General features: G+C 73.2%; 375 protein-coding genes, 1 tRNA gene, 3 rRNA genes, 13 pseudogenes and 2 riboswitches (1 of these 394 running past the window's edge). Of the genes and pseudogenes, 180 read left to right on the forward strand and 212 right to left on the reverse strand.

The window, feature by feature from the left end; genetic code table 11:
• Positions 1-170: 170 nt before the first annotated feature.
• From OG823_RS03580 to OG823_RS03595, 4 genes are all read right to left on the reverse strand, one after another.
• Positions 171-572 carry a pyridoxamine 5'-phosphate oxidase family protein gene (locus tag OG823_RS03580; protein ID WP_371477419.1) on the reverse strand — a complete coding sequence of 134 codons (402 nt, stop codon included), beginning with the start codon at positions 570-572 and terminating at the stop codon, positions 171-173.
• A 234-nt stretch (positions 573-806) separates the two neighbouring features.
• Entirely contained in the window at positions 807-1,604 is a 798-nt protein-coding gene (locus OG823_RS03585; RefSeq protein ID WP_371477421.1) for an aminotransferase class IV, read from the reverse strand.
• Positions 1,605-1,693: 89 nt separating this feature from the next.
• Positions 1,694-2,326 (reverse strand): MBL fold metallo-hydrolase, encoded by a 633-nt coding sequence (locus tag OG823_RS03590; RefSeq protein WP_371477422.1) that lies wholly within the window; start codon positions 2,324-2,326, stop codon positions 1,694-1,696.
• A complete protein-coding gene (locus OG823_RS03595) occupies positions 2,323-3,408 on the reverse strand; it encodes an S-(hydroxymethyl)mycothiol dehydrogenase (RefSeq protein WP_371477424.1) in 1,086 nt (361 codons plus the stop codon). Before OG823_RS03595 ends, OG823_RS03590 begins: the two co-directional genes overlap by 4 nt.
• A gap of 348 nt (positions 3,409-3,756) precedes the next feature.
• Here OG823_RS03595 and OG823_RS03600 point away from each other — a divergent pair, with 348 nt between their 5' ends.
• On the forward strand, positions 3,757-4,011 hold the full coding sequence (locus OG823_RS03600) for a hypothetical protein (protein WP_371477426.1): 255 nt from the start codon (positions 3,757-3,759) through the stop codon (positions 4,009-4,011).
• Between the two features lie 467 nt (positions 4,012-4,478).
• Here OG823_RS03600 and OG823_RS03605 read toward each other — a convergent pair whose 3' ends face one another.
• Entirely contained in the window at positions 4,479-4,964 is a 486-nt protein-coding gene (locus OG823_RS03605; RefSeq protein ID WP_371477428.1) for a MarR family winged helix-turn-helix transcriptional regulator, read from the reverse strand.
• A 115-nt stretch (positions 4,965-5,079) separates the two neighbouring features.
• Here OG823_RS03605 and OG823_RS03610 point away from each other — a divergent pair, with 115 nt between their 5' ends.
• Positions 5,080-6,570, forward strand: a complete 1,491-nt coding sequence (locus tag OG823_RS03610) for an MFS transporter (RefSeq protein ID WP_371477430.1) — start codon at positions 5,080-5,082, stop codon at positions 6,568-6,570.
• Between the two features lie 137 nt (positions 6,571-6,707).
• Here OG823_RS03610 and OG823_RS03615 read toward each other — a convergent pair whose 3' ends face one another.
• The 4 genes from OG823_RS03615 to OG823_RS03630 all read right to left on the reverse strand — a co-directional run bounded on the left by OG823_RS03615 (position 6,708) and on the right by OG823_RS03630 (position 11,654).
• Positions 6,708-8,258 (reverse strand): hypothetical protein, encoded by a 1,551-nt coding sequence (locus OG823_RS03615; protein WP_371477432.1) that lies wholly within the window; start codon positions 8,256-8,258, stop codon positions 6,708-6,710.
• 65 nt (positions 8,259-8,323) lie between these two features.
• Positions 8,324-9,166: a hypothetical protein gene (locus tag OG823_RS03620; protein ID WP_371477434.1), complete on the reverse strand. Its 843-nt coding sequence runs from the start codon at positions 9,164-9,166 to the stop codon at positions 8,324-8,326.
• Positions 9,167-9,224: 58 nt separating this feature from the next.
• On the reverse strand, positions 9,225-10,562 hold the full coding sequence (locus OG823_RS03625; RefSeq protein WP_371477436.1) for a phosphotransferase: 1,338 nt from the start codon (positions 10,560-10,562) through the stop codon (positions 9,225-9,227).
• 204 nt (positions 10,563-10,766) lie between these two features.
• On the reverse strand, positions 10,767-11,654 hold the full coding sequence (locus tag OG823_RS03630) for a PhzF family phenazine biosynthesis protein (RefSeq protein WP_371477438.1): 888 nt from the start codon (positions 11,652-11,654) through the stop codon (positions 10,767-10,769).
• Positions 11,655-12,035: 381 nt separating this feature from the next.
• Here OG823_RS03630 and OG823_RS03635 point away from each other — a divergent pair, with 381 nt between their 5' ends.
• The 4 genes from OG823_RS03635 (at position 12,036) to OG823_RS03650 (ending at position 15,556) form a co-directional block, all read left to right on the forward strand.
• A complete protein-coding gene (locus OG823_RS03635) occupies positions 12,036-12,512 on the forward strand; it encodes a MarR family winged helix-turn-helix transcriptional regulator (protein WP_371484289.1) in 477 nt (158 codons plus the stop codon).
• Positions 12,513-12,841: 329 nt separating this feature from the next.
• A complete protein-coding gene (locus OG823_RS03640) occupies positions 12,842-13,651 on the forward strand; it encodes an MBL fold metallo-hydrolase (RefSeq protein ID WP_371477440.1) in 810 nt (269 codons plus the stop codon).
• Between the two features lie 77 nt (positions 13,652-13,728).
• Positions 13,729-14,103: a nuclear transport factor 2 family protein gene (locus tag OG823_RS03645; RefSeq protein ID WP_371484290.1), complete on the forward strand. Its 375-nt coding sequence runs from the start codon at positions 13,729-13,731 to the stop codon at positions 14,101-14,103.
• A 193-nt stretch (positions 14,104-14,296) separates the two neighbouring features.
• Positions 14,297-15,556 carry an NAD(P)/FAD-dependent oxidoreductase gene (locus OG823_RS03650; RefSeq protein WP_371484291.1) on the forward strand — a complete coding sequence of 420 codons (1,260 nt, stop codon included), beginning with the start codon at positions 14,297-14,299 and terminating at the stop codon, positions 15,554-15,556.
• 277 nt (positions 15,557-15,833) lie between these two features.
• Here OG823_RS03650 and OG823_RS03655 read toward each other — a convergent pair whose 3' ends face one another.
• Positions 15,834-16,553 (reverse strand): dienelactone hydrolase family protein, encoded by a 720-nt coding sequence (locus OG823_RS03655; protein WP_371477442.1) that lies wholly within the window; start codon positions 16,551-16,553, stop codon positions 15,834-15,836.
• Positions 16,554-16,943: 390 nt separating this feature from the next.
• Between OG823_RS03655 and OG823_RS03660 the strand changes: the two genes are divergently transcribed.
• Entirely contained in the window at positions 16,944-17,921 is a 978-nt protein-coding gene (locus tag OG823_RS03660; RefSeq protein ID WP_371477443.1) for an aldo/keto reductase, read from the forward strand.
• A gap of 111 nt (positions 17,922-18,032) precedes the next feature.
• Here the strand turns inward: OG823_RS03660 and OG823_RS03665 are convergent, their stop codons facing one another.
• Together OG823_RS03665 and OG823_RS03670 are read right to left on the reverse strand one after the other, a co-directional pair.
• Complete coding sequence (locus OG823_RS03665) at positions 18,033-18,551, reverse strand: nuclear transport factor 2 family protein (protein WP_371477444.1); 519 nt, start codon at positions 18,549-18,551, stop codon at positions 18,033-18,035.
• Between the two features lie 206 nt (positions 18,552-18,757).
• Positions 18,758-19,714: an alpha/beta fold hydrolase gene (locus tag OG823_RS03670; RefSeq protein WP_371477446.1), complete on the reverse strand. Its 957-nt coding sequence runs from the start codon at positions 19,712-19,714 to the stop codon at positions 18,758-18,760.
• A 276-nt stretch (positions 19,715-19,990) separates the two neighbouring features.
• On the opposite strand from OG823_RS03670, the gene OG823_RS03675 reads away from it, so the two are divergent.
• Positions 19,991-20,575, forward strand: coding sequence for a hydrolase (locus tag OG823_RS03675; protein ID WP_371477447.1), 585 nt, complete (start codon positions 19,991-19,993; stop codon positions 20,573-20,575).
• 173 nt (positions 20,576-20,748) lie between these two features.
• On the opposite strand, the gene OG823_RS03680 is transcribed toward OG823_RS03675, so the two are convergent.
• Together OG823_RS03680 and OG823_RS03685 are read right to left on the reverse strand one after the other, a co-directional pair.
• Positions 20,749-21,933, reverse strand: a complete 1,185-nt coding sequence (locus OG823_RS03680; RefSeq protein WP_371477448.1) for a copper resistance D family protein — start codon at positions 21,931-21,933, stop codon at positions 20,749-20,751.
• Positions 21,934-22,237: 304 nt separating this feature from the next.
• Positions 22,238-22,834, reverse strand: a complete 597-nt coding sequence (locus OG823_RS03685; protein ID WP_371477450.1) for a TIGR03086 family metal-binding protein — start codon at positions 22,832-22,834, stop codon at positions 22,238-22,240.
• Between the two features lie 237 nt (positions 22,835-23,071).
• Between OG823_RS03685 and OG823_RS03690 the strand changes: the two genes are divergently transcribed.
• Together OG823_RS03690 and OG823_RS03695 are read left to right on the forward strand one after the other, a co-directional pair.
• Positions 23,072-24,655 (forward strand): FMN-binding glutamate synthase family protein, encoded by a 1,584-nt coding sequence (locus tag OG823_RS03690; protein ID WP_371477452.1) that lies wholly within the window; start codon positions 23,072-23,074, stop codon positions 24,653-24,655.
• Positions 24,656-24,889: 234 nt separating this feature from the next.
• The gene (locus OG823_RS03695) at positions 24,890-26,617 is read left to right on the forward strand and encodes a thiamine pyrophosphate-dependent enzyme (RefSeq protein WP_371477454.1); all 1,728 of its coding nucleotides are present in this window, start codon (positions 24,890-24,892) and stop codon (positions 26,615-26,617) included.
• 32 nt (positions 26,618-26,649) lie between these two features.
• Here OG823_RS03695 and OG823_RS03700 read toward each other — a convergent pair whose 3' ends face one another.
• From OG823_RS03700 to OG823_RS03730, 7 genes are all read right to left on the reverse strand, one after another.
• Entirely contained in the window at positions 26,650-27,324 is a 675-nt protein-coding gene (locus OG823_RS03700; RefSeq protein WP_371477455.1) for a hypothetical protein, read from the reverse strand.
• Between the two features lie 209 nt (positions 27,325-27,533).
• Positions 27,534-29,768: an RICIN domain-containing protein gene (locus OG823_RS03705; protein WP_371477457.1), complete on the reverse strand. Its 2,235-nt coding sequence runs from the start codon at positions 29,766-29,768 to the stop codon at positions 27,534-27,536.
• 279 nt (positions 29,769-30,047) lie between these two features.
• Entirely contained in the window at positions 30,048-31,706 is a 1,659-nt protein-coding gene (locus OG823_RS03710) for a sigma-70 family RNA polymerase sigma factor (protein WP_371477458.1), read from the reverse strand.
• A 295-nt stretch (positions 31,707-32,001) separates the two neighbouring features.
• Entirely contained in the window at positions 32,002-32,751 is a 750-nt protein-coding gene (locus tag OG823_RS03715; RefSeq protein ID WP_371477460.1) for a transglycosylase family protein, read from the reverse strand.
• A gap of 816 nt (positions 32,752-33,567) precedes the next feature.
• Complete coding sequence (locus tag OG823_RS03720) at positions 33,568-34,230, reverse strand: response regulator (protein ID WP_371477462.1); 663 nt, start codon at positions 34,228-34,230, stop codon at positions 33,568-33,570.
• 64 nt (positions 34,231-34,294) lie between these two features.
• The gene (locus OG823_RS03725) at positions 34,295-36,157 is read right to left on the reverse strand and encodes a sensor histidine kinase (RefSeq protein WP_371477463.1); all 1,863 of its coding nucleotides are present in this window, start codon (positions 36,155-36,157) and stop codon (positions 34,295-34,297) included.
• A 293-nt stretch (positions 36,158-36,450) separates the two neighbouring features.
• Positions 36,451-38,961 (reverse strand): SpoIIE family protein phosphatase, encoded by a 2,511-nt coding sequence (locus OG823_RS03730; protein ID WP_371477465.1) that lies wholly within the window; start codon positions 38,959-38,961, stop codon positions 36,451-36,453.
• A 302-nt stretch (positions 38,962-39,263) separates the two neighbouring features.
• Between OG823_RS03730 and OG823_RS03735 the strand changes: the two genes are divergently transcribed.
• The gene (locus tag OG823_RS03735) at positions 39,264-39,599 is read left to right on the forward strand and encodes a DUF4326 domain-containing protein (RefSeq protein WP_371477466.1); all 336 of its coding nucleotides are present in this window, start codon (positions 39,264-39,266) and stop codon (positions 39,597-39,599) included.
• 54 nt (positions 39,600-39,653) lie between these two features.
• Positions 39,654-40,346, forward strand: coding sequence for a uridine kinase (locus tag OG823_RS03740; protein ID WP_371477468.1), 693 nt, complete (start codon positions 39,654-39,656; stop codon positions 40,344-40,346).
• Here OG823_RS03740 and OG823_RS03745 read toward each other — a convergent pair.
• Together OG823_RS03745 and OG823_RS03750 are read right to left on the reverse strand one after the other, a co-directional pair.
• Positions 40,294-41,157, reverse strand: a complete 864-nt coding sequence (locus OG823_RS03745) for a DNA-formamidopyrimidine glycosylase family protein (RefSeq protein ID WP_371477469.1) — start codon at positions 41,155-41,157, stop codon at positions 40,294-40,296. The genes OG823_RS03740 and OG823_RS03745 overlap by 53 nt on opposite strands.
• A 157-nt stretch (positions 41,158-41,314) precedes the next feature.
• Complete coding sequence (locus tag OG823_RS03750) at positions 41,315-41,773, reverse strand: universal stress protein (RefSeq protein ID WP_371477471.1); 459 nt, start codon at positions 41,771-41,773, stop codon at positions 41,315-41,317.
• A gap of 157 nt (positions 41,774-41,930) precedes the next feature.
• On the opposite strand from OG823_RS03750, the gene OG823_RS03755 reads away from it, so the two are divergent.
• Complete coding sequence (locus tag OG823_RS03755) at positions 41,931-43,007, forward strand: NAD-dependent epimerase/dehydratase family protein (RefSeq protein ID WP_371477472.1); 1,077 nt, start codon at positions 41,931-41,933, stop codon at positions 43,005-43,007.
• A 320-nt stretch (positions 43,008-43,327) separates the two neighbouring features.
• Here OG823_RS03755 and OG823_RS03760 read toward each other — a convergent pair whose 3' ends face one another.
• Together OG823_RS03760 and OG823_RS03765 are read right to left on the reverse strand one after the other, a co-directional pair.
• Entirely contained in the window at positions 43,328-44,485 is a 1,158-nt protein-coding gene (locus tag OG823_RS03760; RefSeq protein WP_371477475.1) for a sensor histidine kinase, read from the reverse strand.
• Positions 44,482-45,402, reverse strand: a complete 921-nt coding sequence (locus tag OG823_RS03765; RefSeq protein ID WP_371484292.1) for a response regulator transcription factor — start codon at positions 45,400-45,402, stop codon at positions 44,482-44,484. The genes OG823_RS03760 and OG823_RS03765 overlap by 4 nt, the downstream gene beginning before the upstream one ends.
• A 157-nt stretch (positions 45,403-45,559) precedes the next feature.
• On the opposite strand from OG823_RS03765, the pseudogene OG823_RS03770 reads away from it, so the two are divergent.
• The 3 genes and pseudogenes from OG823_RS03770 to OG823_RS03780 form a co-directional block, all read left to right on the forward strand.
• Positions 45,560-46,255 (forward strand): annotated as a pseudogene (locus OG823_RS03770) (glycosyltransferase family 2 protein); the annotation flags it as partial.
• The gene (locus tag OG823_RS03775; protein WP_371484294.1) at positions 46,229-46,930 is read left to right on the forward strand and encodes a DUF2064 domain-containing protein; all 702 of its coding nucleotides are present in this window, start codon (positions 46,229-46,231) and stop codon (positions 46,928-46,930) included. The pseudogene OG823_RS03770 and the gene OG823_RS03775, both read left to right, overlap by 27 nt.
• Positions 46,927-47,625, forward strand: a complete 699-nt coding sequence (locus OG823_RS03780) for a methyltransferase domain-containing protein (protein ID WP_371477476.1) — start codon at positions 46,927-46,929, stop codon at positions 47,623-47,625. The genes OG823_RS03775 and OG823_RS03780 overlap by 4 nt, the downstream gene beginning before the upstream one ends.
• 95 nt (positions 47,626-47,720) lie before the next feature.
• On the opposite strand, the gene OG823_RS03785 is transcribed toward OG823_RS03780, so the two are convergent.
• The 3 genes from OG823_RS03785 to OG823_RS03795 all read right to left on the reverse strand — a co-directional run bounded on the left by OG823_RS03785 (position 47,721) and on the right by OG823_RS03795 (position 51,310).
• Positions 47,721-48,713 (reverse strand): zinc metalloprotease, encoded by a 993-nt coding sequence (locus OG823_RS03785; RefSeq protein WP_371477477.1) that lies wholly within the window; start codon positions 48,711-48,713, stop codon positions 47,721-47,723.
• A 344-nt stretch (positions 48,714-49,057) separates the two neighbouring features.
• Entirely contained in the window at positions 49,058-49,768 is a 711-nt protein-coding gene (locus OG823_RS03790) for an AAA family ATPase (protein WP_371477478.1), read from the reverse strand.
• 93 nt (positions 49,769-49,861) lie between these two features.
• On the reverse strand, positions 49,862-51,310 hold the full coding sequence (locus OG823_RS03795) for a glycosyltransferase 87 family protein (protein WP_371477480.1): 1,449 nt from the start codon (positions 51,308-51,310) through the stop codon (positions 49,862-49,864).
• A gap of 206 nt (positions 51,311-51,516) precedes the next feature.
• Here OG823_RS03795 and OG823_RS03800 point away from each other — a divergent pair, with 206 nt between their 5' ends.
• The 6 genes from OG823_RS03800 (at position 51,517) to OG823_RS03825 (ending at position 57,950) form a co-directional block, all read left to right on the forward strand.
• The gene (locus OG823_RS03800) at positions 51,517-52,599 is read left to right on the forward strand and encodes a molybdopterin-dependent oxidoreductase (RefSeq protein ID WP_371484295.1); all 1,083 of its coding nucleotides are present in this window, start codon (positions 51,517-51,519) and stop codon (positions 52,597-52,599) included.
• Entirely contained in the window at positions 52,596-53,009 is a 414-nt protein-coding gene (locus OG823_RS03805; RefSeq protein ID WP_371477482.1) for a hypothetical protein, read from the forward strand. The genes OG823_RS03800 and OG823_RS03805 overlap by 4 nt, the downstream gene beginning before the upstream one ends.
• A gap of 323 nt (positions 53,010-53,332) precedes the next feature.
• Positions 53,333-53,725 (forward strand): cupin domain-containing protein, encoded by a 393-nt coding sequence (locus OG823_RS03810; protein ID WP_371477483.1) that lies wholly within the window; start codon positions 53,333-53,335, stop codon positions 53,723-53,725.
• Positions 53,726-53,775: 50 nt separating this feature from the next.
• A complete protein-coding gene (locus OG823_RS03815; RefSeq protein ID WP_371477484.1) occupies positions 53,776-56,520 on the forward strand; it encodes an FAD-binding protein in 2,745 nt (914 codons plus the stop codon).
• A gap of 100 nt (positions 56,521-56,620) precedes the next feature.
• The gene (locus tag OG823_RS03820) at positions 56,621-57,130 is read left to right on the forward strand and encodes a flavin reductase family protein (protein ID WP_371477485.1); all 510 of its coding nucleotides are present in this window, start codon (positions 56,621-56,623) and stop codon (positions 57,128-57,130) included.
• A 166-nt stretch (positions 57,131-57,296) separates the two neighbouring features.
• The gene (locus tag OG823_RS03825; protein WP_371477486.1) at positions 57,297-57,950 is read left to right on the forward strand and encodes an NAD(P)H-dependent oxidoreductase; all 654 of its coding nucleotides are present in this window, start codon (positions 57,297-57,299) and stop codon (positions 57,948-57,950) included.
• Positions 57,951-58,267: 317 nt separating this feature from the next.
• Here the strand turns inward: OG823_RS03825 and OG823_RS03830 are convergent, their stop codons facing one another.
• Together OG823_RS03830 and OG823_RS03835 are read right to left on the reverse strand one after the other, a co-directional pair.
• Complete coding sequence (locus tag OG823_RS03830) at positions 58,268-58,984, reverse strand: DNA-binding response regulator (RefSeq protein WP_371477489.1); 717 nt, start codon at positions 58,982-58,984, stop codon at positions 58,268-58,270.
• A 1,071-nt stretch (positions 58,985-60,055) separates the two neighbouring features.
• Positions 60,056-60,595 carry an ABATE domain-containing protein gene (locus OG823_RS03835; protein ID WP_371477491.1) on the reverse strand — a complete coding sequence of 180 codons (540 nt, stop codon included), beginning with the start codon at positions 60,593-60,595 and terminating at the stop codon, positions 60,056-60,058.
• 388 nt (positions 60,596-60,983) lie between these two features.
• Between OG823_RS03835 and OG823_RS03840 the strand changes: the two genes are divergently transcribed.
• A complete protein-coding gene (locus OG823_RS03840; protein ID WP_371477492.1) occupies positions 60,984-61,451 on the forward strand; it encodes a DUF5709 domain-containing protein in 468 nt (155 codons plus the stop codon).
• Positions 61,452-61,564: 113 nt separating this feature from the next.
• Here OG823_RS03840 and OG823_RS03845 read toward each other — a convergent pair whose 3' ends face one another.
• Positions 61,565-62,419, reverse strand: coding sequence for an S-methyl-5'-thioadenosine phosphorylase (locus OG823_RS03845; protein ID WP_371477494.1), 855 nt, complete (start codon positions 62,417-62,419; stop codon positions 61,565-61,567).
• 194 nt (positions 62,420-62,613) lie between these two features.
• Positions 62,614-63,540, reverse strand: a complete 927-nt coding sequence (locus tag OG823_RS03850) for an LLM class F420-dependent oxidoreductase (RefSeq protein WP_371477495.1) — start codon at positions 63,538-63,540, stop codon at positions 62,614-62,616.
• Positions 63,541-63,704: 164 nt separating this feature from the next.
• Between OG823_RS03850 and OG823_RS03855 the strand changes: the two genes are divergently transcribed.
• The 3 genes from OG823_RS03855 (at position 63,705) to OG823_RS03865 (ending at position 65,795) form a co-directional block, all read left to right on the forward strand.
• A complete protein-coding gene (locus tag OG823_RS03855) occupies positions 63,705-64,034 on the forward strand; it encodes a DUF6401 family natural product biosynthesis protein (RefSeq protein WP_371477496.1) in 330 nt (109 codons plus the stop codon).
• 131 nt (positions 64,035-64,165) lie between these two features.
• Positions 64,166-64,954 (forward strand): alpha/beta hydrolase, encoded by a 789-nt coding sequence (locus OG823_RS03860; protein ID WP_371477498.1) that lies wholly within the window; start codon positions 64,166-64,168, stop codon positions 64,952-64,954.
• A gap of 331 nt (positions 64,955-65,285) precedes the next feature.
• Entirely contained in the window at positions 65,286-65,795 is a 510-nt protein-coding gene (locus OG823_RS03865; protein ID WP_371477500.1) for a DUF1269 domain-containing protein, read from the forward strand.
• A 226-nt stretch (positions 65,796-66,021) separates the two neighbouring features.
• On the opposite strand, the gene katG is transcribed toward OG823_RS03865, so the two are convergent.
• Entirely contained in the window at positions 66,022-68,253 is a 2,232-nt protein-coding gene (gene katG / locus OG823_RS03870) for a catalase/peroxidase HPI (protein ID WP_371477503.1), read from the reverse strand.
• Between the two features lie 525 nt (positions 68,254-68,778).
• Here katG and OG823_RS03875 point away from each other — a divergent pair.
• The 7 genes and pseudogenes from OG823_RS03875 to OG823_RS03905 form a co-directional block, all read left to right on the forward strand.
• Positions 68,779-69,189 (forward strand): Fur family transcriptional regulator, encoded by a 411-nt coding sequence (locus OG823_RS03875; RefSeq protein WP_371477504.1) that lies wholly within the window; start codon positions 68,779-68,781, stop codon positions 69,187-69,189.
• A 773-nt stretch (positions 69,190-69,962) separates the two neighbouring features.
• Positions 69,963-71,531 carry a Re/Si-specific NAD(P)(+) transhydrogenase subunit alpha gene (locus OG823_RS03880; RefSeq protein WP_371477506.1) on the forward strand — a complete coding sequence of 523 codons (1,569 nt, stop codon included), beginning with the start codon at positions 69,963-69,965 and terminating at the stop codon, positions 71,529-71,531.
• 5 nt (positions 71,532-71,536) lie between these two features.
• Positions 71,537-73,000, forward strand: a complete 1,464-nt coding sequence (gene pntB / locus OG823_RS03885) for a Re/Si-specific NAD(P)(+) transhydrogenase subunit beta (RefSeq protein WP_371477509.1) — start codon at positions 71,537-71,539, stop codon at positions 72,998-73,000.
• 404 nt (positions 73,001-73,404) lie between these two features.
• Complete coding sequence (locus OG823_RS03890; RefSeq protein ID WP_371477511.1) at positions 73,405-74,088, forward strand: response regulator transcription factor; 684 nt, start codon at positions 73,405-73,407, stop codon at positions 74,086-74,088.
• Between the two features lie 11 nt (positions 74,089-74,099).
• Positions 74,100-75,188: a sensor histidine kinase gene (locus tag OG823_RS03895; RefSeq protein WP_371477512.1), complete on the forward strand. Its 1,089-nt coding sequence runs from the start codon at positions 74,100-74,102 to the stop codon at positions 75,186-75,188.
• Positions 75,189-75,489: 301 nt separating this feature from the next.
• The gene (locus OG823_RS03900) at positions 75,490-76,479 is read left to right on the forward strand and encodes an endonuclease/exonuclease/phosphatase family protein (RefSeq protein ID WP_371484297.1); all 990 of its coding nucleotides are present in this window, start codon (positions 75,490-75,492) and stop codon (positions 76,477-76,479) included.
• A 330-nt stretch (positions 76,480-76,809) separates the two neighbouring features.
• Positions 76,810-77,151 (forward strand): annotated as a pseudogene (locus OG823_RS03905) (transposase); the annotation flags it as partial.
• A 298-nt stretch (positions 77,152-77,449) separates the two neighbouring features.
• On the opposite strand, the gene OG823_RS03910 reads toward OG823_RS03905, so the two are convergent.
• Entirely contained in the window at positions 77,450-78,805 is a 1,356-nt protein-coding gene (locus OG823_RS03910) for a GH1 family beta-glucosidase (RefSeq protein WP_371477515.1), read from the reverse strand.
• 461 nt (positions 78,806-79,266) lie between these two features.
• Positions 79,267-79,944, reverse strand: coding sequence for a DUF4232 domain-containing protein (locus OG823_RS03915; protein ID WP_371477516.1), 678 nt, complete (start codon positions 79,942-79,944; stop codon positions 79,267-79,269).
• Between the two features lie 262 nt (positions 79,945-80,206).
• Between OG823_RS03915 and OG823_RS03920 the strand changes: the two genes are divergently transcribed.
• Positions 80,207-80,446: a hypothetical protein gene (locus OG823_RS03920; protein ID WP_371477518.1), complete on the forward strand. Its 240-nt coding sequence runs from the start codon at positions 80,207-80,209 to the stop codon at positions 80,444-80,446.
• Between the two features lie 371 nt (positions 80,447-80,817).
• Here OG823_RS03920 and OG823_RS03925 read toward each other — a convergent pair whose 3' ends face one another.
• Together OG823_RS03925 and OG823_RS03930 are read right to left on the reverse strand one after the other, a co-directional pair.
• The gene (locus tag OG823_RS03925) at positions 80,818-81,180 is read right to left on the reverse strand and encodes a MerR family transcriptional regulator (protein ID WP_371477520.1); all 363 of its coding nucleotides are present in this window, start codon (positions 81,178-81,180) and stop codon (positions 80,818-80,820) included.
• A 1,367-nt stretch (positions 81,181-82,547) separates the two neighbouring features.
• Positions 82,548-82,709: pseudogene (locus tag OG823_RS03930) on the reverse strand (non-reducing end alpha-L-arabinofuranosidase family hydrolase); the annotation flags it as partial.
• On the opposite strand from OG823_RS03930, the gene OG823_RS03935 reads away from it, so the two are divergent.
• Complete coding sequence (locus OG823_RS03935; protein WP_371477522.1) at positions 82,687-83,064, forward strand: transposase; 378 nt, start codon at positions 82,687-82,689, stop codon at positions 83,062-83,064. The pseudogene OG823_RS03930 and the gene OG823_RS03935 overlap by 23 nt on opposite strands.
• A 56-nt stretch (positions 83,065-83,120) precedes the next feature.
• Positions 83,121-83,747, forward strand: a pseudogene (locus tag OG823_RS03940) (glycoside hydrolase family 2 TIM barrel-domain containing protein); the annotation flags it as partial.
• 260 nt (positions 83,748-84,007) lie between these two features.
• Here OG823_RS03940 and OG823_RS03945 read toward each other — a convergent pair.
• A complete protein-coding gene (locus OG823_RS03945) occupies positions 84,008-84,364 on the reverse strand; it encodes a hypothetical protein (protein ID WP_371477524.1) in 357 nt (118 codons plus the stop codon).
• A 218-nt stretch (positions 84,365-84,582) separates the two neighbouring features.
• On the opposite strand from OG823_RS03945, the gene OG823_RS03950 reads away from it, so the two are divergent.
• Positions 84,583-85,416 carry a DeoR/GlpR family DNA-binding transcription regulator gene (locus OG823_RS03950; RefSeq protein WP_371477526.1) on the forward strand — a complete coding sequence of 278 codons (834 nt, stop codon included), beginning with the start codon at positions 84,583-84,585 and terminating at the stop codon, positions 85,414-85,416.
• Positions 85,417-85,531: 115 nt separating this feature from the next.
• Here the strand turns inward: OG823_RS03950 and OG823_RS03955 are convergent.
• Positions 85,532-85,771 (reverse strand): annotated as a pseudogene (locus OG823_RS03955) (acetolactate synthase large subunit); the annotation flags it as partial.
• 115 nt (positions 85,772-85,886) lie between these two features.
• Between OG823_RS03955 and OG823_RS03960 the strand changes: the two are divergent.
• Positions 85,887-87,101 carry an MFS transporter gene (locus OG823_RS03960; protein ID WP_371477528.1) on the forward strand — a complete coding sequence of 405 codons (1,215 nt, stop codon included), beginning with the start codon at positions 85,887-85,889 and terminating at the stop codon, positions 87,099-87,101.
• Between the two features lie 350 nt (positions 87,102-87,451).
• On the opposite strand, the gene OG823_RS03965 is transcribed toward OG823_RS03960, so the two are convergent.
• The 5 genes from OG823_RS03965 to OG823_RS03985 all read right to left on the reverse strand — a co-directional run bounded on the left by OG823_RS03965 (position 87,452) and on the right by OG823_RS03985 (position 91,452).
• A complete protein-coding gene (locus tag OG823_RS03965; protein ID WP_371477531.1) occupies positions 87,452-87,706 on the reverse strand; it encodes an amphi-Trp domain-containing protein in 255 nt (84 codons plus the stop codon).
• Positions 87,707-87,864: 158 nt separating this feature from the next.
• Positions 87,865-88,293 (reverse strand): hypothetical protein, encoded by a 429-nt coding sequence (locus OG823_RS03970; RefSeq protein WP_371477533.1) that lies wholly within the window; start codon positions 88,291-88,293, stop codon positions 87,865-87,867.
• Positions 88,294-88,727: 434 nt separating this feature from the next.
• Positions 88,728-89,249: a hypothetical protein gene (locus tag OG823_RS03975; RefSeq protein WP_371477535.1), complete on the reverse strand. Its 522-nt coding sequence runs from the start codon at positions 89,247-89,249 to the stop codon at positions 88,728-88,730.
• A 154-nt stretch (positions 89,250-89,403) separates the two neighbouring features.
• Positions 89,404-90,300, reverse strand: a complete 897-nt coding sequence (locus tag OG823_RS03980; RefSeq protein ID WP_371477537.1) for a hypothetical protein — start codon at positions 90,298-90,300, stop codon at positions 89,404-89,406.
• A gap of 243 nt (positions 90,301-90,543) precedes the next feature.
• Complete coding sequence (locus OG823_RS03985; RefSeq protein ID WP_371477540.1) at positions 90,544-91,452, reverse strand: hypothetical protein; 909 nt, start codon at positions 91,450-91,452, stop codon at positions 90,544-90,546.
• 248 nt (positions 91,453-91,700) lie between these two features.
• Between OG823_RS03985 and OG823_RS03990 the strand changes: the two genes are divergently transcribed.
• From OG823_RS03990 to OG823_RS04000, 3 genes are all read left to right on the forward strand, one after another.
• Positions 91,701-92,450 carry a TetR family transcriptional regulator gene (locus OG823_RS03990; RefSeq protein ID WP_371477541.1) on the forward strand — a complete coding sequence of 250 codons (750 nt, stop codon included), beginning with the start codon at positions 91,701-91,703 and terminating at the stop codon, positions 92,448-92,450.
• Between the two features lie 166 nt (positions 92,451-92,616).
• On the forward strand, positions 92,617-92,811 hold the full coding sequence (locus OG823_RS03995) for a DUF1918 domain-containing protein (protein WP_371477543.1): 195 nt from the start codon (positions 92,617-92,619) through the stop codon (positions 92,809-92,811).
• Between the two features lie 48 nt (positions 92,812-92,859).
• A complete protein-coding gene (locus OG823_RS04000; RefSeq protein WP_371477545.1) occupies positions 92,860-93,486 on the forward strand; it encodes a DedA family protein in 627 nt (208 codons plus the stop codon).
• Between the two features lie 36 nt (positions 93,487-93,522).
• On the opposite strand, the gene OG823_RS04005 is transcribed toward OG823_RS04000, so the two are convergent.
• From OG823_RS04005 to OG823_RS04020, 4 genes are all read right to left on the reverse strand, one after another.
• The gene (locus tag OG823_RS04005; protein ID WP_371477547.1) at positions 93,523-94,269 is read right to left on the reverse strand and encodes a PIG-L deacetylase family protein; all 747 of its coding nucleotides are present in this window, start codon (positions 94,267-94,269) and stop codon (positions 93,523-93,525) included.
• A gap of 70 nt (positions 94,270-94,339) precedes the next feature.
• Positions 94,340-94,996: an NADPH-dependent F420 reductase gene (locus tag OG823_RS04010; RefSeq protein WP_371477549.1), complete on the reverse strand. Its 657-nt coding sequence runs from the start codon at positions 94,994-94,996 to the stop codon at positions 94,340-94,342.
• A 152-nt stretch (positions 94,997-95,148) separates the two neighbouring features.
• Positions 95,149-96,990, reverse strand: a complete 1,842-nt coding sequence (gene glmS / locus OG823_RS04015; RefSeq protein ID WP_371477550.1) for a glutamine--fructose-6-phosphate transaminase (isomerizing) — start codon at positions 96,988-96,990, stop codon at positions 95,149-95,151.
• Positions 96,991-97,145: 155 nt separating this feature from the next.
• On the reverse strand, positions 97,146-97,421 hold the full coding sequence (locus tag OG823_RS04020) for a hypothetical protein (protein ID WP_371477551.1): 276 nt from the start codon (positions 97,419-97,421) through the stop codon (positions 97,146-97,148).
• Between the two features lie 477 nt (positions 97,422-97,898).
• Between OG823_RS04020 and OG823_RS04025 the strand changes: the two genes are divergently transcribed.
• From OG823_RS04025 to OG823_RS04055, 7 genes are all read left to right on the forward strand, one after another.
• Positions 97,899-99,002: a hypothetical protein gene (locus OG823_RS04025; RefSeq protein ID WP_371477552.1), complete on the forward strand. Its 1,104-nt coding sequence runs from the start codon at positions 97,899-97,901 to the stop codon at positions 99,000-99,002.
• A 233-nt stretch (positions 99,003-99,235) separates the two neighbouring features.
• A complete protein-coding gene (locus OG823_RS04030; RefSeq protein ID WP_371477553.1) occupies positions 99,236-100,681 on the forward strand; it encodes an aspartate aminotransferase family protein in 1,446 nt (481 codons plus the stop codon).
• Between the two features lie 177 nt (positions 100,682-100,858).
• On the forward strand, positions 100,859-102,247 hold the full coding sequence (locus tag OG823_RS04035; protein WP_371477554.1) for a GNAT family N-acetyltransferase: 1,389 nt from the start codon (positions 100,859-100,861) through the stop codon (positions 102,245-102,247).
• Positions 102,248-102,757: 510 nt separating this feature from the next.
• Positions 102,758-104,020, forward strand: a complete 1,263-nt coding sequence (locus OG823_RS04040) for a MurT ligase domain-containing protein (RefSeq protein WP_371477555.1) — start codon at positions 102,758-102,760, stop codon at positions 104,018-104,020.
• 53 nt (positions 104,021-104,073) lie between these two features.
• Complete coding sequence (locus OG823_RS04045; protein ID WP_371477556.1) at positions 104,074-104,802, forward strand: type 1 glutamine amidotransferase; 729 nt, start codon at positions 104,074-104,076, stop codon at positions 104,800-104,802.
• A 441-nt stretch (positions 104,803-105,243) separates the two neighbouring features.
• Positions 105,244-106,269, forward strand: a complete 1,026-nt coding sequence (locus OG823_RS04050) for a 6-phosphofructokinase (RefSeq protein WP_371477557.1) — start codon at positions 105,244-105,246, stop codon at positions 106,267-106,269.
• A gap of 139 nt (positions 106,270-106,408) precedes the next feature.
• A complete protein-coding gene (locus OG823_RS04055) occupies positions 106,409-107,410 on the forward strand; it encodes a 2-hydroxyacid dehydrogenase (RefSeq protein ID WP_371477559.1) in 1,002 nt (333 codons plus the stop codon).
• A gap of 119 nt (positions 107,411-107,529) precedes the next feature.
• On the opposite strand, the gene OG823_RS04060 is transcribed toward OG823_RS04055, so the two are convergent.
• The 3 genes from OG823_RS04060 to OG823_RS04070 all read right to left on the reverse strand — a co-directional run bounded on the left by OG823_RS04060 (position 107,530) and on the right by OG823_RS04070 (position 112,043).
• Positions 107,530-107,811, reverse strand: coding sequence for a hypothetical protein (locus OG823_RS04060; protein ID WP_371477561.1), 282 nt, complete (start codon positions 107,809-107,811; stop codon positions 107,530-107,532).
• Between the two features lie 89 nt (positions 107,812-107,900).
• Positions 107,901-111,002 (reverse strand): hypothetical protein, encoded by a 3,102-nt coding sequence (locus OG823_RS04065; protein ID WP_371477562.1) that lies wholly within the window; start codon positions 111,000-111,002, stop codon positions 107,901-107,903.
• Between the two features lie 321 nt (positions 111,003-111,323).
• Positions 111,324-112,043 carry a Crp/Fnr family transcriptional regulator gene (locus OG823_RS04070; protein WP_371477563.1) on the reverse strand — a complete coding sequence of 240 codons (720 nt, stop codon included), beginning with the start codon at positions 112,041-112,043 and terminating at the stop codon, positions 111,324-111,326.
• Between the two features lie 243 nt (positions 112,044-112,286).
• Between OG823_RS04070 and OG823_RS04075 the strand changes: the two genes are divergently transcribed.
• The 4 genes and pseudogenes from OG823_RS04075 to OG823_RS04090 form a co-directional block, all read left to right on the forward strand.
• The gene (locus tag OG823_RS04075) at positions 112,287-113,033 is read left to right on the forward strand and encodes a hypothetical protein (protein WP_371477565.1); all 747 of its coding nucleotides are present in this window, start codon (positions 112,287-112,289) and stop codon (positions 113,031-113,033) included.
• 14 nt (positions 113,034-113,047) lie between these two features.
• Positions 113,048-113,533 carry a hypothetical protein gene (locus tag OG823_RS04080; protein ID WP_371477566.1) on the forward strand — a complete coding sequence of 162 codons (486 nt, stop codon included), beginning with the start codon at positions 113,048-113,050 and terminating at the stop codon, positions 113,531-113,533.
• A gap of 123 nt (positions 113,534-113,656) precedes the next feature.
• Positions 113,657-113,971 (forward strand): annotated as a pseudogene (locus OG823_RS04085) (alpha-mannosidase); the annotation flags it as partial.
• A 344-nt stretch (positions 113,972-114,315) separates the two neighbouring features.
• A pseudogene (locus OG823_RS04090) lies at positions 114,316-114,510 on the forward strand (CoA-transferase); the annotation flags it as partial.
• Between the two features lie 148 nt (positions 114,511-114,658).
• Here OG823_RS04090 and OG823_RS04095 read toward each other — a convergent pair.
• The 3 genes from OG823_RS04095 to OG823_RS04105 all read right to left on the reverse strand — a co-directional run bounded on the left by OG823_RS04095 (position 114,659) and on the right by OG823_RS04105 (position 118,499).
• Positions 114,659-115,693: an ABC transporter permease gene (locus OG823_RS04095; RefSeq protein ID WP_371477568.1), complete on the reverse strand. Its 1,035-nt coding sequence runs from the start codon at positions 115,691-115,693 to the stop codon at positions 114,659-114,661.
• Complete coding sequence (locus OG823_RS04100; RefSeq protein ID WP_371477570.1) at positions 115,690-117,270, reverse strand: sugar ABC transporter ATP-binding protein; 1,581 nt, start codon at positions 117,268-117,270, stop codon at positions 115,690-115,692. The genes OG823_RS04095 and OG823_RS04100 overlap by 4 nt, the downstream gene beginning before the upstream one ends.
• A 185-nt stretch (positions 117,271-117,455) precedes the next feature.
• A complete protein-coding gene (locus tag OG823_RS04105; RefSeq protein WP_371477572.1) occupies positions 117,456-118,499 on the reverse strand; it encodes a substrate-binding domain-containing protein in 1,044 nt (347 codons plus the stop codon).
• 1,106 nt (positions 118,500-119,605) lie between these two features.
• Between OG823_RS04105 and OG823_RS04110 the strand changes: the two genes are divergently transcribed.
• Entirely contained in the window at positions 119,606-121,312 is a 1,707-nt protein-coding gene (locus tag OG823_RS04110) for a glycoside hydrolase family 97 catalytic domain-containing protein (RefSeq protein ID WP_371477574.1), read from the forward strand.
• Between the two features lie 203 nt (positions 121,313-121,515).
• Complete coding sequence (locus OG823_RS04115) at positions 121,516-123,030, forward strand: hypothetical protein (RefSeq protein ID WP_371477576.1); 1,515 nt, start codon at positions 121,516-121,518, stop codon at positions 123,028-123,030.
• Positions 123,031-123,201: 171 nt separating this feature from the next.
• On the opposite strand, the gene OG823_RS04120 is transcribed toward OG823_RS04115, so the two are convergent.
• The gene (locus OG823_RS04120) at positions 123,202-124,518 is read right to left on the reverse strand and encodes a glucarate dehydratase family protein (RefSeq protein ID WP_371477579.1); all 1,317 of its coding nucleotides are present in this window, start codon (positions 124,516-124,518) and stop codon (positions 123,202-123,204) included.
• 356 nt (positions 124,519-124,874) lie between these two features.
• Here OG823_RS04120 and OG823_RS04125 point away from each other — a divergent pair, with 356 nt between their 5' ends.
• Together OG823_RS04125 and OG823_RS04130 are read left to right on the forward strand one after the other, a co-directional pair.
• On the forward strand, positions 124,875-125,078 hold the full coding sequence (locus OG823_RS04125; protein ID WP_371477581.1) for a cold-shock protein: 204 nt from the start codon (positions 124,875-124,877) through the stop codon (positions 125,076-125,078).
• Between the two features lie 688 nt (positions 125,079-125,766).
• Complete coding sequence (locus tag OG823_RS04130; protein WP_371477584.1) at positions 125,767-127,044, forward strand: extracellular solute-binding protein; 1,278 nt, start codon at positions 125,767-125,769, stop codon at positions 127,042-127,044.
• Positions 127,045-127,351: 307 nt separating this feature from the next.
• Here the strand turns inward: OG823_RS04130 and OG823_RS04135 are convergent, their stop codons facing one another.
• The 3 genes from OG823_RS04135 to OG823_RS04145 form a co-directional block, all read right to left on the reverse strand.
• Complete coding sequence (locus OG823_RS04135) at positions 127,352-128,188, reverse strand: undecaprenyl-diphosphate phosphatase (RefSeq protein ID WP_371477586.1); 837 nt, start codon at positions 128,186-128,188, stop codon at positions 127,352-127,354.
• Between the two features lie 260 nt (positions 128,189-128,448).
• On the reverse strand, positions 128,449-130,017 hold the full coding sequence (locus tag OG823_RS04140) for a sensor histidine kinase (RefSeq protein ID WP_371477587.1): 1,569 nt from the start codon (positions 130,015-130,017) through the stop codon (positions 128,449-128,451).
• Complete coding sequence (locus tag OG823_RS04145; protein WP_371477589.1) at positions 130,010-130,687, reverse strand: response regulator transcription factor; 678 nt, start codon at positions 130,685-130,687, stop codon at positions 130,010-130,012. Before OG823_RS04145 ends, OG823_RS04140 begins: the two co-directional genes overlap by 8 nt.
• A gap of 244 nt (positions 130,688-130,931) precedes the next feature.
• On the opposite strand from OG823_RS04145, the gene OG823_RS04150 reads away from it, so the two are divergent.
• The 3 genes from OG823_RS04150 to OG823_RS04160 all read left to right on the forward strand — a co-directional run bounded on the left by OG823_RS04150 (position 130,932) and on the right by OG823_RS04160 (position 132,934).
• On the forward strand, positions 130,932-131,594 hold the full coding sequence (locus OG823_RS04150; RefSeq protein ID WP_371477591.1) for a hypothetical protein: 663 nt from the start codon (positions 130,932-130,934) through the stop codon (positions 131,592-131,594).
• Positions 131,595-131,668: 74 nt separating this feature from the next.
• Positions 131,669-132,463, forward strand: a complete 795-nt coding sequence (locus tag OG823_RS04155) for a hypothetical protein (RefSeq protein ID WP_371477593.1) — start codon at positions 131,669-131,671, stop codon at positions 132,461-132,463.
• Between the two features lie 93 nt (positions 132,464-132,556).
• A complete protein-coding gene (locus tag OG823_RS04160) occupies positions 132,557-132,934 on the forward strand; it encodes an MmcQ/YjbR family DNA-binding protein (RefSeq protein WP_371477595.1) in 378 nt (125 codons plus the stop codon).
• 442 nt (positions 132,935-133,376) lie between these two features.
• Here OG823_RS04160 and OG823_RS04165 read toward each other — a convergent pair whose 3' ends face one another.
• The 5 genes and pseudogenes from OG823_RS04165 to OG823_RS04185 form a co-directional block, all read right to left on the reverse strand.
• Entirely contained in the window at positions 133,377-136,475 is a 3,099-nt protein-coding gene (locus OG823_RS04165; protein WP_371477596.1) for a carbohydrate binding domain-containing protein, read from the reverse strand.
• A 478-nt stretch (positions 136,476-136,953) separates the two neighbouring features.
• Complete coding sequence (locus tag OG823_RS04170) at positions 136,954-137,910, reverse strand: winged helix-turn-helix domain-containing protein (protein WP_371477597.1); 957 nt, start codon at positions 137,908-137,910, stop codon at positions 136,954-136,956.
• Between the two features lie 125 nt (positions 137,911-138,035).
• Positions 138,036-138,278 carry a potassium-transporting ATPase subunit C gene (locus tag OG823_RS04175; protein WP_371477599.1) on the reverse strand — a complete coding sequence of 81 codons (243 nt, stop codon included), beginning with the start codon at positions 138,276-138,278 and terminating at the stop codon, positions 138,036-138,038.
• 179 nt (positions 138,279-138,457) lie between these two features.
• Positions 138,458-138,628 (reverse strand): annotated as a pseudogene (locus OG823_RS04180) (potassium-transporting ATPase subunit C); the annotation flags it as partial.
• 140 nt (positions 138,629-138,768) lie between these two features.
• Positions 138,769-139,749: an IS701 family transposase gene (locus tag OG823_RS04185; RefSeq protein ID WP_371477601.1), complete on the reverse strand. Its 981-nt coding sequence runs from the start codon at positions 139,747-139,749 to the stop codon at positions 138,769-138,771.
• On the opposite strand from OG823_RS04185, the pseudogene OG823_RS04190 reads away from it, so the two are divergent.
• Positions 139,710-141,381, forward strand: a pseudogene (locus OG823_RS04190) (ISAzo13 family transposase); the annotation flags it as partial. The gene OG823_RS04185 and the pseudogene OG823_RS04190 overlap by 40 nt on opposite strands.
• On the opposite strand, the pseudogene OG823_RS04195 reads toward OG823_RS04190, so the two are convergent.
• Together OG823_RS04195 and OG823_RS04200 are read right to left on the reverse strand one after the other, a co-directional pair.
• Positions 141,382-141,750 (reverse strand): annotated as a pseudogene (locus OG823_RS04195) (transposase); the annotation flags it as partial.
• Positions 141,751-142,015: 265 nt separating this feature from the next.
• Positions 142,016-142,579 carry a hypothetical protein gene (locus OG823_RS04200; protein ID WP_371477602.1) on the reverse strand — a complete coding sequence of 188 codons (564 nt, stop codon included), beginning with the start codon at positions 142,577-142,579 and terminating at the stop codon, positions 142,016-142,018.
• Between the two features lie 1,134 nt (positions 142,580-143,713).
• Between OG823_RS04200 and OG823_RS04205 the strand changes: the two genes are divergently transcribed.
• The 3 genes from OG823_RS04205 (at position 143,714) to OG823_RS04215 (ending at position 148,820) form a co-directional block, all read left to right on the forward strand.
• Positions 143,714-145,366 (forward strand): cellulose binding domain-containing protein, encoded by a 1,653-nt coding sequence (locus OG823_RS04205; RefSeq protein ID WP_371477604.1) that lies wholly within the window; start codon positions 143,714-143,716, stop codon positions 145,364-145,366.
• Positions 145,367-145,693: 327 nt separating this feature from the next.
• Complete coding sequence (locus tag OG823_RS04210; RefSeq protein WP_371477606.1) at positions 145,694-146,683, forward strand: cytochrome c oxidase assembly protein; 990 nt, start codon at positions 145,694-145,696, stop codon at positions 146,681-146,683.
• Between the two features lie 310 nt (positions 146,684-146,993).
• Positions 146,994-148,820: a flavin monoamine oxidase family protein gene (locus OG823_RS04215; protein ID WP_371477608.1), complete on the forward strand. Its 1,827-nt coding sequence runs from the start codon at positions 146,994-146,996 to the stop codon at positions 148,818-148,820.
• Between the two features lie 209 nt (positions 148,821-149,029).
• On the opposite strand, the gene OG823_RS04220 is transcribed toward OG823_RS04215, so the two are convergent.
• Entirely contained in the window at positions 149,030-149,818 is a 789-nt protein-coding gene (locus tag OG823_RS04220; protein WP_371477610.1) for a TetR/AcrR family transcriptional regulator, read from the reverse strand.
• Between the two features lie 84 nt (positions 149,819-149,902).
• Between OG823_RS04220 and OG823_RS04225 the strand changes: the two genes are divergently transcribed.
• Both OG823_RS04225 and OG823_RS04230 read left to right on the forward strand, forming a co-directional pair.
• Positions 149,903-151,486, forward strand: a complete 1,584-nt coding sequence (locus OG823_RS04225; RefSeq protein ID WP_371477611.1) for an MFS transporter — start codon at positions 149,903-149,905, stop codon at positions 151,484-151,486.
• 115 nt (positions 151,487-151,601) lie between these two features.
• Entirely contained in the window at positions 151,602-152,414 is an 813-nt protein-coding gene (locus tag OG823_RS04230) for an SRPBCC domain-containing protein (protein WP_371477613.1), read from the forward strand.
• A 162-nt stretch (positions 152,415-152,576) separates the two neighbouring features.
• On the opposite strand, the gene OG823_RS04235 is transcribed toward OG823_RS04230, so the two are convergent.
• The 6 genes from OG823_RS04235 to OG823_RS04260 all read right to left on the reverse strand — a co-directional run bounded on the left by OG823_RS04235 (position 152,577) and on the right by OG823_RS04260 (position 157,066).
• Complete coding sequence (locus OG823_RS04235; protein ID WP_371477615.1) at positions 152,577-153,317, reverse strand: urease accessory protein UreD; 741 nt, start codon at positions 153,315-153,317, stop codon at positions 152,577-152,579.
• A complete protein-coding gene (gene ureG, locus OG823_RS04240) occupies positions 153,314-153,988 on the reverse strand; it encodes an urease accessory protein UreG (RefSeq protein WP_371477617.1) in 675 nt (224 codons plus the stop codon). The genes OG823_RS04235 and ureG overlap by 4 nt, the downstream gene beginning before the upstream one ends.
• The gene (locus OG823_RS04245; protein ID WP_371477618.1) at positions 153,978-154,655 is read right to left on the reverse strand and encodes an urease accessory protein UreF; all 678 of its coding nucleotides are present in this window, start codon (positions 154,653-154,655) and stop codon (positions 153,978-153,980) included. Before OG823_RS04245 ends, ureG begins: the two co-directional genes overlap by 11 nt.
• Complete coding sequence (locus OG823_RS04250) at positions 154,655-156,379, reverse strand: urease subunit alpha (protein WP_371477619.1); 1,725 nt, start codon at positions 156,377-156,379, stop codon at positions 154,655-154,657. Before OG823_RS04250 ends, OG823_RS04245 begins: the two co-directional genes overlap by 1 nt.
• Complete coding sequence (locus OG823_RS04255) at positions 156,372-156,668, reverse strand: urease subunit beta (RefSeq protein ID WP_371484298.1); 297 nt, start codon at positions 156,666-156,668, stop codon at positions 156,372-156,374. The genes OG823_RS04250 and OG823_RS04255 overlap by 8 nt, the downstream gene beginning before the upstream one ends.
• A gap of 95 nt (positions 156,669-156,763) precedes the next feature.
• On the reverse strand, positions 156,764-157,066 hold the full coding sequence (locus OG823_RS04260; protein ID WP_371477621.1) for an urease subunit gamma: 303 nt from the start codon (positions 157,064-157,066) through the stop codon (positions 156,764-156,766).
• 472 nt (positions 157,067-157,538) lie between these two features.
• On the opposite strand from OG823_RS04260, the gene OG823_RS04265 reads away from it, so the two are divergent.
• Positions 157,539-159,194, forward strand: a complete 1,656-nt coding sequence (locus tag OG823_RS04265) for an APC family permease (RefSeq protein ID WP_371477622.1) — start codon at positions 157,539-157,541, stop codon at positions 159,192-159,194.
• A 94-nt stretch (positions 159,195-159,288) separates the two neighbouring features.
• Here OG823_RS04265 and OG823_RS04270 read toward each other — a convergent pair whose 3' ends face one another.
• Together OG823_RS04270 and OG823_RS04275 are read right to left on the reverse strand one after the other, a co-directional pair.
• Complete coding sequence (locus tag OG823_RS04270; RefSeq protein ID WP_371477624.1) at positions 159,289-159,552, reverse strand: hypothetical protein; 264 nt, start codon at positions 159,550-159,552, stop codon at positions 159,289-159,291.
• 195 nt (positions 159,553-159,747) lie between these two features.
• Positions 159,748-159,999, reverse strand: a complete 252-nt coding sequence (locus OG823_RS04275) for a WhiB family transcriptional regulator (RefSeq protein ID WP_371477626.1) — start codon at positions 159,997-159,999, stop codon at positions 159,748-159,750.
• A gap of 401 nt (positions 160,000-160,400) precedes the next feature.
• On the opposite strand from OG823_RS04275, the gene OG823_RS04280 reads away from it, so the two are divergent.
• From OG823_RS04280 to OG823_RS04295, 4 genes are all read left to right on the forward strand, one after another.
• Complete coding sequence (locus OG823_RS04280) at positions 160,401-160,709, forward strand: DUF4193 domain-containing protein (protein WP_371477627.1); 309 nt, start codon at positions 160,401-160,403, stop codon at positions 160,707-160,709.
• Positions 160,710-160,781: 72 nt separating this feature from the next.
• A complete protein-coding gene (locus OG823_RS04285; RefSeq protein ID WP_371477628.1) occupies positions 160,782-161,057 on the forward strand; it encodes a DUF6479 family protein in 276 nt (91 codons plus the stop codon).
• A 224-nt stretch (positions 161,058-161,281) separates the two neighbouring features.
• A complete protein-coding gene (locus OG823_RS04290) occupies positions 161,282-162,616 on the forward strand; it encodes an NAD(P)/FAD-dependent oxidoreductase (protein ID WP_371477630.1) in 1,335 nt (444 codons plus the stop codon).
• Positions 162,617-162,820: 204 nt separating this feature from the next.
• Positions 162,821-163,054 (forward strand): hypothetical protein, encoded by a 234-nt coding sequence (locus tag OG823_RS04295; protein ID WP_371477631.1) that lies wholly within the window; start codon positions 162,821-162,823, stop codon positions 163,052-163,054.
• Positions 163,055-163,178: 124 nt separating this feature from the next.
• Here OG823_RS04295 and OG823_RS04300 read toward each other — a convergent pair whose 3' ends face one another.
• The 4 genes from OG823_RS04300 to OG823_RS04315 form a co-directional block, all read right to left on the reverse strand.
• Positions 163,179-163,409 carry a hypothetical protein gene (locus tag OG823_RS04300; RefSeq protein WP_371477632.1) on the reverse strand — a complete coding sequence of 77 codons (231 nt, stop codon included), beginning with the start codon at positions 163,407-163,409 and terminating at the stop codon, positions 163,179-163,181.
• A 102-nt stretch (positions 163,410-163,511) separates the two neighbouring features.
• Positions 163,512-163,955: a hypothetical protein gene (locus tag OG823_RS04305; RefSeq protein WP_371477633.1), complete on the reverse strand. Its 444-nt coding sequence runs from the start codon at positions 163,953-163,955 to the stop codon at positions 163,512-163,514.
• A 92-nt stretch (positions 163,956-164,047) separates the two neighbouring features.
• A complete protein-coding gene (gene gndA, locus OG823_RS04310; protein WP_371484299.1) occupies positions 164,048-165,484 on the reverse strand; it encodes an NADP-dependent phosphogluconate dehydrogenase in 1,437 nt (478 codons plus the stop codon).
• A 183-nt stretch (positions 165,485-165,667) separates the two neighbouring features.
• The gene (locus OG823_RS04315) at positions 165,668-167,296 is read right to left on the reverse strand and encodes an FAD-dependent monooxygenase (protein ID WP_371477634.1); all 1,629 of its coding nucleotides are present in this window, start codon (positions 167,294-167,296) and stop codon (positions 165,668-165,670) included.
• Positions 167,297-167,767: 471 nt separating this feature from the next.
• Here OG823_RS04315 and OG823_RS04320 point away from each other — a divergent pair, with 471 nt between their 5' ends.
• The 9 genes from OG823_RS04320 (at position 167,768) to OG823_RS04360 (ending at position 174,697) form a co-directional block, all read left to right on the forward strand.
• Positions 167,768-168,940 carry a SchA/CurD-like domain-containing protein gene (locus OG823_RS04320; RefSeq protein ID WP_371477636.1) on the forward strand — a complete coding sequence of 391 codons (1,173 nt, stop codon included), beginning with the start codon at positions 167,768-167,770 and terminating at the stop codon, positions 168,938-168,940.
• Between the two features lie 66 nt (positions 168,941-169,006).
• Entirely contained in the window at positions 169,007-169,432 is a 426-nt protein-coding gene (locus OG823_RS04325) for a cupin domain-containing protein (RefSeq protein ID WP_371477638.1), read from the forward strand.
• Complete coding sequence (locus tag OG823_RS04330; RefSeq protein ID WP_371477639.1) at positions 169,429-170,685, forward strand: beta-ketoacyl synthase; 1,257 nt, start codon at positions 169,429-169,431, stop codon at positions 170,683-170,685. The genes OG823_RS04325 and OG823_RS04330 overlap by 4 nt, the downstream gene beginning before the upstream one ends.
• Before the next feature lie 4 nt (positions 170,686-170,689).
• Positions 170,690-171,937 carry a beta-ketoacyl synthase N-terminal-like domain-containing protein gene (locus tag OG823_RS04335; protein WP_371477641.1) on the forward strand — a complete coding sequence of 416 codons (1,248 nt, stop codon included), beginning with the start codon at positions 170,690-170,692 and terminating at the stop codon, positions 171,935-171,937.
• 79 nt (positions 171,938-172,016) lie between these two features.
• Positions 172,017-172,280 (forward strand): acyl carrier protein, encoded by a 264-nt coding sequence (locus OG823_RS04340; protein ID WP_371477643.1) that lies wholly within the window; start codon positions 172,017-172,019, stop codon positions 172,278-172,280.
• A gap of 1 nt (position 172,281) precedes the next feature.
• Positions 172,282-172,737, forward strand: a complete 456-nt coding sequence (locus OG823_RS04345) for an SRPBCC family protein (RefSeq protein WP_371477645.1) — start codon at positions 172,282-172,284, stop codon at positions 172,735-172,737.
• Positions 172,734-173,075, forward strand: a complete 342-nt coding sequence (locus tag OG823_RS04350; protein WP_371477646.1) for a TcmI family type II polyketide cyclase — start codon at positions 172,734-172,736, stop codon at positions 173,073-173,075. Before OG823_RS04345 ends, OG823_RS04350 begins: the two co-directional genes overlap by 4 nt.
• Before the next feature lie 414 nt (positions 173,076-173,489).
• Positions 173,490-173,852: a hypothetical protein gene (locus OG823_RS04355; RefSeq protein WP_371477647.1), complete on the forward strand. Its 363-nt coding sequence runs from the start codon at positions 173,490-173,492 to the stop codon at positions 173,850-173,852.
• Positions 173,853-174,007: 155 nt separating this feature from the next.
• The gene (locus tag OG823_RS04360; protein WP_371477649.1) at positions 174,008-174,697 is read left to right on the forward strand and encodes a class F sortase; all 690 of its coding nucleotides are present in this window, start codon (positions 174,008-174,010) and stop codon (positions 174,695-174,697) included.
• Between the two features lie 86 nt (positions 174,698-174,783).
• Here OG823_RS04360 and OG823_RS04365 read toward each other — a convergent pair whose 3' ends face one another.
• Positions 174,784-175,815 carry a methyltransferase gene (locus OG823_RS04365; RefSeq protein ID WP_371477652.1) on the reverse strand — a complete coding sequence of 344 codons (1,032 nt, stop codon included), beginning with the start codon at positions 175,813-175,815 and terminating at the stop codon, positions 174,784-174,786.
• 76 nt (positions 175,816-175,891) lie between these two features.
• Positions 175,892-176,953 carry a nitrous oxide reductase family maturation protein NosD gene (locus OG823_RS04370; RefSeq protein WP_371477653.1) on the reverse strand — a complete coding sequence of 354 codons (1,062 nt, stop codon included), beginning with the start codon at positions 176,951-176,953 and terminating at the stop codon, positions 175,892-175,894.
• Between the two features lie 557 nt (positions 176,954-177,510).
• Here OG823_RS04370 and OG823_RS04375 point away from each other — a divergent pair.
• The 3 genes from OG823_RS04375 to sph all read left to right on the forward strand — a co-directional run bounded on the left by OG823_RS04375 (position 177,511) and on the right by sph (position 181,896).
• Positions 177,511-178,494 carry a deoxyribonuclease IV gene (locus OG823_RS04375; protein WP_371477655.1) on the forward strand — a complete coding sequence of 328 codons (984 nt, stop codon included), beginning with the start codon at positions 177,511-177,513 and terminating at the stop codon, positions 178,492-178,494.
• 136 nt (positions 178,495-178,630) lie between these two features.
• The gene (locus OG823_RS04380; RefSeq protein ID WP_371477657.1) at positions 178,631-180,730 is read left to right on the forward strand and encodes an MMPL family transporter; all 2,100 of its coding nucleotides are present in this window, start codon (positions 178,631-178,633) and stop codon (positions 180,728-180,730) included.
• 161 nt (positions 180,731-180,891) lie between these two features.
• The gene (sph, locus tag OG823_RS04385; RefSeq protein WP_371477659.1) at positions 180,892-181,896 is read left to right on the forward strand and encodes a sphingomyelin phosphodiesterase; all 1,005 of its coding nucleotides are present in this window, start codon (positions 180,892-180,894) and stop codon (positions 181,894-181,896) included.
• Between the two features lie 54 nt (positions 181,897-181,950).
• Here the strand turns inward: sph and OG823_RS04390 are convergent, their stop codons facing one another.
• Positions 181,951-182,547: a dihydrofolate reductase family protein gene (locus OG823_RS04390; protein ID WP_371477661.1), complete on the reverse strand. Its 597-nt coding sequence runs from the start codon at positions 182,545-182,547 to the stop codon at positions 181,951-181,953.
• A gap of 646 nt (positions 182,548-183,193) precedes the next feature.
• Here OG823_RS04390 and OG823_RS04395 point away from each other — a divergent pair.
• From OG823_RS04395 to OG823_RS04420, 6 genes are all read left to right on the forward strand, one after another.
• Entirely contained in the window at positions 183,194-183,385 is a 192-nt protein-coding gene (locus OG823_RS04395; RefSeq protein ID WP_371477663.1) for a YegP family protein, read from the forward strand.
• Positions 183,386-183,617: 232 nt separating this feature from the next.
• Positions 183,618-184,859 carry a glycosyltransferase family 4 protein gene (locus OG823_RS04400; RefSeq protein WP_371477664.1) on the forward strand — a complete coding sequence of 414 codons (1,242 nt, stop codon included), beginning with the start codon at positions 183,618-183,620 and terminating at the stop codon, positions 184,857-184,859.
• On the forward strand, positions 184,856-186,013 hold the full coding sequence (locus OG823_RS04405) for a glycosyltransferase (protein WP_371477666.1): 1,158 nt from the start codon (positions 184,856-184,858) through the stop codon (positions 186,011-186,013). The genes OG823_RS04400 and OG823_RS04405 overlap by 4 nt, the downstream gene beginning before the upstream one ends.
• On the forward strand, positions 186,010-186,888 hold the full coding sequence (locus OG823_RS04410) for an SGNH/GDSL hydrolase family protein (RefSeq protein WP_371477668.1): 879 nt from the start codon (positions 186,010-186,012) through the stop codon (positions 186,886-186,888). Before OG823_RS04405 ends, OG823_RS04410 begins: the two co-directional genes overlap by 4 nt.
• Positions 186,889-186,978: 90 nt before the next feature.
• Positions 186,979-187,359: a DUF6188 family protein gene (locus tag OG823_RS04415; protein WP_371477670.1), complete on the forward strand. Its 381-nt coding sequence runs from the start codon at positions 186,979-186,981 to the stop codon at positions 187,357-187,359.
• 377 nt (positions 187,360-187,736) lie between these two features.
• Positions 187,737-188,516 carry a polysaccharide deacetylase family protein gene (locus OG823_RS04420; protein WP_371477672.1) on the forward strand — a complete coding sequence of 260 codons (780 nt, stop codon included), beginning with the start codon at positions 187,737-187,739 and terminating at the stop codon, positions 188,514-188,516.
• Here OG823_RS04420 and OG823_RS04425 read toward each other — a convergent pair.
• The 3 genes and pseudogenes from OG823_RS04425 to OG823_RS04435 all read right to left on the reverse strand — a co-directional run.
• Positions 188,470-188,703 carry a ricin-type beta-trefoil lectin domain protein gene (locus tag OG823_RS04425; RefSeq protein WP_371484300.1) on the reverse strand — a complete coding sequence of 78 codons (234 nt, stop codon included), beginning with the start codon at positions 188,701-188,703 and terminating at the stop codon, positions 188,470-188,472. The genes OG823_RS04420 and OG823_RS04425 overlap by 47 nt on opposite strands.
• Complete coding sequence (locus tag OG823_RS04430) at positions 188,631-188,987, reverse strand: endo-1,4-beta-xylanase (RefSeq protein WP_371477674.1); 357 nt, start codon at positions 188,985-188,987, stop codon at positions 188,631-188,633. The genes OG823_RS04425 and OG823_RS04430 overlap by 73 nt, the downstream gene beginning before the upstream one ends.
• A 77-nt stretch (positions 188,988-189,064) precedes the next feature.
• Positions 189,065-189,241 (reverse strand): annotated as a pseudogene (locus tag OG823_RS04435) (endo-1,4-beta-xylanase); the annotation flags it as partial.
• A 1,283-nt stretch (positions 189,242-190,524) separates the two neighbouring features.
• On the opposite strand from OG823_RS04435, the gene OG823_RS04440 reads away from it, so the two are divergent.
• From OG823_RS04440 to OG823_RS04450, 3 genes are all read left to right on the forward strand, one after another.
• Entirely contained in the window at positions 190,525-191,925 is a 1,401-nt protein-coding gene (locus OG823_RS04440; protein WP_371484302.1) for an arabinofuranosidase catalytic domain-containing protein, read from the forward strand.
• 259 nt (positions 191,926-192,184) lie between these two features.
• Positions 192,185-193,855 (forward strand): ricin-type beta-trefoil lectin domain protein, encoded by a 1,671-nt coding sequence (locus OG823_RS04445; RefSeq protein ID WP_371477676.1) that lies wholly within the window; start codon positions 192,185-192,187, stop codon positions 193,853-193,855.
• Positions 193,856-194,214: 359 nt separating this feature from the next.
• On the forward strand, positions 194,215-195,729 hold the full coding sequence (locus OG823_RS04450) for an arabinofuranosidase catalytic domain-containing protein (protein WP_371477678.1): 1,515 nt from the start codon (positions 194,215-194,217) through the stop codon (positions 195,727-195,729).
• Between the two features lie 373 nt (positions 195,730-196,102).
• Here the strand turns inward: OG823_RS04450 and OG823_RS04455 are convergent, their stop codons facing one another.
• Positions 196,103-197,776: an MFS transporter gene (locus tag OG823_RS04455; RefSeq protein WP_371477680.1), complete on the reverse strand. Its 1,674-nt coding sequence runs from the start codon at positions 197,774-197,776 to the stop codon at positions 196,103-196,105.
• A 257-nt stretch (positions 197,777-198,033) separates the two neighbouring features.
• Here OG823_RS04455 and OG823_RS04460 point away from each other — a divergent pair, with 257 nt between their 5' ends.
• Positions 198,034-198,516: a VOC family protein gene (locus tag OG823_RS04460; protein ID WP_371477682.1), complete on the forward strand. Its 483-nt coding sequence runs from the start codon at positions 198,034-198,036 to the stop codon at positions 198,514-198,516.
• A 65-nt stretch (positions 198,517-198,581) separates the two neighbouring features.
• Here the strand turns inward: OG823_RS04460 and OG823_RS04465 are convergent, their stop codons facing one another.
• From OG823_RS04465 to OG823_RS04485, 5 genes are all read right to left on the reverse strand, one after another.
• Positions 198,582-199,829 carry a sensor histidine kinase gene (locus OG823_RS04465; protein WP_371477683.1) on the reverse strand — a complete coding sequence of 416 codons (1,248 nt, stop codon included), beginning with the start codon at positions 199,827-199,829 and terminating at the stop codon, positions 198,582-198,584.
• Positions 199,826-200,503, reverse strand: a complete 678-nt coding sequence (locus OG823_RS04470; RefSeq protein ID WP_371484304.1) for a winged helix-turn-helix domain-containing protein — start codon at positions 200,501-200,503, stop codon at positions 199,826-199,828. The genes OG823_RS04465 and OG823_RS04470 overlap by 4 nt, the downstream gene beginning before the upstream one ends.
• Positions 200,504-200,583: 80 nt before the next feature.
• Positions 200,584-201,441, reverse strand: coding sequence for a hypothetical protein (locus OG823_RS04475; protein ID WP_371477685.1), 858 nt, complete (start codon positions 201,439-201,441; stop codon positions 200,584-200,586).
• Positions 201,442-201,862: 421 nt separating this feature from the next.
• The gene (locus tag OG823_RS04480) at positions 201,863-202,576 is read right to left on the reverse strand and encodes a class F sortase (protein ID WP_371477687.1); all 714 of its coding nucleotides are present in this window, start codon (positions 202,574-202,576) and stop codon (positions 201,863-201,865) included.
• Positions 202,557-203,003, reverse strand: coding sequence for a hypothetical protein (locus OG823_RS04485; protein ID WP_371477689.1), 447 nt, complete (start codon positions 203,001-203,003; stop codon positions 202,557-202,559). Before OG823_RS04485 ends, OG823_RS04480 begins: the two co-directional genes overlap by 20 nt.
• A 200-nt stretch (positions 203,004-203,203) precedes the next feature.
• On the opposite strand from OG823_RS04485, the gene OG823_RS04490 reads away from it, so the two are divergent.
• Positions 203,204-204,322, forward strand: coding sequence for an SPFH domain-containing protein (locus OG823_RS04490; protein WP_371477691.1), 1,119 nt, complete (start codon positions 203,204-203,206; stop codon positions 204,320-204,322).
• The gene (locus OG823_RS04495; RefSeq protein ID WP_371477693.1) at positions 204,319-205,455 is read left to right on the forward strand and encodes a hypothetical protein; all 1,137 of its coding nucleotides are present in this window, start codon (positions 204,319-204,321) and stop codon (positions 205,453-205,455) included. Before OG823_RS04490 ends, OG823_RS04495 begins: the two co-directional genes overlap by 4 nt.
• Positions 205,456-205,561: 106 nt before the next feature.
• Here the strand turns inward: OG823_RS04495 and OG823_RS04500 are convergent, their stop codons facing one another.
• The 7 genes from OG823_RS04500 to OG823_RS04530 all read right to left on the reverse strand — a co-directional run bounded on the left by OG823_RS04500 (position 205,562) and on the right by OG823_RS04530 (position 212,114).
• Positions 205,562-206,338 carry an ATP-binding protein gene (locus OG823_RS04500; RefSeq protein ID WP_371477694.1) on the reverse strand — a complete coding sequence of 259 codons (777 nt, stop codon included), beginning with the start codon at positions 206,336-206,338 and terminating at the stop codon, positions 205,562-205,564.
• Positions 206,339-206,786: 448 nt separating this feature from the next.
• On the reverse strand, positions 206,787-207,161 hold the full coding sequence (locus tag OG823_RS04505; protein ID WP_371477695.1) for a hypothetical protein: 375 nt from the start codon (positions 207,159-207,161) through the stop codon (positions 206,787-206,789).
• Between the two features lie 201 nt (positions 207,162-207,362).
• Positions 207,363-207,797 carry a roadblock/LC7 domain-containing protein gene (locus OG823_RS04510; protein WP_371477698.1) on the reverse strand — a complete coding sequence of 145 codons (435 nt, stop codon included), beginning with the start codon at positions 207,795-207,797 and terminating at the stop codon, positions 207,363-207,365.
• Positions 207,798-207,831: 34 nt separating this feature from the next.
• On the reverse strand, positions 207,832-208,791 hold the full coding sequence (locus tag OG823_RS04515; RefSeq protein WP_371477700.1) for a transcriptional regulator: 960 nt from the start codon (positions 208,789-208,791) through the stop codon (positions 207,832-207,834).
• A 115-nt stretch (positions 208,792-208,906) separates the two neighbouring features.
• Positions 208,907-209,290, reverse strand: a complete 384-nt coding sequence (locus OG823_RS04520) for a hypothetical protein (RefSeq protein ID WP_371477701.1) — start codon at positions 209,288-209,290, stop codon at positions 208,907-208,909.
• Between the two features lie 829 nt (positions 209,291-210,119).
• Positions 210,120-211,103 (reverse strand): AEC family transporter, encoded by a 984-nt coding sequence (locus tag OG823_RS04525; protein ID WP_371477703.1) that lies wholly within the window; start codon positions 211,101-211,103, stop codon positions 210,120-210,122.
• Between the two features lie 285 nt (positions 211,104-211,388).
• Positions 211,389-212,114 (reverse strand): TetR/AcrR family transcriptional regulator, encoded by a 726-nt coding sequence (locus tag OG823_RS04530; RefSeq protein ID WP_371477705.1) that lies wholly within the window; start codon positions 212,112-212,114, stop codon positions 211,389-211,391.
• A gap of 113 nt (positions 212,115-212,227) precedes the next feature.
• On the opposite strand from OG823_RS04530, the gene OG823_RS04535 reads away from it, so the two are divergent.
• Positions 212,228-213,304, forward strand: coding sequence for an NAD-dependent epimerase/dehydratase family protein (locus tag OG823_RS04535; protein WP_371477706.1), 1,077 nt, complete (start codon positions 212,228-212,230; stop codon positions 213,302-213,304).
• Between the two features lie 120 nt (positions 213,305-213,424).
• Complete coding sequence (locus OG823_RS04540; protein ID WP_371477708.1) at positions 213,425-214,171, forward strand: Clp protease N-terminal domain-containing protein; 747 nt, start codon at positions 213,425-213,427, stop codon at positions 214,169-214,171.
• Between the two features lie 166 nt (positions 214,172-214,337).
• Here OG823_RS04540 and OG823_RS04545 read toward each other — a convergent pair whose 3' ends face one another.
• On the reverse strand, positions 214,338-215,948 hold the full coding sequence (locus OG823_RS04545; RefSeq protein ID WP_371477711.1) for a glutamate synthase subunit beta: 1,611 nt from the start codon (positions 215,946-215,948) through the stop codon (positions 214,338-214,340).
• Positions 215,949-216,193: 245 nt separating this feature from the next.
• On the opposite strand from OG823_RS04545, the gene OG823_RS04550 reads away from it, so the two are divergent.
• Both OG823_RS04550 and OG823_RS04555 read left to right on the forward strand, forming a co-directional pair.
• The gene (locus OG823_RS04550; protein WP_371477713.1) at positions 216,194-216,637 is read left to right on the forward strand and encodes a hypothetical protein; all 444 of its coding nucleotides are present in this window, start codon (positions 216,194-216,196) and stop codon (positions 216,635-216,637) included.
• 180 nt (positions 216,638-216,817) lie between these two features.
• The gene (locus OG823_RS04555) at positions 216,818-217,180 is read left to right on the forward strand and encodes a hypothetical protein (protein ID WP_371477714.1); all 363 of its coding nucleotides are present in this window, start codon (positions 216,818-216,820) and stop codon (positions 217,178-217,180) included.
• A 102-nt stretch (positions 217,181-217,282) separates the two neighbouring features.
• Here OG823_RS04555 and OG823_RS04560 read toward each other — a convergent pair whose 3' ends face one another.
• Entirely contained in the window at positions 217,283-218,494 is a 1,212-nt protein-coding gene (locus tag OG823_RS04560) for a beta-1,3-glucanase family protein (RefSeq protein ID WP_371477715.1), read from the reverse strand.
• A gap of 407 nt (positions 218,495-218,901) precedes the next feature.
• On the opposite strand from OG823_RS04560, the gene OG823_RS04565 reads away from it, so the two are divergent.
• On the forward strand, positions 218,902-219,537 hold the full coding sequence (locus tag OG823_RS04565; protein WP_371477717.1) for an alpha-ketoglutarate-dependent dioxygenase AlkB: 636 nt from the start codon (positions 218,902-218,904) through the stop codon (positions 219,535-219,537).
• Between the two features lie 45 nt (positions 219,538-219,582).
• Here OG823_RS04565 and OG823_RS04570 read toward each other — a convergent pair.
• The 4 genes from OG823_RS04570 to OG823_RS04585 all read right to left on the reverse strand — a co-directional run bounded on the left by OG823_RS04570 (position 219,583) and on the right by OG823_RS04585 (position 224,104).
• A tRNA-Glu gene (locus tag OG823_RS04570) sits at positions 219,583-219,655 on the reverse strand.
• 222 nt (positions 219,656-219,877) lie between these two features.
• Positions 219,878-221,524 (reverse strand): amidohydrolase, encoded by a 1,647-nt coding sequence (locus OG823_RS04575; RefSeq protein WP_371477719.1) that lies wholly within the window; start codon positions 221,522-221,524, stop codon positions 219,878-219,880.
• Positions 221,521-222,972 (reverse strand): APC family permease, encoded by a 1,452-nt coding sequence (locus OG823_RS04580; protein ID WP_371477721.1) that lies wholly within the window; start codon positions 222,970-222,972, stop codon positions 221,521-221,523. The genes OG823_RS04575 and OG823_RS04580 overlap by 4 nt, the downstream gene beginning before the upstream one ends.
• 118 nt (positions 222,973-223,090) lie before the next feature.
• Positions 223,091-224,104 (reverse strand): Lrp/AsnC family transcriptional regulator, encoded by a 1,014-nt coding sequence (locus tag OG823_RS04585; protein ID WP_371477723.1) that lies wholly within the window; start codon positions 224,102-224,104, stop codon positions 223,091-223,093.
• A 64-nt stretch (positions 224,105-224,168) separates the two neighbouring features.
• Here OG823_RS04585 and OG823_RS04590 point away from each other — a divergent pair, with 64 nt between their 5' ends.
• Together OG823_RS04590 and OG823_RS04595 are read left to right on the forward strand one after the other, a co-directional pair.
• A complete protein-coding gene (locus OG823_RS04590; RefSeq protein WP_371477724.1) occupies positions 224,169-224,750 on the forward strand; it encodes a TetR/AcrR family transcriptional regulator in 582 nt (193 codons plus the stop codon).
• A gap of 425 nt (positions 224,751-225,175) precedes the next feature.
• Complete coding sequence (locus OG823_RS04595; protein ID WP_371477726.1) at positions 225,176-225,784, forward strand: GNAT family N-acetyltransferase; 609 nt, start codon at positions 225,176-225,178, stop codon at positions 225,782-225,784.
• Between the two features lie 172 nt (positions 225,785-225,956).
• On the opposite strand, the gene OG823_RS04600 is transcribed toward OG823_RS04595, so the two are convergent.
• The 5 genes from OG823_RS04600 to OG823_RS04620 form a co-directional block, all read right to left on the reverse strand.
• Positions 225,957-226,724, reverse strand: a complete 768-nt coding sequence (locus OG823_RS04600) for a 3-oxoacyl-ACP reductase (protein ID WP_371477728.1) — start codon at positions 226,722-226,724, stop codon at positions 225,957-225,959.
• Between the two features lie 4 nt (positions 226,725-226,728).
• Positions 226,729-228,105: an aldehyde dehydrogenase gene (locus tag OG823_RS04605; RefSeq protein WP_371477729.1), complete on the reverse strand. Its 1,377-nt coding sequence runs from the start codon at positions 228,103-228,105 to the stop codon at positions 226,729-226,731.
• 72 nt (positions 228,106-228,177) lie between these two features.
• Positions 228,178-228,885 (reverse strand): gamma-glutamyl-gamma-aminobutyrate hydrolase family protein, encoded by a 708-nt coding sequence (locus OG823_RS04610; protein WP_371477731.1) that lies wholly within the window; start codon positions 228,883-228,885, stop codon positions 228,178-228,180.
• Positions 228,882-230,240, reverse strand: a complete 1,359-nt coding sequence (locus OG823_RS04615; protein ID WP_371477732.1) for a glutamine synthetase family protein — start codon at positions 230,238-230,240, stop codon at positions 228,882-228,884. The genes OG823_RS04610 and OG823_RS04615 overlap by 4 nt, the downstream gene beginning before the upstream one ends.
• Entirely contained in the window at positions 230,237-231,757 is a 1,521-nt protein-coding gene (locus tag OG823_RS04620; protein WP_371484306.1) for an amino acid permease, read from the reverse strand. The genes OG823_RS04615 and OG823_RS04620 overlap by 4 nt, the downstream gene beginning before the upstream one ends.
• Positions 231,758-232,161: 404 nt before the next feature.
• Here OG823_RS04620 and OG823_RS04625 point away from each other — a divergent pair, with 404 nt between their 5' ends.
• Positions 232,162-232,908 (forward strand): FadR/GntR family transcriptional regulator, encoded by a 747-nt coding sequence (locus tag OG823_RS04625; protein WP_371477733.1) that lies wholly within the window; start codon positions 232,162-232,164, stop codon positions 232,906-232,908.
• A 210-nt stretch (positions 232,909-233,118) separates the two neighbouring features.
• Positions 233,119-234,699, forward strand: coding sequence for an RNA polymerase sigma factor (locus OG823_RS04630; protein WP_371477735.1), 1,581 nt, complete (start codon positions 233,119-233,121; stop codon positions 234,697-234,699).
• A 443-nt stretch (positions 234,700-235,142) separates the two neighbouring features.
• Here OG823_RS04630 and OG823_RS04635 read toward each other — a convergent pair whose 3' ends face one another.
• Together OG823_RS04635 and OG823_RS04640 are read right to left on the reverse strand one after the other, a co-directional pair.
• The gene (locus OG823_RS04635) at positions 235,143-235,373 is read right to left on the reverse strand and encodes a tautomerase family protein (protein ID WP_371477736.1); all 231 of its coding nucleotides are present in this window, start codon (positions 235,371-235,373) and stop codon (positions 235,143-235,145) included.
• Between the two features lie 43 nt (positions 235,374-235,416).
• A complete protein-coding gene (locus OG823_RS04640; protein ID WP_371477737.1) occupies positions 235,417-236,199 on the reverse strand; it encodes an SDR family oxidoreductase in 783 nt (260 codons plus the stop codon).
• Positions 236,200-236,357: 158 nt separating this feature from the next.
• Here OG823_RS04640 and OG823_RS04645 point away from each other — a divergent pair, with 158 nt between their 5' ends.
• Entirely contained in the window at positions 236,358-237,263 is a 906-nt protein-coding gene (locus OG823_RS04645) for a helix-turn-helix domain-containing protein (RefSeq protein WP_371477739.1), read from the forward strand.
• A 75-nt stretch (positions 237,264-237,338) separates the two neighbouring features.
• Here OG823_RS04645 and OG823_RS04650 read toward each other — a convergent pair whose 3' ends face one another.
• Both OG823_RS04650 and OG823_RS04655 read right to left on the reverse strand, forming a co-directional pair.
• Positions 237,339-237,923, reverse strand: a complete 585-nt coding sequence (locus OG823_RS04650) for a TerD family protein (protein WP_371477740.1) — start codon at positions 237,921-237,923, stop codon at positions 237,339-237,341.
• Positions 237,924-238,144: 221 nt separating this feature from the next.
• Positions 238,145-238,720, reverse strand: coding sequence for a TerD family protein (locus OG823_RS04655; protein WP_371477742.1), 576 nt, complete (start codon positions 238,718-238,720; stop codon positions 238,145-238,147).
• A 216-nt stretch (positions 238,721-238,936) separates the two neighbouring features.
• Between OG823_RS04655 and OG823_RS04660 the strand changes: the two genes are divergently transcribed.
• Positions 238,937-239,341, forward strand: coding sequence for a BlaI/MecI/CopY family transcriptional regulator (locus tag OG823_RS04660; RefSeq protein WP_371477743.1), 405 nt, complete (start codon positions 238,937-238,939; stop codon positions 239,339-239,341).
• A gap of 5 nt (positions 239,342-239,346) precedes the next feature.
• Positions 239,347-240,306: a M56 family metallopeptidase gene (locus tag OG823_RS04665; protein WP_371477746.1), complete on the forward strand. Its 960-nt coding sequence runs from the start codon at positions 239,347-239,349 to the stop codon at positions 240,304-240,306.
• Positions 240,307-240,484: 178 nt separating this feature from the next.
• Here OG823_RS04665 and OG823_RS04670 read toward each other — a convergent pair whose 3' ends face one another.
• On the reverse strand, positions 240,485-242,542 hold the full coding sequence (locus OG823_RS04670; protein WP_371477748.1) for a glycosyl hydrolase family 28-related protein: 2,058 nt from the start codon (positions 242,540-242,542) through the stop codon (positions 240,485-240,487).
• Positions 242,543-242,917: 375 nt separating this feature from the next.
• Between OG823_RS04670 and OG823_RS04675 the strand changes: the two genes are divergently transcribed.
• Positions 242,918-243,748, forward strand: a complete 831-nt coding sequence (locus tag OG823_RS04675; protein ID WP_371477750.1) for a DUF4389 domain-containing protein — start codon at positions 242,918-242,920, stop codon at positions 243,746-243,748.
• A gap of 273 nt (positions 243,749-244,021) precedes the next feature.
• Here OG823_RS04675 and OG823_RS04680 read toward each other — a convergent pair whose 3' ends face one another.
• Positions 244,022-245,104 carry a glutamate--cysteine ligase gene (locus OG823_RS04680; RefSeq protein WP_371477752.1) on the reverse strand — a complete coding sequence of 361 codons (1,083 nt, stop codon included), beginning with the start codon at positions 245,102-245,104 and terminating at the stop codon, positions 244,022-244,024.
• 408 nt (positions 245,105-245,512) lie between these two features.
• Positions 245,513-247,642, reverse strand: coding sequence for a transketolase (gene tkt, locus OG823_RS04685; RefSeq protein WP_371477754.1), 2,130 nt, complete (start codon positions 247,640-247,642; stop codon positions 245,513-245,515).
• 337 nt (positions 247,643-247,979) lie between these two features.
• Between tkt and OG823_RS04690 the strand changes: the two genes are divergently transcribed.
• Positions 247,980-249,536: an MFS transporter gene (locus tag OG823_RS04690; RefSeq protein WP_371477755.1), complete on the forward strand. Its 1,557-nt coding sequence runs from the start codon at positions 247,980-247,982 to the stop codon at positions 249,534-249,536.
• A gap of 24 nt (positions 249,537-249,560) precedes the next feature.
• On the opposite strand, the gene OG823_RS04695 is transcribed toward OG823_RS04690, so the two are convergent.
• Complete coding sequence (locus tag OG823_RS04695; RefSeq protein WP_371477756.1) at positions 249,561-251,108, reverse strand: MFS transporter; 1,548 nt, start codon at positions 251,106-251,108, stop codon at positions 249,561-249,563.
• A gap of 322 nt (positions 251,109-251,430) precedes the next feature.
• On the opposite strand from OG823_RS04695, the gene OG823_RS04700 reads away from it, so the two are divergent.
• The 3 genes from OG823_RS04700 (at position 251,431) to OG823_RS04710 (ending at position 253,988) form a co-directional block, all read left to right on the forward strand.
• Positions 251,431-251,691: a GlsB/YeaQ/YmgE family stress response membrane protein gene (locus OG823_RS04700; RefSeq protein WP_371477757.1), complete on the forward strand. Its 261-nt coding sequence runs from the start codon at positions 251,431-251,433 to the stop codon at positions 251,689-251,691.
• Positions 251,692-251,804: 113 nt separating this feature from the next.
• A complete protein-coding gene (locus tag OG823_RS04705; RefSeq protein ID WP_371477758.1) occupies positions 251,805-252,275 on the forward strand; it encodes an SsgA family sporulation/cell division regulator in 471 nt (156 codons plus the stop codon).
• Between the two features lie 9 nt (positions 252,276-252,284).
• Complete coding sequence (locus OG823_RS04710) at positions 252,285-253,988, forward strand: MFS transporter (protein ID WP_371477760.1); 1,704 nt, start codon at positions 252,285-252,287, stop codon at positions 253,986-253,988.
• Here OG823_RS04710 and OG823_RS04715 read toward each other — a convergent pair.
• The 4 genes from OG823_RS04715 to OG823_RS04730 form a co-directional block, all read right to left on the reverse strand.
• The gene (locus OG823_RS04715; protein ID WP_371477762.1) at positions 253,913-255,595 is read right to left on the reverse strand and encodes a hypothetical protein; all 1,683 of its coding nucleotides are present in this window, start codon (positions 255,593-255,595) and stop codon (positions 253,913-253,915) included. The two genes, OG823_RS04710 and OG823_RS04715, sit on opposite strands and share 76 nt — an antisense overlap.
• A gap of 93 nt (positions 255,596-255,688) precedes the next feature.
• Complete coding sequence (locus OG823_RS04720; protein WP_371477763.1) at positions 255,689-256,537, reverse strand: carbohydrate ABC transporter permease; 849 nt, start codon at positions 256,535-256,537, stop codon at positions 255,689-255,691.
• On the reverse strand, positions 256,534-257,514 hold the full coding sequence (locus tag OG823_RS04725; RefSeq protein ID WP_371477764.1) for a carbohydrate ABC transporter permease: 981 nt from the start codon (positions 257,512-257,514) through the stop codon (positions 256,534-256,536). The genes OG823_RS04720 and OG823_RS04725 overlap by 4 nt, the downstream gene beginning before the upstream one ends.
• A gap of 15 nt (positions 257,515-257,529) precedes the next feature.
• The gene (locus OG823_RS04730; RefSeq protein ID WP_371477765.1) at positions 257,530-258,840 is read right to left on the reverse strand and encodes an extracellular solute-binding protein; all 1,311 of its coding nucleotides are present in this window, start codon (positions 258,838-258,840) and stop codon (positions 257,530-257,532) included.
• A gap of 351 nt (positions 258,841-259,191) precedes the next feature.
• On the opposite strand from OG823_RS04730, the gene OG823_RS04735 reads away from it, so the two are divergent.
• Positions 259,192-260,073: an IclR family transcriptional regulator gene (locus OG823_RS04735; protein ID WP_371477767.1), complete on the forward strand. Its 882-nt coding sequence runs from the start codon at positions 259,192-259,194 to the stop codon at positions 260,071-260,073.
• 180 nt (positions 260,074-260,253) lie between these two features.
• Here OG823_RS04735 and OG823_RS04740 read toward each other — a convergent pair whose 3' ends face one another.
• From OG823_RS04740 to OG823_RS04765, 6 genes are all read right to left on the reverse strand, one after another.
• Positions 260,254-261,591 (reverse strand): cytochrome P450, encoded by a 1,338-nt coding sequence (locus OG823_RS04740; RefSeq protein ID WP_371477769.1) that lies wholly within the window; start codon positions 261,589-261,591, stop codon positions 260,254-260,256.
• Positions 261,588-262,190, reverse strand: coding sequence for an ATP/GTP-binding protein (locus OG823_RS04745; RefSeq protein WP_371477770.1), 603 nt, complete (start codon positions 262,188-262,190; stop codon positions 261,588-261,590). Before OG823_RS04745 ends, OG823_RS04740 begins: the two co-directional genes overlap by 4 nt.
• A complete protein-coding gene (locus OG823_RS04750) occupies positions 262,168-262,524 on the reverse strand; it encodes a DUF742 domain-containing protein (RefSeq protein ID WP_371477772.1) in 357 nt (118 codons plus the stop codon). The genes OG823_RS04745 and OG823_RS04750 overlap by 23 nt, the downstream gene beginning before the upstream one ends.
• Positions 262,521-262,946 (reverse strand): roadblock/LC7 domain-containing protein, encoded by a 426-nt coding sequence (locus OG823_RS04755; protein ID WP_371477773.1) that lies wholly within the window; start codon positions 262,944-262,946, stop codon positions 262,521-262,523. Before OG823_RS04755 ends, OG823_RS04750 begins: the two co-directional genes overlap by 4 nt.
• Positions 262,943-264,748 carry an ATP-binding protein gene (locus OG823_RS04760; RefSeq protein WP_371477775.1) on the reverse strand — a complete coding sequence of 602 codons (1,806 nt, stop codon included), beginning with the start codon at positions 264,746-264,748 and terminating at the stop codon, positions 262,943-262,945. Before OG823_RS04760 ends, OG823_RS04755 begins: the two co-directional genes overlap by 4 nt.
• Before the next feature lie 172 nt (positions 264,749-264,920).
• The gene (locus tag OG823_RS04765; protein WP_371477776.1) at positions 264,921-265,946 is read right to left on the reverse strand and encodes an MBL fold metallo-hydrolase; all 1,026 of its coding nucleotides are present in this window, start codon (positions 265,944-265,946) and stop codon (positions 264,921-264,923) included.
• A 230-nt stretch (positions 265,947-266,176) separates the two neighbouring features.
• Here OG823_RS04765 and ligA point away from each other — a divergent pair, with 230 nt between their 5' ends.
• Positions 266,177-268,309, forward strand: a complete 2,133-nt coding sequence (gene ligA / locus OG823_RS04770) for an NAD-dependent DNA ligase LigA (protein WP_371477777.1) — start codon at positions 266,177-266,179, stop codon at positions 268,307-268,309.
• 314 nt (positions 268,310-268,623) lie between these two features.
• On the opposite strand, the gene OG823_RS04775 is transcribed toward ligA, so the two are convergent.
• Entirely contained in the window at positions 268,624-270,123 is a 1,500-nt protein-coding gene (locus tag OG823_RS04775) for a PLP-dependent aminotransferase family protein (protein ID WP_371477779.1), read from the reverse strand.
• Positions 270,124-270,151: 28 nt separating this feature from the next.
• Between OG823_RS04775 and OG823_RS04780 the strand changes: the two genes are divergently transcribed.
• Positions 270,152-271,081: a methyltransferase domain-containing protein gene (locus tag OG823_RS04780; RefSeq protein ID WP_371477780.1), complete on the forward strand. Its 930-nt coding sequence runs from the start codon at positions 270,152-270,154 to the stop codon at positions 271,079-271,081.
• A 91-nt stretch (positions 271,082-271,172) separates the two neighbouring features.
• Here the strand turns inward: OG823_RS04780 and OG823_RS04785 are convergent, their stop codons facing one another.
• Positions 271,173-272,774, reverse strand: a complete 1,602-nt coding sequence (locus OG823_RS04785) for an NAD(P)/FAD-dependent oxidoreductase (RefSeq protein WP_371477782.1) — start codon at positions 272,772-272,774, stop codon at positions 271,173-271,175.
• Positions 272,775-273,061: 287 nt separating this feature from the next.
• Between OG823_RS04785 and OG823_RS04790 the strand changes: the two genes are divergently transcribed.
• Positions 273,062-274,624, forward strand: a complete 1,563-nt coding sequence (locus tag OG823_RS04790) for a carboxyl transferase domain-containing protein (RefSeq protein ID WP_371477784.1) — start codon at positions 273,062-273,064, stop codon at positions 274,622-274,624.
• Positions 274,625-274,735: 111 nt separating this feature from the next.
• Here the strand turns inward: OG823_RS04790 and OG823_RS04795 are convergent, their stop codons facing one another.
• Complete coding sequence (locus OG823_RS04795; RefSeq protein ID WP_371477786.1) at positions 274,736-275,719, reverse strand: aldo/keto reductase; 984 nt, start codon at positions 275,717-275,719, stop codon at positions 274,736-274,738.
• Positions 275,720-276,122: 403 nt separating this feature from the next.
• Between OG823_RS04795 and chvE the strand changes: the two genes are divergently transcribed.
• From chvE to OG823_RS04825, 6 genes are all read left to right on the forward strand, one after another.
• Positions 276,123-277,220, forward strand: coding sequence for a multiple monosaccharide ABC transporter substrate-binding protein (chvE, locus tag OG823_RS04800; protein ID WP_371477788.1), 1,098 nt, complete (start codon positions 276,123-276,125; stop codon positions 277,218-277,220).
• Between the two features lie 104 nt (positions 277,221-277,324).
• Positions 277,325-278,872 (forward strand): multiple monosaccharide ABC transporter ATP-binding protein, encoded by a 1,548-nt coding sequence (gene mmsA / locus OG823_RS04805; RefSeq protein ID WP_371477790.1) that lies wholly within the window; start codon positions 277,325-277,327, stop codon positions 278,870-278,872.
• A gap of 3 nt (positions 278,873-278,875) precedes the next feature.
• Positions 278,876-280,111, forward strand: a complete 1,236-nt coding sequence (mmsB, locus tag OG823_RS04810; protein WP_371477792.1) for a multiple monosaccharide ABC transporter permease — start codon at positions 278,876-278,878, stop codon at positions 280,109-280,111.
• Between the two features lie 128 nt (positions 280,112-280,239).
• On the forward strand, positions 280,240-282,378 hold the full coding sequence (locus tag OG823_RS04815) for a ricin-type beta-trefoil lectin domain protein (protein ID WP_371477794.1): 2,139 nt from the start codon (positions 280,240-280,242) through the stop codon (positions 282,376-282,378).
• 438 nt (positions 282,379-282,816) lie between these two features.
• Positions 282,817-283,494 carry a class I SAM-dependent methyltransferase gene (locus OG823_RS04820; RefSeq protein ID WP_371477796.1) on the forward strand — a complete coding sequence of 226 codons (678 nt, stop codon included), beginning with the start codon at positions 282,817-282,819 and terminating at the stop codon, positions 283,492-283,494.
• Positions 283,495-283,597: 103 nt separating this feature from the next.
• A complete protein-coding gene (locus OG823_RS04825) occupies positions 283,598-284,524 on the forward strand; it encodes a DUF2797 domain-containing protein (protein WP_371477798.1) in 927 nt (308 codons plus the stop codon).
• Positions 284,525-284,626: 102 nt separating this feature from the next.
• On the opposite strand, the gene araA is transcribed toward OG823_RS04825, so the two are convergent.
• From araA to OG823_RS04850, 5 genes are all read right to left on the reverse strand, one after another.
• Positions 284,627-286,132 carry an L-arabinose isomerase gene (gene araA, locus OG823_RS04830; RefSeq protein WP_371477800.1) on the reverse strand — a complete coding sequence of 502 codons (1,506 nt, stop codon included), beginning with the start codon at positions 286,130-286,132 and terminating at the stop codon, positions 284,627-284,629.
• A 13-nt stretch (positions 286,133-286,145) separates the two neighbouring features.
• The gene (locus OG823_RS04835; RefSeq protein WP_371477801.1) at positions 286,146-286,826 is read right to left on the reverse strand and encodes an L-ribulose-5-phosphate 4-epimerase; all 681 of its coding nucleotides are present in this window, start codon (positions 286,824-286,826) and stop codon (positions 286,146-286,148) included.
• A gap of 5 nt (positions 286,827-286,831) precedes the next feature.
• Positions 286,832-288,538 carry a ribulokinase gene (locus OG823_RS04840; RefSeq protein ID WP_371477802.1) on the reverse strand — a complete coding sequence of 569 codons (1,707 nt, stop codon included), beginning with the start codon at positions 288,536-288,538 and terminating at the stop codon, positions 286,832-286,834.
• A 554-nt stretch (positions 288,539-289,092) separates the two neighbouring features.
• Positions 289,093-290,079: a LacI family DNA-binding transcriptional regulator gene (locus OG823_RS04845; protein WP_371484307.1), complete on the reverse strand. Its 987-nt coding sequence runs from the start codon at positions 290,077-290,079 to the stop codon at positions 289,093-289,095.
• Between the two features lie 176 nt (positions 290,080-290,255).
• The gene (locus OG823_RS04850) at positions 290,256-290,798 is read right to left on the reverse strand and encodes an HD domain-containing protein (protein ID WP_371477803.1); all 543 of its coding nucleotides are present in this window, start codon (positions 290,796-290,798) and stop codon (positions 290,256-290,258) included.
• 241 nt (positions 290,799-291,039) lie between these two features.
• Between OG823_RS04850 and OG823_RS04855 the strand changes: the two genes are divergently transcribed.
• Both OG823_RS04855 and OG823_RS04860 read left to right on the forward strand, forming a co-directional pair.
• A complete protein-coding gene (locus OG823_RS04855) occupies positions 291,040-291,678 on the forward strand; it encodes a cyclopropane-fatty-acyl-phospholipid synthase family protein (protein ID WP_371477804.1) in 639 nt (212 codons plus the stop codon).
• A gap of 55 nt (positions 291,679-291,733) precedes the next feature.
• Positions 291,734-292,364: pseudogene (locus OG823_RS04860) on the forward strand (MFS transporter); the annotation flags it as partial.
• Positions 292,365-292,495: 131 nt separating this feature from the next.
• On the opposite strand, the gene OG823_RS04865 reads toward OG823_RS04860, so the two are convergent.
• Positions 292,496-292,759: a dsRBD fold-containing protein gene (locus OG823_RS04865; protein ID WP_371477805.1), complete on the reverse strand. Its 264-nt coding sequence runs from the start codon at positions 292,757-292,759 to the stop codon at positions 292,496-292,498.
• A gap of 324 nt (positions 292,760-293,083) precedes the next feature.
• On the opposite strand from OG823_RS04865, the gene OG823_RS04870 reads away from it, so the two are divergent.
• Positions 293,084-293,944, forward strand: a complete 861-nt coding sequence (locus OG823_RS04870; protein WP_371477808.1) for a DMT family transporter — start codon at positions 293,084-293,086, stop codon at positions 293,942-293,944.
• A gap of 311 nt (positions 293,945-294,255) precedes the next feature.
• On the forward strand, positions 294,256-294,960 hold the full coding sequence (locus tag OG823_RS04875; RefSeq protein WP_371477810.1) for a DUF6629 family protein: 705 nt from the start codon (positions 294,256-294,258) through the stop codon (positions 294,958-294,960).
• A gap of 348 nt (positions 294,961-295,308) precedes the next feature.
• Here the strand turns inward: OG823_RS04875 and OG823_RS04880 are convergent, their stop codons facing one another.
• Together OG823_RS04880 and OG823_RS04885 are read right to left on the reverse strand one after the other, a co-directional pair.
• Entirely contained in the window at positions 295,309-295,515 is a 207-nt protein-coding gene (locus OG823_RS04880) for a hypothetical protein (RefSeq protein ID WP_371477812.1), read from the reverse strand.
• 162 nt (positions 295,516-295,677) lie between these two features.
• Complete coding sequence (locus tag OG823_RS04885) at positions 295,678-296,127, reverse strand: hypothetical protein (RefSeq protein ID WP_371477813.1); 450 nt, start codon at positions 296,125-296,127, stop codon at positions 295,678-295,680.
• Between the two features lie 453 nt (positions 296,128-296,580).
• Between OG823_RS04885 and OG823_RS04890 the strand changes: the two genes are divergently transcribed.
• Both OG823_RS04890 and polX read left to right on the forward strand, forming a co-directional pair.
• A complete protein-coding gene (locus tag OG823_RS04890) occupies positions 296,581-297,396 on the forward strand; it encodes an SAM-dependent methyltransferase (protein WP_371484308.1) in 816 nt (271 codons plus the stop codon).
• Positions 297,397-297,593: 197 nt separating this feature from the next.
• On the forward strand, positions 297,594-299,348 hold the full coding sequence (gene polX / locus OG823_RS04895; RefSeq protein WP_371477814.1) for a DNA polymerase/3'-5' exonuclease PolX: 1,755 nt from the start codon (positions 297,594-297,596) through the stop codon (positions 299,346-299,348).
• A gap of 473 nt (positions 299,349-299,821) precedes the next feature.
• On the opposite strand, the gene OG823_RS04900 is transcribed toward polX, so the two are convergent.
• On the reverse strand, positions 299,822-300,031 hold the full coding sequence (locus OG823_RS04900; RefSeq protein WP_371477815.1) for a hypothetical protein: 210 nt from the start codon (positions 300,029-300,031) through the stop codon (positions 299,822-299,824).
• A gap of 273 nt (positions 300,032-300,304) precedes the next feature.
• On the opposite strand from OG823_RS04900, the gene OG823_RS04905 reads away from it, so the two are divergent.
• Together OG823_RS04905 and OG823_RS04910 are read left to right on the forward strand one after the other, a co-directional pair.
• Positions 300,305-301,072, forward strand: coding sequence for a (2Fe-2S)-binding protein (locus tag OG823_RS04905; RefSeq protein WP_371477816.1), 768 nt, complete (start codon positions 300,305-300,307; stop codon positions 301,070-301,072).
• Between the two features lie 224 nt (positions 301,073-301,296).
• Entirely contained in the window at positions 301,297-302,442 is a 1,146-nt protein-coding gene (locus tag OG823_RS04910) for an acyl-CoA dehydrogenase family protein (protein ID WP_371477818.1), read from the forward strand.
• A 69-nt stretch (positions 302,443-302,511) separates the two neighbouring features.
• Here OG823_RS04910 and OG823_RS04915 read toward each other — a convergent pair whose 3' ends face one another.
• The gene (locus tag OG823_RS04915) at positions 302,512-304,425 is read right to left on the reverse strand and encodes an amino acid adenylation domain-containing protein (protein ID WP_371477820.1); all 1,914 of its coding nucleotides are present in this window, start codon (positions 304,423-304,425) and stop codon (positions 302,512-302,514) included.
• Positions 304,426-304,564: 139 nt separating this feature from the next.
• Between OG823_RS04915 and OG823_RS04920 the strand changes: the two genes are divergently transcribed.
• The 3 genes and pseudogenes from OG823_RS04920 to OG823_RS04930 all read left to right on the forward strand — a co-directional run.
• Complete coding sequence (locus OG823_RS04920; protein WP_371477822.1) at positions 304,565-306,355, forward strand: condensation domain-containing protein; 1,791 nt, start codon at positions 304,565-304,567, stop codon at positions 306,353-306,355.
• A gap of 204 nt (positions 306,356-306,559) precedes the next feature.
• On the forward strand, positions 306,560-307,594 hold the full coding sequence (locus OG823_RS04925; RefSeq protein WP_371477824.1) for a Gfo/Idh/MocA family protein: 1,035 nt from the start codon (positions 306,560-306,562) through the stop codon (positions 307,592-307,594).
• 282 nt (positions 307,595-307,876) lie between these two features.
• Positions 307,877-308,329, forward strand: a pseudogene (locus OG823_RS04930) (CoA transferase); the annotation flags it as partial.
• A 230-nt stretch (positions 308,330-308,559) separates the two neighbouring features.
• Here OG823_RS04930 and OG823_RS04935 read toward each other — a convergent pair.
• The 4 genes from OG823_RS04935 to OG823_RS04950 all read right to left on the reverse strand — a co-directional run bounded on the left by OG823_RS04935 (position 308,560) and on the right by OG823_RS04950 (position 314,094).
• Positions 308,560-310,155 (reverse strand): alpha-amylase family glycosyl hydrolase, encoded by a 1,596-nt coding sequence (locus OG823_RS04935; RefSeq protein WP_371477825.1) that lies wholly within the window; start codon positions 310,153-310,155, stop codon positions 308,560-308,562.
• A 321-nt stretch (positions 310,156-310,476) separates the two neighbouring features.
• Positions 310,477-311,133 carry a bifunctional 4-hydroxy-2-oxoglutarate aldolase/2-dehydro-3-deoxy-phosphogluconate aldolase gene (locus OG823_RS04940; RefSeq protein ID WP_371477827.1) on the reverse strand — a complete coding sequence of 219 codons (657 nt, stop codon included), beginning with the start codon at positions 311,131-311,133 and terminating at the stop codon, positions 310,477-310,479.
• A complete protein-coding gene (locus OG823_RS04945; RefSeq protein WP_371477829.1) occupies positions 311,130-312,740 on the reverse strand; it encodes an amidohydrolase family protein in 1,611 nt (536 codons plus the stop codon). The genes OG823_RS04940 and OG823_RS04945 overlap by 4 nt, the downstream gene beginning before the upstream one ends.
• 34 nt (positions 312,741-312,774) lie before the next feature.
• Positions 312,775-314,094, reverse strand: a complete 1,320-nt coding sequence (locus OG823_RS04950; RefSeq protein ID WP_371477831.1) for an alanine racemase — start codon at positions 314,092-314,094, stop codon at positions 312,775-312,777.
• A 198-nt stretch (positions 314,095-314,292) separates the two neighbouring features.
• Between OG823_RS04950 and OG823_RS04955 the strand changes: the two genes are divergently transcribed.
• The 3 genes from OG823_RS04955 (at position 314,293) to OG823_RS04965 (ending at position 316,691) form a co-directional block, all read left to right on the forward strand.
• A complete protein-coding gene (locus OG823_RS04955; RefSeq protein WP_371477832.1) occupies positions 314,293-315,408 on the forward strand; it encodes a sugar kinase in 1,116 nt (371 codons plus the stop codon).
• A complete protein-coding gene (locus OG823_RS04960; RefSeq protein WP_371477833.1) occupies positions 315,405-316,151 on the forward strand; it encodes an IclR family transcriptional regulator in 747 nt (248 codons plus the stop codon). The genes OG823_RS04955 and OG823_RS04960 overlap by 4 nt, the downstream gene beginning before the upstream one ends.
• 132 nt (positions 316,152-316,283) lie before the next feature.
• Positions 316,284-316,691, forward strand: coding sequence for a RidA family protein (locus OG823_RS04965; RefSeq protein WP_371477835.1), 408 nt, complete (start codon positions 316,284-316,286; stop codon positions 316,689-316,691).
• A 129-nt stretch (positions 316,692-316,820) separates the two neighbouring features.
• Here the strand turns inward: OG823_RS04965 and OG823_RS04970 are convergent, their stop codons facing one another.
• Positions 316,821-318,533 (reverse strand): toxin glutamine deamidase domain-containing protein, encoded by a 1,713-nt coding sequence (locus tag OG823_RS04970; protein ID WP_371477836.1) that lies wholly within the window; start codon positions 318,531-318,533, stop codon positions 316,821-316,823.
• Positions 318,534-318,911: 378 nt separating this feature from the next.
• Between OG823_RS04970 and OG823_RS04975 the strand changes: the two genes are divergently transcribed.
• Entirely contained in the window at positions 318,912-319,952 is a 1,041-nt protein-coding gene (locus OG823_RS04975) for an IS30 family transposase (RefSeq protein WP_371484309.1), read from the forward strand.
• Here the strand turns inward: OG823_RS04975 and OG823_RS04980 are convergent.
• The 3 genes from OG823_RS04980 to OG823_RS04990 all read right to left on the reverse strand — a co-directional run bounded on the left by OG823_RS04980 (position 319,938) and on the right by OG823_RS04990 (position 323,905).
• Entirely contained in the window at positions 319,938-322,673 is a 2,736-nt protein-coding gene (locus OG823_RS04980) for a hypothetical protein (protein WP_371477837.1), read from the reverse strand. The two genes, OG823_RS04975 and OG823_RS04980, sit on opposite strands and share 15 nt — an antisense overlap.
• A gap of 4 nt (positions 322,674-322,677) precedes the next feature.
• The gene (locus OG823_RS04985) at positions 322,678-323,520 is read right to left on the reverse strand and encodes a hypothetical protein (RefSeq protein WP_371477839.1); all 843 of its coding nucleotides are present in this window, start codon (positions 323,518-323,520) and stop codon (positions 322,678-322,680) included.
• Between the two features lie 184 nt (positions 323,521-323,704).
• Positions 323,705-323,905, reverse strand: coding sequence for a hypothetical protein (locus tag OG823_RS04990; RefSeq protein ID WP_371477840.1), 201 nt, complete (start codon positions 323,903-323,905; stop codon positions 323,705-323,707).
• Between the two features lie 305 nt (positions 323,906-324,210).
• On the opposite strand from OG823_RS04990, the gene OG823_RS04995 reads away from it, so the two are divergent.
• A complete protein-coding gene (locus tag OG823_RS04995; protein WP_371477842.1) occupies positions 324,211-326,247 on the forward strand; it encodes a DHA2 family efflux MFS transporter permease subunit in 2,037 nt (678 codons plus the stop codon).
• Positions 326,248-326,440: 193 nt separating this feature from the next.
• Here OG823_RS04995 and OG823_RS05000 read toward each other — a convergent pair whose 3' ends face one another.
• Positions 326,441-327,493, reverse strand: a complete 1,053-nt coding sequence (locus OG823_RS05000) for a peptidoglycan DD-metalloendopeptidase family protein (RefSeq protein WP_371477843.1) — start codon at positions 327,491-327,493, stop codon at positions 326,441-326,443.
• Positions 327,494-327,496: 3 nt separating this feature from the next.
• A riboswitch (cyclic di-AMP (ydaO/yuaA leader) is annotated at positions 327,497-327,675 on the reverse strand.
• Positions 327,676-327,978: 303 nt separating this feature from the next.
• Between OG823_RS05000 and OG823_RS05005 the strand changes: the two genes are divergently transcribed.
• Positions 327,979-329,523: an MFS transporter gene (locus OG823_RS05005; protein WP_371477845.1), complete on the forward strand. Its 1,545-nt coding sequence runs from the start codon at positions 327,979-327,981 to the stop codon at positions 329,521-329,523.
• Positions 329,524-329,541: 18 nt separating this feature from the next.
• On the opposite strand, the gene purB is transcribed toward OG823_RS05005, so the two are convergent.
• The 4 genes from purB to OG823_RS05025 all read right to left on the reverse strand — a co-directional run bounded on the left by purB (position 329,542) and on the right by OG823_RS05025 (position 332,877).
• Entirely contained in the window at positions 329,542-330,981 is a 1,440-nt protein-coding gene (gene purB / locus OG823_RS05010) for an adenylosuccinate lyase (protein WP_371477846.1), read from the reverse strand.
• A gap of 163 nt (positions 330,982-331,144) precedes the next feature.
• Entirely contained in the window at positions 331,145-331,648 is a 504-nt protein-coding gene (locus OG823_RS05015; RefSeq protein WP_371477848.1) for a MarR family winged helix-turn-helix transcriptional regulator, read from the reverse strand.
• 81 nt (positions 331,649-331,729) lie between these two features.
• Complete coding sequence (locus tag OG823_RS05020) at positions 331,730-332,125, reverse strand: DUF3037 domain-containing protein (RefSeq protein ID WP_371477849.1); 396 nt, start codon at positions 332,123-332,125, stop codon at positions 331,730-331,732.
• Entirely contained in the window at positions 332,122-332,877 is a 756-nt protein-coding gene (locus OG823_RS05025) for a HipA family kinase (protein ID WP_371477850.1), read from the reverse strand. Before OG823_RS05025 ends, OG823_RS05020 begins: the two co-directional genes overlap by 4 nt.
• 127 nt (positions 332,878-333,004) lie before the next feature.
• Between OG823_RS05025 and OG823_RS05030 the strand changes: the two genes are divergently transcribed.
• Entirely contained in the window at positions 333,005-334,363 is a 1,359-nt protein-coding gene (locus tag OG823_RS05030) for an NAD(P)/FAD-dependent oxidoreductase (RefSeq protein ID WP_371477851.1), read from the forward strand.
• Between the two features lie 55 nt (positions 334,364-334,418).
• On the opposite strand, the gene OG823_RS05035 is transcribed toward OG823_RS05030, so the two are convergent.
• Positions 334,419-335,606, reverse strand: a complete 1,188-nt coding sequence (locus OG823_RS05035; RefSeq protein WP_371477852.1) for a GDSL-type esterase/lipase family protein — start codon at positions 335,604-335,606, stop codon at positions 334,419-334,421.
• Positions 335,607-335,797: 191 nt separating this feature from the next.
• Positions 335,798-337,150 carry an aminotransferase class I/II-fold pyridoxal phosphate-dependent enzyme gene (locus tag OG823_RS05040; protein ID WP_371477854.1) on the reverse strand — a complete coding sequence of 451 codons (1,353 nt, stop codon included), beginning with the start codon at positions 337,148-337,150 and terminating at the stop codon, positions 335,798-335,800.
• Positions 337,151-337,184: 34 nt separating this feature from the next.
• Between OG823_RS05040 and OG823_RS05045 the strand changes: the two genes are divergently transcribed.
• From OG823_RS05045 to OG823_RS05060, 4 genes are all read left to right on the forward strand, one after another.
• A complete protein-coding gene (locus OG823_RS05045) occupies positions 337,185-337,841 on the forward strand; it encodes a pyridoxamine 5'-phosphate oxidase family protein (protein ID WP_371477856.1) in 657 nt (218 codons plus the stop codon).
• Positions 337,842-338,025: 184 nt separating this feature from the next.
• Positions 338,026-339,444, forward strand: a complete 1,419-nt coding sequence (locus tag OG823_RS05050; protein WP_371477859.1) for a sugar porter family MFS transporter — start codon at positions 338,026-338,028, stop codon at positions 339,442-339,444.
• A 51-nt stretch (positions 339,445-339,495) separates the two neighbouring features.
• Positions 339,496-340,209 carry a dienelactone hydrolase family protein gene (locus OG823_RS05055; protein ID WP_371477861.1) on the forward strand — a complete coding sequence of 238 codons (714 nt, stop codon included), beginning with the start codon at positions 339,496-339,498 and terminating at the stop codon, positions 340,207-340,209.
• Between the two features lie 65 nt (positions 340,210-340,274).
• Positions 340,275-341,588 (forward strand): MFS transporter, encoded by a 1,314-nt coding sequence (locus OG823_RS05060; protein WP_371477862.1) that lies wholly within the window; start codon positions 340,275-340,277, stop codon positions 341,586-341,588.
• 113 nt (positions 341,589-341,701) lie between these two features.
• On the opposite strand, the gene OG823_RS05065 is transcribed toward OG823_RS05060, so the two are convergent.
• Together OG823_RS05065 and OG823_RS05070 are read right to left on the reverse strand one after the other, a co-directional pair.
• The gene (locus tag OG823_RS05065) at positions 341,702-342,544 is read right to left on the reverse strand and encodes a CPBP family intramembrane glutamic endopeptidase (protein ID WP_371477864.1); all 843 of its coding nucleotides are present in this window, start codon (positions 342,542-342,544) and stop codon (positions 341,702-341,704) included.
• Positions 342,545-342,583: 39 nt separating this feature from the next.
• A complete protein-coding gene (locus OG823_RS05070) occupies positions 342,584-344,089 on the reverse strand; it encodes a glutamate--cysteine ligase (protein ID WP_371477866.1) in 1,506 nt (501 codons plus the stop codon).
• Between the two features lie 368 nt (positions 344,090-344,457).
• Between OG823_RS05070 and OG823_RS05075 the strand changes: the two genes are divergently transcribed.
• Both OG823_RS05075 and OG823_RS05080 read left to right on the forward strand, forming a co-directional pair.
• The gene (locus tag OG823_RS05075) at positions 344,458-345,048 is read left to right on the forward strand and encodes a hypothetical protein (protein ID WP_371477868.1); all 591 of its coding nucleotides are present in this window, start codon (positions 344,458-344,460) and stop codon (positions 345,046-345,048) included.
• A gap of 351 nt (positions 345,049-345,399) precedes the next feature.
• A complete protein-coding gene (locus OG823_RS05080) occupies positions 345,400-345,591 on the forward strand; it encodes a DUF5999 family protein (RefSeq protein WP_371477869.1) in 192 nt (63 codons plus the stop codon).
• 150 nt (positions 345,592-345,741) lie between these two features.
• On the opposite strand, the gene gcvP is transcribed toward OG823_RS05080, so the two are convergent.
• Entirely contained in the window at positions 345,742-348,642 is a 2,901-nt protein-coding gene (gene gcvP / locus OG823_RS05085) for an aminomethyl-transferring glycine dehydrogenase (RefSeq protein ID WP_371477870.1), read from the reverse strand.
• A gap of 238 nt (positions 348,643-348,880) precedes the next feature.
• Positions 348,881-348,985, reverse strand: a riboswitch (glycine riboswitch).
• Between the two features lie 224 nt (positions 348,986-349,209).
• Between gcvP and OG823_RS05090 the strand changes: the two genes are divergently transcribed.
• Both OG823_RS05090 and OG823_RS05095 read left to right on the forward strand, forming a co-directional pair.
• The gene (locus tag OG823_RS05090) at positions 349,210-350,439 is read left to right on the forward strand and encodes a PRC and DUF2382 domain-containing protein (protein ID WP_371477871.1); all 1,230 of its coding nucleotides are present in this window, start codon (positions 349,210-349,212) and stop codon (positions 350,437-350,439) included.
• 176 nt (positions 350,440-350,615) lie between these two features.
• Entirely contained in the window at positions 350,616-352,097 is a 1,482-nt protein-coding gene (locus OG823_RS05095; RefSeq protein ID WP_371477872.1) for an MFS transporter, read from the forward strand.
• A 263-nt stretch (positions 352,098-352,360) separates the two neighbouring features.
• Here OG823_RS05095 and OG823_RS05100 read toward each other — a convergent pair whose 3' ends face one another.
• From OG823_RS05100 to OG823_RS05165, 14 genes are all read right to left on the reverse strand, one after another.
• A complete protein-coding gene (locus tag OG823_RS05100) occupies positions 352,361-353,764 on the reverse strand; it encodes a DNA polymerase IV (RefSeq protein WP_371477874.1) in 1,404 nt (467 codons plus the stop codon).
• Positions 353,765-353,830: 66 nt separating this feature from the next.
• Complete coding sequence (locus tag OG823_RS05105; protein WP_371484310.1) at positions 353,831-354,529, reverse strand: vancomycin high temperature exclusion protein; 699 nt, start codon at positions 354,527-354,529, stop codon at positions 353,831-353,833.
• A gap of 151 nt (positions 354,530-354,680) precedes the next feature.
• Positions 354,681-355,382: a MerR family transcriptional regulator gene (locus OG823_RS05110; RefSeq protein WP_371477876.1), complete on the reverse strand. Its 702-nt coding sequence runs from the start codon at positions 355,380-355,382 to the stop codon at positions 354,681-354,683.
• A gap of 335 nt (positions 355,383-355,717) precedes the next feature.
• Positions 355,718-356,191: a bifunctional nuclease family protein gene (locus OG823_RS05115; RefSeq protein WP_371477877.1), complete on the reverse strand. Its 474-nt coding sequence runs from the start codon at positions 356,189-356,191 to the stop codon at positions 355,718-355,720.
• Between the two features lie 140 nt (positions 356,192-356,331).
• Complete coding sequence (locus tag OG823_RS05120) at positions 356,332-357,024, reverse strand: MerR family transcriptional regulator (protein ID WP_371484311.1); 693 nt, start codon at positions 357,022-357,024, stop codon at positions 356,332-356,334.
• Positions 357,025-357,203: 179 nt separating this feature from the next.
• Positions 357,204-357,752 carry an FHA domain-containing protein gene (locus OG823_RS05125; RefSeq protein ID WP_371477879.1) on the reverse strand — a complete coding sequence of 183 codons (549 nt, stop codon included), beginning with the start codon at positions 357,750-357,752 and terminating at the stop codon, positions 357,204-357,206.
• A gap of 538 nt (positions 357,753-358,290) precedes the next feature.
• Positions 358,291-359,418 (reverse strand): DUF881 domain-containing protein, encoded by a 1,128-nt coding sequence (locus OG823_RS05130; protein ID WP_371477881.1) that lies wholly within the window; start codon positions 359,416-359,418, stop codon positions 358,291-358,293.
• A 61-nt stretch (positions 359,419-359,479) separates the two neighbouring features.
• Positions 359,480-359,812, reverse strand: a complete 333-nt coding sequence (locus tag OG823_RS05135; RefSeq protein ID WP_371477882.1) for a small basic family protein — start codon at positions 359,810-359,812, stop codon at positions 359,480-359,482.
• Positions 359,809-360,900 (reverse strand): DUF881 domain-containing protein, encoded by a 1,092-nt coding sequence (locus OG823_RS05140; RefSeq protein WP_371477883.1) that lies wholly within the window; start codon positions 360,898-360,900, stop codon positions 359,809-359,811. The genes OG823_RS05135 and OG823_RS05140 overlap by 4 nt, the downstream gene beginning before the upstream one ends.
• A 156-nt stretch (positions 360,901-361,056) precedes the next feature.
• Positions 361,057-363,552 (reverse strand): sugar phosphate nucleotidyltransferase, encoded by a 2,496-nt coding sequence (locus OG823_RS05145; RefSeq protein WP_371477884.1) that lies wholly within the window; start codon positions 363,550-363,552, stop codon positions 361,057-361,059.
• 122 nt (positions 363,553-363,674) lie between these two features.
• Positions 363,675-364,286, reverse strand: coding sequence for a CDP-alcohol phosphatidyltransferase family protein (locus OG823_RS05150; protein ID WP_371477886.1), 612 nt, complete (start codon positions 364,284-364,286; stop codon positions 363,675-363,677).
• Positions 364,287-364,412: 126 nt separating this feature from the next.
• Positions 364,413-364,529 (reverse strand): 5S ribosomal RNA (rrf, locus tag OG823_RS05155).
• Between the two features lie 90 nt (positions 364,530-364,619).
• Positions 364,620-367,757 (reverse strand): 23S ribosomal RNA (locus OG823_RS05160).
• 285 nt (positions 367,758-368,042) lie between these two features.
• Positions 368,043-369,565 (reverse strand): 16S ribosomal RNA (locus tag OG823_RS05165).
• Together the 16S, 23S and 5S rRNA genes form the textbook arrangement of a ribosomal RNA operon.
• Before the next feature lie 694 nt (positions 369,566-370,259).
• On the opposite strand from OG823_RS05165, the gene OG823_RS05170 reads away from it, so the two are divergent.
• Entirely contained in the window at positions 370,260-370,709 is a 450-nt protein-coding gene (locus OG823_RS05170) for a PTS glucose transporter subunit IIA (RefSeq protein WP_371477888.1), read from the forward strand.
• Between the two features lie 134 nt (positions 370,710-370,843).
• Positions 370,844-372,514, forward strand: coding sequence for a phosphoenolpyruvate--protein phosphotransferase (gene ptsP, locus OG823_RS05175; protein WP_371477890.1), 1,671 nt, complete (start codon positions 370,844-370,846; stop codon positions 372,512-372,514).
• Positions 372,515-372,584: 70 nt separating this feature from the next.
• Here the strand turns inward: ptsP and OG823_RS05180 are convergent, their stop codons facing one another.
• From OG823_RS05180 to OG823_RS05200, 5 genes are all read right to left on the reverse strand, one after another.
• A complete protein-coding gene (locus OG823_RS05180) occupies positions 372,585-374,603 on the reverse strand; it encodes an acetoacetate--CoA ligase (protein WP_371477892.1) in 2,019 nt (672 codons plus the stop codon).
• Between the two features lie 203 nt (positions 374,604-374,806).
• On the reverse strand, positions 374,807-376,774 hold the full coding sequence (locus OG823_RS05185) for an adenylosuccinate synthetase (protein ID WP_371477893.1): 1,968 nt from the start codon (positions 376,772-376,774) through the stop codon (positions 374,807-374,809).
• Positions 376,775-376,781: 7 nt separating this feature from the next.
• Entirely contained in the window at positions 376,782-377,774 is a 993-nt protein-coding gene (locus OG823_RS05190; RefSeq protein ID WP_371477895.1) for a hypothetical protein, read from the reverse strand.
• 116 nt (positions 377,775-377,890) lie between these two features.
• Positions 377,891-379,132: a molecular chaperone DnaJ gene (locus OG823_RS05195; protein WP_371477896.1), complete on the reverse strand. Its 1,242-nt coding sequence runs from the start codon at positions 379,130-379,132 to the stop codon at positions 377,891-377,893.
• A complete protein-coding gene (locus OG823_RS05200; RefSeq protein ID WP_371477898.1) occupies positions 379,129-380,196 on the reverse strand; it encodes an NUDIX domain-containing protein in 1,068 nt (355 codons plus the stop codon). The genes OG823_RS05195 and OG823_RS05200 overlap by 4 nt, the downstream gene beginning before the upstream one ends.
• Before the next feature lie 319 nt (positions 380,197-380,515).
• Here OG823_RS05200 and mmuM point away from each other — a divergent pair, with 319 nt between their 5' ends.
• From mmuM to OG823_RS05235, 7 genes are all read left to right on the forward strand, one after another.
• Complete coding sequence (gene mmuM / locus OG823_RS05205; protein ID WP_371484312.1) at positions 380,516-381,433, forward strand: homocysteine S-methyltransferase; 918 nt, start codon at positions 380,516-380,518, stop codon at positions 381,431-381,433.
• A 184-nt stretch (positions 381,434-381,617) separates the two neighbouring features.
• On the forward strand, positions 381,618-382,382 hold the full coding sequence (locus OG823_RS05210) for an IclR family transcriptional regulator (RefSeq protein ID WP_371477899.1): 765 nt from the start codon (positions 381,618-381,620) through the stop codon (positions 382,380-382,382).
• Between the two features lie 579 nt (positions 382,383-382,961).
• Complete coding sequence (locus OG823_RS05215; RefSeq protein ID WP_371477900.1) at positions 382,962-383,681, forward strand: MIP/aquaporin family protein; 720 nt, start codon at positions 382,962-382,964, stop codon at positions 383,679-383,681.
• A 183-nt stretch (positions 383,682-383,864) separates the two neighbouring features.
• Positions 383,865-385,400 (forward strand): glycerol kinase GlpK, encoded by a 1,536-nt coding sequence (gene glpK, locus OG823_RS05220; RefSeq protein WP_371477902.1) that lies wholly within the window; start codon positions 383,865-383,867, stop codon positions 385,398-385,400.
• A gap of 152 nt (positions 385,401-385,552) precedes the next feature.
• The gene (locus tag OG823_RS05225) at positions 385,553-387,148 is read left to right on the forward strand and encodes an FAD-dependent oxidoreductase (protein WP_371477904.1); all 1,596 of its coding nucleotides are present in this window, start codon (positions 385,553-385,555) and stop codon (positions 387,146-387,148) included.
• Positions 387,149-387,465: 317 nt separating this feature from the next.
• On the forward strand, positions 387,466-388,476 hold the full coding sequence (locus OG823_RS05230) for a TauD/TfdA family dioxygenase (RefSeq protein WP_371477906.1): 1,011 nt from the start codon (positions 387,466-387,468) through the stop codon (positions 388,474-388,476).
• A 76-nt stretch (positions 388,477-388,552) separates the two neighbouring features.
• Entirely contained in the window at positions 388,553-389,332 is a 780-nt protein-coding gene (locus OG823_RS05235; protein ID WP_371477908.1) for a sulfite exporter TauE/SafE family protein, read from the forward strand.
• Between the two features lie 66 nt (positions 389,333-389,398).
• Here OG823_RS05235 and OG823_RS05240 read toward each other — a convergent pair whose 3' ends face one another.
• The gene (locus OG823_RS05240) at positions 389,399-390,793 is read right to left on the reverse strand and encodes a gluconate:H+ symporter (RefSeq protein ID WP_371477909.1); all 1,395 of its coding nucleotides are present in this window, start codon (positions 390,791-390,793) and stop codon (positions 389,399-389,401) included.
• On the reverse strand, positions 390,790-391,329 hold the full coding sequence (locus tag OG823_RS05245; protein ID WP_371477910.1) for a gluconokinase: 540 nt from the start codon (positions 391,327-391,329) through the stop codon (positions 390,790-390,792). Before OG823_RS05245 ends, OG823_RS05240 begins: the two co-directional genes overlap by 4 nt.
• A gap of 335 nt (positions 391,330-391,664) precedes the next feature.
• Here OG823_RS05245 and OG823_RS05250 point away from each other — a divergent pair, with 335 nt between their 5' ends.
• Both OG823_RS05250 and OG823_RS05255 read left to right on the forward strand, forming a co-directional pair.
• On the forward strand, positions 391,665-392,360 hold the full coding sequence (locus OG823_RS05250; protein WP_371477911.1) for a FadR/GntR family transcriptional regulator: 696 nt from the start codon (positions 391,665-391,667) through the stop codon (positions 392,358-392,360).
• Positions 392,361-392,567: 207 nt separating this feature from the next.
• A complete protein-coding gene (locus OG823_RS05255; protein WP_371477912.1) occupies positions 392,568-392,906 on the forward strand; it encodes a hypothetical protein in 339 nt (112 codons plus the stop codon).
• Here OG823_RS05255 and OG823_RS05260 read toward each other — a convergent pair.
• Positions 392,882-393,973 (reverse strand): NADH:flavin oxidoreductase/NADH oxidase, encoded by a 1,092-nt coding sequence (locus tag OG823_RS05260; RefSeq protein WP_371477913.1) that lies wholly within the window; start codon positions 393,971-393,973, stop codon positions 392,882-392,884. The genes OG823_RS05255 and OG823_RS05260 overlap by 25 nt on opposite strands.
• 127 nt (positions 393,974-394,100) lie before the next feature.
• Here OG823_RS05260 and OG823_RS05265 point away from each other — a divergent pair, with 127 nt between their 5' ends.
• Positions 394,101-394,505 carry an ArsR/SmtB family transcription factor gene (locus OG823_RS05265; RefSeq protein ID WP_371484314.1) on the forward strand — a complete coding sequence of 135 codons (405 nt, stop codon included), beginning with the start codon at positions 394,101-394,103 and terminating at the stop codon, positions 394,503-394,505.
• Between the two features lie 48 nt (positions 394,506-394,553).
• Here the strand turns inward: OG823_RS05265 and OG823_RS05270 are convergent, their stop codons facing one another.
• The 3 genes from OG823_RS05270 to OG823_RS05280 form a co-directional block, all read right to left on the reverse strand.
• Positions 394,554-399,128 (reverse strand): hypothetical protein, encoded by a 4,575-nt coding sequence (locus OG823_RS05270; RefSeq protein ID WP_371477914.1) that lies wholly within the window; start codon positions 399,126-399,128, stop codon positions 394,554-394,556.
• Between the two features lie 75 nt (positions 399,129-399,203).
• Entirely contained in the window at positions 399,204-400,082 is an 879-nt protein-coding gene (locus OG823_RS05275; protein ID WP_371477916.1) for a hypothetical protein, read from the reverse strand.
• A gap of 67 nt (positions 400,083-400,149) precedes the next feature.
• Positions 400,150-401,697: a hypothetical protein gene (locus tag OG823_RS05280; protein ID WP_371477919.1), complete on the reverse strand. Its 1,548-nt coding sequence runs from the start codon at positions 401,695-401,697 to the stop codon at positions 400,150-400,152.
• Between the two features lie 406 nt (positions 401,698-402,103).
• Between OG823_RS05280 and OG823_RS05285 the strand changes: the two genes are divergently transcribed.
• The 4 genes from OG823_RS05285 (at position 402,104) to OG823_RS05300 (ending at position 405,111) form a co-directional block, all read left to right on the forward strand.
• Complete coding sequence (locus OG823_RS05285; RefSeq protein ID WP_371477921.1) at positions 402,104-402,649, forward strand: hypothetical protein; 546 nt, start codon at positions 402,104-402,106, stop codon at positions 402,647-402,649.
• 169 nt (positions 402,650-402,818) lie between these two features.
• A complete protein-coding gene (locus OG823_RS05290; RefSeq protein WP_371477922.1) occupies positions 402,819-403,595 on the forward strand; it encodes a LamB/YcsF family protein in 777 nt (258 codons plus the stop codon).
• Between the two features lie 41 nt (positions 403,596-403,636).
• Complete coding sequence (gene pxpB / locus OG823_RS05295) at positions 403,637-404,254, forward strand: 5-oxoprolinase subunit PxpB (RefSeq protein WP_371477924.1); 618 nt, start codon at positions 403,637-403,639, stop codon at positions 404,252-404,254.
• The gene (locus OG823_RS05300; RefSeq protein ID WP_371477925.1) at positions 404,251-405,111 is read left to right on the forward strand and encodes a biotin-dependent carboxyltransferase family protein; all 861 of its coding nucleotides are present in this window, start codon (positions 404,251-404,253) and stop codon (positions 405,109-405,111) included. Before pxpB ends, OG823_RS05300 begins: the two co-directional genes overlap by 4 nt.
• 170 nt (positions 405,112-405,281) lie before the next feature.
• On the opposite strand, the gene OG823_RS05305 is transcribed toward OG823_RS05300, so the two are convergent.
• Entirely contained in the window at positions 405,282-405,722 is a 441-nt protein-coding gene (locus tag OG823_RS05305; protein ID WP_371477927.1) for a hypothetical protein, read from the reverse strand.
• Between the two features lie 104 nt (positions 405,723-405,826).
• Positions 405,827-406,609, reverse strand: a complete 783-nt coding sequence (locus OG823_RS05310; RefSeq protein ID WP_371477928.1) for an MBL fold metallo-hydrolase — start codon at positions 406,607-406,609, stop codon at positions 405,827-405,829.
• 87 nt (positions 406,610-406,696) lie between these two features.
• Between OG823_RS05310 and OG823_RS05315 the strand changes: the two genes are divergently transcribed.
• On the forward strand, positions 406,697-407,320 hold the full coding sequence (locus tag OG823_RS05315) for a CGNR zinc finger domain-containing protein (protein WP_371477929.1): 624 nt from the start codon (positions 406,697-406,699) through the stop codon (positions 407,318-407,320).
• A gap of 113 nt (positions 407,321-407,433) precedes the next feature.
• Here the strand turns inward: OG823_RS05315 and OG823_RS05320 are convergent, their stop codons facing one another.
• The 3 genes from OG823_RS05320 to OG823_RS05330 all read right to left on the reverse strand — a co-directional run bounded on the left by OG823_RS05320 (position 407,434) and on the right by OG823_RS05330 (position 411,188).
• The gene (locus OG823_RS05320; protein WP_371477930.1) at positions 407,434-408,606 is read right to left on the reverse strand and encodes a putative PEP-binding protein; all 1,173 of its coding nucleotides are present in this window, start codon (positions 408,604-408,606) and stop codon (positions 407,434-407,436) included.
• Positions 408,607-408,657: 51 nt separating this feature from the next.
• Positions 408,658-410,541 (reverse strand): FAD/NAD(P)-binding protein, encoded by a 1,884-nt coding sequence (locus OG823_RS05325; RefSeq protein ID WP_371477931.1) that lies wholly within the window; start codon positions 410,539-410,541, stop codon positions 408,658-408,660.
• A 272-nt stretch (positions 410,542-410,813) separates the two neighbouring features.
• Positions 410,814-411,188, reverse strand: a complete 375-nt coding sequence (locus OG823_RS05330; RefSeq protein ID WP_371477932.1) for a hypothetical protein — start codon at positions 411,186-411,188, stop codon at positions 410,814-410,816.
• 261 nt (positions 411,189-411,449) lie between these two features.
• Here OG823_RS05330 and OG823_RS05335 point away from each other — a divergent pair, with 261 nt between their 5' ends.
• Entirely contained in the window at positions 411,450-412,163 is a 714-nt protein-coding gene (locus OG823_RS05335; protein ID WP_371477935.1) for a class I SAM-dependent methyltransferase, read from the forward strand.
• A gap of 115 nt (positions 412,164-412,278) precedes the next feature.
• Here the strand turns inward: OG823_RS05335 and OG823_RS05340 are convergent, their stop codons facing one another.
• Positions 412,279-413,757 carry a HEAT repeat domain-containing protein gene (locus OG823_RS05340; protein WP_371477937.1) on the reverse strand — a complete coding sequence of 493 codons (1,479 nt, stop codon included), beginning with the start codon at positions 413,755-413,757 and terminating at the stop codon, positions 412,279-412,281.
• Positions 413,758-414,169: 412 nt separating this feature from the next.
• Here OG823_RS05340 and OG823_RS05345 point away from each other — a divergent pair, with 412 nt between their 5' ends.
• Positions 414,170-414,535, forward strand: coding sequence for a PAS domain-containing protein (locus tag OG823_RS05345; RefSeq protein WP_371477938.1), 366 nt, complete (start codon positions 414,170-414,172; stop codon positions 414,533-414,535).
• A 46-nt stretch (positions 414,536-414,581) separates the two neighbouring features.
• On the opposite strand, the gene OG823_RS05350 is transcribed toward OG823_RS05345, so the two are convergent.
• The gene (locus OG823_RS05350; protein ID WP_371477939.1) at positions 414,582-416,063 is read right to left on the reverse strand and encodes a hypothetical protein; all 1,482 of its coding nucleotides are present in this window, start codon (positions 416,061-416,063) and stop codon (positions 414,582-414,584) included.
• Between the two features lie 476 nt (positions 416,064-416,539).
• Between OG823_RS05350 and OG823_RS05355 the strand changes: the two genes are divergently transcribed.
• On the forward strand, positions 416,540-417,748 hold the full coding sequence (locus OG823_RS05355) for a phosphotransferase (protein WP_371477940.1): 1,209 nt from the start codon (positions 416,540-416,542) through the stop codon (positions 417,746-417,748).
• 110 nt (positions 417,749-417,858) lie between these two features.
• On the opposite strand, the gene OG823_RS05360 is transcribed toward OG823_RS05355, so the two are convergent.
• From OG823_RS05360 to OG823_RS05370, 3 genes are all read right to left on the reverse strand, one after another.
• Positions 417,859-419,091: an acyl-CoA dehydrogenase family protein gene (locus OG823_RS05360; protein WP_371477942.1), complete on the reverse strand. Its 1,233-nt coding sequence runs from the start codon at positions 419,089-419,091 to the stop codon at positions 417,859-417,861.
• Positions 419,092-419,446: 355 nt separating this feature from the next.
• Positions 419,447-419,941, reverse strand: a complete 495-nt coding sequence (locus OG823_RS05365) for a hypothetical protein (protein WP_371477944.1) — start codon at positions 419,939-419,941, stop codon at positions 419,447-419,449.
• 896 nt (positions 419,942-420,837) lie between these two features.
• Complete coding sequence (locus OG823_RS05370; RefSeq protein ID WP_371484316.1) at positions 420,838-421,077, reverse strand: DUF397 domain-containing protein; 240 nt, start codon at positions 421,075-421,077, stop codon at positions 420,838-420,840.
• 460 nt (positions 421,078-421,537) lie between these two features.
• Between OG823_RS05370 and OG823_RS05375 the strand changes: the two genes are divergently transcribed.
• Positions 421,538-422,080, forward strand: coding sequence for a PTS-dependent dihydroxyacetone kinase phosphotransferase subunit DhaM (locus OG823_RS05375; RefSeq protein ID WP_371477945.1), 543 nt, complete (start codon positions 421,538-421,540; stop codon positions 422,078-422,080).
• A gap of 362 nt (positions 422,081-422,442) precedes the next feature.
• Here OG823_RS05375 and OG823_RS05380 read toward each other — a convergent pair whose 3' ends face one another.
• Positions 422,443-422,940 (reverse strand): NUDIX domain-containing protein, encoded by a 498-nt coding sequence (locus tag OG823_RS05380; RefSeq protein WP_371477947.1) that lies wholly within the window; start codon positions 422,938-422,940, stop codon positions 422,443-422,445.
• A gap of 270 nt (positions 422,941-423,210) precedes the next feature.
• Positions 423,211-423,483 (reverse strand): hypothetical protein, encoded by a 273-nt coding sequence (locus tag OG823_RS05385; protein ID WP_371477948.1) that lies wholly within the window; start codon positions 423,481-423,483, stop codon positions 423,211-423,213.
• Positions 423,484-423,992: 509 nt separating this feature from the next.
• Between OG823_RS05385 and OG823_RS05390 the strand changes: the two genes are divergently transcribed.
• The gene (locus OG823_RS05390) at positions 423,993-425,162 is read left to right on the forward strand and encodes a polysaccharide deacetylase family protein (RefSeq protein ID WP_371477949.1); all 1,170 of its coding nucleotides are present in this window, start codon (positions 423,993-423,995) and stop codon (positions 425,160-425,162) included.
• 103 nt (positions 425,163-425,265) lie between these two features.
• Here OG823_RS05390 and OG823_RS05395 read toward each other — a convergent pair whose 3' ends face one another.
• Positions 425,266-426,072 (reverse strand): glutamate racemase, encoded by an 807-nt coding sequence (locus OG823_RS05395; protein ID WP_371477951.1) that lies wholly within the window; start codon positions 426,070-426,072, stop codon positions 425,266-425,268.
• A 39-nt stretch (positions 426,073-426,111) separates the two neighbouring features.
• Here OG823_RS05395 and OG823_RS05400 point away from each other — a divergent pair, with 39 nt between their 5' ends.
• Both OG823_RS05400 and OG823_RS05405 read left to right on the forward strand, forming a co-directional pair.
• Positions 426,112-427,284 carry a glycosyltransferase gene (locus OG823_RS05400; protein ID WP_371477953.1) on the forward strand — a complete coding sequence of 391 codons (1,173 nt, stop codon included), beginning with the start codon at positions 426,112-426,114 and terminating at the stop codon, positions 427,282-427,284.
• A 148-nt stretch (positions 427,285-427,432) separates the two neighbouring features.
• Positions 427,433-428,182 carry a cyclopropane-fatty-acyl-phospholipid synthase family protein gene (locus tag OG823_RS05405; RefSeq protein WP_371477954.1) on the forward strand — a complete coding sequence of 250 codons (750 nt, stop codon included), beginning with the start codon at positions 427,433-427,435 and terminating at the stop codon, positions 428,180-428,182.
• A 132-nt stretch (positions 428,183-428,314) separates the two neighbouring features.
• Here OG823_RS05405 and OG823_RS05410 read toward each other — a convergent pair whose 3' ends face one another.
• Positions 428,315-428,920 carry a flavodoxin family protein gene (locus OG823_RS05410; protein ID WP_371477956.1) on the reverse strand — a complete coding sequence of 202 codons (606 nt, stop codon included), beginning with the start codon at positions 428,918-428,920 and terminating at the stop codon, positions 428,315-428,317.
• A gap of 10 nt (positions 428,921-428,930) precedes the next feature.
• Positions 428,931-429,809 carry an alpha/beta fold hydrolase gene (locus OG823_RS05415; protein ID WP_371477957.1) on the reverse strand — a complete coding sequence of 293 codons (879 nt, stop codon included), beginning with the start codon at positions 429,807-429,809 and terminating at the stop codon, positions 428,931-428,933.
• A gap of 97 nt (positions 429,810-429,906) precedes the next feature.
• On the opposite strand from OG823_RS05415, the gene OG823_RS05420 reads away from it, so the two are divergent.
• Positions 429,907-430,686 (forward strand): TetR/AcrR family transcriptional regulator C-terminal ligand-binding domain-containing protein, encoded by a 780-nt coding sequence (locus tag OG823_RS05420; protein ID WP_371477958.1) that lies wholly within the window; start codon positions 429,907-429,909, stop codon positions 430,684-430,686.
• Between the two features lie 55 nt (positions 430,687-430,741).
• Here OG823_RS05420 and OG823_RS05425 read toward each other — a convergent pair whose 3' ends face one another.
• Both OG823_RS05425 and OG823_RS05430 read right to left on the reverse strand, forming a co-directional pair.
• The gene (locus OG823_RS05425; protein WP_371477960.1) at positions 430,742-431,395 is read right to left on the reverse strand and encodes a thiol:disulfide interchange protein DsbA/DsbL; all 654 of its coding nucleotides are present in this window, start codon (positions 431,393-431,395) and stop codon (positions 430,742-430,744) included.
• Positions 431,396-431,884: 489 nt separating this feature from the next.
• Positions 431,885-432,808: a slipin family protein gene (locus tag OG823_RS05430; protein WP_371477961.1), complete on the reverse strand. Its 924-nt coding sequence runs from the start codon at positions 432,806-432,808 to the stop codon at positions 431,885-431,887.
• A 472-nt stretch (positions 432,809-433,280) separates the two neighbouring features.
• Here OG823_RS05430 and mscL point away from each other — a divergent pair, with 472 nt between their 5' ends.
• The 5 genes from mscL to OG823_RS05455 all read left to right on the forward strand — a co-directional run bounded on the left by mscL (position 433,281) and on the right by OG823_RS05455 (position 439,445).
• On the forward strand, positions 433,281-433,724 hold the full coding sequence (gene mscL / locus OG823_RS05435; RefSeq protein WP_371477962.1) for a large conductance mechanosensitive channel protein MscL: 444 nt from the start codon (positions 433,281-433,283) through the stop codon (positions 433,722-433,724).
• Between the two features lie 320 nt (positions 433,725-434,044).
• Positions 434,045-434,833, forward strand: a complete 789-nt coding sequence (locus OG823_RS05440) for a DUF6643 family protein (RefSeq protein WP_371477963.1) — start codon at positions 434,045-434,047, stop codon at positions 434,831-434,833.
• Positions 434,834-435,056: 223 nt separating this feature from the next.
• Complete coding sequence (locus OG823_RS05445; protein ID WP_371477965.1) at positions 435,057-435,941, forward strand: MOSC domain-containing protein; 885 nt, start codon at positions 435,057-435,059, stop codon at positions 435,939-435,941.
• 195 nt (positions 435,942-436,136) lie between these two features.
• Positions 436,137-438,527 carry a right-handed parallel beta-helix repeat-containing protein gene (locus OG823_RS05450; RefSeq protein ID WP_371477967.1) on the forward strand — a complete coding sequence of 797 codons (2,391 nt, stop codon included), beginning with the start codon at positions 436,137-436,139 and terminating at the stop codon, positions 438,525-438,527.
• A gap of 111 nt (positions 438,528-438,638) precedes the next feature.
• Complete coding sequence (locus OG823_RS05455) at positions 438,639-439,445, forward strand: DeoR/GlpR family DNA-binding transcription regulator (RefSeq protein WP_371477969.1); 807 nt, start codon at positions 438,639-438,641, stop codon at positions 439,443-439,445.
• 115 nt (positions 439,446-439,560) lie between these two features.
• Here the strand turns inward: OG823_RS05455 and OG823_RS05460 are convergent, their stop codons facing one another.
• Positions 439,561-442,422: a hypothetical protein gene (locus OG823_RS05460; RefSeq protein WP_371477971.1), complete on the reverse strand. Its 2,862-nt coding sequence runs from the start codon at positions 442,420-442,422 to the stop codon at positions 439,561-439,563.
• 251 nt (positions 442,423-442,673) lie between these two features.
• Positions 442,674-443,777, reverse strand: coding sequence for a PLP-dependent cysteine synthase family protein (locus tag OG823_RS05465; RefSeq protein ID WP_371477972.1), 1,104 nt, complete (start codon positions 443,775-443,777; stop codon positions 442,674-442,676).
• 266 nt (positions 443,778-444,043) lie between these two features.
• Between OG823_RS05465 and OG823_RS05470 the strand changes: the two genes are divergently transcribed.
• Positions 444,044-444,250 carry a hypothetical protein gene (locus OG823_RS05470; RefSeq protein ID WP_371477974.1) on the forward strand — a complete coding sequence of 69 codons (207 nt, stop codon included), beginning with the start codon at positions 444,044-444,046 and terminating at the stop codon, positions 444,248-444,250.
• Positions 444,251-444,306: 56 nt separating this feature from the next.
• On the opposite strand, the gene OG823_RS05475 is transcribed toward OG823_RS05470, so the two are convergent.
• From OG823_RS05475 to OG823_RS05515, 9 genes are all read right to left on the reverse strand, one after another.
• A complete protein-coding gene (locus OG823_RS05475) occupies positions 444,307-445,965 on the reverse strand; it encodes a glycoside hydrolase family 13 protein (RefSeq protein WP_371477975.1) in 1,659 nt (552 codons plus the stop codon).
• 161 nt (positions 445,966-446,126) lie between these two features.
• Positions 446,127-449,108 carry a carbohydrate-binding protein gene (locus OG823_RS05480; protein ID WP_371477977.1) on the reverse strand — a complete coding sequence of 994 codons (2,982 nt, stop codon included), beginning with the start codon at positions 449,106-449,108 and terminating at the stop codon, positions 446,127-446,129.
• A gap of 192 nt (positions 449,109-449,300) precedes the next feature.
• Positions 449,301-450,188, reverse strand: coding sequence for a carbohydrate ABC transporter permease (locus OG823_RS05485; protein WP_371477979.1), 888 nt, complete (start codon positions 450,186-450,188; stop codon positions 449,301-449,303).
• Between the two features lie 11 nt (positions 450,189-450,199).
• Positions 450,200-451,246: an ABC transporter permease subunit gene (locus tag OG823_RS05490; protein ID WP_371477981.1), complete on the reverse strand. Its 1,047-nt coding sequence runs from the start codon at positions 451,244-451,246 to the stop codon at positions 450,200-450,202.
• Positions 451,247-451,347: 101 nt separating this feature from the next.
• A complete protein-coding gene (locus tag OG823_RS05495) occupies positions 451,348-452,709 on the reverse strand; it encodes an ABC transporter substrate-binding protein (RefSeq protein WP_371477983.1) in 1,362 nt (453 codons plus the stop codon).
• 300 nt (positions 452,710-453,009) lie between these two features.
• Positions 453,010-454,029, reverse strand: a complete 1,020-nt coding sequence (locus OG823_RS05500) for a LacI family DNA-binding transcriptional regulator (RefSeq protein ID WP_371477984.1) — start codon at positions 454,027-454,029, stop codon at positions 453,010-453,012.
• A 319-nt stretch (positions 454,030-454,348) separates the two neighbouring features.
• On the reverse strand, positions 454,349-455,812 hold the full coding sequence (locus OG823_RS05505) for an MFS transporter (protein WP_371477986.1): 1,464 nt from the start codon (positions 455,810-455,812) through the stop codon (positions 454,349-454,351).
• The gene (locus OG823_RS05510) at positions 455,809-456,258 is read right to left on the reverse strand and encodes a MarR family winged helix-turn-helix transcriptional regulator (RefSeq protein WP_371477989.1); all 450 of its coding nucleotides are present in this window, start codon (positions 456,256-456,258) and stop codon (positions 455,809-455,811) included. Before OG823_RS05510 ends, OG823_RS05505 begins: the two co-directional genes overlap by 4 nt.
• Positions 456,259-456,423: 165 nt before the next feature.
• Entirely contained in the window at positions 456,424-457,677 is a 1,254-nt protein-coding gene (locus tag OG823_RS05515) for an ROK family protein (RefSeq protein ID WP_371477991.1), read from the reverse strand.
• 17 nt (positions 457,678-457,694) lie between these two features.
• Here OG823_RS05515 and OG823_RS05520 point away from each other — a divergent pair, with 17 nt between their 5' ends.
• Together OG823_RS05520 and OG823_RS05525 are read left to right on the forward strand one after the other, a co-directional pair.
• Entirely contained in the window at positions 457,695-458,918 is a 1,224-nt protein-coding gene (locus OG823_RS05520; protein WP_371477993.1) for an MFS transporter, read from the forward strand.
• A 145-nt stretch (positions 458,919-459,063) separates the two neighbouring features.
• On the forward strand, positions 459,064-459,717 hold the full coding sequence (locus OG823_RS05525; protein WP_371477994.1) for a HutD family protein: 654 nt from the start codon (positions 459,064-459,066) through the stop codon (positions 459,715-459,717).
• 63 nt (positions 459,718-459,780) lie between these two features.
• Here the strand turns inward: OG823_RS05525 and OG823_RS05530 are convergent, their stop codons facing one another.
• Entirely contained in the window at positions 459,781-460,542 is a 762-nt protein-coding gene (locus OG823_RS05530; RefSeq protein WP_371477996.1) for a DapH/DapD/GlmU-related protein, read from the reverse strand.
• A gap of 122 nt (positions 460,543-460,664) precedes the next feature.
• Positions 460,665-461,373 carry the 3' portion of an enoyl-CoA hydratase family protein gene (locus OG823_RS05535; protein WP_371477997.1) on the reverse strand. Its footprint extends 56 nt past the window's final position, so only the last 709 of its 765 coding nucleotides appear in the window; its start codon lies off the right edge, out of view; the stop codon is at positions 460,665-460,667.

The following is a 461,373-nucleotide window of genomic DNA, read 5'->3' on the forward strand; positions in this document are numbered from 1 at the left end:
GGAAGGTACGACCGCGACGATAGGCCGCCCCGATCAACGCCCGCTAAACACCGAACGCACGGAACGCACGGAACGCCCGCTGAACACCGAACGCACGGAACGGACTCAGCGCCCACTGAACACCGAACGCACCGGGGCGCGCGGAGCCGTCCGGGCCGGGCCGGGCCCGGTCAGGCCCGGCCCAGCACCCGGTCCACCGTGACCTCGATGACCACCCGGCCGGGATTGACGCGCGGCTCGCGGTACCGCTCGGTGTAGCGCCGCTCGGCCTCGGCGACCGCCGCCGGGTCGTCCCTGACCACCGCGACACCCTCCAGCGTGCACCAACGCGCCCGGTCCACCTGGCAGAGCGCCACCCGCATCCCCGTCGGACCGGCCGCCGCCACGTTGCGGGCCTTGCGGCTGGTCCCGCTGGTGATCACCCGGGCGAGCCCGGCCTCCGGGTCGAAGGTGACGCCGACCGGCACCACGTGCGGGGTTCCGTCCGGGCGGGCGGTGGTCAGGGTGGAGATCAGCCGTTCCTGCCAGAAGCTGAGGACGGCGTCGTCGAGGTCGCGCGGGTCGTGGGCCATGCTGGGGATCGTACGTCCCGGCGCCGGGCGGCGCCGGGTCGGCAGCCCCCTCCGGCCCGCCGACGCAGGACCCGGGCCCGACGCCCGCCGACGCAGGCCCCGCCCGATGCCCGCGGACCGCCGACCGCCGACCGGCGCGCGGCCCGCCCGCCCGCACGGCCGTCCGAACAGCCGCCGTGGCCCCTGCCCTGCCGCCGAGCCCCCGAGCGGCCCCGGCCCGGCTACGCCCGGAGGTCAGATCGCGTCCCGGGGAGCCTCGTCGTACAACCGCCGTGCGGTGGCCAGCAGCTGGGCGTCCAGCGGCAGATCCAGCCGGTCGATCCGGCCGACCGCGGCGAAGCCCCGGGTGTTGGTGACGAAGGCGCCGTCGAACGCGGCCAGGTCGGCGAGGAACACCGGGCGCCGCTTCGACTCCACACCGGAGGCGGCGAGTTCGCGTCGGAGGACCTGCATGGCGATACCGTTCAGCGCCGGGGCGTCCGGCCAGACCACGGTGTCGCCCTCGATGAACCCGATGTTGGTGAAAGCGCCCTCCGCCACCACCCCGCCGGGGCCCACCAGCAACGCCTCGTGGTAGCCCTCGGCCGCGGCGAGCGCCGCGTAGTAGGGCTGCCCGAGGCCGCCGAGGCCCTTGAGGTGGGCGACGGGCCGCTGAAGGTCCACCGCACGGAGGTGCAGCACCTCGGCGGGTGCGGGGCCGGGCGGGCGTACCGCGACCAGCGTCCGGACCGCGGCGGCACCCTCGGGACGGAAGACGTTCACCCGTACCGAGGCGTCCCGGATGCCGTCGGGGCCCTCCCCCAGTGCGTGCCGGATCAGGTCGAGCACCCGGTCACCGTCCAGAGCCTGGCCGTAGAGCTCCCGGGTGGCCGAGTCCAGCCGCGCCAGGTGGAAGGCCAGCCCGCGCGTCCTGCGATCCCGCACCTGCATGGCCGTGAAGTGCCCGTACCCCCCGAGCGCCAGGTACGCCAGATCGTCCACGGTCGCGGCCAGGCCGTCGACCTCCAGCCTCACCTGCGATGCAACAGTCATGTCGATGAGCCTACTTGGCCCTTCGACGGGGGACGGCCCGACCCTTCGTATCCCGCCGGCGCGAGCCGGGCCGTCCAGGGACGCCGGGCTCAGTGCCCGCGGGCGATCCACTCCGCCAGGCTCGGCGCCTCGGCGCCGACCGTGGTGCTGTCGCCGTGCCCGGTGCGCACGACCGTCTCCGGCGGCAGGGCGAGCAGTCGCTCACGGATCGAGTCGATGATGGTCGGGAAGTGCGAGAAGGACCGCCCGGTCGCCCCCGGACCCCCCTGGAAGAGGGTGTCCCCGGTGAAGACCGTGCCCAACCCGGGCGCGTGCAGGCAGACCGCGCCCGGCGCGTGGCCCGGCGTGTGCAGCACCGCCAGGGTGGTCCCGGCCACCTCGATCACCTGACCGTCGGCCAGTTCGCCGTCCGGCAGCCGGTCGGGATGGGTGAGCTTCCACAGCGGCAGGTCGTCGGGGTGCAGCAGGATCGGCGCGCCCGTCAGCTCGGCGAGGGCCGGGGCCGCGTCGATGTGGTCGTTGTGGGCGTGGGTGCTGATGATCGCGACCAGCCGCCGGTCACCGACCACCGCCGCGATGGCCTCGGCGTCGTGGGCCGCGTCGATCACGGCCGCCTCGGTGTCGTCCCCGACGATCCAGACGTTGTTGTCGACCTCCCAACTGCCGCCGTCCAGCTCGAAGGTGCCGGAGGTGACCAGGTGCTCGATCCGGGCGGCACTCACAGGACCACCACCGAACGGAGCACGTCACCCTGGTGCATGCGCTCGAACGCCTGCTCCACCGCGTCCAGTTCGATGGTCTCGGTGACGAACGCGCCGAGGTCCAGGCGCCCCTGGAGGTGGAGGTCGATCAGGACGGGGAAGTCCCGCGAGGGCAGGCAGTCCCCGTACCACGAGGACTTCAGCGCGCCACCACGCCCGAACACGTCCAGCAGCGGCAGCTCCAGCTGCATCTCCGGCGTGGGTACGCCCACCAGGACGACGGTACCGGCGAGGTCGCGGGCGTAGAACGCCTGTTTGTACGTCTCCGGGCGACCGACCGCCTCGACCACCACGTCGGCGCCGTTGCCGCCGGTCAGCTCGCGGATCGCCTCCACCGGGTCGGTGGTGCGGGAGTTGACGGTGTGGGTGGCACCCAGCCGACGGGCCGTCTCCAGCTTGCGGTCGTCGATGTCCACCGCGATGATCCTCGCTGCGCCGGCCAGCCGCGAGCCCATCACCGCCGCGCCGCCGACGCCGCCGACGCCGATCACCGCGACCGAGTCGCCCCGGCCCACCTCGCCGGTGTTGATCGCCGCGCCGAGGCCGGCCATCACGCCGCAGCCCAGCAGACCGGCCACGGCCGGGGACGCCGCCGGGTCCACCTTGGTGCACTGCCCGGCCGCCACCAGGGTCTTCTCCGCGAACGCGCCGATCCCCAGGGCCGGTGACAGCTCGGTGCCGTCCAGCAGGGTCATCCTCTGCTTGGCGTTGTGGGTGTCGAAGCAGTACTGCGGGCGCCCGCGCCGACAGGACCGGCACTGCCCGCAGACCGCCCGCCAGTTGAGGATGACGAAGTCACCGGGCGCGACCTCGGTCACACCCTCGCCGACCGCCTCCACCACACCGGCCGCCTCATGGCCCAGCAGGAACGGGAACTCGTCGTTGATGCCGCCCTCCCGGTAGTGCAGGTCGGTGTGGCACACCCCGCACGCCTGCACCTCGACCACCACCTCGCCCGGGCCCGGGTCGGGCACGACGATCGTCGTCACCTCGACCGGCGCACCCTTGCTGCGTGCGATGACTGCCTTCACCTGCTGGGACATCGGTTTCCCACCTCCGTCGTCCGGCGCGGCACCGCGCCGGGACCACCACGATCACCTTGCCCCCGCAGCGTATCCCCGGACGCCCCGGTGCCCGGGTGAGCCCGGCCGGTGATCCGCCTCGCCGCACACCGTCCCGCGATGTGTCCCGCTGCCGTCCGGCTGCCGGCCCGACAGCGCTCGGACGGCGCTCCTATGCCCTCCGGGCCCCGCCGTAGCCCCGAGACCGCATACGAACCGGCCGCTGGCCGCGCGGCGTTGGCCGAATCTACCGCCGTCCCCGGGGCGCGGCCCACCTGGCGTCGTACCGAGCGACGCCCCCAGACCGCGCAGCGGTCGATTGCCAGGAGGATGGATGTCCGTCGAGCCCATCCCGACCGTTTCAACACCGCCGCTCGTCCCACGCACTGCCTGCGCCACGCCGAGCCCGGGCCGCCGCGCCTGGCCGCGCCGCCCACCGGCACCGCCGTCTGGCCGATCAGCCGACACGCCGGCTTCCGCCAGGTGCTGACCGACCCCCGCCTGAACCGCGCCCACCTGTACGCGCCGGACGCGCCGCCGAGCTCCCTGACGCCCAACATCCTGGACGATCCCGAGGTCTGCTGAACCTGGACGGCGTTGAGCACCAGCGTCCGCGCCGCACCGTCCAACGCGCCTTCACTCCCCGCGCGATCGCCCGTTGGCGGCCCCGGGTCGCCTCGGCGGTCGACGGGCTGCTGGACGAACTGATCGACCGGGGATCCCCGGCGGACATCGTCGCCGGGTACACCTGGCCGCTGCCGGTGACGGTGATCAGCCGGCTGATGGGCCTGGAGGGGCTCGACCTCAAGCGGCTCGTCCACTGGAGCGACCACGCGGTCTCGGCCACCGCCTGTCCGGCGGAGGCGATCATGGCGGCCATGGAGGACTTCGGCCGGTTCGCCGCCGAACTCATCGCCGAGCGCCGCGCGGCTCCCGGGGCCGACCTGGTCAGCAGCCTGCTCGCGGCGGCGGACGAGACCGGGGGAATCAGCGAATTCCAGTTGGTCTCCATGGTGGTCGGGCCGGTGGTACCGCTGCGGACCGGGCGCCCGTCAGGTGTCCTCGCGCTGCGCGAGGTGGTTGTCCATGGCGGCGTTCAGGTCGGTCACGAGGGACTCGAACCGCTCCAGCAGCTCCGGCGGGTAGGGGGCCATGGCGACGTCCAGCCGGTGGGCCAGCGGTCCGAAGAACTCGTCCGCGCGTTCCTGGATGTGGGCGCCGCCGCGCAGAGTGATGACGCGCCGGTCGGAGTGTTCCCGGCTGCGGACGATGTGCCCGCCGGCTTCGAGACGGTTCAGGAGCGCGGTCGTGGCACCCGAGGAGAGTGAGATGCGCTCGCTGAGCCGCGCAGGCGAGAGCGGGGTGCCCCGTTCCTCCGCAGCGGCGATCTCCAGGAGTGCGGTCGCGTCGGTGGAGTGCAGACCCAACCAGGCGGCGAAGCGCCGGCTGAGCTCGGTGTAGTGGCCGCCGTAGACCCTCAGCCCCTCCATCAGCCGCTCACGCCGAGCCGCGCCGTCCTCGGCCATCGACTCCTCCATGGGCCCGCCACCTTCCGCTCCTGCCCGGAGTGAGCCGCGTCGGCGACTCACGTTGACAATCTATCGACCTCAATTTACCTTCATCGTGGAATTACTTCGCGATGGAGGTATCTGCATGCACGGCCCGTCCCCCACCGACGACGAGCCCGGGGAGCCCTACCGGTGGCGTTGGCTGATCCTGGTGGTGATGCTCGTCGCGGAGGTCATGGACCTCCTGGACGCCTCGATCGTCAACGTCGCCGGCCCCGCTCTGGAGACGTCCCTCGGCGCCGGCTCCGTCGGCCTGCAATGGGTGATCGGCGGCTACGCCCTCACGCTGGGAGCCGGGCTCGTACTGGGCGGCCGCCTCGGTGACCGCTACGGACGCCGCCGGATGTTCCTGCTCGGCCTGGCCGCCTTCACCGGCTGCTCCCTGCTGTGCGCGCTGGCGCCGAACATCGGGGCGCTGATCGCCTTCCGACTGCTCCAGGGCGCCACCGGGGCGATGCTCCTGCCACAGGGCCTGGGTCTGCTGCGCGAGAACTTCTCCGGCCCGGAGCTCACGAAGGTCTTCGGGATCTTCGGCCCCGTCCTCGGCCTCGGCGGGATCGTCGGCCCGGTCCTGGGCGGCGGCCTCATCGAGGGCGACTTCTTCGGCCTGGGCTGGCGATCGGTGTTCCTGGTCAACCTGCCCATCGGCATCGCCGCTCTGGTGCTCGCCACGAAGGTCGTCCCCAGGAGGGGCGGCAACCGTACCGTGAGCGTCGACGCGCTCGGCGCCGCACTGGTCGCGGCGGCCTGCGCCCTGCTGGTGCTACCACTGAACCAGGGCCGGCAGGACGGCTGGCCGCTGTGGACCTGGTTGTCGATGGGCGCCTCCCTTCTGGGGTTCGCCCTGTTCGCCGTGCGGCAGCGCCGCACGGCCGAAGCCGGACGTGAGCCGCTGGTGATGCCGGCCCTGCTCCGTAAGCCCGCGTTCACGGTCGGGCTCGGCGGTATCGCCCTGTTCTTCGGCGGACTCGTCGGCATCCAGCTCGTCCTGACGCTCTACCTCCAGGTCGGCCGGGACTTCACCGCCGGTGAGGCCGGCCTCGGCAATCTGCCGCTCGCCGTCGGAACCGCGATCGGCGGCGCCGTCAGCGGTGCCGTCCTCGCGGACCGGATCGGGCGCCGGGTTCTCCAGATCGGCCCGCTGGTCCAGCTCGTCGGCGCGGCTCTGCTCTGGTTCGAGCTCGACGGGCTCCACACGGCCTCGTTCTCGATCTTGGACATCGCCCCCGGCGTGATGGTCTGCGGGATCGGGGCGGGAATGGTCATCGCCGCCCTGTTCGGCTTCATCCTCGCGGCCGTCGACGACGACGAGATCGGCTCGGCCTCCGGTGTGCTGTCCGCGGTGCAGTCCATCGGCGGATCCATCGGTGTCGCCGCCTTCGGCTCGGTGTTCTTCGCACAGGTCGGGACCGGCGGGTTCACCACCGGCTTCCACCACGCCCTCGTCGTCCAGGCGTGCCTGTTGAGCGCGTTCCTCGCGATCACCTTCCTGCTCCCCCGGATGGGCAGGGCCGAGGAGCAGCACGGCACCGGCAGTGACGCGGCCGCGACCGCTCCGCACACGGCCGACGTGTGAGGCCACGGCCGCGCAGCCGTCCGGGGAGCGGCCGTCGGGGCGCTCCCCGGACGACGCCGGTGATCCGGTCCAGGTGCCGGTGCCGGTGCCGGTGCTCAGGCGCCCGTGCTCAGGCGCAGGGCATCAGGCGCAGGGCATCAGGCGCTCGACGTCGCGATCGACTTGATCTCGTCATAGCCGAACCCGAACTGGCTGTACGTCCGGATCTCCTGCTCGGTCAGCCCACCGCCCTGTGCGAGCTCCTTGATCTGGGCGTCGGTCAGGGGCTCGGCGTTGCCGAACCTGCCCGCGGGGCCGCCGTCCGACGAACTGTCCTGCTCGCCGCCGGCGCCGGCGGCCCGGAAGGCGGCAGTGACGTCGTCGAGGTCGGATCCGGTGATCGCGGTGGCTCCGGCCGGCGCCTGGATCGCCGGGACGTCCTTGCCGAAGGCGATCTTGACGGGGAAGGAGACCCCCGGGGCGAGCTTGTCATCGAGCTGAGCCACGTCGAACGTGACGGACGACAGGGCACCGTGGTCGAGGTACACGTCCAGGGTCAGCCGACGGTCGGGCAGGTCGTTCGGCACGGCCGTCGGCAGCTTGCCGAGGTTCGGTATCTGCTCGGTGAGCGGCTCCACGGCCTTGAGCGCGTCCTGCGCCAGCCTGCGCGCGGGGGCGCTGACGGCGATGTGCTGCGTGCCGTCCTTCGTCCCCCGGTCCTCGAAGGTGAAGTCGTGGGTCAGGATGTCCTTGAGCGAGAGCGCCAGTCCATCGGCCGTCCCGGCGCTCAGCGAGGGGGCGGCGGACGGCAGGGTGCCCGAGGGGCCGCCGGGCCGGCCCGCCCCGGCGGACTCGGCGAAGCCCTCCAGCGTCCCGGGGTCGAGGGAGACCCACTTGCCCGCGAGCGCCCCCTTCAGGACCGCGGGGAAACCGGTCGTCATCTCGTCGACCACCGACGGGTCCTCGCCGACCGTCGCGGCCAGCCCGGCCGCGTCGGCCCGCAGGTACACCGTGCCACCCACGTGGCGCATCTCGGCCAGCGCCTTGCCGCCCTTGCCGGTGACGGCGTAGTCGAACGACAGTGACGTGTCCGCCTTGAGCGCGTCGTTGCTGAGGGCCCCGTCGAGGCTCGTGAAGGACTGCAGGTCCTTGAGCGGCTTGTCGGCGCTGAACGACAGCGAGACACCGACCGACGACAGCGCCGCCGCGCTCCTCGCGTCGATCTCGTCGCCGGTGGCGGAGCCGAAGGCGATGATCTGCGCGGGACTGGCGTCGACGGACAGCTTCGCGCTGAACGACGTGCCGTCGCCGAGCCTGCCGAACGCGTCGGAGACCTTCTCGGCGGCGGAGAGCTGTCGGGCCGTACCGCAGGCGGTGAGCCCGGCGGCGAGAACGGCCGTGCCGGCGGCGGCGACCAGGGTGGTCCGGACGGCCCTGCGGGTGACGGTGTTGATGGAGTGCTCCTGTGGTGCAAGTGGCTTAGGTACGACGGCGATCGGTGGAACGGCGGAGCCGGGAGAGCCCTGACGCGATCTCGGCGCGAGCTCGGTGCTCCGAGGTGCTCCGAGTCGCTCCGAGGTTCTCCCAGGTTCTCCCAGGTGCTCCGAGGCGCGAGCGCCCTTCCGGAGCGTCCGCGACGCCCACAGAGAAACACAGGATCCACTCAGGAAGCATCCGAATTCCTGGTGCTTTCCTCGGAGTGCGCACAAACTACCGGATCGCCGAACGGCCTCCGGAGGCCGGGGCCCGCCCCGTCCGGGTACCTGAGTACCGCTCAGCCCTCCCGCAACAGCGCCTCCACCGAGTGCCGCATCGCCCTGGTGAAGTTCTCCCGGGTGGCGTCGTCCAGCAGGTCGAGCGAAAGGTAGGGATTGAGGTCCTCCAGCTCCACCAGGAGCAGTTCTCCGTCCTCGGTGCGGCAGGCGTCCACCCGCTGGATGCCGTGCGCCAGGGTGTTCCACTCGACGAAGCGGCGGGCGAAGGCGAGATCCGCCTCGGTGGCACCGTAGCGGACGAGCTCCCATCGGCGCTCCGGATCCGGGGCGTACAGCGCGTACTGGAAGTCCTGATCCACGTAGTAGAAGGACACTTCGTGGCGGAACGGTATGAGCGGCTGGACGAGGCATCCGCCGGTGTCCTGCTCGGCGAGCGCGGCGGCGGCCACGATCCGCAGACCGACCGAGTCGGCGCCCAGTCGGGGTTTGACGACGTAGCGGTCCACCGCGGGGAGTGAGGCACGGGCGGCCACCGGGCCGAGGTCGCCGTCCGCGGTGGGGATCACCGCGTGGCCGGCCGCGTCGAGATCCAGGAGGTACTGCTTGCCCGCCATGTCGCCACGGCCCGTCAGCGGGTTGTAGACCCGGACCCCGGCGTCGAGGGCGGCGCGACGGAAGGCGTCGTACTCCCGCTGGTAGTGCAGGACGGGCCCGCTGTTGCGCACCACGACCGCGTCGAATCGGCCCATCAGCGCCCGGGCTTCCAACGGGTGGCAGAGCGCGAGGTCGAAGTGCTCCCGCAACCGGGCGGTGAGCCGGGTGTCCTCGTCCCCGTAGCGACGTCCGTTGGCCGGGTAGGTGAGGTCGGTGACGTACAGCAGGGACGGCCGGGCGGAGGTCATGGGACAGGTCTCTCGGTCGTGGTCGGGGGGGGTGGCGTGGTCGGCGGGGGCTCCGGGGTCAGGCGCAGGCCAGGGCGGCACGGATCTCGGTGGCGGGATCGCCCTCATGGTACGGACGCTCGGAGGTCTCGATGTTCTCCAGGAACTCCTGGTAGCGGAGCGCGTACGCGAGGTGCGCGAGCGGCTCGGCCAGCGTGAGAGCACGAGCCGGGTCGGAGCCCGGGGCGTGGACCGCCCAGGCCCGGGCCCAGGTGTCGGCGATCCGCGCCCAGCACTCCTCGGAGACGAAGGCGCGTGGGCGCAGCCCGTCCAGTACGGGGTGGCCGAGGCAGCTGTCGGCGAAGTCCAGGAGGGTGGTGCGCCGCCCGTCCGAACGCCAGTTGCCCGGGTGGAAGTCACCGTGGACGAAGGTCTCGGGCAGGCCGCAGGCGGCCAACTCCGCGACCAGTACGGGCAGGCGGTCGGCCAGCGCGCGGGCCGCGGTGACCTCGTCCGCCGTCAGCCCGTCGGCGCCGGCACCGTTCAGCAGCCGGTGGACCCGGCCGGGCAGTGCGGCGGGCGCGCGGTCGGGCAGCCCCGCCGCCGCGAGCGCGTCACTGCCGGCCAGCGCGGCCTGCGCGGCCACCAGGCGGGACACCACGTCCTCGACCGTCCGGGCGGAGGGCCCCCAGCAGTCCTCCCCCGGCACGTCGCCGAGCAGAACCCGGCGGCGCGCCGGATCAGCGGCGACGACCTCCGGGACGAGATCCGGATCGACGGCGCCGAGCAGACCGATGACGCCGGCCTCACAGGCGTTGAAGGCGGGGCTCGTGGTCTTCAGCCAGAGCGGACCCTGCGCGGCGGGTATCAGGAACAGGCCGGAGAGATTCCAGCTCCGAATCTGCCGCACGGGCCCCTCCGGAGGGCGGCCGGCCGCGCGGGCGGCGGCGTCCGCCCAGTCGAGCGCGGCACGCAGGCCGTCCGAGGTGGCCCAGTCGGCCCGCCGCGCCGCTGGTCCCGACAGGGCGGCGGGCCCGGACCGAGCGGCGGGCCTGGTCAGGTCTTCCGGTGCGGACAGGGCCTCCGGTGCGGACAGGGCCTCCGGGTCGAGCGGGGCTTCCGGTTGGGGCCGCGCGGTGGGCCAGGCGTGGGCCGCTCCTGTCGGGAGGCGCCGGGCCGGCCGTTCCAGCGCCTCGGCGTGGAAGGTGGTGTGCCCCCCGCGCCCGCCGGCGCCGCCGGTGACGGCGGCCAGTCGCAGCACCGCCACCGGCACGCCGGAGGCGTCCCGGAGCCGGTCCGCGACCGGCCCCACCGCCGACCACCAGGGTTCCTCGACCGCGAACGGGCCGAGACTGCCGAGATACTCTCCCCGGTGGGTCAGGTGCGCGGTGACCGTACGTCCGTTCGTCTGATCCATGGCGGCAGCGTGCCCCAGCCGGACGGCGGGCACCACCGGATTTCCGGCGAACGCGCCCCGCCCGGCGCGCGCCGCACTCCGAGCGCCCTGCGCAGGCGGCGCACGCGGCCGCCCAACCGGCGAACGCCCCGAGGACCGCCCCCGGCCGCGGGCCGCCCGTGCCGAGCGGGGCCGCCGTGTCGCCCGTCAGGCCGCCGGAGGGCGTCAGGCCGGGATCGGGACGGCCGTGCCGGAGACGCGGACCCGCTCCTCCCCCGCACGCAGCTCCACCCGCAGCACGCCCGGCCGCCCCATGTCCGCGCCCTGGTGCAGGGTCAGCACGGCTGCCGACGGAACGGCGCCCAGATCACGGAGGTAGGCACCGAAGGCGGCGGCCGCCGCGCCGGTGGCCGGGTCCTCCACGACGCCGCCGACCGGGAACGGGTCGCGGACGTGGAAGGTCCGGTCGTCCTCGCGCCAGGCCAGTTGCAGGGTGGTCAGATCGCGGGCGGTCATGTAGGCCGCCAACCCGTCGAAGTCGTAGTGGAGGTCGGCCAGCCGGGACCGGTCGGCGACGACCAGCACCAGGTGGCGGACTCCGGCGTAGGCGAACCGGGGCGGCAGCGCCGGATCCAGCTCGGCGGCGGCCCAGCCGAGGAGGGCCAGCGCCTCGTCCACGTCCCCCCGCTCGGCCGGTTCGGTGTGCGGTGCCACGCTGGTCAGCGTGGCGCGCAGGACACCCGCCGGGTCCTCGTCGACCGCCACCGGCACCTCGCCGGCGAGGGTGCCGAAGACGTACTGCCCGGGACCGACTCGTTCGGCGAGCGCCACAGCTGCGGCCACGGTGGCGTGCCCGCAGAACGGCACCTCCCGCAGCGGGCTGAAGTACCGCACGTCGTAGGCCCTGGACGTGGCGGTCGGGCTGAGGAAGGCGGTCTCCGAGTAGCCGACCTCGGCCGCGACGGCGAGCATCCGGCCGGCCGAGAGCGCGGCCGCGTCCAGGACCACGCCGGCCGGGTTGCCTCCAGCCGGATCGGCGGCGAAGGCCGCGTATCGCAGGACCTCGGGAACCTCGGATGCCTCGGGTGTCGCTTCGGTCGTCTCGTTCGTCATGACCGGTCGAACGCGACGGACGAACGCCGGATTCCCGGTCGGGGAAGGCGGCGCGCCGAAGAGCGGCCGGTCCACCCGCGCACCCGACGACCGGGCAACCGCGCCGCGTGTACGCGATACGCGATGCTGGGCTCCCGGCGGTTCGGCGCCGGGAGCGGAGTGTCCAGGAGAGACGGGCGGTGTCCGGTGGCGGACGACGGCGTGGCGGACGACGGCGTGGCGGATGACGAAGTGACGGACGGCGGCGCGACCCCGGCCCGCGGAGCAGTGGACGGCAGAGCAGTGGACGGCGGAGCAACCGACGGCACAGCGGACGACAGCGGAGCGGGCAGCAGCAGGAGTACCGGGAGTACGGGGAGCGGCGCGACCGACGGCGACGGGATCTCGACCGCGGCTCAGGCGGCGGGGGACGGGCGGGTGCTGGCTTTCGGGCACCTGCTGGGGGCTGCCGCACGGCTGGAGCACATCCTGGGCCGGGCTGTGGAGGAGGCCTGCGGGATCAGCCACTCGGTCTTCGAGGTGCTGCTGGTGCTCGGTCGGGCGGGCAGGCCCGGGCTGCCCATGCGGGAGATCGGGCGGGAGCGAGTTCTGACCACGGGCGGGGTGACCAGGCTGGTGGACCGCATGGAGGCGGCCGGACTGGTCCGCCGTACCCAGCATCCGGAGGACCGCCGGGTGCAGCTGGTGACGCTGACCGAGCTGGGTGAGCAGACCTGCGTCCGGGCCGCCCGGGTGCACGCGGAGAACGTCCAGCACTACTTCCTGGACCGGCTGCCGCAGGCCGACCGCGACCGGTTCGTCCGGGATCTGCGGTTGCTGAGCCGAAGCGCGGGGGAATCACTGCCACGCCTGCGCTGACCGAACGGCACTCCTCCCGAGCTGCCCTTTCGGCGCAGCCGAGGGTGCGGGCGGGGGCCGGGCGGCGGAGTCTGGGCGGAAGACTGCACGACGGGCGCAATGCCTGATCGATCAGTTGCTGTTCGATCAGTTTCTTCACCCCTCCACGCGCGGCCCGGCACCCGAGGCGTAGCCGGCGCCCCGGCCCGAGCCCGGCGGATCCTGGACCGGACCACCCTCCGGGGCGCCGGTACCACCCCCGTCGAAACCACCACCGCGCATGCCACCGCAACCGCCCCCGCCGGCACCACGCCCCGAGCGCCGCCGCCGTCCGAGGAAGGACCCGTCCCATGAGCGCCCTCGACTTCCAGGTCATCGACAGCCCCGACAGCTCGCTCAACAAGACCGCCGTCCTGGTCACCGGCGAGAGGGAGGCCATGCTGATCGACGCCGGTTTCACCCGCTCCGACGGCCGCCGCCTGGTCGAGGCCGTCCACGCCACCGGCAAGAGGCTCACCACCGTCTTCGTCAGCCACGGCGACCCGGATTTCTACTTCGGCGCCGAGGAGATCCAGGACGCCTTTCCCGACGCCCGCTTCCTCGCCCCGCACCTGGTGGTCGAGCACATCACGGAGACCTACCCGGGCAAGCTGCAGACCTGGGCGCACCTGGGCGAGGAGCTCTCCACCCGGCTGGTGCTGCCCGAGATCCTCGTCGGGGACGAGCTGGACTTCGAGGGACACCGATTCGAACTGCGTGGCGCGGACTTCCATCTGCCGGACCGGCACTACCTCTGGCAGCACCAGCACCGCGCGCTGCTCGGCGGCGTCCTGCTCTTCGAGGGCCTGCACGTGTGGACCGCCGACACCCCCGCCCCCGAGCAGCGCGCCGCCTGGATCGACCTGCTCGACGGTATGGAGGCGCTCGATCCGCGGTTCGTGGTGGCCGGCCACCGCACTGCCGGCGCGCCCACGGACACCACAGCGATCCGGCACACCCGCGACTACCTGCGGGCGTTCGAGACCGAGGTCGGCAAAGCCCCCGACGCCGCCGCCGCGCAGGCGGCCCTGGAGGGGCTGTACCCCGACGCGGGCATGGTCCTCGCCGTCGAACTCGGCACGAAGGTCGCCAAGGGCGAGATGTCGTGGGACCGACCGTGACCACCACCCCGCCCACCGACCCACACAGCGCCGCCTCGCCCGTCGCCGCGCCGCCACCCTCCCACGCCCCGGCCGACGTGGTCCGGCGCCAGTACCTGGCCTCGGCCCACGGCGACCTCGCCGCCCTGCGGGCGACCCTCGCCGACGACGTCGAGTGGACCGAGATGGCCGGCTTCCCGCTCGCCGGGACGTACCGCACTCCCACCGGCGTCACCGCAGCGGTCATGGAGCGGCTGGCCGCCGACTGGGACGACTGGACCGCCCACGACGACACCTACGTGGTGGACGGCGAGAACGTCGTCGTGCTCGCCCGTTACACCGCGCGCAACCGGGCCACCGGCAAACCGCTCGCCGTCCGCGTCGCCCACCACTTCGTCGTCCGCGGCGGCCGGATCGTCCGGTTCGAGCAGTTCGCCGACACCGCGCTGGTACGCGAGGCGATGACCGGGTAGGCGCCGCACGAGCCCCGGCAGGCCCCGCCCGAGGAGCAGGCCCCCTCACCGGACAGCCCGAGGGGCAGGCCCCCTCACCGGACAGGGGGCCCTCACCCGAAAGGGGGAGCCTGCCGCGCCGCGCGCCCCGGAACCTCGACTCACCCGGGCCGCGCGGGCAGGCTGTCGCAGGCGTGGGAGAGCAGACGAGGAGCTGACCGTGAGCACAGGCAGGGACCGGGCGTTCGTGATCGTGGGGGCGAGCCTGGCCGGGGCGAAGGCCGCCGAGGCGCTGCGGGAGGCGGGCCACGACGGCCCGGTCGTCCTGGTCGGCGAGGAGCGGGAGCGCCCCTACGAGCGGCCGCCGCTCAGCAAGGGCTATCTGCTGGGCACCAGCGAGCGGGAGAAGATCTTCGTCCACCCTCCGCAGTGGTACGCCGAGCACGACGTCACGCTGCGGCTCGGCACCGCCGTCACCGCGGTCGACCCGGCGGCGCACACCGTGAGCCTCGCCGACGGCGAGCGGCTCGGCTACGCCAAGCTGCTCCTCACCACCGGCTCGTCGCCGCGTCGGCTGCCCGTTCCCGGCGCCGAACTCGCCGGAGTGCACTACCTGCGCCGGGTCGAGGACTGCGAACGGCTGAAGGCGGTGCTCCGCCCGGCTGCCAGGATCGTGGTGATCGGCGCCGGATGGATCGGCCTGGAGACGGCCGCCGCGGCCCGCGCGGCCGGTGCCGAGGTGACCGTCCTGGAGTCCGCCGAGCTGCCGCTGCTGCGGGTGCTGGGCCGCGAGGTCGCCGAGGTCTTCGCCGGGCTGCACCGCGACCACGGCGTCGACCTGCGCTTCGGCGTCCAGGTCGAGGCCCTCACCGGGGGTGCGGACGGCGTGGCGGGTGTCCGGCTGGCCGACGGCAGCACGGTCGCGGCCGATGCGGTCGTCGTCGGGATCGGCATCACCCCCAACACCGCCCTGGCCGAGGCGGCGGGCCTCACCGTCGACAACGGCGTACGGACGGACGAACGGCTGCGCACCTCCGACCCGGACGTCCACGCCGCCGGCGACGTCGCCAACGCCTTCCACCCGCTGCTCGACAAGCACATCCGGGTCGAGCACTGGGCGAACGCGTTCAATCAGCCCCAGACCGCCGCCCGGGCGATGCTCGGCCAGGACGTGGTGTACGACCGGATCCCCTACTTCTTCTCCGACCAGTACGACCTCGGCATGGAGTACACCGGCCATGTCGAACCCGACGGCTACGACCGGGTGGTGTTCCGAGGCGACGTCGCCGGCCGCGAGTTCATCGCCTTCTGGCTCTCCGGCGGCCGGGTGCTGGCCGGGATGAACGTCAACGTCTGGGACGTCACCGACCCGATCCGCGAACTGGTCCGCTCCGGCCGACCGGTCGACCCGGCCGCCCTCGCCGACCCGGCCACCGACCTCGCCGACCTCGCCGACCTGCCCGACAAGCGCTGAAGCGGCGCCTCGTCGAGTCACCTCGGCCTGCCGGAGGACCGAAGATCGGCGCGGCCCGGCCCGGGGCCCGGCGGTCGAGCAGGTCACCTGCCCGGGTGATCCTCGCGGGACCGGCCGGGCGCCGCCCCGGTCGCGGTGGTACCACCGCGACCGGGGCGGCCGGCCATCGGTGGGCCGTCGCCATCGAGGAGGCTCGGGGCCTCTGTTCGACGGCGACGGCCCGGCCGACCCGCCTACCGCCTACCGCCTACCGCCTACCGCCGGCGACGGTCCGGCCTCACTTCAGGTGCCGGTCGTAGAACCGGCCCCCGTCCTCCACCTCGAACCACGGGGTGCCGACGTGCCCCCCGAGATTGGCGTGCAGGGTCTTCTCCTTGCTGCCGAAGGCGTCGAACAGGTCCAGGGCCCGCTGCCGGGGGTTCCCTTCGTCGTCCCACTGCAGCAGGAACAGCAGCGGGACGGTGATCTGCCGGGCCTCCTCGCGCTGGGCGCGGGGCACGTAACCCCCGGCGAAGAGACCGGCGGCCGCGATGCGCGGCTCGACCGCCGCCAGCCGGATGCCGACCGCGGTCCACCCCGAGTACCCGACCGGTCCGCCGATCTCGGGCAGTGACAGGAGGGCGTCCAGGGTGGTCCGCCAGTCCGGGACCGCCCTTTCGACCAGCGGGCCGATGAAGGACTCGAAGATCTCGTCGACCGGCTCGCCGGCCTGCATCGCCCGGCGGAGGTCGGCGCGGGCCTGCTCGTCGGCGGCGGACCGGGGCCGGTCACCGCACCCGGGGGCGTCGATGGCGGCCACCGCGTAGCCGTTCGCCGCGTAGTGCCGGGCCCGGGCCACGAGTCGGGGTTCCCGCTTGGGCAGGCCGTTGTTGTGGGCCATCAGAATCAGCGGAGCCGGTGCGGATCCGGGCGTCCAGAGGGTGCCGGGGATCTCGCCGAGGGTGAATTCGCGTTCGACGACGCCGTCGTCGAGATGCTGTTCGGAAGTGAACTGCATGGTCGTGCCTTTCGGGAGTGCTCGTGAACGGCGCTCCCGGACGACCTATCGCCCGACCGTGACCCCGGAGGAGAGCACCCATGTCGATACTGCGTTCACGGGTACCACCTCCTCGTTCTCTCGCACGGCCTCCGGAAGGCTAACAGTGGTCGCGGTGGTTGACCAGCGGGTTCCGGCGCAGGCACCGCGGCTCGGTTCCGGCGCAGGCACCGCGGCTCGCCGCCCTGCCCGTGCACGTCGAGCGCGTCGCCCCGCTCCGCGGTCCTCCTGCTCCCGGCGCGCCCGCCCGCCGCTCGTGCGTCGAGGCGCCAGGCTGGGGCAGGCGAAGTGATCGGGTCGCGGCCCACCGGGCCGTACCACTGGAGCAGTTCAGCGGAAGGAGTGTGCGTGATGAGGTACATCAAGCTGCGTGACCTGGAGGTTTCCCGGATCGGGCTGGGCGCGATGGGCATGTCCAGCGCCTACACCGGTGCAGGCACCGACGACGCGGAGTCGATCCGTACCGTGCACCGGGCCTTGGACCTGGGGGTCACGCTGATCGACACCGCCGAGATCTACGGCCCCTACACCAACGAGGAACTCCTGGGCCGTGCCCTGAAGGGACGCCGCGACCGGGTCGTGCTGGCGACGAAGTTCGGCATGGTCTCCCACGCCGGCGACGGTCCGGGGAACCTGGACAGCAGCCCCGCCAACATCCGCGCCGCCGTCGAGGGCTCCCTCAAGCGGCTGGGAACCGACCACATCGACCTGTACTACCAGCACCGCGTCGACCCGGACACCCCCATCGAGGAGACCGTCGGCGCGCTGGCCGAGCTGGTCGCCCAGGGCAAGGTACGGGCGATCGGCCTGTCCGAGGCCGGCCCCGACACGATCCGCCGCGCGCACGCCGTCCATCCCGTCACGGCCCTCCAGTCCGAGTACTCCCTGTGGACCCGTGGCCTGGAACAGCAGGTGATCGCGGTGCTGCGGGAGCTGAACATCGGCCTGGTGCCCTTCTCCCCTCTCGGGCGTGGCCTGCTGACCGGGCAGATCCGCTCCACCGACGATCTCGCGGACGACGACTTCCGGCGCACCAACCCGCGCTTCACCGGCGAGAACTTCCGGCGCAACCTCGCGCTGGCCGACCAGGTCCAGGCCCTGGCCGCCGAGGTCGGCGCCACCCCGGCCCAGGTCGCCCTGGCCTGGGTCCTGGCCCAGGGCGACTTCATCGCCCCCATTCCCGGAACCAAGCGCGTCGAACGCGTGGAGGAGAACACCGCCGCCGACGCACTCCAGCTGACCGACGAGCAGATCGCCCGGCTCAGCAGCATGCCCCAGGCCGCCGGCGACACCCACAACGAAGCCCAGATGCAGATGATGGAACGCTGAGGCGGGTCGTCAGGGGCCGCCCGGAAACGGGAACCCTTCTCCGCACCGCGGAACCCCGTTCCGCGGTGCGGAGGGTGGCCCCGGGCCCGGTGATCGCGAAACGCGGACGGGTCACCGCCGGCCGCCCGGCTCCCCGCGCGGACGCAGGGCTTCGGCGACAGCCGCGGTGTCCCAGTAGAACGGGCGAAACTCGGTGATGAGCCCGTCTTTGACGGTGATCAGTTGCATCACCGAGGTGTCCAGGACCCGACCGCTGGCGCGGGCCCGCAGACGACCCCGGTTCAGCACCACGACAGAGTCCCCGTCGACCACGAACCGCTGTTCCAGGAACTCCAACGACTGCCACGCCACGCTCATGGCGGCCATGAACTCCTCGATGCCGCTCGGCCCGCGCCACGTGCCCCCGTAGGGCAACCCCGGAGCCTGGTACATCACCACCTCGGGATCGAGGCACTCGGCGAGCCCGTCGAAGCGGGCCCTGCCAGGACCTCCGGCCGCGATGTAGGCCGCTTCGGCCGAGTAGAACTTCTGCAGCACCGCCAAGGCGTCGCCCGGCGCCCGGCCATCTGCGCGCGGCTCGGCCGCCGATGCCGCGATCGGCCTTGGGTTCCTCGTGTGTTCTCCGGTCACCACCCCAGGGTGGCGACCCGGCGGCGAGGACGCTCGCAGCATTCGGACGTCGCGTTCCGAGCCCGACCGTGCCGGGCGGCACGGGAGTTCCGGCTGACGGACCTGGCTGCAAGCCCGGCTCCCGCCGTCCGTCTCGCTCCGTCTCGGTCCGTCTCGACAGACCTCCTCCGTCGGTGCGACGTCATGTCCGGTCGGCGGAGCCGGCGTCAGAGGCTGTGCAGGAAAGCGATCAGCGCCTCCGACACCTCCTTGGGTCGCTCCTGCTGGATCCAGTGGCCGGCGCCCTCCAGCCACTGGATCCCGCGCAGCCGGGGCACGTGGTCGGTCAGGGTCGCCAGTGCCTCCCTGGCCCGGGCGTTGGAGACGACGAGATCCTTGTCGCCGACGACGTACAGGGCGGGCCGGAGGATCCTCGCGCCGTCCCAGGCCGCCGTCAGCTCCCAGTTGCGGTCGAGGTTCCGGTACCAGTGCAACGGGCGGCGGAACCCGCCCGTTTCGAACTCCCCGGCGAGGAAGGCGATGTCGGCTTCCGTCACCCAGTCGGGCAGCTCGGCCGGCTCCCGGAAGACGTCCAGGAACCCTCCGCCGTCGGGCACCAGCGGCAGGCCGTCGGGGCCGGTGAGCGGCGCTCCGGCGAGCAGCCGGCGGAAGGTGGCGGCCGGGTCCCGGGCGAGCTCCGCCTCCGGCGGGCCCTGCTGCTGGAAGTGCAGCATGTAGTACGACTCACCGAAGAGCCTGCGCATCGCCTCGGTCGGTCGCAGCCTGCCCCGGGGGGACGGCGGGACGGAGAGCCCGACCACGGCGCGCACCACGTCGGGGCGCACGAGCGCGGTGTTCCAGGCGACCGGCGCGCCCCAGTCGTGCCCCACCAGCACGGCCTGCTCCGCGCCGAGCGCGCGGATCAGGCCGACCGCGTCGCCGACCAGGTGCAGGATGCTGTAGCGATCCACCTCGTCCGGGCCACCGGTGCGCCCGTAGCCGCGCTGATCCGGGGCGACCGCGTGGAAGCCGGCCTCGGCGAGCGCCGTGAGCTGGTGGCGCCAGGAGTACCAACTCTCCGGAAAGCCGTGCAGCAGCAGCACCAGCGGTCCTTCGCCGGCCTCGGCGACGTGCATCCGCAGGCCACCGGCCGTCTCCACGACACGGTGAGAGATCTCCGTCACTGGCCCTCCCTCGGGTTCGGCGCCCGCATCGGGCGGGTGCGGCGCCGGGGGCGCCGGTCACCAGTGTCGGTGGCACAGCACCCCACCGGTCAAGAGGGCGCGGCGGGGCACGGGCGATATCCGCAGTCCAGACTTGTCAGTCTGGACTGCGCAAACTAGCGTGGACGCGAACCGCCCGGTCGTCGCCGCGACGGGGTCGCGCCGCACCCGACCGATCCCACGGCTCGACACCCCGCGCACCTCTCACCCCGTACCCGCCCCCCGAAAGGCGAGCTCATGGCCCTGACCACGATCGACGAGCGCACAGCCCTGGTCCTGATCGACCTCCAGGCCGGTATCACCGCCGCTCCCACCACCCCGCTCTCCGGCCCCGAGGTGGTCGCCCGCGCCGTCGAACTCGCCGCCGCCTTCCGCGACCACGATGCCCCGGTCGTCCTCGTCCGGGTCACCGCCGCCGCGGACGGCGCGGACGCCGTGCCGGGCCGCAACGAGCAGCCCCGCCCGACCGGGGGCCGGCCGCAGGGCTGGGACGTCATCGTGGACGAGCTGGCCGGCCACCCGTCGGACATCCAGGTGACCAAGCGGAACTGGGGCGCCTTCCACGGCACCGACCTCGACCTCCAGCTCCGCCGCCGTGGCGTCACCCAGATCGTGCTGGCCGGCATCGCCACCAGCATCGGCGTCGAATCCACCGCCCGGGCCGCCCACGAGCACGGCTACCACGTCACCCTGGCGACCGACGCGATGTCCGACCTGAACGCGGACGCCCACCGCAACAGCATCGAGCGGATCTTCCCCCGCCTCGGCGAGAGCGGCAGCACCGCCGAGATCATCGAACTGCTGGAGAAGACCCGCGCCTGAGCGCGGGTCGGCCGGGGACGCCCCGCGCCCGCCGACCGTTCGCGGCCGGACGCCCCCGGTCGGGGCCGTCCGGCCGCGGCATGCTCCGGCGTGGTCCGTGCTCCGGCGTGGTCCGTGCTCCGGCGTGGCCCGTGCTCCGGCGTGGTCCGTGCACCGGCCGGTTCGGGCACGTGTCAGAGCGCGGCAGCGGCAGCAGCCGGAACCGGGACCGGGCGCCGCGCGAGAGCGTCGGAGACCCTGGCCGTGATGTAGAGCGAAGCCGCGAGGATGACCACCAGGGCGGCGCCGGCGGCGAAGATGCTGCCGCTCGAAACGGCGGGCGCACTGCCGGCCTGCGAGCGGGCGGAGCCGCTGAGGAACGGCACGACGGCCAGCACGGCCACCCCCAGGGCGACCTCGCCCCAGACGACCTGGGGGAAGTGCCACAGCGTCAGGTGCAGCAGCGAGGCGGTGGAATCGTCGCGACGGGCCCTCGCGATACGCGGCATCAGCCAGAACTGGTTGAAGCCACCGGCCACGACCATGCCCAGGACCAGCCCGATCTTGACGAGCAGGGCGAATCCGTAACCCGTCGTCCACAACTGGCCGATCGAGCCGACGTGCCGCCAGCTCATCCAGAGCCCCGAAGTGAGCACGGCTCCGACGCAGATCAGGGCGACCAGGCTGAACCGGCGCCAGAGATCGGCCCACAGGACGCCCGCGTTCTCGCTCATCCGCCCGCGGGCGGTGGCGAGGACGGCGAGCAGCGCCAGACCGCCGATCCACACCGTGCCACTGACGATGTGCACCTGGTCCAGCAGCGGATCGAGGACGTGGTCGCCGTCCTTCGGCGCGGTGGCCGGTATCGCCGCGACGAGCGTCACCGCGAGCGCCAGGGGCAGCGCGGTGAGCGCGACGGTGTTCAGGTGCCGTCGCACCCGGGGGGCGAAGAGTGCGACCAGCGCGGCGGACGCGAGAACGAGGACGACGTTCTGCACCAGGTAGATCGTGCCCTGGGCGACCCAGGCCCCCTTCGCGGCCGGTGCGCGCAGGAAGTCCCAGATCCGTCCCGGCGCGAGCGCCTCGCCGAACGGCATGCCCTTGCCGGCCCGGGCCAGCCGGGCGGCGAGCTGGAAGTAGCCGGCCACGAGCAGGACCAGGCCGGCCCAGGCCAGGTAACCGGCCGTTCTCCTTCGCAGGACCTCGGTGTCACCGGCCTCGGTCCCCTGGGCGCGCAGGGCGGGGCGAATGACCGCCGCATACGTGACGGTGGCACCAACGGCTCCGGAAAGGCCAAAGAAATAGCCCGATTTGGTCAGGATTCGATAGAGCTGAGGCGTGGTGTAACCCGCCGAGGCGGCCAGGTGAACGAAAGTCATAGTAGGGAAGGCTAACCTAATAAATCAATGCTTCGCGACGCCCTCGGCGTTGATCGTTGAACCGTTGTGAGCGGAGACCCTGGCCCCTCTCCTCCTGAAACACCCTCCGCTCCTGAAACACCCTCCGCTCCTGAAACACCCTCTGCTCCGCCGCCGACCAGCTCCGCGAGCGGCGAGCGCCAGGCCACGAGCGCCCGGCCGGGCGAGGCGTGGCTCGGCCCGGGGCACAGCGTCGACCGCTCGACACTCCGGGCCGGGACGGTACGGCGGCCGACAGGCGCGGCCGGCGCGCCGCGGGACCGGCTCAGGTGTCGGCGGCCCGGTGGCGGCCGAAGAATGCGGCGAGGCGGTCGTACGTCGGGGCGTCCGGTGCGATCGGAAGCTCGGGGCCGAAGGCGTGACCCTCGCTCTCCTCCCCCCGGAACTGCGGGCGCAGCGCGCCCTGGGCCCAGGCGAGCGCGGCGCGTCCGACCTGCTCGTCCAGATCGGTGGAGCGGCCTGTGGCGGTGGCCAGGTCCCAGGCGTGCACGGCGAACTCGGCGGCCTGCTGGTCCACCGGGAACCGGGCCGGGAGCTCGCCCATGCCGGGTACGTCCAGGACGCCCGTGAGGTCACCGGCCCGGCGCCAGGCGGCGAGCAGGTCCTCGGCGCCCGCGTCGAAGGCCCGCTGCCAGTGGTCGGTGACGCGCTCGGCGGCGGTGTTCCGATCCGGAATGCCGCCGGCCGCACGGAGCGTGAACTGCTTGATGTCGTCGAGCAGATGACTGATCAGGTCGGTCACGTCCCAGGAGCGGCACGGGGTGGGCAGACCGGCCTGATCGGGCCTGACCTCGCCGATGACGGCACTGGCCTGGCGAAGAGCGCGGGCGAGCTGCCCGACCGGGTCGGTGCTGTCGGACACGGGTGCCTCCTGTGACGGGTCGGGTGAGGGCCGAGCCCGATCCTGGCAGTCCGTGGTCCTCGATCGACGGCGACTGGCCGTGGAGGCGCCCGAAGGTGGCGGACGAGGTCGGGCCGCCGAGGGCACGCCACCGGTCGGAGGGATCCGCCGCCGCCCCTCCGGAGGCCGGAGGGCGCGCGCACCCCCTCCTTGGTGCCGGGTCCGCTTGACGGCCGCGATCGGGGACAGACGGTGGCCGTGCTGAGAATCGTGTGGGTTGCCCTCCTGGCGTGCGCCGCCGCCGTCGCCGTCACAACCGCTGTGCTCCGGTCGCCGTGGTGGTGGGCCGCGGCCGGGCCGCTGCTGGCCGTACTCCTGCTGGCGGGCCGGGATCTGCTCCAACGCCGGCACTCCGTCCTGCGCAACTACCCCGTCCTGGGTCATCTGCGGTTCCTGCTGGAGGGCGTGCGACCCGAACTCCAGCAGTACTTCGTAGAGCGCAACTTCGACGGACGCCCCTTCGACCGTGACACCCGCTCCATCGTCTACGAGCGTGCCAAGGGCACCGAGGCCGAGGAGCCGTTCGGCACCGAACTCGACCTCTACGCGACCGGCGGCGAGTTCCTGGTGCCGTCGATGGCCCCGTGCCCCGTCCCCGAGACTCCGCCGCGGGTGCGGATCGGCGGGCCGCACTGCACCCAGCCGTACGACATGGCGCTGCTCAACGTCTCCGCGATGAGCTTCGGCTCGCTCTCCGCCAACGCCGTACTCGCCCTCAACACCGGCGCCGCGCTCGGCGGGTTCGCCCACGACACCGGCGAGGGCGGCCTGTCCGAGTACCACCTGCGCCCCGGCGGTGACCTGGTGTGGGAGATCGGCACCGGCTACTTCGGCTGCCGCACCGAGGACGGCGGCTTCGACGAGGGCCGGTTCGCCGAGAAGGCGGCCAACCCGCAGGTCAAGTGCGTGTCGCTGAAGCTCAGCCAGGGGGCCAAGCCCGGGGTCGGGGGTGTCCTGCCCGGGGCCAAGGTCAACGCCGAGATCGCGCGGGTCCGCGGCGTCCCGCAGGGCGAGACCGTCACCTCCCCGCCCTACCACCGGGTCTTCTCCACCCCGCGCGAGCTGGTCCGGTTCGTCGGGCGGATGCGCGAGTTGTCCGGCGGCAAGCCCACCGGCTTCAAGCTGTGCGTCGGTTCGCGCCGGCAGTTCCTCGCCGTCTGCAAGGCCATGCTGGAGGAGGATCTCACTCCGGACTTCATCATCGTCGACGGCGCCGAGGGCGGCACCGGCGCGGCGCCGCTGGAGTTCGCCGACCACGTCGGCCTGCCGCTGACCGACGGCCTGATGATCGTCCAGGACGCCCTGGTAGGCACCGGTCTGCGCGATCGGATCAAGATCGGCGCCAGCGGCAAGGTCGCCACCGGCAGCGACCTCGTCAAACGGCTCGCGCTGGGCGCCGACTACACCAACGCGGCCCGGGCCATGATGTTCGCCGTCGGCTGCATCCAGGCCCAGCGCTGCCACACCAACACCTGCCCGGTGGGTGTGGCCACCCAGGACCGGCACCGCGCCCGCGCCCTGGACGTGGGCGACAAGTCGCAGCGCGTCCGGCGCTTCCAGGAGGCGACGGTCAAGAGCGCCCTGCAGATCATGGCCGCCATGGGCGTGCAGGATCCGGCCCAGCTGCGTCCGCACATGCTGCGGCTGCGGGTGGACACCCACACCATCAGCTCCTACGCCGACATCCGCCCCTGGCTGGCCCCCCGGGAGCTCGTCGAGGGCGCGCCGCCGTCGTGGGCCGAGGACTGGCAGGCCGCCGACCCCGACACCTTCACCGTCTGACCGTCCGGGCCGACGGCCGCGCTCCACCGGGCCCGGTCACCGTCTCGGCCCGACCGGTTCCCGACCGGAAGCACCGCCCGGCAGCCCCGCTCACCGAGTCCCCGCTCGACAGCCCCGCTCACCGCGTTCCGTCTCGACAGCCCCGCTCACCGAGTCCCCGCTCGACAGCCCCGCTCACCGCGTTCCGTCTCGACAGCCCCGCTCACCGTCTGCTCCCTCGGAGGACCGCTTCTCATGGCTCGTACCGTTGCCCGTGTGCTCATCGACGCCCTGCAGGAACTGGGCGTGCACCACGTGTTCGGCGTCGTCGGCGACGCGCTGAACCCGCTGACCGACGCCATCCGCAGCACCGAGGGCGTGGAGTGGGTAGGCTGCCGCCACGAGGAGGCCGCCGCGTTCGCCGCGGGCGCCCAGTCCCAGCTGTCCGGCACCCTGGGCGTCTGCATGGGCACCGTCGGGCCCGGCGCCGTGCACCTGCTCAACGGTCTCTACGACGCCGCGAAGAGCCGGACGCCGGTGCTGGCCATCACCGGACAGGTGCCGCTCGCCGAGATCGGCAGCGACTACTTCCAGGAGGTCGACAACGACCTGCTCTTTCGCGACGTCGCCGTCTACCGCGCCACCGTCACCTCCCCCGACCAGATGCCACGGATGCTGGAGGCCGCCGTCCGCGCCGCGATCAGCGAGAGCGGCGTCGCCGTCCTCACCGTGCCCGGCGACCTCGGCGACCGGGAGGTCGGCGACGACCGCCCCGCCCGGTTCCCGCACACCCGCCCGGTCACCCGGCCCGACGAACCCGGTGTCCGCGAGGCCGCCGAGATCATCAACGCCGCCTCGAAGGTCACCCTGCTGGTCGGACGCGGCGCGCGCGAGGCTCGCCGGGAGGTCCTGGCCCTGGCGGAGCGGATCGCCGCACCGATGGTCCTCACCCTGAAGGCCAAGGAGGGCTTCGAGGGCGACAACCCCTACCAGGTCGGACAGACCGGCCTGATCGGCAATCCCGCCGCCGCCCATGCCCTCGACGGCTGCGACGTACTGGTCATGCTCGGTACCGACTTCCCGTACCGCGACTGGTATCCCACCGACTGCAAAGTCGTCCAGATCGACGTCCAGGAACGCAACCTCGGACGCCGGATCCCGCTGGACGCCGGCCTGGCGGGCGATGTCGGAGCAACGCTGCGCGCTCTGCTGCCCCATCTGGGGGCCACCACCGACCGCTCCCATCTGGACGCCGCACGCGAGGACTTCACCCGCTGGCAGACCGGCCAGCAACGACTCGCCGACCCGGCCCACGACCGGCACCTCACCGGCCGGCTGCGCAGCGCCCTCGACAACCGGGAGCACGACATCCGCCCCGAAGCCCTCGCCGCCACCGTGGACGCTCTCGCGAGCGAGGACGCGATCTTCACCTCCGACACCGGTATGGCGACCGTCTGGCTCTCCCGCTTCGTCACCATGCACGGCCGTCGGCGCCTGTTGGGCTCATACAACCTCGGCTCCATGGCCAACGCGATGCCCCAGGCCCTCGGCGCCCAGCTGTGGGCACCCGACCGGCAGGTGGTGGCCTTCTGCGGCGACGGGGGCCTGAGCATGCTGCTCGGCGACCTCATGACGATCAGGACCCATCAACTGCCGGTCAAGCTCGTGGTCTTCGACAACCGCCGCCTGGGCATGGTCAAACTCGAGCAGGAACAGGCGGGCCTCGCCGAGTTCGGCACCGAGCTCGACAACCCCGACTTCGCGGCCGTCGCCACCGCCCTGGGCCTCACCGGTATCCGCGTCACCGACCCCGCCTCCCTGCACGACAGCGTCCGTCGCGCCTTCGACACCCCCGGCCCCGTCCTGCTGGACGTCCTGACCAACCCCCAGGAACTGGCCGTGCCCGGCAAACCCACCGCACAGCAGGGCTGGGGCTTCGCCATCGCCAAACTCAAGGAGACCCTCCGGAGCAACGAGAACTGACCGGCACCCGGCCCGCCGCCCCCGCGAGCGGTTCAGCGGGCGGCGCGGCGGCGGGCCCGGCGAACCAGCAGGGCGACGCCGATGACGACGGCGAGGGCGACGGCGACGGCGATCGCCCCGAGAACGGCGAACCCGGTCACGAGCCGACCGGAACCGGAGTCGCTGCCGGGCTCCTTCGGCGACCCGGACAGCGGAGCGGGCCCGGCAGTCACCGGCGGGCTCGCGGCCACCGGCGGGCTCGCGGCTTCGGCGGCCACCGGCGGGGCGGACGCCGGTGCTGCCACCGGCGGGGCGGACGGGGACGCCAGGCCGTCGACCGTCAACTCGGCCGTGCCGCGCCCCAGAGCGGGGAAACCGGACTCGACGGTCACCGACCAGGTCCCGCTGGGCAGCGTCTCACGTGTGGTGAAGGTGGCCGGGGCGCCCTGGACCGCGAGCAGGCGCCAGGGGCCGAGCGCCCGCCCGTCGGCCGAGACCGCGCTGAGGGTGGCGGCGACCTCCTCGTCCACCGCGTCACCGTCGTTCTCCCAGGTCGCGACCGCCTGGGGGTGGCCCTGCACCAAGCCCGTGATCCGGAAGTGGATCGTGTCGCCGTGCGCGTCGGCCGGCTCGGCCGGGCCGAGGGCCAGAGCGAGGCCGAGCAAGGGGACGAGGACGAGGCCGGCGATCCGGCGGACCGTGGTCAGGGCGCTGCGGGGGCTGTGCATCGGTGGAGTGACTCCTCGGCGGATGGCGACGGATGGCGGCAGATCGGGGTGACGCGCGGCGGAGGGGGGTGATGCAGGACGGAACGGGGTGATGCAGGACGGAGCGGGGCCCCAGGGGACACCTCGGGGCGGCCCGAGGCCGACCGGAGTCGACCGGACGGACGCCCGGCCGCGCGAGGAGATCCCCGCGCGGCCGGGCACCGGCGGGGTCAGGAGGCCGGCTGGACGGTCCAGTTCTGGTAGCCCTGGCTGTCGGGCCGCTGGAGCTCCAGCAGTCGGCCGCCGTAGTACCAGCGGCTGCTGACGCCGAGGACGAGCGGACCACCGTCGGCCGTCAGCGTGTAGCCGCTGTCGGCGGCGGTCAGCTTCCATCGCTGGTCCGCCGAGGCGGGATCGCACGACTGCTGCATCACGTACTGGCCGGGCAGCGCCCGGCCGCCGATCTGGAGGCACTTGCCGGACAACGCGGACCTCACCCGGAGGAAACCGTTGCCCGCGTCGTCGAAGAGCCACCGCTGGTTGGCGTACCCGGTGCGCTGGTAACCGATCAGTACGGCGCCGTCGCCGAGCGAGCTGCCCCACATGTCGGCCGACTGGCCGGTCAGGCTGTTGAGCAGCAGGTATGCCTTTCCGGGGACGGTGGCACCGGTGGTACCGCCGGCCGCCAGGGTGCGGAACGAGGCGGCGCGGCCGGGCTTCGAGATGCTCCCGCCCTGGTCGTGCACGGCCACCGCGAAGGCGTACGTCGTGTCGGGGCGGAGCTGGACGACACGGACCACGGTCGAGCGGACCGTGGCCAGGGCCCGGCCGTTCAACCGGATCTCGTACAAGGCGGCCGAGGTAACGGCCGGCCAGCTCAGTACGGCGGAGTTCTGCGTGATCTGACTGACGGTCACCGCGGGTCCGGTGCCCGGCGTCGGTCCGGCGGTCGCCGTCGGGGTCGGGGTCGCCGTCGCGGTCGGGGAGGGCTTGGCGGTGGGCGTCGGGCTGGGCTTGGGCGACGCACTGGGGCTGGGACCGGCGCTCGTGCTGGGACCGGGGCTCGCGGTGGGACCGGGGTTGGGATCGGGGTTGTTGCCGTTACCCGCGATCAGGAACTGGTTGTTGGCGATGTTCCAGTGCGAGGTGAGGTAGGTGCCGGGCTTGGGCGCGGTGTTGAAGTAGTCGTCGTGGTTGCAGTCGAGGCGCTCGTCCTGCGAGCGCTCCGGGCAGACGGTCTGCATGGCCGGGTAGTACGGCGCGTCCGAGTAGCACATGATGTCCCACTCGTCGACGCAGTGGCCGGCCCGGCTGGTGTGCGGGGCACTGTTGTTCACCGCGCCCAGGTTGTGGCCGAGTTCGTGCGCGGCGGTCGATCCGCTCCAGCAGCCGGAGTCCGTCCGGCCGTACGAGGGGCCGAAGTTGCTGCGATTGTCCTGGCCGGGGCGCTCGTCGCCGTTGAACGTGCCGATGCCGCAGTAGACCTGGGCGTCAGCGAAGATCATGTACTTCCGGTCCTGCCGCTTGTAGCCCTGCGCGGCGAGGGCGTCGTTGGCGGCACCGAACTCGCCCAGTGCCGCGGCCGACACCTCGACGTCGAGCACCGACACCGTGCAGTCGGGGGCGGTGACGTAGCGGACATGACGCACGCCCCCGGTCTCACCGGCGCTCGCGTTGTAGATCGCGTCGGTGTCGGCGGCCCACTTCTTGAAGGACGGCAGGTACTGAGCGAATCGGTCCTGGCCCGCTGCGTGCAGGTAAAGCACCTGCACCCGGTTGCCGCTCGTGCCGTCGCCGTCGCAGACCACCGTGCTGCCGGCCGGAGCCGCCGCCGGAGCGGCCGCCGTGCTGCCGGCCACCGCACCCGGCACGCCGGTCGCCGCCGGAGCCGCGGCTGCGGCTGGTGTGGTCCCCGTGGCGCCGAGCAGCGCGCCGGTCTGTGCGTCGAGCACCGGCGGCTCACCGGCCAGAAGGTCCGAGGTCGCGGGTGCCGGGACGTTTCCGTCACCCTGCAGGGCGGGGGCCGGATCGGTCGCCGGGACCGCCGGCGGCGTGGTCCGGTGGACGTCCACGCCGGCCGGCGGTGCGTCCGGTCCGTGCGTACAGAGGGAGGCCTGGGAGACCCGGTAGACGCCGACGCACGGGTCCTCGGCGGGCGCCGGTGTCAGGCCCGTGTAGACCATGCCCCGCGCCGGTTCGTCCTTGGGTATGCCCGTCAGCGGTGTCGGGGCCTCGTTGTGCTGCGGCTTCGACGCGGGCGACGGAGCCGGGGAGTCGCCGTCGGCGTCCACCGGCGCGACCGCGCCGGCCTGCAGCGGCTGTCCTGCCGCGACCGTCGTCGGACGGTCGTCCATCGTGGTGTTGACACCCACCACGCCGGCCACCACGGCGGCGGCCACCGCGACGGCGGTGACCAGCAGCGTGCGGGGGCTGCGGCGTTTGGGGAGGGCGCGCCTTCGTGCCATGTCGATCGTCCTGTCTGTTCGCTCGGGTAGCGGATCGGGGTCGGGAGTGCTGCTGCTCGGTGTCAGTGGCGTTGGGTTTTGGGCGTTGGGCGGTGGGCGTTGGGCGGTGGGCGGTACCGGCGGTGGGCCGGGCCGGCGGGCGGGTGCGGGACCGTCTCCGGGACCGCCCCGGGGCATGGCTGAGGAGGAGTCGGCCGACGGAGGTCGGCGATGGACAGCCCGCGAGGGCCGGGAGGGGTGAGGGGGCGAAGGAGGGTGGGGTGGACCAGGCGGTCCCGGTCAGCGGGCGGTACCGAAGTCCTGCGTCCACCAGGGCCCACCGGGGCCGAAGTGGACACCGACGCCGATGTCCTTGAACGCGCAGTTGAGGATGTTCGCCCGGTGGTCCGGAGCATTCATCAGTTCGGCCACCACCACGGCCGCGTCATCCCGGCCGTAGCCGATGTTCTCGGCATAGGTGGTCCACCGGTAGCCGGTGGCGGTGATCCGGGCCGGGGCGGTGATGCCGTCCGGGTCGGTGTGGCCGAAGTAGCCGCGCACCGCCATGTCGTCGGCGTGCGTCTGGGCGGCGGTACGAAGCCGCGGGTCGGTCCGCAGCGGAGCGCACCCCTGCTTCGTCCGCTCGCTGTTGAGCAGATCGACGACCTCTCGCTCGAACGGGGAGAGCAGGACGGCGGGGACGGCGGGACCGGTCCGGGCGGCGGACGCCCCGGGCGAGACCGACGGGCGCGGTGAGGGTGAACCCGACGCGGGCGACTGCCTCTGGGGCCGTGGGGGCGGCGACAGCGTCGGTGTCGCCGACGGCCCGTCCGGGGCGGTGACCGAGGGCGTGGCCAGGACGCTCGGGGGCATCGACGGCGGCACGCCGGTGATCCGCACCGGAACCGGCGCCACCGCCGGGACGGAGACGGCCCGGGCCTCGTCCGGTCGCGGCGCGTCGGGCATCGCGCAGGTGAGGACGGCAACGGCCGCGACCGCGGCGATGCTTCCGACCATCGCGGTCGTGCGCGGGATCCGCCGAAGCGGTCGCCCCGGGTGCGGCCCCACTGCCCCGCCGCCCCCCGGAACCGCGGGCGGGACAGCGGGCGGAGCGGCGGACGGAGCAGCGGGTGGGACAGAAGGTGGGACAGAAGGTGGAGCAGCGGGCGGGACGGTGGCGGCGCCCGAGACGGCCAGGTGATCCGGCACCGGGACGAAGGCCAGTCCGGCCAGCAGCCCCTCGGCGGGCACCAGACCGTCGCGGTGGCCGCCGCAGTCCACGCAGTCGCGGGCGTGACGGGCTATCCGCTTGCGCCAGAGCGGGCCCGGCGTGCCGTCCCAGCCCGCCGTCAGTGTCTCCAACTCCGCACAGGCCGACGCCGCCGACAGTGCGCGCACCACCACCCGGGCGAGCTCCAGCTGCGTCTTCATCCGCTGCACCCGGACGGTCACGTGCTGCTGCGGTTGCTCCAGGGCCAGGGCCACGTCCGCCCGGGTGAGCTCGCCGGCGGCCTCCAGCCACCAGAGTGCGAGCAGGTCACGGTCACCCTCGTCCAGCCAACGGGTCGCCACGGTCACCTCGCGGCGCTGACCCGAGAGACCGAGCCGGACGATGGTCAGGCCGACGAAGTCGGCGCCCGGGTCGGCCACCTCCCGAGCCTCCTGCAGCCCGTCACAGAGCGCTGCCGAGCGGTGCGCCCGCTGGTGACGACGTACCTCGTTCATCGCTATCGCCACCAGCCAGGAGCGGTAGCGGGTCGCGTCCCGCAGCCCGGCCAGTCCGTCGACGACCCGCAGCATGGTCTCCTGCACGACGTCGTCGACGTCGGAGTTCCCGCTCAGCGCGCGACCGACGATGTTGTAGACCAGGGGCAGGCACTCCGCGATCAGGGCACCCTGTGCCCGCTCGTCCCCGGCCTGCGCTGCCGCGACCATGTCGGTCCCGTTTGCACTGTTCACCTGCGTCCGCTCTCCCCGTGGGCCTGCCCGAAAAATGCTCCGACACCTAGGAGACCTGCGGCCCGCACCGCGATAACAGAAATCCGGGACGAGTTTTTCGGGGGGAGTCGTCGCCCCGGAACCGTCGGTCGGCGCAACGCGAAAAGCCGCCCCCTCCGAGGAGGGGGCGGCTTCTTGTGTACGTCGTGCCTGTGACACATCGCAGCTGACGCCAGGGACCTGATGCCGCGCCGAACGTGACGCCGCGACGGATCGCCGCGGCCGGATCAGGTCGGGCGGAACCAGGTGCGGCGGATCAGACGGAGAGCGTCTGGCCCGGGTAGATCAGGTCGGCGTTGCCGCCGATGACCTGGGCGTTCTTCGCCTCAAGCTTCGACACCGAGGTGCCGAACTTCGCGGCGATCTCGCCCAGGGTGTCACCGCTCTTGACGGTGTAGCTGCTGCCCTTGGCGCCGGCGTGCTGACCGGCGGACTTCCAGGACTTCACGGCGTCCGTGGAGGTCGACTGCTTCGAGTCGGCCTTGGGGGAGCTGTTGGTGGCGGCCGTGTCGTTCGAGGACGAGGTGGCCGGCTTGGCGGGCTTCGCGGCCGGGGCGGCGGCGGGAGTGCTGCTGGTCGCGGCCGAGGAACCGGTGTCCACCGAGGCGGGGGCGCCACCGGCGGTCAGGCCGGCCTTGACGGAGCAGACGGGCCAGGCGCCGGGGCCCTGCGAGGCGAGGACCTTCTCAGCGATGGCGATCTGCTGCGCCTTGGTGGCCTGGTTGGCCTGCGGGGCGAACGCGGTGCCGCCGTAGGCGGCCCAGGTGCTGGAGGTGAACTGCAGGCCGCCGTAGAAGCCGTTGCCGGAGTCGATGCTCCAGTTGCCCGTGCTCTCGCACTGCGCGACCTTGTCCCAGGTCGAGACCGAGGCGGCGGAGGCCGAGTTGGCCGTGACGAGGCCGGCCACCGGCAGGGTCACGACGGCCCCGCCGATCAGGGCCATCCGCACGCGGTTGCGCTTGGTGGCGGTCTTGGTGGCAGCGGCGGTCTCGTTACGGAAGGTCATGGAGGTCCTCTCGTCAGCCCCGGGCAGGCATGCGGAAGCAGAGCCCCGAAGGGCCTGTTCGTCACTCGCCTCACTCGATGAGCGGCTGGACGCGCAGGATCGCGTCACGCCGCACCGGCTCCCCTCCGCACACCGTGGACCACGTCGAAGCGGTCTCTCCGGTGGGCACGTCCGGGGCCGGCGAACCGGCGGGACGTGCGGTGGGGGTGAACCCGGGTGGTGCTCGATGCACCGACGAGAACGAAGCTACGGGCCCCGGAGGTTTGCTTCAAGCAATCAGGCGTTCGCCCAGGTCAGCCGATGGTTACCCGGAGTATTGATCAAGGAATTATGCCCTAATTCGGGTATTTCGGGGTGAATTGCATGATCAAAAGGCGGTTTCGGGTGCTCGCGCTCACACTCCCGCCCCTATGAGCCCGCTCACACGGCCGACAGGGCGCCGCCGTCCGCTCACTCCGGGTGAGAATCCGCCGCAGCCGGCACGTCCGTCGGAGCACCCCGCGTGGTGCCCGCCACACGGGGGCCCCACCGGCGCTGTCGGGGCGTCACCCCGGCCGGCGGCCGTGGATCAGGCGGACGCGGAAGCCCGGCGGTGTGGAGGAGAGGCACAGGCCGGGCGGTGCAGGGAGGGAGGGTGGCCCGACAGCGCAGAGCCCGCGGCACAGGGGCCGGCAGCGCAGGACCCGCAACGTAGGACCGGCAACGTAGCGGCCAGGCGGCACGGAGGTCACCGGACCGGGGTGCAGGCACCGGACGCCGGGCGCAGGCACCGGACGCCGGGGCCGGCGCAGGCGCGGCCAGGTTCGCCTGCCGGCGTCAGGCCCCCAGACCCGCGTCGCGCGCGAGCAGCGCGGCCTGGACACGGTTGTCGCACCCCAGTTTGGCCAGGATCCGGCTGACGTACGTCTTCACCGTCGCCTCGCTCATGTGGATGCGCGCCCCGGCGTCCGCGTTGGAGAGCCCTTCGCCGAGCAGGGCCAGCACCTCCAGCTCCCGGGCGGTCAGCAGCGCCACCCGTCGGCGGGCCGCCTCGCTCCGCGCCACGGCGGGGCCGGTCCGGCCGGCGGCCAGGCTGTCCACGATGTAGCGGGCCGCCACCGGTGAGAGGAAGGCGTTGCCGCCGGCCGCCGCACGGACCGCCTGGATGAGCTCGGCGGGCGCGGTGTCCTTGAGCAGGAACCCGGCGCCACCGGCGGCCACCGCGCGCAGCACGTTGTCCCGTTCGCCGAAGGTGGTGAGGACCAGCGCGCGGGCGCCCGGCGCCACCCGGGGCAGCTCGCCGAGGGCGGTGAGACCGTCCATGACGGGCATCTGGATGTCCAGCAGCACGACATCGGCGCGATGCGTCCTCGCCAGTTCCAGCGCCTCGCGCCCGTCGGCCGCCTCGGCCACCACGTCGATGTCGTCGGCGGAGGAGAGGATCATCCTGATCCCGGCCCGGATGAGCGGTTCGTCGTCGGCGACCAGGACTCGGATCACTGCTGGTCCTCCTGCTGGGACTCAGGGGCGGTCGACCGGGCGCTCCGGGCGCCGGCCGGCGTCGTCATACCTTTGCACGGTAGTGCTGCTTGTCGATCAGCCTGCCGTCCTTGAAGCAGAACCGGGCGACGTACTCACTGCTGAAGCCGCCGTCCTCGCCCGGCTGGTCGGAGACGAACCACAGGCAGGTCGCGCCCTCGGGCGGTGTCGGTCCGCTACCCCGGTAGCCGTCGGTCAGGAAGCGGCTGCCGACCGGCAGCCCGGCCCGGACGTCCGCCTCGGGAGTACCGACCACCATGGAGTCGTACGTCCGCTTGTCGACGGTGGCGTCGTCCAGCTCCCGGACGAAGCCGACCACGCCCCAGACGGCCAGCCCGATCATGACCACCAGCACGCCGGTGGCACCCACGGCGCAGCCGAGAGCCGGGTGGCGCCGGCGCCACCTCCGACTGCCCTCCGCCGTCTCGTGCACCCAGCCGGACTCCCCCTCCCCGGCGAGCGCCGCCGGGGCGTCGTAGGCATAGGGCAGGACGGCGGCGAGCCGCCAGCCCCCGCCGACGGCGGGACCGGCGTGCACCATGCCGCCGACCAGCCGGGCCCGCTCGCGCAGCCCCGTCAGCCCCTGGCCGCCGCTCACGGCCGGCGCGGCGGCGGGGGCGGTCACCGGGTCGTTGGCGATCTCGACCACCAGGGCGTCCGGCTCGTAGCGCAGCGCCACGCTGATCGGGGCACCCGGAGCGTGTTTGTGGGCGTTGGTCAGCGCCTCCTGGACGATCCGGTACGCGGCGTGCTCCGCCGCCGCGGGGAGCGGCCGGCTCTCGCCACTGCGGCTCACCGCCACCGTGGCGCCCGCCAGCCGGGAGCTCCTGGCCAGCCGCTCGATCCCGTCCAGTCCGCCGGCGCGGACCGGACCGGGGTCGGCGGCCCCCGGCAGGGCGGGCACGGGACCGGCCGGCGCCGGCTCCTCGTGCAGGACACCGACCACCTCGCGCAGCTCCCGCATCGCCGTGACGGCGGCCTGCCGCAGCACACCGACGGCCTCCCGCTGCGGGCCGGTGAGGGTGCGGTCCACCTCCAGGGCCCCCGAGTGCACGGAGATCAGCGCGAGCTGGTGGCCGAGACTGTCGTGCATGTCCTGGGCGATCCGGTGCCGCTCGCGTAGCCGGGCCTGGCGCGCGACCATGGCCCGCTCCCGGATCAGCTGCTCGTTGCGTTCCCGGAGGGTGGTGAGCAGGGTACGGCGCTGGGCGAGGTAGCGGCCGGCCAGGGCGGGCAGCACGGCGCAGAGCAGGAACCCGGCGAGCGTGATGCCCATGATCCCCTTGACGGGCACCGAGTCGTCGCCGTGCCAGAGCGCGGTCGCCGTCATCAGCACGAAGGAGGCGGCCATCACGCCGGTCATCGGCAGCACCCGGACGACCCGGTAACCGGCCGACCAGGCGGCGAAGACCACCAGCGGGGTGACGCTGTCGATCGCCCCGGCCCCGGCCGCCGTCACCAGCAGGACCGGCACCGGCAGACCGCGCCGCATGGCGAACAGCGCCAGGACCGCAGCCGAGCAGAGCGCCGCCCGCACCGCGCCCTGGTGGCCGACCAGCGCGAACAGTGCCGCGCAGGCGGCGATCAGCACACCCCCGGCGCTCTCGCGCAGCACCAGCCGGACCGGCCACGGGCCGGGGAAGACCCGGCGCGCGATCGCCCCGGCCCGCCGCACCCCCCGGCCGTCGGACGGCCCCGGCGCCGGGGGACCACCCGGCTCCGCACCACCCGGCTCCGGACCACCCACCTCCGCACCGGCCGGCTCCACACCGGCCACGGGCGAGTCCGTCACCGACGCACGGCCTGCCGCCGCACGGCCCACCCGCGCGTCGGCCGCCACCGCGCCCGCCGCTCCCCCACCGTTCACTGCCCCCGTTGTCGTTGCCACCCGGGCAGGCTAGCGGCCGTGCACACCCGCGCGCCGTACCCCTTCGTCTCCGACCGCACCGACGAAAGTCGCGAATGCGTCCCGGAACACTCGGACGAACTCGCGAGCCCGAGCGACCGGGAGGCCCCGGGCATACCAGGCGTACCGGGCGTACCGGGCGTGCGTCGGGCCGGCCCGACAGCGGGGCGGCCCGCCGTCACCGCATCCCGCGTCCCCGCATCCCAAATCCCCGCCACCCGACGAGGTCACTGTCACCCGAGGTCTCCGCCACCCGAGGTCACTGCCACCCAGGGTCACTGCGGCCGGTACGCGGTCAGCAGGAGCGCGACGTCGTCGGCGCGGTGCGTGGAGCTCCGGGCGTCCCCCAGCAGCCGGTCGGTCAGGCCCTCCAGGGTCGACGCGTCGGCGTGCGCCAGCGCGGCGCGCAACCGGTCGATGCCCAGGTCGATGCTGATGCCGGCCTCCTCGACCAGGCCGTCGGTGTAGAGGGCGAGGATGGATCCGGGAGCGAGTCGGAGCTCCGTGACGGGGAACTCCGCCCCGTGGTCGATGCCGAGCAGCGGACCGCCGCGCAGGTGCAGGACCTCGGTGCGGCCGTCGGGGTGCCGCAGCAGCGGCGGCAGGTGCCCGGCCCGGGCGGCACAGGCCCGGCCGGTGGCCGGTTCCAGGTAGATCAGGCAGCAGCTGGCCAGCAGCCCGGGATCCAGGTCGACCAGCAGCCGGTTGGTGCGCGCGAGGACGTCCCCGGGCGGCTCCCCGCCGCTGGCGAAGGCGCGGACGGCGCTGCGGAGCTGGCCCATGGTGGCGGCGGCGCCGACGTTGTGGCCCTCGACGTCCCCGATGACCAGGCAGACCCCGCAGCTGGTGGCGATCGCGTCGTACCAGTCGCCGCCGATCTCCATGCCCTCGGTGCCCGGCAGGTACCGGGCGGCGATCCCGACGCTGTCGATCTTGGGCAGCCGGTGCGGCAACAGGGCCTGCTGGAGACCGCGCGCCAGGGCGAACTCCGCGTCGTAGAGGCGGGCGCGCTCCAGTGCCTGGGCGATGAAACCGCCGAGTGCGGTGAGCACGCCGCGTTCCTCGACGGTGAAGGGCCTGGCCTCGTCGAAGCCCAGGATGCAGCTGCCGACCGGGTGGCCGGAGGCGATCAGCGGCAGGAAGGCCCAGGAGCCCATCTCGTCGATGGGGATGCCGGGGTAGGCGGCGGACAGCTGGTGGACGGACTCGAAGAAGATCGGGGTTCCGGTGCTGAGCGCCTCGACGCCGGGCAGTCTGGTGCCCATCGGGGTGCCCTCGAACGGGTCGAGGAAGCCCGCGGGGTAGCCGCGCTGGGAGGCCAGGTGGAGGCGCTTGTCACGGACGGTGTAGATGGCCAGCTGCTGGCCGCCGAAGGCCGGCAGGATCTGGTCGGCGACCGCCCGGCAGACCTCCTCCACGCTGACCGCCGCGCTGAGCGCACTGGCCAGTTGGAGCAGGTGGTACGTGGCCCCCGGCGCGGCCCGGGTGACGGGTGGCGACGCGGTGGGCACGTCCGGCAGGCCGGGGGGCGGCTCCGCTGCGACCACCCGGCCGGTCACGCCGTGGGCGTCCGGGTAGAGCGAGAAGGCGAGCCAGTGGTCGGGCGGGCGGTGGGCCAGGAAGGCGGTGGGCTGCTGCGACATCATCGCGGCCCGGTAGCGGTCCTCGTACACCGGATCGCCCAGCCAGGGCAGGACGTCCCACGGGTAGCGGCCGATCAGCTCCTCGCGACGGACGTTCAGCAGCAGTTCGCAGCTCCGGTTGACGTAGCTGGTCAGCCCGTCCGGGTCGAGCGAGAAGACACCGTCGCGCAGCCGCTCGACGGCGGCCGCGGCGGCCGTACCGGTCCGGGTGTCGACGACGGTGCCCACCAGGTGGGTGCGCCCGGACGGACCGGTGGCGGGCACCCTGCCCCAGAGCTCCAGCGGGTGCAGCCGGCCCTGCCGGTCGAGCACCCTGAAGCGGGTGGCCAGCACCCGCCCGTGGTCGAGCGCGGCCCGCGCGGCGGCCCGGAACTCGGGCAGGTCGGAGGGGGCGATCCGGTCGATGAGCGCGGCGGCCCGGCCGTCGAAGTCCGCCGGCGCGACGCCGAAGAGTTCGCACAGCTCGTCGTCCGCGGACATCGCGCCGGTGGCCAGGTTCCAGTCGAAGAGCCCGACCCGGGCGACCGCGACGGCCGGAGTGGGCAGCTCGACCACCGCCGTCTCGCCGGCCGCCTCGACCCGGTCGCCGCCGGCCGTCAGCCCGGCGAGCGCCGTGCCCAGCCGGTGCGCGATGCTTCGCAGCTGGCGCCCGGCCCGGTCGGGCACGCCGTGGTGCGAGGCGGGCCAGAGTGCGCCGAGCACTCCGAAGATCTGGCCGTCGGCGCTGATCGGCACGCAGGCGGAGGAGAAGTCGTACGGCATGCCCACCGCCAGCTGCGGGAACCGCCGCATGGTCTCCTCGGTGTCGGCCAGGGTCACCGTGCGGCCGGTGCGGTAGCAGACGGCGGCCGGCAGCGGCCCGGCGACGGCGACCCGCCGCACGCTGCTGAGCAGCGACAGCGGCACGCCGGCGACGGTGGTGAGCACCAGGGATCGGCGATCGCGCGAATGCAGGTGAACCATGCCCCCGTAGGCACGGGTGGTGCTGAGTGCCTTGCGCACCGCGGCCGCGAACAGGACGTCGGTCTCGTGTGCGGTGGCCCCGGCAGTGCGTGTCCCAGGACGGTGCGCGGTGACGCGCGCCGCCCCGGTACCGCCGCTCACGCGGGGGCCGTACTGGTCCGCCGGTACAGCTGGGCGCATCTTTTCTTGCTACGCCGGGGGTGGGGACCTGTCAAGGCAGGGCGCCCGGTTTGCGCCCTGGCCGGCCCGCGCCAGCATGGACGTACCGCCTCATGCCCTCTCCCGAGAACGGCGGCCCCGATGACCCTCACCCGCCGCAGCTCCCCGGTGCCTCCCTGTCGGACGGACGGCGCCCCGGTGGGCCGCTCCCCGGCGCACGGCCCCCGCTCCCCGGCGCTCGGCCCTCCGGTGGCGCCGCCGCCCCCGGTCGCGAGGCGGGCCGCGAGCCCCGCCGCGAGCCCGGCCGGCGCGTCGGGAGCCCGGTGACCGGCCCGATCCCGGCCGGCCACGGGGCGACCCGCGTCGTCAACCTGAAGGGCCACCGGGAGGACCCGGCCTACGCGGACGTGGTGTACGTCGGCCGGGCGATGCACCGCGGCGGCTGGCGTCTCGCGGGTTCGCCGTTCGCCTGCCCGTTCCGCCCCGGCCCGGACGGGACGCGCGAGGAGGTGGTCGCGCAGTACCGCGCCTGGCTGCTGGACCACCCGGAACTGCTCGCCCGGCTGCCCGGCTTGAAGGGGAAACGACTCGGCTGCTGGTGCGTGCCGCTGCCCTGCCACGCGCAGGTGCTCGCGGAACTGGCGGACGCCGCGCGGTAGCGGCGTGCGTGGGCCGACCGACGCCCCGGTGCGGCCGCAGGGCAGGATGGCGCCGTGCAGGTACGCCCGATCTCCCCCGAGCGGCTGGCCGAGTTCCTCGCCGACCGCATCACCGAGCGCATCACCGATCTGTCCGCCGGGCAGCCCTCCGGGCGGTCGCCCGATCCGTCCGTCGGGTGGCCGACCGGCGGCGGCCGCCTGCGGGTCGCCGTCGACGGGGCTCCCGCCGCGCGGCCCGGGATACTGGCGGACGCGCTGGTGGAGCCGCTCCGACTGCGCGGCCACCCGACACTGCGGGTGTCCGCCGCCGACTTCCTGCGCCCCGCCTCGATCCGGTGGGAGTACGGCCGACAGGACGCGGACGCCTACCACGACCTGTGGTTGGACGACGGCGCGCTGGCCCGCGAGGTGCTCGACCCGCTGGAGCCGGGCGGCACCGGGCAGGTCCTGCCCAGCTTCTGGGACGCCGCCGCCGATCGCGCCACCCGTGCCCCGTACACGGACCTGCCGCCCGGCGGCGTGCTGCTGCTGGACGGCGGACTGCTGCTCGGCCGCTGGCTGCCGTTCGACCTGACCGTCCATCTGGCGATGACGCCGGCCGCCCTCGCCCGGCGCACCCCGCCCGACGAGCACTGGATGCTGGCGGCCTTCGCCCGCTACGCGAGCGAGACCGGGCCGGCCGAGGCCGCCGACGTCACCGTCCGGGTGGACGACCCGCGCCGCCCCGCCCTGGTCGAGCGCCCTTGAGCGGACCGGCCGCGCCGGACGGAGCCGGGCCGCGCTGGCAGTAGGGGCACCAGTAGGCGATCCGGTCCTGCGGCGGGGTTCCCTGACGGGCGGTCAGCACCAGGGTGCCGCAGCGCGGGCAGGGACGCCCGGCCCGGCCGTAGACCCAGTGCTGCTGTCCGCGCCGGGTGTTGCCGGTCGTGATGTGGCCCGGCCGCAGCTTGTTGGCCTCCAGCAACTGCCGGGCACGGGCGGCCAGCCGGTCGGGGGCGGGGAGCTCACCGACGGCCGTCCAGGGGGTGACCCCGGCGAGGAAGCAGAGTTCGTTGGCGTAGACGTTGCCGACGCCGGCGAGGTTGCGCTGGTCGAGCAGCGCCTCGGCCAGTGGTCGGCCCGGGTCCGCGGTGAGCCTGCGGACGGCCTCGGCCTCGTCCCAGTCGGGGCCGAGCAGGTCGGGACCGAGGTGACCGACGACCCGCTGTTCGTCGGCGGTCCGCAACAGCTCGACGACCGGCAGACGGTAGCCCACGGCGGTGGCCGTCCCGTTGCCCAGCACGGCCCTGATCTGCCAGTCCGGGCCGCCGCTCCAGCGCTCACCGGGCAGGTGGATCGCCCAACGGCCGTCCATCCGCAGGTGGGTGTGGAGGGTGAGGCCGTCCTCCAGGCGGGTGAGCAGGTGCTTGCCGCGCGGGGTGACGTCCAGCACCCGGCGGCCGGTCAGGTCGGCGGTGGCGTGGGCGGGCACCCGAAGGTCCGCGACGGTCAGCACCCGGCCGGCCAGCGCCTCGTGCAGGCCGGCCGCGGCACGGTAGACGGAATCACCTTCTGGCATGCCACCATCCTGACCCCTCGGACGCGGCTTCGACCGCTCGGGTCCGCTCGGATCGGGTCCGCTCGGATCAGGTCAGCTCGGATCAGGTCCGCTCGGATCAGGTCGGATCGGCTCCGCTGGGGGCGGCGGCGCCCGGGCGGGCGGGCGCGTGCCGGGGTCAGCCCCCGGCCGGCCCGTGGTCGTCGCGGATCACCACGACCGGGCAGGGCGCGTGCTCGGTGAGGTGGCGGCTGACCGAGCCGAGCACGGCGCCGGAGAACCCGCCGAGGCCCCGGCTGCCGACCACCAGCAACGCGGCGCCCTCGGCCGCGTCGAGCAGCACGCGGGCCGGATTCCCGGGGATCACCGCCTGGGAGACCTTCACCGGCGGCTCGGCCCCGGCCACCTCGGCCACCGTCTCGGCGAGCGTCCGGGTGGCCAGCTCCTGCGGGTCGAACCCGTCGCTGACCGGTACGGCGCCGACCCAGCCGTAGAACGCCGGGTACTCCCACGCGGTGACCGCCTGCACCGTGCCGCCGGTCAGCCGGGCCTGCGCGATCGCCCAGCGCAGGGCGTTCTCCGAGGCCGGTGAGCCGTCCATGCCGACCACGATCCGCTGGTTCCCGCCGCTGCTCATGTGTCCTCCTGGATCGGTCGCACATACCCTGCCTTTATAGATCAACAGGACATGGGCTCCGAAAACGCCACGCCCCCGCGCCGCGCCGCCTTACGAACCCCTGACGGACCGCCGTCGCTCCGGCCGACGGCGCCCGGGGCGCTCTAGCGTCGTCCGTATGAACGTCCTCCTCACCGGCGGTGCCGGTTTCATCGGATCCGCCGTGGCCGCCCGACTGCTCGCCGACGGCCACCGGGTACGGGTGCTCGACGCGCTGTTGCCCGCCGTCCACCCCGGGGGCACCTGGTCGACCCGAAGGCCCGAGGGCGTGGAGTTCCGGCACGCGGACGTCCGTGACCGGGCCGCCGTCGAGCAGGCCCTGGAGGGCGTGGACGCGGTCTGTCACCAGGCCGCGATGGTCGGGCTCGGCCTGGACCTCGACGACGCGCCCGACTACGTGGGCTGCAACGACCTCGGCACCGCCGTCCTGCTCGCGGCGATGCACCGCACCGGCGTGCGGGACCTCGTGCTCGCCGGTTCGATGGTCGTGTACGGCGAGGGCCGCTACCGCTGCGCCGAACACGGCGAGGTCTCCCCCGGCCCGCGCCTGGGCGCGGAGCTGGACGCCGGCCGGTTCGAGCCGCCCTGCCCCCTCTGCGGCGCCGCACTGGCTCCCGGCCTGGTCGGCGAGGACGCCCCGGCGGACCCGCGCAACGTCTACGCGGCCAGCAAGCTCGCCCAGGAGCACCTCTCGGCGGCCTGGGCCCGCGCCTGCGGCGGACGGGTCCTGGCGCTGCGGTACCACAACGTCTACGGGCCGGGGATGCCACGCGACACGCCGTACGCGGGGGTCGCCGCGCTGTTCCGCTCGGCCCTCGCACGGGGCGAGGCCCCCCGGGTCTTCGAGGACGGCGGCCAGCGGCGGGACTTCGTGCACGTCGACGACGTGGCCGCGGCCAACGCCGCCGCCCTGGCCGGCGTGACCGGCCGGCCCGACGGCAGCTCCCGGGCCTACAACGTCGGCAGCGGCGAGGTACGGACCGTCGGCGCGATGGCCGACGCGCTGGCCGACGCCTACGGCGGACCGGCGCCGGTGGTGACGGGCGAGTACCGGCTCGGGGACGTCCGGCACGTCACCGCGGATTCGTCCCGGCTGCGCGCGGAGCTCGGCTGGCGACCGCGGGTGTCCTTCGCCGACGGAATGGCCGCCTTCGCGACGGCGCCGCTCCGGGGCGAGGAGAAGGCTCGGGGCTGAGGACCGACCGGCGGGCCCGGGAACGCGAGCACCGACCGGCGGGCGCGGGAGCGCGAGGACCGACCGGCGGGCCCGGGACGGTGAGGAAGGGCCGTCGGCTCCGCGCCGAAGCCGAGCATGTCCATCCCGATGCCGACCAGGAACGGCCCTGGCGCACGGAGCCCGCCAGGGCCGTCCGCTCCCGCAGGGCGGGGTCCGCCGCCGCCCGACGCGCACCGAGGGCCTCCAGCACCGTCTCGGAGCCCGTCAGAACGGCTGCCCGTAGTGCCCGCACCAGCCCGAATGCCATGGCTGGAGGCGATGGGACGGGGAGCCGGGGGCTAACGCAGCACGGCCGCCGCCGGCAGCACGATCTCGAAGCAGCAGCCTCCGTTCACGTTGCGCACGCTCGCCCGGCCGGCGTGCGCCTCCACGATGCCCCGGACGATCGCGAGGCCGAGACCGGCGCCGCTGTCGCCGTGCCGGGCGTCACCACCGGCCTCCACCGGCGTTCGGGGCGTACGCGCGCTGACGCCGCGCCAGCCGGTCTCGAACACGCGCGGCAGATCCGGCTCGGGGATGCCGCCGCAGCCGTCGGTGACGGAGAGCACCACCTCGTCCGCCTCCTGGCGGGCCGCGACGGCCACCACACCGTCCGCGGGAGTGCAGCGGATCGCGTTGACCAGCAGGTTCCCCAGCACTCGGGTGATCTCCCGACCGTCCACCTCGACCGGCGCCGGGTCCACCCCGTCCCCGAGCAGCCGGACGCCGCGCTGGCGGGCCAGCGGGTGGGCACCCGCCATGGCGTCGCCCACCAGGTCGTAGACCGAGACCCGGGACAGCGAGAGGGTGAGCGCGCCGGCCTGGATCCGCGACAGCTCGAAGAGGTCGTCCACCATGCCGGTCAGCCGGTCCACCTCGGTCCGGATCTGTGCGTGGTAGCGGTGCGGCTCGTCGGCCACGCCGTCCTCCAGCGCCTCGGCCATGGCGCGCAGCCCGGCCAGCGGGGTCCGCAGGTCGTGCGAGATCCAGGCGATCAGCTCGCGCCGGGACGACTCCAGGGTCTGCTCCCGGCGGCGGGACTCCGCCAGCCGCGCGCTGGTGGCGGCGAGCTCGGCGCTGAGTGCGGCGAGCTCCGTACCGAGCGGACCGTCCGGCGGCGCGAAGCCGCCGTCACTGCCGACCGTCCGGGCCGCGAGGGCCAGCGCCCGGCTGCCGGCGACCACCTGGCGGCCCAGCAGCGCGGCGGTGGCCAGGGAGACGACCGCCGCCATGCAGAGCACCGTTATCACCACGCCGAGGTCGTGGTGGGAGAGGAACATCGCCTGGGCGACCGCGAGCGTCCCGGCGGTCATCGCGAGGACGGTGACCACCGCGACGCAGAACAGCGACAGCGCGACCGAACGCCGGCGCAGCAGCCGCACGACGGGCCAGCCGAGCAGACCGGCGCCGCCCGCGCCGAGGGCGGCGAAGGCGGCGATGAGGAGCAGGTCCTTCACAGGAGGGGGCCTTTCGCGGCGGAGCTGTCGGTGGCGGGATCGTGCACGGTGGAGCTGCTCCTCGTGGCGGAACCGCCGGTCGCGGAGCGGCCCGTCCCGGCGGCGGGAGGCACGGCTGCGGGGAGCACGGCCGGGGAGAGCGCGGCGGCGGAGCCGTGGGCAGCGGCGGCTCGCGCCTCCGCCGCGTCCGCCCCGGGCGCGCTCGTCTCCGGCCCGCCGGTACCGGGCCCGCCGGTGCTGGGGTCGAAGCGGTAGCCGACGCCCCAGACGGTGGTGATCAGGGCCGGCGCGGCCGGGTCGTCCTCGACCTTCTCGCGCAGTCGGCGGACGTGCACGGTGACGGTCGACAGGTCACCGAACTCCCAGCCCCATACGCGCTGCATCAGCTCCTCCCTGCCGAACGCCGTCCCGGGGTGCCGGATCAGGAACATCAGCAGGTCGAACTCTCTGAGGGTGAGCGCGAGCTCGCGCCCGCCTCGGAAGGCCCGGCGGGCCGAGGGGTCGAGGCTGAGATCCCCGGCGCCGAGCGGTCCGGGCGCGGCGGAGCCCGGTGTGTTGGCCGAGCGCCGCAGCACGGACTGCACCCGCAGCACCAGCTCGCGGGGGCTGAACGGCTTGGTGACGTAGTCGTCGGCGCCGAGTTCCAGCCCGAGGATCCGGTCGGACTCCTCCCCCTTGGCGGTGAGCATCACCACCGGGAGCCGCTCGCCGCCCTCGCTCGCCCGGAGCCTGCGGCAGACCTCCAGACCGTCGAGCCCGGGCAGCATCAGATCGAGCACGACCAGATCGGGGCGGACGGCCGCGGCGACCGCGAGGGCCTGGTGACCGTCGGCGGCCCGCTCGACGCGGTAGCCGGCCCGCAGCAGGTAGCCCGCCACGACCTCGGCGACGGTGGGGTCGTCGTCGACGACGAGGATCCGGCCGGCTGTGCCCGGGGGAGCCGTGGCCGCGCCGGATCCGGGGGATGGGGGAACTGTCACACCTCCGAGGATAGGAAGCCGGACGGGTGACCGGAGCGCACGCAGCTGCTCCGTAGGACTTCCGTAAGGTGGCGATGCCCTCTTTGTGCCGATTCTGCTGGGTAGCGTGAGCCGGGTGACCCTCCTTCCCCCTCCCCCGCCCGTCGACGTGGTGCTGCCCTGCCTGGACGAGGCCGAGGCGCTGCCCTGGGTGCTCGGGCGGATCCCGCAGGGCTGGCGCGCGATCGTCGTCGACAACGGCTCGACGGACGGCTCGGCCGAGCTGGCCGGCTCGCTGGGCGCGACCGTGGTCGCCGAACCGCGACGCGGTTTCGGCGCCGCCTGCCACGCCGGACTGCTCGCCGCCACCGCCCCGACGGTCTGCTTCCTGGACTGCGACGGCTCGCTGGACCCTGCCCAGCTGCACCGGGTGGTCGACCCGCTCGACGCGGGCGTCGCCGATCTGGTGCTGGGCCGGCGGCGCCCGGTGACCCGAGGGGCCTGGCCGCCGCACGCCCGGCTGGCCAACCGGATGCTGGCGCGCAGACTCCGGGCGCTCACCGGTGCTCCGCTGCACGACCTCGGGCCGATGCGGGCGGCCCGGCGCGAGCGGCTGCTGGCGCTCGGCCTCGGCGACCGCCGGTCGGGCTACCCGTTGGAGATGGTGCTCGCCGGGCACGCCGCCGGGATGCGGATCGCCGAGCGCGAGGTCGACTACCGCCCGCGCTCGGGACGCTCCAAGGTGACCGGCACGCTGCGCGGCACCCGGCAGGCCGTCCAGGACATGCGGGCCGTGCTGGCGGCGCCGCCGCCGACCCTGCTGGTGATCGCCAAGTCGCCGGTGGCGGGACGGGTGAAGACCCGCCTCACACCGCCCTGTACGCCCGAGCAGGCCGCCTCGCTCGCCGAGGCCGCGCTCCGCGACACCCTGCGCACCCTCGACGCCGTACCGGCCGGGCGGCGGCTCCTGGTACTGGACGGCGAGCCCGGCCCGTGGCTGCCGGGCGGCTGGCAGGTCCTGCCGCAGGTGTCGGGCGGCCTGGACGTCCGGCTGGCGGCCGCGTTCGCGGCGGCCCCGGCGCACACACCCGCGATCCTGGTCGGGATGGACACCCCGCAGCTGAGCGCGCGGGATCTGGCAGCCCCGCTCTCGCCCGCGGCCCGGGCCGGCGCCGACGCCTGGTTCGGCCCTGCTTCGGACGGCGGATTCTGGGCGCTCGGCCTGGCCCGGCCCACGCCGGAGCTGGCGCGTGAGCTCCTGGTCGGCGTCCCGATGTCGACCGCCGGGACGGGCGCGGCCCTGCTGGAGCGGATGGCGCGGGCGGGTCTGCGGGTCCGACGGCTGCCGGAGCTCACCGACGTGGACACCGCGGCGGACGCGGCCGAGGTGGCCGAGCTGGCCCCCGACAGCGCGTTCGCGACCCGCTGGCGAGCCGTCGGGATCACCGGCGGGGCCGTCCGGAGCGGCACCGGGGCCGTCGGATGACGGCGCCGGCCACCCTGCGGGCGGCGGCGGGCCGCCCCTGGATCGACGATCCGTTCAGCGAGGCGATCCGTACCGGCCGCGGCCCGCTCTGGCTCCGCACCGAGGACGGCGCCCGGCACCGGCTGGACGTCGACCGCTGGTGCGCCCCGCCGGACGCGGCCGACCTCGGCCTGCTGGAGCGGTGCGTCCGGCTCGGCAGGCCGGCGCTGGACATCGGCTGCGGTCCGGGCCGGCTGGTCGCGGCGCTGCTCGCGCTCGGCGTCCCCGCACTCGGCGTCGACCTCACCGCCGCCGCCGTCGCGCGGACCCGCCGGCTCGGCGGCCCCGCGCTCTGCCGCTCGGTCTTCGACCGCCTCCCCGCCGAGGGCCGCTGGGGCTCGGCCCTGCTGGCGGACGGCAACCTCGGCATCGGCGGCGACCCGAGCGCGCTGCTGCGCCGGATCGCCCTGCTGCTCTCCCCCGGGGGCACCCTGCTCGTCGAGGTCGAGCCGCAGGAGACGGACGAACGCCTCACCGTCCGGATCGAGGACGGCGCCGGACGCCGGGGCCCGGCCTTCCGCTGGGCCCGCCTCGGAGCCGAGGCCACCGTGCGCCGGGCCGCCGCGGTCGGCCTCGCCGAGACCGACCGCTGGGCCGCCCACGGCCGCCACTTCCTGGCCCTCACCCGGCCGGGGCGGGCCGCCGCGGCGCCGTAGGCCCGACCCGGCCGCCCCCACCCCAACCCAACCGGCCCGGCCCGGCCCGGCACCGGTGGCGTCGGCCGAGCGGCGGACGCCACCGGCGGCCGGGGTCAGGTGCGGTACGCCGCCCAGGAGTTGGTCATCCGGGTGACCTGGCCGGGAGTGAACTGGGTCATGCAGGAGTCGTACGTGTAGTCCATGAAGTTCCTGATCGGGTCGAGCCCGGCGGCCGCGCAGGTGTCCCGGCCGACCGGGCACTGGTAGGCCGCGCTCTTCTCGGCCGGGGTGTCGGCGACGTAGTCGCCGTTGCCGCCGCAGCCGCCCTGGAAGGTGTGGTACAGCCCGAGCCAGTGGCCGATCTCGTGCGTCGCGGTGTCGCCCTCGTCGTAGTGCGCGGCCGAGCCTCCCGGCAGCGAGGCATCGAGGATCACCACGCCGTCGTCGGTGGGGTTCGAGGTGTAGGAGCTCGGGAACGTCGCCCAGCCGAGCAGGCTCTGGCCCAGGCTGGCGGTGTAGAGGTTGAGGGTGCCGGCGCCGCCCTTGCGCAGGGCGGTCTTCATCGCCTTCTCCGCCGAGGAGCCCGGCGCGATGCCGTTGTACCAGGCGGCGTTGTCCGTGTAGTCCGTCCCCGCCAGCTGGAACGTGAACGGCGTCGCGGTGTTGCCCGCGCCCTGTCCGCCGTAGGCGGCGTTCAGGACGGCGAGCTGGCCGTCGATGTCCGCGGCGGTGAGCTTTCCGGTCGCGCCGGAGTGCACGACGTGGACGTAGACGGGCACGGCGGTGCCGGCGAGCGCGGGGGCGAGCAGCAGGTTGCCCCTCGGCGAGTCGCGCAGATCGCGGACCTTGGCCGTCAGGTCGGCGTCCATGGCGCCGGCCTGGGTGTCGGTGACGGCGTTGGGTTCGTGGGCGGTGCTGCCGGCGGCGCGCCGGGCGGCCGCGTCCCGGCCGTCGGTGTCGGCACCGGCGCACCGGCCGACGGCGGTGGACGCGGTAGCGGCGCCGATGCCGGTGGGAGCGGCGAACTGGGTGAGGGCGAGGGCCGCGACGAGCGCGGCGGAGCCGAGGAGTCCGCGGGGCGCGGGAGCGTGGACGGAACGACGCATCTGCTCTCCTGGGGAGAAGTCGGGGACGGCGCTTCGGAGGCCGTACGCCCGGAGCCGCGACGGCCGGCACGCGGCGGCCCGCACCGGAGGCGGTCCCGAGGATCCGTCAGCCGCCTCCGGGCGGTTCGCCCGGACAGAGCTGGTGGGTCGGGAGGATCCGCCGCCGACGTCCTGGCCGCCGTGTCCGAAATTGACGGGCCATCCATTTCCCGCCGGTCCGCCGGGCACACGCCGCCCGCCCCCGGTACGCCCACCCGGACGCCTGGGCCCCGCCCGGACGTCCGGAGACCGAACACCCGCACGCCCGCGGGCCTGCACCTCCGCACGCGCCCGCGCGCCCGGGGTCAGGCCGCCGCGAAGACGATCTCGCGGAGCCCGCGCGCCGCCGCCCGGTCCAGCACCACCACCGAGGCACACCCCGCCGGCGGCGCCCCGGTGCCGGCCAGCCGGAGCCGCAGCCGGCGGGCCGCCCGGCAGTGCCGTGCGAAGGCGTACGCCGAGACGCTCTGGCCCCGCGCCAGCTGACCCGCCCGCGCCTCGGCGCTGGTCGCGTCCAGCAGCACCAGGTGCAGCCGTCGGCCCTGCCGGGCCGCCGAGCGGGCCAGCCAGAACCGCACCCAGGGCAGCGCACCGCAGTCGTGCACGGCCAGCGGCCCGCCCGCGAGCAGCGCCCGCCGCAGCCGGTGGTAGTGGGCTAGCCGCACGAGCGGCCGGTACACCGCGTAGGGGAGCCAGGCCGGCAGTCGCTGCGCGTACTCCTCGCGGACCTGCTGCGAGTCGATCACGTCCACCCGCACGCAGCTCCGCAGCAGCGTGCTCTTCCCACTGCCCGGCAGGCCCGAGACCACCACCAGGTCGCGTGGCGGGTAGTGCAGCGCCACGGGCCCCCGGCCGTGCCGCAGGTCGTGCAGCGCGCGCGGGCGCAGCGGCGCCGGCCCCGGCGCGCTCCTGGGCGGCGGCACCCGCGCCGGCGGCCCGGGCGCCTTCGGCTGCATCGGCTGCATCGGCTGTCCGTGCTGCGCCAGCAGCTCGGCCTCGGTCGACTCGGACACCATCACTCCTTCCGGAGCCCGGTTCCTGACTCCCCCCGGGCCTGCTCCAGCTTCTCCCAGAGACAGCGTTCTCAAAGAGAGAGTAAAGAGTAGTGGTCAGGCCCGGTGCAGCTGAACCCGTTCAGCCGACCCGGAGGGCAGTTCTCCGGCCGGTGCCCGGTCACGGCGCAGGGCCGCCCCCGTCAGCACGACGGCCAGTGCGGCGCCGTAGGCGGGCTGCTGGGCCGCTCCGCCGGCCAGGTAGACCAGTTGCCCGGCGGCCGGCACCGCCAGCCACTCCCACCGGCCGTCGAGCGCGACCAGGCCGACGACCAGCAACGCGTACCAGGGGTAGCCCGGCGTGACGGCCAGCAGGGCGCCCCCCGTGACCAGCAGGGCGCCCCGCCAGGGCCGCGCCGGATCACCCCGGCGCAGCACGTGCAGCACGACCGCGCCGAGCAGGAGGGCCGCGCCGTAGGGGGCGAGTGCGTCCGGGAGCACCAGCCGGAGCAGGGCGAAGCGGTCGATGTGCTGCTGGTCGTAGCCCTCCTCCCGCAGGTAGCCGGGGAGGTAGCCGAGCACGCCGGTGCCGGAGAGCGCCACGTACGGAAGGTAGGCCAGCGCGAAGGCGGTGAGCGCGGTGAGTGGTGGGACGAGGTCGGCGCGGCGCGGCCGGCGGGCGAGCAGACCGGACATCGCGCCGGGCAGCGCGAGCGCGGGCAGCAGCTTGGTGGCCGCGGCCGCCCCGAGCAGGACCCCGGACACCGCGCCGCGGCGGGCCGTCAGGGCGAGGCCGGACACCATCAACAGGGCTCCGAGGACGTCGACGTGGGCGTCGTTCACCGCCCAGAGCACGACACCCGGACACCAGCCCCAGAGCGCGGCCCGCCAGGCGACGGACGGGCCGGGGCGGCGGCGCAGGACCGCGAGCAGCACCCCGGTGGTCGACACCGCCAGCAGCGCTCCGCCCGCCTGCGCCGCCCGGACGCCCAGGGCGCCGCCCACCGTGTACAGACCGGCGAACCAGGCTTCGGCGACCGGCGGGTAGACGGTGTGTGCCTCGGGCCGGTTGAGCCGGCTGCAGAACCCGGGGGCCGCGCGCCGCTCGTCCCAGGCCGCGCAGGGGCCGCCGACCGGGAACAGATCGGGTGCGCGGGCACGCAGGGCGGCCAGCGCGGGATCGTCGGGGGCGTAGGCGTACGGGGAGACGCCGGCCAGCTGCACCCGACCGTCCCAGAGGTAGCGGTAGGCGTCGTCACTGGTCCGGGGTGGGGCGAGCAGACCGGTGAGGGCGAGCAGGACGCTGCCCGCGAGCACCACCCCGCTCGCCCGGCCCGCCGGTACCCGGCGCAGCGTCAGGACGGCGAGGGCGAAGAGCGCCGCGTCGGCGGCGTACCACCCGTAGAGCGGGTCCCGGTCGCCGAGCGTGCCGCCCCGCGTCACGGTCAGGGCGAGCGCGAGCGCCAGGGCGGCCAACACCGCGCAGCAGGCGGGGACGGCGGCGCGGCGGGCGGAGGCGGTGGGCCGGCCGAGGGCCTCGGCGCCGGTGGTCGGGTTCTCTGGCACCAGGTCAGCGTGCCACCGGACGGCGCCCGGTGGCCGGGGCGGTGGGGCGCCGTAGGACTTCCGTAAGCACGTCGAAGGCCGTCCGGGCGGCTTGCGGGCGCTCTGATGGAGGGGTGGACAAGACCCCCGTTCCCCGCCGCCGGTCGTACGACCTCCCGCTGCCGCCACCGCCGGACGCCCTCCGGCGAGGTCCGCTGCGCGAAGGCGTGTTCGACTCCGCCCTGCACGAGCCGCGCACCGCCGTGGTGCTCGGCCGCCTGCTCGGCGTCGCCCTGCTCGTCTGCTTCCTGACCGGCCTGCTCAGCCACCTGCTCCAGGACCCGACCGGGTGGGTGGCCGGCCATCTGCCCAGCCGCCCGGTCAACGGCTACCGCGTCAGCCAGGGCCTGCACGTGATCAGTGGCATCGCCGCGGTCCCGCTGCTCAGCGCCAAGCTCTGGACCGTCTACCCGAAGCTGTTCGAATGGCCGCCGGTCCGTGGCGGGTCGCACGCGGTGGAACGGCTCGGCATCGCGGTGCTGGTGGCCTCGATGCTGCTGGAACTGTTCACGGGACTGCTCAACACCCTGCAGTGGTACCCGTGGCCCTTCCCCTTCCGGCAGACGCACTTCTGGCTGGCCTGGCTGGCCGTCGGCGGGCTGCTGCTGCACGTCGCGGCCAAGGGACCGCTGATCGCGCGGCACTGGCGGCGGGTCGGGCCGGCGCCGGCGCAGCGGCGGGCCTTCCTCGGCGCGGTGACCGCCTCGGTGGCCGCCGTCACGCTGGTCACCGCCGGACAGAGCGTGCCGTGGCTCCGCAGGACGGATCTGCTGGCTCCGCGCCGCCCGGATCTCGGCCCGCAGGGCCTGCCGGTCAACCGGACCGCCGCCCAGGCCGGGACCGGCGCGACGCCGGCCGGCTGGCGGCTGCGGGTGGACGGCCCCCGGCCGTACGAACTGACCATGGACGACATCCTCGCCATGCCCCAGTACGAGGCCGAGTTGCCGATCGCCTGTGTGGAGGGCTGGAGCGCCTCGGCGCGGTGGTCGGGTGTGCGGGTGGCGGACCTGCTGGCGCGGGCCGGGGCGCCGCCCTCGGCCCGACTGCGGGTCACCTCGCTGGAGGCACAGGGCCCCTACCGGGTGATGGACATGCCCGCCGCCTACGCCCGGGATCCGCTGACGCTGCTCGCCCTGCGGGTGAACGGACAGGTGCTGAGCGCCGACCACGGCTACCCGGCCCGGATCATCGCGCCCGGGCGGCCCGGTGTGCTGCAGACCAAGTGGGTCGCCCTGATGGAGGTCCTGTGACGGCGCGGGTGCTCAGACTGCTCACGGCGCTCGGCGGCATCGCCCTGATGGCGTACGGGTCGTACGGGTTGCTGCACGACCACTACGTGACCGACCCGGCGGACGTCCTGTGGTGGGCGCTCGGCGGGCTGGTGCTGCACGACGGGCTCTGGTTGCCGCTGGTCTGCCTGGTCGGCGCCCGTGTCGCCGGGGGGCCGGTCCTGCGGGCCTGGCTGATCGTTGCCGCCACGCTCACCGCGGTCGGCCTGCCCGCCGTGTTGCGGGCGGGACCGGACCGCGGCAACCCGACCCTGCTGCCACTGCCCTACCTGCGCAACCTCCTCCTGTTGCTCGCGGCCACCGCCCTCGTCGCCCTGGTCCTGGCCGGTGCGCGACTGATCCGGCGGCGCCGGGGCCCCGGGCGCGAATGAGCGGGCGGCGACCGGGGGGCCAGTGAGCGGGCGGCGGCCGAGGTGCCGACCGCGGCCCGACCGTCGGCGAGGTCGGCTCGTGGAGCACGGGAGCCGCCCCGGCGCGCTTGTCCGGCCGAACCCCGCAGTTCAGGGCCGGGACGACTTCGGGGCGGACTTTGGATGCAGTCCCGATCGCGATCTCCTCCTTATGTTGAGGCGAAACGCAGCCATGAGCGGATGCGGGAGCAGAAGTGCACTGGTCAAATATCCATGGCCGCCCGAGAGAATCCGGCGCGGTCAACAGCACTCTTTTGTCCACGGCATAGCGAAAGGTATCGATCATGTCCGACGACAATGACATGACGGCGTTTCCGAGGCTTTTCGGGGGAATCCCCGGATCATCTTTCGGGCCGCAGGCCTACGACTTCCGGCCGCTGATGCGCGACGGGCGGGTGGGAGCGGAGATCCATTCGCTGTACTCGACGGAGCAGACCGGTGAGGGCGGGCCGGCGGCGGCCATCGTCCGCTATCTGCCGAGCGGCGCCGCCGAGCCGCACCGGCACCCCGGGTACGAGCTCATCTGGATCCTGGAGGGCGAACTGGAGACCGACGACGGCGTCTATCCGGCCAACAGCCTGCTGGTGATGCCTCCCGGCAGCGTGCACACACCGCGCAGTCCCAAGGGCGCGGTCGGGTTCGTGGTGTGGGAGCAGCCGGTACGACCGGCGCAGTGACCGTCCCTCGCGGCCCCTCCTCCCGTCCCTTTTCGAAAGGACCGCACCATATGTCCCGTGTCCTGCCTCCCGGAGTCGACGGAAAACACTTCGACAAGGCCGTCGCGGCCCTTCGCCGCGAACTCGGCGCACAGTGGGTGATCACCGAGGAATCGGCCGGACTGGCCGAGTACCGCGACACCTTCGCCATTCTCGACGCGGAGCACTGCGCTCCGTCCGCCGCCGTCCGACCGGGTTCGGTGGAGGACGTCCAGAAGGTCATGAGGATCGCCGGGGAGTACGGTGTCCCGCTCTCCCCCATATCACGCGGAAAGAATCTCGGATTCGGCGGCGCCTCACCGCGGCTCTCCGGCGCGGTCGTGCTCGACCTGAGCCGGATGAACCGGATCATCGAGGTCGACGAGACCTTCGGGTACGCGCTGGTCGAGCCGGGCGTGAGCTTCATCGAGCTGGCCGAGCACCTTCGGGAGAACGACTCGGACTTCTGGCTCGACGTCCCCGACCTCGCCTGGGGCAGCGTCCTGGGCAACACCCTGGAGCGGGGCGTCGGCTACACCCCCTACGGCGACCACCTGGCCATCCAGTGCGGCATGGAGATCGTGCTGCCCGACGGTGACGTGGTGCGCACGGGCACGGGCGCGCTGCCGGGCAGCAGGACGGCCCAGCTGGCCAAGTACGGCTACGGCCCGCAGTACGACCCGATGTTCACCCAGTCCAACTTCGGCGTCGTCACCAAGATGGGCGTCTGGCTCTTCCCCAAGCCGGCCGGGCACCGGGGCTACATGATCACGCTGCCCCGCGAGGAGGATCTCGGCCCGTTCGTCGAGATCCTGCGTCCGCTGCGCCTGAACCAGACCGTCCCGCACGGTCCGACCCTGCGCAGCCTGCTGCTGGACGCCTCCGCCCATGGGCCCCGCAGCGCGTACTACACCGGCGAGGGCCCCATCCCGGAGCACGTGTGCCGGCAGATCCAGGACGAGTTGAAGATCGGCCGCTGGAACTTCTACGGGATGCTGTACGGGACCCCGGCCGCGATGGACGCCCAGTGGGAGGTCATCCGGGAGGCGTTCTCCGCGATACCGGGAGCGCGGTTCTACTTCGAGGGCGAGCACGACAACCCGGTGCTGGCCATCCGCTCGAAGATCATGTCCGCCCGGCCCAGCCTGGAGGCGACCTCGACCTTCCAGTGGATCGACAACGCCGGGCACGTCAACTTCGCGCTGTCCTCGCCCGCCACCGGCGCCGACGCGCTCAAGCAGTACCGTATGGCCCGGGACCGCGCCCACGAGGCCGGCAAGGACTACATGGGCACCTTCATCGTCGGCCTGCGGGACATGCAGCACGTCAACCCGATGATGTTCGACACCCTCGACCGGCAGGACCGCACCCGCACCCACGAGTTGTGCGTTCGCCTGCTCCGGGACGCGGCCGCGGAGGGCTACGGCGCCTACCGCACCCACCCCTCCCTGATGGACCAGGTGGCCGCCACCTACAGCCACAACGGCAACTCCCTGCTGCGACTGAGCGAGAAGATCAAGGACGCGCTCGACCCCGCGGGCATCCTCGCCCCCGGCAAGCAGGGCATCTGGCCCGCGCGCTTCCGCGGCTCGGACCAGCCGGCGCTGATCGACCGGGTGCCGCTCACGGACGAGGCCGTGGAGTGGCTCGGCCGGGTCGAGGGCATCGCGCCGGTCATCGAGAAGTTCCGGGACGACGCCGAACGGGACCGGCACCTCTCCTGGCAGGTCTTCGAGGCACTGCGCGGCGCCGGGATCCACCGGATGCTGATCTCCCGGAAGTTCGGCGGCTCGCACGTCGATCTGCGGACGGGCTCGGCCGTACTGCAGGCACTCGCGAAGCTCGATCCGTCCGTCGCCTGGGTGATGGCCGTGCAGGCCGCCGTCGGGCGGCTCTCGGACTACCTCGCCAAACCGATCGCCCGGAAGATCTTCAAGGACCAGTCCTCGCTGGTCGTGGGTTCGGTGAACCCCAGCGGTCGGGCCGAGGTCGCGGCCGGCGGCTACCGGCTGAGCGGCACCTGGGCCTTCGCCAGCGGATCGGCCGACGCCGACTGGCTGGTCTGCGCCGCGATCGTGACCGAGGGCGGCAAGCCGCGGGGGGCCTCCGGGCCGGAGATCCGGATGCTCTGCGTGCCGAAGTCCGAGGTCCGGATGCTGGACACCTGGTACACGCTGGGTCTGCGCGGCACCGGTAGCGAGCACTACGAGATCGAGGACCTCTTCGTCTCCGAGGAGTTCACGGTGGACGGGGCGATCCTGCACCGCCCGCCGGCCGACCGCCCCTCGCTCGGATACGCCATCAGTTACTACGACTTCGGCCTGTTCGGATCGGCGTCGACCACGCTGGGCATCGCCCGGGGAGCACTGGAGTCGTTCAAGGCCCTGGCCCTCGCGAAGACGCCCGCCGGGGCGACGAGCACCCTGGCCGGGAACCACACCGTGCAGGAGAAGCTCGCCCGGGCGGAGATGCTGGTGCGCTCCGCACGGGTGCTGCTCTCCGACGCGGCCTGGCACGCCACGGAGCACGGCACGGACGGCGGCGAGTCGCTGAGCGCGACGCTACGACTCACCGCGGCCACCGTGGCCGAGAACAGTGCCGCGGCCGTCGACATCCTCTTCAACCTCGCGGGCACCAGTTCGGTGTACTCGAACCACCTCCTGGAGCGGTACTTCCGCGACGTGCACTCGGCGGCCAAGCACATCACGGTCTCGCCGTCGAACATCGAGATGGCCGGCCAGTACCTCCTCGGCGGGCCGCTGCAGCTGCGCCGCTAGCGGCCGGAGCGACGGCACGTCCTTCTCTCCGGGCCGCGCCCCGGGCCGGCGTTCCCGGTGGCGCCCCGGAGTCAACCCGCCAGTAGAGAACGGAGATCTGATGACTGTCGCGCTCGAGGACTTCATGCGGGCCATGTCCAGGGTGCCCGGTCCGGTGGTCGTGGCGACCACGGTCGACGACGCCGGGAGGAGCTGGGGGTTCACGGCCAGTTCGTTCAGCTCGCTCTCGCTCTCACCGCCGCTCGTCCTGGTCTGCCTGGACAGCTCCGCCAGCACGCACGAGGCGTTCGTGGGCGCCGCCGGCTTCATGGTCAACGTCCTGGCCGACGACCAGGCGGACGTGGCACGCCGGTTCGCCGGACCGGGGGCGGACCGCTTCCGCGCCGGCGACACCACCGCGCTGGAACTGGGCCTGCCCGGCGTCCCGACCGCCACCGCCCGCCTGGCCTGCTCGATGTACCGGGTGCTCGGCGCCGGTGACCACAGCATCCTGATCGGCCAGGTCGAGGCCGCGTACGTGGGCGGTCACACGCCACTGATGTACGTCGACCGGTCGTTCGCCCGCCCGGCGGCCCTGGACGCGTCGGTCCGTCTCGCGCCCGCGTACTGACACCGGCCACCACGAGCGGCGGTCGCACTCCACTGCACCACCGCGCCACCCCACCACCTCGCCCCACCATCACGCCCGACCATCACGCCCGACCACCTCGCCGGTCGGCTCCTCGCCCACGCGACAGCCACCGGGACGCCGGTCATCCTCAGAAGGAGACAGACACGTGAGCACCCGAAGCACCCTCGTCGTCGTCGCCCACCCGAACCTGGCCGGGTCGCGGGCCAACGCCGCCATGGTGGCGGCGATCGGCGACCTGGACAACGTCACCGTGCACGACCTGTACGCGGCCTACCCGGACTTCCGGATCGACGTCGCCCGGGAGCAGGAGCTGCTGCGGACGCACGACACCGTGGTCCTGCAGTTCCCGCTCTACTGGTACAGCACCACCCCGCTGCTCAAGGCCTGGTTCGACCAGGTGCTGACGATCAACTTCGCCTTCACCTTCGACGGCACCGCCTCCGAGCTCAGGGGCAAGCAGGCTTGGGCCGCCGTCACGGTCGGCGGCGACCCCGGCTTCTACACACGCGAGGGCTTCAACACGGTCGCCGTCGAGGAGTACCTGCGCCCGCTCCAGCAGACCCTCGGGATCTGCCAGTTCGAGGATCTGGGGCATCTCAAGGTGCACGGCCTGATGACCGGCGCGCTCAGCGACGAGGACCTCGCCCTGCACGCCAAGCAGTACCGTGCGCTGCTGGCCTCCGGCGGCTCCCCGGCGACGACGCTGGCGGCCGTCAACCCGTGCGGCGACGACCACGCCGCCGCCCGCGTGCTGGCGCGACTGGCCGGCACGCACGAGGACCAGCCCGTGGACGCCTGACCGTGGACACCTGACCGTGGATACCTGACCGGGCAGGCCCGACCGCGGCCGCCCGACCGCGGCCGCCCGACCGCGGCCGCCCGACCGCGCGCGGCCACCGTCGCCGGGCCTCCCGGCCGACGCACACCGTCGAATCCGCCCTTCCGCTCCGTCGCACGGCCCTGGACGCCACCGGCCTCCAGGGCCGTGCGGCGTTCGCCCCACAGGCCGCTCCGCTCGCCCGGTCGCCCGCCACGGCCCGGACCACGGCCTGGCCGACGACCGGGCCGTGGCCGGCGGACAGCACCGGACCACGGCCCACAGGAGGAACTCGCGGGTCAGCCCACCGGGATGCCGGCGTCCAGGGCGGTGCGTACCAGCAGAACGGCCTGCAGCCGGTTCCGGGCGCCCAGCTTGGCCAGCGTGCGTGACACATGGCTCTTCACCGTGGTCGGCGAGATCAGCAACCGGGCGGCCACCTCGGAGTTGGACCAGCCCTCGGCCAGCAGTCTGAGCACCTGGCGTTCGCGATCGGTCAGAAGGTCGAGCAGGCGCCGTACCGCCGCCTCACCGGACTTCCCCTGCCCGGCCGTGGCGGCCAGGCCGGGCTGCTGCTTCGTCATGTGCCGGTGGATCTGCGGCGAGATCACCGTGAGGCCCGCGTGCACCGCCTGGACCGCCCCCACCAGGTTCGACATCATCGGCTCCTTGACCAGGCAGCCCGCGGCCCCGGCCGCGAAGGCGGAGTCCAGGCGCTGACGGGTCCAGATGGAACTGATGAGCAGCACCCGCTTGCCGCAGCGGGCCACCAGGTCGTCGACCGACGGCGGAATGTCCTCGTCGGGACCGATGGACATGATGACGATGTCCGCGCGGGCGGACATGGCCGTCAGACCCTTCACTTCCGCGGTGTCGGAGGAGACCACCTCCATCTGCTCGTCGCGCTCCAGGATGCCGGTCAGGACATGGCGCGAGATCGGGTCCTGCTCGATCAGCAGAATCCTCGCCCCGGTCGTCGTGTCGCTCTCAAGGTCAACCAACTCGGTACCAGACATGCATGGCGGCCTCTCAGTCGCTGCCGTCAGCAGCAGTCCTCCTGACGGCGCTCAAGCATTCCTTGATCGGGTTTGGTCCTGGTCGCCCCGGAAGGCCGGATCACGTGTCACGACGTCGGAACACCTGACCACACCAAGCCCCGTTGGAAACAACATCAGTTGCTCGCATAACAAATGACGAACCGTCACAAAAAGAACACGATCTTCGCGCCCGTTCAGAAGGATGCCCGGCCCGGCACTCGACGGTGCGTCGCGCCGATGCCGAGGCGGGCACAACCGGGCCCGCCGTGCTCGCCCGCCCCGGACCCCACGATCCGGACCCCACGATCCGGCGCCACGATCCGGCGCCCCGAGGATGGGAAGGGGAGTTCGCCGCCCGGGCGCCGATACGGTCGTGCATCGCGGGCCCGGGCGGCGCCGGCCCGGGCCCGCCACGGCCGCCGACCCGGCGGGTGGCGCTCACCGTGGACGGCGTCCGCACACGGCCATCGGGCTCACCGAACCCGGGGCAGCAAGGACGTACCCACACGCCGACAGCTGCCCCTCGGGAGTCCACCGGCCGGCCGGCGCCCACCGCCGGTCAGGAGTCACCGCCGGTCAGGCACCGCCGGTCAGGACTCACCCGGGCCGCCGCGGCCGGAGGCTCGGATCGAGGGCCCGGACCGGGCCCTTCGACGCCTATGCGGTGCCCCTCCCCGGGACCCGTCGGCACCTCCACCGCACGCGCCCCGCACCGCGGCCCCGGACCCGGGCACGGCACCTCGACTCCCAGGGTCGGATCCCGGGCGCCGTCGAACTGGGGCCGTCACCTGGCGGCAGCGTGGCGGACGCGGTCATGGGCACCCCTTCGAGCCGAGCGCCCGGCCGAGCGGATCGGCGTCCGACGCGCAGATGTAACCTGCTATTACAGTTACTGAGGTTACTGGCGATACACCGTCGACCGCCAGTAAATATTGTTCAAAGCGTTACCCGCGCCAGGGCGGCCGCCCGGCGCGGGACGGCCCGGCCACAGGGCGCGGGCGGAAGACCGGACCGGGGGCCGGGGAGACCGGTCGGGGCCGTCGGCCGACGTCAGCCGGCGCGGCGCGCGCGGAACTCCGCCACCTTGGCCCGGTTACCGCACCGGCGCATGTCGCACCAACGCCGTGAGCCCGTCTTGGAGCCGTCCAGATAGAGCCGGGTGCAACCGTCCGCGGCGCACTCCTTGATCCGGGCGGCGGACGGTCCGGCCAGCAGCTCGACGCCGCGTCGGGCCAGTGAGGCGAGCACCGCGGCCGCGTCACCGGCCCGGGTCGCCGTCCCGTCGGGGTTGAGCCGGCGGCGCACCGGCAGACCGGCGGCCAGATCGTTGACGATCCCGCAGTCGTCCGGATCCAGCTCACGCCGCCCGGCCGTGGCCAGCGCGAGCCGGTACAGCGCCTCGCGCAGTTCCAGGGCGGCCGTGAACTCCCAGGGACGGACCTGGATCCGATGGTCCAGCAGACCGGACTCCTCGACCCAGCGGGCGAAGTCCTGCGGCTCGGCGAGCAGATCCTGGACGAGCGTGCGCCGCTTCTGCACCGTTCCGGTGAGGTCCAATGCGCTGTCACCGCTGACGAATGCGAATTGCATGCCCGACAGTGTAACTGCACAAGCAGGTTTCCGGCCTCGTTGCGGCCTCGATCCGCGCCGGTCGCCGTGCGACGCCCACGGGCGGGGCCGCGCCGCCGGCCGCGCCCGACGGCGCGGCCTCCTTCGAGCGCCGGGCGACGCCGCCAGCGGTCCGCACCCGTGAGGCCCCGCAGCCGTCGCCCGGGCCCGCTCGGAGCCGCGCGCGCCGAGGCGCCCACGATCGTGGTGCCTACCGCGGCCATGGCGGGGAACACTCCGGTGGGGGCGGCGCCGGTTCCCTGCGATGATCGGGATCCGGGCAAACAGCCCGCCGCATCCGCGCGGACGCGCCGGTGACCACCCGAACGCACGAGCGACCCCGGGAAGTCGCACGAAGGGAGCACACGCCATGGCTGCCACGGAGAACGCCAGGGGCGACGACGTCTACCAGCCCGACGGCGAGGGCATCGTCGACGACAGCGGGCTGCTCGATCCCGGGGACACGCTCTCCGGACGGGAGGCCGACCCGTACGACGAGGGCTGGTCACCACCGGAACGGCCGTTGGCCGTGGAGCGCGACGGCACCACGAACGCCGAGCAGCAGACGGGCGAGAGCCTGGAGAAGCGCCTGACCGAGGAGATTCCCGATCCGGCACTCGCCCTTCCGGACGACCGCGAGGACGGGATCGGTGACGTGTCGGACACCGACGGTGAGCCCCGGGACAACGAGGTCGGCGCGACCCGTTCGGGCCGGCTGACGGCCGCGGACGGACCGGGCCCCAGCACGTTCGCGGTGGACGTCGGCATCGACGGCGCCGCCGCCTCCGCCGAGGAGGCCGCCGTCCACCTCATCCCGGTCGACGACGAGGTCCTCTAGCCCCGCCGTACGCCGCCTCCCGCCTCCCGTGCGCCGTCCGTCGTCCGTCGTCCGCTCGCTTCGGGCTTACCCGGACGGCTCCGACACCGGCTCCGGCGCCGGTGCGCGCACGGCTACGGCGAGGGAACGCCCGGCAGGCCGGTGCTGAGCCCGTCCAGGGCGTGCGAGCACACGCAGTCGCGCGCCTGCGGCAGACTCTCCAGGGCCTTGAACAGCACGGTGCGCAGCCGGTCGACGTTGCGGGCGAAGACCTCCAGCACCTCGGTGTGGGTGACGCCCTCTCCCGTCTCGACCCCCGCGTCGAGATCGGTGACCAGGGCCAGCGAGGTGTAGCACAGGCCCAGCTCACGGGCGAGTACGGCCTCCGGGTGGCCGGTCATGCCGACCACCGACCAGCCGTTGGCGGTGAACCAGCGGGATTCCGCGCGGGTGGAGAATCGCGGCCCCTCGATCACCGCGAGGGTGCCCCCGTCGACGGGCTCCCAGGCGGCGTCCCGAGCGGCGTCCAGCGCGGCACGGCGCCCGTCGGGGCAGTAGGGGTCGGCCAGCGAGACGTGGACGACCTCGGGGACGGTGCCGTCCGGCAGCGGCAGGCCGTCGTAGTACGTCTGCACGCGTCCGGAGGTGCGGTCGGCGAACTGGTCGGGGACGAGCAGGGTGCCGGGCCCGTACTCCGGCCGCAGGCCGCCGACCGCGCACGGCGCGAGGACCTGGCGGACGCCGAGCGAGTGCAGCGCCCAGAGGTTGGCGCGGTAGTTGATGCGGTGCGGCGGCAGCCGGTGCCCGCGCCCGTGACGGGGCAGGAAGGCCACCCGTCGGCCGGCCAGCTCGCCGGTGAACAGGGAGTCGCTCGGCGGGCCGTAGGGGGTCTCCACGACGGTCTCGGTGACGTCGTCGAGCAGCGCGTAGAGGCCGGATCCGCCGATCACGCCGAGTTCGGCCCGCGCGGAGCCCGTACTTCCTGACATGGCGTCAGCCTTTCGGTCACATCCGGATCTTCGGAGGCGGGTGGCGCCTCCGTGACCACCCTAGGCGGCGACCGGGGGCCGCCGGGCACGTCCCGCCTTACGAATCGCGGACGTCCCGGGGCGCCACCCGGCCGCGCCCGGCCCAACCCGGCCGCGCCGCCCCGGGGCACCGGCCGGGCGGGCGGGCGCGCGGCTCAGCCGAGCTGTGGCGCGACCCGTTCGGCGATCAGCCCGAGGTGGTCCAGGTCGTCCAGGTCGAGGATCTGGAGGTAGATCCGCTCCGTGCCGGCCGCCGCGTAGCGGCCGATGGTCTCGACCGCCTCGTCCGGAGTCCCGGCCACGCCGTGTGCCCTGAGATCCTCCACGCTCCGGCCGATCGCGGCCGCCCGGCGGGCCACCTCGGCGTCGTCCCGGCCGACGCAGACGACCAGCGCGTTGGAGTACACGAGCTCGTCGGCACGCCGGCCGTGCCGCTCGACGGCCGCCCGGACCCGGCCGAACTGCGCCCGGGTCTCGTCGACGGAGACGAAGGGCAGGTTGAACTCGTCCGCGTACCGGGCGGCCAGCGCGGGCGTCCGGGTCGGGCCGGTGCCGCCGATCAGGACGGGGATCCGCTCCTGGACGGGCTTGGGCAGGGCCGGGGAGTCGGTGAGCCGGTAGTAGGCGCCCTCGAAGTCGAATGTCTCACCGAGCCCGGTCCGCCAGAGCCCGGTGATGATCGCGAGCTGCTCCTCCAGCCGCCCGAAGCGCTCCTTGGGGAACGGGATGCCGTACGCCGCGTGCTCCTCGCCGAACCAGCCGGCGCCGATCCCGAGCTCGACCCGGCCGTTGCTCATCGCGTCCACCTGCGCGACCTGGATCGCCAGCACGCCGGGCAGCCGGAAGGTCGCGGCGGTCATCAGGGTGCCGAGGCGGATGCGGGCGGTCTCGCGGGCGAGGCCCGCCAGCGTCAGCCAGGCGTCGGTGGGGCCGGGCAGGCCGTCGCCGTCGCCCATCCTCAGATAGTGGTCCGAGCGGAAGAACGCGCTGAAGACGCCGAGCTCCTCGGCCGTCCTCGCGACCCGCAGCAGCGTCTCGTAGTCGGCGCCCTGCTGGGGTTCGGTGAAGATACGAAGATCCATGGGCCTCATTCTGCGCCGCGCCGGCGCGGCCCGAGGGGCGGCCCCGCGCACCCCGGCCGATCCCCACACGATCTCTCCATCCGCCGGCCGCGGGTGGCGGAGATCTCACCACCGAATTTCTTATCCCGGGCTTATTCGGTCGTTCGCTCACCTACCGTTGGCGGGTGATCGCCTCTCCCGACGAAGCAGCCGACTGCCCGCTGACCGGCATTGTCGCCGCCTACACGCCGCGCCTGGCCGAGTTCGCCTTCGAGCCGGGCTTCGTCGCGGCCGTCGACCAGCACGCGGCGGAGATCCGCGAGCGGCTGTACGCCCACGGGCCCGAGCTGCTGCCCCGGCCGCTGGACCGGGAGGAACTGACCGCGTACGCGCTCGGCTTCCTCGACGCGCTGGCCGACGTCGGATGGCCCGAACCGGCCGCCCACGACTACGCCGCGCACCGGCTGACGGCGATCTGCTGGCTGGTGCACCGGCACAACCTGCTCGACGTCTGAGGCCCGCCCGCCTCGCGGGTGACACCCCGCCCGTCCGGCCCGCCACCCGTTCGGGGGAGAACGCCATGGCGGCGGCGCCCGGCGCGTACAGTGTGCCGTCCACGGAGCGATCGACGGCGGGAACGGCCAGAGTGAGCAGGCAGGCGGGCAGGAACGGGGCGGCCGGGCACCAGGCACTGGTGTGGCGGTTCATGCCGGAGCGACCTTCGGCGGCGGTCCTGCTGCTGCACGGCGGACGCGAGCACGGCCTGACGAGGCCGGGCCGGTGGAACCTCCCGGGGCTGCGGATGTACGGCTTCCTCCGGGCGATCCGGCAGGAGACCGCGGGGGCGGACGTGGCGGTCGGCGCGGTGCGCTACCGCCACCGCGGCTGGAACGCCGACCGGGCGGACGCCGCCCGCGACACCGCCGCCGCTCTCAACGACCTCGCCGAGGAGCTCGGCCACATCCCGACCGTGCTGGTCGGCCACTCGATGGGCGGGCGCGCGGCCCTGCGTTCGGCGGCGCATCCCAACGTGACCGGTGTGGTCGCGCTCGCCCCGTGGTGCCCGGAGGGCGAGCCGTGCACCCAGCTGTCCGGCCGGGACGTGGTGATGCTGCACGGCGACCGCGACCAGGTCACCGCGCCGGCCGCCACCCGCCTGTTCGCGGCCCGCGCGCGGGCGGCGGGCGCGCGCGTCTGCGGCTACACGGTTGCGGGCAGCGGCCACACCCTGCTCCGGCGCTCCGCCGACTGGCACCGGGCCACCGCCCGGTTCTGCGCCGGACTGCTGGGTCTGCGCGAGCTGCCCGCCGACACGGCGGCCGCGCTGGCGCTGAGCGGCGAGGCGCCCGGCGGGCTGGGCCTGCCGCTGCCCTCGTACCCCCGGATCCGCCCGGGTGCCGACCGCTGTGCGCCGCCGATCCGCACGGGTGCCTGAACCCGGTGCCTGAACCACCCGGAGCCTGACGACCGGGCCCGCCGGGGCGTTTCACGGCCCCTGGTCGGCCCCGGTCACGGCCCCCGGTCGACTCCGGGCCTCGTCCCGCCCGAACGGCGTCACGACGGTGGTCGGCGCGGAGCCTGCCCGGCGGTGGGACGCGATACCGCTCGGGTGCGCGGTCCGGCTGCGGCAAGCATCCTGGCACTGCAAGAGCGGACCGCATGCCCCGGGCGGCCGGGCAGCGCCGGCTGCCCGCGTTCCCGGTGGCGCGGCCCCCGTCCCCGGCGCCGTGCTCCTCCGGACGCGGCGCGTACAGACAGGACCCACCGTGGCGAAGCCCGAAGCGGTATTCATCTACATCGGCATCTACCCGACCGAGGCCGGGGCCAAAGCGGACTACGAGATCGTCAAGGAGCTCCACGCACTCGGAGCGGTCGGCTCCTACGACTCCGCCCTCGTCACCAAGGACAGTGCCGGCAAGGTGCACGTGAACAAGGACGAGACCGCCACCAGGCACGGCGCCTGGGGCGGCGCCGCCACCGGCGCGCTCGTCGGACTGCTGTTCCCGCCCGCGGTCATCGGCACCGCCGTCGTCGGCGCCGCCGTGGGCGGGATCGGCGGCCACCTGTGGCGCGGTATGTCCCGGGCCGACGTGAAGGAGTTCGGGGAGCTGATCGACGAGGGCCAGGCCGCCCTGATCGTGGTCGGCGAGAGCAACCTGGCCCAGGCCATCGAGAAGGCCGGGCTGAAGGCCGAGAAGCACATCGCCAAGGAGCTCGACGTCAGCCCCGAGGACATCGACCTGGCCGTCCGGCAGGCCGCCGGCGCCGTGGGCTAGCCGGCCCCTCCCCCGGGCCCGTCCCCGCACCGCGCACACCGCGGCGACGAGCACCGTTCACCCGAACGACCGAAGCGGGTCTGTCATCTTGTCGACAGACCCGCTTGTCGCACTCCCGCGTCGCGTGGGGCACGGCCCGCCGTACTCCGATGGGCAGCGCGCACGGGGTAGGCACCCGGCGCGTACGTCCGGGCCGGCCGGTTCGGCCGGCCCGGACGTCACACGGTCAGACCAGGTCGAACCGGTCGAGGTTCATGACCTTGGTCCACGCCGCGACGAAGTCCTTCACGAACTTCTCCTTGGCGTCGTCGCTCGCGTAGACCTCCGCGACGGCGCGCAGCTCGGAGTTCGAGCCGAACACGAGGTCGGCGCGGCTGCCGGTCCACCTGACCTCACCCGTCGCGGCGTCACGGCCCTCGAACGTGTTCTCGTCGCCGGACGCCGCCGTCCACACCGTGCCCAGGTCGAGCAGGTTGACGAAGAAGTCGTTGGTCAGCGACCCGGGGGTCCCGGTGAGCACGCCGAGCGACGACTGCTGGTGGTTCGCGCCCAGAACGCGGAGCCCGCCGACGAGGACCGTCAGCTCGGGGGCGCTCAGGTTCAGCAGGTTCGCGCGGTCGATCAGCAGGTACTCGGCCGGCAGCCGGTTGCCCTTGCCGAGGTAGTTGCGGAACCCGTCGGCGGTCGGCTCCAGCGCCGCGAACGACTCCACGTCGGTCTGCTCCTGCGACGCGTCGACGCGACCCGCCGTGAAGGGGACCTCGATGTCGGAGCCGGCGTCCTTGGCGGCCTTCTCGACCGCCGCGGCCCCGGCGATCACGATCAGGTCCGCGAGCGAGACCCGGGTGCCGTCGGTGCGGGCCGCGTTGAAGGACTCCTGGATGCCCTCCAGGGTGCGCAGCACCGCGGCCAGCTGGTCGGGGTCGTTGGCGTCCCACCCGACCTGCGGCTCGAGGCGCACGCGCGCGCCGTTGGCGCCGCCGCGCTTGTCGCTGCCACGGAAGGACGAGGCCGACGCCCAGGCGGTGGAGACGAGCTGGGACACCGAAAGGCCCGAGGCGAGCACCTGCTCCTTGAGCGCGGCCACGTCGTCGGCTCCGACGAGCGCGTGCGTCACCGCGGGAAGCGGGTCCTGCCACAGCAGCGTCTCGGACGGGACCTCCGGGCCGAGGTAGCGGACGACCGGGCCCATGTCGCGGTGGGTCAGCTTGAACCAGGCCCGGGCGAAGGCGTCCGCGAACTCGGCGGGGTTCTCCAGGAAGCGCCGCGAGATGCGCTCGTAGGCCGGGTCGATGCGGAGCGAGAGGTCGGTCGTGAGCATCGTCGGGGCGTGGCTCTTCGACGCGTCGTGGGCGTCGGGCACGGTGCCGGCGCCGGCACCGTCCTTCGGGCGCCACTGGTGGGCGCCGGCCGGGCTCTTGAAGAGCTCCCACTCGTGCCCGAAGAGGATCTCGAAGAAGCTGTTGTCCCAGGTGGTCGGGGTGTTCGTCCAGATCCCCTCAAGGCCACTGGTGATCGTGTCGCCGCCCTTGCCGGTGCCGAAGGAGTTCTTCCAGCCCAGGCCCTGCTGCTCGATCGCCCCGGCCTCGGGGTCGGCGCCGACGCTCTCCGCCGGGCCCGCACCGTGGGTCTTGCCGAAGGTGTGGCCGCCCGCGATCAGGGCGACGGTCTCCTCGTCGTTCATCGCCATCCGGCGGAACGTCTCACGGATGTCGCGGGCCGCGGCCAGCGGGTCCGGAGTGCCGTTCGGGCCTTCGGGGTTGACGTAGATGAGGCCCATCTGGACGGCGCCGAGCGGGCTCTCCAGCTCCCGGTCGCCGGTGTAGCGCTCGTCGCCGAGCCAGATGCTCTCGGGGCCCCAGTACACGTCCTCGTCGGGCTCCCAGACGTCCGCGCGGCCGCCGCCGAAGCCGAACGTCTCGAAGCCCATCGACTCCAGGGCGACGTTTCCGGCGAGGATCATGAGGTCGGCCCACGAGAGGTTCCGGCCGTACTGCTTCTTCACCGGCCAGAGCAGACGGCGGGCCTTGTCGAGGTTCCCGTTGTCCGGCCAGCTGTTCAGGGGGGCGAAGCGCTGCTGTCCCGCACCGGCGCCGCCGCGGCCGTCGCTGATCCGGTAGGTGCCGGCGCTGTGCCACGCCATTCGGACCATGAACGGGCCGTAGTGGCCGAAGTCGGCCGGCCACCAGTCCTGCGAGGTCGTCAGCACCTGCGCGATGTCCCGCTTCACGGCGGCGAGGTCGAGGCTCCCGAACGCCTCCGCGTAGTCGAAGCCGTCACCGAGCGGGTTGGCGACGGCGGGGTTCTTGGCAAGGATCTTCAGATTGAGCCGCTCCGGCCACCACTGGCGGTTTCCGCCGCCCTGGGTCGGGTGCGGAGCGCGCCCGTGCGCGACCGGGCAGCCGCCTGCTGTCTCCGTCTTGGCGTCTACGACGATCGCGTCATGGTTCTCGGACATGGGAATTCCTCCGGAGCTGGCAGATGACGGTGCTGGGCAGGGGGATGACCGTGCTGAGGACTGTGGACAAGGGAAGAGCCCGGGGCCGCGCCCCGGTGGCCGTGCCCGCCGCGCCGCCCGGGCCGGGCCTGATCGCCGGCCGGTGCGGTACGGGGAACGGGCCGATGGGGGCGAACCCGCGGGGAACGCGGCCGGCACGGGCACGACGGGGAACACGGCCCGGGCGGCCGCGCGGCCCGGAGCCGGAAGCCCGGAAGCCGGAGCGGTCACCGTCCCGGACGGTGTCGCGCGCCCCGGTGCGGGCACACGTCGCCTGAAGGCCGGGACCGCGCGGCTTGTCAGCGGCGGCCATCACACCCTGCCTCCTGCCGTACCGGGGTCGTCCCACCCTCTTGGCTGTCACCAGAACCGATCCTACGATGGACAGGTTCTAAGTCAAGAAGGACATCAGACTCTCGTCCGATCCACACCGAAAGCCCACTGATAAAATCCAGCCATCCCATGAGCCCGAATAGGCGGACCAATATGAGCGACCTGCTGGAGCGACTGCGCGGACGCGGCTGGCGGATGACTTCCCAGCGGCGCGTCGTCGCGGAGGTCCTCGACGGTGACCACGTGCACTTCACCGCCGACGAGGTACACACGCGCGCGGCACAACGGCTGCCCGAGATCTCCCGGGCGACCGTCTACAACACCCTGGGTGAGCTGGTCGCGCTCGGCGAGGTCATAGAGGTCACCACCGACGGCCGCGCGAAGCGCTACGACCCCAACGCGCACCACCCGCACCAGCATCTGGTGTGCTCCGGCTGTGGCACCGTCCGCGACGTCGACCCGACCGGTGACCCGCTGGCCGACCTCCCCGTGGACGGCCGGTTCGGCTTCACGGTCTTCCGGGCCGAGGTCACCTACCGAGGGCTCTGTCCGTCCTGCGTCTGACCGATCGCCGACCGATCGCCCACCGATCGCCGACCGAGGCGCCCGGGGGCAGCGACCCGGGGCCCCTCGGACCCCTGCCCCCACGCCCCGACCGCACCTCCCTACCGCACCCCCCGACCGCGGTGCGCGGCTGCGGGCGCCCCGCTCGCGAAGCCGCGTCCGGGTGCGCCGGACCCGATCAGCCGCCGCACCGCGCCTCGCCACACTCCACGGCACTCCACGGCTCGGCATGACGCGGCATGACGCGGCGCGGCACGGCCGGACGACCCTGCGAAGGAAGCCGTGTGAGCGGTGATCAGGCCGGGGCACCAGGCGTACCCGCCTTTCGGGTCGCGCCGCTGTGTCCGGAAGTCGACGTGGACCGGGGCCGAGGCGCCGGCGGTGAACCGCACACCGCCGCAACGTCCTCCCACCGCCGCAGGTCCTCTCAGCGCCGCGGGTCCTCTCAGCGCCGCACGTCCTCTCACCGTCCCCCGGGCGCACACACGTCCCGAGCCGCAGGCGACACACCGCGGGCCGTGGCGCGAAACCTTCGGCCGACGCATCGGCCGACGCATCCGCCCACGCGGCCGTCACCTCGGTCGTTGCCTCGGCCCGGCCGCTCGACACCGGCGTACGCCCGCCACGCTCGCCCACTCAGTGAGGCTAATCACCATCTCGCCGTATCGGCCCGGGAGGCCGAGGAGGTGTAGGTTCCTGCGACCAGCGGATCGAGCAACCCCGCTGCCGCAGATGCCCGGTCAGCAGCGCCTCCGACGAGAGAGACACCAGACATGTCTGCACAGGTCCCGACCCACCACCCACCCCAGCGCATCGGCGTGGTCGCCGAGTCGACCTCCGGGGAGACCCGCGTCGCGGCGACACCCGCGACGGTGCGGCAGTTGCTCGACCTCGGCTACGAGGTCGTCGTCGAGTCGGAGGCCGGCGCGGCCTCCGGATTCAGCGACGGGGCCTACGCCGAGGCCGGCGCGAGCATCGGCGAAGCCTGGGCGGCCGAGGTGGTCCTCAAGGTCAACGCACCGTCGAGCGACGAGATCGCCCGGCTGCGCGCGGACGCCACCGTCGTCGGTCTGCTCGCCCCGGCGCAGCACCCTCAGCTGGTCGCGGAGTTGTCCGCGCGCGGCGTTACGGCGCTCGCCCTGGACGCCGTCCCGCGCATCTCGCGGGCCCAGTCGATGGACGTGCTCAGCTCGATGGCGAACATCGCCGGGTACCGGGCCGTGATCGAAGCGGCCCACGTGTTCGGGCGCTTCTTCACCGGCCAGGTGACCGCCGCGGGCAAGGTACCGCCGGCGAAGGTCCTCGTGGCGGGTGCCGGCGTGGCCGGGCTCGCCGCCGTCGGCGCCGCGTCCAGCCTGGGCGCGATCGTCCGCGCCACCGATCCGCGGCCGGAGGTCGCGGACCAGGTCCGCTCGGTGGGCGGCGAGTACCTGGCCGTGGACGTCCTTCAGGAGGCGAGCACCGACGGCTATGCCAAGGCGACCTCCGCGGACTACGACCGCGCCGCCGCCGCGCTCTACCACGAGCAGGCCAAGGACGTGGACATCATCGTCACCACGGCGCTGATCCCCGGCCGACCGGCCCCACGGCTGGTCACGGCCGAGGACGTGGCGGCCATGAAGCCGGGCAGTGTCATCGTCGACATGGCCGCCGCCCAGGGCGGCAACGTCGAGGGCACCGTGCCCGGCCGGGCGGTGGTCACCGACAACGGCGTCACCATCATCGGGTACACCGACCTGGCCGGCCGGCTGGCCACCCAGGCGTCCCAGCTGTTCGGCACCAACCTGGTGAACCTGCTGAAACTGCTGACTCCCGGCAAGGACGGCCGGCTGGTCATCGACTTCGACGACGTCGTCCAGCGGGCCGTGACGGTGGTCAGGGCCGGGGAGGTCACCTGGCCGCCGCCGGCGGTGGCCGTGTCGGCGGCCCCCGTCGCGACGCCCGCGGCCGCTGCCGCGCCGGTGGGGGCGAAGGAGTCCCGCCTCACCCCCGCGGCGCGGTTCGGCCTGATCGGCCTGGGGATGCTGGCGGTCTTCCTGGTGATCGCGTTCGCACCGACCCGACTCGCCGAGAACTTCACGGTGTTCGCCCTCGCGGTGGTCATCGGCTACTACGTCATCGGCAAGGTCCACCACGCTTTGCACACCCCGCTGATGTCGGTGACCAACGCGATCTCCGGGATCGTGGTGATCGGCGCCCTCCTGCAGATCGGGCACGAGAACTGGGTCGTGACCACGCTGTCCTTCGTGGCGGTACTGCTGACGAGCGTGAACATCTTCGGAGGCTTCGCCGTGACCCGCCGCATGCTGAGCATGTTCTCGACCGCCCCCGAAAGGCGCTGAGCCCGATGACTTCCACAACGGCGTCCCACGCCGCGGACCTGGTCGCCGCCCTGCTGTTCATTCTCAGTCTGGCCGGACTCTCCCAGCACCGGACCTCACGCGCCGGCGTCGTCTACGGCATCGCCGGCATGGCCCTCGCACTGGTCGCCACCGTCGTACTGGCGGCGCAGAGCATCACCGCCGGCGCGGTCGCCCTGATCGTCCTCGCGATGGTGCTCGGCGGTGCGGCGGGCCTCTGGCAGGCGCGGCGGGTCGAGATGACGCAGATGCCCGAACTCATCGCCGTCCTGCACAGTTTCGTGGGTCTCGCCGCCGTCCTGGTCGGCTGGAACGGCTATCTGGAGGTCGAGGCCCACGGCGCGGCCCAGACGCTGGTCTCCGGCGAGTTGCTGGGCATCCACCACGCCGAGGTCGTCATCGGCATCTTCATCGGCGGGGTCACCTTCACCGGCTCCATCGTGGCCTTCCTCAAGCTGTCCGCACGGATCGCCTCGCGCCCGCTGACGCTGCCCGGCAAGAACGCCCTGAACCTGGGGGCGCTGGCCGCGTTCGCGGGGCTCACCGCCTGGTTCACCGCCGGCCCGGGCCTGGGGCTGGTGGTGGCGGTGACCGTCCTGGCCCTGGCCCTCGGCTGGCACCTGGTCGCCTCGATCGGCGGCGGCGACATGCCCGTCGTCGTCTCCATGCTCAACAGTTACTCGGGCTGGGCCGCGGCCGCCGCCGGGTTCCTACTCGACAACAACCTGCTCATCGTCACCGGGGCCCTGGTCGGCTCCTCCGGCGCGTACCTGTCGTACATCATGTGCCGGGCGATGAACCGCTCCTTCATCTCGGTCATCGCCGGCGGTTTCGGCATCGAGGCCCCGTCGGGCGGGGACGAGGAACAGGGGGAGCACCGCGAGATCCGCGCCGAGGAGACCGCCGGGTTGCTCGCACAGGCCCGGTCCGTGGTCATCACCCCCGGTTACGGGATGGCCGTGGCCCAGGCCCAGCACCCGGTGGCGGAGCTGACACGCCGGCTGCGCGAGCGCGGCATCGAGGTCCGCTTCGGTGTGCATCCGGTGGCCGGGCGCCTGCCGGGGCACATGAACGTCCTGCTTGCCGAGGCGAAGGTGCCGTACGACATCGTCCTGGAGATGGACGAGATCAACGACGACTTCGCCGGGACTTCCGTCGTCCTCGTCATCGGCGCCAACGACACCGTCAACCCGGCCGCCACCGACGACCCGTCCAGCCCCATCGCCGGGATGCCGGTCCTTCGGGTGTGGGAGGCGGAGCAGGTGATCGTCTTCAAGCGCTCGATGGCGTCCGGCTATGCGGGAGTGCAGAACCCGCTGTTCTTCCGCGAGAACAGCAGCATGCTCTTCGGAGACGCCAAGCAGAGCGTGGACGCGATCCTCCGGGCCCTCACCGGCGAGGCCCAGGACGCCCCCGCCCGGACCGTCCGCCAGCCCACGGCGGCCGGCTAGGCCCGCCCTCCCCGAGCGGACCGCCCGAGCGCCACACCGGGCGGTCCGCTCGCACCGGCCCGGACCCGCGGCCGCGCGGGACGGCGGCAGTCCCGATCAGTGTCCGGGCACGAGCCCTCGGCAGACTCCCGGTGAACCGGTCGGTGACGGCGTCGTGGTCCCAGTGCCGGCCGGTATGGTGACCGCCGGCGCCCGGGTACCGCCCGCGCCCGGGTACCGCTGATGACGGCCGGGTGACGGCGGCGGAGCCCGGCCCCCGGGTGGGAACGGCGACGTCCTGTGGGTCCTCCGCCTCCGCCGGTGCGGTGCGGGTCACCGAGGAGGTGCCCTTCCCCCGGTGAAGCTGAGCGTGCCGAGCCCTTTTGGATACGCCGACGATAGGTGCGAGCTCGTAGCCTCGGAGCATGCGTGTACTGATCGTCGAGGACGAGCCCTATCTGGCTGAGGCCATCCGCGACGGCCTGCGGCTGGAAGCGATCGCGGCCGACATCGCGGGTGACGGCGACACCGCTCTGGAGCTGCTCGGCGTCAATGCCTACGACATCGCCGTCCTCGACCGGGACGTGCCCGGGCCCAGCGGCGACGAGATCGCCACGAGCATCGTCGCCTCCGGCAGCGGCATGCCGATCCTCATGCTCACCGCTGCCGACCGTCTCGACGACAAGGCCAGCGGGTTCGGGCTCGGCGCCGACGACTACCTCACCAAGCCGTTCGACCTCCAGGAACTCGTGCTCAGACTCAGGGCGCTCGACCGCAGGCGGGCGCACAGCAGGCCCCCGGTGCGAGAGATCGCGGGTCTGCGGCTGGACCCGTTCCGCCGAGAGGTCCACCGTGACGGCCTCCCCATCGCGTTGACCAGGAAGCAGTTCGCCGCGCTCGAAGTCCTCGTCGCTGCCGACGGCGGTATCGTCAGCGCCGAAGAACTCCTGGAGCGCGCCTGGGACGTGAACGCCGACCCGTTCACCAATGCCGTGCGCATCACGGTCTCGGCGCTGCGCAAGCGGCTCGGCCAACCCTGGATCATCGCCACCGTGCCGGGCGCCGGGTACCGCATCGACACTCGACCGGACACCGGAGGCCGGACGTGAGGGAGGAGAGCGTGGACAGGCCGCCCGGGTTGAGCGTTCGCGCCAAGCTCACCCTCAGCTACGCCGGATTCCTGGTGCTCGCCGGTGTCCTGCTGCTCGCGGCGGGGTGGGTGTCCGTGCTGCGTTTCATGCCCGAGGTGGGAAGCAGCCCCGCGGGGGCGCTGGACCGCTCCGACTTCCTGCGCATCTTCGCGTCGGCCGCAGGCGGGGTGCTGGTCTTCCTGTCGGCATTCGGTCTCCTGGGCGGATGGATTCTCGCCGGACGCATGCTCGCCCCGCTGACCCGCATCACGGACGCCACACGCGTGGCCGCGAACGGATCACTTGCCCATCGAATCCGGTTGCCGGGCCACCAGGACGAGTTCCGGGAACTCGCCGACGCCTTCGACGCCATGCTCGAACAGTTCGAATCACACGTCGTCGAGCAGCAGAGATTTGCAGCCAACGCCTCGCACGAACTGCGCACCCCGCTGGCCATCTCGAAGGCACTTCTCGACGTGGCCCGAAGCGATCCGACACGAGACCCCGGCGAAGTCATCGACCGCCTGCACACGGTCAACGCCCGGGCGATCGACCTCACCGAGGCGCTGCTCCTGCTCAGCCGCGTCGGCCAGAGGTCCTTCACCCCGGTCCCCGTCGACCTGTCCCTGCTCGTGGAAGAGGCCACCGAGACACTGCTCCCGCTCGCCGAGAAACGCGGTGCCACCATCGAGACCTCCGGTGACATCGCCCCGGCCTTCGGGTCGCAAGCGCTCCTGCTGCAGCTGACGACGAACCTCGTGCACAACGCCATCGTGCACAACCTGCCCGACCGGGGCACCGTGTGGGCGAACACCCGCGTCCGTCCCGAGGCCGTGGTGCTCACCGTCGAGAACAGTGGCGAGAAGCTCTCCCCACACCTGGTCTCGACACTCACCGAACCGTTTCAGCGCGGCACCGAACGCATTCGCACCGACCACGCAGGCGTCGGCCTCGGCCTGGCGATCGTCAAGAGCATCACCCACTTACACGACGGATCCCTCACCATCACCCCGCGCCCCGCGGGCGGACTGCGCATCGTCGTTCAGCTGCCCGCCCCGCCGAGGGACACAGCCGAGTAGTCCGGTTCGGCGACGCGGTCAGGCACGACCGCACGATCCGGGCGACCGCACGACCGGGCGATCCGAGCGATCCGGGACACCCGCGAAACCGCGTAGCCGGACGGCCCCCACAACCCTTCCAAGATTTCACAGTTCGGGAATTCGATCAGTGACTGAATCAGCACAACCACGCGCGAATGCGCGGCAGCAGGCCGAACTCGACGAGCGCGGCCAGGCCATCGACACGGCGGAGACCGGACCGGGCGGCGTCGGCCACCGGGACACCGGCTCGGGTGCCCGGCGTGCGGGCCTGGGCCGGGCGATCCGCAGCGGCGCCCGGCCGGAACCCTGGAAGCGCGGCCCGGTGCTCGCGACGCTGGCGCTGCTGCTCGGCCTGCTCATGCTGCTGCACGCCAGGATTCCGAACACCGGGGGCCTCGGCAGTCTGATGGAGACCTTCCTGCCGTGGTTCGGCCTCCTCGTCCCGGTGCTCCTCGCCGGTGCACTGTGGCGCCGCTCCGCCTCCGCGGTGGCCGCGCTGCTGCTGCCAGTCACGGTGTGGCTGAGCCTCTTCGGCGAAGTGCTCGCCGACAAGTCCCACCCGGGCGGCGACCTCACGGTGGTCAGCCACAACGTCGGCGCCGGCAACTCCGACCCGGCCGGCACCGCCCGCGACCTGGCCGCCTCCGGTGCGGACGTGCTGGCGCTGGAGGAGATCACTCCGCAGGCCCAGGTAACCTACGAGCAGGAGCTGGCGAAGACATACCCGTACCACGTGGTGAGGGGCACGGTCGGACTGTGGAGCAGGCTGCCGCTGTCGGACACCCGGACGGTCGACGTCGCGATGCCGGGCATGGTCGGGCCGCTGGCGGCGAACCTGTCGGCCGAGGAGAAGGCGGCCACGCCCCGGGCACTGCGCACCACGGTGGCCACCGACCGGGGGCCACTGGCCGTGTACGTGGCCCACCTGGGCTCCGTACGGCTGATGCCCAGGGGAGGCTTCTGGACCGACCAGCGGGACGACGGCGCGCACGCGCTCGGCAAGGCCCTCGCCGCCGAGCAGAACGAGCGGGTGGTGCTGCTCGGCGACCTGAACGGCACGATGGACGACCGCGCGTTCGCCGACGTCACCTCGCAGCTGAAGTCGGCCCAGGAGGCGGCCGGGAACGGCTTCGGCTTCAGCTGGCCGGCGACCTTCCCGGTGGCGCGGATCGACCAGGTCCTGGTCCGCGGCGTGGAGCCGAACAGCTCCTGGGTGCTGCCGGCCACCGGCAGCGACCACCTGCCGGTGGCCGCCCGCATCAGCTGGTGAACACCGCGCAAGGGCCCCGGTTCCGGCCGGGGATGCGGGAAATCGGCATCACCGGGGCGACCGTGTGAAGAACCGACGTGCCGTCGAACAGTCACTCGGAGACGGTGGTCAAGCACGCGCCGGCGAGCCGTAGGCCTCAGACACCTGGGCCCCTGCGGCCTCGATACGGATCGATGGCGTCCCGCTGTGTGGTGTAGCCGACCACTGATGAGGTGTGCGCGGGCTCGCTCCCGGGGCGCACTCCCATGAGGGCCTCACGCTCCCTGAGCATGGGTCAGCCACCGTGCAACTCTCCCCAGTGAACGGCCAGTTCAACGAGGGAGACGCACGGTGGCTCTGTCCCAGTCTGACCTACTACGCCTGCTGGAGTCCCTACGTTCGTCGGACGGGCTCGAACTCGTCAGAGGGGTGGCCGAGCGGATGCTCCAGGAGCTGATCGAGGCCGAGGCCACGGCCCGGATCGGCGCCCAGTGGAACGAGCACACCGAGACGCGCACCGCATTTCGCAACGGTCACCGCGACAAGACGCTGACCACCGCGGCCGGCGACCTGGACCTGGCCATCCCCAAGCTGCGGGCGGGCAGCTTCTTCCCCGCCCTGCTCGAGCGCCGCCGCCGCATCGACCAGGCACTCTACGCGGTCATCATGGAGACCTACGTCCACGGCGTCTCCCCTCCCTGTCAGCCTTGCGCGAGACATCCCGCATTGTCGGGTTGGCCCGAGCGGGCCCGAATAGGAGTTGGTCACGTCCGCTGGAGTGGCGTCTCGACCCCTCGCAGGTCGCGACATCGGTAGCGTCAACACTCGTTTCGTGCATAGTCACCGTGCTACTACGGCCTCCAGCAGCGGGACAGCCAGGCATGACTGCGGGATGGCCAGTTGGTGCGGCCGTAATCTCCGACTACTGTCTTGCCACTGCCCACGTCAGGCGATGCAGATCCGCATCGCCTGCCCAGGACCGACGCCAGGCCTACCTCGTGTGCCGGGCATGGTGGGCCGCGATCAGGTCGCGGTACCAGGCGTACGACGCCTTCGGGGTGCGGCGCTGGGTGGTGAAGTCAACGTGCACAAGGCCGAATCTTTGAGTCAACCCCTCAGCCCACTCGTAGTTGTCGAGCAGGGACCAGGTGAAGTAGCCCCTTACGTCGACGCCTTCGGCGACGGCTTCGGCAAGGGCGTCGAGGTGGCCGGCGAGGTAGCTGATCCGGTCGGGGTCGGGGACGCTGCCGTTGGCGGCGGGTTCGTCGGCGACCGAGCAGCCGTTCTCGGTGATGGTGACGGGCGGGAGGGAGGCGCCGTAGCGGTCGCGGAGGCCGACGAGGAGTTCGCGCAGGCCGTCGGGGACGACGGGCCAACCGAAAGCGGTGCGGGGGACGCCCTCGATCGGGACTTCGGTGAAGGGCAGGCCGGGGTCGATAGGGGCGGCGATACGGGTGGGGTTGTAGTAGTTGACGCCGAGGCCGTCGAGGCCGGGGCCCGCGATGAGATCCAGGTCGCCGGGCCGCACCGCGCCGCCGAAGTCCTGCGCCACCCCGAAGGCGGACAGGTCGGGGTAGCGGCCGAGGAGCAGCGGGTCGGTGAACAGGCGGTTGTGCAGGGCGTCGTAGGCGGTGGCGGCGGCCACGTCGGCGGAGTCGTCGGTGGCCGGGCGGACGGGGGTGAGGTTGTTGGCGATCATCACGTCCAGGCCGCGCTCGCGCAGCACCGCCGCTGCCAGCCCGTGGCCCAGGAGCTGGTGGTGGGCGGCGGGCAGGGCGTCGAGCATCAGGGTGCGACCGGGGGCGTGGATGCCGAGCGCGTACCCGTAGACCATGTGCACGAAGGGCTCGTTGAGGGTGATCCAGGCGGGGACGCGGTCACCGAGGCGGTCGGCGACCAGGGCCGCGTACTCGGCGAAGCGGTACGCCGTGTCGCGGTTCAGCCAGCCGCCGCCGTCCTCCAGAGCCTGCGGGAGGTCCCAGTGGAAGAGCGTGGGCAGCGGGGTGATCCCGGCTGCCAGCAGGGCGTCCACCAGTCGGTCGTAGAAGTCGAGCCCGGCAGCGTTCACGGCGCCCGCGCCGGTGGGCACGACGCGTGGCCAGGCGACGGAGAAGCGGTAGCCGTCCAGGCCCAGGCCCTGCATCAGGGCGACGTCCTCGGCATAGCGGTGATAGTGGTCGCAGGCCACCGCTCCGGTGTGGCCGTCACGGACGGTGCCGGGCCGTGCGGCGAAGACGTCCCAGATGGACGGCCCGCGACCGCCCTCGTCCACCGCTCCCTCGATCTGGTAGGCCGCGGTGGACACGCCCCAGCGGAATCCCGACGGCAGTTCAAGTCGATCCTGCATGACAACCTCCCACAGAAACGCGAGGAGGGCTCATGTTACTGACGCGACACAGAAGCACCAGAGGAAATCGGCCATGACGGTCGTGGCGCGACAGCCGGAAGCCACCGAACTGCCGCAGGTGCGGCAGCATCACTTCCGGCACACCCAAGCCCGCCACTGTCAGCTGGGATCCCTCGACGCCCGGCCAAGGGGTTCGAATAGTGTCGAAAGCCGAGGCCCCAGGGCCTCGGCTTTCTTGGTCATCCAACTATGCTGCACGGAAAGGATGCTGTGCATCTTCATGGATAAGTTCTCGACAGTCGAGCACGACCGCACCTGACGTACCGTCAGTCTCGGTGTGTCGTCTTGAGCGTGTCCTACCCGACGGGCTCCGACGCGCCTAGCGCACCCTCCCGCGCTCTGCCGACACACCCGGCGGCGGAGGGGCATCGACGTCCGCGGAGCCGGCGACGGGCGTGCTGCTACTTGTTGTGCGTGGGGTAGACCTTGACGTCGGTGTAGAAGCCCTTGATGTCGCCCGCGCCGGCGGGCCACTTCACGTTCACGTGGCTGGTCTGGTTCGGGGGCGTCACCTGGATCTCGGTCGGGCGGGTGAGGCTGTTGCCGCTGCTGTCGATCTCGTACGAGAGATTGAAGATTGCGGCTTCGCCGGGCTTCAGGTCGGTGATGCGGGGTTCGGCCGTGCCCCGCTCGATGGGGTTCGTGGTGGTGTCCTGGTCGGTGATGCCGATACCGGCGAAGCCCGTTGCCGAGCAGGTGGTGGTGCCCCGGTTGGTCATGGTGATGTCGATGGTGCCGGTGCTCGCGTCGGGCGAGGCGTTCTTGGCTTCGACGGTCAGGCTCTGGGTCTTGCAGGGCTCGACGTTCTGACCGCCCTGGGGTGCGCTGCCCCCACTGCTGCCGGACGCCGTGCTACCTGAACTCGGCTTCGGGGCCGAAGAGCTGCCCTTGCCCGCAGTGCCGCCGCTCGGGGACGGGCTGGCCTTCACCGGGTCGGAGGACTGGGAGGAGGCGGGCGGGACGCTTCCCTTGCCGGCGGTGTCCTTGGCCGAGTCGTCACCGGCGCAGGCAGTGAGCGAGAGGGCGGCAGCGACGCCGAGGGCCGCGAACGCGCTGGTGCGGCGGGTGTGGTTCTTCATGGTGCTTCCCCGTAACTGGTTTGGTGCGTATGGCACTTGCGGTCGAAATTTTCGTTCCTGTGCTCGAAAAGATTTTTATCACGGAGAGTGTGACGACTGGCTGCGGATGAGGTCCGGATCCTGTCACGAGGCTGTGGTGACCCATGCCCTGACCTTGAGATTTATCCGTGCCGCTCATCGCGCGTTGTCCCACGGTGGCCCCAAGGCGGCCCACAGGGCCCCGAACACGGCGAGCGAGAGCCACTTGACGGCCACTCAGGAGTTGCCGACTGAAGTGCTCGGGGATCTACCGGCAGCGCCGTTGGCCATCGCGGCCCGCGCGCACCTGCCGCGGGCCGCCGCCGTCGCCGGCAGCACGCCCTGGCCCTACCCGGAGCTCGAATTCCTGCCTTACGCCGCCACCGACGTCATCCACGCGGCGGCCGACACCGGCGACCGCACCACATTCCGGGCCCTCGGCGCGCCGCGCCCGCTCCTCGGGCGGGCAGGTGGGCGCGGATGACGGTGTGGAGGCCACCGGAGTCGCGGATTCGCACGCCGGGCAGGTCCGGCACCAGCCCGCCCGCTGCTGCTGCTGCTGCAAGCGCGGTGTCACGTCGGCCGCCGCCGCGTCCAGCACACTGCCCGTGTTCCGATCCGGATCACCTGCCGCTTCCAGCACCGGGGCACCCGTCCCCGGCCACAGCCGCACGGTGAACAGCGGCGGCCCGGCCTGCGGGCAGCGGTCATCGGTACGTCCCCTCCCCACGGTTCCGTAACCGCCGGTGCGCCCGCGTTTCGGGCGCACCGGCGGCCGGCGTGCGGGGCGGATTTTTCACCGTAGTGCCCGGCCACCCGCTGTGGCCGCCGTGCGGAAGGTGGGTTCGCCAGGCGTCAGGTGTCGGCGGCGGGCCCGGTTTCGTCGGCGGCGCTGCGCAGTTGTGCGTTGAGGCGCAGGGCTTCTTCGAGTTGGTCTTCGAGGATGATGATGCGGCAGGCGGCGTCGATGGCGGTGCCGCCGTCGACGAGGTCGCGGGCGCGCATCGCGATCCGTAGTTGGTAGCGGGAGAAGCGGCGGTGGCCGCCCTCCGAGCGCAGAGGGGTGATGAGACCCTGTTCGCCGAGGGAGCGCAGGAAACCGGCGGTGGTGCCGGTCATCTCCGCTGCGCGGCCCATCGTGTAGGCGGGATAGTCGTCATCGTCGAAGGAATCGGAGCTGGAACCGGGGTTCTGTGGCCGGATGGTGGTCGTGGTCACTGCACCTCTTCTTATCTGGGGTCGGGGACGCGTGGAGGGGCCCCGGTGCCGTGGCGGCTCCGGGGCCCCGAAGGGATACATCACCATCTACCGGCCTGAGCCGGGTTCCTTATGTCCGCACCACCCCGGGGGAAGGGGCATGCGGGGATCGCGAATGCGTGACCGGAAACCACCGTCCTTCGTAACTGGGGGGTCTGCGGTGTCCGCCCGGACAAAAAACCTCACGGGCCGGGCGATCCTGATGGCGCTCCGTCCCCTCCGTTCATCCTCTGTGGCTACTTGCCTGGTACTGCGAACTGCTCGGTACTGCTCAACACGGGTACTGCTGGGTACTGCTCAACACGGGTACTGCTCGGTACTGCTGAACCACACCTACCTACCTGGTACTGCTGCGACCCTCTCGAGCCGTCCGGTCCGGCAGCCAGCCCCGTCGCCCGTCCTGCTCACCTGCTCGGCTCAGAACCCCACTGCCAGACTCCCCGGCACGCGCGCCCGCAGCCGTGGCGCCTTCACCGGGATACCTCGTACCGCGACTGCTGGTACTACACACGCACATACCGCGGTACCGCTGTCGGTGGCCCCTGATCACTGCGGGCCACCCCGGTCCGGCTGCCAGTGCGTCGCCGTCCTGCACCTGCGCTGGCTTCGCAACTCTGCCGCCGCACCGCCTGTCACTGCTCACGCCCACCTGCCCGGCGTGTCCCGCGTACTGCTCACCCGCGAACCACTAACTACTGCGGTACCGCTGAGTGGCGGCCCCTCATCACTGCGAGCCACCTGGCCCGGCCACCGATCCCGTCACCGCACTGCACCAACCTTGGCTTCAGAACCCTGCAACCGTGCCGACCTGCGAACTTCTCGTAATTCTCCCGCCAGTTCGTGTCTGGCGGTACCTCTCGACTGCTTGCTACGAGAGAAACACTAACCACGACACCGCCCCATGTCTACTCCAGCCAACACAGATTTTTCCGTGTCCGACGGGAAGGCAGTCTCCGCCCCGCAGCCGGGCAGACCACGCCCGCAACGGGAGAGCACGCCAGCACCTCGCACCTGTAACGCGGGCGATGAACGGCACCGAGGTTCCCCCGATCACCCGCCCTGTCGGCTGCCCGCATGCCGGGCACGGCACCGGATGGTCCCGAGTCCGCGCCGACACCCGGATGACCTCACCCCCGTCCCTCACCTCCTCTACGACCAGCGCCGACAGCACCACACCCACAAGCTCATCGACCTTGCGCACAGCATGCCGACGGTGGTCGTTGCCGCTGGTCACCGCCGAGGGGCAGAGCCGCCGGCTGTACAGACCCGCGGATCGCGCTACGGGCGAGGCAGGACCGGAGGGAGGGCGCGTCCCCGGTCATCCATCAGCCGGACACGTTCAACGCGTAGACCAGATGCTTGCCGTTGTGGACCACGTCGGTGAAGTCCTTCACCGCGGCCCAACCGTTGGCCGGCTGCGCCAGCGCGCCGGTGGACGACCACCGGCAGGTCGACGGGAGGGTGCAGGTGCCGCCGGTCGGCGGGGGCCCGGGATCGGGCCGGGCCGCCCGCGCACCCGACCCGACCCGACCCGACCACGTTCTCGGGGACAAGGGCCACAACTCCCGCGCCTTCCGCTCCTACCCGCGCCGACGCGGCATCCCCCACACCATCCCCGAACAGGTGGACCAAGCCGGCGTCCGCCGGCGAAGGGGCCCGCGCGGTGGGCGCCCACCCGGATTCGACAAGCAGAAGTACACCCGTCGCCACACCGTCGAACGCTGCTTCCACCGACTCAAGCAGTGCCGCGGCATCGCCACGGATCGACCGGGTCGCGGTGCGAGCCGAGGCCGACGGGACGTTCGCCGCCGACGTCCAACCTCTACCAGGCGGAGGTGGTGCTGACCAACTCCTCGGGCGCCCAGGTCCACGGGCTCACCGAGCGGTTCGGCTTCCGGACGGTGGAGGTACGGGCGGGGGACGGCGTCTATGTCAACGGTGTCAGGGTGCTCCTCAAGGGCGTGACCCGCCGCACCTTCCACCCGACCCTGGGCCGTGCCTCCAGCCCCCGCCTGGCGCGCGAGGACATCGCGCTGATGAAGTCGATGAACGTCAACGCGGTCCGGATGTCGCACTACCCGCCGGACGCCTACTTTCTCGATCTCTGCGACGAGCTGGGGCTGTACGTCCTGGACGAACTCGGCGGCTGGCAGCACAGCTACAGCACCGCGGCCGGTACCCCGCTGGTCCAGCCGATGGTCACCCGGGACGTCAACCACCCGTCGATCCTGTTCTGGGACAACGGCAACGAAGGCGGCTGGAACACCGCCCTCGACAGCCTCTTCGGCTCCTGGGACCCGCAGAGGCGAGCGGTGCTGCACCCCTGGGCGAGTTTCGGCGGAATCGACACCAACCACTATCCGACCTACTCCCAGGTCCAGTCCAAACTGGCGGGCTCGACGGTCTACATGCCCACCGAATTCCTGCACGGCCTCTACGACGGCGGCGCCGGCGCCGGACTCGACGACTACTGGCAGCTGATGGCGAACGCACCGCACTCCGCCGGCGGATTCATCTGGTCGCTCATCGACGAGAGCATCCGCCGTGTCGACGGCGGCGGCGCGATCGACACGAACGGCAACCGGGGTCCCGACGGCATCGTCGGCCCGTTCCGGGAGAAGGAGGGGAGCTACTACACGATCAAGGACATCTGGTCGCCGATCCAGCTTACCAGCCGGGCCTACTACGAGAACACCTTCCCCGCGGGCTTCGACGGAACGGTCCGCCTGACCAACCGCTACGCCTTCACCAACACCTCGTCGAGCAGGTTCAGTTGGCAGCTGATCACTTATGCGACGCCGGGCGGGACCGGCCACACGGTGACCGCGCAGGGCACCTGCGCCAGTCCGAGCATCGCCCCGGGCGCCACCGGGGTGCTCACCCTCGGGTTGCCGGGGAACTGGGCCGACTCCGACGCGGTGCGGCTGACGGCCGCCGACGCGTCCGGCGCGAAGCTCGTCACCTGGGTCTGGACCGTCAAGAAGGCCGCCGACCACGTGCGCCGGATCGTCGTCCCCGTCCCCGGCGCCCCGTCGGTGACCGCGACCCAGACCAGCGACACGATCACGGGGCACAGCACCCGACGGTCCGGGCCCCCGGGGTTCGTGAAGCGGGTGGCGGCGGCTCGGATGTCCGGCTCGGACACGTCGGCCGTCCAGCAGGGAACGCCGGCGTTCGCGGCCGACCCCGGCGCGGCGACGAGGTGTCCGCGCAGAGCCTTCAACCGTCGGAGTCCGACCGGGAGGCGGTCCGATCGGCCTGCCGGTTCCCCCAAGGTGATGTTGACACCTATCCTGTACCCGGCCGGCTCCGGGGCTTCCGGTGTGATGTCACGGCGTCCGATGTGTGCGACAGGGGTTGGTCATGGCGGATGCGGCGTTGCTGGCCTCCCAGCGGCGTTCCCTCATCGTCGACCTGGTACGCCGCTCAGGTGCCGTCCGGGTCTCCGACCTCGTCGAACACTTCGGGGTCTCCGACATGACCGTCCGACGCGACCTCGACGCGCTCGCCAGAACAGGGATCGTCCAGAAGGTCCACGGAGGCGCCGTGGCCGGCCCCGGCGGCGCCGTCGACGAACCCGGGTTCGAAGCCAAGTCCGGCCGCGAATCCGCCGCGAAGGACGCCGTCGCCGACGCGGCAGCCGCCCTCGTCGAAGCCGGCGCCGTCATCGCCCTCTCCGCCGGCACCACCACCTACGCCGTGGCCACCCGACTGCTGAACACCCCCCACCTCACCGTGGTCACCAACTCACTCCCGATCGGCGATCTCCTGCGCGCCTGCGCCCACGAACGGGGCCCCAGCACACCGACACTGCTGCTGACCGGAGGCTCCCCCACCCGCTCCGCCGCACTGGTCGGCCCGATAGCCGAACAGACGATCCGCAGCCTCCACGTCGACCTCCTCATCCTCGGCGCCCACGGCATCTCGGACAGCGCCGGTCTGACCGCCCCGAACCTCGCCGAGGCACAGACCAACCGCGCCCTCATCTCCTGCGCCCGACGGGTCGCAGTGGTCGCCGACCACACCAAATGGGGAGTCATCGGGCTCAGCACCTTCGCCCGGCTCGACGAGATCGACCTCCTCATCACCGACGACAAACTCGACACCCAGAGCCAGACCCTGCTCAGGGACGCCGTCGGCGAACTGATCGTGGCCGGCACAGCCGAGCCCGACGACCGGTCAGCCACTCCCGGGTAAGGTAACCCCTTCGCTGACGGCGAGGGACCGATGGTGAAGTTGCGCCGACTGAACAGCGCGGTGATCCGGGTGAGCGCGCTGGGCTTGTCGACGAGGACCGACAACGTGTGCTCGCTCATGAGTTGTCGCTCTCCCACTTCGGAGTCATGTCTCGGGCGATCATGATGTCGTCATTGCTGGTGCCGGAGGGCACCACGGGCCGGACCATGGCGTCCTCGTGGACCACGAAGTCGACGACCACCGGCACGTCGTTGATCTCCATTGCCCTGGCGATCGTGGTGTCCACGTCCTCGGGCCGTGTGCACCGCGGACTGACGCAGCCGTTGGCCTCCGCCGGCTCGGCCCAGCGCGTCCCCGACTTCGTGAACCCCTCGCTCCACCGGGCTGCACCATTCTGGGCCCGTCCGGAGTTCTACGGTGTCCAGGCATGTGCCGGGTAGACGTCAAGTCACTATTTTACCGAGAGAACGATGAAAACTGAGAGCGCACCTAGCCGAACAGCGCAACTGACCATGTCGCGCGGACTGACCTTCTTGATCGCTCTGGCCTGCGGCGCGGTCGCAGCCAACATCTACTACGCGCAGCCCGTGGTGGGTCTGATCGGCCCCGATGTGGGCCTGAGTACGAGTGCCTACAGTCTTGTCGTGACCCTGACCCAGATCGGCTATGGCGTCGGCCTTGTCCTACTGGTTCCGTTGGGCGACATGTTCGAGAACCGTCGTCTCATCACGGTCACGTTGGTGGCATGCGTGGCGGCGCTTCTGGGCGGGGCGGCCGCATCGACCGCCGGCTTGTTTCTCGCCGCTTCGCTGGTGATCGGCCTGAGTTCGGTCGTGGTGCAGATGTTGGTGCCCTTTGCGGCTCATCTTGCCCCGGACGAAAGCCGTGGACGGGTCGTCGGCAACGTCATGAGTGGCCTGCTGATGGGAATCCTGCTTGCGCGGCCTGTATCCAGCATGACGACAGACCTGCTCGGCTGGCGTGCGGTCTTCGCCATCTCCGCCGGACTGATGCTGGTGCTTGCCGTGACCCTGCGCCTGATCCTTCCGGAGCGACGGCCGAGCACGTCCGTCCGCTACCTGGCGCTGTTGCGGTCGATGGGTCAACTGCTGGTCGGCACGCCGATCCTGCGACGTCGGGCGTTCTACCATGCCCTGTTGTTCGGGGCGTTCAGTCTGTTCTGGACTGCTGTGCCACTGATCCTGGCGAGCCCGGCGTGCGGCCTGAGTCAGGTCGGCATCGCCGTGTTCTCCCTGGCGGCGGTGCTAGGAGCTTGTGTCGCGCCGCTCGCGGGCCGCGTCGCCGACCGTGGTCTGACGAAACCTGCGACGGCCTTCGCGATCCTGACCGTCGTGGCCTGTTTTCTCCTGGTGTTCGCAAGTGGCGGACACGTCGTCGCGGTCCTGTTCGTCGCGGCGCTGCTGATCGACGTCGGAGTGTCGTGCAACCTGGTGCTGGGGCAGCGTTCGATCTTCGCGCTGGGGGCGGAAGTACGCAGCCGACTGAACGGCCTCTACATGGCGATCTTCTTCTGTGGAGGCGCGGTCGGGTCGGCCGTGGCCAGCGTGGTGTACGCGACCTACGGGTGGGTGGGTATCGCATGGTGCGGTATTGCCTTCCCGCTGCTGGCGCTTCTCTACCATCTGACGGATATGGTGCCGCGGCGTCCCGCGACGGCCGGGTGATCGTTGAGGCTTCCACGTACGCCCTCGTGCTCCGAACGCACAACGTGGAGGGTGCGAAAGGCCGGCCGCGGCATCCCGCCTTTCCCCTACTGCTGCAACCGCGTCCGGGGGTGGTGGCCCAAGCTTGGCGTTCAACCTCGCACGTCACCCGACCTGCTGAGACTCCGGACTTCGCGGGACCTGGGACGACGTCCCGAGCCCGGCCGGGCCGAGCCGCCGGAGCGGGCGACGGATCGCAGCAGCGAGGTGTCCGGCCCCCGAGCCCGCGGGCCGGAGCGGGACGTCCGCGGTGCGACCTGCCCGAGGTGACCGGGCCTCCGGCTCTCTCCCGGTGCCGGCTCCTCGGCGGACTACGAGGGCTTCTCGTGCGGCTCGGCCTTCCTGGTCGACCACTTGAGCTCGATCTCGAGCTCGATCTCCTCCTCGCCCACCTCCACCTCGATCTCGCTGCGGAGCTCGTCGGGCATGTGCATGCTCAGTACTCCCGGTCCGAGATCGAGCTCGACCTGACCGCCGCGCTTCAGCCCGGCCGCGAGTGCGGAGAGCAGTTCAGCCGCCTCGACGCGCGAGAGTGAGCCCTTCTGCTCGAACTTCAGATCCTTCATGAGAAGCCTCCGATTTCCGCTGCGAACAACCCGTCCAGTCGAGTCTGCGCCGGTCGTCGCCGGGCGGCATCCCCTGGTCGGATCCCGCTCCCGCGAGGAGCTCCCCGACGAGCTGCCACGAACGGGTCCCGCGGGGCGGGCCCGGGAGGCCAGGCGGCTCAGGTCTCGTCGGGGCGGACCACGCACAGGCCCCAGATGACGAAGGCACAGACGGCCATCACGGTGACGGACCACGCCGGGTAGTACGGGATGGACAGGAAATTGGCGATGATGAGAAGCACCGCCACCGCCACGCCGATCACTCGGGCCCAGAGGGCCCGCTTGAACAGTCCGGCGGCCACCGCGATCGCGATGACGCCCAGGACCAGGTGGATCCATCCCCAGCTCGTCAGGTCGAACTTGAAGACGTAGTTCGGCGTACTGACGAAGACGTCGTCCTCGGCGATGCCCATGATGCCGCGGAGGACGGCGAGCGATCCGGCGAGCAGCAGCATCACGGCGGCGAAGCCGGCCAGACCGCCGGCCACGAAGGAACCACTGGCGGCGGATTTCCGGGTGGAAGGCGTGGGACGTGAGGTTGGGGACATTGGCGGACCTCGATTCGTGCGTTGCGGACTCGTCGAATCCTCGCGAACGCCAGGGGCGTGGACACCGGCAACGCGGACTTCGACCACCCGACACCAGCCTGTGCGTGTCCGGTGGGACGGCGGCGGCTCCGCCCGACTGTTCATCTCCGCCGGCCCGGGCGGTCGCCGAGGGCTGGAGCGCCAGTACTACGGTTCCCCGGATCCTCCTCCGCGACACCCGGACGACCGGGCCCACCGGACGCCACTTCCACCGGGCCGGGTCGTCGACGGGGCCGACCGCCGCGGGCTGCTGTCACGCTGCCAGCACCTGGGCCGGCGCATCACCGGGTTCAGGCGGCCGCCCGACCGGTGGTGAGGGCAGGGACGCGCCGCTCGGAGGCCGGACCGGGGCCGGCGGCGCGGGAGCGGCCCGGGGCCTCGCCGGCGCGGCGCGCTCAGTGGCCCACTAGGGCCTTGGCCCCCACGATCACCAGTCCCAGTACCAGGTTGACCAGGGCCTCCACGCCCGCCTGCCGGCGCGAGGCACGGGCGTGCAGGGCGCCGATGTAGGCCCAGGACACCTGCTGCGCCACGGCGACCGCGAGAGCGAACCACGCGGTGCCGGTCAGGCTCAGCCCGAGCAGCGGGCTGACCGCCACCGCGGCGGCCGGCAGTACGGCGGCCTCGACGATGGACCACTCGCCGCGCCCGACCCGGCGGACCTCCGGCCAGGTGAGCGACTGGCCGACCGTCCGCTCACCGGCGACGCGCGCGTAGACGTGGGTGGCCCAGAACACCAGCCCGGTGACGAGCAGCAGCACGACGGTCTCAAGGCGGGGGAACTCGCCGACGGTGCTCGCCGCGGCGAGCACCGAGGCGGCGAGCAGTGAGCCGTAGACGGCGCCCGCGTAGTCCGTCCGCGACGGCGCGCGCCCGTCCGGACGGCGTTCGCGCAGCCACGGGATGACATGGTTCACCGCCTCACCATACGAGCGCGCGACCCGGACCGCAGGCGCGCCACGCGTACGGACACGCGGGTGGCGCCCCGACCGGTGCGGTCGGCGCGGGGCTCGCCCGGGGCGCCGTGACCCCCGGCTCCGTCCCGGCCCGGGCGTCAGTCCCGCCCGGGCGTCAGTCCGGCCCGCGACGGCGCGCGCGCAGCACCAGCACGTACAGCGCCGACACGGCCGTGAGCAGCACGACGACGGCGAGCACGTGGCTGGAGGCGATCCTCAGATCGGCGACCAACGCCGTCACCAGGACTCCGACGATGAGCAGGATCGAGACGGCCGTCCGCAGGGCGACCATCGCGGCCCCCGGTCGAAGGACCCAGCGCCGGGCCGCCCGCGGGCCGACGGCGGGGCCCTCCACGGACGGGGCGTAGTAGGCCGTGGCTCGCGCGGCCAGCTTGGTCGTGGCACGCCGGTACATCTCGGCGCTCGCCGGGATCCAGATCAGCGGTACGACGCACCCGAGGGCCACCACGGCGGCGACACCGCTCCAGACGGCCAGCTGTCGTCCACGGCCCGCCGACTGTTCCCCGGCGGTCAGCAGCCCGATCAGGTACGCCAGGCGCTTCACCAGGACCCACCATCCCGTCCGGCCGGCCGGCTCCCCGTCCGCCGGCGCCTCGTCCGCCGACGCCTGGTCCGCCGACTCCTCGTCCGCCGGACCGGCCGCGTCGAGCAGCTCACGGGCCGCCTCCGGCGAGGAGCAGACGCCCTGCAGCACCAGCAGGTCCGCCGCCAGCTCGCCGGGCTCGCGATGCACCCCGGACAGGGCGGCGAGCTCCAGCACCATCCGGATCTGGGCGGACAGCGCCGCGACGAAGGCCGCCGGCCACAACAGCATGAACGGTCCGCCCAGGAAGGCCCCCTCCAACACCGAGGCGCGGACGCCCCGCGCGGTCGCCCGCTCCCGGTGCTGCGCGGGGCCGAGTCCTGGGTGCTCGGCCAGGATCGCCGCGGCCGACGCCTCGGCCCGCGGCCCCAGCAGTCGCACGGCCTGGACGGCCATCGCCTCGGGCATGTGGCGAGGCTCCGCCCTGGCCACCCGCAGCAGGGTGCGCGCCGGTCCGGAACCACGGGTCGCCGCTCGCCGATGGGCTCTCACTTTTCGCAGGCTAGCCCAAGGTCGCCTCGCGGAGCGGCATCGCCCCGGCCCGGTGGGCGGCCATCGGTGCCGCCCCACGGGCGCCCGCCCACGCCGGCGGCCGCAGCAGCCGCGACCGGCAGCGACGGCCGCTCGGTAGGGCGCCGCCCGGGCCCGCGCTCACGGGGGAACCGGGTCGTCGTCGTCACGGCGGGAGGAGATCTGCACGCGGGCCGAGCGCCACCGTGAGCGCATCTGCGTCACCACGTTGTGCCACTGCCGCCGGACCTCGTCGTCGGGAGGCCGGTCCCCGCGGCGGATGCGGCCGAGCTCGTCGTCCACCTCCCGGCCGAGCGCCGCCGACCCGACCATGACGAGCATGACGCCGAAGAACGCCGAGATCATCGCGAAGACCGCGCCGACCGGGCCGTAGCGGGTGGCATAGGAGCTGAACAGACGCGGCAGGTAGACCGTCGCGCCCACCGAGTAGGCCGTGGTGAGGACGGCCGAGAGCGCTCCGAACGCCAACAGGCTGCGCCGGTCGATCCGCTTCGCCGAGAGCACCCGGCCGCTCCAGACCAGGAAGACAGCCGTCAGCGGCGCCGCGCACAGCGAGGCGCCCAGCTCGAAGCGGCCACGGCCCAGGAGGATCCGGATCCAGCCGGTGAGCAGCAGGTACGTCGCCAGGCCGAGGACCCACCTGAGTCCGTTCGGCGTGTTGCGCACGCTGAGCGGCCTGAGCTCCCAGGTCTGCTCGAACAGCCGCTGCGCGGCACGCGTGAAACTCAGCACCGAGATCGTCAGGAAGACCGTCCCGACGACGTCCAGGCCGGTGCTCGTCGTGGCGCCCGGCGAGAACAGCTGCCTGACCGCCTCGGCGCCGCCCCCGCTGAGGCCGTAACGGTCGATGAGCCGGTCCGCGACACCCTTGGTGCCGGTCTGGGAGAGGAGCCCGGCACCGAGGACCGCGAGCGGAACCAGCGCGGTCAGCGCGCTGGAGGCCAACGCCATCGAGCGGTCGAACCCGACGACCCGCTGGAAGCGGTTGACGACGCGCAACGCGAAGGCCGGACGCAGCCAGAACGTCAACGTCCTGACGACGCGCTCGCGATCGATGCGTGCCGTCCCACCCTCCCGGGCTCTCGAAGCTGCGTGGCCGAGCCGACCCTAACCCGGCGGCGCCGCGGCGGACGGCTCCGACGCGTCGGCGACACCCGCCGCCTCGCCGGCCCACGCGACTCCCCCACCTGCACCCCCGCGCACTCCCCGCGCACCGGCCGCGCACCGCTCGTGGCGGTGATTCGCCGGGCGAACGCCGGATGCGGCACAGTGGCCCCATGAGGGCGGACACGGACCGGCAGGAGCCCGCCGGGCGCAGCGGCACCCGGCGCCGGCCGGTGCAGCAGCGCAGCCAGGAGCGGTACGAGCGGATCGTCGACGCCTGCGCGGCGCTGCTCGACGAGGCCGGCGCCACCGCCCTCACCACCAAGGCGGTCGCCCAGCGCGCCCGGGTCCCGATCGGCACGCTCTACCAGTTCTTCTCCGGCAAGGAGAGCCTGCTGGCCGCGCTCGCCGCCCGGAACCTGGAGCGCTACCTCGACCGGCTGGCCCGGCGGCTGGCGGAGCGGCCCGCGGGCGGGACGGCTCCGACGGTGGCCGGGTTCGTGGAGCTGGCCGTGGAGGAGTTCGTCGCCATGAAGCGGGCCCTGCCGGGCTTCGGGCAGGTCGACTTCGGCCTGGTCGTGCCCACCCCGGCCGGCGTCCGCGACGACCTGCACCTGCTCGACACCGCGCTGGACAACAACACGGCGGTGGCGCTGCGCCTTCAGGAGCTCGGTGGCGGCCTCTTCGCGGCGGGGCCCGCCTGCGGGCCGGACGGCGGCCCGGACCTCGGCGGCCGGCCGGACGGCGGCCCGGACCCAGGCGGCCGGCCGGGCGTCGCCCTCACCCTGCGGGTCGCCCTGGAGGCCGCCGACGCGGTGCTGAAACTGGCCTTCCGCACCGACCCGGACGGGGATCCGGTGCTGATCGCCGAGTGCAAACGCCTGCTCGTCCGTTATCTGGCCGCGCCGCCGGGGAGCGACTGAACCGTGCCGGGCGCGCGGCCCGGGGCCCCGCGCGGCGCGCCCGGCGCGGCGCAAGCGTTGCGGGCAGGTCCTCGGCGCAGCACAGTGGAAGCAGGACGACTGCCCCGAGAACGGCAGCCGGCCTGTCGCGAGCACCACGACAGCCGTCACGACGAAGGAGCAGATCGTGCATGCAGCGGTAGGTGACCAGCTCCACATCCACAGCAGGGCGGTGGGCATGACGGACCGCACCGGTGAGATCACCGAGGTGCGCGGCCCCAACGGCGAACCGCCGTACCTGGTCCACTTCGAGGACGGCCACGAGGGGCTCGTCTACCCGGGCCCGGACACCGTCGTCGAGCACAGCAGGAAGATCAGCTGACGCGCGCCGCCCGTCCCGTACCGGCCCGGTACGGGACGGGCCGATAGCGTGTCCGACTCCCTGCCCGGCCCGCTGGCCGCCCTCGCCCCGGTGCTCGACCACTACGGGTACCTGGCGGTGGGCGTTCTCGTGCTGCTCGACAACTGCGGAATCCCGGTCCCCGGCCAGACCATCATGGTGCTCGCCGCCGTGTACGCCGGCGCCGGGCACCTGAGCCTGGCCGGCGTCGTCGCCGTGGCGCTCACGGCGGCGATCGCCGGCAACACCCTGGGGTACGTCATCGGGCGTACCGGCGGCAAGGCGTTCGTGCACCGCTGGGGCCGCTACGTGCTGCTCACCCCCGCCCGGGTGGAGCGCGCCGAGGTCTTCTTCCGGCGCCACGGCGGCAAGGTGGTCACCGTCGCCCGCTTCGTGGACGGCCTGCGTCAGGCCAACGGCATCATCGCGGGCACCACCGGAATGGACGCTCGCCGGTTCAGCGTCTTCAACACGCTCGGGGCGGCGCTGTGGGTCGGCGTCTGGTGCGCCGCCGGCTACCTGGCGGGCGCCAACATCGGCGCGGTGTACGAGCGGGCCCTGCGCTACCAGCTGTGGTTGCTGCTCGGGCTCGGTGTGCTCCTCGTCGCGCTCGGCGTGCACCAGGTGCTGCGCCGGCGGCGCCGCGCGCGGGGCTGACGGCCCGCCACCTCGGCGGGGGCCGCCGGTACCGGGTCAGCCGAACGTCAGCTGCAGCACCTCGAACGGCGAGGCGTACCGGGCGCCCAGCCGGGTGCCGGCCTCGCGGGCGAGGCCCTCCAGGAAGTCCGGCGCGTTCGCCATGTCGCCGCCGAGGCCCTCCAGGTACGCCTTGTGGGCGCGCAGCGAGGCCACGCCGACGTCGAAGAAGTCGGTGGTGTCGGCGGCGTGCGCGGCCTGGGGGGAGCCGGCCGCCCACAGTTCGCGCACCCCGCCCCACGGCTCGTGGCCCTCGTCGAGGAGGTCGGGGAACACCCAGCGGTTGCCGGCGTCGCGGATCGCGTCCAGGACCGATCGCCCGACCGCGATGTGGTCGGCCTGGTTGGGCACGACGCCGCCGTAGGTGTCGCGGAAGTTGGCGGTGAGGACGATCTCCGGGCGGTGCCGGCGGATCGCCCGGGAGATGTCGCGGCGCAGTGTCAGGCCGTACTCCAGTACGCCGTCCGGGTGGCCGAGGAACTCCACCACCGGGACGCCGACCAGCGCGGCGGAGGCGACCTGCTCCGCCTCGCGGATCGGCCGGCAGTGCTCCGGTGCCAGCGTGTCGATGCCGGCCTCGCCGCTGGTGACCATCACGTAGACGACCTGTTTGCCCTGGGATGTCCATCGGGCCACCGCGGCGGCCGCGCCGTACTCCATGTCGTCGGGGTGGGCGACGACGGCCAAGGCGCTCTGCCAGTCCTCCCGCAGGGGCCGGTAGGGCTCGGGCTGCTGCTCGTTCATCGGCACACGGCTTCCTGTGTCGGCGTGCCCCGCCGGAGCACGCTCCCCTGGTCAGGCTACGCCCGTGGGCTCAGCCGGCCGACCGGAAGGAGTAGTTGAAGTCGACACTGTCGAAGTGCCCCATCATTCGCAGCCAGAACGGCATCAGCATCTCCAGGCCGCGGGCGCCCTTGATGTCGCCGAGGTCGATGATCGAGCCGGTCGGCCAGCCGAAGCGTGCCAGCAGCAGGGCGACCTCGGCCTTGGCCCCGGGGTCGTCGCCCGCCAGGAAGAGGTTGTGCTCCCCCGGCACCCGGCCCGGGTCGACCATCACCGGGGCGCTCATGGTGTTCAGTGCCTTGACCACCCTGGCCTGCGGGAACTCCCGCTGGATCTGCTCGCCGACGCTGTCCGTGGCCACCGGGTCGAGGCCGACCTCGCCCTCCGGTGAGAAGACCAGCGGGTTGGACACGTCGACGAGGATCTTGCCGGCCAGGCTCTCCCCGCCGACGGCGCGCAGGGCCTGGAGCGAGACGGTGCCGGCCGTGGCGTTGACGATCCACTCGCCGAAGGCGGCGGCCTCGGCGAAGGTGCCGCCGTGGCCGTGCGGGCCGGCCTGCTCGGCCCAGGTGGTGGCGGCGGAGTTCTCCTTGCTGCGCGAGCCGAGCGTCACCTCGTGCCCGAGGCTGAGCAGCTTGTCCGCCAGGGTGCGGCCGACCGTACCCGTACCGATGATCCCGAACCGCACGCGCGTCTCCCGTCCATGGCCTTCGTCAGCAGACCGACGATAGGTCACATGTCCTGGCGCGACGGCCGTTTCACGGCGGCGCGCCCGCGAGTCCGGCCGGGCCGGTGCCGGGCTCCGCGGCGGCGCGGAGCCCGGCACCGGCGGTCCGGGGGCTACTCCACCGTGACGCTCTTGGCCAGGTTGCGGGGCTTGTCGACGTCCCGGCCGAGGGCGACCGCCGCGTGGTACGCGAACAGCTGGAGCGGGATGTTGAGCAGCAGCGGGTCGAGCTCCGGCTCGCTCTTGGGGACGAGGATGCAGTGGTCCGCGAGCTTGGTCTCGGGGGTGCGGTGGGCGACCGCCAGGACGCGGCCGGCCCGGGCCTTGATCTCGCCGAGGGTGGTGAGGTTCTTGTCGAGCAGCTCGTCGTCCGGCACCAGGGCGACGGTCGGCAGGTCGGGGTTGATCAGGGCCAGCGGGCCGTGCTTGAGCTCACTCGCGGGGTACGCCTCGGCGTGGACGTAGCTGATCTCCTTGAGCTTCTGCGCGCCCTCGCGGGCGACCGGGAAGCCGCGGACGCGCCCGATGAACATCATGCCCTCGCAGTGGGCGTACTCGCGGGCCAGCCCGGCGATGTGCTCGTCGTGCTCCAGGATCTCCCGGATCTGCCCCGGCAGGGCCTTGAGGGCGGCCACGATGCGCCGCCCGTCGGCGGGCGAGAGGTCGTGGATTCGGCCGAAGTGCAGGGCGAGCAGGGCGAAGGCGACGACCGTGGAGGTGAACGCCTTGGTGGAGGCGACCGAGATCTCGGGCCCGGCGTGCAGGTAGATCCCGCCGTCGCACTCACGGGCGATGGCGCTGCCGACGGTGTTCACGACGCCCAGGACCCGGCCGCCCTTGCGCTTGATCTCCTGGACGGCGGCGAGCGTGTCGTAGGTCTCGCCGGACTGGCTGACCGCGACGTAGAGCGTGTCGGCCTCGATCACCGGGTTGCGGTAGCGGAACTCGGAGGCGGGCTCGCTGTGGGCGGGGATCCGGGCCAGCTCCTCGATCAGCTGGGCGCCCATCTCACCGGCGTAGTAGGCCGAGCCGCAGCCGAGGATCTTCACCCGGCGGATCTCGCGCAGCTCGCGGGCGTCCAGGTTGAGCCCGCCGAGGTGGGCGGTGGCGAAGCGCTCGTCGAGTCGTCCGCTGAGGGTGCGCTCCACCGAGCCCGGCTGCTCGTGGATCTCCTTGAGCAGGAAGTGCTCGAACCCGGCGGTGTCGTAGGAGTCGATCTCCCAGTCCACGGTGGACGGCTGGCGGTGCGTGGTGCGGGCGTCCTCGGTGAAGGTGCGGAAGCCGTCGGCGCGGACCGTGGCGAGCTCGCCGTCCTCCAGGTGGACGACCTGGCGGGTGTAGCGGACCAGGGCGGAGACGTCCGAGGCGACGAACATCTCCTTCTCGCCGATGCCGAGCACGATCGGGCTGCCGTTGCGGGCGACCACGATCCGGTCGGGCCGGGTGGCGTCCAGGACGGCGATGCCGTAGGTACCGACGACCTTGCCGAGTGCGGCGCGGACGGCGTCCTCCAGCTCGGTGCCCTCGGTGAGGTGGGCGGCGATCAGGTGGGCGAGCACCTCGGTGTCGGTCTCCGAGAGGAAGACGGCCCCGTCGACGGTCAGCTTGGCGCGCAGTTCGTCGGCGTTCTCGATGATCCCGTTGTGGACGACCGCGATGCGCTCGGCGTTGTCCAGGTGCGGGTGCGCGTTGGCGTCGCTGGGCGCGCCGTGGGTGGCCCAGCGGGTGTGCCCGATGCCGGCGGCGCCCTTGCCCGTCCCCTTGGAGAAGGCGGCCGGTACGACGGCCGCGAGGTCGGCGACCCGGCCCTTGACCTTGCGCACCTTCAGGCCGCCGCTGCGGCCGCTCACCGCGATGCCGGCCGAGTCGTAGCCGCGGTACTCCAGCCGCTGCAGACCCTCCAGCAGGAAGGGGGTCGCGTCCTTGGGGCCGATGTAGGCAACGATTCCGCACATGGGTCGCTGGCTCCTTCTCTCAGGTACAGACGGGTACGGGCGGTGGCGGGGTTCGGGCGGCCGCGGGCCGGGCCGCGTCGGTCGGGCCGACGGGGGCCGGTCCGGCGCGATCCCGAGGTCCGCCGCGGAACGGGGCGGCGCCGGCGGGCGCCGGCTCAGCCGTAGACGATCCGGCGCAGCTGACGGGCGGAGAGCCCGGGTGCCGCCACCCGGCGGGCGGACAGCTCCTGCGCCAGCCGGGCGAAGATCTTCTCGTTGGTGAGGCCGCGTGCCTGCAACTCGCCGTGGCGTCGGCGGACGTACTCCTCGGTGCCCTCCGAGAAGTACGCCAGCACCTCCGCGACGACCCGCGCGGCCTCCCGCGGCCCGAGCGGGCTGATGCGGGTGAGGTGGGCGAGCAGGTCCTCATGAGGGTGCGGTGAGCTGGACACGAGAGGGGAGCCTAGGCGGGAGAACCGCCGGCAATCAAAGATTCTGCCCGAAATCGGGCAGATATTCAGACTTTCGGCTCCATCCCTCGCGTCGAACGGCCACCGGGCCGCCGGGCCGCCGGGCCGCCGAGGCATCGGGCCACCCCGGCCACCCCGGCCACCCCGGCCACCCCGGCCACCCCGGCCACCGCGGCCACCGCGGCCACCGCCACGAGATCGCCGGGGCGGCCCCGGCGCCCCGGCGCGACACCACCGACCCACCCCGTTCGGAGCACTCCGCCCGGTGCGGACCCCGCGGGTCCTCGGCGACCCGGCAGGCCTTGCGCCCCACGGGCCACGAGCGTTTGGTCCGCCCGCCTGGATGTGCGATAACGTCGCCGACATCTCCCGAACGGCGGTCAGAAACCAGGTTCAACGGTCCGGTTCCGTCAGGATGGGGGCGAACCGTCCGTCTCGATCCGCCGGGGGATCCTCGTCATGCAACCGCGAGTCTTCGCGATCCTCACCGCCTTTCTGCTCGGCGTCCTGGGCCTCGGGTCGGTGGCGGTCACCGACTGGACGCCCGCCGCAGCGCCCGCACTGGCAGCCTCGCCCTCGGCCGGCAGCGCGGCGCCCCCGTCCGCGGCCGTCTCGGCGACGCCGACCGGCGACCCGGCCGTCTGGACGCGCAGCACACTGCGGAACAAGCTGATGACCGAGATGGACCGGACCGATCCCGGTGTCGCGCTCGCCGACCTGGACCGGATCACCAAGGCTCAGCCCTACACCGTCCGGTTCTGCCACCCGATCGCGCACGAACTCGGGCACGCGGCGGTCAAGCGCTACAACGAGGACTTCCAGAAGGTCATCTCCTTCCCGCACGAGACCTGCGCGGCCGGATACCTGCACGGCGCGGTCGAGGAGATGCTGGCCGCCTCCAAGCAGCCCGAGGTCGACCTGCTCAAGCTGTGCGCGCCCGCCAACAAGGGCGCGTGCATCCACGGCGTCGGCCACGGCACCATGTTCGTCGCCAAGCAGGACGTCCCGGCCGCCCGCGCCCTGTGCAACGAGTTCACCACCAACACGAACAGGATCCGGTGCTCCGAGGGCCTGTTCATGCAGCTCTTCGGCCCGGACGAGGAGGACGAGAAGGCCAAGGCGAACCTGCCGGCCGACAAGCTCGCCGCCGAGCCGCTGTACCCGTGCCCGGAGCAGCCCGCGCTGTTCCAGTCGGCCTGCTTCTTCTACGCGCCGACCTACTACCTCAGCTCGCACGACTACGCCAACCACCCCGAGGCCTTCGCCGGCGCCCTCAAGTGGTGTCTGAACGCCAGGGCGAGCGGCGGCGAGACGGACTGCAGCCGAGGAGTGGGCTCACGCACCATGAAGTACAACCTCGACCGGGAGGACTGGGCCGCCCAGCAGTGCGCCACCGCCGCCGACGCCTCCCAGCGCAAGGCCTGCGCGGAGGGGCTGGTCAGCTACTACACCGTCAACTACACCGACGGCGGCGCGGCCGGCCGGCTCTGCGCCAAGATCACCGACAAGGAGATGCAGGGCTACTGCCGCTCCGCCGCCGGGATCTCCGGCACGCTGGACTGACGCCGCCGGCCGACGCGACGCCGACCCGCGGCCGGCCGGCCCCGAGGCTCCACGGCAAAGGCGCCACCCGGCCGGGGAACCCGCTGGTCGGAGGCACGTTCCGGCGGGTCCCCGGGCACCCGACCACCGGGCGCCCGGGGACCTGCCGCCGTTCGCCGCACCGTAGGATCGGTGGCATCCAGGTGCGCCGAGGACGCCGCGCCGTCCGGCCCCCACCTGCTGGAGTCAGCACCATGAGCCCCGCCCCCGACGACTTCCGCGCCGCCGCCCACACGGCCGCCGACCTGGTCAGCGACTACCTCGACGGACTGCCGGACCGCCCGGTCTGGCAGCCGATGGAGCCGGCCGATCGCAAGGCCCTGCTGCAGGCACCGCTGCCCGAGGGCGGCGCGCCGCTGACCGACCTGCTCGACTTCATCGGCGCCGGCGTGATGCCGGCCCCGATGGGCAACGGCAACCCGCGGTTCTTCGGCTGGGTCAACTCCGCCCCCGCGCCGGCCGGCGTGCTCGCCACGCTGGCGGCCTCCGCGATGAACCCGAGCTCGGCCGGCGGCGACCACGCGGACGTCCACCTCGAGCGCACCGTCGTGCGCTGGATCGCCGAGCTGGTCGGCTTCCCGCACCCGGCCGGCGGCGGGCTGCTGACCTCCGGCACCTCGATGGCGACCATCCTCTGCCTGGCCGCCGCGCGGGGCCGCGCCGCTCGCCTGGCCGGCTGGGACATCCGCGAGGACGGGCTCGCCGGCATGCCGCCACTGGTCGCGTACGCCACCGGGGAGACGCACTCCTGTGTCCGCAAGGCCGCCGAGCTGCTGGGCCTGGGCAGCAAGCACCTGCGGACGGTCGCGACCGGCCCCGACGGCCTGCTGGACGTCGCCGAGCTGCGCGCCGCCGTTGCCCGCGACCGCGCCGAGGGCCTGCTGCCCTTCCTGGTGGTCGCCTCCGCCGGCACCGTCGGCACCGGCGCGGTGGACGCCTTCGACCCGATCGCCGACATCTGCGCCGAGGAGCAGCTGTGGCTGCACGTGGACGGTGCGTACGGTGCCTTCGGCGTGCTCGACCCCGAGATCGCGCACCGCTACGCCGGGCTGGGGCGGGCCGACTCCCTCGCGCTGGACCCGCACAAGTGGCTGGGCGTGCCGGTGGACTGCGGCTGCGCCCTGGTGCGCGACACCGACGAGCTGCGCGGCACGTTCAGCCTCGTCCCGTCCTACCTGCGCGACGAGGCGGCGGGCGAGCTCGGCTGGTTCTCCGAGTACGGCATGGAGCAGACCCGTCCGTTCCGCTCGCTGAAGGTCTGGGCGACCATCGCGCACCGGGGCCGGCAGGGCATCTCGGACGACATCGCCCGCTGCACCGCGCTGGCCCGCCGGCTCGGCGAGATGGTCGAGGCGGATCCGGAGCTGGAGCTGCTCGCGCCGGTGCAGACCTCGATCGTGGCCTTCCGGCACCGGGTCGGCGGCCTGGCACCGGAGGCGGTGAACGCGGTCAACCGCGAGCTGCCGGTGGCGGTCCAGCTGCGCGGCCGGGTGTTCGTCACGGGCGCGCTGCTCGACGGCCGGGAGATGCTCCGGGCCTGTCTGCTCAACGCGGCCACGACGGAGGCCGATCTCGAACTCCTGCTGGCCGAGGTCCGCGCTGTGGGAGACGCGCTGACGGAGCGTTCGGCGGCGCGCTGACCTGCCCGGTCGCCCGTCACCGGCCCGCCCGGATTACCGCTGCGCGAAACGGGGCGGAATCCGGGCGGAATCCGGGCGTCGATGATCGAGTGCGCGTGCGAATGGTCCGGCGAGACATTTACCCACAGGTCACGGAGGATTCGTGACCACGAAACACCCGCACGACAGCATGCAGTCATGGACGATCTGACGAACGGCCGATCCCTCGCCCCGACGACCTCCCGCGCACAGCGCCGCGGCGCCCGGACCCATCGCTGGCGTCGGGACACCGTGGAACTCGCCGCGGTCTTCCTCTCCGTCACCGCCGCCGACCTGGTGGCCAAGATCGTCGTGCACGGCCCCGAGGGCCCGGTGGTGCTGGCCACCTCCGCGGTGATGCTGCTCGCCACGGCGCTGTTCCACACCTGGTGGGCACACCGCCACCTGCACGGGCCCCCGTCGCCCGACACCGCCGCGCCACCCGGTGAGGGCGCGGCGGAGCTGACCGGCCCGCTGCACGACTTCGAGCAGACCACGCTGTGGCGGGTGCGCACCACGGTCGAGGACTCCCCCGGCAGCCTGGCGCGGGTGTGCACGGCGTTCGCCGAGCAGCAGGTCAACATCATCTCGATGCAGTCCCACCCGCTGCCCACCGGCACGGTCGACGAGTTCCTGGTCCGCGCCCCGCTGGGCCTCACCCGGGCCGAGCTGACCCGTACGGTCGCCTCGGCCGGCGGACACGACATCTGGACGGACCCGGCCGACGCCCACGACCTGGTGGACGTCCCGACGCACGTGCTCGCCCTGGCGACGCGTACCGCGCTGGACGCCGCCGAGCTGCCCGTCGCGCTGCGCCAGCTGTTCGGCCGGTGCACCATCCGCCAGTTCCCGGGGGCCGGGAGGCGCGCGACGGCCGGGCTGGAGGGCCATGTGATGCGGCTGCCCGCACCCTCGGGGGACCTCATCGAGCTGACCCGCCCGCACCTGCCCTTCACCCCGACCGAGTTCGCCCGGGCCCAGGCGCTGGTCGAGCTGGACACCCTGCTGGGGCCGCGGGTGCCGCAGGTCAAGGCACGCCTGACGATGCCCGCCGGCGCAGACCTGACCGTCCGCCGGGCGGACGCGAGCGACAAGGAGGCCGCGCTGGCCATGCACGGCCGCTGCTCCCCGGACACCCTGCGCAAGCGCTACCACGGCCCGGTCACGGACGCCGCCCGCTACCTGGACCACCTGCTCGACGAACGGCACGGCCAGGCCCTTGCGGTCGAGGCCGCGGACGGCCGGCTCGTCGCGCTCGGCCACCTGATGTGGGACGACGACAGCGCCGAGGTCGCCGTGCTGGTCGAGGACGCCTGGCAGCGCCGGGGCCTCGGGCTGGATCTGCTTCGGCGGATGTCCGCGCTGGCCCTGGAGGCCGGGATCGACAGCGTGTACGCGATCACCCAGGCGTCCAACACCGGACTGATCGCCACCATGCGCAAGCTCTCCGCGCCGCTCGACTACCAGGTCGAGGACGGCACCCTGGTGATCACCGCCCACCTGGCCGAGGCCACCGCCGAGCTGCCCGCCCCCTGGGCCGGCCGCTGACACCGGGCCGCTGCCCCGGGCCGACCGTCCGCGAGGAACCCGGCCGCTGACAGACCGACGCTGCCCCGCGCCCCCAGGGCCCGGGGCAGCGTCACGTCGACGTCCCGGTGACCGCACCGGGCCGGCAGAGCCCGCCGGGGCCGGGCAGTGACGCAGATCACCGGCCCCGCCGGGCTCCGGTGGTGCGGCCGCCGCCCCGGAGCCGGCCGGGGAACCGACACCCCGGTGGGCACCGTCCTACCGGGCGGAGCCCGTTCGAACGCCCGGCCCGCACCACCGGCCGGCGCGGAGCGCTCCGCGCGCGCCGCACCGGCCGGGAGCCCGCCCCGCGGCGCGCGGCAGGGCCGCCTGACCACACATCAGGCCGTCGTACCGGTAATCCCGGCAGGCAGCACCGGGTGCGGGGCACCGTACCGGCGCCCGGAGTCGGTAGGCTGGCCCCGTCCCCGCCGCCCGACGGTCCGTATCCCGGCCGACGAGCGGTGCCGCAGCAAGGAGGAACCACTGAGCATGGCAGGCACCGAAACGGAGGCCACAGGCGCGCGCGACGGCTCGCTGCCCGCCCGCGCCAAGATCGCCGTCACCGCCGGCCGGGTGGCCGCCGCCGTCTCCCGCAAGGCCGGCCGCGGCAGCGGTTCGGTGATCGGGGGCAAGATCGCTCTCAGGCTCGACCCCGATCTGCTCGCCACCCTCGCCGACCACCTCGACGTCATCCTGGTCAGCGCGACCAACGGCAAGACCACCACCACCCGCCTGATCGCGGAGGCGCTGCGGGCCGCGGGCCCGGTGGTCTCCAACGCCCTGGGCGCCAACATGCCCGCCGGCATCACCTCCGCGCTGGCGGGCGGCTCCGACGCGCGCTTCGGCGTGATCGAGGTCGACGAGAAGTACCTCGCCGGGGTCGCCCGCGACACCCGGCCGAAGGCGATCGCCCTGCTCAACCTGTCCCGCGACCAGCTCGACCGGGCCGCCGAGACCCGGATGATGGCCGAGAAGTGGCGCGAGGGCCTCAAGGACTCCGAGGCCGTGATCATCGCCAACGCGGACGACCCGTTGGTGACCTGGGCCGCGTCCTCCTGCAAGAAGGTGGTCTGGGTGGCCGCCGGACAGGCGTGGAAGGAGGACGCCTGGTCCTGCCCCGCCTGCGGCGGCGTGATGCAGCGCCCCGGCGACGACTGGTTCTGCCAGGACTGCGGCTTCCGCCGGCCCAACCCGCACTGGGCCCTGCAGGGCACCCACGTGGTCGACCCGCAGCGCGGCGCCTGGCCGATCCAGCTCCAGCTGCCCGGGCGCGCCAACCTGGCCAACGCCACCAGCTCGGCCGCCGTCGCGGCCGTGTTCGGTGTCCCGCCGCAGGTCGCGCTGGAGCGGATGCAGGCGGTGACGGCCGTGGCCGGCCGCTACGACGTCGTCCAGTACCAGGGCCGCGACATAAGGCTGCTGCTGGCGAAGAACCCGGCCGGCTGGCTGGAGACCTTCTCGCTGATCGACGGGCCGCCCGCGCCGGTGATCCTCTCGGTGAACGCGATGGACGCCGACGGCACCGACACCTCCTGGCTCTGGGACGTGGACTACGAGCGCCTGGCCGGGCACCCGGTCTTCGTGATGGGTCAGCGCAAGCTGGACCTCGCGGTGCGCCTGGAGGTCGCCGGGCTCCAGTTCCACGTGGTGGAGTCGCTGGAGCACGCGGTTCGGATGGCACCTCCCGGGCGGATCGAGGCGATCGCCAACTACACCGCTTTCCAGCAGCTCCGGAAGGTCGTGGCTGGCTGATGTCGACCCCAGGAAGCGGCCCGGGCACCGGGCCGAACGGAAGGCCTTCGAGGATGAGTGAAAGCAGTCTGCGGGTGGTCTGGGTCTACCCCGACCTGCTCAGCACCTACGGCGACCGCGGCAACGCGCTGGTCGTCGAGCGCCGCGCGCGCCAGCGCAACATCGCGGTGACCCGGATCGACGTCCGCTCCGACCAGGCGGTGCCCACCAGCGGCGACATCTACCTGATCGGCGGTGGCGAGGACCGCCCGCAGCGACTGGCCGCCGAGCGGCTGCGCCAGGACAGCGGGCTGACCCGCGCCTCCGAGAACGGTGCGATCATCTTCTCGGTCTGCGCCGGCTACCAGATCCTCGGCCACGAGTTCATCAACGACCTCGGCGAGCGCGAGCCGGGCCTCGGCCTGCTCGACGTGTGGAGCACCCGCGGCGAGGGCGCCCGCAACGTCGGCGACGTGCTGGCCGACGTGGACCCGCGCCTGGGTCTGCCGCAGCTCACCGGATTCGAGAACCACCAGGGCATCACCCACCTCGGTCAGGGCGTCTCGCCGCTGGCCACGGTGAGTGTCGGCGGCGGCAACGGCACCGGCGACGGTACCGAGGGCGCCTGGCGGGACACCGTCTTCGGCACCTACCTGCACGGTCCGGTGATGGCGCGCAATCCCGCCGTCGCGGACATGCTGATCAAGCTGGCGCTCGACGTGGGCGCCCTGCCCCCGGTCGACACCACCTGGTACGACGCGCTGCGCGCCGAGCGGATCGCCGCCAGCCGCCAGCCCGCGTGACCCCGCGTCCGTCCCGCCGTACGCCGCCACCGGGCGCCCACGGCGGGGCGGACCGCCCCCGGGCGGCGGAGCCGGCAGGACGTGACGGCCGGCACACCGCGCGACCGGTGTGACCGCATGGCGGGCACCCGGTCCACAGATCATCGAATACATACGACAATAGGCATGCTGGCCGCACCACCCTCCTCGGCAGCCGGCTGCATCATCACGGGAGCGCCGACGACGCCGCTGCCGTGTCGGTTCCTGTCCGGCCGGACACAGGGGCCCGCTATATGCTCGACCTCATGGTCGGTTGCGAGCAGAAATGTTCGATCCGACCAGCGCTTCACCTCACGGTCATCTCCCCGCCACCCCGGCGCGGGAGCGAACCGCTACGGTGACGGCGTGGTCCCAGCCTGGTAGTCCGGCCGTTCCTCGGTTCTGCTCGGGAGTTGCAAAGCAATGCGTATTGGTGTGCTGACCAGCGGTGGTGACTGCCCCGGCCTGAACGCTGTGATCCGCTCCGTGGTCCACCGGGGGGTGGTCGACCACGGCGACGAGATCATCGGTTTCCAGGACGGCTGGCGTGGCCTTCTGGAGGGTGTCCACCGCCCCCTGACCCTCGACTCGGTGAGCGGGATCCTCGCCCAGGGCGGGACGATCCTCGGCTCCTCGCGGGTCCAGCCCAGCCACCTGCGCGACGGCGTCGAGCGGGCCAAGAAGCACTGCGCCGACCTCGGGATCGACGCGGTCATCCCGATCGGCGGCGAGGGCACCCTCAAGGCCGCCAAGCTGATGAGCGACGGCGGACTGCCGGTGGTCGGCGTACCGAAGACCATCGACAACGACATCGCCTGCACCGACGTCACCTTCGGCTTCGACACGGCCGTCTCGGTCGCCACCGACGCCCTGGACCGGCTGAAGACCACCGCCGAGTCGCACCAGCGCGTGATGGTCGTCGAGCTGATGGGCCGGCACACCGGCTGGATCGCCCTGCACGCGGGCATGGCCGCCGGTGCCCACGCGATCGTGGTGCCCGAGCGCCCCTTCCACATCGACCGGCTCACCGCCGTCGTCCGCGAGCGCTTCGACCGCAACAAGAAGTTCGCGATCGTGGTCTGCGCCGAAGGTGCCAAGCCCGAGCCCGGCACCATGCACTGGGAGGAGGGCGTCAAGGACATCTACGGCCACGAGCGCTTCACCGGTGTCGCCAACCAGCTCTCCCGCGAACTGGAGCACCGCCTGGGCAAGGAGGCCAAGCCGGTCATCCTCGGCCACACCCAGCGCGGCGGCACCCCGACCGCCTACGACCGGGTGCTCGCCACCCGCTTCGGCTGGCACGCCGTGGAGGCCGTCCACAAGGGCGCCTTCGGCCACATCACCGCCCTGCAGGGCACCGACATCAACCTGGTGCCGCTGGCCGAGGCCGTCGCCGAGCTGAAGACCGTCCCCGCCGAGCGCTACCTCGAGGCCGAGACGGTCATCTGACCCGGCCCAACGCGCTCCGCGCGAGCCCTCGCCCCCCCCCGGGGCGGGGGCGCTCGCGCGTGCCTTCCCCGGCCGGGCGAGGCGCCCGGGATAGCGTGACCGGAACAGCAGCCCCCGCCGACCGGAAGGCACCCCCGCCATGGAGATCCTCGCCTACGGAGTGCAGGCCGACGAGCGGCCGCTGCTGGCCGACGCCTTCACCGGCCGCTACCCGCTGCGCAGCCTCGCGGTCTTCCTCAACCACGACACCGCGCCGCTGGCCGCCGGCTACCCGGTGGTGAGCAGCAGCGTCAACGACGAGCTCGACGCCGAGACCCTCGCGGTACTCGCCGCCGGCGGCACCAAGCTGATCGCCCAGCGCTCCACCGGCTTCAACAACATCGACCTCCGGGCCGCCGGGGACCTCGGCCTCACCGTCTCCCGGGTCTCGTACTACTCGCCGTACGCGGTCGCCGAGCACGGCTGGACCCTCGCGCTGGCCGTGAACCGCCGGCTCGCCCGGGCCACCAACCGCTCCCGCGAGTTCGACTTCCGCCTCGACGGGCTGATGGGCCGCGACATCCACGGCATGACCGTCGGCGTCATCGGCACCGGCAAGATCGGCGAGTGCTTCGCCCGGATCGCCCACGGCTTCGGCACCCGCCTGCTCGGCTGGGACATCACCCCGAACCCCGCCTGCCTGGATCTGGGCATGGAGTACGTCGAACGCGAGGAGCTGCTCGCCCGCAGCGACCTGATCAGCCTGCACGTCCCGCTGCTGCCCGCCACCCATCACCTGATCGACGCCGCCGCGCTCGCGCTGATGAAGGACGACGCCATCCTGGTCAACTCCAGCCGCGGCGGCCTGGTCGACACCGCCGCCCTGGTCGAGACCCTGCGCGCGGGGCGGCTGGCGGGCGTCGGCCTGGACGTGTACGAGGAGGAGACCGGCGTCTTCTTCTACGACCGCTCCGTCGAGGGCATCGACGACGACGTGCTGGCCCGGCTGGTCACCTTCCCCCAGGTGCTGGTCACCTCCCACCAGGCCTACTTCACCCGCACCGCCGTCGGCCAGATCATCGACGCCACCCTGCGCAACGTCGAGGACTTCGACGCCGGGCGCAGCAACGAGAACACCCTCGTCCCCGCAGCGGACGCCTGAAGAACCGGGAGGGCCCCGGTCCGTCCCGCACCGTCACGACAGGCGGGCGCAGCAGCCGGTCCGAAGGCGAGAGCGCGGGTACGGACCGGTGCTCGCCGGCCACCGGGTCCGCACCCGCCTCAGCGGTCCTCGCCGTCCTCCTCGTGGTGGACGTGCAGATCGCCCTTCATGACGGCGTAGAGCGTGCCGTGGCCGCCGGCGGTGTTGTTCTGGGTGCTCGTCCCGGACGGTGGGCCCTGAGCGTCGCCGGAGGGCGTGGCGGCAGCGTCCGGTGACGGCCCGTCAGCGTTGTCGCGCGGGGCGGAGGTCGCCTCGACGCGGTTGTCGCGCCCCACGACGACGGGACCGTGTGCGTCGCCGCCGATGCGGACACTGTGGCGGTCGCCGGATCCGGTTGCCATGAACGCTCCTCGCTGGGGGTGGGGGCCGGGAGTCGCCGGCCTTCGGGCATCGGGATCGGCGGTTGCGCCGCCGATCACTGCGCCGCCGATCACTGCGCCGCCGACCGTTCCTGCCGGACGCTCGCGAGCAGTTGCTCGACCTCGGCGTTCGTGAGGACCAGGGCCTCGATCGTGATGTCGGTGGCATGGTCCCAGTACGTACTGGTCCCGCTGATGGCGTTCGCCTGGTCCTGGTACCGCGCACTGACCTGCTGGTACACGGCGGCGGCGGCCGGGTCGTCGCAGGTCAGGGTGCCGCTGACGGTGTTGTCGGAGACCTGCAGCGGCTGCGGCCCGCTGGAGCAGGTGCCTGCGGGGTGGCCGTCGATGTCCAAGGAGCCGACGGTCATCAGCACGTTGACGTGCGCGAGTCGCTGGACGGGGGTGTCCTCGGGGTCGACCTTCGCGCTGACCTCCTCCGTGACGTGGCACCCGGTGGCATCGCAGTTCACACCGCTGTCGGCGCCCCGGTCGAAGTTCAGGCTGCCGTAACGCGCCGTCGCCAGGTCCTCGGCGGACTGCTCCAGGGCGTCGTACACCTGCCCGACCTCTGCCGGCGCCACCATCTCCAGGTCCATGGACGAGACGTCCGACAGCGGGGTCCCGGCCTCGACGGCACGGGGGAGCTCGGCACCGGGGGTCAGGTGCGAGCGCATCGCGCTCGGCGGCTCCCACCGCAGGACTCGGTACGGCGCGTCCCGGGAGACGTAGAGGTACCCGGCGGTGGTGTCCGCGCGAAGGGCGGGCACGCCGTTGACGTCGGTGGTCTGCGGGTCCTGCGCCGACGGCAGCCGAGGCTGGTCGGCCAGGGCCTGCGAGAACCGCGCGGCCAGGTCGGACGGGCTCTCGTACAACGACATCTCCCCCTCCAGACGGCTCGCGCCACCACTGTCACGGTCACCGATGCCGTTGAAGGTCCACAGGTGCAGGTCGGTGTCCGAGGTGTGCCACCGCGAATAGTCCTTGCCTCCGATGCTCAGCATGTCCTGGGCGTCCTCGTCCGAATCCAGGGTGGAGTCGGAGAGATGGCTGGTGCCGAACTTCTCGCCGTGCGCGGTCACCGTGACGTCGTTGAGGTACTCCTCCACGTTCCAGTCGCCCCGGTAGCGGACGCCCGGCGCCTGGGCCAGTGCCTCCATCGCCGTGTCGAACGGCGCCCGCAGCACCTTGCCCCCGCCCGTCGCGGCGGGCGTCCGGACCGTGTCGTCCCCGGCTGAGAGGGTCCAGGTGACCGCGCCCGCTCCGGCAACCAGCACGGCCAGTGTGACGAGCAACGCCTTGCCGCCCGTCAGGCCGACGGTCGCAGCCGCCCCGGTGCCCGCGCTGACCGCGCCGGACGTACCGGCTGCGGCGTGGCCGGCCGCCTGGTGACCCGCGTGTGCCGCCGCCTGGTGCCCCGCCGGTGCCGTCCCGTGCCCGGCGGCGTGCGGCGCAACCGTCGGCGTGGCGGCCTGGGACGGGGCGGGCGAGAGGTTCGCCATGTGGGAGGCCACGGAGTGCGACTGCGCACCATGTGCAGCGGTCGCATGCGTGGGAGCGGCGTGAGCCGGGGCGGCCGGCGCCGTGACGCCGTGAGCGGTCGGCGCCGCGGCGCCGTGAGCGGTGGCACCATGGGCGGGGCCGGCCCCCGGCAGGCCCTGGGCGGGGGCCGGGGCCGGTAGGGGGCCGGCCAACGAAGGTGCGACGTGTTGGGCGTTGAGTGCGGCGGTGGCCCCGTGAAGGTCACCCAGCGCCTTCCACAACAGGGCCGCCTCGCCCAGCAGTACGGCCGCCATGACCCGACGGCCCGTCAACAGACTGCGAATGCCCTCCTCGTGGACGAAGAAGGTCTCGGCGCGCGTGTCGCCGGCCCGTTGGGCGGCGCTCCAGCCTCGACCCAGCAGCCTGCCCCAGGCCCCGGGGCGGAGCGAGCGGGCCATCGCCGGGGAGGAGGCCCGGATCAGGCGCACTGCGAGCTCGGGTCGCCCGGCCGCCTCTGCCGACGCGGCCACCCGCTCGAACACCTGGCTGTGTCGGGCGATTTCGGCGAGGGTGGTGTCCGGCCGGGTGACCCAGTCGGTGAGCCGTTCGCAGATGCGCTCGACCGGGAAGGGCCCGGACGCCCGGCCCAGGATCGCCGCCACGGCGTCCGGCGGGCACCGGTAGCCGAACTGCTCGGCCCGCAGCAGGCCGAGCCCCGCCAACCGCTCGCACGCCCCTGCGGCGTCGGGCAGTTCGACGATCGCACCGATGCGGTCCGGTGCCAGCTCCGCGCCGTCCAGGGTGGCCAGCAGCCGTAGAACCTCGGCCGAGGATGCGTCGAGTTCCGCGAGCATCAGGGGAAGCAGTTCCGCGACCTCGCCCGGAAGCGGCAGCGTGCCGCCCTCGGCCGAACGGAGCCGGGCGAGAACGGCCGCCTGCAGCAGCAACAGCGGACGGCCCTGTGTGGCCTGCCACAAGGCCGTCGCCTCGGCGAGCTCGCCCCCGACGAGCGGGCGGCGCAGCTCGCGGACGAACAGTTCCAGCCCGGCCGGCCGGTCCAGCCCCGCCAGCTCCACCAGCGTGCCGTCCGCGCCCAGCAGCGATCTGCGGTGGGAGGCGAGGACGAACGTCGCGCACGGGGCCAGATCCGCCAGGGCCAGCACCTGGTCACGCGTCAGGTCCGCGTTGTCGAGGTACACGGTGACCCGCACCTCGGCCATGAGACGCCGCAGCTCGGGCTCCGACGGAGCGTACCCCACGGCGTCGTAGCAGGCTTCGAAGACCTCCTGTGCGAGGTCCACCACCTCACGGTCGGACGCGTTGAGGTACACCCGCCCGTTCGGTGCGGGAGCCCGGTGGGCCGCGTGGCGCAGCAGGGTGCTGGTGCCGCTCCCGGACGGGCCGTGGAGCTGCACCAGTCCGCCGTCGCGCACTCCCCGTTCCAGGTCCGCCAGTTCGGCCGCGCGCCCGAGCGGCTCCTGCTGCCGGCGCGGGAGCAGCGCCACCTGCTCCCGCAGCACGGGGGTGGGACGCTGACCCGACACTAGGAGGGTCACCGAGGAGCCGTGCTGGGCGTCCACCACCAGGTTGTGGTCACCGACCACGACCGGCCCGAGGGCGTCGCCCTCGATGCCGAGGCGGTAGGCGTTGCCGCCACCCGGCCCGGTCCGGCCTGCGGTCCCCCTGCTCACGGCGTCCGCAGCGGTCCTCGCGTCGGACTCGCCCGGTTCTTCCATCGCCACAGTCTCTCCCGGCCGTGAAGCACGACCGTTCTCGGGGCGGACCGCCTCGCGGGCGGTTGCCGGCGCGGGAGGTGCCCGTCCGCCGGTCGTCCACGCGGACCGGCGGAATCCGGAACTGCACCCGGTGGTCCACTGGTTGGCCAGGCTAGTACCACCGTTTTGCCGAGACCCCGTCAAATGACGGTATCCGCCAACGCTGTTCACCACTGCTTCGCACCCGTGCACGACGCCCCGGCCGAGAGGCGGGCCCGGGGGCGTGCCGTCCGCGGGTCAGGGGTAGGCGATGGTCTCGAGCAGCTCCAGGTTCTCCACCCGGATCGTGCGGTAGCCGGTGGTGACGGCTCCGGCCTCGCGCAGGCGGCGCAGTGCCTTGTGCACCGTGGGCTCGGCCGCGCCGGAGAGCGTCGCGAGCTCCGGCTGCGTGATCGGCCAGCGGATCACGGCGCCCGCACCGACAGGGTCCCCGTAGGTCAGGGCGATCTGGTGGATCACCCGGGCCAGCCGGGTCGCGGCGTCGCAGCCGGTGAAGTCGATCCGGCGGTCGTTCGCGACCCGCAGCTTGGTCACGATGGACTCGTTGACGGCCTGCGCGATGCGTGGTTCGCGCCGCATGCAGTCGAGGAACGCCGGTCGGCTCACCACTCTGGCGGCGACCGGGCCGCAGCTGGTGACCGTCGCCGAACGGGGCCTGCCGTCCACGGCGGCGAACTCGCCGACCAGGTCGCCGCCCATGCGCACGGCCAGCAGCGCATCCCGGTGGTCGTGGGTGCGCCCGGTCACCTTGACCACCCCGGCCAGCAGCACCAGCAGGAAGTCCGTCGTGTCCGACTCCCTCACCAGGACCCGGCCGGCCGGGTACCGCACCTCGGTGCCGAGCGCCAGCAGCCGCTCCCGTTCGACCGGGGGCAGCCGGCAGAGCAGGCTCGACAACGGCCAGGTGCAGCCGGACGGGACGCCCTCGCCCCGGCCGGGACGGTCGCTGGATGCCATCGCTCTCCCCCTGCCCCGCTCCACTGCGGGCGCGGCACTCCCCGTGGGTCACACCCGTGCGACCAGTATGCGGCCGGCGGGCCGCGCGGTGTCGTCGTCCGGCCGGAGATCCCGTATTCCCATGGGGTCCGTGGCCCGCCCGTACGGCACAGTGGGAACCGGGCCCGGGGCCGGCGTGGTCCGGACACCCGGGTGGACGCCGCCACCGCCCGGCGGCGTACGACGATCCGTCAGGAGATTTACGTGGAGTGGGAGTCGGCTTATCACGCGGTTGTCGCCGTGGACATCGAGCGCTCCGCCGGGCGCGGCGACCCGGCGCTGCTGGCGATCCGATCGGCGCTCCGGAGGGTGCTGCGCGAGTCCTTCGAACGGTGCCGGATCGACTGGGAGGCCTGCCGGGTGGACGATCTGGGCGACGGCCTGCGGGTCACGGCACCGCCCGGGGTACGAAAGGCGGCCCTGGTCCACCCCCTCTTCGACGAGGTCGCCGTCAGGCTGCGGGCCCACAACAGACTGACCGGTCCACTGACCACGGTCCGGGTCAGGATGGCCCTGCACGCCGGTGACGTCCGGCTGGGGCCGTCCGGGGAGGTGGTCGGGCGGCCGCTGGAGGTACTCGCCCGGCTGCTCGACGCACCGGCGGTTCGCACGGCCTTGGCCGAAGCCCCACCGAGCACGGTCGCGGTGCTGGTTCTCTCGGAGCACTTCCACGAGGAGACGGTGCAGCACGGCCGTCCCGGAGTCGAGCCCGAGACGTTCCGCAGGGTGATCGTCAGCAACAAGGAGTTCACCGCCCCGGCCTGGATCCGGCTGGCCGGGTGCGCGGCGGCGGAGCCCACGGAGCCGGCCGACCCGATCGCCGCCGACTCCGCCGCCGAGGACGGGCCCACCCCGGGGCCGTGGCGGATGACGAACAGGGCGACCGGACACGGCGTCGTCTATGCCGTCCAGAACGGCGACCAGCACATCACCACCACTCGTCGAGCGTGAAGGAGTCGCACGTCATGGACCAAGAACTGGTTGCGCTCGCGGAGGCCGGCGCCGCGGTGGTGGTCAGCGCGATGGCCACCGACCTGTGGCGCTCCGTCAAGGAGCGAACGCTGGCGGTCTTCCGCCACCTGGGCCACGACCGGGGGCTCACCGTCGCGGATCAGCTCGAACGCAACGCCGAGCTGGTCCGCGACGCGGATCGCTCCGAAGAGGCCCGGCGGGCCCTCTTCGCCTTCTGGGCACTGGAGTTGGCCGCCCTTCTGCGCCAGGATCCCACCGCGGGCCCGGGCCTCGCCCGTCTGGTGGCCGAGTTCGACGGCGAGAGCCGGCGACTCGTCTTCTCGCAGAACAACACGGCCCATGGCCGTGGCACCGTCTACGCCGTCCAGCACGGCGACCAGCGGGTGGTCCGCAGCCCCGAGGACTGCCCTGAACCGGCCTCACGGCCCGCCGGCGAGCGGCCCGTGCGGCCGGTCGACGGCGGGCGAGAGCGCACCTGACCCGGGGCGGCGCAGCTGTTCGAGGCGGGTACCCAGTTCCACTGTTCGCCGTCGGTGTGCCAGCGGAGCGCGGTGCGGCGCCAGGCGTCCCGGACGCCGTAGCGGTGCAACCGCATTCCGGCCGCCATGTCCCAGGCGCAGCAGCTGGCCTGGCTCAAGCAGCAGCGTCCGGAGATCTACGCCCGGGTCAGGGAGAAGGCGGCGACCGGACAGTTCCTGCCGACCGGGAGCCTGTGGGTGGAGCCGGACACCAACATCACCGGTGGGGAGTCGCTGGCGCGTCAGTTCGTCCACGGCAAGCGCTTCTACCTGGAGGAGTTCGGCGTCGAGACGCAGGACATGTGGCTGCCGGACACCTTCGGCTACAACGCCGCGCTCCCCCAGTTGATGAAGCTCGCCGGGGTGCGCTGGTTCCTGACCCAGAAGATCTCCTGGAACACACGTGCTGCCCGTACCCCCGCCGCCCGTCCTCGGCGACGGCGTACTGCGCCGCACGGCCGACGGCGACCGGGCCCCGGACGTCGGGCACCTCACCCCGCAGTACAAGGTCACCCACCAGGGGCGGACGGCGCTGCTCGACAGCCTCACCGGCGGCGGCTTCACCGTTCTGGCCCACGGCCGGCAGAGCGTCGATGCACTCGACGACGCCGACCGCGCCTTCCGCCGGAGCATCCGCGCCACCGTCGTGGCCCTGTACGCCGACGACGCCCCCTCGGACGGATACCTCGACGCCGACGGCGGCTACCTCCCTCACACCCCCCCGAAGATCCTCCGAGGACCGCATGGACAAGACAGTCCCGACCGCGGCCCAGGCCGTGGCCGACATCGGCGACGGCGCCTCACTGGCCGTCGGCGGATTCGGCCTGTGCGGTGTACCCACCGCCCTCATCGACGCCCTCCACGCCCAAGGAACGGATGCGCTGCGAGTGGTGTCCAACAACTGCGGCACCGACGACCACGGCCTGGGCATCCTTCTTCCTCGCCGCCACCGCCGCACCGGTCGAGGTTCCCGCACCGGTGGGCGTGTCGACCTGAAGCCTGGTCCGCACGCCCGACCATCGACCGGGCCGGAGGGCATGACGCTGACCGGCGTCGCGGGACGGGCCGGCGCTCAGCGTGGTGGTGTCAGGTGGGGAGTCCGATGGCGCGTTCGCCGGTGCGGCGCTGCTGGATGACGACGGCGATGACGAGGAGGGCGCCTTGGGCGACGTTCTGCCAGAAGGAGTTGATGCCTTGGACGGTGAGGCCGTTCTCGAGTGCGCCGAGGAGGGCGACGGCGAGGAGGGTTCCGCCGATGCCGCCCTTGCCGCCGCGCAGGGCGCAGCCACCGAGGGCGGCGGCGGTGATGGCTTTGAGTTCGAGGCCTTCGCTGCCGGAGGTGGGTTGGCCGGAGCCGGTGCGGGCGGTGAGGAGGATGCCGGCGATGGCGGCGATGGTGCCGATGAGGGCGTAGACGGCGATGAGGTATTTGTTGATGTTGATGCCGGCGAGGCGGGCGGCGGTGTCGTTGCCGCCGATGGCGTAGATGTTGCGGCCGATGTCGGTGTATTTGAGGAGGAGGTGGACGGCGAGGGAGGTGAGGATGAGGATCCAGACCATGACGGGCAGGCCGGCGATCTTGCCGCGGCCGAGGAAGACGAAGACGTCGTTGTTGAGGACGTAGCCCTGGGCGCGGCCGTTGGAGATGAGCTGGGCGAGGCCCTTGTAGGCGGCGAGGCCGGCGAGGGTGGCGATGGTGGGGTTGACGCGTCCGTAGACGATGATCACGCCGTTGAGGATGCCGATGAGGATGCCGACGCCGATGGCGGCGGCCATGCCGGCGTAGGGGTTGGAGCCGGCGGAGGTGAAGGCCATGGCGGAGACGACGGAGGCGACGCCTGCTTGGGAGCCGACGGAGATGTCGAGGCCGCCGCAGATGATGACGACGGTTTGGACGACGGCGAGGAGGCCGGTGATGGTGGCGGCTTCGGCGATGACCTGCATGTTGTCGAGGGTGAGGTAGTTGTCGTTCAGGACGCCGAAGAGGGTGAGAACGACGACGAGGGCGCCGATCAGGCTGAGGTTCTGGCCGCCGATGGAGGTCAGGATCGTCAGTGGGTTGGGGGTCTTGCGCTGTTCGGGACCGCTGTCGGTGGTTGGGCGGGTGGTCGTGGTGCTCATGCGGATGCTCCAGGGGCGGGGGCGATGTCGTCGGCCATGGCCAGGTTGAGGATGGCTTCTTCGGTGGCCTCGGCGCGGTCGAGTTCGCCGGTGATTCGGCCGTTCTGCATGACGAGGATGCGGTCGGCGAGTCCGAGGATTTCGGGGAGTTCGGAGGAGATGACGAGCACGGCGACGCCTTCTTCGGCGAGGTCGGCGATGATGCGGTAGATCTCGGCTTTGGCGCCGACGTCGATGCCGCGGGTGGGCTCGTCCAGGATGAGGACCTTGGGTTTGCGGGCGAGCCAGCGGGCGAGGACGACCTTCTGCTGGTTGCCGCCGGAGAGTTTGCGGACCTCGTGTTCGATGGAGGGGGTGCGTACTCGCAGTCGGTCGGTGTATTCCTGGGCGAGTTCGCGCTCGGCGGCGCGGCGCACGAAGCGAAAGCGGCGCAGGCGCTCCAGCACGACGAGTGAGGTGTTGTCGCGGATCGAGCGGTGCAGGAACAGGGCCTGGGCCTTGCGCTCCTCGGGGGCCAGGCCCAGGCCGGCACGGATGACCGCTCCGGGTTTGCCGGGGGGCAGGCGCTGTCCGTCGAGGGTGACGGTGCCGGAGTGGATCGGCAGGTCGCCGGCCAGGGCGAGGGCGAGTTCGGAGCGTCCGGCGCCGATGAGTCCGGCCAGGCCGACCACCTCGCCGGCGCGGATCTGCAGGCTGACGTCGTGGACGGCGTCGGTGGTGACCCCCTGGACGTCGAGGACCAGGCGGTCGGTGGCCACGTGGGTACGGGAGAACATGGTGGACAGGTCGCGGCCCACCATGAGGCGTACCAGTTCGCCCTCGGTGGTGGCGTGGGCGTCCTGGACGCCGGCGAGGGCGCCGTCGCGCAGCACGGCGATGCGGTCGGCGAGTTGGAAGATCTCCTGCATGCGGTGCGAGACGTAGACGACGGCGACGCCCTCGTCACGCAGGCGGCGGATCAGCGTGAACAGTGCCTCGACCTCGTGCTCGGAGAGGGAGGAGGTGGGTTCGTCGAAGGCGATGACCTTCGCGTCGCCGGTCAGCGCCCGCAGGATCTCCACCAGTTGCCGCTGCGCGGGTGTGAGTCGGGAGCCGAGCAGTGCGGGGTCGAGGACCTTGTCGAAGCCGTAGCGTCGCAGGTCCGCGGTGATACGCCGGCGCAGTTCGGCGCGGTCCAGGCGTCGTGCGGCCGTGCGGGGCAGGGAGCCGGCGTAGACGTTCTCGGCGACGGAGACGTGCGGGATGATCTCGGGTTCCTGCGGGATGATCCGGATGCCGGCGCGGCGCGCCTCGGTCGGCGAGGAGAACTGGACGGCCCTGCCGTCCAGGACCACGTGGCCTTCGGTGGGCTGGTGGTCACCGGTGAGGATCTTCAGCAGGGTCGACTTGCCCGCGCCGTTCTCGCCCATGAGGGCGGTGATCTGACCGGCGGGAAAGTCCAGGGTGACGGCACTGAGAGCCTGCACCGGGCCGAACCGCTTGGAGACACCCCGCACACCGGCACTGCCGACACCCGGTGCGGCAGGCGGTGCGGCGGGCGGACGGGGGTCCGGATTCGTGTCGTGCGCGCTACTCATGGTGGTCACCTTCTGGATGCGCGGGAGAACGGGAGGAGCCCGGCCCGAAGGGGCCGGTGAGTCAGCGGCGGGGCACCGCCCCGACCCCGCCGAGCGGCGGGTCGCCGCCCCGACCCCGCCCGGGGGGCGGGCTGTCGGGGCGGCGACTGTCGGGCCCCCGCGGGGGCCGCGGTCCTGACCGACGGTCAGCTGCAGGAGACGCCGGCGGACTTCCAGGTGCTCGCGTCGACCATGGTGGTGGGCGCGAACGCCTCCTTCGGGAAGTCCTTGCTGTTCTTGAGCTTGTCGTACATGGTCTGCACCGCGAGGGCGCCGACGTCCTTGCCGTTGATGAACAGGGCCGCCTTCATGCCCGAGGGCTTGTCACCGCTCCAGTCCTTGCAGGCCAGGTAGGCGCCCAGGCCCACACCGATCACGCTGTCCGCGCCGATGCCCGCGTTCTGCAGGGCCGTGACGCCACCCTGCACGTTCTCGTCGTTGCAGCCCCACAGCACCCAGTGCTTCACCCCGGCGTTCGCGGTGATCGTCGCGGCGACCTTGTCCTGCGCGCCGGTAGGAGTGTTGTCCGTCGCCACATCGATGTTCTGCACGCCGGGGACAGCCGCGTCGAACGCGGCCTTGGCCGCCTTCACCCGGTCACCGCAGACCGTCACGTCCTGCTTCCACGCGGAGAGCGTCCGGGTGTCCGCCGCACTCCAACCGGCCTTCTGGAACTCGGCCGCCGCACGCTTACCCACCTCGGTACCCATCTGCTGGCCCGAGAAGCCGATACGGGCGACAAGATCGTCCTTACCGCAGCTCGACGGATCCGGGCCGGTCGTGCAGATCTGGTCGTCCGAGGTCAACAGCGCCACCTTGCCGTCCTTCGCGGTCTGCACGACCTGCGGACCCACCGCCGGGTCCGGCACCACGATGATGATGCCGTTGGCCTTCTGCGCGACCGCCGACTGCACCTCACTGACCGTCTTGTTCGCGTCGTTGCCGAGGTTCACGACCTTCAGGTCCACCCCCAACTCGGCGGCCTTCGCCTTCGCACCCGCCGCCTCACCGACGAAGTACTCCTGGTCACCCTGCTTCTGCAGATAAGTGATCGAGATCTTGCCGCTCACCGGCGCCGAAGGGGCGGCATCCGACTTCGCCGACTCCTGCCCCGTCGAACAGGCAGTGGTCAGACCGAGAACGAGCAGCAAACCGGTAGCAGCGACGGTGCTGCGGGTGGTGCGGAACATGGACAGCTCCTTGAGCACGCGCCGGTATCGGCGCTGGGGTGTGCGGGGAAAGCGGCGGCCGCGGGAACGCATGGCTGACGGCAGCGGGAGGGCCGGGCTCTCCGGAGCTGTCCGCAGGCTGCGGCTTCCCATCCCACCAATAACCAACAGGTTCGAACGGTAGGCAACACATGACACCTCTGCCGCGCAACGACGTCAAGAGAATGAGAGGACCGATATCGCCTCGTGACCATCTGCGCCTCGCGTTCCGGCGCCCGGGTATTTGTTCAGCCGAAAAGCTAACTGGGAGGGGCCTGTTGACCCGTCAACCGGCCGCCGGGCACCGACCGGGGCCGACACCGTCTCCGACCTCCCGGACAGGCAGGCGGGCACCTGTCACTCCACTCACACTCCGACATCGGATCGGCCTGCGGTCGACGGGGGCCGGCGAGGGCCGCAGTCACGTCCGCCGCGGTGGCGCGCCCCCTGCGGATCGCCCGGCCGATGGACCTCCGGACGTCCTTTCCGCCGGCGCCCCTCGGCAGCGCCCCGGCGACCGGGCCCGCGCCGACGGCCGGCCGGCGGGGCCGCCACCCATCGGGCGATGACGGCCCGCGCTGGCACCGACGCCGCCCCGCCCCACCCATCAGCCTTTACCGTCAAGGGTCTTGACATGCGTACCGGCCGACGGTCTGATGTAGCTGCTTTCGTCCGGCCCTGCTTCGCTCCAGGCTTCTCCCCACGACGGAGCAGCTCACGTTCCACCGTTCGGACGCGCGCCCACCTCGCCGGTCCGCCCCCAGCGCCCCGGCGCTCTCGCATGTCCGCCGACATGAGCCACACGTTCCTCGGCGGCGGCCCGTGCGGCTACGGACGTGGTCCCGCCCCGTTCAACGGCCCTTCCCGTCAGTGGACTCGGCATGCCCACGGGCGCGGGCCGGTGCAGCCGTCCCGCCCGGCCCCGTCGGGTTCTGCACCTCCTCCCGCGACGGAGCAGTTCACGTTCCACCACTCGGACACGTGAGCACCGCACCGTCCGGGCTCCCACCGCCCCAGCTTCGCCGTCCCGTACCTGCCGACGCGCCCGCCGGCAGCAGCCGCAGCACCTCCCCCGAAAGGAACTTCTGATGCTGAAAGGGAAGTTACGCCGAGCGCTGCTCACGCGCTGCGCGCTCGCAGCGACCCTCGCGGCGAGCTTCTTCTCCGCCGCCCCCGCCGCCCACGCCGCCTCCGCCGCGGCGGCCACCACCTGGACGGTCACCGGGCCCTCGGCCGGTTCGCCGACATCCGCGCAGCTCACGCTGACCGACGGCGCGCTGACCTTCGGCGTGTCGAACCAGGGCCGTGCCATCCTGTCGCCCTCCTCGATCGGCATCGAGACCGACGCGGCCGACCTCACGAAGAACCTGACCTTCACCCGGCGCCAGGACCGCACGGTCACCGAGGCGTACACGATGACGACCGGCAAGCAGCTGAGCCGTCGAACCACGTACACTGAGACAACGTTGTCCTTCACCGGCACCGGCGGGGCCGGGCTGGACGTCGTGGTGCGCGCCTCCGACAGCGGCGCCGCCTACCGCTACGTGCTGCCCGGCTCGGGTTCGGTGACGGTGCGCCGCGAGGCGTCCTCGTGGACCGTTCCGACGTCGGCCACCGCCTGGCTGGTCCCACCGGACCGCGAGGACCAGGGGACGTGGTTCCAGACGACGGTCGGCGGAGCTCCGTCGAACAACTACGGCATACCGGCGCTGTTCCAGGTCGGCGGGACCTACGCGCTGGTGGCCGAGACCGACCTGGACGGCCGGTACGCGGGCAGCCGGCTGACCCACTCCGCCGGCTCCGGCACGTACACGACCTCGATCACCAACGCGCCGGTCACGGCGAGCCTGCCGCTGGCCACGCCCTGGCGCACCGCGGCCGTCGGCGATCTGGCGAGCGTCACCACTTCGACCATCGTCGACGACCTCGCACCGGCGTCCCGGGTGGCCGACACGTCCTGGATCGCGCCCGGCACCGTCGCCTGGTCGTGGCTGACCGAACACTCCAGCCCCGGTGATCCGGCCCGCCAGCGCGAGTACATCGACTTCGCCCAGCACAGCGGCTGGGACTACGTCCTGGTCGACGAGGGCTGGCAGTCGAGCTGGGTGCCGGATCTGGTGACCTACGCCGCGCAGCGCGGGGTGCGGGTGATCCTCTGGTTCAACTCGGCCGACCTCCAGACCGCCCAGCAGCGCGACCAGTGGCTCCCCCTGGTCAAGAGCTGGGGCGTGGCCGGCCTCAAGATCGACTTCAGCTACGAGTACACCCAGCCGACCCTGAAGTGGTACGACGCCGTCCTCGCCCAGAGCGCGCAGCAGAAGCTGATGGTCAACTTCCACGGCACCGCCACCCCCCGCGGCATGCAGCGCACCTGGCCGCAGGTGATGACCGGTGAGGCGGTGTTCGGCGCCGAGCAGCAGCAGAACCGGGCCGCCTTCGACACCTACCTGCCGTTCACCCGCAACGCCGTGTCGAGCACCGACTTCACACCCGTCGTGTTCAGCATGGCCAACCGCGACACCACCGACGCCCACGAACTCGGCACCGCAGTGGCCTTCGAGTCGGGATGGCAGCACTTCGCGGACAACCCGGAGAGCTACCGGTCCCGGCCCGAGGCCCTGCGCATCCTCGACCGGCTTCCCACCGCGTGGGACGAGACCCGGCTGCTCGGCGGCAGCCGCAACGTCGCATCCGGGACCTGCCTGGACGCCACCGGCAACGGCACGGCCAACGGCACTCTCGCAGTGCTGTGGACCTGCAACGGCGGCGCCAACCAGAAGTGGGCACGCGGCTGACCGAGGCGGCCCGCGCCGCGGCCGGCGTGTCCGGCACCCCGGCGCGCTCCGCAGCGACCGGCCCCGGCAGCCGGCGGACCTGACGCGGCCGCACCGCGTCGTCGGCGCCCGGCCAGGCCCTGACGGTCCGGCACGGTAGCGTACGGCAGGCTTCGCGCTGCGGGGGAAGGCGGCGCGCTGATTCGGGCTCACCGGGGGGTGCCGTGGTTTCGCAGAACAAGATGGCCCGGTGGGGCCGGTGGGATCCGGCGCAGCGGGCGAGGGACCGGGAGAGCGGCCCGGCCCCGCGGGACGACGTTGCCGGGGCGATCCTGCCGAACGGCTTCGAGCCCTGCCTGGTGACCCTCCTGCGCGTGCTGGCGCCGCGCAACGCCGAGACCGACGCCCAGGCCGTCCAGCCGTGGCTCCTGGCGGCGCTCGCCCGCACGGGCCGCCTTCCCCGCGCGGCCGAGTTGGCCTTCTCGATCAGTGACGAACTCCGCCGGGGCGACGCGCTCGTGGCGTTGGTGAAGGCCGCGGCCGACGCGGGAGACCTGCACGGGGCCCGGGCACTGGCCGAATCGATTCCGCTGCGGCAGTGCCGGGATCGCGCGCTGGTCGCCCTCGTATCGGCGTGGGCCCGCTCCGGCGAGCTCGGCCGCGCCGTCGCCCTGGCGAAGAGCATCCGCTACCCCCACAACTGGGACATCACCTGGGCCCTGTTGGCGAGAGCCGCGGCGGACCTCGGGCGCACCCGCGAGGCGCTCGCCTTCGCCGATCGCGCCGAGGAGCTGCTGCGCGACGCCCACGGCGGGTCGCACACCTCACGGGTGCTCGTCCTCCTCCTGGAGGTGGCCACCGTCACCGGCGCCCGCGGGCGGGCGGCTGAGCTGACCGACCGCCTGGAAAACTTCGCCCGCTGCCACGGACCCGGCGGCCAGGGGTTCGACCTGGACACCCCGCGGCCCCTGACGGTGGTCCTGGTCCCCGAGATCCTCGCCGGAGACCTGGACCGCCTCGACGCCCTTCTGCGGCGCCCGCACCTGTCGCCCCTCGACTCCTCGGCCGTGGCCGAGCTGCTGGAGGCGGTCGCCCCGACCGCCGACCCGGACGTGGTCCTCGCCCTGGCGGAGCGGATGGAGAAGCTGCTCGGCGCCTACGGCGTCTCCTCCCCCGACGCCGTCATCGTGGGGACGGCGGCGGCACTCCTGCTGGCCCGGCACGGGCAGGTCGAGCGGGCCACGGCCTTCGCCGACGCGATGCACGCCCCCGATCTGCGCGCGGGGCGCCAGGCGCAGATCGTCGAGGAACTGGCCCGCGGCGGCGACACCGCCCGGGCCGGGGAGCTCGCCCACGCGATCGCCGACCGGTGGGCCCGGACGAGGGCACTGATCGCCGTGGCCCGGGAACTGGCCCGGCACGGGGAGCCCGCGCGGGCCGAGGCGCTCGCCCACACGATCGCCGACCGGTGGGGACGGGGCGAGGCACTCGGCGCCGTGGCCCGGGAGCCGGCCCGGCAGGGGGAGCCGGCGCGGGCCGAGGCGATCACCCGCGCGATCCCCTACCGCGCGACCCGCGCCCGCGCCCTGGCCGGGCTCGCGGAGCTGTCGGAGCCGTCCGCCGCCCGCCGGTTCGCGGCACGGGCCATGGCGCTCGGCGAGTGGCACCGGATCGTGTTCCAGCTGGAACGGCTCTCGCCCGGGGCGTCGGCCGTGGTCGCCGACGCGCTGATGCACTGATGCGCTGATGCTCCGATGTGCTCCGATGTGCTCCGATCCGGACGGCGGGCGGTCGGTGACGAGCAGCGGCGGCGGGCGGCGGGCGCACGTGAGCTCGATGTCGGAGCCGTCCCGCGCCCCGGAGCAGGAGCAGGAGCAGGCAGGGACGGTGCCGGGGCCGGGGCCCGCGCGCTACCAGCGTGGGACGGGGGGCGTGGTCCAGTGCGGGTCGGCCTCGCGCATCGCGGCGGCGTCGTCGCGGTCGCGCATGGTCCCGTCGTCGTCCAGCCAGCGCCGGTGCAGGTCGGCCAGCGCGGCGCGGTCCAGCTCCACGCCCAGGCCCGGGCGGTCGCAGACGGTGAGCCGGCCGTCGGTGAAGACGTGCCGCTCGGTGATGACTTCGTCGCTCTGCCAGGGGTAGTGCGAGTCGCAGGCGTAGTCCAGGTTGGGCACCGTGGCGGCGACGTGCGTCATCGCGGCCAGACTGATGCCCAGGTGGGTGTTGGAGTGCATGGACAGGCCGACGCCGAAGGTGCGGCAGATCGCGGCGAGCTCACGGGTGTTGCGCAGTCCGCCCCAGTAGTGGTGGTCGGAGAGCACGACCTGGACGGCCTTGCCTGCGAAGGCCTCCTCGATCTCCGGGAACGTCGTGACGCACATGTTGGTGGCCAGCGGCATGTCGGTGCCGGCCGCGACCTGGGCCATCCGCGCGGTGGTGCTGGTCGGGTCCTCCAGGTACTGCAGGACGCCCGCGAGTTCACGGGCGACGTACAGCGAGGTCTCCACCGACCAGGCACCGTTGGGGTCGAGCCGCAACGGCCGCCCGGGGAACGCCTCGGCGAGGGCGCGCACCGCCGCGATCTCCTCGTCCGGCGGGAAGACGCCGCCCTTGAGCTTGAAGGACCCGAACCCGTACGTGTCGGCGAACCGGCGGGCCTGCGCGACCACGCCCGCGGGGTCGAGGGCGGCTCCCCAGTCGTCGGACTCGCCCCGGCCCCGCGGGTGCTCGGCGAGCCGGTAGAAGAGGTAGGCGCTGTAGTCGACGGTGTCGCGGACCTTGCCGCCGAGCAGCCCGTGCACCGGCAGTCCGAGGGTCTTGCCGAGGGCGTCCAGGCACGCCACCTCGAAGCCGGAGATGACCGACAGCCGCAGCTTGTCGGCGGTCTGGACGCCGCGCAGTCCGCCGACGTCGACCGAGTCGGAGACTTCGGAGGGATCGGTGCACACCTGCTCGGCCAGGGTGAACAGGCCGTTCACATCGCTGACCGAGTGGCCGGGGAGCGCGGCGGCCAGCGGCGCGGCGAGTTGCAGGTAGCGGGTGTCGCCGTACGTCTCGCCGATCCCGGACGTGCCGTCGGCGGTGATGACCTCGATGATCAGCCGTGGCGTGTACGGCTGGTGGACACCCTGGGTGTTGAGCAGCGGTGGGTCGGCGATCAGGACGGGGGTCAGCCGGACCTCGGCGATGGCCAGGGTGGGCGGCTCACCCACCGAACCGCTTGTCCGCATATGTGAATACTGTTCACGCATAAGTCCAGATCCTAGGTCCGACCGACCGTACCCGTCAACGAATCCGCACCCCGAGAGCACCCTGGAACCGCACCACGTCGCCGCACCGGCGGACGGCCCGTCGGCGCGGCTCGTGCGCCATTCGATGAACCGCCGGCGCCGCGGACCGCCACGCCGCATTCCGGCGAGCGCGCGGGCACACCCGTGACTCGTGTAACGTTTTGATCACGCAGTCGTGGTTCCGAAGTGCTCGCCCGCGGTCATGGCGCCGTGGGCGTTTTTGCTGTGCGGCATCCTTTGGACCAGGCGATCATCCCCCGGGCTCCGCGCGACGCCCGTCCCCCAAGGAGAACAGCATGGCTCTGGGCACCGTGAAGTGGTTCAACGCCGAGAAGGGCTTCGGCTTCATCGAGCAGGACGGTGGCGGTCCGGACGTGTTCGCCCACTACTCGAACATCGCCAGCCAGGGGTTCCGTGAGCTCCAGGAGGGCCAGCGAGTCCAGTTCGACGTCACGCAGGGACAGAAGGGCCCCCAGGCCGAGAACATCGTTCCCGAGTGAGTCGCCGCCGAGGGCCCGGAGCACACCAGTGCTCCGGGCCCTCGGCGTTCCCCGCCCAGCCGCGCCGGTCGACGCGCCCGGCCGCCGACGGCGCCGGCTTCGACTCGCAACCCCTTGCTTCGCCGCCCACCGCTCGTCCCGCCCGGCCGAGCGCCGGCGACGGGCCCCGAAGCCCGGCCGGGCGGTACGCCCCGCCGGGCGGTACGCCCCGCCGGTCGCGGGCGGTCGCCCCGGCTTCTCGCGGTCGCGTGGCACCCCCGGTCCGGGACACCCGCCCCTCCGTGGCGCCCGCCCGTCCATGACAGCTGCCGACCGGCGCCCACCTGCGGAGACCTGGCGCACCGCCAGCCGGGTTGGCCGCCGGGCAGGTTGACGGCGTCGGGGCGCGATGGCGGCCGATGCCGCCCGGAGCCACCGGCAAGCCCATGACCATGCCAAACGCCGTCGAAACGGCCGAGAGCAAGCGGGCGGCGCGGGCCCGGATTCCGGGCGGCAACGTAACGGCTACACGGATGTAACGATCCTCCTCATCTTGCGGAAACGTTCTGCAAGTTCTTTCAATCGCGCTCACGCCACTGTTACGTTCCTCCCCGAGTCGGCCGCGGCAACCGCACGATCGGCTCCCGGCCGCCGTTCGGCGTCCTCCACCATCTCCGGGGCTCTTCCCCACCTTCTTCTAGGAGTTCTCATGCGGCGTGGCATCGCGGCCTCTGCCCTCGTTGCGGCCCTCGCGGTCTCGATGGCAGCCTGTGGCAGCAGTGGCTCCGGTTCGGACAGCAAGGCCTCCGGCCCGGTCACCATCACCTACTGGGACACCTCGAACGCCACCAACGAGGCGCCGAACTACCAGGAGCTCGCCAAGAAGTTCGAGGCCGCCAACCCGAACATCAAGGTCAACTTCGTCAGCGTCCCGTTCGACCAGGCCCAGAACAAGCTGCAGACCGCGATGGGCGCCTCCGGCGCCCCCGACGTCTTCCGCTCCGAGGTCGGCTGGACCGCCGCCTTCGCCAAGGCCGGCTACCTCGAGCCCCTCGACGGCACCCCCGCCGCCACCGACGCCGCCGCCTTCCAGCCCAGCCTCGTCCAGCAGGCCAAGTACCAGGGCAAGCTCTACGGCATCCCCCTGGTCACCGACACCCTCGGCCTGCTCTACAACAAGGACCTCTTCACCAAGGCCGGCATCACCACCGCCCCCACCACCTGGGACGAACTCAAGACCGACGCCGCCACCCTCAAGGACAAGGCCGGCGTCGACGGCTTCTGGATGCGCGCCGGCGACGGCTACTACGCCATGCCCCTCCTCTTCGGCGAAGGCACCGACACCGTCGACGCCACCGGCAAGAAGATCACCATCACCACCCCCGAAGCCGCCAAGGCCGTCGAAACCTACAAGACCCTCTTCACCGCCCCCGGAACCGTCAAGGCCGACCTCACCTCCGACGGCTACGCCCACATGATGGACGCCTTCAACAGCGGCAAGGTCGCCGCCATCATCCAGGGCCCCTGGGAGGTCACCAACATCTACAAGGGCACCGCCTTCACCGACAAGAACAACCTCGGCATCGCCCCCGTCCCCGCCGGCACCGCCGGCAAGGCCGGCGCCCCCACCGGCGGCCACAACGTCTCCGTCTACGCCGGCTCCGACACCGCCCACAAGGCCGCCGCCGAGAAGTTCGCCGCCTACATGACCTCCGCCGACAGCGAGTCCTTCATCGCCCAGAAGAACTCCACCCTCCCCACCCGCGCCGACGCCTTCACCCCCGACGTCAAGGCCAACCCCGGCATCGCCGGCTTCCAGGCCGTCCTCGCCACCGCCAAGCCCCGCCCCGAACTCCCCGAGTACAGCTCCCTCTTCGCCTCCCTCGGCACCAACCTCGGCAAGATCGTCCAGGGCACCAGCACCCAGGACGGCCTCACCACCATCGCCACCGACTACGCCAAGCTCCTCCCCGACTTCACCAAGTAGTCACCTGGTACGTCGAAGCACCGGCACGCCGAACACCCGGTCGTGGGCCCCACGGGCACCACGGCCGGGTGTTCGGCGTTGTCACCGCCCGGCCGCCGGACGGGGGCGTGGCCGGCACGGGAGCCGCGGCCCGTTCCCCGGGGAGCCTCCCCGGGGAACGGGGCCCTGGCACGATCACCCGCGCGGACGCGCGCCCGGCACACCGGCGCGAGGCGCCGGGGCGAGCCGGGAACGCCGAGCGCCCGCCCTCCCCGCGCGCTCGGAGGCGGCGGGAGGGCGGGCGCGGGGCGGGCGTCCCGACCGGGCGTCAGGCGTCCAGGACCCCGGCGCCGAGCAGGCCGAAGAGCACCAGGCCGATCACGATGCGGTACACCACGAAGGCGTTGAACGAGTGCTTGGCGACGTACTTCAGCAGCCAGGCGATCGAGGCGTAGGCGACCACGAACGAGACGACGGTGCCCACGGCCAGCGGCACGAAGCCGACACCGCCGCCGAGCGCGTCCTTGAGCTCGTAGATGCCCGCTCCGGTCAGCGCCGGGATGGACAGGAAGAACGACAGCCGGGTCGCGGCGACCCGGTCCAGGTCCCGGATGAGGGCGGTGGACATGGTCGCGCCCGAGCGGGAGAAGCCGGGGAAGAGCAGCGCCAGGATCTGCGAGGAACCGACGATCATCGAGTCCTTGAAGGTGATCTCGGCCTCGCCGCGCCGGTGCCGGCCCATCTGGTCGGCCGCCCACATCACCATGCTGCCGACGATCAGCGAGCCGGCCACCACCCACAGCGAGGCGAGCGTCCCCTCGATGAGCGGCTTGGCGGCGAGACCGACGACCACGATCGGGATCGTCGCGAAGATCACCCACCAGGCGAACTTGTAGTCGTGGCTCGCGCGCTCCTCCCGGTGGGCCAGGCCGCGGCCCCACGCGGTCGCGAAACGGACGATGTCCTTGAAGAAGTAGACGAGAACAGCAGCGATCGCGCCGACCTGGATGACGGCGGTGAAGCCGACGACGGAGGCGTCGTCGACGGGTATGCCCATCAGTCCTTCGGTGATCTTCAGGTGCCCGGTCGAGGAGACGGGGAGGAACTCCGTCACTCCTTCGACGATGCCGAGGATGACGGCCTGGCCGACACCGATTGCGCTCATCTGGCTTGTCCTTGTGGTGGTCTGGGCGGTCGGACGTACGTGCCCGAGCGCACGGCGGGACCGGTTCGGCCCCGCGCACGTCTACAGGCGTGTAGATGGTAGGGGACGCGTGTGAACGGAGGGTGCGGTGGGTCGGACGGTGCCGCCGGCGCCGCCCGGGGCGCCGCGCGACGGTCCCCGGGAGGCCGCCGGGGGCTCCCCCGGCGGCCGGACAGCGCGCTCACCCACCACCGGGGCCACTCTGCACCAGGGCGACCGGGTCACTCACCACCGGGGTCGCCGACGGACCGACCGGTGCCGGCCGGGAGACGAGGGAGGGTGAGACGGAGTCTGGCACCGTGCGCGGATTCGGCCACGACGAGGGTGCCGCCGTGGTGGTGGGCGATGTCACGGGCGATCGGCAGACCCAGGCCGGCGCCGCCGTGGTCCCGGCTACGGGCGTCGTCCAGGCGCGTGAAGCGCTCGAACACCCGGTCCCGGTCGGCGGCCGCGATGCCGGGACCGTCGTCGTGCACCTCCAGGACGACGGTGCCTCCGGCGGCGCCGCTCCCGGCCCCGGCCTCCGGGTCGCCGCCGGTGCCGGTGTCCGTGCAGTCGCCGCTGCCGGGGCCGGTGCGCAGCACGACGCGTACGGTCCGCTCGGTGTGGCGCTGCGCGTTGTCCAGCAGATTGGTCAGCAGTCGGGTGAGCCAGAGGGCGTTGCCCCGCACCCGCACGCCGTCCGCCAGGTCGAGGACGACCGGGCGGCGGTCGGCCGGGCGGTTGCGTGCGGCGGCGGTGACCAACCCGGTCAGGTCGACGGGTCGGCCGGGGTGTCCGGGCTGCGGGGCGAGCGGCGCGGCCGCGTCCAGCCGGGCCAGCAGGAGCAGGTCGGTGGCGAGGTTCTGCAACCGCTCGGTGTCCTCCAGCGCACCGGCCAGGAGTTCGGCGCGGACCGCCGGGTCGGGGTGGGCGATCGCCACCTCCAGCTGGGTACGCAACACGGTGAGCGGGCTGCGCAGCTCGTGGGAGGCGTCGGCGATGAACTGGCGCTGGCGCTGCCCGGCGTCGTCCAGACGGTCGAGCATGGCGTTCATGGTGGCCGCCAGCCGGGCGATCTCGTCGTCGGTACGGGGCAGCGGCACCCGGCGGTGCAGGGCGCGCTCCCCGATCTCGGCGACCTCGGCGCGGATCGCCTCCACCGGGCGCAGGGCGCGTCCGGTGACGCGCCAGGTGACCAGGCCGACGACGAGCAGCAGCAGCGGGCAGGCGACGGCGAGGCCCGCCGTGGTGGTGTCCTCCGCCGCGTCCGCGGCCCGCAGGGAGGTGCCGGCCCGGACGGCCACCACTCCGGTCGGCGTCCCGACGATGACGGTGGCGACCCGCTGGCGGTGCGCATCGCCCAGCGGGTCGAGGTCCCAGCTGGTGTGGGCGGTGCCGGGACCGGCGGGACGCGGGTCGGTGATCGCGGGATGGCCGGCCAGGTTCTGGCTCGCCGCCAGCACGTTGCCCCGGGCGTCGACGACCTGGATGAAGTCGGTGCCGTGGGCCGTCGGCACGAGCGGGGTGAGGCGCTGCTGGACGGCGAGCTGGGCCACCGCCTCGGCCTGCTGGCGGATGCCGTCCTCGGCCGTGCGCAGCAGGTTGACGTGCAGCAGGGCCACCAGCGCGAACGAGGCCGGCGCCAGGGCCGCCGCGACCACCGCGCAGGCGGCCGTGGTGGCCCGGGCGCGGACGGAGACCGGTGCCAGCCGGCGCAGCGGCCCGGGGGACGCCGGTCGGGCGCTGGACACCGTGGGTCGGCGCAGGCGGCGGGCGGACCGGCGGGCCGCCCCGTCCCGGTCAGCCACCGTCGGCCGCCAGTCGGTAGCCCACTCCGCGCATGGTCTGCACGGCGGCCCGTCCGAACGGGGTGTCGATCTTCCGGCGCAGCGCGCTGACGTGGACCTCCACGACGTTCGGGTCGCCGTCGTGGTCGAGGTCCCAGACCTGGTCCAGGATCTCGCGCTTGGAGACCACGGCGCCGGCCCGGAGCGCCAGGTGCTCAAGGACGGCGAACTCGCGTGCGGTGAGCCGGGTCGGGGTGCCTGCCCGGGTGCAGGTCCGGGCGTCCGAGTCGATCACCAGGTCGCCGAGCGCGAGCACCCGGGGGCGCCGGCTGCCGACCCGGCGGGCCAGGGCGCGGAGCCTGGCGACCAGGACGACGTAGGAGAACGGCTTGGAGAGGAAGTCGTCGGCGCCGGTGTCGAGCGCCTCCGCCTCGTCCCACTCGCCGTCCTTGGCGGTGAGCATGAGGATCCCGGCCGGGTGTCCGGCGGCGCGCAGTCTGGCGCAGACCCGGTAGCCGTCGAGGCCCGGGAGCATGATGTCGAGCACGATGAGGTCGTACGGGCGCTGGTCCGCCAGCCGCAGGCCCTCCAGGCCGTCGTGTGCGACGTCGACGCTGAAGCCCTCGGTCTCCAGCCCGCGTTGCAGGGCGGCGGCCAGCCGCCGCTCGTCCTCGATCACCAGTACCCGCATGACCACCAGGGTGTCAGGCCGGCGGGCCGGTCTTCGACCGGGGTACGGGGAGGTGGTGGCGAGCGGGTGCGCCACCGCCGGGCAGCGGTGCAGCGGGCGCGCCACCGGCGGGGACCGGACGAGACGGGAGCGGCGCAGCGGTGGTCCGCGGCGGCTGCCCACGGCTTCAGCAGGGCTTCAGGAACGGTGCGCGATCCTCGGAGCCTGACGGCCGGCGCGGTCCGGCCGCGAGAGGAGCTGCCCGATGTCCGAGTCCGAGACCGGTTCTGCCACCGGATCCGAAGCCGGTGCCGAGACCGACGCTGCCGCCTACTCCGACGGACGGACGGCCAAGGCGGTCGGCGCGTCCCGACGGGCTTTCGCCGGCCGGTGGGTTCGCGGCCGCCGGGCCCGGTGGGCCGTGGCCGGAGCCGCCGTGGTCGTGATCGGCGGATCCGCGCTGGGCGTGGCCGCCGCGCACGAGCACGAGGAGCACGGCGACACCCGGGCGTTCGCGCGCGGCGCGGGCGAGAAGGACGGGGCCGGCGAGAAGGACGGGGCGGGCCGGGGCGCCGCGCAGCAGGGCCGGGGCGGGCACCCGGGCGGGCGCAACCGCGGCGGCCAGGAGGACGGCACGCGGCGTGCGCCGGCGGCCGGCCCGACGCAGCAGCGGGCCGACGGATCCGCCGCGGGTCTCGCACCGGCTCCGCTCCCCTCGCTCCCGGCCGACCAGGCGCTGGCCAAGGCCGTCGCGGCCGTGCCGGACGGTCGGGCGGAGTCCCTGCGGGGCGTCGCGCAGCAGGGCGGTGGCACCGCCTGGCTCGCCGTGGTGATCGGCCAGGACGGCGTGCGGCACGGTGTCACGGTCGACGGGACGAGCGGCCAGATAACCGGCAACACGGTGCTCGACGGCCGTCCGTCCCGCTGATCGGCCCGGATCGACCGGGCTCGACACGGATCGACAGCAGAGCAGACAGCCACACGGCAGAAAGGGGTGCCGCCATGTCGGGCACCACGACGCTGGGGTCGCGCGCGACCGCCAAGGGCGCACGGACGGCCTGGAGCAAGGTCCCGGAAGTGACCGCGCTCTTCTGGCTCACGAAGGTGCTGACCACCGGAATGGGCGAGACGACCTCGGACTACCTGGCCCGCCGGATGGGCCCGATCCCCGCGGTCGCGCTCGCCGGACTCGTGCTCGCGGGCACGCTGCTGCTCCAGCTCCGCGTCCGGCGCTACCACGCCGGCGCCTACTGGGCGGCCGTGGTGATGGTGAGCGTCTTCGGCACGATGGCGGCGGACGTCGTCCACGTCGCCCTGGGCGTCCCGTACGCGGTGTCGACGGCCGCCTTCGCGGTGGCCCTCGCGGCGGTGTTCGCACTCTGGTACGCGGTGGAGGGGACGCTGTCCATCCACAGCGTCACCGGGCTGCGCCGGGAGTGCTTCTACTGGTCCACCGTGATGATCACCTTCGCACTGGGCACCGCGGTGGGCGATCTCACCGCGGCGGGACTGAGCCTCGGCTACCTCACCTCCGGCTTCGGGTTCGCGCTCCTCATCGCGGTGCCGGCGCTGGCACACCGGTGGCGCGTGCTGGGGCCGGTGGCGGCGTTCTGGTGGGCGTACGTGCTGACCAGGCCGCTCGGTGCGTCGTTCGCCGACTGGGTGGGTGTCAGCCGTCAGCGTGGCGGCCTGGATCTGGGCACCGGTCCGGTCAGCCTGGTGCTGGCGGTGGTGATCCTCGCCCTCGTGGTGTTCCTGACCGTCGCCGACCGGCGGCCGGGCCGGTCGGACTCCTGACCGGCTCCGGGGGTGGGCCGTCCGCGCATCGGGCGGCCCACCCCCGGAGCCGCCGTTCTTGATCCCCCGTACCGGCCCCCGCATAATGGCCGGATGACCCCCGAGCAGCTCAAAGCCGCCTGTCTGGCGCTGAACGGCGCGGGCGAGGAGTACCCCTTCGGCCGCCACCCCGCGGTCTGCACCTTCAAGGTCGGCGGCAAGATCTTCGCCCTCAGCGCCCTCACCGAGCAGCCTCTGACGGTCAGTCTGAAGTGCGATCCCGACCTGGCCGTGCGGCTGCGTGCCACGCACAGCGCGATCGTCGGCGGCTACCACCTCAACAAGCGGCACTGGAACACCGTCACCCTGGACGGCTCGCTGCCCGACCACCTGGTACTCGACATGGTCGAGGACTCCTACGACCTGATCGTGGCGGCGCTCCCCCGCTCCCAGCGCCTGGCGCTGGACTGGCCGGGCAACCGCGCTCCCTAGTACTCCAGCAGGACTTCGACGTTTTGCCTGGTCAGAGGCTGCGTGGGTGATTGTAGGGGGCTGGTGGGTGATCAGGGGCGGTCTTCGTGGGAGCGCCCCTCGATGGTGTGCAGCCGGCGTTGGTAGTGGCAGCGGCGGGGCAGTCTCTCGTCGTGATCAACGAGCCTGCAGCCGAGAGCTGGGACCGCGAACTCGAAGAACTCTTCCTCCGTGTCGGCGATCGATTCGGCCGTGTGGAGCCGCGCCGTCGGTTGCGCTTCATCAAGAAGGGCACCACCTCCGCGGGCGTGCAACGCCAGTACTCCGGCAACGGAAACGCGGAAGTGCCCCCGGCCGGAACGACAGGGGCTTGGGCAAGCCATGCCGTTCCGGGCCGGGAGGCACTTCTGCTTGTGTACTCAATGGCTGGGCCCAGCGCGAGGGTTGGGCCCAGCCGAGGAGGCTAGTGTCCTACGCGGGCGAAGGGCACGCGGAAGATGTCGTAGTCGTCCTTCTCGTGGGAGGTGGAGCTGTCCGGGCCGTAGGGCTCGGTCGCGGTGTCCAGCACGGTCGGGTCCTGGGGCAGGGAGCCGATGGCCGACTGGCCGAAGGTGGAGATGAGCATGACGCCCAGGCCCCGGCTCTCCAGGGTGGCCCGGTCGATGCCGAGCGACTGCAGCGGGATCTTTATCTCGTAGGTGGTGTCCTGGGCCGGGTTGTGGCCCGCCGCGAGCAGGTTCTGGTAGCGGCTGGCGTCGGCCAGGTCGGCGGGCACGTATCCGGCGTTGCCGGTGGCCTTGATGCCGGTCACCTCACTGGAGGACAGGCCGTCGGCGTACTTGTAGGTGATGCCCGCGGCCGCGAACTGCTGTACGTTGGCGGCCGCGTAGTCGAAGGTGCCGGCCGAGTTCAGGCTGAAGAGGGCGGGCTGGCCCACACCGGGCTTGCTGGAGAAGTTGGCGATGTGGTCGACCTCATTGCGGGCGAAGGAGGTGCGCAGGCCCCAGGGACCGCTCACGCTGCCCCCGATCAGGCCGTCGCTGCCCTTGGCCGGGTCGACGTCCAGGGCGATGGACTGGGGGATGTCACCCTGGTAGGGCTTGCCGTTGTCACTGATGGGGTACCCCTGGGCGGGGTCGGTCACGTCCGTGACGTTGGTGAACTGCCACATCAGGTACAGGTTGGCGTCGTCCCAGGCCGAGGAGAGGGAGTACAGGTCGTAGACCGGCCCCTCGTGGCTGCCGCGGAAGATGCGGGGGTCGTCGTTGGCGACTCCCTGGGCCACGATCATGTCCTTGGTCCACTCGGTGGCCTTGCCGTCCACCGTTATGGTGGCCGCCCGCCCGAGCTGTCCGCTTGGGTTGGTGGCGTAGTACGGCCCACCGGCAGCGGGGCCCGGGTCCGGCGTGGTGGTCGCGGTCGCGGTTGCGGTCGGCGTCACGGTGGGAGTGGCGGTCGCGGTCGGGGTGGGTGCCGGGCAGGGGTCGCCGCTGCCGACGACGCCGTCCTTGACGGTGATGTTGCCGGTGCCCAGGGCGTAGTTACGGTTGCTGTTGTTGTCCCAGGTGCCGGAACCGTTGTTGAAGGTCGCGGCCAGGCCAGTCGCGGTACCCAGGTCGACGGTCTTCTTCACCCAGCCGGTGCAGGCCGCGGTCATCGCGACACCGGGCACGGTGGTCCAGGCACCGCCGGTCGGGGCGTAGTGCAGGTTGTAGGCGGCCCAGTTCTTGTTGGTGCTGTAGAACACGGTCGTGGGGGGAGCGGGGAGGCAGGGGTCGCCGCTGCCGACGACGCCGTCCTTGACGGTGATGTTGCCGGTGCCCAGGGCGTAGTTACGGTTGCTGTTGTTGTCCCAGGTGCCGGAACCGTTGTTGAAGGTCGCGGCCAGGCCAGTCGCGGTACCCAGGTCGACGGTCTTCTTCACCCAGCCGGTGCAGGCCGCGGTCATCGCGACACCGGGCACGGTGGTCCAGGCACCGCCGGTCGGGGCGTAGTGCAGGTTGTAGGCGGCCCAGTTCTTGTTGGTGCTGTAGAACACGGTCGTGCCGCTGGGCGCCGTGGCGGTCGCGGACGCACTGGCGGACGCGCTGGCGGACGCACTGCTGCTCGGGCTGGGCGTGACGCCGCCGACGCCGGTGCGCAGGGCGACGGAGTCGCCGGCGTTGACGGTGACGGTGGCCTTGCCGGTGCTGTCGACGCTCACGGTGTTACCGGTGCAGGCACCGGTGGAGGTGAGGTCGCCGTGGATGACGTCGCAGTAGGTGCCGGCGGCGAGGCCGGTGGTGAAGCTCTGGGTGACGGCGGAGGCGCTGTTGTTGATCGCCACCCAGGCCTTGTCGCCGCGGCTGAAGGCGATGGTGTTGTTGCCGTTGTCCCACCAGTTGGCCACGGCCTGGCCCTTGGCGGCGTTGTGCCAGCCGACCATGTTGGCGATGCCCTGGTTGCGGTCGGTGCAGGTCCAGGTGTTGTTGGTGCAGTTGACGTCGGTGACGAAGCCGTTGGCGTCGGCCGGCGGCGAGTCGTCCTTGTCGTTGTAGCGGAAGCCGGAGTAGACCTGCGGGGTGCCGTAGTTCCAGGCGAGTTCGAAGATGTGGGCGAGGTTGTACTTGGCGCCGCTGTTGTAGGTGAGCGTGGTCTGGTCGCGCTCCAGGTCGTGGTTGGTCACCATGACCGCGGACTTGTCGCTCGGCTCCAGGCCCCAGCTCTGGCCGAAGGTCTTGAGGTTGGCGATGTTGCCGTTGAACTGCTGCGAGAGCTTGGAGGCGTAGGTGAACTCCAGGACGCTGCCGTTGCCCTCGAACGCGGCGGCGGCGAGCTGGCCGCTGCTGCCGGGGAAGATCTCCTGGTAGACGTACGGCCGTCCGCCCCAGGTGGTGTCGTGCACCCGGGAGAGGATGTTGGCCATGTCGGCCTGGGCGATGTGCTTGGCGGTGTCGACGCGGAAGCCGTCCACACCGGAGTCGACCAGGCTGTTGAGGTAGCCGGCGACCTTGCCGCGGACGGAGTCCGACTCGGTGTTCACGTCGGACAGGGAGACCAGTTGGCACTCCTGGACCTGGGTGACGTTGTTCCAGTCGGTGATACTCAGGTCGGCGTTGGGGCAGGGCGGCGAGCCGTGGAAGTCGGAGCGGGTGTAGGGGATGTTGTTGTACGTGTAGTTCGACGTGTTGAAGCTGGCTCCGCCGTAGGAGCTGGTGCTGGTCTGGTTGACGCCGGCGGTGTGGTTGATCACCGCGTCGGCGTAGACCTTCACGCCGGCGTTGTGGCAGGTCGTCACCATGGACTTGAACTGCGCCTCGGTGCCCATCCGGCTGTTGAGGCCGTACGAGACGGGCTGGTAGACCTCCCACCAGGGGTGGGCGGCGCCGTTCAGCTTGATCGAGTCGGCCGGCGGGGCGACCTGGACGGCGCCGTAGCCCTTGGGCCCGAGCACGGTGGTGCACTCGGCGGCGACGGAGTTCCAGTTCCACTCGAAGAGGTTGGCGATCACGTCACCGCCGTTCGGGGTGCCGGCGGCCTGTGCACTGCTCTGGAAGGCGATCGGCAGGATGGCGCCGGCCACCAGTGTGCCGGCGGCGAGCAGACCGACCGGCCCGCGCCGGGAACGCGCTCTTAAGGCGGGACGGGTGGCGGGGACAGGTCTGGGCTGGCGGTTCAAGTAGGACACCGACGGACTCCCTTGGGTGGAGGGGCTACTGCTTGGCGGTGGGGGCCGCTACCGGCTCGCCTCGGCGTGACGGCTGCGGCGCTCGACAGAGCTGAGGGCCCGGTGCAGTGGCCACCGGACCCCGTGAGACGTGCGGCGCACACCGTCTCGCTGCATGTTGTTGCTGAAATTTTCAGCAAGGCGTTGCGAACTTAAGGCCGCCCTGCCCGGACGTCAAGACCTCGCGCGCCGAAGGACATTGGCCGCGCCTGCCTACTCCGGGTGCCACCGCCGGCCCCGACACGTCCTTTGCCGCCCCGGATCCCCGTCCTCACGGCCCCCTCGCAGCGGCCCGGTCAGGGCTGGAACCGGTAGCCGATCCCGGGCTCGGTGATCAGGTACCGGGGCCGGGCCGGGTCGGGTTCAACTTGCGGCGAAGACCGGCGAAGTAGACCCACAGGTAGTTGCTGCGCTCCTCCTGGCCGGGGCCCCGGACCTCGTGCAGGATCTGCCGGCCGGGCACCAGCCGGCCGGGGCTGGCGACCAGCAGCGCGAGAATCCGCCACTCGGTCGGGGTGAGCCGCACGCGCCCGCCGGGGCCTGTCACGGTGGCCGCCGTGACATCGACCTCGTGGCCGCCGATCACGCCTCGGGTCGGCGCGACCTCGCCCGGCGGGCGCCGCAGCAGCGCCCGCAGGCGGGCCATCAGTTCCTCCAGGACGAAGGGCTTGGTGAGGTAGTCGTCGGCGCCCGCGTCGAGCGCGAGTTGCCGCTGCTCGGCGAGGTTGCCCGGGGAGGCGCCGGCCAGGCCGTCGCGGCGGGTGATGTGGACGGCGAGGAGTTCCCCACCCGCGCTGCGGTCGGCGATGTGGGCGGCCCGGCGGACCACCTCGTCGGGGACGGTCTCGCGCTGCGGGATGCCGGTGATCTTCTGGACGACGTCGTTCAGGGAGTCGAGGTGCTGGATGTTGAGGGTGGTGACGACGTCGATACCGGCGTCCTGCCAGCGCTTCGCGTTGCGCCCGCCGGGGATGTTGGTGTGCGCCAGCTCGTCGACCAGCGCCACCGACGGCCTCCTGGCCAGCAGGGCGTCGAGGTCCATCTCCGTGAACTCCGTGCCCCGGTAGGTGCGGGTGAGCCGGGGTACGACGCCGAGGCCCTGGAGCATGTCCTCGGTGTGGCGGCGGCCGTGGCACTCGATGTACCCGACCACCACGTCCGCCCCGCGGTCCTGTCTGCGGCGGGCCTCGTCGAGCATCCGGTACGTCTTGCCGACCCCGGGGGCAGCACCGAGGTAGACCCTCAGCCGACCCCGGCGGATGGAGGTGCCAGGGGTGAGGTGGCGGGGCATGCGCGCTGCTCTTTCCTACGAGGGCGGCCCGGGACGATCTGGACTGCCGGCGCGGCCGGCCCGGGCGCGGGGAGACACTCCCCCGCACCCGGGCCGGTTTTCCTGGTCAGTGAACGGACGGACCATCAGCTCAGCTCGCCGACCGCCCTGTTGAGGAGGACGACGTTGACGCCCTCCTCGCCGAGGAGGCCGAGCGAGCGGCCCTCGGTGTACTTGACCACCAGCTGGTTGAGCTTGTCCGCGGGCAGGTTCCGGGCCTTGGTGACCCGGGCGCCCTGCTCCTCGGCGAAGGCCACCGAGATGTGCGGGTCGAGACTCGATCCGGAGGCGGTGAGCGCGTCCGGGGGGGACGGCAGCCGGGTCGACACCGTCGAAGGCGGCGACGGCGGCGCGGCGGTCCTGGACGGCCTTCAGCAGGTCCTCGTTGTTGGGGCCGAGGTTGGAGGCGCCGGAGCTCTTCGGGTCGTACGCGTAGGCGGCGGGACGGCGGCTGGAACCACTTCGGGTCCGGCCGGGCGGCCTCGTCCGGGTCGGCGGGGTTCTGCTTCGGCAGGTCGTAGGTCTGGCCGAGCAGGCTGGAGCCGATCTCCTTCCCCTGCGAACTGACGATCGATCCGTTGGCCTTGCCGCTGAAGGCGACCTGGCTGATGCCGGTGATCAGCAGCGCGTAGGCACGCGCCGAGTACTCCAGCAGGACTTCGATGTTTTGCCTGTTCAGAGGCTGCGTGGGTGATTCTAGGGGGCTGGTGGGTGATCAGGGGCGGTCTTCGTGGGAGCGCCCCTCGATGGTGTGCAGCCGGCGTTGGTAGTGGCAGCGGCGGGCGACGGCCTGGCGCTGTCTGCGCCAGGTGGACCAGCTCAACGCGTGTGCGCGGGGTGAGCGTTGGGGTGGGTGCGAGCAGTGGGGACGGCCAGCTGCCAGGAGTCGCCGGATCTCTGCCACGGTGAGGTCGACCATGGCGTGGGAACCGTTTCTGCAGCCCCCTTTGATGTCGCGGCTGCGGCCATCGCGGCAAGGAAGGCGTGGGCGAGCATGGCCAGTGTGATGTGCCGCATCCAGCCGGTGTAGCGGCGGACCTCGTACTGGTCGAGACCGCATTCGTTCTTCGCGGCCTGGAAACACTCCTCGATCGCCCAGCGGGAGCCTGCGATCCGCACCAACTGCTCCACGGTCGTGCCGAGCGGCGCATAGGCGAGGTAGTAGGCGATCTCGGCGGGCCTGCTGACGCTGCGGCGGGCCATCGCCCACCGCTGGCGGACAGGTAGCTCGCCCTGGTAGTCGAACTCGGCCACTGCCGGGAGCCGCACGGCCGCCCAGTCGTAGACGCGTGGCCCCATAGCGCCGTCGCCGCACGAGATCCGCTCCCAGGCCTCTGCCGGGGCCTGCGAGAATAGCCGGTCGATGCGTGGACAGCCCACGCTGAAATGGGACTTGGGCACCGCCAGGACGTAGCCGGCGCCGGACTGTTCCAGCATCCGCCGAAAGCGCCCGTCCTGTCCGTAGGCCGAGTCCGCGGTGACCCAGGCGATCGGCAGCGGGGAGGCGAGCGCACGCAGAACGAGCGACTTGGCGAGTTCGCCCTTGGTACGGAAGTCCCGCTCGTCGGGGATCTTCGCCGCGCTGCATTGCTCCCGGTCCTCGGTCCAGGACTTCGGCAGGTACAGTTCCCGGTCCACCAGGGCGCGGCCGCGGGTGGAGGCGTAGGCGGCGAAGACGCCGATCTGGCAGTTCTCGGTGCGGCCGGGGGCCTGTGCGTCAATAAGTGCACGGTGGACGGGAGTTGGTGAGAGTCTGCAATATGACCCTGTGCCAGTCAGGCCGCATCGCCGCCCGTGCACTGCGGGCCAAGTTTGACCAGATCCTGCCGCACTTCGACGAGCGCCGCCGTCGGCTGTACCTGGCCAGTGAGGCCACCGCCATCGGCCACGGCGGGATCGCCCGCGTCGCCGAGGCCTCCGGCACCAGCACCGCCACCATCTCGCGAGGTATCGCCGAGTTGGCCGGCTGCTCAGCGCCGACCCTACGAATCCGGGCTCCAGGTGCCGGCCGCAAGCGGCTGACAGACACCGACCCCGGTCTGCTGCGCGCGCTGGAGTCGCTGCTAGAACCGCACACCCGAGGCGATCCCGTCTCCCCGCTGCGCTGGACCACGCTGTCCTTGCGGTCCCTGGCCTCGGCCCTCACCGCACAGGGCCACCCCGTCAGCGCGTCAACCCTCGGGCGCCTGCTGCACACCCTGGGCTACAGCCTGCAGGGAACCGCGAAGACGACGGAGGGCATCAGCCATCCGGACCGCGATGCCCAGTTCGCCCACCTCAATGCCACCGCCACCGCTTTCCTCAACGACACCCAACCGGTGATCAGCGTCGACACCAAGGCCAAGGAATGGCTCGGCAACCGCGACCGGCCCGGTCGCACCTGGCGGCCAGGCAAAGACGCGATCAAGGTGGACTGCCACACGTTCACCACCAACGACCAGCCGATGGCGATCCCCTACGGGATCTACGACATCGCCAACAACTCCGGATGGGTCAACGTCGGCACCGACCACGACACCGCCCAGTTCGCGGTGGAGTCCATCCGCCGCTGGTGGCAGCACCGCGGACAGGCGGACCACCCGCATGCCACCCGGCTCCTGATCACCGCCGACTCCGGCGGCTCCAACGACCCCCGCCGCTGGACCTGGAAGTACAACCTGGCCGCCTTCGCGCGGGAGAGCGGCCTGGAGATCTCCGTCTGCCACCTACCGCCCGGAACTTCGAAGTGGAACAAGATCGAGCATCGGATGTTCTGTCACATCACCGCGAACTGGCGGGGGCGACCTCTGACCAGCTACCCGCTCGTCATCGAGACCATCGCCGCCACAACCACCAAGACCGGCCTGACCATCGGGGCCGAACTGGACACAGGCAGCTACGACCTGGGCATCAGCGTCACGCCCGCCGAGTTCCACGCCCTGCCAATCACACCGAACGCCTTCCACGGGGACTGGAACTACACGCTGGCTCCCGTTCCACCGCGAACGCCAGACGCGCCGGCAAGCACTCGCCGGATCGACCCCGGCCTGACCACGATGCTCACCGATCCGGCCCTGACCGGCATGTCACGGACCGCCTTCGAACATCTGGTCGCAGTCTCGGAACCTTATTGGGACGCCATGGCCGAGGCGGCATTCCAGCGGCGCTTCCACCGCCCACGCAGCTACCTCCACCCACAGATCAGCAGCGTGGACCACCGCCACCGGCTCCTGGCAGCAATCCTGCGCCGCCGCAGAGCGGTGACCATTACATTCCTGGCCCAATTGCTGGGCGTCAACCGCACCAACCTGTCCATCCAGTACCAGGACGGAAAGCGACTCCTGGACCCTCGTCACACCCATACCCGGGCCGCCCGCCCGCACATTGGAACAGCTACACACCCGAGCCACTCCCACCGAAGGCCCGTAGCTGACAGTTATTCAATTACAGGCCCCCGGCGGTGCCGGAGTACTGGCGTTGCACGCCCGCGGAGGTGGTGCCCTTCTTGATGAAGCCGGTGTCGTCGAGAATCAGGACACCGACCTCCTCACCGAGGCGCTCCGCAACGTAGTGCTGGAGCTCGTCGCGGATCTCCTCCGCGTCCCAGCGGGCGCCGGCGAGCAGGTGCTGCAGGCCGTCAGGGGTGGCGTGACCTGCATATTCGGCCAGTTGCCCGCCGTTTTTGCGGCCGACCGGGCCGAGCAGGCCGCGCACGTAGTCGCGCATCCGACGGCGCGGCTCCACACGGCTGAATCGATCGCCGACACGGAGGAAGAGTCCTTCGAGTTCGCGGTCCCAGCTCTCGGCTGCAGGATCGTTGATCACGACGAGAGACTGCCCCGCCGCTGCCACTACCAACGCCGGCTGCACACCATCGAGGGGCGCTCCCACGAAGACCGCCCCTGATCACCCACCAGCCCCCTACAATCACCCACGCAGCCTCTGACCAGGCAAAACATCGAAGTCCTGCTGGAGTACCAGAGTCGATCTCGACGTGTGCGGCGGGGCCGAGGGCGTCGAGCCCGCCCTACGCGGCCGGCCCTGCCGACGGGTGGTCGGTCCGCCGGTCGGGCCGCCGCAGGGGTGATCAGGCCTGCCAGTGCGGTTTGCCGCTGACCATCCGGCAGGAGAGCATCCGGCCGTCGGCGTCGTGGGTGCTCCGGCCGAGGTCGGCGTCCCGACAGAACTGGCCGGCCTTGTAGCAGTTACCCGCGTTGGAGACGATCTCGCAGTGGCCCGCCGGGGCCGCCGCGGGCGCGCTGCTGGGCGCTGCGGCCGGCTTGGTGCTGGTCTTGGGCGCAGGGGGTTTGGTGGGCGCCGGGGCCTTGGTCGCGGGGGCGTTGGCGGCCGGAGCCACCGGAGCCGGGGGCGGGGGTGTCGGGCTCGCGCTGCTCGCGGCCGGCGAGGGCTCCGCGGTGACCGGGGCGGCGGGGGCCGACGTCGAGGCGACGGGGGCGGCCGGGAGCGGCGCGGCGGCGCTGGAGGCGACCGGCTTGGCCGGGCCGGCGGGGCTCTGATCCGTCGGATCGCAACCGGTCAGCGAGAACCCCACCGCCAGCACCAGGCCGGCGACGGCGGCCAGCCGGCGATGGGCGGTGCGTATGCGGGCGGCGCCGGAGGAGGGCAGGGACGAGGACGCGGGTGAGGGCATGGCGGAGGGCATGGACGTGGAACGCTCCATCGTGTCTCGGGTGGGCAGGGCGCCGAGTCAACCAGAGCGGCGGGCCCGGCATTCACTCTTCCGCCACGAATTCGTCACCCGTTGGGAAATCGAGACCTACGCGCTCTCGGCTCCCGGCAGACCACGCGGGCGATGCGGGCAGCGGAGCCGGTGACGATCACGACTCGGCACCGGCCGCGAGGAGTTCACGCAGCCGCTCCAGCCCGGGGAGGACCGGGTCCGCCGACCGGGCGCCCGCCTGGGGCTCCGCCCACCGCCGTGCCGCTCGGTGGGACGACGACGCGACCGACCGGCCCGGCCGAGCCGGTCACCCCTGCGGCTCCTCGACCATGAGCGTCAGGTCCCCATCACCGGACGGCCTTCGGGCCGCAAACCGCGCCCCGAACCGGTTCAGTTCAGGCGCCGGTGAAACCTCCGAAGACCACTGAACGGTGCCCGGCAGGTACTCCACGTCGACTCCTCCGCCGGCTCGAAGGCGTTACCGATCACCGGCCGTGGTGTTGACAGGCCCGTCGTGACACCTCTACGGTCGGAGCGATTAACCGGTCAATCCCGTGTGGGGCACGGGACGCCGAGAGACCTTCGGGCGCACGACGGGGCAGCCTGCCGCCACCGGCGGCGACCCACCCCGGCCGCCCACCTGTCAGGCCGTCAGCACCCCGGCGGATCGGGAGCCTGCTTCCGGCCGCCAACGGCCCACTGCCGACGGCGTTACGGCCCACTGTCACCCGAAGCGGCCCGAACGCCCCGGCACCGGCGCGCCATCCGGTACACGCCCCGCGACACCCGACCGAACCGTCCCACCGCGCTCGGAAGCACCGCGCCCATCAGCGCGGGACGGGCGGGCCTGCCCCACCGCGCCCGCCCGTCCCGTCCCACCGCGCCGCCCGTCCCGTCCCACCGCACTCCCGTCGCACCCCGCAGGGACGGCACCACCACAGGGACGGCGCCACCGCACCGCATCGCGCCACCGCACGGCATCGCACCACCGCACCGCATCGCGCCACCGCACGGCATCGCACCGCCCCGGAGAGCGCCGCGCATCGAACGGGCGGCGGCCCGCCGGGCGAACACCCCACCCACCCCGGTACGAAAGGGATCCGCGTGCACACCCGACTCAGGCCCACCGGACGAGCATTCTGGCCCGTCGCCGTACTTCTCACCGTCGCGCTGGCCCTGGCCGGCCTGGCCACCGGCCGGCCGACGGCCGCCGCTGCCGACAGCAGCACCGGCTTCGCCTCCCGGTGCGGCATCCACTTCTGCCTGAACGGCAAGGAGTACTACTTCGCCGGCGCGAACACCTACGACCTGTTCACCTACGGCAACGGGTCGAACGACACCGAGACCCAGTACATGGACAAGGCCCGGATCGACGCCCAGTTCGCGAACCTGGCGGCCGACAAGGTCGACGTGGTGCGACTGTGGATGTTCAGCCACGAGGACTGGCACGGCTTCGAGAAGACCAAGGGGGTCTACAACGAGCAGGAGTTCGCCGAGTTCGACTACATCATCGAGTCGGCCAGGACACACGGCCTCAAGCTCGTGCCGGTGTTCGAGAACTACTGGGAGGCCTACGGCGGCATCGACACCCGCCTCCAGTGGGAGGGCCTGAGCGGCGGACAGCCCGGCCGGGCCGCCTTCTTCGACCGGACCCGCTGCCCCGGCTGCTTCACCTCGTACAAGAACTACGTGAGCTACGCCCTGAACCGCACCAACCACTACAGCGGGGTCAAGTACAAGGACGACCCGACCATCTTCTCCTGGGAGCTGATGAACGAGCCGCGTTACGAGGGCCAGAGCGCGGCGGAGAACGTGGACGGCACCACGCTGCGGGCCTGGGTCGACGAGATGGGCGCCTTCGTCAAGGGCATCGACACCCACCACATGCTCGGCGCGGGCCTGGAGGGCCACGGCACCAAGTACGGGTTCGGCGGCGACGAGGGCAACCCCTTCGTGCACATCCAGGAGTCCTCGTACGTCGACTACACCACCGCGCACCCGTACCCGAACGAATCCTGGGCGAACCTGAGCCTGGACCAGACCAAGGCGCTGATCCGGGCCTGGATCAGCGACTCCCACACCGTCCTCGGCAAGCCGTTCTTCATGGGTGAGTTCAACGTCAACGACGTGGACCGCAGCGCCTGGTGGACCGCGATCTACGCCGACTTCGAGGCGGCGGGCGGGGACGGCAGCGCCTTCTGGTGGTACCAGGACCACGCCGTCGACGGGAAGTTCGGCGTCTCCGCCGGGGCCCCCGAGCTCGCCGTCTTCCGCGCGCACAGCGACCGGATGCGGGCCAGGAGCGGCCTGACCACGCCCACCGCCTCGCCGAGCCCGACCGCGACCGTGTCCCCGACCGCCTCACCAACCCCGACCGCCTCACCAACCGCGACCGCCTCACCCACCGCGACCACGTCCCCGAGCCCGACGGCTGCGGGCGACTGCGCCGTCGCCTACGTGTTGTCCGACTGGGGAAGCAGCTTCAACGCGGACGTCACCATCCGGAACACCGGCGCCGCCGCCGTCACGGGCTGGCAGCTCGTCTTCGCCTTCCCCGCGAACCAGACCGTCAACTCGGTGTGGAACGCGAAGGCGACCCAGAGCGGCAGGCAGGTGACCGTCACCAACGAGACCTGGACCGCCACCGTGCCGGCGGGCGGATCGGTCACCTTCGGCCTGAACGCCAACTCCACCGCGGGCACCAACGGCGTGCCCGCCCGGTTCACCCTGAACGGCAGGGCCTGCACGGTCGGCTGACCGGGCTCCCGCCCCTGCGCTCCCGACACCCTGCTCCCGACTCCCTGCTCGGGGCAACCGACTCCTGACCGGGCCCGGCCGGCGGACGCGCGCCTCGCGTCCGCCGGCCGGGTCCCGTACGTACGGCCCCTCGGGCACCGGGACCGTCCGGCCGTCGTGACCTCCGGGCGCCGACCGAACGAGTGCCCGCTCCCGGTCCGGGGGCGGGTGCGAGGGCGGTGTGAGCCCCGCCTAGGCTGTCACCGAAGCAAAAAGGACGAACCGGACCCGCTCGGGGATGGCGTTGACGGAAAGCGGGACCCGCCGATGGGCGACGGAATGGCAGGGATGCACGACCACGGGGGCGCGGGGCCACTGGGCCCGTTCTCCCTCTCCTCTGCGCTGACCTGGTCCCCCGACTGGGTCTTCCTGACCGCGGCGCTGGTGGCGGCGGTCCTGTACGGCGCGGGTGTGGTGCGACTGCTCCGGCGTGGGGACAGCTGGCCGGTCGGGCGCTCGGTGGGCTGGCTGGCCGGTGTCGGCGGCGTGGTCCTGGTGACCTGCACGGGGCTCAACGACTACGGCATGGTGCTGTTCAGCGCCCACATGATCCAGCACATGATGCTCTCCATGCTGGTACCGATCCTGCTGCTGCTCGGTGCGCCGATCACGCTGGCCCTGCGCGCCCTGCGCCCGGCCGGCCGGGGTCGCCCCCGTGGGGCGCGCGAGCTGCTGGTCGCGCTGCTGCACAGCCGGTACGTGAAGGTGATCTCGCACCCCGCGTTCACCATTCCCCTGTTCATCGCCAGCCTGTACGGGCTCTACTTCACCCCGCTGTTCGACCACCTCATGCAGTACCGGCTCGGACACATCGCGATGATGGTCCACTTCCTGGCCGCCGGCCTGCTGTTCTTCTGGCCGATCATGGGCGTGGACCCGGGCCCGCACCGCCCGGGCCACGTGATGCGGATCATCGAGCTGTTCATGGGCATGCCCTTCCACGCCTTCTTCGGCGTGGCGGTGATGATGGCGAGCCACTCGCTGGTCACCACTTTCACCGTCGCCGGTGCTCCCCCCGGGACGGATCTGCTGGCCGACCAGAAGCTGGCCGGTGGGATCACCTGGGCGTTCGGCGAGATCCCGACCGCGATCGTGCTGATCGCGCTGGTCTTCCAGTGGATGAAGTCCGAGGAGCGCCAGGCCCGGCGCCGGGACCGCGCTGAGGAGCGCAGCGGCGACGCCGAGCTGAACGCGTACAACGACTACCTGGCCTCCCTGGACAAGCGCGGCCGGCGCCCGGCCGCCGCCGCACCCGCACCGGCGCCCGGCACCGACTGACCCGCACCGGACGCGCCCGACCCACCGAACGACGTCGGCGCCGGACGACACCGGTAGGCCGACCCGGCCAGACCGGACCCGACCGGCCCGACCCGACCGGACCCGACGACGTCACCGCCCGGCAGCACCGAGAGCCCCCGCCCGACCGCGGGGGCTCTCCCGCGTCCCGTCCCGGAGACCGCCGGAGGCCCGGTCGGTGGCGGCTGCACTCACCCGGCCGGGTGAACCGGACGGGCTGCGCGTACCCCCGACCGGGGCGCGGCAGTTTGCGCTGGGTCAGACGTGTGCGAATTCTGTTTCAGGAGCATCGATGTCCAACCCGTTGACCCATTCGTCCGGTTCACCCCAGGCGGCCCCCTCGGCTCTGGGCCGCCGCAGTTTCCTCGGTTCCGCCGCGGCGGCGGCCGCCGTCGCCGGCACCGTCGGCCTCACCGGCAGCCGGGCCGCCGGGGCGCCGCACCCGGCGCCCTCGGGCTCCGGAATCGACCCGGAGGTCAGCCGTGACCTCGCCCGCAAGATGCTGCTGGTCGGTGACGACGGCGAGGATCTCAAGCTCGCGTACCTGCGGATCCTGATCGACGGCCGGCTCCCCGCGCGCGCGCCGCGCAAGAAGGTCCTGGTGGTCGGGGCCGGCGTCGCCGGGTTGGCCGCGGCAGGCCTGTTGAAGCAGGCCGGCCACGAGGTCGTGATCATCGAGGCCAATGCCGGCCGGGTCGGCGGCCGGGTGAAGACCTTCCGCGGTTTCCAGGACAAGGCCCTGTACGCGGAGGCCGGCGCGATGCGGCTGCCGGACTTCCACCCGCTGGTGCGTGCCCTGGCGGACAAGCTCGGGCTCAGGCGCCGACTGTTCTACAACGCCGACGTCGCCCCCGGCGCCGAGCCCACCGGCACGGTACCGCCGGTCGTCTACCGGGCCTTCACCGGTGAGACCTGGTCGAACGGGGTGGACGACGGGAGCTTCCGCTCACCGCAGCTCGACGGCAAGCGGCTGATCCGCGTCAACGGTATGACCACCACCAGGAACGCCTACGGGAAGTCGCCGGACAAGGTGCACAAGGGCTTCGGTGTGCGGTCCGGCGCCACCATGGCGGATTCGCTGACCGAGGCCTTCAAGCCGGTCACCGTGCCGGCCGAGGGCAGCATCAACGACCAGGTCGACGCCTGGGCCGAGATCTTCCGCAGGTACGACGACCACTCCACCCACCGCTACCTGGTGGAGGAGGCGGGCTGGGACCTCGCGAAGATCCAGGCGGCGGGCACCCTGGAGAACCTGACCTCCCGGCTGCACTACTCGCTCATCCCCACCCTCATCGACCACGCGGCCATCAGCCCCACGAACCGCTACTGGGAGTTGGAGGGCGGCTCGGACCGGCTCACCGAGGCGATGGCCGCCCCGCTGCGCAACGACATCCGGATGGGCCGTCGGATGACCCGGCTGGTCCAGACCGACACCGGCGTGCGGATCGACACCACGGCGGAGAGCGGCGACGAGGAGTCCTGCGACGGCGCACCGGTGGCGCCCACCGAGTCGTTCGAGGGTGACTACGCCATCGTCACCGTCCCGTTCAGCGCCCTGCGGTTCTGTTCCGTCGAGCCGCTGATGTCCTACCCCAAGCGCCGGGCCGTCAACGAGCTGCACTACGACTCGGCGACCAAGGTGCTGCTGGAGTTCAAGACCCGCTTCTGGGAGCAGGGGCCGAACGGCTTCACCGGCGGCGGCTGCACCTCCGACAGCGCGAGCCGCTTCACGTACTTCCCCTCGCACTCCCCGGACGGCTCGCCCGGCGGTGTCGTGCTGGCCTCGTACAGCTGGTCCGACGACGCGATGCGCTGGGACTCGCTGACCCCCGGTGAGCGGTACGCCTTCGCGCTCGACGACATGGAGCGGATGTTCGGGCCGGTCGTCCGGAGCGAGTTCACCGGCGTCGGCGCCACGCAGTCCTGGGCGCGGGCCCGCTACGCGCTGGGCGAGGCGGTCATCTTCACGCCCGGCCAGCTGCACGAACTGCACGCCGCCTCCCGCACGGTGGAGGGCCGGGTGCACTTCGCCGGGGAGCACACCAGCCTGAAGCCGGCGTGGATCGAGGGCGCGCTGGAGTCGGCCGTCCGGGCCTTCCTGGAGGTCCACCCGCGCTGACCCGGCAGACCGGCGGCGGCCGGGGCGCGGGGCCGGGCGGCCTCGGCGCCCCGGCCGCCGCCGTGTCCACCCCCTCGGACCCGGGGGTACGGGGGTACGGGGGTACGGAGCCAGGCGTACGGGGCCCAGTGGTACAGGCCACAGGCGTGCGGCCGGCCGGGTGCGGCTCCGGGGTCGGGCGCGGGCCGCTTGCGCGCCCCGCCTGCGGGCTACACCTCCGGGATGATGCGTCCTAGCCGGCGGACGAGCTGCGCCACGGTGTCGGTGGGGGGCCAGGGGAAGTCGGGCTGACCGGCGCGCAGGGTGACCTGGCCGTGCAGCGCCGTCCAGAGCGCGATCGCGTCGCCGAACGGGTCGTCGCTGGCGGAGCGCCCGGCCCGGACGCAGTCCTCCAGGCTGTCGACCAGCGTCCGGAACGCCAGCATCCCCTCGCCCGGCGGGCAGTCGGCGGGCTCGGCCTTCACCCGGGGGGAGCCGAACAGCAGGCGGTAGCGGGCCGCTTCGCGGGTGCCGAAGGCCACGTAGGCGGCGCAGCCGGCGAGCAGGGCGTCCACCGGGTCGTCGAACTCGGACGACGCGCCGAGCACCGCCGCGCGCAGCTGGGTGAGCGACTCGATGATCACCGCGTCCACGATGGCGTCACGGTCCGGGAAGTGGGCGTAGATCGACGGGGCGGCGATGCCCACCTCGCGGGCCACCGCGCGCAGGGTGAGGGCCTGGTCGGAGCCGGTGCGCTCGATGATCCGGACCGCCGCGGTGAGGATCTCCTCGCGCAGCCGGAGCCCCTCGCCGCGCCGGTTGCGGTGCCGCCCACGGGCGGGCGCGGTCGCGTCGGGCTCCTGCTCTCGCCCACGCACGGGCGCTGCCACGTCGGGCTCCTGCTCTCGCCCACGGGCCCGGAGCTCGGTGGCGGGCAGGGTGGCCGCCGACTCCGCCTGCCGGCCGTCCCGTCGCTCCGGCAGCGGGGGGAGATCGGTGACTGCGGACTCCTTTGCCATGGACTCGACTTTACACCTGTTAGCTCAAGGGGTAACTTTCCCCGCGAAAGCTTACGCACGTAAGTTCACAGGGGTGAGGACACCATGGACACAGCGCACACCACCGACCCGGACCAGGGTCACCCGCGACGATGGGCCGCCCTGGCGGCGCTCTGCACCTCCCTGGTGGTCGTCACCATCGACAACACCGTGCTCAACACCGCGCTGCCGGCCCTGGCCACCGCCCTGCACGCCTCCACCGCCGATCTGCAGTGGATCAACAACGCGTACACCCTGGTGTTCGCCGCGATGCTCATCACCGCCGGGAGTCTCGGCAGCCGGATCGGCCAGCGCCGCGCGCTGGTCGGCGGACTGACCGTCTTCGCGGCCGGTTCGGCGATCGCCGCCACCGCCGGATCGGCGGGCGAACTGACCGCGCTGCGCGCCGTGATGGGGCTGGGAGCGGCCTTCGTCATGCCGGCCACCCTGTCCGTGATCGTCACCCTGTTCACCGCCCGGGAGCGGCCGAAGGCGATCGCCGTCTGGTCGGCGACGGCGGGCATCGGCATCGTGATCGGCCCGGTCACCGGCGGCCTGCTGCTCGACCACTTCTCCTGGAGCAGCGTCTTCTGGATCAACGTCCCGTTGGTCGCGGCGGCACTGGCAGCCGTGCTGGTCCTGGTCCCCGCGCTGCCGGGCCGCCGCGTCGGACGGATCGACACACTCGGCCTGCTGCTCTCGGCGAGCGGGCTGGCCGCACTGGTCGACGTGATCGTCCGCGGCCCCGAGCACGGCTGGCTGTCGGGCCGCTCGGTGGCCGAGGGCGCCGCCGCCGTCCTGCTGCTGGCCGCGTTCGCGCGCTGGGAACTGCGCACCGCGCACCCGATGGTCGACGTCAGGATGTTCGCCGTCCGCACGTTCACCGTGGCCGGGATCATCCTCGCAATGACCTTCTTCGCCCTGTCCGGCCTGCTCTTCGTCCTGACCCAGTACCTCCAACTGGTGCACGGCTACAGCCCGCTGAAGGCGGGGCTCGGCGCGGTGCCGTTCGCCCTGGCGATGGCGGCGACCGCTGGGACCAGCGCCCTGGTCACCGCGCGGATCGGCACCCGCAACGCGATCGCGGGCGGGCTCGCCACCATGTCGCTGGGCCTGGCCGGCCTGTCACTGGCGGGCGTCGGGACGCCGTACGCCGTGCTCTCCCTCGCGATGGCCGTGATCGGTGCGGGAATGGGTCTGATCATGGCGCCGGCCAGTACCGCGACCGTCGGCGCGCTGCCCCGGGAGAAGGCGCCGATGGCCAGCTCGATCAACAGCGTGGTCCGCGAACTCGGCGGTGTGCTGGGCATCGCGGTGGTCGGTACGGTCGTCTCCGCCTCCTACCGCCACCACCTCGGGGCCGCGCTGCCCGACGCCCCGGCGCGGGCCGGGAACGACCTCACCTCGGCGCACATCGTGGCCGGCCATCTGCCGCCGCAGGCCGCCGGACGGCTGGTCGGTGCGGCCGACCAGGCCTTCACCACGGCCATGAACAGCGGCACCTGGGTCTGCGCCGCGATCACCCTGGTCGGCGCCGTCACCGCGCTGATCTGCCTCGACCGCTCGGGAGCCGGCGCCCCGCCCGGCGCACCGCAGGCCGAGGCGGCGCACAGCCCGGAGGCCGGCCTCCCGGTCACCACCGGCCGATGACCGAGCGGCCCGGGCCGGGCGGCAGCCGGGCCCGGCCGCAGCGGGGACAATGGGCCGGGGCGGCGGGTGGCCGCCGGTGAGACCCGCCGGCCCGGCGGGGAGCAAGGAGTTGGGTATGCCCAAGGAATTCGAGGTCCACCGCGAGGTGGTGCTGCCGGCCGGCCCGCAGGACGTGTTCGCGGCCGTCAGCGCCGCGACCGGCGCCTGGATGTTCCCCAAGGAGGAGGTGCCCGCCGTCGGCGGCACCGGCCCCGGGGACGCGGGGGTCGTCGCCTGGGAGCCGCCGGGGCGCTTCGCCGTCCGGGTGGAGGGCGAGGACGGGTGGTTCAACTCGCTGGAGTACCTGATCGAACCCCGGGAGCCCGGCACCACGCTGCTGCGCTACACGCACCGGGGGGTGTTCGCCGAGGACTGGGAGAACCGGTTCGACGCCTGCGACCGGCACACCGACTTCTACCTGCACACCCTCGGCCAGTACCTGGGCCACTTCAACGGCCGCCCGGTGGTGTACGCCGCAGCCGAGGGCCCGGCCGCCTCGGCCGGCCCCGACGGCTTCGACCTCCTGCTGGACGAGCTGCACCTGGACAAGGAGGTCCGGGTCGGCGACCGGCTGAGCGTGGAGCTGGACGAGGTCGGGGTGCTGGAGGCCGAGGTGGACTACCGCACCCCGCAGTTCCTCGGCCTTCGCGCAGCGGACGGCCTGTACCGCTTCTTCGGGCGCAACGCCTTCGGCGGACCGGTCGGGGTGACGGTGCACCTGTTCGGCGACGGCGTCGACCCGGAGCGCACCGGCCGTGCCTGGCAGGCGTGGCTCGACGGTCTGTACGGCGGCTCGGACGACTCCGGCTCGAACGACTCCGGCTCGAACGACTCCGGCTCGAACGACTCCGGCTCGGACGGCTCCGGCTCGGACGGCTCCGGCTCGTAGCGACCGTCCGACGGTTCGGGTCGGATCGGCGCGTGGCCGGCCCCCGGGGTCGTCCCGGTCCTCTCGGTGAGCCGAAGGGGGGTGCCCTCGCCACCGCCGGGAGAAGGGCGCGGGCGCCGTCGACCGGAACGGCGGCCCGCCTCCGACCGCGAGGAGCGGCGCTCAGGGCCGGAGAGACAACGCCCGCCGGAGCGCCAGGGCGTCCGGGGCGACGGCCGTCAGCAGGACGGCCGCCTCACCGGGCAGTACGAGCAGGGCGGCGCCGTCCGTCGGGGCGGGGCCGGGGCCGGGGGTGTGCCCGACGGTGAGCAGCTGGCCGCTCGCGCGGTGGCCCGCGAGCACGGCGGGGCCGTCCCAGCCGGGGGCTCCGGCGCCGAGGTCGGTCTGCTGGTCGAGCAGGAGCCGGCCGGCCCGGCGCACGGTGAGCCGGGAGGTGAGCCGGCCGGGTGCGCTCCCCCGGGCCCAGTCGTGGTGGCGGCCGAGGACCTGCTCCTCGCGGTATCGCAGGCGGGCGCCGGCGGCGAGGGTGATCCGGGTGTGCAGGAGGAGGTGGCTCCCGGTGGCCGCGACGACCGGTTCGGGGAGCCAGTCCAGCCAGGCCCCCTCACCCACCGTCAGGTCGACGTCGTAGCGGGCCGGCCCCGGGCCCGGGAGGCTGATGGTCGCGGCGGCGCTGGTGACCTTCAGGCGTGCGCCCGGCCGGACCTCGGTGTGGACGGCGAGCCGGTCGCCGCCGAGCGGCGCCGCCATCGAGCCGACCAGGACGACGTGGGCGGCTGCGCCCTCACCCCGGGTGCGGCGCGGCGCCAGCGGGCCGCCGGTCACCAGGACGGGCAGGGCGGTGCCGCCGCGCCCGTCCGGTTCGGCGGTGATCCGGGCGGGCGCGGCGAGAAGGGTGCTCACCCCGTCGTCCGCCGCTCGGCGAGGCGCTCCCGGACCCACCGGGCGATCGGGGCGACGCCGTCCGGCGCGGTGAGCGCGCAGAACACGGTCGGCAGCTCGCCCCGCTGGGCGCGAGCGTCCCGTGCCATCACGTCGAGGTCGGCGCCGACCAGCGGGGCGAGGTCGGTCTTGTTGACGACGAGCAGGTCGGAGGTGGAGATGCCGGGTCCGCCCTTGCGGGGGATCTTGTCGCCGCCGGAGACGTCGATGACGAAGATCTGGTGGTCCACCAGGCCCCGGCTGAAGGTGGCGGTCAGGTTGTCGCCACCGGATTCGACCAGGATCAGATCCAGCGGACCGAGCGCGGCCTCCAGCTCCTCGACGGCCTCCAGGTTGGCCGAGATGTCGTCCCGGATCGCGGTGTGCGGGCAGCAGCCGGTCTCCACCGCGGTGATCCGCTCGGGCGGCAGGACGGCGTTGCGCAGCAGGAACTCGGCGTCCTCGGTGGTGTAGATGTCGTTGGTGACGACGGCCAGCGAGAACTCCTCGCGCAGGACGCGGCACAGCGCGGCGACGGTGGCGGTCTTGCCGGAGCCGACGGGGCCGCCGAGGCCGATCCGCAGGGCGCGGCGGCTCTCGCCGTGGGTGTGGCGGACGGGGGCGTCGTGGTGGTCGACGTGGTCACGATGCAAAGAGGCGGACCTTCCAGGAGCTGTGCTGCTCGGCGTACAGGTCGAGCAGGGGTGCGGAGGCTGCGGGCAGGCGGTCCACGTCGTTGTGGGCGGTGGCGTCCAGGGCCGCGTCGACGGCGGCGGCGGTGACGGCGTCGAGCTGCGGGGCTAGGCGGGCGAGCACGGCGGCGACCTGGTAGGGGTCGAGGCCGAGCAGTCGTACGCAGGCGGTGGCCGGGCCGTTGACGCTCTCGTGGGCGGCGACGGCGGCGGCCTGGGCGGGGGTGAGGCCGGCGGCCCGGGCGGCGGTGCCGAGGACGACGGGCTGGTGGGCGCCGCCGGGGTGGGCGGCCCGCAGGTGGTCGAGGTCGGGATGCGGCCAGGCTGCGAGGGCCGCCCGCAGGAGCTGGCGGCCCAGACGCCGGCTGGTGGCGCGCAGCGCGGCCGAGGGGGTGCGGGCGTCCGCGGCCTCCTCCAGCGCGCCGCACGGACATCCGGCCGCCGCCGCGGCCGCGAGCGCGGCGGCGGTCAGCCCGGTGCTGTGCAGGCGGCCGGTGAGAAAGGCCGCCATGCTCGCCGCGTCGTGCACCCGGCCGGCCTTGACGGCGGCCTCGGCGCCGCCGGAGTGGGCGTGGCCGCCGGCCGGGAAGCGGCCGTCCGAGAGCAGCAGCAGTGCCGCGACCGTCATCAGAACAGGAAGTACCGCTGGGCCAGCGGCAGTTCGGAGACGGGTGCGGGGGTGACGACGTCACCGTCGATGGTGACGGTGAAGGTGTCGGGGTCGACCGTGACGTGCGGCCGGGCGGAGTTGTTGACCATGTGGTCCTTGGTGACGCCCCGGGTGTTCCGGATCGGCGTGAACTCCTTTCCGAGTCCGAGCCGTTCGGGCAGCCCGTCGTCGATCGCCGCCTGGGCGGTGAAGTTGACGGAGTTCGCGGCCGGCGCCCGGCCCCTGGCTCCGAACATCGGCCGGGGCAGCACCGGTTGGGGGGTGGGGATGGAGGCGTTGGCGTCACCCATCTGGGCCCAGGCGATCTGCCCGCCCTTGATGACCAGATCGGGCTTGACGCCGAAGAACGCCGGGGTCCAGAGCACCAGGTCGGCGAGCTTTCCGGGTTCGACCGAGCCGACCAGGTGGTCGAGGCCCTGGGCGACCGCCGGGTTGACGGTGTACTTGGCCACGTAGCGCCTGGCCCGGTGGTTGTCGGCCCGCCCGTCGCCGGCGAGCGCTCCCCGGCGGGCCTTCATCACGTGGGCGGTCTGCCAGGTGCGCATCACCACCTCACCGATCCGCCCCATCGCCTGCGAGTCGGAGCTGATCACGGAGATCGCGCCGAGGTCGTGCAGCACGTCCTCGGCCGCGATGGTGGAGGGCCGGATCCGGGATTCGGCGAAGGCGAGGTCCTCGGGGACCTGCGGGCTGAGGTGGTGGCAGACCATCAGCATGTCGAGGTGCTCGTCGATGGTGTTGACGGTGTGCGGCCGGGTCGGATTGGTCGAGCTGGGAAGGACGTTGAGCTCGGAGACGATGGTGATGATGTCGGGCGCGTGCCCGCCCCCCGCACCCTCGGTGTGGTAGGCGTGGATGCCGCGGCCGGCGATCGCGGCGAGGGTGTCGGCGACGAACCCGGCCTCGTTCAGCGTGTCGGTGTGGACGGCGAGCTGGGCGCCGCTCTCCTCGCAGACCCGTAGGCAGGCGTCGATCGCGGCCGGGGTGGCTCCCCAGTCCTCATGGATCTTGAAACCGAGGGCCCCGGCGCGCAGTTGGTCGTGCATGGAGACGGTGTTGACGGTGTTGCCCTTGCCGAGCAGGCCGATGTTGAGCGGCAGGTCGTCCATCGCGGCGAACATCCGGGCCAGGTGCCAGCTGCCCGGGGTGATGGTGGTGGCCTTGGTGCCCTCGGCCGGTCCGGTGCCGCCGCCGACCAGCGTGGTGATGCCCGAGGAGAGTGCCTCGTCGGCGAGTTGGGGACAGATGAAGTGGACGTGCGCGTCGATCGCGCCGGCGGTCAGGATCCGGCCGTTGCCCGAGATCACCTCGGTCTCCGGGCCGATCACCAGCGCGGGGTGCACGCCGTCCATCGTCTCGGGGTTGCCGGCCTTGCCGAGTGCGGTGATCCGCCCGTCCCGGATGCCGATGTCGGCCTTGACGACGCCCCAGTGGTCGAGCACCACGGCGCCGGTGATGACGGTGTCGGGGGCGCCCTCGGCGCGGCTGGTGCGGGCCTGGCCCATCGACTCGCGGATGACCTTGCCGCCGCCGAAGACGGCCTCGTCGCCGCCGCCGCAGCGGTCCTCCTCGACCTCGATCAGCAGGTTGGTGTCACCGAGCCGGATCCGGTCGCCGGCGGTGGGGCCGTAGAGCGCGGCGTAGCGCTCCCGGCCGATGTGCAGGGCATGACGGTCAGCCATCGAGCGGCCCTCCGGTCTCGCCGCGCAGCCCGGCGATCTCGCGCCGGCCGCCGACGGGGATCAGCTCGACCTCTACCGGGATGCCCGGCTCGAAGCGGACCGCGGTGCCGGCCGGGATGTTCAGCCGCAGGCCGTACGCGGCCGGGCGGTCGAACTCCAGGCCGGGGTTGGCCTCCGCGAAGTGGTAGTGCGAGCCGACCTGGACGGGCCGGTCCGCGGCGTTCACCGCGACCAGGCGGGTGACGGGGCGTCCGGCGTTGAGGCCGATGTCCCCTTCCCCGTGGAGCACCTCACCGGGCGCCCACGAGCCGGGCGCCTGGGAGCCGGACGCGACGGCCCCGGGCGCGACGGCCCCGGCGCCTTCGCCCGCGCCGCCTGCGGCCGTCACAGGATCGGCCCGTGGACGGTGACCAGCTTGGTGCCGTCCGGGAAGGTCGCCTCGACCTGGACGTCGGGGATCATCTCGGGGATCCCGTCCATCACGTCCGCGCGGCTGAGCACCTGGCGGCCGGACTGCATCAGCTCCGCCACCGTACGGCCGTCCCGGGCGCCCTCCAGGACGTGCGAGGTGATCAGGGCGACCGCCTCCGGGTGGTTGAGCCGCAGTCCGCGGGCGCGCCGCGAGCGGGCCACGTCGGCCGCGACGTGGATGAGCAGGCGCTCCTGCTCATGGGGGGTGAGCCTCATCTGCGCACACCTCGGGGGTTCACAGGGTGCGGACACAGCACTGTGCCGCGGATGCCCTCGGGCGCACGGGGGTCGTACCGGGGAGCAGGTGGGGACGCGCGGGCAGCACCGCCCGGCACGACCGCCCTCCGGCCCGCACGCGGGAGGTTCGATCTCGTGCCCGACACCGTAGCGGACGAACGGTCCCCGTGGTCAGGGGGCACACCGCCGGAATCGGTATCACTATGCGCCGGCCGCTATTTATATTAATTGACCCACCGAACAGAATGCCCACCGACGACCGAAAGCTCAATTCCCGCTCAAATAGTGAAACTACTCGCGAGTCACGTAATACATCCATGTACAGACGGCCCCCTACCTGCGGAGATATCCGGAGAAGTAGGTAAACATTCAGCAATGAGATCTGTGCATAGTCCTATGAATATACCTAGGGTGTGGCCACTCCCGGTCCCATTCAACGGAAAGAGCACGCATGGCCTCCCTCGACCAACTGTCCCCGCCGGGTACCGGCGCTCCGTCCCCCGCCCGGCGCACCCTGCGCCGCGAGGTCGGCCTGATCGGCCTGCTGTGGGCCTCGGTCGGCTCGATCATCGGCTCCGGCTGGCTGTACGGCGCGCAGAAGGCGGTGGTGGTGGCCGGCCCGGCCGCTCTGATCTCCTGGGGCATCGGGGCGGTCGCGGTCGTGCTGCTCGCGCTGGTCCACGCGGAGCTCGGCGGCCTCTTCCCGGTGGCCGGCGGCACCGCCCGCTACCCGCACTACACCTTCGGCGGCCTCGCGGGGATGTCCTTCGGCTGGTTCTCCTGGCTCCAGGCGGCGACCGTGGCGCCGATCGAGGTCGAGGCCATGATCGGCTACGCGGGCCACTTCGGCTGGGCGGCCGGCCTGCAGAACGCCGACGGCACGCTGACCGTCTCCGGGTTCGTGGTCGCCACGGCCCTGATGGCGGTCTTCGTCGCGGTCAACTTCCTCGGCGTGCGCCTGCTCGCGCGCACCAACAACATCACCACCTGGTGGAAGATCGCCGTCCCGCTGTTCGCGATCTTCGTCCTGGCCGCGACCAACTTCCACGGCAGCAACTTCACCTCGCACGGCTTCGCCCCGTTCGGCGTCAAGGGCGTGCTCGGCGCGATCAGCACCAGCGGCATCATCTTCGCGCTGCTCGGCTTCGAGCAGGCCATCCAGCTCTCGGGCGAGAGCAGGAACCCCCGGCGCGACCTGCCCCGCGCGGTGCTCGGCTCGGTGGCCATCGGCACCGTGATCTACGTCCTGCTCCAGGTCGTCTTCATCGGCGCACTGCCGACGGCCTCCTTCGCGAACGGCTGGGCCCACCTCGCGTACGAGGGCATGAGCGGCCCGTTCGCCGGCCTGGCCACCGTCGTCGGCCTCGGCTGGCTCGCCTGGGTGCTGTACGTGGACGCGATCATCTCCCCCGGCGGCACCGGGCTGATCTACACCACCTCCACCTCCCGGATCTCCTACGGCCTGAGCAGGAACGGCTACGCACCCGGCCTGTTCGAGCGGGTCGACAAGCGCGGCGTGCCGTGGTTCGGCCTGGTGATCTCCTTCGTCACCGGCGTGATCTGCTTCCTGCCGTTCCCGAGCTGGCAGGCCCTGGTCAGCTTCATCACCTCGGCGAGCGTGCTGATGTACGCGGGCGCCCCGCTGGCCTTCGGCGTGCTGCGCAACCGCCTGCCCCACCTCGAGCGGCCCTACCGCCTGCCGCTCGGCGGCGTGGTCTCCCCCGCCTCCTTCGTGATCGCCAGCCTGATCATCTACTGGACCGGCTGGGACACCCTGCTGCGCCTGGGCGAGGCGATCCTGGCCGGCTACGTCCTGCTCGGCTCCTACGCCGCGTACGCGATCCGCAAGGGCCTGCCGAACGCTCCCCGGCTGCAGTGGAAGGCCGCGCAGTGGCTGCCGGTCTACCTGGTGGGCCTCGGCCTGATCTCCTGGCAGGGCCAGTTCGGGGACAGCGCCACCAAGGCGATCCCGATGTGGGCGGACATGGCCCTCGTCGCGGTCTTCGCGCTGGCGGTCTACTACTGGGCGATCAAGGTCGCGCTGTCGGCCGAGGAGATCGAGCACAACATCGAGGACGTCGAGGTGGTGGACGCGGGCGGTCACTGACACCCGCCGTCGCGAGCGCCGGGCCCGCCGGATCCCGCCGGCGGGCCCTGCCGTCCGGCCGGGGCGGCCGCCTCCCGCGCTGGAGGCGGCGCCGCTACTCGGCGGACACCGAGAGGATCTCGTCCTCCGGCAGCTCGACGTAGGTGTCCCCGTCCACCTCGACCGGGGAGCCGGAGTACCGGCTGTAGACGATCCGCTCGCCGACCTTGACGTCCACCGGGTGCGGCTTGCCGCTCTCCAGCGGCCGGCCCGGTCCCACCGCCATCACCTCGCCCCGGCGCGTCTGCGCGTCCCCGGGCGCCGGCTCGTCGAGCGGCTTCACGATCAGACGATCGTGCTTCGGCTGGAAGTCAGGCATGAGGGTTCCTCTCGAAGAGCGGGCCACGGGCCCGTCGCAGGGCCCGTGTCTCGATTCTCCCGGGCCCGGCCGCTCGCGCACGGCGGGACGGGGACGGCTCGACCTCATGGGCTACCGGTGACCGCCCGGCCGGTCGACGACCGGCTTCCGGCCCCGCCGGGCGGGAGCGCCGGTCCGGTCCGGAGGCGACGCGCCTCAGAGCGCGGCGGCACGCCGCCGGGCCGCCCGGCGCTTCTCGGCGCGGCGTTCGTCCTCGGTGGTGCCGCCCCACACACCGGTGTCCTGACCGGTCCTCAGTGCCCAGGCCAGGCACTGCTCCCTGACCGGGCAGCGGCGGCAGAGCGACTTGGCCTCCTCGGCCTGGCGCAGCGCCGGGCCGGTGGTGCCCAGGGGGAAGAACAGCTCGGGGTCCGCGTCGCGGCACTGCGCGCGGTGACGCCAGTCCATCAGGGTGATCCTTTCCGGAGACGATGTCTGCGAGCCCGGGGCGGGCGCCCCGACGGCGGAACCGGGGGGACGACCGACGCGTGCCGGGCCCTGTCCCACCGCCTTGCCGCCCTCGGCCGGGCCATGCCTCGTTCCGGCCGGAATCACCGGGGAGGGGGCCGCAGCGGCGAACGGCACCCGCAGCCGGGCCCGGGGCCGATACAGTCACCGGCACCGACGCCGGCGCCCGAACCCCGACCGGCACGGTGACCGGCACGGGACAACGGCACGACCACCGGCACGGACGACCAGGAAGATCGTCCCCCCGCGTGAGTCGCGGGCCCGTTGCGCGGGGCGCGCACGGCAGGCTGGTGTCCCGGACCCATCGCACATCGCTCCACTCCACGAAAGGCGTCACCGCTTTGGCAACCGACTACGACTCCCCCCGCAAGAACAGCGACGACGGGGACGACGACAGCATCGAGGAACTGAAGAGCCGCCGCAGCGACAGCAAGGGCGGCAACGTGGACGTCGACGAGTTCGAGGCGGCCGAGGGCCTGGAGCTCCCGGGCGCCGACCTGTCGGGCGAGGAACTCACCGTTCCGGTGATGCCGAAGCAGGAGAACGAGTTCACCTGTGCGAGCTGCTTCATGGTCTACCACCGCAGCCGGCTCGCGGGGGAGGACAAGCAGGGCCGGCCGATCTGCCGCGACTGCGCCGGCACGGGCTGACCGACCGGTCCGGTCCGGCCGGACGGCGGACCCCGGGGTTTTCGTCCCCACGGCGAGGGCAGGCGGCAGATCATGCAATCACTTCGTGTGAACGTCCTGACCGAGGTCGCGGCGCCGGGCGGCGTGGTGAACGAAGCCGCCGCCGTCGGGCCGCACCTCCTGCTGATCGCCGTGGGCGTCGTCCTGGGCCTGGGGCTGCTCGCCGCCTTCGTCCTGGGGCAGCGCCGCAAGGACCGCGAGCCGCCACCGGTGCTCCCGGCCGGCCCGGACCGCCCGTCCGGCCCGGCCGGCGAGCGGTCCCACGGCGCGCACCGCCGCGGGGATCGGCCCCGCCGGCCCCGCGGCTGAACACCGCCCTCCGACCACCGGGGCCGGAGCGCCACCGGGAGCCACCCACCCGGAACGACACCAACCGCCGCCGAGGAAGCACCCGCGGCCGAAGCACCCGCCGCCGAACCACACGCGGCCGAACCACCCGCCGCCGAACCACCCGACGCGGCGGACAGCGCACCGGCCGTGCCGGACGCCCGGCTCCCCGATCGGCCCACGGGAGCCGCCCACCTCACGAAGGGATGCCAGTGACCCGTCCCAGAATCGTCGTCGTCGGCGGCGGATTCGCCGGAGTCGAGTGCCTGCACCGGCTGGAACGGGCACTCTCGCCCGCCGAGGCCGAGCTGACCCTCGTCACCCCCACCGACTACCAGCTCTACCTGCCCCTGCTTCCGCACGTCGCCGCCGGAGTGCTCACCCCGCAGTCGGTGGCGGTGTCCCTGCGCCGCAGACTGCGGCGCACCAGGATCGTGCCCGGTGGCGCGACCGGCGTGGACTCCGCGGCCCGCACCGTCGAGGTGCGGACCACGGCGGGCACCACGGCGCACCTGCCGTACGACCATCTGGTCCTGGCGGCCGGGAGCACCACCCGGACGTTCGACATCCCGGGGCTGGCCGAGCACGCGCTCGGCATGAAGACCCTGGCCCAGGCCGCCTACCTGCGCGACCACGTCATCGCGCAGCTGGACCTCGCCGCCTTCGCCACCGACCCGGCCGAGCGGGCCGCCCGGATGCGCTTCGTGGTGGTCGGCGGGGGCTACGCGGGCGTCGAGACCGCCGCCTGCCTGCAACGCCTCACCTCGGCGGCCACCGCCCGGTTCCCCCGCCTGGATCCCGCGCTGCTCGAATGGCACCTGGTCGACGTCGCCCCCAAGCTCCTGCCGGAGCTCGGCGACCGGCTCGGCGCCAAGGCCATGGAGACGCTGCGCCGACGGGGCGTACGGTTCTCGCTGAACACCTCGGTGAGCGCCGTCACCCCGGAGGCCGTCACCCTGACGGACGGACGGGTCCTGCCGACCCGGACGCTGGTGTGGACGGCCGGCGTGGCCGCCAGCCCGCTGGTCGGCACGCTCGACACCCCGACCGTCCGAGGCCGTCTGGCCACCACCGCCGAGCTGACCGTGCCCGGTGCACCGGGCGTCTTCGCGGTCGGCGACGCGGCCGCCGTGCCGGATCTCGCGGTCGGCGGCGACGCGATCACCCCGCCGACGGCCCAGCACTCCCAGCGCCAGGGCAAGGCGGTGGCGCGGAACCTGGTCGCGACCCTGCGCGGCACCCCGCTCCAGCCCTACCGCCACCGGGATCTGGGGCTCGTGGTGGACCTCGGAGGCGCCGACGCCGTCTCCAAGCCGCTCGGGGTGGAGCTCTCGGGGGTGCCCGCCCAGCTGGTCGCCCGGGGCTACCACGTGATGGCGCTGCCCACCTTCACGGCCCGGGCCCGGGTGCTGACGAACTGGGCGCTCAACGCCACCACCGGAGACGACTTCGTCCGCACCGGGTTCCAGGAGGGCCGTCCGGCGACGCTCCAGGACTTCGAGCGCATCGGCGCGCGCCCGGCGAAGGACGACGCGGACTGACCCGCCCCGGAGCGCGGACGCGGCCCCGGGCACACCCGCCCGGGGCCGCGCTTGCGCCGCCCGACTCGGGGCATACGGACCTGGCAGCCCCGGGCCTCCGGGGACGGGACCGGAGAGGACGAGGCGCCGATGGAGTCGACGGATCACCGCCTGGCGGGTGGAACCGCGTGGACCCGCCCGCAGTGGAACGGCATACCGACGAGCGTGGCACCGACCAGCGTGGCACCGACCTGCGGGACACCGACGAGCGTGGCACCGACCTGCGGGACACCGGAGGACGGGGCGCGACCGGCCGGGGAGGGGGCGCTGCGGGCCCTCGGCACCGCCACCGCCCGCCATCGCGTGCGGCACACCTCCGCCCGCCTGCGCCGGGCCACCCTGATGGCCGTCGGCCGACTGTCCGGTGTGAACCCCGGCCCCGCACCCGTGCGGGGCTGACGGCCGCTCGCCCCGACGCCGACCGGTCGAGGGCCTGCACCCACGGACGTCCGTGGGTGCAGGCCCTCGACCGGTCGGCGCGGCCTCCCGTCGGCGGGGGCTACCGGCTCCCCTCGACGGGCGGCTACCGGCCCTCGTCCTCCTCGGGGCCCTCCACCACCCGGGCCTGTTCGGCCACGTCCGCCTCGGCGGCCTCGCGGGCCGTCGCACCGGCCGGGTGGTCGTCGCCGTGCGGCAGCAGATCCCGGTGCTGCTCGACCGCGTCGGCCTGCGGTACGTCGGGAGCGATCGTGGACAGGCCGCCCTGCTCCCACCCCGTCCCGGGGTCGGTCGGGTCACTCGGGTCGGTGGTCATGGGTGGGACTCCTTCCGGACGTCGCAAAGAGCGGTGGGGCGGCCGGTACCGGCCGCCGTTCGGGCCTGCCGCCGGCCGGCGCCCGCCGGGGTCGGCGGGCGGTCAGCCGCGCCGCCGGCGCAGCACCAGCACCGCGGCCAGCGCGCCGGCCGCCAGACCGGCCACCATCAGATAGGGCGGCCGGGTCCGCGAGGGATCGGCGTCCGGGCCGCCGTACTCCCGCGTGGCGTCGTGCGCGCGCCCCGGGGCGAAGGCCATCGGTCGAGCTGCCGCGTGCCGGAGCCCGGCCACGACGGCCGCGCCGGCCCGGGCCGCCACTGCGCCGAGCCGCTCCACCGGGCCGGCCTCCTGCGGCTCCGGTTCGGCCGGCTCGGCCGGCTCCTGCGACAGGCCGAGCACGCCCCGGGCGGTCTCGGTGTCACCGAGCAGCAGCTCGGGGTCGTCCGGTACGGGCGTGCCGACGGCGACGTGCGAGTCCGCGTCGCGCAGCGGGTCGGTCCGCGGGTCGGTGTCGAGCTGCCGGTTCTGCTGGGATTCCATGGACATCGACCTTCCGTCGATCGGAGGTGGGGTACCCCTCGCCTTGCCGCCGAACGCGCCGGCAAACCCGTCCCCCGACGATCGCCGCGGGCAGCGGGTCAGCGCTGCTCCTCCCGGCGGTCCTCGCCCCAGAGGGTGTGGAAGGTCCCGTCCCGGTCGACCCGCCGGTAGGTGTGCGCCCCGAAGTAGTCGCGCTGCCCCTGGACGAGGGCGGCCGGCAGCCGCTCGGCGCGCAGGCTGTCGTAGTACGCCAGCGCGGTGGCGAAGCCCGGCGCCGGCACACCGAGTTCGGCAGCCGTCGAGACCACCCGGCGCCAGGCGGACTGCGCACCGCCGAGGGCCTCCCGGAAGTGGTCGTCGGTCAGCAGGGTCGGCAGTCGGCCGTCGGCGTCGTACGCGGCCGTGATCCGGTCCAGGAACGCGGCCCGGATGATGCAGCCGCCGCGCCAGATGGCGGCCGTCGCGCCCAGGTCGACGTCCCACCCGTACTCGGCGCTGCCGGCCTGGATCTGGTGGAAGCCCTGGGCGTAGGCGACCATCTTGGAGGCGTAGAGCGCCTGCTCGACGTCGTCGGCGAACCGGTCGGCCGCGGCGCTGTCCAGCCAGGTCTCGGTCGGGCCGGGCAGGTCCCGGGTCGCGCCGCGCAGCTCGGAGCTGCCGGAGAGCGAGCGGGCGAAGACGGCTTCGGCGATGCCGCTCACCGGCACACCGAGTTCGAGTGCCGTCTGCACCGTCCAGCGGCCGGTGCCCTTCTGCTCGGCCTGGTCCAGGACGACGTCGACGAACGGCCTGCCGGTCGCCGCGTCGGTGTGTGCGAGCACCTCGGCGGTGATCTTGATCAGGTAGGACTCCAGCCGGCCGCCGTTCCAGCCGCGGAAGACACCGGCGATCTCGTCGGGGCGCAGGCCGGCGCCGTGCCGCAGCAGGTCGTAGGCCTCGGCGATCAGCTGCATGTCGGCGTACTCGATGCCGTTGTGCACCATCTTGACGAAGTGGCCCGCCCCGTCGGGCCCGATGTGGGTGCAGCAGGGCGCGCCGTCCACCTTGGCGGAGATCTCCTCCAGCAGCGGCCCGAGCACGCGGTAGGACTCCGCGGTGCCGCCCGGCATGATGCTGGGGCCTTCGAGGGCGCCCTGCTCACCGCCGGAGATGCCGCTGCCGACGAAGTGCAGCCCGTGGGAACGCAGGGCCTTCTCGCGCCGGCGGGTGTCGAGGAAGTGGGCGTTGCCGCCGTCCACCACCACGTCGCCCTCGGCCAGCAGCGGCACCAGTTCGTCGATGACCGCGTCGGTCGGGTCACCCGCCTTGACCATGATCACGATTCGGCGGGGACGCTCCAGCGAGGCCACGAACTGCTCGGTCGTGCGGGCGGGCAGGAAGTCTCCCTCGTGGCCGAACTCCTCTACCAGGGCCGTGGTCCGGGCCTCGGTGCGGTTGTGGAGCGCGACGCGATAGCCGTGCCGGGCGAAATTCCGGGCCAGGTTGCGGCCCATGACGGCCAGTCCGGTGACGCCGACCTGTGCCTGGGACTGCACTGCCATGACGGGTACTCCAAGTCGTCCGGGAGAGGGCATGCCGGGTTCGACTCTGCCCCGTGAGGGGCCGCTCCGCACCCGCAGAGCCGTCCCGGGAGGCCGGGGCGGCCCTGCGGTGCGAGGCCCGGACAGCGGCCCGAGCAGCGGCCCGGCGGGGTCCGCCCCGCCGGGCCGGGCGGGCGATCAGCCCAGGCCGAGCACCGTCCGCAGGGCGTCGCCGAGCACCCGCTCCGGGTCGGTGACGGCCTGCGGCGAACGCCAGGCCACGAATCCGTCCGGGCGCACCAGGACGGCGCCCTCGGCACCGACCCCGTACGACTCGGCCCAGTCGGAGCCGGGCTCGGGCGCCAGGTCGTCGTCCGCGCCGTTGCCGATCCGGTACGCGTCCAGCGGGACGGCGAGCCGGTCGGCCGCCCGACGCGCGGCGGGGTGCCAGGCCGCGCCCTGCGGTCCGGTCAGCAGCACCATCGCCTGCTCGTAGAGGTCCAGCGTGGAGAGCCGGACGCCCGCGCGCAGCAGCCACACGTGCGGCGCCCGACTGCCCGGTTCGCCGCTGAGCCGGAAGTTCTCCGGCACCACCGGCTGCTCCGGATCGCCCCCCGCGACGGCGCCCTGCGGGTAGCGGTAGCCGAGCGCGACCGCCAGCACCCCGGCCTGGCGCCCGGTGCCGGGCACCGCGTCGTAGCCGGGGTGGCGGTGCTCGGCCGAGCGGGCGGAGGCACGCTCGCCGGTGACCCGGGCGACCGGGCGGCGCTCGGTGGTGTAGGTCTCCAGCAGCGAGGGGCCGGCCCAGCCACCGAGGACGGCGGCGAGCTTCCAGGCCAGGTTGTGCGCGTCCTGGATGCCGGTGTTGGAGCCGAACGCCCCGGTCGGGGACATCTCGTGGGCCGAGTCCCCGGCGAGGAAGACCCGCCCCTCGGAGTACCGGTCGGCGACCCGTTCGGCCGCGTGCCAGGGGGCCTTTCCGGTGATCTCCACCTCCAGCTCGGGGACACCGGTCGCGGTCCGGATGTGCTCGATGCAGCGCTCGTCGGTGAAGGACTCCATCGGCTCGCCCTGCTCGGGGTGCCACGGCGCGTGGAAGACCCAGTGCTCGCGGTTGTCGACCGGCAGCAGCGCACCGGGCCCCTGAGGATTGGTCAGGTAGCAGGCGATGAAGAGCCGGTCGCCGACCACGTCCGGCAGCCGCTTGGCGCGGAAGGTGATGCTGACGTTGTGGAACAGCTCGCCCTTGCCGGCCTGGCCGATGCCGAGCCGCTCGCGGACGGGGCTGCGCGGGCCGTCCGCCGCGATCAGGTACTGGGCCCGCACGGTCCGCTCCTCGCCGGTCTCCCGGCTGCGCAGCAGGGCGCTCACCCCGTCCGCGTCCTGCTCGAAGGAGATCAGCTCCGTCCCGAAGCGGATCTCCCCACCGAGGTCGCGGGCCTGGCGCAGCAGGACCGGCTCCAGGTCGTTCTGGCTGCACAGGCACCAGGACGACGGGCTGAAGCGGGCCAGCGCCCCGCCCGGGTCGATCTCCCGGAAGAGCCACTCCTGCTCGGCCCCGGTCAGGGTGTCGGCCTGGAGGATGCCGTGGTTGTCCGCCAGCACCGAGGCGGCCTCGCGGACGCCCGGTTCGGCGCCGGCGACCCGCAGCAGTTCCATCGTCCGGACGTTGTTGCCGCGTCCACGCGGGTGATGCGAGGTGCCCGTGTGCTTCTCGACCAGCAGGTGTCTGACACCCAGTCGGCCCAGGAAGAGGGAGGCCGACAGCCCTACCAGCGACCCGCCCACGATCAGGACCGGGACCCGGTCGTCCGCCTTCGGATTCATCAATTGCTCCAGCCTGTACGGGATGTACGGCTCGGCGGCGCTCTCGCGGCCGGCCGTCGGCGGGGCCCCGGACGCGGGTGCCCCGTCCTTCCATCCCCCGTCTGCGGGGGGTTGTCCGCCCTCTTCGCTCGGATGGCTCGCATATCTCGCGCCACCGGCGGCGGCGTCGCACGATCGAGCTCGGGCCTGGACCCCGGATCCCGGACGGCGCGTCACGGATCCCGGCGGCAGCGGCCCGCACCTGCCGGACCACCGGACGGGCGCCCCGTCCTTCCGCCCTCCGGAGCACCGTCCGTCCCGGGCCGCCCGCCCCGCCCGGCCCGGGACACCGCACCGACCGCCCGACCGCCGCCCGACCAGCCGCCGCCCGACCGCCCGAACCACCGCCCCCGCCGCACTCCCGCCCGGCCCCCGGACCCGGCCGACCAGCTCGACCGCCGCCGCAGCCGCGGCCCCAGCAGAAAGTGGATCATGACGACTCTCTCCGAACCCCAGGTGCACCAGCAGCTCGCCGAGCTCGACGACTCCCGGCTCCGCGTGGTGCTGATGCTGGAGATCCAGGACGGCGCCCAGCAGCGCTTCCTGGACGTGTACGAGGAGCTGCGGCACCGGGTGGCCTCGGTGCCCGGCCACGTCAGCGACCAGCTGTGCCAGTCCATCGACGACCCGCGCCAGTGGCTGATCACCAGCGAGTGGAACGACCCGCACTCCTTCCTGGAGTGGGTGGACAGCCCCGCGCACCGCGAGATGGTCAAGCCCATGCACGGGTGCGTGAGCGACCGGTTCCGCTCGCTGCGCTACAACATCCTGCGCGAGACCTCGGCGAAGGGCGGTGCCACCGGCACCCGCCGGCCGGAGGAGGTCGTGGCCGGATCGCCGCGCGCGGCCGGCGCCCCCGGCGGCATGCCGCAGGTGCAGCCGGGCCCGGACGGCGTGATCCGGCACGCGCTGACCTTCACGGTCAAGCCGGGCAGCGAGCAGAAGGTCGCGAAGATCCTCTCCGCCTACACCTCCCCGCAGGCCAGGGTCGACGAGACCACCAGCCTGCGCCGCACCTCGCTGTTCATGCACGGCAACCGGGTGGTGCGGGCGGTCGAGGTGGTCGGCGACCTGGGTGCGGCGCTGCGCCACGTGGCGATGCAGCCGGAGATCCGCGCGGTCGAGGAGGCCATCAACCCGTACCTGGAGGAGGACCGCGAGCTGGGCAACCCGGAGGCCGCGCGCGCGTTCTTCGCCCGCGCCGCGCTGCCGGCCGTGCACCACACCCCGGTGGTCGGACGGGTCCGCGGCGACGTCGAGCGCCAGGCGCTGGTGTACCCGGTGCGCAAGGGCAACGGCGCGGCGGTGGCCAAGCTGCTGGCCGAGCAGGACGGCCTCGCCGCGGCCGACCCGGCCAACCCGGTGCTGGGCAGCACGGTCTTCCAGCGCGAGGACACCGTCGTACGCGTGGTGGACCTGCAGGCCGAGGCGGGCGCGCAGCCCGCGGCGGCCCTGGGCGTGGGCGGCGAGCGGGAGGCCACCGTGCTCGGCAGCCTGCTGGACCTCGGCCCGGAGGGTGACCTGCGGACCGCCGCCGGCGTCGCCCGCTTCCTGGCCGAGTGCGACATGCGCCTGGTGACCGACCGCAGCTCGCAGGACGTCTGACCACCCCGTTCCGCAGGACCCCGCGCCGCGGGGGTGTGACCGCAGAACCATTCGGAGGAGAGAGCCATGACCACGCATTACCCACGCATCGTGCACGTCGACGAGGCCGCACCCAACCGCCGGCGGGGCGGCGACATCCGCGCGATGCTCACCCCGACCGTCTCGGGCTCCACGAGCGGGTTCATGGGCCTGGCGATCATCCAGCCCGGAGACCGGATCGCCGAGCACTACCACCCCTACTCCGAGGAGTTCGTATACGTCGTGTCCGGCGACCTGGAGGTCGACCTGGACGGCGTCACGCACGCGATCAAGCCCGACCAGGGCCTGATGATCCCAATCAACATGCGGCACCGGTTCCGCAACGTCGGCAGCACCGAGGCGCGAATGGTGTTCCACTGCGGCCCGCTGGCCCCCCGCCCGGAGCTCGGGCACGTGGACACCGAGGAGACCCTGGAGGCCGGGCCGCCGGAACCCGCCAAGGTGGCCTCATGACCCGGCGGGTCGCGATCACCGGCATCGGCGTGGTCGCCCCGGGCGGCGTCGGCGTGCCGGCCTTCTGGGATCTCCTCACCTCCGGCCGGACGGCCACCCGGGGCATCACCCTCTTCAACCCCGAGGGGTTCCGCTCCCGGATCGCGGCCGAGTGCGACTTCGACCCGGCCGTACACGGCCTGGACCTCGCGACCGTCCAGCGCTCCGACCGCTACGTGCAGTTCGCGCTGGTGGCGGCCGCCGAGGCGGTGGCCGACTCGGGCCTGGACCTGCAGGCCGAGGACCCCTGGCGGGTCGGGGTCTCGCTCGGCACGGCCGTCGGCGGCACCACCCGGCTGGAGCACGACTACGCCCTGGTGAGCGCCGGCGGCGCCCGCTGGGACGTCGACCACGCCCGGGCCGAGCCGCACCTGCACCGGGCGTTCGCGCCGAGCACGCTCGCCTCCGCGGTGGCCGAGCGGACCGGGGCGCGCGGACCGGTGCAGACCGTCTCGACCGGGTGCACCTCGGGCCTGGACGCGATCGGCTACGCCTTCCACGCCGTGGAGGACGGCCGCGCCGACATCTGCATCGCCGGGGCATCCGACTCCCCGATCTCGCCGATCACCGTCGCGTGCTTCGACGCCATCAAGGCGACCTCGGAGCACAACGACGACCCGGCGCACGCCTCCCGCCCCTTCGACGCCGACCGGGACGGCTTCGTCCTCGGTGAGGGCGGCGCCGTCCTGGTGCTGGAGGAGCTGGAGCACGCCCGTCGGCGCGGCGCGCGGATCTACGGCGAACTCGGCGGCTTCGCCACGTTCGGCAACGCGTACCACATGACCGGGCTCACCCAGGAGGGCCTGGAGATGTCGCACGCGATCGACGAGGCGCTCGCCCACGCCCGGGTCGCACGCACCGACGTCGACTACGTCAACGCGCACGGCTCGGGCACCAAGCAGAACGACCGGCACGAGACCGCCGCGGTGAAGCGCTCACTGGGCGACCACGCCTACGGGACGCCGATGAGTTCGATCAAGTCGATGGTCGGTCATTCGCTCGGGGCGATCGGGGCGATCGAGGTCGTCGCCTGCACCCTCGCGCTGGCCCACGGCGTGGTGCCGCCGACCGCCAACTACGAGACCCCGGACCCGGAGTGCGACCTCGACTACGTGCCGCGGACCGCGCGGGAGCTGCCGCTGCGCAACATCCTGTCGGTCGGCAGCGGGTTCGGCGGCTTCCAGTCCGCCGTAGTGCTGAGCAGAACGGGGTGAGAACATGACGGCACGTCAGCAGGAGCGCCGGGCGGTGGTGACCGGCCTCGGCGTGGTCGCCCCCAGCGGCGTCGGGGCCGACGCCTTCTGGAAGGCCACCCGGCAGGGGGTCAGCGTCATCGGCCGGATCGACCGGGAGGGCTGCGACGGGTTCCCGCTGCGGGTCGCCGGCGAGGTCCGCGACTTCGACGCGGGCGGTGCGATCGACGGCCGCTTCCTGGTCCAGACGGACCGCTTCACGCACTACGCGATGGCCGCGGCCGACCTCGCGGTGGCCGACGCCGGGTTCACCCCCGACGAGAACGCGCCGTTCGGCGTGGGCGTGGTCACCGCGGCCGGCTCCGGCGGCGGCGAGTTCGGCCAGCGCGAGCTCCAGCACCTGTGGGGCGAGGGGCCGCGGTTCGTCGGCCCCTACCAGTCCATCGCGTGGTTCTACGCGGCCAGCACCGGCCAGATCTCCATCCGCGGCGGCTTCAAGGGGCCCTGCGGCGTGGTCGCCAGCGACGAGGCCGGCGGCCTGGACGCGCTGGCCCACGCCGCCAGGGCCGTACGGCGCGGCACGGACGCGGTGGTGGTCGGCGCCGCCGAGGCACCGCTGGCGCCGTACTCGATGGTCTGCCAGCTCGGCTATCCCGAGCTCAGCCTCAGCGACGACCCCGCGCGCGCCTACCTGCCGTTCTCGGCCGGGGCGAGCGGGTTCGTCCCCGCCGAGGGCGGGGCGATGCTGATGGTCGAGGGCGAGGACACCGCCCGGCGGCGCGGCGCCCGGGTCCGGGCCGTACTGGCCGGACACGGCGCCACCTTCACCGGCGCCTCCCGCTGGGAGGACTCCAGGGAGGGACTGGTCCGGGCCATCCGGATCGCCCTCGACCAGGCCCGGTGCTCGGCCGAGGAGATCGACGTGGTCTTCGCCGACGCCATGGGCGTGCCGGCGGCCGACCGCGCCGAGGCGCTCGCACTGGCCGACGCCCTGGGCCCGTACGCCGAACGCGTCCCGGTGACCGCCCCCAAGGCGGGCATCGGGCGGGCCTACTGCGGCGCGCCGCTGCTGGACGTGGCGGCGGCCGTACTCGCCATGGAGGACGGCGTGCTGCCGCCCACCCCCAACGTCACCGAGGTCTGCCACGACCTCGCCCTGGTGACCGGACACGCCCGGCCGGCCGAGCTGCACACCGCACTCGTGCTGAGCCGGGGGCTGATGGGCTCCAACGCCGCCCTGGTGGTCCGCCGCGGCGACGGCGGCGGGCGCTGAGGCACCCGCCCGGAGCAACCGTCCGCACAGCGGCCGGCGCCGGCGCCGGCCTTCACCGACAGTGAGCAGGAGAACCACCATGAGCAATGCCCTGACCCACGCCGAACTCGCCTCCCTGATCAAGACACGGGCCGGCATCACCGTCGACCCGCAGGAGATGGCGGACCGGCCCACCGTGACCTTCGAGGAGTTCGGCATCGACTCGCTCGGCCTGCTCGGCATCGTCGGCGAACTGGAGAACCGGCACGCCACCCGGATCACCGCCGGCGCCGAGATGTCCCGTACGCCCGCCGAGTTCCTCGACGTCGTCAACGCATCCCTCGCCACGAAGGCCGGTGCCTGAGATGTCCGGACACACCGACAACGAGATCGTCATCGCCGCGCCCCTCGACCTGGTCTGGGAGATCACCAACGACCTGGAGAACTGGCCGCAGCTGTTCAGCGAGTACGCCTCGGTCGAGGTGCTGCAGCGGGAGGGGCAGAGCACGACCTTCCGCCTCACCATGCACCCCGACGAGAACGGCCAGATCTGGAGCTGGGTCTCCGAGCGCACCACCGACCGGCCCTCGCTCACGGTGAAGGCCCGGCGGGTCGAGCCCGGCCCGTTCGAGTTCATGGACATCCGCTGGGAGTACGCCGAGGACCCGGGCGGCACCCGGATGCGCTGGATCCAGGACTTCGCCATGAAGCCCACCGCGCCGGTCGACGACAACGGCATGACCAACCACATCAACCGCAATTCCCGCGTCCAGATGGAGCTCATCCGCGAGAAGGTCGAGAAGCGGGCGGCGAACGCATGACCGGGACGTACCGCACCCTGATCGTCGCGCGGATGAAGCCGGACACCGGCCCCGGCATCGCCGAGGTCTTCGCCGAGTCCGACGCCGGCGAACTGCCCGGGCTGGTCGGGGTGACCGGCCGCAGCCTGTTCCAGTTCGGGGACGTCTACCTGCACCTGGTCGAGGCCGACCGGCCGCCCGGCCCGGCGGTCGCCAAGGTCACCGGACACCCGGCGTTCCGCGAGGTCAGCGATCGGCTGCTGCCCTACGTCGCGGCGTACGACCCGCTGACCTGGCGCGGACCGCAGGACGCCATGGCGCGCGAGTTCTACCGCTGGGAGCGCGGCTCCGCCTCCTGAGCGGGCCCCGCGCGCACGACACCCGCTCCGCCGGACACGCCGAGGGCGCCGGCCGGTCTCCCCCGAGACCCGGCCGGCGCCCTCGGCACGTGCATCCCCGGGGCGAGCCGCGGGCGACACCCGCCGGCCCGGGCCCGGGCGGCGGCGGCAGGACGGGCCGGGCGGCGCCGAATGACCCGTCCGGCGGCAGGGTCCGGGCCGGGGAACCGAGTTGACACATGGTCGGACCGAATGGCGCGGCAGCCGGGTGAAGAACTCCCACAGTCCACCCGAAGGGCCCAGGACTTTACCGACGCGTGACATCCCCCGGTGGCGACGCCGTCGAATCTGACGGACCGTGAGACGGACGCCCCGTGCGATCCCCTCGCCGACGACCTGTCGGCAGTCGCACACCGCGCCGGAAGGACCACCCCCATGCGTTCTGCACGCACCCTGCTGACCGGAGCGGCCATCGCCGCCACCCTCACCCTCGGCGCCCCCGCCGTCGCCGCCTTCGCCGCCGACTCTCCCGACTCGGGCAAGACCCTGACCTGGGAGGAGAAGCAGGAGAAGGCCGCCAGCCCCGACGGCCAGAAGACCTGGGAGGAGAAGCAGGCCACCGGCAAGCCCGACTCCACCGAGGCGGAGAAGGCGCCCAAGGGCGGCGTGCACACCGGCGGCGGCGGTATGGCCGTCGCCGGCGACGGTGTGGCCTCCGGTGCCGCCCTGCTGCTCGGCGGGATCGGCGTCGGCGTGTACGCGCTGCGCCGCCGCAAGTCCGCGGGTGCCGCGATCTGACCCGTGGCACCGGCCCGTAGGGCCGATCCGCGACTCCCCGCCGTGGCCGCTCACCAGCGGCCACGGCGGGGGTGCACCGGGGGGACGGAGCAGACCAGGGGGCGGGAGCGGCCGCCGTACCGGCCGTACGGCCATGACCATGCGAGGCGTGTTCGATGGGTGACCAGAGCGGCGGCCAGGGCGGCATGCCGGCACTGCTGCGGGTGGCGATGGCGGCGGCCGCCGTGGGCTGCCTGCTGATCTACAACTCGGTGGACGCGGCGCCGGCCCAGACCGCCGCCCCCGCCGCGGTCGGGGCCTCCTCCCCCGCCGCCGCCGCGCCGGCCCCGGCGGCGGCGCCGGCCGCCCCGACCCCGGCCGCCAGGGCCGCGCCCGTACTGGCGCGCTCGGCGCCGACCCGGCTGAGGATCCCCCAGATCGGCGTGAACGCGCCCTTCACCGAGCTGAAGCTCGACGCGCAGGGCGCGCTCAACGCCCCGGCGCCGGACGACAAGAACCTGGTCGGCTGGTACGGCGGCGGGCCCACCCCGGGCGAGCGCGGCAGCGCCGTGGTCGCCGGCCACGTCGACACCACGAAGGGCCCGGCGGTGTTCCTGCTGCTGCGGCTGCTGCTGCCCGGCAACCCGGTCGAGGTGACCCGCGCGGACGGCACGGTCGCGGTCTTCACCGTCGACTCCGTCCAGACCTTCCCGAAGGACGCGTTCCCCGACGCCAAGGTCTACGGCCCCACCGACGACGCCCAGTTGCGCCTGATCACCTGCGGCGGCACGTACGACCGCAAGCGCAAGGACTACCTCGACAACGTGGTCGTCTTCGCGCACCTGCAGTCCTCCCGCAAAGCCTGACCCACCCCGTACGCGCTGAGGGCCGGCACCTGGCGGGTGCCGGCCCTCAGCGCGTACGGTCGACGGATCGGACCGGAGCCGACGGATCAGGCCGGGACGGTGCTCTCGAACGCGTGCAGGTACGGGTTGACCGGGCGGACCTCGCCGACCTTCAGCCCGGCGGCGGACATCAGGGAGAGCATGCTCGTCTTGGAGTGCTTGGCACCGCCGACGTTCAGCAGCAGCAGCAGGTCCATCGCGGTGGTGAAGCGCATCGAGGGGCTGTCGTCCACCAGGTTCTCGACCACTACCACGCGGGCGCCCGGTGCGGCCGCCGCCACGACGTTGGCCAGCGTGCGCCGGGTGCTGTCGTCGTCCCACTCCAGGATGTTCTTGATGATGTAGAGGTCCGCGCGGACCGGGATCGCGTTGCGGCAGTCCCCGGGCACCAGGCGGGCCCGGTCGGCCAGTGCGCCGCCCTCGCGCAGCCGCGGGTCGGCGCCCGCGACCACCTTGGGCAGGTCGAGCAGGGTGCCGTGCAGGTCGGGGTGCTTCTCCAGCAGGCTGGCCAGGACGTGGCCCTGCCCGCCGCCGATGTCGACGACCGAACTGACACCGGTCAGGTCCAGGTACTCGGCGAGATCGGCCGCGGACTGCCGGCTGGAGGTGGTCATCGCCTTGTCGAACACCTTGGCCGAGTCACCGGCGTCGCTGTGCAGGTAGTCGAAGAACTCCTTGCCGAACACGTCGGGGAAGACGTTCTTGCCCGAGCGCACCGCCTCGTCCAGCCGCGGCCACGCCTCCCAGGTCCACGGCTCGGTGCACCACAGGGAGATGTAGCGCAGGCTGTTCGGGGCGTCCTCGCGCAGCAGCCGGGACATCTCGGTGTGCGTGAAGCGGTCGCCGTCGGTCTCGGCGAAGATGCCGTAGCAGGACAGCGCGCGCAGCAGGCGGCGCAGCGGCTTGGGCTCGGTGTCCAGGGCCGACGCGAGGTCGTCCACGGTGGCCGGCTCCTCGCCCAGCGCGTCGGCGACGCCCAGGCGGGCGGCGGCCCGTACGGCGGCGGCGCAGGCGGCGCCGAAGACGAGTTCGCGCAGGCGCATCGCGGCCTGCGGGTCGGTGATCGGTGCGGTGGTCATGGGGCCGTCTTTCTGAGGGTCAGGATTCGGGTCGTACCGGGAGTGGTGCCGGGTCGGTACCGCGTGCGGCCGGGCGTCAGCAGCGGCCGGCCGGTTCGGAGACCGCGCAGTGGTTGCGGGTGAACACGTTGGTGGTGCCGGTGTCACGGTCGGCGAGATCCGCGGGACCGTTGCCGGACACCAGGTTGCCGCTGACGGTGATCCGGGCGTTCGGGACGCCGACCAGGCTGCGGTAGAGGACGATGCCGCCGGACATCGAGGAGGATCCGACGTTGTCCTGCACCTGATTGCCCGTCACCAGACTGTCCTCGGCGCCGGTGAAGAGGATGCCGGTGCCCTGGATGGCGTCCAGCCGGGGGTTGGGCGGGCAGTACTTGTTGTTCCCGACCACCCGGTTCCCGCTGACGGTCAGCGCACCGGCGCGCGGGACGCCCTCGTCGCCGACGACGAACACCCCGCCGCAGTTGCCGCTGATGCTGTTGTGCTCGACGGTGAGGTCGCGGGCCCGCCGAACGGTGACGCCGATCCGGTTGTCGTCCAGGCGGTTGTCCGCGATCACCGCGCCCTCGGTGTCGATGGCGCCGCCCTCGGTGTCGACCGCGTTGGCGAGGAAGATGCCGGACTGGCCGTTGCCGACCGCCTCGTTGCCCCTGAAGACGCCCCGGACGGACTTCTCCTGGCTGATGCCCTGCTGGCCGTTGTCCAGGGCGCGGACGGCGCGGACGGTCAGCCCGTCGGTCTCGGAGGCGGTGACGCCGTTCTTGCGGAAGCCGGAGACGGTGAGCGCCTCCAGGTGCACTCCGGTGAGGCGGTGACCCTCGGCGCCGGTGACGCAGAGACCGTGGCCGGCCGTGGCACAGGCTCCGGTGTCGGCCGCCGCGGGCGTGATCACGCTCTCCGGGCCGGCCCCACGGATCGTCAGGTCCGAGGTGGTGACCAGCACGCTCCCCTGGTAGCTGCCCGGCAGCAGCTGGACGGTGTCGCCGGGCGCGGCGGCGTCCACGGCCTGCTGGATGGACTCACCGGGCCGGACCAGGTGCAGGGCGGAGGCGTGCGCCGGGGGCGCGGCGCCCAGCGTGATCAGGGCCGTGGCGGTGGCGGTGGCCGCCGCGAGGTGGGGAACCCGTCGCGTGAGCATGAATCGGAACCTGCTTTCCTTGCGTTTCCAAGCGCTTCCCAGCGCTTCCTGGCGTTTCCTGGCGCGATCGCGGAACGCGGTGCGGTGGGCGGCGGCCGGGCAGCGGCCTGGAGGTCCGCGGGTGCTCCGCCGAGGCGCGCGGGCGGGCATGCGTGTCCGCCGGTTCGACGCTATGGGCGCCGCCGCACACCCGCCACCGGGTGGGGCTGCGGGACTGACGGGGCATCGGCCGGTTGCCGTAACGAGGCGTCAGACCGGACCGGCCGCCCGGACGGCGCCGCCGAGCGGGACGGGACGGCGGGTGCGGGACGGCGCCGCCGAGCGGGACGGGACGGCGGGTGCGGGACGGCGCCGTCGAACGCGACGGGACGGCGGGTGCGGGACGGCGCCGTCGAACGCGACGGGACGGCGGGTGCGGGACGGCGCCGTCGAACGCGACGGGACGGCGGGTGCGGCGGTGACGCGCGCCGGGCCCCTCGCCGCGGGGTGCCCTGCGGGCGGGCGGGAGCCCGGGGGCCGGTGCCGGTCGCCCGGCGCCGCCGTGGCAGGCTCGGGGCATGAACGCCGCACCGCTGACGCCCGCCGCCCGCAACCCGGTCGGGGCCCACGTACCGGTCGCCGCGAAGGGACTGGCGGGAACGGGGCTGGCGTACGCGCGGCGGGTCGGCGCGGAGACGGTGCAGGTGTTCGTGGCGAACCCGCGCGGCTGGGCCACTCCCCCGGGCAACCCGCGGCAGGACGAGGCCTTCCGGACGGCCTGCGCCGAGGAGGGCGTCCTGGCGTACGTGCACGCGCCCTACCTGATCAACTTCGGCTCGGAGACGACCGCGACCCGGGAGCGCTCCGCCGAGTCGCTGCGGCACTCGCTGCTGCGCGGGCACGCGATCGGCGCGCGCGGGGTGGTCCTGCACACCGGCTCGGCCGTCGGTACGGCGCCCGACGGCGGCTCCCGGCGGCCCGAGGCGATGGCCCAGGTGCGGGCGGACCTGCGACCGTTGCTGGACGAGCTGGACGGGCTCGGCGAGGACGCGCCGATGCTGCTGCTGGAGCCGACCGCGGGCCAGGGCCGCTCGCTCTGCTCGCGGATGGAGGACCTCGCGGAGTACCTGGAGGCACTGGACGGGCACCCGGGCGTCGGGGTCTGCCTGGACACCTGCCACGCCTTCGCGGCCGGGCACGACCTGGCGGCGCCGGGCGGGATGCCGGCCGTCCTGGACGCGCTGGTGGCCGCCGCCGGGCCCGGGCGGCTGCGGCTGATCCACGCCAACGACTCCGAGGACGAGGTGGGTGCCCGTAAGGACCGGCACGCCAACATCGGTGACGGGCGGATCGGCGCGGCCCCGTTCCGGGCACTGTTCGAACACCCGGCGACCCTCGGCGTGCCCCTGGTGGTCGAGACCCCGGACCGCAGGCACGGGGGCGACGGCACCGGGCACGCGGCTGACATCGCACGGCTCAAGGAACTCCGGGCCGCGGCGGCGACGGCGTCCGTCACCGGGACAGCGGCGCTGCCGGCCCGGTCCGGCGCCGGCATCGGCTGAACGGCCGCGGGCCGAACGGGCTGCCGAACGGTGCGGGCCGAGCCGCTCGGGCGTCCGAGCTGCCGGGGCCGGGCGACGGTGGCACGGTGGTACGGGGGATGCCCAGCACGCCGAGCACCCGCGAGGGGACCACCCGATGAGTCCGAGCCGCAGACTGGCCGCGCTTCCCTGTGGACGCCGCAGCAAGTGGGTCGTCCTGGCACTCTGGCTGATCCTCGTGGTGGCGGCCGGTCCGCTGGCCGGGAAGCTGATGAGCGCCGAGGACAACGAGGCGTCCAGCTGGCTGCCCGGCAACGCCGAGTCGACCCGGGTCCTCGTCGAGCAGCGGAGCTTCCAGCCGGTCGACACCGCCCAGGCCGTGGTGGTCTACCAACGGGCGAGCGGTATCACGGAAGCCGACCGGGCCGAGGCCGTCCAGGACGCCCGGACGTTCGCGAGCGCCCTGCACGTGCTCGGCGCGGTCGTCGGCCCGCAGGAGTCCGCGGACGGGCGGGCCCTGCAGACGGTCGTGCCGGTCGACATCGGCACCAACGGCTGGAACGACCTCAAGCCCGCCGTGGAGGACATGCGCGCCACCGCTGCCGCGAACAGCAACGGGATGGTCACCCATGTGACCGGCCCGGCAGGCATCGGCGCGGACCAGGCGGCGGCCTTCGAGGGCATCGACGGCACCCTGCTGTTCGGCACCGTCGGCGTGGTGATCATCCTGTTGCTGCTGACCTACCGCAGCCCGGTGCTCTGGGTGCTGCCGCTGCTGGCGGCGGGCGTCTCGCTGGCCCTGTCCCAGGCGCTGATCTACCTGCTGGCGGAGCACGCCGGCCTCACCGTGAACGCGCAGAGCGCCGGCATCCTGATCGTCCTGGTGCTCGGCGCGGGGACGGACTACGCCCTGCTGATCACCGCGCGTTACCGGGAGGAGCTGCGCCGTCACGAGGACCGGCACGAGGCGATGGCGTTCGCCCTGCACCGGGCCGGGCCCGCGATCCTGGCCAGCTCGGCCACCGTGGTCGCCTCGATGCTCTGCCTGCTGGTCGCGCAGATGAACTCCACCCGCGGCCTCGGGCCGGTCTGCGCGATCGGCGTGCTGGTCGCCCTGGTCGCGATGCTCACCCTGCTGCCCGCCCTGCTGGTCACCTTCGGCCGCTGGGTCTTCTGGCCGGTGCGCCCCGCCCACGGGACCCCGGAGCCGACGAGGACCGGTACCTGGGCACACGTCGGCCAGTGGATCTCGACCCGGCCGCGCAAGGTCTGGATCGGCACCGCGCTGGCGCTGGGAGCATGCTGCCTCGGCCTGGTCTCGCTCAACGCCAACGGCCTGAGCACGGCCGGGACGTTCACCGGCACGCCGGACTCGGTGGTCGGCCAGCAGGTGCTGGACCAGCACTTCCCCGGCGGTACGGGCGCGCCGCTCACCGTGATCAGCACGGCCGGACCGGCCGGTTCCGTCCAGGCCGCGGCGGCGGCGACCCCCGGCGTCGCCGACACGACGCCGCCGGCCGCCCACGGCGGGCTGGCCTCCTTCCAGGCCACCCTGGCCGACCCGCCGGACAGCCAGGCCGCCAAGGACACCGTCGACCGGGTCAGGGCCGCCGTGCACGCGGTGCCCGGGGCGGACGCCAAGGTGGGCGGCAGCACGGCGGTCGTGCTGGACGCCGGACGGGCCGCCGCCGCCGACAACCGGGCGATCATCCCGCTGGTGCTCGGCGTGGTGCTGGTGATCCTCGCACTGCTGCTGCGCGCGGTCACGGCCCCGCTGGTGCTGATCGCCACCGTGGTTCTGAGCTACGCGGCCGCGCTGGGCATCAGTGCGTTCTTCTTCGAGCACGCCTTCCACTTCGAGGGCCAGGACAACGCGTTCCCCCTGTTCGTGTTCGTCTTCCTGGTCGCGCTCGGCATCGACTACAACATCTTCCTGATGACCCGGGTCCGGGAGGAGGCGGGCCGCCGCGGCACCGAGGCGGGGGCCGTCGCCGGGCTGGCCGCGACCGGCGGCGTGATCACCTCCGCGGGGCTGATCCTGGCCAGCACCTTCGCGGTGCTGGGCACCCTGCCGGTGGTGGGCTTCGCCGAGATCGGCTTCGCGGTGGCGCTCGGCGTCCTGCTGGACACCCTGATCGTGCGGTCGGTGCTGGTCACGGCGCTGACCGTGGACCTCGGCCGGCACATCTGGTGGCCGAGCCCGCTCTCCCGTCCACGCGAGGAACTGACGGACCGCCGACCGGCCGACGTGACCTGAGACCAGGTGAGCGCGAGCGGCGGAACGGCAGGTTGGTCAGACAAGTTTCGGACGAGTTCACGTGCTGATCGTCCGTTGTCTTGCCCGGCGCGACCCGCGGGGCGTTGACTGCCCGGAACCCGTCGATTGACGGGGTCAGGACATCTCCCCGCGGAGCCTTGATGCCGATCGCCACCCTCCGTCGTACCCGCCGCAGTGGGCGCGCCGCGCGACTCGCCGCCGCCTGCGCGGCCGCAGCCACCCTGATCGCCCCGCTCGCCACCGCACCCGCCGCCCGGGCGGCGTCGGCGGCCGTGCCGGCGCTCGACGTGCTGACCTACAACACCTTCCTGATGAGCACCAACCTGTACCCCAGCTGGGGTCAGTCCTACCGCGCGAAGGCCATCGCCTCGGCCGACTTCTTCCAGGGCCACGACGTGGTGGTGCTGGAGGAGGCCTTCGACAACACCGCCTCCGACCAGCTCACCGCCCAGGCCTCGGCGGCGTACCCGTACCACACGCCGGTCGTCGGCCGCTCCACCGCCGGCTGGGACGCCACGGGCGGCAGCTACAGCTCCACCACCCCGGAGGACGGCGGGGTCACCCTGCTCAGCAAGTGGCCGATCCTGCACCGGGAGCAGTACGTCTACAGGGACGCGTGCGGCTCCGACTGGTGGTCGAACAAGGGCTTCCTCTACGCGGTGCTGAACGTGAACGGCGTCCGGACGCACGTGATCGGCACCCATCTGCAGTCCACCGACAGCGGGTGCTCGGCCGGTCAGCCGGCCTCGGTGCGGGCCGCGCAGCTGAACGCGATGCGCTCGTTCATCGACGGGAGGAACATCCCGGCCGGCGAACCGGTGCTGATCGCGGGAGATCTCAACATCGACTCCCACGGCGCCGAGTACCCGTCGCTGCTCGCGAACGCCGGCGTCGCGGCCGCCGACAGCCGGACGGGCTGGGCGAACTCCTTCGACACGGTCGACAACTCCGTCGCCGCCTACCGCTACCCGGGCGAGCCCAAGGAGGACCTCGACTACGTGCTCTACCGGGCCGACCACGCCCGGCCCGCGAGCTGGCACAACGAGGTCCTGCACGTGCACAGCGCGCCCTGGACGGTCAGCAGCTGGGGCAGCAGCTACACGTACACCGACCTGTCCGACCACTACCCGCTCAGCGCCGGGTAGCCCCGGGCGCCGGGCGGCCGATCCCCCCTCGGCCGCCCGGCGCCGCACCGCGGGCTACGCCCCGGCGACCGGCCGGTAGGTGCACACGTTCACGCCCGCGCCGCTGGTGACCGTGGAGACGAGTTCGAGGGTGCGCAGCGTCGCGTCGTCGGGGAAGATCGACTTCCCGCCGCCGAGGAGCACCGGCATGACGATCAGCCGCAGCTCGTCGACCAGGGCCTCGGTCAGCAGGGCGCGCACGAGGGTGGGGCTCCCCATCACCAGCAGGTCGCCGCCCTCGGCCGCCCGCAGCTCGCGGATCCGGGCGACCGCCTCGTCGCCGGGGAGCACAGTGGTGTTCGCCCAGGTCAGCGCGGAGGCGTCGAGCGTCCGGGAGAGCACGTACTTCGGGATGGCGTTCATCCGGTCGGCGAACGGGTCACCGGCGCGCTCGGGCCAGGCGGCGGCCATCGACTGCCAGGTACGGCGCCCGAAGAGCAGTGCCTCTGCCGTGCCCAGCGCGTCGTCGAAGGCTGCGCCCACCACCTCCGGATCGAAGAACGGATGCGACCAGCCGCCGTGCGCGAAGCCGCCGTCGGTGTCCTCCTCCGGCCCGCCGGGCGCCTGCACGACGCCGTCCAGGCTCATGAACTCACTGATCACGATGCGCATGGGACTCTTCCTCTTCCGTTTTCCCGGTGTGACGGACGTGGAGGCTGCCGGGCAGCTCCAGAGATCATCGCGCTCGACCGATCCCGCGGGGGTGAGGCGGGATCCCGGCGCGGCGTCGCGGCCGGGCCCGGCGCCGCCCGACGGGTGGTCGGGGCACGGGCGAAGCGGATGCCGTCCGCTTCGACCGTGCCCCGACCGTAGATCACCGCACTGACAACTCCGGGCGCACCGCTGCCCGCACGCCGCCGGCCGGCTCCCCGGCGTCCGGCCGGGAGCGCCCCGTGCCACCGGGCCGACTCGGCGCGAGCGGCGTCCGGCCGGAACGCGGCCGGAACGCGGCCGGAACGCGATCTCGTCGAAACCGGCCTTCTCGGCGGCGGGTTCGGCCTCGGCCCGCCCGTCGTCGGCCGGGTGGCCCGGGCACCCACGAGACCTCGGCCGGGTGGCCCGGGCACGGTGGTCGTGGCCGCTCCCCGGCGTCGTTCGACGCCGGCTTCGCTGCTGGGCCGGGAGGTTGGCCGCGGGGGCGTCGGGGCCGTCCCCTGACCGGCCCGCACCCGGACGACCCGCCCGGCATGCGGCCGCCCGGGGCCCGGCCTACGGTGCGCTGGTAGGGGGTGCGACCACATCCGAGAGGTGAATCTCCATGGCAGGGAAGTTCGAGCTCTACACCGACGAGACCGGGATGCACCGGTTCCGCCTCAAGGCGAGCAACGGCTCCGTCATCGTGACGGGCAACGCGCACGAGACGCGCGACGACTGCATCAAGAGCATCGAGTCGATCAGGAAGCTCGCGCCGTACGCGGAACTCAAGGAGGGGGCGGCCAGCCCGGCCTGAAGGCCGGGCGCCGAGCCGCCGATCCTCCCCGGGCCGGCCACCCTCCGAGGTGGCCGGCCCGGCCGCGGTTCCCGGTGGCGTCCCCGGCGCCCGCAACGCCCCCGGGCCGGGGCGCCGCCGCGGGGCGGCCCGGTGGCCGGCCGTACCCGGCGGGCCCAATCGCCCACGTCCGTTCGTCTGTTCGACATATCCCTTTGGCCGGCCGCACGCCGGACGGGGACAGAACGATGGCATGCGTGTCGCCATCGTCACCGAATCCTTCCCGCCCGAGGTCAACGGCGTTGCCCACAGCGTGCTGCGGACGGCCGAGCACCTCGTCCGGCGCGGCCACCGACCACTCGTCATCACTCCGGCTCCGGCCCGTGGCGCGCACTGCCCGCCACACCCCTTCGGCCCGGACGGCAGTCCGCTGCCGGTCGTCCGGATCCCCTCCGTCCCCCTGCCCGGCTACCCGCAGGTCCGGCTCGCGCTGCCCAGCCGACGGCTGGCGGGCGCGATCTCCGGCCATCGGCCCGACCTGGTCCACCTCGCCAGCCCGTTCGTCCTCGGCGCCCGCGGGATGGAGGTCGCGACGGCGCTCGGGCTGCCCTCGCTCGCCGTCTACCAGACCGATCTGGCCGGCTACGCACAGGCGTACCGGGTGGGGCGCGGACTCGGTGAGGCGGCGGCCTGGCACCGGATCAGGACGGTGCACGGCGCGGCCACCCGCACCCTGGCGCCGTCCACCCCCGCCGCCCAGGACCTCACCGCACACGGGGTGCCCCGGGTGCAGCTCTGGCCGCGCGGGGTCGACTCGGTCCGCTTCCACCCCCGGCACCGCGACGAGGCCCTGCACCGCGCGCTGGCGCCCGGCGGCGAGGTGCTGGTCGGGTACGTCGGCCGGCTGGCCCCCGAGAAGCGGGTCGATCTGCTCGCCGGGGCGTCCGCGCTGCCCGGCGTCCGGGTGGTGATCATCGGTGACGGCCCGTCCGGTCCCGCGCTGCGGGCGGCGATGCCCGGCGCCGTGTTCCTGGGCCGGCGCACCGGGGAGGAGCTGGCCCGCTGCTACGCCAGCCTCGACCTGTTCGTGCACACCGGCCCGCTGGAGACGTTCTGCCAGACCATCCAGGAGGCGATGGCCAGCGGGCTGCCGGTGGTCGGCCCGGCCGCGGGCGGACCGCTCGACCTGGTGGGCCACCACCGCACCGGCCTGCTCGTCCCGCCCAGGGACGGCCGGGCCGTGACGGCGGCGGTCGCCGCCCTGGCCGCCGAACCGCAGACCCGGGCCGCGTACGGGAGGGCCGGGCGGACCGAGGTGACGGCCCGCACCTGGGAGGCGGTCGGCGACCTGCTGCTGCGGCACTACACCGAGGTGATCGCCGAGCACCGGGGCCCGGGCGCGCCGGTGGACACCACGCCGCTCGCCGGCGCCGTCCCGTTCCGTCCCCGGCCCGCCGCGGAGCCTGAGCCCCTACCGTTGGAGCAGCCGGCATGACCACTCCCCTGCGGATCGTCCGGCTGGCGAACTTCGTCACGCCGGTCTCGGGCGGCCTGCGCACCGCCCTGCGGCATCTCGGGGCCGGCTACCTCGCGGCGGGCCACCGGCCGGTGCTGATCGTCCCCGGGCCGCGGCGGCGCGAGGAGTCGACGGACCAGGGCCTGGTGATCACGCTGCCCGGGCCGGTGCTGCCCGGCAGCGGCGGCTACCGGGTGCTCACCGACCGGAAGGCCGTCGCCCGGACCCTGGCGTCGCTGGAGCCCGACCGGCTGGAGGTCTCCGACCGCACCACGCTGCGCTGGACCGGCGCCTGGGCCCGGCGCAACGGTGTGCGCGCCGCGATGGTCTCGCACGAGAGCGCGACCGGCCTGCTGGGTGCCTGGGGCCTTCCCGGCGCGGCCGCCCGCGTACTCGGCGACAGGATCAACTCCCGTACGGCGCAGGCGTACGACACGGTGGTCTGCACGACGGAGTGGGCCGCGGCCGAGTTCCGCCGGATCGGCGCGGAGCACGTGGTGCGGGCGCCGCTCGGGGTTGACCTGGAGGCGCTGCACCCCGACCGTTTCGCCGCCTCCCGGCAGCGGGTCAGGACGCGCTACGCCGGGCGCGGGCAGGTGCTGCTGGTGCTCTGCTCCCGGCTCTCGGCGGAGAAGCGGCCGGCCCGTGCCCTGGACGCGCTGGCCGAGCTGCGACGGCGCGGCACCCCGGCTGTCCTGGCCGTGGCGGGTACCGGACCGCTGCTGCCGGGTCTGTCGGAGCGGGCACGCCGGGAGCGGCTGCCGGTGCGGTTCCTCGGGCACGTGGGCGGCCGGGACGCGCTGGCCGAGCTGCTGGCCTGCGCGGACGTGGTCCTGGCCCCCGGCCCGGTGGAGACCTTCGGGCTGGCCGCCCTGGAGGCGCTGGCCTGCGGGACGCCGGTGGTGGCCAGCCGGCACTCCGCGCTGCCGTCGATCATCGGCCCGGCGGGCCTCGCGGCCGAGGACAGCGGGGCGGCCTTCGCGGACGGCGTCCGGGACCTGCTGGAGCGGCCGGAGTACGACCGCCGGGCGGCGGCCCGGGCGCGGGCCGAGGAGTTCGGCTGGCCGGCCGCCGTCGCCGGGTTCCTGGCCGCGCACGGCACGGACCGGGTGGTGGCGGAGGCGCGGCGGTGAGCGGCCCGGCGGCCGCCCGGACGGCGGCGCGTGCCCTGCCCGGGCCCGCGCCGCTGCGGTTCGCCGCGCTCGGCGACTCCCTGACCGAGGGGGTCGGGGATCCCTCCCCCGGCGGCTGGCGCGGCTGGGCCGCCGTGCTCGCGGGAGCGCTCGCGGCGGAGCAGGGCGGCGTCGAGTTCCACAATCTGGCGCGCAGCGGGGCGCTCAGCCACGACCTGACGCGGGAGCAGCTGCCGGCCGCCCGGGCGCTGCGGCCGGGGCTGGCCGCCGTCGTGGTCGGCGGCAACGACACCCTGCGGACCGGCTTCGACATCCACCGCACCGCCGGCGAGCTGGACACCGCGCTGCGTGCCCTCGCCGGGGACGGCGCCGCCCTGCTCACCGCCTGCCTGCCCGACCCGGGGCGGCTGCTGCGGCTGCCGCAGCAGCTGGCGCGCCCGCTGGGGCGCCGGATGGCGGCCGTCAACACCGTGGTGCACGCGCTGTCCGCGCGCTACGGCGCCGTCCATCTGCACCTCGCGGAGCTGCCGTGGACGGCGGAGCGCACCCTGCTCAGCGTGGACCGGCTGCATCCCAGCGCGCTGGGCCACCACCTGATCGCGCGCGGCTTCCACGGGCTGCTCGCCGAGGCCGGCCACCGCCTCGGCCCGGAACCGGTGTCGGACCCCGGCGCTCCCGCCCCCGGGCCGGCCGCCGACCTGTGGTGGATGGCCACCCGGGGCACCAGCTGGTCGGCCGATCGCAGCACCGACCTGCTGCCGGGGCTGATCGCGCTGGCCGCCGCCGAGGCGCGCGGGCGGCTGCGCGGCGCCACCGCCCGACTGGACGAGCAGATGGCCCGGGCGGCCGCCGCCGCCCTGGCGGGCCTGCCGTAGCGGCCGCACCGGGCCGGGCCGGCGGTGACTATTCGGCCACCCGCGTCCGATGAGCGGCTCCGGTGCGGTGCGCTGGTCCACACTGGGGCCATGCGGAAGTCGATCACGGACGTCCTGGCCGGTCACCGGGTGGAGTCGGTCAAGGGCGGTATACAGCTGGACATCGCGCTGGACGGCCGGGTGACCGTCCGGGTGGAGAACGAGTTCCGGTTCTCCGGGCCCTCCGAGGTCGAGCACTACTACCCCGACCTCGGCTTCGAGCCCTCGGAGCTGCTCCTGGGCCTGGTCGGCCACACCGTCGACTCGGCGGCCGTCACCATGGCCGGCGGCCTGGAGCTGACCTTCGAGGGCGGCCGCACACTGTCCGTGCCGCCCGACGCGCGACGCGGGCCGTGGAGCGTCCTGACTCCGCACGGCGCGGTCTGCACCGCCCTGGAGGGCGGCGAGGTGGTCTGGGCGCTTCCCCGCTGAGGCCCGGGGCGCGCCGACGCCCGGTACACACCGACCCCCCGGAACACACCGGGCCCGGGGCACCCGGCCGTCCGGGACGCCGAGCGGTCCGAGACGCCGCGCAGTCCGGGGTGCGCTGACCGCCGGTCGGGTGAGGCGGGGTTGGCGGGCCGGTCGGCCGGGGGATCAGTGCTTTCATGCGGCGCTCTTCATACCATCCGATCAATCGGGGTTCGCGGAACCCTTCCAGGGCCGCCCTCGTGCTCTGCCTGTCCGCCGCGATGACCGGTTGCACCGGCCGGATCCCGTCGCCCGCCCCGGTGCCCGGACCGACCCCCCGACCGTCCGGGAGCACCGGCGCGACGGACCGGCCCGCCCTTCTGCCCACCGCGCCTTCCGTGCTGCCCGGCGCCGCCCGCCGGCAGGAGAGCAACAGCGCCGACGCGGCCGCGCTCAGGGCGGCCGCCGTCCGGCAGGCCCGGGAGAGCGTCCGGGCCTGGGGGCTCGACGAGTCACCGCTCAGGGCGCCCCGGCCGCCGGCCGGCCCGTCCGAGCTGCCGGCAGCCCAGGGCGTCGTGCTGCGGCCCGGCCTGCCCCCGGTGGTCAGCCGGATCCCGACCACCGACCGGGTCGTCTTCCTGACCGTGGACGACGGCGCCGAGAAGGACCCGGAGTTCGCCCGGATGACGCGCGAACTCGGCGTCCCCTTCACCGCCTTCGTCTCCGACTACCTGGCCCGCAGCGACTACGGCTACTTCCGGGGCCTCGCCGAACAGGGCGATCCGGTCCAGAACCACACGCTCAACCACCGGGACATGCGGAAACTGACGTACGAGCAGCAGCGGCAGGAGATCTGCGGCCAGCAGGACGAACTGGAGCGCGAGATCGGCGTCCGCCCGCGCCTGTTCCGGCCGCCGTACGGCGAGTACACCACGGACACCCTGCGGGCCGCCGCGTCCTGCGGGATCGAGAGCGCCGTGCTCTGGAACGAGGAGGCGTTCGCGGACCACATGGAGTGGCGGTACGCCGACCAGCGCCTCCACCCGGGGGACATCATCCTCACCCACTTCCGGGGGGCCGCCCTCTGGAAGGGCACCATGCCCGACATGCTCCGCGAGGTCCTCAACACCGTCACCGGCCAGGGCTTCGCGCTGGCCCTGCTCGACGACTACCTCTAGCTCGGCCCTGCTGGTCGCTCTGGCCGTTGCAGGGCCAGGTCACCACCTTGGCGCCGTTGGCGGTCTGGCTGTTGTAGGCGTCCAGGCACATCTGGACCCCGCCGGTGGTCACCGTCAGCTGGTTGGACGACGTGTGCGTCCAGGTCTGGTTCGCGCCGTTGCCGCGGTCCCAGATCTGCAGCTGCAGTCGTGGACGTGGAGCCGGGCGCTCGGGTCGGCTGCGTGGGCGGTGCGCAGGGCCTCGGCGAAGTAGTTCGTGCCCATCGCCTGGTAGGACACGTCGTTGACGAGAGATCCGTCGCCGTTGAAGGGCTCGTTGACCACGTCCCAGGCGTAGATCTGACCCTTGTAGTGGGTGACCTCGGCGGTGATGCGGGAGTCCACGGCCGCCTGCACCTGGTTGAGCGGCAGACCGGATACCCAGGCGGGCAGTTGGCTCTGCCAGACCGGGTTGTGGCCCCGCACGCGCATGTCGTGGGCCTAGGCGTACGCGCGATCTGGTCGCCGGGGCCGAAGTTGAACCGGCTGTTGCCCGGTTCGGTGGTGTCCCACTTCATCTCGTTGCCCGGCGTGAGCGCGTCGAACCGGGCGCCGGCGATGTCGCTCTCATTGGTGTTGGACAGGTCCGACGTCGTCAGGGCGGTGCCGTGGTAGCGGCCGTGCGCCACGGCGAGAGTGCGAAGCGGGGTGGTCGCGTGGGCGGTTCCGGCGGCACCCAGGGCCACGGCTGCCGCGGCGAGGACGGCGGCGGGCTCCTCCAGGAGCGCCGTAACCAGGGAGACGGGAGTTCGGGGGCATTGTGACCTCCGGCAAAGAAAGCGGGAATGCCTGGGAAGGCACGCACCGACCGTGGCAGGGGTGATCCCGTGTGCGGGTGCGCGGAGCGGACGATCATGTCCGGCGAGAAAGTCACACTCGCACGGAAACCTGCCCCGGAATCGGGGGGAGGACGAGGGCCGCGATGTGCCAGGTAAACAGACGGGCCCACCGGCGTCAAGAACTTCGGCGATCGTGGCGCCGCAACGCAGGGGCCGCCCTCATGCGGACCGCGCACCTTTGCAAGAAGGCTTGACACTGGGTGCCGGAGTGCTGGAAGCTCCCAATAGTCAGAGCCGAGGAGATCCGCTTGCGATGATCGTCTTACAACAGATTGTTAGCGCTCACATTCCCCCGGATTCACCGCACGGCCAGGAAACCTGCCTGAAGATCAGAGCGTCACCACTGGCCGCCGGCCGAGCCGCTCAGGCACCGGCGGACCCGTGTGACACCCCGAGGCACGGCATGACCCGATGAGGCTGTGCGCTGTTCCCGCCCCCGACCGGCAGGGGCGAACGTCCACCCGACCTTCGCTCCGGGCCCCGTGGACGACGGATCGGGCAACCGGCGCCGAGGGGCCGGCCGCCGACTGCCGCAGGTGACGACAGCCTGATGCGCGGAGTGCGGACAGCGGAATTCTCCACCACCAGGTGCCGCCGTGCGGTGGCGGGAATTGGACAGGAGGCCTGCCCATCGGAAATCAGCTAAAGAGAACAGGGATCACAGGCGGTCCGCAGGAACAGGACCGGCGTCCGGAGTCGCGCTCGCCGGCTCCCCCCGGCGCCCGCGAGGACCAGAACGTCGCATCCTGCTATTCGCCGTTCCCGTAGGCGCTACAAGCCGCGCCGAGAAACACCGGGGCGTATTCCTGAATTCTCGCACGGGGAACCGTACGAGAAGTCGGGCCCAGCGGCCTCCGCCGCCCTCCGGGGCACCTCGCGATCCCCGAGGGAATTCCCGAAAAAATCCCCGTCCACGACGGCGGGGCCATTCATCAGCGCACATTTGTCATGTACACAAGGAGATTAAGGTGGGAATCACATCCAGGCCGGGCCTGCCCGGGTTGCTCGCGGCAGCACGCCGGCGCAGTCCGGCGGAGCCGGCGCTCAGGGGCCCCTCCGAGGGCTCGTCGCACCGCGGGACCAGCCTCTTCGCCCGTGCCGCCGCAGCGGCCGTCCTCGTCGTCGGCTCCCTGGCGGGCGCCGCGCTCGCGACCGGTTCCGCGCAGGCCGCCGGACCTGGGCCGTGTGACATCTACGCCGGGGGCGGGACGCCGTGCGTGGCCGCCCACAGCACCACCCGGGCCCTGTACTCCGCCTACAACGGATCGCTGTACCAGGTCCGGCGCGCATCGGACAACGCGACTCAGAACATCGGGCTGCTCAGCGCGGGTGGCTACGCCAACGCGGCCGCCCAGGACTCCTTCTGTGCCGGGACGAGCTGCGTCATCACCGTCATCTACGACCAGTCGGGCCGAGGCAACAACCTCACCCAGGCGCCCGCCGGCGGTGCCGCCGGCGGTCCCGACAACCTGGCCGACGCCACCGCCGCACCCACAACCGTCGGCGGCCACAAGGCCTACGGCGTCTTCGTGGCCCCGGGCACTGGTTACCGCAACAATCACACCAGCGGGATCGCCACCGGCGACAGCGCCGAGGGCATGTACGCCATCTTCGACGGCACCCACTACAACGGCGGCTGCTGCTTCGACTACGGCAACGCAGAGACCAACAACAACGACGACGGCAACGGCACCATGGAGGCCATCTACTTCGGCAACATCAAGGTCTGGGGATACGGCGCGGGCAACGGCCCCTGGATCATGGCCGACCTGGAGAACGGACTCTTCTCCGGCGTCAACCAGCACCTCAACTCCGGTGACCCGTCGGTCAACTACCGCTATGTCACAGCCATGGTCAAGGGTGGGGCCAACCAGTGGGCCATCCACGGCGGCAACGCCCAGGGCGGCTCCCTGTCCACCTACTACAGCGGAGTGCGCCCCAACGTCGCCGGCTACAACCCCATGCAGAAGCAGGGCGCCATCATCCTCGGCATCGGTGGTGACAACAGCAAGGGAGCCCAAGGCACCTTCTACGAGGGTGTCATGACCTCCGGCTACCCTTCCGACACGACCGAGAACTCCGTCCAGGCCAACATCACCTCGGTCGGCTACGGGGGTTCGTCCTCGGGTTCGGGTTCGACGGGTGCGCTGCACGCGCTGGGTGCGGGCAAGTGCCTGGACGTGCCGAACTCCTCCACGACCGCCGGCACCCAGCTGCAGATCTGGGACTGCAGCAACGGCGCGAACCAGACCTGGACGCACACGTCGTCCAACCAGCTGACGGTGACCACCGGCGGGGTCCAGATGTGCCTGGACGCCTACAACAGCCAGACCACCAACGGCGCCAAGGTGGTGACCTGGCCCTGCAACGGCCAGACCAACCAGCAGTGGCAGCTCAACGCCAACGGCACCGTGACCGGCGTCCAGTCCGGGCTCTGCCTCGACGTCACCGCCAAGTCCACCGCCAACGGCGCCCTGGCCGAACTGTGGACCTGCAACGGCCAGACCAACCAGCAATGGGCCCTCAACTAGCGTCATCTGCGGGGCGGGTTCCGTGCGCGGCTCCAGGCCGGCGCGGAACCCGCCCCGCATCTCCCTGATGTGCGCGGGTTACGAGTCGGCGATGCGAGCCGTGCGGCCTCGTCAGTTCCCGCAGCTGCGTGCCGGCAGGCGCCGGCCCGGCTCGGCCCGGCTGTACCGGCCGCCTGTACGACGGCACCAGGCAGCGAGAGCCGACCGTACTGCCCCGAGAACGGCAACCACCCCACCACTCCCGCCAGGAGGCGACCACATGTTCCACCCGAACCGGCGCGCCGGACGTCCATCGCCGCGAACAAGCCTGTGGAGGACGTTTGCCCGCGTGCTCTCGGCACTCCTTCTGTCCGTGGCGGCTCCGCTGATCTCCCTGGGCGCGGCCACGCCGGCCGCCGCACTGGGCAACGGCGCAGCCACCACTCCGCAGATGGGCTTCAACGACTGGAACGCCTACGGCTGCAATGTCTCCGAGTCGCTGATCAAGACCACGGCGCTGGCCATGCACAACAACGGCATGCAGAGCGCCGGATACGCGTATGTCAACATCGACGATTGCTGGATGACCCACGCACGGGGTTCCGACGGGCGTCTGGTCCCGGATCCGGGCAAATTCCCGGACGGGATCAAGGGCACCGCCGACTACGTCCACTCGCTGGGCCTGAAGCTGGGGATCTACGAGGACGCCGGACTGCAGACCTGCGGCGGCTACCCCGGCAGCCTCGGGCACGAGACCACGGACGCCCAGTCCTTCGCCTCCTGGGGCGTGGACTACCTGAAGTACGACAACTGCTACGCGGGGCCGGGGTGTGCGCTGAACTCCTGCCCCAACGGCAGCAAGACGCCCGCGCAGACCCGCTACACCACGATGCGTGACGCCCTGGCCGCGACCGGCCGGCCCATCCTGTTCAGCCTGTGCAACTGGGGCGAGGAGAGCGTGTGGACCTGGGGCGCCGGCATCGGCAACAGCTGGCGCACCACAGGTGACATCAACGCCAGCTATTCCAGCATGTTGTCGATCTTCCACAGCAACGTGAAGCTGGCCGCCTACGCCGGGCCCGGCCACTGGAACGACCCGGACATGCTCGAGGTCGGCAACGGCTCCCTCAGCGACACGGAGAGCCGCTCGGAGTTCAGCCTGTGGTCGGAGATGGCAGCTCCACTCATCGCCGGTACCAACATCGCCTCGGCCAGCGCGGCCACCCTGTCCACGCTCACCAACACCCGCGTGATCGCCGTGGACCAGGACGCCCTCGGCAAGCAGGGCACCCTGGTGTCCTCCACCGGCGGTCTCGACGTGCTGGCCAAGCCGCTGGCGAACGGCGACGTCTCGGTGGCGCTGTTCAACGAGACCGGATCGACCGCGACCATCAGCACCTCCGCCGCCGCGATCGGGAAGACCGGAGCGCCCAGCTACAACCTCACCGACCTCTGGTCCGGCGCGAGTTCGACCACCGCGGGTGCCATCAGCGCCTCGGTCCCGGCGCACGGCACCACCATGTTCCGCGTCGCGGGCGGTACCGGCGGCGGAACGGGCGCGGGCGGCGCGGTGCGCGCGGTGGGTGCGGGCAAGTGCCTGGACGTGCCGGGCTCGACCACAACCGCGGGCACACAGGTGGACATCTGGGACTGCGACGCCCAGGCGAACCAGCAGTGGACGCACACCTCGTCGAACCAGCTGACCGTGTACTCCGGCGGCACGCAGATGTGCCTGGACGCCTACAACAACCAGACCGCGCCGGGTACCAAGGTCGAGATCTGGACCTGCAACAACCAGGCGAACCAGCAGTGGAAGGTGAACACCGACGGCACCATCACCAGCGTCCTCTCCGGACTCTGCCTCGACGTCACCGCCAAGTCCACGGCCGACGGCGCCCTGATCGACCTGTGGACCTGCAACGGCCAGACCAATCAGCAGTGGGCCCTCTGAGGTTCCGTGGCGGCCGGGTGCGGACTGTGTTCGGCCCGACGGGTGAGATCGCCGGACTCCCCCGTCGTGCCGAGCGGTTCATCGCGGCTTGGCAATCGACGGCACGTCAGTTCTGCGTCCGAGCACAGGCGTGCCGTACCGGTCCCGAAAGTCTCCAAACCCTTGACACCGTACGGTGGGTGATGAACCGTTGCCGCCAGGAAACCACCCCCGACCCACAAACGTCCACCGCGTCGGCGGCACAGAATTGTTAGCGCTAACATTCTCCTCCGGAGTGCCGCTCGGCGGCATCCCGGGCGGTGGAGGACGTTGCGCTGTCCACCGCTCCACGTGGGCCCGATGAGATGCAGGGAGCTCATATGCGCGACAGTCAAGGTCCAGAACAGCTGGTGATCGCACCTTCGCTTCATGGCCGGCTGAGAACGCTGACCCGCTTTTTCGCCACGGTCCTGCTGGTTGTCGGCACTCTGACCGGGTCGGGAGCCATCGCCGGAACCGCACAGGCCGCCACCACCCGCTCCTGCGACATCTACGCGGCAGGCGGGACCCCCTGTGTGGCCGCGCACTCCACGACTCGTTCGCTCTACGCGGCGTACACCGGAGCGCTCTACCAGGTCCGACGGGCCTCGGACAGCAGGGTGCAGAACATCGGCGTCGTCAGTGCCGGGGGCGTCGCCGACGCGGCCACCCAGGACGCCTTCTGCGCGGGCACCTCGTGTGTGGTCACAGTGATCTTCGACCAGTCCGGGCACGGCAACGACCTCGCGTACCAGGGCCCCGGGGGCGCGGGAGGCAGTGACACCCCGGCCAGCGCGACCAGCGAGGCGCTCACGCTGGGCGGCGCCAAGGCGTACTCGCTGTACATCAACCCCGGGAACAGCTACTGGCACAACGGGTCCACCTCCGGGATGCCGCTCGGCAGCGCCCCCCAAGGCGCGTACATGGTGACCAGCGGTGTGCACGTCAACAGCGGTTGCTGCTTCGACTACGGGAACAGTGAGACGGACCGCAAGGCCGACGGCGCCGGCGCCATGAACGCCATCTACTTCGGGACCAGCTGCTGGTTCGGCGGCTGCTCGGGAACCGGTCCATGGGTGCAGGCCGACCTCGAATACGGCCTGTACTCAGGCGGCAGTTCGTCGTGGAACCCGAACCAGAGGGCCTTCTCCAGCCGCTACGTCACCGCGATGCTGAAGAACAACGGAACCTCCCAGTTCGCGCTCAAGGGCGGTGACGCCCGGTCCGGCGGGCTCACGACCCTCTGGAACGGCGCGCTCCCGGCCGGCTACAGCCCGATGAAGCAGCAGGGCGCCATCATCCTGGGCAGCGGCGGCGACTGCTGCGCCGGCAACACCAACCAGAGCCTCGGGACCTTCTACGAAGGCGCCGTCGTCAGCGGCTACCCGTCCGACGCCACCGACAACGCCGTCCAAGCCGACATCGCCGCGGCCGGCTACAGCACGGGCACGGGCGGCACCAGTTCCGGCCCGCTGCACGCCGTCGGCGCCGGAAAGTGCCTGGACATTCCCAACTCCAGTACCACCAGCGGCACCCAGGCCCAGATCTACTCCTGCTCCGGAGGTGCGAACCAGGTGTGGACCGCCACCGCCTCGGGCCAGCTGACCGTGTACTCGGGCAGCAGTCAGATGTGCCTGGACGCCAACGGCACGGGCACCGTCAACGGCACCAAGGTAATCATCTGGACCTGCAACGGACAGCCCAACCAGCAGTGGACCCGAAATGTCAACGGCACCATCACCGGAGTCCAGTCAGGGCTCTGCCTGGACGTCAGTGGAGCGTCGACGGCGAACGGCGCGCTGGTCCAGTTGTATGCCTGCAACGGACAGAGCCAGCAGCAGTGGAAACTCGGATGAGCCCTGACGAAAGGCTCCCCTCCTGAGATCCACTGCGGGTGGATCGGCGCGCCGTTCGATCGCGCCGGTCCGTTCCGGTCGGGGCCGGTTCCGACCGTACGGTCGGAACCGGCCCGGCGGGGGCGTCCTCAGCTCGCGGTGCGCCGGGGGATGCCGTTCCTGTCGTTCCGGATGCCCTGGGCGCCGAAAAGTGCTGTCGGCCCGCCCGGGTGCTGTCGGCCCGCTCGACTTCGCCTCGCCCCGGCCTCGCGCGGCCGACAGGTCGGCGGCGTCCCCGACCCGGCCACACAGCTCAAAGAGCAGGTTGGGCCGCGTCCGACAATGCGCGTCGGATCGGCGCGACCCCTCAAGGCCCCCGGCTCCCGACGCCGCCTCAGCCGTTCGGGCAGCGCTCGCCCCTCGGCAGGGCGTACCGGCCGAGCACCCGGTAGGTGCCGGGCCCCGGTGCCCGCAGCAGCGTCCAGCCGTCCTCCTCGGCCAGGCAGCCCCGCGCGCCGCCCGCCGGGCCGTCGACGGCGAGCCACGGCGACCACGGGATCCGCAGTCGCACCGCGCCGGCGCCGGCCGTCTCGACGGTCAGCGCGGCCGGACCGGCCCGGAGCACGGTGGCGGGCGGGTCCGCCAGGGGCAGGGCGTCGACGACCCGGAAGAGCCGCCATCGGTCGTCCCGCCAGACCGGCGCGAGCCAGGAGGGCCCGGACGCGACGATCCGGGCCTCGTCCACCGCGGCGTCGTCCGGTGTCGCGGCGGGCAGTACGACGTAGCCGACGCCCCAGGTCCGCAGCCAGGCGTGGTAGTCCTCGGGGGCGAGCGCGGCGGTGTAGAAGAGGGGATTGCGGGCCACGTCCGCCTGGCGGTTCCAGCCACGGGCGAGGTTGACGTAGGGCGCGAAGCCGGAGGCCTCCAGGTGGGAGCGGAGCGGGACGATCTCCACCCGGCCCCGGTCGGCGCCGAGCCGCCGGAGCTCGTCGATCAGCGGCCCGGTGTCACGGACGCTCGCCGACACCGGGAGGCTGGTGACCAGATCCCCGGCGGGTTTGGCGACCTGCCAGGTGGCCACGGTGAGGAAGACGGCGCCGGCGGCCAGCGCCCGACGGCGCCCGACCGCGACCGGACGCCGGGCGACGACGAGCAGGACGGTACCGGCGAAGAGCAGCGGCAGCCGCTCGACGTTGCTGCCCACCGGGGAGGGCACCGCCCAGGTCAGCGCCGCCCCGGCCGCGTACACCACCGCGCCGCCGCGCACCGCGCGCCAGGTGCGCGGCACCAGCACCGCCACCGCGACGGCCGACGCGACCACCGGTGCGGCGAGGTACCAGTCGAAGGGCTGCACGCCCCGGAAGGGGAACAGCAGGGCGGTGCCGGCCAGCACCAGGCCGGGCCCGACGGTCAGGACGCAGGCGTCCCGGCGGCGGCCGGTCAGCGCCAGCGCGGCCCCGACGACTCCCAGGAACAGCCCGGCCAGCGGACTGCCTATGGTCGCGAGGGTGGCGAGCGCCGCCGGCGCGAGCACGCCGAGCGCGCGCGGGACCGGCCGCCCGGGCGCGGCCCCGCCCGGTGCGGGCGGCAGCAGGGCGAGCGCCGCCAGGCCGAACGCGACCCCCACGGCGAAGGTCACCCGTCCCGAGACGACGTTGCACCAGAGCGCGAACGCCGTCCAGAGCGCGGGCGGCAGCGGCCGCGGGACGGCGGCGCGGACCAGCAGCCGGGCGGCGGCGGCCGCCGCGAGGGTTCCGGCGAGGACACCCGTGGTCCGGACCCCGAGCCAGCCCATCAGGTACGGCGCGACGAGGCTGTAGGACGCGGTGTGCATGCCGCCGTACCAGGACAGGTTGTACGCCGACGCCGGATGGCGGCTGGCGAACTCCGTCCAGGCGTACTGGGCCGCCAGATCGCCCGCGTCCCGGGCCAGGAAGAGCGCCCACCCCCCGTGCAGCAGGAGCGCCAGCAGGGCGGCGGCGACAACCGGGCGGCGCAGCACCGCGAGCGCCGGGCCGACGGGGAGAGGTACCTCGGCGGGCAGGCCGACCGGCTCCGTGGTGGTCATCTGTCCTCTCTCGGCCACTGCGCGCGGGCGGGGACTCCAGGGATAGCAGACCGGCCGCACGTTGCCGGGTGGGCGCACCGCGACCCCGATCACGGGTGGATTCATATGCTTGTCGACTGTCGGTCGGGCCGGTGCGGCTCGGTTCCGAGGAGCCCCGCGCGGCCGGGCGGCGGCGGCCGCCGCCGGGGAGCTGCGGACACCCACCGGGCGTGCCAGGCTGGTCAGCGGGGAGAACCACGGCTTCCGGAGGTACCACCATGAGCGTCGAACCCGTTCCCGAGGGCTATCCGCGGGTCTCGCCCTACCTGTACGTGCACGACGCCGCAGCCGCCGTCGACTTCTACCGGGACGTGCTGGGCGCGGTGGAGCGGGTGCGGATGCCAGGGCCCGGCGGCCGGATCGGGCACGCCGAGCTGACGATCGGCGAGTCGGTGCTGATGCTCGCGGACGAGTTCCCCGACATGGACGCGCTCGGCCCCCGGACGGTCGGCGGCTCGCCCGTGACGATCTTCGTGTACGTCGAGGACGTGGACGACGTGCACGCACGGGCCCTCGCCGCCGGCGCCAGGGAGCTGAGCCCGGTGAAGGACCAGTTCTACGGCGACCGTTCGGGTGGCTTCGAGGACCCGTTCGGTCACCGGTGGAACGTCGCCACCCACGTGGAGGACGTCGGCCCCGAGGAGATGAAGCGCCGGATGGACGAGGCGATGGCCGCCGGGTCGGACACCGCCGCCGGCTGACCGGCGCGCGCGGGGGCGGCCGGCCGCGGGAAGGGGGCGCGGGCGGCGCGCCGTCGGACGGGGGATCACGGCGCGGGCTGCGGCCCGGTCCCCTCGATCTCCGGCGCTCCGCCCACGGGCAGGCGCAGTTCGGCGACCGCGCCGCCGTCCGGATCGTTGCGAAGCCGCAGGTCGATGCCGATCGCCTCGGCGTGGCCCTGGGCGATGGTCAGGCCCAGGCCGTGCCCGTGCCCCCGCTCGCGGGCACCGGTCCGGAACCGCTGCGGCCCGTACCGCAGGACGTCGTCCGGGTAGCCGGGGCCGTGGTCGCGGATGGTCAGCGTGGTGCCGGCCACCCGCACCGTCACCGGCCCGGCGCCGTGCCGCCGGGCGTTGGCCAGCAGGTTGGAGACGATCCGGTCCAGCCGGCGCGGATCGGTGGTGACCGGTGCGTCCGAGTCGATCCGCAGCCGCACCGAGGGGTCGGCCGCCCGGATCATCGCGGTGGCCAGCGGCCCGAGCCGGACCACGGACAGCTCCGCGCTCTCGGCCTTCGCGTCCAGCCGCGAGACCTCCAGCAGATCCTCCGTCAGGCCGCAGAGGAAGTGCACCCGGTCGCGCACCAGCTCGGTGGGGCGCCCGGGCGGCAGCAGCTCCGCCGCGGTGAGCAGCCCGGTCAGGGGGGTGCGCAGTTCGTGCGCGACGTCGGCGGTGAAACGCTGCTCGCCGGCCAGCCTGCCGCGCAGCACTCCCGACATCGAGTCGACGGCCGCGGCCAGCTCGGCCACCTCGTCGCGCGGTCCGCCGAGCGGGCCGATCCGCGCGTCCAGGTCGCCCTGGGCGATGCTGCGGGCGGTGCGGGCCGCGGTGCGCAGCCGGCTGCTGATCCGATCCGCGGCGAAGACCCCGGCGAGCACGGTCACGACGACCGCGAGGGCGGCCGAGAGCAGGATCGTCCGGTCGAGATCCGCGATGGAGCGCTCGTCCTCCCGGTAGTCGATCCGGACCGAGAAGACCCGGCCGCCACTGCCGGCCGCCGCCCACATCGCGGTGCCGTCCGGCCCCGGACCCAGCGTCGAACCCTCGTGCTCCTGGCCGGCGAGCCGCCGCAGCTCGGCGGGCAGCGCCGGGTCGTCCACCGCGCCGGTGGCTCCGAGCACCTGGCCGGTGCGGTCGTAGCCCGCGAGCAGCGCGTCGAGTGCGGCCACCGCGGAGCGGCGGGCCTGCTCGGTGTGCTGACGCACGGACGCCTGGTGGACGAGGACGCCGAGGGTGAGGGCCACCAGGAAGGAGACGACGGCCACGGTGACGGCGATCTGCCGACGGAGGTTCACCGGACGCGCCGCAGCTTGTAGCCGAAGCCGCGGATGGTCTCGATCCGCTCCGCGCCGATCTTGGCGCGCAGCCGCTGGACGTGGACGTCCACCACCCGGGTGTCGGCGCCCCAGGAGTAGTCCCAGACCCGTTCCAGCAGGGTCTGCCGCTCCAGCACCACGCCGGGGGCCGCGGTGAACTCCAGCAGCAGGCGCAGTTCGGTCGGGGTGAGCGGGATCTGCCGGCCGGCCACCCGCACCTCCATCGCGTCGGTGTCCACCTCCAGACCGTCGATCTGCCGCAGGGCGCGCGGCGGTTCGGGCGGCCGGGGCGTTTGCGGGGCGGCCGGGCCGGCCGGTGGCGGCGCCGTCAACGGGTGGGTGCCGATCCCGGTGCGCCGCAGCACCGTACGGATCCGGGCGACCAGCACGGCCGTCTCGAACGGCTTGACGATGTAGTCGTCGGCGCCGGCCTCCAGCCCGGAGATGACGTCGATCGGCTCGGTGCGGGCGGACATCATCAGGATCGGCAGCAGGCTCTCCTCGCGGATCCGGCGGCAGAGTCCGACGCCGTCGAGCAGCGGGAGCATCACGTCGAGCAGCAGGAGGTCCGGGGGGTGGGCGCGGAACCGCTCCAGGCCCTCCAGGCCGTCGGCGGCCGTGTCGACCGGAAAGCCGTAGCGCTCCAGGGCCATCCGGGTGGCCTCGCGGATCACCTCGTCGTCCTCGACCAGCAGGATGCGGGGGGTGCCGGGAGCGGCACCGGCCGGGCCGCTCACGGCCGCCTCGCGGCGCTGGGCTGCGGTGCGGCGGGGACGGCGGTCGCCACCGGCGCGGTGCCCGGCCGGGCGCCGCCCGCCACCGGGCTTGCTCCCGTACCGGCCCCCGCGCCTGCTCCCGAGACGGCGGGCGTGGCGACGCCCGAGCTCGGCCGGGCCGGCTCGGCCGTCGGCCCGCTCGGCGGGCACCCCGGTACGTCGGCGGCAGGGCCGGTGGCACGGATCTGGCGGGTGTCGAAGGCCAGCCGGACCGTGTCCCAGCGGTAGGTGCTGTTCGTCTCGGTGACCTCGCTGGTCGGCTCGTGCACGAGCAGGTCGGCGCCGACCGTGTCGGCGCTGAAGCCCGGCAGTGTCTGGAGGGCGAGGATCGGCACCGGCCGCCGCGCGTCCAGGGTGTAGACGTGCAGGAAGGCGCTGCGGTCGGCCGTGAGGACGGCGGTCAGGAGCTCGTCGCGCCCGTCACCGGTCAGATCGCGGTACTGCGGCGGCCGCACCGAGCATCCGGGGCAGCCCGCCAGCGCCTCCCGCTCCTCCGTCCGGACGGCCGGGTCCTTCTCCAGCAACGCCAGGACGTCGACCGCCCTGATGTCGTCACCCGGGCTGCTGACGCCCGGCACCGGGACCGGCGGCGGCTGCACGGTGGCGCTCGGGGTCGGCACCGGCGAGACGTCGGCGGCCGGCCAGAGCACCTGGGGGCTGGGCCAACTGGTCACCTGGCGGGTACGCCCGGCGTCCTGGAGCTGTCCGGCGGAGGTGCAGCCGGACAGCTCCAGGACGGCCAGGACGGCCAGGACGGCCAGGACTGCCGGCAGCAGGCCCCGGACCGGTGCGGTGCGGCTGAGCCAGGTCCTCACGTGGGTGCACGCCTTTCGGTACGGGTACGGGTGATGCGGGTACGGGTGATGCGGGTACGGGTGATGCGGGTACGGGTGATGCGGGTACGGGTGATGCGGGTACGGGTGATGCGGGTACGGGTGATGCGGGTACGAGTCGGGTCGGGTCGGTCGGGTCGTCACACGTCATCACGCGCGCCGCCGCGGACCGGTTGCACGTCAGGTGACGCGCGGCGACCGCGCACCGCAGCGACCCTGCACCGCAGCGGTCGCCCTCCGACCTCCCCGGACGCCGCCCCGACCGGGCCGACCGCCCCGATCGCGCGGCCCGGAGGTCCGACCCCGGCCCGCGAGCGCGTCGGGCGACGAGCGACGAGCGACGAGCGACGAGCGACGAGCGACGAGCGACGAGCGACGGTCGCCGGGTCAGCCGGCCGGCGGGTCAGCCGGTCGACGGGGTGGCCGGGTCCAGATCCGCGAGGACGATGATGTTGTCGGTGTAGTGGCCGTCGGACGCCACCCGACCGCCACAGGTGATCAGCCGCAGCTGGGGGCTGTCGGTGTTGCCGTAGACCACCTGGGTGGGGAAACCGCTCTTCGGGGCCTGTCGGAGCTCCCGCACCAGGAAGACGACGGTGCTGCCGTCCTGCCGGTGGATCTCGATCCGGTCTCCCGGGCGCAGCTGTGGGAGTCGGTGGAAGACCGCCGGGCCCTTGCGGGTGTCGAGGTGACCGAGGATCACGGCCGGTCCGGTCTGGCCGGGCGCGGGACCGTTGCGGTACCAGTCGACCTGCCCGGGGTGGTCGGCCGGCGGGACCTCGACGGAGCCGTCGCGGTTGAGGGCGCCCGGCGCGACCGGCGCGTCCACCGCGATCCGGGGAATCACCAGGCGCACGGGGGGCGACACCGGAGCGTCGGGCGCCGGGGCGGCGGCCGGGCGCGGGGCGTCGGGGGCCGGGGTGGCGGCGCCCGGGTCAGCGGGGGCAGCGGCCACGGCGGGCGCGCGACCGGCGAACTCGATCCGGACCGGCTCGTGCTCCGGGGCGGGCACGAGGATCAGCGCCGCGAGGGCGAGCGAGAGGCTGCCGGCCGCCGCGACCGGCGCCCACGAGGGGCGCCGGCCACGACGGTTCCGGTCAGCGCTGTGCGCCGGCACGGCGCCGAACGACGGCGAAGCCGATACCGGCCACGCCCGCGAGGGCCAGGCCGGAGCCGGCCACCAGGGTGGTGGTGGACCGTCCGGTCTCCGCCTCCCCGGTCTGCGCGCCGCCCCGGGGGACCGCGCTGACCTGCGGCGCGTTCGCACCGGTGCCCGCGCTGACGGCGCCTGCCGTCGGGGCGGCCCCGACCTGCGGCGCCGAGGCCACGGTCGGCACCGCGCTCGGGGCCCGGCTCGGGCTGGCGGTGGAGGCCGGGGCCGCGGAGGGGGCCGCCGGGGCCGCGCCGTCGGCGAACGCGACGGTGCCCGAGCCGGCCAGCGCGGCGGCGACGCCGGCGGAGACCAGCGCGAACCGGACCGCCCGGCGTACACCGGCGGGACGCGACGTACGGGTGGCCGCGCGGAAGGCCAGGGGACCTGACATGGGAGAACCTCCATGATCGCCGCTTCCGGCCCGGTTGGCCGGAAGCTGACACCGCAGACGTTAGGAAGCGCTCCGCACGGACGGCCGCCGGATGTGTAACAGCCCTCCGGCGGATGTGTAACACGCCACCCCCTCTGTTTTCGTCTTCTTGACGATAAGCAGGGGCACCGTTATCGTCATAGGGACGAAAAGGGGTTCCGATGGCCGACATCACCAAGCGCTTCGGCATGCGCCACCTGCGTGCCGCTCCGACCGCGCACATCCGCCACCTGCGCAAGGGCGTCCTCGCCCACGACGGCACCGGCCTGGCCTTCTGGTTCCGGCCACTGACCGCCGCGCTCTCCGAGATACCGGTGGACGACCGGGAGCTGGGGATGCTCTTCCACGCCCGCACCGCCGACTTCCAGGACCTCACCGTCCAGGCCACCGTCACCTACCGGATCACCGACCCCGCCGTGGCCGCGACACGGATCGACTTCGGCATCGACACCCGCACCGGCTCCTGGCGCGCCGCTCCCCTGGAGCAACTCGGGAACCTCCTCACCGAGACCGCCCAGCAGTACGCGCTCGACCTCATCGCCCGCATCCCGCTCGCCGACGCCCTGGTACGCGGGGTCACCGCGGTGCGGGAGCGGGTCACCACGGGTCTCACCGCCGAACCCCGGCTCACCGAAACGGGCCTGGCGGTGATCGCCGTACGGGTCATCGCGTTGCGGCCCGAGGCGGAGCTGGAGCGCGCGCTGCGCACACCCGCCCGCGAGCAGGTCCAGCAGGACGCCGACCGGGCGACCTACGAGCGGCGCGCCGTCGCCGTCGAGCGGGAGCGCGCGATCGCCGAGAACGAGCTGGACAGCCAGATCGAGCTCGCCCGCCGCGAGGAGCAACTCGTGGAGCGGCAGGGGGCGAACGCCAGGCGCGGCGCAGAGCAGGCGGCCGCCGCGGACGCCGTCCGGGCGGAGGCGGAGGCCGTGCGCCGCACCCGGCTGGCGAGCGCCGAGGCGCAGGCGGCCCGGGTCCTGGCCGCCGCGCAGGCGGAGTCGGAACGCGTCCTGGGCGAGGCGAAGGCCGCTGCCGAACAGGCCTGGCTGACGGCCCACCAGCAGGTCGACCCCCAGGTCCTGCACGCGCTCGCCCTGATGCGGCTGGCCGAACACCTGCCGAACATCGGCAGCGTCACACTCACCCCCGACCTGCTCACCGATCTGCTCGGCCGGCTCGGCGGCCCCGCCACGGCGCCGGACGCGGCGGCGGCAACGGCGGCACCGGGCGCAACAGCCGGTGCGGCGACGAGCGGACCGACCGGAGCCGGGGCCCGATGACACTCGCACCCCGGGTGGTCCTCGTGCACCGACGCACCGAGTACGAGGAGCTGCTCGCCCGGCACGGCTCCCGCGGGCACGCCGCCTTCTTCCTCTCCTCGCGCGGCGGCTCGCTCGACGAGGCCGAACTGCGCCACCACCGTGCCCTGGCCACGCTGGCGGAGGTCGCCGCGGCCGTACCGCTGGACTGGCGCCGCGGCCGCGTCGAACGCGGCGACCTGGACCGCTTCCTGTTCGCACCCGACGACGTCGTGGTGGTGGTCGGCGCGGACGGCCTGGTGGCCAACGCCGCGAAGTACCTCTCCGGCCAGCCCGTGATCGGCATCGACACCGATCCGGGCCGCAATCCCGGCGTCCTGGTGCGCCACCGGGCGACGGACGCGGCCCGGCTGGTGCGAGCCGCCGCCGCACCGGGCGCGGACCGGCACGTGGAGGAGCGCACCATGGTCGAGGCGGTGGCCGACGACACCCAGCGCCTGCTGGCCCTGAACGAGATCTACCTCGGCCAGAGCGGCCACCAGACGGCACGCTACCGGCTCGCGGTGCCGGCGGGCACGACGGCACCGGGCCCGTCGGCTCCCCGACCGCCGGGCTCGGCGGAGGGCCCGGGCCGGGGCCACGGGGAACGGCCCGGAGACGGTGAACGGTCGTGCCACGGTGAACGATCGGGGGACGGTGAACACCGGGGAGGCACGGACGCCGGCCGGACTCCTGCGGTCGGGCCGGACCGCGCAGGCGGGCGGAGCCCGGGAGAGGGGCGAGGGGCGCCACGCGCCGGGGACCTGCGGCTCGCGGTGGAGGCACAGGCCTCCTCGGGTGTACTGATCGGCACCGGCACCGGGGCGACCGGCTGGTGCCGCTCGGCCTGGCTGGAACGACGCAGCCCGCTCCCGCTGCCCGGCCCCTGCGCACCCGCGCTCAGTTGGTTCGTCCGGGAGGCCTGGCCCTCCCCGGCCACCGGCACCGGTCTCGTCCAGGGCCTGCTGGGCACCGACGAGCGGCTCACTCTCACCGTGGAGTCCGACCGGCTGGTCGCCTTCGGGGACGGTGTGGAGTCCGACGCCCTCCACCTGACCTGGGGTCAGAGCGTCCGGGTGGGCGTCGCCACGGAACGGCTGCGGCTGCTCTGCTGACCGCGCGCCCTGATGGCGGCACGGCGCCGCCACGCGACCGCGTACGGCCGCCCCCGTGATCGGACGGACGGCGCAGGGGGTACGGACCACGGGTCATGACGGGCGATCAGAAGGACCGGACGGCCTCGTCCTCGGTCTCGAAGACCTCGGACAACGACCCGAGCCGGGCGACGCCCAGGAGATCCGGCACCTCGGCCGGAAGGTTGGCCAGGACCAGCCTCGCCCCCCGGTTCCTCGCGGCCGTGGACGAGCCGACCAACTCCCCCACACCGGCGGAGTCGACGGCGGTGGTCTTGGCCAGGTTGAGGACGATCCCGGTGGTGCCGAGGTCGAGCTCCTCCCTGACGGCCTCCCGCAGCGCCAGGTCTCCCACCCCGATCGTCAGCCTGCCGTTCAGGTCGAGGATCGTCACCTCAGCGCTCCGGCGGGTCGAGACGATCATCGTCGGCGCGCCCTCCGCCGCTCCCCCGTGGGCCCCGTCGACGAGAAGGTTCTTGCGCAGCGTGACGCGGGTGCCGCCGTCGACCGGAAAGGCGAAGTCGACGCCGTCCATCAGGTGGTGCATCAGGAACACACCCCGGCCCCCGGGGAGCAGCAGTCGCTCGGGCGACCGCGGATCCGGGCAGGCTCGCGGGTCGAAACCCGGGCCGTCGTCGACGACGGTCAGGACGAACTGCCCGGCCACCACGTCCGTCTCCAGCAGCACCCAACCACGCCCGCCCTGCCGCCGACCGTGCCGGACGGCGTTGGACACCGCCTCCAGCACCGCGGTGATGACCTGGTGCCGGCTGTCGGGCCCGAGCGGGAGCGAGTCGAGAGCGCCGTTCACGGCGTCCTCCACAGCGCCGAGATCCGGCAGGTCGCGACTGATCGTCAGGCGCATGCGTGGGCTCGGTCGGCGCTGCGGGACGGCCGGTCGGCACCGGCCGGGCACCGGGGCGCGGGCCTGCCCCTGGCGGACCGGCTCGGTCCACCGACGGCGACGGTCATGGGCACTTCCTCTCCAGGGCAGGGGTCCGCACCCCTGGATCCGGCAGACGCGACACATCGTGCCCGACCCATGGCCGGAAGTGGGTGACTTCGACGCCTGGTCCATCAGATCGGGCGAAGGTGGCGACCGAGAGGTTTGTCCACGATCCGCCCCCCGGCCACGACTGCCGCGGCCCCGGGGAGGTCCGCACCTGCGCGGGGCGGGCCCTGGCGGGCCCGCCCCTGTGGTGCACGGTCTCGGGCGTCCCCCGCGACGGCGCGACACCGCGAGCCCTGGACCGGGCGCACGGCACCCGGCGCACTCGGCGCGCGGTGCCCGGTCGGGAGGGGTGCTCGGCCGCTCAGACCTCCAGATCGGCCTCGATCCGGGTGAGCTGGTGCCTGGCCATGGCCATGTTGGCCCGGCCCCGGTCGAGCGCGAGGTAGAGGAAGAGGCCCTTGCCGGTCCGGCCGGTGAGCGGCCGGATCAGGTGGTACTGGTTGGTGAGGGTGATCAGGATGTCCTCGATGCCGTCCTTGAGGCCCAGCATGTCCATCGTGCGCATCTTGGCCCGTACGACATCGGTGTTTCCCGCCGCCGCGACGTTGAGGTCGAGGCCACCGGCCCCGTCGATGGTGCCCAGGGCCATGCCGCTGTTGTAGTCCACGAGAGCGGCCCCGATGGCTCCCTCGATCGTGGTCATCGCCTGCCTGAGTGCGGTGTCGACGTCAGTCATGTCGGTCTCCTGTTTTCCGGGGTGTCGGGTCGTGCCGTGACGCGGTCGTACGTCGTGCGGTCACGGGCTGTACGGTCCACGTCGGGCGGTGGTCGGGCGGGTACTGCGGTCGTCGGGTCGTGCGGTCGTCGGTACTGCGGAACTGCCGTCAGCGGCGAGGCGGTCGGTCGTGCGGCGTCGGCCGGGCGGGCCCGGTCGGCGTCACACCACTTCCTTGGGAGCGAGCGAGTCCTCCAGGAACACGCCGACGCGTTCGGCGGAGCGCCGCGCCTCCAGGTGCAGGCGTCCGACGTTCACGTCCGGGTGCGCCAGCACGGTGAGCACGCAGGCCGAACCGGCCGCGTAGGTGGCGACGTAGCCGTGCTCGCCACGGACCAGCGACTCGCGGAAGTCGCCCTGCCCGGTCGTGTCGGCGAGGCGCTGGGCCAGCCCGAGCGCGGCAGCCGTGAGCGCCGCCAGACCGGCCGGTTCGGTGCCGTGGGTGTCGTGGGCGATCAGCAGTCCGTCCACGCTGGCCACCAGGCCTCCCGCCAGGTGCGGCACGCGGTGCCGCAGGGCGCGGAGTTCGGCCAGCAGCTCGGTCTCCAGGGCGATCAGCTGTCTCCTTCCGGCGCGCTGCTTGAGGGCCCGCCTCATGGACACGGGCGTGGGACGGCGGGCGGAGCGGGGGTCACAGTCGGGCCTCCAGGGCGATTCGGACCCGGTTCAGCAGGGCGATGTCCGGGTCGGGGACGGACAGCGGGTGGGCCGCTGCGTGCGAGGGTCGGCGCAGGGGGCGGGGCTCGCCCCGCCGGCGGGCGGCGGCGCCGCCGGGGAGGGCGGCCAGCGCCGCGCCCGGGCTGCGGCGCTCCAGACCGGCGAGCGTGAACTCGACGGTGTCGGCGTCCACGTCCGCCGCCGGGGCGGTCCGCCCGCCGACCGGCCGGTCCACCGTGGCCGGGGCCGCGCCGCCCGGCGGGGTGGCGACCAGACCCGCCGCGGCGAGCCGGCGGACGTCGGCGGTGGTCGCGAAGGCCGGTCGGCCGAGCAGCCGGGCGAGGTCCAGCGGAGTGCGCAGGCCGTCCACGTGCGCCAGCAGTTCACGCTGCCTGGCAGTGGTGGCCCGGCCACCGGTCCGCCCGCCCCGGGCCCCCACCACGGGTGCGGTGTCGAGCTGCGGGCAGGGCCAGATCCGCTCCAGCAGGCTCCGGCGGCGCAGCGTCTCGCGGCGCAGCCGGTGGACGCTGACCGGGCGGACCGGGCCCAGCCAGTGCCGGGCTCCGGATTCGAACCAGCTCGTCGTCGAACGGGCCGGCAGGACGAAGTAGGCCGCGTCGTAGAGCGCCGCCAGGTGGCAGAGCTCCAACTCGCCGCGGGTCAGCCGGCCCTGGTCGACCAGCGCGCGGCCGACCCGGCAGTCCGGCCCGAACGTGCGAACGGTCTCCTGCCAGACCTCGGCCGGGATCCGGCCGCAGGCCGCCAACGCACCGGCCATGCCCGGGGTGTGGGCGCTCTCGACGTTGACCACCCAGCCGTCCGCGAAGTGGACCGTACCGCTCTCGCAGTGCAGCGCGCCGGTGGCGCCCCGTTCGGCCAACTGCTCGATCGTCTCCCCCGACAGCCGGCGGAAGCGCACGAGTGGGCTCGTCATCCCGGCCCCCGGCGGTTGCCGGCGGAGCGGCTCGCCCCGTCGGTGGCGTCGACCGGTGCCGGTGGCCGAAACGCGCCGCGTCCGGACGGCCCGGTGTGGATCGGTGCGGTGCCGGTCATCCCAGGACCAGCTCCTCGGCGAGGGCCTGCAACCGGTAGCGCGCGCCGGCCAGGTTGCCCTCGGTCCGGTCCAACCAGAGGTGCAGGGCGAGCCTGCTGTCGAAGACCGTGCCGACGAAGCAGAACAGGTGGTAGCTGCGGCCGCCGGTGACGATGATGTCCTGGAGCGGAAGCCCGGAGTCCTCCTGGTCGGAAAGTGTCGGACTGTCAGCCGCCGCCCTGAGAAGATCAGTTGCCTCGGCCGCCACCGCCTCGTGATCACCTGTCGGACTGTCCCCGGCGCTGCCGAGCGCGAGGCCGCTGCTCCAGTCGATGAGGCTCGCGCCACGAGCACCACCGATCGCCATCGCCCGCGACAGGCATTCGTCGATACCCGGCACACGGGCTCCTTCTGAGGGTTTTCGGCAGCAGGGCACACAGGAGCAGGCGCGACCTGGGCCACCGTTCGAGTCGCTGTTCCGACACGGAAGGCTACTCAGGGTTTCCGTATGACGAACATTCCATTGGCATATTCGATTTCACGACGATAGTTTCCAGCCACCTACCGGCCGGCGGCGCGCACTCCGCTCCCCCGGAACAGGCAGGCAGCGGGCCTGCTCACACCGGTGGACCGGGCAGCCCAGCAGGTGGAGACGTTGGCCGATTCCCACGGCAGGGCCGAGGTTTCGACGACCGTCAGCCACCGCTTGCCTCGATTCCGTACCAACGACCATCGAACAGCTCACCGCCCAGCTCACCCGACCGGCCCGGCGCCGCACCGGCGCTGATCGCCCTTCGGGCCTCGCCTCCGCCCGCCCGGGCCCTGATCGGGTCCTGCACACCAGGCTGTGCGTGCTGCACGACCGGGAGCACCGTTTCGACCTCGTCCTTCTGACGGCGGTCTGGATGCACCTGGGCGAGCGGCAGCGACCGGCCGCGATGGCCGGCGTGGCGCGGCCGCCGGCGGCGGCCGCGTGGTGCTGTCGCTGCGGCACGGCCCCGTACCGGCGGGGCGGCGGATGTTCGCCGTCTCGGCGCGGGAGACCCTCCGGCTCGGCCGGAGGCAGGGCCTGGAGGTCGTACACCTCGGCGAGCGCCCGGATCCGCACGGACGGCCCGGCGTGAGCCGGAGCACCGTGGGTCTGCGGGCTGCGCTGCTCCGCGCCCGACGCCCGGCGGCTGTGATCCGACCGGCCGCTCCGTCCTGACGCGACGGAGCGCATCGCTCCGTCAGTGCTGCGCCGCCCCCAGGCTCCAGGCGGCGGCCGAGATGGTCGCCATCGACAGCAGGGTGGAGTACAGCACCGAGTCGCGGGCCAGTACCGTGCTCAACTCGTACTGGCGTGCGTAGATGAAGACGTTCTGCGCGGTGGGCAGCGCGGAGCACACCACCACCGCGAGAAGCTGGTGCGCGGGCAGGTGCAGCAGGAGGCTGCCCGCGGTGAAGGCGGCCAGCGGCTGCACCAGCGTCTTGATCACGACGCTCGCCCCCACCTCGGCGGGCAGGCCGACGCCGGCGCCGGCCCGCCTGCCGTGCAGGGACATCCCGAGGACGATCAACGCCGTCGGCACGCCCGCGCCGCCGAGCAGTTCGCAGGGGTGCGCGAGCACCGTCGGCAGGTGCCGTCCGGAGAGCGAGACCAGACAGCCGAGCCCCGAGGCGAGGATGATCGGGTTGCGCAGCGGGAGCAGCAGCACCCGCGCGGTCCGGGCGCCGCCACGCGCCGTACCGGCCGAGGTCGCGTCCGCGCTCAGGCCCCGTCCCGTCAGGGCCTCCAGGACGGAGAGGATCACCGGGGTGACCACCAGTACCTGGAAGAGCAGCACCGGCGCGATGAACGTGGCGTCGCCAAGCACCTGGACGGCCACCGGTATGCCCAGGTTGGCGGAGTTGACGTAGCCGGCGGCCATACCGCCGATGGCCTGCTCCGCCGGACGCCGCCCGAACGCCCAGCGGCTGACCGCGACACCCAGCAGGCAGGCCAGCACGGTACCGACCGCGAAGGCGAGCATGGACGCGTTGGCGAACGAACCCAGAGGCGTCCGGGCCGTCATCGTGAAGAGGGCCGCCGGCATGGCCACCTGGAAGACGAACCGGCCGAGTACGTCCTCCGCGTGCTCACCCAGGGCTCCCGTCCGACCGACCAGGTAGCCGACGGCGGTGAGCGCCCAGATCGGCCCGAAGGCGGACAGCAACGGGGAGAGTGAGGCCACCGCCCTCAGCCGTTCACGTGGAGCGCGGAGCACGCGGAAGGCGTGGGCCGCGTGGGCTGCTTGAGGCGCCTGGGCTGCTTGAGGCGCGTGGGTCGCTCGACGCGCTGCCGACCCCGATCGGTATCCGCCCCTGCCGCTCGCACCGCCCGGACGCGTCGTTCACCGGCTCAGCGTCGCAGACGCCCGCTGTCCGGTCCATCGCTTTCGGGCCGCCGGTCACCGCCCGGACGGCCGTCGGTCGGTGCCGGAGCGGCGTCACCGGCGTCACCGGAGCGGCGCACCGCGTCACCGGTGCCGGTCCAGCCCGAACGTGTCGGCCAGCGTGGCGATCTCCACCTGGAGCAGGACCTGCGGATCATGCCCCATACCGGTGAAGTGGCCTTCGACCTCCAGACCGACCACGCCGTGCAGCCGCGTCCACGCCAGCACCGCCCCGGCCAGCGCGACCCCCGCAGCCCCCTCCGACCGACCTGCCGGGAGGAGGTCCGCCACCCACGCCCCGACCTGGGCGTCCTGTCGGGCCCAGGCTTCGAACTGCTCGACCGCCGGACGGACCGCGTCGCTCGGCCTCGCGCCGCCGAACACGGCCAGGAACGGCCCGAGTGCGGCGCGGGCCTTCAGCAGGGTCTCGGGCGGCGCGACGTAACCGGGCAACGGGGAGCCGAGCAGCAGCAGATACCGGTGGGGCTGCCCGAGCGCCCAGGCTCGGTACCCGTCCGCGAGCGCCAGCAACCGCTCGCGGGGGGTGCGGCCGGCGACCGCGCCGGCGGCCACGCCGATCTCGACCGCGAAGTCGTCGTAGCCGTCGCTGATCAGGGCTCCGAGCAGGTCGTCCCGGCCGGCGAAATAGCGGTACAGCGCGGGGCCGGAGAGGCCGAGTTCCTTGGCGATCCGGGTGAGTGCCACCGCGGAGACCCCGCCCTCGGCGAGCTGACGCAGCGCCACGGCCTTGATCTCCGCTCGGGTCTGCTCCCGGTAGCGGGCCCGGGGGCCCTCGGCCGCTGCTGCCATGACTGTCCTTCTTCGGGTCGCCGTCCATGCCTGTTGCAACCGACCCTAGCAAGAGTTACGCTCCATAACAGTTGCGATTGACCGTAACAATTCGCCGTTCGAAGGAGCCCGCCATGTCGTTCCCCGCGCCCACCGCCGCCCCCGCCGGCCCCGAGCGGCACGTCGTGCTCGGCTCGGGCCCGGCCGGAACCACCCTCGCAGCCGAACTCGCCGGCCGGGGGCACCACGTCCGCCTGGTGAACCGCACCGGCGAGGGCCCCGCGATCCCCGTCCCCAGCCACTCGACCCCCAGCCACTCGACCCCCACCACCGCCGCCACCCCCACCACCACCGCCGCCACCACCACCGCCGCGGACGCCGCGCGCGGCACCGTCGAGCGCTACGCCGCCGATGCGACCGACCAGGAGGAGCTGCTCCGAGCGATCACCGGCGCCACGGTCGTCCATCACTGCGTCAACGTGGCGTACCACCTCCAGACCGAGGTGCTGCCGCGTGTCCAGGAGGCCCTGCTCGGCGCGGTCGGCGAGACCGGCGCGCGGCTGGTCGTCCTGGACACGCTGTACCCGTACGGCGAGACCGGCGGCGCCGTGATGACCGAGGACTCGCCGTGGCTGGCGACCAGCCGCAAGGGGCGGATGCGCGCCCGGCTGGACGAGGCGTACCTCGCCGCTCACCGGGCCGGCCGGGCCCGGGTGGTGCTCGGACGGGCCGCCGACTTCGTCGGCCCCGGGGTGATCGGCTCCAGCCTCGGCGGGGCGGTCTTCCCGGGCGCGATCACCGGCGGCGACGTGCTGGCGCTGGGCGACATCGACCTGCCACACAGTCACACGTACATCGGCGACGTCGCCGTGGGACTGGCCACGCTGGCCGCGCACCCGGAGGCCGACGGCCGCGTCTGGCACCTGCCGACCGCCCCCGCCCTGACCACCCGCCGGATCCACGCCATGATCGGGGAGCGGGTCGGACGGACCCTGCACGCCGTCGTCCTGGACCGCCCGGAGCCGTTCGGCCCGTTCGACGAAACCTTCATGGCCGAGTACGCCGAGATGTTCTACCAGCACACCGAGCCCCAGATCGTCGACTCGTCCGCGTTCGAGCGCGACTTCGGCGTCAGGCCGACCTCGATGGCGGCCGCTCTCGACGCCACGCTGGCCTGGTACCGGGCCGGCCTCGTCGCACCGCGGCCCTGAGCGACCGCAGACCACCGCGCACACAGACCCGCAGACCGCCCACCGCCCACCGCCGACCAACCCCGGGAAATCGTCAACCAACGGTTGACTTCAGTGGAATGGTCAACCTATCGTTGACGCATGGTGAATCCCGTCCGTGTGACGAATCCCGTCCGACTCGACGATCTGATCGAGGCCATCAAGCAAGTCCACTCCGACGCGCTGGACCAGCTCTCCGACGCGGTGATCGCGGCCGACCACCTCGGCGAGGTGGCCGACCACCTGATCGGCCACTTCGTCGACCAGGCACGGCGGTCCGGTGCCTCCTGGACCGACATCGGCCGCAGCATGGGGGTCACCAAGCAGGCCGCCCAGAAGCGCTTCGTCCCGAAGGCCGCCGGCGAACCGTCCGACCTCGACCCGAGCCAGGGCTTCAGCCGCTTCACCACGCAGGCGCGCAACGTCGTGATCGGGGCGCAGAACGAGGCCCGCGCGGCCGGCAACAACGAGATCGGGCCGGAGCACCTGACCCTCGGCCTTCTGAGCGAGCCGCAGGCGCTGGCGGCGCTGGCCGTCGTCGCCCAGGGCACCACCCTGGATAACCTCCGCCGGGTCGTCACCGCCGCACTGCCTCCGGCCGCCGAGGAGATGCCCGCCCTGGTGCCGTTCGACGTCCGGGCCAGGAAGGCCCTGGAGCTCACCTTCCGGGAGGCGCTGCGCCTGGGGCACGCGTCCGTCGACACCGAGCACATCCTGCTCGCCCTGCTGGAGCTGGAGGGCGGCTCCGGACCGCTGTCCGGCCTCGGCATCGACAAGGCGGCCACCGAGACCTTCGTCGTCGAAGCCGTGGCGGCGGCCTCGGCAGCCGAAGGCGAGCAGCAGGACTGACCGGCCCGGACTCGCAGCCGGGTCCGGACGCGGACCCGAGCCCGAGCCCGAGCCGGTGGATCCGGCCGGGCGCGTCGGTCGGCTCGGCCGAACCCCCCGGGCCGACCGGTGCAGCCCCGGGCGGTTCGACCCCGGGCGGTTCAGCCGTTCGTCCCCGGCCGTTCGGTCACAGGACCAGCGGACGGTGCGTGGCACGGATCGGGGCGGGCAGAGCGGTCACACCGGTGAGATAGCGGTCCACCGCGGCGGCCGCCGAGCGGCCCTCGGCGATCGCCCAGACGATCAGCGACTGCCCCCGACCGGCGTCGCCCGCCACGAAGACGCCGTCCTGCTCGCTGGCGAAGTCCGCGTCCCGGGCGAGCGCTCCCTGCTCCGTCAGCGCCAGCCGGAGCTGCCCGACAAGCGGACCGGTCCGCTCGGGGCCGGCGAACCCGAGGGCGAGAAGCACGAGTTGGGCGGGAACGACACCCACGCCCTCCGGCCCGGACCCGGCGCCGGGCAGGTGGAAGGTGACCCGCCGCACCCGGCCCCGGCCGTCCCCCTCGAAGCCGACCGTCCGGGCCGAGTACGTCCGGATGTCCGGCCCGGAGCAGCCGCCGGACGGCCCGCCGCCCGGCACCCGGGGTGCCGTCGAGTCCGCGGCCCCGACGGGTCCGGCTCTCCCGGAGGCCCCCGCGCGGCCACCGGTCCTCCCCCCGGCACCCGGCTGCGGGGCGCCGCTCCCCCAGCGGCCGTACAGCTGCCCGGCCTCCTCGTGCGAGGCGGTGAGCCGGTGCACCTTGGGGTGGATCGGCCAGGGCTGGTCGGGCGCACGTCCGTCCGGGGGCTGCGGGTGGATGTCGAGTTGGGTGATCCGACGGGCGTGCTGGCGCACCGCCGTGCCCAGGCAGTCGGCGGCGGTGTCGCCGCCGCCGATGATGACCACGTCCCTGCCCGCCGCGTCGACGGTGGGAGCGGCGAGATCACCGGCGCAGACCCGGTTGGCGATCGGGAGGTACTCCATCGCCTGGTGGATGCCGTCCAACTCCCGCCCTGGCACCGGAAGTTCCCGCCAGGCGGTGGCGCCGATCGCGAGCAGCAGCGCGTCGTGCCGCTCGCGGAGTTCGGCGGCGTCCACGGTGGTCCCCACACTGACACCCGTCACGAACCGGGTGCCCTCCGCGCGCATCTGCGCGATCCGGCGGTCGAGGTGGCGCTTGGCCATCCGGAAGTCCGGGATCCCGTAGCGGAGCAGGCCGCCCACCCGGTCGGCCCGCTCGTAGACCGTCACCGCGTGCCCGGCCCGGGTGAGCTGCTGGGCGCCGGCCAGACCGGCCGGTCCGGATCCCACCACCGCGACACTGCGACCCGAAGGACGGGGCACGGGCTGCGGCCGGACCTCCCCGCGCGACCAGGCGTGGTCCGCGATGGCCACCTCGACGTCCTTGATGGTGACGGCGTCGGCGTTGATCGCCAGCACGCAGGCGCTCTCGCAGGGGGCCGGGCAGAGCCGGCCGGTGAACTCGGGGAAGTTGTTGGTGGCGTGCAGCCGCTCGGCCGCCGCCGCCCAGTCCTCGTGGAAGACGAGATCGTTCCAGTCCGGGATCAGGTTGCCCAGCGGACAGGCCGAGTGGCAGAAGGGGAGGCCACAGTCCATGCAGCGCCCGGCCTGCCGGGAGACCAGCGGAAGCAGTTCCTGCCCGTCGTACGGCTCGCGCCAGTCCTGGGCCCGTTCGACCGCCGGGCGCCGCTCGCGGGCCTGTCGCCCGGTGGTGAGAAAGCCCTTCGGGTCGGGCATCGCGGACCTCCCTCGCAGGGGCCGTGCCGGACATCGCCACCGTATGCCCGGTATGCCCGATTTATTGAGCGGCGGAACCAGCCGGACCCCCCGGGTCGAAAAGGGTCGTCCGCCACCACGTACGGTGTTCGAGTCGTCACGCAGATGTGACGTGGCACACGTCCGCCGACCCTACTGTCATGTACATGATGTGCAATACTCGCCAGAGCAAGCCCAGTGCCTTCATTTACAAGGGAGTTGATGAAATGCGCGCTCGGATCGCAGTTCTGATGGCCGCCACGGCAGGTCTGGCCCTGACAGTGGCCGCCCCCGCGTCGGCCGCCCCGACGCCGCTCGCCCCCACGCTCACCCCGACGCCGGTCACCGCCCCGGCAACGCCCGGCGCCGGCTGTACGGCCGTGGCGAACCACCCCTGCAGCTGGCACGAGCGAGGGGCGGACGGCCTGATCGCCGGCGCCGAGGTCAGCGCCGACCCCGGCCAACTGACCCTGCTCCGCGTGGAGGTCAGGACCCAGCGGGCCTGGGGCAGCCCCTGGGAGACGGTGGCCTCGGCGAGCCGCGTGCAGTACGGCTCGGTGAGCGTCGCCGTTCCGCGCCTGGACCTGCTCGGGCCCGTCGTCATCTGCGCGACGGGTGGCCCCGCCCTCCGGCCCGAACTGCGGTCGACGACGTGCACGACGCCGCGCTGAGTCGCCCCGCATCGAGCCGCCCGGTCACCCGCATTGAGCCGCCCGCCACCCGCATCGGGCGCGGCCGGGCGGCTCGGTGCGGGGCCGGGCGGGTCGGCGCGGGGCCGGGCGGGTCGGCGCAAGCGGGTGAACCTCACGCCCGGGGCGTACCCCCGGGACGGAGCCGCGCGTTGAGGGGACGTGAGCATCAGCCCCGGAGAGCACCGGGCCCCGGCCGGACGGCGTGCGGCGTGGTCGCCCATGCTCCCCGTCACCGAACCCCCGCCCGTCCGCGAGGGCGCCGGGCGTCGCCCGGGCGTCGCCGCGGCCCCCGGTCCGCCGGCCGCGCAGGACACCCTCCATGTGATCGCCAACGCCGACCGCTGGGTGCAGCTGACCCACGCGCTCGACGAGGCCCGGGTCCCGCTCGCCGTCGGCGACGTGGACGCGATGCGCCGGATGGCCAAGCTGGAGCAGCCCGTCCTCGACGCCCTGACCCGCTGGATCAGCACCGCGAACCGCGGGCCGGGCGACGCTTCCGGGCCCCCGGTGGCAGCGCCCTGACGACTGTCGGCCGACGCCATGCCGGCCGACAGCCGTGGGCCCACCCGGGTACCGCCCGGGCTCAACCGAGCGGCGGGCGGGTGAAAACCCCGTGTTCTGTGATCAGTTGAACGGGTCGAGGGTCACGTAGGCCTGCTGCGGGCTGCCGTCGTTCACCAGCGACTCGTGGTGGCCCACGTCGTCGAAGGCGAAGGCGTACGCCATGCCGTCGGCCATCTGCGCGTGGACGTTGCGGGCGAACTGGTTGGTCACCGCGTCCTGGTAGAAGTTGGCGCCGCCGGCATCGGGCTGGTTCGGGTTGGTGAGGAGCGTGGTCCGGTTGTACCCGGCGCAGAGCGTACGGGAGATCGGACCGCGCACCAGGTCGTTCGGCGCGTCCAGCAGCTTGTAGCAGCCGAAGATGCTGTCCGAGTCCGGCTTCTGGAAGGAGGTGACCACCGCGCCGGCGCTGTTGGTGAAGTTCATGACGTTGCCGGAGACCCGGCCGAAGTACTTGGTGCCCGGCTGGTCCGTGAACGGCGTCACGGTCAGCGTGGAGGTCGTGTACTTGCTCCACACCCGGTTGACGTAGTCGGCCATGGCCGTCGCCGGCAGCGCGCCGGACTCGATCCCGTGGCCCGGCGCGAGCGCGCGCAGCACGGTGCCGTCGGAACGAGTCTGGATCAGGTTGCCCCAACCCCCCGGCTGCGCCCGCAGGGCGTTGTAGAAGCCCTGGTAGCCACCGGACTTGAGGTGCCCCGTGCTCTTGACCGTACCGTTCGAGCTCTTGACCCCGACGCCGTACGGGGCCGAGAACATGTCGACCTGCGTGCTGTTCAGCCAGATTCCGGCGTCGTTCAGCGTGTACTCGGACCAGTTGAACAGGATGTTGTGGTTCGGGTCGGTGGGGTTCTGCACGGCCGGCTGCACCAGGCCGCCGGTGGCCAGCTTGAAGACGAGCTTCTGGCCGTAGGAGAAGTAGAGCCGGCCGGAGAACTTCGGCATCTGGATCGTCTTGCTCTGGCCGTTGGCGGGCCCGGCGATCGCCACGTCGGGCGCCGGCGCCGGCGGGTTCGCGCCCGCCGGCCAGGGATGGAACACGCCTCCCGCGTCCGCCCAGCCCTGCTGGCCGGTGGAGAGCAGGGTCCCGAGGTTGTAGATGTACACCGGCTCGCTGCGCCCGGAGCTGTTGGTGAACGTGAGCGGGATGGTCGTGGGCACCGCGGCGGCGGCCGGGGCAGGGATGCCCGCCGTCAGGCCCGCGGCCACGGCCAGGGCCGCCGCGAGTCCGACCGGCAGGGCCCTGCGGGCGGCCGGGACTGTCCTCGTCCTCATCGGGTCACTCCTTCGAAATCGGCTCCGCTCCGCGACGACGGCGCCACCCTGGGGGCGGAGGACACCGCGCAAGGCCGGGGATGGGCGGCCTCCACGTCGTGAGAGCGCTCTCAGAATGGCTGGTCAGCCGTGGGCACGTCAATGACCCGAGCGGGACGGAATCGATCCGCAGGAGAGTCACCCATGCCGCCAATCAGACTGGCCCGCAAGGGTCATGGAGATGATGCGGAATCGGTTCGCGAGGTCGGGGCCGGATGGGCCGGCGCTCGACGACCCGCCCACCCTCGCCCTCCGCCGGTGAGAGCGTTCTCAGACTGTTGGTCATTCGGCGGCGGCCACCTCGGTCGGAGCCCGTCCGGACACTCCGTGAATCGTATGTGTGTTCTATTAAGGCGTAGGCTCGACTCATGACCATCCAGCTCCAGGGCTCCCTGTTCGACGAGGCCGACCAGATCGGCCTGCGCCCGCTCACACCCGTCCACCGCACGGTGCTCGGCAGCGGGGCGTGGGTGGACGTCCTGCCGGGGTGGCTGGCCGGCGCCGACGAACTGTTCGAACGACTGGCGGCGGACGTGCCCTGGCAGGCCGAGCGGCGGCAGATGTACGAGCGGGAGGTGTCCGTCCCGCGGTTGCTGGCCCACTACCGGGAGCACCAGACGTTGCCGCACGCCGTCCTGACCCGGGCCAGGGAGGCATTGAGCGCGCACTACGCGGCCGAACTCGGGGAGCCGTTCGCCACCGCCGGCCTCTGCTACTACCGCGACGGGCGCGACAGCGTCGCCTGGCACGGCGACCGGATCGGACGCGGGGACCGGGAGGACACGATGGTGGCGATCGTCTCGGTCGGCGAACCACGCGCCCTGCTGCTGCGACCGCGCGACGGCCACGGCCACGGCGCCGGTGTGCGCTACCGGCTGGGGCACGGGGATCTGATCGTCATGGGCGGATCCTGCCAGCGCACCTGGGAGCACGCCGTACCGAAGACCCTCCGGCCCGTGGGGCCGCGGATCAGCGTCCAGTTCCGGCCGCGCGGGGTGAACTGACCGGGAGGACCGAGGCGAACGCGGCCGGGCCGGCCCGGAAAAGATTGGAGCGCCGGGCCCGATTCGAACGGACTCTTCCTACTGAAAGTAGGACGTGCTCCACCAGCACCACCGACGCGTGGTCGAAGATCGTTCCTTCGACGAACCGAATACTAGCAGTTCAGCGGACCGGTCCGATCAGCATCCCGCCGGGCCGAGCAGCGGGGCCGTCGGGCCGTCGCCCGCCGGCCCCGCACTCCCCCGCGACCGCGACCGCGCCGCACGGGGCCCGGTCCTCGGCCGCGGCGACCGGCGCCGGGCGCCGGGCGCCGGGCGCCGGGCGCCCGACCACTCGGCCGGCTCAGTCGGCCCGGTGCACCACCTCGCCGGCCACCACGCCCAGCTCCACCCGCGCGTCCAGGATCGCCTTCGGTTCGGCGGCGAACAGGTCGTCCGAGAGCAGCACCAGGTCGGCGAGCTTGCCGGGGGCCAGCGAGCCGAGCTCGGTCTCCAGGAAGTTGGCGTACGCGCTGCCCAGCGTGTAGCCGCGCACGGCTGTGGCGAGGTCCAGCGTCTCCTGCGGCATCCAGGCGGGCCCGCCGGCCAGGCCCTGCCGGGTGACGGCGGTGTAGAGGCCGACCAGCGGGTCCATCTCGGCGACGTTCCAGTCGCTGGAGAGCGCGAGTGTGGCACCGGCCTCGTGCAGGCTGCGCATCGGCCAGGCCTTGCTCCACCGCTGCTCACCGACCGCCTCGGCCCAGTCCCGGCCGGGACCGGCGATGTCCGGCGAGCAGTGCCGGGGCTGCATGCAGGCCACCACGCCGAGCTCCGCGAAGCGCGGGACGTCCGCCCGGTCGAGGCACTCCACGTGCACCACCTGGTGCCGGGCGTCGCGCGGTCCGTTGACGGCGCGGGCGTGCTCGACGGCGTCCAGGACGGTCCGGATGCCCCGGTCGCCGGTGGCGTGCACGAAGGCCTGGAACCCGGCCGCGTCCAGGGTGGCCAGTACCTCGGCGAACTCCTGCGGCGGGTAGAAGGTCTCGCCCCGGTGGCTGTGGCAGCCGGCGTACGGCTCCAGCAGGGCGGCGGTACGCGGCTCCACGACGTCGTCGATGTAGAGCTTCAACGGGCCGACCCGCAGCCGGTCGGAGGTGTACCGGCGGCCCGCCTCGGCGAACTCGGCGAGATCCGCCGGGGTCGTTCCGCGCGGGTGGAACAGCGCCGCGACCAGCCGCGAGCGGAGCCTGCCCTCGGCGGCCGCGCGCTCGAACAGGGCCAGGTCGTCCAGCGAGTTCTGCGGTTCGACGACGGTGGTGATGCCGAACCGGGCCGCCATGTCGAGGCTGCTGACCAGCCGCCCGTACTGGCGGTCCACCGCGGCCCACGGCACGCCCGCGGCGCGCAGCGCCCGGTGGCCGTCGCGGGAGAGGCCCTTGACGGCGAAGTCGGTGAGGAAGCCGGTGGGTTCGCCCGTCGCGGGGTCCTTGCGGACGGTCCCGTACGGCAGCCCGGTGGTGTCCCTGGTGATGCCGAGCCGGTGCAGGGCCGCGGTGTTCAGCCAGGCGGTGTGGACGTCGTAGCTGAGCACGAACGCGGGCCGCCCACCGGTGTACGGGTCGAGGTCCGCGGCGGTGGGCATCCGGCCGCCGGGGATCGCGGAGTAGTCGAACGCCTCGCCCTCGATCCACTCCTCGTCCGGGTGGCTGCGCAGCCGGGCGGCGATCCGGGCACCGATCTCGGCGAGGCCGGTGGCGCCGGCGAGTTGGACGCAGTCGGCGTCGGACCCGAGCCGGACGTGGTTGTGACTGTCCACGAAGCCGGGCAGCACCAGGCGGCCCCGCGCGTCCACCACCTCGGTGTCGGGACCGGTGAGTTCGCGCCAGCCCGCGCCGTCGCCGACCCAGGTGATCCGGCCGTCGCGGACGGCGATCGCCTCGGCGCGGGGCCGGGAGTCGTCCACGGTGTGGACGTGGGCGTTGTGCAGGACGAGGTCGGCGGGGCGGTTCACATCTTCTCCGTGAGGGCGGTGCGGGCCGCGTCGGCGGCGGAGGCCGACGGGGCGGCGGGAACGACGGCGGGGTGCTCCCCGGCGAGGTCGGCGGGCAGGCTGAGCATCCAGTGGGTGGCACCGCGCGGGCGCAGGTAGCCGAACCAGTAGGCGACGCCGACGAGCAGCACGGCGCCGGTGATCAGCAGGTCACGGGCGCTCTGCTGGGTGAGCGAGTAGCCGAGGACGCCGATGGTGACCAGCGGGACGACGGGCCACAGCGGCATCCGCCACGCGGGGGTGGCGCGGTGCCGGGCCCGGCGGGCGGTCAGGGCGGCGCAGCCGAGCAGCAGGTAGATGACGGCGACGACGACACCGGTGAAGCCGAGCAGCGCCTCGATCGGCACGGCCAGCGCGAGCACGATGCCGGGAACCCCGATGGCCAGGGTGGCGACCCAGGGCGAACCCCAGCGCGGGTGCAGACTGCCGAGCGCCCGGTTGACCGGGTCGGGCCAGGTGCGGTCGCGGGCGGAGGCGTAGAGCACCCGGCCGTTCTGCAGCACCATCACGATGACGGCGTTGAGGATCGCGGCGGCGATGCAGAGGCTGACGAAGGTGCCCACGGTGCTGCCCGCCCAGGAGTCGACCACCGCGACCAGGTCGCCGGTGGCGAGTGCGTCCGGCGAGGCGACGCCCAGACAGATGGCGGTGACCGGGACGCTGATCAGGACGACCCCGGCCAGCAGCGACCACAGGACGGTCCGGGCGACGCTGCGGCGCGGGTCGCGCAGGTCCTCGGAGAGGTACACGGCGGTGCCGAACCCGTTGTAGGTGAAGAGGGCGACCGCGAGTCCGGAGACGAGCAGCCCGGCGGTGAACGGACTGGTGCCGCCCTGGCCGTCCGGCACCACGGCGTGCAGCAGGGTGGAGACGGGCTGGCGTACGTGCAGGAAGCCGAGCACGCTGACCACGGCGGCGGCGAGCACCTCGATGCCGAGGAAGACGCCGGTGATCAGGGCGTTGGACTTGATGTCCAGCACACCGACCGCGACGGCCAGGGCCATCACCGCCGCTCCGGCCACCGCGGGGTCGAGGGAGACCACCGAGGAGAGGTAGCCGGCCGTACCGAGGGCGATGATCGGCGGGATCACCAGCAGCGACACCACGGAGATCACGAAGACCAGCCAGCCGGCGAGGCGCCCGAGCAACTGCCCGACGATCGAGTACTCACCGCCGGCGCTGGGGACGAGCGTTCCCAGCTCGGCGTAGCAGAAGCCGACGCCGAGCGAGAGCAGGGCCGCGATCAGCAGGGTCAGCACGGCGCCGCTCCCCTGGCTCTGCAGCAGCGGCGGAACGACGATGAACAGGGAGGAGGCGGGTGTGACGCAGGAGAGCGTCAGCAGGACGCCGCCGAACACGCCCAGCGAGCGGGGCAGCGCGGCGAGGTCCGGCTTCGGGGTTTCGGTCATCGGGCACCCGGACTCGGTAGAAGGTGGGGGTGCCGGTCATTCAACGCGCGGCGAAAAGATCGCGTCAACCCTTCTTGGTTAACGTTTCACGCTCAGATGACTTCTTTTTCTCCTATTCCTAAGTTGAGAGCACTCCAGACAAAGGATTCACCGGTCGGAGCGGTAGATCGTAGGTGTAGGACTCCTTGACGATCTCCAGGTGGTACCAGGACTCCACCCGGACGACGCCCTCCGCGCCGCGCAGCGCGTCCAGCGTCGCGAGCAGCGCCGGGCGGTCGCTCGCGTCCACCCCGCACACCACGTCGAAGCGGCCGTGGCCGGCCGCCACGTAGTTGACCCCGGGCAGTCGCGCGGCGGCTCCCGCGGCGGCCGGCGCGCTGCCGCGTACGGTCAGGCCGACGCCCACCGCCTCCCGCACCCCGACCGCCCGTGAGTCGACCAGGCCGGTCACGTGGACGGCTCCCGACTCCAGCAGCCTCAGCACCCGTGCCCGGGTGGCAGGCTGGGACAGCGCGACGCGCTCCGAGAGCGCGGCGAACGAGGCGCGGCCGTCGGCCTGCAGCAGGCCGAGCAGCGCGCGGTCGACGTCGTCCACCAGTGGGCGGCGTTCGGCGCCGCCCGCTCCCGGCCCGCCGCCCGCTCCCGGCCCGCTCTCGGCCTCCCGCACCGGCGAGTAGGCGTCCTTGACCAGCCGGGTGCACCGGAACACCTCGATCCCCCGCACCCCGGGCGCCGACCGCAGCGCCGCGAACTCACGCTCCAGCGCCGACTCGTCGGCGACCCGGAGTTCGACCACCACGGCGCGGGCGCCGGCGGTGCAGGACACGAAGCTGGTCGCCGGGCGGGCGGCCGCCGCGTCGGCGGCCGCCCGCCCGGGGCCCTCGACGTCCAGCGAGACGTGCGCCACCGCGCCGATCCCGACGACCCACGGCTGGACGATCCCGACCACCCGCACCGTCCCGGTCTCCAGCAGCCGGTGCACCCGGGCCCGGGCCGCCTCCCGCGAGACGCCCAGCAGCTCGGCGAGCCGCTGGTGGCTGATCCGGCCGTCCCGCTGCAGTTCGCGGACCAGCGCGGCGTCGAACGCGTCCAGCATCATGGGCACTCCCCTCGTCCCGGCGATCGTACCCATCGCCCCTCCCCGCCCGGCGCCACCTTTCCTGACCGAACGTTCCAGTGGAAGTCAGGGTCGACTCGTGGCCAGGACCAAGGAATTCGACCCGGACGTCGCCCTTCGCGCGGCCCTGGGGCTGTTCTGGGAGCGCGGCTACGAAGCGACGTCGACGAGCGACGTCGTCGCGCGCCTGGGCATCGGACGCGCCAGCGTCTACGCCACCTTCGGCAGCAAGCACGAGCTGTATCTCCGCGCGCTCGACCGGTACGCGGAGCAGACCGATCCGCGCCTGCTGGAGGAGCTCTCGCAGCCGGGCGCCGTCCTGCCGGCGGTCCGGGCGCTGGTCCGCCGGTTCGCCGAGAAGGCCGGTTCGGAGCGGCGGACCCTCGGCTGTTTCGTCACCAACACCGCCGCCGAGCTGGCCGCCCACGACCGTGAGGCGGCCCGCCGGGTCGAGGCCGGCTGGGACCACCTGGAGACGCTGCTGCACTCGGCCCTGGTGCGGGCCGCGGCCCGGGGGGAGCTGGCCGCGGAGCGGGACCCCCGGGGGATCGCCCGACTCCTCGTCGTGCTGATGCAGGGGATGCGCGTGGTCGGCAAGGCCGCCACCGACCCGGGCCGGGTGCGGGACGCCGCCGAACAGGCACTGACGCTGCTGGACTGACCCGGCCGAGCCGAGCCGGCCCTCGTCCGGGTGCCCCTGCGCCCGGCGGCCCGCACCCCCGCCTCGCCTTGGACCTCGCCCTCGCCCGGTGACACTGTGCTCCGACTCGATACCGGACCGATCGATCCACTGTCGACTCGATCGGTCCGACCGTTGGGCCCGATCGTCCGCCCCGTCACCCGCTCGCCCGCTCAGCGCGGCCGACCCAGGGGCACCGACCTGGTGGTCGACGGCGGGACCTCCACCTGACCGCTCCCCGGGCCGCCTGCCTCCGGCCCGAGCGAGCCGACGCGGACCGGCGGCGGGCAGGGCCGGGCAGGGCGGGACCAGCCGGGCGTAGCGGGTGGTCGGAACAGCGGTGCAGCCGGGGAACAGGCAGGTCACAGGCCCGGGACGGGGTGGAGCCGCCGGGCTAGGGTGGGGAGATGAACACCGGATACCGACCTGTTCCCGCGCGGGTGGCCGAGCCCGCGGACATCGACGCCGTCGTCGCCGCACTGACGACCGCCTTCTTCGAGGACCCGCTGTGGGGCCCGGCCTTCCCCGACCCGGACCGCCGCGCGGTACAGGCGGCGGCCATGTGGCGGCTGTACGTGACGTCGGCCCAGCGCTACCCCTGGACACTGGTGACACCGGGGGTGGAGGCCGTCGCCGTCTGGATCCCGCCGGGCGGCACCGAGCTGACCCCCACCGAGGAGAGCGGGTTCGCGGACTTCCTCGCCGACTGCGCGGGCCCCGAGGCGGCCGCGGGCATCATCGGCATCTGCGAGCTGCTGGAGGCGGCCCGCCCGAGCGAGCCGCACTTCTACCTCACCCTGCTGGGGACCCACGACGACCATCGCGGCAAGGGGCTCGGGATGGGCGTGCTCGCCGAGAGCCTGACCCGCGTCGACGCCCTCGGCGCTCCGGCCTACCTGGAGTCGTCCAACCCCGCGAACGACGCACGGTACGAGAAGGCGGGCTTCGTGGCCCGCGACCGGATCACCACGGCGACCGGCCATGTCGTGACGACCATGTGGCGCCCGGCCCGCTGACCACCGCTCCGCCGCCTCTCGGTCCGCCGCCCCGCTCCGGCTCCGGCGCGCGCCGGTACCGGCACCGACCCGGTGAGTTCCTCCGCGCCGGACCACCCCGGCGGCTCCCGGCGGCGGTTCGCGGCGCGCCCGGATCGGGGCGCGCCGCGAACCGGCGGCCGGGGAGCGGCCGCTACTGCGGGGTCACGTACGCGCCGGAGATGCCGCCGTCCACCAGGAAGGTGCTGGCGGTCATGAACGACGAGTCGTCGCTGGCCAGGAAGGCGACCGCGGCCGCGATCTCGTCCGGCTCGGCGAAGCGGCCGAGCGGGATGTGCACGAGCCGACGCGCGGCCCGCTCCGGGTCCTTGGCGAACAGCTCCTGGAGCAGCGGGGTGTTGACCGGCCCGGGGCAGAGCGCGTTGACCCGGATGCCCTCGCGGGCGAACTGGACGCCCAGCTCGCGGGACATCGCCAGCACGCCGCCCTTGGAGGCGCTGTAGGAGATCTGCGAGGTGGCGGCGCCCATCACCGCGACGAAGGAGGCGGTGTTGATGATCGAGCCCTTGCCCCGCTCGCGCATGTGCGGGATCGCGTACTTGCAGCAGAGGTAGACGCTGGTCAGGTTGACGTCCTGGACCCTCTTCCAGGCCTCCAACCCGGTGGTGAGGATGGAGTCGTCCTCGGGCGGCGAGATACCGGCGTTGTTGAACGCGATGTCCAGGCGTCCGTACTCGGCCACCGTGGTCTCGTACATCGCGCGCACCGCGTCCTCGTCGGCGACGTCGGCCCGGATGAACAGGCCGCCGACCGAGGCCGCGGCCGCCTTGCCCGACTCCTCGTCGAGATCCACGCAGACCACCTTCGCCCCCTCGGCGGCGAAGCGGCGGGCGGTGGCGAGGCCGATTCCACTGCCCGCGCCGGTGATGACGGCCACCCGGCCGTCGAGTCGCTCGGTCATGGCGTTACTCCTCCGTGGAGATGAAGACGTTCTTGGTTTCGGTGAAGGCGTGCAGCGCGTCGGGCCCCAGCTCCCGGCCGAGGCCGGACTGCTTGAACCCGCCGAACGGGGTCGAGTACCGCACCGAGGAGTGCGAGTTGACGGAGAGGTTGCCCGCCTCCACGCCCCGGGCGACCCGCAGGGCCCGTCCCACGTCCCGGGTCCAGATGGAGCCGGAGAGGCCGTAGTCGGTGCTGTTGGCGATCCGCACGGCGTCCTGCTCGTCGCGGAACGGGACGACGGTGACCACCGGCCCGAAGATCTCCTCGGTGAACGCCCGCGCGTCGTGGTCGACGGGCGACAGGACGGTGGGCGGGAACCAGAAGCCGGGGCCGTCGGGCGCGCTGCCGGTGAAGGCGACCGGGCTGCCGTCGCCGAGGTAGGAGGCGACCCGTTCGCGGTGGGCCGCCGAGATCAGCGGGCCCATCTCGGTCTTCTCGTCGGTCGGGTCACCGACCCGCACGCCCCGGACGGCCGGCTCCAGCAATGCCATGAACTCGTCGAACACACCTGCCTGGACGAGGATCCGGGAGCGCGCGCAGCAGTCCTGTCCGGCGTTGTCGAACACGGCGTACGGTGCGGTGGCGGCGGCCTTCGCCAGATCGGCGTCGGCGAAGACGATGTTGGCGCTCTTGCCGCCGAGCTCCAGGGTGACGGGCTTGACCTGCTCGGCGCAGCCGGCCGCGATGCCCTTGCCGACCCGCGTGGAGCCGGTGAACACGACCTTGCGGACGTCGGGATGGGTGACGAAGCGCTGCCCCACGACCGGGCCCCGCCCCGGCAGCACCTGGAGCACTCCTTCGGGAATGCCCGCGTGCAGGGCGAGTTCGGCCAGGCGCAGGGCGGTGAGCGGGGTGAGTTCCGCGGGTTTGAGCACCACGGTGTTCCCCGCGGCGAGTGCCGGCGCCAGGCCCCAGGCCGCGATCGGCATCGGGAAGTTCCAGGGCACGATGACGCCGACCACCCCGAGCGGCTCCTGGAAGGTGACGTCCAGGCCGCCGGCCACCGGGATCTGCCGGCCGAAGAGGCGTTCGGGCGCGGCGGCGTAGTACTCGATCACGTCGCGCGCGTTGCCCGCCTCCCAGCGCGCGTTGCCCACCGTGTGACCGGCGTTGGCGACCTCCAGCGCGGCCAGTTGCTCGCGCTCGGAGTCGACGGCGGCGGCGAAGGCCCGCAGCAGGCGGGCCCGGTCGGCCGGGGCGACCGCGCGCCAGCTCTCGAAGGCGGTCCTGGCGCGGGCCACGGCGGCGTCGGTCTCGGCGAGACCGGCCATCGCCACCGTCCGGATCACCTCCTCGGTGGCGGGGTTGACCACCTCGAAGAGGTCCTGGTCCGAACTCACGGTGCTGTCTCCTTCAGGTGGTGGATGTCGACGTGCCACGAAGGTGGCGGGCGTGGCGGCTGCCACGGGGCTTCAGGTGCCGGGCGTGGCGGCTGCCACGAAGGCGTTGAACAGACGGGGGTCGGAGGGGTCGGCCTCCGGGTGCCACTGGACGCCCAGGACGAAGCGGCGGCCGGGTAGTTCGAGGGCCTCGATGGTCCCGTCGGCGCTCCAGGCCGTCGCCAGCAGTCCGTCGCCGAGCCGGTCGACGGCCTGGTGGTGGTAGCAGGCCACCTTGGCGGCGTGGCCGAGGACGGTGGCGAGCGTGGCGGCGGGCCTGACGGCCACGGCCTGCGTGGCGAACGTGGCGGGCGCGATCCGGTGGCTCTCGTCCCCCGTCCGGTCCGGCAGGTGCTGGATCAGCGTGCCGCCCAGGGCGACGTTGAGCAGCTGCATGCCCCGGCAGATGCCGAGCACCGGGACGTCCAGCTCGAGCACCCCGCGCAACAGGTCGAACTCCCAGGCGTCGCGCACCCGGTGGGGCTCACCGGCCTGGGGGTGCGGCGCCTCGCCGTACCGTCCGGGGTCGATGTCGGGACCGCCCGCGAGCAGCAGACCGTCGAGCCGGGCCAGCAGCCGCCCGGTGTCACCGGTCTGCGGGGGCAGGAGGACGGGGACGCCGCCTGCGCGCGTGACGGCGTCGACGTAGCTCTGCGGGATGAGGGCGGCGGGCTGGCGCCAGACCCCCCAGGCGGCGTCCTCCAGATAGCCGGTGATCCCCACCAGCGGCGCGGCGGTCACAGTCGCTCGAATCCGCGCCGACGCTCCCAGTCGGTCACCGCCGCGTCGTAGGAGGCGAGTTCGACCCGGCCCGCGTGGGTGTAGTGCCGCACGACGTCCTTGCCGAAGGCGAGCGCGGCGGCCTCGCTCCGCTCGAACGCCCCGACGGCGTCGCGTAGCGTGGCGGGCACCCGGGGCGCGTCCGAGGCGTAGGCGTTTCCGGTGAACTCCGCCTCCAACGAGAGCTGTTGCTCGACCCCGTGCAGGCCGGCCGCGATCAGGGCAGCGACCGCGAGGTAGGGGTTGACGTCCCCGCCGGGCACCCGGTTCTCGAACCGCAGCGAGGCCCCGTGGCCGACCACCCGCAGCGCGCAGGTGCGGTTGTCCCTCCCCCACGCGATCGCGGTGGGGGCGAAGCTCCCCGGCACGTACCGCTTGTAGGAGTTGACGGTGGGGGCGAGCAACAGCGCGAAGTCGGCCAGGCAGGCGAGCTGTCCGGCCAGGAAGTGCTCCATCACCGGCGAGAAGCCGTGCGGGCCGTCGCCGGGCATCACCGGGGCGCCCCGGTCGTCGCGCAGGCTCAGGTGGATGTGGCAGGAGTTGCCCTCGCGCTCGTTGTACTTGGCCATGAAGGTGAGGCTGCACCCCTCCTGCGCGGCGATCTCCTTGGCGCCGGTCTTGTAGACCGCGTGGTCGTCGCAGGTGCGCAGCGCCTCGGCGTACTTGAAGGCGATCTCGTGCTGGCCGAGGTTGCACTCGCCCTTCGCCGACTCCACGGTGAGCCCGGCGCCGGCCATCTCGTTGCGCACGCGGCGCAGCAGCGGCTCGACCCGGGAGGTGCCGAGGATCGAGTAGTCGACGTTGTACTGGTTGACGGGCGTGAGCCGGTGGTAGTCGCGCTCCCAGGCCTGCTCGTAGCTGTCCTTGAAGACGATGAACTCCAGCTCCGTGCCCGCGTAGGCGTGCCAGCCGTAGCCGGCCAGGCGCTCCAGCTGGCGGCGCAGGATCTGCCGGGGCGAGACGCTGACCGCCCGGCCGTCGTGGTGCGCGACGTCGCACTGCACCATGGCGGTGGCGGGATGCCAGGGGACGGTGCGCAGGGTGGCGAGGTCGGGGGTGAGGACGAGGTCGCCGTAGCCGCTCTCCCAGGAGGAGATCTCGTAGCCGTCCACGGTGTTCATGTCGATGTCGACGGCGAGCAGGTAGCCGCAGCCCTCGGCGGAGTTGGGGACGACGTCGGAGAGGAAGTACTCGGCGGCGACCCGTTTGCCCTGCAGACGGCCCTGCATGTCCGTCATGGCGAGTACGACGGTGTCGATCGCGCCGGTGGCGACGCGGGTGCGCAGGTCCTCCAGGGTGAGGCGCGGACTGCTCATGGGATCTCCGGTTCGGCTTCGAGGGCGGGGAGTTCCTCGGCCGGGTGCTGGATCCCCGGTCCGGTGAACCAGTGCCTGGCGGAGACCAGCCACCAGCTCCCGGCGAAGCCGAGGACGACCAGGACCGCGACCGGCGTGTAGTTGAAACTGACGGCGGTGACCGGGCTGACGGTGGGCAGCATGAACAGCACGGTGATCAGTGCCGTCCACCCGACGGCCACCACGCCGATCGGCCGGCTCCAGCGGCCCAGGTGCCAGGGCCCGCGTTCGAAGGCCTCGCCCTGCCTGAGTCTGAGGAACACCGGGATGACGTAGGCGAGGTAGAGACCGATCACCGAGACCGAGGTCACCGCGGCGTACGCGGTGGTGTTCCACAGGGCCGGCAGGCCGAGTACGAAGGCCCCGCCGGTGGCGAGTCGCACGGCGCTGGTGGGCGTCCGGGTGCGGGGGTCGATCCGGTGCCACAGACGCGAGCCGGGCAGTGCGCCGTCCCGGGAGAAGGCGTAGATCATCCGGGAGTTGGCGGTGACGGAGGCCATGCCGCAGAAGAACTGGGCGCCGATCACGATGAGCAGCAGCAGTTCGGCGCCGCGGTCACCGACGGCGTCGATGAAGATCTGGGCGGGCGGCACGCCGGTCGAGCCGCCGAGCGCGCCGTCGTAGTCCTGGATGGCGAAGGTGAGGCCGAGCAGCAGGATCCAGCCTGCCACCAGCGAGACCAGCACCGAGTTGACGATGCCGCGCGGGCCGGAGCGGGCGGCGTCCCTGGTCTCCTCGGTCATGTGGGCGGAGGCGTCGTAGCCGGTGAGGGTGTACTGGGCGAGCAGCAGGCCGATCATGGCCACGTAGAAGGAGCTGTGGAACCCGGTCCTGTTGACGAAGCCGGTGAGGACGAAGGAGGCCGAGGCGTGGTGCGCGGGCACCAGGACGAGCACGCCGACGATGATCGTGACCCCGGCCAGGTGCCACCAGACGCTGACGTTGTTGAACAGCGCGACCAGTCGCACGCCCCGGGTGTTGAGCAGGCCGTGGACGAGCAGGATCACTCCGAACAGCGTGACGGTGTGGACGGGGGTGGCCGCGAAGCCGAACCGCATCTCCAGCAACGCGTTGGTGAAGATGGCGGCGCCGTAGTCGACACCGGCGGTGACCGCGATCTGGCCCAGCGTGTTGAACCAACCGGTGAACCAGCTCCACGCCGGGCCACGGGAGGGGGCCAGTTTGGCCGCCCAGTAGTAGAGGCCGCCGGCGGTGGGGTAGCTGGAGCAGATCTCGGCCATCGACAGGGCCACGCACAGGGTCATCAGCCCGACCACCGGCCAGCCCCAGGTGATGATCGCGGGCCCCCCGGTGTTCAGGCCGAAGCCGTAGAGGGTCAGGCAGCCGGAGAGAATGGAGACGATCGAGAAGGACACCGCGAAGTTGGAGAAACCGGACATCGAGCGGGCCAGTTCCTGGGTGTAGCCGAGTTCCCGCAGCCGCTGCTCGTCCGAGGACGGGGCGGTCCCGCCGGGCATGTCGGCGGGATCCGCCACGGCGCCGCCCGCCGACATGCCGGGCGCGTCCGCCGGAAACACCCGGGTGGCAGCCTGCTCGGGAGGTGAGTGGTGGTCGACCGGTGAGTGTTCGGGAGACATGCGCACCCCTTGGGGGTCGATGCGGGATCCGGAACGTGCGCCAGCAGCATGGAAACCAATGGACCGAAACCGGACCATTGGCGTAGTGCGCATGCTTTACCCTGGCGCACCACCGCGTCAAGGGGACCGGCCGAGGGCCGTCCGGCCACCGCCCGGCCACGCCACGACCGCCGCCCGACCGCACAGCCGCCCGCACACCCGACCGCACAGCCGAGCGCCGGGACGCCCGCCGGACGCCCCGGGCCCGCCCGCTGCGCCGACCCGTACCTCGGTACGATTCCGGAGTGGACCTGGCGGGCGGGCGCGACGCGCGGACGGACTGGCGGGGCGGCGCGATCTTCCGCCCCGTCCGGACGGGCAATGCGTTCGAGGAGACGGTCGAACGGATCCTGGAGGCGATCAAGCTCGGCGTCCTGGGCCACGGCGACCGGCTGCCGCCCGAACGCGAGCTGGCGGTCCGGCTCGGCATCAGCCGCGAGACGCTGCGGGAGGCGATCCGCTCACTGCGGCAGGCCGGCTTCGTCGACTCCCGCCGGGGCCGCTACGGCGGGACCTTCATCACGTACCGGCTGCCGCCGCCCGACCTCGGCGATCTCCGCCGGGCCGTCCAGGATCTGGGCGCCGAGCTGGAGGACGCGCTCACCTACCGGATGGTGCTGGAGACCGGCGCGTCCGAGCAGGCCGCCCGGCGCGTGCTCACCGAGGAGCAGCGCGCGTATCTGCGTGAGCGCCTGGACGTTCTGGAGGACGCCCCCGCCGAGGAGTACCGCCAGCTGGACTCGCGCTTCCACCTGGCGATCGCCGAGCTGACCGGCTCGCCCTCACTGGCCGCCCGCATCACCGAGAGCCGGATGCGCCTCAACGACCTCCTGAACGCCATACCCATGCTGCCGCGCAACATCGATCACGCCTGTGAACAGCACCGGACCATGGTGCGGACCATCCTGGCCGGCGACGCCGAGGGCGCCCGGCGTTCCACCGAGGAACATCTCGAGGCCACCGCGGCCCTGCTGCGCGGATTCCTCGGCTGACGGGCCCCGCGGACCGCTCCGACGACGGCGGCGGTGGCGGTCGCGCCCACTGCGGCATTGGAGTGATCCGAGTCACTCCGACGATGCGTAACGTCTTCGGCCTTGGGAACGATTAGTCGAACGGTGCTTGCCGCGTGGAGGATCCCTGATCCGTCACACTCCCCGTGCGCGGCGGAGCCGTATCATGCCCACTGCACCGAGAGGCCACTCGTGTCGCCCAGCCCGTCCCGCACGCTTCCGCATCGGATCGCCGAATCCGCGTCCTTGATGGCACTCATCGAGCGCGGCCGGATCACAGGACACATCACCGGTGATGAGGTGCGCCAGGCATTCGAGGCCGACAACATTCCGACCACCCAGTGGAAGGTCGTCCTCCGCAGCCTGAACCAGGTGCTCGACGAGGAGGGGATGACCCTGGCGGTCCGGCCCGCTCAGGAGCCGAAACCGGCTGCTGGGGACTCGAACCGGCGATCTGTCAAGAAAACCGTAGCCACGCGCGCTACCCCTGTCAAGAAGATCACAGCGGCCCCGGCGGAGGGCGCGGAGGAGGCCGCCGAGGCGCCCTCCGACGCGGCCGCACCGGTCAAGAAGGCCGCCGTGGCGAAGAAGGCCGCACCCGCGAAGAAGGCCGCCGCGGTGAAGAAGGCGGCGCCCGCGAAGAAGACCACGACGGCTGCCGCGGCCAAGAAGACCGCCGCGAAGAGCACCGCGAAGACCGACTCCGAGGACACCGGCGCCGAGCCGGCCGGCGAGGACGACATCTTCGACGAGAGCGCGGCGGCCGAGCCCGGCCAGGAGCCGGGTACCCCCGGTATCGGGAGCTTCACCCTCTCGGACGACGACGAGGACGACGCCCCCAAGCAGCAGGTCACCACGCCCGGCGCCAGCGCCGACGCGGTGAAGGACTACCTCAAGCAGATCGGCAAGGTCTCGCTGCTCAACGCCGAGCAGGAGGTCTCGCTCGCCAAGCGGATCGAGGCCGGCCTCTTCGCGATGGAGAAGCTCGCCTCCGGTGAGGAGCTCACCCCGGTGTTCCGGCGCGAGCTGGAGCTCATCGCCGAGGACGGCCGCCGCGCCAAGGACCACCTGCTGGAGGCCAACCTCCGCCTGGTGGTCTCGGTCGCCAAGCGCTACACCGGTCGCGGCATGCTCTTCCTGGACCTCATCCAGGAGGGCAACCTCGGTCTGGTCCGCGCGGTCGAGAAGTTCGACTACACCAAGGGTTTCAAGTTCTCCACCTACGCCACCTGGTGGATCCGCCAGGCGATCACCCGGGCGATGGCCGACCAGTCGCGCACCATCCGTATCCCGGTGCACATGGTCGAGGTCATCAACAAGCTGGCCCGGCTGCAGCGCCAGATGCTCCAGTCGCTGGGCCGCGAGCCCACTCCGGAGGAGCTGGGCAAGGAGCTCGACCTCACCCCGGAGCGGGTGGTCGAGGTGCAGCGCTACGGGCGTGAGCCGATCTCGCTGCACACCCCGCTCGGCGACGAGGGCGACAGCGAGTTCGGTGACCTCATCGAGGACACCGAGGCCGTCAAGCCCGCGGACGCGGTCAGCTTCACCCTGCTCCAGGAGCAGCTGCGGGCCGTCCTGGAGACGCTGGCCGAGCGCGAGGCCGGCGTGGTCTCGATGCGCTTCGGCCTGACCGACGGCCAGCCGAAGACGCTGGACGAGATCGGCAAGGTCTACGGGGTCACCCGTGAGCGGATCCGCCAGATCGAGTCCAAGACGATGTCCAAGCTGCGCCACCCCTCGCGCTCGCAGGTCCTGCGCGACTACCTGGACTGAGTCCGGCCCGGGAGAACGCGCCCCCTGTCCGCGGATGCCGCGGGCGGGGGGCCTTCTCGTGCCCCCGTCGCCGTCCCTCCGGGCCGGGTGACCGGGACGGCCCGGGGCGGCGCACGGGTAAAAGCCACGGGCCCGGCCGATCCGCCGTGGGGCGGACCGGACCGGGCCCGGAAAAGATTGGAGCGCCGGGCCCGATTTGAACGGACTCTCCCTACTGAAAGTAGGGCGTGCTCCACCAGCACCTCCGACGCATGTCCAAGAGATCGCTCTCTCGACGAACAGAACATTACCAGGTCGCGGGGGGGTGCTCCCGACACCGGCGGTCGACGGCGGCCCGCTCGGCTTCCGGGTGTGCTCCGCGCCCGGGCCGGGAGTCGCCGGGCGCGGAGGGCGGCGGCCCTCGGCGTCCGGGCGCCGTCCCGGCCGAACGGCGGCCGGTGGGGTCAGGCGTCGCCGCTGTCGCCCGGTGCCGCCTCACCGAGCACGGCGAGGGTCAGCACGTTGCCGCCGATCCCCCAGCCGCCGTCGGCGACCTCCTCGACCAGAACCATGGTGGTGGCGCGGGCGCGCTCGCCGTAGATCTCGACGTACAGCTCGGTGGTGCGGGTGACGATCTCCTCCTTCTGCTTCGGGGTGAGGGTCTTCTCGGGGACCTTGAAGTTCGCGAAAGGCATGGCTGGTCCTTCTTCGTCGATCGATGGGTGGGCTGCGGGCGGTTCAGACGATTCCGCCGTTGGCCCGGACGACCTGTCCGTTGATCCAGTGGCCGGCCGGGGAGGCCAGGAACGCGACGACCTCGGCGATGTCGGCCGGGGTGCCGAGTCGCTCCAGCGGGGGCTGGGCGGCCAGGCGGGCGACGGTCTCCTCGTCCTTGCCGTCCAGGAACAGGTCGGTGGCCGTGGGGCCGGGCGCGACGGCGTTGGCGGTGACGTCCCGGCCCCGCAGCTCCCGGGCCAGGATCAGCGTCAGCGCCTCGACCGCGCCCTTGCCTGCGCAGTACGCGCCGTAGTTCGGGAGGGCCAGCCCCACCGCGGACGTGGAGAACGTCACGATCGCACCGCCGGGGCGCACCCGGCGGGCGGCCTGCTGGACGACGACGAACGTGCCGCGGATGTTGGTGCGGTGCAGGTCGTCCAGGACGGCCAGGTCCAGCTCGGCGATCGGCGCCGTGTGCATCCGCCCGGCCGCGTGCACGACGACGTCGACGCCGCCGAACTCTGCTTCGGCCACGTCGAACAGGGCCGCGACCGCGTGTTCGTCGGCGACGTCGGCGCGCACCGCGACCGCCCGGGCGCCGCCGGCGACGGCCTCCTCCACGGCGGCCTCGGCCTCGGCCTGGTTGCCGGCGTAGCCGACCACGAGGGCGTACCCGTCGGCGGCCAGCCGGGCGACCGTCCGGCGGCCGATGCCGCGCGAGCCGCCGGTGACGATCGCGACCCGGGGGGCGGCGGCGGGCCGGGCGGCGGCGGCGGTTTCGTCGAGGGACGTGGGGACGGGCATGGCTGACTCCTGTGCTGGATGCGGATCAGGCCGCGGTCTCGCCGTCGTCCTGCTGTGTCCTCCACGATCGGCCGATCCCCCGGCCGTAGCCAGGGCTGCGTCCACCCGGGGGATGCCGACCCCTGGCTCCGGTTCGGCGCGCGAGCGACCATGGAGGGGTGAACCTCCCAGAACTCGGCGCCTTCCTCAGAACTCGCCGCGACCGCATCCGCCCCACCGAGGTCGGTCTGCCCCACGGCCCGCGCCGGCGCGTCCCCGGGCTGCGCCGTGAGGAAGTCGCCCAGCTGGCCGGGCTGTCGGCCGACTACTACACCGAGTTGGAACGCGGCAGCGCAGAACACGGCGTGCAACCCTCGGCCCAGACCCTGGCCGCCCTCGCCCGAGCCCTGCGACTGAACGGCGACGAGCGCGACCACCTGTTCCACCTGGCCGAACGGCCGATCCCGCCGTCGGCACACGGACCGTCGGCACACGTGCAGCCCGCGCTTCTCGGACTGTTGGACCGGTTGTCCACCACCCCCGCGCGGGTCATCACCGACCTGCACGAGACCCTGGTGGAGAACAACCTCGCTCTGAGCCTGCTCGGCAGGTCCCCGGCGCACCGCGGCCCGACGGCGAGCTTCGTGTACCGCTGGTTCACCGACCCGCAGGCGCGCGAGATCTACCCGCCCGAGGACCACCCGCGCCACTCCCGGGTGTTCGTGGCCGACCTCCAGGCAGCGGCTGCCCGGCGCGGCCGGGACGCGGAGGTCGCGAAGATGGTCGCCATGCTGCGCCGCCGCAGCCAGGAGTTCGCGGCTCTCTGGGACACCCATGACGTCGCGGTGCGCCGCATGGACCACAAGAAGATCGTCCACCCCACGCTCGGCGTCGTCGAACTCGACTGTCACAACCTGCTCAGCGAGGACGGACGCCAGCGCCTGCTGTGGTTCACCGCGCCGCCCGGCAGCCCGGGAGCCGAGCAGCTGGAACTGCTGTCCGTCCTGGGCACCCAGGACCTGAGCGTCCCCGGGGGCACGGCGCCGGACGGGTCGCCTGCGGCCCAATCCCGATCACAGCGCTGACCCGCGCCGCCGAGGACGCCGAGGGGCCGCCCGGACACGGCGGTGACGGCCCCCCAGAACTGGTGCCCGGCCGGGTCAGAGGTGCCTGGCGATCTCGGGCAGCAGTTCCTTGAAGGTCCGGCCCGCGGCCGGCTCGCCGATCGCGGTCAGCTGCCAACCGGTGCCGGAGCGGTGCACCTTGGCCATGATCTGGGCCGTGTACGGGCCGCCGCCGGTGAGCGTGTAGCGGGCCAGCTCGGCGCCGGTGGTCTCGTCCACGAGCCGGCAGAAGGCGTTCTGCACCTCCTGGAAGGTCTGTCCGGTGAACGAGTTCACGGTGAAGACGATCTGCTCCACCTGGGTGGGCACGCGCTGCAGATCCACCACGATGGACTCGTCGTCGGCGCCCTCGCCGGCGCCGCCGGTGAGGTTGTCGCCGCTGTGCCGCACCGAGCCGTCCGAGCTGGTGAGCTTCTGGAAGTAGACCACCTCGACCGGCTTGGTACCGGCGAAGAGCACGGCGGACGCGTCCAGGTCGATCTCCCTGGCCGGGATCAACTTGGCCAGGAAGCCCTTGCGGGGGGACGCCTTCCAGCCCAGGCCCATCCGCACCAGGCTCAGCGCTCCGCCCCCGGCCTTCTCCAGGCTGATCTTCTGTCCCTTGCCGAGGTTGACCGTCATGCGTCCCGCTCTCCTGCCTGTCGGCCGGCGGTTGCCCGCCGGCGCCTGCCTCTCAGCCCGCGCGCCGCACCCGGACCGGCCGGTGGGACCGGCTCCGCGTGCGGCGACGGGTCACGACGGTGCGGCGGCGCGGCGGGCCGGCGGCTCCTGACGAGCCGCCCACCACCGCCTGCCGGACGCCCGCCGCCGCCCGTCCGGCGGACGACGGCGTCCACCGGCGATCAGACGTTGACCCCGTAGTCGGAGGCGATGCCCCGCAGGCCGGAGGCGTAACCCTGGCCGATGGCACGGAACTTCCAGTCGGTGCCGTAGCGGTACAGCTCGCCGAAGACCATCGCGGTCTCGGAGGAGGCGTCCTCGGTCAGGTCGTAGCGGGCGACCTCGGCCCCGTTGGCCTGGTTGACGATCCGGATGAAGGCGTTGCGCACCTGGCCGAAGTTCTGCAGCCGGGCGTCGGCGTCGTAGATGGAGACCGGGAAGACCACCTTGGCGACGCCCGCCGGGACGGCGGCCAGGTCGACCTTGATCTGCTCGTCGTCACCGTCCCCGCCGCCGGTGAGGTTGTCGCCGCTGTGCTCGACCGAACCCTCGGGGCTGCGAAGGTTGTTGAAGAACACGAAGTGCTGGTCGGAGACGACCCGGCCGGCCTCGTTGCACAGCAGCGCGCTGGCGTCGAGGTCGAAGTCGGCACCCGTGGTGGAGCGGACGTCCCAGCCCAGGCCGACGATGACCGCGGTGAGGCCCGGCGCCTCCTTCGTCAGCGAGACGTTGCCACCCTTGGCCAGCGAGACTCCCATGTGCCCTCCTGGGGACTCCCCGCGCCGGGCCCGGAACGCCCGGCTCTCTATCGGTACGGGGATCATAAATCTACAACACTGTAGAGCGATCGAGAATCTGTCCGCCCGTCATCGGTGCCCCTCCCCCGCGACGCCCGGGCCCCGCCGAACCGCTCGGTAGGATGGCCGGTGCTCTCCCGGCAGCGCGGGCGGGCGCAACCGGAGAAAGAGGCCGCCATGGGCACCGAACGGGAGACCCCCGCCGCGTACTCGCGCGTCCGCAGGCGCGGCCAGGGCGAGTTGGAGGCCCAGGTGCTGGCAGCCCTGCAGGCCGCTCCCGGCCCGGCCACCGCGGTCTGGGTCCAGCAGCACCTGGGCGACGGCCTGGCGTACACCACGGTGATGACGATCCTGTCCCGGCTGCACGCCAAGAAGGCCGTCTCCCGGACCCGCGCGGGCCGCTCCTACGTCTGGCGGGCCGCCTCCGACACCGCCGGTCTCGCCGCCCTGCGGATGCGCCGGATGCTGGACGGCGAGCGGGACCGCGACGCCGTGCTGGCCAGCTTCGTGAGCACCCTGCTGCCCGACGACGAGGAACTGCTGAGAGCCCTGCTGGACAGCGCCGCCGACGACGGGAGCTGACCGGGGTGGGCGTCTTCGTGTTCCTCCCGCTCGTCCTGCCGCTGACGGCCCTGCCGATCGCCCGGCTGGCCGAACTGCACCTGCACCCGCGCAGCGCCGCCCGCCTGCTGACCGGCATCGGCGCCGTCATGGCCGTCTGCAGCACGCTCTGCCTGGGACTGCTCGGCGTGATCGGCACCGCGCAGATCCCCGGCAACCCGCTGCCGGACAGCTGGTCGAATCCCGCCGTGCGCGACGTGGTGCCGTTCCACGAGATCGTCGGCTTCACCGCGATCGCCCTGCTCGGGGTGATCGCCGTGGCCTGCGCCGTCACCGTCGGACGCCATCTGCGGGTCAGGTCCCGCGCCCGGCAAGCCCTCGCCGCCGTGCCGCCCGGGCGCGACATCGCCGTCCTCCCGGACGAGGCTCCGTACGCCTATGCGCTGCCGGGGCGGTCCGGGCGGTGCGGACGGATCGTGGTCTCCACCGCGATGCTGGCCGGGCTGGCCGACGACGAGTGCCGCGCCCTGGTCGCCCACGAGCGGGCCCACCTGGCGCACCGGCACCACCGGATCCTGTTCGCCACCCAGCTCGCCGGCCGCGTCAACCCGTTCCTGCGGCCGTTGCGGCGGGCGGCGGCCTACAGCACCGAGCGGTGGGCCGACGAGGAGGCCGCGCAGGCGGTCGGCGATCGCCGGCTGACCGCCCGGGCGGTGGCGAACGCCGCTCTGCTCTCGCACCGGAGCGGCCGGCCCGGCCCGGCGGCCCCGGCCGGACTGGCCGCGTTCGCCGCGCCCGGCCCGGTCCCGCGCCGGGTCGCCGCCCTGCTCGGCCCCGTCCCGGCGGCCGGCGTCTGGCCGCCCGCGCACAGCCCGGCCGGACTGGCCGCCATGGTCGCGGCGGCGGGGACGGCCGCCTCGGCGCTGTCCGCGCTGAACGCGGCGGTCGCCCTGCTGCTCGTCCTGAAGGCGGCCACACCGCTCTGAACCGGTCGGCCGTGCCCCCGCGACCGGGGCACCGGCCGACCGGTGCTCACCGCGGCCCGGTGACGCGTTCCAGGTGACTGCCACCGGCGGGGCGTCTCGGGGAGCCCGCCACCGCACAGCCGTCACCAAGCACGCGTCACCGGGCGAACGTCACCGGGCGAACGTCACCGGGCGAACGTCACCAGGCGGACGGCGCCGGCGGTGCGACGAGCGGCGGGTGGTCGTCGCAGGTGATGGTGTTCGGCAGCTCCCACGGGGCGAGCCAGGCACCGGTGGTGCCGCCGCCGTCGTTGCCGCCGAGGTCCTTCAGCGAGAACTCCGAACCGGCGCCGGTGAAGTGGAACGTCCCGCAGTTGTTCACGCCGACCGCGCCCACGTTGCGCGCGTCCACGTTCTCGAAGGTCGCCGAGCCGGCCGCGCGGGCGCTCAGCACCGAGGTACCGGCGCCATCCACCTTGATGTCCTTGAAGTGCAGGTTGTCGACCGAGTAGAGGTCCTTCACCGGCCAGTCGGCGACCAGCATGATCGCGTTGTACGTGTTGTCCAGGAAGTTGTCGCCGGTGACCTGGATGTCAGCGTCGATGTTCTTCTCCAGCGCGTAGAACCAGATGGCCCCGAGGCCGATGTTCCAGTTCAGCTCCTTGGTCCCGGAGCGGACGGTGGTGTTGTCCGTGATCCAGAGGTGGCCGGTGAACGCCTCGGCGCCGAAGCGGGAGCCGACCTGGATCGCGCTGCCCTCCCGGATCGGGTCGGCGATCAGGTTGTTCGAGACGGTGTTGTCGGTACCGCCGTAGATCGCGATGCCGTTGGCGAGCACCGGCGTCTGGACGGTGTTGTGGTCGAAGGTGTTGCGGGCGTCCTCGGTCTTCTCGGACCACATCGCGAGGCCGTCGTCACCGGTGTTGCGGACGAAGTTGTTCGACACCAGCGAGTCGGTGACGCCGGTGTGGAAGTTGATGCCGTCGGCGATCTGGTCGGCGATGACGTTGCCGGTGATCCGCAGGTTGCTCATCGGCCCGTCGAACCACATGCCCACCTTGGTGTGGTGGATGTAGAGGCCCTCGATGGTCGAGTCGCTCAGCGAGCCGCCGATGCCGTTCACCTGGTCGGTGTCGACCCGCTCCCGGACGTCGCCCTCGATCGCGAAGCCGGACAGGTGCACGTTGCGGCTGCCGCCCGCCGACGCGTCCTTGCCGTAGAAGCCGACGCCGGTGTGCACCGAGCCGTCCGGGGCCGGGGTGGCGAGATCGACCTGGTGGCCCTTGATGACCGTGTACCAGCTGCCCGCCCCCTCGATCGTCACGTCGTCGACGAGGATGTGACGGTTCACCTGGTAGGTGCCCGGCGGGATGTAGACCTTGAGGTGGCTCTTCTTGGCGAAGGCGATCGCCCGGTCGATCGCGTCCGCGGAGTCGTGCCTGCCGGACGGGTCCGCGCCGAACGCCAGCACGTTCGCCGCGAGCAGGTCGACGTGCGGCAGGCCGACGAGCTGCGAGTCGAGCAGGTCGACCGTGACGGTGGCGCTGCCGGCCGGCACGGCGAGCCGGACCTTGTCGCCCGCGCGGTAGGTCCGCCCGAGGAGCAGACGCTGCTCGTCGAAGGCGTGGTTCGGCCGGAACGGCGTGTCGACGACCGGGGCGGGCGTGGTGGCGGCCGGCACGCAGCCGCACTCGGTGATCCACCAGTCCGTGTGCATCACGCCGGCCTGCGGGTCGTTCGAGAAGGGGTACTGGTTGTACAGCCAGGCGTACTTGGACGTCAGGTTCATGGTGGTGCGGCCCTTGCCGTTCACCGTGACGTCGAGCGGTGCGGTGGTGCCGCCGCCGGACGGCGCGTCCGGGACGCTGTAGCGCACGTTGATCGCGTTGGCGGCGGCCGGGAGGGTGAACTCGACGTACTGACCGGGCTTCAGGGTGACCGCCTGGCGGCCGGACGCCTCCGCGGCGACGGTGTAGGCGGTGCGGTCCGGGCCGAGCACGGTGCCGTCGGTGGCGGCGTTCTCCGCCTCCTGCTCGGCGAAGTCGACCGCGGCGCCCCGGCCCGCGACGAGCGAGGGATCGAGGGCGGCACGCGTCACGACCGGGGCCCGGCCGGTGCTCGGGGCCGCGGCCAGGGCCGTGCCCGCGAGCGGGAGGCCGAGACCGAGGGTGGCCGCGGTGACGGTCGCCACCGCGGCCGCGGTTCTCCGCCGTGCCCTGCTGGAGCCCGCTTCGGCTCCGGTGATGCTCCGTGACATCGCAATGCTCGTTTCTGTCGGGAGGGCGGGCGCCTGAACACGCTGCGGCGCCGCGAACGCCATGAGGGTCAGCCGACAGTAGGGCTCCCGCATCCCACTCCACAAGATCTCTGCCAAATATTTTCGCTCGCCTGCCAGCTTGCTACGCTTCAGATTACGTTTCTTGCGTAATCACTTCGGGCGGATTGCAGAGAGGGCCCCGGGACGAGGCTCCGCGCCGAGGGCGGACAAGGCGCCGAGGTCGCCCACTCAGGCCACCCGGCGGGCGGGCACGGCGGGTGGCTGCGATCTTCGGAGCACGCGGCTGCGCCGCTTCCGCCCTGGTTCTGACACCTGGAGGCCCGGATGTGGGACGCCCGCACAGCCGCTTCACCGATGTCCGCCGAGTTCCTGCCGACGCTGGACATCCTCGAGCCGGATCAGCAGAACCGCCTGACCGTCCTGTTGCGACTGCTGCTGCTGATCCCGCAGTTCGTCGTGGTCTGGGTGCTGTCGGTGGTGGCCTTCTTCGTGGCCGTGATCGGCTGGTTCGGTGCGCTGGTCCTCGGACGGCTGCCGGACTTCGCCGCGACGTACCTGGCGGGCTACCTCGGATACGACACCCGGGTGAGCGCGTACGCGATGCTGACGCTCGACCGCTATCCGCCCTTCGGCTTCGACACCCCGCAGTACCCGGCCCGGATCGGACTGAAGCCGGGCCCGCTGAACCGGGCGGCGGTGTTCTTCCGGCTGATCCTGGCCGTCCCCGCGATGATCATCCAGGGTGTGCTGGTCACCGGGTGGTGGTCCGTCTCGTTCATCAGCTGGCTGGTGGTGCTGGTGCTGGGCCGGATGCCCCGGCCGCTGTTCGAGGCGACGGCGGCGATCGTGCGCTACCGGATGCGCTTCCAGGCGTACCTGCTGATGCTCTCCTCCGCCTACCCGAAGGGGCTCTTCGGCGACGACGAGAGCGTCCTGCTCGGCACCGCGGTTCCGGGCGCCGCCACGACGGGTGCCCCGGGCACGGTCGGTGGCGCGGGCGCCGCGTCGGCGACCAGGCCGCTGGTGCTCAGCGGCGCGGGGCGCGGGCTTCTGGTGGCCTTCATCCTGCTCGGGCTGCTCGCCTCGACCACCTCCTCGTTGACGTCGGCGTTCACCTCGGACGACGACGACACGGCCCGGGCCACCGGGCCGCTCGCACCTGGACCGGGACCCGCCCGGCGCTGACGCCCGGCGGCCAGGTCCGGCACGTGGCCGTCGGCGGGAGGCGCCGGGTGGGCGGGCAGCCCCGGGCGGGGGGGGAATGGCCCGGGGCTGCTCCGACGACGGCCTGTCGGGGGGGGAGTGCCAGACCGTCGATGAGACGTCTGACCCGTTCTCGGCCGGCCAAACCGGCCGCGAACGGATTTGTTCTCGCGGCGCCGGGCCGGGGGCGGCGACGGCCCGGTCGCTCACCGCCGGCCGCTCACCCCGCGGGTGGGTCGGACCGGTCGGCAGCGGTCAGGCCAGCAGCAGGCCGAGCAGCCCGGCCCGGCCACCCTCCTGCCACGCCCGGCGCTGACGCTGCGCGCCCGTCCCCGCCGCCCGGTGGTCCTTGAGCAGCACCTCGACCCGGGCGCCGTCGCCGGTGTCCGCGAGGCCGGGCGCCGCGTACGCCAGGAACTCCTCGACCACGGCGTCGGCCGGCCGGGCCCGGCCGTCCACCGGTGACACCAGATCGCCGCCCAGCCCGTTGTGCGCGGCCTGCCAGGTGGCCGCCCGCAGCATCTCCTCCTGGACGCGGGGCAGCGGTGCGCCCCGACGCTCCTCCGCCAGTGCGGACGCCACCGCGGCCCGGGTCAGAGCAGCGAACAACTCTGCTTCTTCGACGGTGAGTTGGACGTCGGCGGCGCGGACTTCGATGGTCGGGTAGCGCTCGGAGAGCCGGGCGTGCCAGTAGAGGCCGGCCCGGTCGCGGATCAGGCCGGCCTCCTCCAGGGCCGTCACCCGCCGCTCGTAGTCGGCCGCGTCGGCGAAGACCGGTGGCTGACCGCTGGCCGGCCAGCGGTCGAAGTGGATCGTCCGCCAGCCGGCGAAGCCGGTCTCCCGCCCGCCCCAGAAGGGGGAGTTGACGGTCATCGCGACCAGCACCGGCAGCCAGGGGCGGATCCGGTTCAGGGCGGCGACGCCCTGCTCGCGGTCCGGCACGCCGACATGCACGTGCATACCGTTCAGCATCAGGTCGTCGACCAGCTGCGGCGCCTCGGCCCGCGCCGAGCGGTAACGCGCCCGGTCGGTGACCGGGACGGGGGTGAGACCGGTGAACGGCGCGGCGCCGACCGCCGCGATCCTGCAGCCCACCGACCGGGCGGCCTCGTCGACGGCGCCGCGCAGGCGCTCCAGGTGGGCGGCGCCCTCGGCCAGGTGCTCGCAGACCGGCGTGGCCACCTCGACCTGGACCTGCAGCAGCTCGTGCTGGGCCTCCTCCGGCCGCAGGGCCGACAGCAGATCCGCGGCGGCCAGCACCTCCGCCGCCCGTGGCACCGGCACCCCGCTCACCGGATCGATCAGCAGGTACTCTTCCTCGACTCCGAAGGTCAGCATGGTGCGCGGCTACCCCCGGCGGCCGGGTCCAACCCCGGCCGCCGGGGGTGCAGGAGCTAGGTGACCGGCGCCGGAGCGGGCCCGGGCCCCGGCAGCGGTCCCGGTCCGGGGCCGGGCACGGGCGGCGGCACCGGGTCCGGCCAGGGGTCGGGCCCGGGCGGACCGGGCGGCGTCGGCGGCACCGGGTCGGGGCCTCCCGGCGCGGGGGCGGGCCCCGGCAGCGGTCCGGGCCCCGGGCCGGGCCCCGGACCGGGCGCGGGCGTCGGGTTGGGCGGGACGGGATCGGGCGGGCGCGTCATGCGGTCTCCCTCTCGACGGTCATTCGGTCTCCCTCTCGGTGGCCGGTCTCCCTCTCGGTGGCCGGTCTGCTTCTCGGTGGCCGGTCTGCTTCTCGGTGGCCGGGGCCGGTCAGCGGGTGGCGGCGAGGCTCTCCTTCGCGGCCAGCGCCACCGCCTCGGCCGTGATGCCGAACTCCTGGTACAGCCGCTCCTGGTCGGCGGAGGCGCCGTAGTGCTCCAGAGCGACGATCCGGCCGGCGTCGCCCACCAGCTCGCGCCAGCCCAGCCCGACCGCCGCCTCCACGCTGACCCGGGCCCGGACCTGCGGCGGCAGCACCTCCTCGCGGTACGCCCGGGGCTGCGCGGCGAACCACTCCAGACAGGGCAGCGACACCACCCGCGCCGCGACGCCCTCGGCGGCCAGTTGTTCGGCCGCCTCCAGCGCGATCGACACCTCGGAGCCGGTGGCCAGCAGCAGTACCTCGGGCGCCGCTCCCCCGGCGGGCTCGGCCAGCACGTAACCGCCCCGGGCCGCACCCTCGGCCGGCGCGCAGGCCCGTTCGCCGCGCTCCAGGACGGGCACCTTCTGACGGGTCAGCACCAGGCCGGCCGGGCGGTCGGTGTGCTCCAGGACGGTGCGCCAGCAGACCACCGTCTCGTTGGCGTCGGCGGGTCGCACCACGTCCAGTCCGGGGATGGCCCGCAGAGCCGCGAGGTGCTCGACGGGCTGATGGGTCGGACCGTCCTCGCCCAGACCGATCGAGTCGTGGGTCCAGACGTACACGGCGGGCAGCTTCATCAGGGCCGCGAGCCGCACGGCCGGGCGCATGTAGTCGCTGAACGTGAGGAAGGTGCCGCCGTACGGGCGGGTGAGGCTCTGCAGCGCGATGCCGTTGAGGGTCGCGCCCATCGCGTGCTCGCGGATCCCGAAGTGCAGGGTCCGGCCGTACGGCCCGCCCTTCCACATCGAGGTCTGCCGGTCCTCGGGCAGGAAGGAGGGCTCGCCGTCCATGGTCGTGTTGTTGCTGCCGGCCAGGTCGGCGGAGCCGCCCCACAGTTCGGGCAGGACGGGCGCGAGTGCGCTGAGCACCTTGCCCGACGCCTCACGGGTGGCCATGCCCTTGGGATCGGCCGGGAACCGCGGCAGCGCGTCCTGCCACCCCTCGGGCAGCCTTTGCTCGCGGAGCCGGTCGAGCAGGGCTGCGCCGTCCGGGTGGTCCGCGCGCCAACGCTCGTAGCGCGGCTGCCAGCTCTCGTGCAGTTCGCGGCCCCGCTCGCGGGCCCGGCGGGTGTGCGCGAGCACCTGCGGCTCCACCGTGAAGTGGGCGGCGGGATCGAAGCCCAGCAGCCGCTTGGTCTCGGCGATCTCCTCCTCGCCCAGCGCGGCGCCGTGCGCCTTGCCGGTGTCGCTCAGGTTGGGGGCGGGCCAGCCGATCACCGTCCGCAGGACGATCAGGGACGGACGGTCGGTCTCCTCACGGGCGGCGTCCAGCGCGCCCAGCACCGCGTCGACGTCCTCGACGTAGCGGCCGGTGCCCGTCCAGTCGACGCTCTGCACGTGCCAGCCGTACGCACGGTAGCGGGCCGCCACGTCCTCGCTGAAGGAGACGTCGGTGTCGTCCTCGATCGAGATGTGGTTCTGGTCGTAGACGAGCACCAGGTTGCCGAGCCGCTGGTGCCCGGCGAGCGAACTCGCCTCCGAGCTGACGCCCTCCATGATGTCGCCGTCCGAGGCCAGCACGTAGACGTGGTGGTCGAACGGGCTCTGCCCGACCGGAGCCTGCGGATCCAGCAGTCCGCGCTCGCGACGGGCCGCCATGGCCATCCCCACCGCGGCGGCGAGCCCCTGGCCGAGCGGACCGGTGGTGATCTCCACACCCCGGGTGTGCCGGTACTCGGGGTGGCCGGGAGTGGCCGAACCCCAGGTGCGCAGCGCCTGCAGATCGGCGAGCTCCAGGCCGTAGCCGGTCAGGTACAGCTGGGTGTACAGCGTCAGGCTGGTGTGACCGCAGGAGAGCACGAAGCGGTCGCGGCCGAGCCACTGGTCGTCGGCGGGGTCGTGCCGAAGGACGTTCTGGAACAGCAGGTGGGCCAGCGGCGCCAGGCTCATGGCGGTGCCCGGGTGGCCGTTGCCGGTCTTCTGGACGGCGTCGGCCGCCAGCAGCCGGGCGGTGTCGACCGCGCGGACGTCGGTCTCGGTCCACCCGGCGAGTTCGGCCAGCGGCGGGGCCAGCGAGATGTGACGGACGGGGGCTGTCATGGAACGGCTCCTCCTCGACGGTGCGGGTGACCACCCGAACGGGTGAACACCTAGGCGGGCGCGGGCCGGTGCTTCCTCGAAGCGCCCGCCTCCCGGTGTGCGGCCGGCGGGCTGGACCGGCGGGTGTCGCACGGCGGTCCGTGCGACCGCCGGCCCCGAGGGCCCTGTCGCCGGGCGCCTACCCGGATCGGTCCGGCCCATGTGAGCCTGCCCCCCATGCCCTCGCGGCGCATGCCGGGGCGGACCGCCCAGGTGTCGGTGGGGTGATCCGGGGCAAGCGGGACCGGCGGGGCGACCGGGCCCGGATGGGGCGGCCCGGGCCCGGGAGGAGGCGGTCATGCAGAACTCGGCACACGCGGGCGCGGCGGCGCCCGACAGGCCCGTCGGGCCGGGCGGCGCGGCGGACGGCACGAAGGACGGCACGGCGGACGGAGCGGCGGTACGCACCCGGGTTCCCGCCCGGCTGGACCGGCTGCCGTGGTCGCGCTGGCACTGGCGGGTGGTGATCGGACTCGGCACCGTCTGGATCCTGGACGGGCTGGAGGTGACGATCGTCGGCAACATCGCCGGCCGGCTCTCGGCCCGGGGCAGCGGCCTGGACATCAGCACCGCGCAGGTGACCACCTGGGCCGCCGCGCTCTACGTGGCCGGCGCCTGCTGCGGCGCGCTGGTCTTCGGCCGGCTCACCGACCGGTTCGGCCGCAAGAAGCTGTTCATGGTGACCCTCGCGGTCTACCTGGCGGCCACCGCCGTGACCGCGTTCTCCTGGACGGCGTGGTTCTTCTTCCTCTGCCGCTTCCTCACCGGCTTCGGGATCGGCGGCGAGTACGCGGCGATCAACTCCGCCGTCGACGAGCTCATCCCGGCGCGGGTCCGCGGGCGGGTCGACCTGGTGATCAACGGCAGCTTCTGGATCGGCGCCGCGGTGGGAGCCTTCGCGTCGATCGCGCTGCTGAACACGGCCCTGTTCGCGACCGACCTGGGCTGGCGGCTCGCCTTCGCGATCGGTGTGGTGCTGGGCCTGGTGATCCTGCTGGTGCGTCGGCACGTACCGGAGAGCCCCCGCTGGCTGATCACCCACGGGCGGGCCGAGGAGGCCGAGCGCCTGGTGGACGGGATCGAGCGGACGGTCGAGCAGGAGACCGGCGAACCGCTGCCCGAGCCGGAGGGCGAGATGGTCGTCCGCCCGCGCCACTCGATCGGCTTCGCGACCATCGCGCGGACGGTCTTCCGGGACTACCCCCGGCGGACGGTGCTGGGGCTGGCGCTCTTCGTCGGCCAGTCGTTCCTCTACAACTCCGTCACGTTCGGCTACGCCGCCATCCTGACCACCTTCTTCGACGTACCGGCCGGGGAGACCGGCTACTACTTCGCGGTGATCGCGATCGGCAACTTCATGGGCCCGCTGCTGCTGGGCGGCCTGTTCGACTCGGTCGGCCGCAAGCCGATGATCGCCGGCACCTACGTCGGCTCGGGTGTGCTGCTGGCCGGCACGGCGCTGCTCTTCCAGCAGGGCGTGCTCGGCGCGGTCACCATGACGGCCTGCTGGACGGCGGTGCTGTTCCTCGCCTCGGCCGGTGCCAGTTCCGCGTACCTCACGGTCAGCGAGATCTTCCCGCTGGAGACCCGGGCGCTGTGCATCGCCTTCTTCTACGCGCTCGGCACGGCGCTGGGCGGCATCACCGGGCCGCTGCTCTTCAACGGACTGGTGAGCAGTGGCAAGCCGGGCGACACCACGTTGGCGTTCTGCATCGGCGCGGCCCTGATGGTCGCGGCCGGGCTGGTGGAGGCGGCGATAGGGGTACGCGCCGAGCGGCGCAGCCTGGAGTCGCTGGCCACGCCGCTCACCGCCGACGGGGCCGGCACCGGGCCGGCCCGGGCCTCGACCTCCTGACCGCCGCGCTCCCGGCCGGCGCGGTCACCGGCGCTCCTCGCGGGCCTGGTCACCGTCGCCGGCGGGCCCCGGTCGGACGGCGTGCGCGCTCGCCGTCCGGGCGGGGCCCGCGCCGGTCCCGCCCGACAGGACGTCCGCCAGTGCGGTGGCCAGGGCCAGCAGGACGAAGCCGATCGCCACCGCGAGGCCGAGCTGGAAGGCCCCGGCCCAGTCCCCGGGGTGGCCGGCCAGCCGGGCGAAGAACACCGAGCCGACGGCGGCGATGCCGGCCGCCGACCCGATCCGCTGGGCGGTCTGCAGCACTCCGGCCGCGCTGCCGGCCCGGGCCACCGGCACCCCGTCGAGGGTGAGCGCCTGGTTCGGCGAGATCACCAACCCGCTCCCGATGCCCGCCACCAGCAGCGGTGCGGCCGTCAGCCAGCCGACGTGCGGGCCGGACCACAGGTGCACCACACCGCCGGCCACCGCCAGGCCGAACGCCACCAGCACCAGTCCGCCGGTCACCAGCGGCCTTCCGACGCGGTGCACGACGCGTCCGCCGACCGCCGCCGCCGCGCCGGAGCCGAGTGCGAACGGGGTCACCGCCAGGCCGGCGGCCAACGCGCTGTAGTGCAGCCCGCTCTGCAGGTAGAGCGTGAAGATGAAGAAGATCGCCGTGAAGCCGGCGAAGTACACCAGGGACAGCAGCGTGCCGAGCGCGTACGGGCGGGCCCGGAACAGGCTCATGCTGACCAGCGGCTCGCGGCGGCGCGCGTAGCGCACCTCCCAGCCCGCGAACGCGGCCAACAGGGCGAGCGCGAGCGGCAGCAGCAGCCACTTCGCCGCGCTGTGCCACTGCTCGCGCTGGACGAAGGGCAACAGCAGCAGGATCGTCCCGGCGCCCAGCAGCAGCACACCGACCGGGTCGAAGTCGCCACGCCGCCGCGGCCCGCCCGCCGGTGCGGCCTTCGGCGGGGCCGGGGCCGGCAGCAGGCGGTACGCCAGTGGCAGCGCGACCAGGCCGATCGGCAGGTTGACGTAGAAGACCCAGCGCCAGCCCTCCTCGGTGCCGAAGGCCTGGATCAGCAGGCCGCCGAGCAGCGGGCCGACGGCGGTGGAGACCCCGATGGTGGCGCCCAGCAGCCCGAAGGCGCGACCCCGTTCGGCGCCCTGGAAGAGCTGTTGGATGAAGCCGGAGACCTGCGGGACCAGGATGCCGCCGGCGACCCCCTGCGCGAGGCGGGCCGCGACCAGCCACTCCTCCGTCCGGGCCGCGCCCGCCAGCACGCTGGTGGCCGTGAAGAGGGCCAGCCCGACCATGAAGACCGCGCGGCGGCTGCGGGCGTCCCCGAGCCGGCCGGCGGGGACGAGGGCGAGGCCGAAGGTGAGCGCGTATCCGGAGAGGACCCACTGCAGGCCGCTCTCCGACATGTCCAGGCCGCTGCGGATCGAGGGCAGCGCGACGTTGACGATGCTGACGTCCAGCAGGGTCATGAAGCCGGCCACCAGGCAGACCGCGAGGGCGTGCCAGCGGTGGTCGCGGCCGGGGCCGGTGGCGGCGTCCGCTGCTCCCCCGCGCACCGCGTCCGTCATGTCCGCCCGCCCGCCCGGTCCGGGAGAGGCCGGTCCCGGACCGCTGGGCCGTGGGCCGGCCGCTGACCACTGTCGTCCCGGTTCGCCATCGTCACTCCGTCCGGCCGGGGCTGCGCGGGCCCGACGGGTCCGCGCCCTGCGTCCAGTGTCGGCCGAAGGGCCGGACACGGCTTGTCCGGGCGCGGGAGGGCAGCCGTGCCACGGGCGGTGACCGGCGGGGGCGCCCGCCGGTCACCGCCCGCGCATGGGGCGGCCCGCAGCGGGCAGACGCGCCGCCGTGGACCTGGACGGACCAGGGACCACCGAGACGAGGAGCATGCTCATGTCATTCCTCTGGGCCGTCATCGCGGGGCTGGTCATCGGTCTGCTGGCGAAACTCCTGCTACCGGGGCGCCAGCCCGTTCCGCTCTGGCTGACCATCGTCCTGGGCATCATCGGCGGCGTGGCCGGGAACGCGCTGGCCGGCGCGCTCGGGGTCCGCGACACCGGCGGCATCGACTGGATCCGGCACCTGCTCCAGATCGGGGTCGCCGCCGTCCTCATCGCCGTGTTCTCGCCGGTCTGGGGTCGTCGGCGCGTCTGACCCGCGGTGGCCTCCCTGACAGGCCGACAGAATCGCCCCTGCCGTGGGGAGTAGCCGGCCCGAACCGGGGCACGCGGGAGACCACCGCTACGAATTCCGGAGGCTGCCGGTTCATGGACGCACAGAGGGACGCCTACACCGAGACAACCGTGGAGCGCGCGCTGGCGGCGCATCTGGCCGGACCGGTCCCCCGGACCCTGCGCATGGTGGCGCGGTACGACACCGGCAACCCGTACGCGGTCTCGCTCTGCTTTCCCGCCCCCGCCGTCCTCGCCGACGGTCTGACCGTCGAGGACGGCGGGCGGCCCGAGGACGGCACGGTCTGGACCGTCTCCCGGGAGCTCCTGACCGACGGCGTGCGGCTGCCGGCCGGCCTCGGCGACCTCCGGGTCCGGCCGGCCGGGGGCGGGCTGACCCGGCTTGAGTTCCACGGGATCGCGGGGGTCGCGCTCGTCCACACCGACACCTGCGCGCTCGCGGGATTCCTTTCGGACGCCCACGCCCTGGTGCCCGCCGGTACGGAGCACCTGCTGATCCGCTGGCCGGACACCGTCGAGACGCTGCTCGGGCAGGGCGGCCGATAGGCCGACCGGATGACCGGCAGCGCGCGGGTGGCGCTCCCGGGCCCGATCCGGGAACCCTCTGCCGGGCAGGGCGGTCCGCGCCGTGCCACGGGCGGAAGGCGGGCACCTGTGGGATCCGAGGGCCGACGGGCGAGGGTGTCCGCGCAGCGGGGGACGAGCAGGCGGCTCGCCCTCGCCGGCATGCTGTTCGCCGTCTCGATGACCTTCATCGACCAGACCATCGTCTCCATCGCCGCACCGAGCATCATCGGTGAGCTCGGGCTGTCGAGCGCCGGTATGCAGTGGGTGGTCAACGCCTACCTGCTCTCGCTGGCCGCCTTCTTCGCCCTGGGCGGCCGGCTCGCCGACGTACTGGGGCACCGTCGGCTGATGCTGATCGGCACGGTCACCTTCGTCGTCGCCTCCGCGCTCTGCGGGGCGGTCCCCACCGGATCGGCCGCACAGGTCTGGCTGATCACCTTCCGGGCCGTCCAGGGCCTCGGCGCCGCCCTGATGTTCCCGGCCGCCCTGGCCGTGGTGGTCGAGGTGTTCCCGGTCGAACGGCGCGGGGCCGCGCTGGCGGTGTTCTTCGGGGTCGCCGGCGGGCTCACCGCGATCGGCCCGATCCTCGGGGGCTGGCTGACCGCCTGGACCTGGCGGGCGATCTTCTGGGTGAACGTCCCGGTGGCCGTGATCGCGATCGTGCTGACGCTGATGGCCCGGATCCGCAACCGCCCGCGCCCCGAACCCGTCGACTGGCCGGGTGCCGCGCTGGTGGCGGTCGGGATGGGTCTGAGCGTGCTCGGACTCCAGCAGGCCTCGTCCTGGGGCTGGGGAAGTCCGGCCACCTGGCTGTGCGTCGGCGGGGGGCTGCTGGTGCTGGCCCTGTTCGTCGTGGTCGAGCTGCGCGGCGAGGACCCGCTGATCACCATGCGGGTCTTCACCGACCGGGCCTTCTCCGTCGACAACGCCGTGCTGTTCTTCGCGATGATGTCGTTCGTCCCGGTCTTCTTCTTCGCCTCCGTCTACGCGCAGGTCGCGCTCTCCTCGTCCCCGCAGGAGGCCGGCCTGTACCTGCTGGTCTTCTTCGCCGGGTTCGCGCCCGGGTCGCAGATCGGCGGCCGGATGCTGGACCGGCGGGGCGCCCGGCGCCCGATGGTGCTGGGGACCCTCCTCGGCGCCGTGGGCTTCGCCCTGTGGGCGCACAAGATCACCGATCTGTCGCTGAACGCGCAGTGGCCCTACATCGTGCTGTCGGGCGCCGGGATCGGACTGCTGCTGACCCCCGCCTCGACCGACGCGGTGAACCGGGCCATCGGCGCCTCCTACGGCGAGGTCACCGGCATCACCCAGACGATCCGCAACTACTCGGCCAGCGTGAGCCTGGCGGTTCTCGGCACCGTGCTGCTGAACGCCACCACCACGAACATCCGGCGGACCCTGCTCCGGCAGGGCCTGTCGGAGCAGGACGCCCGGGGCACCGCGACGGCGATCGCCCGGAGCGTCGCCGGGCAGGGCGGCTCGAACGGCTCCGGCGGCTCGGGCCGGCTCGGCGCCGCCGCCATGGACGCCGTCCGGCTGGACTTCGCGCAGGCCAACCGTCCGGTGTTCTACGGCATGGCCGCCGCGCTGGCGGTCGCCTTCCTCTGCGCGCTGCTTCACCCGGGGACGCGGGTGACGGCGCCCTCCGGTGAGTCCGAGGTGCCCGAGGAGTCAGCCGTGGAGCGGGGCTGAGCGGAGTCGAGCGATGGCTGCTGCGCCGTCGTGACCACCGTCCAGGGCCGAGCGGCCCGCTGACGGCCGAGCAGCCGGCCCCGCAGCGGCGCCACCAGCAGGCCGAGCAGTGCGGACAGCAGGCAGAGCGCCACCGCGGGGGCCGTCCCCGGGCCGTCCGTCAGCAGCAGCGGCAGCACCGGTGCCACCGCGAGGGCCCCGAGCCCGACCGGCAGCAGCAGGGCCCCGGCGTTCCCCGTGCCGGCGGCCGGCCGGGGCCGGACCGGCGCGGTCGTCCGCCTGCTGTTGCCGTCGCCGAAGAACGCGCGGACGGCCTCCGGGGATTCGAACTCGCCCCAGTGACAGACGCCGGCGTCGGTCACCAGGACCACCGGGCACCGGCCGGTGAGCAGCCGCCAGTGCCGCGGGGCCAGCAGCCAGGCCTCCTGACCACCGGCGAACCGGGCCACCAGCGCCGGGGCGTCGTCGGCCGGGTCGAGGAACAGCTCGGCCCCGGCGCCGTCGGCCCGCAGCACGCGCAGGTACTCGCGCACGGTGACGGGAGAGGCGCCCCGCAGGCCGCGCAGGTACGACCGCACCCGCGCGCCCGAACCGCCCCGGAGCATGCGCAGGACCGCGCCCAGGGACGTGCCCAGGGACGTGCTCAGGGACGTGCTCAGGGACGTGCGCACCGTGACGGGGGAGGCCCCTCGAAGCCCGCGCAGGTACGACCGCACCGTCACGGCGGAGCCGCCGCGGACCGGGACGGGCCGAACGCTCTCCTCCCGGACGGCGGCCTGCGGGGTGACCCGGACGCCGAGCACCTCGCCGCCGCGGGCGTCGCGCAGGAGCACCCGGGCCTTGGCGTGGGCCGAGCGGCCCGCGGCCGCGTACGGCACCAGGACGAGCAGCAGGAGCAGGGCGAGGAGCGCGACGCCGGGGTGGACCGACAGGTACCACCCGGAGGTCAGGCGCAGCCGCCACGCGGCCTCGTCGACGATCCCGCCCAGCTCCGGGTGGGATCGGGCCAGCAGGACCTGGTGCCGGTCGCCGATCCTGGGCGGGGCGCCCAGTCCGGTACCGAGCACGGTGATCCGCACGGGGCGGCCGCCCGCGTCCGCGACGGTCATCACCAGGGTGGCGCGGTATCGCGCCGGTGTGCCGCCGAGCCGGGTCACGTCGGTGGGCCCGGCGCTCACCTGTCCGGTGACCAGCGAGGAGCCCGCCGCGTGGATCTCCCGCAGTCGCGCCTGCTCGGCGCCGCGTGGGAGCGCGACCGCGGCGACGAGGCCCCAGCCCAGCAGGACCACCAGCACCGTGCCGACGGCGGCCCGCCGCAGCGGGCGGGGCAGCGGAAGCCGCAGCGGCAGCGCCGGCGGGGCGATCGGGCGGCGGTGGGGCGGGGCGCCCGCCTCCCCCGCCGCCGGCTCGCTCCGGGTCAGCGCGGCCCGGAGCAGCCCGAGCAGCAGGGCCGCCGCGATCACCGCGACGACGTCCCAGCGCGGGCGGGGTACGTCCGCGCGCAGCGCGACCAGCAGGGGTGCCACCGCCGCGCACAGCAGGGCGGTGGCACCGACGGCGCGCGAGGCGGCAGTGGAGGCACGGGGTGCCCGCAGTCTGTCGATCATCAAATTGATGCTGCCGGAGCGCGGGCGGTGGTGGTACGGCCGGCCGGTCTCGATCACACAACGAAGCCCGGAGCGGCCGTACCCGACCGGCCGTCAGTCCTTGACGGCGCCCGCCAGGCCGGAGACCAGCTTGCGCTGGACGGCGACGAAGAACACCAGCACCGGCACGGTCATCAGCGTCGAGGCCGCCATGATGGCACCCCAGTCTGCCTCGTCCGGTTTGAAGAAGACCAGCAGCGCCGAGGGCAGCGTCTGGTTCTGGGTGGCGCTGATGATGAACGTCTTCGCGAAGACGAAGTCGTTCCAGGCCGCGATGAACGAGAACACGCTGGTGGCGGCCAGGCCCGGGGCGACCAGCGGCAGCAGGATCCGCCACAGGATCCTGCTCCGGCTCGCCCCGTCGATCTGCGCCGCCTCCTCGATCGAGACCGGGACGGCCGCGACGAAGCCGCGCATCATCCAGATGCCGAACGGCAGTGAGAAGGCCAGCTGGACCAGGATCAGCGAGGCGAGGGTGTTGAGCCCGATGCCCGGGGCGAAGCGGCCGGCGTCACGGAACATGAAGAACAGCGGGATGGTCAGCGCCTCGACCGGGATCATCTGGGCGATCAGGAACATCACCATGATCGTGGTGCGGAAGCGGAACCGGAACCGGCTGACGGCCACGGCCGCGAGGAAGACCACCAGGCCGGACAGCACCACGACCGCCAGCGCGATCACCACGCTGTTGAGGAAGTAGCGCCCGAAGCCGTCGACGCCCAGCACCTGCCGGAAGCTCTCCAGCGTCGGGTGCGCGGTCCACGGCTTCGGGTGCAGGGACTGCACCTCGCCCTTGGGCTTGAAGGCGGACAGCACCATCCAGAAGATCGGGAAGGCGGTGACCGCGGCGACCGCGTAGGCGGTGGTGTTGGCGGCGAACCGCCACCGGCTGCGGGTGTTCACAGTTCATTCCCCGTACGTCGCAGGGTGCGGATGTGGAGAACCGTCGGGACGACCAGGATCAGCAGCATGATCACGCCGATGGCCGCGCCCAGCCCGTACTGCGAGGAGGCGAAGGCCTTCTGGTACGCGTACACGTTGAGCACCAGGTTCTGCCCGGCGATACCGCCGCCGGTGGTCATCACGTAGATCTGGGTGAAGACCTTGAAGTCCCAGATGACCGACTGGATGACCACGATGGTCAGGATCGGCCGCAGCATCGGCGCGGTGATCCGGCGGAACGTCGTCCAGGTGCCGGCGCCGTCCAGCGACGCGGCCTCCAGGATCTCGCCGGGGATGGCGTTGATGCCCGCGTAGAGCGTCACCATCACGAACGGGAAGGAGTGCCAGACCACGACGGCGCCGACGATCAGGAACGCCGTCCACTTGTCGTAGAACCAGTTGTACTCGTGGAAGCCGGACAGGCCGAGCTTCACCAGCAGGTCGTTGACCAGCCCGAGGTTGGTGTCGAACAGGAAGCTCCACACCGTGGATCCGGTCATGGCCGGCGCCGCCCAGGCCGCCATCGAGGCGGTGGTCAGCACCAGCCGGGCGACCTTGCCGATCCGGGTCAGCAGGACGGCCAGGGTGGCCCCGACCGCCAGCGTCGCGAGGACGCAGAACGCCGCGAAGCCGACCGTCTGGGCCAGCACCGTCCAGAACTGCCGGTCGCCCAGGATGGTGGAGTAGTTCTCGAACCCGACGAACCGGGTGGGCACTCCCCCGGACGCCTGCGCCTGGCCGAAGTCGAGCACCGAGAGCAGACCGAGCTGGTAGATCGGGTAGAGGACCAGCGGGATCAGGATGACGAGGGCCGGCAGCAGCAGCCAGAGCGGGGTCAGGCGACGGCGCCCGCGCGCGGGCGCGACCGGGCCGGCGCCCCGGCGGCGCCCGGCGGGGGGAGTCGGCGCCGCCGGGGCGGTCGTGAGGGAAGCGGACACGTACGGGACCTGCTCTCAGTGCGCCTGGAAGGCGGTGTTGATCTGCTGGGCCGCGTCGCCGGAGGCCCTCGCCACGTCGGCCTTGCCGGTGACGACCTGCTGGAGCATGGTCGGCACGACGGCCTGCGCGTCGATCTGCGCCCAGCCCTGGTCCATCGGGACGAAGCGGGTACCGGCCGCGATGGTGTCGGTGAACGGCTTCAGGAACGGATCCTTCGCCGCGACGGCGGTGTTGACCGACTTCAGGGTCGGCAGGTTGCCCATCGCGTCGTACATCGCCTGCTGGTTCTCCGGGCTCGCCAGCAGTTCGGCGAACTGGGCCGCCAGCGTGCGGTGCTTGGCCGCCTTCATGACGCCGAGGTTGTTGCCGCCGGCGAAGGCCGGGGCGATCGAGCCGGCCTCGGCCCCGGGCAGCGGGACGACCGCGTACTTGCCCTTGGCGGCTCCGGCGTCGACCTTGCTGCGGCTGGAGTTGGGCAGGATCGCCATCGCCGCCTTGCCGGCCGCGAACAGGTCGACGGTCTTGCCGCCGGTGAGGTCCGCGCACTGCTGGGCCGGGCACCCGTCGGCGCCGAACAGGTCGGTGTAGCGCTTGACACCCGCCTGCGACGCGGCCGAGTCGATGGCCGCGGTGTACGTGTCGCCCGTCTTCGCGGCGATGTCGCCGCCGGCGTCCCAGACAAACGGCAGCGCGCCGAAGGTGTACTTGCCGCCGACCGCGATGCCGAAGGTGTCGGCGTGCTGGGCGTGGATCTTCCGGGTGGCGGCGACCAGGTCGTCGTACGAGGCCGGGGCGCCGAGGCCGGCCTCGGCGAACAGATCGGTGCGGTAGTACAGCGCCCGCACGCCCACCCACCAGGGCAGGCCGTAGGTCTTCCCGTCGAGCACCGCGGTCTTGGCGATGGCCGGGTCGAGGTCGTCCTTCGAACTCCAGCCGCTCAGCTCGGCCCCGATGTCGGCGAGACCGCCGGCGGCCACGTAGCCCGGGAGGTCGGTGTTGCCGAACTCGACCAGGTCGGGGGCGCTGGACGGGTCGTTGAAGGCCCCCTTCATCTTCGCCGCGCGAGCCGCCGCGTCGGTGTCGATGTAGCTCACCTTGACGGTGACGCCCTGGTGGGCCGCCTCGAAGGCGGTGACCGCCTTCGCGACGACGGCCTCCTTCGGCGCGTTGCCGGCCTCGTTGTACAGCCAGACCTGCACGGTGCCGCCCTTGTCGTCGGCGGCCTTGCCGTCGGCGGGCAGCGCGGTGCCGGGCGAACAGGCCGAGAGGGCGAGACTGCCGACGGTCAGTGCGGCGGCCGCGGCGGTCCATCTGATGAGACGCATGGGTGGAGACCTCCCCGCCCGACAGGATCCGCTCGCTACGCGTCCCGTGGGGGCGGACACGTCGAAACAGGCCCTGACCGGGGCTGATGGCTGAAGAGACGCAAGGGTGTGGCGGAGCCGCCCGGCCTGCCCGGCCGGGGATCCGCTCGATGCCGTGACGTTAGGCGGGGGCTCGCTTTGCCAACAAGAGACCTTTACCGATGTTTTGCACTGCACAACGCCATGCCGAATAATCGGCAACCCCGACGCCGGACGGTACGGTCTGAGCACCCTGCGGAGTCCGCGCGACGAGGCGGGGTCCGGGCCCGGCACGCGCCGGGGCCCGGCGCCGAGCAGGAGGGAAGGCAAGCGATGGCAGCCAAGGCCACCGACGACGGGCCGCAGCAGGCCGCAGCGGCCGGCGACCGGGCGGCGACCGCCGCTCCCGGCGACCGCAACCAGTCGTCCTCGCTCCGGCGCGCACTCGCCGTCCTCGGACACGTCCGCGACCACGCCAACGGCGGGCGCGGCGTCCCGCTCGGCCAGCTCGCCGAGGAACTCGGGCTCAACAAGAGCACCGTGCTGCGTCTCACCGGCCCGCTGCTCGACGAGCATCTGCTCGACCGCGACCGCGAGACCGGCTGGTTCCGGCTCGGCCACGGCGCGCTGCGGCTCGGCCAGGCCTACCTATCCACCCTCGACCTGCGCAGCGTCGCCGCCGAGCACCTGCGCCGGTTGCAGCGCGAGGCGGGCGAGACCGTCCACCTGACGGTGTGGGAGAGCCCCGGCATCGTGTACGTGGACAAGGTCGAGGACGAGACCAACGTCCGGATGGCCTCCCGGATCGGCAGCCGGGCCCCCGCCTACTGCACGGCCACCGGGAAGGCGATGCTCGCCTGGCTCCCGGACACCGAGGTGGAGGCGGTGGTGGACGCCGGGCTGCGCCCGGTCACCACCTGGACCATCTCCGACGCCGTCCGGCTGCGCGCCGACCTCGCCCGGATCCGCGCCCGCGGCTACTCGATCGACGACCGCGAGAACGAACCCGAGGTCCGCTGCGTGGCGGCGCCGATCTTCGACCACACCGGCGAGGTGGCGGCCGCCCTGTCGGTCTCCGGCCTGATCTCCCGGATGACCGCCGCCCGGGTGCGCAACCTCGGCCCGGTGGTGGCCCAGGTCGGCCTGCGGATCTCCCGCGAACTCGGCTCGGACCGCCAGCCGGCCGAGGCCCCCGGGCGCCGCCCCGCACCGTGAGCGGCGGCCCGTCGCGAGCGGCGGCCCACGTGAACGGCGGCCCGGACGGGCGGGCGGGGCGGTCGGCGGCGGGGCGGTCGGCGGCACCCGAGGGGCACGGGACCCGGGGCTACGGTCGTCGCGGCTACGGTCGTCGGGCCGACGCCGCCCGGGCCGGTATCGGCCCGGGCGGCGGGGAGGTCAGGGGCGCGCCGCCGCCCCGCGGCCCTCGTTCGTGACGGCACGGCCGGGCCGGCCGGAGCGGGCCTGCTGATCGGCGGCGACCGGTGAGAAGCGGACCGGCAGATGCACCAGCGCGCGGTGGAACGGGCCCGGCCGCCAGAGCAGTTCGGGCTCCGGCACCGCCAGCTCCAGGTCGCCCAGCCGACTGGTCAGCTGCTCGATGGCGGTGATGGCGATCAACAGCGCCGGATCCCGCGCCGGGCATGCGTGCGGACCGGCGGCCCACGCCAGGTGGGCGCTCTCGCCGCTGCGCCTGTGCGTGTCGTCCGGCGGCGGCGCGGCCTGGGAGTTGGCGGCGGCGTAGGAGACGAGCACCAGTTCGCCGGCCGAGATCCGCCGCCCGTGGAAGGTGATGTCGTACCGGGGGTAGTGGGCCGAGAGGTTGGCCAGCGGCGGCTCGTGCCAGAGCACCTCGTCGATGGCCTGGTGGGCGGTCATCGCCCCACCGAACAGCGAGCCCGCGTAGCGGTCGTCGGTGAGGATGCGCAGCAGCGAGTTCCCGATCAGGTTGGTCGTGGGTTCGTGCCCCGCGCTCATGGTGAGGGTGATCTGCCGGACCACCTCGTCGTTGTCCAGGGCGGCCGGGTGGCGCAGGAACCAGGACGTCAGGTCGTGCCGCCCGTGTTCGCGCCGGTCGGCCACCATGCCGGAGACCACCGCGACGAAGTCCGCGTACGCCGCGGCCGCCTTCTCGGTGGACTCCATCATCCCGGAGATTCCGGCGACCAGCCGAGCGCTGTGCTCCTCCGGCACCCCGAACCAGGTGTTGAAGACGAACAGCGGGAGCTGGCGGGCGTACTGGGCGATCAGGTCGGCCGTGCCCAGGCCCTCGAAGCGTCCGATCAGCTCGTGCGCGACCTGCCCGACCCGGGCCTGCAGCACGTGCGGTTCGATCAGTGCCAGGCCGTCGGTGACGACCTGGCGGTAGCGCGCGTGCACCTCGCCGTCGCTGAAGAGCGCGGTCGGCCGCCAGCCGAGCACCGGCAGCACCGGGGAGTCCGGCGCAAGCGTCCGCTGCCAGGCCCGGGGATCCTTGGAGAAGGTGTCCGGGTCGCGCAGCACGTCCAGCGCCGCCTGGTAGTCCGTCACGAGCAGCGCCCCGATGCCCGGCGCGATCTCCACCCGTGCGGTCGCGCCGTCACCGCGCAGCCGCTCGTAGTGGCCGTGCGGATCGGCGGCGAAGGCCGGGCCGTAGAGGGCGGTGGGACGCGGGCCGGCGGGGTCGCCGGGGTCGAGCGGATCGGAGGGGCCGAGCGGATCGGGGAGGCCGACGGGCCGGGGGTCGGGCTGGGTCACCGCTGCTCCTGGGGCAGGCTGTGCAGGACGTGTTCGGCCAGCGCGATGAGCGCCTCGGCGCTGGCGCCGCGCTCGCGAGCGTCGCAGAGCACCAGCGGGGTGTCGGGGTGCAGGTCGAGATGCCCGCGCAGGACCTCCGCGGAGTGCGCGGGGGCGTCCGGGAAGCAGTTGACGGCGACGGCGTACGGCAGGCCCTGCTCCTCGACCATGTCCATGATCTCGAAGGACTCGGCCAGCCGGCGGGTGTCCACCAGCACGACCGCACCGAGGGCGCCGCGCGCGATGTCCTTCCAGAGCGGGAAGAAGCGCCGCTGTCCGGGGGTGCCGAACAGGTAGAGCACCAGCTCGCCGGGGAGGGTCAGCCGCCCGAAGTCCACCGCGACCGTGGTGGTGGTCTTGTCGGGCAGGCCGGCCGTGTCGTCCACCGGTGCACCCGTCTCGGTCATCACCTCCTCGGTGTGCAGGGTGGGGATCTCGGAGAGCGTGCGGATGAGGGTGGTCTTCCCGACCCCGAACGGGCCGGCGATCACCACCTTCATCAGGGTCTGGTCGCGGTCGGGCAGGTAGCCGATCCGGCTACCTGAGGGTGCGGAGTCCATCGAGGAGCCTCTCGACGAGTGAGCGGTCGATCTGCTGGGCACGGGGGATCGGACTGCGGGCCTGGAGCGTGCCCGCGTCGACCAGATCCGCCACGAGGAAGTTGGTGGCACTGACCGGCAGGCGCAGGTGCGCCGCCGCCTCCACCAGGGTCAGCGCACCGGGCAGCAGCAACTCCCACAGCCGCCGGTGCTCGGCCTCCAGGCCCTGCGGCGGCTCCGGACTGGCGGAGTGCAGCAGGGTGAGCCGGTCGAGCACCGTACGACTGGGGCGGCTGCGGCCGCCGGTGACCAGGTAGGCGGGCACCATGCGCCGCCGCGGGGGGACGGCGTTCATGTCCGGGCGACGGCGTCCTGATGGCGGGCCGGGCTCGCCATGGCCCGGGAGAGGGCGGCCACCTGGACCTGCATCTGGTAGGCCACGTTGCCGAGTTGGGCGTCCGGCGAGGCGAAGACCGCCAGCGAGGTGTTCTGCCCGGCCGGGACGACGACGGCGAACCCGAGGTCGGACTCCACCACGGTCTGCGCCAGCCTCGGCTGCTGGTCGGTGAACGCCGTGGTGAACGCCCTCGCGGCGGCGTGCACCGTGGCGGTCATGGCTGCCACCCGCTCGGCGGAGGCACGGCTCAGATCCTGCGAGGCGCCCTCGACGAGGCCGTCGCCGGTGGCGATGACCGCGTGCAGAACCCCGGGCAGCTCCAGGAGAGGGGTCAGCACCCACGAGATCTGGTCGGTGGCGGAGGGGAGGGACGTGCTCACTGGTCGGCTCCTTCGGGGGACTTCGGGGAGGGGCTGTGCTCGCGCCCCGCGACGACGGAGGTGCTCGTGCTCGCGGGCTCCGCCTCGGTGGGCGGCTCGTGGTCGAGCGCAGCGGGTTCGACGGAGCTCAGGTGGGGCCCGCCCGGTCCGGGCGCGGGCTGATCGGGCGCGGGCTGCTCGGGCGCGGGCTGCTCGGGCACATCGTGCTCGAACGCAGGCTGCTCGGCCGCGACGTGCTCGGCGGCCGAGACGGCGGCCCGGCCGGAGCCGGTCCCGTCCTGCAGCGCCTGCCAGCGGGCGGCGGCCTGCTCCGGGCTCCGCCCGGCCGGCGGTCCGGGCGCCGGCTCGGCGGAGGCCGGCGGAGGCGGCAGCGGCCTGCGCCGCCGGCGGCTGGGCAGCCCGTCGGCCCCGGGCTCCACCGGCGGCTGCGTCGGCGCGGACGGCGCGGACGGCGCGGACGGCGCGAGACGTGCGGCAGCGGGCTCGACAACCCCCGCGCCGGCGGGGTCCGCGACGCCTGCGGCCACCGGCGCCGGGTCGGCCTCCGTCGCCGGGAGCTGGGGCGGAGACTGCGCCGCCGCCCGGGACGGCGCGGCCACCGCCGGGGCGCCCACCGGCAGCGGCGTCAGGACGGAGAGCGGCTGGTCGTCGTCCACCAGGGTCAGCAGCTCACCCGGGATCCGCACGATCGTCCGCATGCCCCCGTACGGCGACGGCTCGATGTGGCAGGCGAAGCCGTACTGCCGGGCGAGCTTGCCGACGACGGCGAAGCCCGCCTTCGGCGGGTTCCCCAGTTCGGTCAGCAGCACCTCCGGCGGGCCCGAGAGCAGCCGCCTGGCCCGGCGGAGCTGATCGTCCTCCATGCCGATGCCGCTGTCGTCGATGACCACCAGGGCGCTGCGGCCGCCCTGCTGGATGGTGACCGGGACCTCCGTCTCCGGATGCGAGTACGCGGTGGCGTTGGCGAGCAGTTCGGCGATGGTGACGGCGATCGGCTCGGCGGCCCGGGCGACCACGGCGAGCCGGGGCTCCCGCAGATGGTTGGCGACCTTGATCCGCGCGTAGCCGGGCACCCGCGACAGGGCGCCGAGCACGACCTCGGCCAGCGGGGAGTCGGTGCGCGCGAGGCCCGGCCAGGCCTCGCACAGGACGGCGATGGTCTGGATCCGGCGCAGCGCGACCTCGTTGCGGAAGTCCAGCTCCAGCAACCGGGGGTCGTCGTTGTCGTGCTGCAGCTGCTGGACCAGGCTCTGGATCTGGTACAGCAGCGTCTGGATCTTGGAGGTGGCACCTCGCATCGTGGCGCGGGCCGCGCCGTCGACCCGCTCGCGCTCACCGGTGACCGCCGCCGCGCACGCGTACAGCACGGCCTGCAGGGCGAGTTCGGCCTTGTCGCCGGCGCGGCCGGCGTCCTTGGGTCCGGGTACCGGAGCGGTGGGGTGGGTCAGTGCCAGCGCGGTGGCCGGCACCCGCTCGTCGGCGAGGTGGCTGATCTCGGCGAGCAGGGCCCGGGCCCGGTTCTCGGCCTCCTGGACGCGCTCCTCGCTGCGGGCGAGCCGGTTCTCGGCGTTGCGGTGGCGTTCCTCGCTCCGGGCCAGGCGGCTCTCGGCGTTCAGGTGGTGCTCGTCGCTCTGCGCGAGCCGGGCCTCGGCGGCCTGGGCACGCAGCTCGCTCTGGGCCAGACGCGCCTCGGCGTCCTCGGCGCGGGCCGTGACACGCCGGCGGGCGCGTGCCAGGACACCGGTTGCCACCACTGCGGCGGCGCTGACGGCCGCCGGTGCGAGCAGCTCGATCTGGTTCATCGAAGTCCTCGGTCGAATGGGGGGATTCAGCCGCCGCCCGATCGGCGGGGGTGCCGGAGCGACGACTGGTGGCCGGAACGGGGTGGTGGTCGGATCGATGACGGTGGTGGTCGTGCTGCGGACCGGACGGGCCGGGGCCGGAGCGCGGCGGCTCGCGGTCGGCCCGGCCGGCTCAGGCCGGCCGGAGCTCGCCGCCGGCGGCCGGACCGGGCTGACCGGTGGCGCCGGCCCGCTCCAACTCCCTTGCCACAGAGGCGACCTGAGACATTACCTCAAGAACACCGGGCTGCTCGGTTCCGTCCAGGTGCCGGTACTCGGAGCCAAGGGTGACGACCAGCCGTTCGGGCAGGCCCAGCTCCGGGAACCGCTGCTCGGCGATCACCCGGCGGGCGGCCTCCAGCGCCGGTACCCCGGCGGCGTGCAGCGCGTGGGCCCGCTCCTGGACGTACCCCAGGTGGGCGATGTGCCGGTGGACCCCGGCGCGGTCCAGCAGCGGTCCGTGGCCGGGTATGACGATCTCCGCCCCGGTGTCCAGGACCCGCCCGCAGGCGTCCATCACGCTCTGCAGCGGGCCGGCCCAGTGCACCGGGTGGTCACCGGGGAAGTCGGGGGTCGAGGCGAAGATCACGTCCCCCGAGAACACCGCCTTCTGGTGGGGCAGGTGCACGATCAGATCGCCGTCGGTGTGCGCCGGCGGCAGACCGATCACGTGCACCGGGTACTCCCCCACCCGCAGTTCGAGCTCACCCTGGAACATCAGCGTCGGCTGCACCGACTCGGTGCCGGACCAGTCGAACTGCCCGAAGTGCCGGTCCAGGTACCAACCGAGGTCGGTGGCCGGGTCGGCGCCCGTGACCAGTGCGTGCTGCTGCTGCGGGGTCGGGTCGTAGTGGATGTGCTCCAGTGCCTCCTTGGTGGAGATCACCTCGGCCTCCGGCACCACCCCGGCGCCCCAGAAGTGGTCGCCGTTGGCGTGCGTGACGATCACCCGGTCCACCGACACGCCGTCGGCCAACCGCTTGCGACTCTCGGCGAGGAACTCCCCTGCCAGCGAGGGATCGTAGGGGGTGTCGATCCAGGCGGCAGTACGGGGCGAGGTCAGCAGGCCGCAGTTGGCCAGCCCCCAGCCCCGCTTCGGGGGGAGCCAGACGTACAGGTCGTCACCAATCGTGCTCATGTTCGCACGCGCGATCGTCATGGCCGCGATTATGCCGATGTTGGATCAAGGATGGGGAAAAACCTGATTGATCCTCGCGAGTTCTCCGCAGTCCGAACCGCCCCAGAGTGGTAGGAACCGGTCCGAAGCAGTGCTCCCGGCCCGGCGCTCGGCAGCGGACCGGCCCGCGACCCGCCGTGCTCGCGGCGGCGCTCCCGGCGCTCGGGAGAACGGCCGTCGGCGCCGGGCCGGTGTCAGTGGCCGCCGACATCATGAGAGCCATGACATCCAGCGCACCCATCGCCGTGCTCGCCGACCTCGACGCGTACGCGCGCGCCGTCGACACCGCCGTCGCCGCGGCCGCCGCCTACTACGCCGGCGGCGAGACCACGCTCGACGACGCCACGTACGACGCCCTGGTCAGGGGCATCGAGGCCTACGAGGCGGGGCACCCCGGACAGGTGCTGGCGAACAGCCCCACCGGCAAGGTGGCGGGTGGCGCCGCGAGCGGCGACGTCGCGCACAGCGCACCGATGCTCAGCCTGGCGAACGTCTTCTCGGAGGCCGGTCTGACCGCCTGGGCAGCCGGCCTGGAGCGCCGGATCGGGCGGCCGGTCGCCGGCTGGCACGTCAGCCCCAAGCTGGACGGCCTGGCGATCGCGGCCCGGTACCGCGAGGGCCGGCTCGTCCAGCTGGTCACCCGGGGTGACGGTGCCTCGGGCGAGGACGTCTCGCACGCCATCGGGACGGTCGTGGGGCTGCCGGAGCGGCTCGGCCGCGACGAGACGGTGGAGATCCGGGGCGAGGTGCTGATGACCCACGCCCAGTTCGAGGACGCCAACGCGGCCCGGATCGCGCACGGCGGCGCGGCCTTCGCCAACGCGCGGGGCGCGGCGGCGGGCAGCCTGCGGGCACGCGAGCGCGGGTACGCCGTCGAGCTGACCTGCTTCGCCTACGACGCCGTCCCGGTCGCGGGCAGCAGCGAGGAGATCCGGGCGGCGGACGGCCTCGGCCACGGCCGGCTGATGGCACTCCTGGCCGAACTCGGCGTACGGACCACGGCGGCCACCCCGGTGCCCGGTCGCGGGGCCGCCACCCTGGAGGAGGTGCGGGAGCGGGTGGCCGAGATCGCCGGGCTGCGGGCCGGGCTGCCGTTCGGCATCGACGGGATCGTGATCCGCGCCGACAGCGCGGCCGACCGCGAGAGCGCCGGCGCGGGATCGCGTGCGCCGCGCTGGGCGGTGGCGTACAAGCTGCCCGCCACCGAGAAGATCACCCGGCTGCTCGGCGTCGAGTGGGCGGTCGGCCGCACGGGCGTCATCGCCCCGCGCGCCGTCCTGGAACCCGTCCTGGTCGACGGCTCCACCATCACCTACGCCACGCTCCACAACCCCGGCGACATCACCCGACGGGACCTTCGGATCGGCGACCACGTGCTGGTCCACAAGGCCGGCGACGTCATCCCCCGGGTGGAAGCGCCCGTGCTGGGCCTGCGGACGGGCCGGGAGCAGCCGATCGCCTTCCCCGCCGTCTGCCCCGAGTGCGGCTCCGCGATCGACACCTCCGAGCAGCGCTGGCGGTGCGTGCGGGGGCGCGACTGCCGCCTGGTCGCCTCGCTCACGTACGCGGCGGGCCGCGACCAGCTCGACATCGAGGGTCTCGGCGGCAGCCGGGTGGTGCAGCTCGTCGAGGCGGGCCTGGTCACGGATCTCGCCGACGTCTTCACCCTGACGCGGGAGCAGCTGCTCACCCTGGAGCGGATGGGCGGGACCAGCTCGGACAAACTGCTCGCGGCGATCGGGGTCGCGAAGACGCGGCCGCTGTCGCGGGTGTTCTGCGCGCTCGGCGTCCGGGGCACCGGGCGATCGATGTCGCGCCGGATCGCCCGGGCGTTCGGGACGATGGACGCCGTCCGCGCGGCGGACGCCGAGACGCTTCGGATGGTGGACGGGATCGGCGCCGAGAAAGCCACCCTGGTGGTCGCCGAGCTCCTCGAACTCGCTCCGCTGATCGACAGGTTGGCGGCGGTCGGGGTCACCATGAGCGAACCCGGAGGGGCGGTCCCCGTCGGCAGCGCGCCCGCGCCGGCCACCGAGGGCGGCGGCCGGGAGGGAGCCGGTGACCCGGACGGCGCCGACGGGCCGACGGCGGCCCTGCCGCTCACCGGGCTGACGGTGGTGGTCACGGGTGCCATGACCGGCCCACTGGAGGCGCTCAGCCGCAACGAGATGAACGCGCTGATCGAACGGGCCGGCGGCCGGGCCTCCTCCGGCGTCTCGGCGCGGACCACGCTCCTGGTGGCGGGCGAGCGGGCCGGATCCAAGCGGGAGAAGGCCGAGCAGCTCGGTGTCAGGATCATCGACCCCGACGGCTTCGCGGAGCTTCTCGACGGGCTCCTCGGCTGAGGACACCCCGCGGCGAGCGGGCCGGGCCGCCACCGTGTACGGGTGCGGGTACGGGTGCGGGTACGGGTACGGGTACGGGTACGGGCGAAGGAGAATCCTGGCCCGGGAAAAAAATGGAGCGCCGGGCCCGATTCGAACGGACTCTTCCTACTGAAAGTAGGACGTGCTCCACCAGCACCACCGACGCCTGACGAAAGATCACTCTCTCGACGGGAGGAACATTACCAGCTCGGCCGGGGTGCTCGACGCGACCGGGCCGACCCGCCCGGCTGCCCGGCTGCCGGGCAGCCGGGCGGGTCGGGCGGGTCGGGCAGTCAGGACAGCCGACGCAGGGCCCGGCCGAGGACGGCCAGGCCCTCGGTGATGTCGGTGGGAGTGCTCGCCGCGTAACCGAGGACCAGCCCCGGTGGACCGGGCCGCTGGCGGTGCCAGGACAGCGGTTGCACGCGGACGCCGCACACCAGGGCCGCGGCGGCGAGGTCGGTGTCGGCGAAGGCGGCGTCGAAGGTGATCGTCAGGTGCAGGCCGGCCGCGGCACCGTGCACCACCGCGCCGGGGAGGTGGTCGGCGATCGCCCGGACCATGGCGTCCCGTCGGCGCCGGTGGCGCGTGCGCAACAGGCGCAACTGACGCTCCAGCGCGCCCGAGCGCATCAACCGGGCCAGTACCTGCTGGGGCAGCGCGGCGTTGCCCAGGTCAGCGAACCGCTTCGCGGCGATCAGGGCCTCCCGGTGCCTCGGCGGTGCGACCACCCAACCGATCCGCAGGGCGGGGGCGAGGAGCTTGGAGACGCTCCCGGCATGGCAGACGTGCTCCGGGAGGATCGAGCGCAGGGCGGGCACCGGAGGCCGGTCGTAGCGGTGCTCGGCGTCGTAGTCGTCCTCGATGATCAGTCCGCCGCTGCCGGTGGCCCAGGCCATCAGCTCCCGGCGCCGTGCTCCGCTGAGCACCACCCCGGTGGGGAACTGGTGGGCGGGTGTCAGCAGCACCGCCGGAGCGCCGGTGTCGGCCAGCGCGTCGACCCTGACGCCCTGGTCGTCGACCGGGACGGGCGGGGTGGCCAGGCCCTGGTGGCGCAGGTGCTGACGGGCCCCGAGCGCTCCCGGGTCCTCCACGGCCACCGCGGCGATCCCGTCGTCCCGCAGCACCCGGCCGAGCAGGCCGAAGGTCTGGGCGGTGCCGGCGACGACGAGCACCTCGGCCGGGTCGACCCGGATCGCGCGGTTGCGGGCGAGCCACTCGGCGAGCGCCCCCCGCAGCTCCGGTGTCCCCCGGGGGTCGCCGTATCCGAGGCCGGCGGCCGGGAGGTCCGCGAGGACCGCGCGTTCGGCCCGCAGCCACGCCGAACGCGGGAAGGCCGCGAGATCCGGCGCACCCGGCCAGAGGTCGATCCGGGCGGGCACCGCCCGGACGGCGTCGAACACGTCGTCGCCGGGCGGCGACCCGAACAGGGCGGCGGACGTCGGCGCAGCGACCGGCCCCGACGGCGAGGAGCCCGGGGGCGCGGCCGGCGGGAGCGGCGCGGCGACCACCACCGTTCCGTTGCGCCCGCGTCCGGCGGCGTGGCCGTCCTCGATCAGCCGCTGGTACGCGTCGGTGACGACCCCGCGCGACACCCGCAGTTCGGCCGCGAGCACCCGCCCCGCGGGCAGCCGGCTCCCCACCGGGAGACGGCGGTCGGCGATCGCCTGCCGGAGCTGCCGGGCCAGCCACTCGGAGCGCCCGCCGGCCGGCGCCTCCTCGATCCTCAACTGCAGGAAGTCGGAGCCGTGGCTTTTGGACCGGTCGGCGGAGGGCGGATTGGACCTGTTCATCCGGCCATGGTGGCAGCAGGGTGGAGGCATGGACACAGCGACCGCAACTCCCGGAGCAGGAACGACGACCGGCTACGTGCACGGGTACTCGCAGCTTGAGGCGACCCGGCTCGGCGACCAGGCGGACACGCTGGCGGCGGTGCTGCACGAGGGCGTCCGCTATCCCGCCGGCAGCCGGGTGCTGGAGATCGGCTGCGGGGTGGGCGCCCAGACGGTGCATCTGGCCCTGGGCAGCCCGGGCGCGCGCATCGTCGCGGTCGACCGCTCCGAGGAGTCCCTCGCACAGGCCCGCGGTCGGGTCGCGGCGTCGGCGCCGACGGCGGACGTCCGGTGGCTGCGGGCCGACGTGTTCGATCTCCCCTTCGACCGGGCGGAGTTCGACCATGTGTTCGTCTGCTTCGTGCTGGAGCACCTGTCGGATCCGGAGCGGGCGCTGAGCGAACTCCGGCGTGTGCTGCGGCCTGGCGGCACCGTCACCGTGATCGAGGGGGACCACGGGTCGGCCTTCTTCCACCCCGCCGGCGCGTACGCCGCCGCGGTGATCCACTGCCAGGTCCGCCTGCAGGCGGCCGCGGGCGGGAACGCGCTGATCGGCCGCCAACTGCTGCCGCTGCTGGCCGCCGCCGGGTACGCGGACCCCGTGGTCCGCCCGTGCACCGTGTCCACCGACCGGACCAGGGCGGCCTTGGTCGACGGCTTCACCCGGGACACCTTCGTCGCCATGGTGGCCTCGGTCCGGGCCGAGGCGCTGGCGGCCGGTCTGAGCACCGCCGCCGACTGGGACCGGGGTATCGCGGAGCTTCGCCGCACGACGGAGGGGGACGGGACCTTCCACTACACGTTCTTCAAGGCCGTCGCCATGAACCCGCCCGGGGTGTCCGCGCCGGTGGCCGTTGACCCCCACGGCCCGGACCGCGACCACGACTCCGAGACGACTCCGACCGCACCGGGCCCGTGAGGCGGCTCGGCGGGTCGGCACGGTCGGACCGGCGAGGGGCTGGGCGGCGAGGCGGCGGCCAGGCGCAGGGGCGGGGGCGGGGGCGGCCAGGTCAGTGCCGCCCGGACACCACGTCCGCCGCCCGGGCGATCGGTGAGGTGTCGGCCCGCCCGCCGCTCTCCTGCCGGTCCGCGGCGTGGTACGCGGCGTACATCCCGTGCACACCGATCCACCGCAGCGGTTCGGGCTCCCAGCGGCGGACCGCGTGCCCCACCCACGGCAGCGCGGTCAGCTCCGAGGCGTCGGCGCCGTCCGCGCGGAGCACCAGGTCGCGCAGCGTACGGGCGGCCAGGTTGGTGGTGGTCACACCGCTGCCGACGTATCCGCCGGCCCAGCCGAGCCCCGAGGCCGGGTCGAGTTCCACCGTCGAGCACCAGTCGCGCGGCACGCCCAGCACACCCGACCAGGCGTGTGCCAACCCGCCGCGCGGCCCGACGTACGCGCCGGCGGCCGGGAAGAACCGCAGCAGGATCTCCCGCAACTGGTCGACGGTCCGCTGCCGGGTCGCCCCGTCGTGGTCGACCCTGGAGCCGAACCGGTAGGGGACGCCGCGCCCACCGAGCGCGATCCGGTCGTCGGCGGTGCGCTGGGCGTACATGTAGGCGTGGGCCATGTCGCCCAGTGTCTCGCGGCCCGCCCAGCCCGCCTCGGCCCAGAAGGCGGGCGGCAGCGGCTCGGTGACGATCATCGAGGAGTTCATCGGCAGCCAGGTCCGCCGCTCCCCGCGCAGCCCCGCCGTGAAGCCCTCGGTCGCGCGCAGGACGAAACGGGCCGAGACGGCGCCGTACGGGGTGAGCGCCCGGGCCCGGCCGCCGCGGCCCGTTCCGGAGCCGGAGCCGGCCGGCATGATCGCGGTCACCGGCGTGTCCTCGTGGATCACCACGCCCAGCGCCTCGCACACCCGGGCCAGACCCCGCATCAGCTTGGCCGGCTGGATCCGCGCGCCGTGCGGGCTCCAGCTGCCGCCCAGCGTGCCCGCCACGCCGATCCGCGCGGTCGACTCGGCCGCTCCGAGGAGTTCCTGCTCGTCCTGGCCGAACGCGTGCTCCTCCTCGACGAAGGCCCTGAGCCGGGCCAGCTGCGCCGGGTTGCGGGCCACCTCCAGGACGCCGCCCTTGACGATGTCGGCCTCGATGCCCTCGGACCCGGCCACCCGGATCACCTCGTCCACCGCCGCGTTCATCGCCTGCTGGAGCCCGACCGCCGCCTCCCGTCCGTACCGGCGGGCGAAGACGCCGCGCCCCGCGAAGCCGCTGTACAGCCAGCCGCCGTTGCGCCCGGAGGCTCCGTAGCCGCAGAAGCGGCGCTCCAGCACCGTCACCCGGAGGCCGGGGTCGGCCCGCTTCAGGTAGTAGGCCGTCCACAGTCCCGTGAAGCCGCCGCCGACGATGCACACATCGGCCTCGGCCGGGCCGTCCAGCGCCGGGCGGGGCTCCGGCAGGCCGATCGCGGAGTACCAGAACGAGACGCCGCCGTTGACCGTCCCGGCCGCGCCGGACGTGGCCGGTGCCGATCCGCCGCCCGGCGCGGGACTCCCGTCGGCGGCGGTGCCACCCGGTGCGGCGGCGGTGGCCTGCGCGGCGGTGGCGGAGGTGGCGGAGGTGCCCACGGGGAGCCTGCTTTCCGGACGGGCCGGCGCGGGGACGCCGGACATGCCTCGCACGCTATGCACGAGCCTACGCCCGGACAACAGACACCCTGCCAGGGTGAGGGCCGCCCGCACGACAGATCGTCGGGTGCCGGGCCCGACCGCGGCCGTCCCCGGCGGTCGCCGGTGGCCCTGCTCACAGTCCCGCGAGACGCCCCGGCCGCCGGGTGCCGGGTGCGTAGGGTGGTTCGGGTGGATGCCCCGGAGCTGGACCGACCGCGCGGCGGCGCGGCGGACGTCGTGGACGATGCCCGCCCGCCCGTGCCGCCCGGCGCGCCGTCCGGGGCCGGGCGGTGAGCGCGGAGCGCGGCCCGACGGCCGGCGAACTGATCGGCCTGCTGGCCGATCCCGACACCTTCACCTGCTGGGACGAGCCGCCCGCCGGCTCCGCCGCGGACACCGACTACCGGGCGTCGCTGGCCCGGGCCCGGGAGCGCACCGGCCTGGACGAGGCGGTCACCACCGGCGCCGTCCGGCTGGCCGGGCGGCCGGTGGCCGTGGTGGCGTCCGAGTTCGGGTTCCTGGGCGGCTCGATCGGCGTGGACACCGCCGAGCGGATCACCCGGGCCGTGGAGCGGGCCACCGCCGAGCGGCTGCCCCTGCTCGCCCTGCCCGTCTCGGGCGGTACCCGGATGCAGGAGGGTTCGGCGGCGTTCCTGTGCATGCTCAGGATCACCGCGGCCGTCCAGGCCCACCGGGCGGCCGGGCTTCCCTACCTCACCTATCTCCGCAATCCGACGATGGGTGGCGTCTTCGCCTCCTGGGGCACGCTCGGGCACCTGGTGCTCGCCGAGCCCGGCGCCCGGCTCGGGTTCCTCGGCCCCCGGGTGTACGAGGAACTGCGCGGCGTGCGGCTCCCCGCCGACGTGCAGCTCGCCGAGACGCTCGCGCACCAGGGGCTGGTGGATGCCGTGGTCGCGCCGTCCGCGCTGCGCGAGGTGTTCCGCCGGACGCTGGCCGTGCTGTGCGACGGACCCGCCCCGACGGCCGGAGCCGGGGCGCAGGCGCCCGGAACCGGCTCCCCGGCGCCCGGTCCGCACTCCCCTGCCCGGTCCGTCGGACCGAGCGGGCCGCCGGACGCCTGGGAGTCGGTGCGCCGCACCCGGCGCCCGGAGCGTCCCGGTACCCGTGAGCTGCTCGGCCGCGCGGCAGAGGAGCTGGTCCTGCTGGACGCTCCCGGCGGCGCCGACGGCGCACTGGTCCGGGCCCTCGCGAGGTTCCACGGCCGGCCCGCCGTCGTGGTGGGCCAGCAACGCCGGGGCCAGGGCCCGGAGCGGCCGTTCACCGCCGCCGACCTGCGCGCCGTGCGGCGCACCGCGCACCTGGCCGAGCAGCTCGGCCTGCCCCTGGTCACGGTGGTGGACACGGCCGGCGCCGAGCTCTCCGCTCAGGCCGAACTCGACGGCGTGGCAGTGGAGATCGCGTACTGCCTCACCACCCTGCTCGCCCTGCGCACTCCGGTGCTGGCCGTTCTGCTCGGCCAGGGCTCCGGCGGCGGAGCGCTCGCCCTGCTGCCCGCCGACCGGGTCGTCGCGGCCGAACACGCCTGGCTCGCGCCCCTGCCGCCCGAAGGGGCCTCCGCCATCGTCCACCGCGACGGCGGGCACGCGGCCGAACTGGCCCGCGCCCAGGGCATCGGAGCCCACGACCTCGCCGCGGTCGGCCTGGTCGACCGGATCGTGCCCGAGCGGCCGGACGCGGCCGACGAACCGGAGAGCTTCTGCGACCGCCTCGGCCGGGCGATGGGCACCGCCCTGGCCGACCTGACCGCGCGCTCCGAGGCCGACCGAACCACCGACCGCCGCCGCCGGCACCGCCGGCTCGGGGACACCCTCGGGGACGCCCTCGAACGCTGAGCGGCGCCGCCTCCCGACGGCCGGGCTCGCGGACCCGCGAGCCCGCGGACCCGGAGGCCGCAGGAGGGCGCGCGGGCCGGGCGGCTCAGCGCGCCGCCCGGCCCCGCCCGATCACCAGCGCCCGTGCACTCCCGGGCGGATCCGCCGGTCGTAGAGATCCCGGACGGCGTCGAGCGTCTCGGCCGGGAGCGGGGGCAGCGCGGCGGCGGCCGCGTTCGCCCGCGCCTGATCGGCGTTGCGGGCACCGGGGATGACGGTGCTGACCCCCGGCTGCTGGACGATCCAGCGCAGCGCGGTCTGGGCGGGCGTCGCGCCCGCCGGGGCCAGGGCCGCGAACTCGACGGCCGCCTCGACACCGGTGGCGAAGTCGACGCCCGAGAAGGTCTCGCCCTGGTCGAAGGCGGAGCCGTCACGGTTGTAGGTGCGGTGGTCCGATGCGGGGAAGACGGTGTCGCGGGTGTAGCGGCCGGAGAGCAGGCCGGAGGCGAGCGGGACACGGGCGATGACCCCGACGCCGGCCGCGGCGGCGGCCGGCAGCACCTCGTCCAGCGGCTTGAGCCGGAACGGGTTCAGGATGATCTGCACAGTGGCCACGCCGGGGCGCGCGATCGCGGTCAGCGCCTCGGCGCAGGTCTCCACGCTGACGCCGTAGGCGGCGATCCGCTGCTCCACCACCAGGGTGTCGAGGGCGTCGTGGACCGCGTCGGCGCTGTACACGGCGGTGGGCGGGCAGTGCAGCTGGACCAGGTCGAGCCGGTCCACGCCCAGGTTGGCCCGGGACCGGTCCGTCCAGGCCCGGAAGTTGTCCAGGGTGTAGTTCTCCGGGAGCTGGGCCTCCCGGCGGCCCATCTTGGTGGCCACCGTGACCGGCGCGCCCGGGTTGGCCCGCAGGTAGCGGCCGATCAGCTGCTCACTACGGCCGTCGCCGTAGACGTCCGCCGTGTCGAAGAGGGTGACCCCCGCCCCGACGGCGGCGTCCAGAACGGCCAGGGCGTCCGCCTCGCGGACGTCACCCCAGTCCGCGCCGAGCTGCCAGGTGCCGAGGCCGATCACCGAGGCCTTGCGGCCCGTCCTGCCGAGTACGCGTTCTTCCATGCCCCGAGCCTCTCATCCCCGGCCACCGGCCGCGGTGCGCGAGGTACGCGTGTCCGTGGCCGCGGTGCGCGAGGCGTGCGTGTCCGTCGGTACGCGGGCCCGGCAGGGCGCCGGCCGCACCTGTACGGGCAGATTGTTAACGCTAACAATAGTGCAGTCAAGACCTTGCACGGAGATCTCCACAGACCTCCTCCGACGAGACGCAACGGTGATCCGAGGGCACTTGACGAGGTTCCTGTGAGCGTTAACACTCAGGTAACGCCAGGCCGGACGGCCACGTCGCCTCGATCCGCCGGCCCCCCGGGTGGGGACCACGCCCCACCCCGATCCACCCCCTCGCCCTCACTCGAACGGCCCGAGGCCCCCGCCGGGATCCCCCGCCCGGCACACCACTGGAGGAATTGTGCGGAAGCTTCTGACGGGCCTTGCGGCAGCCGGGCTCACCCTGTCACTGGCGGCCTGCGGGCAGAGCGCCAACGGCGTCGGCGACAGCTCCGCCGGTGGCGGCGCCAAGGGCGGCATGGTGGGCATCGCGATGCCCACCAAGTCCTCGGAGCGCTGGATCAACGACGGCGACAACATGGTCAAGCAGTTCCAGGCCAAGGGCTACAAGACCGACCTGCAGTACGGCGACAACGTGGTCGAGAACCAGGTCTCGCAGATCGAGAACATGATCACCAAGGGCGCCAAGCTGCTGGTGGTCGCGGCGATCGACGGTTCGTCCCTGACCGACGTGCTGCAGAAGGCGGCCGACGCGAAGATCCCGGTGATCAGCTACGACCGGTTGATCCGAGGCACCTCCAACGTCGACTACTACGCCACCTTCGACAACTTCAAGGTCGGCGTCCTGCAGGGCACCTACATCGCGGACAAGCTCGGGCTCGCGGGTGGCAAGGGCCCCTTCAACGTCGAGCTGTTCGCCGGCTCCCCGGACGACAACAACGCCACCTTCTTCTTCCAGGGCGCGATGAGCGTGCTCAAGCCGTACATCGACCAGAAGAAGCTGGTCGTGCAGAGCGGCCAGAGCGACTTCAACCAGGTCGCCACGCTGCGCTGGGACGGCGGCCTCGCCCAGTCCCGGATGGACAACCTGCTGAGCAAGTCCTACACCTCGGCCAAGGTCGACGCGGTGCTCTCGCCGTACGACGGCATCTCGATCGGCATCCTGTCCTCGCTCAAGGGCGTCGGCTACGGCGGCGCGGACAAGGCGATGCCGATCGTGACCGGCCAGGACGCCGAGCTGGCGTCGGTGAAGTCGATCCTCGCCGGCGAGCAGACCCAGACCGTCTACAAGGACACCCGCGAACTGGCCAAGGTGGCGGTCCAGATGGGCGACGCGCTGCTGACCGGCGGCAAGCCCGAGGTGAACGACACCACCCAGTACAACAACGGGAGCAAGGTCGTGCCGGCCTTCCTGCTCCAGCCGGTCAGCGTCGACAAGGAGAACTACCAGAAGGTCCTGATCGACGGCGGTCAGTACACCGCCGACCAGCTCAAGTAGCCACCGGTCCCGTCCCCGGGCCATTCAGCCGGTGGCGCGGGCAGGGGCGAGCGTCCGACCGTTCACCCCTGCCCGAGCCACCCCCGTCGAACGGATGCACCACCATGGCCGGACCTGTCCTCGAGATGCGTTCGATCACCAAGTCCTTCCCCGGCGTCAAGGCGCTCTCGGACGTCAACCTGAGCGTCGCGCCCGGCGAGGTCCATGCCGTCTGCGGCGAGAACGGCGCCGGCAAGTCCACCCTGATGAAGGTGCTCAGCGGCGTCCACCCGCACGGCTCCTACCAGGGCGAGATCCTCTTCGAGGGCGAGCCCTGCGAGTTCCGGGACATCCGGGCCAGCGAACGGCGCGGCATCGTGATCATCCACCAGGAGCTCGCCCTGGTGCCCTACCTCTCGATCGCCGAGAACATCTTCCTCGGCAACGAGCACGCCAGACGCGGGATCGTCAGCTGGCACAAGACCCTCACCCACGCCAAGGCGCTGCTGAAGCGGGTCGGCCTGCACGAGCAGCCGCAGACCCGGGTGGCCGACATCGGGGTCGGCAAGCAGCAGCTGGTGGAGATCGCCAAGGCGCTCGCCAAGGAGGTGAAGCTGCTCATCCTGGACGAGCCCACCGCCGCCCTGAACGACGAGGACAGCCGCAAGCTGCTCGACCTCATCCTGGAGCTCAAGGCCCAGGGCATCTCCTGCATCATCATCTCGCACAAGCTCAACGAGATCGCCAAGGTGGCCGACTCGGTCACCATCCTGCGCGACGGCCGAACCATCGAGACCCTCGCGGTCGGCGCGGCGGGCATCTCCGAGGACCGGATCATCCGGGGCATGGTCGGCCGCGACCTGGAGCACCGCTACCCCGAGCGGGTCTCGCAGCCCGGCGAGATCGCGCTGGCCATCGAGGACTGGACCGTCCTGCATCCGATCGACCACCACCGCAAGGTGGTCGACGGGGTGTCGGTCAACGTGCGGCGCGGCGAGATCGTGGGTGTCGCGGGCCTGATGGGCGCCGGTCGCACCGAGCTGGCCATGAGCGTCTTCGGCCGCTCGTACGGGCGCTGGACCGGCGGCCGGGTGCTGCTGGACGGCCGGGAGATCCGCACCCGTACGGTGCCCGAGGCGATCGGCCACGGCATCGCCTACGTCACCGAGGACCGCAAGCAGCTCGGGCTGAACCTGATGGACACCGTCAGCCGCAACATCTCGCTGAGCGCGCTGGGCAAGGTCTCGCGCCGCGGCCGGGTCGACGAGCACGAGGAGACCCGGGTCGCCGAGGGCTTCCGCCGGTCCATGAACATCAAGACGCCCTCGGTGTTCGCGCAGGTGGGCAAGCTCAGCGGCGGCAACCAGCAGAAGGTCGTGCTCAGCAAGTGGATCTTCTCCGGACCGGAGGTGCTGATCCTGGACGAACCCACCCGCGGTATCGACGTCGGCGCCAAGGCCGAGATCTACACGGTGATCGCCGACCTCGCCGACCAGGGGAAGGCGGTTCTGGTCATCTCCTCCGAACTGCCCGAACTGCTCGGCATGTGCGACCGCATCTACACGATGGCCGAGGGCCGGCTCACGGGTGAGCTCGGCCGTGCGAACGCGACCCAGGAATCCCTCATGCGCCTCATGACCGTGAGCGCGGCGACCGAGAACGAGCAGGTGTAAGGCATGGCCCAGACCGAGATCACCAAGCCCCCGGCGGACGAGCCCGCCGAGCCGAGGCGCACCGGCACCGCCGGCTCACTGCTGGCCCGGGCGCTGCGCGGCAACATCCGGCAGTACGGCATGCTGGTCGCGCTGGCGCTGATCGTCGTCCTGTTCCAGATCTGGACCGACGGCACCCTGCTCAAGCCGCTCAACGTCACCAACCTGATCCAGCAGAACAGCTACATCCTCATCCTGGCCATCGGAATGATGATCGTCATCATCGCCGGGCACATCGACCTCTCCGTCGGCTCGCTGGCCGCCTTCGTCGGCGCGGCCGCCGCGGTGATGATGGTCAAACACCACGTGCCGTGGCCGCTCGCGCTGGTCGTCGCGCTGCTCATCGGGGCCGCCGCCGGAGCCTGGCAGGGCTTCTGGATCTCCTACGTCGGCATCCCCTCCTTCATCGTCACGCTGGCCGGCATGCTGCTGTTCCGCGGCGGCACCCAGATCCTGCTGCAGGGCCAGTCGGTCGCGCCGTTCCCCAAGGGCTTCCAGAAGATCAGCAGCGGCTTCCTCCCGGAGGTCGGGCCGCACACCAACTACCACAACCTCACCCTGCTGCTCGGCGTCGCGATCCTCGCGATCGCCGTGCTCCAGGAGGTCCGCGGCCGCCGCCGGGCCGCCGAGTACGGGCTCGACCTGCTCCCGATCGGCTTCTTCCTGGCCAAGCTGGGCGCCATCGCCGTCGCCGTGCTGGCCTTCACCCTGCTGCTGGCGAGCTACCACGGCGTCCCCGTGGTGCTGCTCATCCTGGGTGCGCTGCTGGTCGCCTTCGGCTACCTGATGCGCAACTCGATCCTCGGTCGGCACACCTACGCGATCGGCGGCAACGAGGCGGCCGCGAAGCTGTCCGGCGTCAAGAGCAAGCGGGTCGTCTTCCTCGCCTTCGTCAACATGGGCGTGCTCGCCGCGCTCGCCGGGATGGTCTTCGCCGCCCGTCTGAACGCCGGCACCCCGCAGGCGGGGATCAACTTCGAGCTGGAGGCGATCGCCGCCGCCTTCATCGGCGGCGCCTCGGCCAGCGGCGGCGTCGGCACCGTGCTCGGCGCCATCATCGGCGGGCTGGTCCTGGGCGTCCTCAACAACGGCATGTCGCTGGTCGGCGTCGGAACGGACTACCAGCAGGTCATCAAGGGCCTCGTCCTGCTCGCCGCGGTGGGCTTCGACGTGTACAACAAACGTAAGGTCGGCTCCTGATCCTCCGTCAGGGCGTCCGGTTCCGTCGGACGCCCTGACCTCGCTCCGCCCGGCCCGGTACCCACCGCGGCCGGGCGGAGCCGGTTGCCGGGCCGCCGTCCGATGCCTCCCCCACCCTGGAGACACGTATGACCCCCTGGCTCCGGCGGGCCGCCGCCGAGGCGTCGGCGCTCTGCGCGCTCGCAGCCCTGCTCGCGGCCCTCGGCCTCCCGGCACCGGCTCTCGGCCGGCCGGTACCGGCCCTCGCGGCGGTCGACCGGCCCGCGCGGGCGAGCGCGCCACCCCCGGCGGACGCGGCGGCGGCCGGTCCGGGTGCGACGACGCCTTCCCGTACCGCCGGTGACGCCGGCCAGGCCGCCCCGATGGGGTGGTCCAGCTGGAACAGCTTCGCCAGCAGCATCGACGCCGCCACCATCAGGGCGCAGACCGACGCCCTCGTCGCCGCCGGGCTGCCCGAAGCCGGCTACCGGTACGTCGACATCGACGAGGGGTGGTGGGAGGGAGCCCGCGACGCGGCGGGGGACATCACCGTCGACGCCGGCCGGTGGCCGGGCGGGATGGGCGCCGTCGCCGACTACATCCACGGCAAGGGCCTCAAGGCGGGGATCTACACCGACGCCGGGCGCGACGGCTGCGGCTACCACTACCCGACCACCCGGCCCGCCGCCCCGAACACCGGCCTCGAGGGCCACGAACTCCAGGACGCGATCCAGTTCGAACGGTGGGGCTTCGACCTGGTCAAGGTCGACTGGTGCGGTGGCCAGGCCGAACACCTCGATCCACAGAGCACCTACAGCCGGATCAGCGCCGCCGTCGACCGGGCCACCGCCGTCACCGGCCACCCGATGCTGCTGTCCGTCTGCGAATGGGGCGTCGGCCGGCCCTGGAACTGGGGCGCGGGGACCGCGGCGATGTGGCGCACCGGCGGCGACCTGGTCCTCTGGGGCGAGCGGCCCTCCCCCGCCCGGATCCTGGCCGGCTTCGACGCGAACCTGCACCCCACCGCGCAGCACACCGGTGCCTTCAACGACCCCGACATGCTGACGGCCGGCCTGGACGGCCTCACCGACGCCCAGACCCGCACCCATCTGGCCCTGTGGGCCCTCGCCGGCGCCCCGTTGCTGGCCGGCAACGACCTGACCAGGATGACCCCCGCCACCAGGGCCGCGCTCACCAACCCCGGGATGATCGCCGTCGACCAGGACGCCCGGGGGCTCCAGGGCGTCAGGACCGCCGAGGACTCCCCCGGCCTGCAGGTCTACGGCAAGGTGCTCGACGGCCCCGGGCGGCGCGCCGTCCTGCTGCTCAACCGCACCACGGCCGCCGCCCCGATCACCGCCCGCTGGGCCGCTCTGGGCCTCACCGCCGCGCCCGCCGCCGTCCGCGACGTCTGGACGGACACCGCTCTGGGCGACCCTGCCGACGGCTACACCGCGAGCGTCCCGGCGGGCGGCTCCGTCCTGCTGACCGTGACCGGCACGGACTCGCCGGCCACCTCGTACGAGGCGGAGGCGGGCACCCCTGGCGGCCCGGCCGCCGTGACCGGGTGCGCGACCTGCTCCGGGGGCGCCGCCGTGACCACGCTGGGCGGGGGCGCGGACGTCACCCTCGGCGGGGTACGCGCGGGCGCCGCGGGCCTCCAACTCGCCGAACTGGCCTACGTCAACCGCGACCCCGGCCGGCGGACCGCGACCCTCCAGGTCAACGGACAGGCCCCGACGGTGATCAGCTTTCCGCCGACCGGCGACTCCCCCGGCACCGTCTCCGTGCTGCTCTCGCTCGCCAGGGGATCCGCCAACACCCTCACCTTCGGCAACCCCGACGGTGCGGCCCCCGACCTGGACGCCGTCAGGCTCCGGCCGATCGAGGGCACCGACGGCACCGCCCTCACCGGCGCCGCCTCCGGCCGCTGCGCCGAACTGCCCGACAGCGCCGTCGCCGAGGGCTCCCGGCTCGCCCTGCGGACCTGCGACGGCGGCACCAACCAGACCTTCACCGCCACCGCGCGCGGGGAACTCGTGGTGTACGGCACCCGCTGCCTCGACGTCCTGGAGCCGGACGCCGCCGACGGCTCCGAGGCGGTCATCGAGAGCTGCACCGGCGCCGCCCAACAGCAGTGGAGCGCCCGCTCCGACGGATCACTGGCCAACCGGCTCTCCGGCCTGTGTCTCGGCACGGCCGAGCGGGGCACCGCCGACGGCACCCCGCTCGGCCTCCAGGTCTGCGACGGCGGGACGCACCAGCGGTGGGTGCTGGACCCGGGGTGAGGAGCTGCGGCCCGGGCAGGCGCCCGGCGGCCGGGCGAGCGCGGGCCGGCGAGTGGATGGTGAGCGGCGGGCTGCGGGCTGTGAACGGCGGCCGAAGGGCGGCGAGCTGTGAACGGCGGGCTGCGGGCGAAGGGTGAGCTGCGCCACATTCCGCTGATTGCCTGTCACATCGCCTCGCCCTCAACGCTCTTGGGTCGTGACGTCGACCGGAGAGCCGGCCCGGCGCGACCCACGAGAGGAAACGCTCATGACGCTCGACCCGCGTGACACCACCCCCGCGAACTGGCTGCCCCTGATCTGGTTCCCGTAGCTCCACCGCCGGGCTTGGCGGCCCCGGGGTGCTCCCGCCGCCACGCCCGGCACCACTCCGGGGCCCCGCATCGGCCGATCCCGCGATGCGGCCCGACCGGACACCGGGGTGGAGTAGGGTGCCCGATCGTGAGCGAACCGGACTTCCTGTGCAACACCCGTTCCTCCTACGACGCGTTGGCCGCCGACTACGGCCGGCGGTTCCGGGACGAGATGGCGGCCAAACCACTGGACCGGGCGGTTCTCGCCGCGTTCGCCGAGCTGGTCCGGACCGCCGGTCTCGGCCCGGTCGCCGATGTCGGTTGCGGGACCGGCCGCGTGACGGCCCATCTGAACGGCCTGGACGTCCCCGTCTCCGGCATCGACGTCTCGCCGCGGATGATCGCCGCCGCCCGGCGGGCGCACCCGGGGCTGCGCTTCGAGGTGGGCTCGATGCTCGCCCTGGACCTGCCGGATGCCGCGCTCGGCGGCCTGCTGGCCTGGTACTCGGTCATCCACATCCCCGAGGACCGGCTGCCGGAGGTGTTCGCGGAGTTCCACCGCGTGCTGGCCCCCGGCGGCTATCTCCAGCTGGCCTTCCAGGTCGGCGACGAGCCGTTGCACCTGACGGAGGCACTCGGCCACCCCGTCTCGCTCGACCTCCACCGCCGTCGGCCCGAGCGGGTCGCCGAGCAACTGGCCCTGGCCGGGATCCCCGTCCGGGCCCGGCTGCTGCGTGAGGCCGACGAGGAGGGCGAGTTCCCGGAACGGACACCGCAGGCGTTCCTGCTGGCCCGCAAGCCGGCGACCGTGCGGGCTTGGCCCTGAGCGGGCGAGCGAGCTCCCGAACCCCCGGCGCGGTCCAGGTCCGGCATCGGCCCCGGACCGCACGGCTGCCCGTTGTCGGAGGCAGGAAGTACGCTCACCAACCGTGACGACCATCGGCCCCGCCCGTTCCGCCCCCGCCTGGACGGCGACGGGTCTGCGCTGGCAGGACGGCCGGCCGGTCCTGACGGCCCTGAACGGCGCGCACGAGCACCGTCGGACGGTGACCGCCGGCACCTCGATCGGCTGGCAGATCGGCGGCCCGCGCCGATGCGCCGGCGTGCGGACGGCCGGCGGGCACCACCCGTGCCCCTACGACGCGGCCGTCGAGCCGAGCGGCAGGGCCTCGCAGTGCCCCTCCTGCCAGGGCGCCGACCCCGGGCTGATGCTGGCCCGCGACCAGATCCTCGACGACGGCCGGACCTACCGGCTCTACCTGGCCTGGTTCGGCACCGGCGTCGTCAAGGTCGGCCTCACCGCCGAGCAGCGCGGCACGGCACGCCTGCTGGAGCAGGGAGCCCTGGGGTACACCTTCGTCGGGCGGGGATCACTGCCGGGCGTACGCCGGGCGGAGCTCACCGTCGCCCAGGCCGGACTGGCCCGCGAGCGGCTCACGACCAGGACGAAGACCGCCTGCTGGTGGGGCGTCCCGGACGCCGGGCCGCGGCAGCGGGAGCTGTCCGAGCTGCGGACGTCGGTACTCCGGCTGCTGACCGGCCATGCGATCGAACTCCTGCCGGACGGTCCGCTGGCCGACCACGTCGGCCTCTTCGGTCTGGCGGCGGGCGCCCCGCCGCTCTACCGCGAGGTCACCGCGCTCAGCGACGGCGCGACCCTCTCCGGCGTGCTGCGAGCGCCGGTCGGCCGCCACCTCCTGATCGACACCGAGCCGGCGGAGCCGCCGTTGCTGCTCGACACCCGCCTGCTCACCGGCTGGACGCTCGCGCCGGCCGGCCCCGCGCCCTGCACGGGCCTCGGGCTGGCCCTGCGCCGCCGGCCGGCGGAGCCGGCGGCGCAGGAGTCGCTGTTCTGAGAGAACGGACGGCCGGTGCGGCTCTCCGGGCCGGCGGGCGCGGACCTCGCCGGGCCGGCGCCACCCCCGGCCCGGCGCCACCCTCGGCCCGGCGGTGTCGGGTCAGAAGCCCTGGGCGAGGCGGTGGTAGGCCTGGTTCCAGCGCAGTTCCTGGGTGAAGCGGCGGATGGTGGTGTCGGCGTCGATGGTGAGGAGTTCGACGGAGAGCATGTCGGCGAGGTCAGCGAGTTCTTCGGTGCCGACGGCGCTGGAGAGGACGGTGTGGTGGGGGGCCCCGGCGGTGAGCCAGGCCTCGGTGGAGGTGCGCAGGTTGGGGCGGGGTTGCCAGACGGCGCGGGCGACGGGCAGGTTGGGCAGTGGTTCGGTCGGCTGGACGACGTCGATCTCGTTGGCGACGAGGCGGAAGCGGTCGCCCATGTCGGCCATACCGATGACGACGGCGGGGCCGCTCGCGGCGTCGAAGACCAGGCGGACCGGGTCCTCGCGGCCGCCGATGCCCAGCGGGTGGATCTCGCAGGAGGGGGTGGTGGCGGCGATGCTCGGGCAGACCTCCAGCATGTGCGCGCCGAGGATCAGTTCGCTGCCGGGTTCCAGGTGGTAGGTGTAGTCCTCCATGAAGGAGGTGCCGCCGGGCAGGCCGGTGGCCATGACCTTGAGGGTGCGCAGGAGGACGGAGGTCTTCCAGTCGCCTTCGCCGCCGAAGCCGTGGCCGTCGGCCATCAGGCGCTGGACGGCGAGGCCGGGGAGCTGGCGCAGCCCGCCGAGGTCCTCGAAGTTGGTGGTGAAGGCCTTGAAGCCGCCTTCGGTGAGGAAGGTGCGCAGGCCCAGTTCGATCCGGGCGGCGTAGCGCAGGGAGTCGTGGCGCTCGGCGCCGGTTCGTAGTTCGGGGGCGAGGTGGTAGGTGTCCTCGTACTCCTTGACGAGTTCGGTGATGTCGGCGTCGGCGGCGGCGTCGACGACTTCGGTGAGGTCGTTGACGCCGTAGGTGTTGACGGAGACGCCGAGTCGCAGCTGGGCTTCGACCTTGTCGCCCTCGGTGACGGCGACGTCGCGCATGTTGTCACCGAAGCGGGCGAGTTTGAGGGTGGCGAGTTCGGCGCGGCCGGCGGCGGCGCGGGTCCAGGAGGCGATGCGGGTGGTCACGCAGGGGTCGCTGACGTGGCCGGCGACGGTCTTGCGGGGTATGCCGAGGCGGGACTGGATGTAGCCGAACTCGCGGTCGCCGTGGGCGGCCTGGTTCAGGTTCATGAAGTCCATGTCGATGGTGGACCAGGGCAGGTGGGCGTTGGCCTGGGTGTGCAGGTGGAGCAGGGGCTTGCGCAGGGCGTCCAGGCCGGCGATCCACATCTTGGCGGGGGAGAAGGTGTGCATCCAGGCGATGAGGCCGATGCAGTTGTCGTCGGCGTTGGCCTCCAGGCAGATCCGGCGGATGGCCGCGGCGTCGGTGAGGACGGGTTTGCAGGTCACGGTGACGGGGATGGTCGGGTCGTCGCCCAGGGTGTCGGCGATCTGCCGGGACTGTTCGGCGACCTGGCGCAGGGTGTCCTGGCCGTAGAGACCCTGGCTGCCGGTCAGGAACCAGACCTCGCGGCCCTCGATTGCCTTCATCGGGTACTTCTCCTCACTGGGCAGCGGGCTGCTGGCCGTACACGTGCTGGTAGCGGTGGTTGAGAGCGTCGACGTCACCCTGCGCGATGGGCAGGGGTTCGCCGAGTTGGCGGGAGATGTGGACGGTGCGGGCGACGTCCTCGCACATCACGGCGGCCTTGACGGCGGCTTTGGCGTCCTTGCCGATGGTGAAGACACCGTGGTTCTTCATCAGGACGGCGGGCGAGCGGTGGCCGGCCAGGGTGTGCACGATGCCGTGGCCGATGGAGTCGTCACCGATCAGGGCGAACGGGCCGACCGGGATCTCCGCGCCGAACTCGTCGGCCATCGCGGTCAGCACGCAGGGGACGGCCTCGCCGCGGGCCGCCCAGGCGCTGGCGTAGGTGGAGTGGGTGTGGACCACGCCGCCGACGTCGGGGCGGTGGCGGTAGACGTAGGCGTGGGCGGCGGTGTCGGAGGACGGGCTGTGGGCGCCCTCGACGACGGTGCCGTCCAGGTCGCAGAGGATCATGTTGTCGGGCGTCAACTCGTCGTAGGGGACGCCGCTGGGCTTGATGACCAGCAGGTCCTCCCCCGGCACCCGCGCCGAGACGTTCCCGGCCGTCCAGACCACCAGTTGGTAGCGCACGAGTTCCTGGTGCAGGTCGCAGACCTGGCGGCGCAGCAGGGCGACGGTGTCGTCGAGGGGGCTCATCGCGGTCAGGCCTCACTGTTGCGGATCGGGGCCGGGGCAGCGGCCAGGGCGGTGTTGCGGATGGCGCGCAGGCGGTGGAGCTGCTTGTCGGCGCCGGTGCCGAAGTGCTCGTGCAGGAGGCGGTACTCGGCGAACAGGGCGTCGTAGGCGTCCGCGCGGGCCGGATCCGGTAGGTAGGCGTCGCGCTGGACCCGGCCCATCGCGGCGGCGGCCGCCCGGACGTCGGGGTGTGCGCCGGCGGCGACCGCCGCGTGGATCGCCGAGCCCAGTGCCGGGCCCTGTTCGGACTGCGCGAGGGAGACCGGGCGGCGCAGCACGTCGGCGTAGATCTGCATGAGGAGGGGGTTCTTCTTGAGGCCGCCGGTGACGATGAATTCGGTGACGGGGACGCCGCCCTGTTCGAGGGCGTCGACGATGGTGCGGGTGCCGTAGGCGGTGGATTCCAGGAGGGCGCGGTAGACGTCCTCGGGGCGGGTGGTGAGGGTGAGGCCGATGATGACGCCGCTGAGGTGGTGGTCGACGAGGGTGGAGCGGTTGCCGTTCATCCAGTCCAGGGCGATGAGGCCGTGGGCGCCGACGGGCTGGTCGGCGCTCTTGCGGGTGAGGAGTTGGTGCAGGTCCTCGCCGTTGGTGTCGGCCTCGGCCTGGTAGTGGGCGGGTGGGCCCTGGCGCAGCCACCAGGCGAAGATGTCGCCGACGGCGCTCTGGCCGGCTTCGTAGCCGTAGGAGCCGTTGATGATGCCGCCGTCGACGACGCCGCAGATGCCGGGGACCTCGGCGAGGGTGGCGCCGTTGAGGACGTGGCAGGTGGAGGTGCCCATGATGGCGAGGAGTTGGCCGTTGTCGATGGCTCGGGCGGCGGGGGCGGCGACGTGGGCGTCGACGTTGCCGGCGGCGACCGCGATGCCCGGGGGCAGGCCCGTCCAGGAGGCGGCGGTGGCGGTGAGCGAGCCGACCCGGGAGCCGAGCGGGGCCAGCGGGTGTTCCAGGCGGGTGCGGGCGAAGTCGGCGAACGCAGGGTTCAGCGCGGCGAGGTAGTCCTCGTCGGGGTAGTGGCCGTCCTGGTGGATGCCCTTGTAGCCGGCGGTGCAGGTGTTGCGGCTCTCCGTGCCGGTGAGCTGCCACACGATCCAGTCGGCGGCCTCGATCCACCGCTCCGTGGCGTCGTAGACGACGCCGTCCTCCTCCAGCACCTGCAGCGCCTTCGCGTACTGCCACTCCGCGGAGATCTTCCCGCCGTAGCGGGCGATCCACTTCTCGCCACGCTCGTGCGCCAACGCGTTGATCCGATCCGCCTGGCCCTGCGCCGCGTGGTGCTTCCACAGCTTGGGCCACGCGTGAGGGCGCCCCGCCCACTCGGAGACCTCCGCCAGCGGGGTGCCGTCCGCCAGCGTCGGCAGCACCGTGCAGGCGGTGAAGTCCGTCGCGATACCGATCACGTCGGCCGGGTCCACACCCGAGGCCGCCAGCGCCGCCGGGACCGCCACCCGCAACACCTCGAGCCAGTCCTGCGGATGCTGAAGCGCCCAGTCCGGCGGCAACACCGCACCCGAACCCGGAAGCCGCTCCTCGATCACCCCGTGCGGATACACGTGAACCGCCGAGCCCAGCTCCTCGCCGTCCCGCACCCGCACCACGACGGCACGACCGGAGAGAGTGCCGAAATCGACACCTACGACATAGCTCTCGCTGTCCGGAAGCGGTGAGGTCACGGTGGGTTCACGTCCTTCGTGTGGGCTCTGCCGGCCGTGGGCGATCGGCGAGCCGGTGTCGATACGGAGCTCGGTGGGGTGTGGCGGGTATGACGTACCACGCCGGGGCGGGGTGTGGCCGCCGGGCTGCTCCGCGTCACTGCGGAGGCCCGGCGGCCGGCCGCCGTTCCCGGCCTCACCCTCGGAAGGCGCGGGAACGGGCCGCCGGCGGGGCGGACGGAAGCGGGTTGGTCAGCCCGGCCGGCGGAGGTCGGTGGGCGCCGGCCGGCTTGTCCGAGCTGGCGCACTGCGATTGTTAGCGTTAACAATCTCAGTGTCAAGAGGTCGGCCGTGTCGACCCGTGTCCCCGGGTCGGCCGGCGGCGGCGCGTGCTCGGACACTCGTCCGGGAGCCGGCGCGGCGACCGGGCGCAAGGCCGCCCGGAGCAAGGGCGGGGGCGGGGCACGGCCCGGGCTCCGCGCACGGGGCTCAAGGTGCTGGGCTCAGCATGTAGGACTCAAAGTGCCGGGCTCAGCGTGCCGGGCTCAGCGCGGGGCGGGCCCGGCGTGCCGGGCTCAGCGCGGGGCGGGCCCGGCGCTGCGGCGAAGCACCATCTCGGGCGAGATCAGGACGTGGCTGCGGGCATGCCCGACTCCCGCCAGTTCCTCCACCAGCAGCTCCAGCGCCCGTCGGCCCAACTCGCCGAAGTCCTGGCGCACGGTGGTGAGCGGCGGGGTGAAGTACGCGGCCTCGGGGATGTCGTCGAACCCGACCACACTGATGGCGCCGGGGATCGTCCGCCCCGACTCGTGCAGCGCCCGCAGCAGACCGAGCGCCATGTGGTCGTTGGCGCAGAACACCGCGCTGACCTCCGGATCCGTGGCGATCCGCAGGCCGGCCTCGTACCCGGAGCGGGAGCTCCAGTCGCCGCTCTGCACCTGTGGCACCGGCGCGCCGGCCGCCTCCAGGGCGCGGCGCCAGCCGTCCTGCCGGGCCCTGGTCTCCAACCAGCCGGCCGGGCCGGCGACATGGTGCACGGTCTCGTGCCCGAGGTCCAACAGGTGCCGGGTGGCGGCGAGCGCGCCGGCCTCGTTGTCCACGGCCACCATCGGCACCCGTGACTGACTGCCCGAACCCACCGCGACCACCGGCACCGTGCTGGAGAGCTTGGCCACCGCGCTGACGGCGGAGATCTGCGGCGCGATGACGACGATGCCCTCGACGCTCTGATCACGGAGGCGGTCCACCGCCTCCTGGAGCGAGCGGCTGTCCAACGATCGCAGGCTGGCCACGCTGACGAAGTACCCGGCACTGCGGGCCGCCTGCTCGATGCCGTCCAGCATGGCGGCGGGCCCGTACAGCGCGCTCGCGAAGCTGACGACGCCCAGGGTCTGGGAGCGACGGGTGACCAGCGCGCGGGCCGCCGAGTTCGGCCGGTAGTCCAGCTCGCGGATGGCGGCGAGCACCCGGTCCCTGGTGTCGGGGCGTACGTGCGGCGCTCCGTTCAGCACCCGTGACACCGTCTGGTGGGACACCCCGGCGACCCTCGCCACGTCCGCCATGACGGGCTGGCGCGAATCCGGCTCGGCGCTTCCTGCTGCCACTCGTGGCCCCCTTGTCGGCTCGGCACCACGACTCTCTCATGTGTGCTGCCGAGAGTGTATTTGTGCACGCTAACAAAGCAAGGAGCGGGCACTGCTCGCGAACCGGACACGAACGGGCTTCCCTGCGACCACGCTCACCCGGCCGGACTCCCGGGCTCGACCGCCGCCGGGTCGACCGCTGCCGGGTCGACCGCTGCCGGGTCGACCGCTGCCGCCGGGCCGACCGCCGCCGGGCCGAGCAGACCGAGCAGGCCGCGCATACGCGCGTATTTCGCGGTCAGCCGGGCGGCGGTCCGCTCGTCGAGGGCCGCGAGCCGCACCGGATCGGCGTTGTGGGCCAGGTCCGCCTGCTTGACCAGCAACGCACCGGGCGTCGCCAGGATCCGGGCCGCGTAGTCCTGCTGCGGCTCCCCCGACCGCTTGGTGAGCGCCCCGACGATCGCCTTGACCTGCTCGGGCAACCGCGCGGCGTCCAGCCACTCCTGGGACAGCGCGTCGTCCTCCACCGCGTCGTGCAACCACGCGGCGGCGATCTGCTCCGCACTGCCGCCTCGCTCGCGCACCCCGCGCGCCACGGCCGCCAGGTGCTCGGCGTACGGCCGGCCCGCCTTGTCGACCTGGCCGGCGTGGGCCCGGCGCGCGATCGTCTCCACCTCGGTAAGGCTCAGCACTCCCATGGCCGCCATGCTAGCCAGCGCTCCGGCGCCGCCCGGCCGCGCGGGTCGGTGGCGAGGCCCTGGTCCGCCGGTGTTCGGCTTGCCGGTGTCCGGTCCGCCGGTGTCCGGTTTGCCGAACCGGCAACGGATTTTGTCGGAGGACCGGGGCGACCCGCAGCATGGCGGCAGGCGGGAGCAACGGCGGAGAGATCTCCTCCGGCCCGCAGAGCACGTCCCGCGGACACGAAGGAGTCACCCCCTGATGATCGACGACGACACCGCTTCCGGCCAGGAGTTCTGGGACGCCCGCTACCTGGAGAGCGAGCGGATCTGGAGCGGCGAGCCGAACGCCGCACTGGTCCGGGAGGTGGACGGCCTCGCGCCCGGCCGGGCGCTGGATCTGGGCTGCGGCGAGGGCGGGGACTCCATCTGGCTCGCCCGACAGGGTTGGCTGGTCACCGCGACCGACATCTCACAGGTCGCGCTCGACCGCGCGGCACGGCACGCCGCCGACGCCGGTGTCGGCGACCGCGTCGAGTGGCAACGGCACGACCTGGGCGCGTCGTTCCCGGCCGGCCTCTTCGAGCTCGTCTCGGCCCACTTCCTGCACTCACGCGGCGAGCTGCCGCGCGAGGAGATCCTGCGGACGGCCGCCTCCGCGGTCGCGCCGGGCGGGGTACTGCTCGTGGTCGGCCACTCGGGGGCGCCGCACTGGGAGCAGCCCGGTCACGGGGACGTCCACCTGCCCGGGCCGGAGGAGGTCCTGGCGCAGCTCGCGCTCGCGGACGGGCGGTGGGAGGTCCTGGTGTGCGCGGAGCACGAGCGCAGCCAGATCGGCCCGGACGGGAAGCCCGGCAGCCGGACGGACAACACCGTCAAGGTGCGGCGCCTGACCGTGTGACCGACCGCCCCCGAGCGGGCGCGGGCCGGACCAGGTGCGGGACGGCGATCGCCCGCTCCAGTGGACCAGCACCGGGTATCTGGTCGCCGTCGCGAACCTGCTGGTCCTGGCCGGGAGCCTCGGCGACCGCTACGGCCACCAGCGGCTCTTCGCGATCGGCGCCACCTCGGCCGGTATCGGTCTGGCTCCCGGAATCGGCTGGGTGGATCGGCCTGCGGGTCGCGCAGGGGGTGTTCGGCGCCCTGCTGCAACCCGCGACGCCGGGAATGCTGCGCGCCGCGTAGCCGCCCGAGCGGATCGGCATGCCCATCGCGCTGCGGACCAGCGCCACCGGCCTGGCGGCTGCGGCGGGCCCGGTCGTCGGCGGGGCCCTGGCCGGCCAGTTCGGGTGGCGGTCCGTCTTCCTGCTCAACGTCCTGCCGGCGCTGGCGGTAGGCGTCCAGGCACTCGCCGTACGGGCCCCGGCGCACCCACGGGCGGCGGCCACCCGGCTCGATCCGTCGGGTGCCGCACTGCTCGCGGTGGCCCTGTTCTGCATGGTGGACACCCTGGTCGGCCTCCTCCAGGACGGAACGACTCTGCCGGCCCGCCCGCAGTCGGCGGCGGGAGCGCCGCCGACGCGTTCCGTGCCCGCGATGGCCTCGACCCTGTCGGTGCTCGCGGCAGCCGCCGGGCTCGGAGCTCTGCTCGCGGCGGGCCTCCCCCGCCGCGAGTGGAGCACCACGCTGGAGGGCGCGGGCTCGGAGGGCTGTCGTCCGGGCCCCGCACCACCGGGCTCGCACCCGGGCAGCCAGGCCGGTCAGGCCGGTCAGGCCGGTCAGTAGATCAGATAGGCGGGCCGGTGCCCTTCGTCGTCGATCTCACCGGTGACCTGCGAGCGCAGCTTGCGGGAGAGGTTCTCCAGCGCACGCGCCGCCGCCATCTCCTCGCCGATCCGGGCCAGCGGCCGGTCGTCGGCGCTGCGCACGGCCTCCCCGTGGGCGTTCAGGCCCGGTGCCCGCGCACCCACCAGGCGTGCCTCGCACGCCGTGTGCACGCCGTCCTCCTCGAAGCTCAACTCCACGTCCCACTGGTTGTGCATGCCGCACCTCCTGGCACCGTGCCCCACTGTGACACCGCTCCCACCAGCGTGCGCCCGGCCGGGCCCGGCGACAAGCCCGCGCGGCGCCCCCGGTCCGGCCACCCGGTCCCGACACTCGCGCGCCCTGTCCGGCCGCCTCGCCGGCTCGGCTCCCGACGGCTCGGCCGCTCCGCCCCACCCGCACCGGCACGCGACCCGCGCGCCGGTGGCGGAACCGGCCCCGCCGGGCCCCCGGCGGTAGGCTGACGACAGCGCGTCGCGGCATCGGTCCGGGTCGGACCGGCACGGGCGCGGCGCGGCCGCGAGCCGTTTGGGTGGTTCTCCGTGGCGGTCTTCCTCCTGGCGCTCGGCGCGGCTTGCTGCCTGGGTCTGGGGTTCGTCCTCCAGCAGCAGGCGGCCCAGCGGGCACCGCGTGCCGACCTGCTGCACTGGCGCCTGCTGCTCGACCTCCTCCGGATGCCGCAGTGGCTGCTCGGCACCGCGTTCATGGTCGGCGGCCTGGTGCTCAGCGCTCTTGCCCTGGACAAGGGCGAGGTCTCGCTGGTGGAACCACTGCTGGCCACCAATCTGCTCTTCGCGATGGGCCTCTCCCGGGTCCTCACCCGCCAGTCGCTCGGCCGCTCCGGTTGGGCCGGCGTGGTCCTGCTCGGCGTCGGCGTGACCGCCTTCATCGTGGCCGGCCAGCCGCAGGGCGGCGGCACCCCGGCCGGCGCCCTGCGGCACTGGCTGACGGTCGGCATCATCAGCGGCCTGAGCCTGCTGCTGGTCTCCTCCGCCCGCCGGATGCCGCTGCTGGAGGAGGCCACCCTGCTCGCGCTGGCCGCCGGCCTGCTGTACGGCCTGCAGGACGCCCTCACCCGGACGGTGGCCCAGCGGCTGGACACCAGTGGCGTCGCCGAGGTGCTGCGTACCTGGGAGCCGTACGCGGTGCTCGCGGCCGGGGTGGTCGGACTGCTGCTGGTGCAGTCCGCCTTCGAGGCCGCGCCGCTGCGGATGTCGCTGCCGGCCCTCACCGCCGCCCAGCCACTGACCGGCATCGCCTGCGCGGTGGCCTTTCTCGGCGACCGGTTACGGGTGACTCCGGGCGCCCTGGCCTGGGAGGCGGCCGGGTTGCTCTGCATCGTGGTCGGCGTGGTGGTGCTCGGCCGCCACCCGGCCATGCCGGGCTCCGCGAAGCAGCCGTGAGACCGCTGTGCCGCAGTCGGGGAGCGGCGCGGCCCGAGACCGCTGTGCCGCAGTAGTGGAGCGGCGCGGCGCGGCCCGCAGTCGTGGAGCGGCGCGCCCGCAGCCCGAGCGGCCGCCGGGCAGGGGCGGGCGGGGGTGGGGGTCGGCCCGGGCCCCGGCCGGAGGAAGTGCGGGCGGGGAAGGGCAGCCGGGCGGGAATGTCACCGCAACGGCCGCAGCGCCCGCGGTTCGGCTCCGCGCTCCGGCGGCCGCCGTCCTATCGTGGTCGCTGGCCGGCCGCCCCTGCGGACCGGTCGCGGCGGGAGGCCCCGATGTGCTGGAGTGCCGAGGCGGACCTGGTGGCGGGCGTCGTCGTCAGTGGTCTCGGGCTCGCCTGTCTGGCAGCCGTCCGGCGCGCCGGACAGTTGCCGCTGGCCGCACTTCCGCTGGTTCTCGGCATCCACCAGCTGATCGAGGCGGCGGTCTGGCTCGGCGCGGAGGGCCGGATCGGGCCGGACGCGGCCCAGTGGGCGCGGACGGCCTGGGCGGTGATCGCGCTGCCACTGCTACCGGCCCTCGTCGCGGTCGGCGTCCAGCGCGCCGTACGGTCCTCCGAGGGGCGCCGGTTACGCGCGGCTCTGGCCGTCGTCGGGGTCGCCGTCGCGGTGCCGCTGGCGTTGGTGGTGGCAGGCCATCCGGTCGCCGCCGAGGAGCACGGGCACACCCTGACGTACGCGGTCGGAATCCCCTACGCGCCGGTGCTGCTGAGCGGCTACCTGCTGGCGACCGTCGGCTCACTCCTGCTGAGCGGCGACCGCCGGCTGCGGCTGCTCGGCCTGCTGACCGCCGGCGGCGCGGCGCTGAGCGCGCTGCTGTGGCGACTGGCCTTCGCGTCGACCTGGTGCGCCCTGGCCGCGCTGGTCAGCGTCGTCCTGCTCCAGTGGGTACGCCACGACGGACACCCCGAGGCGCCGGTGCTGGACGCCCGGCCCGCTCCGGAGCGCACAGAACCGAGCGGACCGAACCGACCGGACTGACCGGGCCGACCGGGCCGACCGGGCCGACCGGGCCGACGGTCGAGTCGGCCTGCCGCTCGGATCGGACTGGATCGGATCGGATCGGATTAGGCGAACGAACACGCTGTGGCCTCGGTCACCTGTGCCCGACCTCACATCGGCCCGCCCGCGCCACCGGGGATCCCTCCCCACCAGGCACTTTGTTGACGAACGACCGCCCACTGAGCGGCTTCCGCCGATCCAGGAGGTTGCGCCGGGCGGCCTCGCTGCCGCAGGCTCCTCCTTCATCGGGCTCGCATCCGCTCCTGCCGGCGAGGGAGCCCGCCATGGTGACGGGGGGGTAGGAAAGGTGCCCCACAGGATGTTCAATCACGCGAAACACCGCCGGACCAAGCCGGTTTCCTGGAAGTGGGCCGTGGCCGGGATCGCCACGGCCGCAGTGGCGGCCGGCGCGACCACCTGGGCCGTCCAGTCCCAGGCCGCGACGACTCCGGTGGTCGTCGACTCCCTGACCCTCAGCTCCGGCTCGCCCTCGACGGCCGGCCCGGTGGCCGCGACCGCCAGGGTCCACGCCACCGAGCAGATCGACCTGCAGAGCCTGACCATCGCGGTACGGGCGGCGAACGGCGCGAACTACGACTTCCCCGGAGCGATCCGGACCACCCTGGGCGGCACGCAGACGACGTTCACACCCGGCCACCGGACCTTCCCCGCCGGGCGGTACACGTACTTCGTCGCCTACCGGGCCGGCAACGTCTGGAAGCAGCTGAGCCCGATCGGCACCTTCACCTCGGGCAGCACGACGCCGACCCCCACCCCCACGACCCCCACCCCCACGGCTTCCACCTCGGCGAGCGCGACCCTGCCGACCACGCCGGCCCCCACCACGACGGCGGCTCCCGGCCCGACCGCCACGACAGCCGCGACCGCCGCGACCGCCACCAGGACGCCGAAGCCCAGCCCCTCGCCGACCGCCACCCGGCGGCCCACCGCGAGCACGGCGACGACCGCCACCGGGGCCCCGAGCCCCGAGCCGACGCCGAGCCCGAGCCCGACCGCAACGGCGAGCCCGAGCGCGGCCCCGACCGCGTCCTCGTCGCCCTCCCCGTCCGGGTCGCCGTCGGAGTCCCCGTCACCCTCCGCATCGCCGTCGCCGTCCGTATCCGCGTCCGCGTCCGCGTCCCCCACGCCGAGCGCCTCCCCCTCGGCAGTGGCCCGATCGGCATCCTCGGCTGCGGGAGTCCCGTCCTCGCCGACGAGTGCGTCGGCTCCGCCGTGGATACCCGCCGGCGGACTCCCGACCGGCTGAACCGCCCCTCCCCCAGCACGGATCGGCCCGCTCACCTCCCCTCCCCCAGCACGGATCGGCCCGATCACCGCCCGTCCCGCCGTACCCGATCCCGGCCCCCGCCGGGCCGGGCGCGGCGGGACGGTCGTGTCCGGACCTCCGCGCCCGGCCGCCGCCGTACCGGGCGCGACCCCGTTCGAGCAGACTGTGCGTCACATGGAGCACGCCGCGAGCAGGTTGTCCGTACCGAGGACTGGGACGGGTCGTCGCGTACCGGACGCGGCGGGCCTATCCTGATCGACGACCGGGAGCGATCAAGGAGCGCGGAGGCAGCCATGGCCGAGAACACGTGGATGAACCAGTCGGCGGAGGACATCCGGCCGCCCAGTGACCTGCGGCCCGAAATACCCCACCCCGCACGGATATACAACTACTTCCTCGGCGGCAAGGACCACTTCCCCGCCGACCGGGCGGCCGCCGAGCAGGTGCTGGCCTTCGCGCCCAACACTCCCTCGGCCGCCCGCGCCAACCGGGCCTTCCTGCAGCGGGCCGTGCGGTACGTGGCCGGTGAGGGCATCACCCAGTTCCTGGACATCGGCACCGGCATCCCGACGGCGGGGAACACCCACGAGGTCGCCCAGCAGGTCGATCCCGGTGTCAAGGTCGTCTACATCGACAACGACCCGATCGTGCTGGCCCACGCCCGCGCCCTGATGGCGGGCCCCGGCCACGGCGCGACCACCGTCCTCCAGGCCGACCTGCGCGACCCGAAGTCGATCCTGGCCGACCCCCGGGTCCAGGAGGCGATCGACTTCGGGCAGCCCGTCGCGCTGATGCTGGTGGCCGTCCTGCACTTCGTGGACGACGAGCAGGACCCGCAGGGCATCGTCGCCACCCTGCTGGACGCGCTCGCCCCCGGCAGTTTCCTGATCCTCTCGCACGCCACCGGCGACTTCGACCCGCCGGAGCACGCGGTGGCCGGCAAGGCCGCCTACCAGAAGGCCGCCGCTCAGGTCAGCCCTCGTACGCATCCGGAGGTGCTGCGGCTCTTCGACGGCCTGGAACTGCTCGAACCCGGCGTGGTGGCCGTGCCCAAGTGGCGTCCGGAGGACGCGGAGGCGGCCGAGGCCTGGGCCCCGGGCTACGCGGGGGTCGCCCGCAAGGGCTGATCCGTCGGGCCGGGCTCCACGAGCCGATCACCCGAGGGGCGGCGGAGCGGACCGGGGGCGCGGAGGCACCGCGCAGCGGGCCGGGATTCGCCGCCCCGCCCGCGCCCGCTCCCCGCCCGCGCCCGCTCCCCGCCCGCCCCCGCCCGGCCGGCGCGCCCACCCGGCCGGAGCCGCCGACCCGGCCTAGACTGGGCGCCATGCCCCGGCTCAACGGCGAGGTCCAGGCGCTGCTCCAGGAGTACGCGGACCTCATCTCGATCACCGGCGGGGACGCCTTCCGGGCCCGTGCCTACGAGAAGGCCGCCCGAGCGGTCGGCGAACACCCGCAGGACGTCGCGGGGCTGGACGTCAAGGGGCTCCAGCAGATCCCCGGGGTCGGGAAGTCCACCGCGGAGAAGATCGCGGGCTATCTGGCCACCGGGCGGATCGAGCAGCTGGAGCAGCTGCGCGCGCGGATCCCGTCCGGGGTGCGTGAGGTGATGAGCATTCCCACGGTCGGTCCGAAGAAGGCCATGGCGCTCTTCCGCGACCTCGGCATCGGGTCGGTCGAGGAGCTGGCGCAGGCCATCCGGGCGGATCGGCTGCGCGACGTGGCCGGCTTCGGCGAACGCAGCGCGGCCCGGATCCTGCAGGGCATCGAACTGCGGCGGGCGGCCGGCGGGCGGGTGGGGCTCGACGTCGCGTCGGCGACCGCCGAGGAGATCGTGACGGCGCTGTCCGCCGTGCCGGGGTGTGTCCGCTGCGCGCACGCCGGTTCGCTGCGGCGGATGCGCGAGACGGTCGGCGACATCGACGTCCTCGCCGCGGCCGAGGACTCCGCACCGCTGATGGCGGCGTTCACCGCCCTGCCGTACGTCGCGGACGTGATCGGCAGCGGCCCCACCAAGACCTCCGTCCGCACCACGGCCGGCCTGCAGGTCGACCTCCGGGTGGTGCCGGTCGAGGACTGGGGGGCGGCCCTGCTCTACTTCACCGGCTCCAAGGCGCACAACATCCGGCTGCGGACGATGGCCGTGAAGGCCGGGCTCAAGCTCTCGGAGTACGGACTGTTCCAGGACGGGAAGGACGGCCGGGGCGAGGACAAGATCGTCTCGGAGTCCGAGGAGGAGGTCTACGCGGCGCTCGGCCTGCCGTGGATCGCCCCGCCGCTGCGCGAGGACCGGGGCGAGATCGAGGCGGGCCTGCGCGGCGAGCTACCGGTCCTCGTGACCGAACGCGACCTGCGGGGCGACCTGCACACCCACACCGACCTCACGGACGGGTTGGCGACGCTGGAGGAGATGGTCGCGGCGGCGGCGCGGCGCGGGTACGCGTACTACGCCGTCACCGACCACGCACCCGACCTGATCATGCAGCGGATGACCGACGAGAAAATGCTCGCCCAGCGCGAGCGTCTGCGCGAACTGGCCGGCCGCCACCGGCGGATGCGGCTGCTGCACGGCACCGAACTGAACATCGGCCCGGACGGCGGCGTCGACTGGCCGGCCGACTTCCTGGCCGGGTTCGACGTCTGCGTCGCCTCCGTCCACTCGCACTTCGGCCTGGACCGGGCGGCCCAGACCCGTCGGCTGATCCGGGCCTGCGAGAACCCGCACGTCCATGTGATCGGGCACCCCACCACCCGGTTGATCGGGCGCCGCGCACCGATCGACGTGGACCTGGACGAGGTGTTCCGGGCCTGCGCCCGGACCGGTACCGCGATGGAGGTCAACGGGTCGCCGCACCGCCTCGACCTGCGCGACGAACACGTCCTGCGGGCGAAGGCACTCGGCGTCCGCTTCGCCGTGGACAGCGACGCGCACTCCACGGCCCAGCTCGGATACCCCCGGTACGGGATCGGCACCGCGCAGCGGGCCGGGCTGACCACGGAGGACGTGATCAACTGCTGGCCCTGGCAGCGCCTGAAGCGCTTCCTGGCGAAGCCCTCGGCCCCGCAGGAGCCGTCCCGGTAGGCACGCTCCCGGCGGGAGCCCTCCGACAGAAGCCCTCCGGTGGGAATTGTCCCGATTCGTGGACGTTCAACCCTGGCGCGGCGAGGGCGGCAGGCGCATGATGGAACTGGACCTGCGAGGTGGACGAGGGAAGTTCGACCGCAGGAGGCAGTGGCGACAGATCGAGGTCTGCCGCTGGTACCTCGGTCGACGATCGAACCGAACGGCCGGAGGACAGTGATCAGGTCCGGAGGCCACCCCCCTTCCTCGCAGGTACCCGTCCGTCCGGGCCCGTCCGCCGGCCGGGGCCCCGGGCGGGCCCGGTCGGCGGACGACCCCGGCCGGTCAGCCCGGTCGGCGGACGACCCCGGCCGGTCAGCCCGGTCGGCGGACGACCCCGGCCGGTCAGCCCGGTCCACCCTCCCCCGTACGACAGTCGGGGTACGCCGGCCGGGCTCGGACGGCCCGCGCGACCGGCCGGCGCGACGGCGGGCTCAGTGGCCGAGCAGCCCGGCGAGGTCGGATCCCAGGTTGGCCACCTTGGTGAGGTCCCCGAGGTCGGTGATCGCCCCGACCGGAATGCTGTAGGTGTGCTCCTGCCGTGCCGGGGCCGGGTCGGCCGCCGCGGCGGCCGGAGTCCCGGCGGCCAGGGCCACCGCGCCGAGAACGGCGCCGGCGAGGACGAGTCGGATGACGGTACGCATCAGGACCTCCGCAGATAGGGGTGTACTGGACTGATCAACCGCCGTCGGCCGCGGTGGACACGGGTGGGGACCGACGTGCCCTCGCCGGCGCCGCCGGGCCGCTCGAACGGGCTACCCCACACGGTGGCGACGGGCCGGAACGGGTTCTGCCAGCGCCCGCGAGCCGGGGCCCGCAGGTCGGCATGGAGCGACGGGCCGGAACGGGCCCTGCCCGCGCCCGCGAGCCGTAGGATCGGGCCGTACCGAATCCGCCGGAGTGCTCAGGGGGCCGCCGTGACCGACCCCGGACCGGCCTCCGGCGACGCGCCGACCGGCCTGCTCGCGGCCGTCGGCCCGTACTTCGCCGTCCGGCAGGGCGTCCCGGGCGAGCCACCGCCCGCCGGACTCCGGCCACTGCGCGAGCTGTACGCGACCGGGCCGGGCAGCGCGCTGGCCGAGCGGATCCCGCTGGTGGCGGAGCGCCTGGGCACGGCCGAACCGCGGGTGGCCGCCTCCGTCCTGCACCTCGGGCTGGCCGCCCGACTCTGGTCCGTCGCGCTCGGCGCCGCGGTACTGGGCGCCGCCGTGCCCGACCTTCACCCCGACCGCACCCACGCGGCGCTCCCGCCCCAGGGTCCGATCGACCTGTGGCTGCCCGCCGCGGGCCCGGCGACGCGGCCGGCGTCGGCCGTCGAGCTGCGGCGCGTGGTCGTCGCGGAGAACCTGGTACCGCTCGCGGCCGCGGTCCGGTCCGTCACGCCGGTGTCCGAGGGACTCCTGTGGGGGAACGCCGCCTCCGCGCTGGCCGGCGCACTGCGCGTGTTGCACCAGCACGTCTGCGGCACGCGTCCGGCGGCCGCCCGCGCCGCCCACCGCTTCACGGACGACCTCCTCGCGCTCGATCCACTGGCCGACGCGGGCACCCTGACCTGCACCGGGGCCGCGGGGCCGCCGGCCTTCCGGCGCACCAGCTGCTGCCTGTACTACCGCGTCGGACCCGGCGCGGGCATCTGCGGCGACTGCGTGTTCGACGCTCCCCCGGCGCGGCCCGCACGGCCCTGACACCCCCGGGCATCGCGGCGGAGGTCCGGCGCGGGCGCCGCGGCCCGTGCACGCGCCGGCCGCGGCCCGGCCCGGCGGCGATCGCCCAGACCGGGGTGTGGCGAGCTGCCCGCCGCCCCGATCTGAGACGCCGTCACCCCCACCCGGAACAGGGCGCTACGCTTCCCCGGCACGGACTGTTGTCTAGACCTCTTGAGCCGGCCCCCCTCGAAGGGAAGCGTCAGATGCAGGATCACGTCCTCGACCCCGAACACCGGGATTTCGCCGCCATGGCGCGGTTGTTCATCGCCCGCGAGATCTCCCCCCACCACGCCGACTGGGAGCGGGCCGGGATGGTCGACCGGGACGTCTGGCGGGCGGCTGGGAGGGCCGGTCTGCTCGGCTTCGACGTGGCACCCGAGTACGGCGGCGGCGGCACCGAGGACATCCGCTATCCGATCCTGCTGGCCGAGGAGCTGATCCGGGCGGGCGCCAGCGGCATGGGCTTCGGCCTGCACAACGAGGTGGTCGCGCCCTACCTGAACCAGCTGGCCACACCCGAGCAGCAGCGGCGTTGGCTGCCCGGATTCTGTTCGGGCGATCTGGTCTCGGCGATCGCGATCACCGAGCCCGGCGCCGGCAGCGACCTGCAGGCGATCACCACGAGCGCCGTCCTGGACGGCGACGCGTACGTGCTCACGGGAGCGAAGACCTTCGTCACCAACGGAATCCACGCCGACCTGGTGATCGTCGCGGCCAAGACGAACCCGGCGGACCGGCTGCGCGGCGGGATCTCCCTGCTGGTCGTGGAGCGGGGCATGCCCGGATTCGACCGGGGCCGGCCGCTGGAGAAGATCGGCCAGCACGCGCAGGACACCGCCGAGCTCTTCTTCGACGAGGTCCGCGTCCCGGTGACCAACCTCCTGGGGCGGCCGGACCGGGGACTGCGACACCTGATGGAGAACCTCCAGCGGGAGCGCCTGAGCATCGCCGCCACCGCCGTGGCCGGAGCGGAGACCGTCTTCGCCGCGACTCTGCAGTACTGCCGCACGCGGACGGCGTTCGGGCAGCCGATCGGCGGCTTCCAGCACATCCGGTTCGAACTCGCCGAGATGTCCACCGAACTGGAGATCGCCCGTACCTACGTGGACCGCTGCGTTCTCGACCACAACGCGGGACGCCGTGATCCGGTCACGGCGGCCCGGGCCAAGTGGTGGACGACGGACCTGCAGAAGAGGGTGGTCGACCGCTGCCTCCAACTGCACGGCGGCTACGGCTACATGCGCGAACAGGCAGTGGCCAGGGCCTTCCTGGACACCCGGATGATGCCGATCTACGGCGGGACCAACGAGATCATGAAGGAGATGATCGGCCGCTCGCTCGGGGTCTGACGTCGACGCGGGGCCGATCCCCGGTCGGCGCCGGCCGGTCGACCGCGATCCGCCGGTCGACCGGCGCCATCAGGAGCCGGCCCTGATCCGCCCGATCGCCTCCGCGATCTCGGCGACCGTGTCGTGGTCGAAGAAGAGCTCCACCGGGATGTCCACGTTCCAGCGGGTGTGCATGAGACCGGCGATCTGCATCATCGACAGCGAGTGGCCACCGAGGTCGGCGAGGTCGTCACCGGGCAGCACCCGCTCGACACCGAGCACCTCCCGGCAGATCTCGCAGACCTCCGCCAGCAGGCCCGAGGGTCCGCGGCCGGGCTGCGGCCGCGGGGCCGGCTCGGGCGGATCGGCCGGGGTGCCCGAACCTGCCGCGGACGGCACGGCGGCGAGCGGCACGGCGGTCCCGCCCGGGGCGGCTGGGTCCGGCAGGGCCCGGCGGTCGACCTTGCCGTTCGCGGTGAGCGGGAAGCGGTCCAGCACGACCACCAGACTCGGCACCATCGACGACGGCAGCACGGTCCGGCCGAACTCCCGGACCTCGGCGGCGGTCGGCGACGGCGCCCCCGCGTCCGCCACCAGGTACGCGACGAGCGCCGGCCCGCCGGCCCCCTGCTCGTGGACCGCCACCGCAACCCCGGCGACCCCCGGCATCGCGCCCAGTCCGGCCTCCACCTCGCCGAGTTCGATCCGCCGGCCCCGGATCTTCACCTGCCCGTCCGCCCGGCCGATGAACTCCAGCAGCCCGTCCGCGCGCCACCGGCAGCGGTCGCCGGTGCGGTACATCACGGAGCCGTCGGGTCTGCCCGGCTCGGGGACGAAGCGTTCCGCGGTCAGCTCGGGCCGGTTCGCGTAACCAAGCGCCACACCGGCGCCGGCGATGCACAACTCCCCCGCCAGACCCGGACCGACCGGCACCCGGTCCTCGTCCAGCAGGTACAGCCGGGTGTTGGCGATCGGCCCGCCGATCGAGATGTCCACCACCTGCTCGGGCACCCGCCACAGGGTGGAGAGAACGGTCGTCTCGGTCGGCCCGTAGCCGTTGAACAGCGCGGCCACCCGGGCGCGCAACTCGCGCGCGAGGTTGACGGTCAGCGACTCGCCCCCGACCATCGCGACCAGCCCGGGAGCGTGGAAGCCCGCGTCCAGCAGGAGCCGCCACTGCGAGGGGACGGCCTGCATCCGGGTGATGCCGCGCTCGCGGACCAACCTGACCAGCGCGCGGGGATCACGCAGTTGTCCGTCGGTGGCGAGGACGAGTTCCGCGCCGGTGGCGAGCGGAACGCTCAGCTCCGCCATCGAGATGTCGAATCCGGCCGCGGCCACCGCCAGCCAGCGGTCCCCGGGACCGCAGGGCATCTCCTTGGCCAGCTCCAGCACCACGTTGAGCAGGGCGCGGTGACCCACCCGGACGCCCTTGGGGCGGCCGGTGGAGCCGGAGGTGTAGATGACGTAGGCCGGTGCGTCGCCGTCCGCGCCCGCCTCGGCGCGAGCGCCCGCACGCGGCTCCCCCGCCCCGTCGCCCCGGAGCCGGGCCGGCCCGTCCAGCAGGACGAGCGCCCGACCGTTCATCTCCCGTGGGTCCGCCGACTCCTCGGCGGTGAGCAGGAGTTCGGCGTTCGAGTCGTCCAGGAGGAAATCGACCCGGCCGGACGGGAGCGCTGGATCGACCGGGAGATGGACGCCGCCCGTCTTCCAGATCGCGAGCAGGCCGACGACCAGGTCGGCGGACCGCTCCAGGTGGACCGCCACCCGGCGTCCCGGGCCGACGCCGCGGCTTCGCAGCCGGTCGGCCAGCAGCTCCGCCGCCTCGTTCAGCCCGGCGTAGGTGAGTTGCTCATCGCCACAGGTCAGCGCGGGAGCTTCGGGTGTCCTCGCGGCATGCCCCTCGAAGAGTCCGAGGACGGTGGTCGCCGGCAGCACGCGGTGCGCTCCGAGGTGACCGGCAGGCGGTGCGGGGCGTGCGGGTGCGAGTGCGCTCTCGCGCATGTCTCAGCTCCAGTGATCGGTGGACGGACGCGTGGATTCTAGGGGAGGTCTGGACCATTGACGGGCCATTAGGACAGACTAGGTCTATACCAATTCAGGACGGCGGCCCGCCGGACCGGCGATTGGTGAGAGGGCTGGGATGTTCGAGAGCGGTACGATCCACACGGTGCGCTTCGAGGGCCGGGCCGAGCGCTCCGGCCCGCTCACCATGGGGCAGGCCAACATGCTGCGCTGCGTCGGGCGGGACGATCCCTCGCACATCAACATGCACGTGGTGTGGGAGCTGCCGCCCGGCCTGGGCCTGGAGCGGATCACCGAGTCCCTCGCCACGCTGCACGCCCGGCACGAATCCCTGCGCACCACCTACCCGGACGGCCCCGAGCGGCACCAGCAGGTGCACGCGGCGGGCGAGTTGACCGTGCGGGTCTGTGCGGCCCGGGGTGACGCAGCGCTCTTCGCCGAGGAGCTCGGCCTGCGACTGCGGGCCGTCCGCTTCGACCCGGCCGCCGAGTGGCCGGTCCGGGCCGCCGTGGTCACGGACGCCGGGCGGCCGGTCCACCTGGTGCTCGTGCTGTCCCACGCGGCCCTCGACGCCAGTGCGCTCGGTCTGCTGCGCCGCGAGTGGCTGGCCCTGCTCGCCGGCTCGCCACTGCCCGAACCCGCCGAGGTGCGCCCGGTGGACCTCGCGTGGATCGAGCGCTCTCCCGAGGGCCTGCGCCGGGCGGCCTCCTCGCTGCGCTACTGGGCCGGACAACTGCGCAGCGCCCCCCAGGCGATGTTCGCGGTGCCCACGCCCGCCGGCCCCGCCCGGGAGCCCGGCGAGGGCCGCACCCCGCGCCTGCGGATCCGCTCCCACGCGGCCGCGGCGGCACTGGAGGTGCTCTCCGCGCGCACCGGCGTCACCCGTTCCACCCTCGTACTGGCCGCCCTGTGCGCCCTCACGGCCCACCGCACCGGCCACCGCCAGGCACTGGTCACCACCCTGTCGGCCAACCGGTATCTGCCCGAACTGACCGACTACGTCGGCACGGTGGCCCAGGACGCGCTGCTCTCGGTGCCGGTCGACGCGGGCAGCTTCGAGGCCCTTGCGCGCAGGGTTCGCAAGAGATCCCAACTCGCCTACCCGAACAGCTGGTTCGACTCGACCGAGCTCTGGGAGGCGATCGACAGGACCGGCCACGAGCGCGGCACGCGCTACGCCCGCGACTGCGTGTTCAACGACCTCAGCCCGCTCGGGCTGGACGGCGGGGTGCTGCGCGGCGGAGCGGATCCGCGCGATCTTGACCAGGAGATCCAGCTGACCCGGCTGCCGGCCGAGCCGATCGGCGTCGAGCTGATGCTCTGGGTGTTCCGTCTGGAGGGCGAGCTCGACCTCTCCCTGTGGGCGAATCCCTCCCGGCTCGCCGCCCACGAGGCGGAGCTGTTCGGCAAGGGGATCGCCGCCCTGCTGATCGAGGCCGCCGGAGGCGACGTCCGGCTCGACGAGATCGAGCGGATCACCGGCCTCGCGGCGGTGGTGCGCGGCGCCCGCTGGCGGGTCTCGGACGGCTGCTGGATCGACCTGGACCAGCTGGACGCGCTGCTCGCGGACGTCCTGACCGCACTGCCGGGCACCGATCGGCCCGCGTTCCGGGTGTCGGCCGAACCGGACGTGGCGCTCGGCCACCGCCTGGTGTGCCATCTCGCCCTCCCCCGCCCGGCCGGGCCCGGAGCGCCGCCGGCCGCCGGAGCGGCCCCGGGCCGGTCCACCGCCGATCTGGCCCGGATCCACGCCGCCTGCGTGGCCGCGCTGCCCGGCCGCCCCAGCGTGATGGCACCGCACCACTACGTGGTGACCGACGGCGTCCCGGCCGATCCGGCCGACCCCGCCGGGTGGCGCGCGCTCCCGGTCCTGCTCGAAGGCGACGGGCGCACCGCCCCGGCCTGCTGACGGACCACCGGAGCGAACCGGCGGCGGGCTGTTCCGCGGCTCCGGGGCCCCGGCCGACCGCTGACGGCGACCGGGCCCGGTGGCCGGAGCCCCGGCCCGGAGCCCCGGAGCCGCGCATGGGAGCGCTCCCAAATCGGTCGCCTATGCTGCCACGAGGCACCAGCCGGCCGTACCGAGCGGCCGGCCCGGATCAGATCGGGCACCATGACAGCCCCCGTCATTCCCACCGGCCCCACCGGCGCCGACGAACCGGCCCCCGTCCGCTGGGGCATCCTCGCCACCGGAGCCATCGCCACCAGTTTCGCCGAGGACCTGGCCCTGCTGCCCGACGCCCGGATCACCGCCGTGGCCTCCCGCACCGAGGAGTCCGCCCGGCGCTTCGCCGACCGCCACGACATCGCCCGGGCGTACGGCGGCTGGGAGCAGCTCGCCGCCGACCCGGAGGTCGACGTCGTCTACGTCGCCACCCCGCACGCCAGTCACCACGACGCCACGGCCCTGCTGCTGGCGGCCGGGAAGCCGGTGCTCTGCGAGAAGCCGCTGACCCTCAACCTGGCCGAGGCGCAGCGCCTGGTGGCACTGGCCCGCCAGCGGGACGTGTTCCTGATGGAGGCGATGTGGACCTACCTGGATCCGACGATCCGCCGGCTGACCCGGCTGATCGCCGACGGTGCGATCGGTGAGGTGCGCACCGTGCGTGCCGACTTCGGCTTCGTCGCGCCGGCCGGCGGGTCGGGCCGGCTGCGTGACCCGGCGGCGGGCGGTGGCGCGCTGCTGGACGTCGGTGTGTACCCGGTCGCGTTCGCGCAGCTGCTGCTCGGCGCCCCGGACAGCGTCCTCGCGCTGGGCCGGGTGGCCGAGGACGGCGTGGACGACCACACCGGCATCGTGCTCGGCCATCCGGACGGGGCGCACGCCGTCCTGTCCTGCTCGATCGTCTCCGACAGCGCCCAGCGGGCCGAGATCGGCGGGACGCTCGGCCGGATCGAGATCCCCCGGGACTTCTACCGTCCGGAGTCCTTCGTGCTGCACCGACAGGGGCACGAGCCGGAGGAGTTCCGGCTCCCGCGCGGTCCCGGCCACGGCTACACCCATGAAGCGGCGGAGGTGATGCGCTGCCTTCGCGCGGGCGAGCGCGAATCCCCCCTGGTCCCGCTGGACGGGACGCTCGCGGTGATGTCGACGCTGGACACGGTGCGCCGCCGGATCGGCCTGCGCTACCCGGGCGAACCGGTCTGAGCACGCCCGGCGGGCCGGGACGTCCGCCCGGTTCCCCCTCGGTCGGGCGGCGCGTCCGGTGCGCCCGCGCCCGGCCCGCTCCACAATGGCCGTCACGGAGCAACCGGCACGGTCGGCGCCGCCCACCCGGGGCGGCCGGGTGCGGAGCGGGGAGTGCCATGCGGGAACGAACGACCGTCGCCGACGGCCCGGGGCAGCGGCTCCCGGGTCGGCCCGTCGCGCAGTCGCACAACCCGGTCGCGGGCCCTCGGCGCCGGGGCGGCGGCGAGCCGGTGGGCCCCGGGCCACGGGTACGAGCGGGCGCGCCTGCTGAACCCCGGGCTGGTGTACTGCTCGGTGAGCGGCTTCGGGGCGGGCGCCGGGGCCGCTCTGCCGGGGTACGACCGGCTGGTGCAGGCCGTCGGCGGCCTGATGAGTGTGACCGGACCGGCTCCCGGCGAGCCGGTCCGGACCGGCGTGGCACTGGTGGACGTCCTCACCGGGCTGCACGCCGCCGTGGGCGTGCTCGCCGCGCTGCGCGAACGGGAGGCCACCGGCGAGGGCCAGCACGTCGAGGTGCACCTGCTGACCTCGCTGCTCTCCGGCATGGTCAACCAGCCCGCCGGCTACACTCTGGCGGGTGCGGTGCCCGGCATCCTCGGCAACCGGCACCCGTCCATCGCGCCGTACGAGGTGTTCGAGGCCGCCGGCCGGCCGCTGGTGGTCGCCGTCGGCAACGACCGCCAGTTCGCCGCGCCACGACCGCCGCCCGCCCCGGCTCGGGGAGCACACCGCCGAGCTCACCGCCTGGCTGGACTCCTGACCGGCGCCGAGACCGCTGCCACTCCTCTCTCCGCACGAATCCGCCCCGTGCGAAAGCCTTCGGCGCGACGCCGCCCCGTACGAATCCCTTCGGCGCGAGTCCCTCTCGCACGGGCACCGATGACGGGCGGGCGGCCGCGTCCGGGCACGGCACGCCGGGGGTTCTACCGGCCCGGGAGCTCGAAGATCCCGTAGGAGAACCCGTCCGCCCGCAGCGCGCCCTCCGCGCGGTCGATGCCCCGGCTCTCCAGCGGGCGGGCGCCGGCCAGGCCGGGCAGGGACAGCGGCAGGGTGACCGCCTCCCGGCCGGGGTTGACCGCGACGAGGTACCGGTCGCCGCGCAGGTACACCAGCGGGTACCCGGCGTGCAGCACCTCCACGGTGCCCCGGGGGCCGAGGCCGGGGTGCGCCCGCCGCAACGCGATCAGCCGTCGGACCAGGTGCAGCAGGGAAGCCGGGTCGGCCCGTTGGGAGGCCACGTCGGGGCGGTCCCGGTCCGGGTCGAGTGGGAGGTAGAACCGGTCCTCGGACGCGGTGGAGAAGCCGGCGCCGGGTCCCGCGTCCCACTGCATGGGGGTGCGGGAGCCCGCCCGGTTGTAGCGCGGGCCCAGCACGCTGCCCTCGGTGTCGGGCAGCCCGGGGAGGTAGCGCATACCGATCTCGTCGCCGTAGTAGACGGCCGGCAGGGTCGGCCAGGTGAGCTGGAACGCGAAGGCGGGCCCGAGTTGTTCACGGGTGCGCGGGCCGGTGCACAGACGGGAGAAGTCGTGGTTGGCCGTGGGGAGGGCGATGTGACCCACGCCCTCGGTGAGCGCGGCGGCGGAGCGCCAGGCGTCCAGGAAGGTCTGCGGCGAGCCCTGGCCCTCGGCGTCGAAGTAGCAGGGGCCCTGCTGCCAGGCTTCGTCGACCGTCCCGGCGTTGTTGTTCCAGAGCGAGCGAAACGGCAGGCCGTTGTCCGGGCCGCCGAACTGGAGCATGAAGTCGGCGTGGAAGCCCGCCGCCACGGCCACGGCCGGGTCGCCCCACTCGGCGAACAGGGCGGCCTGGGGGTGGGAGCGGTCGAGCCAGTCCCGGAGCCCGGTCCAGAGCTTGGTGGTCTCGATCCGTCCCGGGTCGTCCTTGACCAGCGAGGATGCCATGTCGACCCGGAATCCGGCGACTCCCAGGCTCAGCCAGTACGCCATGATCTCGCGCAGCGCGGCCCGGTTGGCACGGGGGCCCGCCGCATCGACGCCCTGTCGCCAGGGCTCGTCCGGATGCGGCCTGGCATAACCGAAGTTGAGAGCGGGCTGGCAGTCGAAGAAGTTCGGCAGGTACCAGCCGGCCCGGCTCCCGGGCGAGGTGACGAAGCCCTCGGCCGGCCGGTCGGACCAGATGTAGCGATGGTCGTCCGGGTCATCGGCGGCGGCCAGGAACCAGGGATGCCGGTCCGAGGTGTGCGCGGCCACCAGGTCCAGCAGGACCCGGATGCCCCGGGCCTTGGCCGCCTCCACCAGGGCGGCGAGGTCCTCGGCGGTGCCGTAGCGCGGCGCGGTGGAGAGGTAGTCGGCGACGTCGTATCCGGCGTCCCGGAACGGCGAGGCGAAGCAGGGGTTGAGCCAGAGGGCGTCGATGCCCAGCCAGGCCAGGTGATCGAGGTGGGCGGTGACACCGGCGAAGTCGCCGATCCCGTCGCCGTCGGAGTCCGCGAAGGTCTGCGGGTAGATCTGGTACAGGACGGCGTCGTCGAGCCAGTCGGGGCCGGGTCGGGTCGAGGTCATGGGCGGTGGTCCTCCTACCGGTGTCCGGGATCGTGCCGGAGTACGGATTCTCGTCGATCCTCCGCCGCCACGACAGCGCAACCGAGCGAGGCGGAGCCGGGCCTGGGGAACCGGACCGAACTGGCACCGAGCCGAAGTGGGGCACGGGCCGACATGGGACACGGCGCCGCGTCCGGGGGCGGCCCGGGGCGGCGCCGAGGCACCCACGGGTCGCCGCCCGCTGCGCCGTCCCGCGCCGTCCTGCGTGGTCCTGCGCCGTCCTGCGCCGTCCTGCGCGGCTCCGCCGCAGTCCTGCGACCGGGAAGCCTCTCCGACGCTTCGTCAGGCCGGCCCGCGGCCGAGCCCGCAGGCCTCGGTGAAGGCGAGGGCCCGGCGGGTGATCTCCGGCCAGTCCCCGGCCGCGACCACGGCGGGCGCCACCACGTCCGTACCGGCGCAGACGGCGAGCGCGCCGTGGGCGAGGAACTCAGCCGCGTTGCCGGCGTTGACGCCGCCGGAGGCCACCAGCGGGACCTCGGGGTAGGGGCCCCGCAGGTCCTTGAAGTAGCCGGGGCCGAAGGCCTTGGCGGGGAAGATCTTCACCGCGGCGGCGCCGAGATCGACGGCCTGCGCGACCTCGGTGGGGGTGAGGGCTCCGAGTACGACCGGCACACCGGCCGTGTGGGCGGCCTGCGCGACCTCGGGCCGGCAGCCGGGGGTGACCAGGAAGCCCGCGCCGGCCGCGATGCCCCTGACGGCCTGGTCGGCGGTCAGCACGGTGCCCACCCCGACCCGCCACCCGGCGGCCGCGGCCCTGGTCAGATGGTCCGTCACATCGGGTGTGGTGTAGGTGAACTCCACCCAGGTGATGCCTCCGGCGGCGAGCGCGGCGCAGAGCGCGGCGGCGTCGGGTATCCGGGGCGCGCGGACGACGGCGACGACCGGGTCCGCGGCGAGCGCCGCCCGGGTGGTGGTGACGACGGTGCTGGCAGTGCTCACAGGGCTCGGGTTCCTTGTTCGGTGCGGCGCAGCGCGCGGCCCGGCAGGGCGCCGGTGGTGCGGCCCTGCTCGACGACGGCGGCGCCGTTGACGTAGACGTACTCGATGCCGGCGGCCGGGAGCCGGGGCCGGTCGAAGGTGGCGGTGTCCTGGACCCGCTCGGGGTCGAAGAGCACCAGGTCGGCGTGGTGGCCGGGCCGGATCAGGCCGCGCCGGTCCAGTCCGAGCCGGCGGGCCGGGCGGCCGGTCATCCGGGCGATCGTCTCCTCCAGTGTGAGAACTCCCAACTCGCGGCTGTAGCGGGCGAGGTAGCGGGGAAAGGTGCCCCAGGCCCGGGGGTGCGGCCGGGCGCCGACCAGCAGCCCGTCGCTGCCGACGGTGTGCGCGGGGTGACGCATGATCGCCCGGACGTTCTCCTCGTGACCGACGTGCTGGAGGATGCCGGTGGCGAGCCGGTCCTCCCGCAGCAGGTCGAGGAAGACGTCGGTGCCGCTGCGGCCCTGGGCCGCCCCGAGTTCGGCGACGGTACGGCCGACCAGGCCGGCCAGCCGCTCACTGCCCACCCCGGAGATCTGGATGGTGGTCCAGTCGGTCACCACGCCGTGGCAGCCGTCGCTGCCCTTCTCCTCCACCTCGATCCGGATCCGCTCCCGGGCACCCGGGTCCTCCAGCCGGGCGAGGGTTCGCTCCGGGCCGCCCTCGGTGGCCCAACTCGGAAGCAGCGCGGCCAGGGTGGTGGAACCGGGCAGGTAGGGGTAGCTGTCCAGGGTGAGGTCGCAGCCGGCCGCGAGGGCGCGGTCGAGGAGGGCGAGCAGCTCGCCCGCCCGGCCCCGGTTGACGCCGAAGTTCATGGTGGCGTGGGTGAGGTGCAGCGGGCAGCCGGAGCGGCGGGCGATCTCCACCATCTCGGCGTAGCCCTCCAGCGCCCCCGCTCCGTAGGAGCGCTGGTGCGGGGCGTGGTAGCCGCCGTGCTCGGCGACCACCCGGCAGAGGGCGACCAGCTCGTCGGTGTCGGCGTACATCCCGGGGGTGTAGCTGAGCCCGCTGGACATGCCGACCGCGCCCTCGGCCAGCCCCTGGGCCACCAGGGCGCGCATCCGGTCGAGTTCGGCCCCGGTGGGCGGGCGGTTGTCCCAGCCCATCGCGAGCATCCGGACGGATCCGTGCGGCACCAGGTAGCAGGCGTTGACGGCGACGCCCCGGTCGAGCCGGTCCAGGTACTGGCCGACGTTGCGCCAGTTCCAGTCGAAGCCCTCCGGGTCGCCGTTCCAGCCGACGATCTGGCGGCGCAGCGCGGCCAGTGTGGTGTCGTCGACGGGTGCGTAGGACAGGCCGTCCTGACCGAGGACCTCGCAGGTGACGCCCTGGGTGACCCGGGAGGGGTGGGCCGGTTCGACCAGTAGTCGCAGGTCGGAGTGGGCGTGCATGTCGATGAAGCCGGGGGCGAGGACGAGGCCGTCGGCCTCGATCGTCCGGCCGGTGGCGGGCCGGGTGAGGCCGTGGCCGATCTCGGCGATCGTGCCGTCGGTGACCCGGACGTCGGCGCGCCGGCGGTCGGCGCCGCTGCCGTCGACCACGGTCGCTCCGCGAACGAGCAGGTCCGGCATCAGGAGTTCCTCCGGACGGCGAGCGGGTCCGGCATCAGAAGTACGTCCGGATCAGGTCGACGACGCGCGGGGCCGGGCTGTCGGCGTCGTCCAGGACGGGGATCAGCGTCCACTTGTCGAAGGCCGTGCACGGGTGCGAGAGGCCGAGCCGGACGACCGCGCCGACGGGGGCGAGAGCGCCCGCTCCGACCAGGAAGGCGTGCTGGTCGTTGAGTCGCTCGACCCGCGCACCACTGCCCACCGGGCTGACGGTGCCGTCGACGCCGCGCACGCTCTGCGGCTCGGGCATGCCCTCGTCGTAGGGCAGGTCGCGCTTGCCGGCGTCGAGCAGCGACAGCTGCGGCTCGGGGTGCGACACGACCCGGGCCCAGCCGTGCAGGGCGGAGCGCAGCGGGGTGCCGGCGCCGCGCGCGAGCGGGGAGATCCCCCGGTAGAAGCCGTCGTCGTGAGCGAGGTAGGCGCCGGAACGCAGGACCGCCCCGGCTCCGGCGAAGGGCCGCAGGATCTCGGCGACGGTGTCGAAGTAGGCGCTGCCGCCCGCCGTGACGACCGGCTGCTCGCTCTCGTAGCGGTCGGCGAGTTCGTGGTGCAGCGCTTCGAGCTGGTGCAGGTACCGGCGGACGGCGCCGAGCCCGGCCTCGCTCGCGTCGTGGGCGAGCGCGCCCTCGTAGCCGCCGATGCCGGCCAGCCGCAGCGTGGGGGCCCGCCGGACGGCCTCGGCGACCTCGACCGCCTCGGGGACGGTCCGGGCGCCGGTGCGACCGCCGGGGCCGCCGAGCTCGACCAGCACCTCGACCGGGCGGCGGGCGCCGGCGGCGCGCAGCGCCAGGTCCATCAGCCGCACGCTCTCGGTGGAGTCGACCCAAGAGGTGAACGCGAAGCCGGGGTCGGCGTCGAGTTCGGCGGCGAGCCAGCCGAGGCCGGCCGGGTCGAGCAGCGTGTTGGCGAGCTGGACGCGGGCGACGCCGAAGGCGCGGGCGACGCGCAGCTGGGGGAGGTTGGCGAGGGTGATGCCGTGGGCGCCGGCGTCGAGCTGCGCCTTCCAGAGGGCCGGGGCCATCGTGGTCTTGCCGTGCGGGGCGAGCGCGACGCCGGCCTCGGCGCACCAGGCCGCCATCGTGCGCAGGTTGTGCTCCAGTGCACCGGCGTCGAGGGTGAGCAGCGGGGTGCCGAGGTCGGCGAGGGTGGGGCCGGTGGCGAGGTACTCCCGGACGGTCAGGCCCCACGCGGCGGGGGGCAGGGCCTTGAAGCGCCAGTCGAGGGTCTCGTCGGCGAGCGCCGCGACCTTCGCGGCGTCGATTCCGCCGCCCGCGCTGCCGCCCTCGCCGCCGCTGCTCGCGTACGTCTGGTTCACCCGTGTGCCTCCGGTCGTTCCCCGGGCCTGTTCGTCCCCGTCCGCGCGGTCGCGGCAGGTTGCAACATGTGCAACGACTATTGCATATGTTGATGAACCGGTTCTAGCATCAGCCCGGGACAGAGGTCAACGGCCTCCCATCGCGACCGGGCACCCACCCGGCCGACGGTCACCGCGTGAGGCGAGGGAGCGCACCAGATGGCAGGACGAGCCACCACGGCCGCAGGGATCCAGGAGGCTCCGGGCCTCCCGGAGGCGGTGTGCCTGGGCGAGTCGATGGCCGTCCTGCTGCCGGAACGACCGGGGCCGCTGGAGACGGTGGACGGTTTCCGCCTCTCGGTGGGCGGCGCGGAGTCCAACGTGGCCGGCGCACTGGCGGCGCTCGGTGTGCGCAGCGGCTGGATCAGCCGGGTCGGCGACGACGGCTTCGGCCGCCGCCTCACCGGCGAACTCGCCGCGCGCGGGGTGGACGTCTCGGCGGTGACGGTGGACCCCACCCGCCCCACCGGGATGTACCTCAAGGAGGTCGGCGGCTCCACCGGCGCCCCGCACGACCTCGGCGGCGGGCGCAGCCGTCTGCACTACTACCGGTCCGGTTCGGCGGCCTCCGCCCTCTCCCCCGCCCTGCTCGACGATCCGGTGGCCGCCCGGCTGCTCGCCGGTGCCCGGCTGCTGCACCTGTCCGGTATCACCGCCGCGCTCTCGGACGACTGTCTGGCGCTGCTCCGACTGCTGCTCGGAGCGCCCCGCCGGGGACGGCTGACCAGCTTCGACCTGAACTGGCGCCCGGCCCTCTGGCACCGGCGGGACCCGGCCGTGCTGCCCGCCCTGATGGACGCCGCCGATCTGCTGCTGCTCGGCGCGGACGAGGCCGAGGCCGTACTCGGCGCCGGTGAGCCGCAGGCCCTGCGCGAGCGCTTCCGCTCCCCGGCGACCGTGGTGGTCAAGGACGCCGACCGGCTGGTCACGGCCGTCGGACGGGACGGCGTAGCGGTCAGCGAACCGGCGCTGACCGTCGAGGTGGTCGAGGTGACGGGGGCGGGTGACGCCTTCGCCGCCGGCTACCTGGCCGGGACCCTGCGCGGCCTGGACCAGCGCCGCCGCCTGCGCCTCGGCCACCTGAGCGCCGCCTGCGCCCTGACCGCGCACGGCGACGTGGGGGATCTGCCGCCCGGGCCGGTGGTCACGGCCCTGCTGGAGGCCCCGGCCGGGGCCTGGGCCGACACCCGGGTCACGGCGGATGGCATCGTGTCCCCGGTACTCCCCGCGAGCCCGCCCCGGCGGGCCGCGTCCCCCGTGCTTGGAGCGAGATGAGCCAGACCGTCACCCGTGCCCTGCGCCTGCTCGCCGAGCTCGGCGAGGGTGAGCGCTCCCTCGACCAGTTGGCCGAGCTGCTCGGCGTGCACAAGACCACCGCGCTGCGGCTGCTGCAGAGCCTGGAGGAGGAGCGCTTCGTCTACCGCGACGCCGCCTACCGCTACCACCTGGGCGCCGGGCTGTTCGCCCTCTCCAGCCTGGCGCTGGAACAGCGCGGGGTCCGCCGGGCGGCCGCACCGCACCTGGCGGCGCTGAACTCGGCGACCGGACAGACCGTCCACCTGGCCGCCTACGAGGGCGGCGAGGTGGTCTACATCGACAAGTACGACTCCCGGCACCCGGTCAGGATGTACTCGCGGATCGGCCTGCGCGCGGCGCTGCACTGCGCGGCGGTGTCCAAGGTGCTGCTCGCGGACCTGCCGGTGCCCGAGCGGCGCCGGGTGGTGGCGGGCATCGACTTCACGCCGTACACGGCGAACACCCTGACCACGCCCGAGGCCCTGCTGGCCGAGCTGGAGACGGTCGCCGCGCGGGGCTGGGCGCAGGACCACGCGGAGCACGAGTCGTTCATCAACTGCGTCGCCGCCCCGATCCGGGACGCCACCGGTCGGGTGGTCGCGGCCGCCTCGATATCGGTTCCCGACGTGCTGCTGCCGTACGAGCGCGTGCTGGAGCTGCTGCCGCAGCTGCTGACCACCGCCCGGGCCGTGTCGGCCGACTGCGGCCTGTCCGGCCCCTGACCGGGCCCCCGGCCCGTCCGGCCCCTGCCAACTTGCCCACCTGCCCACCTGCCCAGCTGCCCACCTGCCCACCTGCCCACCGACCGCACCATCCGGGGACACCCGGCACGAGAGACGAGCGAGCACCCCACCATGAGCGACAAGGTCGAGATCCGTACCGACGGCGCCCCCGCCCCCGCCTGGATGTTCTCCCAGGGCGTCCGCAAGGGCCCGATCCTGCAGGTGTCCGGCCAGGGCCCGCAGGATCCGGCGACCGCCGAGTACCTCTTCCCCGGCGACGTGAAGGCGCAGACCCGGCGCACGCTGGAGAACGTCAAGGCGATCGTCGAGGCCGGCGGGGCCACCATCGAGGACGTGGTGATGTTCCGCGTCTACCTCACCAAGCGCTCCGACTTCGCTCTGATGAACGAGGTGTACGCCGCCTTCATCGACGAGAACATCGAGCCGGGTGGCGTCAAGCCGTGCCGGACCACCATCTTCTGCGAGCTGCCGCAGGAGCCGATGCTGGTGGAGATCGACGCCCAGGCCGTGATCGGCTGACGGCGGTTCGGGCCACCGGTACCCGGGCCCGCCCGGACGGTTGTGGGACCGTCCGGGCGGGTCTTCGCGCCGGCCGGCGGGCGCGGGCGTTCGCCCCGGCCGCGAGCCGCGGGCCTTGGCGCTGTGGCGCTAGGTGAGATCCATCGCTTCGTCCGGCTGCGCGGCGGCGTTCTCCCTCGCGAGGAACCACTCGATCAGCCGCCGGCCCTCGACGGCCGAGCCACCGGTGCTGTACCCGTACTGGCTTGGCGCGTAGTCGTTTCCGTACTTGTCCTTCAGCGCGGCCAGCACGTTCCTCGCCTCGGTCGGGGTGAGCTTGTGGTTGTCGTTGAACATCTCGCCGAGTTTGACCTCGATGTCCTTCGCCCTGTTCGCCTTGTTGAAGCTGTCCAGCGGCGCCGGCAGCCTGTCACGCATCGATGAGAGCTGCTGGGCGGTCGCCTCCTGCTGGCGCGCGTGGGCGGCCGCGATGGCCTCCGCCATCTGCCGGGCCTCCGGCGAGGAGTTGCTGCCCAACTGGGTGCGGTCCAGCGACGGGTAGAGCGTCTCCGCGACGTAGGGGCGGGTGTCCCAGAGCGAGCTCTGCTTGTTGTGGATGTGGCCCACCGAGGCGTCCGCCGTGATGTCGATCCACGCCAGCTCCTGCTTCAACCCGGAGACCGGATCCGTCCTGATCACCACCAGGTCGGGCCGGGTGGCGCCGTGCGTCACCTGGGTGCTGATGGTGATGTCGTCGTCCAGGGTCGGGCCCACCTCGTCGCGGATGAGGCCGTTCGCCATGGTCTCGACCGCGTAGCCGAACTGGCGCGGGAACAGGCCCTCGATCGCCGCCCTCCGCTCCGGGGTGGTGGCCGGGTCGATCCACTCGTTGTAACTGTTCACCCAGTTCCTGGTGTGGCCGTCGATGACCGGCACGGCGCCCGGATCGGACAGCACCGCGGCGGCCGCCCGCTCCACCCGGGCGTCGATCTGCTCGGCGATGCCCTCGACCATAAGCTTGTCGGCGGGCGGCAGCGTCCGGCCGTCCATGTGCACCGACAGGACCCCGAACTTGGCGCCGTCCGGCTCGAAGAGACCGTGGTCGAAGGTCCCGTGGACGGTCTCCTCCCCGGGGCCGGAGGTCGCGGCCCAGACGTGGCTGCCCTCGGCCCACTCCCCCGGCAGACGGCCGGGCTCGGCCTCCCAGGTGCGGTGGGTGCTCGGGTCCGCCCAGACCGTCCGCCCGTCCTCGCCGTGGATCAGGGCCAGTGCGTGCCCCTCCTCCCCCGGCTTGCCGAACAGCACCGTGGAGAACGTGCCGGGCCCCGCCTCCCTGACCTGCTCCAGCAGCGAGTCCACCCCCTGCTGGTCGACGCCGTGCTGGTGCGGTGCGTCGTGACGCTTCAACAGCGTCCAGGCGGGCGAGTCCTCCGGCCGGCCGTGGTACGGATGGCCCGAGGGGCGCGGCCGACCGTAGTGGGTGTCGCGCAGCGCCTCGGTCGCCTCCAGGCAGCTGTGCAGACGGTCACCGTCGCGGCTCCCGGCGTGCGGGTTGACGGCTGCCAGCAGCTCGGGGGTCGGCTTGGGGAACCTGCCCTCGCCGGTGCCCCGGAGATGCTCGTTCAGCGCGTCGAACTGCTCACGGGTCGGCGGCTCCAGCCCACGGTCGCGAAGCACCGCCTCGGTGTTCTCGTACGAGGGTGTGCGCTGCCGCTTCGCGGGCGGCGCGCCGTCCTCGGAGGTGAACGCCTCCTCCCGGGAGCGCTTGCCGCCCTTCGGGGCCTGCTCGTGCGGGGCCTGCTCGTGCGGGGTCGGGCGGCCGGGGCCCTGCTCGTGCTTGGGTTCTAACGGTCCTCGCAACACCCGCGATCTGTGGGAGTTGCGAGGACCGTGGGCGTTGGGCGTGATGATCTTGCTGGGTTGCGGGAGCGTTTCCTGGAGCGGCTGGATGTCGTAGGCAGCGTGACCGTGGCGGCGCGTGAGCTGGGGATGAACCGGAACACTGCCTTCGCCTGGGCCCGGAAGGCCGGACGGAGGTCGGTGGGCCCGCCGCGCCGGCATCCGCGGCGGGACGAGTACGAGCGGCTCCGGGCCGGGGGTGTCGCGCGTCGGGAGGCGGTCCGGCAAGTCGGGGTGAACGAGCGCACGGCCAGGGACTGGGACCAGGGCGTCAAGAAGAGCGCCACGACGCGGACCTATCCCGACGGCCGCCATGTCGACTACGCGGCAGGAACCGTCACGATGGGCCGTGTGACCACAGCACCCGTGGGCCTGGCCGCCCTGGACAAGCAACTCCACCCGAGGTTCCTGACGCTGGCCGAGCGCGAACAGATCCGCGATCTGCGCGCGTCAGGCCACTCGTTGCGGGCGATCGGACGCACCCTGGACCGGCCGGCGAGCACGATCAAGCGGGAGCTCGACGCGAACTCCGGCAGCGAGGACTACCACCCCTACGCGGCCCACCGGGCGGCCGCCGCGCGCCGGCCCCGGCCCAAGGACCGCAAACTGCTGCGCGAGGGACGACTGCGCCGCTTCGTCCGGGACGGACTGCGCAGACGGTGGTCGCCCGAGCAGATCTGCCACGCTCTGCTGAGGGAGCATCCCGACGACGAGAGCATGCGGGTGAGCGTGGAGACGATCTACCAGGCGCTGTATTTCCAGGCCCGCGGCGCTCTGAAGCGGGAAGTGCAGGCGGCCGTCCGCTCCGGGCGGACCCGCCGCAAGCCACGCCGGGACCCTGAGCGGCGCACTTCCCGGTTCATCGACCCGATGGTGATGATCAGCGACCGCCCCGCCGACGTCGAGGACCGGGCCGTGCCCGGTCACTGGGAAGGCGACCTGATCATCGGTGCGGGCGGGCGCTCCGCGATCGCCACCCTGGTCGAGCGAAGCACGCGTTACACCATGCTGGTTCACCTGCCGGGCGGAGCCCATGACGCCGAGACCGTCCGCGACGGGCTCGTCCGCACCGTCCAGACCCTGCCCGCCCACCTGCGCGGTTCTCTCACCTGGGACCAGGGCAGCGAGATGGCACGCCACAAGCAGTTCAGCATGGCCACCGACATGCCCGTCTACTTCTGCGACCCGGCCTCGCCCTGGCAACGCGGCTCGAACGAGAACACCAACGGGCTGCTGCGGCAGTACTTCCCGAAAGGCACCGACCTGAGCCTGCACGGTCCCGAAGACCTCGAACACGTCGCCCAGGAGCTCAACGGCCGCCCACGCAAGACGCTCGGCTGGGATACCCCAGCCGAGCGCCTACGTGATCTACTCACCACCTGAAACCAAGTGGTGTTGCAACGACCCCTTGAACCCAAGGTGCGGGGTCGGGCGGCCGGGGCCCTGCTCGTGCGGGGTCGGTTCGTGCGGCGTCGGGAACGCCTCGTCGCGCGACCGCTTGGTACCGCGCGGCGCCTGCTCCTGCGGCGCGTGCGTGCCGTGCGCCGCGCCGGCCGGACCCTGACCGGCGGGCCTCGGCCGGACGGGACCCAGCCGCAACCCCGTGCCGCCCGGCTCGACCGCCCGGGGTCGGCCGACCGGCCCGGTGGCGATCGGTGGCTCGTGGGGCGCGGAGGGCCGGGGCGGCGGCGCGGCATGCGTGGTGCCACCGCCACCGTGACCGGTCGGGGCCGACATGGCGGGCATCGCCGGCATACCGCTCGGTGCCCCGGTGCCGGCCGGCGTCTCGCCCGGCCGGATCCCCTGGGTCGATCCGTCGCCGCCGAACGGGCGGTCACCGCCGGACGTGCGGTCGCCGGCGGACGTGGACGTGAGGGTCGGCCCGGAGGCCAGGTGCGTGGTGCCCGGCCCGGAGTCGGTTCGGATGTCCGGGGAGGCCGTCGCCGAGGCGTGCGGAGCGCTCACCGGACCGGCCGAACCGGCGCCGCCGATGTGGGCACCCGCCGCCCCACCACCGCCACCGGCAGCGACATGCGCCGGGGCCGGGGTCGGGGCGGGGGTCGAGGCGGGCACCGAACCGCCGCCGTCGTGCGACGCGGCCGGGACGGGAGCGGGCGCCGCCTCGGCGGCCGGACGCGGCCCGGCGCCGCCGGAGGCCCCGTCATGGACCTGGCCCCCGCCGACCGGTGCCTCCGTGGCGACGGGGTGCGGGACCGCGTCGGTGTGGGGCACGGCGCCGACCGCCGGTGCACCGGCGTCCGCGTGCGGGCGCTGCTCCGGCACCCCGCCCGAACTGGTCTCGGTACGGACGGGGACCGGGTCGCTGCGGACGCCCGCCGGCTCCGCGTGAACGGCAACCGGGTCGGTGTGCGCAACCGCCGGGTCGCTGCGGACGCCCGCCGGCTCCGCGTGAACGGCAACCGGGTCGGTGTGCGCAACCGCCGGGTCGCTGCGGACGCCCGCCGGCTCCGCGTGAACGGCAACCGGGTCGGCGGACGCGCCTCGCTCGGCGGCGGGCGGGGTTTCCACGGCGGGCTGGTGGGCATCGGTGCCCTGGTACGGCACCGGTCCGGCGGTGGTTTCCGCCGGCGGACGGACCGCGCCCTCGGCCCCGCCGTGGTCGATGCGAGCGGTCTCGCCGCCTCGAACGCCGTCCGGCTGGCTGCCGCCCTCGCGGACGCCCACCGGCTCGTGCGAGGGAACGGCCCCGCCCTCGGGCCCCGTCGCGTGCGAGGGAACGGCTGCTCCCTCGACCTGGTGTCCGCCGGTCGGGAACCCGCCCTCGGGCAGGCCGCGCGAGGTGGCGCCGCCCGTCTCATGGGTACCCGCCGTGGCGGCGCTCTCGTGCACAGGCGAGACCACCGGACCGGCGGCGGGCCGAGGCGCGGACGGACCGTCGGAGGAGAAGTGCGCCGTCGGGGCGTCCGCGGTCGGTCCCCTGCTGCTGCCGCCCACGGCGCCCGCGCTCCCCGACGAGGACGAGGGGGCCGGCGACGATGCCAGGTCATGGGTGGATTCGGTGGACGGCGCAGGTGCAGTTGCCGGGGCCTTGGACGGTGCCGGAGCCGGGGCGGCGTCCGGGGCCCCGGCACCGTGGACGGTGCCGCCCGTACCGAGGTCCTTTCCGCCGCCCACCGGGGTCGGCAGGCCGTCGGCTCCGGTGTGCGCGCCGCCGCCGAGCGTCCCGCCGTGCGGGATGCCCTCGGGCGGTCCGTTGAAGTGGGACTTCACCGCCGAGGCACCCGCGTGCGCGCCGACGCCGCCGGCGCCGCCCAGGCCGGAGCCGAGCAGCGAACCGCCGTCGACCTTGCCCGTGGTGACCAGCTGGGTGGTCACGTCGGTTCCGACACCGGTGGCGGCGCCGTGCACCATCTTCCCCGCGGTGGTCTCCATCGCGTGGCCGAGACCGGCCTTGCCGGCGGCCGATCCCAGGCCCTTGCCGATGAGATGGCCGGACGCGCCGCCGACGGCTCCGCCCAGCGCGTTCTGCCCGAGCTCGTTGGCGTCGAAGCTCTTGCGGTGCCCCTCCATCATCTCGATGCCCTGGGCCATGGCGTTGATGGCCGCCATCTGGACGGCCTGCTTGATGGCGTGCTCCAGGGCCTCCTGGAGCAGCTTCTTGAGGAGTTGCTGGACGACCGTGCGGCTGATCCCGACCTCGATCGGGATCTGCGCCAGCGAGATCCCGGCGGTGAACGGCGCCTCGGCCTCCGCCGTGGCCACCTCGAAGGCCAGGATGGCGAGTTGGGCGATGATCTGGATCTTCGCCGTCTCGGCCGAGTTGGCCATGCCCTCCAGCATGTCGCCCATGCCGTTGCAGGCGTCGACCATCCCGGGGAGGAAGCCCGGATCCTGCTCGGTCCCCTTGCCGACGGTGTACTGGGCCCAGTGCTCGCCGAGGGCCTCGGCCGCCACACCCTGCTGGCCCTCCAACGCCCGTTTGAGGGCCGCGTCCGCGCCCTGTCCGGCGTCCCGCAGGCCCTCGCCGGCCTTGCGCCAGTGGTCCGCCATCTCGCGCAGCGCGTCCTCGTCGGCCTCGGGCCAGCGGGTGCCGGCCAGCAGCATGAGGACCCACTGCAGGGGCTCGGGTAGCTCGACTGCCATCGGTTCAGTGCCTTCCGGGGGTGCGGGGGGTCAGCGCGATTCCGCGCAGGGTGGCGCTGGGGAGCACGGGTGCCGTCACGCCGGACTCCGCTTCGAGGTTCGGTGAACGGTAGGTGCCCTGGGTGGCCAGGAGTTCCTCCTCCTGGTCGCTCAGGCTGCTGGTGAAGGCCGTCTCGGCGCCTTCGTAGCCGTCCACCATCGCCTTGAGTCCGTCCGCGATGTACTGCAGTCCGCCGGGCAGCCCCTTGAGGCCCTTGAGGGTGTCCTCGCTGTACTTCAGGTAGCCCTTGTCGCCCTCGGCGAACTTCTTCCCCGAGTCGTCGTCACCCCAGGGCGCGGAGGCCTGCATGCCGGCCAGGAACCCGCTCAGGGAGGCGTGCAGCGCCGCGATGCGGTCGGAGGCCGCGTGGATGGGGGCGATGGCCGCCTGGTACTGCTCGGGGCTGACCTTGAAACCGGTGCCGGCCGAACCCCCGCCGCCGGACCCAGTGGTGTCGGGGGTCGCCGGCCGCTCATGGGTGGTCTCCCCGGCCGTGACGCCCTGGATGCGCGTCGCCGCGGTCGGCTCCACCGCACTGACGCCCTGTCGGGCCGCCACCGTGCCCACCCGCTCGGCGGCCAGCGGCTCGGCGGCCACCCGCGCCGCCGTCGTCGGCTCCGCACTCCTGGGCTCCACGATCATCGGCTCCGTGGCCGTCGCCATCTGCCCGGGCGTCATCGCGACCGGTTCGGCGAGCGTCGCGAGCCGGGGCTCAACCGGCATGCGCTCGGTGGTCACGGCCCGCAACCGCTCCTGGGCGGGCGTCGCATCGGTGGCGCGCAGCTCGGCGCCTACTTCCTCATCCATGGCGTTTCCACATCGACGTGATCGGATCCCGGTCCGGGGACCGGCTGACTTCGGGCGGCTCCGGAGGAGCCCTGCGGTTCGGTTGCCGCCGGGCGGCGCCGGTACGGTCACCAGGGACCGGGCAGGAGCGGCGGCCGTGCGCGCGACACGGCGACCGGGCGGGAGACGGCGGGGCCCGGACGCCTCAGACGAGGGGCCGGCTTCCGGCGGCCGGGTGCGGCGCCGGTTCGGCCTGCGGCCGGTCGTGGTCCCGCTGCCGGCCGACGCCCTGCTCCCGGATGGCGCACAGCCGGGCGGTCGGCCCCTCCGGTTCGCCGAGCGGGCCACGGATCCGACCGGCCGCCCCCTGGACGACGTCGCGTTCCATCCGGACGGTGCCGCTCACCTGCCCACCCCCACTTCTCCTGCGCTCGGTCGGTACGGGCAACGGACTGACGATACGTCACTTTTGTACTCGCCCGTAACATCTGAATGACATGCCAGTGACATGACCGACCGTGAGCAGGGCCACGATACCGAGGGCCGGCCGGAGTCCCCCGCCCCGGCCGACGCCGGTCGCCTCCCGACAGCCTCCCGACCTCCCGGCCGGCCGCCGGGCCGACCGGGTACCCGGATGCCGCCAGCGGTGGCGGGGCGGGCGCGGCGCGCGGAGGCTTGGTGGACCCGCACCCAGCTCCGGAGGCCCGGCAGATGTCCGACACCGCCGTGACCGAGGCAGCGCCGCCCGCGCCGGCCGCCCTCAGCCGCCGCCAGACCAACGTCGTCTTCCTGACCATCGTGCTGGGCATGCTGATGGCGGCCCTCGACCAGACGATCGTCTCCACCGCGCTGCCGACGATCGTCGCGGATCTCGGCGGCGGCGGCCACATGGCCTGGGTGGTGACGGCCTACCTGCTCGCCGAGACGGTCGCGACCGTCCTGGTCGGCAAGTTCGGCGACCTGTTCGGCCGCAAGATCGTCTTCCAGCTGAGCGCGGTCGTCTTCATCGCCGGGTCGGTGGTGTCCGGCGCGGCCAACGGCATGACGGTGCTGATCATCGGCCGGGCGGTGCAGGGCGTCGGCGGCGGCGGGCTGATGGTGACCGCGATGGCGCTGATCGCCGACGTGATCCCTCTGCGCGAACGCGGCAAGTACCAGGGGGCACTGGGCGCGGTGTTCGGCGTCACCACCGTGGTCGGCCCCACGCTCGGCGGACTGTTCACCGACCACGCGTCCTGGCGCTGGTGCTTCTACGTGAACATCCCGATCGCGGCCGTGATGATCGTGATGGCGGCCCGCTCGATCCCCTCGGTCCGGGCGACCGTCCGGCCGGTGATCGACTATCTCGGCATCGTGCTGGTCGCGCTCGGCGCCTGCGGCCTGGTGCTCGGGCTGGAGTGGGGCGGCAACGAGTACGCCTGGAACTCCGCGGTGATCATCGGCCTGTTCGTGGGGTCGATCGTGCTGCTCACCGCGTTCGTCCTGGTCGAGCTGCGGGCGCCGGAGCCGATGCTGCCGATGCACCTGTTCCGCAACTCCGTCTTCACGGTCTGCTCGATCCTCAGCTTCATCGTCGGCTTCGCGATGCTCGGTGCGATGACGTACCTGCCGACGTACCTTCAGTTCGTCGACGGCGTGTCGGCGACCGGTTCGGGTGTGCGGACGCTGCCGATGGTGGTCGGTCTGCTCGGCACCTCGATGGTGTCCGGGATCGTGGTGAGCCGCACCGGCCGGTACCGGATCTTCCCGATCCTCGGCACCGCCGTGATGGCGGTCGGCCTCTATCTGATGTCGACGATGGACCGCTCGACCGGGACGTGGCTGGAGTCCCTCTACATGTTCATCCTGGGGCTCGGCATCGGCCTGGCGATGCAGGTCCTCACCATCGCCGTCCAGAACACCGTCCCCTACCACGAACTGGGCACCGCGACCTCGGGCGTGACCTTCTTCCGTACGCTCGGCAGCTCGTTCGGCACGGCCGTCTTCGGCACCCTGTTCAACAACCGGCTCGGGCCCAACCTGGAGCAGGCCTTCGCCCAGTCGCCGGGGGTCCCGCCGGAGGCGGTCCAGAGCCCCGCGGGTCTGCGCGCGCTGCCCGAGGCGCAGGCGCTGCCGTTCATCGACGCGTACGCCGACACCATCAACTACGTCTTCCAGTGGGTGGTGCCGGTCGCCCTGGTCGGCTTCGTGGTCGCCTGGTTCCTCAAGGAGGTCCCCCTGCGCGACAGCGCCCGGGCCGGCGCCTCGGACATGGGCGAGGGCTTCGGGGCGCCCGACAGCGCGGACGCGGACAAGCAGCTGGAGCGGGCACTGGCCAACGTGCTGCGCCGGACCAAGGGCCGCCCCGAGGTCGGTCGGCGCCTGCTGGCCGACTCCGGCAGCGCGGCCGCGCCGGAGCAGGCGTGGATGCTCGGTCAGATCTACTGGCGCACCCGCCTGCAGGGCGGCGCCGTGCTGAGCGCGATCGCGGCGGCGCACCACATGCCCGAGGAGGTGCTGCGGCCCGCCGCCGAACGGACCCTGGGCGCCGGGTACGCCGAGAGCGACGGCGACCGGCTCACCCTCACGCCGGCGGGTCAGCGCGAGGTCGACCGGTTGGCCGAGGCCTGGCGGCGCTGGCTCGACCACCACCTGGACGACTGGGACGTCACCGACCCCACCGACCGCGCCCGTCTGGACCGCGCCGTCGAATCCATCGCGGCCCGCCTCTTCGAGGACGACCAGCACGACGAACGGGTGCCCGCCTGAGAACCGGCCGCCCGAGGCCGGGCGCCTTCGCCCCGGCCGGGGCGTCGAGGGGCCGGGCGCCGAGGGTGACCGATGGACGGCGGGTGCCCCGGAAACGCCGACTGGTCGGGCCCGCAGCGATGAGCGTTCGCTGCCGGCCCGACCGGTGTCATGCGTTACCGCGGTGGTACGGCCCGAGGGGCCGGACCGGGTGTCAGATGCTGACGCCGTGCGCGCGCAGGTACGCGATCGGGTCGATGTCCGAGCCGTACTCCGAGCCGGTGCGGATCTCGAAGTGCAGGTGCGGGCCGGTCACGTTGCCGGTCGCACCGGAGAGGCCGATCTGCTGACCGACGGTCACGGTCTGGCCGATCTTGACGCCGATCGAGGACAGGTGCGCGTACTGGGCGTACTTGCCGTCGGCGAGCTTGATCTCGACCTCGTTGCCGTAGGCGCCGCCGGGGCCGGCCTTGACCACGGTCCCGGCCGCGACGGCCTTCAGCGGGGTGCCGGTGGAGGCGACGAAGTCGGCGCCGGTGTGGTGGCCGCTGGCCCACATGGAGCCGGGCACGCCGTAGGCGGTACCCAGGTGCGGGTTGGCCACCGGGGCGGTGTAGCCGGAGGAGTTGCTGGTCACGGCGGCCTTGGGGGCGGCAGCGGTGGTGGTCGGCGCGGCGGCGGCGGGCTTCGGGGCCTGGGTGGCCTTCGGAGCCTGCGTCACCTTCGGAGCCGGGGCCGGGGTGGCCTTGGCGCTCGGGGCGGCCTTGGCGCTCGGGGCGGGCTTCGCGGCCGGCGCGGAGTCCTGCGAGACCTTGGGGGCCGCGGCGGCCGGGGCCTGGGCGGCGGCGGCCTTGCTGCCGACGACCAGCTTCTGGCCGGGGAAGATCAGGTTCGGGTTGGACCCGATGACCTGGCGGTTGCTGTCGTACAGGGCGTGCCACCCGCCGGTGACGTTCTGGGCGGCGGCGATCTTCGACAGGGTGTCCCCGCCGATGACCTTGTAGCTCACCTCGACGGCGGCGGCCGGAGCCGCGGCAGCGGCCGGAGCGGCGGCCGGGGCGGCGGTCTTCGCGGCGACGGCGACGGCGTCGGTGCTGGTGGCACCGGTCCAGGTGGCCGACTTCTGCTGGGACTTGGCGGCCGGCACCTCGTGGGCCTGGGCGCTGACGGCGGTCACCAGGGGGAGGGCGAAGACGGCGCCGGTCACGCCGGTGGCGATGCCGATGCGGGCGAGACGGCTGACACGGTTGTTTGCCTGTGCGGGCATGGGGTATTTCCTCTCCGACGCCTGCGAGGTGAGCTGTCGGGTTCGGGCTGGAGTTGCCCGGCCGCAAGCGCGGCTTCACCCCGAGCCGTCCCGGAATCCCGGGCCGGCGACTTACCTGTGGGTCCCCCACTCCTGCCGTGCAGAGTTCGTTCGAAGCCCCCGGGCAGCGGCAGGACTAGGCGTTCCACCCGGTGGGCCCACCCGGACATTGGCCGGGCGGTCGCTGAAGCAAAGCCCATCGGCCCGGGCAAATCAATCCCGATCACGTTTGGCACCGGAATTTCACGGGAATCCCAGGAAATTCAGTGACTCTCCGAATGATCGACTGTGCAGTACGTGCACAATCCAATTGCACTGCGCTACTGATCCACCGCCCTGCGGTCACTTTCTCGGCCCTGCGTCGGTGGCCGGACACGCTCGGCCACCACCCGGACGCGCCGCTGGTGACCCTTGTCACGCGGGCCCCGGAAGCGCAGGATCGAGCCGTGAGAACCGACGGCGCGGGCACCCTGGCACTCGGCACCGCACAAGGGCGCTGGGTGGTGCTGGCGACCGTCCTGGGCTCCAGCATGGCGATGCTCGACGGCACCGTCGTCAACGTCGCACTCCCCCGGATCGGCGCCGATCTCGGCGCCTCGCTCGCCGCCCTGCAGTGGACGCTCAACGCCTATCTGCTGAGCCTCGCCGGGCTGATCCTGCTCGGCGGGGCACTCGGCGACCGCTACGGACGGCGCCGGGTCTTCCTCATCGGCGTCGCCTGGTTCGCCGCGGCCTCGGCGCTGTGCGCGCTGGCACCGAACGTCGGTGTGCTGATCGCCGCGCGCGGCCTGCAGGGCATCGGCGGAGCCCTGCTCACCCCCGGCTCCCTCGCCATGCTCCAGGCGGTCTTCCGGCCCGACGACCGCTCGGCGGCGGTCGGGCTCTGGTCCGGGCTGGGCGGGGTGTCGGCGGCGGTCGGCCCCTTCCTCGGCGGCTGGCTGGTGGACGGGCCCGGCTGGCGGTGGATCTTCCTGCTCAACGTCCCGCTCGCCGCCGTGGTGCTGGCCGTGTCCCTGCGGCACGTCCCGGAGAGCCGGGACGAGAGCGCCACCGGCGGTTTCGACGTGCTCGGCGCCGTCCTCGCCGCGCTCGCCCTCGGCGGGGTGACCTACGCGCTGACGGCCGCGGGCGAGGGCCTCTCCCCCGCCGTCTGGATCTCCGGCGCGGCCGGACTGCTGCTCGGCGCCGCGTTCGTGGTCACCGAACGCCGGCGCGCGGCCCCGATGCTCCCGCCGGAGCTGTTCGCCTCGCGCCTGTTCACCTCGGTGAACCTGGTCACGCTCTGCGTGTACGCCGCCTTCAGCGGGGTGTTCTTCCTCCTGGTGGTCCAGCTGCAGACGGTCTCCGGTTTCACACCGCTGACCTCCGGCCTCGCGCTGCTGCCGATCACCGTGCTGATGCTGGCGCTCTCCTCGCGGGCCGGGCGGCTGGGCAAACGGATCGGCCCCCGGCTGCCGCTCGTCGCCGGTCCGATGATCTGCGCCGCGGGCGTCCTGCTGATGCTGCGGATCGGCGCCGGCGCCTCGTACTGGACGGACGTGCTGCCCGCCACCACCGTCATGGGCTGCGGGATGGTCCTGCTGGTGGCGCCGCTCACCGCGACCGTGCTGGCGGCGGTCGACGTGCGCCGGGCCGGCATCGCCAGCGGCGTCAACAACGCCGCCGCCCGCGCGGCCGGACTGCTCGCGGTGGCGGCGCTGCCGGCCCTCGTCGGCCTGAGCGGCGAGGCGTATCAGGTGCCCGCCGCGGTGGACTCGGCCTTCCGCAGCGCGATGGCGATCTGCGCCGGGCTCCTGGTCACCGGGGGCCTGGTGGCGCTGGCCACCGTCCGCGGCAACGTGCTGGCCCCGCAGGACCACCCGGTCGCCGAGCCGGACTGCGCCTGGACCTGCGGAACCACCGGACCGCCGATCGACCCCGGCCACGAGAAGCCGGCGCGGCGCCCCTCAACGCCCCAGGGTCCCGCCACCGGAACGGCGACGGGACCCTGAGCGGAGTCTGACCCAACGTCAGAGAATGTCACCGGGGGCGTACTTGGCGGCCTCCTGGTGCGCGGCCGCGACGGCCTCGACCCGGCGGACGACCTCGGCGACCTGCGCCCCGGCCGCCCCCGTGAAGGAGAGCCGGTCGGCGAGCAGCGCGTCCAGCCCGGCGCGGTCGAGCGGCATCCGCTCGTCGGCGGCCAGGCGGTCCAGCAGCTCGTTCTCGCGGGCGCCGGCGCGCATCGCCAGCGCGGAGGCGACGGCGTGCTCCTTGATGATCTCGTGGCCGGTCTCCCGGCCGACCCCGGCCCGTACCGCGCCCATCAGCACCTTGGTGGTGGCGAGGAACGGCAGGTAGCGGTCGAGCTCGGCCTCGATCACGGCGGGGAAGGCGCCGAACTCGTCGAGGACGGTCAGGAAGGTCTCCAGCAGGCCGTCGAAGGCGAAGAAGGCGTCCGGCAGCGCGACCCGGCGCACCACGGAGCAGGAGACGTCGCCCTCGTTCCACTGGTCACCGCCGAGCTCGGCGGTCATCGAGGCGTAGCCGCGCAGGATGACGGCCAGGCCGTTGACGCGCTCGCAGGAGCGGGTGTTCATCTTGTGCGGCATCGCGGAGGAGCCGACCTGGCCCTCCTTGAAGCCCTCGGTGACCAGCTCGTGGCCGGCCATCAGGCGGATGGTCTTGGCCAGGCTGGAGGGCGCGGCGGAGAGCTGGACCAGCGCGGAGAGCACCTCGAAGTCCAGCGAGCGGGGGTAGACCTGGCCGACGCTGGTCAGCACGTTGTCGAAGCCGAGGTGGCCCGCGACCCGCTGCTCCAGCTCGGCGAGCCTGGCCGTTCCCTCGCTGCCGCCTCCCAGCAGGTCCAGCATGTCCTGGGCGGTGCCGACCGGCCCCTTGATGCCGCGCAGCGGGTAGCGCGCGATCAGCTCCTCCAGGCGGTTGAACGCCACCAGGAGCTCGTCGGCCACGGTCGCGAACCGCTTGCCGAGGGTGGTGGCCTGGGCGGCCACGTTGTGCGAGCGGCCGGCCATGACCAGCTCGGAGTGCTGGGCGGCGAGCCGGCCGAGCCGCACCAGCACCGCCACCGTACGGTCGCGCACGTGCTGCAGGGACTGGCGGATCTGGAGCTGCTCGACGTTCTCGGTGAGGTCCCGAGAGGTCATGCCCTTGTGGATCTGCTCGTGGCCGGCGAGGTCGCTGAACTCCTCGATCCGGGCCTTCACGTCGTGTCGGGTGACGCGCTCACGCGCGGCGATGGATTCGAGGTCGACCCGGTCGAGGACGCGCTCGTAGTCGGCGACGGCGGTGGCGGGCACCTCGACACCGAGTTCCTGCTGGGCCTTCAGGACGGCGAGCCACAGGTGGCGCTCAAGGACCACCTTGTGCTCGGGGGACCACAGCTGGGCCAGGGTCGCCGAGGCGTACCGGGAGGCCAGGACATTGGGGATCTGGGGCTTCGCGCTCACGCTTCGCAAGCCTAACAGCCGAGGTCAGCCGATTCGTCGGCGCCCGGGTCCGGCCGGTCCGGGCGCCCGCCGGGACGGGTTGCGCGGGTGGCGCGGGCCGTACGCCCGACGCTCCGCGCGCCGGCGCGGCGCGGCCCGGCGCCGAACGGAGTGCCGCGCGGTGTCAGGCCCGGCCGGTGAGGACCGGGAGCACCTGGCGGCAGATCGTGTGCAGGGCGAGCCGCTGCTCCTCGCTCATCGCGTCGAAGGCCCGGTGGGTACGGGCCATCTCGGCCCGGATCAGGTCGAGGATCTCCCGGCCCTGCTCGGTGATGACCACGATCTTCACCCGCCGGTCGCCGGCCGCCGCCTCCCGGTGGGCCAGCCCGAGGGCCTCCAGCCGGTCCACGATCCCGGTCACGTTGGAGGCGTCGCAGCCCAGCCGCCCCGCGAGGGCGCGCATCGGCACCGGCTCGTGCACCGCGCCCAGCGCCTTGGCCTGCGAGGAGGAGAGCCCGTGCCGGGCCGCCGCTCCCGCGAAGTCCTGGAAGTAGGCGGTTCCGACTGCCGCCACCGCCTCCATCAGTTCCGCGGTGGTCGGTGCGGTGGTGCCGGTCGCTGCCGCGCCGGTGGCTGCGGTGCTGGTCGCTGCGATGGTGGTCGCTGCGGTGGTCGTCGTCGAACCCATGGGCGCAAGGGTACGCACAAAAGGTTCAGCAACTCCAGCTTTGACGATGGCAACGGACCCGGCCCGCACCGGCGGCCCGGATCAGAGCACCAGCTGGTCGAAGAGCCGGCGCAGCTCGGCCTCGGGCTCGGCGGTCAGACCGGTGTGCACCGGCCCGGGCTGGACGACGGCGCTGCGCGGCGCGGTGAGCCAGCGAAAGCGCTGCCCCGGGCTGTCCGGCGCGTCCTGGCCCGCCGCGAGCTCGCCCGCGCAGACCGCCTCGACGCCGTGCAGCGCCCGTCGCACCCCCGCCACGTCCGCCACCGGGTCGAGCGCGAGCAGCCTTCCCTGGTCGAGGTGGGTCCTGGCGCCCAGGTACGCGCTGTGGCGGCAGTAGAGCAGCACGCCGATGTTGACGCACTCCCCCCGTTCGACCCGCGGCACGGCGCGGAGCACGGCGTACTCGTAGTCGTGCAGCACGTCCTCGGCACCGATCACGCCGCCACCTCCGGAAGCCAGTCGCGGGGGCCCGCCAGCCGCGCGGTCAGCTGCGCGAGGTAGGCGGCGCGCACCGCCTCGGGCGAGTCGAAGCCGGGTTCGTCCTCGATCCAGACGTCGGGGATCCGTGCGACCGCGCCGGCCAGCGCCTCCTCGGCGAGCGGCGCGAGGGCCTTGTCGGCCGCCGCGACGTCCGGGCGGGCCCGCAGCAGCGCGTGGTCCCCGGCGTCGTACGGGCGCCGGATCCAGCCGGCCGCGCCCGCCCAGTGGTGATGGAAGATCAGGCTGGCGCCGTGGTCGATCAGCCGAAGGCCGCCCGTGGCCACCAGCAGGTTGGGGTTGCGCCAGGAGCGGTCGACGTTGCCGATCAGCGCGTCGAACCAGAGCACCTGGCCGGCGAGCTCCGGATCCACGTCGAAGCAGAGCGGGTCGAAGTTGAGCGCACCGCTGACGAAGGCCATTCCGAGGTTCACTCCGCCGCTGGCCCGCATCTGCTCCTGGACCTGCGGATCGGGCTCGCTGCGGGCGAGCACCGGGTCGAGGTCGACGAGGACCAGCTCCGGTACGGGCAGACCGAGCCGGCGCCCCAGCTCGCCGGCCAGCACCTCGGCGACCAGCGCCTTGCGGCCCTGCGCGGCCCCGCACCACTTGAGCGCGTAGAGCCGATGGTCGTCGGCCTCGACCAGGCCCGGCATCGAGCCGCCTTCACGTAGTGGCGTCACATAGCGGACCGCCGTCACCTCGGAGAGCACCCGGCCACCCTACCGATCCGTCAGGTCCACCGTCCGCACCGCAGCGGTGGCAGGCCGGGTTGGTCCGTGCGAGTGTGGCGAACAGTTGTCCTGGTACGTCTCGGACCAGCACTGTAAGGGATGAACGATGGAACGACCTCGGATCCTGATCGTGGGCGGCGGCTTCGCCGGACTGGAATGCGCACGCCGCCTGGAACGCAAGCTCGCGCCCTCGGAGGCGGAGATCTCCCTGGTCACGCCGTTCAGCTACCAGTTGTACCTGCCACTGCTGCCGCACGTCGCGGCCGGTGTGCTGACCCCGCAGTCGGTGGCCGTCTCGCTGCGACGCACGCTGCGGCGCACCCACATCGTCCCCGGCGGGGCGATCGGGATCGATCCGCGCTCCAAGGTCTGCGTGGTGCGCAAGATCACCGACGAGGTGGTCGCGGAGCGCTACGACCACCTGGTGCTCGCGCCCGGCAGCGTCACCCGCACCTTCGACATCCCGGGGCTGACCGACTACGCGCGCGGTATGAAGACGCTCGCCGAGGCGGCCTACGTCCGCGACCACGTGATCGCCCAGCTCGACCTCGCCTCCGCCACCCTGGACCAGCGCGAGCGGGAGTCCCGGCTGCAGTTCGTGGTGGTCGGCGGCGGCTACGCGGGCACCGAGACGGCGGCCTGCCTCCAGCGGCTCACCACCGCCGCCGCCCGCCGCTACCCCCGGCTGGACGCGGCCCAGATCAAGTGGCACCTGATCGACATCGCCCCCAAGCTGATGCCCGAACTGGGCGACACGCTGGGTGAGACGGCCCTGAAGATCCTCCGGGCCCGGGGCATCGAGGTGTCGCTCGGCGTGTCGGTGGCCGAGGTCGGCGCCGAGTCCGTCAAGTTCACCGACGGACGCGTGCTGCCCAGCCGCACCCTGATCTGGACGGCCGGAGTGGCCGCCAGCCCGCTGATCGGCACGCTGGACGTCGAGACGGTCCGCGGGCGGGTCGCGGTGACGGCGGAGATGCGGGTGCCGCAGTTCGAGGGCGTCTTCGCCCTCGGCGACGCCGCGGCCGTACCCGACCTCGCCAAGGGCGACGGCGCGGTCTGCCCGCCCACCGCCCAGCACTCCGCCCGGCAGGGCCGGGCGGTGGCCGACAACGTGATCTCCTCGCTCCGCGGGCAGCCGCTGCAGCCCTACTACCACAAGGATCTGGGCCTGGTGGTGGACCTCGGCGGCAAGGACGCGGTCTCCAAGCCGGTCGGCGTCGAGCTCCAGGGGGTGCCCGCGCAGCTGGTGGCGCGCGGCTACCACCTGATGGCCATGCGCACCAACGTCGCCAAGTTCCGGGTCGGCGCGAACTGGATGCTGAACGCCACGGCGGGCGACGACTTCGTCCGGACCGGCTTCCTCGCCCGCCAGCCCGCCCGGCTGCAGGACTTCGAGTACACCGACGCGTACCTGACCAAGGACCAGGTCAAGGCGCACGCGCAGGCCCTGCTCGCGAAGGGCTGACCCCCGTCGGTGCCCGTACCCGCCCCACGGGTACGGGCACCGACGGCGTGCCGGGCTACCTCGCCGTCAGGTACATCCCGCCGGCGTCGCGGCCCGCCGTGTTGCGGCAGGCGTAGTCACCGGACGTCCTCGCGTACAGCAGGGTCAGGCAGCGGCCCAGCGCGAGCTGCGCGTAGAGGTTCGGGTGCATCGACTCCTGGGTGGTGCCCTGCGAGGCGCTCAGGCCAGCGTCCACGAAGCGCGCCCACTCGCTGGTGGTGGCCGACGGCGGGGCGGCGGCGGTGGCGAGCGCGGCGCCCCGGGCGCAGACCTCGCGCCCCTGGAGCATGTCCCGCAGATCCATGAACTGCACGCCCTTGGCGCTCGCGACCCCGGCCAGCGCGTCGGAGATCTGCGGCACCATCGAGTCCCGGGCCCAGTCGGCGTCGCCGTCCCAGAACGGGCAGCCGCCGATGTCGGCGCGGTCCCAGCCGCTCTCGGCGTACCTCATCTCGCTGCTGCGCGGGATCGGGGAGGGGTACGACTGCAGGACGATCCGGTAGTCCCCGGCCGCGTAGCCGGCGCCGGCCATCACGGCCCTGATCTCGTCCACGGACTTGCCGACGCCCGCCATCGCGGCGCCCATCCTGGCGTCGATGGCGGACTGCTGGTCGTCGTTGCAGTAGGAGTACCAGATCAGGTAGTCCTTGACGCAGGTGGTGATCACGTCGGAGAAGCCGAGGTCGTTGCCGCCGATCGACAGCGTGATCAGCTTGACGTTGTTCGCGGCGGCCACCGCGGCGAGCTGGTCGGCCTGCGGGGCCTCGCCCTTGAAGGACTGCCCGCCGTGGCCGGAGCGGAAGACGTTCGCCGTGGTGGCGCCGGAGCAGGCGAGGTTGATCCGGTTCTGCGCGACGGCGGGGGCGCTGCGGACCTCGGCGACGTCCGAGCGGTCGCACCCGCTCGCGTACGTGGCGCCGTAGACCCGGGACGGGTCGTAGCCGGTGCCGGTCCAGGCCCGGTCGGTGCCGGCCCTGCTGCCGGTGGTGGTGTCGCTGTTACCGCTCCAACGGCCGGCCTCCCCGGAGATGTAGCTGTCGCCCATCGCCACGGAGGCCGTCGGGCCGGTGGCCGCGTGCGCGGGGACGGCGGCGGCCAGCAGGCCGGAGGCGGCGAGCGGCAGGGCGAGGAGGGCGGCGAGCAGCCGCCGGACTCCGGGGGTTCTTGCGGTGCGGTGACGGCTCTCGGGCACGGTTTCGGGCACGGCGGGACTCCTGCGGTCGGTCCCGTCCGCAAGGTGGTGCGGGCGGGACGCGCGGGTGAGGGTGGGCCGCCGGCCGGTGGCGCAGAGAACATGACATGCCCGCGCTTGTTACCGCTAGGTATCTGCAGCGACTTTCTCGCCGCGTGACCGGACCGTGTCGCGCACCGGCCGGGCCGGGCGGCCCGCCGGACTCAGACCCGCCGGGTGTCACCGCCTCGCGCGCCCAGCACCGCCGCCAGGTCCGCGGCCAGCCGGGGCGCGTCCTCGGGCGCGAGGTCGGCCACGGTGAGCCGCAGGCCGGGCGGCGAGTGCTGCCGGAACCGAGCGCCGGGCGAGACCACCCAGCCGTACTGCACCAGCGCGGCGACCGCCCCGGACTCGTCCTGGACGGGCACCCAGACGTTCACGCCGCTGACGCCGTGCGCCTCGATGCCGTGCGCGGCCAGGGCGCCGAGCAGCGCGTCGCGGCGCGCCCGGTAGGCGGCGGCGACCCGCCGGGCGGGGGCCGCGTCGGTGCGCCAGAGTTCGGCGACGGTGCGCTGCAGCAGGAGGCTCACCCAGCCGGCGCCCAGCCGCTGACGGCCCAGCAGCCGTCCGACCGTGTCCTCGTCCCCGATCGCCACCGACAGGCGCAGATCGGGACCGTAGGCCTTGGCGGCGGAGCGCACCACGACCCAGCGCGTCACGACCGGCTCGCCCGCCGGCCCCCCGGCCAGCGGCTGGTAGGGCTGGTCGACCATGCCGTGCCCGTGGTCGTCCTCGATCAGCAGCACGTCCGGATGCGCGGCGAGGACGGCGCGCAGCGCGGCCGCGCGCCGGGGGGTGAGGGCGGCGCCGGTGGGGTTCTGGGCCCGGCCGGTGACGATCACCGCGCGGACGCCGGCGGCCAGGGCGGCGGCCAGCGAGTCGGGCAGCGGGCCCTCGTCGTCCAACCGGAGGGACACCGGCCTGAGCCCGAGCGCGGGCAGCAGATCCAGCAGGCTGCCCCAGCCCGGGTCCTCGACGGCGACCCGGTCGCCGGGGCGCAGCACGGTCGCCAGGATCCGTTCGACGGTGTCCAGCGAGCCGGAGGCGACCGCGAGGGTGCCCTCCCGGACGCCGTCGGCGCGGAACGAGGCCCGGGCGAGCTCCAGCAGGCCGGGGTCGGCCGAGGGGTCGCCGTACAGGACGGGGGCCCGGTCGGCGGCGGCGGCCGCGACGGCGAGGGCCGGGCCGAGCGCGGGCAGCAGCGCGGGATCGGGGTTGCCCGTCGAGAGGTCGCGGGCGTGCGGGGGCACGGGGATGCGGATCTGGTCCCGGGGCGTGACGGCGGGGCGGGGGCGGATCCGGCTGCCCTTGCGTCCGGCCGTCTCGATCACGCCGCGATCGCGCAGCAGACGGTAGGCCGCGGCCACGGTGTTGGGGTTGACGCCGAGCCGTTCGGCCAGCTCGCGCAGTGGCGGCAGGGCCTCCCCCGGCGTCAGGTGGCCGGCGCTGACGCCCGCTTCGATGCCGGCGGCGATATCGCTGGCACGACGCCCTTTGATCGGATAATCTCCTAGCACAAACGTGATTATGCACTAGTACATAGAGGTTGTCATGTCGGACGGCACCACGGACTACGCCCGCACCGCGCGCACCACCCCCACCCGCTACCGCGACCGGGCGACCTGGGAGCGCGAGGAGATCCACGCGATCCTCGACAGCGCGTACATCTGCCACCTCGGCTTCGTCGCCGACGGCGCGCCGGTCGTCCTGCCCACCCTCTACGCCCGGGTCGGCGACCGCCTCTACGTGCACGGCTCGACCGGCAGCCGCCCGCTGCGCGGCGCCGCCGACCCGGGCCTGGCGGTCTGCGTGACCGTCACGCAGGTCGACGCGCTGGTGCTCACCAAGTCGGCGTTCAACCACTCCGTCAACTACCGCTCGGTGGTGGCCCACGGCATCGCCCACCAGGTCACCGACCCCGAGGAGTTGACCGTCGCGCTCGACGCGCTGGTCGACCACGCGATCCCCGGGCGCTCCGGGGACGTCCGGCGGCCGAGCGCCAAGGAGATCGCCGCCACCTCCGTGGTGCGACTGGACCTGGACGAGGTCTCGGCCAAGCGCCGCGCGGCCGGCCCGGGCGACGACGAGGCCGACCTCGGCCTGCCGTACTGGGCCGGCGTGATCCCGGTCGCCACCGTGCACGGAACACCCGAGCCGGGCCCCGCGACCACCGTGCCGCTGCCCGCGTACCTGCGCGACTTCCGCTGAGGGCCGGGCACCGGGCCCCCGGTCCGCCTCGGCGACCGGGGGCCCGGTGCTGCGCCGAACGGGCGATGAACCGGTGCGACATGTCGCCCGATCAGCTCGAAATGGGGCGTCCGGGTCACCCGCCTGATCGAATGTGAGACGAATCCTGTCCACTCGGCCGCGCGGGCCGCCGCACTCCCAGGAGATGGTCGTGTCCACCACCAAATCCCCCAGCGCATCCGGCGAGGCGCATCTCGGACACGTCGTCTTCATCTCGGCGGCCGCGGCGATGGGCGGCTTCCTCTTCGGCTACGACAGCGCCGTCATCAACGGCGCCGTCACCGGCATCCAGAAGCACTTCGGCGTGGGCAACGGCGAGACCGCCTTCGTGGTCGCGATCGCCCTGCTCGGTTCGGCCGCCGGCGCGGTGGTGGCCGGGCGCCTGGCCGACCGGCTCGGCCGGGTGAAGACCATGCTGCTGGCCGCCGCGCTGTTCGCGCTCAGCGGCGTCGGCTCGATGTTCCCCCCGAGCATCCAGGTGCTCGCCACCTGGCGGGTGGTCGGCGGCGTGGCGATCGGCATCGCCTCGGTGATCGCGCCGACGTACATCGCCGAGGTGGCGCCGACCGCCTACCGGGGCCGGCTCGCCTCGTTCCAGCAGCTGGCGATCGTGCTCGGCATCACCGTCTCCCAGCTGGCCAACTACGCCCTCAACGAGGCGGCCGGCGGGGAGTCGACCGGCCACCTGGCCGGCATCCAGGCCTGGCAGTGGATGCTCGGCGTCGAAACGGTGCCGGCCGTCGTCTACGGCCTGATGGCGCTGTCCATTCCCGAGTCGCCGCGCTTCCTGATCGCCGACCGGCGCGAGGAGCAGGCGCGCAAGGTCCTGCTCGAGGTGGAGGGCGAGGGCATCGACCTGGACGCCCGGGTGGCCGAGATCCGCTCGGTGCTCGACTCCTCGCGCAAGCCCCGGCTCAGGGATCTGCTCGGCGGGCGGTTCGGACTGCTGCCGATCGTCTGGGTCGGCATCGGCGCCTCGGTCTTCCAGCAGTTCGTCGGCATCAACGTGATCTTCTACTACTCCTCGTTCCTCTGGCAGTCGGTCGGCATCAACGAGAGCAACTCGCTGCTGATCAGCCTCTCCACCTCGATCGTCAACGTGGTCGGCACGGTGGTCGCGATCGCCCTGGTGGACCGGATCGGGCGCAAGCCGCTGGCACTGGCCGGCTCGGCGGGCATGGCCCTCTCGCTCGGACTCGCGGCCTGGGCGTTCTCGCACCGGGTCGGGACCGGGGACACCGCGACCCTGGCCGACTCGTACGCCACCACGGCCCTGGTCGCCGCGCACGTCTTCGTGTTCTGCTTCGCCTTCTCCTGGGGCGTGGTGGTCTGGGTGCTGCTCGGCGAGATGTTCCCCAACCGGATCCGGGCGCTGGCCCTGTCGGTGGCCGCCTCCGCCCAGTGGATCGCCAACTGGGCGATCACCGTCACCTTCCCCGACCTCGCGGACTGGAACCTGTCGGCCACGTACGTCATCTACGCCACCTTCGCCCTGCTCTCCATCCCGTTCGTGGCCTTCTGCATCAAGGAGACCAAGGGACGCTCCCTGGAGTCGATGGGCTGACGCCCACCGGCCGCCGTTCCCGCCCCGGCCCCTCCCCCAGGAGAGACAGCGATGCCCGACCGGATCGGCTCCCGCCGACACGTCACCTTCCCGACCGGCGGCCCGGCCACCGGGGGCGAGGCGCACGGCTACCTCGCGCTGCCGCCCCAGGGCGCCGGCCCCGGGCTGGTGGTGATCCAGGAGTGGTGGGGCCTCACCCCGCACATCGCCGCGATGACGGAGCGGTTCGCGGCCGAGGGGTTCGTCGCGCTGGCACCCGACCTGTACGGCGGCGCCACCACGCACGACCGGGCCGAGGCGGCCCGGCTGCTGGACGCCCTGCCCGCGGAGCGGGCGGCCCGGGAGCTGGGCGGCGCCGTGGACCTGCTGCTGGAGCACCCGGCCGTGGTGGGCGACGCGGTCGGCGTGGTCGGGTTCTGCATGGGCGGCGGGTTCGCCCTGGTGCTGGCGGCGCAGCAGGGTGACCGGGTCGCCGCGGTGGTGCCGTTCTACGGGCTGCCCCGCGACCCCGCCTTCGACTACCGGGGTCTGACCGCGCACGTGCTCGGGCACTACGCCGAGCACGACCGGTCCATCCCGGTGACGGCCGTGGACGAGGCGGCGATCCGGATCGGCGAGGCCACCGACCGCCGCCCGGAGATCCACCTCTACCCGGCCGGGCACGCCTTCATGAACGACGAGAACCCGGGCGGCAACCACGACGCGCTGCAGGCCCGGACGGCCTGGCGGCGCACCCTCGGTTTCCTCTGGGGGCACCTGGGCTGAGGCCGCGCCCGACAGGGGTCTCAATCGGTTGGACACCTGACCGCTTCGCGGCCATAGTCACCCGGATGCAGAACCCCGACCCCCGCTCCCGCCGTCCCGGCTGGGCCGGGCGAAACTACCGCATCCAGACCGCCGCGACCGTGATCAGCGGTCTGGGCAACGCCGGCGCGCCGATCGCCACCGCCTTCGCCGTGCTCGCGACGGGCGGCTCGACCACCGAGATCGGCTACGTGACGGCGGCCCGGCTGGTACCCCTGGTCCTGCTGCTCCTGGTCGGCGGGGCACTGGCCGACCGGCTGCCGCGCCATCACGTGATGGTCGCCGCCAACACCTTCAACGCGCTCTCCCAGGCCGCGCTGGCAGCGCTGGTGCTGACGGGCACGGCGCGGCTCTGGGAGCTGGTGCTGCTCTCGGCGGCGGGCGGCGCCGGGCAGGCGTTCTACGGCCCGGCTGCCGGGGCGATGCTCATGCAGACCGTCGCGCGGGAGCACGCCGCGCGGGCGTTCTCGGTCTACCGGATGGCCCTCAACGGCGCCCAGATCGGCGGGGCGGCCCTCGGCGGCGCCCTCACCGCCGCGACCGGACCGGGCTGGGTGCTCGCCCTGGACGCGCTCGGCTTCCTGGTGGCGGCGGCCCTGCGGGTCCTGCTCGACGTCCCACCGGCGGCCGGACGGGGCACCGGCGGCGCAGCCACGCCCGGCGGCGTGCGCGGCGCCGGCCGGGGTGACGGCATGATCCACGAACTGCGCGAGGGCTGGCACGAGTTCGCGTCGCGGCGCTGGCTCTGGGTGATAGTGCTGCAGTTCTCCGTCCTGATGGCCTGCGTGAGCGCCGTCGACGCGGTGTACGGGCCGATCGTCGCGGAGCAGCGGCTCGGCGGCGCCCGGGACTGGGGCCTCGCGCTGGCCGCCGACGGAGCGGGGCTGGTGCTGGCCGGGCTGCTGATGGTGCGCTGGCGTCCGCGCCGGATCCTGTTGGTCGGCAACCACGGCGTGTTCCTGTTCGCCCTGCCGGCCGCGGCGCTGGCGGTGGCGGCGCCGCTCCCCGTCCTGGCGCTCGCGATGTTCCTCTCGGGCGCCGGGGTAACCGTCTTCGGCGTGAACTGGATGGTCGCGCTCCAGCAGGAGATCCCGGCCGCGACGATGTCCCGGGTGTCCGCGTACGACGCCTTCGGCTCGCTGGCCCTCGCCCCGCTCGGCACCGCCCTGGCCGGACCGGCCGCCACCGCGCTCGGCCTGGGCGGCGCGCTCTGGCTCTGCGCGGCGCTGACCGTGCTGCTCAGCATCGTGGTGCTGGCGGAGCCCCAGGTCCGCCGGCTCGGCCGCCGCGCGGCCGGCCCGGTCGGCGGGCCCGGGAACACCCCGGCGACCGTGGGGTGAGCACGAGCACCGGGCGCCGGCGGGGCGCGGCGGGCGGGGAGGCGGCCGGTCCTGAACCGTCCTGGACGGCGCCCTGCCCAGCACACCCGTGACGGCCGGACGCCTCGGGGAGGTCAGCCGGTGGGCAGCCAGCTGACGTGGCCGGCCAGCAGGGCGTAGCCGACGAAGGCCACCGTGTCGATCAGCGCGTGCGCGGCGACCAGCGGCATCACCCGCCCCCAGCGCCGGTACAGCAGGCAGAACACCGCGCCCATCACCATGTTGCCGACGAACCCGCCGACCCCCTGGTAGAGGTGGTACGAACCGCGCAGCACCGCACTCGTGACGACGATCGCCGGCCACCCCCAGCCCTGCTGCCCCAGCCTGCGCAGCAGGTAGCCGAGGACGATGACCTCCTCCAGGATGGCGTTCTGCCAGGCCGAGGCGATCAGGACGGGGATCCGCCACCACACGTCGGGCAGGCCGGAGGGGGCGACGGTCAGGTTGTAGCCCGCCGCCTGCGAGAGCAGGTAGAGCGCCAGTCCGGAGCCGCCGATCGCGGCCGCGACCGCAGTGCCTCGGCCGAGGTCGCGGAGCTTGCGGGTGAGGTCGAAGCCGAGCACCCGCAGCGAGGTTCCCTCGCGCACCAGCAGGTAGCCGACGAGGACGACGGGCATCAGACCGCGCGCGATGTAGTACAGCTGCCAGGCCAGGTCGAGCCAGGGGCGGCCGGGCGCGCGGGAGCTGTTGAGCGTGGCGACCTGCTGGCCGAGCGCGAGCGGCTGGGTGAGCGAGCCGGCGAAACTGATCAGGGCGCCGACACCGCTGGCCCCGAGCGAGAGACCGAGCACGACGAGCAGCTCCGTGCCGAGCAGCCGGCGGGACAGGGGCTTGGCCTCGGGTTCGGTCGAGACGGTCACGGCGGCTCCAGCGGGCGGGCTTCGCCCCGGTGGTCGGCCGACCACCGGGGCGATCATCCTTCCATACGGGCGTGAGATCCCCGGGTCACCCCGCGTTCACCCGATCGGCCAGGTGTGCACCGGCTCGCCCGCGCGCATGTACTCCACATAGCGCCGGGTCATCGCGGCGAGCGCGGCCGGACGGTCCATCCCGAAATGGTCGCAGAGCCGGTGGAAGGTGGCGCTCTGCCAGGCCGCTCCGTTGGTGCGGCGCAGGCAGCGCTGCTCGATGATCCCCAGGTAGCGGTCCCGGTCGGCCGGCTCGACGCCCCATTCGTCGAGCCCCTGATGGGCCAGTGGCAGCAGTTCGTTGAGCACCAGATCGACGGCCGCAACGGCGCCGAGCCCGCCGCCGCGCCCGGTCCGGCCCGCGCGCGGCCACTGCAGCACGGCGTCGATGCCGTGGCGTGCCGCCGTGTGGAAGTTCTCGTCGGCCCGCTCGAACGGGAGCCTGGTCCAGATCGGCCTGGACTGCTCGCCCAGCACCCGGACCAGTCCGTAGTAGAAGGCCGCGTTGGCCAGCGTGTCGGCGACGGTGGGCCCGGCGGGCAGCACCCGGTTCTCCACCCGCAGGTGCGCGACGCCGTCGGCGACGTCGTACACCGGCCGGTTCCAGCGGTAGACGGTGCCGTTGTGCAGGCGCATCTCGGCGAGCCGGGGCGCGCCGCCGGAGGCGAGGACCTTGACCGGGTCCTCGTCGTCGCAGATCGGCAGCAGCGCGGGGAAGTAGCGCAGGTTCTCGGCGAAGAGGTCGAGTGCGGAGTCGACCCACCGTTCGCCGAACCAGGTGATCGGGCGCACGCCCTGTGCCTTGAGCTCGGCCGAACGGGTGTCACAGGCTTGCTGGAACAGCACCGGACGGGTCTCGGCCCACAGCTCCCGGCCGAACAGGAAGGGCGAGTTGGCGCCCAGCGCGAGCTGCGCGGCGGAGATCGCCTGGGCGGCGTTCCAGACCGAGGAGAAGCGCTCGGGGGTAACCTGCAGATGCATCTGCAGCGAGGTCGCGGCCGCCTCGGCGACCATCGACACCGACTCCAGCTGCAGTCGCTCGACGCCCTCGATGTCCAGCGCGATGTCCTCGCCGCGGGCTGCCAGGATCTGGTCGCTGAGCAGGCTGAAGCGCTGGTTGTGGGACATCGAGTCGAGGCCCGTGTGGTCGTTCTCCAGAGTCGGGAGGATGCCGATCATGACGATCCGCGCGCCCACCTCGGCCGCCTTGCGGTCGGCGTAGCGCAACCCGGTGTCGATCTCCTCGCGCAGCTCCTCCAGGACGTGGCCGCCGAGCCGGTGCGGGGCGATGTTGACCTCGATGTTGAACTGTCCCAGTTCGGTCTGGAAGTCGCTGGAGGCGATGGCACTGAGCACCTGCTCGTTACGCATCACCGGCTGGCCCTGCTCGTCGGCCAGGTTGAGTTCGATCTCCAGACCCATCACGGCCCTGGGCCGGTCGAACCGGCCCTCACCGAGCATCCGCTCCAGGACGTCGAGACAGGACTGGAGCTTGCGCCGGTACATCTGCCGGTCCGACAGGTCCGCACGCGTGGCCACGACCTTCTCGCCCATGGGTCCCCTCCTCCTAGGCCGACCGTGCAAGCATCATGCCCATCCGGAAGATCGATACCCGATGGGGCCGAACCCACTGCGCCGCAAGGAAACTGACGCCCTTTCAGTCGAATGCCGACTTGCCCGGCGCCACCGAACGTGATAAACAGGTCACCCTGCGCACCTGTTCGAGTAGAATTCGCACTGCGCTCAAGCCCGGTCTGCCACCGCTCCGGCGTCGACGACGCCACCGGAGCCCCGACGGCGGCAGCCGCGCCCGCACCGCGATCATGCCCAACCGGACACGGCCCAGGTTTCCGTCACACCAGACACGCCACGCCGGTATGCCGCACTCGCACGCCGATCTCTCACGGAGAGGCGACCCCGCCATGACATTGCAGACTCCCCAGCCGCCGCCGAGCGCCCTGCGCGCCGTCCTGGCCGCGCTCGACTCGCCGACCGCGCTGCGCCAGCCCGCCGCCGCGGCGCTGCGCCACCCCGCCGGCACACTGCTGCCCGCACATCCGCTCGCCGTCCACGTTCTGGAGGGCCCACGCCCCCGGCTCACGGCCGCACGGCGTACGGGCTGGCGGTTCCTGATCAAGGACGGCGGCCAGGTGGCCGCCGCGGCCGAGGTGGTCCAGGGCGTCGAGGGGCACACCTTCTCCCATTTCACCGCCGGTCCGTACCTGGACTCGACGGTCCGGGCGCTGCGCCAGGCCTGGCAGCTCGCCCAGGTCTCGCGCACCCGCCGACAGCCCCGGCTGCTGACCTTCCCCGGCCACTACGCGACCGCGCTGTGGCTGCACAGCCCCGACGCCGACCCGGCCGGCGATCTGCTCATCCCGCTGGCGCCGGCGCCCCTGGGGGTCACCGCGCACCGCGCCTACCCGGCCGCCGATCTGCTCGCGGTGCTGGCGCCTTCGCCCGGATCCGCCCCGACCGGCTCGACCGGCTCCCTGGTGCTCGGGCTCTCCTGACCCGGCCGCCGGCGCTCCGGCCGGGACCGGGAAACCACCGATCGGGCTACTGCGCCTGGTCCGATCGGGCCATCACAGGAGTGGCCCGATCGGCAGGTATTTCCACCGGAAGCCATCTGAACGGGTGATCTCTGGGCACGAGTTGTGGCGCATGTCACCAAATTGCTGCGCGAAGGCCGTCCGGCGCCGACACTGGGATCCAGCGTGGAAGGGCCACCTGTCCTACCCACAGATTCGCCGGTTCACACCTGGGGCCGGCGGGACAGGATCCGACTACCGCGGCGGCTCCCGACGGTCATCCGACGGAACCGCATCACGGGGAGGATCGCAAGCGAAGCGAGGGTACGACCCATGTGCCAGCACAGTCCTGAGTGCCCGTCGGCCGACTCCGAGGACCGTGAGGCGGCCGCCACGGTGGCCTGCCACCCGGAGCAGGGCTGGAGCCTGCTCTGCAACGGCGTCCTGCTCTTCGAGGACACCGGCGAGCTGCTGCCCGACGGCAGGGTGATCGCCCCGCGCCGCCCGCTGGCCGTCGCGGCCTGAGCACCCGCCCGGCTCCGGGGGCCGGAGCCGGGCCACGACGGACGGGTGGGCCCCGGCGGATCGGTTCCGCCGGGGCCCACCCGTCCGGGGTCCGGGTGACGTGCCCGGGGGCTCATGGCCCGTCGGCACGCCACCCGTCGACCGTGGCCGTCAGGCGCCGTACTCGTCCATCGGCGGGCAGGAGCAGACCAGGTTCCGGTCACCGTACGCGCCGTCGATCCGGCTGACCGGCGGCCAGTACTTGTCCGCCGGGTTCACCCCGGCCGGGAAGACCGCCTCCTGTCGGGAGTAGCCGCGAGTCCACTCCCCGGCCATCGTCGCGGCGGTGTGCGGGGCGCCCCGCAGCGGGTTGTCGTCGGCCGCCCACTCGCCCGAGCCGACCTTCTCGATCTCCGCGCGGATCTCGATCATCGCGGCGCAGAACCGGTCGATCTCGTGCAGGTCCTCGGACTCGGTGGGCTCGATCATCAGCGTGCCGGCCACCGGGAACGACATGGTCGGCGCGTGGAAGCCGTAGTCGACCAGGCGCTTGGCGATGTCGTCCACGCTCACGCCCGTCTCCTTGGTGAGCGGACGGATGTCGATGATGCACTCGTGCGCGACCAGGCCGCCGGGGCCGGTGTAGAGCACCGGGTAGTACGGCGCGAGCCGCTTGGCGATGTAGTTGGCGTTCAGGACCGCGACCTGGGTCGCGTGCTTCAGGCCCTCGCCGCCCATCAGCCGGACGTACGCCCAGGAGATCGGCAGGATCGCCGCGGAGCCCCAGGGCGCGGCCGAGATCGGGCCGACGCCGGTGGCCGGTCCCGCCTCGCTCTGCAGCGGGTGGTTGGGCAGGTACGGCGCCAGGTGCGCGCGGACCGCCACCGGGCCGACGCCCGGGCCGCCGCCGCCGTGCGGGATGCAGAAGGTCTTGTGCAGGTTCAGGTGCGAGACGTCCGCGCCGAACTTGCCCGGCTTGGCCAGGCCCACCAGCGCGTTGAGGTTGGCGCCGTCCACGTACACCTGGCCGCCGGCCTCGTGCACCGCCGCGCAGATGTCGGTGATGGTCTCCTCGAACACGCCGTGCGTGGAGGGGTAGGTGACCATCAGGACGGCGAGCTGCTCACGGTGCTGCTCGATCTTGGCCCGCAGGTCGTCGACGTCCACGTCGCCGTCGGTCAGCGTCTTGACCACGACCACCCGCATGCCGGCCATCACGGCGGAGGCCGCGTTGGTGCCGTGCGCGGAGGACGGGATCAGGCAGACGTCACGCTGGGTGTCGCCGTTGGCGTGGTGGTACGCACGGACCGCCAGCAGGCCGGCCAGCTCGCCCTGCGAACCGGCGTTGGGCTGGATCGAGACGGCGTCGTAGCCGGTCACCTCGACCAGCTGCTGCTCCAGCTGGCGGATCAGGGTGAGGTAGCCCTGGGCCTGCTCGATCGGGGCGAAGGGGTGCAGCTGGCCGAACTCGGGCCAGGTCACCGCCTCCATCTCGGTCGTCGCGTTGAGCTTCATGGTGCAGGAACCCAGCGGGATCATGCCCCGGTCCAGCGCGTAGTCGCGGTCCGACAGCCGGCGCAGGTAGCGCAGCATGGCGGTCTCCGAGCGGTGGCTGTGGAACACCGGGTGGGTCAGGTAGTCGTCCTCGCGCAGCAGCGCGGCCGGCAGCGCGTCGGCCGTCTCGTCGACCGGGCCCACGGCCACGCCGAAGGCGGCCCAGACACCGGCCAGGTGCTCGCGGGTGGTGGTCTCGTCGCAGGAGACCGACACCAGGTCCTCGCCGTCCTGGTACACGTTGATGCCGTGGTCGCGCGCGGCGGCGGCCACCGAGGCGGCGCGGCCCGGCACCCGGGCGGTGACGGTGTCGAAGAACTCGCCGTGCAGCAGCTCCACGCCCCCGGCGCGCAGGCCGGCCGCGAGCGCGGCGGCGTAGCGGTGGGTGCGGCGGGCGATGTCCGCGAGACCGTCCGGGCCGTGGTAGACCGCGTACATCGAGGCCATCACGGCGAGCAGCACCTGCGCGGTGCAGATGTTGCTGGTGGCCTTCTCGCGGCGGATGTGCTGCTCGCGGGTCTGCAGCGCGAGCCGGTAGGCGCGGTTGCCGTCCGCGTCGACCGAGACCCCGACCAGGCGGCCGGGCAGCGAACGGGCGTACTCGGCGCGCACCGAGAGGTAGCCGGCGTGCGGGCCGCCGAAGCCCATCGGGACGCCGAAGCGCTGCGAGGTGCCGCAGGCGATGTCGGCGCCCAGCGAGCCGGGCGACCTGAGCAGGGTGAGCGCCAGCAGGTCGGCGGCCACGGCGACGACGGCGCCGAGGCCGTGGGCCTGCTCGATCACGGGCGCGAGGTCGCGCACGACACCGGAGGCGCCCGGGTACTGGAGCAGCAGGCCGAAGACGCCGCGCTCGGCGATCTCGGCCGGGATGCCCTCGGCGAGGTCGGCGACGACCACCTCGACGCCGGTCGGCTCCGCACGGGTCCGGATGACCGCGACGGTCTGCGGGAGCGTCTCGGCGTCGACCAGGAAGACGCCGCCCTTGACCTTGGTGACCCGGCGGGCCAGTGCCATCGCCTCGGCGGCGGCGGTGCCCTCGTCGAGCAGCGAGGAACCGGAGGTCGCCAGGCCCGTCAGGTCGGAGACCACGGTCTGGAAGTTGAGCAGAGCCTCCAGGCGGCCCTGCGAGATCTCCGGCTGGTAGGGCGTGTACGCCGTGTACCAGGCCGGGTTCTCCATGACGTTGCGCAGGATCACCGGCGGGGTGAAGGTGCCGTAGTAACCGAGGCCGATCATCGGCGTGAGGACCTGGTTGCGGGCGGCCAGCACGCGCAGTTCGGCGAGCACCTCGGCCTCGCTGTGGCCCGCCGGCAGGTCGAGGCCGTCGATGGATCGGATCGCCTCGGGCACGGCGGCGGCGGACAACTCGTCGAGGGAGCCGTAGCCCACCTGGGCGAGCATCTTCTCCTGCGCCGCGACGTCGGGGCCGATGTGGCGGTTCTCGAAGGGACTGGCCTGCTCGAGCTCGGCAAGGGTGGCGGAGCTGCGCGGGTGACCCGCGTTCGGCTGGGCGTTCATGGTGGTCGAGGCCTCCTGGTCACGGACCGGCGGGGGCGCGTACGCCGGTCGGCCGTGGCCGCTGCGGACAGCGGGCCGGCCCTGGCGAACGAACCCAACAGGCCTCCCCCTCTGTCATCGGGACCTGAGAGCTTCGCCCGCACGGGGGCGCGAAGGCACCCCGTCGGCTTGCACCGTCGGTGAGGGTGGTGGCCGTCGGCTCCCTCGCCGGCGGTCCTGCCCTGCTTTCCAGAGTGACCTATCCCACACGGTACGGATGCCTGAGAGATTCCGGGGAGGAGTTGCTCCTTCGGCGCCCCCACCACGGGTTTCGTGTGGCCGGGGACTCTCCCGAGCGGGCTCGGCGGTCGCGCCCAGGGTACCAGCGGGAGCCGGGCGCGACACGGGCCCCTGCCCGCGGACCCCGCGATTTCGGTCACCCCGGACGGCCGATCGGGTGGCACGAACGGCCGCGCTCCGCTCGCACCCGTCCGGTTCATGGCTTTTCGTATGAAGTGGCGGATGGGCAGAGCCCTCCAGCCCTACTCCTGCGGGAGTTCCGCAGGAGCATCGCACTGGAGGAACTGAGTGCAAACCGACATCGACCCCCGCGACCTCATCGGGCACCGGGCCGTCGACCGCAACGGCGACAAGATCGGCACCGTCGACGAGGTGTACCTGGACGACGCGACCGGCCAGCCCGAGTGGGCGGCCGTCCGGACGGGCATCTTCGGGCGGGACGCCTTCGTCCCGCTGACGACCAGCGAGTTCTCCGGTGACGAGTTGCGGGTCCCGTACGACAAGTCGCTGGTCAAGGAGTCGCCGGACTTCGGCGTGGGGCAGCACCTCTCCCCCGCCCAGGAACTTCAGCTGTACCGCTACTACGGCCTGGACACGCCCGTGGACGACCGGTCCGGCTCCGGGTCGGCCGGGGCCGACGGGCCGGGCGACGAACCGGCCGATCTGGACTTCGGCGCGGTGGCCCCGGCGGCGGCCGGCGGCGCGGCGGCCGGGGCGGCGACGGTCGCCACCGCCGCGGTCGCGAGCGAGCGGGCCGAGAAGCTGGAGAAGGTCGAGAGCAACGTCCGGCCCGTCACCGCGCAGGCACCCGCACCCGCACCGGTGTCGGCCGCCGCCGCTCCGGTGTCCGCCGCCGCCGCGAGCAGGACGGTCCCGGGCGAGGCCGTCCCGGCGGCCGCCGCACAGCCCGCCCGGTCGCCGGGCGAGACCACGGCCGGACAGGGCGCCGCCGACACGTCCCCGCACGGGCCGGTGGAGATCACCTGCCACGAGGAGCGGCTGGACATCAGCACCGAGTGGCAGGTGACGTACACCGCCAGGCTCCGCAAGTACGTGACGAGCGAGACGGTCGAGCGGCACGTGCCGGTGGTGCGCGAGCGGGTCCGGGTGGAGCGGGTGCCGGTCACCGAGGGCGAGCGGGACGCGCTGACCCAGGAGGAGATCGCGGAGGCCGTGGAGGAGGTGACGCTGCGCGAGGAGCGCCCGGTGGTGCGCAAGTACCTGGTGCCGATCGAGCGGGTGCGGCTGGTCGTCGAGCGGTACACCGACGACCACGTGGTCCGTGAGGAGCTGCACCGCGAGCACGTCGAGATCCACGACGACTCCGCGAACGCCGGCCAGGCCGCCCCCGGTGCGCCGGGGGCGTCGGGCACCGCCGCCCCGGCGGCCCCGGCGTCCACGACCGCCGGCCCGGCCTCGGGGGCGCCGTCCTCCCCCGCGCCCGGCGCGGCGACCACGGCCGTGACTCCCCCGCACCTCGGACAGAGCCGCCCCGAGCCCCTGCGCTCGATGGGCTGACCGTCCGGCACGGCACACGAGGACCCCGGGCCGGGCGGCCCGGGGTCCTCTCGTCCGCCGAAGCTTCACCGATCGATATTTGACACTCTTAAGTATCTCGGTGCATCTTTGTCCAGCTGGTTCACTTTCCCTCGCCTGAAGCATCGTCTTGAGGCGCAGACCCTGGAGGAAGCACCGTGAGTGAGGCACCACAGCCCACCACCGCGGCAGCCGGACAGAGCAGTTCCCGGGTACTCCCGGCCCTGATCCTGGCGATGCTGTCGTTCAGCGTGGTGCAGACCGCGGTCGTCCCGATCCTGCCCTCGCTCGCCAAGGAACTGGGCGTCTCCGGTTCCAACATCACCTGGCTGATGACGGCCAACCTGCTCTCCGCGGCCGTCCTCACCCCGCTGCTGGGCCGCTTCGGCGACCTGCGCGGACGCAAGCAGATGCTGCTGATCTCGCTGGCCGGCCTGGTCGCCGGTTCGGTCCTCGCGGTGAGCACCCACTCGTTCACCTGGCTGGTCGTGGCCCGCGTACTGCAGGGTGCGGGCGGTGGCGTGCTCCCGCTGGCGATCAGCATCGTCCGCGACGAGCTGCCCAAGGAGAAGGTCACCGGCGGCGTCGCCGGTATCAGCGCCTCGATGGGCGTCGGCAGCGGCCTCGGCCTGGTGGCCACCGGCCTGCTGCTGGAGCACTGGAGCTACAAGTCCATCTTCTGGATGGGCCTGGTCTTCGGCCTCATCGCGTTCGCCCTGGTCGCCCTGCGCGTCCCGAAGGACCCGGTGGTCGACAAGGAGGGCGGCGCCGACCCGCTGGGCGCGCTGACCCTGGCCGGCTGGCTCTCCGCGCTGCTGGTCGCGGTCAGCCAGGGCAACAGCTGGGGCTGGACGTCCAACAAGACCCTCGGCCTGTTCGCCGTCGCCGCCGTGGTCGCCCTGATCTGGGGGATCATCGAGGTCAAGGTCAAGCACCCGCTGGTCGACATGTCGATGATGTCCCGCCCCGCGGTCGCCTTCACCAACCTGGCCGGCCTGCTCATCGGGTTCGGCATGTACGGCTCGTTCATGGTGATCAGCAACTTCGCGCAGACCCCCGCGCGGCTGACCCACTACGGCTTCACCGCGACCGTCCTGCACGCCGGTGTGATGCTGCTCCCGTCCGCCGTCGGCAGCATGGTCGCCGCCCCGCTCGGCGCGGTGCTGATCGCCCGGCGCGGCCCGCGGCTGCCGCTGGTCCTCGGCGGCGTCCTCGGCGCCGTCGCGATGGCCTACCTGGCCACCAGGCACAGCCACGAGGCGGACATCTACACCGCCTCGGCCATCTTCGGCCTGGGCATCGGCCTCGCGTTCTCCGCGATGCCGGCCTACATCAACGGCGCCGTCCCGGTGGAGCAGAGCGGCATCGCCAACGGCATGAACGCCGTCCTGCGGACCGTCGGCGGCGCCATCGGCACCGCCGTGATGGCCGCCATCCTCACCGGTGACACCATCCCGCGGCTGCCCGTCGCCCTGCCGACGCTGAACGCCTACGAGCACGCGTTCTGGACCGCCGCCGCCGTCTGCGCCGTCGCCGGCGCCGTGCCGTTCCTCATCCGCCGGATCAAGGCGGCCGCCCCGGCGACCGAGCTCTCCGGGGAGCAGACCTCCAGCCCCGAGCTGGTGAAGACCGACGCCTGACGAGGCGTCCACCCCCGCACCTGGGGACAGGGTGCGGGGGGCGGGGCCACCGGGGATCGACGAGGGCATCGCGATCACCCCACGGCCCGGCCCGACACGCGGCCCCGCCCGGACTCCTCCGGGCGGGGCCGCGTCGCGCACCGGCGCGATCCGGGAGCGGCGCCGCACTGCACCGCACCGCCCCAGCACCGCCGCACCGCCGCACCGCATCGCCCCAGCACCGCCCCAGCACCGCCCCAGCACCGCCGCACCCCCTTACCCCTTCACCGCCGCAACGGCAGCGGCGCCGAGGGCTCCAGCGCCGGATCCTCCACCAGGAACGTCCGCACCCGGCCGCGCTCGCTCCAGGGCGTCTCGAATCGCACGGTGACCCGGCCGACCCCGCTGCCCTGCACCCAGCCCGGCCCGAACTCCGTGTGCGTGACGTCCTGCCCCGGCATCCAGCGCCGGGCGGCGGGCGCCGCCTGCACCGGCTCCACGGGCTGCTCCCGCGCCGCATCCCCCTCCACCGGCTCCGCGGGCGGCTCGGCCTCCGCCCGCTCCCGCGCCGCCGCCCGCTCCCGCGCCGCCTCCCGCACGGCCTGCGCGAAGAGATCCTCCTGCGTGTAGTCGGCGAGTTGGGAGACGCCGACGCCGAGCAGCCGGACCCCACCCGTCACGTCCACCTGCGCCGCCAGTCTGCGGGCGGTCTCCGTGATCACCGCCTCGTCGTCGGTGGGGCCCCGGAGCGTCTCCGACCTGGTCAGCGTGGAGAAGTCGAACCTGCGCACCTTGAGCACGACCGTGCGCCCGGAGCGCTCGGCGGCGTGCAACCGCCGCACGCAGCGCTCGGCCAGCACCTGCACCTCGTGCATGATCCGGTCGCGGTCCAGGAGATCGACCTCGAAGGTGTCCTCCACCGACACCGACTTGGCGTCCCGGTCCGGCACCACCGGCCGGTCGTCCAGCCCCAGGGCCATGTGGTGCACACCCGCACCGTGCGAGCGGCCCAGCAGGCGGATCAGCTCGGCCTCACCGGCCTCGGCGAGATCGGCGACCGTGCTGAGCCCGGCCTGCCGCAGGGACTGCTCGGTGGCCGGACCGACCCCCGGCAGCGCACGCACCGGCATCGGGCCCAGCACCGCGCGCTCCCGACCCGGCGTGACCAGCACCAGGCCGTCCGGTTTCGCCTCCTCCGAGGCGATCTTCGCCATCAGTTTGGAGCCGGCCGCGCCCACCGAGGCGGTCAGCCCCGTCCGGCGCTCGATGTCCGCCCGCAGGTCCTCCGCCAGGGCCAGCACCAGTTCGGCGCCGTCGGCGGCCTCGGCGAGCGCCGGGCCGTGGCGGCCCGCCTCCAGATCGACGAACGCCTCGTCCAGACTGAGCGGCTCCACCAGGGGCGACAACTCCCGCAGCAGACCCATCACGAGGTCGCTGACCTGGCGGTAGGCCTCGAACCGACCGGTCAGGAAGGCCGCGTTCGGGCACAGCCGGCGGGCCTGGGCCATCGGCATCGCCGAGTGCACCCCGAACGTCCGCGCCTCGTAGGAGGCGGTGGAGACCACACCGCGCCCGCCGAGGCCGCCCACCACCACCGGCTTGCCGCGCAGGCTCGGCTTGGACGCCTGCTCCACCGAGGCGAAGAAGGCGTCCATGTCGAGGTGGATGATGCTCGGCAGTGACCGCACCTGCCGATCATGCCGTAGGGGTACGACATCCGAGCGCCCGCGCGCCGCCGGGAGGGAGCATCCGGATCAGCGGGCCCCCGCGTCCGCCAGCGCCCGCGCGATGCCCTGCTCCTGGGGCCCGAGCAGCGCCGGATCCGGCCGCAGCCATGCGTTCAGCGCGGCCTTGCCCGCACCCGGGATCTCCCGCAGGCCGCCGTACAACCAGGTGAGGTCGTGCGTCTCGGCCGCACCGACCGCGTACGCGTCGATGCCGGCCGCCCGACAGAGCGCCAGCGCCCGCCGGATGTGGAAGTCCTGACTGACCAGCACCGCCCGGTCGACCCCGAAGATCCGCCGGGCCCGGGTGCAGGAGTCCCAGGTGTCGAAGCCCGCGTAGTCCCCGACCACCCGCACACCGGGCACGCCGTGGTCGACGAGGTAGCGCCGCATCGCGTCGGTCTCGTCGTAGTCCACGTGCCCGTTGTCGCCGGTCACCAGGATCGCCCGCACCTTGTCGCTCCGGTACAGCGCCAACGCGGTGTCCAGTCGCTGCGCGAGGTAGGGGGACGGCTCACCGTGCTCCAACCCGGCCCCGAACACCACCGCCACGGGCGCGCTGGGCGCCGTGGCGAGCGTGCGGATCCTGTCCTGCGTGCTCGCGAAGACCCAGGCGCTCGGCGCCAGCGCCACCCCGCACAGCAGGGCGAGCAGTTGGAACGCCCGCCGCTGACCGCCGCGGCCGCGCAGCCGGGCGAGCGGACCCCGGCCCGGTCGTACATCCCGCATCGGCCGCGGTACCCGCACGAAGTACCTGCCCGGCACGTCGCCTCCTTGATCGGTTCACCACCGGTGACGACGCGACCGGCCCGGACGGTTCCCCGTCCGGGCCGGTCGTGTGGTTCGACGGCGTCCCGCGCCGGCGGGCCGCGCGCGGCTCTCAGCCCGCGCGGTTGCGGCGCTGCGCCAGCTCGTCGGCCGGGTCCTGCCCGACCAGCGTCTCGCCGGTGTCCGTGCGCTCGGCGTGCAGCCGGGCCAACGAGGACTCCAGCTCCTTCCAGACCGCGCCGATCGCGATGCCGAAGACGCCCTGGCCCCCCTTCAGCAGGTCGACCACCTGCTGGGGCGTGGTGCACTCGTAGACCGTGGCGCCGTCGCACATCAGGGTGAGCCCGGCCAGATCGCCGACCTCGGCGCCCTGCACATGGGTGACGGCGACCCGGATGTTCTGCAGCGAGACGCCGGCGTCCAGCAGCCGCTTCACGATCTTCAACGTCAGGATGTCCCGGAAGCTGTACAGCCGGTGGGTGCTCACCGGGAGGACCGAGCGCACGCTCGGCTCCAGCAGGCCGGTCCGCGCCCAGTAGTCCAGTTGGCGGTACGTGATGCCGGCGGCGGCGCAGGCCGTCGGGCCCCGGTAACCGACCAGGGCGGAGGTGGGGGCGAGCCGCTCGATGTCCGGCTGGCCCGCCTGGACCGCCGGGAAGCGCCCGATCCTGGGGCCGCCGCGGCCGGACGGCTCCGCGGCGCCGGGCTCCGCCGTCCTCGCGTCCCAGGCGTGGTCCATCACGCCGCGCCCGGTGCGCTGGACATGCACGGAGCACACGCCACCCACGGCCACGTCATCGCCGGTGCTGGTCATGCCTACCTCCGTCCACTCGCGCTGCGGGCAACCCGGCCGAGGGCGGAGCCCGCGGCCACTCCTGACGGTAGGCAGTCACACTTGGCCCGTCAACGATCGCCACGCCGGGCGCGACAAACAGCGTCACTCGGGAGAGTGGTTTTTCGTGCCCCTAGTGTGGGTAGGTGGACGGCTTTTGGCAAAAGCAGATGGACGCACCCCAGGAGCGGGTCCGACGGCCGAGTGTTCCGACGGCCGAGTGTTCCGACGGCCGAGTGTTCCGACGGCCGAGCGTTCCGACGGCCGAGCGTTCCGGCCGGCCGACGGCGACCGTGGTCACCCGCCGGCACCGGCGATCACTGCTGGCCGCCGCCGAAGTCCTCGGGCGAGACCTGGTCGAGGAACTCGCGGAACTTCTCGACCTCGTCCTCCTGCTCGTCCGGGATGGCGATGCCCGCCTCGGCGAGCACGTCCTCGCTCCCGTAGATCGGGGTACCCGTGCGCAGGGCCAGCGCTATCGCGTCGGACGGCCGGGCGCTGACCTCCACGCCGCCGGAGAACACCAGCTCGGCGTAGAACACACCCTCACGCAGGTCGGTGATCCGGACCTCGGTGAGCTGCTGGCCCAGGGCCTCCAGCACGTCCTTGAACAGGTCGTGCGTCAGCGGGCGGACGGGCGTCATGCCCTGCTGGGCGAAGGCGATCGCGGTCGCCTCACCCGGGCCGATCCAAATCGGCAGGTAGCGGTCGCCCCCCACCTCGCGCAGCAGCACGATCGGCTGGTTGGAAGGCATCTCCACCCTGACACCCACGACGTCGAGCTCATTCACAGTCGCAACCCTATGGCCCACACCCCGGATATGAAAGCGCAACCAGGAGCGGCCTGGTCACAGCGGTGCGGGCGGCTGCCGCGGGCACCCGGAGGCCCCCGCCGGGCGGACCCGGCACCGGCTCACCGAGGCGGCCGGGCCTAGCTCCGGCCGCGCATCGCGGCCTGCACCATCGCCGCGTGCAGCCGCACCGAGAGGGTGGCCAGATCGCGGGCGGTGGTCTCGGCGTGCGCCCGGGTCTGCGGATTGCGGTGCCGGCGCAGCGGGGCGACCACCTGGTCCACCAGGGCCACCTCCCGGTCGGCGGCGGCCTTCGTGGCCCGCAGATGACGCGGTTCGAGCCCGTACCGGCCGAGTTCGGCGACCAGGCGGGCGACCTGCAGCGCCTCGCCGTCGTACCCGCCGTCCGGGCCCGGCGTGACCAGGCCGTAGGACTCCCACTCGACGAGCTCGCGCTCCTGCGCCTCGGCGGCGGCCAGCAGTTCGGCCCGGCCGAGGCGGACACCGGCCGGTGAGCCGGAGACCGCCCCCAACTCGCGGTCCATCTCCTCCATCGGCCCCGGCCGGGTCTCGGGCGCGGGCAGGGCCGGCGGCGCCTCCCCGCGCTCGATGGCGTCCAGGTGCTCGCGGATGACGCGCAGCGGCAGGTAGTGGTCACGTTGCATGCGCAGCACGTAGGCGAGGCGCTCGACGTCCGGGGGGCTGAACTTGCGGTATCCCGAGGGCGTGCGCTGCGGTTCGACCAGGCCCTCCGCCTCCAGGAACCTGATCTTGGAGATGGTGACCTCCGGGAAGTCGTCCCGGAGGAAGGCCAGCACCGCGCCGATACTCAGCAGTTCCTCACCGCGCCGCCGGGAGTCGCCGGGGCGCTGGACAGGACGGCCGTACTGCCGGGGGGCCGCGATCACCCCCCGTGCGCCCTGCTGCGACTGGTCGCCGGACGGCACGGGGGTGATCGCCCCGAGAGATGTGGGAGGGTTCGCGCTCACTCGGGCTCCTGCCGAAGTCGTGTTCAGTACCCCCGGTGGTGGCTGGCGAAGAACACCAGCCGGTACTTGCCGATCTGCACCTCGTCGCCGTTGTTCAGCGACACCTCGTCGATCCGCTCCCGGTTGACGTAGGTGCCGTTCAGGCTGCCCACGTCGGCGACGGTGAAGCCGCCGCCGGGCGCCCGGCGGAACTCGACGTGCTTGCGCGACACCGTGACATCGTCCAGGAAGATGTCACCCTCCGGGTGGCGGCCCGCCGTGGTCTTGTCCGAGTCGAGCAGGAACCGGCTGCCGGAGTTCGGGCCGCGCTGCACGATCAGCAGCGCCGAGCCCGGCGGCAGCGCGTCGATCGCCGACAGCACCTCGGGCGAGAGCGCGGGCTGGGTTCCCGTACCGGCCTGGGTGGCGTTGGGGTCGTACGACTCCAGGCCGGAGATCGAGATGGTGGAGGTGGTCTCCGCGGCGCCCTCGGGGATCAGCCCGCCGCGCAGGGCGGTACCGCAGTTGGAACAGAAGCGGGCCGCGACGGGGTTCTGGTTCCCGCACCTGGGGCACGGAGTGGGGCCTCCCATGTTCACAGCCTCCTGGCGCGGCACACCCGACGGGTCGTGCCCGGCGTAGGGATCCGGGGCAAACCCTCCACCAGAGGTTGAGGGTCCTGTCGGGAAACCTATGCGCGGGGCGCCGGAGGAATCGACCGACGCGCCGTAGCCCGCCGGATTACCTCCCGAGTGGGCCCCGGCACCGTCCAGGTACATCGGACGGCCGGTGTCGTACTCGGCGCCCTCGGGGGCGGAGCGCATGCCCGGCACGGCGGGCTCCTCGTCGGCCCTGCGGTGGCGCGCGGTGGGCGCCTCGACAGCCGCACCACGGCGGTTGTTGCGACCGAACAACTTCGAGAAGAAACTCACGGGCGAATCCCCTTGCGTGTGACAGACCCGCCCGCGGGGCAGGGTGAGAACCTCGGACAGGCTGTGAACCCGGCTGACCGCCGGGTTGATGGGAGTGGTGCTCCGACTGACAGCGGTACGGACAAGTGTCGCCGACGCTCGCGCGGCGGCCGCCACCGGGGGCCGCCCGCAGCTGACGGCCCGTACGGGAGGAGCGCCGTCACTTCGCCGCCGGCTTGGCGTACTGCGGCGTCCTCGGATCGGCGAGCGCGTCCACGACGATCTTCTGCTGCTCGGCGATGGTGGCGCGCGCCTGGTGGCTCTCCAGGGTGCGGACCACACCACCGGGGATGTTCAGGGCGGGCGTCAGGTCCTGCGGATTGCCGACGACGGTGAACCGGTAGGGCTGCGAGACGTTTCTGCCGTCGATCTGGACACCACCGCTCGACACATCGGTGAAATAGGTGTTCACCACCACGCGCACATCGTTGATCTGAATCGCCTCCGCCCCCGCCGCTCGTAGTTCCTGCAGGGTGTCCAGCAGCATATCCGCCTTCACCTGCCCTTGGGGATCATCGACCGTGAGGACGATGCCCGGACCAGTGGCTTTGACCGTCCCGGCGAGCACGCCGAGCTCGGTCGCCTTCTTCCTGGTCTGTTCCTGGGCCTCCTTGGCCTGGTTCGAGCTGTTCTCCAACTGGGCCAGGGACTGCTCCAACTGTGCTTTCTCCTGTTGGAGACGCTGCTGACGGCTGTCCAGTTCGTCGAGGATGCGGACCAGATCCTCCTGGCGGGCCCCACGCAGCTGGTTGTGGTCGTTGGTGGAGCGCACCTGGATCGCCAGGGCGAGCCCGAGCGAGAACAGCAGCAGCGCCACCACCAACTGGCCGCGCGAGAGCCGCGGCGGCCAGACCGCCGCGCGCATCCGCAGTCGCCCGGCGACGGCCGGAGCCGAGGCGGCCGGTGCGGAGGCGGCCTTGTCCCCGGTCGGGGAGGCCGTGCGGCGCTTCGTCGGCTCTGCCGCGGCCGCATCTGGGGCCGCCGCGGGCTCGGACGCCGCCGCGGGCTCGGACGCCGGGTCCGGCTCCCCGGCGGCGGGCGCATCGGAGGACGGTGCTTCGCGGGACGGCGCATCGACCGGCGCGTCGGCGGGTGCGCGGGTGGTCGGGACCTGCACCGGTACGGGTGTCCCGCCCGGCGCGGGCGCCGGTTCTCCGGCGGAGGCCGGCACAGCAGCGGTCGGCACAGCAGCGGACACCGCGCCACCCGTACCGGGCTCGTCGGCGGCGCTCCCCGCGCTCCCGGGGTACTCCTGCGGCGGCGCCGTCGGCCGTTCGTCCCGCTCCACGCCGTCTCCCTCCGGTCCGTCCTGCGGCGTCCCCGTGGCGCCCACGCCGCCCGGCCCCGGCTCAGGCACGGAAGACATGGCGCCTGATCGCGGCCGCGTTGGAGAAGATCCGGATGCCGAGCACGACCACCACGCCGGTGGAGAGCTGGGATCCGACGCCGAGCTGGTCGCCCAGGAAGACGATCAGCGCCGCGACGACGACATTGGAGAGGAAGGAGACCACGAAGACCTTGTCGTCGAAGATTCCGTCCAGCATCGCGCGCACGCCGCCGAACACGGCGTCCAATGCCGCCACCACCGCGATCGGCAGATACGGCACCACGGCGTCGGGCACCTCGGGCTGGACGAAGAGGCCGACGATCACCCCGATCGCGAGACCCAGTACGGCAATCACGGTCTGCTTGCTCCTGTTCGTGCGGAGGTCGACCCGGCGGTCGCGGTCGGCTGCTTGCTGCTGGTGCTGGGCGGGTGCGAGGAGGCGCCGGGAGACTTCGCACCGGATGAGGACGTGCCCGCGACCGTGCCGGAGGGGCTCGGAGCGGCGGAGGCACTGGGCGAGGCGGAGGCACCGGGCGAGGCGGAGGCGCCGGGCGAGGCGGTGGGTTCGGTGACGGGCCCGGCCGTCCGCAGGGTCACCCCGACCGCGGCGGGCAGCGTCACCTTCCGCTGGGCCGAGAGGTCGTACTTGATGCCGTAGCTCTCCTGCAGCAGGTGCAGGTAGTGGCCGGCCATGCCGTTCTCGAAGGCCACGCCGAGCTTGGAGCCGTCCCCGATCGCCAGCACGGTGTACGGCGGCACCAGCGGCCGGTTGTCCACCAGGACGGCCTCTCCCGCGGCGCGGATCGCGGACAGCGCGGTGAGCCGCTGCCCGTTGATGGACACCGCCTCGGCACCGGCCTGCCAAAGGCCGTTGACCACGAGTTGGAGATCCCGGTCGCGCAGCCGCCCGCTGTTGTCGAAACCACCGGCCTGCCGCGGGTCGACGTTGCCGCCGCTTCCGGTGTCGGCGGCGTCCTGGATCACCAGCCGCACCCCCGGGCCCGTGACCTCACCCGTACCCACCGTGCCGGCCAGTTCGGCGAGCCCGCCGTCGTCACCGGTCTGCAGCGCCTGCTGCTGGGTGTTGTCCACCTTCACCCGCAGGTCCTGGACCTGCTGCTGCAGCCGGTCCGCGGCGCCCGTGGTGTCCGTGACCCGGCGGATGAGCGCGTCGCGCTCCTTGGCGAGGGCCGGCTGCGCGTTGTGTGCGTTGACGGCCCCCACCGTCACGATCAGCCCGACCAGGGCCAGACCGACGCCGAGCGTGGCCAGGCCTCTGCGGGTGGTCGGGATCCGGCTGGGCCGCCCGTCGCCCCGAGCGGCGGCCGCCTGCGCGTACCCCTCGTCCAGGGCGTGGTCCATCACGTTGGTCAGCAGGGACATCGAGGCGTCGGGACGGCTGAATCGTCCGTCCCTGGCACTCGGCGTCGGCGTCGCTGGCATGCGGACCATCGTCCCACGTCGGCGAAGTGCCCCGACCACACCCCCGGCACTAACCCCCGTGCCACGACCATCGGTTGTCGCCGGATCGTGACCAACGGGACGAACCGGACGGAGGGGCGGGGCGGCGTCGGCCGCCCCGCCCCTCCGTCCGGGCGGTCACCGCCCGGCGCCGTCCACGACCGTGGCCCACTCCTCCAGGAGCTGTTCGGTCGCCGCGTCGTCGGGCCCCTCGGCCCAGAGGTGGGTGATGGCCTCGGCCGGGTCCGGCAGGACGAGCGTCCAGCGCCCGTCGGCCTCGACCACCCGGACCCCGTCCGTGGTGTCCAGCCGGCGGCTGCCGGCCGCCTCCACCACCGAACGCATGACCATGCCCTTGGCCGCCCAGGGCGTCGGGATGGAGCGTCGCCGGATGTGCGCCTGCGGGATGCGGGCGTCGATCTGGCTCAGCGTGAGCTGGGTACGGGCCACCAGCCCGACCAGCCGCACGAACGCCGCGGCCCCGTCCAGCACGCCGCTGAACTCCGGGACCACGTAGCCGCCCCGGCCGTCGCCGCCGAAGACCGTGCCCTCGGCCGCCGCGGCCTTGGCCAGGTCGTCCGGGCTGGTCGTGGTCCAGGTGACCTGGGTCCCGTGATAGGCCGCGACCTGCTCGGCGATCCTGGTGGTGGTCACCGGCAGCGCGACCTGGCCGCTGCGCCGCTCGGCCGCCACCAGATCGAGCAGGACCAGCAGGGCGCGGTCGTCGTCGATCACGCGGCCGAGCTCGTCCACGAAGGACACTCGCTCGCCGACCGGGTCGAACCGCACGCCGAAGGCCGCCCGCGAGGACGCCACCAGTTCGCCGAGCCTGGCCAGTCCGGCCCGGCGCGACTCGGCGTCCTCCGTCGGCCTCGCCTCGTCCAGACCACCGGAGACCGTCAGCGCCTCGACGCCGAGCCGGCCCAGGATGCTGGGCAGCACCAGACCGGCGCTGCCGTGGGCGGTGTCGACGACGACCTTGAGGCCGGCCTCCCGCACGCCCGTGGTGTCCACGGCCCGCAGCAGGTTCCCCGCGTACGAGTCGAAGACGCTGGACGGGAACGTCAGGTCGCCGATCTCGCCGGGAAACGCCCTGCGGTACTCCTGGCGGGCGTAGACCCGGTCGAGCTTGCGCTGTCCGGCCTGGGAGAGGTCCGCGCCGCGCTCGTCGAAGAAGAGGATGTCGAGCGAGTCCGGCACCCCGGGCGTGGTCCGCAGGAAGATCCCGCCGGCGCTGCCGCGCGCGGTGTGCTGCCGGGCGACCGGCATCGGTACGTTCTCCAGGTCGCGGACGTCGATCGCACTGGTCTGCAGGCCCGAGATCATCGCCCGCTTGAGCGCACGGGCACCACGCGAGTGGTCACGCGCGATGGTGACCGTGGCGCCCTTCTTCACGGTGGTCGCGTACGCGCCCGCCAGGCGGACCGCCAGCTCGGGCGTGATCTCCACGTTGAGGATGCCGGAGACGCCGCGCAGGCCGAACAGGTGCTCCTGCCCCCGGGACTCCCAGATCACCGAGGTGTTGACGACGGCGCCGGCCTCGATGGTCTTGAACGGGTAGACCCGGACGTTGCCGGCGATGAGGGACTCCTCGCCGATCAGGCACTCGTCACCGATGACCGCGCCGTCCTCGATCCGGGCCGCGCGCATCACGTCGGTGTTCTTGCCGATCACACAGCCCCGCAGATTGGTCTGCGGGCCGATGTAGACGTTGTCGTGGACCACGGTCTTGTGCAGGAACGCCCCGCGCTTGACCACCACGTTGCTGCCCAGCACGGTGTGCTCGCGCAGCTCGACGCCGGCCTCGACCTTGGCGTAGTCGCCGATGTACAGCGGTCCGCGCAGGATCGCCTCCGGGTCGACCTCCGCGCCCTCGGCCACCCAGACGCCGGGCGAGATCTCGAATCCGTCGAGCTCGACGTCGACCTTGCCGTCCAGGACGTCCGCCTGGGCCTTCTGGTAGCTCTCGTGCGTGCCGACGTCCTCCCAGTAGCCCTCGGCGACATAGCCGAAGACCGGCTTGCCCTCCTTGAGGAGCTGGGGGAACACGTCACTCGACCAGTCGACGGACTCGCCGGCCGCGACGTAGTCGAAGACCTCCGGTTCCATCACGTAGATCCCGGTGTTGACCGTGTCCGAGAACACCTGGCCCCAGGTCGGCTTCTCCAGGAAGCGCTCGACCTTGCCCTCGTCATCGGTGATCGTGATGCCGAATTCCAGGGGGTTGGGCACCCGGGTCAGGCAGACCGTGACCAGTGCCCCCTTCTCACGGTGGAAGGCGATCAGTTCGGACAGGTCGAAGTCGGTGAGTGCGTCACCGGAGATGACCAGAAAGGAGTCGTCCTTGAGCGCGTCCTCGGCGTTCTTGACGCTGCCAGCGGTACCCAGTGGTGTCTCTTCGTTGGCATATGTCAGATGCATACCCAGCTCTTCGCCGTCACCGAAGTAGTTCTTGACCAGCGAGGCCAGGAACTGGACGGTGACGACGGTGTCATTGAGACCGTGCCGCTTCAACAGCCGCAGCACGTGTTCCATGATGGGCCGGTTCGCTACCGGCAGCAGCGGCTTGGGCATACTCGATGTCATCGGACGGAGTCGAGTGCCCTCGCCCCCCGCCATCACAACGGCTTTCATACGGGTGCGTCCTCCTTCGCGGTGGTGGACCCTGCGGATCCATCAAACCGTTCCAGGGCTTCTCTACCCGGAAGAAATCATCCGACGCACCGTGTCGTCGTGCGACTTCTCTCAAAAGCGTCTCAAACCGCGGAGGCGGCCTCCGCTTTCACGATCTGCCGGGCCTGCACGGCGTAGAGGATGCCGGCCCACCAGTAGAGCGTGGTCCCCCACCAGATGAAGGCCCAGCTGACCGCGTTGGCCGGAGCGGCGATCCAGCTGTGGCCGGTGCCCAGCAGCAGAAGCGGAAAGGCGTACATCAGATTGAACGTCGCCGCCTTGCCGAGGAAACTCACCTGGAGCGGCCCGTAGCCGTGCCGGCTCAGGATGGGCAGGAGGCAGGCGATGAAGGCCTCGCGGGCCAGCAGGATCGCGGTCAACCACCACGGCAGAATGCCGCGCCAGGTGAGCCCCAGCAGCGTCGACAGCACGTACAGCCGGTCGGCGAGCGGATCCAGGATCTGCCCGACCCGGCTGATCTGCCCCCACCTGCGGGCCAGCTTGCCGTCCAGGTAGTCGCTGATACCGCTCAGCATGAGCAGCGCGACGGCCCAGCCGTCGTTGTTCGGCCCACCGAACTCGGGCCACAGCACCAGCCAGAGAAAGACCGGGACGCCGACCAGCCTGCCCATGCTCAGCAGGTTGGGGATGGTGAGGACGCGATCGGTCTGGACCCGCGTCTCCTGGACCTCCACCCGGGGGCCTCCTGTACGTTGCCGACATCGTGCGGCGTGCCGCACGATTGTGCCTGATTGTGCATGATGACCCTACAACAGAGAAACCCCCGTCCGGTTGCCCGGCGGGGGTTTCTCTGAATGATTGTTCGGCGGCGTCCTACTCTCCCACAGGGTCCCCCCTGCAGTACCATCGGCGCTGTGAGGCTTAGCTTCCGGGTTCGGAATGTAACCGGGCGTTTCCCTCACGCTATGACCACCGAAACACTATGAAACTGTCACCGCACCGCTCTCCCCGTGGCCCGGGAAAAACGGGGTCGTTGTTTCAGAACAACACAGTGGACGCGAGCAACTGAGGACAAGCCCTCGGCCTATTAGTACCGGTCAGCTCCACCCCTTACAGGGCTTTCACATCCGGCCTATCAACCCAGTCGTCTACTGGGAGCCTTACCCTCTCAAGGAGGTGGGAATACTCATCTCGAAGCAGGCTTCCCGCTTAGATGCTTTCAGCGGTTATCCCTCCCGAACGTAGCCAACCAGCCATGCCCTTGGCAGGACAACTGGCACACCAGAGGTTCGTCCGTCCCGGTCCTCTCGTACTAGGGACAGCCCTTCTCAATATTCCTACGCGCACAGCGGATAGGGACCGAACTGTCTCACGACGTTCTAAACCCAGCTCGCGTACCGCTTTAATGGGCGAACAGCCCAACCCTTGGGACCTACTCCAGCCCCAGGATGCGACGAGCCGACATCGAGGTGCCAAACCATCCCGTCGATATGGACTCTTGGGGAAGATCAGCCTGTTATCCCCGGGGTACCTTTTATCCGTTGAGCGACGGCGCTTCCACAAGCCACCGCCGGATCACTAGTCCCTGCTTTCGCACCTGCTCGACCCGTCGGTCTCACAGTCAAGCTCCCTTGTGCACTTACACTCAACACCTGATTGCCAACCAGGCTGAGGGAACCTTTGGGCGCCTCCGTTACTCTTTAGGAGGCAACCGCCCCAGTTAAACTACCCACCAGACACTGTCCCTGATCCGGATCACGGACCCAGGTTAGACATCCAGCACGACCAGAGTGGTATTTCAACGTCGACTCCACAACCACTGGCGTGGCCGCTTCAAAGTCTCCCACCTATCCTACACAAGCCGAACCGAACACCAATATCAAGCTATAGTAAAGGTCCCGGGGTCTTTCCGTCCTGCTGCGCGAAACGAGCATCTTTACTCGTAATGCAATTTCACCGGGCCTATGGTTGAGACAGTCGAGAAGTCGTTACGCCATTCGTGCAGGTCGGAACTTACCCGACAAGGAATTTCGCTACCTTAGGATGGTTATAGTTACCACCGCCGTTTACTGGCGCTTAAGTTCTCAGCTTCGCCGAGACGAATCTCGACTAACCGGTCCCCTTAACGTTCCAGCACCGGGCAGGCGTCAGTCCGTATACATCGCCTTACGGCTTCGCACGGACCTGTGTTTTTAGTAAACAGTCGCTTCTCGCTGGTCTCTGCGGCCGGCCCCAGCTCAGAGTGCAAGACTCATCACCAGTTCCGGCCCCCCTTCTCCCGAAGTTACGGGGGCATTTTGCCGAGTTCCTTAACCATAGTTCACCCGAACGCCTCGGTATTCTCTACCTGACCACCTGAGTCGGTTTGGGGTACGGGCCGCCATGAAACTCGCTAGAGGCTTTTCTCGACAGCATAGGATCATCCACTTCACCACAATCGGCTCGGCATCAGGTCTCAGCCTCAATGAGTGACGGATTTGCCTATCACTCGGCCTACACCCTTACCCCGGGACAACCACCGCCCGGGCTGGACTACCTTCCTGCGTCACCCCATCGCTCACCTACTACCCTGTTGGGTCAGCGGCTCCACCACGTCCCTTTGTCCGAAGACTCCGGGCCGGCTTCACGGCTTTAGCATTCAGAGGTTCGACGTTGGCGCTTCAAAGCGGGTACGGGAATATCAACCCGTTGTCCATCGACTACGCCTGTCGGCCTCGCCTTAGGTCCCGACTTACCCTGGGCAGATCAGCTTGACCCAGGAACCCTTGGTCAATCGGCGCAAGAGTTTCTCACTCTTGTATCGCTACTCATGCCTGCATTCTCACTCGTGTCCCGTCCACAACTGGATTCCTCCGCTGCTTCACCCGGAACACGACGCTCCCCTACCCATCACAGCCCCCGTTGGGGGTATTGCTGCAATGACACGACTTCGGTGGTGTGCTTGAGCCCCGCTACATTGTCGGCGCGGAATCACTTGACCAGTGAGCTATTACGCACTCTTTCAAGGGTGGCTGCTTCTAAGCCAACCTCCTGGTTGTCTCTGCGACTCCACATCCTTTCCCACTTAGCACACGCTTAGGGACCTTAGTCGGTGTTCTGGGCTGTTTCCCTCTCGACCATGGAGCTTATCCCCCACAGTCTCACTGCCACGCTCTCACTTACCGGCATTCGGAGTTTGGCTAAGGTCAGTAACCCGTTGAGGCCCATCGCCTATCCAGTGCTCTACCTCCGGCAAGAAACACGTGACGCTGCACCTAAATGCATTTCGGGGAGAACCAGCTATCACGGAGTTTGATTGGCCTTTCACCCCTAACCACAGGTCATCCCCCAGGTTTTCAACCCTGGTGGGTTCGGTCCTCCACGAAGTCTTACCTCCGCTTCAACCTGCCCATGGCTAGATCACTCCGCTTCGGGTCTTGGGCATGCAACTACGCATCTAAAAAGACGCTGCGCCCTATTCGGACTCGCTTTCGCTACGGCTACCCCACACGGGTTAACCTCGCTACACACCGCAAACTCGCAGGCTCATTCTTCAAAAGGCACGCAGTCACGAGACACACAGCAAGCTGCACGTCCGACGCTCCCACGGCTTGTAGGCACACGGTTTCAGGTACTATTTCACTCCGCTCCCGCGGTACTTTTCACCATTCCCTCACGGTACTATCCGCTATCGGTCACCAGGGAATATTTAGGCTTAGCGGGTGGTCCCGCCAGATTCACACGGAATTTCTCGGGCTCCGTGCTACTTGGGAGAAGCTCAAGTGAGCCGCTGATGTTTCGTCTACGGGGGTCTTACCCTCTACGCCGGACCTTTCGCATGTCCTTCGACTACACCAACGGTTTCTGACTCACCCAGCCGCCGGCAGACGACTGAAGAACTTTCCCACGACCCCTACTACGCAACCCCTGCCGGGTATCACACGTAACAGGTTTAGCCTCATCCGGTTTCGCTCGCCACTACTCCCGGAATCACGGTTGTTTTCTCTTCCTGCGGGTACTGAGATGTTTCACTTCCCCGCGTTCCCTCCACATACCCTATGTGTTCAGGTATGGGTGACAGCCCATGACGACTGCCGGGTTTCCCCATTCGGAAACCCCCGGATCAAAGCCTGGTTGACGGCTCCCCGGGGACTATCGTGGCCTCCCACGTCCTTCATCGGTTCCTGGTGCCAAGGCATCCACCGTGCGCCCTTAAAAACTTGGCCACAGATGCTCGCGTCCACTGTGCAGTTCTCAAACAACGACCAGTCACCCACCATCAACGCGTCACGACGCATCTCAAGTAGGACCGGCACTGAAGCAACGACCATGACAGCCGTTCCCTCAGGACCCAACAACGTGCCCGCCACGACCCAACCCCACCGGATGCTTTCCACGCGCCGAAGCGCAGTACTCGCGGTCGATGAGACCGAACCGTGCCGAATAGTCAACGTTCCACCCATGAGCAACCGTGTGAGACATTCGCTCACATCCGGCTATGTGCTCCTTAGAAAGGAGGTGATCCAGCCGCACCTTCCGGTACGGCTACCTTGTTACGACTTCGTCCCAATCGCTGGTCCCACCTTCGACGGCTCCTCCCCTTACGGGTTAGGCCACCGGCTTCGGGTGTTACCGACTTTCGTGACGTGACGGGCGGTGTGTACAAGGCCCGGGAACGTATTCACCGCAGCATGCTGATCTGCGATTACTAGCAACTCCAACTTCATGGGGTCGAGTTGCAGACCCCAATCCGAACTGAGGCCGGCTTTTGGGATTCGCTCCGCCTCGCGGCATCGCAGCCCTTTGTACCGACCATTGTAGCACGTGTGCAGCCCAAGACATAAGGGGCATGATGATTTGACGTCGTCCCCACCTTCCTCCGAGTTGACCCCGGCAGTCTCCTGTGAGTCCCCATCACCCCGAAAGGCATGCTGGCAACACAGAACAAGGGTTGCGCTCGTTGCGGGACTTAACCCAACATCTCACGACACGAGCTGACGACAACCATGCACCACCTGTATACCGACCACAAGGGGGCGACCATCTCTGGCCGTTTCCGGTATATGTCAAGCCTTGGTAAGGTTCTTCGCGTTGCGTCGAATTAAGCCACATGCTCCGCTGCTTGTGCGGGCCCCCGTCAATTCCTTTGAGTTTTAGCCTTGCGGCCGTACTCCCCAGGCGGGGAACTTAATGCGTTAGCTGCGGCACCGACGACGTGGAATGTCGCCAACACCTAGTTCCCAACGTTTACGGCGTGGACTACCAGGGTATCTAATCCTGTTCGCTCCCCACGCTTTCGCTCCTCAGCGTCAGTAATGGCCCAGAGATCCGCCTTCGCCACCGGTGTTCCTCCTGATATCTGCGCATTTCACCGCTACACCAGGAATTCCGATCTCCCCTACCACACTCTAGCCTGCCCGTATCGAATGCAGACCCGGGGTTAAGCCCCGGGCTTTCACATCCGACGCGACAGGCCGCCTACGAGCTCTTTACGCCCAATAATTCCGGACAACGCTCGCACCCTACGTATTACCGCGGCTGCTGGCACGTAGTTAGCCGGTGCTTCTTCTGCAGGTACCGTCACTTGCGCTTCTTCCCTGCTGAAAGAGGTTTACAACCCGAAGGCCGTCATCCCTCACGCGGCGTCGCTGCATCAGGCTTTCGCCCATTGTGCAATATTCCCCACTGCTGCCTCCCGTAGGAGTCTGGGCCGTGTCTCAGTCCCAGTGTGGCCGGTCGCCCTCTCAGGCCGGCTACCCGTCGTCGCCTTGGTAGGCCATTACCCCACCAACAAGCTGATAGGCCGCGGGCTCATCCTGCACCGCCGGAGCTTTACACCCACCCCCATGCGGAGGAAGGTCATATCCGGTATTAGACCCCGTTTCCAGGGCTTGTCCCAGAGTGCAGGGCAGATTGCCCACGTGTTACTCACCCGTTCGCCACTGATCCACCCCGAAGGGCTTCACCGTTCGACTTGCATGTGTTAAGCACGCCGCCAGCGTTCGTCCTGAGCCAGGATCAAACTCTCCGTGAATGTCTGCCCGTAATCGAGCGGCCACCCGCGTTGAGCGGCGCGGCGACCCCCGGAATAGGGAAGCCCCGCGCACTGCGTCCTCGCTAGTGTTTTGTTACCAAAGGAATCTCCAACCCGGATCGAACGACCCGGACCGGGGATGTCAACATATCTGGCGTTGACTTTTGGCACGCTGTTGAGTTCTCAAGGAACGGACACTTCCTTCGAGCCGCTCTCACGGTCTCTCCGGGCGCTTCGTTCTTTCGTGTTCTCAGACTAGCAGATCCGTTTGCCTGGTCTTAACCACTGCGTTTCGTTTCTGAAACCTGAAGTTCACCATCACCTCGTGGCGACCTGAGCAACGATAGCCCTTCCCGTGCCGAGCACCTAATCGAGCCGCGCCGGGCATCACCCGATTGGGGCCGATTCGGGGCGGCTGACCTGCTCAGGACGATGGTCCCGGCTCACCCGAATGCCGTAGAGTGCGGCGCGTCGAGCAAGAGGACTAGACCACTTGCGATCGCACGGCGCCCCGCCCGCCACTCCCCGGATCTCGCCCCCCTGTACGGCGATCGAACCGGGAGGCGGCGAGTAGATCACCGCCGATCGAGGGCGGTATGTCCAAGATGTCCGAAGTTGACATGATTTAGGCTTCAGTCGATGTCCGGCCGCTGCCGAGGCTGCACGCTGCACCTCGCATTTGGGAGGCTCCACCATGACCACTGTGACGTCGCCGCTCGCCGGCCGCGCCGTCGGGCTCGCCGCCGTGCCCGACCCCGTCTTCTCCGGTGCCATGGTGGGTCCCGGTACCGCGATCGACCCGGTCCGGGAGCCGACCGAGGCCGTCGCCCCGGTCGACGGTCTGGTGGTGTCGATGCACCCGCACGCGTTCGTCGTGATGGACGCCGACGGACACGGCGTCCTCACACACCTGGGAATCGACACCGTTCAGCTCAACGGCGAAGGTTTCGAGCTGCTCGTCAGCAAGGGCGACCAGGTCCGGCGCGGCCAGCCCGTCATCAAGTGGAACCCGGCCGCGGTGGAGGCGGCCGGGAAGTCGCCGATCTCGCCGATCGTGGCGCTGGAGGCCTCCCCGGAGGCGCTCAGCACCGTGGCCGAGAGCGGTGAGGTCGCCATGGGCGGCGACCTCTTCATCTGGAACTGAGCCGCCCCTCCGGGACGGCGGTGCCGGGGCCCCACGGCCACCGGACCAACCCCTCTCAAGGACCTGACCGGGACCGGCCGCGAGGAACGGCCGGGCGCAGCGGTTCGTACAGGACCGGGTGAAAGGAACGTGGAATGGAACAGACCCTGCGCGGCGTGGGCGTCAGCCACGGAGTCGCCATCGGACAGGTACGGCACATGGGGACCGCCGCGCTGGAGCCGCCCGCCACCCAGATCCCGACCGCGGACGCACCGCGCGAGCAGGCGCGCGCCCAGGCGGCCGTCGACGCGGTCGCCGCGGATCTGCTCGCCCGCGGCAACCTGGCCGGCGGGGAGGCGCAGGCCGTCCTGGAGGCGCAGGCCCTGATGGCGCAGGATCCGGAGCTGATGGCGGACGTCCAGCGCCGGATCGCCGTCGGCAGCAGCGCCGAGCGCGGTGTCTTCGACGCGTTCGCCGCGTACCGGGCGCTGCTCGCCTCGGCCGGCGAGTACCTCGCGGGGCGGGTCGCGGACCTGGACGACGTCCGCAACCGGATCGTCGCGCGCCTGCTCGGTGTACCGATGCCCGGTGTGCCGGACAGCGACGAGCCGTACGTGCTCTTCGCGCAGGATCTCGCGCCGGCGGACACCGCCCTGCTGGATCCGACCCTGGTCCTCGGCTTCGTGACCGAGGAGGGCGGTCCGACCAGCCACAGCGCCATCCTGGCCCGGGCGATGGGTGTCCCCGCCGTGGTGGCCCTGCCGGGGGCGACGGATCTCGCCGAGGGCGTGGTGGTGGCCGTCGACGGCAGCACCGGCGAGGTGCTGGTGGAGCCGACCGCGGAGAAGCAGGACGAGCTGCGCCGGGTCGCCGCCGAGCGGCGGGCGGCGCTGTCGGCGTCGTCCGGGCCGGGGCAGACCTCGGACGGGCACAAGGTGCCGCTGCTGGCCAACGTGGGCGGGCCGGCGGATCTGCCGGCCGCGTTGGAGGCGGGCGCCGAGGGCGTGGGTCTGTTCCGTACCGAGTTCCTCTTCCTCGACGACTCGGCGAAGGCACCGGACGAGGAGAAGCAGTTCGAGGCGTACCGGAAGGTGCTGGAGGCGTTTCCGGAGGGCCGGGTCGTCGTCCGCGCGCTGGACGCGGGGGCCGACAAGCCGCTGGACTTCCTCACGCCGGCCGACGAGCCGAACCCGGCGCTGGGCGTGCGGGGGCTGCGCACGCTGCTCGAACACCCCGAGGTGATGCAGACCCAGTTGCGGGCACTGGCCAGGGCCGCGCAGGGCCTGCCGGTGTACCTGGAGGTCATGGCGCCGATGGTGGCGGACCGGGTGGACGCCAAGGCGTTCGCGGACGCCTGCCGGCAGGCGGGTCTGCGGGCGAAGTTCGGTGCGATGGTGGAGATCCCGTCCGCTGCGCTGCGGGCCCGGTCGATCCTGCAGGAGGTCGAGTTCATCTCCATCGGGACGAACGACCTCGCGCAGTACACCTTCGCGGCCGACCGCCAGGTGGGCGCCCTGGCCCGGCTGCAGGATCCCTGGCAGCCGGCGCTGCTGGATCTCATCGCGTTCTCGGCCGACGCGGCGAAGGCCGCGGGCAAGAGCTGCGGGGTCTGCGGCGAGGCGGCGGCCGACCCGCTGCTCGCCTGTGTGCTGACGGGGCTGGGCGTCACCAGCCTGTCGATGGGTTCGTCGTCCATCCCCTATGTGCGGACGGCGCTGGCCATGTACACGCTCGCCCAGTGCCGGCGCGCCGCGGCGGCCGCACGGGCCGCCGACACCGCGGTCGAGGCCCGGGCCGCCGCGCACCAGGTGCTGTCCGGCGAGTGACCGGACCGGCGGTGGGTGCCGGCCACCACGGGTGGTGGCCGGCACCCACCGCCGTACTCCCCGCGGACGGTCAGCCGCGGCGGTCCCGACCGAGGTGCTCGAAGAAGCGCAGGTGGTCGAGGTTGTCGACGGAGCCCGGGTTGACGGCCTGGTCCAGCGGCGTGCCGGCGAGCAGGCGCTTCACCGGGACCTCGATCCGCTTGCCGGTGAGTGTGTGCGGCAGACCGGCGACGGCGACGACCTCGTCGGGAACGTGGCGGGGGGAGAGCTGCTCCCGCAGAGAGCCGCGGATCCGGGCCCGCAGGCCGTCGTCCAGGCTCGCGCCGGGTGCGAGGACGACGAAGAGCGGCATCCAGTAGCCGCCGTCCGGCTCCTCGAGGCCGATGACGAGGGATTCGGCGATCTCGGGCAGCCGCTCCACGACCTCGTAGATGTCGGACGAGCCCATCCGGACGCCCTGGCGGTTGAGGGTGGAGTCCGAGCGGCCGTGGATGATCACGGTGCCGCGCGCCGTCACGGTGATCCAGTCCCCGTGGCGCCAGGTGCCCGGGTACATGTCGAAGTAGCTGTCGCGGTAGCGCGTGCCCTCGGGATCGTTCCAGAAGCCGGTCGGCATGGAGGGCAGCGGCTGGGTGACGACCAGTTCTCCGACCGCGTCGGTGAGCGGGCGGCCGTTCACGTCCCAGGACTCGACGGCGGCGCCCAGGCAGGGTGCCTGGATCTCACCGAGGTACACCGGCAGCGTGGGGACGCCGCCGACGAAGCAGCTGCAGACGTCGGTGCCGCCGCTGACCGAGGCGAGCCAGACGTCCTCCTTGACCTCCTCGTAGATCCAGCGGAAGCCGTCCGGCGGGAGCGGCGAGCCGGTGGTGCCGATGCAGCGGACGGCGGACAGGTCGAGGTCGCGGCCGGGGTGCAGCTCGGCCTTGCGGCCGGCCATCACGTAGGCGGCGGAGGTGCCGAGCACGGTGGCGCCGGTGCGGGCGGCGACCGACCAGAAGGCGCCGGTGTCGGGGTGGCCGGGGCTGCCGTCGTACGTGACGATCGTGGCACCGACGAGCAGGCCGGCGACCAGGAAGTTCCACATCATCCAGCCGGTGGAGGTGTACCAGAGGAAGCGGTCGCCGGGGCCGAGGTCGAGGTGCAGGCCCGCCTGCTTGAGGTGCTCGACCAGGATGCCGCCCTGGCTCTGCACGATGGCCTTGGGCAGGCCGGTGGTGCCGGAGGAGTAGAGGACCCAGAGCGGGTGGTCGAACGGGAGCTGTTCGAACTCCGGCTCCGCGGCGCCGGCGGTGAGGTCGTCCCAGTGCAGGGCGCCCTCGGGGGCCGGACCGCCGAGCAGCGGGACGTGGACGACGGTGCGCAGCGTGGGGAGCTCGCGGCGCAGCTCGGCGACGACGTCGGTGCGGTCGTGGTCCTTGCCGCCGTAGTGGTAACCGTCGACGGCGAACAGGACGGCGGGTTCGATCTGCTGGAGGCGGTCCAGGACGCTGCGGGCGCCGAAGTCGGGGGCGCAGGAGGTCCAGATCGCACCGATGGAGGCGGTGGCGAGGAGCGCCACCACGGCCTGCGGGATGTTGGGGAGGTAGGCGCCGACGCGGTCGCCGGGGCCGACGCCCCGGGCGCGCAGGGCGGCGCTGAGCGATCCGACCTGGCGGCGGAGTTCGGACCAGCTGAGGGTGATCGGCCGGTCGGTGGTCTCGTCCAGGTGGAGGATGGCCGGCCGGCCGGCGGTCGCCGGGTCCTCGCCGTGGCGCAGGGCGTGCTCGGCGTAGTTGAGGCGGGCGCCGGGAAACCAGCGGGCGCCGGGCATCGCGGGGTCGGCCAGGACGCTGTCGGGTGGGGTGGAGAACCGTACGTCGAACCACTGGGTCACGGCCGTCCAGAAGCGGTCCTGGTCGGCGGTGGACCACGCGTGCAGGTCGGCGTAGCGGGCGGCGGCCCGGTCGTCGTCGGTGGCGGGCGCGAGCGGGGCGCGGGGGGCGCCGTGGTGCGTGGCCGCCCAGGTCTGGAAGGCCACGATCCGGGTGGCGGCGGCGGTGGCGGGGTCGGGCCGCCAGAGCGGCTGGTCCTGGGGTGGGGTGCTCACTGTGGTGGTCTCCCGGCCGGAGGATGGGACGGGAGTGCTTGTGGCAGGGCCCGTCCGAGTGGCGCTGACGGTCCAGACCCTGCCACGTGATCGTCCCGGACGCCAGGGCCGCGCGGCCGAGCCGGCGGGCACCGTCGGGCGGGCGTCCGGTCGGTGGGGAGCTCGGCGGTCGGGTCCGCCGCGGGCGGTGGAGGTCGGTGCGCTCAGTCGACGACGGGAGCGGCCTGCCCGAGGTGGGCGTACTCGCCGGTGAACCAGGAGTGCGAGACCCGGGTGTGGAAGGGGAAGGCCAGCGCGGTGGCGGAGGTGGCCAGGTACCAGCCGTCGGTCTCGTCGGTGGCCACCGACGGGGGCAGGTCCGCGAGATCGCGGGCCGGGAGGAGGCCGAAGAGGCAGAGGAAGCCACCGGCCGCGTCGGAGTCCGTGGAGACCAGCGTGATGTCGGCCGCGTCGGCCACGATGCCGGTCTCCTCCTGGAGTTCGCGGACGCAGGCCTGCTGCCAGCTCTCGCCGTGGTCGACGTAGCCGCCGGGGAAGGCGAGCAGGCCGTGGCCGGGCTCGATGGTGCGGCGGATGACGACGAGCCGGCGCTCCCCGTCGGGGACGTCGACCGGGAGCAGGGTGACCACCACGGGCAACGGGTTGCGGTAGCTGATCTCGGAGCAGCCCGGGCAGGTGCGCGGCCAGGCCACGGTGCCGGGCGGGTACGCGGTTCCGCACCAGTGGCAGTGCGAGTGGGGACCGTACGTCGCCTCCGCGGTGCTGCCCTGTGCGGCCTCTTCAGTGCTCATGGAGTGGATCGTAGCGGCCTCCGGGGGGAGGGCCCGGAGGAGTTTGTGCTCCGCCGTCGGGCCGTAGGACTCCAGCAGGATCGGCGTGTGCAGCGCCTCGGCGATGGCGTCGGCCCAGGAGTCGGGATCGGGGCCGGGGTCGGTGAGCCGGCCGGGGCGGGCCCGCAGCAGGGAGGCGGTCAGCCGCTCCCGGGCGGCGAGGTCGCCGACGGCGACGGCGGTGATGCGGTGCAGGGGCGTGCCGTCCGACTCGTAGGACTCGGCGAGGCGCAGGGCGGGATGGCGGGCGGGCGCGTCGAGGTGTGTGAGGGCCAGGGCGTCGGCGCCGCCGGCCGCGGTGAGGGCGTACCGGTGGGCGACGGTGTCGAAGTGGCCGAGGCGGAAGTCGCCCTGCCAGCGCCCGGTCGCGTTGTGCGGCTCGGGGACGTCCAGGGCCTTGTCCTCGGTGGGGAGCGGGCCGGGGCCGTGCCGGGTGGTGTAGCTGCGCAGGACACCGAGCCGCAGCGCGGCGCGGGGGGCGCCGGATTCGGCGAGCAGGGTCTCGGCGTTGGCGAAGGTGGTGGTGGACCAGGTGGTGTAGGGGTGGAAGCCGTGCCACTCGTCGAGCAGGACGCCCTGGGCTCCCTCGAAGACGACCGGGCCGGTGCGCAGCAGTCGGCCGAGGTGGGCGTCGTCGGTGAGGCGTACCCGCTCGGCGAAGGCGCGGAAGGCGGTGGCGCAGTCGGCGGGCGGCGGGGCGGGCAGGTTGCCGGGGGTGATGCCGAGTTCCTCGGCGAGGCGCTCGCGCAGCAGGGTGAGCCTGCCGAGCAGGCGGCCCTCGCCGGTGCAGTCGGCGGCGGTGGGCGCGTCCTCGGGGTGGCTGAGGGCGTAGCGGGCGGTCTCGCCGATGCCGAGGCCGCAGGAGCCGTGCCGGGCGTGGCCCCGGCGCTGTTCCCGGATCCGGTTGGCGGCGGCGTGGTAGGGGGTGGTGAGCAGGGCTCGGCGGTCGACGGTGAGCAGGGCGAACGGGTCCGGGACGCCGAGGACGGCCAGGTGGGCGGCTTCGGCGGCGAGGGCCAGCGGGTCGACCAGCATGAAGCGGGAGAGGTGGGTGGGGACGCCTGCCAGCGTGCCGGAGCCGAACTGGGCGAAGGTGTGGTGGCGGCCGTCGCGGGTGACCACGTTGTGGGCGGCCTGGGCGCCGCCGTTGTACCGGACGACGGCGTGCACCGGCCGGATGCTGCCGGGACCACGGGGGCCCCGGCAGAGACGGTCGACGACGGTGCCCTTGCCGGCGTCGCCGAACCCGAGATCGCAGACGATGACGTGGTCGCCGGGTGGTACGGCGTGCGGGGCCGGCGGGGCGGGGTGGATCCGGGTCGTCGCGGAGTACTCGGGCACGGCGCGGTCACAGCCGGGTGGTGCCGGTGGGCGCGGGGCGCGCTCCGTCGAGCAGGGGGGCGCCCGGGATCGCGACCTCCCGGCTGCGACGGGCGAGGCCGTCGAGGGCCCGGCCGACGCTGGCGACGGAGGCGGAGCCGATGTCGGTGAGGTCGTCGAGCCCTTCTTCGAGGTCGATGGCCTCCTCCCCGAGGCCGACGGTGAGGGCGATCGTCTCGCAGACGGCGTCGAGATCGTCGAGTTCGATGACGTTCTGGCCGAGGAGCCCCCGCCAGGTGCCGAGCACGTCGGCGCTGCCCGCGTGGGCGGTACCGGCGGGGAGGATGAAGTAGACGTCGTACGAGCGGCGCAGCTCGGCCAGGACGGTGGTGATCGGGATGTCCTCGGCGAGCTCGTCGCCCAGGACGTCGCGGACCTCGCGGGCCTTCACCTTGCCGTAGGGCTTCTCGTCGCCGATCAGGAAGAGGTAGCCGCGCCTGCCCCGGCGCTCGACGCTGTCGAGCGAGGTGTGGCGCGCCATGGCGTACATCGCGAGTTCGTAGGACTCGGTCATCTGCCCGCCGCCCCCGCCCTCCAGCAGGATGTTGCCGAGGTCGTCGTCCATCCGGTTGTCGGACTCGAACTGGCCGATCTGGAGCGGGACCCGGTCGCAGGTGGCGTCGCCGACCGCGCCGAAGAGGATCTGCGGGTGCTCGGTGTACCCCTTGCGCAGCAGCAGGCCGAACAGCTCGGGGAGCTTGGTCTGCAGGACGCGGGGGACGTTCTGCATGGAGCCGGTGACGTCGAAGAGCACGGCGATGGGGAGCGAGGCGGGGTGTTCGGCGCCGTCGCGGCTCTCGCGGACGGTCAGGCCCCTGGGGTCGAGGGACGGATGGGCCCGCCAGGTGCTGCGGGCACCGCGGGTGGCTCGATCGCTGTAGTCGAAGGCGCCCGCGCCGGTGGCGGCGCGGTAGTGCGCGGCGGCGTCGTAGACGTTGGTGGACCAGCTTCCACTGCCCATGGGGACTCCTCGGATCGGTGCTGCCGGATCGGTGCTGCGAGGTGGGTGCTGCCGGATCGGTGCTGCCGGGTGGGTACGGCCGGATCGGGTGCCGGCGGACCGGCGGTGCAGGTGCGTCAGGACGCCGCGGCAGGGCGGGGTGGCAGTCGAAGGGGACGGAAGGTGCGGGGGCCGAAGAGGCGTTCCAGCAGGTCGTCCAGCTCGGCGAGAAGCTTCCAGGCGTCGTGCGGGCGGCGGGCCTCGGCCGGGAGCGTGCAGCCGGCGACGAAGGCGCGCAGGGCCTTCGGGGCCTGCTCCCCCATCAGGTACTCGACGCAGCGGCTCGCGAGATGGATGTCGGTGGCCTCGGTGACCGGCCGCCGGGCCGGGATCTCGGGCGGGTACCAGGCGCGGTGGCGCTCGACCAGGGCGGGGGCCGGGGTGTACCGGCCGGTGGTGGCGTAGCACCAGTCGACCAGCACCAGGCCGTGCTGGGCCGGGTGGATCAGGACGTGTTCCGGCAGGACCGCGCCGTGCCGGACACCGGCGCGGTGGGCGTGGCCGAGGGCGACCAGCAGACGGCGCCAGATCCAGGCGGCGTCGCGCGGGTCGAGCCCGCCGGGGTGGGCGTCGCGGACGTCGGTGAGCGGGTGGAAGCCGTCGAGCCGGTCGAGGGCGTTGACCAGCCGGGGCTCCTCGCCGGGATCGGCCGCGTCCCGGTGGTGGAAGCTGTCGAGCAGGGTGGGCGTGTACGCGCGGTGGCGGGGGTCGCCATGGGTGGCGAGGCGGGTCAGCGCGGTGGCCTCGCGCTCCATCAGGTCGTTGTCGGCGGATGCTCCGGGGATCTTGATGACGGCGTCGAACGCGGGACCGTCGTGGGTGCGACGGGGCCTGCTGCGGGCGGAGCGGAGCACGGCGATGTCCCCGGTGGCCAGGGTGGGGCCGAGCCGGTGGTGGTGGCGGGCGGTGGTGAGTTCGGGCTCCTCGGCGAGCGGCGCGCCGGCGCTCAGGTGCAGGTGCCACAGCCGGCCGAGGGCGACGAAGGCCTCGTCGGCCGCGGCGCGCTGCGCGGCGGGGGCGCCGTCCGGGTGCAACAACCGGGCCAGCCGGCGGTAGCGGCGGGCCGCGGCCGCCGCCTCGTCGGGGCGTCCGGCGTCACCGGGGCGGATGGGCCCGCCGGGGGCCGTGGGGGCGCCGCGGACGGTACGGGCGCCGGGGTCGGTGGGCGTGGCATCGGCCGTCCGGGTCGGGCGGGCGCCGCCCGGCCGCCCGGCGGGCGGGAAGAGATCGTCGGGGTGACGCGCCGCGGTGACCGCCGCCAGTGCCTCGGCGAAGGTACGGGGCTCGGCGGGCGGCCGGGCGGCGCCCGGGCCGCTCACCGGATCTCGTCCTCGTGTGCGGGGCGGAGCAGCGCGGGGTGCAGCAGCGCCGCATCGCCCGAGCGGTAGTTGCGGGCGCGCGGGCCCCCGCGGCTGCCTCCGCGCTCGGCGGTGGTACCGGTGCTCTCCACGAAGCCGGGCACCGAGAGCACCTTGCGGTGGAAGTTGCCCGGGTGGAGCTTCTCGTCCCAGACGGCCTCGTAGACGGCGCGGAGCTCGGGGATGGTGAAGTCGTGCTGAAGGAAGGCCGTGGCCAGCGGGCTGTACTCGATCTTGGCGCGGGCCCGGTCCAGCCCGTCGGCGAGAATGGTCGCGTGGTCGAAGGCCAGCGGGGTGCGGGCGACCGCCCCCTCCTGATGCCAGGACCCCTGACCGGCGGACGCCCGTGCCCCGGGCTGCGGCTCCACGAAGCCGTGCTCCCCGGGCGCCTGGTCGGGCGAGTCGCGCTCCGGGAAGCAGGAGTCGGCCGCAGGCCGGACCGGGCCGCCCGGCTCGGGTGGTGTGCCGGCGCGCTCGTCGAGTCCACCCCCGTGGGCCTCGGCGGGCGCGCCGGCAGGTTGTCGACCGGCCGCCGGCCGGAGGTCGAGTGAGGTGACGGGGTGCCAGGCAGCCGCTGCGGCGTCCGTCCCGGCCTGCGGATCGGGCAGGTCGGGGGCGAAGGCCAGATAGGCGACGGAGACGACGTGCATCCGGGGATCGCGCTCCGGTGCGCCGTACGTCCCGAGCTGTTCCAGGTGCACGCGGCTGAGCGCGGCCTCGGCGTCGGCGCTGCCCTGCAGGCCCGTCTCCTCGGCCAGTTCACGGGCGGCGGCCTGGTCGAGCCCCTCCTGCCCGGCCCGCAGAAAGCCGCCGGGCAGGGCCCAGTACCCCTGGTACGGCGGGGCGCCCCGCTGGACGAGCAGGACGTGCAGGCCGCCCCGGCGCAGGGTGAGCGCGACGACGTCCACCGTGACGGCGACCGGCGTGTAGGCGCGCGGATCGTAGGACGCGAGCCACTCCCGCTCGGCCGCCCTGTCGTGCGGCTCGTGCGGCCCGTACGGCTCCTGCGGCTGGTGAGCTGCCACGGCCGACTCCTCTCCGCTGCGCGGATGTGTCCGCTCGCCCGGGTCGTTCTCGGACTGAGAACAACCTAGCGCACGCCGCCGACAGCGGGCCACCGCTTTTCCCCGTGCCTCGGCGGCCGGGCCGCCGACCGGGCCCTTCGACCGCCCCGGGTGCCCCCGCCGCACCGTCGCCGTACAGTGCCGGAACCGGCCGCCGCAGTCGCACCCGCCACACCCGGCCGCCGCAGGAGGACCCGTGCCGACCGCTCCCCCGGGGCACCCGCCCGCCGACGGCGCACCCGTCGGCTCACCCGGCCGGCCCGCCGGCTTCGCCGAGGCGCTGTCGGACGGACCACTGGTGCTCGACGGCGGGCTGTCCGACCAGCTCGCCGGGGACGGCTGCGATCTGGCGGACGCGTTGTGGTCGGCCCGGCTGCTCGTGGACGATCCGGAGGCGATCGTGCGGGCGCACCAGGCGTACTTCGCGGCCGGCGCGTCGGTCGCGACCACGGCCGGCTACCAGGCCAGCTTCGAGGGCTTCGCCCGGCGCGGCGTGGACCGGGCCGGGGCCGCGGCCCTGATGGCGTCGAGCGTGCGACTGGCCCGGGAGGCCGCCCGGCGGACGGGGGGCGCCCGCCCGCTCTGGGTGGCCGCCTCGGTCGGCCCCTACGGGGCGGTGCTGGCGGACGGTTCCGAGTACCGGGGGCGGTACGGCCTCACGGTGGCGGAGCTGGAGGCGTTCCACCGACTGCGGATCGAGGTGCTGGCCGCCGCCGGCCCGGACGTGCTGGCCCTGGAGACCGTCCCGGACACCGACGAGGCGCGGGCCATGCTGCGGGCGGTGCGCGGCGTCGGCCTGCCGGTCTGGCTGTCGTACAGCGTCGAGGGCGGGCGCACCCGGGCCGGGCAGCCGCTGGCCGAGGCGTTCGCGCTGGCCGCGGGCTCCGACGAGGTGGTGGCGGTCGGGGTGAACTGCTGCACGCCCGCCGACGCCGACCGCGCGGTGGCCCTGGCGGCCCGGGTGAGCGGCAAGCCGGTGGTCGTGTACCCGAACAGCGGGGAGAGCTGGGACGCGCGCACGGGCGACTGGCGCGGCGGGAGGACCTTCGCGCCCGGGTCGGTGGCCGCCTGGCTGTCCGCCGGCGCGCGGCTGGTCGGCGGCTGCTGCCGGGTCGGACCGCGCACGATCGCCCAGGTGGCGGCGCAGGTCGACCGGGCCACCCGCCGCCCGGGAGCGACCGGGCCGCCGATAGCCTGACACGGCCACGGGCCGGCCCGCGCACGGCCGGCCGGCGACGACGCGGCTCGCGCGCGGGCGGCGCCGCGGACCGCCCGGGCCGGTGGTTTCGGGCGGGAAAGGTGCACACGAGCACGTTCGCCTGGCAGACTCGTGCCCTAGCCATCGGTCGACAATGTCGACCGCCTGTCCGTGGAGGTACCGCATGCCCGGCCCGATCCAGTCGCTCTCCCGGGCCGCCGCGATCCTGCGGCTGCTGGCCGGCGGCGAGCGCCGGCTGGGCCTGTCCGAGGTCGCGACCTCGCTGGACCTCGCCAAGGGCACCGCGCACGGCATCCTGCGCACGCTGCAGCAGGAGGGCTTCGTCGAGCAGGATCCGGAGAGCGGCAAGTACCAACTGGGCGCCGAACTGCTGCGCCTGGGGCAGAGTTACCTCGACGTCCACGAGCTGCGGGCCCGGGCCCTGGTCTGGGCCGACGACCTGGCCCGGGCGGCCGGCGAGACGGTCTACCTCGGCGTGCTGCACCAACGGGGCGTACTGATCGTGCATCACGTGTTCCGGCCCGACGACAGCCGCCAGGTGCTGGAGGTCGGTTCGATGCAGCCGCTGCACAGCACCGCGCTGGGCAAGGTGCTGTTGGCCTACGACCCGGTGGCCCGCGGCGAGCTGGGCGGGAGTCCACTGGAGTCGTACACCTCCCGCACGCTCACCGACCTCGCGGACATCGACGCCGAGGCGGCGCTGACCCGCGAGCGCGGCTGGGCCGCCTCGGTCGAGGAGACCTGGGAGGGTGTGGCCTCGATCGGCGCGCTGATCCAGGACCGGCGGCGCAACCCGGTGGGCGCGGTCTGCACCAGCGGCGCGGTGGAGCGGGTCTGCGAGGCAGGTTTCGTGCGGCCGTCCCTGGTGGCGTCGGTGCGCAGCGCCGCACGGGCCATCTCCCGGGATCTGGGCGCAGGGCGGTTCTGAGCCCCGGGCCGCGTCGGCGCTCCCGCGGCTCGGCCGGCTGAGCCGCCCCGGGGCCGGGCGGATCGCCGAGCCCCGGCCGGGAGCGGAACCGTGCGCTTCCGGGCGCTCCGGCGGGCCCGGGGCACTCCCACCGGCCCGGGCACCGGTGCGCTCCCGCCTGCCCGGGCCTCGTCCACTCCCACCTGCCCGGACGCCCCGCGCGCCACCCTGTGCCACGACGGACCCCGGCGGGCCCCGGCGGCCCCCGCAGGGTCGGCGCATCCTCTTGATGCGGACAGGCAGCGCCTGTCCGCACTCTGGCGTTTTGTCCGGTTTTTAAGCCATTTGAGTGCTAGCTTCGCCGCAGGTTCCCGATCCCCGCGAGTCCTCGGTCACAGGTGTGTCACCCGGCCTTGACGGGAAGCCGAGGTGAGGGGGAAGCTTCCGCATGACGGTCGACATTGTCGAACGGTGGCCGCAGTAAATGGGTCCCCATCGTCGAGGCCGCAGCTCGGGGACGAGAAGCGGCCGCCCGACACGGTGTCCCGCCACCGTGTCCTTCCCCCACCTGCTCCGGGCCATACGGACAAAGGAGTCTTTGTGTCCGCGTTCTCCAACGGCGACATCTTCGTCGGCGAAACCCTCGGCACCGCCGCCCTGATACTTCTCGGCGGCGGCGTCTGCGCCGCCGTCACGCTCAAGAAGTCCAAGGCCGTGAACGCCGGATGGCTGGCGATCACCTTCGGCTGGGGGTTCGCGGTGATGATCGCCGCGTACATGTCCGCCCCGAAGTCCGGTGCCCACCTCAATCCGGCCGTCACCATCGCCATCGCCGTCGACACCGGCGACTGGAGCAAGGTGCCGGTCTACCTCGGCTCCCAGCTGCTCGGCGCGATCATCGGCGCCGTCCTGGTCTGGCTGACCTACCTCGGCCAGTTCCAGGCCAACGAGGAGCCGACCCTGGGCATCTTCTCGACCGGGCCCGAGATCCGGAACCCGATCCAGAACCTGCTCACCGAGATCATCGCCACCACGGTGCTCTGCCTGGCGATCCTGACCCAGGGGCTCACCAAGGGCCTGGGCCTGTCGGGCACCGGCGTGCTGATCGTCGGCCTGACCGTGGTCGGCATCGGCCTCTCGCTCGGCGGCCCGACCGGATACGCCATCAACCCCGTCCGGGACCTGGGACCGCGCATCGTTCACTCGCTGCTGCCGATCCCGAACAAGGGCGGCAGTGACTGGAGCTACGCCTGGATCCCGGTCGCCGGTCCCGTCATCGGCGGTCTGCTGGCCGGCCTGATCTACAACCTCGCGTTCTGATCCGACCCGCCGCTCCACCCACCGCGCTCCGCGCCCCGGTGTTCGCCCGGACGCCGCGCCCGCCTCGCCTCCGGTTCGGCCACCGCCTGGTTTGGCCCGCGCCCTCCCCCGGGGACTGAGACAGCGTCAGGCACACCGGAAGCCCCCGATCCCCATCCCCCTCCTCAGAGCCGAGGCCCAGACATGACCACCGCTCCCGTCTCCACGTCCGGCAACTACATCGCCGCGATCGACCAGGGCACCACCTCCAGCCGGTGCATCATCTTCGGCGCCGACGGCCGCATCGTCGCCGTCGACCAGCAGGAGCACCGGCAGATCTTCCCCCAGCCGGGCTGGGTCGAGCACGACGCCGCCGAGATCTGGACCCGCGTGCGGTCCGTGGTCCGGGGCGCACTGGAGAAGGCCGGCCTGACCAGGGACGACATCCGCGCGATCGGCATCACCAACCAGCGCGAGACCACCGTCCTGTGGGACCGGCACACCGGCGAGCCCGTGCACAACGCGCTGGTCTGGCAGGACACCCGGACCGAGGCGCTCTGCCGCGAGCTGGGCCGCAACGTCGGCCAGGACCGCTTCCGCCGCGAGACCGGCCTCCCGCTGGCCAGCTACTTCGCCGGTCCGAAGATCCGCTGGCTGCTGGACAACGTCGAGGGCCTGCGCGAGCGTGCCGCGGCCGGCGACATCCTGTTCGGCACGATGGACACCTGGGTGATCTGGAACCTCACCGGCGGCGTCGACGGCGGCAAGCACATCACCGATGTGACCAACGCCAGCCGCACCATGCTGATGAACCTCAACACCCTCGCCTGGGACGAGAAGATCGCCGAGTCGATGGGCGTGCCGATGGCCGTCCTGCCGGAGATCCGCTCCTCCGCCGAGGTGTACGGAACCGCGGTCGGCGACCTCGAGGGCGTCCCGGTCGCCTCCGCGCTCGGCGACCAGCAGGCCGCCCTGTTCGGCCAGACCTGCTTCGACGAGGGTGAGGCCAAGAGCACCTACGGCACGGGCACCTTCCTACTGCTGAACACCGGCGAGAAGATCGTCAACTCCTACCACGGCCTGCTGACCACGGTCGGCTACCGGATCGGCGACCAGGCCCCGGTCTACGCCCTGGAGGGCTCGATCGCCGTCACCGGTTCGCTGGTGCAGTGGCTGCGCGACCAGCTCGGCATCATCTCCACCGCGGCCGAGATCGAGACCCTCGCCAACACCGTCGAGGACAACGGCGGCGCCTACTTCGTGCCGGCCTTCTCCGGCCTGTTCGCCCCGTACTGGCGCTCCGACGCCCGCGGTGTGATCGCCGGCCTGACCCGGTACGTCACCAAGGGCCACCTGGCCCGCGCCGTCCTGGAGGCCACGGCCTGGCAGACCCGCGAGGTCGTCGACGCCATGCAGAAGGACTCCGGGGTCGAGCTGACCGCGCTCAAGGTCGACGGTGGCATGACCTCCAACAACCTGCTCATGCAGAACATCGCGGACGTCCTGGACGCGCCGGTCGAGCGCCCCTACGTGGCCGAGACGACCGCACTGGGCGCCGCCTACGCGGCCGGCCTCGCGGTCGGCTTCTGGCCCGACCTCGACACCCTGCGGGCCAACTGGCACCGCGCCGCCGAGTGGACCCCCCGCATGGACGAGGCCACTCGGGAGCGCGAGTACAAGAAGTGGCTGAAGGCCGTCGAGCGCACCATGGGTTGGGTGGAGGAGGACGAGCAGAACTGACCCGCACGCCGGTCGGGGCCGTACGCGGCCCCGACCGGCCGACGCTGTTCACCGGGCCACGACCAGGGCCCGCCCCCGGCCTCCCGCGAGGCCGGACCGCACACCGAGAGGAGAAACGGCGCGCCGCCCGCACCGGACGCCGTAAACACACCATGGCAACCATCCCGACCCTGGGTGCCGAGCGCACCGCCGGCCACACCGCCTCCCGCGCCGAGACCCGCGAGCTCCTGGGCAGGGCGACCTACGACCTGCTGGTGATCGGGGGCGGCATCCTCGGCACCGCCGTGGCGTGGACCGCCTCCCAGGCGGGTCTCAAGGTCGCCATGGTGGACGCGGGCGACTTCGCCGGCGCCACCTCCAGCGCCTCCTCCAAGCTCGTCCACGGCGGGCTGCGCTACCTGCAGACCGGCGCGGTCAAGCTGGTCGCGGAGAACCACAGGGAGCGGCGCGTGCTGGCCACCGACGTGGCCCCGCACCTGGTCAACCCGCTGACCTTCTTCGTCCCCGTCTACAAGGGCGGCCCGCACGGCGCCACCAAGCTCGGCGCCGGCGTCTTCCTGTACTCCGCGCTGTCCGCGTTCCGCGACGGCATGGGGCGGGTCTCCACCGCCGCGCACGCCGCCCAGCAGGTGCCCGCGCTGCGCAGCGAGGGTCTGCGCTCGGTCGCGGTCTACGGCGACCACCAGATGAACGACTCACGGGTCGCCGTGATGACCGTCCGCGCGGCCGTCGACGCCGGCGCCGTGGTGCTCAACCACGCCGAGGTCACCGGCCTGCGATTCACCGGCAGCCGGGTCACCGGCGCCGAGCTCCAGGACCGCCTCGACGGCACCGAGTTCGGCATCAACGCCCGCCTCGTCCTGAACGCCACCGGCCCCTGGGTCGACCACCTGCGCACGATGGAGGACGCCGGTTCGGCGCCCAGCATCCGCCTGTCCAAGGGCGCGCACGTGGTGGTCAAGCGCCGCTCGCCGTGGCGCGCCGCGCTGACCATCCCGATCGACAAGTACCGCGTCTCCTTCGCCATCCCGTGGGAGGACCACGTCCTCCTCGGCACCACGGACGAGGAGTACACCGGCGATCCGCAGGACGTCCGCGCCACCGAGGCGGACATCGACCAGATCATGGGCGAGGCCGGGCACGCGATCCGCGACGAGCACCTCGACCGCGATCTGATCACGTACTCCTTCGCCGGCCTGCGGGTGCTGCCCGGGGGCCCCGGGGACACCTCCGCCGCCAAGCGCGAGACGGTCGTCACCGAGGGCCGGGGCGGCATGCTCTCGGTCGCCGGCGGCAAGTGGACCACCTACCGGCACATCGGCCGCACCGTGCTGGAGAAGCTCGCCCACATCCCCGGCACCACCCTCGGCGAGGACATGTCGCCGATCGCCGCCACCGTCCCGCTGCCGGGAGTCGGCGCACCCAACGCCGTCGCACACCGCCTGCTGATCGACCGCGAGCCCGGCTCCCGGATGGAGCCGCTGGTCGCCAAGCACCTGGCCGGCCACTACGGCACCCTCTCCTTCGACATCGCCCGCATGATCGACGAGAACCCCGAGCTCGGAGCCCCGATCCACCCGGACGGCCCCGACGTCTGGGCCCAGGTCGCGTACGCCGCCGACAACGAGTGGGCGTACACGACGGACGACGTGCTGCGCCGGCGCACCACGATGACGGTGCGCGGGCTGGCCACGCCGGAGATCCAGCAGGAGGTTGAGGCCTTCCTCGCGAAGCGCGGAAAGAAGTAACAGCACAGCCTCGCGAAGCGCGGAAAGAAGTAACAGCACAGCCTCGCGAAGCGTGGAAAGAAGTACCAGCACAGCCTCGCGAAGCGCGGAAGGCGGCGGGAGGCGGTAGCTCGCGGCGGCGGCGGTACCCGTCCGCCGCCGTTCGACCGCCCCCACCTTCCGGCCGCCTGACGCACGCCGACCGCATCCCGCCGTTCGACCGCCTGAACGTCGTGCGGGACACCTCGGCGGGAAGCGGAGATCAAGAAACCTCAGAGAACGCTCAAATTTTCTGGATCTTGATGGTTCGTCACCGATCGCTCCCTACGCTTTCGAACGTGTATTCCACCTTGGGTTCGACCATCCACCTGGCCGACGACGCCCGCGCGTCGGCAGCAGCCGCACTCCGCTCGTTGCCCGACCTGGGGGCAGCCCTGCCGGACTCCGACGCGCAGCCGTACCTGGAGCACGGGGCCAAAGTCCTGCGCAACGTCCTGCCGGTGCGGTGCCTCGACGAGCTGGCCGCCTGGCGCCGCGAACCGACGTCCTGGCTGACCCTGACCAACCTTCCGGCGCAGGCCGCGGAGGTGCCCACCCCGCAGGACGGCTTCTGCGACGAGCGGCTGGTCACCGCACCCAACCTCGTCCACTTCGGCCTGCTGCGGCTGCTCGGGCTCGACCCGGTCGCGTACCGCTGGGAGAACGAGGGCCGGCTGATCCGCAACGTCGCGCCGCGACCGGAGGCCGCCCGGACCAACACCTCCTGGGGATACGCCCAGCCGCTCGACTGGCACACCGACGACTCCGTGCTGGACCACGGGAGGGACGCCCGGTCCGCCGAGGCGATCCCGCACTACCTGTCCTTCTACGGCATGCGCAACACCGAGGGCGTGCCGACCGACCTGCTGCCCGTCGACGCCGTCCTCGCCGATCTGCCGGACCGGGTCGTCGCGGCGCTGCGGCGCTCCGAGTACTCGGTCACGGCGCCCGAGTCCTACCGTGCCGACGAGCACGGCCGGCCGCCGGCGAAGGACGCCGTGCCGATGCTCTGGACGCTGCCGGACGGCAACACCGGGCTGCGCTACGGCCCCGGCCTGATCACCGGCCTCACCCCGCAGGCCCGGTCCGCGCTCGAAGCGTTCGAGGCGGTGACCGGCGCGATGGACGGCCTACCGGTGCTGATCGAGGCCGGCGGCTTCCTCGTCTTCGACAACCGCCGGGTGATGCACCGACGGGTGCCGTTCCGGCCCGCCGCCGCCGGTCACGCGCGCTGGCTGCGCCGTTGCTACGCGCTGGGCCACGCGGCCGTCCCGGTCACCGACGCCGTACCGCTGCGGCCCACGCCGTGACGCCGCTCACCGCGGCCGCGTACCGGACGGCGTCCGCCCCGGCACGGGGCGGCAGCGGCGGGCGGAGGTCGCGGCAATGCCCGACGTCTCCCTGACCACCCTCGCGCTGCTCTGTCTCGCGGCCGCCGCCGCGGGCTGGATCGACGCCGTGGTGGGCGGCGGCGGACTCGTCCAGCTGCCCGCGCTGCTGGTGGGTCTGCCGCACCTGCCGACGGCGTACGTGCTCGCCACCAACAAGGCGGTGGCGGTCGTCGGCACCGGGGCCGCGGCCGTGACGTACACCCGGAGAACCAGGATCGACCTGCGGACGGCGCTGCGGATCGGTGTGGCCGCGGCGCTCGGCTCGCTCGCCGGGGCGTCCTTCGCGGCCGGGATCAACAGCGCCGTGCTGCGCCCGTTGATCATGGTGGTGCTGCTGACCGTGCTGGGGTTCGTGCTGTTCCGGCCCGCCTTCGGTGCCGCTCCCGCGGCCGGGCCGGTGTCCCGTCGGCGCGTGCTCACCGCGATCCTGCTGGCCGGCACGGGCATCGGGTTCTACGACGGGCTGCTCGGCCCCGGCACCGGCACCTTCCTGGTGATCGCGCTCGCCGCGATCCTGCGGCTGGACCTGGTGGCGGCCTCGGCCACCACCAAGGTGGTGAACGTCTGCACCAACCTCGGGGCGCTCGCCATGTTCGCCTACCAGGGGGCGGTGCTGTGGCGGCTGGCCGCCGTGATGGCCGTCTTCAACCTGACCGGCGGCATGATCGGCGCGCGGATGGCACTGAAGCGGGGCAGCGGGTTCGTCCGGGGCGTCCTGGTGGTCGTGGTGGTGAGCCTGGTGGTCAAGCTCGCCGACGACCAGTGGTTCGCCTGACCGCGGGCGGCGCGAGGCCCGGGGCTCCCGTCGGAGCGCCCGGGCCTCGTGCGTGGCCGGAGCCGGTCAGATGATCAGGCTGAGCGGCATGATCAGCGCGATGGCGACCACCGAGATCACCGTCTCCATCACCGACCAGGACTTGAGCGTCTGGCCGACGCTCATCCCGAAGTACTCCTTCACCAGCCAGAAGCCGGCGTCGTTCACGTGCGAGAAGAACAGCGAGCCGGAGCCGATCGCCAGCACCAGCAGCGCCGCGTGGGTGCTCGACATGTCGGCGGCCAGCGGGGCCACGATGCCGGCCGCGGTGATGGTGGCGACCGTCGCGGAGCCGGTGGCCAGCCGGATCAGGACGGCGATCAGCCAGCCCAGCAGCAGCGCCGAGATGTGCCACTTGCTGGACCACTCGCTGACCGCGTTGCCGACGCCGACGTCGATCAGGGTCTGCTTGAAACCGCCGCCGGCGCCCACGATGAAGACGATGCCGGCGATCGGGCCGAGCGACTTCTCCATGGTGGTGGAGATCCGGGCCTTGCTGAACCCGGCCGCCCGGCCGAGGGTCAGCATACCGAGCAGGACGGCGGCGAGCAGAGCGATCAGCGGCGAGCCGATGAAGTCGAAGGCGCGCTGGAGACCGGCCTTCGGGTCGTCGACGACCACGTCGACCAGGGCCTTGCCGAGCATCAGGACGACCGGCAGCAGGATGGTCGCGAGCACCGCGCCGAAGCTCGGGGTGTGCTCGCGCTGCTCGGTCTCCGCGGGGGCCGTCGCCTCGGGGACGGCCAGCGGGCCGACCCAGCGCTCCGCGACCCGGGCGAACAGCGGTCCGGCGATGATCAGGGTCGGAACCGCGATCAGCAGGCCCAGCGCCAGGGTGATGCCGAGGTCCGCGTGCAGGGCGTCGACGGCCACCAGCGGGCCGGGGTGCGGCGGGATCAGACCGTGCAGCACCGACAGGCCCGCCAGCGCCGGGATTCCCACCCGCATCAGGGGCAGGTTGCCGCGCCGGGCGACCAGCAGCACGATCGGGATCAGCAGGACGACGCCGACCTCGAAGAAGAGCGGCAGGCCGAGCAGCGCCGCGATCAGCGCCATCGCCCACGGCAGGGCCCTGCGGCCGGTGCGGGCGAGAACGGTGTCGGCGATGATGTTGGCCCCGCCGGAGTCGGCCAGCAGCTTGCCGAGCATCGCGCCGAGGCCGATCAGCAGTCCGACGCTCGCGACGGTCGCGCCGAACCCGGTGGAGAAGCTGGTCAGCAGCTTGTCGAACGGCGCCCTGGCGACGATCGCGAGCAGTGCCGAGCCGAGTGTGAGGGCGAGGAAGGGGTGCAGCTTCAGTCTGGTGATCAGCAGCACGATGGCGCCGATGCTGAGCAGCACCGCCACCAGCAGCTGGGTATTGCTGCCGGTGTGCGGGAGGGCCGGTGGGGCGGCCGCGAGGAGAGTGGGGGACAGGCTCACGCGAGGTCTCCATTGACGGGCCGCAGGAGTTCCACGGCCATCTCGACGAGTTGTTCGGGGGACGGGCCGACGTCCAGGGCTGCACCGCGTTCGTCGGCCTGGAGGGGCTCCAGGGCGGCGTACTGGGAACCGAGCAGGGACGTCGGCATGAAGTGGCCGGTGCGCTGGGCGAGGCGGTCCTCGACCAGCTCGTGACCACCGCTGAGGTGCAGGAAGAACGCGCCCGGGCAGGCGGCGCGCAGGGTGTCGCGGTAGTGCCGCTTCAGCGCCGAACAGGTCACCACTCCCCCGGTACCGGCCCCGGCGCGTTCGCCGAGCCAGCCGCCGAGGGCCCGGAGCCAGGGGGCCCGGTCCTCGTCGTCCAGGGGGATCCCGGCCGACATCTTGGCGATGTTGGCCGGCGGGTGGAAGTCGTCCGCCTCCGCGTACGGGAGGGCCAGACGCTCGGCCAGCAGTCGGGCGACGGTGGTCTTGCCGACGCCCGAAACGCCCATCACCACGACGGTGGGCGGCTGGTTCTCGACGCTGAGAGCCATGGTGGTGCTCCTTCTCTGCCAGGCCGTTCGTATGCCGGTGAGCAGGTACCAGGCCTGCGGTCGCTGGCAACTATCTCCCCAAAGATATGACCTATTCAAGGTCCGGATACCAAATCGTCATACTTTTATGCCTTCGGGACCGCCGCCTCGCGGCGGTTCGCGCGGCGGCAGGCCGACCACGGCGGCGTCCCCGGAGCGGAAGCGGCAAGGAGCACGGCAGCGCCGAGGAGAACGCGAGCACGGCGCCGACGCAAACCCGGGGCCGGCGCCGGACGCGGGCCCGGAGCGGGCGGGCCGGACGGGGCCACCCGGGCATCGCCCTCTAGGCTGGGCGGATGGACATCCAGGGGCTGCCCGGCCGACTCCTCTCCGAGCTCGGACCGGCCATCGCGTCCGGCGAGATCCCCGAAGGGGCGGTGCTGCGGGGCGAGGAGCTGGAGGGCCGGTTCGGGGTCTCCCGGACGGTGGTGCGCGAGGCGGTCCGGATCCTGGAGTCGATGCGGCTGGTCGAGTCGCGCCGCCGGGTCGGCATCACCGTGCAGCCGAGGTCGAGCTGGGACGTGTTCGACCCCCTGGTGATCCGCTGGCGGCTGGCCGGCGCCGACCGGCCCGCACAGCTGCGGTCGCTGGGGTCGCTGCGGGTGGCGGTCGAGCCGGCCGCGGCGGCGCTCGCCGCCACCCAGGCCACCGCGGACCAGTGCCGCGAGCTGAGCGCACTGGCCGTCGAACTGACCGTCACCGCGCGGGCCGCCGACCTGGAGACGTTCCTCCGGCACGACATCGCCTTCCACGCCACGGTGCTGAAGGCGTCCGGGAACGAGATGTTCGCGCACCTGGGCGACACCGTCGGCGCGGTGCTGACCGGACGGACGGAGTATCACCTGATGCCCCACCAGCCCGAGTCGTACGCGATCCGGCTGCACCGCGAGGTGGCGGAGGCGATCTGCGCCGGCGACGCCGCGCACGCGGAACGGGCGATGCGGACGATCGTGGTCGGGGCGCTGGAGGAGCTCGACAAGCAGCTGACCTGAACCACGACGGGCAGCGGCACGACGACGCCGAGCGGACCGGCATCGGGCGGACCGGCGCCGGGCGCGCGGACAACCCCTCTCATCGCGGTCAGATCACCTCAATGCACGGCAGATCAGCGATATCCGGCGCATGCATGCCGCCCGGCGGGGCAGTGTGGTGCGTAGGGGCGCACGGGGCGCCCCACGTACGCCGTCCGGGGGTACCCGATGTCCGCCGCCCGTCGCCGCCTGCCCGACGAGGTGCGCTCCGCCGCAGTACGCGCCGTGCTCTGCCTCGCGTTCACCCTGGTCTGCCTGACGGTCGCGGTGTTCGCGTCCTACGCCGGGACCGGGCTGCTGACCCCGGCACTGATGGCCATGGGCCTCGGGGTGTTCGGCACGATGTGGTGCCTGTTGGAGATCATGATCTCCCGTCAGGTGGCCGCCCAGCGGGCGCGCGGTCCGCACTCGGCGTCACCGATGGCGGGGAGCCGCACGGCCCGCCGGGACGTCCGCGCGGACCGCCCCGGCCCCGCCTCCCGTCAGCCGCGACTGCCCACGACGTAGCCGTACTGCACCGGCCACCGGCGGTCGCCGCCCAGCTCACGCGCGGCCTGCTGCGGCCAGTACGGGTTGCGCAGCAGCTCGCGGCCCAGCAGGACGACGTCCGCCTGCCCGTCCGCGATGATCTTCTCCGCCTGGACGGGCTCGGTGATGAGGCCGACGGCGCTGGTCGCGAGACCCGACTCGGCACGGATCCTGGCGGCGAACGGCACCTGGTAGCCCGGGCCGACCGGAATCGCCGCCTCCTTGACGTTGCCGCCGGTCGAGACGTCGAGCAGGTCGACGCCGGCCTTCTTCAACTCCCTGGCCAGCAGGACGGTCTCGTCCGCCGTCCAGCTCTCCCGGTCGTCCAGCCAGTCGGTGGCCGAGACCCGGAACAGCAGCGGCAGGTCCTCGGGCCACACCGCGCGCACCGCGCGGGTCACCTCCAGGGCGAAGCGGGTACGGCCCTCGAAGGAGCCGCCGTACCCGTCGGTGCGGTGGTTGGAGACCGGCGAGAGGAACGAGTGGGTCAGGTAGCCGTGCGCGCCGTGGATCTCGACGGCCTTGAAACCGGCGGCCAGCGCCCGCTCGGCCGAGGCCGCGAAGGACCGGACGATCTCCTGGATCTCCTCGACCGTGAGCTCCGAGGGGCTCGGGTTCGAGCCGAACGGGACGGTGGAGGGACCGACCGCCTGCCAGCCGATATCCCCCGCAGGGACGGGCGCGCCACCCTGCCAGGGGCGGTCCGTGGACGCCTTGCGCCCGGCGTGGCCGAGTTGGATCACGGGAACCGCGCCGAGCGCCGAGATCTGCGCCGCGACGCGGGCGAGGCTCTCCTGCTGGCGGTCGTTCCACAGGCCGAGGTCGTACGGCGAGATCCGGCCCTCGGGGCGGACTGCCGTGGACTCCACGATCACCAGGCCCGCGCCGCCGGCCGCCCGGGTGGCGTAGTGGGCCAGGTGGAAGTCCGTGGCCACACCCGTCTCGGGACCGACCGGCTGCGCCGAGTACATGCACATCGGCGGCATCCACACCCGGTTGGGCACGGTCAGCGAGCGGAGGGTGATCGGCTCGAACAGGGCACTCACGGCGACTCCTTCGACATCGCGGCCGGCACGGGGACGCCGGACACCTTTGTACGATAGCCGCCGTACTACGAGAGATGTCAAACTACGATGGTTCTCGTACGATGACGCAGTGACCGAGGGAGCCGACATGCCGACCGACGAGCGGGGCGCCGTGCTGCCGGGCCGGAGGCCGACCGCGGCACCCTCGGGACCGGTGCCGGACGGACCGGGCCCGGCCACCCTGCCGGAGCCCGCCCTGGCGGACATCCGGCTGGAGGCCGTGCTGCACGCGCTGGCCGACCCGGTGCGGCTGCGGATCGCCCGGGCACTCGCGGACGGGCACCAGGAGATGTCCTGCATCGCGTTCGACCTTCCGGTGACCAAGTCGACCACCACGCACCACTTCCGGGTGCTGCGCGAGGCAGGGGTGATCCGGCAGTGTCGGCGCGGCACCGCGCGGATGAGTTCGCTGCGCCGGGACGATCTGGCGCAGCTCTTCCCCGGCCTGCTGGACAGCGTGCTGACGGGGGCCCGGCGCCAGGCGAGGGACTGACCGGCGCGGCACCGGCGCGCGCCCCCGGCGAGGCCCGCCGAGGCCCGGTCAGGCCGTCGGCGCCTCCGCCGGGCGCTTGAACATCCGGGTGGCGGTGATCTCGCCGTGGACGGCCGGGCCGTCCGGGTCCTGCGGGGCCGGCAGACCGGGGCGCAGATGCTCCTCCACCGAGATGTACTTCAGGCCGGCCCGCAGGTCGGCGTCGTTGCGGAGCCTGATGACCAGCGGGAACTCGGCCAGCGCGGTGGTGTCGAAGAGCCCCGTGGTGTAGATCAGCTGGACGCCGAGCGCGTCGGCGACGGCACGCTGCAGCTCCAGCAGGTACGTCGCGTTCGCCCGGCCGATCGGGTTGTCGAGGAAGAGCGTGCCCGCGTGCCGCAGCTGGGACTGCCCCCGGTCGTTGGCGCGCAGCGCGGCCATCGTGCAGTAGAGGGCGATGGCCGCGGTGAGCAGTTGGCCGCCGGAGAACACGTCCGACATCTGGCCGACGCTGACCCGCTCGGCGCGCAGCACGGCGTCCGGCTTGAGGATCTCGACGCCGACGCCCCTGGGGCCGATCGCGGCGGCGACGCCGCGCAGCAGCAGGGACATGCCGTCCCGGCGCAGGTCGCTGTTCTTGCGGACGGCGGCGCTGGTGGCCTCGTCGATGACCTCGCCGAGCCGCTCCACCAGGACGCTCTGGTCCGGGTCCTCGAACCGGATCCGCAGGAACTCCTGGCCGGACCACTCCCCGAGGCCCTCGGGCAGGCGGGAGAGCCGCTGGGCGGCGCGCAGGGTGGCGAGCGCGCTCTCGACCAGGCCGCGCAGGCGGTCGACGATGCTGCCGCGATTGCGTTCCAGCTGCTCGAGCTCGTCGGTGAGCACCCGTAGGCGCGGCGCGAAGGCGACGGCCCAGGCGGCTGCGTGGTCGGGCAGCGCGGCGGCGGGCAGTTCACGGATCTGCTGACGGGCGGGGGTGCGGACGGCCTCGTAGCGGGCCGCGTTGGCGTGCCGGATCAGGGCGTCGGAGGCGTCGCGGACGGCGAGTTCGGCGGCGGAGAGCTCGGTGGCCGAGGCGCGCAGCGTCCGGCGGGTGTCGGCGGCGGCCGCGCGGGCCTCGGTGAGGCTGCCGAGGTAGGGGTCGGCGCTCTGCTCGGGCTCCTCGGGGTGTTCGCGCAGACCGTCGCGGAGCTGGCCGGCGGCCTCCTCGAAGTCGGCGGCGGCGCTCTGCGAGGCCTGGTGGGTGCGCTGGAGGTCGGCGTGCCCGGTGCGGGCGTTCTCCAGCAGCTCGCGGCGTTCGGCGAGGCGGCTGGTGGCGGTGCGCAGCAGGACCTGGGCGTGCTCGGGGTCGGTGGGGACGAGGTCCTCGGGCAGCTCGGTGTGGGCGTCACCGGTGGCGGGGGCGGAGCGTTCGGCCTCGCCGCGCAGCCGGCCGAGCTGCTCGCTGGCGGTGGCGGAGCGCGCCTCGATGGTGGCGACGAGCTCCTCGGCCCGGGTGGCGGCGGCCTGCCGGGCGGGGCCGTCGGCGCCGTCGGGGCTGGCGAGCAGTTCCTCGGCGCGGGTGCGGACCTTGTTGGTGAGCCGGTCGAGCTCGGTGGCGGCGGCGGCCTCGTCACCCTCGGCCCGGGCCTGCTCGGCGCGCAGGTCGGCGCCGACGCCGACCTTCTCGTACAACTGGGAGGCGGCGCGGTAGGCCTCGCGCAGGGCGGGCAGCGAGGCCGGGGGCTCGTCCGCCCGGTCGGTCTCGGAGGTGGTGGAGAGCTCGGCGCGTTCGGCGCGCAGGGTCCGGACGGTGCGGCGGGCGTCGTCGGCGGCGCGCTGGGCGGCGCGGCGGTCCTCGTCGCAGGTGCGGGCGCGCTCGGCCCGGACGGCCTGCCGGCGGTCGCACTCGACGGCGTCCTCGGCGAGTTCGCGCAGGCCGCGCGTCCAACCGGCCCGTTCGCGCAGCCGGAAGGCCAGGCCGGACAGCGCGTCGGCGCGGCGGCGGGTGCGCTGGGCGGCCTCGCGGTGCTCCTCGTGGGTGGTGGCGGCGGCGGCGTGGTCGGCCTCGGCCTCGGCGTGGTCGACGCGCAACGTGGCGAGTTCGGCGCTCGCGGCCTCGGCGGCGAGGGCGGCGGCCTCGGCGGCGGCGGTGAGTTCGGCCAGGGTGCCGGGCGGGCACTGGGTGTGCCAGGAGGCGAGCCGGGCGGCCAGCGCGCGGTCGCCGCCGAGGCGGGCTGCGAGTTCGCGGATGTGCTCCTCCCGGGCGGTGGCGCGGGTGCGCAGCTCCCGGCGTTCGTCGTCGGCGGCGCTCTCGTCGTGCATGGCCGGGTTCGGCGGTACGAGGAAGAAGGCCGGCTCACCGGTGATCGGCGCGATCAGGGCGGCGGCCGTGCCGACGGCGACGGTGGAGCGGGGCAGCAGGGCGGCGGCGGTGAGGGCCTCGCGGGCGCGGTCCAGCGCGTCGGGGTCGGTGACGACGACGCCGTCCACGAGTTCGGGGCGGGCGGCGAGGATCGCGTCGTGGTCGCCCGGGTCGACGGACTGGGCCAGGTAGCGCCAGCCGGGCAGCGCCGGAACGCCGTGCTCGGCGAGGTACTCGACGGTGGCCAGGACGTCCGGGCCGGGCGGCAGAAGGCCGCCGTCGCCGAGGGCGGCGAGGATCCGGGAGTCGTCGGCGGCGGCGGTGCGCAGGTCGAACAGGGTGCGCTCGGCGGTGGCGACGGACCGGTCGAGCAGCTCGCGCAGGCCCTCGGCGGAGCGGTCCAGGACGGCGGGGGTGAGGAAGCCGTCGGCCTCGTCGGCGGCCTCCTCGAAGGGGGCGAGCGAGAGCAGCTCGGCGAGGCGCGGTTCGGCGGCGAGCAGGGCGGCGGTTCGGCGCTCGGTGGCGAGCGCGGCGGCGGCGGCCCTGCGGGCGTCGCCGGCCCGGGAGGCGGCGAGGTCGGCGCGGGCCTCGGCGGCGGCGCTCTCGCGCAGCCGGGCCGCGGCGAGGTCGGCGGCGGCGCGGGCCTTCTCCAGCGCGGCGGTGGCGGCCTTCTCGGCGTCGGCGGCGTTCAGCGCGGCGCGGGCCGGATCCGCCTCGCCGTCGGCCATGGTGTCGGTGTCCGCGTCGATCCAGCCGGAGGCGACGGCGGCCTGGGTCTCCTGCTCGACCTCGGCGAGGCGCTGGCGCAGGTGGTCGGCCTCGCTGCGGGCCTTCTGGGCGGCGGTGGCGGCGTCGGTGGCGTCGCGCTGGGCCTGGGCGCCGTCCTCCTGGAGCTCGCCGGCGCGCAGCTCCTCCTGGTCGGCCCGCTCCTCGGCGGCGGCGGCGGCGCTCTCCAGCGCGCGGGCCAGCGCTCCGGCGGCGCGGGCGCGGGCGGCGAGCGCGGGCGCGGCGTCGAGTTCGGCCTCGCGGATGGCGGCGGCGACCCTGGCGGCACGGTCCGCGGCGGCGCGCCGGCGCAGCACGGCCTCGGCGGCCTGCCAGGCGGAGTGCAGGGTGCGGGCCTCGGTGAGTTCGCGGCGAAGGGCGGCGGCCTCGGTGGTGGCGGCGGCCAGCCCCAGGGTGGCGTGGCGGTGGGTCAGCTCGGCGGTGATCAGGGAGTGCCGGGTGCGGTCGCTCTCGGCGGCGGTCACCGCGCTCGCGGCGGCGGCGACCTCGATCGCGAGGTCGTGTGCCCGGTCGCGTTCGGCGGCGGCCCGGGAGGCCAGGGCGTGGGCGAGGCGGTGGGTACGGCGCTCGGCGGCGCGATGGGTCTCGCGGACGGACTCGCGCACGGCGGTGGCGTCCACGATGCGCTGGAGCAGGTCGAGCGAGCCGCCCGTGAAGTCGCGTTCGGCGGTGAGTTCGGAGCGGCGGCCGAGCTTGGCGGCGAAGCCGTGGACCAGGTCGGCGAGACCGTCGGTGTCGCGGGTGTCGGTGACGGCGCGCAGCAGCAGGTCGGTGAAGTCGGAGTCGTGCTTGACCGCGAACAGGCCGGCGGCCTCGCCCTCGTCGGCGTTCATCTCGCGCTGGTAGCGGAAGAGCTCGGGGTCGAGGCCGAGCTCTCCGAGGTGCTCGGTCCAGCGGTCGTGGCCGTCCTCGAAGGTGAGGTCGAGGTGGGGATGGGCCTTCCCGGCCTCGGTCAGGGCGTCGCGGAAGCCCTTCATGGTGCGCCGGCGGCCGCGGGCGCGCTGGTCGCCGGCCAGGCTGACGCGTTCGGCGACGGGCAGCGAGTCGAGGGTCAGGCCGGGGCCGGGGCGGAAGGAGTACCAGGTCTCGGCGAACTTGCGCGGGTCGGAGGAGACCTGCCGGCCGCGCCACTCGCTGACCTTGCCGACCACGACCGGCTCGCCGGTGACGGTGTGCTGCCATTCCAGCGCGACGTGCCCGCAGTCGTCGGCGAGGAGGAACTTGCGCAGCACGCCGGAGCTGGCGCCGCCGAGGGTGTTGCGGTGGCCGGGGAGCATCACCGAGAAGATGAGCTTGAGCAGGACGGACTTGCCGCCGCCGTTCTCCAGGAAGAGCACGCCGGCCGGCGCGGGCCGGCGGGCCGGGCCCTCCGGCTCCTCGCCGAACAGGCCGGGCTGCTGGGGCGCGGGGTCGGCGACCGGCTCACCGACGCCGCGCAGGTCCAGGACCGTGTCGGCGTAGCGGGCGCCGGCCGGTCCGATGGAGTACAGGCGGACCCGGTTGAGCTCGTACATGTGCGGCGGTTCTCCAGTGCGGGAGGTGCGGGCGGAGCGGGAGGGGCGCGGGCGGGCCCGGTGGGCGGGGGCCCGTCAGAGCGAGTGGAACGGCAGGCCGGCGTCGGCCACCAGTTCCTCGCTGTGGTCGGCGGGCAGCAGGGTGGCGCTGCCGTCGCTGATCGGGACGACGCCGAGGTCGAGCAGTTCGGCCATCGCGGCGCCGGCCGCCAGATCCCGGACCTGGAGCTGGTAGCGGGCGGTGGTGCGGTAGGTGCCGCCGGCGTCGTCGGCGGTCTTCTGCAGGAAGCCGGAGTCGACCAGGAACAGCACCGCCTTGCCGGTGATGCCGATGGTGGAGCCGGAGAGCCGGCGGGCGTCCTTGGTGGCGCCGGTGGCGGTACGCCGGGCCCAGACCCGCCAGGCGGCCTCCAGGCCGGGGGCGTCGCTCTGCGGGTCCGTGTTGGCGCCCTGGGCGTCGGCCTGCTCCTCCAGCCGGCGGCAGGCCTGGCGGACGAAGGCGTCGACGCCGTTGACGGTGATCCGGCCGAGGTAGCCGTCGTCGGCGAGGTCGTCGGGGCGGGGGAAGGCCATCGCGGCGACGGCGAGGTGGGCCAGGCCGTGCAGGAAGCGGTCGGTGGACTCGGAGGCGGCGCGGCGCGAGTAGTCGCCCATCCGGACGGCGAAGACGGAGTCCTCGGCGGCGGCGAGGGCCATGCCGGCCCGGGGGGAGACCTCCAGCACCACCAGGCCCATGCCGGTGGCGACGGCGTCGGCGAGCCGGGCGAACGCCGGGTCCTCCCGGTGCCGGCGGACCAGCTCGGCGTACTCGGCGTCGCGCGCCGGGAGCAGTTTGGCCTGCAGGCCGAAGGAGACCAGCCGGGCGGCGTCGGCGACGTCGGCCGGGGTGAGCGCGGCCGGGGTGGCGGGCTCGGTCTCGGGGGCGGCCCAGGACGCGTCGTGGGGGGTCGTCATGGGCGGTGCTCCTCGGGGTGGTCCGTCGTACGGGTGCGTCGCGGCGCGCGCGGGGGCGCGGCGGCCATCAGCCGGCGTCCTTGCGGTCGGCCGCCATGCCGGCGGCGTCCAGGAGGGCGCTGCCGACGATCAGGTCGGCGCCGCCGAACTCGACGTCCCCCAGCTGGGTGCCGTCGTCGACGGCGAAGAGCAGCCGCTCCTCGCCCTGGCGGTAGGCGGTGCCGACCGGCGGGCTCGCGGCGTGCACGGCCAGCAGGGCGACCAGGTACGGGAGCTCCGGATCCTGCCTGCGGGCGTCCGCGAGCAGGCCGGAGAGCCGCCGGGGGGCGTCGGCGGGCAGGTCGAGCAGCTCCAGGGCGGCCTCCAGCTGGGCCTCCGAGAAGCGGCTGTCGGCGGGGGTGGCGACGAGATCCGGATCGGGGAGCTCGGCGCCGAGGTGCTCGCGCTCGACGGGCGGGGTGAGCAGCAGGTCGACCAGGTCGGTGACGCGCACCGAGGTGGGCGTGCGCAGACCGGTGCCGCGGGCGAAGAACGCGTCGGTGGGGCGGACGGCCTGCTCGACCGGCAGGCGCAGCAGCGGGGCGAGCAGCTGCCCGTACAGGTCGATGCCGGTGCGCACGCCCGGGGAGGCGAAGGCCTGGCGGTCCTGCTCGGCGCGGAACAGCGGGCCGGCCTCCAGCAGGCGGGTCTGCAGCTGGGTGTGGCGGCGGATGCAGTCCTTGACGATGTCCACCAGCTCCGCGGCGCGGCGCTTGTGCTCGGCGCCCTCGGGGGTGTGGGGCTCGCTCTCGTCCCGGACCTTGCGGATGTTGGTGAGGATCGCGTTCTCGTGCCGGTAGCGGTCCGCGATGTGGTCGAGCGCCTCGTCGATCAGGTCGGGGACGGCCTGCATCCAGTCGACGGCGCGCACGTTGCGGCGGGTGGCGTCCAGGGCGCGGCGCAGTGTCTCGGCGTACTGGACGGTGCGGTAGCGGGCCTGCTCGGCGGCGAGCTGGGCGTCGGCGAGGCGGCCGCGGCGGATCAGCACCTCCAGCTTGACCTCGGCGGCGATCTGGGCCGAGGTGACGTCGGTGTCGAGCGCGCCGACCAGGACGTTGACGGCCTCGTCGGTGGTGCGCAGGTAGACGCCGCCGTCGGGGCCCGGCACCTCCTCGATCAGCTTGAAGTCGTAGTCGCGCCGGACGTACTCGCCGTCCGGGCCGAAGGTGCCGTAGACGGCGCGGAAGCCCCGGTCGACGCTGCCGACGTTGATCAGCGACTCCAGCACCCAGCGGGCGACCCGCTCGTGCTCGGCGGCGGCCCGGGGCGGGTTCTGCGCGGCGACCCGGGGCAGCATGCGGGCCAGCACTATGTCGCGGTCGGCTCCGGTGTCGAAGTCCATGTGCAGGGTGACGAGGTCGATCGCGGCGAGGCCGACCTCGGCCATCGCGTAGCCGCCGTACTCGCCGGCCAGGTTGACCTTGCGGTTGTCCAGGTCGTGCAGCGGCGCGGTGCAGGCCAGCGCCTTGAGCCTGCGCGCGAGGCCCTCGTCGGCGGCGGGGCCGGGCGCGGGCCGGGCTGCTCCGGCGGGCGGCCGGGACCCGTAGTCGGTGGGCTGGTCTGCGATGGCGGTCACGGTGGACAAGATTAGGGGTTCGCACCGACAACGTCCGAAACGGGCCTTCTGGGCGGAGTTGCGGGGACGCCGGCCGGCCCCGCCGCGCACGGCCGCGGGCGGGCCTTTCCCCGCATCACCGGGAGGGCCCGCCCTGGCCGGCCCCGCCGCGCACGGCCGTAGGCGGGCCCGCGCAGGGACGCGGCTCGCGGTCAGGGGCACGGCGGACGTCCGGCGCCGAGGGGGTGACCGCCGCCGTCCGGGGCCCCGCCCCACCTCCGACGACCTCGGGCCGCGCACCGGCAGGCGTACCGGCAGGCCCGGGCGACTCCCGACCTAATTTTGAACGCGTTCAAAGTTAGGTCTAGAGTCGGCCTCGCACGGGTGCGGAAAGCCATCACCCGTCCTCTGGCACGGAGGTTCCCGTATGAGCAGCAATCCGACCGACCCGGCGGCCCGCGCGCTGAGGCGGGTCCGCCGCTGGCTCTGGACCTTCGTGGTCTGCCTCGTCCTCAGCGGTCTGACCGCCTTCCCACTGGAGAGCGAGACCCGCTGGCTCGCCGAGCTGGCCACCGGTCCGGCGGCGCCGCTGAGCGAGCACGTCCCGGGGCTGCTGCACCGGCTGCTGACGGTCAGGGACGGCATCGCCGACACCAACCGGCGCTACCCCTTCCTCGCCTACGGGACGGACTGGCTGGCGTTCGCGCACCTGGTGATCGCGATCGCGTTCTGGGGGCCGATCCGGGATCCGCTGCGCAACGTCTGGGTGATCCGCTGGGCCGTCATCGCCTGCGGGGCGGTCATCCCGCTCGCACTGATCTGCGGACCACTGCGCGGCATCCCGTTGTACTGGCGATTCATCGACATGTCGTTCGGGGTCGTCGGCGTGATCCCGCTGCTCGTCGTGCTCCGCGCCATCCGCTCGATCGAACGGCACACCGCCGCCCGCCCGGCTCCCGTCCTCGCCCGCTGAGGCCCCGCGGGAGCCCGCTCCGGCCGCCACCCCGCGCCGCTGGGCCAACCGGGGGAGCGCGTTCACGGGCGCACACCGGCGGGAGGGCCCCGCGCCCGGGTCACGCACACCGGGCGCAACATCCAGGCCCTACCATCGCGGTGAACAGCTCTCGGGAGGCGGACCAGGCGTGGCCGACACGGTGATCGATCTCAATGCGGACCTCGGCGAGGGGTTCGGTCGCTGGACGCTGACCGACGACGAGGCACTGCTGTCGGTGGTGACCAGCGCCAACGTCGCCTGCGGCTTCCACGCCGGCGATCCGTCGACGATGCGCCGCGTCTGCGCGCTGGCCGCCGAACGCGGCGTCCGCATCGGCGCCCAGGTCTCCTACCGGGACCTGGCCGGCTTCGGCCGCCGCGCGATGGACGTCCCGCCCGAGGAGTTGTCGGACGAGATCGCCTACCAGATCGGCGCCCTCCAGGTGTTCGCCCGGGCGGCGGGCTCCCGGGTCTCCTACGTCAAACCGCACGGCGCGCTCTACAACCGGGTGGTCGCCGACTCCGAGCAGGCCGAGGCGGTCGTGGCGGGCGTCCTGCGTGCCGGAGCGGTCTGCGACGGCCCGCTGCCGGTGCTCGGGCTGCCGGGCTCCAAGCTGCTCGCGGTGGCCGAGGGCGTCGGACTGCCCGTCGTCACCGAGGCGTTCGCCGACCGCGCGTACACCTGGGCCGGCACGCTCGTGCCGCGCCGCGACCCGGACGCCGTCGTGCACGACCCGGAGGCGGTGATCGCCCGCGCGGTGGGCATCGCCCGCGACGGCCTGGTGACGGCCGCCGGCGGCGAACCGGTCGCGGTCGAGGCCCGCTCGCTGTGCGTGCACGGCGACACCCCCGGCGCGGCCCAACTGGCCTGGCGGGTGAGGGGAGCGCTCGCCTCGGCGGGCATCCGGGTGGAGGCGTTCAGCTGACCGGCCGACAGAACGCCACCGCCGCAGCCGGATCCGTACGGGTGCTCAGGGCCGGCGAGAACGGGCTGCTCGCCGAGGTCGCGGACGGCGCCGGGGCCGGTGCGCTGCACGCCTGGCTCCTGGGGCTGCAGGACGCCGGGAAGCTGCCGGAGGTGACCGAGATCGTACCCGCCGCCCGCACCGTCCTGCTCGACGGTGTGAGCGACGTGCGCGCCCTCACCGCCCTGCTGACCGGCTGGCGGCCCGCCGCCGACCGGGGGCCCGAGGGCCCGCTGGTGGAGGTCCCCACGCTCTACGACGGCGCCGACCTCGATGAGGTGGCGGCCCTCTGGGGCGTCTCCGCCGAGGCCGCCGTCCGGATCCACACCGAGCCCGAGTACCGGGTGGCGTTCTGCGGGTTCGCCCCGGGCTTCGGCTACCTGACCGGCCTCGCCGACCGGTACGCGGTGCCACGCCGGGCCACCCCCCGCAGTTCGGTGCCGGCCGGGTCGGTCGCGCTGGCCGGCCCCTACACCGGCGTCTACCCCCGCTCCTCCCCCGGCGGCTGGCAGTTGCTGGGCCGGACCGCGCTGCCGCTCTGGGATGTCGCGCGCGAGCCGGCCGCACTCCTCGCACCGGGCGTGCGGGTCCGGTTCACCGACGCCGGGGGGCACGGATGAGCGGGCTGGAGGTGCTGCGGCCGGGGCCGTTGACGACGGTTCAGGATCTCGGCCGGCGCGGCGTCGCGCACCTGGGCGTGCCCCGGGCCGGCGCGCTGGACGAACCGGCGCTGCGGGCCGCCAACCGGCTGACCGGCAACGCTCCCGGCGCGGCGGCACTGGAGACCACGCTCGGCGGGGTGGCGCTGCGGGCGCTGCGGCCCCTCCTGGTCGCGGTCACCGGCGCTCCCGCCCCGGTCCGGGTGGACGGGCGGCCCGCCGCCTGGGGCGCGCCGGTGACCGTCCCGGCCGGTGCCGTGGTCGAGATCGGCCCGGCCACCCACGGCGTCCGCAGCTACCTCGCCGTCGCGGGCGGCATCGCCGTCCCCCTCGTGCTCGGGAGCCGCTCGGCCGACGTGCTCTCCGGGCTCGGGCCGCCGCCGCTCACCGCCGGGGCGGTCCTGCCGGTCGGCCCGGAGCCGGCCCCCGGCCGCCTGCCCGACCTGGTGCCGCTGGCCGCTCCCCCGCAGGAGCTCGTGCTGCGGCTGCGGCCGGGGCCCCGCTCCGACTGGTTCGAGCCGTGCGCCGAGGCCCGGCTGGCCCGCGACCGCTACCGGGTGGCGGCCGCGAGCAACCGGGTCGGGCTGCGCACCGAGGGCCCCGCCGTGGGGCGGGCCGGGACCGGTGAACTCCCCAGCGAGGGAATGGTGCTGGGCGCCGTCCAGATCCCGCCCGACGGGCAGCCGGTGGTGTTCCTCGCCGACCATCCCACCACCGGCGGCTACCCCGTGATCGGCGTCGTGCCGCCGCCCGACCTGGCCGCGGCGGCGCAGGCCCGGCCGGGCACTCCGGTGCGGTTCGTCCTGCTGCGCGGCTGACCTCGCGCGCCCTGCGGCAGGGCGCGGGCGCACCCCGCCGCCCGGGCCCGGCACCTCGGTCGCCGGCTCGAACCGCCGGCCGTACCAGGACGGCTCGGCGCGGGCGTGCGGTTCAACCCGACGCGGACCGGTGGTTCAACTCGACGCGGGCGTGCGCCGGTGATTCCCGGTCAGCGGCGTCCGGTGGCCAGGATGACGAGGAACTGGCCGCCGCCCGCCTCGATGTCGGCGGTCACCGGCAGCCCCGGTACCAGTCGGGAGAACCGGTCCACCAGCCAGTCCGCCGCCTCCTGGGCGTCCTGCCTGGTCGGACAGCGGCCCACCATCTCGCGGCCCCCCTTGCGCTCCAGCCGCGCGGCAACGGTGATCAGCGGCGCGGGCTCGACCACGTACAGGCGTTCCGGCCAGGCGATGACCACCTTGACGGCGCCCTTGCGGGTGTTGCACCCGCGGTGCGCGAGCCGCTCGGCGACCTTGGCCTTCCGGTCGGCGGTCCGGCTGTCAACACTGGGGCCCCGCGAGTCGTTCACCGACTTGTCGGGGTCGACCGGTTCGTCGCACACCCAGCACAGCCAGCCGTCGCGCTCGGCCACATCATCAAGGAGACTCACCCGAGCAAACTAGCCTGCCCGGCCGCCACCGCGCGCACCAGGGCCTCGGCAACCGGGTGAGCCGTGGTCCGTCGGTCGTGGATCCGTGCACGCGGGCCCGCCGTTCAGTCGAGGCTGAGCCGGTCCGCCAGGCCCGCCGCGGTGAAGGCGTCCACCAGCTCGCTCCGGCCCTCGCTGAAGTGGCCCCAGCTGTCGAAGTGGACGGGCACGACCCGGCGGGCGCCGAGGATGACGGTGGCCTCGGCCGCCTGTGCACTGTCGAGGGTGAGCAGCGCCCCGTCGAAGAGGCCGGTACGGGCGGCGCCGGCGAACAGCACGGCGGTGTCCACCGGGCCGACCCGGTCGGCGATCTCCTTCACCAGCGCGAGCGAGGCGTTGTCGCCGCTGACGTAGACCGTGGGCAGATCGTCGGCGGTCAGGACGAAGCCGATGACCTCCCCGACCACCGGCTCACTGCCCTCGGGTCCGTGCAGGGCCGGCGCGGCCGTCACGGTCAGGACGCCGCCGTCGGGGCGGGCCAGGTCGACGGACTCCCAGGGGGCCAGGCCGCGGGCGGTACCGCCGAGTCGGCCCTCGCCGCCGCGGGTGGTGAGCACGAGCGGGACGTCGGCGAGCAGGGCCCGGCCCGAGTGGTCGAGGTTGTCAGGGTGCTCGTCGTGGGAGAGCAGGACGGCGTCGACGGGGCCGAGGTCGGCGGGGTCGATCGCGGCGGGCGCCGTCTTCGTGAGAACGCGGCCCGGGCCCACCGGGTACTCACCGGGGGCGTCGAACGCCGGGTCGGTGAGGAGCCGGAGCCCGCCGATCTCGATCAGGGCGGTGGGGCCGCCGAAGACGCGGACGGTGGTCCGCTCATCGGTCACGTCATGGGTCGCACTGATGTCGCTCATCGCACACCTCACGGATAACTAGGTATTTTGCCGTGAGATGAAGCTAGCCGATTCTCACGGATAACCGCAAGGTCTAACATGAGAGCCATGCAGGAGCCCGCGAACGCCGCCACCGCCCCACCACCCGCGCCGGGGGCGGAGCGGCATCCCGCGCTCGACTTCGCCAACAGCACGCTCTCCCTTCCCGGCAACCGGAGCCTCGACCTGCTCGGCGACCCGGCCTCGGCCACCCGGTGGCTGGCCGACCACGCACTCGCACCGGCCGACACCGGCCTCCAGCAGGTGTGCGTGGGACGGTTGCAGGAGTTCCGGGCGCAGCTCAGAACGCTGCTCGGGGCCCGGCTGACCGGGCTCCCCGCGCCGTCCGAGGCGCTGAGCGCCGTCAACGACGCACTCACCAGCGTCCCCTCGGCCCCGCTGTTGCACTGGGACGAGGCCCAGGGCCTGCACCGCGCGCGCCCGCACCCCACCGACCAGATCGTCGACCACGTCCTCGCGCTCCTCGCCGCGGACGCCGCGGACCTGCTCACCGGCCCCGACGCCGAGCGGCTCGCCTCCTGCGGCGCCGCCCCCTGCACCCGCTACCTGGTGCGCACCCACGGCGCACGCCACTGGTGCTCGGTGCGCTGCGGCGACCGCGCCCGCGCGGCCCGCGCCTACGCCAAGCGGACCGGGGCCCGGGCCGCGCCCGCGAGTGAACCCCGGCCCTAGCGGCGCCGGCGCCGCCGGAGACAGTCGGCCCGCGCCGGCCCGCGCCGGCCCGCGCCGACGGCCGGGCGCGGCCGTCGGACGGACGGCCGCGCCCCGCCACCGCGTCGCGCGCGTCAGGGTTGCGGCTGGAGGATCACCTGCTGGAGTTCGGCGGTGCACATCATGTAGCCGTCCGGGGTCGGCAGCCGCTCCAGGTAGTGGGCGAGATCCGCGCCCAGCCCGAACACCCTCACCGGGGTACCGGCCGCACGGGCGGACTCCACCACCCTGCGCACTCCGTCCAGGACGGCCGGGTGCCGGGTCTGGTAGGACTCGGCCACCAGGTGGTTGCTGCGGTCGGCGGCGAGATAGAACTGCACCAGGTCCTTGGTCCCGACGAACAGCTCGCTGGCGCCCGCGGCGCAGATCGCCGCGGTGGCGTGCACCGCCGCGGGAGTCTCGATGAACGCGGAGACGGGAACGTCGGCGGGCAGCTCAAGATGCTCCCTGAGCTGCGCGAACTCCTCCGCGTCGTTGAGGAACGGGACGGAGAGGTGCACCCGGCGCGCATCGTCACCGAGCCGTTCGCGCAGGCAGCGGAGCACAGCGTGCAGCGCGTCCCGGTAGGCGGCCGAGCCGAGCAGCCACCGTGCGCCGTGCAGGCCCAGTTCCGGGTTCGGCTCGACCGCGACCGAGGCCAGCCGGGTGACACCGGCGGCGTGGTCGGAGCGCAGGTCGAGGAGTCTCAGGACCAGCCGCTGGCCGGGCAGGAGCGCCTCGACGAAGGTGCACAGCCGGCCGGCGACCGCCCGCCCGTACGCCGCGACGGCGGCGGGTCCGCCCTCCAGGGAGTCGAGCGGACGCAGTCCCGCCGCGAGACAGAGGAATTCCTCCCGGATGAAGAAGGAGTCGACCCGCTTCGCGTTCGGCCCACAGGAGTTGATCGTGTGGATGTCCTGGAGGTCCGCGATGACCGCACAGGCCGAGCCGAGATCGTCCAGCAGCGTCGGGCCCTCCCCCGTGCCCGGGGCGCCGTCAACCGCGTCCGAACCGATGACGATCGACTGGCTCTCCAGGTGCAGCGTCACTTCGCCGACCAGGTCCGCGAGATCGGCCTGGTCGACGCGGAGCACGGGAATTCCCCTGCCGCGGCAGATGGACTGCATGTGGCCGGTCAGACCGCCCGATCCGCAGACGACCGCACGCGCCGCCACAATGGCTTCGTAGAGGCCCGCTTCGAGGGAAGGGGCGACGAGGATGGATCCTTCGAGTGCACCTCTCGTGCGGTTGCAGGTCCCTCGCAACACGCTCTGTGTACCACCGGTCAGCAGGAATCCCTGAATCCGTCGCCCGTTCAACTACTCCCCCAAATCGTCGGCGTTCGCCATACCCAGTTGTCGACGCAGCTGCCGCGGCGTCACGGAGACGTCGGTGAGTCGTACGACGGCGGCCCGGTTGACGACTGCCCTGATCAGGCGGTCACTCCGGGAAGCGTCCATCGTGAGGGCCGGGAGTTCGGCCACGGATCGGATCCGGGCGTCCAGTCGGGAATCGAGCAGTTCCCGCTCACTTCGAGCACGAGTGGCCAACCTCCTCACCTCCAGAACCACAGCCTCCTCGAATCCGGCCCGGGCCGCTTCCTCCATATTGCTGACATGCTCTTGGCATTGGGTCATCTCCTGGGCGCATTCGTCCGCCCGCAGTTCCAGTTGCTCGATCGCCTGCGCGGCGACCGCGATCGACTGGTTCTTGATGGCGGCGAGATTGAAGGTGAACGCACCGGTCCGGCCGTTGCGCACGATCTCGTCGCCCTCCCTCGGCACGCCGACGGCGGAGATCGGGCCGGACCGCTGCCCGTCGGGGTTCAGGAGCACGCCCCGGTCGTCGACCTCCAGGCCCCGCCCGGTGCGCTCGTGGGGTGCCGCGATCCCCCGCCGCAGAAGGTTCCTCCAGAGCGACTGGCCGACCCTGCTGTAGTCGGACTCCCTGCCGAAGTTGGAGATCACGAGGTCCGCCTCGATGGCGTGCTGCTCCTCCGGAGCCGTCACCGAGACGACCAGTCGCCCGGACGCCGCCGGGGCGATCGCCCGCACGGTGCCGACGACCAGCTTCACCGAGCCGTCCGCCGAGTGCATCGCGCGCTCGATGACCGCCATCGTGTACTCCACCGCACCGACCCGGAACGCGGCCATCGCAGTTCCGAACTCGTCCAGCAGGCGCCGTAGTTCAGCGGAGGGAATCCGCTCGATGGCCTTGGGGAGGTGCGGCTCCCACGCCTTGGCCACCCGCTCCGCCACCACCTGCGGGGCGACGTCGGGGTGCTCCCGCAGGACGGTGGCACACGCCCTCTCCCACGCGTGGCGGACCCGGCCGAGGAACTCCTCGCGACCGCGGTACGGCTCCAACAGCTCCTTCGGGCAGGGCAGTCGCACCACCTCGTGCTCATGACCGCCGGGGTACGTCCGGAACAGCGTCCCCGTCCTGGAGATCAGATGGATCCGCCCGCTGTGGCCCCGGCGCAGCAGCAGGCCGGCCGAGTCGTAGGCGCTCAGCACCGACCCGACGATCGCGACCGTGGCGTCCGAGGGCAGCGCGGCGAGCTTGTGGACGCCCGCGGCGGAGTACGGGTTGCGCACGAAGGACGGGTGGGCGAGCACCTCGGCGGCGAAGGCCGGCTCCCGGAGTTCGAGACCGGTCGCGAGCACGACGTGGTCGGCGAGGAGCACCGTCGCCTCCGGCTCCCGCGCGGCCCCGGCGTCACCCTCGGAAGGCCGACGTATCGTCACATCGACTCCGTGGGAACGTACTTCCATGTCGACCGCCTCGCCGTCCGCCTCCACGAGCACGACGCCGGGACAGGCCTCCCGCGCGGCCTCGGCCAGCCGGTCGACCAGGTAGTCCTGGAAGATCCGCCGGGGCGCCGGGCCCTGCTCCACGAACTCGAACCCGGCCCAGGGCGGCGGCCAGTCCCGGCGGTCGGCCTCCCGGTTGGCCCAGCGGACGAAGTCGTGGACGTCCTCCCGGAAGGCCGACATCCGTCCGGCCTGGATGTTGAAGACGTGGTCCCAGGGGTTGCCCTCCCGGTGGTAGGCGACCCCGGCGGAGCGGTAGTCGGCCCGCCGTTCGAGCAGGACCACTTCGAGCGGACGGCGGGCGAACCGGAGCAGACGGATCGCGGTGGCGGTGCCGGCCAGGCCCGCCCCGACGATGAGCACTCTTGGGCATGTACCTGTTCGACTCATGGAAATCTCTCCCCGGTGAGCGACGGGCACCCGGACACGCTGGATCGTCCGAGCGCGAGGACTGCTGACGACGTACGAGTCCGGACGAGAGGGCTGCCGTCCAGAGGCGGTTCGTCCACGTCGGGACGAACCGCCGGGGGGTGCGAACGCGGGGTGTCCGGGCACAGGGCCGGGGGAAGCGCCGACGCCTCACGGGCCGGTCGTGCAGGACGACGGAGGCCGATGCGGGCCCCGGCGGCGGCCGGCCGCCCGCTCCCGGCCCGTCGCCCTCGTCAGGCGGGCCTGCCGAGGGCCGCCAGCAGGGCCTGCGGCTGCTCCACGCTGATCCGCAGCTCGCGCAGCCGGACCGGCACCAGCAGGACGGCCGCCCGGGCGTCCGGTTCGATCCGCAGCCTCACCAGGCCGCGCGAGGAGCCGTTCACCAGCCAGCGACCGCCGAAGCCGTGCACGCCCCAGCCGCCCACCCGGCCGCCGTCCGACCCGGCCGAGGTGATCGAGGACAGCGGGATCTCGGCCCGGAAGACCCAGCCCATCCGGACCGTGACACCGGCGGCGCCGACCGTGACCCCGGAGACCCCCGGCCCCATCCCGAGCAGGACGGCCGGCAGTCGGAACCAGGTCTCGTAGCGCAGTGCGAACTCTGACATCGCGTCAGCATCCCACGCGGCCGCGGCCGAAGGGGCACTTCCGCATCGAAAAGGGGCCCGCCGCAGGACGGCGGGCGACCGGCGGGAAGCGGCGCCACCGACGAGGGGACGGTCGTCGGCACGGATCAGGGCACACCGCGGGCCGGCGGGCGCACGGAGGGCGTCCCTCCACTCGTGCCCGGCGGACGGCGAACGGACGGACATCGCGCCGATCCGCCCGGGGGCCTTCCGAAGAGCGCCTCCCCGTGTTCCGATGGCAGGATGAAAGCACAGGGGGCGGACGAGCGGTCACGCGACGGGTACCGGGGCACCGGTCCGGGGGCGATCACGCCGGACGGCTGCGCGGTCGAGGTCTGGGAGCGCCTTCCGGTCGGTGACGAGCCGGAGGTGATCGAACGATCGGTGCCGGCCGGCGCGAGCATTCTCGAACTCGGCTGCGGGGCAGGCCGGATCACCCGGCCGCTGGTGCGGCGGGGATTCGTGGTCACCGCCGTCGACGAGTCCGCCGAGATGCTGGAGCGGGCCGCGAGGGTGGGCGGCGTCCGCACCGTCCGGGGCGCGATCGAGGGGCTGGACCTCGGCGAGCGCTTCGACGTCGTCCTGCTCGGGTCGTTCCTCGTCCACGCCGGCGATCCCGAGGTGCGGCGCGCCCTGCTGGGCACCTGCCGGCGGCACGTGGCCGAGCACGGCTGCGTGCTGGTGCAGCGCGAGGGCGCCGACTGGCACGAGCGGCTGCCCCGGGAGCGGCGGATCGGCGACGGACTCTCGCGGGTGGTCTCCGCCGAGCCGGCCGGCCCGGGCGTGAACTCCGTCCACGTCGAGTACGTCTTCCCGGACGCGAGTTGGACGCAGACCTTCCTGTCCCGCCCACTCACTCCCGAGGCCTTCGAGCAGGCTCTCGCCGAGGCCGGTCTCACCGTGACCGAGTACCTGACGCAGGACAGCACGTGGGCGCGGGCGGTGCCGAGCCCCTGAGCGGCGGATCGGTACACGGCGGCGCTCCGGGCACGGCCGTGCTCCGGGCGGGGACGGTCCGGGCGGGGCACGGTCCGGGCGGGGCACGGCGTTGAGGCCGACGGGCGCCGTCCCGCTAGCGGGTGCGGTCCCGCGCTCCCAGCCGGCCGCGCACCGCGGCGTGCACCTCGGCCTCCTCGGCCGGATCGGCCGCGAGGCGGCGCAGGCGCTCCAGCACACGGGCGTCACCGGTGGTGGCGACGTGCCTGGCGGCGAGTTCGCGGGTGGCCTCCTCGCAGTCCCAGAGGCACTCGACGGCGGGGCCCTCGGGGAAGTGCTCGTCGGTGGCGGCGAGCGCCCGGGCGGCGCGCCCGCGCAGTTCGGAGGAGGCGGCCTCCCCGTAGACGTGCCGCAGGGCGGGGACGGCGGCGACGGCGGCCAGCCGCCCCGCACCGTCGACCAGACTCCCGAGACCGGCGCCGGTCACCCCGCGCACCGAGATCCAGCGGCGCAGCGCGTCGACCACCACCGGGGCGTCGCCGCTCTCACCGGCGTCGGCGAGCAGCTGGACGGCGGCCTCGCCGAGGGCGCTGTCGGCGCCGCCGGTGGCCGGATCGGCCCAGCGGCGGGCATGGGCGAGGGCGTGCGGGCCGCGCATCCGGCCGAGGACCTCCAGGGCGGCCCGGACGATGCGTCCGTCGACGTCGGCGGCGGCGGCCTCGATGAGCGCCGCGGCGGCCGGATCCTGGACGTCGACCAGGTACCGCAGGGCGGCCCGACGGGCGCCGGGCAGGCCGGCCCCGGCGGCTTCGAGGACCCGTTCGCGATCCTCGGGCCGGACCACGGCGGCGAGGCAGCGGGCGGCGGCGGCGGCTCTGCGGGCGGCGGCGTCCGGCTCGGACGGGTGCGCCGGATCGAAGCGGTCGAAGGCGGCCGCGCCGTCGAACGGATCACCCTGATCGGCCCAGGCGAGCACGTCGGCGGTGCTCCAGCCGGGGGTCACACCGCCACGCTTGAGCTGGCGTTGCCAGAGGTCGAAGGGGGACTGCTCGCTCGCGGCGGCGATCCTGGGGTGGTGCGCGGCCCACAGCCGCCACGGCCGGGGCTCGTACGCGCCGCGGACGGCGGCCCGCAGGTCCGCGTCGCCCTCCGGGCCCTCGGGGAAGCGGTCCAGCACGGCCGGACCGAGCACGAGCAGGCCGAGGTCGTCGTCCCGCATGGCGAGCTCGTCCAGGGCCCAGGTCCAGTTGGTTCCGGTGGCGGCGTACTCGCGCAGCATCAGCAGGGCGTCGCGGCGCCCGTAGGCGGCGAGGTGGCCGAGCACGGAGAGGGCCAGGCCGGTCCGGTTGTCGTCGTGGTCGAGCAGGTCCTCGGGGTCGTGCAGGTGGTCCTCGATGCCGTCGAGCGGTGCTTCGAGCTCCATGTAGAGGCGCGCGTAGTAGAGGGAGCGGTTCTCGACCTGCCAGTCGGCGCGCGGGTCGGCGGTGACGCACTCCTCCAGGGCGGAGATCGCCTCGGTACGGTCGGCCGCCAGCGCATGGAGCTGCCCGTCACCGCGGCCTCGCTGGAGGAGGCCGAGGAGGCTGGCACTGGGCGCTATCACTGGCTCGAACATGAGGTCAGCATCCGTTGCGGCGGTCGTAGTGGCAACGGGATTTCCGTCGCCGGGGGTGGGTGGTCGGTCCTGCGGTGGGCGCCCGGGCGCCGGAATCACCGAAGGTTACCCCCTGGACGCGCCCCACGCACACAGGGCGTCCGACCCGCGGCCACCCGGTCGTCCGACGCGCGGCCGGCCGGTCGCCCCGCCCGGGGCCCCGGGCGGGAAGGGGCCCGGGCGGAGCCGCGGCCGGGCCCCGCCCGGGGCGGGCCGCCGCTCCGGCCGTGACCTGCCCCGGGGCCGGTTGCCCCACTTCCCGGGCATATGCCCCTGGAACATTGCAGGAGATTTGTCCAAATCCCTCACACACCGGATACGGCTGTGCGACAGTCGTCTCACAACCTCACCACCCGGACTTGTGGGACCTCGGATGAGCCACCCTTCCCCTGCCGCCCCCGAGGCGGCCCCGCCCGTGCCGACCGGCGTCGGCGCCGCCGAGTGGGATCTGCTCACCGACAGCGTCCGCTGGTCCCCCGAGGCCTACCGCCTCCTCGGCCGCGACCCCCTGCTCGGTCCGCTCACCCTGGACCAGCTCCCGGCCCGACTGCCCGAGCAGGACCGCCCCGCACTGCGTCGGCTGATGACCGACGTGCTGGTGCACGGGCGCGCGCGGACCGGCACCGTCCGGATCCTGCGGCCCGGCGGTGCCCCGAGCACGCTGCGGTGCGCCGGCCGGCCCGTACTGGACGAGGACGGTCGGATCACGGCCCTGCGCCTGCTGCTGCGCGCGGGCTGACGGGGCCGGCCGGAGCCGGGGCGGGCCGGACGGCTGCCGCCGGGGCTCAGACCAACCGGGGCCGCTGCTTCGCGTCCGCGATCCGCAGCTCGCGCCGCAGGTCGTCCCGGAGCTCGTCCACCACGGGCAGCCCCTGGTAGCGGGCGGTCAGCCGGTACATCTCCCGCAGCCGGTCCCAGGTGCGGTGCGAGGAGGTCTGGCCGATCGAGGCCATCGCCATCCTGGCCTGCCCCCGTGCCTCGTCCGGTTCACCGGACAGCCAGTGGACGGACGCCAGGGTGATCCGGTCCAGCAGCGCCGAGCGCTCCCGGCCGTCGCGCGAGCGCAGCTCGATCGCCAGCCTGGCGTGCCGCACCGCCAGCGGCGCGGCGCTCTGATCGTGCTCGGCCAGCGTCCGGTAGACCAGCGCCTGCATGCCGTGCAGCTCGGCCTCGTTGAACAGCTGCATCCAGGACGGCAGCGCCTCGCCGTCGTCCTTGACGAACAGCTCCTCGGCCTCGCCGAGCACCCGCCTGGTCGCCTGGGAACGGCCCAGCGCGGCCTGCGCCCACGCCTCGACGGTGTGCAGCATCGCCCTCGTCCGCGGCAGCGCCTGCGCGCCGCCGCCCGCGTTGGCGGCCCGCATCAGGTCGAGGGCGTCGTCGGCCCGGCCCAGGTGCATCATCTGCCGGGCCGCCCGGGAGATCGCCTCGCCGGCCCGGGGCCGGTCGTCCGCCTCCTTCGCGGCCTGGGCCGCGATGACGAAGTACTTCTGCGCGGTGGGCTCCAGGCCCACGTCGTGCGACATCCAGCCGGCCAGCACCGCCAGGTTGGCCGCCACCGTCCAGAGCCGGCGGTCGAGCGCCGGTGAGTGCCGGTGCGTCAGCAGTCCGCCGACCTCGTTGAGCTGGCCCACCACCGCCTTGCGCTGGAGGCCCCCGCCGCGCGAGGCGTCCCAGGCCCGGAACACGTCCACCGACCGCTCCAGCGCCTCGACCTCGTCGAAGCCCACCTGGCCGGACTCGTACACGTCCACCACCGGTCCGGCACCGGCCTGGGTGACCACCTGTCTCGGGCCCGGCCGGCCGGCCGCGTAGGCGACCGCGTCCCCGGTGAGCCAGCCCTGGAGGGAGTCGGCGACGACCGCTCCCGCGGTGAGTGCGGCACCCGCACCCACCAGTCCGCGTCGGTTGAGCATGAGGTCCATTCCCGTGAACTCGGTGAGGACCGCAGCCGTTCGATCCGGCTCCCAGGGTTCTGCCGACTGCGCTGTCGTGGACCTGGGGGGCCGGTGTCGTTCCAGACCGAGGTCCTCAGTGGTGACGACACGGCCGAGCCGCTCGGTGAACACGGCCGCCAGCACCCGCGGCACCGGGTCGCGGGGGATCTCCCCCTGCTCGATCCAGCGGCGCACCCGCGAGGTGTCGGTGGACAGCTGCTGCTGACCCATCGCGGCACCCCGCCGGTTGACCAGCCGCGCCAGTTCGCCCTTGGACCATCCGGTCAGGGCAAAGAGGTCGGCAAGTCTGGTGTTGGGTTCCCTGCTCACGTGAAGCCCCCAGGTTCCTCGGCTGGTTCGACCCTAATGGCCTGTCATGTGCCACGGGGGCATTCGCCAGGCTTCGCCAGGGTCCGCCACATGGTGTGCCAGTGGCACGCAGGTGTCATGTAGAGGTGCGCCACCCCGCCCTCGGGGTCGGAGGCGCCGACGGCGGGCCGGGGCACTCCCCCATCACCCGCCGCAGGCGCTCCCGGGTTCGGTCGGAGGGGGTGGCGCGGCCGGGTGGCGCGGGGGCACCGGGCACGGCAGCGGCAGTCGGCCGCCCGCGTTTCCCCAGGACGCGGGCGGGCCACCGGCCGCCGAACGGGAGGGCTCCGGCCCTCCGTCCGTGTCCGGCGCCCGCGCGCCGGCCGACCGACCGCACCGAGCGGGGCCGGCGCTGCGCCAGGAATCGCAACGCCCGCCCTCCCCCGCACCAGCGGGGGCCGGCCCGCCGACGGCAAGGAAGGGATCACCCAACCCTCATGTACTCCTCAGCGTCCACGCCCGCCCAGAGCGCCACCCGCACCGCACCGCGCCCCCCCAGCGCGGCCGGTACCCGTCCCGGCCCGAAGCCCGTGCCGCAGACCCGCCCGGCGGCGGCCCGCGGCACCGACGGCCGCTCCACGGACGCCCGGGGGCAGGCCGGCCGGACGGCGCTGGGACTGCGCACCCCCGACCCCGTCCTGAACGGCGGCGTCCCCCGTCCCGTCCCGGGCCGGCCCGGCGCCGACCGGCTGCTGCGGGGCCGCCCGCCGCAGCCGCAGCCGGTCGAGCGGATCGACCCAGCCGCGCTGCAGACCCCGGCGGTGCGGGCGGCGCTCGCCAACATCGCGCGGATATGTCCCGCCTTCACCCCGCGCCAGGTCCTGCGGGAGGGCAGCCGCCACATCCTGGTGGCGGGCACCATCGGGCGTGCGCCGGTGGTGGCCAAGTGCCTGGCCCCGCAGGCCGTCCGGGGTGAGCAGTTCGAGCAGCTGGTGGCCGACTTCCACCACGAGGTGGCGGTCTACCGGGCCTTCGTCCGGCACCGTCCGCCGGTCCGGCTGCCCCGGCTGGTGGCGGCCGACCACGACCGCTGCGTGCTGGTGATCGAGCGGGTCCCCGGCCGGGCGGCCGCCCGCGAGCGGCATCCGGTGAACGCGCCCACCCCGGGCGAGGTGCGGGCCATCCTCGGAGCCGTCCGCACCCTGAACCTGTGGCGGCCGCCCACGGACGTCTTCCACACTCCGCTGGACTACCCGATGGAGATCGCCAGGTTCCACTCCGTCGGCCAGCTGACCGACCGGGACGCCTGCGACCTGCGCGGACTGCTGCACGGCCTCGGCCACACGCCGCTCCAGCTGTGCCACGGCGACGCGCTGCTCGGCAACATCCTGCTGGCGCCCTCCGGGCCGGTGCTGGTCGACTGGGAGCAGGCCGGCTGGTATCTGCCGGGCTACGACCTGGCGGTGCTCTGGAGCGTGCTGTCCGGGGACACCGCGGCGCGCCGGCAGATCAGCCAACTCGCCCAGTCCGGCGGAACCATGGCCCGGGACGCTTTCCTGGTCAACCTGGTACTTGTCCTGATGCGGGAGATCCGTCTGTACGACGTCCCGGGTGCCGGCGAGGAACAGCGGATCATGATCCGCCGCTTGTACGAGGACGCCGCGCTGGCCCGGCGGGCCGTTCGGGCCGCCGTCGGCACCCGCTGAACGGCGGGCACACGGCGGGCGCTCCACCGGCGGGCGCTCCACCGGCGGACGCGGCGACCGCGCGCGCCCCCTGCGGGCACGAGCGCTGTAGGCGCGCCTCGTACGCGGGCTCAGGCGCCGCGCACCGGGGTGCGGTCCAGCGCGGAGCGCCCGGCCGCCTCCAGGACGATCTCGTCGGCGGCGAAGTGCACCCGCCCGCTGAGCACGTCGCGCAGGTAGCGCTCCAGCGGGTGGCGCCGGCTCAGGCCCGGGTTCCCGGTCAGCGCGACGGCCTGCTGCACGGCCGAGACGGCGGCCCGGGAGGCGAGCAGCTGGGCCGGGCCGGTCCGGGCGATCGCGTCCGGTTCCGCCAGGTCGACCCGGGGTGCGAGGCCGTGCACCAGCTCCTCGGCGCCGATCAGCACCGTCTCGATCTCGCCCAGCGCACTGCGGTAGCGCGGCAGGGTGGCCAGCGGTTCGGTCAGGTTGGCGGGTGTGCGGCGGCCCAGGAATCGGACCAGCCAGTCCTGGGCGGATCTGGCCACGCCGAGGTACACGGCGGCGAGCGCCAGATCGTGCCAGGCCCGGCCGATCCCGGCCGTCGCGGCGGCGTCCCGTCCGCTGCCCAGGCCGAGCGCGAGTTCGACCGGGACCCTGACCCCGTCCAGCACCACGTCGTGGCTGGCGCTGGCCCGTAGACCGAGCTGGTCCCAGGTGGGATCGACCTCGATGCCCGCGCTGTCGCCCCGGACCAGAAAGGTGCCGACCCGGGGTACCGGCTCGTCCGTGCGGGCCGTGACCGCCATCCAGGCCAGTGCCTCGGCACCGGTGCAGTACGTCTTGCGGCCGCTGAGCAGCCAGCCGTCGCCGTCCCGGCGGGCGAGGGTCTGGGGCGGGCCGTCCGGATGGCCGGGCTCCGCCCGCAGGGTGTTCACCAGCGCGGGCCCCCGCCGGGATTCGTTGAGCAGTCGTCGGTAACCGGCCGCGGGCCAGCCACTGCCCCGGCCCTGCTCGGCGTGCTGGAGCAGGGTGAAAGCGGTGACCACCGCCACCGAGGCGTCACCGCGCCCGAGTTGGCCGAGAAGCCGGACGGTGTCGGCGAGCGTGGCGCCGGGTCCGCCGTAGCGGGCGGCGACGGTCAGGGTCAGCAGCCCGGCCTCGTGGACGGCCTCGATGCCCTGGTAGGGGAAGGTCGAGTCCCGGTCGTGCTCCTCGGCGCGGGCCGCCAGCAGGTCGACCACCCGGGGCAGCCGGGCGAACGCCTCCGCCACCGGCGAGGGGGCGGGCGGGCCGTCGGCCGGCGCGGCGTCGGGGCCGGACCGGGGGGACGAGGCGGACGACGACTTGTCAGCGGTGGGGCTCATGGTGCGGTGCCTCCGGGCGGGCAGCGTGGCTCGGCAGAATGCGGGCGGCACGCTCTACGCGCGTGCGGGAACCGGAGGCGACGGCCCGGGACGCCGCTGGGGCGCGGGACCTGGGATTCAGTTCCGACCGATGGGATTCGGCCGATCATGAGCCGTCGCCGGGGGACGAATCCCCCTCATCCGCCCGGACAGACCGCGCTGGCAGTACGTCGCAGGTCGAGATAGCTGCGACGGGTCAGCAGCGGGAGACGGCACGACATGCCCGTGACTGTACGAAGCGTTGATCGATAACGTCAAGCACACCTTGGCCGGAAAGCCCGCCGGCACCACGGCCGACCTGCGGCCGGCCCACCTGTCAACCCTGCTGGAACATGTCCGCGGGGAGCGGCTTGAGCAGCTGGTAGAGATCGTCCGAAATCGGCCGGTCCCAGGAGGCGATGGTGACCTGCACCCCGTCGCTGCGGCCGAACTGCGAACAGAACACCCGCCCCTCGCTGACCTTGACCTTCTTCACGATCAGCAGGTCGTCCCCGAGCATGACCGGAAAGTCCTCGGCGGAGACGAAGTCCACCTGCTCGTCGTTCTCCAGCGCGGAGAGCAGCTGGCGGACCTCGAAGGGCACACCGTCCCCGGTGTCCCTGGCCGGCGAGTCCTCCGGCAGGTTGCCGATGAACATCGCGGGACCCCGGCCGCCGAACAGGTCGTAGCGCAGGAAGATCCCCTGGCAGGAGCCGTCGGGGCCGGCCATCATGGCGGCGCCGAAATCACCGGGCCAGTCGCCCGGATCCATCGCGAGCACGTCGAAGTCCGGGCCTGCGGGCTGGCCGGAGCGACGGCGGAGAAAAGACATGGCAACATCGTACGTGCCCGGCACACCACGTTCACGAGGTGGGTCGGACAGCGTGTGGAGATCCACGCTCAGAGACCAATGTTGACTCTGAGCAACCGTCCGGGCTACGTTCGGTTCAGCACGACAGCCGTTCTGGGTTCGATCCTCCGGGGGGCGGCCTGTCGCAACGCGGCCCCACACGCGTATCCCCTCACCGTGCACACCGTCGTGCCACTGTGCACCTCGCCGTACCGAAGCCGCCGGGCATCCAGCCTCGGCCTTCGTCGGACAGAACCGATGCACACACAAGCCAACAGTTCACCCATACCAGGTTCGCGGGGCCCAGGCCCGTCGCACTCGCGGATCTGCCCGGGAGACCGCCGCGTGGGGGCGTGCGGGTCCCGGGCGAACCGGGGCCGTAGTACCGAGTAGCTCTCGGCGTACGGCTCCACCCTCCCAGCGACTGCCGACCTTTAGCGGGGTCGGGACCGGCCGACGCACTCTGGTGCGCTGGGATTCACGGGAGGAGCCCGGCGTTCTCGCCGGGGAGCACAGCAGGCGCCGTGTCTGGCCGCGTGGGGGCGGTGGGCACGGCGTCTGCCTGCTCATACTCTGAATCGCCGTTGTCGAACAGTCAACAGAGAAAATGACGTACCGGCATCGACCAGGCCGCAGCTCGGTTACGGCCCCGCGCCACACCTCACGACGGACCTCGGCGGCCGGTGAGAACGCCCCAGGTCAACACGGATCCGTCGGTCCGTCGGACGCCCTTCGCGGGCCTGCGGCGGTTTCGACGGGCACCTCGCGAACCCGCGCGGGATCCCGCGCTCCGAAGACGGTCCGGCACCCGGGCCGCGCCCGCGCACCGGACTCGGCGCACGGGACTCGGCGCACCGGACCGCGCATCCGACTCCGCGTCAGGTGAGGTCGAACTCGCCGTCCCGGGCACCGAGCACGAAGGCCCGCCACTCTCCCGGCGTGAAGATCAGCACCGGACCGTCCTGCTGCCGCCCGTCGCGCATCGCGATGTGGCCCCCGACGAAGGCGATCTGCACGTCCGCGACCCCCTTGCTGCTGGACTGCCAGACCGCTCCCGTCAGGTCCACCTTCGGCTTGCGTCCGCCGGGGAGGGCCTCCGTCGAACCGGCCGTCCCCACGCTCGTCCCGCTGTCGACCGCCACCGCTGTCTCCTCCCGACGTCGTCCTGGCGCCAGCGTAGCCACCACCGTGGGCGCCGGTGCCGAACTCGGCGCCCACTCCCCCCGCCGGGGGCCAACACCCGCGACCCCGCCCGCGCGGGCGGCCGCTGTGCTATCGCCCCCGGCCACCGGGGTGGACCGGCGGGCCCGGACCCGAACCGACGGACCCGAACCGACGGGCGCGGGACCGGCGGATCCCAACCGACGGGCGCGGGACCGGCGGGCGGCAACCGGTACGGGTGGCACCGCTCGGAGGTCCGATCGTGGCAGCCACCGTCCGGCCGGGCCCGGCGGTGAACACACGGGCCCGGTTGAGCCCGCGCGGCCCGGTGGGCTGCCAGAGTGAGAGCGGTGGCGGGCACCCGCGCCGCATCCGCCGCCGGGACCCGCACCCGAGTCGATCGCCGAGGAGCAGCCGATGAGCCGCCGGGACGGCGCCCGCGCCGATGTCATCCCCATCTCCGACGCCCCGTCGGCCCACCCACCGGCCCCCCGCACACCGCCCTCGCCCGCCCGGGTGCCGAAGCCGAAGGCGGGTCGGCCGCCACTGCACGGCCGGGTCGGGGTCGTGCTGGTCTCGCACAGCGAGGAGGTGGCCGCGGCGGCCGGCGCGCTGGCGCTCTCGCTCGCCGGACCGGACGCCCCGGCTCCGGTCGCCACCACCGGCGGCGGCCTCGACGACCGCGACCCGGGGATCAGCGCGGTCCTGGTCGCCGCCGCGACGCGCCGGGTCGACCAGGGCCACGGGGTGGTCCTGCTCGCGGACCTGGGCGGCGCGGTGGCCACCGTACGGGCCCTGCTGGCCTCGGCCGACGAGCACGGCCTGCCCTTCCCTGTGCGGTTCGCGGACGCACCGTTCGTGGAGGGCGCGGTCGCCGCCGTGGCCACCGCGACCGCGGGCGGCGACCTCTCCGCGGTGCTGGACGCGGCGGAGGAGGCGTACCGCCAGCGGAAGGACTGACCGCACCCCCGCTCACGGACCGGCGCCGAGGGGCCGGCGGCCGGGCGCGCGGGAGCCCGGCCGGCGGCAAGAGCCGCCGGCACATGCCGACCCGCCTGATCGGCCCCACGGCGAGTGACCGCACGGCTACGATCGGCACCGGCCCGGCACTGCCACGCTCCGGGCCCGGAGGGGAGCCTCGACCATGCGCGTCATCGTCGCCGTCGCCGGCGGAGCCGGATCCGTCGCGGCCGACAGGCCGACCCGGCCGGCCCGAGCGGTGCCCGGCAGAGCCGTCGCGGGCGCGGACGACGGGGCGCATCCGGCCGCGAACGCCCCCGGCGGTGCCGCCCGGAGGGCTCGGCCGGTCACCCTGCCGGCGGCTACCCGGCCAGCGCCGGCGGCCCGCCGTCCAGCACGAAGGCGGTCTCGCCGCGGCACTCCAGTGCCTGGGTCAGCCGGTTGAGGATGCGCGGTGACAGCTCCGGCAGGGCGTCCGGCGCGAACCAGCGGATGTCCAGCGACTCGTCGTCGTTGACCCGGGCCTCGCCGCTCACCCACCGGCACCGGAAGGTCAGTTCGAGGAACTGGCAGCGGTCCCCGTTGTCGAAGACGACCTCGGGCGACACGGTCACCGAGGCCAGCAGTTCGGGCCGCACCACGACCCCGGCCTCCTCCTCGACCTCGCGGACCAGGCCGTCGGCCGGCTGCTCGCCCGGGTCGAGGATGCCGCCGATCAGCGACCAGTGGCCGTCGTCCGCCCGCTGTCCGAGCAGCACGCGGCCGTCGTCATCCACGATCACGGCGGCGACGCCGCTCAGCCAGAGCAGGCGGTCGCCCACCACGGAGCGGAGGTCCGCGAGAAACTGAGGAATAGCCATGCTCGGACCCTATGCCAGCGACCGGCGGAGACGGATCATGCTCCGGGCGACCGGCAGCGGCGTCGATACCGCCCCGGCCGACTCCGCCACCGCCGTACGGGACACCCCTCGGTTGCGGGGGCCGAGTCAGGGGCCGAGTCAGAGGCCGAGTCGCGGAGCCGGGTCAGAGGCCGAGTCGCGGGACCGGGTCGCGGAGCTGCCGCGGGGAACCCGGCGCGGCGCAGGCCCGGGGCGGGAGGGATCAGCCCGTGGTGACCCGATCGGTGCGGGTCAGGGGGTGACGCCGCGCCCGTGGCGCAGCAGCGTGAACGCGATCCGGCCGAGCAGCATGACACCCGCGGCCAGACAGCCCGCCACGGCCATCACCCACGCGGGGCCGTTGCCCTCCGGCACCACCACGGCGACCACGATCCCGAGGGCGAGGCAGGCCAGGCCGACCACGGTCAGCGGGAGCTGATGACGGTGGAGGGCGCCGCCACTCCACAGCCGCGCGGCGCGGGAGGCCGTGTGCACCAGGGAATGATCGTGTTCCGCGTCTGCCATGAGCCCAAGGTACCCCCGCGGGGCGCGGTGGGCAGCCTCGCACGTCACGTTTTTCCCGGCCCTCGACGGGGGTCCGCGCAGCACCACCCACCCACTGCCCACTCACCACCCACCCACTGCCCACCCACCGCGCGCCCGGCACCCGCCGGGGCGCCCGCACGGCCTTCTGCACCGCCACGCGGACAGGCCCCGAGCACCGGCCGAACACCGGCTGAGCGCCGCCCGAACACCGTCTGATCACGGCAGGAGCACGATCCGGGGGCGGCCGGAACTTCTCGTTCCGCCATCCGGGTCCGGTCCGAAAATCGGTGCGTCCGGTTGTACAACCATCCGCGGGGAGTATCGGTCTCCCCTACATCGAGCGATCCAGGAGCCGTCCGCGGTACGGGTTGGGAGTCCCTGCCACGGACCGGAGAACCAGGGGGCGGAGCCGCCGCGCCCAGGTGTCGGAGGCCGGGCTCCGCCCTCCGACGGTACCGCCACGCCGCACCGGCGATCGAGGGGGAACCGTGCCGCACAGCCAGACCACGGCCGTCAGAGGCCTGCCGTCCGTCGCACCGACGCCTGCCCAGGCGCCCGGCGCGTCGGGCGGCCCGTCCGCACGACCGGGCCGCGCCGCCGCCCGGTCCGGCTCCGTCGCGCTCGCGCCGGACGTCAGGACGACGGATGCCGGCACCAGGGACGTCAACGCCACGGACGTCAACGCGACGGGCGGCGCCGCGACCGGCGCCACGCAGGAGGCGGACGGCGCCCAGCACGCCTGCGGCCCCGGCGGGCCGGGCGACTGGCTGCGCTTCGCGCCCGTCCAGCCGCTGTTCAGGGCACGGGCCGCGCAGCGCCTCGCGGTGCTCGCGTACCACGGGGTGACCGACTCGCGCTCCTTCGGGGCCCAGCTGGACCGGCTGCGCAGGCTGGCCGTCCCGGTGTCACTGGAGGCGGTGCAGAGTGCCGTGGCCGAGCAGCGGCCGCTGCCGCCGCGCAGTGTGCTGATCACCTTCGACGACGCCGACCGCAGCGTGCTGACCCACGCCCTGCCGGAGCTGACCCGCCGGGGGATCCCCGCGGCGGCCTTCGTGATCTCCGAGCTGATCGGGACGGACCGGCCGTTCTGGTGGCACGAGGCAGCCTTCCTCGCCCGCAACGGCGGGCGGGCCCGCTCGCTCCGCACCGATCACCCGGACCACTTGCTGCCGCACCTCAAGCAGCTGCCCGACCCCGACCGCCGCCGCAGCCTGCAGGAACTGCGGGTCAGCGCGCACCGCAGGCCGCCCCGCCAGGTCCAGCTCGCGCCGGAGGACCTGCTGGCGCTGCGGGACGGGCAGGTCGCGATCGGCAACCACACCCAGGGGCACCCGTGCCTGGGACGCTGCGACGCCGCGACCGTCCGGGCCGAGATCACCGGCGCGCATGACGCGCTGACCCGCTGGCTCGGCGAGCCGCCGACCGCGTTCGCCTACCCGGACGGCGGCCACGACCCGCGGGCGGAGACGGTGCTCGACGAGCTGGGGTACCGGCTCGGGTTCCTGTCCGACCACCGGCTGGGGCCCCGGCTGCCCGAGCACCCGTTGCAGATCAGCCGGCTCCAGGTGGACAACTCCACCAGCGCCCGTCGCTTCGACACGATCCTGTCCGGACTGGAGCCGGCCTACCGGCGCTGGCGCGGCCGGTCGGTGGCCTGACGCCCGGTACCCCGGCGCGTCGACGGACGCCCCGGCGCCGCTCGGCCGCCCGCGCGGGCTCGGGCCGTCGCGGGCGTCGCCAGGGTCGCGGGACCGCGCGGGCTCAGGCCGTCGCGGGCGTAGCCAGGGTCGCGGTCGGGCCGGCCGCGACCAGGCGTCCCTGCGGGTAGCGGTCGGCGACGGCGCCGAGTGCGCCCGGCCGGCCGCTGTGCAGGACGGTCAGCCGCCCGCCGCCGGTCCCGGTGCCCCGGCCCGCCTCGGCGATCCGCCGCAGGGCCTGGGCCGCGACCGCGTCGGCCGAGCCGTACAGCCGCAGCCCGGGGCCGGCGGCGGGGGCGACGGCCGCCCGGATGAGGTCGTCGACCAGTTCGTAGTGCGTGCAGCCGAGGACGATCTCGGCCGTCCCGGCCGGAGTGCGGGCGGCCGCGTCGGCGACGGCCGCGCCGATGGCCCGTTCGTCCCCGCGTTCCACCGCGTCGGCGAGGCCGGGGCAGGCCACCTCGGTGACCTCGGCCGCCCCGGCGAAGTCGCGGATCAGACCGCGCTGGTACGCGCTGCCGGTGGTGGCGGGGGTGGCCCAGATCGCCACCGGGCGTCCGGCCGCGGCGGCCGGCTTGATGGCGGGGACGGTGCCGATCACCGGCAGCCCCGGTTCCCACGCGGCGCGCAGCGCGTCCAGGGCGTGCACGGATGCGGTGTTGCAGGCGATGACCAACGCGTCCGGCTCGTGCGCCGCGGCCGCCCGCGCGCAGGCGAGGGCGTGCGCCGTCACGTCCGCGGGCGTGCGCGGGCCCCAGGGCATCCCGTCCGGATCCGAGGAGAGCACGAGGTCCGCGTCGGGCCGCAGGCCCCGCAGGGCGGCGGCCGCCGCCAGCAAGCCGATGCCGGAGTCCACCAGTGCGATCTTCACGGGGAACGACTCTAGTCGATCCGCTCCGCGCGGCCCTGCGTGCGGCAGACTGCCACCGTGACAGTCCTGCTCTGGGTCTCCGCGCTCTCGCTGCTGGTCTGGCTCTGGCTGACCTGCTGCCACGGCCTCTTCTGGCGCACCGACGTCCGGCTGCCGGAACGCCGTCCGCCGGCCCGCTGGCCGGGCGTGGCGATCGTGGTGCCGGCCCGGGACGAGGCCGAGGTGCTGCCGACCAGCCTGCCGAGCCTGCTGGCGCAGAAGTATCCCGGGCGGGCCCGGGTGATCCTGGTGGACGACCACAGCGGCGACGGCACCGGCGACCTGGCGGCCTCCCTGGCGGGCCCGGACGGCCTCCCGCTCACCGTCACCACCCCGCCGCCGCTGCCCACCGGCTGGACCGGCAAGCTCTGGGCGCTGCGCCACGGCGTCGAGCTCGCCTCGGCGCCGCCGGACGGGGCCGCCCCGGAGTACCTGCTGCTCACCGACGCGGACATCGCGCACGGGCCGGAGTCGCTCGCCGAGCTGGTCGCGGCCGCCGAGAGCGCCGGACTCGACCTGGTCTCCCAGATGGCCCGCCTGCGGGTCACCACCCGCTGGGAGCGGTTGATCGTCCCCGCGTTCGTGTACTTCTTCGCGCAGCTCTACCCCTTCCGCCGCAGCAACCGGCCGGGCAGCCGGACGGCGGCCGCGGCCGGCGGGTGCTCGCTGGTGCGCCGTGAGGCGCTGGAACGGGCCGGCGGGGTGGCCGCGATCCGCGGCGCGGTGATCGACGACGTCTCGCTGGCGCGGATGGTGAAGGCCTCCGGCGGACGGACCTGGCTCGGTCTGGCGGACCAGGTGGACAGCGTCCGGCCCTACCCACGACTGGCCGAGCTGTGGCGGATGGTCTCGCGCAGCGCGTACGCGCAGCTGCGGCACTCACCGATGCTGCTGCTCGGCACGGTGCTGGGCCTGGGCCTGGTCTACCTGGTACCGCCGGTCGCCACGGTGGCCGGGCTGTCGGCCGGCCACCCGGCCGTGGCCGCGTTCGGCGCGGCGGCGTGGCTGCTGATGGCGGGCACGTACCTGCCGATGCTCCGCCACTACCGGCAGCCGGCCCTCGCGGCGCCGCTGCTGCCGTTCACCGCTCTGCTGTACCTGCTGATGACGGTGGACTCGGCGGTCCAGCACCGGCGCGGACGCGGCGCGGCCTGGAAGGGCCGGACGTACTGACCGGACGGGCTCGGGACGGGACCGGCCCGGCCGGCCTAGCGCCGGGCCCGAACCCACCGGCCGGGCACGGCGGAACGGTGGCTCCCGCCCGGACGGCGGCCACCGATATTCCGCCCGGGCGGGAGCCCTCCTGGGCCACACTGTCCGGATGAATCGTCAGACGCTGTCCCGGATCGCCCACACCCACCACCCGATCGCGGCGCCGATCACCGACGACTCGGTCGCCCGGCTGCTCGACCGCGCCGCACGGGCCGGCCGCGGGCGGGCGCTCGATCTCGGCTGCGGCGAGGCCGGCTGGCTGCTGCGGCTGCTCGCCGCCAGGCCGGCCTGGCAGGCCGTCGGGGTGGACCTGGACGCGGGTGCGCTGACGAAAGCCCGGGAGAGCGCGCAGGCGATGGGGCTGGAGCGGCGGATCGGCCTGCACCACCTGGACGCCTCCGAGTTCGGCGCCCGGGAGCCCTTCGACCTGGTGCTGAACGTGGGTGCCACCCATGCGTTCGGCGGCCTGCTGCCGACCCTGGCGGCGGCCCGGACCCACCTGGCCCCGGGCGGGACGGTGCTGGTCGGCGAGGGCTTCTGGGAGCGCGAGCCGTCCCGGGCCGCGCTGGACGGCCTGGGCGCGGCCCGGGAGGACTACCAGGACCTCGCGGGAACCGTCGACGCCGTGATCGCCGACGGCTGGACCGTGGTCCTCGGCCATGTCAGCAGCCCGCAGGAGTGGGACGACTACGAGTTCTCCTGGACGGGCTCGCTGGCCGAGTGGGCGCTGGACAACCCCGGGCACCCCGACAGTGCGGCGGCCCGCGAGGCGGCGGACCTCCACCGCGCCGAGTGGCTGCACGGCTATCGGGGCACCTTCGGCTTCACGACCCTGCTGCTGCGGCGCACCGCTGCCTGACCGCCGCCGGACCCGCCGTCCGGATCCGCCACCCGGTACCCGGCGGCGGCGGGGCCGGACGGCCGCGCGCCGCCGGACCGGGGATCGCCCCCCGGCACGCGCGAACGCGCCCTGGGCCCCCGCGCCGGCCGGTCAGACCTCGGCCGGAACCGGTCGGACGTCGCCGACCGTGATCCGGTGGGTCTGTTCGGCGACCCGGCGGCCGAGGTGCTCGGCGGTGGCGAGGTCGGAGGGGTGCATCTGCTCCGCACCCTGGTCGCCGTTGGACTGGGCGGCCGCGCCGAGCCAGAAGCCGAGGCGGTTGAGGTCCTGGTCCGAGGCGGTGCTGCGGTTCCAGCCGGGCAGCAGCCCGAGGCTGACCCAGGTCATCCCGTGCTGGGCGGCGAAGATCGACAGGGACTGGAGCGCGTTGAGCTTGTCGCCGCTCATGGTGCCGGAGTTGACGAACCCGGCGGCGATCTTGTCCCGCCAGGCCTGCGAGGCCCAGCGGCCGCTGGTCGACTCGGCGAAGGTACGGAAGGCGGCGGAGACGTCGCCCAGGTAGGTCGGCGAGCCGAAGACGACGGCGTCCGCCGTGTCCAGCGCCGCCCAGTCCTCCTCGGTGATCGCGTCGACGGCTATCAGGCGGACGGTGGTGCCGGGCACCTCGGCGGCGCCGCGCCGGACGGCCTCGGCCTGGTTCGCGGTGTGGCCGAACCGGCTGTGGTAGGCGATGGCGACGGAGATCTCGTGCGACATGTCGGCCCTTCTACTTCTGGGTGCGGTCGAGGAATGCGGCGATCAGCGGCGCGATCTCGGGGAGCTTCTCCTCCAGCGCGAAGTGGCCGGTGTCGAAGAGGTGCAACTCGGCGTCCGGTACGTCGCGCAGGAACGCGCGGGCGCCCGGCTCGGTGAAGAACGCGTCGTTGCGGCCCCAGACGATCAGGGTCGGCGGCTGGGCGGTGCGCAGCCATTCCTGCCAGGCCGGGTACTGCTCCAGGTTGGCGTGGTAGTCCAGGGCCAGCTCGACCTGGATCTCGCGGCGCCCCGGCAGGTCGAGGAAGTGCTGGTCGAGGGTCCAGCCGTCGGGCGCGACCAGCTCCGGGTCGGTGGCGCCGCCCTCGTACTGCCCCCGGGTCATCTCCAGCGTGAGGATCTCGCGCACCCGCTCGGCGGCCCCCGGCACCCCCGGCCGGTTGGCGATGAACCCGCGCGCGAGGTCGGAGAGGCCCTCCTCGTACGCGTTGCCGTTCTGCACCACCAGGCCGGTGATCCACTCCGGGTGGCGGGTGGCCAGCCGCAGACCCACCGGGGCGCCGAAGTCGAAGACGTACATCGCGAAGCGGTCCAGGCCGAGCGCGAGGCAGAACCCCTCGAGGACGTCCGCGAGGGTGTCGAAGCCGTAGCGCAGCACCGCCGGTGGCGGGCTGTCACTGTGCCCGAAGCCCGGGTAGTCCGGGGCGATCAGGTGGTAGCGGCTGCCGAGCGCGTCGATCAGCCGGGTGAACTGGTGCGAGGCGGACGGGAATCCGTGCAGCAGCAGGAGCGTCGGCGCGTCGGCCGGCCCCGCCTCCCGGTAGAAGATCCGCAGATCCCCGACCTGTGCGAAGCGATGTTTGACGTACGGGATCTCTGCCGGTTCGGTCATGTCAGACGCTCTCCCCTAAGCGGACCCGAATGGGATGAGGAGGACAATGACAGCGGGGACGCCCCTAACACAACTGGAGTTTCGTTTGTCTCGACGCATGGACGGGCCCGACGACGCCCGCGGGGACGGAGCGCGCTCCGCCCGTACGCAGGAGCCGGCGGGGGCCCGCCCGGGCACCCTCCGCCCGGGCGGGCGGACCGCCCGCACCCGGGCCGCCGTCCTGGCCGCCGCGCGGGCCGAACTGATCGCGACCGGCTTCGCGAACATGACCGTCGAGAAGGTCGCGGCCCGGGCGGGGGTCGCCAAGACCACCGTCTACGCGCGCTGGCGCGACGTCTCCGGCCTCGTGGTCGACCTGCTGTCCGAACTCACCGTACGGACGGTGCCGCTGCCCGACACCGGATCACTCGCGGGCGATCTCCGGCGGGTCGCCGCGGACCTGCTGGCGCTCGCCCGGACACCGGCCGAGCGGGCCGTGTTCGAGGCCGTCCTCGCCACCGCGATTCAGGACGAGCAGGCCCGGCGGGCACTCACCGAGTTCTACGCCTTCCGGCTCGCCACCACGGGGCAGTTGGTGGAGCGGGCGATCGCCCGGGGCGAGGTACCGGCCGACACCGACCCGAAGGAGGTCGTCCGCACCCTGGCAGCGCCCTTCTACTACCGCCTCTTCGTCAGCGGCGAGCCGATGACCGAGGCCGACGCCGACCGTGCCGCGGCGGTCGCCGCGCACGCGGCGGCGGCCGGCCTGCTGCCGGGCGGGTGTCAGGAGGCCGGCTCCGCCCCGGACCCGGACCCGGGCACCGACCCGGACCCGGACCCGGGCACCGACCCGGACTCGGACCCGGGCGCCGGCGCCGGGCACCGGCAGGACGGGTGACCCGCGCCCGGGCGGCGGGAGCCCGCGCCCTCTCCCGGCGGCGGCCTCGGGGCGGTCAGCCCTGCTGCACCAGCCGGTCGAGCACCGCGGGCATCTCGTCGACGCCACCGGCGCTGCTCGGCGAGGTGCGGAAGCGGCCGCGCACGACCACGCTCGGCAGTTCGGTGATCTCGTAGCGCCGGAACGTCGCGGCCGCCCCGGCGGTCAGCTCGCCGACCTCGGCCGAGCGGTACGCCTCCCGGAAGACCTCCGCGTCGACTCCCTGGCGGAGCGCCCAGGAGACGGCGCCGTCCTCGGTGGTGAGATCCTCCCGCTGCTCGCGGATCGAGCGGAAGGCGGTGAGTTGGAGCCGGTCGACCAGGTCGAGGCGCTCCAGCGTGTAGTAGAGGCGGGCGTGTCCGAGCTGCGCGCGCTCACCGGGGCTGCCCTGCCACACGGCGGGCACCCGGCGCAGCACCACGTCGGTACGGTGGCGGCTCGCCCAGTCCTGGAGCGGTCGCTCCAGTTGCTGGGAGTGCACGCAGTCGTACCAGAAGAACTCGACGGCCTCGGCCCGCCCGCTCTCCGGGACGGGCTGGGGGTGCTCCAGCGCGACGTACGGGGCCCGGTCGGCGGGCGCGGCGTGGGTGGTCGCGCCCGCCGGGACGGGGCAGGCGGCCAGTGCGGTAGCGGCGGCGAGCAGGGCGGTGGCACGCAACAGGGATCTCACCCCCGGAATTCTGGCGCTCACCCGGTGTCGCGATCCAGTCGCCCGCGGTCACGGGCCACCGGTTCGCCCGAACGGCGCAGCGGGAGCCCGGAGCGGCGGGGCCGGGATCCGCGCAGCGGGAGCCCGGAGCGGCCCGGCAGGGACCGGCGGCCCGCCGGGGCGCCGCCCGTCCATGCCGATGCCCACAGACTGCGCGGTGGACACTCCGGTGTACCGCGGTGTGCTGCTGTCGCTGACCGGCGGGATCGACCTGAGTTTCGTCCTGTCGGGTGCGGTGGCGCGGTGCTGTACGTGCTGCTCTCCCGGTCCGCGCGGGGGCGCGCGGGCGTGGCGCCGGCGCCCCGCGCGGTCGGGGCGCCGCCGCGCCCCGCACTGCCGGCCGAAGCGCTCCCGGCCGAGGGACTCCCGACCGAACGACTCCCGGCCGGGTCGTGCTCGGACGCGTCCGCTCCGGCCGGACACGGCTGACCGGGGCCCGGACCGGGCCGGTCAGTCCGTCCGGGGGGCGTGCTCCGGCCGCGGCGGCAGGGCGGACGCCGTGGCGGCGGACGGCTCAAGCTCCGGCGCGGGCGCCGGGGCGGGAAGTCGCTCGGTCTCGGCCACCGGGGCGGGCGCGGCCACCGGCGCGGGGGCCGGAGCCGGAGCCGGGACGGCGCCCGCCATCGCCTTCGCCGCGGCGCCGTCGAAGAACCGCAGCAGCTCGACCGGGAACGGCAGCACCAGCGTGGAGTTCTTCTCCGCCGCCACCTCCACCACCGTCTGCAGCAGCCGCAACTGCATCGCGGACGGGGTGCCGTCCATCATCGCGGCCGCCTCGGAGAGCTTGGCCGCGGCCTGGAACTCGCCGTCGGCGGTGATGATCCGGGCCCGCCGCTCGCGGTCGGCCTCGGCCTGACGGGCCATCGAGCGCTTCATCGAGTCGGGCAGCGCGACGTCCTTGATCTCGACCCGGTCGATGTGCACGCCCCAGGCGACCGCCGGGCTCTCCAGCATCAGCTCCAGCCCCCGGTGCAGGTTCTCCCGGCCGGACAGCAGGTCGTCCAGTTCGCTCTTGCCGATGATGGAGCGCAACGAGGTCTGCGCGACCTGGGACATCGCGAAGGTGTAGTTCTGCACGTCCACGGTGGCCAGCACGGGATCGACCACCCGGAAGTAGACGACCGCGTCGACCCGCACGGAGACGTTGTCGCGGGTGATGCCCTCCTGTGCGGGCACCGGCATCGTGATGACCTGCACGTTGACCTTGCGCATCCGGTCCACCAGCGGGATCAGCAGGGCCGGCCCCGGCTGGCGGACCTTCGCCCGGACCCGTCCCAGCCGGAAGACCACGCCGCGCTCGTACTGCTGCACCACCCGGACCCCGGTGGCGAACCACGCCACACCCAGGGCCGCGACGACCACCAGAAACCCCATGTCGACGACCTTCCCCCTCGGCGACGCCCCTGCCGGGTCCCGATGGCCCGGTCGCGCGGGTGCGGGCCGCGACGAAAGTATGCGCCGCCGGACGGCCGCTGCCTACGGCCGGGGGGAAAGTGACGGACCGTCGGCCACGGGCCCCCGGACCACCACAGGTTCGGCCCTGACCGGTTCGGCCCTGACCGGCGCGCCGGGCCCCCGGGTCGCCACCCGGAGATCCACGCGCCCCTGCGCGCGCAGCTCCCTCTCGGGCTGCCCCGTCCGAGCACTCCGGGACGGCCGTTCGATCCCCGGGCACCTGTCCGCACGTTACGCAGATCGGGTGAACTGGGTTGGACCACACGGCCGTTGAGTGGGCAGTATGGCCGATCGGGGGCCGAGGGGCCGCCACTCTCACCAGGTCGGCCCGCCGGCGCCGGGCATCGGCGCCGCGCCGGCGCCGGCCCCGGCACACGATGGAGTCAACCCGGTGTTCAAGGGATTCCGCAGCTTCCTGCTGCGCGGGAACGTGGTGGACCTCGCGGTCGGCATCGTCATCGGCGCGGCCTTCACCGCCGTCGTCACGGGATTCGTCACCGCCTTCCTGACCCCGCTCATCGGGGTCGCGACCGGCGCGGTCGGCGACTTCACCCAGAAGACCTTCTCGGTCGCCGGTACGCGGTTCCCGTACGGCGTGTTCGTCAACGCGCTGATCGGCTTCGTGCTGGTGGCGGCCGTCATCTACTTCGCCGTCGTGGTGCCGGTCGGCAGGCTGCAGTCCCGCTTCGAATCGGCCAAGCCGACCCCGGTCGCGAAGGCCGACTGCCCGGAGTGCCTGAGCCCGGTCCCGACCGCCGCGGTGCGCTGCTCGTTCTGCACCTCGGAGCTGGTCGGCCGGACGGGATTCCCGGCCCAGGCCCTGCAGAGCCGCTGACGTCCCCACCAGCGCGAACGATCATCGGGGCCCCTCACCCGGCCACCGCCGGGGCGGGGGGCTCGGCCGCGTCCGCGCGCGCCCGCCGGATCGGGTGAACCGGCGCCCGCGCTCCCCGGCCGATCCCAGAAGGCGGACATCGGCCGGGCGAATCGTGTTCGGCCGGTCGCTCGGCGTACTCCGATGGCCTGAACTCGATGCCGAAATGTCGGATCTTGCTACTTACGAGTACTTTGTGCGAGCGAAGAGTCTGTAAACACTTGAAATGCCCACCCTTCCGCTCTCCTCAGCAGGCACATTGTGGGCTTACCGTATGCCCCATGACCTCGCCCCGCTCCTACGACGGAGTCGGCTACCCCTCTCCGTCCTTCTCCTCCGGCACGCCCATCTACGACAGCCTCGTCGCAGAACGCGGTGTCCCCCAGATCGCGCCGATCAACGTGCCGGCAGCCCTGCCGCCGGCCATGTCCTCCGGCTACGGCACGGGCCTCGCCCCGTCGTACGACCGGTACTCCACCGGGTACGAGAGCACCGGCAGCAACCTGCCCGCTCTGCCGCCCGCCCGCCTCGCGCTCGGCCCCGGGCCGAGCAGCGGCCCGGGCGCCGGCCCCGCCACCTCCTACATCCCGGCGCAGCCCGCGTACGCCTCCGCACCGCAGCCCCCGGTGCCCGGCTACGGCGGACCCCAGCAGCCGTACGTTCCCTCGCAGCGCCCCCAGGCGCCGATGCCCGGCTTCCAGCAGTCGCAGCCCGCACCCGGCCACCAGTCCGGTGGGCAGAGCTTCGGCGGCCAGAACACCTTCGCCACCGCGCCGCAGAGCGTCGGCGGCGGCCAGCCGTTCGGCGCGCAGGGCCCGCAGGGCTTCAACGGGCAGAGCTTCGGCGGCCAGCAGTCCTTCGGCGGGCAGCAGTCCTTCGGCGCCCAGTCGTTCGGTGGCCAGGGCCAGGCGGGCCAGGGCTACGCCGACCAGAGCATGGGCGGCAACCAGCTGCGCCCGGCCGCCCCGATGGCTCCGGTCCGTCCGGTGCAGCCGCAGCGCCCCGGCGGCTACGGCGACCAGGGCCAGTACACCCAGCCCGGTTACCAGTCCCAGGGCCAGGCCTACTGACCCCTGCCCCGGTCCCACCCGCACCACCTGAGCACAATCCGGCGCGATCGGCGCCGGGCGTACGGAGAAACGGGTCATCCACGGACCGTCCGGGCCGCCGCACCACGGCGTCCCGGACGGTCCGTGCGCGTTTTCCGCCCCGGCGGCGCGGCGCCCGCGCCCGGGGCGGAAAACGGCCGCCCCCACGGCCCCGGGCGGAGCCGGCCGCTGGCAGGATGGAGGCATGCCACAGTTGACCGGCCTCCACGTGTACCCCGTCAAGTCGACCTACCGGCTGAGCCCCGCGAGCGCCCGGGTGGAGCCCTGGGGCCTGGCCGGGGACCGCCGCTGGATGCTGGTCGACGCCACCGGGCGGTTCGTCAGCCAGCGGGAACGCCCGGCGCTCGGCCAACTGCGGGCCGTACCGGCCGAGGACGGCGCCCTCGCGCTCACCACCCCGGAGGGCGCCCGGACCGAAGTACCCGCCCCCGGCGCCGCCCGGGGCGACCGGCTCGCCGAGGTCGAGGTCTGGGGCACCCGCTTCCTCGCCGCGGAGGCCGACGGCAAGACCCAGGCCTGGATCGCCGAACACCTCGGCGACCTCCGCCTGGTGCATCTGGACGACCCCACCCGACGGCCCGTCGACCCGGACTACGCCGGGGCGGGGTCCTCGGTGTCGATGGCCGACGGCTTCCCGCTGCTGCTCACCACCACCGCCTCGCTGGAGCGGTTGAACGCCCTGATCGCCGAGGAGCACCCCGAGGACGGCCACCGGCCGCTGCCGATGACGCGGTTCCGCCCGAATCTCGTGGTGGACGGCACCGAGCCCTGGGAGGAGGACACCTGGCGCCGGATCCGGGTCGGCGACCTCGTCTTCCGGGTGGTCAAGCCCTGCGGTCGCTGCGTGATCACGACCACCGACCAGGAGACCGGCGAGCGGGGCGGCCGTGAGCCGCTGCGCACGCTGGCCAAGCACAACCGGCTGCTGAAGAAGGCCTCGTTCGGGCAGAACCTGATCCCCGAGCGGCCCGCCGGGGTCGGCGGTGACACCCTGGGCACCGTGCGCATCGGCGACGAGGTCACCGTCCTGGAGACCGGCCCCCGCCCGCCCGCGGGCGCGGCGGGCTGAACCGCGACGGACCCGGAACCGAATGTCTGCGCGCTCGTTAGACGCAGGCGCGACTGTCGGTCCGGCTGATCAGCGCGGGCGCGCTACGGTGGGCGGGCGGCCGCGCGCCGTGGCGCACCGCCCCGGTGCCGGCGGGTGCGCGGCGGCCGGGCGCGACGAACGTGGGCCCGACGAAGGTGGGGATGGCGGAGCGTCATGGCTGAGCACAGGGTCCGGGTCACGCAGGACAGCGCCTCCCGCTGGCGGCGGCGCGCCGGGGAGTACGAGACGCTCGCGGAGGCCCTCGCGGCCGCCGAGCCGGGCGACACCGTCACGGTCCGGCCCGGGACGTTCCGGGAGAACCTGGTCCTGGACAAGCCGGTGACCCTGGTCCCCGCCGAGGGCCCGGGCAGCGTCCGGATCGACCCGCCCTCCGGCGTCCCGCTGACCGTCACCGCCGGAGCCACCGTGCGCGGCCTGGTGATCGAGGGCAACGACAGCTCCGCCCCGGCCGTACTGGTCACCGGTCCCGACGCCACGCCGGTGCTGATCGGCTGCCGGGTGGAGACCCGTTCCGCCGCGGGGGTGGAGATCACCGACGGTGCCCGTCCCGCGCTCAGCGGCTGCCTGGTGGACAATCCCGCCGGCCTGGGCATCCGGCTGCGCGGTGCCGGTACGGCCGCCGCCTTCGAGGACTGCGAGGTGGCCTGCGCCGGGCAGGCCGGGCTGGCCGTACTCGGCGGCGCCACCGCCGCGCTGCAACGCTGCCGCCTGCACCACGCGAGCGGCGCCGGCGTGCTGATCACCGATCCGGGCAGCGCGGCCGAGCTCGTCGCCTGCGAGATCTACGAGATCCGGGGCAGTGGCGTCCAGGCCGAGGCACACGCCGACGGACGGCTCACCGACTGCGACATCCACCGGGTCACCGGCAACGGCCTCACCCTGGACAGCGAGGCCGGGCTCACCCTCACCGGCTGCCGGGTGCACGACCTGCCGGAGAACGGCGCCGACCTGCGCGGCCGGGCCCGGCTCACCCTCACCAACAGCACCATCAGGGATTTCGGGCGCGGCGCGCTGTCGGTCTGGGACGCCGGCACCACGGCGGTCGCCGAGTCCAGCGAGATCCACAGCAGCAGCGGCGACTACCCGGCGCTCTGGGTCAGCGACGGCGCCCGGCTGACGCTGACCGACTGCTCGCTGCACGACCTGCCGGACGCCCTGTTCGTGCTGGACCGCGAATCCCGGGCGACCGCGAAGGACTGCTCGTTCAGCCGGATCCGCAGCTCTGCCGTCTCGGTCAGCGGCGGCGCCACCGTCGCGCTCTCCGGCTGCCGGGTCCAGGAGGCGGGTACCGGCCTGTGGTTCCGCGACCACGGCAGCGGCGGTCTGCTCACCGACTGCGAGATCTCCGAGGTCGCCACCGGCGTGATCGTCACCAAGGGCGCCGACCCGGTGCTGCGCGACTGCACGGTGCGCGGCAGCGCCGACGCCGCGGTCTACGTCTCCGCCCAGGGGCGCGGCACCTTCGAGGACTGCCGGGTCTCGCAGGGCAAGGGCTTCGGCTTCCACATCATCGACGGCTGCCGCACCGCGCTGACCCGCTGTCGCGCCGAGCAGAACGAGCGGGCCGGCTTCGAGTTCTCCGAGCCCGGCCCGGTGGTCGAGCACTGCACCTCCGACGACGTCGCCCCCGCCCCCACCGGCGGGACGCTGCCGACTCCGCGCACCGCCCAGCTGACCAGCGCCGCCCCGCCGGCCGCGCCCGCCCTGATCACCGCGATCCCCGACTGCCGCCCGGCCGACGAGGCACTGGCCGAGCTGGACACGCTGGTGGGCCTGGCCACCGTGAAGCAGGAGGTGCGCACCCTGATCGACCTGATCTCGGTCGGCCGTCGCCGTCGGCAGGCCGGTCTCAAGGCCCCCTCGCTCCGGCGCCATCTCGTCTTCACCGGCGCCCCCGGCACCGGCAAGACCACGGTGGCCCGGCTGTACGGCGAGATCCTCGCCTCGCTGGGCGTTCTGCAACGGGGCCACCTGGTCGAGGTGGCCCGGGTCGACCTGGTGGGCGAGCACATCGGCTCCACCGCGATCCGCACCGCCGCCGCCTTCGACCGTGCCAGGGGCGGAGTGCTGTTCATCGACGAGGCGTACGCACTGGCGCCCGAGGACGGCGCCCGGGACTTCGGGCGGGAGGCGATCGACACCCTGGTGAAGCTGATGGAGGACCACCGGGACGAGGTGGTGGTGATCGTGGCGGGCTACACGCAGGAGATGGAACGCTTCCTCGGCGCCAACCCCGGCGTCTCCTCACGCTTCTCCCGCACCGTCACCTTTCCCGACTACACCGCCGACGAGCTGCTGGAGATCGCCCGCTCGCAGTGCGCCGAGCACGAGTACGCGCTCGCCGAGGCGACCGAGGGCGCGTTGCTGCACCACTTCGCCGGGCTGGAGCGCGGCCCCGGCTTCGGCAACGGGCGGACGGCCCGGCAGGTCTTCGAGACGATGGTCGAGCGGCACGCGATGCGGGTCGCCCACCTGTCCGACCCCTCCACCGAGGAGCTCCAGCTGCTCGTCCCGGCAGATCTGCCGGGGGCGGGGAACCCGTAGGGCGGTCGGCCCGCTGCGGGAGCCAGCCCGGGTGGTGCGCCCCACCCGCCGGTGAACGCCCGTGCGAGGATGGCGCTGAGCACTGACGGATCAGGGAGAGGCCGGAGCGCGATGACGGACAACAGCAATCTGCTGGCCGAGCAGCGCCGGTCGCTGATCCTCGAAGAGGTACGGCGGCACGGCGGCGTCCGGGTCAACGAACTCACCCGCCGGCTCGGCGTGTCGGACATGACGATCCGCCGCGACCTGGACGCGCTGGCCCGGGCCGGCGTGCTGGAGAAGGTGCACGGCGGAGCCGTCGCAGCCGACACGGCCCGCACCCACGAGCCCGGTTTCGAGGCGAAGTCGGCGCTGGAGCCGTCCGCCAAGGAGGAGATCGCGCGGGTCGCCGCCGCCCTGGTGGCCCCCGGTTCGGCCGTCGCGCTCTCCGGTGGCACCACGACGTACGCGCTGGCCCGGTATCTGATCGGAATCGAGGAGCTGACGGTGGTCACCAACTCCGTACCGGTCTCGGACGTCTTCGAGCAGGCCCGCCGCAGGGGCGACGGCGCCGGAGCGACGGTGGTGCTCACCGGCGGGGTCCGGACGCCGTCCGACTCCCTGGTCGGCCCGGTGGCGGACCGGACGATCCGCTCGCTCCGCTTCGACCTGCTCTTTCTCGGCGTGCACGGACTCTCCCCCAGGGCGGGTCTCTCCACCCCGAACATCGCGGAGGCGGAGACCAACCGGCAGTTCGTCGAATCGGCCGGCCGGGTGGTGGTGGTCGCCGACCACACCAAGTGGGGCGTGGTCGGCCTGTCCACCTTCGCCGAACTCGCCGAGGCCGACACCTGGGTGACCGACGCGGGCCTGCCCGCCGATGTCGCCCGCGCCGCCCGGGAGCAGCTGCGCGAGGTGGTCGTGGCCCCGGCGGGCTGAGCGGCGGACGCTCGGGAGCCGGCCTTCCGCGCTCCGCCCGGCCGAACGCCGACGGCCCCGGCCGGGCGGGTGGCTCCCGAGGGAGCGGCCTGCCCGGCCGGGGCCGTCATCGGCGTCAGTGCCTGCCGCGACGCCTCGTGGTGGCGAGGAACAGTCCGCCCACGGCGATCAGCGTGCCGGCGGCCGAGAGCAGCGGCCAGAGGCTGGTACCGGTGACCGGCAGACCACCGGGACGCGCCGCCTCGTCGGGGGTCGCCGCGGCGACCGGCATCGCCCGGGTGCCGGGGTGGTGGCCCGGCCCGGCGTCCCAGCCCCAGGTCGGCGCGGGGGTGGAGCAGTCGTCCGACGGGCTGGGACTCGGCCTCGGACTGTGGCTAGGGCTAGGGCTGTGGCTCGGGCTCGGGCTGTGGCTCGGGCTCGGGCTCGGGCTCGGGCTCGGGCTCGGGCTCGGGCTCGGGCTCGGGCTCGGGCTGTGGCTCGGACTAGGGCTAGGGCTCGGGCTCGGGCTCGGACTCGGGCTCGGGCTCGGACTCGGGCTCGGACTCGGGCTCGGACTAGGACTCGGGCTCACGTTCCGGACGGTGACCTCGGCGGTCGCCTGGTTGTTGGTCGGGTCGGAGTCGGCCGGTGTCACCGCCGTCAGCAAGGCGCTGTTGGAGAGCGTCCCGGTCTTCGTGGCCACCGCAGTTAGCGTGAGAGTGGCCTTCGCCCCCACGGCGAGGTCGCCCACCGTCCAGATGCCCGTGATCCGGTCGTAGCCGCCGGCCGACGCGGCGGCCCGCACCAGGGTGAGCCCGGCGGGGAGCGTGTCGGTGAGGACGACCCCGGTGGCGGCGTTCGGCCCCTTGTTCTCGGCCCCGACCGTGAAGACGACCTCCTGCCCGATCTGCGGGGTCGGGTCGTCCACCGTCTTGGTCGCCGCGATGTCTGTCTGCTGCACCGGGACCACCGTCGCGGAGGCCGTGTTGTTGGGCAGGACCGGGTCGGTCTGGGCGGCCGACACGACCGTGGCCGTGTCGGTCACGGCAGCGGTGCCGTCCACCCGTACGACGAACGCGAGGTGGACGGATCCGCCCACGGGCAGCGCGGGGATCGTCCACTGCCCGGTGGCGGTGTCGAACGCGGTACCGGTGTCGGGGGTGGCGGAGACGAAGGTCGAGCCGGCCGGCACCGGGTTGGAGACCACCACGGAGGAGGCCGGGTCCGGACCGTTGTTGGTGGCCGTGACCGTGAAGGTGACGTTGCCGCCGACCTGCGGCGCGGTCGGATCGGCGGTGACGGTGAGGGCGATGTCGGCGACCTGGCCCACCGTGGCGCTGGAGGGCGCCGAGGTGACGCTCTGTCCGATCGCGGTCTGGCCGGTGGCCGTCGCCGTGTTGGTGAAGGTGCCGGTGGCCGCCAGGTCGTCGGCGGTGAGCAGATGGCTACCGGTGCAGACCGTGCTCTCCCCGGGGGCCAGCACCGAGACCGGGCACGTGATCGTGCCCGGCGGCGGGCTGATCAGCGGATCCTGGACCGCGATGGTGGAGACCGTCGCGCCACCGGTGTTGGTGATCGTGAACGAGTAGTCGACGGTCTGCCCGGCGACCTGCGGTGCCGGGGTGACCACCTGCTTGGTCAGGCTCAGTGAGGAGACCAGCGGCACCGTCACCGAGGAGGGGCCGGAGTTGACACCCGAGCCGTTGGAGTCGCCGGCGGTGGCGGTGGCGGTGTTCACCACCTTGCCGGCGGTGACGTCGGCGGCCGTCACGGTGTAGGTGCCGGTGCACACCACCGAACTGCCCTGTGCGGGGGACGGCGGCAGGGTGGTGGACGGGCAGCTGACCGGGGCGAGCCGGTCGTCGGTGACCTGCAGCCCCGTCAGGGTGTCGAGCCCGGCGTTCGTCACCACGTACTGGTACGGGATGACGGTGCCGGCCGTGATCTCGGCGGGCAGCGGGGCGCCGGTGCGGTCGACCTGCTTGACCAGGTCGAGGCGGTTCAGCGGCACGATGGTCGACGCGTTCACGTTGCGGATCAGGTGCACGTCGGTGCTGCCGCCGGTGGAGGCGCTGAAGCCGAACTTGTACGTCGACGGCAGCCCGGAGGGCGCCGGGCGGTCGAGCACCTGCTGCCAGCCGCCGCCGTCCTGGAAGTCGATCTGGACGATCACGTGCGACGCGGGCGCCGGGGTGATCTGCACGTTCACCAGGCGCTTGGCGACGGTCGGGTCGGTGGTGCCGAACGCGGCGCTGAGCGTGCCCGACAGGGTCGAGGCGTACCGGGTCGGGTCCGCCGTCGGGGTGGTGGTGGAGCCGAGGTAGCAGTAGCCGGAGGTGCCGGCGCCGGGGCCGCGCAGGGTGACCACGTTGGGCGCCACCGGCCCGTCCACCTTGACCGGCGACTGCTGCCCGACCGGGCAGTCGGCACCGCGCATCTCCCCGTCGTTGAAGAAGTTCCCGTACGCGTCCAGGCCGACGCCCAGGTATCCGCCGACGACCCCGGGCGCGAGGTTGCGCTGGGCGTAGCCGAGGCTGCCGCCGTCCGCACCCTGGCCGTCCAGCGGTGTCGCGCCGTCGACCAGGTAGAAGCCGATGCCGTCGCCCGGCGCCGCCGTCCCCGCGTACTGGTACTGCTCGAAGGTCACCGAGAGTCCGGCCGAGGCCGGGACCGGACGGCGGTAGAGCACGGCGCCGCCCACGAAGCCGCTGGCGTCGTTCAGCTGGAGGTAGCCGGGCGTCACGCCCGGTACGGGGGGCGGGCCCTGGCCGCCGGCCGGGCAGGACGGGATCTGGGCGGCGTCGGGCGTCGGGCTACTGCCGAGCGGCGCACCGGTCAGGCAGGTACGGCCGAGCGGCTCCCAGGCCGGATCGGGCACCGCCGAGCCCTGGAACGTCTCGTTCACGATCACGGTGCCCCCGGTGGGCGGCGCCGCCAGGGCCTCGGTCGCCGCAGGGGGCCCGGCTCCCAGTACTCCGAGGATCAGTATCCCCACCACGACGGTGCTCGTCCTCCGCAGTCGTCGCCCGTACCGTGATTTCACAACCGACTCCTCGCGATCCGCCACCGGGGTGCTCCACCCGGTGGTCCGAGCCGCCGGGAGGACCAGCTTGGGTCGGGAGGATCGGAGAGGCTGCCGAGTGCGCCGCCCGTGGGCGTGTCAGACGGACCGTCCGACCCGTCGCGACCGGCCCGGGCGGGCGGCCCGCGCAGGAGCCGCGGCCGCGGGACCGCCGGCCCTAGGGGCCGTCAGCCGGTCCAGGGCCCGCCCGCCAGAAAGGCCGTCAGCCGTTCGCGGTAGGGCTCGATGTCGATGTCCTGGCCGGCCAGCCACTCGTCGGAGTAGTACTTGTCGAGGTAGCGGTCGCCCGGGTCGCAGATCAGTGTGACGACGCTGCCGCTCTCCCCCGCGTCGCGCAGCTCGGCGACGATCCGCAGCGCGCTCCAGAGGCCGGTGCCGCTGGAGGCGCCCGCCTTCTTGCCGAGCACCTGCTCCAGGACCCGGACGGTGGCGATCGACGCCGCGTCCGGGACCTTCATCATCCGGTCGACGGCGCCGGGCACGAAACTCGGCTCCATCCGCGGCCGGCCGATGCCCTCGATCCGCGAACCGCTGTCGCAGACGGCGTCCGGGTCGTGCTCGACCCAGCCCTGGAAGAAACAGGAGTTCTCCGGGTCGGCGACACAGATCCGGGTGTCGAACTGCGAGTAGCGGACGTAACGGGCGATCGTCGCGGACGTCCCGCCGGTGCCCGCCGTGGCGACGATCCAGGCCGGTTCGGGGTGCGGCTCCAGGCGCAGCTGAGCGAAGATCGACTCGGCGATGTTGTTGTTGCCGCGCCAGTCGGTGGCCCGCTCGGCATAGGTGAACTGGTCCATGTAGTGGCCGCCGCTCTCCTCGGCGAGCCGGGCGGCGACGTCGTAGACCTCGCAGGCGGAGTCGACCAGGTGGCAGCTGCCGCCGTGGAACTCGATCAGGTCGATCTTGGCCCGGCTGGTGGACTTGGCCATCACCGCGATGAACGGGACCCCGATCAGGCCCGCGAAGTACGCCTCGGAGACGGCGGTCGAACCGCTGGAGGCCTCGATGACGGGCTTGCCCGGGCGGATCCAGCCGTTGCAGAGGCCGTAGAGGAAGAGCGAGCGGGCGAGCCGGTGCTTGAGGCTGCCGGTGGGGTGGGTGGACTCGTCCTTGAGGTAGAGGTCGATGCCCCAGTGCGCGGGGAGCGGGAAGCGCAGCAGGTGCGTGTCGGCCGAGCGGTTGGCGTCGGCCTGGACCTTGCGCACGGCCTCCTTGAGCCAGCTCCGGTAGGCGGCATCGGACCGGTCCACGTCCAGGGTCTCGGTGTTCATCGCAACTCTCCTCACTGGGGGCGCAGCGGCCTCGGAGGTGTGCCCGCGTCACACCCGCACCGAGTGTAACAGTCGACTACGATAAGTGACTGTTACTGCGAATCCAGCTTCCGCTTATCGCCCCGTAACATCCGCGTGGGTCGCCGTAACGCGTGCGACCGAACAGCCACCCAACGGCCATCGGAAAGTGACCTGCCTGCAAAACCTTCGTCATGACGGCCGGTCATCCTTGAGGTCATAGGAAGTCAACGATGAGGAGCCCGACAATGAGCGACTACTCCGTACTCGTCGCAGCGCTGGCCCAGTTCCACACGGACGCCGACAGCGGCACCGGTCCGCCGCCGCGCATCTCCGACCACGAGGCCGACCGGCTCGCCGGCATGGCAACCGGTGACGCCGTGCAGACCGAGCACCGTCGGCGGGGCACCGCCCTGCTGCGCCGCCCCTTCGGCCGCCGGCCGTCCTTCGCCTGACCGCGGGCTGCCGCCGTACGAGACGGCGGCAGCGGATGACGCGGGCCGGCAGCGGGTCAGCCGGTCGTGAACCAGACACAGGCGTCCGTGGGGAGCGCGTGTTCCCCGAGGGAGCCGACGACGAGCGGTGAGCTGCTGAGCAGGACGACGGAGTCCTGCGGCAGCGCAACCGGTGCGTCGGAGAGATTGACCAGGCAGCAGAAGCCGCCGTCCCGCTCGAAGGAGAGCGTGCCCGGCCCGGCCTCCACCCAGCTCAGCGTCTCGGTGAGCGCGGTGAGCCGCTCCCGGCGCAGTGCCAGCGCCTCCCGGTAGAGCGTCAGCGCCGACCCCGGGTCGGCCAGCTGCGCCGCCACACTCAGATCGGCCCACTGCGCGGGCTGCGGCAGCCACGGCGTGCCGGTCGCGCCGGCCGGCGAGAAGCCCAGCGAGCCGGGCTCCCGCGACCACGGCAGTGGCACCCGGCAGCCGTCCCGACCGCGGTCGACGCCCTGGGAGCGGACGAAGGTCGGGTCCTGGATCAGGTGATCGGGGATCTCCTGCACCTCGGGCAGGCCCAGCTCGTCACCCTGGTAGACGTACACGCCACCGGGCAGCGCCAGCGTGAGCATTGCGGCTGCCCGCGCCCGACGCCGGCCGAGCGCCTGGTCGCTCGGGTCGCCGAGCCGCTTGGCCCCCATGTCGAACGAGGTGTCCTCGCGGCCGTACCGGGTGACGTGCCGGATGGTGTCGTGGTTGGAGAGCACCCAGGTGGGCGGCGCGCCGACCGGCGCGTGCGCGGCGAGGGTGGTGTCCACCACCGCGCGTAGCGCGTCGGCCTCCCAGGCGCAGCAGAGGAACTCGAAGTTGAAGGCGGAGTGCAGCTCGTCCGGGCGCAGGTAGCGGGCGAACTGGGCGGGCGTGGGGAGCCACACCTCGCCGACGAAGGTGCGCTCACCGTCGTAGGAGTCGGAGATCTTGCGCCAGCTGCGGTAGATGTCGTGGACGTCGTCGCAGTCCTGGTAGGGGAGGTCGGTCGGGTCCGGGTCGGCGCCGACGTCCGGCAGGCCGGGCTTCTTGGCCAGGCCGTGCGCGACGTCGATCCGGAAGCCGTCGACGCCCCGGTCCAGCCAGAACCGCAGGACGGACTCGAACTCGGTCCGTACCTCGGCGTGCTCCCAGTTCAGGTCGGGCTGCTCCGGCGCGAACATGTGCAGGTACCAGGGGCCGGGCGTGCCGTCGGCCTCGGTGATCCTGGTCCAGGCGTTGCCGCCGAAGTACGACTGCCAGTCGTTGGGGGGCAGTTCACCCTGCTCGCCCCGGCCGGGGAGGAACCAGAACCGCTCCCGCTCCGGGGAGCCCGGCCCGGCCGCCAGTGCCTGCCGGAACCAGGTGTGCTGGTCGGAGCAGTGGTTGGGGACCAGGTCGACGATCACCCGCAGGCCCAGGCCATGGGCCTCGGTGATGAGCTGCTCCGCCTCGGCGAGGGTTCCGAACAGCGGGTCGATGTCGCGGTAGTCGGCGACGTCGTAGCCGCCGTCGGCCATCGGGGAGAGGTACCAGGGATTGAACCAGAGCGCGTCGGCGCCGAGATCCCGCAGATAGGGCAGGCGGTCACGGACCCCGGCGAGATCCCCCACGCCGTCGCCGTTGCCGTCGGCGAAGCTGCGCACGTAGATCTGGTAGATCGCGGCGTGCCGCCACCAGGCGGTGGTGGCGCGGGCGTTGGTGTCGGGCACGGTGGTCTCTCCTGTGCTGTTCGGAAGCGGGGCCCCGCGCTGAGGCGGGGCCGGTGCGCGGGGCCGGTCGCGCGGCCCGGTCCGCGCCGCCGTGCGGGGCGACGCGGACCGGGCCTGGGTGTGGCCGGCACTGCGGGGGTGGAAGCGGACGGCGGGCTGGTTCACCAACCGGTGTTGCCGGTACCCCGGTTGACGGTGAAGGTACCGCTGAGGCTGAGGCCACCCGTGGCGGCGCCGCTGACGGCGACCCCGGAGAAGCTGCCGGAGCCGTTGGAGATGATCTCCACGCCGTACGCGCCGGTGTTCTGGATCCTCACGTTCCTGACCGTCAGGTTGGTGATGGTCTTCTGGTACGAGAGCAGCATGCCGCTGTAGGTGCTGTCGAGGATGTCGAGGTCCTGGACGAGCACGGGGGCGGTGATGTCGGAGCTGTCCGCGTAGATCCACAGCGCGCCGAACCGGCTGTTCCAGTTGGGCTCCAGCCCGCCGGTGCGCTGGAGGGTGTTGCGCTGCACCGAGGTCGTGCCGCTGAACGGCACCGGCGCGAAGCGGCTGCTGATCGCGATGCCGGCCGAGCCCGTGACGGTGTCGGCGAGCACGTTGTCCTCGGCGCGGTTGGCGTTGCCGCCGTAGATGCCGACGGCGTTGGCGAGCAGCGGGGACTGGACGGTGTCGAAGCGGAACGCGCAGTTGCTGACCGCCTGGCCCTCGGAGTACATCGCCAGGCCGTCGTCGCCGGTGTTGCGCACACTGGTGTTCCACACCTGGGTGTCGGTGGTGCCCTTGTGCAGGTTGACGCCGTCCGCGAAGGTGTCCCGGATCCGCAGGCCGTCCACGAACAGGCCGTTGGTGGGCGCGTCGATCCAGAGTCCGACCTTGGTGTGCTCGATCCAGACGTCCTGGATGGTCGAGCCGTTGCCGAAGTCACCCTCGATGCCGGCGTCGAAGTTGGCGTCGTCCCGGTAGGAGACGTCACCGGCGATCGTCAGGTCCTGCACGGTGTTGGTGCCGCCCTGGCCGAACAGTCCGCCCTTGCCGTTCAGTCCCTTGAGCGTGGTGGCCCACTCGCCGGCGCCGCGCAACGCGATGCCGGTCAGGTTGACGTGCCCGGAGATGTTGAACGTCCCGGCGGGCAGCCACAGGCCCTTGCCCTGGGACTTCGCGGTGGCCACCGCGTTGTTGAGCGCGGCGGTGTCGTCGCTGCCGTCGTCGGCGGTGACACCGAGGGTGGTGGCCGAGACGAAGCCGGAGGCGGGCATGGTCTGCGCGGCGGCGGACTGCTCGGTCTCCAGCAGGTCCAGGGTGTAGGAGGCGGCGGTGTCCGTCGCGTCCTTCTGGAACTTCAGCACCGTCCCGGCCGGGAAGTTGCCGACGACCTGGCGGGTCTCGTCGAAGAAGTGGTGCCCCGAGCCCTGTGAGGGGTCGTTGTTGTACGGGTAACCGCCGTACACCCAGCTGTACTTGGAGCTGAGGTCGAGATCCCGGAGTTGGGTCCCGTTGGCGTACAGGCTGAGCGTGGCGGCGGTGCCGGTGCCCGCCGCGTTGTCCGGGATCGAGTAGCGCAGGGTCAGCGCGTTGGCGGGCTTGGTCAGCGTGAACTGGACGTACTCGCCGGTGCTGTCGAGCACGACGGCCTTGCGGCCGGAGGCCTCCGCCGCGACGGTGAGGTAGGTCCGGTCCGGTCCGGTGGTGGAGGCGTTGGTGGCGCCGTCCTCCGCCTCGTACGCCGTGTAGGGGACGGTGGCGCCCCGGGCCGCGTCGGTGGTCGAGCCGGTGACGGTGATGCCGTCCAGGTCGGGGCTGCCGCCGTCGCCCGCTTCGGTCCGCAGGGTCACGGTGTTGAGGCCGGCCCGCAGCTGGGTGGTCACGCTGACGGTGCTCCAGGCACCGGCGGTGCCGGGCAGCGCGAGCTGCTGCACCTTCAGGCCGTTGGCCGTGAGGGTGACCGAGGCGGCGCCCGTACCGGCGGTGCGATAGCGCACGGCCACCGGGTAGCCGGTCGCGGTGGGGGCGTTCACCGAGAAGACGGCGCGGGCGCCCTGCGCGGCGAAGCCCGTGAGGTAGCCGCTACCGGTGAAGCCGGCGGCGGCGGTGCTGACGGCGGGGCCGCCGGAGAAGAACGCGTCCTCGGCCTGGTGGGTGAGGGCCCCGGCGGGAGGCGGTGTGGTGGCCGGCGGCGAGGTCGGCGGTGCGGTCGGGGTGCCGGACGAACTCGGGGTGGTGACGGTGATGTTGTCGAGGTTGATGTTGCCGCTGTCGGCGGTGGTGAAGGTCAGCGCGACGCTGTTGGCCCCGGCCGCGAAGGTGACGGCCTGGTCACTCGTCCCCCAGGTGTCCCAGTTCGCCGTCGCCGGCAGGCTCACCTGACGTACCTTCGCACCGTTCACGAACAGGCTCAGCGTCATCGCCGCGCCCGTCCCGTTCGCGTACCGGATCCGCACGTTGCCGTTGCCCGCGGCCGCCGACTGCACCGCGAACGCCGTCGACGCGTTGCCCTTGTTCCCGTCGGTGAACCCGCCGACGAAACCCGAACCGGTGAAACCCGAGTGGTCGCTGCCGACCACGGCCCCGCCGGTGAGCGAGGCCGACTCCGCCTCGATCTGGCCGGTGGTCGGCGGCGGCGTGCTGCTGTCCGGGGTGGTGGCGGTGATGTTGTCGAGGTTGATGTTGCCGCTGTCGGCGGTGGTGAAGGTCAGCGCGACGCTGTTGGCCCCGGCCGCGAAGGTGACGGCCTGGTCACTCGTCCCCCAGGTGTCCCAGTTCGCCGTCGCCGGCAGGCTCACCTGACGTACCTTCGCACCGTTCACGAACAGGCTCAGCGTCATCGCCGCGCCCGTCCCGTTCGCGTACCGGATCCGCACCGTCCCCGCGCCGGCGGCCGCCGACCGCACCGCGAACGCCGTCGACGCGTTGCCCTTGTTCCCGTCGGTGAACCCGCCGACGAAACCCGAACCGGTGAAACCCGAGTGGTCGCTGCCGACCACCGCCCCGCCGGCGAGTGCGGAGGACTCCGCCTCGACCACGGTGGTCGCGGCATGGGCGGAGGGCGTGACACCCCAGAGGGCGACCGCGCCGATCATCGACATCAGGACGGGCAGCGCCAGCCGGGCGCGCCGGCGGGGGTTGATCGGAGAAACTGACACGGAGTGTCCTTCCCGGCATCGTTGCCGAGTGTGGGGGTGGGGCATGGGTGGGGGACCCGTCGCGCGGCAGCCGCGCGACGGGTTTGCGCCGTACCTGGGTGGGGGCGGGGCTCAGGAGTGGGGTTCCGGGGGCGGGGGCCCGAGGATGCGGCTCCGGGGCGGGGGCCCGAGGATGCGGCTCCGGGGCGGGGCTCAGCCCTTGAGGCTTCCGGCGGTCAGACCTGCCAGGATGTGGCGCTGGAAGATCAGGAACAGCACCAGCAGCGGGATGCTGGCCATCACCATGCCGGCCAGCAACTGGTTGGCGGGCATGTCGATCGCGAGCCGGTTGAGTGCGACGGTGATCGGCTGCCGGGCCGGATCCGGCAGGACGAGCATCGGCCAGAGGAAGTCCTTCCAGACCCCGACCACCGCGAAGATCGAGACCACCGCGAGCACCGGCCGCGACAGCGGCAGCACCACCGAGACGAGCACCCGTACGGTGCCCGCGCCGTCGATCCGGGCGGAGTCCAGCAGTTCGGCCGGGATCTGGTCGAAGAATCGCTTGAGGATGAAGATGTTGAACGCGTTGGCGGCGGCAGGGAGCCACACCGCGAACGGGGTGTTGATCAGGTTGACGTGCAGCAGCGGGACGTCCACCACCGTGAGGTAGGTCGGCACCAGCAGCGCGGAGACCGGCAGCATCAGCGTCGCCAGCATCATCCCGAGCACCACGTTGCCGAGCACCGGCCGCAGCTTGGAGAGCGCGTACGCGGCGGACACGTCCACCAGCAGCTGGAACGCCCAGGCCCCGGCCGCCAGCACGAGCGTGTTGAGGAAGTAGTGCCCGAGCCCGACGCTCGACCAGGCGTCGGCGTAGCTCCCCGGATGCCAGCTGTGCGGCAGCAGGGTGGGAGCGGGCTGGGCGAGTTCGGCGGAGGACTTGAGCGCGCCGGACGCCATCCAGTACAGCGGGAAGACGAACGCGGCGGTGAAGCTCACCAGGGTGGCGACGAGCACGAACCGGTAGATGAAGCGTCCGGCGCGGCGGCTCATCTCGGCCGGCGCGACGAGGGTTCGGACAGCGGTTTCGGCAGCCATGGGAGTTCCTCTCAGCCCTTGGTCCGGGTCAGGCGCAGGTAGACGCCCGCGAAGAGCCCGAGCACCACGAAGAGCACCGTGCTCATGGCGCTGGCCAGGCCGAAGTCGTTGTAGACGAACGCGTAGCGGTAGAGCAGCAGCAGGACGGTCACGGTGGCGTCGTCGGGGCCGCCGCCGGTGAGCACGAACGGCTCGACGAAGACCTGCATGGTGCCGATCACCTGGAGCAGCAGGGTGATCATCAGGATGAAGCGCATCTGCGGGACGGTCACGTGCCACAGCCGCTGCCGGATCGAGGCGCCGTCCAGCTCGGCGGCCTCGTACAGCTCGCCGGGAATCCCGCCGAGGGCGGCCAGGTAGATCAGCGTGGTGGTGCCCATGTTGGCCCAGGTGGAGACCAGTACCAGCGAGACCATCGAGAGGTTCTGCGACTCCAGCCACTGCTGGGCGGGCAGGTGGAACACCTTCAGCACGTTGTTGAACAGGCCCGGGCCCGGATCGTAGAACCAGCGCCAGAGCAGCATGGTCACCACCGGCGGGAGCATCACCGGCAGGTAGACGGTCATCCGCAGGTAGCCCCGGCCGTCGCGCAGCTCGTTCAGCACCACGGCCGTCGCGAACGGGGCGGCGAACCCGAAGACCAGGGCCAGCAGGGTGAACCAGCCGGTGTTCTCCCACGCCGTCAGGAACAGCGGGTCGTCGAAGAGCCGGCGGAAGTTGTCCAGTCCCACCCACTGGGCCGGCTCGGCGAAGTCGACCTGCTGGAAGCTGAGCAGCACGCCCCGCACGATCGGGTACCAGGAGAACAGGGCGAAGCAGAGGACGCCGGCCGCGAGGAAGAGATGGGCGACCAGGTTGTCACGCACCCGGCGGCGCAGCCGCTCGCCGGCGGAGGGCGCCCCCGGGGTCGGCCCGGGGCCGGAGGCCGTGCGGGGCCTCGGGCCGGGACCGGTCCTCGGGGCGGGCGCCGAGTGCGGGGCGGGCCCGGAGTAGGGGGCGGGCCCGGGTCGTGGAGTGGGTGCGGGCTGCGGGTGCGCGGTGAAGGGTTCGGCCGTCATGGCGGGCTCGTTTTCTGCTCTGCCTGATTCCTGGGCGGTCGGACGGCTTCCGGTCGGGGCGGGCGAGGCTCCGGGGACGCCGGCCCGCCCCGACCGGTCGGTCACTTGACCGTGCCGAGGATGGTGTTGACCTTGCTCTCGGCGGAGGCGAGCAGCTGGTCGATGTTGGCGTCCTTGTCGGTCAGGACGGCCTGCATGACGGCGTCCAGCGCGGTGTAGATCTGCTGCGCGTTCGGCGGCTCGACCTTGACCTTCACGGAGTCGCTGCGGTCGGTGAACGGCTTGAAGTTCTGCACCGGGACGTTCGCGTACTGCTTGTGGATCGCGTCCACCTTGGCGGCGGAGGCACCGGCCCAGAGGTTGGGCTGCGGCAGGCCGATCGGGATCGAGCCGCCGACCGACTTCTTGGTGATCTCCTCCTCGCGGTCCGGGTTCAGGTACTTCCACTGGAGCCAGGTGAGGCCGGCCTTCACCTTCGCCGGGGTGTCCTTCGGGTTGAACATGAACCCGTCGCCGCCGCCGAGAGTGGCCGTGCCCGGCAGGGCCGCGAGCCCGAAGTCGTCGTACTTGCGCTCGAACTGCTTCACGATGGTGGGGATGTTGTCGGGGCCCGCCATGTACATCCCGAGCTTGTCGGAGCCCATCATCTTCTGGACGTCGGGGATCTCCAGCAGCTGGCGGGTGCCCATGCTCTGGTCCGTCCAGCGCATGTCGTGCAGCATCTGCAGCGCCTTGTGGCCGGCGTCGGAGTTGAACGCCGCCTTCCACTTGCCGTCCTGCTGGGTGGCGACGTCCCCGCCCATGGAGTAGATCCAGGAGGTGAGGTGCCAGCCGCCCTGGTTGTTCTTGCTGTAGTCGGCGTAGCCGGTGACGCCGTCGCCGAGTGCGGTGATCTTCTGGGCGGCGGTGCGCACCTCGTCCCAGGTGGTCGGCGGCTTGTCCGGGTCCAGGCCCGCCTTGGCGAAGAGCGCGCGGTTGTAGACGAGGCCGAGCGAGTAGTTGCCCTCCGGCACGCCGTAGACCTTGCCCGCCGAATCCCGGAAGACGTCCTGCAAAGCCGGGCGGATGTCGGCGAGACCGGGGAAGTCCTTCATCTCGGCGCTGATGTCCTTGGCCTGGTGGCGCTGGATCAGACCGGCCGGGTCGGTGAAGTAGACGTAGTAGACGTCCTCCAGCTGACCGCCCGCCAGCTTGGCCGCGAAGGTCGTCGGGTCCATCTGGCCCTCGCGGGCGTCGATCTTGATCTTCGGGTGGCTCGCCTCGAACGCCTTGACGTCGTCCTCGAAGTTCTTGCGGTCCACGGTCTGGGTGGCCGCGGGCATGCCGTTGACGCTGATCGTCACCACGCCGTCCCCGGCTGCGTCGGCCGAGGTGGATGCGGAGCCTCCGCAGGCCGTGAGGCCGAGGGCCAGCGCGGTGGCGATGCTCAGCCCGAGGGCCTGCCGGGTTCTGATGCCGTCCATGGGAATCAGGGCCTTCCTGGAAACGTCGGCCGAGCCGTCCCCCGGGGGGAGGGGAGCGGCGCCGCAAACGACTTGCGCGATGGGGTGGGGTTCGCCGGCGTCCAGCGCCCGGCTTCGCGCCGACAGTAGAAGTTCGCTCCGCAAGATGTCAATCAATCTGCGCAAATTATTAAGCACCATCGCCTGCTACGGTGACTCTCCGTAGCCACCGCCCGGATCGGGCTCGGAGCCGGGAACGCCGAAGGGTGCGGCGCCCGGCCCGTGGGACCGGAGCGTCGCACCCTTCACCGCCGAGGCCGCTCAGCCCTGCCGGAGCCCCGGGCAGACCGCCGTGGACTGGCGGACGATCAGCTCCGGCTCGAACGTCATCAGCTCCTCGGTGGTGGCGCCGCCGTCCATCTGGGACACCAGCGAGGCGATCGCGGCGGCGGCCATCGCCTGGATCGGCTGACGCGCCGTGGTGAGCGGCGGATCCGTCACCGCCATGTACAGCGAGTCGTCGAACCCGGTGACCGAGAGCTGCTCGGGGACGGCGATCCCCCGCCGGCGGGCGGCCCGGATCGCGCCCAGCGCGAGCGCGTCGCTCGCACACACCAGCGCGGTGATCCCCTCCCCCGCCAGCCGGCCGAGCGCCATCGCGCCGCCCTCCATGGAGAACATCGCGTGGGCGACCAGCGGCCGCCAGAACTCCGGCCCCTTGCCCTGCCCGCGCCAGTAGGACGCATACGCAGCGAGCTTGTGGGCGGAGGGGACATGGCCGGCCGGACCGAGCGCGAGCCCGATCCGCCGATGGCCCAGCGCGGTCAGGTGGACGAGTGCCTGCTCGACCGCGACAGCGTCGTCGGCGGACACCTGGGGCACCCCCAGGTTCTCGTCGGCGGCGTTGATCAGGACGATCGGGACCCGTCGCTCGCGCAGCGCCCGACCGTGCTCGGGCCCCGCGTCGGCAAAGCTGGAGCCGACGAAGATGATGCCGCCGATGTTCTGCTCCAGCAGCATCTGGATGTAGTGCGCCTCGGAGACGCCGTCGGCCGTCCGGGTGCACAGCACCGGGATCAGGCCACGCTTGTTGAGCGCCCCCGCGAGGGCCTCGGCGAACGCGGGGAACACCGGGTTCTGAAGGTCGGGGACGACCAGGCCGACCAGCGGCGCCCGGACGCCGCGGAGCTTGGCCGGCCGCTCGAAGCCGAAGACGTCCAGCGCGGTCAGCACCGAGTCCCGGGTCGCCTGCGCCACGTCGGGCCGGCCGTTCAGCACGCGACTGACAGTCGCCTCACTGACACCGGCGAACCTGGCAACTTCGGAGAGTCGTTTCGTCACGGGAATCAATCTACAGGACGTCGCGCAAAAACAAAGATCATGTACGCAAGATTATGACGACTCGCGCAAGCATCATGGCAGCGATCGATCCCGAAGAACCCCCGTGGAGGAGGGGAAACCTCCGGCACGGGGACGTACCGGGGTGACGGCACGGGTGACGGCATGGGGTGGGCGCGGGTGACGGCACGGGGGTGGGCGCGGGTGACGGGCGCCCTGTGGCCGCGGGCGTGCCTGACCCGGGCACGGGACTGCCGGGCACGGGACTGCCGGGGGAGGGTCGGGCGCAGGAGACGGCGCGCCGCCGGGAGCGGCGGAGCCGCTAGCGCCGGGCCGCGTCCTGCGGCGCGGCGGGCGCCTGGCCCAGGCCCGTACCCGGGGCGGCGGAACGCGTGGAGCCGATCGACCGCAGCGAGCGGTCCAGCAGGACCACCAGCAGCAGGACGGCGGAGCCGCCCAGCATGAACAGGGCCAGCCGGTGCAGTCCGGGGGTGTCCGCACTGTGCGGGAAGAACGCGGCGTCGGCGGCGGAGGCGCTCATCGCGCCGAGATAGGTGAAGGTGCGCAGCAACCCGGCGGACGAACCCATCCGGGCCGGATCCGCCTGGTGGTAGAGCGCGTTCTGGTTGGCGAGGCCGTTGAGGCCCTGCGGGACGCCGACGAGCACGGCGGCGACGACGAGCAGCCAGAGCGGGCTGCCGACGTGCACCGACAGCAGCAGCACGCAGGCCGCGACCTGGGAGAGGCTGCCGACCACGAGCTTGCCCCTGACCTCCTTGCGCCGTCCGGTGATCCCGGTGGCGGCGACCGCGCTGAGCGACATCGGCAGCAGCACCAGCCCGGCGGCCGAGGCGCGCAGCCCCCGGCCCTCCTCCAGCCACTGGGTGAAGCCGTACATGAACGCGTAGCCGGTGGTGTAGGTGAGGACCTGACGCAGGAGGGTGGCCAGCATCGGCCGGTTGCCGCCGAGCACCCGCAGGTCGATGAACGGCTGCTCGACCCGCAGCTCCCGCAGGGCGAAGCCCGCGGCGGCGACGGCGGCGAGCAGCGGCAGGTACCAGTGCGCGGGCCGCGGGTCCATCAGGAACAGCATCAGCGTGGTGAGTGTCGCGGCGAACAGCGCCATGCCGGCCGCGTCCACGGGGACGGACGGACGGGGCCCCCGCCCGCGCTCCTCGGCCGGGCGCCGGGGCAGCCGCAGCGCGCCGAGGACCAGGCAGGCCAGCGAGAGCGGGACGTTGACGGTGAAGATGGTCCGCCAGCCCCCCAGGCCGATCAGCAGACCGCCCAGGGTGGGGCCGATCACCGCGATGGTCTGGTTGGCGATCGACAGCGCGGACAGTACGCCGCTGGGACTGTCGTCCCCCGTCCGCGCGGACTCGCTGCGGATGAGGTGCATCGCGGCCGGGTACGCGGCGCAGGTGCCGAGGCCGAGCAGCACCCGGGCGGCGATCAGGACGCCGAGCGAGGGGGCGAGGGCGCCCAGCAGACCGGCCGCACCCACCAGGGCGGTGCCGGCCAGGTAGAGCCGGCGGGGGCCGTGCATGTCGACCAGCCGTCCCACCACGGGCTGGCCGACGGCGGTCGCGAGGTACAGCGCGGAGACCAGCCAGACCGTCTGCGAGAGCGGGGTCCCGAAGGCGGCGCCGATCGGCACCAGGGCCACCGCGAGCATCGAGGAGTTGATCGGGTTGAGTATCGACCCGAGGATCATCGGGGTGATCAGCCGGCGGTCGAAGCCCCCCGCGGGGCGCCCGCTGCCGGCCCGGGGCGCGCGGAGTGTCACGGCCGGCTCAGCCGGTCCAGCAGGCCCAGGGCCTCGATGACGGTACGGCGCTCGGCCTCGGTGAAGCGTTCCTGCAAGGCGTGGGCCAGCCACTCCGTCCGGGCCTGCCGGTCGCCCTCGACCCGCTCGCGGCCGGCCTCGGAGAGCGTCACCAGCTGTCGGCGGCCGTCCTCGGGGTCGGGCCGGCGCCGGATCAGGCCCTGCTGGTCGAGGGCCGCCAGCGTGGCGGCCATCGACTGCGGCCGGACCCGCTCGGCGACGGCCAGGCCGCTGGCCGAGGAGGCCCCTTCCTTGTCCAGCCGGCTGAGCACCGAGACCTGGGAGGGGGTGAGGCCCTCCGCCCCGGCGAGCTCGCGCAGCCGCCGGCGCAGGCGGCTGAACACCACCCGTACCTCGCTCGCCGCGCGCACGGCGGATTCGGAGATGCCCTCGCTGGTCTCGTCCATGCCGCCACGCTAGAACCTTCAGGCCAAACTGTCCAGTCTGGCCTGTCTAATTCGGCGCCGGGCCGGGCGCTGCCGCAGCAATCCCCCGGCCCGGCGCACGGCCCCCGCACACCCCCCACGCACACCGGCGCGGCTCCCCACGCACCGCTCCCCCCGCGCCGCCCGTCAGTCCGCCTCCACCGCCTGCGGGTCGGCGAGGTACGGCAGCCAGGCCAGCTCCGCCGCGCCGACCAGGGCGCCGTGCTCCAGGGCCGCGCCGACGATCGGCACCCGCCCGCTGCGCCCCCACAGGCAGCGCTCGGCGACCACGGTGCGCAGCCGTTCCGGGTCCGCCGCCCAGAGGTCGAGGTGCAGTCCGCTGAGGACCACCCGGTCCGGGTTGAGGATGTTGACCATGCCGGCCAGGCCGAGCCCGAGCCGGTCGACCAGGTGATCCACGGCGGCCCGGGCGTGCGGGTCGCGGGCGGCCGAGCGGGTCAGTTCCCTGGCCTGGTCGAGCAGCGGGCGCGCCGGGTCCGGTGTGAGCCCGGCCGCCGCGAACAGCGCCCCCGGGTCGGTCTCGGCGTTGAGGCAGCCCCGGTTGCCGCACTGGCACAACCGGCCCTGGGGGTCGACCGTCAGATGGCCGACCTCCAGTGCGAGGCCGGCACTGCCGGTGTGCAGCTTCCCGTCGATGACCAGCGCGCCGCCGACGCCGCGATGGCCGGAGGTGACCAGCAGCAGGTGCCGGGCGCCCCGGCCGGCGCCGTGCCGGTACTCCGCCAGCGCTCCGAGGTTGGCGTCGTTGGCGACCGCGTTCGGCAGCGGCAGCCGGGCGTTCGGCCCGTGGTCGGCGCGGGCCACCTCCACGTCGTACAGGTCGGCGACCGGCGTGCCGCTGGGCCAGGCGAAGTGCAGGGCGGCGAGGGCGGCTCCGTCCGGTTCGGTGACCGGGTTGGGCAGGGCGAGGGCGGCGCCCAGGACCCGCCGGGAGCCGGCCCGGGCCAGCTCGGCTCCGGTCCGGGCGACGGCCCGCAGCATCCGTACCGGATCGGTGGCGGCGGGCAGCGGCAGGTGGACCGGTGCCTCCAGCTGCCCGCCGAGGCCGGCCAGGGCGACGCTCAGTCCGTCCGCGTGGATCTGGCCGGCCACCACCACCGGTCCGGCCGGGTCGACGGCGAGCCGGTGCGAGGGGCGCCCCCGGCCGCCGCCCGCCGGGCGGGAATCGACGGTGATCAGCCCGAGCGCCTCCAGTTCACCGGTGACGGCGCCGGCGGTCGCCCGGGTGACGTCCAGGGCCTTGGTGAGGGCGGACCTGGTGGGTGCCTGACCGGTGTGGATCAGGGTGAGCGCCGGACCGAGCAGTGTGCGACCGCGATCGGGCGCGGCCCTGCGACTGGCGTCCGGGGCGGGAATCGGGCTTGTGGGTGAGTGCTGCACACCCCTATTCTTACTTTGTGCCGCTCCTAAACAAAACCCGCGTCCGCCCGGCCGTCACCTACCCGTCCCCCGCCCGCCCGACCGCCTGGTCGTCGGCCCGACTCGCCCTCACCGCCTTCTTCGCCATGGACGGCTTCCTGTTCGCCGCCTGGGTCGTCCGCATCCCGGACGTCCGGGGGCAGGTCCACGCGTCGCACAGCGCACTCGGCCTCGCACTGCTCTGCATCTCCGCGGGCGCGGTCGCCACCATGGCCGTCGTCGGCCGGCTCTGCCTCCGGTACGGCTCCCGTCGGGTCACGGTCGGCTCGGTCGCCCTGCTCAGTATCGCCGTACCGCTGCCCGCGCACAGCCACTCGGTGCTCTCGCTCGGCGCCGTCCTGCTGCTCTTCGGGGCCGGCTACGGCGCCGCGAACGTCGCGATGAACAGTGCGGCCGTCGAGGTGGTGGCCGAGCTCCGGCGCCCCGTCATGCCGAGCTTCCACGCGGGCTACAGTCTGGGCGGCCTGCTCGGCGCCGGAGTCGGCGGGTTGCTCGCCGGCACCATCAGCGCCGCCTGGGCACTGGCGCTGAGCGGGGTGCTGGGCCTCGCCGTGGCGGCGGCCGCCGGTACGGCCCTGCTGCGCAGCCCGGCCCCCGCCCCGCTCTCCCCCCGCTCCGCCGCGACCGTCGCGCCGAGCGTGCGCAGCGCCCGGCTGCTGGTCGTCCTGCTCGGCCTGACCGCGCTCTTCTGCGCCTACGGCGAGGGCGCGATCGCCGACTGGGCCACGCTGCACCTCACCGACGACGTGCACGCGAGCCCCGCCCTGGCGGCCGGCGGGTACGCGGCCTTCGCCTTCGCGATGACGACCGGCCGGGTCAGCGGCACCTGGCTCTCCATCAGGCTCGGCCAGACCCGGGTGATCGCGATCGGCGGCCTCACCGCCTGCACCGGCATGCTGGTCGCGGCCCTCGCCCCCTCGGTGGCGGCGGCGCTGGGCGGCTTCGTCCTGGTCGGTATCGGCCTGGCCAACATCTTCCCGCTGGCGATCGCCCAGGCCGGCGCGGCCGGCGGCCCCCAGGGCGTGGCGACCGCCTCCACCCTCGGCTACGCGGGCATGCTGATCGGCCCGCCGGTGATCGGGTTCCTCGCCGACGCGGCCGGCCTCCCGGCCGCCCTCACCACCGTCGCGGCCGCGGCCGCGCTGGCCGCCGTGCTCCCGTTCGCGGTCGGCGCCCGACGCTCGGCCCGTCCCGCGAGCTGACCGTCCCCGTCCCCGCCCCGCGGGGTGCGACGAGATCTGCCCGTCCGGCGCGGCGACCGTGCCCGGACGGGCAGACCCCTGCTGCCCCGCCGGTGCGTGGGAGGATCACCGCGACGGTACGGAGCTCGACAGGACGAGGCGCGGCATGACGGTACGGGTGCTCAGGGCGGCGAAGCGGCCCACCACGGCCTGGCTCAACGGCGGCGGCGTCACCCGGGAGGTCGCGAGCGCCCCGGCCGGCGCGGCGCCGGGCGACTTCGACTGGCGGGTGAGCCTCGCGGACGTGGGTCGGGGCGGCCCGTTCTCCGTGTTCCCGGGCGTCGACCGGGTGATCACCCTGGTGGAGGGCGCCGGCATGGCCCTCACCGTCGCCGGCGGCGCGCACGTCCTGGATCACCCGTACCACCCGTTCGCCTTTCCCGGCGACGCCGACACCGGGTGCCGTCTGCTGGGCGGCCCGGTGGTCGACCTCAACGTGATGACGAGGCGCGGCCGCGCCACCGCGACGGTCGGGATCGTCCGGTCCGGGCGTCCGCCGTCCGGGGACGGCACGGACACGGCGGCCGTGCGGGACGCCCCGGCCGGGACAGCACCATCGGCCGGCACGGCACCGTCTGCCGGCACGGAGCTGTCGGCCGGGGCCGTGCGGCTGCTGGTCTGCCTGGCCGGAGCCGCGACCCTGGAGTCGGCCGGTATCACCCTCGGCCGCTTCGACGCGGTCCTGCTGGAGGAGGGCGGCCCGGATCTGCTGCGGGTGGACGGCGTCACCGCCGTCGTGACGTTCGGCCCGGCGGGATGAGCACCCGCCCACGGTGGGCCGATACGGCGCCGCACTGCGCCGGGCCGCCTCGCCGACGGCCGGTCAGGCCGCCGGGTCCTCCCCCGGCAGCCGCAGGTCCCAGCCGACCAGGGCCCGCAGCTGCTCGGCGGTGACGCCCTCCGGGATCGGGCTCGGCGCGTCGTACCGGAAGGGCGGCTGCCACCCCTCCGCGGGCGTCCAGCTGCGGACCACCTTCGCGGGCGCGCCGGCCACCACGCTGTGGTCGGGGACCACGCCGCGGACCACCGCCCCGGCCGCGACCACGACGTTGCGGCCGAGCCGGGCACCAGGGAGGATCACCGCGCCGGTACCGATCCAGCTGCCGGCACCGATCTCGACCGGTTCGTTGCGCGGCCACTGCTTGCCGATCGGCAGGTCGGTGGCGCGGTACTCGTGGGCCTGGTCGGAGATGTAGACGCCAGGACCGGTCCAGACGTCGTCCCCCAGCACGATCGACTGGTGGCCGACGATGTGGCTGTCCCGGCCGATCACACAGCCGCCGCCGATCCGGATGATCGGCTCGGGGCCGAGGTCCAGGCCGGGCAGGAAGCCGGCACTGATGGTGACCCGCTCGCCGATGATCGAGAACGGCCCGATGGTGATCCACTGCTCGTTGAACACCGCGCCGAGCGGGAAGGCGAGTTTCGTTCCGTCACCCAGCGCCCCGAAGCGGTACGGCCCGGGGTTCCGGTTCGAGACGGCGCCGGCCCGCTGCACCCAGGCCCAGCCCCGGTGCACCAACCGGCCGGTGGCGCGCCGTCCGCCGGCCCGGGCGGCGGAGAGCAAGGAACTGGCGATCGACATGCGCTCACGTTACCGGCCCGTACGCGCCACCCGCCGCGGGAGGGTCGAACGTCACACCCGGCGGGGCGCGGCACGGCCGCGGGCGCGTGCGGCGGCCGCGCCCGCCGCGCGCACCCGTACGGTCACTGCGCCCAGGGAGCCGGACGGCGCTCCAGGAAGGCCCGCATGCCCTGCTGGGCGTCGGGCGAACCGAACAGCCGGGCCGAGAGCGCGACCAGCTCGTCCGCGTGCTGCTCGAAGGAGCGGACCACCGCGGCGTTGGCGAGCTTCTTGGACTCGGCCAGCCCCTGCGGCGAGCCGAGGCGCAGCGCGTCCAGCAGGTTCTTCAGCGCCCCGTCGACGTCCTCGGCCGCCTGGGTGACCAGACCGATCCTGGCCGCCTCGGCCGCGTCGAAGGTCTCGCCGGTGAGGTAGTAGCGGGCGGCGGCGCGCGGGTCGAGCTTGGGGCGCAGCGGCAGCGAGATGACGGCGGGCGCCAGGCCCAGCCGGACCTCGGTGAACGCGAACGTCGAGGCGGGCCCGGCGAGCGCCAGATCCGCGGCGCCGACCAGCCCGAGGCCGCCGGCCCGGACGTGGCCGTTCACGACGGCGACGACCGGCTTCGGGCAGTCCACCAGGGCCCGCTGGAGGTCCACCAGACCGCGCGGTCCGACCGTCGGGTCGGCGCCGGTGGCCTCGGTGAGATCGGCGCCCGCACAGAACACCCTGCCGGTGTGGCCGAGCACCACGGCCCGGACCTGCGGGTCGTTCGCCGCCGCGTCGAGGCCGGCGGCGAGCTCGGCCATCAGGCGGGTGGAGAGCGCGTTGCGGTTGTGCGGGGAGTCGAGGACG

The organism is Kitasatospora sp. NBC_00315 (assembly GCF_041435095.1).
In the GTDB taxonomy this organism is placed as follows: Bacteria; Actinomycetota; Actinomycetes; order Streptomycetales; family Streptomycetaceae; genus Kitasatospora.

Excerpts from the sequence above, each read along its gene's own strand:
- OG823_RS04220 (WP_371477610.1), bottom strand. The coding sequence starts at position 149,818 with ATGGCAAAGGAGTCCGCAGTCACCGATCTCCCCCCGCTGCCGGAGCGA.
- OG823_RS04455 (WP_371477680.1), bottom strand. The coding sequence starts at position 197,776 with ATGACCACCACGGAGCCGGTCGGCCTGCCCGCCGAGGTACCTCTCCCC.
- OG823_RS04130 (WP_371477584.1), top strand. The coding sequence starts at position 125,767 with ATGCGGCGTGGCATCGCGGCCTCTGCCCTCGTTGCGGCCCTCGCGGTC.
- OG823_RS03880 (WP_371477506.1), top strand. The coding sequence starts at position 69,963 with ATGTCTGCACAGGTCCCGACCCACCACCCACCCCAGCGCATCGGCGTG.
- OG823_RS04560 (WP_371477715.1), bottom strand. The coding sequence starts at position 218,494 with ATGAGGACGAGGACAGTCCCGGCCGCCCGCAGGGCCCTGCCGGTCGGA.
- OG823_RS04200 (WP_371477602.1), bottom strand. The coding sequence starts at position 142,579 with ATGCCCTCACCCGCGTCCTCGTCCCTGCCCTCCTCCGGCGCCGCCCGC.
- OG823_RS05065 (WP_371477864.1), bottom strand. The coding sequence starts at position 342,544 with ATGATCGCCCCGGTGGTCGGCCGACCACCGGGGCGAAGCCCGCCCGCT.
- OG823_RS04040 (WP_371477555.1), top strand. The coding sequence starts at position 102,758 with ATGGCAGGCACCGAAACGGAGGCCACAGGCGCGCGCGACGGCTCGCTG.
- OG823_RS04565 (WP_371477717.1), top strand. The coding sequence starts at position 218,902 with ATGACCATCCAGCTCCAGGGCTCCCTGTTCGACGAGGCCGACCAGATC.
- OG823_RS04815 (WP_371477794.1), top strand. The coding sequence starts at position 280,240 with ATGACCCCCTGGCTCCGGCGGGCCGCCGCCGAGGCGTCGGCGCTCTGC.
- OG823_RS05080 (WP_371477869.1), top strand. The coding sequence starts at position 345,400 with ATGTGCCAGCACAGTCCTGAGTGCCCGTCGGCCGACTCCGAGGACCGT.
- OG823_RS04705 (WP_371477758.1), top strand. The coding sequence starts at position 251,805 with ATGGACGCACAGAGGGACGCCTACACCGAGACAACCGTGGAGCGCGCG.
- OG823_RS05050 (WP_371477859.1), top strand. The coding sequence starts at position 338,026 with ATGGTCGTGTCCACCACCAAATCCCCCAGCGCATCCGGCGAGGCGCAT.
- OG823_RS04110 (WP_371477574.1), top strand. The coding sequence starts at position 119,606 with ATGCTGAAAGGGAAGTTACGCCGAGCGCTGCTCACGCGCTGCGCGCTC.
- OG823_RS04070 (WP_371477563.1), bottom strand. The coding sequence starts at position 112,043 with ATGGCATCCAGCGACCGTCCCGGCCGGGGCGAGGGCGTCCCGTCCGGC.
- OG823_RS04335 (WP_371477641.1), top strand. The coding sequence starts at position 170,690 with ATGACGGCACGTCAGCAGGAGCGCCGGGCGGTGGTGACCGGCCTCGGC.
- OG823_RS03830 (WP_371477489.1), bottom strand. The coding sequence starts at position 58,984 with ATGTCTGGTACCGAGTTGGTTGACCTTGAGAGCGACACGACGACCGGG.
- OG823_RS05285 (WP_371477921.1), top strand. The coding sequence starts at position 402,104 with ATGAGCAGCAATCCGACCGACCCGGCGGCCCGCGCGCTGAGGCGGGTC.
- OG823_RS03680 (WP_371477448.1), bottom strand. The coding sequence starts at position 21,933 with ATGACTTTCGTTCACCTGGCCGCCTCGGCGGGTTACACCACGCCTCAG.
- OG823_RS05375 (WP_371477945.1), top strand. The coding sequence starts at position 421,538 with ATGAGCCGCCGGGACGGCGCCCGCGCCGATGTCATCCCCATCTCCGAC.
- OG823_RS03630 (WP_371477438.1), bottom strand. The coding sequence starts at position 11,654 with ATGACGAACGAGACGACCGAAGCGACACCCGAGGCATCCGAGGTTCCC.
- OG823_RS04595 (WP_371477726.1), top strand. The coding sequence starts at position 225,176 with ATGAACACCGGATACCGACCTGTTCCCGCGCGGGTGGCCGAGCCCGCG.
- OG823_RS03840 (WP_371477492.1), top strand. The coding sequence starts at position 60,984 with ATGGCTGCCACGGAGAACGCCAGGGGCGACGACGTCTACCAGCCCGAC.
- OG823_RS05105 (WP_371484310.1), bottom strand. The coding sequence starts at position 354,529 with ATGCGGGATGTACGACCGGGCCGGGGTCCGCTCGCCCGGCTGCGCGGC.
- OG823_RS04005 (WP_371477547.1), bottom strand. The coding sequence starts at position 94,269 with ATGAACGAGCAGCAGCCCGAGCCCTACCGGCCCCTGCGGGAGGACTGG.
- polX (WP_371477814.1), top strand. The coding sequence starts at position 297,594 with ATGCCCCGGCTCAACGGCGAGGTCCAGGCGCTGCTCCAGGAGTACGCG.
- OG823_RS04550 (WP_371477713.1), top strand. The coding sequence starts at position 216,194 with ATGCGCGCTCGGATCGCAGTTCTGATGGCCGCCACGGCAGGTCTGGCC.
- OG823_RS05255 (WP_371477912.1), top strand. The coding sequence starts at position 392,568 with ATGTCCGCCGCCCGTCGCCGCCTGCCCGACGAGGTGCGCTCCGCCGCA.
- OG823_RS05145 (WP_371477884.1), bottom strand. The coding sequence starts at position 363,552 with ATGAAAGCCGTTGTGATGGCGGGGGGCGAGGGCACTCGACTCCGTCCG.
- OG823_RS04025 (WP_371477552.1), top strand. The coding sequence starts at position 97,899 with ATGCAACCGCGAGTCTTCGCGATCCTCACCGCCTTTCTGCTCGGCGTC.
- OG823_RS03600 (WP_371477426.1), top strand. The coding sequence starts at position 3,757 with ATGGATGTCCGTCGAGCCCATCCCGACCGTTTCAACACCGCCGCTCGT.
- OG823_RS05530 (WP_371477996.1), bottom strand. The coding sequence starts at position 460,542 with ATGTCGATCGCCAGTTCCTTGCTCTCCGCCGCCCGGGCCGGCGGACGG.
- glmS (WP_371477550.1), bottom strand. The coding sequence starts at position 96,990 with ATGTGCGGAATCGTTGCCTACATCGGCCCCAAGGACGCGACCCCCTTC.
- OG823_RS04865 (WP_371477805.1), bottom strand. The coding sequence starts at position 292,759 with ATGCACAACCAGTGGGACGTGGAGTTGAGCTTCGAGGAGGACGGCGTG.
- OG823_RS05330 (WP_371477932.1), bottom strand. The coding sequence starts at position 411,188 with ATGTCAGAGTTCGCACTGCGCTACGAGACCTGGTTCCGACTGCCGGCC.
- OG823_RS05000 (WP_371477843.1), bottom strand. The coding sequence starts at position 327,493 with ATGCCCGCACAGGCAAACAACCGTGTCAGCCGTCTCGCCCGCATCGGC.
- OG823_RS04265 (WP_371477622.1), top strand. The coding sequence starts at position 157,539 with ATGGCCTCCCTCGACCAACTGTCCCCGCCGGGTACCGGCGCTCCGTCC.
- OG823_RS04215 (WP_371477608.1), top strand. The coding sequence starts at position 146,994 with ATGTCCAACCCGTTGACCCATTCGTCCGGTTCACCCCAGGCGGCCCCC.
- OG823_RS04760 (WP_371477775.1), bottom strand. The coding sequence starts at position 264,748 with ATGAACCAGATCGAGCTGCTCGCACCGGCGGCCGTCAGCGCCGCCGCA.
- OG823_RS04270 (WP_371477624.1), bottom strand. The coding sequence starts at position 159,552 with ATGCCTGACTTCCAGCCGAAGCACGATCGTCTGATCGTGAAGCCGCTC.
- OG823_RS05225 (WP_371477904.1), top strand. The coding sequence starts at position 385,553 with ATGGCAACCATCCCGACCCTGGGTGCCGAGCGCACCGCCGGCCACACC.
- OG823_RS04540 (WP_371477708.1), top strand. The coding sequence starts at position 213,425 with ATGGTGAATCCCGTCCGTGTGACGAATCCCGTCCGACTCGACGATCTG.
- tkt (WP_371477754.1), bottom strand. The coding sequence starts at position 247,642 with ATGACAGCCCCCGTCCGTCACATCTCGCTGGCCCCGCCGCTGGCCGAA.
- OG823_RS04600 (WP_371477728.1), bottom strand. The coding sequence starts at position 226,724 with ATGACCGAGCGACTCGACGGCCGGGTGGCCGTCATCACCGGCGCGGGC.
- OG823_RS03850 (WP_371477495.1), bottom strand. The coding sequence starts at position 63,540 with ATGGATCTTCGTATCTTCACCGAACCCCAGCAGGGCGCCGACTACGAG.
- OG823_RS04670 (WP_371477748.1), bottom strand. The coding sequence starts at position 242,542 with ATGTCACGGAGCATCACCGGAGCCGAAGCGGGCTCCAGCAGGGCACGG.
- OG823_RS03960 (WP_371477528.1), top strand. The coding sequence starts at position 85,887 with ATGAAAACTGAGAGCGCACCTAGCCGAACAGCGCAACTGACCATGTCG.
- OG823_RS03910 (WP_371477515.1), bottom strand. The coding sequence starts at position 78,805 with ATGCAGGATCGACTTGAACTGCCGTCGGGATTCCGCTGGGGCGTGTCC.
- OG823_RS04890 (WP_371484308.1), top strand. The coding sequence starts at position 296,581 with ATGAACCAGTCGGCGGAGGACATCCGGCCGCCCAGTGACCTGCGGCCC.
- mmsA (WP_371477790.1), top strand. The coding sequence starts at position 277,325 with ATGGCCGGACCTGTCCTCGAGATGCGTTCGATCACCAAGTCCTTCCCC.
- OG823_RS04580 (WP_371477721.1), bottom strand. The coding sequence starts at position 222,972 with ATGACCGAAACCCCGAAGCCGGACCTCGCCGCGCTGCCCCGCTCGCTG.
- OG823_RS05265 (WP_371484314.1), top strand. The coding sequence starts at position 394,101 with ATGCCGACCGACGAGCGGGGCGCCGTGCTGCCGGGCCGGAGGCCGACC.
- OG823_RS04320 (WP_371477636.1), top strand. The coding sequence starts at position 167,768 with ATGACGACTCTCTCCGAACCCCAGGTGCACCAGCAGCTCGCCGAGCTC.
- OG823_RS04515 (WP_371477700.1), bottom strand. The coding sequence starts at position 208,791 with ATGACGAGCCCACTCGTGCGCTTCCGCCGGCTGTCGGGGGAGACGATC.
- OG823_RS04675 (WP_371477750.1), top strand. The coding sequence starts at position 242,918 with ATGTCCGCCGAGTTCCTGCCGACGCTGGACATCCTCGAGCCGGATCAG.
- OG823_RS03715 (WP_371477460.1), bottom strand. The coding sequence starts at position 32,751 with ATGACCTTCCGTAACGAGACCGCCGCTGCCACCAAGACCGCCACCAAG.
- OG823_RS05315 (WP_371477929.1), top strand. The coding sequence starts at position 406,697 with ATGCAGGAGCCCGCGAACGCCGCCACCGCCCCACCACCCGCGCCGGGG.
- OG823_RS04350 (WP_371477646.1), top strand. The coding sequence starts at position 172,734 with ATGACCGGGACGTACCGCACCCTGATCGTCGCGCGGATGAAGCCGGAC.
- OG823_RS04500 (WP_371477694.1), bottom strand. The coding sequence starts at position 206,338 with ATGCGCCTGACGATCAGTCGCGACCTGCCGGATCTCGGCGCTGTGGAG.
- OG823_RS05360 (WP_371477942.1), bottom strand. The coding sequence starts at position 419,091 with ATGAGCCCCACCGCTGACAAGTCGTCGTCCGCCTCGTCCCCCCGGTCC.
- OG823_RS04745 (WP_371477770.1), bottom strand. The coding sequence starts at position 262,190 with ATGGACTCCGCACCCTCAGGTAGCCGGATCGGCTACCTGCCCGACCGC.
- OG823_RS03610 (WP_371477430.1), top strand. The coding sequence starts at position 5,080 with ATGCACGGCCCGTCCCCCACCGACGACGAGCCCGGGGAGCCCTACCGG.
- OG823_RS04995 (WP_371477842.1), top strand. The coding sequence starts at position 324,211 with ATGTCCGACACCGCCGTGACCGAGGCAGCGCCGCCCGCGCCGGCCGCC.
- OG823_RS04915 (WP_371477820.1), bottom strand. The coding sequence starts at position 304,425 with ATGCGCGAGAGCGCACTCGCACCCGCACGCCCCGCACCGCCTGCCGGT.
- OG823_RS04715 (WP_371477762.1), bottom strand. The coding sequence starts at position 255,595 with ATGATCGACAGACTGCGGGCACCCCGTGCCTCCACTGCCGCCTCGCGC.
- OG823_RS04400 (WP_371477664.1), top strand. The coding sequence starts at position 183,618 with ATGCGTGTCGCCATCGTCACCGAATCCTTCCCGCCCGAGGTCAACGGC.
- OG823_RS04095 (WP_371477568.1), bottom strand. The coding sequence starts at position 115,693 with ATGAGCACCACGACCACCCGCCCAACCACCGACAGCGGTCCCGAACAG.
- OG823_RS04875 (WP_371477810.1), top strand. The coding sequence starts at position 294,256 with ATGTGCTGGAGTGCCGAGGCGGACCTGGTGGCGGGCGTCGTCGTCAGT.
- pntB (WP_371477509.1), top strand. The coding sequence starts at position 71,537 with ATGACTTCCACAACGGCGTCCCACGCCGCGGACCTGGTCGCCGCCCTG.
- OG823_RS03810 (WP_371477483.1), top strand. The coding sequence starts at position 53,333 with ATGTCCGACGACAATGACATGACGGCGTTTCCGAGGCTTTTCGGGGGA.
- OG823_RS04635 (WP_371477736.1), bottom strand. The coding sequence starts at position 235,373 with ATGCCTTTCGCGAACTTCAAGGTCCCCGAGAAGACCCTCACCCCGAAG.
- OG823_RS03970 (WP_371477533.1), bottom strand. The coding sequence starts at position 88,293 with ATGTCCCCAACCTCACGTCCCACGCCTTCCACCCGGAAATCCGCCGCC.
- OG823_RS05235 (WP_371477908.1), top strand. The coding sequence starts at position 388,553 with ATGCCCGACGTCTCCCTGACCACCCTCGCGCTGCTCTGTCTCGCGGCC.
- katG (WP_371477503.1), bottom strand. The coding sequence starts at position 68,253 with ATGTCCGAGAACCATGACGCGATCGTCGTAGACGCCAAGACGGAGACA.
- ligA (WP_371477777.1), top strand. The coding sequence starts at position 266,177 with ATGAGAGCCATGACATCCAGCGCACCCATCGCCGTGCTCGCCGACCTC.
- OG823_RS04080 (WP_371477566.1), top strand. The coding sequence starts at position 113,048 with ATGGACCAAGAACTGGTTGCGCTCGCGGAGGCCGGCGCCGCGGTGGTG.
- OG823_RS03625 (WP_371477436.1), bottom strand. The coding sequence starts at position 10,562 with ATGGATCAGACGAACGGACGTACGGTCACCGCGCACCTGACCCACCGG.
- OG823_RS04035 (WP_371477554.1), top strand. The coding sequence starts at position 100,859 with ATGGACGATCTGACGAACGGCCGATCCCTCGCCCCGACGACCTCCCGC.
- OG823_RS04750 (WP_371477772.1), bottom strand. The coding sequence starts at position 262,524 with ATGAACGCCGTCCCCCCGCGGCGGCGCATGGTGCCCGCCTACCTGGTC.
- OG823_RS04155 (WP_371477593.1), top strand. The coding sequence starts at position 131,669 with ATGTCGGGCACCACGACGCTGGGGTCGCGCGCGACCGCCAAGGGCGCA.
- OG823_RS04030 (WP_371477553.1), top strand. The coding sequence starts at position 99,236 with ATGAGCCCCGCCCCCGACGACTTCCGCGCCGCCGCCCACACGGCCGCC.
- OG823_RS04245 (WP_371477618.1), bottom strand. The coding sequence starts at position 154,655 with ATGACGGTCGCGGCACTGCTGCTGCTCTCGGACGGCCGCTTCCCGGCC.
- OG823_RS04910 (WP_371477818.1), top strand. The coding sequence starts at position 301,297 with ATGCAGGATCACGTCCTCGACCCCGAACACCGGGATTTCGCCGCCATG.
- OG823_RS04730 (WP_371477765.1), bottom strand. The coding sequence starts at position 258,840 with ATGCGTCTCATCAGATGGACCGCCGCGGCCGCCGCACTGACCGTCGGC.
- OG823_RS03695 (WP_371477454.1), top strand. The coding sequence starts at position 24,890 with ATGGCTCGTACCGTTGCCCGTGTGCTCATCGACGCCCTGCAGGAACTG.
- OG823_RS03595 (WP_371477424.1), bottom strand. The coding sequence starts at position 3,408 with ATGTCCCAGCAGGTGAAGGCAGTCATCGCACGCAGCAAGGGTGCGCCG.
- OG823_RS05525 (WP_371477994.1), top strand. The coding sequence starts at position 459,064 with ATGACGGTACGGGTGCTCAGGGCGGCGAAGCGGCCCACCACGGCCTGG.
- OG823_RS05470 (WP_371477974.1), top strand. The coding sequence starts at position 444,044 with ATGAGCGACTACTCCGTACTCGTCGCAGCGCTGGCCCAGTTCCACACG.
- OG823_RS04835 (WP_371477801.1), bottom strand. The coding sequence starts at position 286,826 with ATGAGCCCCCTCGACGACACCGTCGCCCTGCTGCGCCGCCAGGTCTGC.
- OG823_RS04430 (WP_371477674.1), bottom strand. The coding sequence starts at position 188,987 with ATGCGCGTGCGGGGCCACAACCCGGTCTGGCAGAGCCAACTGCCCGCC.
- OG823_RS05125 (WP_371477879.1), bottom strand. The coding sequence starts at position 357,752 with ATGGGAGGCCCCACTCCGTGCCCCAGGTGCGGGAACCAGAACCCCGTC.
- OG823_RS04850 (WP_371477803.1), bottom strand. The coding sequence starts at position 290,798 with ATGGGAGTGCTGAGCCTTACCGAGGTGGAGACGATCGCGCGCCGGGCC.
- OG823_RS04365 (WP_371477652.1), bottom strand. The coding sequence starts at position 175,815 with ATGACCACCGCACCGATCACCGACCCGCAGGCCGCGATGCGCCTGCGC.
- OG823_RS04345 (WP_371477645.1), top strand. The coding sequence starts at position 172,282 with ATGTCCGGACACACCGACAACGAGATCGTCATCGCCGCGCCCCTCGAC.
- OG823_RS03750 (WP_371477471.1), bottom strand. The coding sequence starts at position 41,773 with ATGAGCAGCGGCGGGAACCAGCGGATCGTGGTCGGCATGGACGGCTCA.
- OG823_RS05365 (WP_371477944.1), bottom strand. The coding sequence starts at position 419,941 with ATGTCTTTTCTCCGCCGTCGCTCCGGCCAGCCCGCAGGCCCGGACTTC.
- OG823_RS05270 (WP_371477914.1), bottom strand. The coding sequence starts at position 399,128 with ATGTACGAGCTCAACCGGGTCCGCCTGTACTCCATCGGACCGGCCGGC.
- OG823_RS04375 (WP_371477655.1), top strand. The coding sequence starts at position 177,511 with ATGAACGCCGCACCGCTGACGCCCGCCGCCCGCAACCCGGTCGGGGCC.
- OG823_RS05170 (WP_371477888.1), top strand. The coding sequence starts at position 370,260 with ATGACCACTGTGACGTCGCCGCTCGCCGGCCGCGCCGTCGGGCTCGCC.
- OG823_RS05355 (WP_371477940.1), top strand. The coding sequence starts at position 416,540 with ATGTACTCCTCAGCGTCCACGCCCGCCCAGAGCGCCACCCGCACCGCA.
- sph (WP_371477659.1), top strand. The coding sequence starts at position 180,892 with ATGCCGATCGCCACCCTCCGTCGTACCCGCCGCAGTGGGCGCGCCGCG.
- OG823_RS04405 (WP_371477666.1), top strand. The coding sequence starts at position 184,856 with ATGACCACTCCCCTGCGGATCGTCCGGCTGGCGAACTTCGTCACGCCG.
- OG823_RS04415 (WP_371477670.1), top strand. The coding sequence starts at position 186,979 with ATGCGGAAGTCGATCACGGACGTCCTGGCCGGTCACCGGGTGGAGTCG.
- OG823_RS04120 (WP_371477579.1), bottom strand. The coding sequence starts at position 124,518 with ATGCGGACAAGCGGTTCGGTGGGTGAGCCGCCCACCCTGGCCATCGCC.
- OG823_RS03585 (WP_371477421.1), bottom strand. The coding sequence starts at position 1,604 with ATGACTGTTGCATCGCAGGTGAGGCTGGAGGTCGACGGCCTGGCCGCG.
- OG823_RS04125 (WP_371477581.1), top strand. The coding sequence starts at position 124,875 with ATGGCTCTGGGCACCGTGAAGTGGTTCAACGCCGAGAAGGGCTTCGGC.
- OG823_RS04965 (WP_371477835.1), top strand. The coding sequence starts at position 316,284 with ATGAGCGACAAGGTCGAGATCCGTACCGACGGCGCCCCCGCCCCCGCC.
- OG823_RS03950 (WP_371477526.1), top strand. The coding sequence starts at position 84,583 with ATGGCGGATGCGGCGTTGCTGGCCTCCCAGCGGCGTTCCCTCATCGTC.
- OG823_RS05385 (WP_371477948.1), bottom strand. The coding sequence starts at position 423,483 with ATGGCAGACGCGGAACACGATCATTCCCTGGTGCACACGGCCTCCCGC.
- OG823_RS03705 (WP_371477457.1), bottom strand. The coding sequence starts at position 29,768 with ATGGCACGAAGGCGCGCCCTCCCCAAACGCCGCAGCCCCCGCACGCTG.
- OG823_RS03835 (WP_371477491.1), bottom strand. The coding sequence starts at position 60,595 with ATGCAATTCGCATTCGTCAGCGGTGACAGCGCATTGGACCTCACCGGA.
- OG823_RS04100 (WP_371477570.1), bottom strand. The coding sequence starts at position 117,270 with ATGAGTAGCGCGCACGACACGAATCCGGACCCCCGTCCGCCCGCCGCA.
- OG823_RS03755 (WP_371477472.1), top strand. The coding sequence starts at position 41,931 with ATGAACGTCCTCCTCACCGGCGGTGCCGGTTTCATCGGATCCGCCGTG.
- OG823_RS05060 (WP_371477862.1), top strand. The coding sequence starts at position 340,275 with ATGCAGAACCCCGACCCCCGCTCCCGCCGTCCCGGCTGGGCCGGGCGA.
- OG823_RS04045 (WP_371477556.1), top strand. The coding sequence starts at position 104,074 with ATGAGTGAAAGCAGTCTGCGGGTGGTCTGGGTCTACCCCGACCTGCTC.
- OG823_RS04300 (WP_371477632.1), bottom strand. The coding sequence starts at position 163,409 with ATGACCACCGACCCGAGTGACCCGACCGACCCCGGGACGGGGTGGGAG.
- OG823_RS05190 (WP_371477895.1), bottom strand. The coding sequence starts at position 377,774 with ATGGGCAGTGGAAGCTGGTCCACCAACGTCTACGACGCCGCCGCGCAC.
- OG823_RS05245 (WP_371477910.1), bottom strand. The coding sequence starts at position 391,329 with ATGGCTCTCAGCGTCGAGAACCAGCCGCCCACCGTCGTGGTGATGGGC.
- OG823_RS05420 (WP_371477958.1), top strand. The coding sequence starts at position 429,907 with ATGGACGGGCCCGACGACGCCCGCGGGGACGGAGCGCGCTCCGCCCGT.
- OG823_RS05310 (WP_371477928.1), bottom strand. The coding sequence starts at position 406,609 with ATGAGCGACATCAGTGCGACCCATGACGTGACCGATGAGCGGACCACC.
- OG823_RS04765 (WP_371477776.1), bottom strand. The coding sequence starts at position 265,946 with ATGACGATCGCGCGTGCGAACATGAGCACGATTGGTGACGACCTGTAC.
- OG823_RS04660 (WP_371477743.1), top strand. The coding sequence starts at position 238,937 with ATGGGCACCGAACGGGAGACCCCCGCCGCGTACTCGCGCGTCCGCAGG.
- gcvP (WP_371477870.1), bottom strand. The coding sequence starts at position 348,642 with ATGAACGCCCAGCCGAACGCGGGTCACCCGCGCAGCTCCGCCACCCTT.
- OG823_RS04975 (WP_371484309.1), top strand. The coding sequence starts at position 318,912 with ATGGGCCGTGTGACCACAGCACCCGTGGGCCTGGCCGCCCTGGACAAG.
- OG823_RS05440 (WP_371477963.1), top strand. The coding sequence starts at position 434,045 with ATGACCTCGCCCCGCTCCTACGACGGAGTCGGCTACCCCTCTCCGTCC.
- OG823_RS04485 (WP_371477689.1), bottom strand. The coding sequence starts at position 203,003 with ATGTCAGGTCCCCTGGCCTTCCGCGCGGCCACCCGTACGTCGCGTCCC.
- OG823_RS03655 (WP_371477442.1), bottom strand. The coding sequence starts at position 16,553 with ATGCAGTTCACTTCCGAACAGCATCTCGACGACGGCGTCGTCGAACGC.
- OG823_RS04780 (WP_371477780.1), top strand. The coding sequence starts at position 270,152 with ATGGACACAGCGACCGCAACTCCCGGAGCAGGAACGACGACCGGCTAC.
- OG823_RS04690 (WP_371477755.1), top strand. The coding sequence starts at position 247,980 with ATGCAGAACTCGGCACACGCGGGCGCGGCGGCGCCCGACAGGCCCGTC.
- OG823_RS04260 (WP_371477621.1), bottom strand. The coding sequence starts at position 157,066 with ATGAGGCTCACCCCCCATGAGCAGGAGCGCCTGCTCATCCACGTCGCG.
- OG823_RS04150 (WP_371477591.1), top strand. The coding sequence starts at position 130,932 with ATGTCCGAGTCCGAGACCGGTTCTGCCACCGGATCCGAAGCCGGTGCC.
- OG823_RS04470 (WP_371484304.1), bottom strand. The coding sequence starts at position 200,503 with ATGGCCCTGGAGCGCTACGGCTTTCCGGTCGACACGGCCGCCGACGGC.
- OG823_RS04695 (WP_371477756.1), bottom strand. The coding sequence starts at position 251,108 with ATGACGGACGCGGTGCGCGGGGGAGCAGCGGACGCCGCCACCGGCCCC.
- OG823_RS04445 (WP_371477676.1), top strand. The coding sequence starts at position 192,185 with ATGTTCCACCCGAACCGGCGCGCCGGACGTCCATCGCCGCGAACAAGC.
- OG823_RS03965 (WP_371477531.1), bottom strand. The coding sequence starts at position 87,706 with ATGAAGGATCTGAAGTTCGAGCAGAAGGGCTCACTCTCGCGCGTCGAG.
- OG823_RS05345 (WP_371477938.1), top strand. The coding sequence starts at position 414,170 with ATGAGCCACCCTTCCCCTGCCGCCCCCGAGGCGGCCCCGCCCGTGCCG.
- OG823_RS05455 (WP_371477969.1), top strand. The coding sequence starts at position 438,639 with ATGACGGACAACAGCAATCTGCTGGCCGAGCAGCGCCGGTCGCTGATC.
- OG823_RS04145 (WP_371477589.1), bottom strand. The coding sequence starts at position 130,687 with ATGCGGGTACTGGTGATCGAGGACGAGCGGCGGCTGGCCGCCGCCCTG.
- OG823_RS05405 (WP_371477954.1), top strand. The coding sequence starts at position 427,433 with ATGAATCGTCAGACGCTGTCCCGGATCGCCCACACCCACCACCCGATC.
- OG823_RS04620 (WP_371484306.1), bottom strand. The coding sequence starts at position 231,757 with ATGCCCGGCGGGACCGCCCCGTCCTCGGACGAGCAGCGGCTGCGGGAA.
- OG823_RS05510 (WP_371477989.1), bottom strand. The coding sequence starts at position 456,258 with ATGGACGAGACCAGCGAGGGCATCTCCGAATCCGCCGTGCGCGCGGCG.
- OG823_RS04960 (WP_371477833.1), top strand. The coding sequence starts at position 315,405 with ATGAGCCAGACCGTCACCCGTGCCCTGCGCCTGCTCGCCGAGCTCGGC.
- OG823_RS03605 (WP_371477428.1), bottom strand. The coding sequence starts at position 4,964 with ATGGAGGAGTCGATGGCCGAGGACGGCGCGGCTCGGCGTGAGCGGCTG.
- OG823_RS03785 (WP_371477477.1), bottom strand. The coding sequence starts at position 48,713 with ATGCGTCGTTCCGTCCACGCTCCCGCGCCCCGCGGACTCCTCGGCTCC.
- OG823_RS04395 (WP_371477663.1), top strand. The coding sequence starts at position 183,194 with ATGGCAGGGAAGTTCGAGCTCTACACCGACGAGACCGGGATGCACCGG.
- OG823_RS04060 (WP_371477561.1), bottom strand. The coding sequence starts at position 107,811 with ATGGCAACCGGATCCGGCGACCGCCACAGTGTCCGCATCGGCGGCGAC.
- OG823_RS04935 (WP_371477825.1), bottom strand. The coding sequence starts at position 310,155 with ATGACCTCGACCCGACCCGGCCCCGACTGGCTCGACGACGCCGTCCTG.
- OG823_RS05490 (WP_371477981.1), bottom strand. The coding sequence starts at position 451,246 with ATGACGGCCGAACCCTTCACCGCGCACCCGCAGCCCGCACCCACTCCA.
- OG823_RS04855 (WP_371477804.1), top strand. The coding sequence starts at position 291,040 with ATGATCGACGACGACACCGCTTCCGGCCAGGAGTTCTGGGACGCCCGC.
- OG823_RS04050 (WP_371477557.1), top strand. The coding sequence starts at position 105,244 with ATGCGTATTGGTGTGCTGACCAGCGGTGGTGACTGCCCCGGCCTGAAC.
- OG823_RS03780 (WP_371477476.1), top strand. The coding sequence starts at position 46,927 with ATGACGGCGCCGGCCACCCTGCGGGCGGCGGCGGGCCGCCCCTGGATC.
- OG823_RS03915 (WP_371477516.1), bottom strand. The coding sequence starts at position 79,944 with ATGAAGAACCACACCCGCCGCACCAGCGCGTTCGCGGCCCTCGGCGTC.
- OG823_RS04775 (WP_371477779.1), bottom strand. The coding sequence starts at position 270,123 with ATGAACAGGTCCAATCCGCCCTCCGCCGACCGGTCCAAAAGCCACGGC.
- OG823_RS03700 (WP_371477455.1), bottom strand. The coding sequence starts at position 27,324 with ATGCACAGCCCCCGCAGCGCCCTGACCACGGTCCGCCGGATCGCCGGC.
- OG823_RS05030 (WP_371477851.1), top strand. The coding sequence starts at position 333,005 with ATGGAACGACCTCGGATCCTGATCGTGGGCGGCGGCTTCGCCGGACTG.
- OG823_RS04640 (WP_371477737.1), bottom strand. The coding sequence starts at position 236,199 with ATGCCCGTCCCCACGTCCCTCGACGAAACCGCCGCCGCCGCCCGGCCC.
- OG823_RS03675 (WP_371477447.1), top strand. The coding sequence starts at position 19,991 with ATGGCCCTGACCACGATCGACGAGCGCACAGCCCTGGTCCTGATCGAC.
- OG823_RS04495 (WP_371477693.1), top strand. The coding sequence starts at position 204,319 with ATGACACTCGCACCCCGGGTGGTCCTCGTGCACCGACGCACCGAGTAC.
- mmsB (WP_371477792.1), top strand. The coding sequence starts at position 278,876 with ATGGCCCAGACCGAGATCACCAAGCCCCCGGCGGACGAGCCCGCCGAG.
- OG823_RS04275 (WP_371477626.1), bottom strand. The coding sequence starts at position 159,999 with ATGGACTGGCGTCACCGCGCGCAGTGCCGCGACGCGGACCCCGAGCTG.
- OG823_RS03815 (WP_371477484.1), top strand. The coding sequence starts at position 53,776 with ATGTCCCGTGTCCTGCCTCCCGGAGTCGACGGAAAACACTTCGACAAG.
- OG823_RS04955 (WP_371477832.1), top strand. The coding sequence starts at position 314,293 with ATGGCAGGACGAGCCACCACGGCCGCAGGGATCCAGGAGGCTCCGGGC.
- OG823_RS05450 (WP_371477967.1), top strand. The coding sequence starts at position 436,137 with ATGGCTGAGCACAGGGTCCGGGTCACGCAGGACAGCGCCTCCCGCTGG.
- OG823_RS05430 (WP_371477961.1), bottom strand. The coding sequence starts at position 432,808 with ATGGGGTTTCTGGTGGTCGTCGCGGCCCTGGGTGTGGCGTGGTTCGCC.
- OG823_RS04285 (WP_371477628.1), top strand. The coding sequence starts at position 160,782 with ATGCAATCACTTCGTGTGAACGTCCTGACCGAGGTCGCGGCGCCGGGC.
- OG823_RS04315 (WP_371477634.1), bottom strand. The coding sequence starts at position 167,296 with ATGAATCCGAAGGCGGACGACCGGGTCCCGGTCCTGATCGTGGGCGGG.
- OG823_RS04900 (WP_371477815.1), bottom strand. The coding sequence starts at position 300,031 with ATGCGTACCGTCATCCGACTCGTCCTCGCCGGCGCCGTTCTCGGCGCG.
- OG823_RS04460 (WP_371477682.1), top strand. The coding sequence starts at position 198,034 with ATGAGCGTCGAACCCGTTCCCGAGGGCTATCCGCGGGTCTCGCCCTAC.
- OG823_RS05410 (WP_371477956.1), bottom strand. The coding sequence starts at position 428,920 with ATGTCGCACGAGATCTCCGTCGCCATCGCCTACCACAGCCGGTTCGGC.
- OG823_RS05110 (WP_371477876.1), bottom strand. The coding sequence starts at position 355,382 with ATGACCAGCACCGGCGATGACGTGGCCGTGGGTGGCGTGTGCTCCGTG.
- OG823_RS03820 (WP_371477485.1), top strand. The coding sequence starts at position 56,621 with ATGACTGTCGCGCTCGAGGACTTCATGCGGGCCATGTCCAGGGTGCCC.
- OG823_RS04135 (WP_371477586.1), bottom strand. The coding sequence starts at position 128,188 with ATGAGCGCAATCGGTGTCGGCCAGGCCGTCATCCTCGGCATCGTCGAA.
- OG823_RS04170 (WP_371477597.1), bottom strand. The coding sequence starts at position 137,910 with ATGCCCCGCCACCTCACCCCTGGCACCTCCATCCGCCGGGGTCGGCTG.
- OG823_RS04210 (WP_371477606.1), top strand. The coding sequence starts at position 145,694 with ATGCACGACCACGGGGGCGCGGGGCCACTGGGCCCGTTCTCCCTCTCC.
- OG823_RS03745 (WP_371477469.1), bottom strand. The coding sequence starts at position 41,157 with ATGCCAGAAGGTGATTCCGTCTACCGTGCCGCGGCCGGCCTGCACGAG.
- OG823_RS03990 (WP_371477541.1), top strand. The coding sequence starts at position 91,701 with ATGAGGGCGGACACGGACCGGCAGGAGCCCGCCGGGCGCAGCGGCACC.
- OG823_RS05055 (WP_371477861.1), top strand. The coding sequence starts at position 339,496 with ATGCCCGACCGGATCGGCTCCCGCCGACACGTCACCTTCCCGACCGGC.
- OG823_RS05075 (WP_371477868.1), top strand. The coding sequence starts at position 344,458 with ATGACATTGCAGACTCCCCAGCCGCCGCCGAGCGCCCTGCGCGCCGTC.
- OG823_RS04225 (WP_371477611.1), top strand. The coding sequence starts at position 149,903 with ATGGACACAGCGCACACCACCGACCCGGACCAGGGTCACCCGCGACGA.
- OG823_RS05325 (WP_371477931.1), bottom strand. The coding sequence starts at position 410,541 with ATGAGTCGAACAGGTACATGCCCAAGAGTGCTCATCGTCGGGGCGGGC.
- OG823_RS05445 (WP_371477965.1), top strand. The coding sequence starts at position 435,057 with ATGCCACAGTTGACCGGCCTCCACGTGTACCCCGTCAAGTCGACCTAC.
- OG823_RS03845 (WP_371477494.1), bottom strand. The coding sequence starts at position 62,419 with ATGTCAGGAAGTACGGGCTCCGCGCGGGCCGAACTCGGCGTGATCGGC.
- OG823_RS04585 (WP_371477723.1), bottom strand. The coding sequence starts at position 224,104 with ATGGGTACGATCGCCGGGACGAGGGGAGTGCCCATGATGCTGGACGCG.
- OG823_RS04355 (WP_371477647.1), top strand. The coding sequence starts at position 173,490 with ATGCGTTCTGCACGCACCCTGCTGACCGGAGCGGCCATCGCCGCCACC.
- OG823_RS04700 (WP_371477757.1), top strand. The coding sequence starts at position 251,431 with ATGTCATTCCTCTGGGCCGTCATCGCGGGGCTGGTCATCGGTCTGCTG.
- OG823_RS04980 (WP_371477837.1), bottom strand. The coding sequence starts at position 322,673 with ATGGCAGTCGAGCTACCCGAGCCCCTGCAGTGGGTCCTCATGCTGCTG.
- OG823_RS03620 (WP_371477434.1), bottom strand. The coding sequence starts at position 9,166 with ATGACCTCCGCCCGGCCGTCCCTGCTGTACGTCACCGACCTCACCTAC.
- OG823_RS04615 (WP_371477732.1), bottom strand. The coding sequence starts at position 230,240 with ATGAGCAGTCCGCGCCTCACCCTGGAGGACCTGCGCACCCGCGTCGCC.
- OG823_RS04925 (WP_371477824.1), top strand. The coding sequence starts at position 306,560 with ATGACAGCCCCCGTCATTCCCACCGGCCCCACCGGCGCCGACGAACCG.
- ptsP (WP_371477890.1), top strand. The coding sequence starts at position 370,844 with ATGGAACAGACCCTGCGCGGCGTGGGCGTCAGCCACGGAGTCGCCATC.
- OG823_RS04510 (WP_371477698.1), bottom strand. The coding sequence starts at position 207,797 with ATGAGGCGGGCCCTCAAGCAGCGCGCCGGAAGGAGACAGCTGATCGCC.
- OG823_RS05340 (WP_371477937.1), bottom strand. The coding sequence starts at position 413,757 with ATGTTCGAGCCAGTGATAGCGCCCAGTGCCAGCCTCCTCGGCCTCCTC.
- OG823_RS04340 (WP_371477643.1), top strand. The coding sequence starts at position 172,017 with ATGAGCAATGCCCTGACCCACGCCGAACTCGCCTCCCTGATCAAGACA.
- OG823_RS03730 (WP_371477465.1), bottom strand. The coding sequence starts at position 38,961 with ATGCGCCCAGCTGTACCGGCGGACCAGTACGGCCCCCGCGTGAGCGGC.
- OG823_RS04360 (WP_371477649.1), top strand. The coding sequence starts at position 174,008 with ATGGGTGACCAGAGCGGCGGCCAGGGCGGCATGCCGGCACTGCTGCGG.
- OG823_RS04330 (WP_371477639.1), top strand. The coding sequence starts at position 169,429 with ATGACCCGGCGGGTCGCGATCACCGGCATCGGCGTGGTCGCCCCGGGC.
- OG823_RS04795 (WP_371477786.1), bottom strand. The coding sequence starts at position 275,719 with ATGGAAGAACGCGTACTCGGCAGGACGGGCCGCAAGGCCTCGGTGATC.
- OG823_RS05250 (WP_371477911.1), top strand. The coding sequence starts at position 391,665 with ATGGACATCCAGGGGCTGCCCGGCCGACTCCTCTCCGAGCTCGGACCG.
- OG823_RS04945 (WP_371477829.1), bottom strand. The coding sequence starts at position 312,740 with ATGCCGGACCTGCTCGTTCGCGGAGCGACCGTGGTCGACGGCAGCGGC.
- OG823_RS04055 (WP_371477559.1), top strand. The coding sequence starts at position 106,409 with ATGGAGATCCTCGCCTACGGAGTGCAGGCCGACGAGCGGCCGCTGCTG.
- OG823_RS04160 (WP_371477595.1), top strand. The coding sequence starts at position 132,557 with ATGACCCCCGAGCAGCTCAAAGCCGCCTGTCTGGCGCTGAACGGCGCG.
- OG823_RS05300 (WP_371477925.1), top strand. The coding sequence starts at position 404,251 with ATGAGCGGGCTGGAGGTGCTGCGGCCGGGGCCGTTGACGACGGTTCAG.
- OG823_RS04505 (WP_371477695.1), bottom strand. The coding sequence starts at position 207,161 with ATGACTGACGTCGACACCGCACTCAGGCAGGCGATGACCACGATCGAG.
- OG823_RS05070 (WP_371477866.1), bottom strand. The coding sequence starts at position 344,089 with ATGGGCGAGAAGGTCGTGGCCACGCGTGCGGACCTGTCGGACCGGCAG.
- OG823_RS04450 (WP_371477678.1), top strand. The coding sequence starts at position 194,215 with ATGCGCGACAGTCAAGGTCCAGAACAGCTGGTGATCGCACCTTCGCTT.
- OG823_RS04710 (WP_371477760.1), top strand. The coding sequence starts at position 252,285 with ATGACCGGCAGCGCGCGGGTGGCGCTCCCGGGCCCGATCCGGGAACCC.
- OG823_RS05465 (WP_371477972.1), bottom strand. The coding sequence starts at position 443,777 with ATGAACACCGAGACCCTGGACGTGGACCGGTCCGATGCCGCCTACCGG.
- OG823_RS05045 (WP_371477856.1), top strand. The coding sequence starts at position 337,185 with ATGTCGGACGGCACCACGGACTACGCCCGCACCGCGCGCACCACCCCC.
- OG823_RS04680 (WP_371477752.1), bottom strand. The coding sequence starts at position 245,104 with ATGCTGACCTTCGGAGTCGAGGAAGAGTACCTGCTGATCGATCCGGTG.
- OG823_RS03875 (WP_371477504.1), top strand. The coding sequence starts at position 68,779 with ATGAGCGACCTGCTGGAGCGACTGCGCGGACGCGGCTGGCGGATGACT.
- OG823_RS04230 (WP_371477613.1), top strand. The coding sequence starts at position 151,602 with ATGCCCAAGGAATTCGAGGTCCACCGCGAGGTGGTGCTGCCGGCCGGC.
- OG823_RS04105 (WP_371477572.1), bottom strand. The coding sequence starts at position 118,499 with ATGTTCCGCACCACCCGCAGCACCGTCGCTGCTACCGGTTTGCTGCTC.
- OG823_RS04490 (WP_371477691.1), top strand. The coding sequence starts at position 203,204 with ATGGCCGACATCACCAAGCGCTTCGGCATGCGCCACCTGCGTGCCGCT.
- OG823_RS04370 (WP_371477653.1), bottom strand. The coding sequence starts at position 176,953 with ATGCTCACGCGACGGGTTCCCCACCTCGCGGCGGCCACCGCCACCGCC.
- OG823_RS04920 (WP_371477822.1), top strand. The coding sequence starts at position 304,565 with ATGTTCGAGAGCGGTACGATCCACACGGTGCGCTTCGAGGGCCGGGCC.
- OG823_RS05210 (WP_371477899.1), top strand. The coding sequence starts at position 381,618 with ATGCCCGGCCCGATCCAGTCGCTCTCCCGGGCCGCCGCGATCCTGCGG.
- OG823_RS05275 (WP_371477916.1), bottom strand. The coding sequence starts at position 400,082 with ATGACGACCCCCCACGACGCGTCCTGGGCCGCCCCCGAGACCGAGCCC.
- OG823_RS04250 (WP_371477619.1), bottom strand. The coding sequence starts at position 156,379 with ATGGCTGACCGTCATGCCCTGCACATCGGCCGGGAGCGCTACGCCGCG.
- OG823_RS04655 (WP_371477742.1), bottom strand. The coding sequence starts at position 238,720 with ATGGGAGTCTCGCTGGCCAAGGGTGGCAACGTCTCGCTGACGAAGGAG.
- OG823_RS05495 (WP_371477983.1), bottom strand. The coding sequence starts at position 452,709 with ATGGACGGCATCAGAACCCGGCAGGCCCTCGGGCTGAGCATCGCCACC.
- OG823_RS03660 (WP_371477443.1), top strand. The coding sequence starts at position 16,944 with ATGAGGTACATCAAGCTGCGTGACCTGGAGGTTTCCCGGATCGGGCTG.
- OG823_RS04290 (WP_371477630.1), top strand. The coding sequence starts at position 161,282 with ATGCCAGTGACCCGTCCCAGAATCGTCGTCGTCGGCGGCGGATTCGCC.
- OG823_RS05140 (WP_371477883.1), bottom strand. The coding sequence starts at position 360,900 with ATGCCAGCGACGCCGACGCCGAGTGCCAGGGACGGACGATTCAGCCGT.
- OG823_RS05415 (WP_371477957.1), bottom strand. The coding sequence starts at position 429,809 with ATGACCGAACCGGCAGAGATCCCGTACGTCAAACATCGCTTCGCACAG.
- OG823_RS05485 (WP_371477979.1), bottom strand. The coding sequence starts at position 450,188 with ATGGCTGCCGAAACCGCTGTCCGAACCCTCGTCGCGCCGGCCGAGATG.
- OG823_RS04305 (WP_371477633.1), bottom strand. The coding sequence starts at position 163,955 with ATGTCCATGGAATCCCAGCAGAACCGGCAGCTCGACACCGACCCGCGG.
- OG823_RS03640 (WP_371477440.1), top strand. The coding sequence starts at position 12,842 with ATGAGCGCCCTCGACTTCCAGGTCATCGACAGCCCCGACAGCTCGCTC.
- OG823_RS04545 (WP_371477711.1), bottom strand. The coding sequence starts at position 215,948 with ATGCCCGACCCGAAGGGCTTTCTCACCACCGGGCGACAGGCCCGCGAG.
- OG823_RS04785 (WP_371477782.1), bottom strand. The coding sequence starts at position 272,774 with ATGTCCGGCGTCCCCGCGCCGGCCCGTCCGGAAAGCAGGCTCCCCGTG.
- araA (WP_371477800.1), bottom strand. The coding sequence starts at position 286,132 with ATGAAGGCAATCGAGGGCCGCGAGGTCTGGTTCCTGACCGGCAGCCAG.
- OG823_RS04535 (WP_371477706.1), top strand. The coding sequence starts at position 212,228 with ATGTCGTTCCCCGCGCCCACCGCCGCCCCCGCCGGCCCCGAGCGGCAC.
- OG823_RS04530 (WP_371477705.1), bottom strand. The coding sequence starts at position 212,114 with ATGGCAGCAGCGGCCGAGGGCCCCCGGGCCCGCTACCGGGAGCAGACC.
- OG823_RS05380 (WP_371477947.1), bottom strand. The coding sequence starts at position 422,940 with ATGGCTATTCCTCAGTTTCTCGCGGACCTCCGCTCCGTGGTGGGCGAC.
- OG823_RS03775 (WP_371484294.1), top strand. The coding sequence starts at position 46,229 with ATGCGGGCCGTGCTGGCGGCGCCGCCGCCGACCCTGCTGGTGATCGCC.
- OG823_RS04985 (WP_371477839.1), bottom strand. The coding sequence starts at position 323,520 with ATGGATGAGGAAGTAGGCGCCGAGCTGCGCGCCACCGATGCGACGCCC.
- OG823_RS04650 (WP_371477740.1), bottom strand. The coding sequence starts at position 237,923 with ATGACGGTCAACCTCGGCAAGGGACAGAAGATCAGCCTGGAGAAGGCC.
- OG823_RS04735 (WP_371477767.1), top strand. The coding sequence starts at position 259,192 with ATGGCAGCCAAGGCCACCGACGACGGGCCGCAGCAGGCCGCAGCGGCC.
- OG823_RS03580 (WP_371477419.1), bottom strand. The coding sequence starts at position 572 with ATGGCCCACGACCCGCGCGACCTCGACGACGCCGTCCTCAGCTTCTGG.
- OG823_RS05335 (WP_371477935.1), top strand. The coding sequence starts at position 411,450 with ATGAAAGCACAGGGGGCGGACGAGCGGTCACGCGACGGGTACCGGGGC.
- OG823_RS03980 (WP_371477537.1), bottom strand. The coding sequence starts at position 90,300 with ATGCCCGAGGCGATGGCCGTCCAGGCCGTGCGACTGCTGGGGCCGCGG.
- OG823_RS04380 (WP_371477657.1), top strand. The coding sequence starts at position 178,631 with ATGAGTCCGAGCCGCAGACTGGCCGCGCTTCCCTGTGGACGCCGCAGC.
- OG823_RS04325 (WP_371477638.1), top strand. The coding sequence starts at position 169,007 with ATGACCACGCATTACCCACGCATCGTGCACGTCGACGAGGCCGCACCC.
- OG823_RS05015 (WP_371477848.1), bottom strand. The coding sequence starts at position 331,648 with ATGGGTTCGACGACGACCACCGCAGCGACCACCATCGCAGCGACCAGC.
- glpK (WP_371477902.1), top strand. The coding sequence starts at position 383,865 with ATGACCACCGCTCCCGTCTCCACGTCCGGCAACTACATCGCCGCGATC.
- OG823_RS03890 (WP_371477511.1), top strand. The coding sequence starts at position 73,405 with ATGCGTGTACTGATCGTCGAGGACGAGCCCTATCTGGCTGAGGCCATC.
- OG823_RS04845 (WP_371484307.1), bottom strand. The coding sequence starts at position 290,079 with ATGGCGGACGTGGCGAGGGTCGCCGGGGTGTCCCACCAGACGGTGTCA.
- OG823_RS04390 (WP_371477661.1), bottom strand. The coding sequence starts at position 182,547 with ATGCGCATCGTGATCAGTGAGTTCATGAGCCTGGACGGCGTCGTGCAG.
- OG823_RS03790 (WP_371477478.1), bottom strand. The coding sequence starts at position 49,768 with ATGGTGTCCGAGTCGACCGAGGCCGAGCTGCTGGCGCAGCACGGACAG.